The 461,373-nt window shown below is 44.2% G+C and carries 365 protein-coding genes, 4 tRNA genes, 6 pseudogenes and 1 riboswitch (2 of these 376 cut by a window edge); of the genes and pseudogenes, 203 read left to right on the plus strand and 172 right to left on the minus strand.

Translation table 11 applies throughout. The features are described 5' to 3' along the window. From QE390_RS08415 to QE390_RS08455, 9 genes are all read left to right on the plus strand, one after another. A protein-coding gene (locus QE390_RS08415) for a tape measure protein (RefSeq protein WP_307141812.1) crosses the window boundary here: on the plus strand, positions 1-2,914 show its 3' portion. It extends 974 nt beyond the left edge of the window; the window shows 2,914 of its 3,888 coding nt (coding positions 975-3,888); its start codon lies off the left edge, out of view; the stop codon is at positions 2,912-2,914. Between the two features lie 5 nt (positions 2,915-2,919). Beyond that, positions 2,920-3,198 (plus strand): hypothetical protein, encoded by a 279-nt coding sequence (locus QE390_RS08420; RefSeq protein ID WP_307141813.1) that lies wholly within the window; start codon positions 2,920-2,922, stop codon positions 3,196-3,198. Between the two features lie 85 nt (positions 3,199-3,283). Then, positions 3,284-3,781, plus strand: coding sequence for a hypothetical protein (locus tag QE390_RS08425; RefSeq protein WP_307141814.1), 498 nt, complete (start codon positions 3,284-3,286; stop codon positions 3,779-3,781). A gap of 880 nt (positions 3,782-4,661) precedes the next feature. Further along, complete coding sequence (locus QE390_RS08430) at positions 4,662-5,558, plus strand: Abi family protein (protein WP_307141815.1); 897 nt, start codon at positions 4,662-4,664, stop codon at positions 5,556-5,558. Positions 5,559-5,775: 217 nt separating this feature from the next. Next, positions 5,776-6,081, plus strand: coding sequence for a hypothetical protein (locus tag QE390_RS08435; protein WP_307141816.1), 306 nt, complete (start codon positions 5,776-5,778; stop codon positions 6,079-6,081). Next, the gene (locus tag QE390_RS08440; RefSeq protein ID WP_307141817.1) at positions 6,078-6,317 is read left to right on the plus strand and encodes a hypothetical protein; all 240 of its coding nucleotides are present in this window, start codon (positions 6,078-6,080) and stop codon (positions 6,315-6,317) included. The genes QE390_RS08435 and QE390_RS08440 overlap by 4 nt, the downstream gene beginning before the upstream one ends. Before the next feature lie 125 nt (positions 6,318-6,442). Continuing rightward, entirely contained in the window at positions 6,443-6,769 is a 327-nt protein-coding gene (locus tag QE390_RS08445; RefSeq protein WP_307141819.1) for a hypothetical protein, read from the plus strand. A gap of 163 nt (positions 6,770-6,932) precedes the next feature. Beyond that, positions 6,933-7,142, plus strand: coding sequence for a hypothetical protein (locus QE390_RS08450; protein ID WP_307141820.1), 210 nt, complete (start codon positions 6,933-6,935; stop codon positions 7,140-7,142). 88 nt (positions 7,143-7,230) lie between these two features. After that, a complete protein-coding gene (locus tag QE390_RS08455) occupies positions 7,231-7,449 on the plus strand; it encodes a hypothetical protein (RefSeq protein WP_307141821.1) in 219 nt (72 codons plus the stop codon). A 47-nt stretch (positions 7,450-7,496) separates the two neighbouring features. On the opposite strand, the gene QE390_RS08460 is transcribed toward QE390_RS08455, so the two are convergent. Beyond that, entirely contained in the window at positions 7,497-7,793 is a 297-nt protein-coding gene (locus QE390_RS08460; protein ID WP_307141822.1) for a KilA-N domain-containing protein, read from the minus strand. Between the two features lie 50 nt (positions 7,794-7,843). Here QE390_RS08460 and QE390_RS08465 point away from each other — a divergent pair, with 50 nt between their 5' ends. After that, the gene (locus QE390_RS08465) at positions 7,844-8,341 is read left to right on the plus strand and encodes a hypothetical protein (protein ID WP_307141823.1); all 498 of its coding nucleotides are present in this window, start codon (positions 7,844-7,846) and stop codon (positions 8,339-8,341) included. Between the two features lie 424 nt (positions 8,342-8,765). On the opposite strand, the gene QE390_RS08470 is transcribed toward QE390_RS08465, so the two are convergent. The 4 genes from QE390_RS08470 to QE390_RS08485 form a co-directional block, all read right to left on the minus strand. Next, positions 8,766-8,839 (minus strand) — tRNA-Asn (locus QE390_RS08470). A gap of 68 nt (positions 8,840-8,907) precedes the next feature. Then, positions 8,908-9,309 carry a PH domain-containing protein gene (locus QE390_RS08475; RefSeq protein WP_106636625.1) on the minus strand — a complete coding sequence of 134 codons (402 nt, stop codon included), beginning with the start codon at positions 9,307-9,309 and terminating at the stop codon, positions 8,908-8,910. Between the two features lie 91 nt (positions 9,310-9,400). Further along, positions 9,401-10,024, minus strand: a complete 624-nt coding sequence (gene rsmG / locus QE390_RS08480) for a 16S rRNA (guanine(527)-N(7))-methyltransferase RsmG (RefSeq protein ID WP_307141824.1) — start codon at positions 10,022-10,024, stop codon at positions 9,401-9,403. A 25-nt stretch (positions 10,025-10,049) separates the two neighbouring features. Further along, a complete protein-coding gene (locus tag QE390_RS08485; RefSeq protein ID WP_307141825.1) occupies positions 10,050-11,168 on the minus strand; it encodes a glycosyltransferase in 1,119 nt (372 codons plus the stop codon). A gap of 112 nt (positions 11,169-11,280) precedes the next feature. Here QE390_RS08485 and tgt point away from each other — a divergent pair, with 112 nt between their 5' ends. After that, positions 11,281-12,414: a tRNA guanosine(34) transglycosylase Tgt gene (gene tgt, locus QE390_RS08490; protein WP_307141826.1), complete on the plus strand. Its 1,134-nt coding sequence runs from the start codon at positions 11,281-11,283 to the stop codon at positions 12,412-12,414. A 189-nt stretch (positions 12,415-12,603) separates the two neighbouring features. Continuing rightward, positions 12,604-14,085 (plus strand): OmpA family protein, encoded by a 1,482-nt coding sequence (locus QE390_RS08495; protein WP_307141827.1) that lies wholly within the window; start codon positions 12,604-12,606, stop codon positions 14,083-14,085. Between the two features lie 103 nt (positions 14,086-14,188). Here QE390_RS08495 and serS read toward each other — a convergent pair whose 3' ends face one another. The 5 genes from serS to QE390_RS08520 all read right to left on the minus strand — a co-directional run bounded on the left by serS (position 14,189) and on the right by QE390_RS08520 (position 20,203). After that, positions 14,189-15,457, minus strand: coding sequence for a serine--tRNA ligase (serS, locus tag QE390_RS08500; protein ID WP_307141828.1), 1,269 nt, complete (start codon positions 15,455-15,457; stop codon positions 14,189-14,191). A 114-nt stretch (positions 15,458-15,571) separates the two neighbouring features. Next, on the minus strand, positions 15,572-16,930 hold the full coding sequence (locus QE390_RS08505) for an aspartate kinase (RefSeq protein WP_307141829.1): 1,359 nt from the start codon (positions 16,928-16,930) through the stop codon (positions 15,572-15,574). 154 nt (positions 16,931-17,084) lie between these two features. Continuing rightward, a complete protein-coding gene (gene ribH / locus QE390_RS08510; protein WP_106636630.1) occupies positions 17,085-17,567 on the minus strand; it encodes a 6,7-dimethyl-8-ribityllumazine synthase in 483 nt (160 codons plus the stop codon). A 91-nt stretch (positions 17,568-17,658) separates the two neighbouring features. Then, positions 17,659-18,351, minus strand: coding sequence for a tetratricopeptide repeat protein (locus QE390_RS08515; RefSeq protein ID WP_106636631.1), 693 nt, complete (start codon positions 18,349-18,351; stop codon positions 17,659-17,661). Between the two features lie 430 nt (positions 18,352-18,781). After that, the gene (locus QE390_RS08520; RefSeq protein WP_307141830.1) at positions 18,782-20,203 is read right to left on the minus strand and encodes an arginine decarboxylase; all 1,422 of its coding nucleotides are present in this window, start codon (positions 20,201-20,203) and stop codon (positions 18,782-18,784) included. Between the two features lie 258 nt (positions 20,204-20,461). Here QE390_RS08520 and murC (QE390_RS08525) point away from each other — a divergent pair, with 258 nt between their 5' ends. The 4 genes from murC (QE390_RS08525) to bshC all read left to right on the plus strand — a co-directional run bounded on the left by murC (QE390_RS08525) (position 20,462) and on the right by bshC (position 25,875). Then, positions 20,462-21,853 (plus strand): UDP-N-acetylmuramate--L-alanine ligase, encoded by a 1,392-nt coding sequence (murC, locus tag QE390_RS08525; protein ID WP_307141831.1) that lies wholly within the window; start codon positions 20,462-20,464, stop codon positions 21,851-21,853. Between the two features lie 390 nt (positions 21,854-22,243). After that, a complete protein-coding gene (locus QE390_RS08530) occupies positions 22,244-22,687 on the plus strand; it encodes a carboxypeptidase regulatory-like domain-containing protein (RefSeq protein ID WP_157830315.1) in 444 nt (147 codons plus the stop codon). A 57-nt stretch (positions 22,688-22,744) separates the two neighbouring features. Then, positions 22,745-24,052, plus strand: a complete 1,308-nt coding sequence (rimO, locus tag QE390_RS08535; protein ID WP_307141832.1) for a 30S ribosomal protein S12 methylthiotransferase RimO — start codon at positions 22,745-22,747, stop codon at positions 24,050-24,052. Positions 24,053-24,282: 230 nt separating this feature from the next. Beyond that, a complete protein-coding gene (gene bshC, locus QE390_RS08540) occupies positions 24,283-25,875 on the plus strand; it encodes a bacillithiol biosynthesis cysteine-adding enzyme BshC (RefSeq protein ID WP_307141833.1) in 1,593 nt (530 codons plus the stop codon). Positions 25,876-26,287: 412 nt separating this feature from the next. Here bshC and QE390_RS08545 read toward each other — a convergent pair whose 3' ends face one another. Next, positions 26,288-27,379 carry a lipase family protein gene (locus QE390_RS08545; RefSeq protein ID WP_307141834.1) on the minus strand — a complete coding sequence of 364 codons (1,092 nt, stop codon included), beginning with the start codon at positions 27,377-27,379 and terminating at the stop codon, positions 26,288-26,290. A gap of 107 nt (positions 27,380-27,486) precedes the next feature. Here QE390_RS08545 and QE390_RS08550 point away from each other — a divergent pair. Beyond that, positions 27,487-28,629 (plus strand): annotated as a pseudogene (locus QE390_RS08550) (cystathionine gamma-synthase); the annotation flags it as partial. Between the two features lie 57 nt (positions 28,630-28,686). Here the strand turns inward: QE390_RS08550 and QE390_RS08555 are convergent. The 10 genes from QE390_RS08555 to QE390_RS08600 all read right to left on the minus strand — a co-directional run bounded on the left by QE390_RS08555 (position 28,687) and on the right by QE390_RS08600 (position 44,809). Further along, positions 28,687-29,172, minus strand: a complete 486-nt coding sequence (locus QE390_RS08555) for a hypothetical protein (protein WP_307141835.1) — start codon at positions 29,170-29,172, stop codon at positions 28,687-28,689. A 24-nt stretch (positions 29,173-29,196) separates the two neighbouring features. Next, on the minus strand, positions 29,197-30,669 hold the full coding sequence (locus QE390_RS08560) for a SusD/RagB family nutrient-binding outer membrane lipoprotein (protein WP_307141836.1): 1,473 nt from the start codon (positions 30,667-30,669) through the stop codon (positions 29,197-29,199). Positions 30,670-30,680: 11 nt separating this feature from the next. Beyond that, positions 30,681-33,785 carry a SusC/RagA family TonB-linked outer membrane protein gene (locus QE390_RS08565; protein ID WP_307141837.1) on the minus strand — a complete coding sequence of 1,035 codons (3,105 nt, stop codon included), beginning with the start codon at positions 33,783-33,785 and terminating at the stop codon, positions 30,681-30,683. A 702-nt stretch (positions 33,786-34,487) separates the two neighbouring features. Beyond that, positions 34,488-35,942: a RagB/SusD family nutrient uptake outer membrane protein gene (locus QE390_RS08570; RefSeq protein ID WP_307141838.1), complete on the minus strand. Its 1,455-nt coding sequence runs from the start codon at positions 35,940-35,942 to the stop codon at positions 34,488-34,490. A gap of 19 nt (positions 35,943-35,961) precedes the next feature. Further along, a complete protein-coding gene (locus QE390_RS08575; protein WP_307141839.1) occupies positions 35,962-39,132 on the minus strand; it encodes a TonB-dependent receptor in 3,171 nt (1,056 codons plus the stop codon). Positions 39,133-39,598: 466 nt separating this feature from the next. Further along, positions 39,599-40,399, minus strand: coding sequence for an SDR family oxidoreductase (locus QE390_RS08580; protein ID WP_307141840.1), 801 nt, complete (start codon positions 40,397-40,399; stop codon positions 39,599-39,601). A 324-nt stretch (positions 40,400-40,723) separates the two neighbouring features. Next, entirely contained in the window at positions 40,724-41,458 is a 735-nt protein-coding gene (locus tag QE390_RS08585) for a LytTR family DNA-binding domain-containing protein (RefSeq protein WP_307141841.1), read from the minus strand. A 56-nt stretch (positions 41,459-41,514) separates the two neighbouring features. Further along, positions 41,515-42,597: a sensor histidine kinase gene (locus tag QE390_RS08590; protein ID WP_307141843.1), complete on the minus strand. Its 1,083-nt coding sequence runs from the start codon at positions 42,595-42,597 to the stop codon at positions 41,515-41,517. Between the two features lie 124 nt (positions 42,598-42,721). Beyond that, complete coding sequence (locus tag QE390_RS08595) at positions 42,722-44,095, minus strand: HAMP domain-containing sensor histidine kinase (protein ID WP_106636645.1); 1,374 nt, start codon at positions 44,093-44,095, stop codon at positions 42,722-42,724. 18 nt (positions 44,096-44,113) lie between these two features. Next, entirely contained in the window at positions 44,114-44,809 is a 696-nt protein-coding gene (locus QE390_RS08600) for a response regulator transcription factor (RefSeq protein ID WP_307141844.1), read from the minus strand. A gap of 170 nt (positions 44,810-44,979) precedes the next feature. On the opposite strand from QE390_RS08600, the gene rnpA reads away from it, so the two are divergent. The 3 genes from rnpA (at position 44,980) to QE390_RS08615 (ending at position 48,186) form a co-directional block, all read left to right on the plus strand. Then, the gene (gene rnpA, locus QE390_RS08605) at positions 44,980-45,387 is read left to right on the plus strand and encodes a ribonuclease P protein component (protein ID WP_307141845.1); all 408 of its coding nucleotides are present in this window, start codon (positions 44,980-44,982) and stop codon (positions 45,385-45,387) included. A gap of 100 nt (positions 45,388-45,487) precedes the next feature. Next, on the plus strand, positions 45,488-47,155 hold the full coding sequence (locus QE390_RS08610; RefSeq protein WP_307141846.1) for a S41 family peptidase: 1,668 nt from the start codon (positions 45,488-45,490) through the stop codon (positions 47,153-47,155). A gap of 170 nt (positions 47,156-47,325) precedes the next feature. Then, positions 47,326-48,186 (plus strand): AraC family transcriptional regulator, encoded by an 861-nt coding sequence (locus tag QE390_RS08615; protein ID WP_106636649.1) that lies wholly within the window; start codon positions 47,326-47,328, stop codon positions 48,184-48,186. A gap of 206 nt (positions 48,187-48,392) precedes the next feature. Here QE390_RS08615 and QE390_RS08620 read toward each other — a convergent pair whose 3' ends face one another. Together QE390_RS08620 and QE390_RS08625 are read right to left on the minus strand one after the other, a co-directional pair. After that, a complete protein-coding gene (locus QE390_RS08620) occupies positions 48,393-49,289 on the minus strand; it encodes a flagellar motor protein MotB (protein ID WP_307141847.1) in 897 nt (298 codons plus the stop codon). A gap of 787 nt (positions 49,290-50,076) precedes the next feature. Further along, a complete protein-coding gene (locus QE390_RS08625) occupies positions 50,077-50,526 on the minus strand; it encodes a hypothetical protein (RefSeq protein WP_307141848.1) in 450 nt (149 codons plus the stop codon). A 714-nt stretch (positions 50,527-51,240) separates the two neighbouring features. Here QE390_RS08625 and QE390_RS08630 point away from each other — a divergent pair. Next, positions 51,241-52,473, plus strand: a complete 1,233-nt coding sequence (locus QE390_RS08630) for a lipase family protein (protein WP_307141849.1) — start codon at positions 51,241-51,243, stop codon at positions 52,471-52,473. A 55-nt stretch (positions 52,474-52,528) separates the two neighbouring features. Here QE390_RS08630 and QE390_RS08635 read toward each other — a convergent pair whose 3' ends face one another. From QE390_RS08635 to QE390_RS08645, 3 genes are all read right to left on the minus strand, one after another. Then, on the minus strand, positions 52,529-53,254 hold the full coding sequence (locus tag QE390_RS08635) for a hypothetical protein (RefSeq protein ID WP_307141850.1): 726 nt from the start codon (positions 53,252-53,254) through the stop codon (positions 52,529-52,531). Further along, a complete protein-coding gene (locus QE390_RS08640) occupies positions 53,251-53,532 on the minus strand; it encodes a hypothetical protein (protein ID WP_307141851.1) in 282 nt (93 codons plus the stop codon). The genes QE390_RS08635 and QE390_RS08640 overlap by 4 nt, the downstream gene beginning before the upstream one ends. Positions 53,533-53,916: 384 nt before the next feature. Then, complete coding sequence (locus QE390_RS08645; protein WP_307141852.1) at positions 53,917-56,400, minus strand: ribonucleoside-diphosphate reductase subunit alpha; 2,484 nt, start codon at positions 56,398-56,400, stop codon at positions 53,917-53,919. Between the two features lie 451 nt (positions 56,401-56,851). Here QE390_RS08645 and QE390_RS08650 point away from each other — a divergent pair, with 451 nt between their 5' ends. Then, on the plus strand, positions 56,852-57,097 hold the full coding sequence (locus QE390_RS08650; protein WP_106638405.1) for a type B 50S ribosomal protein L31: 246 nt from the start codon (positions 56,852-56,854) through the stop codon (positions 57,095-57,097). A gap of 267 nt (positions 57,098-57,364) precedes the next feature. Then, positions 57,365-60,190, plus strand: a complete 2,826-nt coding sequence (locus tag QE390_RS08655; protein ID WP_307141853.1) for a right-handed parallel beta-helix repeat-containing protein — start codon at positions 57,365-57,367, stop codon at positions 60,188-60,190. A gap of 486 nt (positions 60,191-60,676) precedes the next feature. Here QE390_RS08655 and QE390_RS08660 read toward each other — a convergent pair whose 3' ends face one another. Next, complete coding sequence (locus tag QE390_RS08660) at positions 60,677-61,597, minus strand: SdiA-regulated domain-containing protein (protein WP_307141854.1); 921 nt, start codon at positions 61,595-61,597, stop codon at positions 60,677-60,679. A 118-nt stretch (positions 61,598-61,715) separates the two neighbouring features. Beyond that, complete coding sequence (locus QE390_RS08665; RefSeq protein WP_106638407.1) at positions 61,716-61,997, minus strand: SelT/SelW/SelH family protein; 282 nt, start codon at positions 61,995-61,997, stop codon at positions 61,716-61,718. Here QE390_RS08665 and QE390_RS08670 point away from each other — a divergent pair. Beyond that, positions 61,996-62,421, plus strand: coding sequence for a YraN family protein (locus QE390_RS08670; RefSeq protein WP_307141855.1), 426 nt, complete (start codon positions 61,996-61,998; stop codon positions 62,419-62,421). The genes QE390_RS08665 and QE390_RS08670 overlap by 2 nt on opposite strands. A gap of 72 nt (positions 62,422-62,493) precedes the next feature. Next, positions 62,494-63,882 carry an alpha-L-fucosidase gene (locus tag QE390_RS08675; protein ID WP_307141856.1) on the plus strand — a complete coding sequence of 463 codons (1,389 nt, stop codon included), beginning with the start codon at positions 62,494-62,496 and terminating at the stop codon, positions 63,880-63,882. A gap of 40 nt (positions 63,883-63,922) precedes the next feature. On the opposite strand, the gene QE390_RS08680 is transcribed toward QE390_RS08675, so the two are convergent. Next, complete coding sequence (locus QE390_RS08680; RefSeq protein ID WP_307141857.1) at positions 63,923-64,588, minus strand: phosphatase PAP2 family protein; 666 nt, start codon at positions 64,586-64,588, stop codon at positions 63,923-63,925. Positions 64,589-64,731: 143 nt separating this feature from the next. Further along, a complete protein-coding gene (locus QE390_RS08685; protein WP_307141858.1) occupies positions 64,732-65,559 on the minus strand; it encodes an N-acetylmuramoyl-L-alanine amidase in 828 nt (275 codons plus the stop codon). A gap of 302 nt (positions 65,560-65,861) precedes the next feature. Between QE390_RS08685 and QE390_RS08690 the strand changes: the two genes are divergently transcribed. Next, positions 65,862-68,588 (plus strand): putative LPS assembly protein LptD, encoded by a 2,727-nt coding sequence (locus QE390_RS08690; protein WP_307141859.1) that lies wholly within the window; start codon positions 65,862-65,864, stop codon positions 68,586-68,588. A gap of 74 nt (positions 68,589-68,662) precedes the next feature. Here QE390_RS08690 and QE390_RS08695 read toward each other — a convergent pair whose 3' ends face one another. After that, complete coding sequence (locus QE390_RS08695) at positions 68,663-69,589, minus strand: AraC family transcriptional regulator (protein ID WP_106638414.1); 927 nt, start codon at positions 69,587-69,589, stop codon at positions 68,663-68,665. 692 nt (positions 69,590-70,281) lie between these two features. On the opposite strand from QE390_RS08695, the gene QE390_RS08700 reads away from it, so the two are divergent. After that, positions 70,282-70,692, plus strand: coding sequence for a hypothetical protein (locus tag QE390_RS08700; RefSeq protein ID WP_106638415.1), 411 nt, complete (start codon positions 70,282-70,284; stop codon positions 70,690-70,692). Positions 70,693-70,899: 207 nt separating this feature from the next. On the opposite strand, the gene QE390_RS08705 is transcribed toward QE390_RS08700, so the two are convergent. The 5 genes from QE390_RS08705 to QE390_RS08725 all read right to left on the minus strand — a co-directional run bounded on the left by QE390_RS08705 (position 70,900) and on the right by QE390_RS08725 (position 76,471). Further along, complete coding sequence (locus QE390_RS08705) at positions 70,900-71,634, minus strand: 3'-5' exonuclease (RefSeq protein WP_307141860.1); 735 nt, start codon at positions 71,632-71,634, stop codon at positions 70,900-70,902. 615 nt (positions 71,635-72,249) lie between these two features. Beyond that, a complete protein-coding gene (locus tag QE390_RS08710; RefSeq protein WP_307141861.1) occupies positions 72,250-72,663 on the minus strand; it encodes a hypothetical protein in 414 nt (137 codons plus the stop codon). A gap of 70 nt (positions 72,664-72,733) precedes the next feature. After that, the gene (gene lipB / locus QE390_RS08715) at positions 72,734-73,456 is read right to left on the minus strand and encodes a lipoyl(octanoyl) transferase LipB (protein WP_106638419.1); all 723 of its coding nucleotides are present in this window, start codon (positions 73,454-73,456) and stop codon (positions 72,734-72,736) included. Positions 73,457-73,593: 137 nt separating this feature from the next. Next, complete coding sequence (gene cobA / locus QE390_RS08720) at positions 73,594-74,373, minus strand: uroporphyrinogen-III C-methyltransferase (protein WP_307141862.1); 780 nt, start codon at positions 74,371-74,373, stop codon at positions 73,594-73,596. A 10-nt stretch (positions 74,374-74,383) separates the two neighbouring features. Further along, positions 74,384-76,471: a HEPN domain-containing protein gene (locus QE390_RS08725; protein ID WP_307141863.1), complete on the minus strand. Its 2,088-nt coding sequence runs from the start codon at positions 76,469-76,471 to the stop codon at positions 74,384-74,386. Positions 76,472-76,928: 457 nt separating this feature from the next. On the opposite strand from QE390_RS08725, the gene QE390_RS08730 reads away from it, so the two are divergent. From QE390_RS08730 to QE390_RS08750, 5 genes are all read left to right on the plus strand, one after another. Then, complete coding sequence (locus tag QE390_RS08730) at positions 76,929-80,249, plus strand: TonB-dependent receptor domain-containing protein (RefSeq protein ID WP_307141864.1); 3,321 nt, start codon at positions 76,929-76,931, stop codon at positions 80,247-80,249. Between the two features lie 260 nt (positions 80,250-80,509). Continuing rightward, complete coding sequence (locus tag QE390_RS08735; protein WP_106638424.1) at positions 80,510-81,055, plus strand: RNA polymerase sigma factor; 546 nt, start codon at positions 80,510-80,512, stop codon at positions 81,053-81,055. Positions 81,056-81,058: 3 nt separating this feature from the next. Then, the gene (locus tag QE390_RS08740) at positions 81,059-81,364 is read left to right on the plus strand and encodes a hypothetical protein (RefSeq protein WP_307141865.1); all 306 of its coding nucleotides are present in this window, start codon (positions 81,059-81,061) and stop codon (positions 81,362-81,364) included. A gap of 66 nt (positions 81,365-81,430) precedes the next feature. Then, on the plus strand, positions 81,431-81,709 hold the full coding sequence (locus QE390_RS08745; RefSeq protein WP_307141866.1) for a hypothetical protein: 279 nt from the start codon (positions 81,431-81,433) through the stop codon (positions 81,707-81,709). Then, complete coding sequence (locus tag QE390_RS08750) at positions 81,706-81,888, plus strand: hypothetical protein (protein ID WP_307141867.1); 183 nt, start codon at positions 81,706-81,708, stop codon at positions 81,886-81,888. Before QE390_RS08745 ends, QE390_RS08750 begins: the two co-directional genes overlap by 4 nt. A gap of 619 nt (positions 81,889-82,507) precedes the next feature. Here the strand turns inward: QE390_RS08750 and QE390_RS08755 are convergent. After that, complete coding sequence (locus QE390_RS08755; protein WP_307141868.1) at positions 82,508-83,038, minus strand: transposase; 531 nt, start codon at positions 83,036-83,038, stop codon at positions 82,508-82,510. A gap of 956 nt (positions 83,039-83,994) precedes the next feature. After that, positions 83,995-84,735: an RDD family protein gene (locus QE390_RS08760; protein WP_106638428.1), complete on the minus strand. Its 741-nt coding sequence runs from the start codon at positions 84,733-84,735 to the stop codon at positions 83,995-83,997. A 224-nt stretch (positions 84,736-84,959) separates the two neighbouring features. Here QE390_RS08760 and QE390_RS08765 point away from each other — a divergent pair, with 224 nt between their 5' ends. The 9 genes from QE390_RS08765 (at position 84,960) to QE390_RS08805 (ending at position 93,612) form a co-directional block, all read left to right on the plus strand. Next, complete coding sequence (locus tag QE390_RS08765; RefSeq protein WP_106638429.1) at positions 84,960-85,910, plus strand: stage II sporulation protein M; 951 nt, start codon at positions 84,960-84,962, stop codon at positions 85,908-85,910. 28 nt (positions 85,911-85,938) lie between these two features. Then, positions 85,939-86,805: a hypothetical protein gene (locus QE390_RS08770; RefSeq protein WP_307141869.1), complete on the plus strand. Its 867-nt coding sequence runs from the start codon at positions 85,939-85,941 to the stop codon at positions 86,803-86,805. Positions 86,806-86,947: 142 nt separating this feature from the next. Further along, positions 86,948-87,349 carry a hypothetical protein gene (locus QE390_RS08775; RefSeq protein WP_307141870.1) on the plus strand — a complete coding sequence of 134 codons (402 nt, stop codon included), beginning with the start codon at positions 86,948-86,950 and terminating at the stop codon, positions 87,347-87,349. After that, the gene (locus tag QE390_RS08780) at positions 87,303-87,671 is read left to right on the plus strand and encodes a DUF4129 domain-containing protein (RefSeq protein WP_307141871.1); all 369 of its coding nucleotides are present in this window, start codon (positions 87,303-87,305) and stop codon (positions 87,669-87,671) included. The genes QE390_RS08775 and QE390_RS08780 overlap by 47 nt, the downstream gene beginning before the upstream one ends. A 2-nt stretch (positions 87,672-87,673) precedes the next feature. Next, entirely contained in the window at positions 87,674-88,936 is a 1,263-nt protein-coding gene (locus QE390_RS08785) for a DUF4350 domain-containing protein (protein ID WP_307141872.1), read from the plus strand. Beyond that, the gene (locus QE390_RS08790) at positions 88,936-90,636 is read left to right on the plus strand and encodes an AAA family ATPase (protein ID WP_307141873.1); all 1,701 of its coding nucleotides are present in this window, start codon (positions 88,936-88,938) and stop codon (positions 90,634-90,636) included. Before QE390_RS08785 ends, QE390_RS08790 begins: the two co-directional genes overlap by 1 nt. Before the next feature lie 471 nt (positions 90,637-91,107). Beyond that, positions 91,108-92,406, plus strand: coding sequence for a threonine synthase (thrC, locus tag QE390_RS08795; protein ID WP_307141874.1), 1,299 nt, complete (start codon positions 91,108-91,110; stop codon positions 92,404-92,406). 380 nt (positions 92,407-92,786) lie between these two features. Next, positions 92,787-93,263, plus strand: coding sequence for a hypothetical protein (locus QE390_RS08800; protein ID WP_307141875.1), 477 nt, complete (start codon positions 92,787-92,789; stop codon positions 93,261-93,263). A 40-nt stretch (positions 93,264-93,303) separates the two neighbouring features. After that, the gene (locus QE390_RS08805; protein WP_307141876.1) at positions 93,304-93,612 is read left to right on the plus strand and encodes a YtxH domain-containing protein; all 309 of its coding nucleotides are present in this window, start codon (positions 93,304-93,306) and stop codon (positions 93,610-93,612) included. Positions 93,613-93,690: 78 nt separating this feature from the next. On the opposite strand, the gene QE390_RS08810 is transcribed toward QE390_RS08805, so the two are convergent. Continuing rightward, positions 93,691-96,111: a TonB-dependent receptor gene (locus tag QE390_RS08810; RefSeq protein ID WP_307141877.1), complete on the minus strand. Its 2,421-nt coding sequence runs from the start codon at positions 96,109-96,111 to the stop codon at positions 93,691-93,693. Positions 96,112-96,225: 114 nt separating this feature from the next. Then, a riboswitch (TPP riboswitch) is annotated at positions 96,226-96,321 on the minus strand. Positions 96,322-96,455: 134 nt separating this feature from the next. Here QE390_RS08810 and QE390_RS08815 point away from each other — a divergent pair. After that, entirely contained in the window at positions 96,456-97,484 is a 1,029-nt protein-coding gene (locus QE390_RS08815; RefSeq protein ID WP_307141878.1) for a hypothetical protein, read from the plus strand. 256 nt (positions 97,485-97,740) lie between these two features. On the opposite strand, the gene QE390_RS08820 is transcribed toward QE390_RS08815, so the two are convergent. Then, the gene (locus QE390_RS08820) at positions 97,741-98,637 is read right to left on the minus strand and encodes an OmpA family protein (RefSeq protein ID WP_307141879.1); all 897 of its coding nucleotides are present in this window, start codon (positions 98,635-98,637) and stop codon (positions 97,741-97,743) included. A gap of 447 nt (positions 98,638-99,084) precedes the next feature. Here QE390_RS08820 and fusA point away from each other — a divergent pair. Both fusA and rpsJ read left to right on the plus strand, forming a co-directional pair. Further along, positions 99,085-101,179: pseudogene (gene fusA / locus QE390_RS08825) on the plus strand (elongation factor G). Between the two features lie 148 nt (positions 101,180-101,327). Beyond that, a complete protein-coding gene (gene rpsJ / locus QE390_RS08830) occupies positions 101,328-101,633 on the plus strand; it encodes a 30S ribosomal protein S10 (protein WP_094811061.1) in 306 nt (101 codons plus the stop codon). A gap of 95 nt (positions 101,634-101,728) precedes the next feature. Here the strand turns inward: rpsJ and QE390_RS08835 are convergent, their stop codons facing one another. The 9 genes from QE390_RS08835 to QE390_RS08875 all read right to left on the minus strand — a co-directional run bounded on the left by QE390_RS08835 (position 101,729) and on the right by QE390_RS08875 (position 108,487). Then, the gene (locus QE390_RS08835) at positions 101,729-102,448 is read right to left on the minus strand and encodes a sterol desaturase family protein (protein WP_307141880.1); all 720 of its coding nucleotides are present in this window, start codon (positions 102,446-102,448) and stop codon (positions 101,729-101,731) included. Between the two features lie 502 nt (positions 102,449-102,950). After that, entirely contained in the window at positions 102,951-103,313 is a 363-nt protein-coding gene (locus tag QE390_RS08840) for a hypothetical protein (protein WP_307141881.1), read from the minus strand. A 72-nt stretch (positions 103,314-103,385) separates the two neighbouring features. Beyond that, entirely contained in the window at positions 103,386-103,748 is a 363-nt protein-coding gene (locus tag QE390_RS08845) for a hypothetical protein (protein ID WP_307141882.1), read from the minus strand. Between the two features lie 45 nt (positions 103,749-103,793). Then, positions 103,794-104,156, minus strand: coding sequence for a hypothetical protein (locus QE390_RS08850; protein ID WP_307141883.1), 363 nt, complete (start codon positions 104,154-104,156; stop codon positions 103,794-103,796). Between the two features lie 72 nt (positions 104,157-104,228). Further along, a complete protein-coding gene (locus tag QE390_RS08855) occupies positions 104,229-104,591 on the minus strand; it encodes a hypothetical protein (protein ID WP_307141884.1) in 363 nt (120 codons plus the stop codon). A gap of 55 nt (positions 104,592-104,646) precedes the next feature. Beyond that, a complete protein-coding gene (locus QE390_RS08860; RefSeq protein ID WP_307141885.1) occupies positions 104,647-105,009 on the minus strand; it encodes a hypothetical protein in 363 nt (120 codons plus the stop codon). 2 nt (positions 105,010-105,011) lie between these two features. Beyond that, positions 105,012-106,493: a hypothetical protein gene (locus QE390_RS08865; protein ID WP_307141886.1), complete on the minus strand. Its 1,482-nt coding sequence runs from the start codon at positions 106,491-106,493 to the stop codon at positions 105,012-105,014. 76 nt (positions 106,494-106,569) lie between these two features. Continuing rightward, complete coding sequence (locus QE390_RS08870; protein ID WP_307141887.1) at positions 106,570-107,139, minus strand: Crp/Fnr family transcriptional regulator; 570 nt, start codon at positions 107,137-107,139, stop codon at positions 106,570-106,572. 76 nt (positions 107,140-107,215) lie between these two features. Further along, the gene (locus QE390_RS08875) at positions 107,216-108,487 is read right to left on the minus strand and encodes a Glu/Leu/Phe/Val dehydrogenase (RefSeq protein ID WP_307141888.1); all 1,272 of its coding nucleotides are present in this window, start codon (positions 108,485-108,487) and stop codon (positions 107,216-107,218) included. Between the two features lie 386 nt (positions 108,488-108,873). Here QE390_RS08875 and QE390_RS08880 point away from each other — a divergent pair, with 386 nt between their 5' ends. From QE390_RS08880 to QE390_RS08900, 5 genes are all read left to right on the plus strand, one after another. Continuing rightward, the gene (locus tag QE390_RS08880) at positions 108,874-109,263 is read left to right on the plus strand and encodes a TraR/DksA C4-type zinc finger protein (RefSeq protein ID WP_307141889.1); all 390 of its coding nucleotides are present in this window, start codon (positions 108,874-108,876) and stop codon (positions 109,261-109,263) included. Between the two features lie 191 nt (positions 109,264-109,454). Further along, positions 109,455-110,411 carry a hypothetical protein gene (locus QE390_RS08885; RefSeq protein ID WP_307141890.1) on the plus strand — a complete coding sequence of 319 codons (957 nt, stop codon included), beginning with the start codon at positions 109,455-109,457 and terminating at the stop codon, positions 110,409-110,411. A 126-nt stretch (positions 110,412-110,537) separates the two neighbouring features. Continuing rightward, the gene (locus tag QE390_RS08890) at positions 110,538-111,398 is read left to right on the plus strand and encodes a helix-turn-helix transcriptional regulator (protein WP_307141891.1); all 861 of its coding nucleotides are present in this window, start codon (positions 110,538-110,540) and stop codon (positions 111,396-111,398) included. 136 nt (positions 111,399-111,534) lie between these two features. Then, complete coding sequence (locus QE390_RS08895) at positions 111,535-112,068, plus strand: YceI family protein (protein WP_106637271.1); 534 nt, start codon at positions 111,535-111,537, stop codon at positions 112,066-112,068. Between the two features lie 330 nt (positions 112,069-112,398). After that, on the plus strand, positions 112,399-112,851 hold the full coding sequence (locus QE390_RS08900; RefSeq protein ID WP_307141892.1) for a hypothetical protein: 453 nt from the start codon (positions 112,399-112,401) through the stop codon (positions 112,849-112,851). A gap of 69 nt (positions 112,852-112,920) precedes the next feature. Here QE390_RS08900 and QE390_RS08905 read toward each other — a convergent pair whose 3' ends face one another. From QE390_RS08905 to QE390_RS08940, 8 genes are all read right to left on the minus strand, one after another. Next, positions 112,921-113,820, minus strand: coding sequence for a hypothetical protein (locus tag QE390_RS08905; RefSeq protein WP_307141893.1), 900 nt, complete (start codon positions 113,818-113,820; stop codon positions 112,921-112,923). Continuing rightward, positions 113,821-114,837 carry a cytochrome-c peroxidase gene (locus QE390_RS08910; protein WP_307141894.1) on the minus strand — a complete coding sequence of 339 codons (1,017 nt, stop codon included), beginning with the start codon at positions 114,835-114,837 and terminating at the stop codon, positions 113,821-113,823. A 1-nt stretch (position 114,838) separates the two neighbouring features. Beyond that, positions 114,839-115,654 (minus strand): MbnP family protein, encoded by an 816-nt coding sequence (locus QE390_RS08915; protein ID WP_307141895.1) that lies wholly within the window; start codon positions 115,652-115,654, stop codon positions 114,839-114,841. A 19-nt stretch (positions 115,655-115,673) separates the two neighbouring features. Then, positions 115,674-116,759: a cytochrome-c peroxidase gene (locus tag QE390_RS08920; protein WP_307141896.1), complete on the minus strand. Its 1,086-nt coding sequence runs from the start codon at positions 116,757-116,759 to the stop codon at positions 115,674-115,676. Positions 116,760-116,853: 94 nt separating this feature from the next. Further along, positions 116,854-117,243, minus strand: coding sequence for a hypothetical protein (locus QE390_RS08925; RefSeq protein WP_157830373.1), 390 nt, complete (start codon positions 117,241-117,243; stop codon positions 116,854-116,856). Between the two features lie 218 nt (positions 117,244-117,461). Beyond that, the gene (locus tag QE390_RS08930) at positions 117,462-118,334 is read right to left on the minus strand and encodes an alpha/beta fold hydrolase (protein WP_307141897.1); all 873 of its coding nucleotides are present in this window, start codon (positions 118,332-118,334) and stop codon (positions 117,462-117,464) included. 123 nt (positions 118,335-118,457) lie between these two features. Then, positions 118,458-119,867 carry an alpha-L-fucosidase gene (locus tag QE390_RS08935; protein WP_307141898.1) on the minus strand — a complete coding sequence of 470 codons (1,410 nt, stop codon included), beginning with the start codon at positions 119,865-119,867 and terminating at the stop codon, positions 118,458-118,460. A 66-nt stretch (positions 119,868-119,933) separates the two neighbouring features. Continuing rightward, a complete protein-coding gene (locus QE390_RS08940) occupies positions 119,934-121,163 on the minus strand; it encodes an ROK family transcriptional regulator (RefSeq protein ID WP_106637279.1) in 1,230 nt (409 codons plus the stop codon). A gap of 337 nt (positions 121,164-121,500) precedes the next feature. Between QE390_RS08940 and QE390_RS08945 the strand changes: the two are divergent. Next, a pseudogene (locus QE390_RS08945) lies at positions 121,501-122,547 on the plus strand (isoaspartyl peptidase/L-asparaginase family protein). A 144-nt stretch (positions 122,548-122,691) separates the two neighbouring features. Further along, entirely contained in the window at positions 122,692-124,536 is a 1,845-nt protein-coding gene (locus tag QE390_RS08950) for a beta-N-acetylhexosaminidase (protein ID WP_307141899.1), read from the plus strand. Between the two features lie 49 nt (positions 124,537-124,585). On the opposite strand, the gene QE390_RS08955 is transcribed toward QE390_RS08950, so the two are convergent. From QE390_RS08955 to pnuC, 3 genes and pseudogenes are all read right to left on the minus strand, one after another. Continuing rightward, positions 124,586-126,415, minus strand: a complete 1,830-nt coding sequence (locus tag QE390_RS08955) for a glycogen/starch synthase (RefSeq protein ID WP_106637282.1) — start codon at positions 126,413-126,415, stop codon at positions 124,586-124,588. A 197-nt stretch (positions 126,416-126,612) separates the two neighbouring features. Beyond that, positions 126,613-127,030 (minus strand): annotated as a pseudogene (gene ruvX, locus QE390_RS08960) (Holliday junction resolvase RuvX). 211 nt (positions 127,031-127,241) lie between these two features. Continuing rightward, positions 127,242-127,823 (minus strand): nicotinamide riboside transporter PnuC, encoded by a 582-nt coding sequence (gene pnuC / locus QE390_RS08965; protein ID WP_307141900.1) that lies wholly within the window; start codon positions 127,821-127,823, stop codon positions 127,242-127,244. A 227-nt stretch (positions 127,824-128,050) separates the two neighbouring features. On the opposite strand from pnuC, the pseudogene mfd reads away from it, so the two are divergent. Both mfd and gldJ read left to right on the plus strand, forming a co-directional pair. Continuing rightward, positions 128,051-131,453: pseudogene (gene mfd / locus QE390_RS08970) on the plus strand (transcription-repair coupling factor). A 202-nt stretch (positions 131,454-131,655) separates the two neighbouring features. Further along, entirely contained in the window at positions 131,656-132,894 is a 1,239-nt protein-coding gene (gene gldJ / locus QE390_RS08975; RefSeq protein ID WP_373424539.1) for a gliding motility lipoprotein GldJ, read from the plus strand. A gap of 789 nt (positions 132,895-133,683) precedes the next feature. On the opposite strand, the gene rpsG is transcribed toward gldJ, so the two are convergent. Both rpsG and rpsL read right to left on the minus strand, forming a co-directional pair. Further along, on the minus strand, positions 133,684-134,151 hold the full coding sequence (rpsG, locus tag QE390_RS08980) for a 30S ribosomal protein S7 (RefSeq protein WP_106637287.1): 468 nt from the start codon (positions 134,149-134,151) through the stop codon (positions 133,684-133,686). A gap of 123 nt (positions 134,152-134,274) precedes the next feature. Further along, positions 134,275-134,688: a 30S ribosomal protein S12 gene (rpsL, locus tag QE390_RS08985; protein WP_106637308.1), complete on the minus strand. Its 414-nt coding sequence runs from the start codon at positions 134,686-134,688 to the stop codon at positions 134,275-134,277. 395 nt (positions 134,689-135,083) lie between these two features. Here rpsL and QE390_RS08990 point away from each other — a divergent pair, with 395 nt between their 5' ends. Further along, positions 135,084-135,956 carry an aldose 1-epimerase family protein gene (locus QE390_RS08990; RefSeq protein WP_307141901.1) on the plus strand — a complete coding sequence of 291 codons (873 nt, stop codon included), beginning with the start codon at positions 135,084-135,086 and terminating at the stop codon, positions 135,954-135,956. Positions 135,957-136,074: 118 nt separating this feature from the next. On the opposite strand, the gene QE390_RS08995 is transcribed toward QE390_RS08990, so the two are convergent. From QE390_RS08995 to QE390_RS09010, 4 genes are all read right to left on the minus strand, one after another. Further along, positions 136,075-137,133 carry a phytase gene (locus tag QE390_RS08995; protein WP_307141902.1) on the minus strand — a complete coding sequence of 353 codons (1,059 nt, stop codon included), beginning with the start codon at positions 137,131-137,133 and terminating at the stop codon, positions 136,075-136,077. A 62-nt stretch (positions 137,134-137,195) separates the two neighbouring features. After that, the gene (locus tag QE390_RS09000) at positions 137,196-138,452 is read right to left on the minus strand and encodes a right-handed parallel beta-helix repeat-containing protein (protein WP_307141903.1); all 1,257 of its coding nucleotides are present in this window, start codon (positions 138,450-138,452) and stop codon (positions 137,196-137,198) included. 41 nt (positions 138,453-138,493) lie between these two features. Next, positions 138,494-141,244: a TonB-dependent receptor gene (locus QE390_RS09005; protein WP_307141904.1), complete on the minus strand. Its 2,751-nt coding sequence runs from the start codon at positions 141,242-141,244 to the stop codon at positions 138,494-138,496. Positions 141,245-141,514: 270 nt separating this feature from the next. Beyond that, positions 141,515-143,119, minus strand: coding sequence for a tetratricopeptide repeat protein (locus QE390_RS09010; protein WP_307141905.1), 1,605 nt, complete (start codon positions 143,117-143,119; stop codon positions 141,515-141,517). Positions 143,120-143,370: 251 nt separating this feature from the next. Between QE390_RS09010 and QE390_RS09015 the strand changes: the two genes are divergently transcribed. After that, positions 143,371-143,601 carry a hypothetical protein gene (locus QE390_RS09015; RefSeq protein ID WP_106637293.1) on the plus strand — a complete coding sequence of 77 codons (231 nt, stop codon included), beginning with the start codon at positions 143,371-143,373 and terminating at the stop codon, positions 143,599-143,601. Positions 143,602-144,119: 518 nt separating this feature from the next. Then, positions 144,120-144,647, plus strand: a complete 528-nt coding sequence (locus QE390_RS09020) for a YfiT family bacillithiol transferase (protein WP_307141906.1) — start codon at positions 144,120-144,122, stop codon at positions 144,645-144,647. Positions 144,648-144,688: 41 nt separating this feature from the next. Here the strand turns inward: QE390_RS09020 and QE390_RS09025 are convergent, their stop codons facing one another. Then, positions 144,689-147,199 (minus strand): DUF5686 and carboxypeptidase-like regulatory domain-containing protein, encoded by a 2,511-nt coding sequence (locus QE390_RS09025; protein WP_307141907.1) that lies wholly within the window; start codon positions 147,197-147,199, stop codon positions 144,689-144,691. A gap of 432 nt (positions 147,200-147,631) precedes the next feature. Here QE390_RS09025 and QE390_RS09030 point away from each other — a divergent pair, with 432 nt between their 5' ends. After that, positions 147,632-148,711: a Gfo/Idh/MocA family protein gene (locus QE390_RS09030; protein ID WP_307141908.1), complete on the plus strand. Its 1,080-nt coding sequence runs from the start codon at positions 147,632-147,634 to the stop codon at positions 148,709-148,711. A gap of 581 nt (positions 148,712-149,292) precedes the next feature. On the opposite strand, the gene QE390_RS09035 is transcribed toward QE390_RS09030, so the two are convergent. The 3 genes from QE390_RS09035 to QE390_RS09045 all read right to left on the minus strand — a co-directional run bounded on the left by QE390_RS09035 (position 149,293) and on the right by QE390_RS09045 (position 152,387). Beyond that, positions 149,293-150,528 (minus strand): glycoside hydrolase family 28 protein, encoded by a 1,236-nt coding sequence (locus tag QE390_RS09035; protein ID WP_307141909.1) that lies wholly within the window; start codon positions 150,526-150,528, stop codon positions 149,293-149,295. Positions 150,529-150,933: 405 nt separating this feature from the next. Then, a complete protein-coding gene (locus tag QE390_RS09040) occupies positions 150,934-151,491 on the minus strand; it encodes a GNAT family N-acetyltransferase (protein ID WP_307141910.1) in 558 nt (185 codons plus the stop codon). Positions 151,492-151,598: 107 nt separating this feature from the next. Beyond that, entirely contained in the window at positions 151,599-152,387 is a 789-nt protein-coding gene (locus QE390_RS09045) for an alpha/beta hydrolase (RefSeq protein ID WP_307141911.1), read from the minus strand. 312 nt (positions 152,388-152,699) lie between these two features. Here QE390_RS09045 and QE390_RS09050 point away from each other — a divergent pair, with 312 nt between their 5' ends. Next, the gene (locus tag QE390_RS09050) at positions 152,700-153,089 is read left to right on the plus strand and encodes a hypothetical protein (protein WP_307141912.1); all 390 of its coding nucleotides are present in this window, start codon (positions 152,700-152,702) and stop codon (positions 153,087-153,089) included. A gap of 131 nt (positions 153,090-153,220) precedes the next feature. Here QE390_RS09050 and uvrA read toward each other — a convergent pair whose 3' ends face one another. Beyond that, a complete protein-coding gene (gene uvrA, locus QE390_RS09055) occupies positions 153,221-156,070 on the minus strand; it encodes an excinuclease ABC subunit UvrA (RefSeq protein WP_307141913.1) in 2,850 nt (949 codons plus the stop codon). A 207-nt stretch (positions 156,071-156,277) separates the two neighbouring features. Between uvrA and QE390_RS09060 the strand changes: the two genes are divergently transcribed. The 3 genes from QE390_RS09060 to tnpA all read left to right on the plus strand — a co-directional run bounded on the left by QE390_RS09060 (position 156,278) and on the right by tnpA (position 160,663). After that, the gene (locus QE390_RS09060; RefSeq protein ID WP_307141914.1) at positions 156,278-158,362 is read left to right on the plus strand and encodes an alpha-L-fucosidase; all 2,085 of its coding nucleotides are present in this window, start codon (positions 156,278-156,280) and stop codon (positions 158,360-158,362) included. Between the two features lie 114 nt (positions 158,363-158,476). Continuing rightward, positions 158,477-159,889, plus strand: coding sequence for a glycoside hydrolase family 125 protein (locus tag QE390_RS09065; protein ID WP_106637302.1), 1,413 nt, complete (start codon positions 158,477-158,479; stop codon positions 159,887-159,889). Between the two features lie 327 nt (positions 159,890-160,216). Beyond that, positions 160,217-160,663 (plus strand): IS200/IS605 family transposase, encoded by a 447-nt coding sequence (gene tnpA / locus QE390_RS09070; protein ID WP_106637303.1) that lies wholly within the window; start codon positions 160,217-160,219, stop codon positions 160,661-160,663. A 269-nt stretch (positions 160,664-160,932) separates the two neighbouring features. Here tnpA and QE390_RS09075 read toward each other — a convergent pair whose 3' ends face one another. Then, positions 160,933-161,532, minus strand: a complete 600-nt coding sequence (locus QE390_RS09075; protein ID WP_307141915.1) for a hypothetical protein — start codon at positions 161,530-161,532, stop codon at positions 160,933-160,935. Positions 161,533-161,845: 313 nt separating this feature from the next. Here QE390_RS09075 and QE390_RS09080 point away from each other — a divergent pair, with 313 nt between their 5' ends. Beyond that, positions 161,846-162,088 (plus strand): hypothetical protein, encoded by a 243-nt coding sequence (locus QE390_RS09080; RefSeq protein WP_307141916.1) that lies wholly within the window; start codon positions 161,846-161,848, stop codon positions 162,086-162,088. A 4-nt stretch (positions 162,089-162,092) separates the two neighbouring features. Here QE390_RS09080 and QE390_RS09085 read toward each other — a convergent pair whose 3' ends face one another. Next, positions 162,093-162,806: a phytanoyl-CoA dioxygenase family protein gene (locus QE390_RS09085; RefSeq protein ID WP_307141917.1), complete on the minus strand. Its 714-nt coding sequence runs from the start codon at positions 162,804-162,806 to the stop codon at positions 162,093-162,095. Positions 162,807-162,814: 8 nt separating this feature from the next. Then, positions 162,815-165,838: a glycoside hydrolase family 3 N-terminal domain-containing protein gene (locus tag QE390_RS09090; protein WP_307141918.1), complete on the minus strand. Its 3,024-nt coding sequence runs from the start codon at positions 165,836-165,838 to the stop codon at positions 162,815-162,817. Between the two features lie 218 nt (positions 165,839-166,056). On the opposite strand from QE390_RS09090, the gene mutL reads away from it, so the two are divergent. The 5 genes from mutL to QE390_RS09115 all read left to right on the plus strand — a co-directional run bounded on the left by mutL (position 166,057) and on the right by QE390_RS09115 (position 171,033). Next, entirely contained in the window at positions 166,057-168,120 is a 2,064-nt protein-coding gene (mutL, locus tag QE390_RS09095) for a DNA mismatch repair endonuclease MutL (protein ID WP_307141919.1), read from the plus strand. Positions 168,121-168,445: 325 nt separating this feature from the next. Further along, complete coding sequence (locus tag QE390_RS09100; RefSeq protein WP_307141920.1) at positions 168,446-168,628, plus strand: hypothetical protein; 183 nt, start codon at positions 168,446-168,448, stop codon at positions 168,626-168,628. A 129-nt stretch (positions 168,629-168,757) separates the two neighbouring features. Next, the gene (locus QE390_RS09105) at positions 168,758-169,300 is read left to right on the plus strand and encodes a hypothetical protein (RefSeq protein ID WP_307141921.1); all 543 of its coding nucleotides are present in this window, start codon (positions 168,758-168,760) and stop codon (positions 169,298-169,300) included. Between the two features lie 191 nt (positions 169,301-169,491). Further along, entirely contained in the window at positions 169,492-170,223 is a 732-nt protein-coding gene (ubiE, locus tag QE390_RS09110) for a bifunctional demethylmenaquinone methyltransferase/2-methoxy-6-polyprenyl-1,4-benzoquinol methylase UbiE (RefSeq protein WP_255400697.1), read from the plus strand. A 6-nt stretch (positions 170,224-170,229) separates the two neighbouring features. Then, positions 170,230-171,033 (plus strand): porin family protein, encoded by an 804-nt coding sequence (locus tag QE390_RS09115; protein ID WP_307141922.1) that lies wholly within the window; start codon positions 170,230-170,232, stop codon positions 171,031-171,033. 79 nt (positions 171,034-171,112) lie between these two features. On the opposite strand, the gene ftsZ is transcribed toward QE390_RS09115, so the two are convergent. The 8 genes from ftsZ to QE390_RS09155 form a co-directional block, all read right to left on the minus strand. Further along, positions 171,113-172,597, minus strand: coding sequence for a cell division protein FtsZ (gene ftsZ / locus QE390_RS09120; RefSeq protein WP_307141923.1), 1,485 nt, complete (start codon positions 172,595-172,597; stop codon positions 171,113-171,115). 160 nt (positions 172,598-172,757) lie between these two features. Beyond that, on the minus strand, positions 172,758-174,308 hold the full coding sequence (ftsA, locus tag QE390_RS09125; RefSeq protein ID WP_307141924.1) for a cell division protein FtsA: 1,551 nt from the start codon (positions 174,306-174,308) through the stop codon (positions 172,758-172,760). A 251-nt stretch (positions 174,309-174,559) separates the two neighbouring features. Next, entirely contained in the window at positions 174,560-175,309 is a 750-nt protein-coding gene (locus QE390_RS09130) for a cell division protein FtsQ/DivIB (protein WP_307141925.1), read from the minus strand. Positions 175,310-175,464: 155 nt separating this feature from the next. Then, a complete protein-coding gene (gene murC / locus QE390_RS09135; RefSeq protein ID WP_307141926.1) occupies positions 175,465-176,871 on the minus strand; it encodes a UDP-N-acetylmuramate--L-alanine ligase in 1,407 nt (468 codons plus the stop codon). A 105-nt stretch (positions 176,872-176,976) separates the two neighbouring features. Further along, positions 176,977-178,080, minus strand: a complete 1,104-nt coding sequence (murG, locus tag QE390_RS09140; RefSeq protein WP_307141927.1) for an undecaprenyldiphospho-muramoylpentapeptide beta-N-acetylglucosaminyltransferase — start codon at positions 178,078-178,080, stop codon at positions 176,977-176,979. Between the two features lie 113 nt (positions 178,081-178,193). Continuing rightward, positions 178,194-179,423, minus strand: a complete 1,230-nt coding sequence (locus QE390_RS09145; RefSeq protein WP_106636669.1) for an FtsW/RodA/SpoVE family cell cycle protein — start codon at positions 179,421-179,423, stop codon at positions 178,194-178,196. A gap of 138 nt (positions 179,424-179,561) precedes the next feature. Further along, positions 179,562-180,362 carry a serine O-acetyltransferase gene (locus QE390_RS09150; RefSeq protein WP_106636670.1) on the minus strand — a complete coding sequence of 267 codons (801 nt, stop codon included), beginning with the start codon at positions 180,360-180,362 and terminating at the stop codon, positions 179,562-179,564. An 80-nt stretch (positions 180,363-180,442) separates the two neighbouring features. Beyond that, entirely contained in the window at positions 180,443-181,288 is an 846-nt protein-coding gene (locus tag QE390_RS09155) for a hypothetical protein (RefSeq protein ID WP_307141928.1), read from the minus strand. Between the two features lie 41 nt (positions 181,289-181,329). On the opposite strand from QE390_RS09155, the gene QE390_RS09160 reads away from it, so the two are divergent. Then, complete coding sequence (locus QE390_RS09160; protein WP_307141929.1) at positions 181,330-182,508, plus strand: AI-2E family transporter; 1,179 nt, start codon at positions 181,330-181,332, stop codon at positions 182,506-182,508. Here QE390_RS09160 and QE390_RS09165 read toward each other — a convergent pair. The 6 genes from QE390_RS09165 to QE390_RS09190 all read right to left on the minus strand — a co-directional run bounded on the left by QE390_RS09165 (position 182,498) and on the right by QE390_RS09190 (position 189,326). Next, positions 182,498-183,121: an LON peptidase substrate-binding domain-containing protein gene (locus tag QE390_RS09165; RefSeq protein WP_106636673.1), complete on the minus strand. Its 624-nt coding sequence runs from the start codon at positions 183,119-183,121 to the stop codon at positions 182,498-182,500. The two genes, QE390_RS09160 and QE390_RS09165, sit on opposite strands and share 11 nt — an antisense overlap. A gap of 53 nt (positions 183,122-183,174) precedes the next feature. After that, a complete protein-coding gene (locus tag QE390_RS09170) occupies positions 183,175-183,639 on the minus strand; it encodes a gliding motility lipoprotein GldH (protein ID WP_307141930.1) in 465 nt (154 codons plus the stop codon). Positions 183,640-183,681: 42 nt separating this feature from the next. Next, positions 183,682-184,887: a regulatory iron-sulfur-containing complex subunit RicT gene (locus QE390_RS09175; protein WP_106636675.1), complete on the minus strand. Its 1,206-nt coding sequence runs from the start codon at positions 184,885-184,887 to the stop codon at positions 183,682-183,684. Positions 184,888-184,975: 88 nt separating this feature from the next. Beyond that, the gene (purD, locus tag QE390_RS09180; RefSeq protein WP_307141931.1) at positions 184,976-186,253 is read right to left on the minus strand and encodes a phosphoribosylamine--glycine ligase; all 1,278 of its coding nucleotides are present in this window, start codon (positions 186,251-186,253) and stop codon (positions 184,976-184,978) included. Positions 186,254-186,355: 102 nt separating this feature from the next. Next, a complete protein-coding gene (locus QE390_RS09185) occupies positions 186,356-188,665 on the minus strand; it encodes a RecQ family ATP-dependent DNA helicase (protein ID WP_106636880.1) in 2,310 nt (769 codons plus the stop codon). A gap of 187 nt (positions 188,666-188,852) precedes the next feature. Further along, a complete protein-coding gene (locus QE390_RS09190) occupies positions 188,853-189,326 on the minus strand; it encodes a DUF4293 family protein (RefSeq protein ID WP_106636676.1) in 474 nt (157 codons plus the stop codon). Positions 189,327-189,631: 305 nt separating this feature from the next. Between QE390_RS09190 and QE390_RS09195 the strand changes: the two genes are divergently transcribed. The 3 genes from QE390_RS09195 (at position 189,632) to bla (ending at position 190,746) form a co-directional block, all read left to right on the plus strand. Next, positions 189,632-189,704, plus strand: a tRNA-Gly gene (locus tag QE390_RS09195). A gap of 39 nt (positions 189,705-189,743) precedes the next feature. Next, positions 189,744-189,828, plus strand: a tRNA-Leu gene (locus QE390_RS09200). A 168-nt stretch (positions 189,829-189,996) separates the two neighbouring features. Then, positions 189,997-190,746, plus strand: coding sequence for a subclass B1 metallo-beta-lactamase (gene bla / locus QE390_RS09205; protein WP_307141932.1), 750 nt, complete (start codon positions 189,997-189,999; stop codon positions 190,744-190,746). A 71-nt stretch (positions 190,747-190,817) separates the two neighbouring features. Here the strand turns inward: bla and QE390_RS09210 are convergent, their stop codons facing one another. Genes QE390_RS09210 through QE390_RS09220 form a run of 3 tightly spaced genes read right to left on the minus strand, consistent with a single transcriptional unit; the run spans position 190,818 to position 194,043 of the window. Beyond that, on the minus strand, positions 190,818-191,375 hold the full coding sequence (locus tag QE390_RS09210; protein WP_307141933.1) for a biliverdin-producing heme oxygenase: 558 nt from the start codon (positions 191,373-191,375) through the stop codon (positions 190,818-190,820). 6 nt (positions 191,376-191,381) lie between these two features. Then, positions 191,382-191,804, minus strand: coding sequence for a response regulator (locus QE390_RS09215; RefSeq protein ID WP_106636679.1), 423 nt, complete (start codon positions 191,802-191,804; stop codon positions 191,382-191,384). Between the two features lie 13 nt (positions 191,805-191,817). Continuing rightward, positions 191,818-194,043 (minus strand): ATP-binding protein, encoded by a 2,226-nt coding sequence (locus tag QE390_RS09220; RefSeq protein WP_307141934.1) that lies wholly within the window; start codon positions 194,041-194,043, stop codon positions 191,818-191,820. 318 nt (positions 194,044-194,361) lie between these two features. Between QE390_RS09220 and QE390_RS09225 the strand changes: the two genes are divergently transcribed. The 4 genes from QE390_RS09225 (at position 194,362) to QE390_RS09240 (ending at position 197,560) form a co-directional block, all read left to right on the plus strand. Then, positions 194,362-195,366: an ATP-binding protein gene (locus QE390_RS09225; protein WP_307141935.1), complete on the plus strand. Its 1,005-nt coding sequence runs from the start codon at positions 194,362-194,364 to the stop codon at positions 195,364-195,366. A 108-nt stretch (positions 195,367-195,474) separates the two neighbouring features. Further along, positions 195,475-195,993: an HNH endonuclease gene (locus QE390_RS09230; protein ID WP_307141936.1), complete on the plus strand. Its 519-nt coding sequence runs from the start codon at positions 195,475-195,477 to the stop codon at positions 195,991-195,993. 163 nt (positions 195,994-196,156) lie between these two features. Then, on the plus strand, positions 196,157-197,182 hold the full coding sequence (gene ruvB, locus QE390_RS09235; RefSeq protein ID WP_307141937.1) for a Holliday junction branch migration DNA helicase RuvB: 1,026 nt from the start codon (positions 196,157-196,159) through the stop codon (positions 197,180-197,182). 219 nt (positions 197,183-197,401) lie between these two features. Further along, positions 197,402-197,560, plus strand: coding sequence for a hypothetical protein (locus tag QE390_RS09240; protein WP_198555235.1), 159 nt, complete (start codon positions 197,402-197,404; stop codon positions 197,558-197,560). A gap of 85 nt (positions 197,561-197,645) precedes the next feature. Here QE390_RS09240 and QE390_RS09245 read toward each other — a convergent pair whose 3' ends face one another. After that, complete coding sequence (locus QE390_RS09245; protein ID WP_307141938.1) at positions 197,646-198,428, minus strand: alpha/beta fold hydrolase; 783 nt, start codon at positions 198,426-198,428, stop codon at positions 197,646-197,648. Between the two features lie 835 nt (positions 198,429-199,263). Between QE390_RS09245 and QE390_RS09250 the strand changes: the two genes are divergently transcribed. Beyond that, positions 199,264-200,556: a PepSY domain-containing protein gene (locus tag QE390_RS09250; RefSeq protein ID WP_307141939.1), complete on the plus strand. Its 1,293-nt coding sequence runs from the start codon at positions 199,264-199,266 to the stop codon at positions 200,554-200,556. Positions 200,557-200,630: 74 nt separating this feature from the next. Here QE390_RS09250 and prfB read toward each other — a convergent pair. Next, positions 200,631-201,723 (minus strand): peptide chain release factor 2 gene (prfB, locus tag QE390_RS09255; RefSeq protein WP_157830337.1). Its coding sequence is split into 2 segments (ribosomal slippage): positions 200,631-201,662 and positions 201,664-201,723, totalling 1,092 coding nucleotides; the frame shifts between segments, so codons are not numbered across the junction. Between the two features lie 128 nt (positions 201,724-201,851). After that, positions 201,852-203,975: a peptidylprolyl isomerase gene (locus tag QE390_RS09260; protein ID WP_106636689.1), complete on the minus strand. Its 2,124-nt coding sequence runs from the start codon at positions 203,973-203,975 to the stop codon at positions 201,852-201,854. A 320-nt stretch (positions 203,976-204,295) separates the two neighbouring features. On the opposite strand from QE390_RS09260, the gene QE390_RS09265 reads away from it, so the two are divergent. Continuing rightward, positions 204,296-205,306 (plus strand): NAD(P)H-dependent glycerol-3-phosphate dehydrogenase, encoded by a 1,011-nt coding sequence (locus QE390_RS09265; protein ID WP_307141940.1) that lies wholly within the window; start codon positions 204,296-204,298, stop codon positions 205,304-205,306. A 43-nt stretch (positions 205,307-205,349) separates the two neighbouring features. Here QE390_RS09265 and QE390_RS09270 read toward each other — a convergent pair whose 3' ends face one another. Then, on the minus strand, positions 205,350-206,822 hold the full coding sequence (locus tag QE390_RS09270; RefSeq protein WP_307141941.1) for a hypothetical protein: 1,473 nt from the start codon (positions 206,820-206,822) through the stop codon (positions 205,350-205,352). Positions 206,823-207,059: 237 nt separating this feature from the next. Between QE390_RS09270 and QE390_RS09275 the strand changes: the two genes are divergently transcribed. The 3 genes and pseudogenes from QE390_RS09275 to QE390_RS09285 all read left to right on the plus strand — a co-directional run bounded on the left by QE390_RS09275 (position 207,060) and on the right by QE390_RS09285 (position 212,120). Then, entirely contained in the window at positions 207,060-207,983 is a 924-nt protein-coding gene (locus tag QE390_RS09275; protein ID WP_307141942.1) for a hypothetical protein, read from the plus strand. A gap of 214 nt (positions 207,984-208,197) precedes the next feature. After that, positions 208,198-211,028 (plus strand): annotated as a pseudogene (carB, locus tag QE390_RS09280) (carbamoyl-phosphate synthase large subunit). A 234-nt stretch (positions 211,029-211,262) separates the two neighbouring features. After that, positions 211,263-212,120, plus strand: a complete 858-nt coding sequence (locus QE390_RS09285; protein ID WP_307141943.1) for an alpha/beta fold hydrolase — start codon at positions 211,263-211,265, stop codon at positions 212,118-212,120. A gap of 126 nt (positions 212,121-212,246) precedes the next feature. Here the strand turns inward: QE390_RS09285 and QE390_RS09290 are convergent, their stop codons facing one another. The 3 genes from QE390_RS09290 to QE390_RS09300 form a co-directional block, all read right to left on the minus strand. Continuing rightward, entirely contained in the window at positions 212,247-213,032 is a 786-nt protein-coding gene (locus tag QE390_RS09290; RefSeq protein ID WP_307141944.1) for a ferritin-like domain-containing protein, read from the minus strand. Positions 213,033-213,050: 18 nt separating this feature from the next. After that, entirely contained in the window at positions 213,051-213,773 is a 723-nt protein-coding gene (locus QE390_RS09295) for a ferritin-like domain-containing protein (RefSeq protein WP_307141945.1), read from the minus strand. A gap of 369 nt (positions 213,774-214,142) precedes the next feature. After that, complete coding sequence (locus QE390_RS09300) at positions 214,143-215,651, minus strand: capsule assembly Wzi family protein (RefSeq protein WP_307141946.1); 1,509 nt, start codon at positions 215,649-215,651, stop codon at positions 214,143-214,145. A 137-nt stretch (positions 215,652-215,788) separates the two neighbouring features. Between QE390_RS09300 and QE390_RS09305 the strand changes: the two genes are divergently transcribed. Genes QE390_RS09305 through QE390_RS09320 form a run of 4 tightly spaced genes read left to right on the plus strand, consistent with a single transcriptional unit; the run spans position 215,789 to position 218,554 of the window. Next, the gene (locus QE390_RS09305) at positions 215,789-216,421 is read left to right on the plus strand and encodes an NUDIX hydrolase N-terminal domain-containing protein (RefSeq protein WP_307141947.1); all 633 of its coding nucleotides are present in this window, start codon (positions 215,789-215,791) and stop codon (positions 216,419-216,421) included. Between the two features lie 29 nt (positions 216,422-216,450). Then, on the plus strand, positions 216,451-216,696 hold the full coding sequence (locus QE390_RS09310) for a DUF4834 family protein (RefSeq protein WP_307141948.1): 246 nt from the start codon (positions 216,451-216,453) through the stop codon (positions 216,694-216,696). Between the two features lie 3 nt (positions 216,697-216,699). Further along, positions 216,700-217,539 carry a peptide chain release factor N(5)-glutamine methyltransferase gene (prmC, locus tag QE390_RS09315; protein WP_307141949.1) on the plus strand — a complete coding sequence of 280 codons (840 nt, stop codon included), beginning with the start codon at positions 216,700-216,702 and terminating at the stop codon, positions 217,537-217,539. Positions 217,540-217,585: 46 nt separating this feature from the next. Then, positions 217,586-218,554: a MoxR family ATPase gene (locus tag QE390_RS09320; RefSeq protein WP_106636703.1), complete on the plus strand. Its 969-nt coding sequence runs from the start codon at positions 217,586-217,588 to the stop codon at positions 218,552-218,554. A gap of 1 nt (position 218,555) precedes the next feature. Here QE390_RS09320 and QE390_RS09325 read toward each other — a convergent pair whose 3' ends face one another. The 3 genes from QE390_RS09325 to nadC form a co-directional block, all read right to left on the minus strand. Next, positions 218,556-219,074 (minus strand): O-acetyl-ADP-ribose deacetylase, encoded by a 519-nt coding sequence (locus QE390_RS09325; RefSeq protein ID WP_307141950.1) that lies wholly within the window; start codon positions 219,072-219,074, stop codon positions 218,556-218,558. A gap of 141 nt (positions 219,075-219,215) precedes the next feature. Then, complete coding sequence (nadA, locus tag QE390_RS09330) at positions 219,216-220,220, minus strand: quinolinate synthase NadA (protein ID WP_307141951.1); 1,005 nt, start codon at positions 220,218-220,220, stop codon at positions 219,216-219,218. 115 nt (positions 220,221-220,335) lie between these two features. After that, positions 220,336-221,187 carry a carboxylating nicotinate-nucleotide diphosphorylase gene (gene nadC / locus QE390_RS09335; protein WP_106636705.1) on the minus strand — a complete coding sequence of 284 codons (852 nt, stop codon included), beginning with the start codon at positions 221,185-221,187 and terminating at the stop codon, positions 220,336-220,338. Between the two features lie 598 nt (positions 221,188-221,785). Between nadC and QE390_RS09340 the strand changes: the two genes are divergently transcribed. The 3 genes from QE390_RS09340 to secDF all read left to right on the plus strand — a co-directional run bounded on the left by QE390_RS09340 (position 221,786) and on the right by secDF (position 225,945). Beyond that, positions 221,786-222,319 carry a hypothetical protein gene (locus tag QE390_RS09340; protein ID WP_307141952.1) on the plus strand — a complete coding sequence of 178 codons (534 nt, stop codon included), beginning with the start codon at positions 221,786-221,788 and terminating at the stop codon, positions 222,317-222,319. 68 nt (positions 222,320-222,387) lie between these two features. Further along, complete coding sequence (locus QE390_RS09345; RefSeq protein WP_157830321.1) at positions 222,388-222,744, plus strand: hypothetical protein; 357 nt, start codon at positions 222,388-222,390, stop codon at positions 222,742-222,744. A gap of 123 nt (positions 222,745-222,867) precedes the next feature. Beyond that, on the plus strand, positions 222,868-225,945 hold the full coding sequence (secDF, locus tag QE390_RS09350; RefSeq protein WP_106636708.1) for a protein translocase subunit SecDF: 3,078 nt from the start codon (positions 222,868-222,870) through the stop codon (positions 225,943-225,945). A gap of 384 nt (positions 225,946-226,329) precedes the next feature. Here secDF and QE390_RS09355 read toward each other — a convergent pair whose 3' ends face one another. Together QE390_RS09355 and QE390_RS09360 are read right to left on the minus strand one after the other, a co-directional pair. Beyond that, entirely contained in the window at positions 226,330-226,821 is a 492-nt protein-coding gene (locus tag QE390_RS09355; protein WP_106636709.1) for a dihydrofolate reductase, read from the minus strand. Positions 226,822-226,945: 124 nt separating this feature from the next. Further along, complete coding sequence (locus tag QE390_RS09360; RefSeq protein WP_232793694.1) at positions 226,946-227,650, minus strand: helix-turn-helix domain-containing protein; 705 nt, start codon at positions 227,648-227,650, stop codon at positions 226,946-226,948. A gap of 164 nt (positions 227,651-227,814) precedes the next feature. Here QE390_RS09360 and QE390_RS09365 point away from each other — a divergent pair, with 164 nt between their 5' ends. After that, positions 227,815-228,270: a sterol desaturase family protein gene (locus QE390_RS09365; RefSeq protein WP_232793684.1), complete on the plus strand. Its 456-nt coding sequence runs from the start codon at positions 227,815-227,817 to the stop codon at positions 228,268-228,270. A gap of 128 nt (positions 228,271-228,398) precedes the next feature. On the opposite strand, the gene ffh is transcribed toward QE390_RS09365, so the two are convergent. Further along, positions 228,399-229,730 carry a signal recognition particle protein gene (gene ffh / locus QE390_RS09370; RefSeq protein ID WP_307141954.1) on the minus strand — a complete coding sequence of 444 codons (1,332 nt, stop codon included), beginning with the start codon at positions 229,728-229,730 and terminating at the stop codon, positions 228,399-228,401. 223 nt (positions 229,731-229,953) lie between these two features. Between ffh and QE390_RS09375 the strand changes: the two genes are divergently transcribed. Then, the gene (locus QE390_RS09375; RefSeq protein WP_106636712.1) at positions 229,954-231,183 is read left to right on the plus strand and encodes an NADP-dependent isocitrate dehydrogenase; all 1,230 of its coding nucleotides are present in this window, start codon (positions 229,954-229,956) and stop codon (positions 231,181-231,183) included. 76 nt (positions 231,184-231,259) lie between these two features. Here QE390_RS09375 and QE390_RS09380 read toward each other — a convergent pair whose 3' ends face one another. Then, positions 231,260-231,421 carry a hypothetical protein gene (locus QE390_RS09380; RefSeq protein WP_157830322.1) on the minus strand — a complete coding sequence of 54 codons (162 nt, stop codon included), beginning with the start codon at positions 231,419-231,421 and terminating at the stop codon, positions 231,260-231,262. A 227-nt stretch (positions 231,422-231,648) separates the two neighbouring features. On the opposite strand from QE390_RS09380, the gene QE390_RS09385 reads away from it, so the two are divergent. Continuing rightward, positions 231,649-232,872 carry a putative sugar nucleotidyl transferase gene (locus QE390_RS09385; RefSeq protein ID WP_307141955.1) on the plus strand — a complete coding sequence of 408 codons (1,224 nt, stop codon included), beginning with the start codon at positions 231,649-231,651 and terminating at the stop codon, positions 232,870-232,872. Here the strand turns inward: QE390_RS09385 and QE390_RS09390 are convergent. Continuing rightward, complete coding sequence (locus QE390_RS09390) at positions 232,869-233,531, minus strand: oxidoreductase (protein ID WP_307141956.1); 663 nt, start codon at positions 233,529-233,531, stop codon at positions 232,869-232,871. The two genes, QE390_RS09385 and QE390_RS09390, sit on opposite strands and share 4 nt — an antisense overlap. Before the next feature lie 552 nt (positions 233,532-234,083). On the opposite strand from QE390_RS09390, the gene sucD reads away from it, so the two are divergent. From sucD to gldN, 8 genes are all read left to right on the plus strand, one after another. Next, complete coding sequence (gene sucD, locus QE390_RS09395) at positions 234,084-234,974, plus strand: succinate--CoA ligase subunit alpha (protein WP_106636715.1); 891 nt, start codon at positions 234,084-234,086, stop codon at positions 234,972-234,974. Between the two features lie 110 nt (positions 234,975-235,084). Further along, complete coding sequence (locus tag QE390_RS09400; RefSeq protein ID WP_307141957.1) at positions 235,085-236,269, plus strand: DUF4271 domain-containing protein; 1,185 nt, start codon at positions 235,085-235,087, stop codon at positions 236,267-236,269. Positions 236,270-236,388: 119 nt separating this feature from the next. Then, on the plus strand, positions 236,389-237,174 hold the full coding sequence (locus QE390_RS09405) for a uroporphyrinogen-III synthase (RefSeq protein WP_106636717.1): 786 nt from the start codon (positions 236,389-236,391) through the stop codon (positions 237,172-237,174). A 167-nt stretch (positions 237,175-237,341) separates the two neighbouring features. Beyond that, positions 237,342-238,292, plus strand: a complete 951-nt coding sequence (locus tag QE390_RS09410; protein WP_307141958.1) for a type IX secretion system membrane protein PorP/SprF — start codon at positions 237,342-237,344, stop codon at positions 238,290-238,292. A 311-nt stretch (positions 238,293-238,603) separates the two neighbouring features. Continuing rightward, positions 238,604-239,677, plus strand: a complete 1,074-nt coding sequence (locus QE390_RS09415; RefSeq protein WP_307141959.1) for an SUMF1/EgtB/PvdO family nonheme iron enzyme — start codon at positions 238,604-238,606, stop codon at positions 239,675-239,677. 149 nt (positions 239,678-239,826) lie between these two features. Then, a complete protein-coding gene (gene gldL, locus QE390_RS09420; RefSeq protein ID WP_106636719.1) occupies positions 239,827-240,648 on the plus strand; it encodes a gliding motility protein GldL in 822 nt (273 codons plus the stop codon). Positions 240,649-240,708: 60 nt separating this feature from the next. Further along, positions 240,709-242,283 carry a gliding motility protein GldM gene (gldM, locus tag QE390_RS09425; protein ID WP_106636720.1) on the plus strand — a complete coding sequence of 525 codons (1,575 nt, stop codon included), beginning with the start codon at positions 240,709-240,711 and terminating at the stop codon, positions 242,281-242,283. A gap of 21 nt (positions 242,284-242,304) precedes the next feature. Continuing rightward, positions 242,305-243,387: a gliding motility protein GldN gene (gene gldN, locus QE390_RS09430; RefSeq protein ID WP_307141960.1), complete on the plus strand. Its 1,083-nt coding sequence runs from the start codon at positions 242,305-242,307 to the stop codon at positions 243,385-243,387. Positions 243,388-243,440: 53 nt separating this feature from the next. Here gldN and QE390_RS09435 read toward each other — a convergent pair whose 3' ends face one another. After that, positions 243,441-244,457, minus strand: coding sequence for a type IX secretion system membrane protein PorP/SprF (locus QE390_RS09435; protein WP_307141961.1), 1,017 nt, complete (start codon positions 244,455-244,457; stop codon positions 243,441-243,443). A 416-nt stretch (positions 244,458-244,873) separates the two neighbouring features. Here QE390_RS09435 and QE390_RS09440 point away from each other — a divergent pair, with 416 nt between their 5' ends. Continuing rightward, on the plus strand, positions 244,874-247,567 hold the full coding sequence (locus QE390_RS09440) for a TonB-dependent receptor domain-containing protein (RefSeq protein WP_307141962.1): 2,694 nt from the start codon (positions 244,874-244,876) through the stop codon (positions 247,565-247,567). A gap of 110 nt (positions 247,568-247,677) precedes the next feature. Here the strand turns inward: QE390_RS09440 and QE390_RS09445 are convergent, their stop codons facing one another. The 3 genes from QE390_RS09445 to QE390_RS09455 form a co-directional block, all read right to left on the minus strand. Then, positions 247,678-248,031: a hypothetical protein gene (locus QE390_RS09445; RefSeq protein ID WP_307141963.1), complete on the minus strand. Its 354-nt coding sequence runs from the start codon at positions 248,029-248,031 to the stop codon at positions 247,678-247,680. Between the two features lie 991 nt (positions 248,032-249,022). Then, positions 249,023-250,828 (minus strand): excinuclease ABC subunit UvrC, encoded by a 1,806-nt coding sequence (uvrC, locus tag QE390_RS09450; RefSeq protein ID WP_106636724.1) that lies wholly within the window; start codon positions 250,826-250,828, stop codon positions 249,023-249,025. A gap of 11 nt (positions 250,829-250,839) precedes the next feature. Then, a complete protein-coding gene (locus QE390_RS09455) occupies positions 250,840-251,973 on the minus strand; it encodes a glycerate kinase (protein ID WP_307141964.1) in 1,134 nt (377 codons plus the stop codon). Positions 251,974-252,230: 257 nt separating this feature from the next. Here QE390_RS09455 and QE390_RS09460 point away from each other — a divergent pair, with 257 nt between their 5' ends. Beyond that, positions 252,231-255,500 carry a VCBS repeat-containing protein gene (locus tag QE390_RS09460; RefSeq protein WP_307141965.1) on the plus strand — a complete coding sequence of 1,090 codons (3,270 nt, stop codon included), beginning with the start codon at positions 252,231-252,233 and terminating at the stop codon, positions 255,498-255,500. A gap of 209 nt (positions 255,501-255,709) precedes the next feature. Here the strand turns inward: QE390_RS09460 and QE390_RS09465 are convergent, their stop codons facing one another. After that, on the minus strand, positions 255,710-257,995 hold the full coding sequence (locus QE390_RS09465) for a penicillin-binding protein 1A (protein WP_307141966.1): 2,286 nt from the start codon (positions 257,993-257,995) through the stop codon (positions 255,710-255,712). A 471-nt stretch (positions 257,996-258,466) separates the two neighbouring features. Here QE390_RS09465 and QE390_RS09470 point away from each other — a divergent pair, with 471 nt between their 5' ends. Then, positions 258,467-260,908 carry a TonB-dependent receptor plug domain-containing protein gene (locus QE390_RS09470; RefSeq protein WP_307141967.1) on the plus strand — a complete coding sequence of 814 codons (2,442 nt, stop codon included), beginning with the start codon at positions 258,467-258,469 and terminating at the stop codon, positions 260,906-260,908. Position 260,909: 1 nt separating this feature from the next. Here the strand turns inward: QE390_RS09470 and QE390_RS09475 are convergent, their stop codons facing one another. Further along, on the minus strand, positions 260,910-261,572 hold the full coding sequence (locus tag QE390_RS09475) for a thiamine diphosphokinase (RefSeq protein WP_307141968.1): 663 nt from the start codon (positions 261,570-261,572) through the stop codon (positions 260,910-260,912). A gap of 83 nt (positions 261,573-261,655) precedes the next feature. Here QE390_RS09475 and QE390_RS09480 point away from each other — a divergent pair, with 83 nt between their 5' ends. Genes QE390_RS09480 through lptC form a run of 3 tightly spaced genes read left to right on the plus strand, consistent with a single transcriptional unit; the run spans position 261,656 to position 264,257 of the window. Continuing rightward, the gene (locus QE390_RS09480; protein WP_307141969.1) at positions 261,656-262,393 is read left to right on the plus strand and encodes a type III pantothenate kinase; all 738 of its coding nucleotides are present in this window, start codon (positions 261,656-261,658) and stop codon (positions 262,391-262,393) included. Further along, positions 262,386-263,693, plus strand: coding sequence for a hypothetical protein (locus QE390_RS09485; protein ID WP_307141970.1), 1,308 nt, complete (start codon positions 262,386-262,388; stop codon positions 263,691-263,693). The genes QE390_RS09480 and QE390_RS09485 overlap by 8 nt, the downstream gene beginning before the upstream one ends. A 12-nt stretch (positions 263,694-263,705) precedes the next feature. Then, positions 263,706-264,257 carry an LPS export ABC transporter periplasmic protein LptC gene (gene lptC / locus QE390_RS09490; RefSeq protein ID WP_106636731.1) on the plus strand — a complete coding sequence of 184 codons (552 nt, stop codon included), beginning with the start codon at positions 263,706-263,708 and terminating at the stop codon, positions 264,255-264,257. On the opposite strand, the gene QE390_RS09495 is transcribed toward lptC, so the two are convergent. Beyond that, positions 264,258-264,695 carry a cytochrome c gene (locus QE390_RS09495; RefSeq protein ID WP_307141971.1) on the minus strand — a complete coding sequence of 146 codons (438 nt, stop codon included), beginning with the start codon at positions 264,693-264,695 and terminating at the stop codon, positions 264,258-264,260. It lies immediately after the preceding gene. Positions 264,696-264,933: 238 nt separating this feature from the next. Here QE390_RS09495 and QE390_RS09500 point away from each other — a divergent pair, with 238 nt between their 5' ends. Further along, positions 264,934-266,757 carry an ABC transporter ATP-binding protein gene (locus QE390_RS09500; protein ID WP_106636733.1) on the plus strand — a complete coding sequence of 608 codons (1,824 nt, stop codon included), beginning with the start codon at positions 264,934-264,936 and terminating at the stop codon, positions 266,755-266,757. Positions 266,758-266,926: 169 nt separating this feature from the next. Here the strand turns inward: QE390_RS09500 and trmB are convergent, their stop codons facing one another. From trmB to treF, 3 genes are all read right to left on the minus strand, one after another. Continuing rightward, on the minus strand, positions 266,927-267,664 hold the full coding sequence (trmB, locus tag QE390_RS09505; RefSeq protein ID WP_232793687.1) for a tRNA (guanosine(46)-N7)-methyltransferase TrmB: 738 nt from the start codon (positions 267,662-267,664) through the stop codon (positions 266,927-266,929). 90 nt (positions 267,665-267,754) lie between these two features. Continuing rightward, entirely contained in the window at positions 267,755-270,679 is a 2,925-nt protein-coding gene (locus tag QE390_RS09510; protein ID WP_307141972.1) for an SNF2-related protein, read from the minus strand. A 405-nt stretch (positions 270,680-271,084) separates the two neighbouring features. Continuing rightward, entirely contained in the window at positions 271,085-272,644 is a 1,560-nt protein-coding gene (gene treF, locus QE390_RS09515; RefSeq protein WP_307141973.1) for an alpha,alpha-trehalase TreF, read from the minus strand. A 359-nt stretch (positions 272,645-273,003) separates the two neighbouring features. On the opposite strand from treF, the gene dnaN reads away from it, so the two are divergent. The 31 genes from dnaN to rplQ all read left to right on the plus strand — a co-directional run bounded on the left by dnaN (position 273,004) and on the right by rplQ (position 291,465). Next, positions 273,004-274,128 (plus strand): DNA polymerase III subunit beta, encoded by a 1,125-nt coding sequence (gene dnaN / locus QE390_RS09520; RefSeq protein WP_307141974.1) that lies wholly within the window; start codon positions 273,004-273,006, stop codon positions 274,126-274,128. Between the two features lie 132 nt (positions 274,129-274,260). After that, on the plus strand, positions 274,261-274,692 hold the full coding sequence (locus QE390_RS09525; protein WP_307141975.1) for a DUF255 domain-containing protein: 432 nt from the start codon (positions 274,261-274,263) through the stop codon (positions 274,690-274,692). Between the two features lie 823 nt (positions 274,693-275,515). Continuing rightward, positions 275,516-276,133, plus strand: coding sequence for a 50S ribosomal protein L3 (gene rplC / locus QE390_RS09530; protein ID WP_106636739.1), 618 nt, complete (start codon positions 275,516-275,518; stop codon positions 276,131-276,133). Positions 276,134-276,187: 54 nt separating this feature from the next. Continuing rightward, the gene (gene rplD, locus QE390_RS09535) at positions 276,188-276,814 is read left to right on the plus strand and encodes a 50S ribosomal protein L4 (RefSeq protein WP_106636740.1); all 627 of its coding nucleotides are present in this window, start codon (positions 276,188-276,190) and stop codon (positions 276,812-276,814) included. 43 nt (positions 276,815-276,857) lie between these two features. Then, positions 276,858-277,145, plus strand: coding sequence for a 50S ribosomal protein L23 (gene rplW / locus QE390_RS09540; protein ID WP_106636741.1), 288 nt, complete (start codon positions 276,858-276,860; stop codon positions 277,143-277,145). Between the two features lie 84 nt (positions 277,146-277,229). Continuing rightward, positions 277,230-278,054: a 50S ribosomal protein L2 gene (gene rplB, locus QE390_RS09545; RefSeq protein ID WP_106636742.1), complete on the plus strand. Its 825-nt coding sequence runs from the start codon at positions 277,230-277,232 to the stop codon at positions 278,052-278,054. Next, the gene (gene rpsS, locus QE390_RS09550) at positions 278,054-278,332 is read left to right on the plus strand and encodes a 30S ribosomal protein S19 (protein WP_093200757.1); all 279 of its coding nucleotides are present in this window, start codon (positions 278,054-278,056) and stop codon (positions 278,330-278,332) included. The genes rplB and rpsS overlap by 1 nt, the downstream gene beginning before the upstream one ends. Before the next feature lie 86 nt (positions 278,333-278,418). Continuing rightward, complete coding sequence (gene rplV, locus QE390_RS09555; RefSeq protein ID WP_106636743.1) at positions 278,419-278,802, plus strand: 50S ribosomal protein L22; 384 nt, start codon at positions 278,419-278,421, stop codon at positions 278,800-278,802. Positions 278,803-278,808: 6 nt separating this feature from the next. After that, positions 278,809-279,696, plus strand: a complete 888-nt coding sequence (gene rpsC, locus QE390_RS09560) for a 30S ribosomal protein S3 (protein ID WP_106636744.1) — start codon at positions 278,809-278,811, stop codon at positions 279,694-279,696. A gap of 55 nt (positions 279,697-279,751) precedes the next feature. Continuing rightward, complete coding sequence (rplP, locus tag QE390_RS09565; protein ID WP_106636745.1) at positions 279,752-280,180, plus strand: 50S ribosomal protein L16; 429 nt, start codon at positions 279,752-279,754, stop codon at positions 280,178-280,180. Positions 280,181-280,253: 73 nt separating this feature from the next. Beyond that, a complete protein-coding gene (gene rpmC / locus QE390_RS09570) occupies positions 280,254-280,436 on the plus strand; it encodes a 50S ribosomal protein L29 (protein ID WP_106636746.1) in 183 nt (60 codons plus the stop codon). A 34-nt stretch (positions 280,437-280,470) separates the two neighbouring features. Next, complete coding sequence (gene rpsQ, locus QE390_RS09575) at positions 280,471-280,731, plus strand: 30S ribosomal protein S17 (RefSeq protein WP_106636747.1); 261 nt, start codon at positions 280,471-280,473, stop codon at positions 280,729-280,731. A gap of 83 nt (positions 280,732-280,814) precedes the next feature. Beyond that, the gene (gene rplN / locus QE390_RS09580) at positions 280,815-281,183 is read left to right on the plus strand and encodes a 50S ribosomal protein L14 (protein ID WP_094816351.1); all 369 of its coding nucleotides are present in this window, start codon (positions 280,815-280,817) and stop codon (positions 281,181-281,183) included. A 30-nt stretch (positions 281,184-281,213) separates the two neighbouring features. Next, positions 281,214-281,546: a 50S ribosomal protein L24 gene (gene rplX, locus QE390_RS09585; RefSeq protein WP_106636748.1), complete on the plus strand. Its 333-nt coding sequence runs from the start codon at positions 281,214-281,216 to the stop codon at positions 281,544-281,546. A gap of 79 nt (positions 281,547-281,625) precedes the next feature. Further along, positions 281,626-282,180 (plus strand): 50S ribosomal protein L5, encoded by a 555-nt coding sequence (rplE, locus tag QE390_RS09590; RefSeq protein WP_106636749.1) that lies wholly within the window; start codon positions 281,626-281,628, stop codon positions 282,178-282,180. A gap of 60 nt (positions 282,181-282,240) precedes the next feature. Then, a complete protein-coding gene (gene rpsN, locus QE390_RS09595) occupies positions 282,241-282,510 on the plus strand; it encodes a 30S ribosomal protein S14 (RefSeq protein ID WP_093200782.1) in 270 nt (89 codons plus the stop codon). Between the two features lie 75 nt (positions 282,511-282,585). Next, positions 282,586-282,981, plus strand: coding sequence for a 30S ribosomal protein S8 (gene rpsH, locus QE390_RS09600; protein WP_106636750.1), 396 nt, complete (start codon positions 282,586-282,588; stop codon positions 282,979-282,981). A 73-nt stretch (positions 282,982-283,054) separates the two neighbouring features. Further along, entirely contained in the window at positions 283,055-283,609 is a 555-nt protein-coding gene (rplF, locus tag QE390_RS09605) for a 50S ribosomal protein L6 (RefSeq protein ID WP_106636751.1), read from the plus strand. Positions 283,610-283,704: 95 nt separating this feature from the next. Continuing rightward, the gene (gene rplR, locus QE390_RS09610; RefSeq protein WP_106636752.1) at positions 283,705-284,052 is read left to right on the plus strand and encodes a 50S ribosomal protein L18; all 348 of its coding nucleotides are present in this window, start codon (positions 283,705-283,707) and stop codon (positions 284,050-284,052) included. A gap of 12 nt (positions 284,053-284,064) precedes the next feature. Then, positions 284,065-284,577: a 30S ribosomal protein S5 gene (gene rpsE / locus QE390_RS09615; RefSeq protein ID WP_106636753.1), complete on the plus strand. Its 513-nt coding sequence runs from the start codon at positions 284,065-284,067 to the stop codon at positions 284,575-284,577. A gap of 74 nt (positions 284,578-284,651) precedes the next feature. After that, positions 284,652-284,831 (plus strand): 50S ribosomal protein L30, encoded by a 180-nt coding sequence (rpmD, locus tag QE390_RS09620; protein ID WP_094816367.1) that lies wholly within the window; start codon positions 284,652-284,654, stop codon positions 284,829-284,831. Positions 284,832-284,877: 46 nt separating this feature from the next. Then, entirely contained in the window at positions 284,878-285,324 is a 447-nt protein-coding gene (rplO, locus tag QE390_RS09625) for a 50S ribosomal protein L15 (RefSeq protein ID WP_106636754.1), read from the plus strand. 40 nt (positions 285,325-285,364) lie between these two features. Then, positions 285,365-286,687, plus strand: a complete 1,323-nt coding sequence (secY, locus tag QE390_RS09630; RefSeq protein WP_106636755.1) for a preprotein translocase subunit SecY — start codon at positions 285,365-285,367, stop codon at positions 286,685-286,687. A gap of 11 nt (positions 286,688-286,698) precedes the next feature. Further along, the gene (gene map / locus QE390_RS09635; RefSeq protein WP_307141976.1) at positions 286,699-287,490 is read left to right on the plus strand and encodes a type I methionyl aminopeptidase; all 792 of its coding nucleotides are present in this window, start codon (positions 286,699-286,701) and stop codon (positions 287,488-287,490) included. A gap of 57 nt (positions 287,491-287,547) precedes the next feature. Then, complete coding sequence (gene infA, locus QE390_RS09640) at positions 287,548-287,766, plus strand: translation initiation factor IF-1 (RefSeq protein WP_093200805.1); 219 nt, start codon at positions 287,548-287,550, stop codon at positions 287,764-287,766. Between the two features lie 62 nt (positions 287,767-287,828). After that, entirely contained in the window at positions 287,829-287,945 is a 117-nt protein-coding gene (ykgO, locus tag QE390_RS09645; RefSeq protein ID WP_094816375.1) for a type B 50S ribosomal protein L36, read from the plus strand. 40 nt (positions 287,946-287,985) lie between these two features. Continuing rightward, on the plus strand, positions 287,986-288,363 hold the full coding sequence (rpsM, locus tag QE390_RS09650) for a 30S ribosomal protein S13 (RefSeq protein WP_094816377.1): 378 nt from the start codon (positions 287,986-287,988) through the stop codon (positions 288,361-288,363). Positions 288,364-288,428: 65 nt separating this feature from the next. Then, entirely contained in the window at positions 288,429-288,824 is a 396-nt protein-coding gene (gene rpsK, locus QE390_RS09655) for a 30S ribosomal protein S11 (RefSeq protein WP_094816379.1), read from the plus strand. Between the two features lie 171 nt (positions 288,825-288,995). Beyond that, on the plus strand, positions 288,996-289,604 hold the full coding sequence (gene rpsD, locus QE390_RS09660; RefSeq protein ID WP_106636757.1) for a 30S ribosomal protein S4: 609 nt from the start codon (positions 288,996-288,998) through the stop codon (positions 289,602-289,604). A 142-nt stretch (positions 289,605-289,746) separates the two neighbouring features. Beyond that, a complete protein-coding gene (locus QE390_RS09665; protein ID WP_106636758.1) occupies positions 289,747-290,736 on the plus strand; it encodes a DNA-directed RNA polymerase subunit alpha in 990 nt (329 codons plus the stop codon). A gap of 162 nt (positions 290,737-290,898) precedes the next feature. After that, positions 290,899-291,465 (plus strand): 50S ribosomal protein L17, encoded by a 567-nt coding sequence (gene rplQ, locus QE390_RS09670; protein WP_307141977.1) that lies wholly within the window; start codon positions 290,899-290,901, stop codon positions 291,463-291,465. A gap of 66 nt (positions 291,466-291,531) precedes the next feature. Here rplQ and QE390_RS09675 read toward each other — a convergent pair whose 3' ends face one another. The 6 genes from QE390_RS09675 to QE390_RS09695 all read right to left on the minus strand — a co-directional run bounded on the left by QE390_RS09675 (position 291,532) and on the right by QE390_RS09695 (position 298,812). Next, positions 291,532-292,806 (minus strand): HlyD family secretion protein, encoded by a 1,275-nt coding sequence (locus QE390_RS09675; RefSeq protein WP_307141978.1) that lies wholly within the window; start codon positions 292,804-292,806, stop codon positions 291,532-291,534. Then, complete coding sequence (locus QE390_RS09680; RefSeq protein WP_307141979.1) at positions 292,806-295,013, minus strand: peptidase domain-containing ABC transporter; 2,208 nt, start codon at positions 295,011-295,013, stop codon at positions 292,806-292,808. Before QE390_RS09680 ends, QE390_RS09675 begins: the two co-directional genes overlap by 1 nt. Continuing rightward, positions 295,010-296,506 carry an MBL fold metallo-hydrolase gene (locus QE390_RS09685; RefSeq protein ID WP_307141980.1) on the minus strand — a complete coding sequence of 499 codons (1,497 nt, stop codon included), beginning with the start codon at positions 296,504-296,506 and terminating at the stop codon, positions 295,010-295,012. Before QE390_RS09685 ends, QE390_RS09680 begins: the two co-directional genes overlap by 4 nt. Next, the gene (locus QE390_RS09690; RefSeq protein ID WP_307141981.1) at positions 296,457-297,596 is read right to left on the minus strand and encodes a hypothetical protein; all 1,140 of its coding nucleotides are present in this window, start codon (positions 297,594-297,596) and stop codon (positions 296,457-296,459) included. The genes QE390_RS09685 and QE390_RS09690 overlap by 50 nt, the downstream gene beginning before the upstream one ends. Then, entirely contained in the window at positions 297,593-298,243 is a 651-nt protein-coding gene (locus QE390_RS24760; protein WP_373424540.1) for a type II CAAX prenyl endopeptidase Rce1 family protein, read from the minus strand. The genes QE390_RS09690 and QE390_RS24760 overlap by 4 nt, the downstream gene beginning before the upstream one ends. A gap of 383 nt (positions 298,244-298,626) precedes the next feature. Beyond that, positions 298,627-298,812: a hypothetical protein gene (locus QE390_RS09695; RefSeq protein ID WP_307141982.1), complete on the minus strand. Its 186-nt coding sequence runs from the start codon at positions 298,810-298,812 to the stop codon at positions 298,627-298,629. A gap of 301 nt (positions 298,813-299,113) precedes the next feature. Here QE390_RS09695 and QE390_RS09700 point away from each other — a divergent pair, with 301 nt between their 5' ends. Then, entirely contained in the window at positions 299,114-299,359 is a 246-nt protein-coding gene (locus QE390_RS09700; RefSeq protein ID WP_307141983.1) for a helix-turn-helix transcriptional regulator, read from the plus strand. A gap of 49 nt (positions 299,360-299,408) precedes the next feature. Here QE390_RS09700 and QE390_RS09705 read toward each other — a convergent pair whose 3' ends face one another. Continuing rightward, a complete protein-coding gene (locus QE390_RS09705) occupies positions 299,409-300,860 on the minus strand; it encodes an amidohydrolase (protein ID WP_307141984.1) in 1,452 nt (483 codons plus the stop codon). Between the two features lie 43 nt (positions 300,861-300,903). Then, the gene (locus QE390_RS09710) at positions 300,904-302,319 is read right to left on the minus strand and encodes an amidohydrolase (RefSeq protein ID WP_307141985.1); all 1,416 of its coding nucleotides are present in this window, start codon (positions 302,317-302,319) and stop codon (positions 300,904-300,906) included. Positions 302,320-302,780: 461 nt separating this feature from the next. Here QE390_RS09710 and carA point away from each other — a divergent pair, with 461 nt between their 5' ends. Beyond that, positions 302,781-303,890, plus strand: coding sequence for a glutamine-hydrolyzing carbamoyl-phosphate synthase small subunit (gene carA / locus QE390_RS09715; RefSeq protein ID WP_106636762.1), 1,110 nt, complete (start codon positions 302,781-302,783; stop codon positions 303,888-303,890). 176 nt (positions 303,891-304,066) lie between these two features. Here carA and QE390_RS09720 read toward each other — a convergent pair whose 3' ends face one another. The 8 genes from QE390_RS09720 to nadB all read right to left on the minus strand — a co-directional run bounded on the left by QE390_RS09720 (position 304,067) and on the right by nadB (position 314,637). Next, positions 304,067-304,942 carry a DUF4249 domain-containing protein gene (locus QE390_RS09720; protein ID WP_106636763.1) on the minus strand — a complete coding sequence of 292 codons (876 nt, stop codon included), beginning with the start codon at positions 304,940-304,942 and terminating at the stop codon, positions 304,067-304,069. Positions 304,943-304,945: 3 nt separating this feature from the next. Then, entirely contained in the window at positions 304,946-307,303 is a 2,358-nt protein-coding gene (locus QE390_RS09725; protein ID WP_307141986.1) for a TonB-dependent receptor, read from the minus strand. 387 nt (positions 307,304-307,690) lie between these two features. After that, positions 307,691-308,284: a Crp/Fnr family transcriptional regulator gene (locus tag QE390_RS09730; protein ID WP_307141987.1), complete on the minus strand. Its 594-nt coding sequence runs from the start codon at positions 308,282-308,284 to the stop codon at positions 307,691-307,693. A 66-nt stretch (positions 308,285-308,350) separates the two neighbouring features. Next, on the minus strand, positions 308,351-308,896 hold the full coding sequence (locus QE390_RS09735) for a hypothetical protein (protein WP_307141988.1): 546 nt from the start codon (positions 308,894-308,896) through the stop codon (positions 308,351-308,353). Between the two features lie 117 nt (positions 308,897-309,013). Further along, positions 309,014-310,075, minus strand: coding sequence for an NAD-dependent epimerase/dehydratase family protein (locus QE390_RS09740; protein WP_106636767.1), 1,062 nt, complete (start codon positions 310,073-310,075; stop codon positions 309,014-309,016). 89 nt (positions 310,076-310,164) lie between these two features. Continuing rightward, the gene (locus QE390_RS09745; RefSeq protein ID WP_106636768.1) at positions 310,165-312,108 is read right to left on the minus strand and encodes a KUP/HAK/KT family potassium transporter; all 1,944 of its coding nucleotides are present in this window, start codon (positions 312,106-312,108) and stop codon (positions 310,165-310,167) included. 109 nt (positions 312,109-312,217) lie between these two features. Next, positions 312,218-312,934 carry a thioredoxin gene (gene trxA / locus QE390_RS09750; protein ID WP_106636769.1) on the minus strand — a complete coding sequence of 239 codons (717 nt, stop codon included), beginning with the start codon at positions 312,932-312,934 and terminating at the stop codon, positions 312,218-312,220. Between the two features lie 125 nt (positions 312,935-313,059). Then, entirely contained in the window at positions 313,060-314,637 is a 1,578-nt protein-coding gene (gene nadB, locus QE390_RS09755) for an L-aspartate oxidase (RefSeq protein WP_106636770.1), read from the minus strand. A 135-nt stretch (positions 314,638-314,772) separates the two neighbouring features. Between nadB and QE390_RS09760 the strand changes: the two genes are divergently transcribed. Beyond that, positions 314,773-315,279 (plus strand): hypothetical protein, encoded by a 507-nt coding sequence (locus QE390_RS09760; RefSeq protein WP_307141989.1) that lies wholly within the window; start codon positions 314,773-314,775, stop codon positions 315,277-315,279. Beyond that, positions 315,279-315,608 carry a hypothetical protein gene (locus QE390_RS09765; RefSeq protein ID WP_307141990.1) on the plus strand — a complete coding sequence of 110 codons (330 nt, stop codon included), beginning with the start codon at positions 315,279-315,281 and terminating at the stop codon, positions 315,606-315,608. Before QE390_RS09760 ends, QE390_RS09765 begins: the two co-directional genes overlap by 1 nt. On the opposite strand, the gene QE390_RS09770 is transcribed toward QE390_RS09765, so the two are convergent. Genes QE390_RS09770 through QE390_RS09780 form a run of 3 tightly spaced genes read right to left on the minus strand, consistent with a single transcriptional unit; the run spans position 315,603 to position 317,511 of the window. Continuing rightward, entirely contained in the window at positions 315,603-316,502 is a 900-nt protein-coding gene (locus QE390_RS09770) for a carbon-nitrogen hydrolase family protein (RefSeq protein ID WP_307141991.1), read from the minus strand. The two genes, QE390_RS09765 and QE390_RS09770, sit on opposite strands and share 6 nt — an antisense overlap. A gap of 2 nt (positions 316,503-316,504) precedes the next feature. Beyond that, the gene (locus QE390_RS09775; protein ID WP_307141992.1) at positions 316,505-317,110 is read right to left on the minus strand and encodes a GNAT family N-acetyltransferase; all 606 of its coding nucleotides are present in this window, start codon (positions 317,108-317,110) and stop codon (positions 316,505-316,507) included. Beyond that, complete coding sequence (locus tag QE390_RS09780; protein ID WP_106636775.1) at positions 317,110-317,511, minus strand: nuclear transport factor 2 family protein; 402 nt, start codon at positions 317,509-317,511, stop codon at positions 317,110-317,112. The genes QE390_RS09775 and QE390_RS09780 overlap by 1 nt, the downstream gene beginning before the upstream one ends. A gap of 130 nt (positions 317,512-317,641) precedes the next feature. On the opposite strand from QE390_RS09780, the gene QE390_RS09785 reads away from it, so the two are divergent. Next, on the plus strand, positions 317,642-318,139 hold the full coding sequence (locus QE390_RS09785; protein ID WP_307141993.1) for an SRPBCC family protein: 498 nt from the start codon (positions 317,642-317,644) through the stop codon (positions 318,137-318,139). Between the two features lie 655 nt (positions 318,140-318,794). On the opposite strand, the gene QE390_RS09790 is transcribed toward QE390_RS09785, so the two are convergent. From QE390_RS09790 to QE390_RS09800, 3 genes are all read right to left on the minus strand, one after another. Next, the gene (locus tag QE390_RS09790) at positions 318,795-319,145 is read right to left on the minus strand and encodes a DUF86 domain-containing protein (protein ID WP_307141994.1); all 351 of its coding nucleotides are present in this window, start codon (positions 319,143-319,145) and stop codon (positions 318,795-318,797) included. Then, on the minus strand, positions 319,123-319,422 hold the full coding sequence (locus QE390_RS09795; protein WP_198555238.1) for a nucleotidyltransferase family protein: 300 nt from the start codon (positions 319,420-319,422) through the stop codon (positions 319,123-319,125). Before QE390_RS09795 ends, QE390_RS09790 begins: the two co-directional genes overlap by 23 nt. Before the next feature lie 91 nt (positions 319,423-319,513). Next, positions 319,514-320,893 (minus strand): DEAD/DEAH box helicase, encoded by a 1,380-nt coding sequence (locus tag QE390_RS09800; RefSeq protein ID WP_106636777.1) that lies wholly within the window; start codon positions 320,891-320,893, stop codon positions 319,514-319,516. A gap of 223 nt (positions 320,894-321,116) precedes the next feature. Between QE390_RS09800 and QE390_RS09805 the strand changes: the two genes are divergently transcribed. Further along, positions 321,117-323,486 carry a prolyl oligopeptidase family serine peptidase gene (locus QE390_RS09805; RefSeq protein ID WP_373424541.1) on the plus strand — a complete coding sequence of 790 codons (2,370 nt, stop codon included), beginning with the start codon at positions 321,117-321,119 and terminating at the stop codon, positions 323,484-323,486. A 433-nt stretch (positions 323,487-323,919) separates the two neighbouring features. Continuing rightward, a complete protein-coding gene (locus QE390_RS09810; protein ID WP_307141995.1) occupies positions 323,920-324,999 on the plus strand; it encodes a hypothetical protein in 1,080 nt (359 codons plus the stop codon). Positions 325,000-325,071: 72 nt separating this feature from the next. Here QE390_RS09810 and QE390_RS09815 read toward each other — a convergent pair whose 3' ends face one another. Further along, positions 325,072-326,907, minus strand: a complete 1,836-nt coding sequence (locus QE390_RS09815) for an ABC transporter ATP-binding protein (protein WP_106636779.1) — start codon at positions 326,905-326,907, stop codon at positions 325,072-325,074. A gap of 651 nt (positions 326,908-327,558) precedes the next feature. On the opposite strand from QE390_RS09815, the gene QE390_RS09820 reads away from it, so the two are divergent. From QE390_RS09820 to QE390_RS09835, 4 genes are all read left to right on the plus strand, one after another. Beyond that, positions 327,559-328,626, plus strand: coding sequence for a glycosyltransferase family 1 protein (locus QE390_RS09820; protein ID WP_307141996.1), 1,068 nt, complete (start codon positions 327,559-327,561; stop codon positions 328,624-328,626). 413 nt (positions 328,627-329,039) lie between these two features. Further along, positions 329,040-331,472 carry a penicillin acylase family protein gene (locus QE390_RS09825; protein ID WP_307141997.1) on the plus strand — a complete coding sequence of 811 codons (2,433 nt, stop codon included), beginning with the start codon at positions 329,040-329,042 and terminating at the stop codon, positions 331,470-331,472. Positions 331,473-331,632: 160 nt separating this feature from the next. Next, positions 331,633-332,007 (plus strand): hypothetical protein, encoded by a 375-nt coding sequence (locus tag QE390_RS09830; RefSeq protein WP_106636782.1) that lies wholly within the window; start codon positions 331,633-331,635, stop codon positions 332,005-332,007. A 103-nt stretch (positions 332,008-332,110) separates the two neighbouring features. Next, the gene (locus QE390_RS09835) at positions 332,111-332,725 is read left to right on the plus strand and encodes an OmpH family outer membrane protein (RefSeq protein ID WP_106636783.1); all 615 of its coding nucleotides are present in this window, start codon (positions 332,111-332,113) and stop codon (positions 332,723-332,725) included. 60 nt (positions 332,726-332,785) lie between these two features. Here QE390_RS09835 and QE390_RS09840 read toward each other — a convergent pair whose 3' ends face one another. The 3 genes from QE390_RS09840 to QE390_RS09850 all read right to left on the minus strand — a co-directional run bounded on the left by QE390_RS09840 (position 332,786) and on the right by QE390_RS09850 (position 334,746). After that, entirely contained in the window at positions 332,786-333,823 is a 1,038-nt protein-coding gene (locus QE390_RS09840) for a cytochrome-c peroxidase (protein ID WP_307141998.1), read from the minus strand. A 75-nt stretch (positions 333,824-333,898) separates the two neighbouring features. Beyond that, positions 333,899-334,372 carry a molybdopterin-dependent oxidoreductase gene (locus QE390_RS09845; RefSeq protein ID WP_307141999.1) on the minus strand — a complete coding sequence of 158 codons (474 nt, stop codon included), beginning with the start codon at positions 334,370-334,372 and terminating at the stop codon, positions 333,899-333,901. 173 nt (positions 334,373-334,545) lie between these two features. After that, a complete protein-coding gene (locus tag QE390_RS09850; RefSeq protein ID WP_307142000.1) occupies positions 334,546-334,746 on the minus strand; it encodes a hypothetical protein in 201 nt (66 codons plus the stop codon). An 18-nt stretch (positions 334,747-334,764) separates the two neighbouring features. Here QE390_RS09850 and QE390_RS09855 point away from each other — a divergent pair, with 18 nt between their 5' ends. Then, complete coding sequence (locus tag QE390_RS09855) at positions 334,765-336,006, plus strand: MFS transporter (protein ID WP_106636786.1); 1,242 nt, start codon at positions 334,765-334,767, stop codon at positions 336,004-336,006. 238 nt (positions 336,007-336,244) lie between these two features. Next, positions 336,245-337,015 (plus strand): M48 family metallopeptidase, encoded by a 771-nt coding sequence (locus QE390_RS09860; RefSeq protein ID WP_106636787.1) that lies wholly within the window; start codon positions 336,245-336,247, stop codon positions 337,013-337,015. A gap of 340 nt (positions 337,016-337,355) precedes the next feature. On the opposite strand, the gene QE390_RS09865 is transcribed toward QE390_RS09860, so the two are convergent. From QE390_RS09865 to QE390_RS09880, 4 genes are all read right to left on the minus strand, one after another. Beyond that, positions 337,356-338,060 carry a DUF2306 domain-containing protein gene (locus tag QE390_RS09865; protein WP_307142001.1) on the minus strand — a complete coding sequence of 235 codons (705 nt, stop codon included), beginning with the start codon at positions 338,058-338,060 and terminating at the stop codon, positions 337,356-337,358. 144 nt (positions 338,061-338,204) lie between these two features. Continuing rightward, positions 338,205-338,681, minus strand: coding sequence for a LytTR family DNA-binding domain-containing protein (locus QE390_RS09870; protein ID WP_307142002.1), 477 nt, complete (start codon positions 338,679-338,681; stop codon positions 338,205-338,207). A gap of 64 nt (positions 338,682-338,745) precedes the next feature. Next, on the minus strand, positions 338,746-339,051 hold the full coding sequence (locus QE390_RS09875; protein ID WP_307142003.1) for a hypothetical protein: 306 nt from the start codon (positions 339,049-339,051) through the stop codon (positions 338,746-338,748). A gap of 42 nt (positions 339,052-339,093) precedes the next feature. Then, positions 339,094-339,708: a rhomboid family intramembrane serine protease gene (locus QE390_RS09880; RefSeq protein ID WP_307142004.1), complete on the minus strand. Its 615-nt coding sequence runs from the start codon at positions 339,706-339,708 to the stop codon at positions 339,094-339,096. 212 nt (positions 339,709-339,920) lie between these two features. Here QE390_RS09880 and QE390_RS09885 point away from each other — a divergent pair, with 212 nt between their 5' ends. Further along, positions 339,921-341,246: an aminotransferase class V-fold PLP-dependent enzyme gene (locus QE390_RS09885; protein ID WP_307142005.1), complete on the plus strand. Its 1,326-nt coding sequence runs from the start codon at positions 339,921-339,923 to the stop codon at positions 341,244-341,246. 126 nt (positions 341,247-341,372) lie between these two features. Next, the gene (locus QE390_RS09890) at positions 341,373-344,579 is read left to right on the plus strand and encodes a T9SS type A sorting domain-containing protein (RefSeq protein ID WP_307142006.1); all 3,207 of its coding nucleotides are present in this window, start codon (positions 341,373-341,375) and stop codon (positions 344,577-344,579) included. A gap of 121 nt (positions 344,580-344,700) precedes the next feature. Here QE390_RS09890 and QE390_RS09895 read toward each other — a convergent pair whose 3' ends face one another. The 5 genes from QE390_RS09895 to QE390_RS09915 form a co-directional block, all read right to left on the minus strand. Continuing rightward, on the minus strand, positions 344,701-346,266 hold the full coding sequence (locus tag QE390_RS09895) for a SulP family inorganic anion transporter (RefSeq protein WP_307142007.1): 1,566 nt from the start codon (positions 346,264-346,266) through the stop codon (positions 344,701-344,703). Positions 346,267-346,491: 225 nt separating this feature from the next. Further along, positions 346,492-347,868: a HAMP domain-containing sensor histidine kinase gene (locus QE390_RS09900; RefSeq protein WP_106636793.1), complete on the minus strand. Its 1,377-nt coding sequence runs from the start codon at positions 347,866-347,868 to the stop codon at positions 346,492-346,494. 398 nt (positions 347,869-348,266) lie between these two features. Then, on the minus strand, positions 348,267-348,950 hold the full coding sequence (locus QE390_RS09905; RefSeq protein WP_307142008.1) for a response regulator transcription factor: 684 nt from the start codon (positions 348,948-348,950) through the stop codon (positions 348,267-348,269). A gap of 414 nt (positions 348,951-349,364) precedes the next feature. Next, on the minus strand, positions 349,365-354,833 hold the full coding sequence (locus QE390_RS09910; RefSeq protein ID WP_307142009.1) for an alpha-2-macroglobulin: 5,469 nt from the start codon (positions 354,831-354,833) through the stop codon (positions 349,365-349,367). A gap of 678 nt (positions 354,834-355,511) precedes the next feature. After that, positions 355,512-356,486 (minus strand): MoxR family ATPase, encoded by a 975-nt coding sequence (locus QE390_RS09915; RefSeq protein WP_307142010.1) that lies wholly within the window; start codon positions 356,484-356,486, stop codon positions 355,512-355,514. A 134-nt stretch (positions 356,487-356,620) separates the two neighbouring features. Here QE390_RS09915 and QE390_RS09920 point away from each other — a divergent pair, with 134 nt between their 5' ends. Together QE390_RS09920 and QE390_RS09925 are read left to right on the plus strand one after the other, a co-directional pair. After that, the gene (locus tag QE390_RS09920) at positions 356,621-357,136 is read left to right on the plus strand and encodes a hypothetical protein (RefSeq protein ID WP_307142011.1); all 516 of its coding nucleotides are present in this window, start codon (positions 356,621-356,623) and stop codon (positions 357,134-357,136) included. Positions 357,137-357,211: 75 nt separating this feature from the next. Next, positions 357,212-357,934, plus strand: a complete 723-nt coding sequence (locus QE390_RS09925; RefSeq protein WP_106636797.1) for an RluA family pseudouridine synthase — start codon at positions 357,212-357,214, stop codon at positions 357,932-357,934. A 159-nt stretch (positions 357,935-358,093) separates the two neighbouring features. On the opposite strand, the gene QE390_RS09930 is transcribed toward QE390_RS09925, so the two are convergent. Both QE390_RS09930 and alaS read right to left on the minus strand, forming a co-directional pair. Beyond that, positions 358,094-360,658 carry a TonB-dependent receptor gene (locus QE390_RS09930; RefSeq protein ID WP_307142012.1) on the minus strand — a complete coding sequence of 855 codons (2,565 nt, stop codon included), beginning with the start codon at positions 360,656-360,658 and terminating at the stop codon, positions 358,094-358,096. A gap of 170 nt (positions 360,659-360,828) precedes the next feature. Next, positions 360,829-363,459 carry an alanine--tRNA ligase gene (gene alaS, locus QE390_RS09935; protein ID WP_307142013.1) on the minus strand — a complete coding sequence of 877 codons (2,631 nt, stop codon included), beginning with the start codon at positions 363,457-363,459 and terminating at the stop codon, positions 360,829-360,831. A 371-nt stretch (positions 363,460-363,830) separates the two neighbouring features. Here alaS and QE390_RS09940 point away from each other — a divergent pair, with 371 nt between their 5' ends. The 7 genes from QE390_RS09940 to sprA all read left to right on the plus strand — a co-directional run bounded on the left by QE390_RS09940 (position 363,831) and on the right by sprA (position 376,348). After that, positions 363,831-364,250 carry a MerR family transcriptional regulator gene (locus tag QE390_RS09940; protein ID WP_307142014.1) on the plus strand — a complete coding sequence of 140 codons (420 nt, stop codon included), beginning with the start codon at positions 363,831-363,833 and terminating at the stop codon, positions 364,248-364,250. Positions 364,251-364,421: 171 nt separating this feature from the next. Beyond that, a complete protein-coding gene (locus QE390_RS09945; protein WP_106636800.1) occupies positions 364,422-364,853 on the plus strand; it encodes a YkvA family protein in 432 nt (143 codons plus the stop codon). Between the two features lie 102 nt (positions 364,854-364,955). Further along, positions 364,956-365,156, plus strand: a complete 201-nt coding sequence (tatA, locus tag QE390_RS09950) for a twin-arginine translocase TatA/TatE family subunit (RefSeq protein ID WP_106636801.1) — start codon at positions 364,956-364,958, stop codon at positions 365,154-365,156. An 86-nt stretch (positions 365,157-365,242) separates the two neighbouring features. Then, positions 365,243-366,685, plus strand: a complete 1,443-nt coding sequence (gatA, locus tag QE390_RS09955) for an Asp-tRNA(Asn)/Glu-tRNA(Gln) amidotransferase subunit GatA (RefSeq protein ID WP_307142015.1) — start codon at positions 365,243-365,245, stop codon at positions 366,683-366,685. 139 nt (positions 366,686-366,824) lie between these two features. Next, positions 366,825-368,261 (plus strand): lytic transglycosylase domain-containing protein, encoded by a 1,437-nt coding sequence (locus QE390_RS09960; protein WP_307142016.1) that lies wholly within the window; start codon positions 366,825-366,827, stop codon positions 368,259-368,261. A 56-nt stretch (positions 368,262-368,317) separates the two neighbouring features. Continuing rightward, on the plus strand, positions 368,318-368,911 hold the full coding sequence (gene ruvA, locus QE390_RS09965; protein WP_106636804.1) for a Holliday junction branch migration protein RuvA: 594 nt from the start codon (positions 368,318-368,320) through the stop codon (positions 368,909-368,911). A gap of 186 nt (positions 368,912-369,097) precedes the next feature. Then, positions 369,098-376,348, plus strand: a complete 7,251-nt coding sequence (sprA, locus tag QE390_RS09970; RefSeq protein ID WP_307142017.1) for a cell surface protein SprA — start codon at positions 369,098-369,100, stop codon at positions 376,346-376,348. Positions 376,349-376,554: 206 nt separating this feature from the next. On the opposite strand, the gene QE390_RS09975 is transcribed toward sprA, so the two are convergent. From QE390_RS09975 to QE390_RS10005, 7 genes are all read right to left on the minus strand, one after another. Continuing rightward, entirely contained in the window at positions 376,555-376,839 is a 285-nt protein-coding gene (locus tag QE390_RS09975) for a protease inhibitor I42 family protein (protein WP_307142018.1), read from the minus strand. Positions 376,840-376,926: 87 nt separating this feature from the next. Beyond that, positions 376,927-377,703: a C1 family peptidase gene (locus tag QE390_RS09980; protein ID WP_307142019.1), complete on the minus strand. Its 777-nt coding sequence runs from the start codon at positions 377,701-377,703 to the stop codon at positions 376,927-376,929. Positions 377,704-377,744: 41 nt separating this feature from the next. Beyond that, on the minus strand, positions 377,745-378,326 hold the full coding sequence (locus QE390_RS09985) for a hypothetical protein (protein ID WP_307142020.1): 582 nt from the start codon (positions 378,324-378,326) through the stop codon (positions 377,745-377,747). Positions 378,327-378,331: 5 nt separating this feature from the next. Continuing rightward, positions 378,332-379,156, minus strand: coding sequence for a hypothetical protein (locus tag QE390_RS09990; protein ID WP_307142021.1), 825 nt, complete (start codon positions 379,154-379,156; stop codon positions 378,332-378,334). Between the two features lie 122 nt (positions 379,157-379,278). Beyond that, positions 379,279-379,977 carry a DUF2589 domain-containing protein gene (locus tag QE390_RS09995; protein ID WP_307142022.1) on the minus strand — a complete coding sequence of 233 codons (699 nt, stop codon included), beginning with the start codon at positions 379,975-379,977 and terminating at the stop codon, positions 379,279-379,281. A 384-nt stretch (positions 379,978-380,361) separates the two neighbouring features. Further along, on the minus strand, positions 380,362-380,952 hold the full coding sequence (locus tag QE390_RS10000; protein WP_307142023.1) for an HD family hydrolase: 591 nt from the start codon (positions 380,950-380,952) through the stop codon (positions 380,362-380,364). Positions 380,953-381,222: 270 nt separating this feature from the next. Next, on the minus strand, positions 381,223-383,058 hold the full coding sequence (locus QE390_RS10005; protein ID WP_307142024.1) for an ABC transporter ATP-binding protein: 1,836 nt from the start codon (positions 383,056-383,058) through the stop codon (positions 381,223-381,225). 153 nt (positions 383,059-383,211) lie between these two features. On the opposite strand from QE390_RS10005, the gene QE390_RS10010 reads away from it, so the two are divergent. From QE390_RS10010 to ggt, 3 genes are all read left to right on the plus strand, one after another. Further along, complete coding sequence (locus tag QE390_RS10010) at positions 383,212-384,111, plus strand: NAD(P)/FAD-dependent oxidoreductase (RefSeq protein WP_307142025.1); 900 nt, start codon at positions 383,212-383,214, stop codon at positions 384,109-384,111. 109 nt (positions 384,112-384,220) lie between these two features. Next, positions 384,221-385,609 (plus strand): chloride channel protein, encoded by a 1,389-nt coding sequence (locus QE390_RS10015; RefSeq protein ID WP_307142026.1) that lies wholly within the window; start codon positions 384,221-384,223, stop codon positions 385,607-385,609. A gap of 181 nt (positions 385,610-385,790) precedes the next feature. After that, a complete protein-coding gene (gene ggt / locus QE390_RS10020; RefSeq protein WP_307142027.1) occupies positions 385,791-387,557 on the plus strand; it encodes a gamma-glutamyltransferase in 1,767 nt (588 codons plus the stop codon). Positions 387,558-387,620: 63 nt separating this feature from the next. On the opposite strand, the gene QE390_RS10025 is transcribed toward ggt, so the two are convergent. Further along, complete coding sequence (locus tag QE390_RS10025) at positions 387,621-388,070, minus strand: hypothetical protein (protein ID WP_307142028.1); 450 nt, start codon at positions 388,068-388,070, stop codon at positions 387,621-387,623. A gap of 242 nt (positions 388,071-388,312) precedes the next feature. On the opposite strand from QE390_RS10025, the gene QE390_RS10030 reads away from it, so the two are divergent. Further along, complete coding sequence (locus QE390_RS10030; RefSeq protein WP_106636817.1) at positions 388,313-389,152, plus strand: MBL fold metallo-hydrolase; 840 nt, start codon at positions 388,313-388,315, stop codon at positions 389,150-389,152. Between the two features lie 15 nt (positions 389,153-389,167). After that, positions 389,168-389,359, plus strand: coding sequence for a hypothetical protein (locus QE390_RS10035; RefSeq protein ID WP_307142029.1), 192 nt, complete (start codon positions 389,168-389,170; stop codon positions 389,357-389,359). Positions 389,360-390,138: 779 nt separating this feature from the next. Here the strand turns inward: QE390_RS10035 and QE390_RS10040 are convergent. Then, positions 390,139-390,615 carry a hypothetical protein gene (locus QE390_RS10040; protein WP_307142030.1) on the minus strand — a complete coding sequence of 159 codons (477 nt, stop codon included), beginning with the start codon at positions 390,613-390,615 and terminating at the stop codon, positions 390,139-390,141. Between the two features lie 155 nt (positions 390,616-390,770). Then, the gene (locus QE390_RS10045) at positions 390,771-391,103 is read right to left on the minus strand and encodes a hypothetical protein (RefSeq protein ID WP_157830328.1); all 333 of its coding nucleotides are present in this window, start codon (positions 391,101-391,103) and stop codon (positions 390,771-390,773) included. A 1,461-nt stretch (positions 391,104-392,564) separates the two neighbouring features. Between QE390_RS10045 and QE390_RS10050 the strand changes: the two genes are divergently transcribed. The 3 genes from QE390_RS10050 (at position 392,565) to QE390_RS10060 (ending at position 394,575) form a co-directional block, all read left to right on the plus strand. Next, positions 392,565-392,945: a hypothetical protein gene (locus tag QE390_RS10050; RefSeq protein WP_307142031.1), complete on the plus strand. Its 381-nt coding sequence runs from the start codon at positions 392,565-392,567 to the stop codon at positions 392,943-392,945. 51 nt (positions 392,946-392,996) lie between these two features. After that, complete coding sequence (locus tag QE390_RS10055; protein WP_307142032.1) at positions 392,997-393,437, plus strand: DUF4279 domain-containing protein; 441 nt, start codon at positions 392,997-392,999, stop codon at positions 393,435-393,437. A gap of 661 nt (positions 393,438-394,098) precedes the next feature. Then, positions 394,099-394,575 carry a hypothetical protein gene (locus tag QE390_RS10060; protein WP_307142033.1) on the plus strand — a complete coding sequence of 159 codons (477 nt, stop codon included), beginning with the start codon at positions 394,099-394,101 and terminating at the stop codon, positions 394,573-394,575. Positions 394,576-394,594: 19 nt separating this feature from the next. On the opposite strand, the gene QE390_RS10065 is transcribed toward QE390_RS10060, so the two are convergent. Continuing rightward, complete coding sequence (locus QE390_RS10065; RefSeq protein WP_307142034.1) at positions 394,595-395,023, minus strand: contact-dependent growth inhibition system immunity protein; 429 nt, start codon at positions 395,021-395,023, stop codon at positions 394,595-394,597. Between the two features lie 356 nt (positions 395,024-395,379). Between QE390_RS10065 and QE390_RS10070 the strand changes: the two genes are divergently transcribed. Together QE390_RS10070 and QE390_RS10075 are read left to right on the plus strand one after the other, a co-directional pair. Continuing rightward, on the plus strand, positions 395,380-396,579 hold the full coding sequence (locus QE390_RS10070) for a PQQ-binding-like beta-propeller repeat protein (protein ID WP_307142035.1): 1,200 nt from the start codon (positions 395,380-395,382) through the stop codon (positions 396,577-396,579). A gap of 323 nt (positions 396,580-396,902) precedes the next feature. Beyond that, a complete protein-coding gene (locus QE390_RS10075) occupies positions 396,903-398,027 on the plus strand; it encodes a type I restriction endonuclease (RefSeq protein ID WP_307142036.1) in 1,125 nt (374 codons plus the stop codon). A gap of 303 nt (positions 398,028-398,330) precedes the next feature. Here QE390_RS10075 and QE390_RS10080 read toward each other — a convergent pair. Next, positions 398,331-398,403, minus strand: a tRNA-Ile gene (locus QE390_RS10080). A gap of 123 nt (positions 398,404-398,526) precedes the next feature. Between QE390_RS10080 and QE390_RS10085 the strand changes: the two genes are divergently transcribed. After that, on the plus strand, positions 398,527-398,895 hold the full coding sequence (locus QE390_RS10085; RefSeq protein WP_106636861.1) for a periplasmic heavy metal sensor: 369 nt from the start codon (positions 398,527-398,529) through the stop codon (positions 398,893-398,895). 85 nt (positions 398,896-398,980) lie between these two features. After that, a complete protein-coding gene (locus QE390_RS10090; RefSeq protein ID WP_307142037.1) occupies positions 398,981-400,210 on the plus strand; it encodes an HD domain-containing protein in 1,230 nt (409 codons plus the stop codon). Positions 400,211-400,227: 17 nt separating this feature from the next. On the opposite strand, the gene QE390_RS10095 is transcribed toward QE390_RS10090, so the two are convergent. Continuing rightward, positions 400,228-402,519, minus strand: a complete 2,292-nt coding sequence (locus QE390_RS10095; RefSeq protein WP_307142038.1) for a GH92 family glycosyl hydrolase — start codon at positions 402,517-402,519, stop codon at positions 400,228-400,230. 231 nt (positions 402,520-402,750) lie between these two features. Here QE390_RS10095 and QE390_RS10100 point away from each other — a divergent pair, with 231 nt between their 5' ends. Beyond that, positions 402,751-403,893 (plus strand): TlpA disulfide reductase family protein, encoded by a 1,143-nt coding sequence (locus tag QE390_RS10100; RefSeq protein ID WP_307142039.1) that lies wholly within the window; start codon positions 402,751-402,753, stop codon positions 403,891-403,893. Positions 403,894-404,017: 124 nt separating this feature from the next. Here QE390_RS10100 and typA read toward each other — a convergent pair whose 3' ends face one another. Continuing rightward, positions 404,018-405,835 carry a translational GTPase TypA gene (gene typA, locus QE390_RS10105; protein WP_106636873.1) on the minus strand — a complete coding sequence of 606 codons (1,818 nt, stop codon included), beginning with the start codon at positions 405,833-405,835 and terminating at the stop codon, positions 404,018-404,020. A 294-nt stretch (positions 405,836-406,129) separates the two neighbouring features. Here typA and QE390_RS10110 point away from each other — a divergent pair, with 294 nt between their 5' ends. Then, positions 406,130-406,768, plus strand: coding sequence for an alpha/beta hydrolase (locus QE390_RS10110; RefSeq protein ID WP_307142040.1), 639 nt, complete (start codon positions 406,130-406,132; stop codon positions 406,766-406,768). 447 nt (positions 406,769-407,215) lie between these two features. On the opposite strand, the gene QE390_RS10115 is transcribed toward QE390_RS10110, so the two are convergent. The 3 genes from QE390_RS10115 to QE390_RS10125 form a co-directional block, all read right to left on the minus strand. Next, a complete protein-coding gene (locus tag QE390_RS10115) occupies positions 407,216-408,295 on the minus strand; it encodes a hypothetical protein (protein WP_307142041.1) in 1,080 nt (359 codons plus the stop codon). Beyond that, the gene (locus QE390_RS10120) at positions 408,279-408,869 is read right to left on the minus strand and encodes a hypothetical protein (protein WP_307142042.1); all 591 of its coding nucleotides are present in this window, start codon (positions 408,867-408,869) and stop codon (positions 408,279-408,281) included. Before QE390_RS10120 ends, QE390_RS10115 begins: the two co-directional genes overlap by 17 nt. Positions 408,870-408,933: 64 nt before the next feature. Further along, positions 408,934-409,476: an RNA polymerase sigma factor gene (locus tag QE390_RS10125; protein ID WP_307142043.1), complete on the minus strand. Its 543-nt coding sequence runs from the start codon at positions 409,474-409,476 to the stop codon at positions 408,934-408,936. A gap of 356 nt (positions 409,477-409,832) precedes the next feature. Between QE390_RS10125 and QE390_RS10130 the strand changes: the two genes are divergently transcribed. From QE390_RS10130 to QE390_RS10220, 19 genes are all read left to right on the plus strand, one after another. Beyond that, positions 409,833-410,336, plus strand: a complete 504-nt coding sequence (locus tag QE390_RS10130) for a cupin domain-containing protein (protein ID WP_307142044.1) — start codon at positions 409,833-409,835, stop codon at positions 410,334-410,336. Positions 410,337-410,344: 8 nt separating this feature from the next. After that, positions 410,345-411,562: a voltage-gated chloride channel family protein gene (locus tag QE390_RS10135; protein WP_307142045.1), complete on the plus strand. Its 1,218-nt coding sequence runs from the start codon at positions 410,345-410,347 to the stop codon at positions 411,560-411,562. A gap of 105 nt (positions 411,563-411,667) precedes the next feature. Then, positions 411,668-412,909, plus strand: coding sequence for a M14 family zinc carboxypeptidase (locus tag QE390_RS10140; protein WP_307142046.1), 1,242 nt, complete (start codon positions 411,668-411,670; stop codon positions 412,907-412,909). Between the two features lie 70 nt (positions 412,910-412,979). After that, a complete protein-coding gene (locus QE390_RS10145) occupies positions 412,980-413,858 on the plus strand; it encodes a fructosamine kinase family protein (RefSeq protein ID WP_307142047.1) in 879 nt (292 codons plus the stop codon). A gap of 206 nt (positions 413,859-414,064) precedes the next feature. Next, positions 414,065-414,256, plus strand: a complete 192-nt coding sequence (locus tag QE390_RS10150) for a hypothetical protein (protein ID WP_307142048.1) — start codon at positions 414,065-414,067, stop codon at positions 414,254-414,256. Positions 414,257-414,717: 461 nt separating this feature from the next. Further along, a complete protein-coding gene (locus QE390_RS10155; RefSeq protein WP_307142049.1) occupies positions 414,718-416,160 on the plus strand; it encodes a glycosyltransferase in 1,443 nt (480 codons plus the stop codon). A gap of 42 nt (positions 416,161-416,202) precedes the next feature. Beyond that, positions 416,203-416,958: a glycosyltransferase family 2 protein gene (locus tag QE390_RS10160; RefSeq protein WP_307142050.1), complete on the plus strand. Its 756-nt coding sequence runs from the start codon at positions 416,203-416,205 to the stop codon at positions 416,956-416,958. Positions 416,959-417,366: 408 nt separating this feature from the next. Then, the gene (locus QE390_RS10165; RefSeq protein WP_307142051.1) at positions 417,367-419,691 is read left to right on the plus strand and encodes an SLBB domain-containing protein; all 2,325 of its coding nucleotides are present in this window, start codon (positions 417,367-417,369) and stop codon (positions 419,689-419,691) included. Positions 419,692-419,729: 38 nt separating this feature from the next. Then, entirely contained in the window at positions 419,730-420,809 is a 1,080-nt protein-coding gene (locus tag QE390_RS10170) for a hypothetical protein (RefSeq protein ID WP_307142052.1), read from the plus strand. Then, a complete protein-coding gene (locus QE390_RS10175) occupies positions 420,806-421,351 on the plus strand; it encodes a hypothetical protein (RefSeq protein ID WP_307142053.1) in 546 nt (181 codons plus the stop codon). Before QE390_RS10170 ends, QE390_RS10175 begins: the two co-directional genes overlap by 4 nt. Beyond that, positions 421,302-422,180 carry a polysaccharide biosynthesis C-terminal domain-containing protein gene (locus tag QE390_RS10180; protein WP_307142054.1) on the plus strand — a complete coding sequence of 293 codons (879 nt, stop codon included), beginning with the start codon at positions 421,302-421,304 and terminating at the stop codon, positions 422,178-422,180. The genes QE390_RS10175 and QE390_RS10180 overlap by 50 nt, the downstream gene beginning before the upstream one ends. 21 nt (positions 422,181-422,201) lie before the next feature. Beyond that, complete coding sequence (locus QE390_RS10185) at positions 422,202-423,308, plus strand: glycosyltransferase family 1 protein (RefSeq protein ID WP_307142055.1); 1,107 nt, start codon at positions 422,202-422,204, stop codon at positions 423,306-423,308. Between the two features lie 165 nt (positions 423,309-423,473). Next, positions 423,474-424,187 carry a glycosyltransferase family 2 protein gene (locus QE390_RS10190; protein WP_307142056.1) on the plus strand — a complete coding sequence of 238 codons (714 nt, stop codon included), beginning with the start codon at positions 423,474-423,476 and terminating at the stop codon, positions 424,185-424,187. Positions 424,188-424,341: 154 nt separating this feature from the next. Further along, positions 424,342-425,556 carry an O-antigen polymerase gene (locus QE390_RS10195; protein ID WP_307143542.1) on the plus strand — a complete coding sequence of 405 codons (1,215 nt, stop codon included), beginning with the start codon at positions 424,342-424,344 and terminating at the stop codon, positions 425,554-425,556. A 19-nt stretch (positions 425,557-425,575) separates the two neighbouring features. Next, positions 425,576-426,646 (plus strand): glycosyltransferase family 4 protein, encoded by a 1,071-nt coding sequence (locus tag QE390_RS10200; RefSeq protein WP_307142057.1) that lies wholly within the window; start codon positions 425,576-425,578, stop codon positions 426,644-426,646. A 7-nt stretch (positions 426,647-426,653) separates the two neighbouring features. Beyond that, positions 426,654-427,418, plus strand: a complete 765-nt coding sequence (locus QE390_RS10205) for a glycosyltransferase family 2 protein (RefSeq protein WP_307142058.1) — start codon at positions 426,654-426,656, stop codon at positions 427,416-427,418. Between the two features lie 16 nt (positions 427,419-427,434). Then, positions 427,435-428,208 carry a glycosyltransferase family 2 protein gene (locus QE390_RS10210; protein ID WP_307142059.1) on the plus strand — a complete coding sequence of 258 codons (774 nt, stop codon included), beginning with the start codon at positions 427,435-427,437 and terminating at the stop codon, positions 428,206-428,208. 1,827 nt (positions 428,209-430,035) lie between these two features. Beyond that, complete coding sequence (locus tag QE390_RS10215) at positions 430,036-431,487, plus strand: MBOAT family protein (protein WP_307142060.1); 1,452 nt, start codon at positions 430,036-430,038, stop codon at positions 431,485-431,487. A gap of 9 nt (positions 431,488-431,496) precedes the next feature. Next, complete coding sequence (locus QE390_RS10220; RefSeq protein WP_307142061.1) at positions 431,497-432,408, plus strand: hypothetical protein; 912 nt, start codon at positions 431,497-431,499, stop codon at positions 432,406-432,408. Between the two features lie 262 nt (positions 432,409-432,670). Here the strand turns inward: QE390_RS10220 and QE390_RS10225 are convergent, their stop codons facing one another. Continuing rightward, entirely contained in the window at positions 432,671-433,975 is a 1,305-nt protein-coding gene (locus QE390_RS10225; RefSeq protein ID WP_307142062.1) for a nucleotide sugar dehydrogenase, read from the minus strand. Between the two features lie 158 nt (positions 433,976-434,133). On the opposite strand from QE390_RS10225, the gene QE390_RS10230 reads away from it, so the two are divergent. Then, positions 434,134-435,138: a sugar transferase gene (locus QE390_RS10230; protein ID WP_307142063.1), complete on the plus strand. Its 1,005-nt coding sequence runs from the start codon at positions 434,134-434,136 to the stop codon at positions 435,136-435,138. Between the two features lie 103 nt (positions 435,139-435,241). Here the strand turns inward: QE390_RS10230 and QE390_RS10235 are convergent, their stop codons facing one another. Continuing rightward, a complete protein-coding gene (locus QE390_RS10235; protein WP_307142064.1) occupies positions 435,242-435,871 on the minus strand; it encodes a HupE/UreJ family protein in 630 nt (209 codons plus the stop codon). Between the two features lie 1,532 nt (positions 435,872-437,403). On the opposite strand from QE390_RS10235, the gene QE390_RS10240 reads away from it, so the two are divergent. The 9 genes from QE390_RS10240 to QE390_RS10280 all read left to right on the plus strand — a co-directional run. Then, the gene (locus QE390_RS10240) at positions 437,404-440,577 is read left to right on the plus strand and encodes a DUF6443 domain-containing protein (RefSeq protein ID WP_307142065.1); all 3,174 of its coding nucleotides are present in this window, start codon (positions 437,404-437,406) and stop codon (positions 440,575-440,577) included. After that, positions 440,574-440,954, plus strand: a complete 381-nt coding sequence (locus QE390_RS10245) for a hypothetical protein (RefSeq protein ID WP_307142066.1) — start codon at positions 440,574-440,576, stop codon at positions 440,952-440,954. Before QE390_RS10240 ends, QE390_RS10245 begins: the two co-directional genes overlap by 4 nt. A gap of 945 nt (positions 440,955-441,899) precedes the next feature. Beyond that, the gene (locus QE390_RS10250) at positions 441,900-444,272 is read left to right on the plus strand and encodes a hypothetical protein (RefSeq protein WP_307142067.1); all 2,373 of its coding nucleotides are present in this window, start codon (positions 441,900-441,902) and stop codon (positions 444,270-444,272) included. A 387-nt stretch (positions 444,273-444,659) separates the two neighbouring features. Beyond that, positions 444,660-447,044 (plus strand): SdrD B-like domain-containing protein, encoded by a 2,385-nt coding sequence (locus tag QE390_RS10255; protein WP_307142068.1) that lies wholly within the window; start codon positions 444,660-444,662, stop codon positions 447,042-447,044. Positions 447,045-447,116: 72 nt separating this feature from the next. Further along, a complete protein-coding gene (locus QE390_RS10260) occupies positions 447,117-449,894 on the plus strand; it encodes a hypothetical protein (protein ID WP_307142069.1) in 2,778 nt (925 codons plus the stop codon). Between the two features lie 73 nt (positions 449,895-449,967). Further along, a complete protein-coding gene (locus QE390_RS10265) occupies positions 449,968-454,320 on the plus strand; it encodes an RICIN domain-containing protein (RefSeq protein WP_307142070.1) in 4,353 nt (1,450 codons plus the stop codon). A gap of 706 nt (positions 454,321-455,026) precedes the next feature. Further along, on the plus strand, positions 455,027-457,267 hold the full coding sequence (locus QE390_RS10270; protein WP_307142071.1) for a hypothetical protein: 2,241 nt from the start codon (positions 455,027-455,029) through the stop codon (positions 457,265-457,267). 1,110 nt (positions 457,268-458,377) lie between these two features. Beyond that, on the plus strand, positions 458,378-460,318 hold the full coding sequence (locus tag QE390_RS10275; protein WP_307142072.1) for a DUF6443 domain-containing protein: 1,941 nt from the start codon (positions 458,378-458,380) through the stop codon (positions 460,316-460,318). Then, a protein-coding gene (locus tag QE390_RS10280; RefSeq protein WP_307142073.1) for an RHS repeat domain-containing protein crosses the window boundary here: on the plus strand, positions 460,278-461,373 show its 5' portion. It continues 254 nt past the right edge of the window; the window shows 1,096 of its 1,350 coding nt (coding positions 1-1,096); it begins with the start codon at positions 460,278-460,280; its stop codon lies beyond the right edge, outside the window. The genes QE390_RS10275 and QE390_RS10280 overlap by 41 nt, the downstream gene beginning before the upstream one ends.

Genomic DNA, 461,373 nt, shown 5'->3' on the forward strand with positions numbered 1-461,373 from the left:
TAACGTGGATCAGGGCCTCATCCGCGTAGGCAATCGTTTTAAAGATACAGGCCTCTCTATCGTTTCTACGGTCGCGGGATGGGTGGAGGGCCTGATTGGTAGCGAGTCCGCGGTAAGCAAAACCATTGCTTCGATTGAAGCCATCATTACCGCTTACCTTTCCTACCGGGCTACACTCATTGCCGTTACCATTCAGAGCCGACTCAATCAGGCCGCCGATTTGGGACTCGTAGGAACGCAGCGGCTCCTGCTCGTGGCTACTGGACAACTCAACACGGCCCAAAAAGGTCTTTGGGCTACCATGCGGGCGAATCCGATTGGCCTGATTACCGCCGCGATCGGTATTGCGGTAACGGCGTATCAGGCCTGGCAGGCTTCCAGCGTCGAGGTGACTTCCAGCCTGGGAGAAGAGGAGAAAAAAATCAGAGCCGAACGAGATACGCTCATCGGTCTGGTGAGTGCCATTAAGGATTCTAACATTAGCAATGACACCCGGACACTCCTCATCAAAAAACTCAAGAAAGAGTACCCGGATTTACTCAAAGGGCTCAATACGGAGGTTATTTCCAATCAGGCTCTGGATACGGCTTTAAAACAGGTGATCGCTGGCTATAACGAACGGATCCGTTTGGCCCGGATTGCCTACGCCGTCGAGCAGAACCAGGGCAAACGCAAAGGGCTTTTTGATCAGGAAAACGAATCCATTGAAAAGCTGAAAAAAGAATTCCCGCAGGCTAAAATCACGGCCCTGGATTTGGCCGGGGCGATTGCTCAGGTTCGTTCTCAGGTTAGGGATACTTCTGCCGCCTTTGAGGATGAGAACGGGGTGCTCATCAAGCGGGTGGATCGTCTCACCAAGTATGAAAACCAGCTACGGGGTATTCAGGGCGAAATGCAGAAGCTTACCGACGTAGAAATCGAGGCCTCTGCTCAGCAGGCCAAAATCGAAGCCGAAGCCGAAAAGCGGCGGGATTTAAGCTACCAGCAGAACCTCAAACGCCGCAAGGAATTACAAGGCCTGATTTCAGGAGCCAAGGATAAGGTTTCCATTGGGGACCATCAGGAGCTCGTTTTGATTGATCGGGAAATCAAGGCGTATGAGGAGGCTCACCGGGTTAAAAAAGTGATCGGTACCAAAACCGACAAAGACAAAAAGAAGTGGCACAATGACGAACTCACTCGGGAATTGGCAGAACGTAAAGCCATGGATGAAAGCCTGCAAAAGGCCTTGCTCATCAACAACACGGAGGAACGCATTGCGGAATCAAAGGCGGTTTTCGAGGAAAAAACCGCCGCCGAAATCGAATTAATTCACGCCGAATACGAGGAAAAGCGGCTCAAGATCATCGAGACGTACCGCAAAAAGCGTCAGGATGTAGTAGATGACGAGCGGAAACGCATTTCGGACGGCCTGGACAAAGTAGCGGAACACGAGCTGAAGATTCAGCAGGACATTACCGAAGCCAAACGCAAGGAAATTGAGAAACAGACCAAATTGGATTTGGAGTACCAGAAACTACTTGGGCAACAGGCCCGCGTTCGTCAGGAAATCACGCTCGAAAGCCGAAGAGCTACGGAACTGGAGAACGCGAAATCATTTCAGCAGCAACTAGCCATCGAACGCAAATATGACAACGATCTAACCGCTATTCGGGTGAGTTCGCTCAATGAGCAAATCCTGAGAGAAACGTTTCGGGTGAACACCCTCAAAAGCAAAGGCCTTTTAACGGTTGCTCAGGAAAAGGAATCCCGGAATAAAATCTTACAGCTGGAGATTGAAATCGATGAAGCCAAAGAGCAGTTCAATAAAAAGGACGCGGACCGCCAGAAACAAGCCGCCGACCGCCGCCGCCAGGTAGAACGGGAAACGGCTCAAATGATCATTCAGCTATTGGGGCAATCCGAGAACGCCTACATGAAGGGTTTCGCGAGTATTCTGGTTGCTCATCAGCAATACAAGGACAAGGTAGACAAGAGAGAGGCCAAAACGCAGGATGCCATCATTTTGGGAATTACAGCCATGTCCGCTGCCAGCAGTGCCTTTTTCTCCGCTGAGAAGCAGAAGTATGAAGAGCTTGCCCAGGCCGCCGCTGATCGTCATGCCGCCGAAATGAAGGCTTTGGATGAAAAAAATCAGGCTGATTTGAACGGGTTTGTTGGTAATGAGGCCCAAAAGAAGCAATTGCAGGCAAGGCAGGATAAGGAGAAAAAGCAGTTGCAGGAAAAACAGAATAAGGAGCTGGCTAAGCTCAAACTGCAAGCCTGGAAAGCAGATCAGGCCGCCGCGATTTCTCAAACGCTGACGGCTGGACTCATTGCCGGAGTGCAGGCCTATGTAGCTGCTACCGGGGACCCGATCAGAGGTTCTATTTATGCTGGGATTATTGGCACCATTACGGGGATAGCCGTCGGTAAAATCGCCAAACAGAAGCCGCCTAAGTTTTACCGAACGGGAACCGAGTTTGTGGACGATAAGCGGGAGTATCCCCGAGGTATCGATACGGTACCTGCGATGCTCACTAGGGGGGAATCGGTGATGACCGTTGAGGAAAACGAGCGAAAACGAGCCTTAGGACTCACTAACCCCGAACTATTGGCCTTAGCCGAACGCCGGATGGAGTGGGAACGGGAACGCAAACGGATGATCGAGCGGATGAACTCAGACGAATTCCGGCAATACCAGCCCGTGGTATCGTATCATCATTTTGCTCTTGAGGGTAAACCTTACACCAAACCCGTCAATCCTAACCGTAGAACGGAGGAGTTGCTTGAGACAGTGAGTCGAAAGCTTGATAAGCTGGACAATATCCAACAGACGAACCTTCATCTGGACAGAAGTGGTTTTACCCTTTATATCCTGGATAGATTAAGAAAACTAACCATCCACGATAATCGCTACAACCCAAAGCGATAACAACCATGACTACAGAACCAGATAATTTCGTATTCATTGAGCCGCTAGCAGGCACGAACCAGGTAGAAATAAAAATGACCCTCCACCCGAAAGTAGAACCGGTATTACAGCAGTGTTTTCTGCCAGATCTGGAGCCTGAAATTTCCATGGGTAGCCGCCAGATACTCGAAAGCGGAAAGATCGAATACCAATTTCGCATGAGCCTTTTACGGGCTACACTGGTAGAGGGCTTGTTTACGCCGCTGCCACGGTGGCCCGGTTACTGGAATTACCTGCTCAATTAATAAACCGGCCTCATGCGTAGCAAGTGGTAATAGCTGCCATGATACGGATGAGGCCATCGTGGTAACCACTACACTTAAAAGCTGTATGTACACACTCCACTATAGTTCAAACTTTGAATCCGTTGTTCAGATTTTCCTCGATGACCTCAACAAGCTGGAAGCCGAATTGCCTCAAATTCTGACGGGTGCGGCCCTGGATCACGTAGCCGTCGTCAAACAACGCATTCAAAATCAGGGAATAGGTAGCTCTGGTCAGAGCTTGACTACCAAAGCTGCCAAGCGTTTGGGAGCCTACTCGAAAGCCTACAGCCGCCGCCGCCAAAAATACGGACGTCAAACGGCAAAGGTCGATTTGACCATGAGCGGTGATCTGATGCGAAGTTTTCAGGTCATGCCTGCTCAGCAGTTAGGGAGTTCCGTTATTGTCGAGGCTGGTTTTACCGATGCTGCCAAGGTAGAAATAGCCAGGGGCTTAGAAGATTACTATGGAAAAGCCTTTTATCCCACCATTCAGGAAAGGCGAGTTATTGTACAGGGAGTAGTTGAAGCCATTCGGCAACGGATCCGGCAAGGGCGGTTGTAGAAAACCTTAAACCTGGACACCTCAGCCGGGAAACCTGGACACTTAATCTGGACACCTAGAAAAGGCGAACCCCGTATAAGGATGTTCGCCTTTTTTGGCGTTATGCGATTTCGCATAGCGGCCTGAGCATAATCCAATAGGCTCATCCGCCTAGCGACTGGCTACTGATCTGTCCTGAATCCATCGGTGAGATTTTCTCACCGATGAAAAGAACCTTTACACGTTAGCCTGATCTGGAAAGATTACCCCTCTAATGTTGGCAGGTAGAAGGCTTGTGTTTCAATTGTGAGATTTTCTTACCTCACTTTCAAATACGGGAAAATCCCGCAATTGAAAGTGAGGTCTGGCATAGGGAAACCGCCGTAAACAGTCCGAAAATCGGATAGTTTAACTACCGGGGATAATGGTAGTTTGCCTATGGGATTTTCCCATAGGTAGATAAGGTAATCCTGAGTTACCTTTTGATGGATGCCTTTCTTTGGCCCGGTAGCAGGCTCAAACTATGCTCTTGATATCTAAGTAGAGGTCTGGATTTGATACAAGGGCGTAGGAAAGACTTTTCATCTATCCGATTATCGGATAGATAGATTTTCGACCTATCCGATAATCAGACAGGTATGGTTTCGACCGTTCGGGGAATCCTCCGAACGAAATCCAAATGACCGATTTTCGGACAATTGGATTTTGATGTCAAGAAACGCTCCAAGTTTTACAAAGAGAACGGGTCTATTCATTGTCTAGTTTTTTTATTCAATAAAAAACTTTTTCATCCTTTCGCTTGTTTTCACTAAGCAAAGCCTACTAACTTTGTGGTCAATAAGCCTTCCATGCCTCTCTCTGATGCACACTTGGAGGGCCTTTTTCATTTATAGCCCTACCCATGCTTTATTCTAAACCTGCTTTACCTGTATCTAATCAGATTGCCATGTTGCAATCAAGGGGTATGATTATTAATGATATTCCTTACGCAACGAGTCACTTGCTTAATATCAGTTATTACCGCCTGAGTGCTTACATGCTCCCCTTTCAGTCTGCTGCTAACGATCCTAATCATACCTATAAAGCCAATGTACATTTTGAAGATGTCATGGATTTATACGTTTTTGATCGCGAATTGCGTCTACTCGTCTTTGATGCCATCGAACGTATTGAAGTGTCTTTTCGCACGCAGCTGATCTATCAAATGGCCTTGAAGTACGGCAGCCATTGGCACGAAGACCCCAAGCATTTTAGTAGTTCCTCCACCTATCACGAGCTCCAGAAACACATCAACGAACACAAGGGAAAGTCCAATCGTGAAGTGTTCATGGATCATTACTGGAACAAATACACCAATCCAGTAAATCCCCCCTCCTGGATGTCTTTGGAGATCATTACCATGGGAACCGTATCTTTCATTTTCAAAGGGCTTTCCAAGGACGATAAGAAAGATCTAGCCGCGTTTTATAAACTGCATCCTAAGGTGTTAGAGTCCTGGGTACACGCCCTGGCTTACGTTAGAAACATTTGTGCACATCATGCCCGGTTATGGAACCGGGATTTCGGTGTTCAACCTTTATTAATTCAAAAACCTCGCTTGCCCTGGATTGATCTTACTTTCAATAACAACAGGCGTTCCTACTATTTTCTTTGTCTATTGCAGTACCTGCTAACAACCATTAATCCGGGCGGTCATCTAAAGCAGCGTATCAAGGAATTGCTAGCCAATCATCCCGCCGTTCCCAAACAATACATGGGATTTCAAAAAGACTGGGATGCTCAACCTTTGTGGCTGTAAATCATTATCGATCTTTTATTAACCTTCTTTGAACTGAGAGCCTGAAAAATTACAGCCAATACTAGTCACCTCTACTGGCCGACCTTAACCCGTAGGTTAAGATATTTTGACTATAAATTCAAGTAAGTATACGTACGCTACATTAGATGCCCTGCCATATAGTTAGGATAAGAGGGATGCATTCTTGTATTCCTATATCACGTCTAACAACAACTTCATGGCAGAGATCATCATCCCAGAGTTATCCCAACTAATTACTGAGGTGCGAGCGATCCGTACCCAAATGGACCGGATAGAAGCCTTATTGAACGAAAAGGAAGGTAAAGAGTATTTGGCACTAACTCACGTCGCTAAAGAGCTTAAGTTTTCGGATGCAACGATTAAAACCTGGTGCGTACAAGGCCGCCGCCATCCTGTTTCAAGAAAATTGATTGTACTTAAAACCTATAAGTCGGAAGGGGGGCGTTACCGAGTTTTACGGAAAGATCTGGAAGCATTTAAAGAAATTTTTACCACTAAATGAATACACATCTCATGTATCTGGAATTTAAAGAAATAAAGACTCTTCAGGATCTGGTGATGATTATGACTGAAGTGCAAACGGAGCTTAGAGAGATTAAAGTAATACTCTCTGGCCAAGTTGATAGGCATCATTTGACGGTTTCGGACATAGCTAAAGAAATGGGTTACAGTGATTTTGCGATCAAGGGCTGGATCAATAAAGGACGCAAACACCCTTTTTTCCCGGGAAGTAATTAAGCTAAAAGCGTATTTAACTGAAGGGAAGCATTACAGGGTAATGAGGTCCGATCTGGAAGAATTTAAGAAGATGTTTATGTCGAACAGTCCAGTTTCTTAGATAGTACACTCAAACTAGATAGACTATGACTTTTGAATTTCACGAATTGAAGTCTCTTCAGCAGATGTTCAACCTTATGCAAGAAGTGAATCATCGGATGATCAATCTTGAACAGATGATCATGGAGAAAGATGGCAAGCATCATCTATCCGCTCAAGATGTAGCTAAAGAAATGAGTTGTGCTCTTAATACAGTAAAGGCGTGGATTAATACCGGTCGCAAACATCCGCTTACCAGAAAGCCAGTGTATTTGAAAGCTTTTCGATTAGAAGGAGGGCATTACCGTATCGCCCGAAGAGATTTGGAAGAATTTAAGAATATATTTACCACTAACCATAAAGCCATTCTATAAGTTTGAGAAGCTATTTTAAATTAGCTCTTATTGACCCTAATCCTGTCGACGTAATTGTGTAATTGTAATAATGAAATTATAATTAACTGTTAATCAGATATTTATTTAAAAAATAATTATCATTTTACTTGTATAATATTATACAAAAGATGATATTTGAACCATGAAAGCATTCAGTACTATTCAGGAAGCATTTGACTTTTGGTTAGAAAACATTTATCCGTCTTTGCCACCCGATGTAAAAAAGGGTAAGCTAACAACCGCTTGGCGTAACTATAAACACCATGGAAGCCTATCGGAAACTCGAATGCGTGAGATTTTAATTGAACAAGGGACTTTTAAAATTAAAACCACTATCGTATACGAACCTTAAACTTTCTTACTTCTTTAGGGACATTCTCAGTCTCTTTTTTTACTTAATTATTGTATAAAATTATACAAAACCAAACCAATCAATCGCTATGAACACGAACAACACCAACACCCAATCAAAAGAAAATGAAGCAAAACACCTGAAAGACGTTTTTGGAGGCCAATTACCCGAGATTGCCGACGATCTGTCAATGCTTCTGACCATGGCCGTAGGTTCGGAGGCGTTTACGGAAGCTCATGCCTCCGAACGCATTGATTTGACCTTTCGGACGCTGGAATTAATTAAAACGTTCCGAGCAGCCAGTTAGCTGAATCTTTTCCGTACAAGCCAGATAAACACTCCTCTTCGGGGTGTTTATTTCTTTTGGTCATTACACCAGATCGCAAAGGCAGGAGATAGCCAGCGGGCGAATTCTAAGGCTACGTCTTCGTGCATCCAGGTACCCGGATTACTACCGCCGTTGATTGTTTTTATTAAAGTGTCACTGTGTAAATTTCTCACAGTGGCTGGTTCGTTACCACTACCAGAAAATCTGGTAGTGGTGTTTTCCGTACGGGGAATTCCCCGTACGCAAGCAAGTTCTTGTAGAAATGCCTTAGTTGATGGTAGTGCAGACCAATCGTTTGGACGTTTCCCGAAAGGCTTTGCCATCTCTGTAGGTTTGACCACAGACTTATTTTAACATTTCATCATTAAAAATTATGAAACAAGAGCAGCAATCCGATGCTTCAAAACTAGAAAGAGCTCTGAGTCTTTCTAATCTAGCAATATTTACTATTGAACTTCAGCATAGACGGTTACAAACCGCTGAAGCAGAAGACGAAGAATTTATCTTCCGTTGGATGTCTGATTTGGAATTTTTGATAATAGCTCTCATCCGTCTGCAAAAGGCCGCATTTATAGCCGCTAGTGTTCCGTCTGTTAAGAAAAAGATCAATCGTGCTATTGCTGAGTTTAATCAGTCCTTACCTGATTTAAAGAAAATGCGTGATGTAATCGCCCATATAGATGACTACGCTCTCAATAAAGAACGCCGTACCCACAATGTTGGAAGAACAGAACTTCAGGTAGGCCAATGGAATGGCTCTATTTATAAATGGATTGGAGGCGAGCTTGACGTTGATAAAGCTGTAATAGAAGCTATAAAATTATTTAAAACAGTTTGTGAAGTACATGATGGCTATCCATCACCATCATAATCGCTACAATTAAAGTAGCTTTAAGCTTAATATAACCTGTAATATTTTAGAAAGTAGGCTTCATTCTGCACTGAAAGTGCAAAATCAAATCCCGTTTTGCACTGTTTTACTCTCCATTTTGCACTGTTTTTTTGACGTAAATAAATGGTAAAACTTTAATAATCAGATACTTATATTCTATATATATTACTTAAAGTGCAAAAAGTGCAAAATAAATATATATTATTATAGATTTTTTTAGGGAGTATAGGGAATAAAGCTCGCAGAAGAAAAAAGTAATTAATAATAAAAACGTTTTGCACTTTATGCACTTTGGGGCTTTTGAAGGGCTTGAGCAGACCATACATGAAAGATGTTGGCGAGTTTGCTGGCGAGTTAAAAGAAAAAGCCACTTACGAATGAACGTAAGTGGCTGACTACTAGGCTCCCGAAGCTGGGCTCGAACCAGCGACCCTCTGATTAACAGTCAGATGCTCTAACCGACTGAGCTATTCGGGATTGCGTTGAAAGCGAGTGCAAAACTAAGGCATCAAACAGCCTAACGCAAGTGTTTTGTAATATTTTTTTTAATTAAATGATCCGCGAGTTTGGGTGTACTGATCGTACTGCTCCTGGTATTTTCTTCTAAAGCCCAGAGGATCAGAGATTCGCTTATACACTTGACTCGTTTCTCCCGTTCCGTGAATGGAGATCGTTCCGAAGCCAAACATACGGCCCCAAACGCTTTGTTCCACCTGAATGCTCTCTACCTTATTTAGATTGAGCTCAACCGTGTCCCGTGAAATGAATCCGGTTTTCACGACCAGTCGCTTGTTGGTAATAACAAATTCATCGGACGATCGTTTGATCCAGGCGGCAATCGTCAGTGTAAATAGCGAAGCCCAGGTGAAAAAGATGGTCCAATGATACGTGGTTTCAAAAACGACGTGTTCGTCTTTGATAAGATGGTTATTAACGTAGCTACCCATAAGTGTTTTATCGTTGCAGTAATGAGGAAAATGCCTAGCAAAAATAAGCCTTCCGCACGTCTCTCGTCATTCTCTCTCTAAAAATGTGCCACTAAAAAGGGACATGGACTACTTTTTTCGTTTCAAAGAACTCTTCAGTAAAATAATCCGAGAGTTCGTAGACTTTTGTCTTTCTTCCAAGCTCTTTAAGTTCCTCTTCTAAATCCCCGCCTTTTAGGTAAAGAATGCCGTTTTTAAGGTCGTTAAACTGATTTTTGTGAACCTTGGTCTTCACCCAGCTGTAAAAGGGCGTCAGACGCGTTACGGCTCGGCTTACTACAAAATCGTAGGCCTCGGCTGTTACCAACTCTGCACGCTTTTGTTCAGCCCGCACATTTGTAAGTCCTAAGCCTTTCGCGACTTCCTGTACAACCCGAATTTTCTTGCCAATGCTATCTACTAAATGAAATTGGCATTCAGGGAATAAAATGGCCAGCGGAATGCCGGGAAAGCCACCACCTGTGCCCACGTCCAGAATTTCGGTCATGGGTTTAAACTGCATCACCTTCGCAATGCCCAGCGAATGCAGCACATGACGTTCGTAGAGGTTATCTACATCCTGACGGGAAATCACGTTAACCTGTTCGTTGAGGGTGCGATATAACTCGCCGAGTTTACTGAATTGTTCTTCCTGCGTGGGAGTCAGGTCGGGAAAATATTTTTTAATAATGTCCATCGAGTATTGAATTTAATGTTTGGGTTTACCGCCAGCTCATTTTTTTACTGGGAAAGGCTGATACCACCGCCATACTGAGTAAATACAGCGTTAATGTTAAATCGAAAATTGGGAACTGATAGCCGGGAATGGGATGTGCCAGCTTCCGGCTGGCTTTGTACCAGATGATCCAGGTCATAAAAAAACGGACGAGAAAAATGCCGATACTCCAGCCCATCCATTCGTAAGGGTTTGTGGTGACCGAATACCAAAGAATGCCCCACAAAAATAGCCAGCTTGTTACGTGTGAGGCCGCTAGCAGCCCTAATAAAAACTGATCTTTTTTCCGGTAATAGCTGCCCACCGAAACGTGCCGCCGTTTTTGATGCCACCATTCGGCCCAGGTAACTTTGGGAACGGAATACATCAGGCTTTCGGGATGCAGGCAAACGGCTGTATTAGCAGCGTTCGCAACTTTGTTAATGAATAAATCGTCGTCGCCGCCCAGAATGTGCATGAATTCCTGTAGTCCGTTTTGATGAAGAAACAGTGATTTGCGGTATAGCAGATTTCTTCCCACTCCCATGTACGGATTACCGACCAAAGCAAAGGAAATATATTGCAATGCCGTATAAAACGTTTCAAACTGGATAAAGGCGTTTACGGATGAATCCTTTCTGAAATAAGGCGAAACCCCTAATACAATATCTTTAGTGGGGCTTAGCTGAGCCACCATGCGTTGAATCCAGCGGCTGGAATGAGGGCGACAGTCGGCGTCGGTCAGTAAGATGACTTCGTACTGAGCCGCATCAATTCCCTGTGTGAGAGCGAATTTTTTGGAAGAAACGCCTAAGGGCGTTTCTAAAATGGGAATCACTTTTAACCGGGAATAGTGCTGAAGAGCTTCTTGCAAAAAAGTTGAACTTCCATCGGTCGATTTATCGTTGACAATAATGATTTCAAATGTTTCGTACTCTTGTTTTTCGAGTAAAGGAATTAACTCCCGAAGGTTTTGCAGCTCATTCCAGGCACAGACGATCACCGAAACTCCCGGAAGTAGTTGGGGAGTAGACGAGGGTACCGAAACGAAAGCCGTTCGGACAAATACCAATAGATACAGAAGCTGAATACCGCAGACGATACTTAGCAGAAGGAATTCAGTCACGACAGGGTTTGAAATTCAGGCCGCAAAAATAAGCGTTTGTTGCTGAAATATAGGCGTTCTGACCTGCGACCCCTCGATTGTCCTTACCTTTGCAATCTTTTAGAAGAGAACCATGCAATTTGATTTAATAAAACAGGACGCCCAGAGTAAAGCCAGAGCCGGGCGTATCCAGACCGATCATGGAGTGATTGAAACTCCAATTTTTATGCCCGTAGGAACGGTTGCCTCCGTAAAGGCCGTACACCAGCGGGAGTTGAAAGAAGACATTAATGCTCAGATTATTCTGGGAAATACGTACCATTTGTACCTGCGTCCGGGACTTGATATTCTGGAAAAAGCCGGAGGTTTACACAAATTTAACGGCTGGGATCGCCCGATCCTGACGGATTCAGGCGGTTTCCAGGTTTACTCGCTGGCGGGTACAGGTCGTAAGATCGATGAAACGGGCGTAAAGTTCCGCTCGCATATTGATGGCTCAACGCACACCTTTACGCCCGAAGGTGTCATGGACATTCAGCGAACCATTGGGGCTGATTTTGTGATGGCTTTTGATGAATGTACGCCTTATCCCTGCGATTATGGCTATGCCCGTCGTTCAATGGAAATGACCCACCGCTGGTTACAACGTTGCTGCGACCGATTCGACGCCACTGAGCCAAAATATGGCCACTCGCAGTCACTTTTTCCGATAGTACAGGGGAGTACCTATCCAGATTTACGTCGTCAGTCGGCTGAATTCATCGCGTCGATGGGTCGGGAAGGAAATGCCATTGGCGGACTTTCTGTAGGCGAACCCGCCGAGGATATGTACGAAATGACGGATCTGGTTTGCTCGATTCTTCCTTACGATAAACCTCGTTATTTAATGGGAGTAGGCACGCCTGCTAACATTCTTGAAAGCATTGCTCTGGGCGTGGACATGTTCGATTGTGTATTGCCTACCCGGAATGCCCGGCATGGAATTTTGTACACCACGCAAGGTATTATCAACATTAAAAACGAAAAATGGAAAGATGATTTTTCGCCAGTTGATGAATTTTTAGGAGGGTATGTAAGTACTTTTTATAGTAAAGCTTACCTGCGTCATTTATTTAAATCTGAAGAATTACTCGGCCCACAAATTGCGAGTGTTCACAATCTAACCTTTTATTTGTGGTTAGTTAAAGAAGCTCGTCAGCAAATCCTGAATGGCACTTACGGCACCTGGAAAGATCAAATGATTAGACAGGTCATGCATCGATTATAGGAAAATCTCCGAAAATCTTTGCGGTCGTCCAAACAGGAAGTTTTTTTTCGTCGTATATCTGAAACCTGGGATTCTGCTTCGCATACAAATAGGGTTTATGCATGAATTAACCTCTATTTTTGTGCAACCTGTTTCCAACTGTCAACCTGGGAATTGAATTTCAATTCCAGTCCCTTTAAAAAAGAGCTTATGAGAATTGTACGCTGTCTGTCTTTTTTAGTACTCGCAGGAATGATGGCCGGAAAAGCCGGTGCTCAAACCAAACCCTATCAGCCTAACGCATTATATGAAGGTCCTAATGCCTTAAATACCTGGTCGATTTCGGTTCGGGGTGGGTCACCTCAGTTTCTGGGAGATTTACGGGAGTACGATTTCTGGCCCGCTCCTCATCCCAAAGAATATGCTCCTGCTTCTGAGCGTGGAGCTATTGGTTTTGGGCTGGATGTGAACAAACAACTTTCCCACTTATTCGGAGCCAGCCTGAAGCTCGACGCCGGTAACCTTCGGGGAGCAAAGAGCCGCATTTATAACTCTTATTTTCGGGCGGAATATTATCAGGCTGCTCTGGTAGGAAGTACAAACCTGAAAAGCTTACTATTTGGCCCTAGAAAGCTGAACCGCTGGAAATTTGATTTACACGCGGGCGTTGGGGTCATATTTTTTAACTCTACGGCCTATGAAATTGGAACGGGTCGCGTAAAACGCAAGTCAAACATTACGCAGGAGTTTGTCAATGAAAGCGGCATTACGGGTCTTCAGGTTTCTTCCCGGAAAATGACTCGTGAAGTAGTTTTCCCCGTAGGACTGGCGATTCAGTATGAGTTATCTCCCCGTTTTGACATTGGTCTGGACATGGTGCTGAATAACGTGAATACTGAAAAACTGGATGCAACCGTAGGGGGTGATAACTCCAGCATGTATGATTTCGGTGGTAACCGGGGCGATATCAGCGATTACAAACGCGGTAATTCAGCCCTTGATAAATACGTAACGCCTTACATTTCTGTGACTTACAAGTTTGGTAAAAATGCAATCAAAGTAGGTCGGGATAAAACCTGGGACGCTTCGAAAGGAACCTATAACCTACGTTATACCGATCCTCGTTTGTTGTACGTACCAGAAAAAATCCTATCCATGTCTGAGATTGATTCGATTGCAAAAGCGAACCGTCCGAAAGATATTGATCCTCGTTTATTACTGGATTCGGATAACGATGGCGTTTCTGATTACTTCGACAAACAACCAGAAACACCTGCCGGAAGCATTGTTTCTGGAGCTGGGGTAGCCATTGATTTTGAACAGGTAGTGAACTCAATCATTCCGGGTCAGGCTTGTCTGGAAGTGTTTGCGAACATTAACTTTGAAACCAATCAAAGCACGATTAAGCCCGAATACGAAGAAATGCTGTCGCGGATTGTTGAGTTACTGAACCGTACCAACTGCCGTCTGCAATTAACGGGTCACGCCGACCGTCGCTCTTCGGATCGTCATAATATTGCTCTTTCTGAACGCCGCGTACAGGCCGTGAAGAAATATCTGGTGAACGCCGGGGTAACGAACCCCAGCCGAATCCTGACGGAAGCCTACGGCTCTTTCAAACCCATCGGAGATAACACTTCGAAAGCAGGCCAGGAGAAAAACCGTCGCGTAGAGTTGCGATTCCTGCCTTAAGTTTAGTAAATGCCCGAGCACAAAAAAAGGAAGCCTTTTGGCTTCCTTTTTTTGTGCTCGGGTCTTCCGTCATCGCAATCGCGGACGAATAAATTTTACTCTTTTAGATTTTGTCGAATCCACAATAAGGCACCAGCACTTTTGGAATGTTGATACCTTCAGGCGTCTGATTGTTCTCCAGTAAAGCCGCCAGGATACGCGGTAAAGCCAGAGCAGAGCCATTCAGCGTGTGCAGTAACTGGGTTTTACCATCAACCTTATACCGAAGCTTCAGACGGTTCGCCTGATAATTTTCGAAGTTAGAAACAGAGCTACATTCCAGCCACCGCTGTTGAGCCGCAGACCATACTTCAAAATCGTACGTTAAAGCAGACGTAAAGCTCATATCGCCGCCGCACAGACGGATGATACGGAAGGGTAACTCCAGTTTCTGTAATAACCCTTTCACGTGTTCTACCATCTCTTCTAGAGCCTGATAGGAGTTCTCGGGCTTCTGAATCTGAACCAGTTCTACTTTATCAAACTGATGCAAACGGTTCAGACCCCGCACGTGAGCACCCCAACTACCTGCTTCCCGACGGAAACAAGGCGTATAGGCCGTATGCTTAATCGGTAAATCCTGATCCGCTACGATAACATCACGGTAAATATTCGTTACCGGAACTTCCGCCGTTGGAATCAGGTATAAATCATCTTCGCTGGCGTAATACATCTGGCCTTCTTTGTCGGGTAATTGTCCCGTGCCAAAGCCAGAATCTTTATTGATCAGAATTGGTGGCTGAATTTCCATGTAACCGGCCTCTACGGCTTCGTTCAGGAAGAAGTTAATCATCGCCCGTTGCAGACGAGCCGCTTTGCCTTTATACACCGGAAAACCCGCACCCGTGATTTTGTTTCCTAGTTCAAAATCAATGATGTCGTATTTTTTAATTAATTCCCAGTGAGGCTGAGCGTCTTCGGCCAGCGTGGGTTTGTCGCCCCACAGGTAGATTTCTACGTTTTCCTCGGGCGTACGTCCTTCTGGAACGCTTTCGTGGGGAAGGTTAGGAAGTTTTACCAATTCGTCCTGTAAAACAGATTCGATCTGACGAAGCTGCTCTTCCAATTCCTTGGAACGGCTTTTCAGTAAAGCGGTTTCGGCTTTGGCAGTATCGGCTTCCTCTTTTTTGCCTTCTTTCATTAAGCCGCCAATTTGTTTGGCCAGGGCGTTAGACTGAGCCAGCGTCGTGTCGAGCTCGACCTGCGTTTCGCGGCGTTTCTGATCCAGTGTCAGCAATTGTTCGATGGCCTCTTCGGGTTGTTTGAAGTATTTCTTCTTTAAACCGGCCAGCGTTAATTCTTTATTTTCCCGGATGAAGTTGAGTTGTAGCATGGGTAATCAGGGCTTTTGAAAGCCAGCTAATGAGTCGTCAGATAGAAAAAGAACGCGGATTTCTTCTGATACAGTCGAGAATCCGCGTTCAAAAATAGCTTCTCGTTATAGAAATCAGGGAGCTGTGAAAATGTCTTTCATGGTGTCTTCGTAGTGGAACAGACGCTCATTCAAGGCATTCAAGGCTTCGTTTTTGGCAGAACCATCCACTAAAATGGAAATGTTATGCTCCGAACCACCGTACGAAATCATCCGAATCGGAATATTTTTCATTGCGTCGAGTACTTTCAGAGCTACGCCTTTTTTATCAGCGGAGAAATTACCTACAATACAGATAATCGTCTGATTGTAATCGTGGTCTTCCAGATCGGCAAACTGCTTCAGTTCAGCCGTGATTTTCTCCAGGTTTTCTGGATTATCAATGGTAACCGAGACGGATACTTCCGAAGTAGTTATCATATCCACGGGTGTTTTGTACTTTTCAAACACCTCGAATACGCGACGCAAAAAGCCGTAGGCATTCAGCATACGCGTCGAGTGAATATAAATAGCCGTGATACCATCTTTGGCCGCGATAGCCTTGATTTCCCGTTCGCTCGATTTCGTCGCAATCAGTGTACCAAAAGCTTCAGGTTCCATCGTATTCTTCAGACGCACGGGTACGCCGCGTAATTTAGCGGGAGTAATCGTGCTGGGGTGAAGAATTTTCGCTCCGAAATACGCCAGTTCAGCGGCTTCCTCGAAGGTTAACTCACGAATCGGGAAGGTTTTCTTCACGATGCGGGGGTCGTTATTGTGCATGCCATCGATGTCCGTCCAGATCTGAATTTCTTCCGCCCGAATGGCTCCACCGATTAGTGATGCAGTATAGTCCGAACCGCCACGTTTGAGGTTATCCACCTCGCCGCGGGGATTCCGGCAGATGAAGCCCTGAGTAATGATGATTTGCTTGTCTTCGTGCTGCTCCAGCATCTGACCCAGGGTTTCTTCCGTGAACGAAAGAACGGGTTCATTGTCGGCATCAATCAGCATGAAGTCCAGAGCGGGGAATAAGACCGAGCTTTCTCCCTGCTCCCGCAGATAGGCTTCAAACATCTGCGTAGACAGAATTTCTCCTTCAGCTACGAGCTCTTTTTCCTGCTTAAGTGTAAAAGGACGAATAGAGGTTACAGACTGAATAAACGAAAACTCTTTCTCTACGATTTGCTGTCCTTCTGCCAGTCCTTCGGACGTTTGATACAGCTCGGGTAGGAAAGCATCATAATGGGCCCGTAACTCGGCAATTTTCTGGGTAAGTTCTTCATCATTACCTGCTTTCGCTAACTCACCCATGGCAAGCAGGGCATTCGTAGAGCCGGATAACGCGGAGAGAACAACAATTTTTTTGCCGCTGTCGGCGGTAATCAGGTTTCGAATGGAGTGCATCCGCTCGGGTTTCCCAACGGAAGTACCACCAAATTTCCAGACTTGCATGAGAAGGATGGTATTGATTAAAGTTTGAATATGTAGAGAGGTTTGAGGGCGTTTGAAAGTTTAAGAAGGTTTGAATAAGTTTGACGGGTACAGGGCATTTACCTAGCCTTCTCAAACTTTCAAACGGTATTAAACTTCAAACCAGACTCAAACGCTAAAAAGAAACACCTAACATTTTAATGGCGGTAATGGCGGCTTCGTCGCCTTTGTTACCGTGAATGCCACCCGCACGATCCAGAGCCTGCTGCTGGGTGTTGGGCGTTAGTACCCCGAAAATTACGGGTTTATTATACTGTAAACTTACGTTGGTAAGCCCCTGAGCTACGGCGTGATTGATGTAGTCATTATGCTTGGTTTCACCCTGAATAACGCAGCCAATGCAAATAACCGCATCGATGTGCGAAGCCTGAGCCGCCAGAGCTGCTCCGAAGCTTAACTCATAACTGCCCGGAACGCTGCGTACGTGAATGAACTCTTCGTTGGCTCCGTATTTCACCAGCGTTTCGTAGGCTCCGGTAAAAAGGGGACCAGTAACTTCGCTGTTCCATTCTGCTACGATGATAGCAAAGTGTTTTTCAGAAATATCAGGAAGGTTTTCAGTGCTGAAAACGCTTAGGTTTTTAAGTGCAGAAGCCATGATTTAGCTACAGACGAACTACGATGAAACAAAAAAAGGGATGTGACCGTGTGGCCTCATCCCTTTCATTTTTAGTGCTTTAAGCCCTAAACTACTCGGAAGCTGGCCCTTCAAGAATGGCCTTGTATTTCTTTGCAGATACATACTCAGCCGATTGAGGGTATTCCTCAATAATCTTGGAGTACGAATCGATGGCTTCCTTGTTTTGCTTGGCTACTTCGTAAGCCGTAGCCAGCTTCAACAGGTACGTAGGGGTAAAGAATTTATTGGGTTTGTAATCAACCGCTTTTTTGTAGTAGCTGATTGCATTTTCAGTATCTTTTTTCTCCAGATAAGCATCACCAATCAGGGCGTAGGCACGAGCCTGCACCAATAAATCATTGCTGCTGAAATCTTTCAAATGCTCGATGGCATCGTCAAACTTACCCTGCTTCAATAAAGCAACACCAGCGTAGAAGTTCGCCAGTTTCCCTGATTTCGTAGAACCGTATTCATCGGCAATAGAAACCAGTCCTTCAACGCCAGGGCCTCCTTTCAGAGCTTTGTTGAGAGAATCAGCTTCAAATTCGTTTACTGCCGGAAACAATGCCGCAGAAGCGTCTGCGTTTTGAGAATCCTGCCAGGCCTGGTAGCCAAAGAAACCTGCTACAACGATAATCGCCGCAGCAATGATGCCGTATACAACTTTCTGATTTTTATCAAAAAAAGACTGGGCTTTTCCGAACTCGCCCGCTAATCCTTCGGGGCTTTCCAAGAACTCTAAGCCGCTGTTTTTCTTCGCCATTGTTAGGTGCTATTGAAATTGGAACGCAAAAGTAAGCAACCCTAAGGACAGCTCAAACGATTACGCCTAAACTTTTAGGCGTATATCCAAAATAGTTCCAGATTGTTTTAACAAATTAGCGTTTAGTACTTTCCATACTCGTGTTACCATAGGCCGGACAATTGTTTTTCCGTGCACACGAGGCCAGTGATAATACGGCCAAAAGAGCGATCAGGTAAGCAGACTTTTTCATGAATATTTTCGAGTAGTTTTAGTGTCCTCTTTCTTATACCTCAGCAAGTTACCACTTTTTTAACGAAAAAGGGAATAAGTCCTTTTTTCGGACCCATTCCCTTTCCTGGTTGTTTATTTTTCCTGTTCTTCAGCTACAGAAGCTTCCTGCTCATTGATAGCGGCTTCTTCCTGGGCCTGAGCCTGGATATTCGCGGACTCATTCACTCCTTCTTTGGGGTTCGAGCCCATAGCCCAGAATCTGTAACATGCTTTCGTGCGTTTGCTGGGGAGCAAACAGACGAGTGGTGATGTTTCCTTCTTCGTCCAGATCGACAATAACGTGTTTCGGAGCGGGAATCAGGCAGTGCTGAATACCGCCGTAACCGCCCAGAGACTCCTGATACGCTCCCGTATGGAAGAAACCGATGTACTGATCTTCGTTTTCAATGTCAAAGCTCGGTACGTATAAATCCTCCGAATGGGCTTCGGTATTATAGAAATCCTGCGAGTCACAGGTTAATCCGCCGAGGTTTACTTTCTCGTAGGGCAGATCCCAGTTATTGACTGGCAGCATGATGTATTTCTGGCCAATACCCCAGGAATCAGGCAACTGCGTAATGAAGCTGCCGTCAATCATGTACCAAAGCTCGCGGTCGTTCTGCTGCTTTTTGTCGATTACCTTATAAATAACGGCACCACTTTCACCGACGGTATAACTACCAAATTCAGTGAGAATATTGGGAACCGGAACATTATTCTTATTACAAATCCATTGAATGTTTTCAATGATTTCGTCGATCATCGCCTGATAATCGTATTTGAAGAATACTGAAGTCTGGATGGGTAACCCCCCGCCGATATCAATCGAGTCCAGATCAGGGCAAACTTTCTTCATCTCGCAATATTTGAACATAAAGCGAGTCAGCTCCGACCAGTAATAAGCGTTATCCTTGATACCCGAGTTAATGAAGAAGTGAAGCATTTTCAACTTCAGCTTCGGATTTGGCTCAATTTTATTCTTGAACAAATCCATAATATCGGAATAACGAATCCCCAGGCGTGAGGTGTAGAACGAGAAGTTGGGTTCCTCATCCGTCGCAATACGAATCGCCAGGTTAACTGTTTCTGCGTGGGTGTTCTCGATGTAATAATCGATTTCCTTTAAGTTATCTAGTACCGGAATACAGTTAAACCCATCGTTGATCAGGTTGGTAATGTATTTTTGGTATTGAGGTAACTTATAGCCGTTACAGATGATGAATGTATTTTTAGTCAGTTTTTCCTGACGATACAATTCCCGAATAATGGCAATGTCATAAGCCGAAGAAGTTTCCAGGTGGCAGTTATTACTCAGAACTTCTTCGAGAATAAATTGAAAATGTGAAGACTTCGTACAGTAACAATACGTATAACTTCCCTTATAATTGAATTTCTTCATGGCATTACGGAACAGCAAACGAGCGTGTTCAATATGCTCTTCAATTTTGGGTAAGTACGTAAGTTTGAGCGGGGTACCGTACTGACGGATGATATCCATCAGGGGTACGTTGTTGAAGAGGAGCGTGTTTTTCTCGTCAACACCGAACTCCCGGGTTGGGAATTCAAAAGTTTGCTCAATGAGATCAATGTAGTTTTTCATCCTTTGGGACGGAAATACATTTTAAGGGTGAATTTTCGTAAAAAAACTTGTTTTTCGTCGAAAAGGCTGTTGACAACTGAAGTTATCCACTGACCTATTCATAAACGAGCGTGCGAATTTGCACGGAAATTATAACCTTTGCAACCGAAAAACTCCTGCAATAATTGCAGGCTCGGTTATTTTTTTTCTCTGTTTTCTCAATTAATAGTGAGGAGGACGGAAAGCCTGAAAATTAATTTTTTTAAAAGCTGATTTTGAATGACTTCGCCCAACGAAATAATCAAGTCTCAACGCATACATTTTATTGCCATCGGTGGAGCAGCCATGCACAACCTGGCTCTCGTCCTGAACCAGAAGGGAATTACGGTAACGGGTTCAGACGATGAAATTTATGAGCCTTCCAAAACTCGCCTGGATCAGGCGGGTCTGTTGCCCGAACAGATGGGTTGGTTTCCCGAAAAAATTACGCCAGAGCTGGACGCTGTGATTCTCGGCATGCACGCCCGGGCGGATAACCCGGAGCTACTGAAAGCTCAGGAATTAGGCATTCGGGTATTCTCCTATCCTGAATTTGTCTTTGAACAAAGTCGTAATAAACAACGCGTAGTTATTGCAGGAAGTCATGGTAAAACCACGACTACAGCCATCATCCTGCACGTTCTGAAATATTTCAACCGGAAATTTGATTACCTCGTTGGAGCCCGCGTCGCTGGTTTTGACACGATGGTGAAATTATCGGATGACGCTCCGCTGATCGTGATTGAAGGCGATGAATATTTCTCTTCACCCATTGATCGTCAGCCTAAATTCCTGCATTATCATCCCCACATTACCCTGATTTCGGGTATTGCCTGGGATCATATTAATGTCTACCCCGAATTTGAGGCCTACGTACATCAGTTTGAATTATTGGCCGAAAGCTCGCCCAAAGGTGGAATGCTGATCTACGACGATACTGACGATGTGGTGTCCGTGATTTCCAAGAAAGAACGGGCGGATGTACAGCCTTTCGGATACACTGAACACCCCCACGTGATTCGTGAAGGAGTGACTTACTTGTTAAAACCGAATGGTGAAGAAGTGCCACTGAAGATTTTTGGTGGGCACAATATGAAGAACCTGAACGGAGCCAAAACGGTACTCGAGAAAATCGGTATCGAAGACTTTATGTTCTACGAAGCGATTCAGTCTTTTACCGGAGCGGCCAATCGTTTGGAGCGGGCGGGGGAAAATGAATCAACGGCGATTTTCCGTGATTTCGCTCATGCTCCCTCTAAACTGGAAGCGACGGCTAAAGCGGTGAAAAATCAATTCCCTGAACGCAAGCTGGTAGCCGTTGTGGAATTACATACGTTCAGCAGCCTCAATAAATATTTCCTGCCTCAGTATAAAGGTAAATTCAACACGCCCGATGTGGCCGCGGTTTATTACAGTCCGCATACCATTGAGCAGAAGAAATTAACGCCCATTTCGCCAGAAGATATTACTGAAGCCTTTGGTAATCCTAATCTGAAAGTGTTTACGGATAATCAGAAACTACGGGAGTTTTTATTGGCTCAGGAATGGAATAACGCTAATTTATTACTCATGTCCTCCGGTACGTTCGACGGATTGAACCTGCCCGAACTGGCTACGGATATTCTGAAGTAAGTGGTGAGTTTGGGGTTTTGTGTTTAGCGGTATTTGGAGACTAGACTTAGAAATATTCAATAAAATAACCCCATCGGGGTTAAATATGGGTAGCCCCGTATGAAATGCGGGGTTAGGTGGGGAATAAAACCCTGACCGAGTTAATAGACCTGAGTGATTACGAAATAAAACAACCCCATTGGGGTTAAATATGAGTAGCCCCGTGTGCAATGCAGGGTTGCGGAGCGGATAACAAAATCCCTGCCCGGGTGATGATCCACCTGGGCTATTATGAAATTTAACCCTGATAGGGTTGTTTGTTATAATTAGAACTAACTCAAAATACTAAACCCAAAACTTCAAACCCGACAAGCGGATATCGAATGGTGTCCGCTTTTTATCTTTCTGTATATGAGAATGTTAACGATTTTATCCGTACTTTTGTGCCTCGTTTTTCAAAGTGAAGCCCAGAAAACGTCGCTTACTTCGGGAATAGTGGGTCAGGTAACCTGGAAATCAGGTAATCAAATGCCCTCGCCCGATCGGCCCATAAAAGCTGCGAAAGGTATTAAGCGGGAAGTCTGGATTTATGAATTAACACCACAGAGCCAGACTGAGCAACTGGATGGTTTTTACCAACGCATCCGAACCAAACGGGTAGCAAAAGTAGTTACCAATCGCCAGGGCAAATTCAAAGTGAAACTGGCTCCCGGAACGTATTCCATCTTCACCAAAGAACAGCGGGGACTCTGGGCAAACATCTCGGACGGCGACGGTAATGTGTATCCCATTACGGTTGAAGCCGGAAAGTATACGCCGGTGCAGTTTGAGATTAACTACGCAGCCGCATTTTAGACCATTAAAGAAGCAGAACCCCTCGACGAGCCGTTGGGTCTCTTGTCTTACTAGTCAATGAAAACCAAAACATTACGCAAGAATAAAGTCAATATCGTGACGCTGGGTTGTTCTAAAAACCTGGTAGATTCGGAGAACCTTTTTACCCAGCTCAAAGGCAACGGGTATAACGTCGCTCACGAGTCAGAGAAGGACGATTCGCAAATTGTGGTGATTAATACCTGCGGCTTTATTGATAATGCCAAGCAGGAATCCATCGATACCATCCTCCGCTACGTAGACGCGAAAGCCGAAGGTATCGTCGAGAAAGTATACGTAACGGGCTGTTTGTCGCACCGCTATAAAGACGAACTGGAGCTTGAAATTCCAGAAGTTGATGCCTGGTTTGGAAGTAACGAAATGCCTCGCTTGCTTAAAACCTTAAAGGCGGATTACAAGCATGAATTGGTCGGGGAACGCCTGTTGACTACGCCTGCTCATTATGCTTATCTGAAAATCGCCGAAGGTTGCGACCGTCCCTGTAGTTTCTGTGCGATTCCGTTAATGCGGGGTAAGCACGTGTCCCGGACGATTGAAGATCTGGAAACGGAAGTGCGTTCCTTGGCTCGTCGCGGCACGAAAGAGCTGATTCTCATTGCTCAGGATTTGACGTATTACGGACTGGATATTTACAAAAAACGGAATCTGGCAGAGTTAATGGATCGCATTTCGGACGTAGAAGGCATCGATTGGATTCGTCTGCAATATGCGTATCCTTCCGGTTTTCCAATGGACGTGCTGGATGTAATGAACGCCAAGCCAAATATCTGTAAGTATCTGGATATGCCCTTGCAAACGGGTTCGACAGAATTGCTAAAAGTCATGCGTCGTGGCATTACTCGTGAAAAAACGGAAGAACTCATTCATTCCATTCGTGATAAAGTCCCTGGTATCGCTTTGCGAACGACGTTGATCGTCGGTCACCCCGGCGAAACAGAAGAGTTATTCGAAGAGACCTACCGTTTCGTAGAAAACTCCCGCTTTGATCGTTTGGGTGTGTTCCAGTATTCACACGAAGATTCGACGCATTCGGCCACGATGGAAGACACTATCCCAGCCGAAGAAAAACAGCAACGGGCCGACGACATTATGGAATTACAACAGGGCATTTCTCTGGAGTTGAATCAAGCCAAAATAGGCAATACCTACAAAGTATTGTTTGATCGAAAAGAAGGCGGTTACTTCATCGGTCGTACGGAATTCGATTCTCCTGAAGTAGATAACGAAGTATTAATTCCCGCTACTCAATACGTAAGTCAGGGTGATTTCGCTCAGGTGCGTATTACTTCTGCGGAAGAATTTGATTTATACGGAGAGTTAGTGTAAAAGCAATGCTAGTTAATAACAGAAAAAAGGATTGAAAGTCAGCTTTCAATCCTTTTTTCGTAGAGACATGATGAGTCGCGTCTGGATGCGAATGGTACTCGTTTAAACGTGAACAAGTGAATTAGTGAAGCTTAGAGGCGATGAATCGCATCTTTACGAACGGGGGTGAAATATATGAAAAGCACCAACCTGAAAACTTTTTGAACTAAGCCAGACCTGATACAGTTTGTTTGCCAGTCCCGTTTTACGAACTTCGGGCTCGAAATCCCGGTATTATGCAGGTTAGCTGTATCTCTTTAGCCCACACGCGGCAGTTTTCTTCGCTTTTTCAAGAGTTTATTTCTGGTCAGGAAAAACTGAAACCTTTTTATGGAGAGTTTCCTGATTTAGAAGGATTTAGAAAGCAAATTGAGCAGAAAAAAATCGATGTTGAGAAGCGAAAAACGCTCGTTTCTGTCCTCGAAAAACAATATGCAACCATTGAGAATAAACCCGACTTTAGCGTTTTACTCAATGACAAAACCTTTACGGTAACTTCAGGCCATCAGCTTAATATTTTCACGGGTCCGCTCTACGTAATTTTCAAGTTAGTAACGGCAATTAATCTGGCGAAACGGCTCAAGCAGGAATTCCCGGAATATACCTTCGTTCCCGTCTATTGGATGGCTACGGAAGATCATGATTTTGAGGAAATCAATCATTTTCGCCTTTCGGGCAAAACCTATACCTGGCATACCGAGCAAAAAGGAGCGGTGGGCCGGATGAACCCGAAGGAGTTAGCCACTTTACTAAAAGAAATTCCCGAACGATTGCCACTCTTTGAGCAGGCATATCTACAACACGAAACATTGGCAGATGCCGTTCGGTATTACATCCACGAATTATTTGGGGCCGAGGGATTGATTTCGCTGGATGCGGACGATCAGGCTCTGAAAGCCGAATTTCGTCCAGTTATTGAAGATGATATTTTCAATCATACGGCATTTACGCTCGTACAGGAAGCTTCCGAAAAACTGGAGCAACTGGGGTATAAACAGCAGGTAACACCGCGTGAAATTAACTTTTTCTATCTGGAAAATGGCCTGCGTGAACGGCTGATTCCTGAAGAAAACGGTGTTAGTGTGAATGAAACCAATCTTACTTTTTCGGAAGCGGAAGTACGAAGAATGCTGAAGGAAAGCCCTGAAGTTTTTAGTCCGAATGTCATTCTGCGTCCGGTGTATCAGGAGGTGATTCTGCCTAACCTGGCTTACCTGGGCGGGCCGGGCGAGCTGGCGTACTGGTTACAACTCAAACCCGTTTTCGATCACTACCACATTCCCTTCCCGATTCTGATGCCTCGTAATTTTGCGATGGTTATTAGTCCGGCGACGCAGCGACGCATTACTAATCTGGAATTGGAAATTGGCGATTTATTTGAAAACGAAGCAGTATTACGGAGGCAGTACGTAGAAAAACACGCCGCGTATTCGCTCGACATTACTCCTGAAATCCAGCAAATTTTAGCGGCGATGGAAGGCATTCGGAAGAAAGCTTTGGTGGTTAATCCAACGCTGGACGGGCATATCAAAGCCGAAGAACAGAAGCTCAAAAATTGGTCCGATCGACTGGATCGACGAATTTTTGCCTCCGAAGCTCAAAATCAGGAAACGGATATGCGTCATTTAAGTGAACTGAAGGCCCACCTATTCCCCGGTGGCGGCTTGCAGGAACGCACCGATAACTTCCTGAATTTCTATCTGGCCAATCCTAAATTCATTACCCAGTTGCTGGATACATTCGATCCACTGCGGTATGAATTTTATATCCTGAATGAAGAATAATAGGAGCGGCCTGATAATCTTACCAGGCCGTTCTTGTTTTATAATAGAATAGTGCGATGATCTCTGTAGAGACGTGACGTCATCGCGTCTGGGTAAGAGGCAAATTTTGTTACCCTTGCCTTATTTTTTCCGCCATGGCTGGTGTCCTCACCAGCCACTATGCTTTTATTGATGGCTGGTGAGGACACCAGCCATGGTGAGAGATTTTCATTTCCCAGTCAGCCGCGATGAAGTCGCGTCTCGCTGGAATCTGTTGGTTATTTTTCGGATAATAGGTCTGGCTCATCCGCCATGGCTGGTGTCCTCACCAACCACTATGCTTTTATTAATGGCTGGTGAGGACACCAGCCATGGTGAGAGATTTTCATTTCCCAGTCAGCCGCGATGAAGTCGCGGCTCTAGGATCTGTTGGTTATTTCCCCGGATAATACGTCTGGCTCAGGGTATAATACGGAACCAGCAAATGGTGAATAAATATATTCTTAGAGCTATCGGGATACTGTTGCCGATAAGCATCGTTAGGCTGTAAAATAATTGGCGAACCTGCCCGCATGTAGTTATTGCCCTTCTCATAATCCGGTTGAGGCAAGTCCTTTTTGTATTTCTTGATTTGCGAATACATCATCTTTCCTAAATTCTTACGAAAACGTTTTTCCGCAATTCGCGTGGCCCGATCCATCCGATTAAAAATCCGGCTCAGTACGATACGGGCAATGAAAGGCTGTTTTTTTAAAGTAGGCCTAATACTTTCGAAAGGGTTAACCTTATTGAAATCTGAAAGCGTCTGAATGGAAAAAGGCGTTTCCGGAACCCAGTCCGAAGCATTTAAAACGGTGTAACTCCACCCATCGCGAGTCAAAAACTCATAATCATAGGCGAAGTATAAATTACCCGGTTTAGGAGCTGCACTGCAATAGGTCTTGAAGCGAATATCCTGAGGTATTTCCTTGCGATTAACTAAATCGGCCAGATACGCACGTGTTAAGTACGCTAAAGCACCGCCCTGACTGTGTCCCATGATTAGAAATTCGCGGGTACCCGTTTTGTATAACTCCTGAATTTTTTCAACGATGGTCGGAGCTAGATCCGACAGCCCGATTGTCCAGCCGACATGAACCATTGCCCTGGGGTTTTGAGCCAGTTGATACCGAAAAACTCTATCGTTACCCAGTTTCAGTTCGCCCGTAGCCGGAATCATGGCGGCGTAGAAATTCTCTAGCCAGCTAGGGGTTTCCTGAACAGTTCCACGAATACAGATTACACCAACGCCATCCGTTCGCTTCCATAACTCCCAAAGATTCTTTAATTCCGATTCAGGGCTGCGGTACAAACGTTCGTAACGGACGGGCTTGGGAATAATGTTAGTTTTGGCGGTATCTACCTGTTGATGAAATAATTGAATCATTTCCCGGTACTCGTCGCCATCAAAACCAGGTTTTAGTTTTTGAGCAAAAGCCGAAGAAAGGCTTACTCCCCATAGAAGAAAAAGTAAAAAGGGTTTCATAAATACAGGTTGGAAAAGGTGAATTTTTTAAAAGGAATAGGTTTTTGCACAAAAGAATAAATTAAAGTCAGCTTGTTACCGAACTTACGAAAAAATTAGAACAAAATCTTATGCGTTTTGCCACGAAAGCCATTCATGCCGGCGTTGAACCCGATCCCTCTACGGGAGCGATTATGACGCCTATCTATCAGACTTCTACCTACGTTCAGGAGGCTCCGGGCGTACATAAAGGATACGAATATTCCCGAACCCATAACCCCACCCGAACGGCTTTGCAACAGGCTTTGGCTGCTCTGGAAAATGCGAAACATGGCATTTGCTATGCTTCCGGCTTGGCGGCTACGGATGCTCTACTGAAGTTATTTAAACCCGGCGATGAGATTATTGCTACCAATGATTTATACGGGGGAACGTACCGAATTTTCGTTCGAATTTTCGAAGACTTTGGCCTTAAATTTAAGTTCATCGATCTGAGCGATCCGGCAGTAGTTGATTCGGTTTTTACTGAAAATACAAAAATGCTCTGGCTGGAAACGCCGACAAATCCCTTACTTCGAATTCTGGATATTAAGACTTTAGCAGAGAAAGCCAAAAGTCGCGGAGTGCTGACAGTGGTGGATAATACGTTTGCTTCGCCTTACTTGCAGAATCCACTGGATCTAGGAGCCGACATCGTCATGCACTCGGTTACCAAATACCTCGGTGGTCACTCCGATACCGTTATGGGAGCTTTGATGCTGAATGATGACGAGCTCGCCAGCCGTCTTCGTTTTATTCAGAACGCTTGTGGTGCCGTGCCCGGTCCACAGGATTGTTTTCTGGTATTGCGGGGAATCAAGACCTTACACATTCGCATGAAGCAGCATTGCGAGAATGCCCGGCAGGTAGCGGAATTTCTGGTGAATCACCCCAAAGTAGGGCAAGTCTATTACCCCGGTTTGAAAAATCACCCCGGTCACGAGCTGGCAGCTACGCAAATGCGGGATTTTGGCGGAATGCTTTCTTTCGAACTCAAAGGCGATGATTACGAAGAAGCCATTCGGGTAATGTCGAGCTTTAACGTATTCTCTCTGGGCGAATCGCTGGGTGGCGTGGAGTCCTTATGCACGCATCCGGCAAGTATGACGCACGCCAGTATTCCTAAGTCCGAACGTGAGAAGTCAGGGCTAAAGGATACCCTGATCCGGCTAAGCGTGGGTATTGAAGATGTAGAGGACTTGATTGAAGATTTAACCCAGGCGATTGGGTAATCAACAAAAAAGCTCGACCCATGACGGTCGAGCTTTTTGTTACTGAAAGAATCAGGCTTAAGCCGTAATTCGAACCCTCACCTGTACGGGAATGATGGTTGCTCCGTTATCCAGCGTTACCAGGAACATGAAGGCAATTTCACCACCTGCTACAACCAGGGCACGGTTTGCCGCTGATTTTGATTTAAACTGAGACAGACTGGTTGTGAATTTAGCCATGGTTCCAGTAGCTGCAATAGGAGCGGAGATATAAGTTGCCGTAGCTACTCCACCTGCGTTGATACTGGTGCTTCCAGCAGAAACTTTCGTGATTTCTTTAATTGTACGGCCACTACTTTCGGGGATCGAAAGCGTAAATTCTAAGGCAGTAGTCGAATCCTTGATAGACTTAGTAATGTATGGATTGAAACCGTACGTTGTTGTCCCTGGAAACGTTACAGGCACCTCCGGCCGGTTGTCTTCGTAGAATGTTCCGTAGTCACTTTTGCAGGACGTAAAAGCGACGGCCATGCACAAGCTTAGGATGAGAAATATATTTTTCATTTGTGTCAATGATTAGAATTGAAACTAGTTAACGTCCCACCAAACCCGCACGTTCTGTAAAACGTTGTTGGGGAAATTAGGGTTACGAGCAATTTCCTGATCAATGTAACGAGCACGTACCGGACGAGTACCATCCACGCCAACAGCGTTTTGGTGCTGGGCTAACGTTGGGTAACCGGTTCTTCTCCAGTCATTCCATTGCTCTAAGCCGTTACCATACTGAGAAATGTATTTCTGCGTAATGATTTGCTTTATTTTATTGTCGTTACTACCTGAAAGCGTCACTACTGTTGGGTTCGCTGCGAAATAAGCGGTAATGTCAGCGTCTGAAATACCTGCTGAGCTCATGGAAGCCTTGATGCCTTCTTCGTATAATTTCTGAGCATCACCAGCGGTTCCTAAACGGATTACTGCTTCTGCCAGAATAAAGGCACGCTGCCAGTTAGTAATCAGACGAACGGGGCCTACGCCATTTTCTCCAGTTACGTATGTACTGAACATAGAGCGGGAAGTTGCTGGTGGTGGTGAACCAGCAAAGCCGTTATCGATGGTTACGTAACTACCACTAGGTCTGGTAACGAAAATCGGCAGGCGAGGATCGTTCAGACCCTGAAGCAGGTTCACAAAACGAGTACTGATCAACTGATCCGTGCTAAACGATGAGTTATACGTATAGGTATAAATCGGACTTTGGCTACCTACCTGACCCCCAAATTTAACGCCCAGATTCTGGTCATTGGTGGTAATGTAGTTATTGCCCTGAAGTACTTCGTTAATGATGGTTTTTGCCCGATCAGGATTAACGCTGCTGATTTGCATAGCCAACTTCAATAACAAAGTATTACCCGCTTTTTTCCAGTTATCCATCGTACCTCCGTACACCAGGTCATCAGAACCCGGTTTGGTGGTGCTGGTTTTTTCTAGATCTGCTAATCCTTCTTTTACTAAGTCGAAAAGGCTTTGGATGCCTTTTTCGCTGTTACCTAAGTAAATATCCTGCTGTGAGTCCAGACGAGGTTGCGTATTCGCTTCACCTTTCAGAGCCTCTGAATAAGGAATATCTCCCCAGGTATCCGTTGTCAACGCAAATGTATAGGCCTTCATGATTTTGGCAATTCCAATGTAGGCATTGGAGTTGGTCGTCTGTGCAGCTTCAATCAGTTTGTCGTAATTAATTAGGGCACCTGCATAGATCTCAAAACGCCACTGGTTACCGAAATCAGAACCATCTGTATTGTACCGGTCCCAGGTAGCAGGGCTACCATTGGCTCCGGCAGTTACACTCATGATGACGCTGGCAAAACGGTTCAGATCGTTGGCATTAGCGAAAGCAGAACCCACCAGACCACTAGGCAGCAAGGTCGCTGGAGTAACGGTGGTTGGGTTATTCGGCGTTTGGTTAATATCCAAAAAATCAGAACACGAAGATAAAGTGGCTAGCGAGCAGGCAAAAGTCAGCCCGGTAACCCATTTTTTATGTCTTGATAAGAATGTCATGTGAATCATAATTAGAATGTTACACGAAGGTTAACTCCATAATTGCGAGTTGTAGGAATCCCGTTCAAATCCAGACCCTGGATATTACCAGCACCTTGTGTGTTGATTTCAGGATCGCTGGGGAAACCAGGAGCAAACATCCATAAGTTTCTGCCACTCACGCCAACACTAATATTTCCAAATGGAGTACGACTCAGAAGCGTTTTAGGAAGAGCATAGCTTAAAGAAACCTCCCGTAAGCGGTAGGCGGTAGCATCAAATACGGCTCCTTCGGAAGCCAAACCACCTAAGCCCGCCCAGTACGTTTGTGCCGATACCTGGATATTGTTAGGACGAGTCGTTCCGTCAGCGTTTTGAATAACACCGGGCAGAATACGAGGCTGATCGCGATCAATACCCGTGATCTCTGTTTGTCCGGCACTTCTCATGTCAACTTGAGAGAAGGAATAAATCTGACCCCCTTTATTGATGTCAAACAGAGCCGACAATGTAATTCCTTTGAAAGAGAAGTTGTTCGTTAAGCCAGCAATCCAGTCTTTTTGTGGGTTTGAAATAACCTGACCAGCAATACCGGGCAGGAAACCACCCGTGTTAGGGTTAATCAGTAACTCACCACTTTCTGAACGGGCATTAGCCGTTCCGATGATTACACCATAAGGATAGCCTTCCGCAATGGATGGAGAGATACCTACGAAGCCATCACCGTTGATAGTTGAGTTAGTAACGCCTGGAGCAATCGAGATAACTTTATTGCGAATACGAGTAAAGTTCAGCATCAAATCCCATTTGAATGATTTGGTGTGAACCGGAGTGGCTGATACCTGCAATTCAATACCACGGTTACGCATTTCTCCGATGTTCGTAGTACGCGTGTCGTATCCACTGGAGTTAGAAATGGCTACGTCAAAAATCTGGCTGGTACTTTTGGTATTGAAGAAGGTAAAGTCAATACCTAAACGGTTGTTGAAGAAACCTAAATTCAGACCTGCTTCGTAAGAGGTAACAAATTCAGGCTTCAGGTTCATAGAACCAATTCGATTGCTGATTTGGAAACCAGGAATACTGCTGCCGCCTACACTTAAAGGGAAGGTTACGTCAGCCACGTTATTACCAAACGCAGCCGTGGTGTATACCGATTGCAAGAGATAGGGATCAGCATCACGACCTACCCGGGCAATGTTACCACGTACTTTGGCATACGAAATAACGTCTGATTCAACTTTGAAAGCCTCCAAAGGAACGAAGCTTAACGCTGCTGAAGGGTAGAAGTAAGCGTTCTGTCCTTTAGGTAAGGTAGATGACTGATCTACGCGGCCGGATAACTCCAGGAATAAATAAGATTTATAATCCAGCGATAACTGACCATAGTGACCAACCAGTCTTCTTCTGGTTGAAGATTCGTAAGAGCTCGTAAATACCGAACCGTTGCTTACGTTATCAAAACCAGGAATCGTTAATGCCTCTGCACCTACGCCTGACTGTTTGAATGAACGCTGGTTGAGGTTTTGACCTAATAACAACGTAGCATTCAGCCCTTGCACGAATAAATCTTTCTTATTCGCATTGATTAATAAGTCACCGTTTAATTCTGAACGGAACCGTAAATCTTCATCGATTTGTCCCTGGGGGGCACGAGCCGCTCCAATGCGTAAAACTTGTTTTCTATTATCAGTATACGTATCAGCCGTTACTCGGTAACTAACGTTTAACCAATTGGTGATGTCATAACCAACCGACAAGTTTCCGAAGACACGATCAACGTTGCTTTTATAGAATTCGTTTTCCAAACTCCATAAAGGGTGGTTCTGACCGTTTACGAAGTAGATACTTTTACCTGTAGCATCCTGGTAAGGACGTCCTACTAAATCAAAGCTTCTGGGAATACGGGTGATCTGCCCAAAGGCACTACCCCCATTACCCATGATTGTACCAGTCTGAGCTGACTTCACGTAAGTGATAGTTCCTCCTAACTTAACCCCATTTTTCAGTTTTGAGTTACCCCCTACCTGAACACTATGGCGGTCGAATCCACTACGGCGTACTACCCCATCTTGAATGGTACTTGAAATGGTTGCGGCAAAGTTATTGTCCTGATCCCCACCCGCAATGTTCAGCGAGTTTTGAAACATAGTTCCTGTTTGGTAGAAATCACGAACGTTATTCGGATAGGCCTGATAAGGAACGGTTTCGCCCCACGCTGTCTGTACGTTATCAAAACCAGGCGTTCCAAAAGCAGGTCCCCAGGAGGCCGTAGAGTTGTTTACATAGTTGTTCTGCGTACCTTGGCCATACCGGTTTTGGAACTTAGGCAAGTAAGCTACATTTTGCCAGTTAACGGAGGAATTAAACGTCACTTCTGTTTTACCGTTCAAACCTTTACCACTTTTCGTAGTGATAACGATTACCCCGGCAGAAGCCCGTGAACCATACAATACCGAAGCCGCGGGGCCTTTCAGTACGTTGATCGACTCAATACTCTCAGGGCTGATGTCTGAAAGACGGCTGGAAGGCTGCGATCCGAAAAGCGTATTTTGAGAGTTATCTACATCGTTACTGAAGATAATACCATCCACAACGATCAAAGGCTGGTTGTTACCGTTGAAAGAGGTAATACCCCGGATGTTGATGTTGGTAGAAGCCCCCGGAGCTCCCGAAGAACTCGTGATGTTTACCCCGGCTACTTTACCCTGTAAGGTGTTAAGTACGTTAGGCTCAGAACGTTGAGCTAAAGCACTGCCATTTACATTTTGAGTGGCGTAACCCAGCGAACGAGTATCCCGCTCGATTCCCTGAGCCGTTACTACGACTTCATTAAGGGATTCTGAGGTAGGTTGTAATACTACGTCAATGGTTGTTCTGCCGTTAATGGCTTCTTCAACCCGACTAAGACCAATGGAGCTGAAAACCAGCGAGGTAGCGTTATCAGAAATGGTTATACGATAATTACCGTTAGCATCGGAAGTAGTTCCCTTAGTAGTGCCTTTCACTACAATGCTCACACCAGGAATTGGTGAGCCGTCATCACTGGAAGTTACTCTACCAGTCACAACGCGATCCTGAGCCTGGGCCGTCCACCCGAAAAGCAGCAGGAACGTGAAGAATAAAAGTTTCTTCATGGTTTGTGGATGAATAGTTGGTTAAGAATGAAAATACAAATTGGGTACGCGTAAAATCCTGAAATAGCTCCTGGAAAACCAGAGCTTAATTAGGTAAGCAAAAGACAATTGCTGGAAAATGGAATGAATGCTGAATGAAGAAAGGATAGATATTGCATAGGCTCATAAAATGATGAAGTTGGAATAAAATTACTTACTATATCATTTATTAAAATGAGCATAAATTACTAAAAAAGTAAATGATTTGATGCTCGTTTTTAAAATGGGCTACAAAAATAGTGGTTTTAAATAAATGGCAAAATTTTATTTGGATAAAAATTGCCGAAGAAAGATTTTAATAAGCTATGAAGCGAGGTAGCCAATTTTTAGAAATGTATAAATAGAGGCTTTAAAGGGTGGTTTTTTATTAAAAATGAAAAAAATAGCCTTTATAAATCCCAAATATTAAATTTTCAGATGATGAAAATATTTTTTCTAATTTCTGCTTTCGTTTCAGGATATTCCAAAAAGAAGCAGAATCATATCCCTCAATGTGGGTTGAGTATTAAATACTATGTATCTCTATTTTATGCTTAATTTAGTGAGTAAGAAAAAATATAAAATAGACCGGGAAATTTATAGATTAGATAAAACGACATAAAAAAACGACTAGCCTTATGAGCTAGTCGTTTGAGTAGGATTGAGTGTATAATTTAATCGTCCTTAGTTGTCCTTCATTAGTGGATTCAGTGACAGTTCAGAAGCTGCAATCGGCCAGATGTAACCTGGTTCAGAAGGAGCTTTAGCAGAAATAGTTCCTTTGGCTGGGATGGTTTGTAGCAGACGCATTAAATCATTATTGCGTAAGCCTTCGCCTAAGAATTCTATTCTTCTTTCCAGCAAAATCGCATTAATAAGTTCCGTTGCGTTGGCAAAACTTGTTGTAGTAAATGTAGTAGTCGCATCAGAACGTGTACGTACGGCATTTAATAGGGCCACCGCCTGAGGGTCTACGCTATTTGACGTGCGAACTCTTGCTTCCGCTAAGTTCAGTAATACTTCAGAATAACGCATAACTGGGACATAATCAGAGAAAGTAGTTCCTATCTTATATTTAGTAAGCCAGCTTTTGTTTGCGGCCGTTCCAATAAACGATCTCCTTTTATCCGTCGATTTCCAAGTGGTATTTGCAATAATACCATTTGGATTTAATGAATACTCGCGGTTACCAACAGTCGGCGAATAGTAATAGGCTAACTGGTTTTGAGTACCAGGGTTATCACCTGACGTTGCAGTCATAGGCATTGATAAAATAGACTCTGTGGTATTAAAAGTGCTAAATACTGTAGAAATATCTGCCTGTAAAGCATTGGCCACACCAGTAGGGGCTGTAAAAGGAGCTGTAGAGTTGACTATTTTGTTCGCTTCCGTTATCACGTCAGCATAACTTTGCATGGTTAAATACACTCTTGTTTTTAAAGCGATAGCCGTATTTTTATGAGCACGTGTTGTATTTAACTCTGGAGTGCTATAGTTCGAGGGAAGAGAGGCTTCAGCTTCATTCAGATCCTTAAGAATCTGGGTATATACTTCAGCAACGCTACTACGAGCAAGCTGTAGATTGCCAGTAGCATTAACAATGCCGCTCAGACGTAAAGGTAAACCGGGACTTCCTCCATTGTTTTCAGCATAAGGACGAGCATAGTACTGAAGCAGACTGTAATAGCTAATCGCACGAATAAACTTTGCTTCAGCGATATAGCGAGCAGCGACATCGTTACCAACTACAGATGTTCCTTGACTAGCCATACCATCCAGAAAGATATTGCACTTATTAATCGTCAGATAGGCATACTGCCAGAGACGTTCAACAGCTGTAGCACTGTTAGTTGGATTTAATGACCAAACGTCAGAACCAGTAACCAGGTTAGAAGTTTCGTTAATAAATTCTTCTCCACGAATATCACCGTAAATAACGAAACGGCCTCCATAGAAGTTACCATGCTTCATAGCTTCATATAAAGACAGCAGCTGATTGGTAACTCGTTGCTCCGTTGCAAAACCGCTTTCGGCAGGAACCGAAGTTTCGGGTACAGGAGAAAGGTAATCTCTATTGCATGAACTAATCCCTAAGGCAGTCATGCAGAAAATGGATGCGTATATGAAATGCTTTTTCATGAATGTCCTTCTTTAGTAATTAGAATCCAGCTTTTAAACCGACCGTAAATGTACGGGTGTTACCAACAGTGTTACGATCAACCCCCTGACTTGAGTTGCTCAGGCCATTAGAAGATACTTCTGGGTCTGGGCCGGGGTACTTAGTTAATACAGCTAAGTTTTGTCCGCTTACATAAACCCGAAGATTACTCATTTTAACCTTTGTCAAAAGAGAACTAGGCAGAGTATAGCCAAAAGTAACGTTGCGTAGTTTCAGGAAATCTCCTCTGAATACATTGATGTCTAAAGGCATGGCTGAGCCATTCGACACGTTATCGTTGAATACAGGTTTCGCATATTTTTTACCTGTATCGCCTTCTTGCATCCACGCTTCTGTTAAGACATCACGGGCATTATTCCACCAACGCTGATCGTGCAAACCAGCATTAGTACCATAATAAACGTTGAAGCCTAATTGATAGGTCAGCATTACTCCTAAGTCAAAGTTTTTGAATTTGAAGTTGTTATCCCAGCCACCATATTGCTTTGGGATTACGTTTGCATACATTACTGCATCATCTGCTTGCGTAATAGATGTTCCACCCGTTGGGCTTACATATCTCGTTCTTCCGTCTGGAGTAGTTGAATAATTGTATTGGCCCGAAGGAACATAATATTGGTAATACACATTTTGGCCCTGTGAGTTAACAAAGATACGTTTACCCGTGGTAGGATCAACGCCAGCTGTACGGACTACCCAAAGTTGACCTAAGGAATAACCCGGAGCACTTTGGTTAACCGTTTCCAGACCGCTGGTTCCTGTTTGGAGTACGTTCATGCCCGGAGCCAGAGAGCTAACTTCATTTTTATTAAAAGTAATATTGAAATTTGAAGTCCACTGGAAGTTATTCGTCTGAATGATTCGGGCATTCAGAGCTAATTCAAGGCCTTTGTTAAACATGGTCCCAACGTTTTGCGGAGGGTTCGATGGTAAGCCTGCCGAAGGAGCCTGAGCAACGTATAAAATTAAGTTATTAATGTTATTGTAGTAGTAGGCAACTTCTCCCGTAATACGGTCATTGAAAAGACCGAAATTAAGGCCAACATCTGTTTTAGTACTGGTCTCCCATTTAAGTGTAGGATTTCCAACCGTAGAGAACCCGAGAGTAGCTAAACCACCGTAGTAGCCAGAGCCATACAAAGAATAAGGAGAGTAGTCATTAACTCCACCAATGTTACCTACTTTACCATAACTACCACGAATTTTGAAGCTACTGAAGATATTATTCAACTTCGCATTTTTCCAGAAGTTTTCCTGAGTAATTTCCCAACCAGCGGACGCTCCCCAGAATACCCCTTTTTTCTCCCCCAATGCCGAATATTCATCCTGACGTAAGTTACCACTTAGGTAGTATTTTTCTTTGTAGTTATAGTTAAGACGACCGAAGACGGAAAGTAAATAGTTTTCTCCGTAGACTAAGTTAGTTGGGTTATTATTGTTCCAGCCTGCTTGCAATTCAGTATACTGTCTATCAGCAATGCTTTGACGATTCAGACCAAAACCTCTGGATGTATTACGTTGTTGTTCCTGACCAATCAGCAGGCTAAAGTTATGAGCTCCACCGAAAGAACGATCATACTGAGCTGTATTTGTCCAAAGCCATGTTTTATACTTGCCAAAAATACCCGAAGCATTACCGTTAGTAGAGAAACCGTCGCCAGTCAAAGGTGACCAAAAGATATCATTGTCAACTAGCATGTAATCAATACCGTAGGAACTCTTCAACGTTAATCCTTTGACTGGGTTTAGTTGAATGTAAGCATTGGATTGAATGTGACTTACTTCAGAGTTTGAACGGTTTAGATTTAACAGAGCAACCGGATTATAATAAGAAAGGTTGGTGATGCTCATGTTGTTTGACGAGCCGATTGCGGCGTTCCCTGCATTAATGTTTAAGGAACCATCATTATTATACGGAGCAAGGATTGGAGGGAGAACTATGGCCAAGCGACCTAAACCTGCACTGCTAAATGCTTCCCCGCTTAACGAGCCAGATGAAGTTGCTGCTAGGTTTTTCTCATTTGAGTAAGAAATTTTACCACCAATAGTAATAGCCTTGCTTAATTTACTGTCCACGTTAAATAACGCATTGAGACGCTCGAAGTCGTTTCTACGAATAATACCCTGTTGATTGGTATACCCCGTAGAGAAGTAGTAATTCGTGGTCTCGCTACCGCCAGATACATTTAAGTTATGGCTATGAGATACGCCCTGACGATATACCTGATCTTGCCATTTCGTATCGATAGGATTGCCATTGGCATCGTTCGTTTGAGTTAATGTCGTCGTGCGGGCATTGGGATTGTTAGCGATGGCCATACGCTTGAAAGTCAGATATTCCTGAGCATTTAACAATTCAGGCATACGGTACGTATTGGAAATACCGGCCCATCCATCGTAGCTTACACGTACTTTACCCGATTTACCTCTTTTGGTAGTAATGAATACTACCCCGTTAGCGGCCCGGCTACCATAGATGGCGGTTGCTGCGGCATCTTTCGCTACGTCAATGCTCTCAATATCATTAGGATTGATACTGGCAAGTGGGTTACTGGAAGCATTTCCCGCACTGTAGTTCCCTGTAAAGGTAGGAACACCGTCTACGATAACCAGCGGATAGGAACTTAAAGAGATGGAGTTCGTACCGCGAATACGGAATACTGGAGGAGCGTTTAATACACCACTGGGAACCGTGATCTGAACTCCAGGCGTACGACCTGCCAGGCCTGATTCGAAGCTTTGATTAGGCATTTGAGCAAGCTTTGCTCCGGAAACCGAACCAATGCTACCCGTAGCATCACGCTTACTTTGTGTACCATACCCAATAACCACAACTTCCGAAAGTTCGCTGGAATCGTTAATCAGTTTAACATCAATGACGCTTTTGTTGGCTACCTCGATTTCCTGCTTTTGAAATCCAATGGAAGTGAAAACAAGCACTACATTTCCGGAAGGAACACTGATTCGATACTTCCCATCCGCATCAGTGGTTGCTCCCCGGCTGGTTCCTTTAATGCTCACACTAACACCGGGAACGGTACTTCCATCGTCAGATGTAGTAACCACTCCAGTCACTACCCGATCCTGTCCATAAGCAGCTACTGCCGCTGTCAGAAACAGAATGTTTAGAAAGAGTATTAATCTCTTCATGTTTAAAGAATTGGTTAAGAATTAAGAATGAAATCAGAGTATATATTTATAGAAGAAAATGGGACAACTACAGAATACCCTAGCGAAAGGATATGCCGGAACAGCAACCAGAAAGGTTGATGGTACTGCTTCGAAAAAAGTGATTAACTAAACCAGAAAAGGAGGAGACAGTTTTCCCAAAATGAGCGTAGATTTATACATGATATTGATGAAGTTTTAGTTAAGGGAATATTACAATAGACTACAAATGTAATAGGAATCTAATATCAAGCAAATCAAATGTTAATTTTTAACAAAACTCCGTATACTTCATAGGTTTTACTGATAATTAGATAAATATACCCTCTGAATTAAGGATTTTAACGGAATATGATTCTGATAGTATAAGGCAATAAGCTCTTCTGAGAGGATCTGACTCCTATGAATAGTGCTATTTAAATGTTGAAATCGGTTCTTCCGAATATTCCTATACCCTCCGGTAATTGCGAATGAATAACCAGAGCAAGCCTGGAACATACCGCTTTAAGTAAGCTCCCATTACTTCTGTAAAACCGCCAATCCACACTTCTTTTTTCCCTTTCTTCAGGGCTTTTACAATTGCTTCGGCACAGCTTTCGGCAGAAAGTCCTTTGGAGGAGTGGTTATCAAGTTGATTGTGAGCTTTTCCGCTGGAATTCAGGGCGTTCAGTGAAAGTGCGGTTCGGACATAACCCGGACAAACGAGGGTTACCCACACGCCTTTTTTCCAGATTTCGGCCCGAAGAGCATCAAAAAAGCCTCGTAGGGCAAATTTAGAAGCAGCATAAGCCGTGCGTTCCGGCGTGGCTACGTAACCCGCCAGACTACAGATAGGAACGATGAGCCCTGTACGTTGCTGAATGAAATGCGGTAAGACGGCTTTGGTTAGGGCAATGACGCCAAAATAATTTACTTCCATTAGTCGGCGATCAATGTCAAGCGGGCTTTCCAGAGCGGAGCCTCGCTGACTGATGCCGGCGTTTTGAATTAGAATATCAAGGCGGCCAAAGGTTTGGAGAACCGTATGAATTGCTTCGGGAAAGGCTTCGATATGGGTGATGTCCAGTGGTAGAATGCATACGTTTTCTGTCGGAACGGGTAATGCTTTTTTTACCCGTACCAGCTCGGCTTCCCGCCGGGCGGACAAAACCAGCCGACAGCCTTCGCGGGCCAAAGCGTGAGCCAGGGCCTCCCCGATGCCGGAGGACGCTCCGGTAATCCAGACCACTTTATTAGGGTAGAAGGCCATAAGAACGAAGAAAGATTGTCTTGCAAAATACGCGGATTGGCCTAAAATAAAGAACCGTCGCTTCAATGAAACGACGGTTGCTCTCACCCCAAAACTTAAACTACCCACAAGGGGATTTCTTTATAGCGATTCGCCGTGGCGATTACTTTTTCTATGAATTCAGAGAAATGAACAAGCTTGAAAAAGGAATAACAGACTCAAGCCCGCAGAACTTTAATCAAATAACTCAAAAGATATTTTACTAATTTCGGGAAATATACTCTTCTCGATTTTTTGCCGATCATATCGAATAAAAGCGAGATAAGATGGGATTAAAACCGCAAGCTATTCCACTTTTCCGGCATTAATGGCTTTGAATAACGCTTCGCCGTAAGACTCGCTGATGGGAATATGAACCTGTCCAATTTTAATTCGCAGGTTGCGAATGGACTCGATTTTATCAAAAGCGATAATGAATGATTTATGGACCCGCAGGAAAGGTCCGCTGGGAAGCTTTTCTTCCATGGCCTTCATCGTTAAACGGGTAATCACCGGACGGGTTTGCCCTTCGAGATAAATCTTGACGTAGTCTTTTAAGCCTTCCACGTAAAGAATTTCCGAAATGCGGATTTTTACCAGTGAATAATCTGCATTGACGAATAAGTATTCTTGCGGAACTGCGGGTATTTCAGGAACGGATGCAGTGCTAACTTCCTGATTTTTAAGATTATATAAATCGTAAGCTTTATTGACGGCTTTGAGAAAACGCTCGAAAGAGACGGGTTTTAGCAAGTAATCAATCACGTCGAGGTTAAAGCCTTCGAGGGCGAATTCCTCGTAAGCTGTTACAAAAATTACCATCGGTGAATTTTTCAGGCTCTGCACAAATTGCACGCCACTGATACCCGGCATCTGAATATCCAGAAACAGTAAGTCAATTTGTTGCTGCTGCATTACTTCCTGGGCTTCAAACGCATTTTTACAACGTTTAACCAGATTCAGAAAAGGAACTTTGCGGATGTTATCTTCTAGTAAATCAAGAGCCAACGATTCATCGTCAACGGCCAGACAATTGATCATAGTTTCAGTCGTTTTGGGTAACTAACTAATTGATTAATAATCTAAAAATACATTTCTCAACCGTTAATGGCTTCGGTCAAAGATCGGTCTTTTAACGGATGGTCTCCATTAAAATGCAGTGAAAGCTGGACTTCATACCATTCTCCGGTTTCACTGATGGTTAATTCGTGCGATTCAGGGTATAATAAACTTAAACGACGCTGAACGTTAGGTAACCCAATACCTGAACTGCTGTCTTTCACCTCTTTAAAGCGGCGATTTACTTTGTTTCTTACCTTGAAAATGAGCGTTTTCCCTTGTGCCTGCAACATAATGTCAATGACAGGATCACTGATAATGCCGACGCCGTGTTTAAAGGCGTTTTCCACAAACGGAATCAGCAGCATGGGTTCGATAGGCTGATGTGAAAGGCGGTTGTCTGCTTCAAAATTAATTTTTACGTCGTTACCGAACCGAATTCGCTGTAAATCAATATAGTTATTAAGGTACTTGATTTCTTTTTCTAACGAAACCCGCGTGCCGTTAGACTCATACAGCATGTAACGCATCAGGTCCGAAAGCTGAATAACGACGGGCTCAACCATATCCGATTTTTTCCGGGAAAGGGAAACGATGCTGTTCAAAACGTTGAACATAAAATGGGGGCTGATCTGCGAACGTAGAAAGCTTAACTCAGATTTAAGTTGCTCATTTTCCAATTCTTTCCGTTGCTGTTCGTCGGCTAGATAGTCACTCAACAGACGATAGGTGGTACTAACGGCGAGGATGAAGAAAACGGGAAAAAGGGTATAAATCGTGATTCGGGCTGAGGGTAATTCGGGGAAGAAAACGTAATTGCGTAAGCTTAGATTAATGGAAAGAACAGCTGTCATTGACAGCAGAATATAAGCCACATAAAACCAAACTCCCTGGCGTTTTAAGACTCTGGGAATGAATATATTAGCATTTATATAAAACAAGGGAATGGTCAACATATTCAGCAAAATGATTACCTCATCGGGTACTTTTACGCGAGGCGTACCCGGGGGATTCTGAGGTGATCTGAGCAGAAAAGGCAGGGACAGAAAAAATGCCCAGAAAGCCAAGTGCATCAGAACAGTCAGGCTTTGACTGAATTTTTTAAATTTCAAATCTCGCACAAGTCGTCCGTGTGTTGTTCTACAACTAAAGTAATTAAGCCTAAAAATTTTAAATTTTCAATGCGTCGAACTTCCTGATTACCGGGATAAAGCTTCCATTTCGAGCGATCTTCAAAGGCCTGCTTTAGGCCAGGGGTAAGCGAAGCGTAAAGGTGCTGCCCTGATGAAGCTCACTTTGAACGGAAACAGAGCCGTCGTGCCACTCAGCAATGCGTTGACTTACGGCCAGCCCGATGCCATAACCCGTGTAACGAATCGCATTATTTCCCCGGAAAAATGCCCCGAAAATCCGTTCCTGATCTTTTTCGGCAATACCAATACCCTGATCCTTTACGTGAATAAAACAGTTGGACTGCTGGCGTTCGATGGTAATGTAAACCGGATGCCCATTTGAATATTTGCAGGCATTGTCCATGAGGTTGGTTAATAGGGTTTTCAACAAAGACTCATCGCCCGTTACCTGAATATCATCCGGTTTCATTTCAAAAATTGCCGGGTCGAAACAGATGTCAGTTACTTTCTGGGTTGCTCCCATGTGCGACTGAATATCAAGTAATAAATCAACGACGGATAGGGTATTTCGCCTCAGCACTTTATCGAGCGGACGAGCCAGTTGTAATAATCCGTTCGTTAATCCGATAAGACGTTGGGTATCCTGAAACAAGTCCCGCAGAATTTCCCGATATTCTTCGGCGGACAACGTTTCTTCCAGTCCCGACTGAATATCCGTCTTCATGGCCGTAAGCGGCGTTCGCAACTCGTGAGAGGCATGGGAAACGAAGCTTTTCTGTTGCTCAAAAGACATATCCAGCCGATTTAGCATCTGATTGAAATTAATGGCTAGCTGAGCAATTTCGTCCTTTCCATTTCCTTCCGAAAGACGTTCTTTGAGGTTTTGAGCCGTAATGTGCTGTATTTTTTCATTGATTGTCGCCACTGGTCGCAGGAAATAAGCGGACAACCAGCCACTAGCCAATACGGTTAGCCCAACACCAACGAACCAGCAGATGAGGAGCGTATTCCGTAGGTTGCGAAGTTTATATTTTCCGAATTTATCGTAGGCCGAAGCTAATACCACGTATTCACCCTTGGAGCTATCAATTTTAGAAGGGAAAGCCAGCCCAATCTGGTCATAAACGCCCTCGGTATACTCAACAATTTTTTCCTCCCGAACTTCTGCAATTAACCTACGGCTGTATTTAACGGGTTTGTCATCGATACTGGAATAAACGAGCTTGTTTCGGGGATCAAAAACCAGTACTAGCTCCTCGTCCAGAGCCGTCAGGGAGTTTTGGTCTATAATTCTAAGTAGCTCATTATTAATCTCTTTGACATCAATCAGATACCGGGCTGTCGTTCGGGCTTTATTTTCCAGTCGTCCCAGAAAAACTTCATCCCGGTGCCGCGACGAATCTTCGTAAATGACGTATGAAAACAAGGTGAGTAAGCTCGCAACGATGAGCGTAAAAAGCAGAGCAAGCTTGTAACGAATCCGCATGAATCAACGAGTAATGAATTAATGTTCAGGACGTAAGACATACCCCTGTCCCGCCTTGGTCTGGATTAATTTAGGCTCAAAATTGCGATCTACTTTTTTACGGAGGTAAGCAATGTAGACTTCAACGATGTTCGTACCAGGATCAAAATTCAATCCCCAGACTTCTTTCAAAAGCTCGGCTTTGGTAATCAGTCGGTTTTGATGGAGTAGTAAATATTCCAGTAGGGCGTATTCTTTCGCGGTTAATTCCAGCTTTTCTCCATCCCGGATAACGGCCTTATTCAGCAAATTCATTTCCAGATTCGCAATCCATAGTTTCGTTTGCGTCTGGGATTCTTCAATAAATTCATTTCTGCGAAGCAAGGCCTGCATGCGGGCGTGTAACTCCCGGATGTCAAATGGCTTAGCCAAGTAGTCGTCCGTGCCCTGTTCAAATCCTTTCAAACGGTCTTCGGTATCATCCAGAGCAGTTAACATCAAAATAGGCAGGCGGGGCTTCTGGCGACGCAATTCTCCGCAAATGGCGTATCCATCCAGTCCGGGTAAAACCACATCCAAAATCACCAGATCAAAACTGGAGTCCAGAGCTTTTTGTAAACCAGCGGTTCCGTCAAAAACCGGAGAAACCTCGTATCCTTTTCGACCCAGGGTTCGGGAAATACTCTCCGATAACCGCTGATCGTCTTCAACCAATAAAATTTGCTTTGCCTGCATATCGTTCAACTACTTGGAATGCTACTTAGGTACTAAAGATACGGGATTAACTACTGCTAAGGGACGATTAGAATGCAGTTTAACCCATTAAAACCCGAAAACATCCTTTGGAAACCGTTTGGTCGGGGTAATGAATTGTATCTTTGCCACCCATTTCTTATTTAGCGTCTATGGATCAGCGGTTACGAAAAACGGAGCGATTGAAGAGTAAAAAAGTCATTGATCAACTTTTTGCCCGCAATGGTAAAGATATCCTGGCTTTGTTTAGTTATCCGCTCAAGGTAAATGCTTTGGCGGGTGCTTCGACGGCTTTACCACAAGTAATGGTTTCGGTTTCTAAACGCAATTTCAAAAGAGCAGTTGACCGGAATTTACTCAAACGCCGCCTGCGGGAAGCTTACCGTTTACATAAAGAGATCCTGTTAACCAACGATCAGTGGCCCGCCAGCATTGCCATCGTTTACGTGGCAAAAGATATTTTACCCTTCGCTGATATTGAAAAGAAGATGAAGTTTATGCTCAAGCAACTCGGGAAAGCCAGTAACTCGGCCTCCGCTTCACTTACCAAGGAGGAATAATCGGGTTCGAAACGACAAATCTCATCTTTCCATAATCCAAAATTGAAATTTTTCCTCTAAATTGTTCTGAAATCGCATTTATAAAGCCAGCCATAGATTCATGAAACACACCGCTCTGAAAGTTGGCCTTCTTACCACATGTCTGGTGGGAGGGCTCGGATTATTCTCCTTTACTGATCCAGGAGAGCGGACATTCGAGATCATGAAGAATCTCGACATTTTTGCGACGCTTTTCAAAGAGCTTAATACGTATTACGTAGATGACGTAAACCCTAATAAAACCATACGTACGGGGATTGACGCTATGCTTAAAAACCTCGATCCGTATACCGTTTATTACCCCGAAGACGACATTGAGGATTACATGACCATGACCACCGGGAAGTATAACGGAATCGGTATCCTGACTCAGCAGCGGCAGGATAAATTCTTGGTTATCATGGTGTATGAAGGAACGCCTGCCGAAAAAGCAGGCATTCGCATTGGGGATGAGATTTTAAAAATTGATGGACTGGACGTGAAGAAGCCGGGCATCAATGTGGATAAGTTAATGAAGGGGCAGACGGGCAGTGCCGTAAAATTGAGCCTTCGTCGGTTTGGTCAGGATAATACGGAGGAGATCAGTGTTACTCGCGACGTAGTGAAGATGTCCAACGTGCCTTATTTCGGCATGATTAATGATGAAATTGGATACATCGATCTTAAGGATTTCACCGGAACGGCATCCAAAGAAGTACGTCAGGCTTTTACCGATTTGAAAGGAAAAGGGATGAAAAAAGTAATTCTGGATTTACGTGATAACCCCGGCGGTCTGCTAAATATGGCAGTAGATATTTCGAATATCTTTGTAAATAAGGATTCCGAGATTGTTAGTACCAAAGGCAAAGTAAGCGAGTGGAATAAAACCTACACGGCCCTGAATCCGGCTATGGATGCGGAAATTCCGCTGGTAGTATTAACCAACAGCCGTAGTGCTTCGGCAGCTGAGATTGTAGCAGGCGTTATTCAGGATTATGATCGGGGTGTACTCATTGGTCAGAAAAGTTTCGGAAAAGGGCTGGTTCAGATTACCCGTGATTTGAGTTATAACAGCAAGCTGAAAATAACGACGGCCAAATATTACATTCCCTCTGGACGCTGCATTCAGGCGATTGATTATGGACACCGGAATGCGGATGGCTCGGTAGGTAAAATCCCGGATTCGTTACAGACAGCGTTCAAAACCCGAAAAAGTGGACGTACCGTTTATGACGGCGGTGGTATTGCTCCTGATATTTCGGTAGATCACCCGGCTCAGTCGGCTATTTTGACGAGCTTATACCGGAAAGGCTATATTTTCGAGTATGCTAATAAGTATCGCCACGATCATGCTTCAATTAAGCCGGGTCGTGAATTTAGTCTGTCAGACGCTGAATACCAGGAATTTGTTAAATGGCTAGGCGATAAAGATTACGATTATACGACCGATGTTGAGCGTAAATTTGAAGAACTGGAAGCTTCTGCCAAAAAGGAAAAATATTACGATGTTGTTCAGGAACAGCTCAAAGTTTTAAAAACGAAATTTGCTCACAGCAAAGACTCTGATTTATTGAAGTTTAAAGACGAAATCCGGTACATGCTGGAGCAGGAAATCATTCTTCGCTATTATCTACAAAAAGGCCTTCGAGAGCATTCTTTTAGTAAAGATCCCGAGATTATGGCTTCGCTAAAAGTTTTTCAGGATATGAACCGCTATCAGAGTATTCTTAAAAACGGGGCTTCAAAATAATCCTCATAAAAAGAGTTCAGCTTCTGCAAACTGAACTCTTTTTATGAAGCAGGCAAATTAATAGTATCCTCAGTATCAAAGATTAGCTTCTGTTTTTTGGGCTAAAGGTTTGTAATCAAAGGTCTAATTTGCTTAGTATTGTTACTTGTTTCGTATTAACATTAGCAAAGATGAAGCCATCTTTTGAACACATAGATGCTTTGCCCGATAGCTCATTTACCTTCCGAGAGCATATTTTAGAGGCCTTTGATGCTCCGTATCATTTTCACCCCGAAGTGGAATTAACGCTGATTCTTTCTAGCCGGGGAAAGCGATTTGTGGGAACGAACGTATCAAATTTTGAAGCAGGCGATTTAGTATTAATGGGACCTAATATGCCCCATTACTGGAAAAATGAAAATAATACTGATCCTGCTCACTCGATAGTTATTCAGTTCAAAGAAGAGTTTTTAGGCCCTGATTTCTTCAAAAAACCAGAATTCTTACCCATTGCCCGCTTACTTCAAAAAGCAAAATCAGGGCTACATTTCTACGGAAAAACGGCTGAATTAGCTAGCAAAGAACTTCAGTATTTATTAAAAGCCAGTCACTTTCACCGATTACTAGGGCTTTTGGATTTATTACACACCCTAACGGAAAGTAAGGAGGTGAACGTTCTGGATACCAGTCAGTTTTTCGCTCAGTTACCCAAAACAGATTACGAACGGCTGAATAAGATTTATGCGTATATGTCTGAGAATTTCCGTCAGGAAATCCGGCTAGAGACGATCTCTGAGTTAATTAACATGACACCGCAATCCTTTTGTCGGTATTATAAGAAGGTAACTAAAAAAACCTTTGTGGATTCGCTCAATGAGTACCGCATTCGCTATGCCAGTCAGTTACTGGTTTCTGATGGGGATTTAACGGTTTCAGAAGTATGCTTTCAAAGTGGCTTTGGAAATATATCTCATTTCAATCGCCAATTCCGGCAAACCACAGGCTTAGCTCCACTTCAGTATCGGAATGAATTCCTGAAGACAGGCTTATAATCATTTTGGAAAGATAAAACTTGTAGAGCCGGGACTTTATGGCGTGTGGGTAAGCGGTGTTTTTTTACGCCGTGGTTGGTGTCTCACCAACCTTCCGGCCAGAGGCGATCAAGTCGCGTCTAAAGTAAGAGGGGCGTTCATGAAAAACCCCGGCTCATCATATGTGAGCCGGGGTTTTTCACGTGTATCCTCCTTCAAGGAATGCCTTATTTTTTCTCCAGCAACTGGAAGAACTCATCCAGACGTGGAGTGAGGATAATCTCGGTTCTGCGGTTGACTTTACGTCCGGCCGCACTCTTGTTAGAGTCCTTGGGTTCGTACTCACCCTTGCCGGCGGCGGTCAAACGAGCGGGATCGACCTTGAACTTGCTTTGCAGCAAGCGTACCACGGAAGTGGCCCGGCGTACGCTTAGGTCCCAGTTATCCTTGTTGACTTCGGTAGCGATGGGGACAGCATCGGTGTGGCCTTCCACCATGACTTCGAGCTCGCTGTGATCGTTGATGACCCGGGCTACTTTTCCTAAGACTTCCTCAGCCCGGGCATTGACATTGGACTGACCGGTAGCAAAGAGGAGTTTATCGGAGATGGAAACGTAAACGACTCCTTTTTTCACTTGTACTTCCACGTCCTCATCATTGACATTGGCCAGGGACCGCTTGAGGTTCATGACCAGGGTCATGTTGAGAGAGTCCTTGCGTTGAATGGAAGAGTTGAGGCTCTGGATGTATTTACTCTGCTGATCGATGGCTTCCAGGGAACGTTTGATGGACTCGGCCCCCTGTTTGGAAACGATGGAGAGATCGGCCATGCGGTCGAGGAGCCCGGCGTTGGTTCGTTTGAGGTAGTCGAGTTGATCTTCGACTTCTTTGACGCGGGCAGATTTAGCCGAGAGTTCGGAGTTTTTGGAATCGAGTTGAGCCTGCAGGGAAGCGGACTTTTGCTGGCAGTCGCCGAGTTCGACGCGGATGCGTTCAGCCAGGCGGGCGTTTTCGGCCTGGAGGTCGTTGACCTGGGTTTGCAGGGCCCGGGCTTTTTTCTTGCTCACGCAGGAGCTGGTCATTACGGCTGTGGACAGAGCCAGCATTACCCAAATTTTTCTCATAATGTGGATACTAGTTTTAAAGGGGATTTAGCAAATTCAGTTTTCAAGTGCAAATATACCAGACTGTTGATGAGTATACCATGCAAACATATACGGTATTTTAACGAAGGACGGTTCTAAAATAGCCGAATTTGCCAAGGATTTATTAAATAGGGAGATACCCGCCCTCGCTTTCAAAATCAAGGCCTATTTTTTGAAAAAAACCGTATTCTTACGTTTCTGAGGGGATTTACAAAAAACTGACCGGGACAAAATTTTCCCGGTCAGTCCATTCCCAATTTTCTTTAGTACTAGTAAAGAACCTTAAAATTCCGCAATTTCAGTAACAATTGTAGCCTGAATACAATTAGAATTTTGTTAGAATTTTCAGGAGCTATTTAGGAGAGCAGGGGTGAGGCCTCAGCCAGTGGATAAGCCCTAGCTCCCATTTCAGGTGTAGAAGGGATGGAGCAATTATGCTAATGTAGTTAAGTGTTTAACGAATAATAAACAATTGGTAGCAATAACTACGAAACCATCCTAATAGAAAGAATGAATGCTAGTCAAAGTTATTGGGTTACAATTTTAGATGCCTAGTTTCTTTAGGCTTAACAAGCAGATAACTCTCTAATTTTCTTAGTCTTAAATGCCAGATTATACTTTTCCTGCCCGTTAAAGTCATCAGGAAACACCATTAATAACTAATTACTAAACAATGTTGAGAAAAATCAGGTGCTAGCCATAGAGACAAAAAAGAAAAGGTTCAGCTTTTTACAAAGCCGAACCTTTTCTTTTTACTCCTACTTTACTATTCTTCTTCAGAACTAGTAGCTGCCGTACGAGGAGATTTTTCTTTTAATGATAATTCATATCCGCTGATACCTTCTTCTTCATAAGTGAAAGGTTTGATATCAAACGTATAGTCAAACGTTTTGTAATCCAGGCCAATTCTATCGAAAATTGCTCCTAAGGCAATACCATGACCACGACCACTTTTTGCAATTGGGAAAGCATCTGTATCTGCTTCATCTGCCTTCACTAAAAAGAAGGAACCCACGCCTCTTTTTCTTTCTTCTGTACCTACTTTGAATGAGCTGGTTGCAGGGTCTGCTTCCAATAATTCAAGTACAGCAGGAGATAACAACAGCTTTCCTTTTTTGGAAATAGAAGTAGTTGGGGCCTCTTTCGTTTTGGCTGACTTTTTCTTTTCCTCTACATTGTCGTTAGGAGAAAAGAAAAGAATTGATTTTTTTTTCATGAATTGATAAATAATTAATTGTGCTGCTTGTGTATAATAACGAAACAAATATCTGATTTATGATTTAAAAAACAAATCATTGGTATCATAAATCAGTAGGTATGGCTTTTTTAGAAGCAAAGTTGGATAAAATAGGACCTTAAATTCACTTCATTATTCTAATTACGTAACTCCATTAAGTTGACGTTTGTTTTTAAAAAAGAGTTTTAGATGGGGTGTTATCTAATAAATACCTGTTCAGACGAACTGCCAAATTAGACTAAATATGTACAAATAGATTTAAGCTTGTTGAAACTAATAGTACATAATTTCTAATTTATTTAGCTAATAAAAATTTGTTTTATTGCTATTTATGAGGGTGCACTGACTCAAAAATATACTTTTAAAACGTAATGTAAACATGTTTTACATTAAGGTAAATACTCATTGACTAATCTTTAGGTACCTTATTTTAGACGTGTTAGATTATGTATTTTAGGCACAAAAAAATATTCTATTAAGGTATTTGCCAAAAGAGTGTTTGGGTAGGTTAGTAGGTTATAATGCTCAAATATTAGGAACTTTGTAAAGGTTTTATTTGTTTTTTATAAACACAGAATCTGATTAAGTGTTAATTTGAGTGGCTAATTACTAGGGAGTTACGGATATTTTTTCGTTATCTTCGGCTTGTCTAGGCCATTCTTCTTTTAATCGGCAGTTTTCTTTACCAAATCCATGAAAAAAACTCATTTATTGCATTATTCTTCCCAAGCCTTGTTGTGTTTGATTACTTTTTTCGTGCTGGCTTGCGGAAAAGATCCCGAACCAAATCCAGCAGAAGTTGCCGATAAGTATTTAGTTAAAGTTGAAACTATTGATTCTCTATCCGTTGATAAGGTAAAATCTTTGGTCGCTACTTCTAATCCCTTATATGGAACCCTGGTTTCTTACGGTGTTAAAGCCTATCGGATTACCTATAAAACGAAGAATACCGATAATCAGGAAATTGAAGCTTCAGGAGCCATCGTCATTCCTGCGTTAAGTGCCAATGCAAGTGCCGTTCCAATGGTTAGCTATCAGCATGGAACAATTTCGACGGAAGCCCAGGCTCCTTCTAATCTAAATCCCAGTGCTGGTAACGATGCACAGTTGGTAATTCTGTTGGCAGCCCAGGGGTATGTCGCTGTTGCTCCCGATTATATTGGTTACGGAGCGTCGAAAAATCTGGCACATACGTATGAACATCGTCAGGGTTTATCGCAGGCGAGCCTGGATTTGCTTCGGGCAGCAAAGGAATATTTTGCGAAGAAAGATACCCGTTATTGGGATAAGCGTTTGTACCTGACAGGTTACTCCGAGGGCGGATACGCTACGATGTCCTTATTGAAGAAAATAGAAGAAGAAGCGGCTTCAGAGTTTAATTTAAGAGCAGTTTCGGTGGGCTCAGGAGCTTACAACAAGACTGAGTTCATGAAGTATATCGTTAATAATCAGGCTACCACGACCGAAAGTTACAATCGCTTATATGCCTGGGTATTATTGACTTATAATCGAATTTATGGATTAAACCGCCCGGCTAGCTATTATTTTAAAGAGCCTTATGCTTCGCAAATTCCACCGGAAGTGAAACATCAGTCGGATTTATCTTCCCTGGTTATTAATACCAGCATTAGCAATACGTTTACGGATTCGTTTAAAAAAGGGTTGAATGATGGAACGGATACGGGTTTTCTGAATGCGGTGAAGGATAACGACGTTTATGACTGGAAGCCCAATACTACGCTCTGGATGTATCACGGAACGGCTGACGATCTGGTACCGGTTCTGAATTCTCAAACGGCGTTTGCTGCAATGAAAGCAAAAGGAGCTGCAAAAGTGCAGTATTTTCCCGTGAGTGGTGCAAATCATACTTCCGCTGTCTTGCAATATGCGTTGGGAACACTGACCATGATAGGATCTAATCCTTAAGACTGAGATGAACAGCCATAAAAAATGCCGAATGAACTTCATTCGGCATTTTTTATTAAGGCATCTTTTTAAGTCCTTCCCATTTTACTTTCCAGTGCCTGGGTAAACCGGGGTTTTCTTTGATACTTCCATCGAAACCGGCACACAAAAGAGCGGCAGCGGCCAACAACCCGCCACTGCCGGGCAGGTAAATGCGTAAACGTCCGTCCTGGAAATTATGATCGTTAGGTAAATACGTATTTTTCTGGACGGGCATTAACAATGCGTCAATTGCTTTTTCGGGCTGATAGAGTCGGGTAGCCGTCATGGCCGTCATCGGAAAATCCCAGCCCCAGGTGTGGTCCCAGTTCCATTTTTCCCAGATCAAATCCAGCGTTCGGTGCATGATCGTTGAATCCATTCCAGTTTGCTGGGGCATTACGCCTAAAGCCCCTAATACGGCTGGGTGATCAGTCATCCAGTTGGGATTGGTATAGGAATCTGGAGCACTTTCGGTAGCCAGGTAAACGCCGTCTTTTTGAGGCAAAGGCGAAAGTTTCTGAAGTACATCGTCCCATTCTTTTTTACGACCTAGCTTTTGCCGTTCCCGCCATTGCTGGGCTGTTTCCAGAGCCCAACGCCAGTAGGTTAGTTCGAATGTAGGGTTAAAGGTTTCTTCCTGATGAAAACATTCCTGAGCGGGAATCAAGCCTTTGCCCAAGACATAACGGTTTCCTTCAAGGGTGGTATAGGAGGCCATAAAATCAGCCGTAGCTTCGACCAGATCAGCATATTTTTTCAAAACTTTGGCAGTGTATAGTTTTCGGGATTGGGCAAACTATGCCAGCCCCATTCCGACTGCGTCCCCAGGGGAACGCCCTGAGCGTAATAGGCTGTAAACGTCTGTAAACCCGTTGCATCAACGGTAAAGACAAAACGGCCACTACCTATCGAGACCGAGGCCAGCGTATCCATTTGGGTAGTAACAACCGAATGACGCTCTACCAGTGCCTGTCGGTTAATCCGTTGGGCAAATAATAGATGGGGTAAGAGTACCAAAGTCCAGAGGTATTTTCTCATCGATTTAACGAGTAAGTTATCGAAGAGACGGTGGAGAGGCGAGATAGCCCTGTAGGAAATGAAAAAAGGCAGACGCTGCCGTCTGCCTTTTGATTTATTTATGCTTGGAATGAAAGCTTAAGCCATATTTTCTAATTTCCTCATGGGCTAAAGCTAACTTTTCGGAAATAAAACCTTTCCCTGAATTGCTCATCAAGTTCAGGATTTTCCTTGACCTTGAGTTGGGCGAGCTGCTTAAGAGTTAACGGAGTCGTTTTCATAGCGGAATACAATGCGTATTATTTTATAGAAAGAACTTACAAAGGAGTTTTAGGTCCTATACAGAAAAAATAAAACCCGCCTTAAAGCGGGTTTTATAAAGCTCATCTATACTAAATATCGCGATTACGATCCACACATCTCGCAACCTTCAGGATCATCCAGCGAGCAGGCAATAGCTGCCTTTGCATCTTCTTCTGACCACTTGATAGGCTCCACTTCTTTCGCCATCACAGGTGTTGAGAGAGCAGCTTGTGCTTCAGGCGTTGCTAAGTAGTTCATTGCCTTCTCGTGCACAGTGGCCGTACTGGGCTGAATGGCTACCTGAGCCTGCGTTTCTACCGTGAACTTGATGGCATCGGCAGCGGCTTTGGTACGCAGGTAATACATACCTGTTTTCAGTCCCCGCTCCCAGGCGTGGAAGTGCATGGAAGTGATTTTACCGAAATTGGCATCCGTCATGTGAATGTTCAGCGACTGGCTCTGGCAAATGAATGCACCGCGGTCAGCTGACATATCAATGATGGTTTTCTGCTTGATTTCCCAAACCGTCTTGTACAGTTCCTTCAGGTTGGCAGGAATTTCAGCAATGTTCTGTACGGAACCGTTGGCTGCGATGAGTTTATTTTTCATCGTTTCGTTCCATAAGCCCATTTTCACAAGGTCACGCAGCAGGTACTTGTTCACTACTACGAATTCGCCGGAAAGTACCCGACGTACGTAGATGTTTGAAGTAAAAGGCTCGAAACACTCGTTATTACCCAAAATCTGGCTCGTCGAAGCCGTTGGCATCGGAGCTACCAGCAGGGAGTTACGTACCCCGTGGGTTTTTACTTTTTCACGCAACGATTCCCAGTCCCAACGGTTCGAAGTAGGTTTCACACCCCACATGTCGAACTGGAAGATACCCTGAGAAATGGGACTTCCGGCCCAGGTTTCGTACGTGCCGTATTTCTGAGCTTCTTCCATCGAAGCCTCCATGGCTCCAAAATAGATCGTCTCGAAAATATCTTTATTTAACTGGCGGGCCTCTTCGCTTTCGAAGGGCATGCGTAGCAATACAAACGTATCTGCCAGACCCTGTACTCCTAAGCCAATCGGACGGTGACGTTTGTTCGAACGTTCCGCTTCAGGGACGGGGTAATAGTTAATATCAATGATCTTGTTGAGGTTACGCGTAGCTACTTTCGTAATCTCATACAGTTTTTCGTGGTTGAAACGTAGGAATCCATCCTCACCTTTTTCCACGAACTTAGGCAGAGCTAAAGAAGCGAGGTTACAAACGGCTACCTCATCAGCTGCGGTGTATTCAATGATTTCAGTACACAGATTCGAAGACTTGATCGTACCCAGGTTTTTCTGGTTCGACTTGCGGTTCGCGTGGTCTTTGAACAGCATGTAAGGAGTACCCGTCTCGATTTGCGATTCCATGATCTCGAACCATAGATCCTGAGCTTTTACCGTACGGCGGGCTTTACCTTCACGCTCGTATTTTTCGTATAAAGCTTCGAATTCATCACCGTATACATCCGATAAACCAGGGCATTCATGGGGGCACATTAATGACCAAACGTCATTGTCTTTCACCCGCTTCATGAATAAATCAGGTACCCAGAGGGCGAAAAATAAATCGCGGGCCCGGAGTTCCTCTTTACCGTGGTTTTTCTTTAACTGAAGGAATTCAAACACATCGGCATGCCATGGTTCAATGTACATGGCAAAGGAGCCTTTGCGTTTTCCACCCCCCTGATCTACGTAACGAGCCGTGTCGTTAAACACGCGAAGCATAGGAACGATACCATTGGAAGTACCATTCGTGCCTTTGATGTAACTACCCGTAGCCCGGATGTTATGAATGCTCAGACCGATACCGCCCGCCGACTGCGAAATCAGGGCACACTGTTTCAGCGTGTCATAGATACCGTTAATGCTGTCGTCCTGCATGGTTAACAGGAAGCAGGAAGATAACTGAGGTTTCGGCGTACCGGCGTTGAATAACGTTGGTGTCGCGTGCGTAAACCAGCGTTCTGAAAGCAGGTTATAGGTTTCAATAGCCGACTCAATGTCGCTGCCATGAATACCAATCGCTACCCGCATCAGCATGTGCTGAGGACGCTCGGCAATTTTACCGTTTACTTTAAGTAGATATGATTTCTCAAGCGTTTTGAAGCCAAAGTAGTCGTAACCGAAATCACGATCATAGATGATAGTAGAATCCAGTAATCCAGCATTTTTCTTTACTACATCGTACGTATCCTTAGAAATCAAAGAAGCATTTTCATTCGTCTTGGGATCGACGTAATGATACAATTGCTTCATCGTCGCCGAGAATGACTTCTGCGTATTTTTATGCAGGTTAGAAATGGCGATACGAGCTGCCAGGGTCGCATAGTCGGGGTGGCGAGTCGTTAAGGAGGCCGCTGTTTCTGCTGCCAGGTTATCCAGTTCTACGGTGTTCACACCATCGTAGATACCAGAAACTACTTTCATTGCCACTTCAACGGGTTGAACGAAAGCCGGGTCAAGTCCGTAGCAAAGCCGCTCGATGCGGGCGGTTATTTTGTCGAATTTTACCGATTCGCGTCGGCCGTCTCGTTTAATAACATGCATATTTTCAGCGAGTTAGAATATTTCGGGAATAACTTAAAAACTTGGGTTGAGGTAAAGATGCTCACTAAGGGAGCGGGTAAGTATTAAGCAAACATGAAAAGCCGAACTGCATATCTTTTACAATCGTTCCCATCGAACCTTAACTTTTCAAATGTGAAATTAATGTTAAGAACGTGGACTTGCAACTGCCTGAAAGTTCAGGTAACTTACTAAAATTCCGTGCCGCGAAGGCTTCTCGAACGCATTGAATTCAGAGACAAAAAGTTACGACTCGAATGATTATTCGCCCACTGGAGCGATAGAATTGAAGAAACTTTAAAAAGTCCAATAAAAAGATTTTCAGTGGGATAGCTAATAAAAAACATTCTAGTAAAATTTTGTAACATTCCCAAAAGATGATTATTTTTGCGGCCCGTTCATAAAGAATCGTAACTGACTAACTATCAATATAATGGCGAAAGCAGACATTCATCCTGGGTACCGCGAGGTAGTATTCTGGGACCTTTCAAGCGACTATAAATTCCTGACCCGTTCAACTTCAGACACGAAAGAGACGGTAGAATTCGAAGGAAAGACGTATCCTGTAGTGAAAGTTGAGGTTTCTTCACAATCTCACCCTTTCTACACTGGTAAAAACGTACTCCTCGATACGGCTGGACGTGTTGATAAATTCAACAAACGTTACGGTAAGAAATAGTCCGTTTTTAACGAACTCCAAAAGAGGCGGTTACCTGTTCGGGTAACCGCCTCTTTTTATTATGCGACTGGAAAATGGGTATATGTTACTAATGCACTCGCGTCTATTTCCAACCATCATTTTTAAGCAAGTATTAGTAGGATACACAATCTTTTCTTCCAGTGAGCTAATCACGAAAAGATAATATAACTGCCTCGGTAATATTCAAAATTAAGTACCTAAATATGCAGGGTATAAAATACACTCACCTTTATACTTATAATTTTCATGAAGCATTTTTTACCTATGCTATTAGTCCTTTTATGGACTTTTTCTTCTCATGCCCAGACGTGTGGATGTGACTATACGGTGACAAGTAGTGGCTATTATGGCCCCGGCAATTTACCAGTCCAACCCGGCCAAACCGTTTGTATTCAGGCAGGTCAATATACAAATCTTCAGTTTTCTAATCTCTCTGGAACACCAGCAAACCCAATTATCTTTAAAAACTGTGGAGGTGTAGTCGAAATAGAAAATAATACCTCTACGGATGCCTTGGCCTTTGCTAATTGTAAATACTTCAAAGTTACGGGTACTGGAAGCTCTCAACAAACCTATGGGATTCACGTCAAAGGGACTGGAAGTGGCCGAATGGGATTATCGGTTATGGATAAAAGTACTAATTGTGAAATCGACCATTTAGAAATTAACAACGCAGGCTTTGCTGGAATTATGACCAAAACGGATCCTTGGTGCGATCCTGCCACTTGGCGTGAAAATTTTACCATGTATAATGTCAATATTCACGACAATTACATTCACGACTGCGGTGGCGAAGGAATTTATGCCGGGAACTCGTTTTGGGGTGGAGGATCAACCATCAATTGTAATGGAACAAGCATTACGGTTTATCCACATAAAATAGTGGGTTTAACTATTCATCATAATCTAGTAGAACGTACAGGAGCTGAAGGAATTCAATATGGTTGTTCTCCAGATGCGAAAGTGCATGATAATATTGTTAATTCACCAGGTATTTCTCCTTTCGCTAATTATCAAAATAATGGCATCCAAATTGGGGATGGATCTGGCGGTGAACTTTATAATAATACGATTAAAGATGCCCCAGGAGTAGGGATTATTTTTTTAAGTTTTGCTGCTAATCAGAAAATATACAACAACTTAATTGTACGTTCTGGAAGTACAGGCCTATTTGCAGATAAACGCGTTGGGTCCTTCCCGGAATCTACACTGAAAGTATATAATAACACCTTTATTTCTCCGGGAGGGGATGCTATTCTTTTATATAGTACAGAGAATGCTCATTATATTACTAATAACGCTTTAATAGCCCCAGCATCAGGACAATACATTAAAACGGCAGCGGGCGTAAATACTCAGAATAACAATAACTTTATGGGTGGGGTTGCCGCGGCCTCATTTGTAGGAGCTAATGATTTTCATCCTACATCTATATCGCCATTATTAAACCAGGGTTTATCGATTCCTGACCTTACGTTTGATCGGGATGGGAATGTACGTCCCCTGCAAAATGCTTTTGATATTGGCTGTTATGAAGTTGTATCAACACTTAATACTGATACAACAGCCTGTCATGCAACAATCACTACCAGCGGCTATTATTCAGCTAGTACGCTAAATGTACAACCCGGACAACGCGTCTGTATCCAGGCAGGATCTTATACCAATCTTTATCTGGCTAACTTTAGTGGAACTGCTTCCGCTCCCATTACTTTTAAAAATTTTGGTGGCAAGGTAAGCATTTCTAATACGAACAATGACGGAATCGTTTTTAATAACTGTAAGAATATCGTCTTTACAGGCTCAGGTGTTGACTCTATAGCCTATGGAATAGTAGTAAATAAAACAGGCTCTGGCCGTATGGGAATGCTCATAAGCTCTCTAAGTACAGATGTAGAAGTTGATCATGTAGAAATTGGGAATGCAGGCTATGTGGGAATCATGGCTAAAACGGACCCAACCTGTGATCCATCTACCCAGAGAGGTCAATTTGTGATGAAAGGAATTAAGTTACACGATAATTACATTCATGACACTGGTGGCCCGGGCATTTTTGCAGGTCATACTTCCTATGGGGCTGGAGTGACTGTTACCTGCTCTGGAGCTAGTCAAAACGTATACCCTCATCTCATGCAAGGCTTAAAGGTTTTTCGGAATGTATTAAGCCGAACCGGAACAACGGGTATTTTATATGCCAGTGCTGCCGATGCTGAAGTTTACGGAAATACTATAACTCAGGCCGGGTATCAAAACTATAATATGGGTATTCAGATTGGGGATGGGACCGGTGGATACTGCTACAACAATAAAATCAGGCAAACTACTGGAAGTGGAATTTACATCACAAGTATGGTAGCTGATCTTTCCGTATATAATAATTTAGTAGTTGAAAATAGTGCTTACGGAATCGTGTCTACCTCTGGGGCTGGAGGAGTTAACGGTACCAAGCTACGTATACTAAATAATACTGTCGTACCTACGGGGCAGGCTGCCATTCATTTAACAAATACGTTACCAAGAGTTCAGGTATACAATAATGCAATGGCTAGCCCTAACGGTCAATATTTACAGTATGCGTCTGGTGTTAATCTATTACAAGCGGGTAATTATCAAAATACAATCCCAAATACGAAGTTTGAGAATTTGCAAGATTACCTGCCTAAGGATGATTCTCCTCTGGTTAACAGTGGTATAAAAATTGATTCTCTGGGCATAGTAACTGACTTATTGGGCACAGCTAGACCTCAGCAAGGTTCCTACGATATTGGCTGTTACGAAAAGATTATCGCCACTTCACTTTCTTTTGTAAAACAAAGTGAGCTTATAGAAAGTGATGCAACAAGTACGCTCAGTATTTCTCCTAATCCTTTCTCTAATAAAGTATCGGTGAGTGTGCCAGACGGTCATTTACAGTATTTATATGTGTATGACATGCAGTCCCACCTATTACGTACCCAGAATTTAGTAGGCACTAAGGTATCTTTAGACTTACAAGAATTGCCTGTCGGTATGTATATGATCTCTATACCAACACAGAACGGGGTCTTAACCCAAAAAGTAATTAAGTATTAATTACTTAGATATTTACTAAACGCTATACCTGCCCCCAAATAGTAGGGTAAGCATAGTGAATTTCAAATACTGTTTCCTATAAGAGCTAACAAAAAAAATATAGTAGCTCTTATAGGAAATTTTTGTTTACTCTATAATTATTTTCGCTTGATATAGAAATACTTACCTAGTAATATCATCGTATGTATATGCTAGCCTGAATGGCTGGTTTTGCAATTTCCTTATAGTCTGAAATGATTTTATTAATTATAAAACTGCTTAAGTATTAGATTGATTGAGTATACGAGTAATTGAAGCAAATGAACATTAATCACTCACTCCGGCAAACGCCCGCTTGCTCGTTTCATGCAGAAGCGATAACCTTGTTCCCTCATTTATGCTGCCAGCAGGACTCAGGTCTAATAAAGCGTACAGTTTGGATTAGCACCGGTTCTGCTTTAGCCTGATTCTAAACAGCTTCATGGGTTCACTAGCGGTTTTACCGCATTACTTCTGCTCTCCTTTCCATTTAAATACCTGAATAACGCCCGGCCCTTTTTTGCCTTCACTGGAAATATATAAGGTACCGTCAGGGCTAAAGCAAAGGCCTTCGGGCTGCTCTAATGCTTTCGGATTTAGTTTTTCTACGTGGATAAAGTTACCGCCCTTGCGATCTAGTACTAGTAGCTTCTGACCGGAAGCAGCTAAAATGTACACCTCTTGGGTAATCGGATGCACCGCGATGGCAGAGGGCCGAAATTTGGCGTCTTCACCTGTAAACCCCACGCTCTCGAAACTACGCTTCCGTAAAACCAATCCCCGGCGGGATTCTTTTTGTACAGGATCGTAGAAATAGACGTAACGACTGTCTTTATCCACGCCTTCGCGTTTGGTTTCTTTGGCGGCAATGAAAAAGTTTTTTGTTTTGGGATCAAAGCAAAGACCTTCGAGTTCATTTTTGTCGGGCAAACTAAGATCCAGCATTTGAATATGGGTAGACTTATTCGTCAGAAAACCGCCGGGCTGCGAAGTTTGCCCGAGGGTGAAAATGAATAAACGACCGTCACTTCGGAGCACATAAAATTTACCTTCGTGATAGGTAATATCTTCGTAATCTCCCTTCGTCCCCCACATTCGCTGATCGGTCACTTTTCCGGTTTGGGCGTCGATGAGAAATAAATCGCCCTCTTCGTCATTAATTGCCGCCAACTGACCCGCCTTTACATAAGTAATGCCAGAGATTTCCTTAAGCGAAGCGGGCATTTTAAAAGTCTGAATGGGGTTTTGCAGATCGTAACTCAGGGGTTCGAGCGTACGCAACTCCGTTACTATTTTAACTTTTGTTTTCTGAGGCTCCTGCTTCGTTTCAGCAGTTTGACAACTTAAAAAGCACCAACTTAAACTGGTTATCAACAGATACTTCTTCATAAAGGCTGAGTGGTTAGTAAGTATGGAAATTCTTGTAATAAATAACAGACGGTTGTAAAGTATTGAATATCAGTTGATAGTTTGGCAATCGCAGCGGCTAAAAACCATCAACTATTAATCAGGCTTTCTTGTCGGAATGACCGAGGGGTTTTTCGGGAGCAATCAGGTCGCGGACCTGCTGTTTTAGTTCTTTTATTTCGGGAAAACCGCCCGCTCGTTTCCGGTCAAAAATTTCTTCGTCATTGATGTAAATCTTGAATCGACCGGAAACTTCGGCGGGCCTCAGGGCGACTTCCCCCAGTTCTTCGGTAAAGGTGGTCAATAACTCCTGTGCCAGCCAGGCCGAGCGTAATAGCCAGCCGCATTTGGGGCAATATTCAATGGTTAATCGGGGTTTCATGAAGCCAATCGTTGGGTTTACCTTCAAATCTTGCCATCTTTCCTTTACGTTCCACCAACCTATCCTAAATTTTGTGTTAACCACGACTCAATTAGGCCAAAAAGGCGAAGCACTGGCGGCTCAGATCCTGCAAGCTAAAGGTTATGAAATCATTCACCAGAATTATCGGGCTGGGCGGGCCGAGATTGACCTGATCGCTCGAAAAGACGACTGGATTTTGTTTGTCGAAGTAAAAACCCGAACCAATCTTTCCTACGGTTATCCTGAGTCGTTTGTCTCGCCTAAAAAAATAGAACGCATCAAAAAAGCGGCGGATCAATTTGTCTACGAAACCAACTGGCGGGGAAATATCCGGTTTGATGTCATTGCCATCAGTATGAGTCGAACAAAAACTGAAATCGAACATTTTGAAGATGCCTTATAGAAAACATTAATCCTCAGAGTAGGAATTCTATTTCGTACTCTTTTGTACGTACATCTCTATTCCTCTAAACACATGAAAAAAATCTTCTTATCGCTTTTACTCCTCTGTTCGATGGAAGCTTTTGCCCAGAAAAAATACGAAGCCAACTGGGCTTCTATCGACTCCCGGCCCATTCCCGGCTGGTTTGAGGATTCCAAATTTGGAATTTTTATTCACTGGGGTTTATTCTCGGTGCCCTCTTTTGCTCCCACCGCCCGTGACATTGACGGCGTTTACGACCAGTATTCTGAATGGTACTGGTGGAAATGGCAGGATAAGAAAGGCCGGACGTCTCCTATTTTCCAAAAATTTCATGATCGGGTATACGGAGCGGATTTCAAGTATCAGGATTTTGTGAAAGATTTTAAGGCCGAGTTATTTAAACCGAATGAGTGGGCGAAAATCATTGAGCAATCGGGAGCCAAATATGTGGTCTTGACTTCCAAGCACCATGAGGGTTTTGCCCTTTGGCCCAGTGCCCAGTCCTGGAACTGGAATGCCGTAGATGTCGGCCCTCACCGCGATTTGCTGGGGGATCTAACGGCAGCGGTAAAAGAGAAAGGTTTGCATATGGGTTACTACTATTCGCTGTATGAATGGTATAACCCCTTGTATAGAAAAGATGTGGATAAGTATGTGGATAACCACATGATTCCGCAGTTAAAAGACTTAGTGACTACCTATAAGCCCGATGTGGTTTGGACGGATGGGGAGTGGGATCATCCATCAGAGGTGTGGAAAAGTACGGAGTTCCTAGCTTGGCTTTATAATGAGTCGCCTGTGAAGGAAACGGTAGTGGTAAATGACCGCTGGGGCAAGGAAACGCGTTCTAAGCACGGAGGCTTCTACACTACAGAGTACGATTTAGTGCACGAGGGTAATGCAGATAACATGAAATTCAGCCGTCCCTGGGAAGAATGCCGGGGCATTGGGGGTTCATTTGGGTATAACCGGGCGGAGATTTTAGAAGATTATTCGTCTTCCGCTCAACTTATCCACATACTTGTGGAAAAAGTAGCTCGGGGAGGAAATTTACTACTGAATATTGGCCCCACCGCCGATGGACGAATTCCAGTCATTATGCAGCAACGGCTCAAAGATATGGGCGATTGGATGAAAGTGAATGACCAGGCGATCTACGGTACGCGTGCCTGGGCACAGGCTCCAGCCTTCAGGAAGGGTAACAAAGTTTTCTTCACCCAAAAAGGAAAAGATATTTATGTACTGACGACAGAATGGATGGATACCATTCCCGTAGAAAACATTAACACGCCGAAACGCGTAACGCTGCTAGGGTATAAAGGCGAAGTTAAAACCAGTATGAAGGGTAGCAAACTAAGCATTACGGCACCTAGCCTGACCCCAGTGACGATACCTTGTCAGTATGCCTGGGTATATAAGCTCGAAGGAGCGGCGAAGTAATAACTAAAAAGGCAACTGACTCAAGCAGTTGCCTTTTTAGTTATAGGGATCTTCGAAGTCGTACCCTTCGGTCTAACCAGGTCTTGGGGTGATTTTTCCAATAGGATTCCAGCCCGGCGAAAACGACTAAAGTGGTTACTGTTCCGATGATGGAGCCGACGTAAATGTCAACCACAAAATGCTGAAATAAATAGACCCGGGAGTACGCTCCCAAGACGGCTATTCCCAGAAAAAGCCAACCCCAGTTTTTGTTGGTAACCAGAAGCGTTAATAAGCAGCAAAGAGCAAAAACCGAGGTAGAATGGCCCGAGGGAAAGCTGTTAACGCTGTGCAGGTTCAATCCTTCAACCGTGTGAAAAGCCCAGCCCGAATTTTTGTAAAAAGCACTGGGGCGTAATTCGCCTTCGTAAAAAACGTGTTTAAGAAGTTGCGTAAACTCGCCCGCCAGCAGGAAAGATAAACCCGCCGCTAAAGCCCATCGGAAGCGGACGAATAATAAACCCACGGCTACACCAAAACCAGTGGCTCCATCGGCCAGATCGGTCAGGTAATAGAAAAAACGATCCCAGAACGGATGATTATACCCGTTTATCCATCGCATGAGTACGGTTCGGTCCAGTTGCGACAGCATACTTCCCACCACAATCAGAAGGATTACATAAGGCAGAAAAAACGAATAATTCTGACGAATCAGTCGGAGAAGCATTTGGGTGAAGTTGTAAGTGGATGGTTATTCGTTGTTGGGTGAATCGTTGATAATCAGAGTAGTGACTGGTAACTCGATTGAACAAGTAGCCTCATCACGCAAAGTAGTAGGTGGTTACTAACAACCCAAAACTAACAACTAACCTAGTTATCCATATCATTTTTATACTGTTCGAAGGCCTGGAAAATGGCTTTTGAGAGTTTATCCTGACCGTCTTCGCTGGCTAAAAAGGCTTCTTCCGTAGGGTTAGATAAATACCCCGTTTCGATCAGTACGGACGGAGTAGCCGTTTCCCACAGAACCAGGAATCCAGCCTGTTTTACGCCGCGGCTAATGCGATCTGCTCGTTTGAAATAACGTTCTACTTTCGAGGCAAAATTAAGGCTACTTGACAGATAAGCATTCTGATAGTTTTCGAGCATGATTGCTCCCAACGGCGAAGAAGGGTCGAAGCCGTTATACTTCTTCTGATAGTTGGCTTCCTGAAGAATTACGGCGTTTTCTCGCCTTGCTACGGCCAGGTTTTGTTCGGATTTGTGCAAACCCATTACGTAGGTTTCCGTTCCGTAATAATCCCGGCGAGTGAGGGCGTTGGCGTGAATGGAAATAAACAGATCCGCCTTATTTCGGTTAGAAATAGCACTACGTTCGTGTAACTCTACAAAAACGTCGCTTTTTCGGGTATAAATAACTTTGACGTTGGGGTAATGATCTTTAATCATCTGCCCAACACCCAGAGCAATGGCCAGTACGACGTTCTTTTCACGGGTTCCATTTTTGCCGATAGCCCCCGGATCTTTACCGCCATGACCCGCGTCAATCACTACCGTCCGCAGGTTTTCTTCACTGGGAGCTGTATGGGTAGGGATGGGTCTTTCGGACGATTGATTCGCCTGAAAACTAAAGAGAAAGATTACTAAACCCAGAAGGGGCCATACATTAACACACTTTAACTGGCTTTTTTCACGCATGCTGCAAAAGGTTGGAAGAGTTACTCTGTATTTTTGCCCGACAAATTTAAAGGAAAAAGCTATTACATGACCGGCAAAGCCAAAGTCAGTGTCTTATCTTCGCTTTTATTTTAGTTGGGAATTCTCAATGATTTATTAAGTGTCAACGGAAAATTCTTTAGAAAGTTTTCCAATCCCCTGTCTAAAAAACGGGCTCATTGAATGGTTATTAAATTTCAGAAACGTTGAAGAACAGTTTTCTTTTGATCTTTTTTGTGTTGCTCGGTTTGCAGGCCTGGGGACAACGTCCGGGATCAAAACGTATGGCTTTGCCTTTTGGAGGTGTTCGACGACCCGTAGCCGCCGATTCTTTAAAACCGCTTACTCCCGCCGACTCCGCGAAGATTGCCAAACCTGATTCGCTGGCTGATGATAGTGATTTACAGGCTAAAGTCGAATACTCTGCCCGGGATTCCACGGTTTCGCTGTTCGATGAAAGGATTGTCGAACTTTTTGGGGATGCCAAAGTGGATTATCAGGACATTCACCTCAAAGCGGATTATATCAGGCTTAACTGGGAAACGAATGAGGTTTACGCCATTGGCCGAAAAGATTCGACTGGGAAAGTTATCGGTGAACCTATTTTCGAGCAGGGAGCCGACACCTACAATACCAGCGAAATCCGTTACAATTTCAAGACCAAACGAGCCGCCATTAAAACCATCGTAACCAAGCAGGGCGAAGGAAACGTGCGGGGGCGAATTGTCAAAAAAGATAGCTCTAATAACTTCTTCCTGAGGGGAGCCTTTTATACCACCTGCGACTTATTACATCCGCACTACGGCATTCAGGCTCCGAGGATCAAGCTTGTGCAGGGGAAAGGCGATAATAGGCAGGTCATATCCGGGCCTTTCAACTTAGTTATTGCGGGAATTCAGCTACCGCTGGGATTACCGTTTGGCTTCTTCCCTTTTTCCGAAAAACGTAAATCTGGTTTTATTCTGGGAAACTACGGCGAGGAACCGCAAAACCGGGGGTTTTATCTTCGGGACTTCGGGTATTACTGGGCGGCTAATGATAACCTGGGGCTAAGGTTTACGGGCCAGCTTTATTCCAAAGGAGGCTGGGGAGCTGGTTCGCAGGGGAATTACATCAAAAAATACAGATACAGCGGTAACTTCAGTCTGATTTATAACCATAACAAGTCAGGAGATGAGATCGGTCCAAACCGTACGATTTCGAATGACTTCAGCGTGCAATGGTCTCACACCCCACAAACGCTAGGTCGGCCCTATAGTTTTTCGGCTTCGGTTAACATTGCCAGTAGTAACTATACCCGTAACAACGAACAAAACCTGACGACTTCGACCGGTTTGGGGCGTTACCAGCAGAACGTCTTCGGGTCTTCCGTTCAGTATTCCCATAATTTTGGTCAGTTCATTCAAACCAGTGCCAACTTCCGGGTAAACCAGAACGTAACAACGCGGGAACTGACGGCAGGGGTAGGGGTGAATGCAGCAGTTACCCAGTTCCAGCCTTTTCGCCGTAAGAAAGCCATCACTCCGGCCTGGTATGAATCGTTTCGTTTAGGATTGAACTTGTCTAGTAATGTGGATATCACGAATCGCATTCAGCCTCAGATTGTGAGTAATAGCTCCTTTGGCAACGAATTCCGAATTGCGAACTACTTCCCTAATACGATAAATACTACGACTACTTCCTCCGTAGCTCCAACGACTCTAGTAGTAGGTAATATACCGTTCAATCTGGAAAACCTGCCTAAGATTCTGAGAAACAGCCAGGTAACTACTACGTTTTCCATTCCTATTTCCTTGCCTAACTTCAAAATAGCTCGTTACATCAACGTAACGCCAGGCGTAAGTTTGCAGGGTAACCTTTATACCAAGCAGTTTAGTTATCGTTATATCAAACCCGGAGGAATTATCTACAAAGGAATGGTATCAGACAGTGGTGGGGTATTTGTGGATACGCTGAACCGAGTTGCTCCTGCGTATAGTTATTCTACTTCGTTGGGCATTAATACACGGGTGTATGGCACCTATTACTTCAAAAATCTAGGTCGTTTGGAGGCCATTCGCCATACCTTTGCTCCTTCCATTAGTTTGAGTTATACGCCAGATTTATCAAGTAAATTTTATCAGAAAGTACAGATTAACGAACGGGGCGATACGCGTCTATTATCCAAATTTAGTAACTACAGTGGGGGGGTAGGTCAGGCGGCTTCGGCCAGCTTTAGTTTGACCAACCAGCTGGAAATGAAAGTTCGGGCCAAATCAGATACGGCCAAAGAGGCTTTCCAGAAAGTGAACCTGCTGGATAACTTCGGCCTTTCGGGGAGTTATAACTTCCTGGCGGACTCCTTTAATCTCTCGAATCTGTCGTTGGTGGCAAATACCGTTATCCTTAAAAAGTATAATGTGAACTTTGCTTCCAGTTTTGACCCTTACGACGTTGTTCAGGATGAATACCTGTTGAGTGGGCGAAGGGTGAACCGATTGAGAGTAGCGAGTGGTAAAGGACTGGCCGCTTTGCAAACCATGAATATTGGTTTCAGCACGGGTTTTAAAGGGGGCCAGAAGAAAAATAAAGATAATAAAGACCAGCAAAAGAAGAAACCCGAAGGCGTTAGTGATGCCGAAATGCGGTTTATTCAGAGTAATCCACAGTTGTATATTGACTGGGATGTCCCCTGGAATGTCAACGTGAGTTACAACTTTAGCTATACCAAATACGGTTTGGCTCGGGCTCAGAAGTTCCAGACGCTGAGTATGAACGGCGATATTAAACTGACGGAAAACTGGGCCATGACGTTTACTACGGGCTGGGATTTCGTGCAGAACGCTCCGTCATTAACCAACATCGGTCTGACCCGTAACCTGCACTGCTGGGAAGCCTCCTTCAACTGGACGCCTATTGCCCAAAACCTGCGGGGGGGGAACTATAACTTCGAATTACGCGTACGTTCGGCCATGCTGAAAGACCTGAAGCTATCCCGCCGCCGGAGTTTCTACGATCAGGGCGGCTTCTAATAGCCTTGAATACAAAGAAAAATCCCCGATTAGCCCTAGGCTGATCGGGGATTTTTCTTTGTAAAGAACTTCGCTTACAGATTCATCAGCGATTCCCGACGACGCATTTTGCCCGCAGGAATGCCAAACATCATTTTGAAGCGACGGCAAAAATACGCGGTGTCTTTGTAGCCTACTTCCGCACCGATAGCCCGAATGCTCTTCTTCGAAGTGCGTAACAGGTTTACGGCAGCTTCCATGCGTTGATACTCAATGTAATCCTGAGGGTTAATACCCGTCAGCATCTTGAAGTACTGACCTACGTAATCTTCCGATACGTTAGCTACGTTTGCTAGTACCTTATTAGACAGATCGCCGCCGATGTTGTCTTTGATGTACGTGAAAATATCGATCAGACGAGGATCTTTGAAGTACGTACTGTTGGTGGCTAATTGCTCTACAAACAGACGGTGCTTCAGGATGTAACGAATGATATTGATAACGATTTCTTCCGTCTTGATCTTGATGATCCGGCCCCGGCCTGCTTCGTCACGGAAATCCTCCGCGAGAATTTCTTTCAGAGCGTGAGCCAGTGACTCCTCGCCTTTGATGAGAAAGGGAGGTACATCTAAGGACGTAAAAAAGTTAACCGAGTCGAAAACCTTAGCTTCAAATGCCACCAGACCAAAGGAATGGGGGATTTTCCCGATTTCAGCAGGGTCACGACGGGAGTCGAAATAGCGTTCCCGGAAGGTCAGAAACTCTTCGTTGGAAATGCTTTTAGGGTTTTCGCTGCTGCCGTAAGTAATGCTTAAAGCTTTACCCCCAGGAATGAAGAGCATATCGCCAGGCTCTGCCCGGATACCATCTTCTCCAAATGACACCTCTCCGTCGTATAGAATCAACAGGGAGTTTTCGATGTCATAAAAGTTTTTGATACGGATGGCTTGTTGCATCCGAATGTGCCGGGCCTTGATAAATCGGACGCCCAGCGACTCAATGATTTTATTGTAATCTTCCATTGCGATGGGGTAAGGCCTGGTGAATTTCGAAAGTGTGGCCTTTCTGAATATAGGACAAAACTAATAATTGTATTTTTAAAAGCAAATTGGACAAAAAAAATAAATGCATTTAGAAATCTGCGTTTATTTTAAAATAATGCCTATTTGTAAAACAGAAAATAGAATAAGGACCTTACAAGACCCTAACGTTTTATTGCATTTCTAAGGTTCCCTGAAGACATTCAAGGTAATAGAACGCAATAACGTGAAATTTATTTACTAGACTATACGTCTTAATGAGACGAGTTTTTTATCTATTAAAAAATTGTTAATTGTTGACTGCACCCGTTGATGACCTTACCGGCCCTTAGCTATTAGAGAGGATTAGCTAATACGAACATACGCCTACTCACATACTCACTCCCGTAGCTTTTTATTGCAAGGCCTGATGTTGTGGAAACAGAAGTAGATGGCTGACAAGAAAAGCTTGCTCCATGGGAAATGTATGCTTGCATACATTTTTTTAGGCTATCTGATTATAAAGCAATGCTTTAGCAAAAAGTACTTTACAATTTAGTAATGAATGGGAGAGGAAAATTATGCAATCATTTTTCAAAAAAGAGGTATTACTTTTCAGTAAAAGGTCTGAAACAAAGCGATTTATAATAGAGTATATCTCTCATTATCTTTGGTACAAATTGCCCTCTTTGATTATGCACCAGTATACTCCTTCTGACAGCCTTATCAACTTGTTGTTTGAGAACGGATTTCGTGAAGTGACGGAACAATATTTTCCCCACAGTCACGTCCGTCTTGAACTGAAAGGAGAAGCCTATCATCCCGCGTATTTCCAGCGAGCGTTTCGTCATGGAACGGGAACGGCTCTAATCATTCTCAATTACCTCACCATTCGGGTTCTTTATCGTACCTACGTACTGGTTGAAAGCCGTCGCCTGGCTGAAGATGAAGCACAAGCCATTGTTACATTCTGCAAGTTACCTGCCAAGCAGCAGGGAATTCTAGCTGGAAAAATCTCCAATCTTTCGGAACTGATGGCTGCGGTAGATCCTGCTAAAAAAATAGAAGCTCCGGTTTCCAAGAGCTTCTATGCCATTAAATCGTAAGGATGAGTGACTAGTTTGCCGCTAGTCCTAGTTTTGACTTGCAGTACCTGCCCCAGCATTGAATTGAATTTGATGCTGGGGTTTTATCGTTACGTTCGTTTTACGGGTAGGAATACATCTAAATAGGGTAAGAATCAGGAGTAATAAATAAGAAATAATATGGTAATAGTGGTCAGGTATAGGCTTTATGAAAACTGATAAAAGAAATTAGGCAAGTCTGAAAATCTGCTCTTCTGGAAGAAGGGGGAAACGATTGAAACGTAAGTAAAGCTGAGCCAAAACAACGACGTCCTCCCGGCAATATTCAGCGATTGCGGTAAGGCCGTTTTGCTGGTAATAGGTTGCATTAACCTGGTCGCCGGAAAGATTTTCTTTGCTGGAAGGAATTTCAAATAAAGCCGCTAGTAACTCCAGGCTGGTGAAGTTTTTATAATCGCCAAACTTCCAGAACTCCATTGTGTCCAGATGGGGGTTATCATAACGTTTCCAGTTCGGATTCCACAGTGGTTTGGGAATTTTCAAGCCTTGCACCATCAATCGGCGGCATAGGTAAGGGTAATCAAATTCGCGGCCATTGTGGGCACAAAGGGTCAGTTTGGGTGAGTAACGCTTCTCAATCAGATCACAGAATTGTTGCAAAACTTCGGCCTCCTCATGACCGTGAAATGTGCGGACACGGAAGGTGAGTTCGTCGTTTTCATCCCAATGAAAAAAGCCCAGGCCGATGACAATGATTTTGCCAAACTCGGCGTAAATCGCGGCCCGTTCCGGGTAAAGCTCGGCTTCGGTACGCTCTTCATCGTTTTTTAGCCTTCCGGCTTTTCGAATCCATTCTTTCTGGAGGCGTTCAGGAAGTTCGGTAAAATCGGCTTTCCCGGCAACAGTTTCAATATCGATGAATAATAACTGTTTGGTAAAGGCCCGAAACTCAAGGGGAGACATAGCGTAGGGTGTAGGTGGCTTTTAAATCATGCTCCGAAATAACGAAGAAGCCCCTCTATTGTAAAACCTATTTAGTAACTAGTTGATAGTTATTGGTTGATCGATTGATAGTCAGTACTTTACAGCCAAATTATAGATTATGAAATCATTACAAGATCTTAAATAAATAGCGGTTCTACCTCAAAAGCGGCTCTTAATTTGAATAAGAGCCGCTTTTAGAGATTGTCTAAAAATAAGATATAAATAAATGCTGCTTCTCTGGATGAAATCCGGGGACACGATTGTGTATTTAAATCCATTTCATACCTGAAGGACACATCATTACTTATCACCAGCGTCTGTCATTCCGAGCGAAACGAAGAACCTTATGACCTTTTGCGAGCTTGTTGAGTTAGGCGGTAACTTTATTAAGTCAGCTCCGCCCCATTCCACCCAAAGTCTCTCCCTGCATTTGACAGGACAGTTGAGGGTTAATCACTGGTGCGAAATTTCATCTCGTTCCCACGACAAGGAAGAGTTTACCTGCCGTTATCCATCAAAGTTTCAGAAGCCTTGATTCGCATGAAGGTCTTCCATTATAAATTTTAGATAGCTTGCTAGGTATAAGCAATAAGATTAATCGTGAAGGACGCCTTCGCGTTGCAATTGGGTAATGGAAATCAGATGTTGTTCGTCGAGGCTACCCGGAACGAAAATGAAACGCTTGTCATAAATCTGATTATCAATAAAGTAACTTACCCAGTATTCGTTCGTTAAATGAAAAACGGCGGGGTCAATTAACTCGACTGCCTGATGCCCATTCGCGGGAATTTCTTTATAAAAATGCCGTAAAGTAGAGGTTTGCTGAGGTGCTTCGCCCAGCTGATCGGAATTGCTATAACCCCGGGAAGTGACGAAAACATTGGTAATGGGAACCTCATTTTTGTTAATCAGATACACCCGCCATTCGGCTGCATTGGCCTCGTTAACATCGCGGGTGATGGCTACTTTTACTCCTTCAACGGGTAAAAAAGGAATGTCTTTTTTCATTGGGAAACGTATTTTTTCAAGGCATCCAATCTCACATTTCTGCGAACGATAAGCCCATTCCTGGAAGGACTTATGCGTGTGCCTTGGATTCGATAATAGTCATTTCAAATAACTCGGCCAAGTGCGTTTTTACGCGTTGAGCAACTTCGTTGAAATCAAGCTCATGGCCTACTTCCTTCGCCAACGAGGTAACGGCTTTATCTTCAATGCCGCAGGGAACGATGTAATCAAAGAAAGCGAGTTCAGTATTTACGTTCAGGGCGAAACCGTGCATGGTTACCCAGCGGCTGGCTTTCACGCCCATCGCACAGATTTTCCTTGGATTTTTCTGTTCCAAATAATCCAGCCAGACGCCGGTCAGGCCATCAATGCGACCTGCGGCAAGACCGTAGTCGGCACAGGTACGGATGATGGCTTCTTCCAGCGTCCGCATGTACCAATGAATGTCGGGTTTGAAATTATCCAGGTCGAGAATGGGGTAACCTACCAGTTGGCCCGGCCCGTGGAAGGTAATGTCTCCACCCCGATTAATTTTATAGTAATGAATGCCTTTGCTTTCCAGCTCGGGCTCGGTTTGTAACAAGTGCTCAGGTTTACCGCTTTTGCCTAAGGTAAAAACAGGCGGATGTTGCACAAAAAACAGGTAATTCGACGTAGGCACCTGTTCCGCTTCGGGTAACTTTCGGTTCTCTACTTTTCGGGCTACTACTGCTGCTAAGGTGCGTTCCTGCTCGTCCCAGGAGGACTGATAATCCCGTAGGCCCCAGTCCTGAAAGAATACTTCTTTATTCATGATCTTCTTTGCCTTCCATCAATCTGCAAATGTAGCATTCCTGATAAAACGGTTCCGATTCTGGAAAGGTTCGGCGTAAAAAGAATAGGCAGCCGGGATTCCCGACTGCCTGGTGTATTCAAAAATTTCGTAAAATGTTACGAAAATAAGTTACCGTTTTTCAGGAAATCCTGCCATTCGGCGTCGTTACTTCGATACCCATAACGAACGACTTCTCCCAGAACAATCACTGCTGGATTAGATAGCTTGTGTTCTAATGCCAGCCGGGGTAACTCCTGAGCCGTGCGGAGAGCCGTTCGTTGCTCGGCCGTGGTGCCGTTTTGCAGAATGGCAGCGGGTAAATCAGCTTTACCCATTTTGCAGCAAAGCTCAGCGATTTCTTCCAGCTTATTCATGCCCATCAGTACCACTACGGTTGCGGTGGTGCATAAGGCCAGGCAAAGATCACGAGAAAGCGAACCATCGGTTTTTGTGCCAGTAATGACCCAGAAACTCTCGCTTACGCCCCGGGCGGTCATGGGAATTCCGGCAGTTCCGGCCACGGCCAGAGCCGAAGAAATGCCGGGAACATAATCCGTTTCAATCCCAAACTGACGGGCGTATTCGATTTCCTCCTGACCCCGACCAAAAACGAAAGGATCGCCGCCTTTGAGCCGCACGACGTGACCCGACGCATAGGCTTTCTCCACAATCAGATCATTGATACGTTCCTGTGAAAAACTCTGTCCGGGGCGTTTGCCAACGTAAATCTTCTCCGTATCGGGAGAACAATGGTCGAGTAATACGGGATCAATCAGGGCATCGTAAAGTACTACCTGAGCCTGTTGCAGGACTTTCACCGCTTTCAGGGTGATGAGATCAGGGTCTCCCGGCCCTGCTCCAACGACGGTCAGTTTAGGGTTTATTTTTTTGCTCATTCGTATAAACTCAGGCCTTGGTAGCGACGGCTTCTTCGCGTACGCTACGGGCCCGTTGAATAAATTCAAGTGCTTCGGCCAGGAAACGGGCTGCGAATTCTGCCGAGGGTTCATTCTGGTTGATTTGCAGCGTCTTTTCGGTAAACGTTTTACCACCAAAGGTAAATTCTCCGGTTTCTACGTACTGCTTATCAAATTCCTTAATCACCGCGTGCTGCGTGCTAACGTTTACGCTTTTATCGAGCAATAAAGCTTTCGCTCCCGAAACAAAGACGCTGTAGCTGTGGTAAATTGAATCGGCGTAACGACCTTCTTCAAAAGCGGCCTTGGCCCAGTCGTATTTTTCTTCCGCTTCAAAAATCAGCGTTGCTACCAGGTCAATAATGACGCTGGCACATTCTCCAACTCCAATTTCGGTGGCAAATGCACCCGTCTGGCCCCAGTCAACGAAATCGCTGTCAACTACGGTAGTCAGATCGGTCAGGGGTTTGAGTAAGCCGTAGAAGTACTTTTCGCCCTGACGGTCATAATAATTGTGGAAATATTCTCCTTCTTCGGCGTTGGCATCGTAATCGCTCAGCAACCAACGCAGGGCCTGAGGACCGCGTTTGGATGGAATCTTGATGACTTTGTCAGCCACCCGACCTTGTCCATCGCCAAGCGTCGCACCGCCGAGTAATACTTGCAGAGCCGGTAATACCCGTTTGTCAGGAGCTTTCATCGAGCTGCCATGCAGACCGATGTGAGCCATACTGTGTTGACCACAGGCATTCATACAACCCGAAATCTTGATTAACAGGTCGTTATTAAAAATCAGATCAGGGAATTCGTTCTGAATGACTTTTTCCAGTTCCAGTGAAATCGAAGTCGAATCTGAAATAGCCAGGTTACAAGTATCCGTTCCGGGGCAGGCGGTGATATTGGCTGTACTGTTGGCTCCTGCCTGAGCAAAACCATGAGCCGCAAGGATGGCATAAACCGTTTGTAAATCTTCACCTTTCACAAAGCGAAGTAACAAGCCCTGATTAATCGTAACGCGAACGTCATCAGCCACGTAAGGACTCAGTTGTTCAATCAGACTACGGCTTACTTCGGAACGAATATTACCCAGGGGTACGCGAACAAATACGCCATAATAACCCGCCTGTTTTTGAGCAAATACGTTGGATTGATACCAGTTGGTCAATTCAACCGAATCGAAGGCAGGTTCCGTCGTCGCTAAAGGAGCCACTTCGTTTTCTGGGGCTTCAATTTCAAAAGTTTTGGATTTCAGGGCCGTCCATTCTTCTTCCACCAGACGCTTGAATTCATCCAGACCAATTTTAGCGAGCAGGAATTTTAGACGGGCCTTATGACGGCTATTCCGCTCGCCATGACGATCAAAAATTCGTAAAACCGCTTCAATTGTTGGAATTAACTGATTAGCTGGCAGGAATTCATAATACAGATGAGCCAGAGCTGGTTGAGCACCCAATCCGCCGCCTACATATACCTTGAAGCCCCGCTGCCCATCCTGAATTTTAGGAATAAAGCCTAGGTCATGCATGTAAGCTAAAGCCGTATCCTGGTCTGTGCTGGAGAAGGACATCTTAAACTTACGGCCCATTTCCTGGCAAATCGGATTACGCAGGAAATAACGAAAAGTAGCATCCGCGTAAGGGGTTACGTCAAAAGGCTCCTGGGGATCGATACCCGCGGTTGGAGAAGCCGTTACGTTTCGAACCGTGTTTCCACAAGCTTCTCGGAGGGTAATATCATCTTTCTCCAGGTTAGCCCATAGTTCAGGCGTACGATCCAGACTTACGAAGTGAATCTGAATATCCTGGCGAGTGGTCAGGTGAAGATTGCCCGTTGAATATTCATCCGAAATATCAGCAATCCGTTTCCACTGTTTGAAAGTCATTTTGCCGTAGGGCAACTTAATCCGTACCATCTGAACGCCCTGCTGTCGCTGTCCATAGACACCACGAGCCAGCCGCAGACTTCTGAATTTTTCTTCATGAATCTGGCCCTCCCGGAAAAGACGGATTTTACGCTCTAAATCAACGATATCTTTTTCAACCAGGGGATTTTCAAGTTCAGTGCGAAAACTTTGCATATGCAATAAGGCTTTTATTCTATCGAATAAATAGAATTATCTTACAAACGTAGGACTCTTACTCGTAAAGCCCAAACCCTAGTACGAATATTTTAGTGCGGAATAAGGAAAGTATTTTCTTAAAATCAGACGATTAAGAAGGGGGAGGTTAGGGTTTTGAGTTGTGGGTTTAAAGTTTTGAGTTGTTATGTTGTTTATAACTCGAAGTAAATGATAATAATATACAGCACATGTATGGGATACCATAATCTACTAACTAACGAAACCCTAAACTCCAAACCCACAACCCTAAACCTCAAACTCATCCCTCATCTACTCAAAACAACTTTTCATCGATGAATTATTGAAACGGGTCATAATCCGTTTTTGAGCCTAGTAAACCTAAACAGCCCTTCCCTATCAGAGAGTCAATTCAGTAGCAAAAAAGCCTTCTATGATACACCCCTGGTGTTAAACAATGAAAACGAAATCCTATCTCTACTTACTTATAATCAGTCTGAATTTCACGGCTGCTATGGCTCAGCAAGGAGCTATTTCGGGCCGCGTAACGCAGCCTTCCAGCAAACCCGTTGCCGAAGCTAAGGTAGTTCTCATCCAGCCCGCAGACACGACCAAGCGGCTGGCAAGTCAGACAGACACTTCCGGTAAATTTCTATTCAGAGGACTCGAATACGGGCCAGCTTACCGCTTGCGGGTAGCTAAGGCGGGTTTTCAAGCCAAAGAAGTAGAGGTAGCCCCTTTGCGGGTACCTACGGATGTCGGCGTGATTCCCTTAACCACGGTGGGCGGCAGCGTTACTACAGATACGATTAAACCAGCTTCCACTCCGGTATCGGCCGTGCCTTCCAACACGCCTGCGGTTCCGGTAACGTCCGCTCCTGCGAATGTAGCCCGTCAAACGGCTCCCCGAGATACCACGCCTACGCCCGACGCCACTACGCCGCCTCCGACGGTTCCGGCCCGAACGACGACCCCTGCAACGGCTGGGCAGGGCATTGAATTGAGAGGTCGGGTGACGGATAAAAATGATAACTCTTCGCTTTTCGGAGTAACGGTTTTATTAATAAATGCCCGCGATTCTACGCAACGCAGTGGCACAACGACGGATGCCGATGGCCGATTTGCCTTCCCCAATCTGAGCCGTGGAGCGTATCGCTTACGACTTTCCTACATTGGGTATAACACCGAACAGGTTCAGATTCGTCCTTTTAACAGCGTGCAGGATTTGGGAACTTTACAACTTTCTTCCAACTCCAGAAACCTGAAAGAAGTAACGGTCAAAGGCATGCAGGAACGCGTGGAACAAAAAGCCGATACGCTGATTTACAACGCTGATGCCTATAAGGTAACCAAGGATGCAAACGTGGAGGATTTGGTAACAAAAATGCCCGGCATTACCATTGAAAACGGTACAATCAAAGCTCAGGGGCAGGATGTGAAACGGGTATTGGTGGACGGTCGGGAATTTTTTGGTGATGATGCTTCGCTGGCCTTGAAGAACTTACCTTCCGAAGTTGTCGATAAAATTCAGGTCTTCGACCGCCTGAGCGACCAATCCCAGTTTACGGGTTTTGATGACGGTAATGCTGAACGGACGATTAACATTACTACGCGTACGGGTAAGAACAACGGCCAGTTTGGAAAAGTATACGGCGGGTATGGAACCGACAACCGTTACTCGGCGGGGGGAAATATCAACTTCTTCAGTGGAGCTCGCCGGATTTCTCTGATTGGCTTGAGTAACAACGTAAACCAGCAAAACTTCGCCATGCAGGACTTACTCGGTGCTCTGGGTTCCAGTGGTGGTGGCGGTCGTCCTGGCGGTGGTGGAAATTTTGGTGGTAATCGCGGCGGTGGTGGCAACCCTGGTGGTGGCGGAGGAGGATTTGGCGGTAACTCCGCCGGTAACTTCCTGACGGGTCAACAGGGTGGTATTACCTCTACGAATGCTCTGGGCTTGAACTATACCGACAACTGGGGTAAAAAAATCAAGGTAACGGGTAGTTACTTTTTCAATCAGGCCCGGAATACTACGGAAAGTGTGTTGCAACGGACGTATTTTTCAACGGCTAACAGAGGCCAGATTTACGATCAGTCGAGCTTTTCTTCCAATAATAACCAGAACCACCGGGCTAACTTGCGGCTGGAATATCAAATCAATTCCCGTAGCTCGTTAATCTGGACGCCGCGTATCAGTATTCAGAATAATAACAGCAACAGCAATGTAAGCGGGATAAATACCGAAAGCGAAACCGGAGCTAAGTTAACGGAAACGAATACCAATACTTCGGCTCATAGCAATGGCTACAATTTCTCGCAAAACCTCTTATACCGCTATCGTTTTGCTAAGCCCGGACGTACGATTTCAATTGGGGTAGGAACAACGCTGAACACGAATAACCGGAACGGTTTCCAGCTTTCACAGAACCGTTATTATATCAACGACTCACTCGCCACGATTAATCAACAATCGGAAACGCATACGAACAGTAATAACTGGTCGGCTAATGTGAATTATACCGAGCCGATTTCCAAATCGAGCCAGTTACAATTCAGTTATAACGGTTCAATTACCAATAGTAAGAGTAACAAAGAAACGTTTGACTATAACGAACAAGCACAGTCCTATTCCAATCTCAACACGATTTTAAGTAACCGCTTCGATAACCAATACACGACCAATCGAGGTGGAATTTCGTATCGGTTACGCACAAGCAAAGCGTTCCTGACCTTGGGTGGCGATTATCAAATGGCAGATTTGTCAGGTAATCAGGTGTATCCACGAGAATTTTCGGTGAATAAAACGTTCCAGAATTTCCTACCAAATGCGGATCTGAACTACAAGTTTACGCAAACGAAAAACCTGCGTTTTAACTACCGTACTTCGACCAACGCTCCTTCCATTACGCAGTTACAAAACGTGTATGACATCACGAACCCGCTCTTTATTTCCAGTGGCAACCCTGAGCTGAAACAGGAGTACAGCAATAACTTATCGCTGCGTTACAACAGCACGAACGTCGCTAAATCGGTGAACTTCTTTGGCGGTTTGTTTGCCACGTTTACGCAGAATAACATCACTAACTCCACCTTTATTGCCAATCGGGATACGACGCTGGCCGAGGGCGTTCTGTTAACGCGTGGGTCCCAGTACTCGCGTCCGGTAAACTTGCAGGGCTATCGCAGTATGCGGGCCTTTATGAACCTGGGCTTACCCATTCAGTCCATCAAAAGTAACCTGAACCTGAACGGTGGCGTAAATTATACCCGCACGCCCGGTTTAATCAATCAGGTATCAAACATTTCAAATAATTACGCCTTCAATGCTGGAACGGTGCTGAGCAGTAACATTAGCGAAAACCTGGATTTTTCGGTATCGTATAATGGTTCTTATAACATTGTTCGTTACTCCATTCAGCCGCAGCAGAACAGTAACTACTTCTCACACACGGCTCGTTTCCGTCTAAACTGGATTTCTCGCAAGGGCTTTACCGTTAATCCTGACGTTACCAATACCCTTTACAAAGGGCTGGGAGCAGGGTACGACCGTAGCTTTACGCTGGTTAATCTGGGGGTTGGACAGAAGATTCTTAAAGATCAACGCGGTGAAATCCGTCTGACGATTTTCGATTTACTGAAACAGAACAACAGCATTAGTCGTAACATTACCGCGTCCTACGTAGAAGATAATCGCACGCTGGTGCTGAGTCGCTACTTTATGCTGACGTTCACGTATAACCTGCGAAATTTCAGAGGAAGTAATGCCTCGAAAAATTAATTTAAGTCATCAACCCAAAGGCCGCTGAAGAAATTTAGCGGCCTTTTTTATTACTCTGGTAGAGACGCAATGAAGTCGCGTCTGGGAAAGAGGCGGTTTTATTACCTTTCAATTATTTTCATTTCCCAGCTAAGACGCTATAAATGGACGTCTCTACAGGCTGTTAAAAACAGAGTTCAATAAAATATAAACTTCTTTAAAGTAATTTCTCCCCGCCTTCGTCTTCTCCTTTGTAACCGACTATTCAAGCGGACTGATTCATGGCTGAAACCTCCACGCGTACTGTTCTTTCGACCGTAAAACAATACGGCGGAAAACTGCTGGGGTTTATCCGTGGGCAGGTGCGTAACGACGAAGATGCGGAAGATTTATTACAGGAAGTCTGGTATCAGCTAAGTAAGGTGGTAAATCTGGATGAAATCGAAAGTATCAGCGGTTGGCTCTTTCAGGTAGCTCGTAACAAAATTACGGACTCGTACCGAAAGAAAAAAGAAGAACCCCTTTCCATGTACGAAGAGGACGAAGATGACCACCGCATTCGGCAGGTTTTACTGACGGAACCTCAGACGCCGGAAGACCAGTTTTTCAGAGATCTTTTCTGGGAAGAATTAATGCAGGCTTTGGATGAGCTTCCCGAAAAACAGCGACAGGTTTTTATCTGGAATGAACTGGAAGATCAAACCTTACAGGAAATTGCCGATGAAACAGGCGAAAACCTGAAAACGATTATTTCCCGGAAACGATACGCCGTACAGCATTTACGGAAACGACTGGAAAAGCTTTATAACGAACTGAATCAACTATAAGTCATGGGACGCCGACGCCTTTTCTTTCCCCTGTTTTTCGTAGCCGCTTTTTTCGGACTTTCTTTCCTAGTGCAGACGCTTTGGAATCATATTCTGGTGGATGTAACCACAGTGAAAACCCTGACGTATCCACAGGCCATGGGGATTTTGGTATTAAGTAAAATTCTATTCGGGGGCTTCGGGCCGCGACCTCAACGTACGCCGTTTGGTGGCCACCAGCGTTGGCGGGAGAAGTGGAAAAACATGGATGAGGATGAACGGACTCGTTTCCGAAGCGAATGGAAAAGGCGGTTTGGAAGAGATGAATAAAAAATCAACATCAGTTAAAGTAATTCTTTCGCAGGTTCGTCCTCCCCTTTGAAAACAAATGATACCATGAATAACACCATCTTAAAATCTATTCTGGCGGGAATATTACTGGGCGGTGCCCTGTTTGTCCTACCTTTTTTTCTGCTGAGAATCGCTCTCTTTTTCTTATTCATCGGAGCCATTTTCAGACTCTTTCGTGGCCCTCGTCACTGGGGACATCGCAGACCGTGGCGTAGTGACTTTACCGACCGGATTCGCCAGATGAGCGATGAAGAATATGCCGAGTTTAAACAACGAGGATTTTGCCGTCCCTTTGCAACTACCAATCCACAACCCAACGCATGAAACGTAACCTGAATCCCTGGATTGTCGCTGTAGTGGCTATCCTTACTTTCGGTGGATTAACGGCCGTAACAGGCCCCCGCCGATTCGAATCTTTCCGTCAACAAGGCATGTTTCATGATACCTGCCACGAAGGGTATTACGGACATCCATCGCCGGGAGATTTACCCCAAGATAAGTAACTACATTGAGTCTTTCAAAAGCCATGAAAACAAACGGGACTCTGCGTTAACGCAGAGTCCCGTTGCTATGAATTGCCACCGCAATTCTAATCCTTCGCTGTCATTTGGAGAAGAACGTTTACTAAACTCTGGTCGTAGTATTAGAATGGTTTTGTTGCTGATGAATTTCTTGCGTAAGGCGGCCAGAGGCCTTCAGCTAGGTCGTCACTCGGCAGAGCCGAGCGACTGCGGAGGGAAGTATTGCTGCTAGCTTTTTCGCTGGCAGCAATAAAACCATCTTTATTCAACTCATGACTGTCATTTAGAGCGAAGCAAATAGTCTTACCCTAGGATTAGGGAATGGCTTTTGCACTCGCCGCAGTCGCTCGGCTCTGCCGAGTGACGACCTAAGGGTAGACCTCTGGCCAGTCACAAGCAAGCACATTACTGATTAACCAAACTACACTTCGCAGTCGCTCGGCTCTGTCGAGTGACGACCTAGCTGAAGGCCTCTGGCCGGTCACAAGCAAGCACATTATTGATAACCAAACTATACTTCGCAGTCTCTCGGCTCTGCCGAGTGACGACCTAAGGGTAGGCCTCTGGCCGGTTACAAGCAAGTACATTATTGATAACCAAACTATATAGGTAATACTTTTATAGGACTCATCGGATGAGCACTACTGAGATAATAATGACTCGGATCAGTGACAATACCTGCTGCGACAGGATTCAAGTGAATGTAATCCATCTTTTGTCGGGTCACTTGAGGCGTGTATAAGGCAATAGGGTGGTTAGTTTTTTGCCAAAAAACATACTGCTCGTTTTGAGACGTATACTTTGCCCAATATCGTAATTGATTTAGAAGCCAGTCTCTTCTACTCTCCTGTTGATTTTCTTCAATAAGCTTTAAAATTCTTTTCGCTGTATAACTTTTGAAATCTCTTAAGACCTCACTAAGGTTGCCTTCCTTTCTACTGGCAATCAAATGAATGTGGCTACTCATCACGACATAGGCATAAATCTGTAATCCTTTGTTGGCCTGACAATAACGCAGACTTTTTAATAATTCTTCTACGTACGAAGGCCGAATGAATACGTCAATCCAGCCTTGTACTGAAATGCTTAGGAAGAATAAGCCTTCAGGGTAAGTTTTTCTTAATTCTGACATTTACTAGTGTAAGTTGGGGCTGGTAAATGTAGAGCTAAAAAGTGCTTTCGGATATGCCGTTTACGAATTGAATCATTCTCCTTTTTTAGTATTCGGCTTTGGCTAATGATCGACTTCTGGCCGGATTTGTGATTCGTTACCTAATATAGACTTCTTGCGTAAGACGGCCGGAGGCCTACAGCTAAGTCGTCACTCGGCAGAGCCGAGCGACTGCGAAGTATGATGAAAAACTCGTTTTTAGAAACGAAAAAAGACAAGCTGATTCAAGAATATCACACCCAAAAATAGTAGAAAACCGCCTGCAGTAAACCAAAGGAACCTACGGATTCTAATGTCCTTTTCTTGCTCGGTTAATCGCGTGGAAATATTTTTTGAAATGTGCGGACTGATAAAAAGCATATAGACTAGCAATAGCCCTATAATACTTACGAAGCAAAAGATACTATATAGAGGATAATTGGACAGAATGATTCCTTGATGATAAAGTAACCCTGTAATGAGTAATTGAATAGCCACGTAGTAGAATATGAGCATAGCCCCTATCGCAGTGTTAATTTGAGATTTTAATATAGTAGCAGTGGTGTACTTTCTCCAAAAGAAAAAGCAACCGTCTTTCACCTCATTTAGATACGTATAAAGTTTCATAGGTAATGGATTAGCTTTTATAAGTCATTTCCCCAAAGTCACTCGGCTCTGCCCAGTGAAGAATCTTACTTTAAAATGGCGGTATGGTTTCTTCCTGGAAATTAACTAGCCTATGCCGAGTAACTAAACTATGACCGGAGTATTAGAATGGTTATTTGTTACCTGGTAAGTTTCTTGTATGAGACGGCCGGAGGCCTACAGCTAGGTCGTCACTCGGCAGAGCCGAGCGACTGCGGCGAATCTTACTTTAAAATGGTAGGATGGGTTCTTTCTGGAAATTAACTAGCCTCTGCCGAGTGACTGCAAAGTTTTTATACGCCTTCTCGCACCGCCAGTACCGTATGATCCTGCACTAATGTATTGAGGAAAACCCAGTCGTCGAGATCCGTTTGAATGCTGGTTACCTGCTTCACCTGTTCGGCGGTTTGAGCTAACAGATCGAAAGTATGGTGTTGCTGCGTTTTTCGAATCACTTTTCTAATGGTGGTAATATCACGGTCAGACAGAAGCAATGCCTGCGGGAACGTAACTTCATAATCTGGGTACTCGTTTTGAGTAGGCAGCAGATCACCCAGCTTGACAGGAGCTCGAAGCTTCACCACTGCCGTCTTGGCTGCCCGGTCGCCGAGACGTTGACCACTGAAAATGGCCATGGTAACCAGCCCAATCATCCCTGAAAGCACCCAAACATCCACGAGGCGTAACAACCAGCGAAGCAGATAATCGCTGATGGTAGTCGGCGTTCCATCCACCCGAACCACCCGTAGCCCCAATACTTTCTTGCCAATGGATTGTCCATTCATGAAAACCTCCGAAAGGAGACTGTAAAACATAACGGGTAAAGCAATGAATAGAAGATACAGGCTGATGGTCAGATTGCTGTCCATAATCTCACCGCCGATCAATTTCCCAATCAGTAAAGAACCCAGCAACACCCAGGCTCCCATGATGAGCGAGTCAAGAAGAAAGGCCAGTATGCGGTCGCCGATGCTGGCGGGAAGAAATTCCAGGGTAACGTTCTGATTCGTCTGAAAAGCAATGGTCGGATTCATGGGGAGCGTTGAGCGTTTGGGATTTAGAGCAGAGAGTTAATGATGATCTCTCTATGGTTTAAGTACACTTTCCTTTGTTTAACAATTTATACTGAACGCTAAACACAAAATGCAAAACTCTAAACAGTATCACTGAGCGAAGAGCGAATTACGAAAAAGTTTTTGCTAATTTGGCTCGAAGGCCAAATACTTTACTCTTATCACAGGTCTTTCGCTGGATTCTTATGCGGGAAGCAGTTTTTATCAAACAGAATACGGAAAAGTGGAAACACTACGAAGAAGATCGTACCCAGAATCCTGATGAGCTGGCCGAGCAGTTCATTGAGTTAACAGACGATCTGTCATATGCCCGTACCTTCTACCCGGACTCGCCGGTGACGCGTTACCTCAACACGCTGGCAACGCGGTTTCATCAGAAAATTTACGCCAATCGGAAGGAAAAGAGTAATCGCCTGTTTCGCTTCTGGGCCTATGAACTGCCTTTCCTATTCTATAACTCCCAGCGACAACTGCTCTATGCTTTCCTGTTTTTCTTTGCAGCGACAATTCTGGGTACGGTTTCGAGTTTATACGACGAAAGTTTTGTTCGTCTGATTTTGGGGGATGGGTATGTTAATATGACCCTCGATAATATTCAGAAGGGCGACCCGATGGCCGTCTATAAGTCCCAGCAAATGACGGTTTCGTTTCTGACCATCACGATCAATAACATTCGGGTGGCGTTTGCGGCTTTTGTGTACGGTATCGTGTTTTCGGTAGGAACGGTTTACGTTTTATTTCAAAATGGAGTAATGCTCGGGGCTTTTTTTACTTTTCTGTTTCAGCAAGGCGTGATTCGGGATGCCTTATTAACCGTCTGGATTCACGGAACGCTGGAAATCTCGGCTATTATCATTGCGGGCTGTGCCGGGTTAACCATCGGTAACAGCATCCTTTTCCCGAAAACGTATTCCCGCTGGGAGTCTTTTCAGCGGGGAGCCCGACAGGGAATGAAAATTGCCATTGGCCTGATGCCGATTTTCATAACCGCGGGCTTTCTTGAAGGCTTTGTTACTCGGCAACCTTTATATCCCTTGGTTAGCATTCTGATCATAACCCTTTCGGCTTGCTTTATACTTTGGTATTTTGTCTGGTATCCCATTCAGCTGAACCGCAAGGCTCAGGTAAACCGATAATCCTCTACCTTAATTACCTACCTGAAACATGCGTCCGATCCGACTTCGCGAAGAGCGAGATTTTAGTGAAATTATCAACATTACGTTCCAGTTTACTTTTCAAAACCTGCGTACGCTGGGACCCGTTTTGCTTTACTTTGCGGCTCCGTTTTCTCTGATTTCGGGCATTGCTACGGGCTTGTTTCAGTCCCAGCTTTTCAGCCTGGCGAGTGATCGCTACGGCATGGCTTCCTCCTTCAGTACGGCGGGCTGGGGGATAGAATACCTGCTGAGTATGCTTTTCAATCTACTGGCACACATCGTGATGTCGCTGGTGGTGAGCACGTACCTCGTTCAATACCTCAGCACGGACGGCCCCATTGAGCCCGCTGACATCTGGCGGGTAGTTTCCCGTAAACTACTTCCTGCCTTAGGAATGTATATTCTATATGGCTTGAGTCTGTTGCTGGGAGCCATTCTCTGCTTTCTACCCGTGGCCTATCCCTATACCGTCTTCAGTATGGGAACGATCAGTATGGTGCAGGAAGACTTATCGCCCATTGGGTCCTTGCAGCGTTCGCAGGAACTGGCTCAACTTAGCTGGAGCGATGGACTGTCGACGTTCGGAATTCGGATTCTGGTAACCATTGCCGCGAGTTTTCTGGGAGCGATTTTATCCGTTCCTATGTACTTGATTATGTTTCTTCAGGGATTGAAAGTATTGGGAGAGAACCTGCAATGGATTATGATGTTAACGTCCATTATTTCGGTTGGCGGTGCAGCTATTCTGGGCGGATTAGTAGATGTTGCTCTCGGTTTTCAATATTTCTCTTTGGTGGAGAAGAAAGAAGGCATTGGCTTAATGGAAGAAATCAGTCAGATCGGTATCCAAACCAGACGCGATGAAGAAGAGTAATATTCAGTTTACGGTTTTCAATGGAGGTTAGGTGCTGTATATCCTATGGATTAACCGCAGAGTTGCACGGAGTTCGGCACAAGTTACGCTAGGGTTAATGCTCAACTGAATAACCGTAAACTGAAAACAGATAATTGAACAAATGAGACGTTTAATACTATTTTTTATAATCGTTACTCAGTCCGTTTGGGCTCAGTCGGGCAGCGATTCACTGGGGGTTGGAAAGAAAGTCCTTCCGGTAGAAGCGGCTCGTCCGGCTTTGCGTCAGCCGAATGCTGAAATCTGGAAAGACATTACTACCTCCCGCGATTACAAATACAGCTATGATCCTGAACCACCGACGGGTTTTCTGGATGAAATCTGGCAGCGTTTTCTGAGTTGGTTATTTGACTTTCTTTATAGTTCTACTACCCGCACCGGTCGCGAATGGATTCAGATAGCCTTTATTGCTGCTATCGTTGTTTTTGTAATCTATAAATTGATCGGCATGGATAAAAATGGGGCTTTTCAAACGAAAATCCGACGGTGTTGCTTTGCCGTATGATACGCTTTACGAGGACATTCACGCCATTAATTTTCAGGAAGCCATTGAAGAAGCCAGTAGCCAGCGAAATTTCCGGCTGGCCGTGCGATTATTATACCTGCGTGCCCTCAAAATCCTGACAGATCAGGAGTTAATTGGCTGGCAGATCAACAAGACGAACCGCACTTACGTCTACGAAATAACGGAACCTTCCGTACGCAGTCGCTTCGAGCAGTTAACCTCTTCGTTTGAGTACGTTTGGTACGGCGACTTTCCCATTAATGAAGAACGGTATCAGGAAATAAAGCGGGAGTTTGATTCCTTCAAACCCGTAACTCAGTAAGAATGATGAAACTGAAAAATTCCAAATTTAGCCTCATTCTGCTGGGCATTGTGGCTCTGTTCATCGCAGTAGAATATTTCCGCCCTCGCCCCATTGACTGGACGCGTACGTACCGTAATGACCAGAAAACACCCTTTGCTGCCGAAGCTATTTTTGATTTATTACCCGGTCTTTTTCCCAGCCAGCCGGTTAAATCAGTACGGGTTCCTTTTTATAATTTGGAAAAGGAAAACGAGTGGCCGCTGCGAAGTACCTATCTGTATATCAATGAGAATTCTACGTTTGAAACGCCCGATATTCGAGCTTTATTCCGATTTATCAAGCGGGGTAATGTCGTGTTTTTATCGGCGAATAGTTTCCCGAAAGCCATTCTGGATACACTTCATCTGAAAACGGGAACGCATAACCTAATCGACTTCAATCGGGCGTATCAGAGCCAGCAGGAGGCAGAAGAAAGTCAGGAGTCCTTTTACAATCGGTTTCGGCTGGATACGATGACCATTAATTTTCTAAACCCGGCGTTCGCTCAGGCAGGGCAGGGGTATGTCATGGAAAAAGAAACGGCTGAAAACCATTTTATTACTACGGACTCTACTCAAATGGGAACGGCTTTGGGGGTAAACCAGCACGGGCAGTATAACTTTCTGCATTTTCGGCTGGGAAAGGGCGAGCTATTCCTGCATTCGGCTCCTGAAGTCTTTACGAACTATTATGTATTAAAACAGGGTTCGGATAATTACGCTTTTAGAGCTTTGTCGTATTTACCTAACCTGCCGATTTATTACGATGAATACAGTAAACAGGGCCGCGAAGGTGAACAGAGTTTGCTACGTTTTCTCTTCACCACCCCAAGCCTGACCTGGGCTTATTACCTCACGCTGGCAGGGCTGGGATTATTCATGATTTTTGAAAGTAAACGCCGCCAACGGGTCATTCCGGTGATTGAACCCGTCAAAAATAAATCGCTGGAATTTGTAGAGACGGTGGGTCAGTTATATTACCAGCAGGCCGATCACGCCTCGATTGCGGAGAAAAAAATTCAGTACTGGCTGGCGTATGTAAGACAGCGATTCAACATATCTACTACCGAACTGGATGAAGAATTTAAAGAAACCCTAACGGCCAAAAGTGGACTGGAGCGGTCCGAAATTGACCGTCTGTTGGGACGGATTGGTCAGGTACGATACTTTTCGGGAAATCTTCCTGAAAATCAGTTAGTAGACCTCAGCAATCAGATTGAACAATTTTATCAGCGTACGAAGTAATGACAGACATTGAGGAGAAAATTAAGCGTATTCAGCAGATTGCTCAGTATTTACAAACACTGGAAGCAGACGATGCGGCTTTATTTTCCCGATTGAATGAAATTCCAAAAGCTACCGTTGAGGAGTTACTGGAAGATTATAAACAGGTTACCCAGAATTTTCAGCCCATTAACCTTTTACGTTACGAAGTATTAAATCAGCTTCAGGAAGAGCGTCCGCCGCTGAGTGCTCAGGACGTGGATTTTTACCGCGAACGAATCGAGCGGAAAGACACGGATTACTTTCTGAAATACGGCGTTAATGTCGTGGATGGTCTGGCTAATCATACCAAGAAAGATTCCTTTAGTCTGTACCGCAAACAGGGAAAGCATTTATACTTTCGATTATTATACACGCTCTTTTACCGGCGAATTGAGTCCCAAAAAATTCACCAGACTCTACAGGACATTGCCGAAACGATTGCTGACGAGCTAGGGATAGAGAAATATAAAACCCACCACGTCGATTTTAGGGGCAGTACCAACATGGGTACGCTCAACTGCTGGTTAGCGTTGTTTCCTAAAAACTGTTCTTCGCACCGGCATTGTCACCATTTGTTTATTACTATCGAAGCAGAGGGACTAAAAGCAGGCTTATGGTCAGGAGAACAGAATAAACCTTCCTTTGATGGATCTGTGCAGCGTTTTCATACCTACGAAACAGCTTTGGCCTTTCTGAAGCGTCTGAAAAGCGACTATTATGCCTGGAATCAGCGGGAGCTTCAGCTTCAGGAAAAAGTAGCTTCGGTTCCGATGGAGGTAATCCAGCCAGCAGTAGTAGAAGAACCCGACGTTCCCTATGAAATACCGGCGTATACCCAGTCCGATGCTCAGGCTGAGTTATTTCTTTCGGACGAACGTTTCCGGGAGTTGCTGGAAGCCTTGCATTACAAGCAGAATGTAATCCTGCAAGGGCCGCCCGGAGTAGGTAAAACCTTCGTTGCCAAGCGGCTGGCTTATACCTTACTGGAACAAAAAGACGAAAGCCGAATCGAAACGATTCAGTTTCATCAGTCCTACGCTTACGAAGATTTTCTACAGGGCATTCGCCCGGACGGCGGCGGAAATTTCTATTTGCGTAATGGCGTTTTTTATGAATTCTGCCAGCGAGCCCGTCAGTCAACGCAACCTTTTGTCTTCATCATTGATGAGATTAATCGAGGCAATCTGAGTCGGATTTTTGGTGAAGTATTTCAACTCATCGAAAGCGACAAACGAGGCCCCGAAAATGCCATTACTCTGACTTATTCGGAAGAGCGTTTCTACGTTCCGGCAAATGTATACTTGATTGGCACCATGAATACCGCCGATCGTTCACTGGCGTTGGTGGATTATGCCTTACGTCGTCGTTTTGCCTTTGCAGACTTATCCCCAGAGTTTGGGGCTGATTTTCAGAAGCATTTGGAAAATCAGAACGTATCTACAGGAGTTATCCACAAATTAGTGGATAAAGTAAAAGTTATCAACGAAGTTATCCACAATGATCGGCAGTTGGGCGGTGGATATCTCATTGGGCATAGCTACTTCACTCATCCGCAGGAGCCTTTTCAGGAATGGTATAAGCGGATTATTAAACTAGAAATCGCTCCGTTACTACGGGAATACTGGTTTGATCAGCCTGAATTGGCGGAAGAATACATCCAGTTTTTGTTGAAGGAATAGCTAGGCTATGTCGCTGCTTTCGAAAGCGATCTGTAAGGGATTTATACTTTCGAAAAGCAACGATAACCACCTCTTACCCAGACGTGATGAAGTCGCGTCTCTACATTACAGAAAAAACATCTACCCGCAGTCGCTTGGCTCTGCCAAGCGATTGCTACCATAAGCTACCGTGCCAAGCACAGACCTTCGATCGCATTCGTGCACGAACAAGAAATAGCGGTTGTAACTAGCTTGACCCACTCCCGATATCCCCAGGTTTCGGAGTTATCCACAGTTAGTATGCTTGGTGGTTTCATTAAAAAACCAAACTCTATTTGGCAAGCCCGAGGGAAAACTCGAATTTTGCGGCTCTAATACTAAAATAGTTACTGGTTTCAGTGGAAAGTCTTTCGATGAAAGCTGCTGCGAGTTGAGTTCCGACCCCAATTACTTAGGACTTAGACTTCCACTGATTATGAAAAGCAAACTCGGATGAATCTGTATTCCACCAAACACCAGAGTCCAGACGTTAGTCTTGAAGAGGCTGTTTTCCGGGGACTTCCCCCCGATAATGGTCTATATATGCCCGACCATATTCCCACGCTTCCTCTTTCGTTTTTTGAGAATATTCAGAATCTGTCTTTAACCGAGATTGCTCTGGAGGTTTCAAAAGCATTAATTGGTGATGATATCCCGGAAGCGGATTTAAAGCGAATCATTGACCAGTCCATTACCTTTGATGCTCCCGTCGTTGCGGTGGAACCTGACACCTATGTGCTGGAATTATTCCACGGTCCTTCCATGGCGTTCAAGGATTTTGGTGGTCGCTTTATGGCTTCACTGATGTCATACTTCCTGGAAAAATCAGCGAAGGAAATTCATATTCTGGTGGCTACTTCGGGTGATACGGGTGGTGCTGTTGCTCAGGGTTTTTACCAAACACCCGGTATCAAAGTAACGATTCTTTACCCCAGTGGAAAGGTTTCCGACATTCAGGAGAAGCAGTTAACTACGCTTGGAGCCAACGTAACGGCTCTGGAAGTAGACGGTACGTTTGATGATTGCCAGCGACTGGTAAAAGAAGCATTTCTGGACGCTGATTTACGAGCGAAGTTCAATCTGGCTTCGGCTAATTCCATTAATATTAGCCGCTTGATTCCTCAGTCGTTTTATTACTTCAATGCCTACGCCCGTCTGAAACATTTGGGTAAACCCTTAGTGTTCAGTGTGCCTAGTGGTAATTTTGGTAACCTTTCGGCGGGGATTATTGCGTATCGGATGGGTCTGCCCGTTCGCAAATTTATTGCCGCTACGAATAGCAATCACATCGTTCCTGACTATCTGGCAACGGGTACCTTTGAACCAAAACCTTCGCAGGAAACGATTTCTAACGCGATGGACGTGGGTAACCCCAGTAACTTCCCCCGTTTATTACTCTTGGGGGGTGGCGATTGGGAAAGCGTAAAAGATCTGGTTACGGGTGTGTGGTATGACGATGCGAAAACGCAGGATACCATTCGTCGGGTGTACGAAAACACGGCTTACCTCGTTTGTCCGCACACTGCCATTGCTTACCAGGGACTGAAAGACGTGGTTGCTGAAATGAATGAGGACGTAACGGGTGTGTTCCTGTCGACTGCTCATTACGCTAAATTCCTTCCAACGATGGAAGCAACCTTAGGAACGACTTTACCCGTACCAGAGCGTCTGGCGGAGTTACTGGACAAACCTAAAGTAGCCACACCGATGACTACCACTTTCGCCGATTTTAAGGCGTATTTGTTGCAATAACCCTTTCCCAATGTATAGTGAAGAGCCGGGCGAAAGTCCGGCTCTTTCGTTTGTATTAAGTAGTAACAGCTCTGGGAAATTGAGTCTTGACCGTGTATAGCATTCAACGAAAAGTAAGTTAAGGTAATAAATAGAAAGAAAAGTGGGAAATTTTTCCCCAAAAAGCACCTTGTTATTCGTTTGGTATCACTTTTTGATTTTAATAACCTGTTCGTCAACCTGAGACAAAACTTAAAATTTATCACCACGTTCAACCAATCATTTATTCAGTACTTCAACCTACAATTGAAATTTATAATCCAACCTACGTTTTATTAATTATTAAAATTATCTTTTCAACCTGTCATTATCATTCAATCCAACCTACGTTATTTTTTGCCATGAAAAAGAGTTTGATGACCATTAGTGCTGCTTTGCTAGTAAGTGCTTTTACACTCACTTCCTGCGAAGAAAAACCAAAAAGTGCTCGTGAAGATTTAGCCGAAGCTCAGGAAGACGCCCGTGAAGAAAAGGCTGAAATTAACAAAGATCTGGCAGAGGCAGAAAATGATGCAGCAGCCAAGAAAGCGGAAGTAAATGCTGAATTGAAAGGCGAGGAGCGGGAATTCATGGCTCGTATGGAAGCTCAACGAGATAACATTGATGCCGAGCTGAAACAGATTAACGCAAGAATTGATGAAACCAAGGGCGAAGAGAAAGCTCGCTGGGAAGCCCGAAAAGACCGTCTCGAAAAACGTAAAGACAAAATCGAAGACGATATGGACGAACTCAAAGGCGGTTTGAAACGCGACTGGAAATCGTTCAAATCAGACGTTGAAAAGACGTTTGATGATGTAAAGAAAGACTTGAAAAACTAAACATATCATTCGAGTTAATTCAAGGTAAAACCATTCAACCATGGCTAAAAACAGTTTATTAGGATACGCAGCTGCCGGAGCGGTAGGCGTACTGATTGGAATCGTAGTTGCTCCTGAAAAAGGCAGTAAAAATTTCAAAAGCGTAAAGCGTTTCATTAACGATTGGGCAACCAAGATGCTGGATGAAATTCAGGCTGGTAAAGACAACCTGGAAGATTACGCAGATGAAGCTCGCGACAAAGCATTTGAACTGAAAGGAAAAGCACAGGCGAAAGCTGAGGATTTTGCTGATGATGTTCGTCATACGTACGCTGACGCAAAATCGGATGTTAACAAATCTTTCTCTTAAGAGAGGCTGTTTATCCAATCCATAAAAAAACCGGTAGGCTTGCTTACCGGTTTTTTTTATGGATTGGATAAATGGATGTTAGAACTTGATTCCTATTGCCGCCAGGAAGTTAAATCCGGCTTGTGGATAGTAATAGTTTTCAGTAGTAAACTGTCCTTCTGATGTATAGCTGAACGTATAGCCATTCGATTCATAAAGTCTATTGAAAACGTTATTGAGCAGTAAACTCAGGTTTATTTCCTTCACAAATTTGGGCTTAATGCTATAAATCGCCCGAATATCGTTTGTGAAGTAACTGGTTAACTTACGGTTTTCATCCTGCGTATTATCCAGGTATTGTTTTCCTACGTACTTCGCCAGCCAGCCTAATTCCAGGTTTGTAACGGGCTTCCACAGTAACTGTCCACCGGCAATGACATTAGGAGAAAATGAGATGTCCGTATTATTGAAAGTAGCCTGCGTTTGGGTAGGACGACCCAATGCGTCGTACACATCGTAATTATCGTAATAAGCCGTAAACGTCTTGATTTTATTCCGGCTAAAAGTTGCGTTTGCATTCAGCGTAAGTGTTTTCGTGAATTGAAACGCTCCTTCTACTTCAATACCAGAGCGGTAACTCTTGCCCGCGTTCGTTCGCGTGGGGCTTCCTACGTCATTCAGCTTTCCAGTTAATACAAGCTGATCGCGGTAATTCATGTAATAGCCATTTACATTCAAAGCCAGCTTCCCGGACTGGTATCGATACCCAGCTTCCCAATCTTGCAACCCTTCCGCTTTGGGGCGACTCTGGATCGTAGATTGCGTATAATCTTCGCGGTTAGGTTCCCGGTGAGCTACGCTAAAGGAGGCATAAGCGGAGTGATGCTCATTGATCTGATAATTCAGTCCAAGTTTAGGATTGAAGAAACGAAGAGCCGCCTGCTGCTGCGTGTTTTGACTGAGGCTTCCAATCCCGTAAAAATCATAGTCTACTTTTCGGAATTGAGCATCCGCAAAGACATTGAGTTTTTCGGTTAACTGGTAGTACGCTTTAGCGTAAAAATTAAGATCGGTTTTACTAGCATCGTCTTCGTAATAACGCGTACGAATGTTAGAGTTACTCGCGAAACGAGCCCAGATGACTTCCCCAAAATGTTTGCCAGTGTACTTATTCCAGCCCCCACCAATGTTCACTTTCAGCTTTTTGAAGGAATCATAATCAAAGGAGAAGACCGTCCCGTAGAAATCATTATCCAGCCATTTCCGACGAATTAACGTCGTAGTGTCTATCGTAACTCCACCAATGACTACGGGTAATAAGCGGTACTCGCTTAGTTTCTGCTTAGGCTTGTATTCCTCGAAATACCCACGGCCTTTGGTGTAATGCAGGTTGAAATTGAATGTCCAGTTACGGCTCAACTGATGGGAGCTTAGCAACTGATAGTTATCCTGCTGATAGTTATCCGTCTGATTATCGTAAGTAAATTCGTTATACGTCCGATTGGTTTTTAGCAACGTTTCGGGTACGCCATTCCAGGCCTGATAGGTTTTTTCAATACCGGAGAAAACATTCAGACGAACGAACGATTTCTTGCCAAAGTAAGCCCCTGACAGATAAAACGATTTGAGATTAGAACCCGCCCGGTCAATGTATCCATCGGAAGTAAGTCGGGATAAACGAGCATCAACGGTAAACTTGCCGTTAATCAGGCCGGAACCAACCAGAACATTATTTTTGATGGTATGAAAAGAACCGACACTGTGGTTCGTTTCAGCATAAGCTTCCTTGCGAAATTCATTGGTTTGTACGTTTACGGTCGCCCCGAAAGCACCTGCTCCGTTAGTAGAAGTTCCCACCCCCCGCTGAATCTGAATGCTGGTGGTACTACTGGCAAAATCGGGCATGTTTACCCAGAACAAACCCTGACTTTCGGCATCATTATAAGGAATGCCATTCAAGGTTACGTTAATGCGGGTGGCATCCGAACCGCGAATGCGAAAGCCCGTATAGCCAATACCCGCTCCAGCTTCACTTGTACTGACCAGGGAAGGCTGAAAGTTCAATAATACGGGTAAATCCTGTCCTAAGTTCTGCTTCTGAATCTCTTCTCCACCGACGTTGGTGAAAGCCATACCCGTCCGCTGATTGGCCCGTGTGGCTGAAACCACGACTTCATCGGCCATGTACGAACTACGAACCAATGCAATCTGAAGTGGTTGTGACGGATCCAGATTAACGCGTTGTTTTTCGTAACCAAGGTAACTAACCTCCAGCGTTTGAGCAGTAGCGGGAAGATTACTTAAGGAGAAAGTACCGTCGGACTTCGTTGTTATGCCTCGCTGGGTTCCAATGACCCGAACACTAGCACCGGGTAAAGGCTGTCGGTCGGCAGCATCGATAACCGTTCCGGTACTGTTTTTCTGGGCATAAGTGGTGAAGGAAAGAAAGAAAAGACCGCACAGCAGGACTCTAAAGAAGGCCGTTGTGCTTCTTGCGGAAGTAATAAAAGTCGCATGCATAGGATGTAACGCCAAGCGACAGGTAAAGGGGCTGAATCCCGTCTGGGTTCAGTAATACTAGTAAATGAAACGATGGATGATGTGAAAAATTCGGCGGACTATTGACAGTACATGCTGAATTTTCAACGCTTTCCCTTCGACGGCATTATCCGTATCAGGTTCAATGGGTATGATCTCAGCCCGTTGGGTAGGGCACCCCTTTATGCGATCAGTAGAACAAAGGTAGGCGTTTGTGTTTAGTTCAAAGGGTTACAACCAATTTATTTTATAGGGTAATCGCCTGCGTTCCAACCTTTGGAAAGAATCTGGGGTCTTTAGATGGTCCTTCCATAACCTTACCTACCATGAAAGTTTTCACCATGCTTTGCTTTATGGGCATAGCAGCCTTCCTGGGTATGACGCTCGCCTCTACCCAAAAACAGGTTCAACCTATTAATGCTGTCATTGGCGACGAGAGTTACCTCGAAACGTTTGGCCGTCGCCCGGATAACCAGACTTCGGAAACCTTTCGAATTGAAACCCATCTGGCTTACGTGACCACAAAACTGCGTTCCCGTAATGTCAGTTACCTGCCTGAAAATCTCCAAAAAAAGCGAAAGCAGATGCTGGAATTGTTACAGCAGTATCGGGATGAAGGGAGGTTCCCTAAAAACTACGATCATCCTGACGAACGTCGCCCCTGTTTTATTGATCGCGACGGAGCCATCTGTGCGGTAGGGTATCTGATTGAGCAAACCGCGGGCCGGGAAGTAGCCGAGCGAATAAACGCCCGGCATCAATATGATTATATTCAGGACATGGATATGCCGGAAGTGAAAGAATGGATTCAGCAATCAGGATTAACGGAAGAGGAATGTGCGATGATTCAGCCGAGTTATTTTAGTTATGGTTCCAGTGAGTACGTATCTCGAAATCGTATTTCAACTGCGTACGGAATTAGTTCCGGGATTGCAGGGGGGCTAAGTCTGGGAATAAGTGCTTTGAATATACATCAGCTTCAAACAGGAAGTAATGATAAATGGATACCAACAATAGGAATGTTATCTGGAGCAGGGGAAATAGTATTAGGATTAATCAATCGGCCAGAGCCTTTAGGTACAGCTTATAAAATTGATGGTAAGTATGTGGATATGAAGAATATGATTTGCGGGGGCTGCTATGGTACACTCACCGAAGTATACTACACAAATCGGCATCAGGAAATACTCTCTTGGGCAAACGTAAGTTTAGGGGCCTTAACTATGGCTTTAAGTTCCTGGAATCTATTTCATAAGAAAGAAGAGAATCAGAAGCACTTTCAAACAAGTACCCGGTACGGGGTAACCGCTTTACCTAAGTCTGGGATTCGAATAACGATGTTGAAAAGTTTCTAATTCCCTCTGTAGAGACGCGACTTTATCGCGTCTGGCCGGGAGAAGAAGATAAATAAAAGGGTAACAAGACCGCTTCTTAACCAGACGCAATGGATGCTCGTCTGGCTGGTAGGTGAGAATGAATGAGAGGTAAGAAAAACCGCCTCTTACCCAGAGGCGGTAAAGTTGCGTCTGAATAAGAGGAGCGGTCATAAAAAACCCCGGCTCACATATGATGAGCCGGGGTTTTCACGTGTATCCTCCTTCAAGGAATGCCTTATTTTTTCTCCAGCAACTGGAAGAACTCATCCAGACGTGGAGTGAGGATAATCTCGGTTCTGCGGTTGACTTTACGTCCGGCCGCACTCTTGTTAGAGTCCTTGGGTTCGTACTCACCCTTGCCGGCGGCGGTCAAACGAGCGGGATCGACCTTGAACTTGCTTTGCAGCAAGCGTACCACGGAAGTGGCCCGGCGTACGCTCAAGTCCCAGTTATCCTTGTTGACTTCGGTAGCGATGGGGACAGCATCGGTGTGGCCTTCCACCATGACTTCGAGCTCACTGTGATCGTTGATGACCCGAGCTACTTTTCCTAAGACTTCCTCAGCCCGGGCATTGACATTGGACTGACCGGTAGCAAAGAGAAGTTTATCGGAGATCGAAACGTAAACGACTCCTTTTTTCACTTGTACTTCCACGTCCTCATCATTGACATTGGCCAGGGACCGCTTGAGGTTCATGACCAGGGTCATGTTGAGAGAGTCCTTGCGTTGAATGGAAGAGTTGAGGCTCTGGATGTATTTACTCTGCTGATCGATGGCTTCCAGGGAACGTTTGATGGACTCGGCCCCCTGTTTGGAAACGATGGAGAGATCGGCCATGCGGTCGAGGAGCCCGGCGTTGGTTCGTTTGAGGTAGTCGAGTTGATCTTCGACTTCTTTGACGCGGGCGGCTTTAGCCGAGAGTTCGGAGTTTTTGGAATCGAGTTGAGCCTGCAGGGAAGCGGACTTTTGCTGGCAGTCGCCGAGTTCGACGCGGATGCGTTCAGCCAGGCGAGCGTTTTCGGCCTGGAGGTCGTTGACCTGGGTTTGCAGGGCCCGGGCTTTTTTCTTGCTCACGCAGGAGCTGGTCATTACGGCTGTGGACAGAGCCAGCATTACCCAAATTTTTCTCATAATTGTGTGGTAAGGTTTAGCGAAATGGATTCACTGTTGTAAAAAGACTCGCAAAAAAGATAAAAAAATGCTACGATGTCAAACCCTTTCATGTTAAGGACTTGTTAAAGTAGCCTAAATACCCTTACCCCGAAAAGTTGGAAGGTAAGTGACTGGTAAATAAAATTATACAGAATGGGAATGATCTGAAGGGCCTTCGCGTTATTACTATAATGACCCCCAGCGTATCTGCAATGTCCCGGCTCAATGCCCGAAAATCAGTATTTCGGGCAGAAATAAAAGTTAACTTCCAATGAGCCAAAAAATTACCTTGAATTAGCACTAGTATTTTTCTAATAATTCGTCTATTTTTGCACCCCGATTGCCGGACTGTAAAATTTCGTTAGTTCTCGAAATTCCCGGCAGCCAAGGGATCCGTACGGAAACAAACACAATCAAAAACCAATAATGGCAAGAGATTTAAAATTCACTCGAAACATTGGTATTGCCGCCCACATTGATGCCGGGAAAACGACCACTACGGAGCGTATTCTTTACTATGCGGGTGTTAGCCACAAAATCGGTGAAGTACACGATGGTGCTGCTACCATGGACTGGATGGAGCAGGAGCAGGAGCGTGGTATTACCATTACTTCCGCTGCTACGACAGTAAACTGGAAGTATCGTGATAACTCTTATCACATCAACATCATCGATACTCCGGGTCACGTTGACTTTACGGTAGAAGTAAACCGTTCATTACGTGTACTCGATGGTCTGGTATTCCTTTTCAGCTCAGTTGACGGCGTTGAGCCTCAGTCTGAGACGAACTGGCGTCTGGCCGATAACTACAAAGTTCCCCGGATCGGTTTCGTTAACAAAATGGACCGTTCAGGTGCTGACTTCCTGAATGTAGTGAAGCAAGTAAAAGAAATGCTGGGTAGCAATGCAGTACCTCTGCAATTGCCTATCGGTGCGGAAGATGGTTTCCGTGGCGTAGTTGACCTGGTAAACTTCCGTGGTATCATCTGGAATGAAGCTGACAAAGGTATGACCTTCGAAGTGGTCCCCATTCCTGAAGATATGCTGGAAGAAGCTACTGAATACCGCGAGAAATTACTCGAAGCAGTAGCTGAATACGACGAAACGCTGATGGAAAAATACTTCGAAGATCCTGAGTCGATCTCTGAAGATGAAATCCTGGCTGCTCTTCGTGCCGCTACGATCGAAATGAAAATCGTACCTATGTTGTGCGGTTCTTCATTCAAAAATAAAGGGGTACAAACGATGCTTGACTACGTGATGGCTCTGATGCCTTCTCCGCTGGACAAAGAAGCAATCGTTGGTACAAACCCTAACACGGATGCTGAAGTAGTTCGTCACCCAACGGAAGCGGATCCTTTCGCAGGTTTAGCATTCAAAATTGCTACGGATCCCTACGTAGGTCGTCTGTGTTTCGTACGTGCTTACTCTGGTGTATTGGAGGCTGGTTCTTACGTTCTGAACACGCGTTCAGGAAACAAAGAGCGTATCTCTCGTATCTTCCAGATGCACGCTAACAAGCAAAACTCAATCGATCGTTTAGCGGCTGGTGATATTGGTGCAGTAGTTGGTTTCAAAGACATCAAAACGGGAGATACCCTTTCTGATGAGAAGAACCCAATCATTCTGGAATCCATGGATTTTCCCAGATCCCGTTATCGGTTATGCCATCGAGCCTAAGAAATCGGCTGATCAGGATAACTTCTCTAAAGCGATCACAAAACTGATCGAAGAAGATCCTACGTTGAAAGTTGAAACCAACGAAGAAACAGGTCAGACGATTATGCGTGGTATGGGTGAGCTTCACTTGGAGATCATCATTGACCGTATGCGTCGTGAGTTCAAAGTGGAAGTAAACCAGGGTGCTCCTCAGGTAGCTTACAAAGAAGCTCTGACGAAGAGTGCTGAACACCGTGAGGTTTACAAGAAACAAACGGGTGGTCGTGGTAAATTCGCCGATATCGTATTCGAAATCGGGCCACGGGAAGATGGTAAGCCAGGTCTGGAATTTGTGAACGAAATCGTGGGTGGTACGATCCCCCGGGAATTCATTCCTGCGATCCAGAAAGGTTTCGAAGAGGCTATGAAAAATGGTCCTCTGGCTGGTTACCAAATGGATTCTATGCGAGTTCGTCTGTACCACGGTTCTTTCCACGATGTCGATTCAGATTCGCTGTCATTCGAAATGGCTGCTCGTCTGGGTTACAAAGAGGCAGCTCGTTCCGCTGGTGCGAAACTGATGGAACCTATCATGGCCGTTGAAGTATTGACTCCAGATGAGTACACCGGACCTATCACGGGTGACTTGAACCGTCGTCGTGGTATCATGAAAGGTATGGATACTCGTAACGGTGCTCAGGTAATCAAAGGCGATGTACCTCTGTCAGAACTGTTCGGTTATGTAACAGATCTGCGTACGATGTCATCCGGTCGTGCCACGGCTAACTTGACCTTCTCTCACTACGAATTCGTTCCACAAAACATTGCGGAAGAAGTAGTGAAGAAAGCAAAAGGCTTATAATTTTTAGTTGTTTGTTATTAGTTGATAGTACTAAAATCTAAAAACTAATAACAAACAACCAAACCAAGACTTCCCTGCCGGAGTAAATGGTTCTTTCGGCGAAGGGTTTGCGGAAACGCATTTTTTAACGAACCAGTTATTAACTCTGATGAGCCAAAAAATTCGCATTAAGCTCAAGTCATTTGACCACAATTTAGTGGACAAGTCGGCTGAACGCATCGTGAAAGCCGTTAAGGCTACGGGTGCTGTGGTAAGTGGTCCTATCCCCTTGCCTACTGATAAGCAAATCTATACCGTACTGCGTTCACCTCACGTTAACAAAAAAGCTCGCGAGCAATTCCAGCTTTGTACGTACAAACGTTTAGTTGATATCTACTCGACTTCAGCTAAAACGGTAGACGCCCTGATGAAGTTAGAACTTCCTTCAGGTGTTGACGTAGAGATCAAAGTTTAAGTAGCTTAAGTACTAAAAAAGCCCGTCTTCGAAAGGAAACGGGCTTTTTTAGTTTTACAGAAAAGCTAATAATACCATTGGATTGAGTTTAATAGTCATTCTTTATGCACATCTTTAAACTTAATCATATCTAGTAGCCGTTCTTCTTTTTCTGGATCGAAACCGCAGGAGGTCTTGAATTCTTTGGGATTTTCATACGTGCCGAAAAGCAAATCCCACCAGACAATATCGCCGTAATTATTGGTGTGCTTATTATACTCATGATGGATGCGATGCATTTCGGGTCTTTGAAAAACATAACCAATCCACTGAGGCGTTCGGACGTTGGTGTGATAAAAAAATTCTCCTAAAGCCGTACAAAGCGTATAAATAGCTCCTGCTTCCATCGAAAGCCCCAGAAAAGTATATACCAATAAACTACCAATAATAGAATTGACGGTCATCTCCAGCGGATGTTTGTAAAAGGAAGTAATTACCTCCAGCCGTTGAGGACTGTGATGGATTTGATGGAAATGCAGCCACAGAAAATCATTGGTATGTCGCCAGCGATGCCACCAGTAAAATACGAATGTTGCAATAAAATAAGCCAAGATACCGCCTCCAACATTGCCGATGTAAGACGATACATGTAGAACACTCCAAGCAGATAACCACTTTTCCCAGGTATACCCTGCCAGAGTTACAATACCGAGTTGAATAAAGTTAACCCCTAGTACCCGAACGGTCCAGGTAGGAACCTCTGGAAGCTTCCAGCCAGGGAGCATTCTTTCCAGAATAAAACAAAAACCAAATACTAAAAAGATGTAGACTAGCATGAAGGTAGAGCGTTATTGAACGACTCAAAACTCATGCTTAGGGGGGTACAATCCTTTTACAAATGTTAAATAGTTAATAATGCTTATTTAACTATATCTACTCTACTGACATGAGGAGGCATTTCTCGATAGGGTAATCGATAAGAAGGGTAAGAATACTCGTAGATTCGCCAGAACTGCCAGGGTTTGATTTGAAAGTTTCGGTAAAGAACGGTATCCTCAGGATGGCGTTTTTTGTAGGTTTCAAATTGGGAAACGATATCTTCGTATCCATTTCTGCCCCAAACAGAAAAGCCTCCTTTTTCGCTAATAAAATGATGATCTGGACCCTTGAAAGTGAGATTACCTGTAAAAAAAAGAGATAAAAAAACTGACGATGGGAATATTGGAAACTGCGATAATAAGTAGCACAGTAACAGTACAAACAATAACTTTTTTCTTATGCATCGTAATTGTTAATAGTACCTCAGCGGCTAAAATCTAACCGCTGAGATATGGATTACTATTTAACTATGTCCACTTTACTGACATTAGGAGGCATCGGCTGGTAAGGGAGTCTATATGATATTTCAGTATATTCGTAGATTCTCCAGAATTGCCAGGGCTTAATTTGAAAGTTTCTGTAGAGAACGGTATCCTCAGGATGCCGTTTTTTGTAGGCTTCAAATTGCGATAAAACATCTTCAGAACCTGTCCTACTCCAGACTGAAAACCCACCTTTCTGGCTGATATAATGATAATCAAGATTCATCATGCTTAGGTTATCCGTAAAGAAAGAGATAAAAAAACTAACGATGGGAATATTGGAAACTGCGACAATAAGTAGCACAGTAACAGTCCAAAGAGTAACTTTTTTCTTTTGCATGACGATAGGCTAGAAATGATAGGTCATCCACCGGCTAGTGTTGTTTATAGTCGATGGATGAGACACCTGTTGTTATTTAACTATATCCACTCTACTGACATCAGGAGGCATTTCTCGATAGGGTAATCGATAAGGAGGGTCAGAATATTCGTAGATTCGCCAGAATTGCCAGGGCTTGATTTGAAAGTTTCTGTAGAGAACGGTATCCTCAGGATGCCGTTTTTTATAGGCTTCAAATTGAGAAACAATGTCTTCGTATCCATTTCTTGCCCAGACAGAAAAGCCTCCTTTCTCACTAATGAAGTGAAAACTTGCCCGTTTAAAGTAGATGTTACCGGTATAGACAGAAATAAAGAGGCTGATAATAGGAATATTACAAATGCCCACGAAGAGTATAAGAATGATACTCCAGATAATAACTTTTTTCTTTTTCATCGTAATAATCGATAGTACCTCAGCTAACCGCTGAGGTATGGATTACTATTTAACTATATCCACTTTACTGACATTAGGAGGCATTTCTTGATAGGGTAATCGATAAGAAGGGTAAGAATACTCGTAGATTCTCCAGAATTGCCAGGGCTTGATTTGAAAGTTTCTGTAGAGAACGGTATCTTCAGGGTACCGTTTTTTGTAGGCTTCAAATTGGGCAACGATATCTTCGTAGCCATTGCTTCCCCACACAGAAAAACCTCCTTTTTGACTGGTATAATGATAATCTGAATTCATCATACTTAGATTACCCGTAAAGAAAGAGATAAAAAAACTGACGATGGGAATATTGGAAACTGCGATAATAAGTAGTACAGTAACAGTCCAAACAATAACTTTTTTCTTTTGCATGACGATAGGCTAGAAATGATAGGTCATCCACCGGCTAGTGTTGTTTATAGTCGATGGATGAGACACCTGTTGTTATTTGATTATATCATCTGCAGGCACGTTAGGAGGCATTTCTCGATAGGGAAGTCTGTAATATGGATTTGTATATTCGTAGATTCGCCAGAATTGCCAGGGCTTGATTTGAAAGTTTCTGTAGAGAACAGTATCCTCAGGATGGCGTTTTTTGTAGGATTCAAAATGAGATACAATGTCTTCGTACCCATCCCTAGCCCAAACAGAAAAGCCTCCTTTCTCACTAGTGAAGTGAAAACTTGCTTCTTTTAAATATAGGTTACCAGTGAAGAAAGAAATAAAAAGGCTGATAATAGGAATATTGGAAACGCCCACGAGGAGTATAAGGATAAGGTTCCAGATAATAACTTTTTTCTTTTGCATCGTAATTGTTAGTAGTATCTCAGCGGCTAAAATCTAACCGCTGAGGTATGGATGATTATTTAATAACATCATCTACACTGACATTAGGAGGCATCGGCTGGTAAGGCAATCTATAGCAAGAGTCCGTGTATTCATAAATACGCCAGAATTGCCAGGGCTTAATTTGAAAGTTTCTGTAAAGAACAGTATCCTCAGGATGCCGTTTTTTATAGGATTCAAATTGCGATAAAACATCTTCAGAACCTTTTCGTCCCCAAATAGAAAACCCACCTTTCTGGCTGGTATAATGATAATCAGGATTCATCATGCTTAGATTACCCGTAAAGAAAGAGATAAAAAAACTAACAATAGGAATATTGGAAACGGCGACAATAAGTAGTACAGTGACAGTCCAAAGAATAACTTTTTTCTTTTGCATAGCTAATAGCAGTTAGTAGTAGAAGGAGATGTTAATCCGTCGCCTGTAGTAAGTTTATTACCATAAACGGAGGTTTTTTCTCTCAAATCTTCTCCCAAATCGGCTGGGTTTTTACCTTGCCCTAGAGGACCTATCCAGCCAGAACCTGCGGGTAACGAGATATACGGAGAAAGCAAATGACAGGCAAACGTTGTGCAGTTATTGTCAACTAAGTTATAGGTAGGTGTATCTAGATTTTTGAGAAAATAAATGACGTCTTTAAACTGACTGGCTGTCATATCTACTTTAAGCGAAACATCGTACTCGCTGTTTCCGTCGTCTCCCCAAGCTCCTGCGGTATAAATACCTGTCATAGCCGTTAATTCACTCTGCACATAAAAACCAGCTACTACTCTTATAACTTCACCGGTGTTAGAGTCAAGCCTTTCTAAACCAAAATACGTGTGGCCAGGTCTACGAGGAATATTTGCTAATTCATGTTTCACAATATCTCTTGTACCAGCTTGGGGTTGATCTACATATAACGTAACGGAATATTTATAATTACTACCTGAAGGGATTGTTCCAAAGCAATTTAGCTTTTGTTTCAGGTTCAAAGGTTTACCAGGGCCTAGTACTTTGTATTGTTTTAGAAATCTTTGTTCTTCTGGATTGGGAATGGGATCAGAATCACCTCCTCCATTACTGCTACTTCCGCCGGGGCCACTAGAAGTTCCAGAATTCGTATAACCTCCCGATCCGCTTGAGGAATCGTTAGTGTCGGTTTCCACACATACCGTAGTGGACTCACTGCCATTATAGGTCCATTCGGAACAGTAACCACCTGCACAAGCCTGATAATAATAATCAATGCTATAAGTAGTACAGGTAACCACTCTGCGGCCTCCTTTATCTATTGGTTTAATGGTCGCAACGAGCTTCCCGTTCTTATAAATCTTACCTGAAAGAAGATTTTCGTTCCAGTCATACAAAAGAATTCGTCCTCTGAAACCCTCAGGAATTTGCTTATAAAACAAATGCTGTTTCAAGAGAAAGTTTTCTGATTTTTTGAAGTATTCACCTCCCGCTGAAATTTTCATGACGAAAGATTGGTAAGGTTTACCAGCGGGCTTGATAATAACCAGTTTAGTTAACAGTGAGAGCTGCGGGTTAGCTTTAATAGTCTTTAGGGGTTCCTCATCACCATGTTGTAAGGAAAGGGTCATTCCGGTATTTTTTTCATACGTGAGCGGAATTTCAAGAATTAGCGTATCCCCTAGCGTATAGGTAGTTGCTTTCGCCCATTCGGTCAGTTTGGTAAAAATGTTAAATCCTTTGTTGAGGGGTCTTGTTGCCTGGTGCTGGTTTTGTTCAAACCAATCTTTGGCTTCCTGAACAGGTTTTTCGAGTGTGGATAAATTAGGATCAGCTTCTTTCTGGCAGGCCAAGGGCATAAAAAGTAAGCCTAGAAGCAGAGCTAGGTAGAAAATACGGGTAGTCATCATAAAGTTTTGAAGGGTGATTTAAACGCTTCAAAATTCTATGATGACTCCGACCAATCCTTTTACAAATGTTAAATAATCACTGCCGAAACTCCGCTCGTATGCGGCTAAGGGTTACCTGGGTAATGCCCAGGTAAGAAGCAATGTAACGGAGTGAAACCCGTTGCAGAATATCGGGAAACTGACGAAGTAGAATTTCATATCGCTGTTCGGCGGTATGAAAGGCGAAAAGCTTCATGCGTTCATCCAGACGAAGGTAATTTTCCGTAATCATCAGACGGCCCAGCCGCTCGGTTTCTGGGAAATGGGTGAATAACCAGTCAATATCCGTATTGCAAATCGAACAGATCTGGGCGTCTTCCAGTATTTCAATCCAGTAATCCGTTGGCTTTCCGGTGAAAAAACTATCAATGGCACTGATGATCTGACCTTCGAAGCCTAGCCAGGCGGTTATTTCCTGTTCATTATGGTAATAATAGACCCGGCCGACGCCTTTTTCAATGAAATGGAAATAAGGGCAGATGTCACCCGCTCGCTGAAGAATCGTTCGTTTAGGGATGTTTCGTCGCCAGGCTATCTGGTCAATGGCCTGTACAGATTCGGCAGATAAAGGCATGAACGCTGACGCGTAGTCCAGAAATGATTTCATGATAGGTGGATGGGTATAAAAAAAGCCTCACCCCTTCACGGGCAAGGCTCTAATTTAAGTTACGAAAGGATAGGGATTAATACCCACCCCGGAATTTATACGTATCGGCTACTTTCTTAATGGCTACCATATACGCCGCAATTCGCATGGAAACATTGTATTCCTGTGACGTAGCATATACTTTATCAAAAGCATCTTTCATGGCACGATCCGACCGACGGTTAATCCGATCAAGCGTCCACTTATAACCGATGCGGTTTTGTACCCATTCGAAGTAAGAAACGGTTACTCCACCCGCATTTGCCAGAATATCAGGGACTACCATGATGCCTTTATCATTGATAATTTCATCAGCACTGGCAGAAGTCGGGCCGTTGGCTCCTTCCACAATCAATTTGGCCTGAATGCTACCAGCATTATCATCGGTGATTACGTCTTCTTTGGCGGCTGGAACGAGTACATCCACAGGAAGAGCCAGTAACTCTTCATTGGAAATTTTTGTAGCCCCTTCAAAGCCCTCAAGTTGTCCTTTATGCTGGTCGCGGTATTGCATGGCTTTCTCAATGTCCAGCCCATTTTCGTTATAATACGCTCCAGTTACATCACTGATGGCTACTACTTTGACACCGCGTTCCTGTAATAAAGCAGCCGCATGTGAACCTACATTCCCAAAACCCTGCACCGCGGCTGTGGCCCGGTAGGGGTTAATGCGAAGTTTTTCCATGGCCGAAATAGCGGCAGTCATTACGCCACGGCCCGTGGCTTCCTTGCGGCCCAGCGAACCACCCAGTACCAGCGGTTTGCCCGTTACAACGCCGTTTACGGTCATGCCGTAGGCTTTGGAATATTCATCCATCAGCCAGGCCATCTCGCGTTCACTCGTGCCCATGTCGGGGGCGGGGATATCGCGGTCGGGGCCGAAAACGTCGAGCATGGCTCCGGTATAGGCCCGCATCAGCCGCTCGATTTCTCCGGCTGACATCTCGCGGGGGTTACAGCGAATACCACCTTTGGCTCCGCCGTAAGGAATATCAACCACGGCACATTTCCAGGTCATCCAGGCAGCTAAGGCCTTTACCTCATCCATCGTAACCCCCATATCGAAGCGAATGCCGCCTTTGGATGGACCTAAAATGGTAGAGTGAACCACGCGGATGCCTTCGAACACTTTAACGGAACCGTCATCCATGGTAACGGGTAAGCCCACAACCACTTGTTTACGGGGCACCATCAGAATATCATACATCTCCGGAGAGATATTGAGCAATTTAAAGGCCACATCGAACCGTTGCATCATGGATTCAAGTGGATTTTCCTGTTGCAAGGGTGCTGGCTCTATATAAGTCATGGCTATGTTAATTTTGTTATTAAATAGGACTATAATAATATTTGCCCCATTGGTCGCAAACTTAGCAGGATTATTCTTAGAAAAACAAAAAACTCTACCAATGGTTAGGCGAGCGATTTGGCAACCTGTAAAGCAAATGAATTAAATTTCAAAGGGTAATTTTGATAAAAGTCATTCAAGCCAAAGAAATAATGCTTTTCTAAGATAAAAGGGCTAAATAATTTTTTAAACTATTTGCTTAAATCGCTTAAAAAGTTATTTTTGTTACCTTCTTTTCGGAGAGGTAAGGGGCTTTACTAAATGAGTATTCCTAACGTGAGGCTGCCCTAGAATAGAAACTATTTATCGCTAAAGTTCGTTTATATTCCCAACAAACCCCGTGAAATATGTCCCCAGTAGAAGAGAAGACCCGCTATTCTGAAGAAGAATTAAAAGAGTTTGAAGAGATCATCCAGAAAAAACTTGGGGATACCAGGACAGAATTGAATTACATTCGTGAAGCCCTGAGTAAGAAAAATGACCCTGGTACGGATTCAACTTCAAGCAGTAACAAGTCGTTAGAAGACGGTGCGGATACCAGTGAACGTGAGAACCTTAGCCAGCTAGCCGCTCGTTTACAGAAGTATGCGACTCAGTTGGAGAATGCTCTGATTCGTATCAAAAATGGTACTTACGGCATTTGTGTAGACACGGGAAAACTGATCCCTAAAGAGCGTCTGCGGGTAGTGCCTCACACGCAGCAGACCATTGAAGCTAAGTTACGGAAACAGAGTTAATCAGAGTATTGATCGCTTTTCTTTTCCCCTTGCATATACACACTATTTGTTAGTGTTCAGAAAGGCCAGCATGCTGGCCTTTTTTGTTACTGTTTTTCTATAAATTCGGCCCATTTGCACCGTAATTGTACGGAAAAAAGGCATCCTTCGTTTTAGCTTCATCCGTTCGTTCGTTCCTTTAATTTTTCTTCATGCGAATTCTTCTTACGCTCTTTACCTTATTACTTACCAGCAGCACTTACGCTCAATTGTCGCTTACGCCTACTCGCATTTTTGCATCAGGGGTAAACATTAGGGCCGAAGTAACCCCAGCGGCAAAAATGAACGATACCGCAAGGCTGGGTTACTCCCGGTTCAACATCCAGGGCATTGTTCCTATTCGCGGGGGGGCGGGGGTGAAGTTTAATAACTTCAATCTTCGCAAAATTGACGTAGAGATTAATCAGATGTTTCTGGTGGTAAATGCGGGCTATCGGCAACCGAATTTTTCATTCGATAAAAATGATCAGGGCATTTATACGGGTTCGTTGGTATTAACGGGGATTCACGCCAGTTTGCGGGATAAAATTTGGTTGTATGCGGCGGGCTTGGGTGTAAGCGAAACCGATGAGTTACTGAATTTCAGCAAAGCCCGTCCGTACGGAATGGGTGGAGCCGTTCGGGTACGCATCGCGGGCCCGCGAACGCAATGGTTTTATGGTGGGGCCGTAGTTTTTGAACCCGGTCGCATTACGCCTATCCCCATTGCCGGAATCAATACCCGCATTGCTAAAGGGACTCGTCTGATGCTGGTATTGCCCTTACAGGCTTCAGTTTCTCAGAAAATAACGAAGAAAGTTTGGGGAGAAGTAGGCGTTGCTGCGGGTGGTTTTAACGCCGGATACCTGACGCCTAACCTGAACCCTAATGCCCTGCGACTGGCGTACCGACAGGCAAAAGCGAGTTTTACAGTTAACTACAGTCCCATTAAACCCGTACAATTGTCTTTTGAAGCAGGTATGACAGGCCTGCGAACGCTAAAGACCATGCGAGCGGGGGATGTGCTGGAAAAGTTTACTATCAATAGCAGTCCTTTCATGGCCGTTTCCTGCTATTTCAATCTCTCCAAATCCATCCTGGATTCAAGAGGTTTCGGATCAGTTTTGTAAAGAGTTTCGGGTTTTGAGTCTAGAGTTTTGAGTTTTTGACCAATTTTGGAAGATAGTATTAGAACCAGAATCATAAGAGTTGTCGATACATAACCCTCAACTCCAAACACAAAACTCTAAACTCTCTTGGAAACGCTTCACCTGTCTTCACATGATGCTGTTTCGTTTGAAATTCATGCCATGTCATGGATTGATCATGAACGGCATGTACATACCGAAAGTCCGCACCGCCATGATTATTACGTGATCATTGGCGTAACCGAGGGCACGGGAACGCATATTGTCGATTTTCAGACCTATGAGGTTAAACCCGGAAGCTGGTGGTTTCTATCGCCCGGTCAGGCTCATCAGTTGCAAATGAATGGTCCGCATGAAGGTTGGGTCGTCAGCTTTACACCGGATTTTTTCTGCGTTTCGGAAGCTAACCGCGAGTTACTCATCAATACCGGACTTTTTCATAACCTGCTGGAGTTCAAACCCTACTTCATTCCGCCCGAGCAACTGGATTTACTGGAGCCTTCCCTGCAATCGATCCAGGGCGAATACGAGGCGAAGCGGCCCCTGCGGGAACATATGCTGCGAGCCTGGTTACAACTTTTTCTGGTTCAGGCCTCCCGAACGTTCGACCATCAATTACTCATGGTGGCGGAAACTTCAAAAACGGTCTGTTTGGCTCGTCAGTTTCAGGAGTTGGTAGAACGCGATTTTACTCACAAGACCAAAGTTTCCGATTACGCCGAGTTACTGCACATCACGCCCAGTCATTTAAATGATTCGGTGAAGAAAGTAACCGGGCAGCCCGCTTCCGAGCATATCAAGCAGCGTGTGGTTCTGGAAGCGAAGCGAAAAGCCTTCTTCGGAACGACTTCGGCGAAAGAAATTGCCTTTGATTTAGGCTTTGAAGATGAAGCTCATTTCTCTAAATACTTTAAAGCTAATACGGGTCAAACCTTCACAGAATACCGAAAAACCATCCGTAATAAGTAAAGTTAACCCGCTGGAATACTTTTGTTGAGAAGCTTTCTGGTCTCAATCCGTAATTCTGACAAGGAATTCCGTGGTTTAGACAATGATAAAATATATGTATATACATACATTTGTATCATCAAACATTCACAAAGCTATGTCAACTCCAGCCAAATGGGTCATCGACCCCACTCACTCAGAAGTACAATTCAAAGTAAAGCACCTCGTTATCACAACGGTAACGGGCCAGTTCAATGAATTTAGCGGCGAAGCAACGGCGAGTGATGATTTTTCAGACGCTCAAGTTTCCTTCGAAGCGAAAATTGATTCGATCTCGACGAATAACGAAGCTCGGGATGGTCACCTGAAAAGCGAAGAATTCTTTGCGGCTGATCAATACCCAACGCTGAAATTCGTCTCCACAGGCATTACTAAAAAAGACGAAGATTCTTTCGTGCTGAACGGCGATCTGACGCTACGTGGCGTGACCAAGCCCGTTGCTCTTGAGGTAGAATACGGCGGAACAGTTGTTGATCCTTACGGACAAACGAAAGCAGGTTTCGAGTTGAAAGGAAAAATCAACCGTAAAGATTTCGGATTAACCTGGAGTGCCGTTACCGAAGCGGGCGGTGCCGTCGTAAGCGATGAAGTTCGTCTGATTGCTAACGTGCAATTTGTAAAACAAGCCTAATTACACTTCATAAAAGAAAAAAGGGTTGCCTTCGGAAGAGGGTAACCCTTTTTTCTTTTTTAGATTATGATATCCTCTTCCTTCGTCATTTGATCCAATGGGATAATCTTAACTCTCCTTGAAGAGACCCAGCAGGGTCAAACATGGATAGTCCCAGACTGGATAGTCCCAGACTGGATAGTCTCGAATTTCATCTGGGGGAATGAAAAGACAACCCCCCTTTCGAGCTATTCATATTAGACCTCTTCAGGGTTATCAGGGGAAAATTGATTCGAAGCTGGCCCGAATTTTTAGCATTAGTTCCTACACTCAACCTTAATTACAAAGTATATGAGTAGTTCAAGAAAAGAAGCAATATATGCGGCACTGCGGGCTGCAACGGAGGCTGCCCTGAATGATTTGGTAGGCCAGATGGAGACGATTCGTTCAAGCGTTATGGACGATCAGGATGAAGCCATGAGCGAATCTTATGAGTCTAATAGCGAAATGTTGATGAATGATCGTCGGGATCTGGAAGGTCATGCCGACACCATACGTCGTGATCTGGTAACGCTGGATCAGTTCGGTACCGAAGAACAGCACGATACCGTACAAGTTGGAGCTGTGGTGTTAACCGATCAACGAAATTTTTACATTGCGATCAGTCGCAATTTCGAAGTAGACGGCGTAGAATACACGGGTATTTCTACTTCCGCTCCTATTTACGAAGTATTGGAAGGTAAGAAGGCTGGTGATACCGTCAAATTTGCCGATCAGACCTATAAAATCTCCGAAGTTTTCTAAAAAATAGGTTTCTATATAGATCAAAAGGGTTCTGGATTGGTTACATCCAGAACCCTTTTTTGTTTTCCTCTATAACAAAACCGTTAGATGCACCTGAAGGCGTTGTTTGGCCTTGCTATCACCATTGGCTAGCTCCTGAGCCAGGGGTTGCTGAACGTTAACTCCCGCCACAAACCTTCCCCAATAAGCTTCCACACCCGCCGTGGCTAACGTAGCATAACCACCCGTCTGGGCGTTGCGAACGCCGTTTTTTAAATCCTTTGCGGAGTATTCTGCGGTGAGTCCTGCATTAGGCATCAGCGTCAGATTCTTTCCGGCACTGGTTACATAAAAGACCGAAGTGGAACCACTGAGACGATTACCGAAGCGATAATGATCAGAATTGGTAGTAGAGATGCGGTAACTGACATCCGAGTTCCAGCCCCAGGATTGATAGCGTAAGGTATAAATGGCATTTATCAGAAAATCCGTACTTCCCGTACCCAACTGAAAATTGGCATTCGCTCCGAGCGATCCATCGTCCACAAAGTTAGAGCGACCCGTTGCCAGCTTTACGCCTCCACCCAGCAGTAAGGTATGATTGAAAGCCCGATCCAGCGTATCCATGTTGGTATTTAGTACATTGTAATTAGCTAGAATCGTAACGTCACCCAATCCGTTCAGTCGGGCGGAAGTAGCTGCATCCTGCTGAAAGTTGAAATTATAAGGTACAAAAGCCAGCATCTGAATTCGTTTGGTTGGATAGAACCGTCCCCATAACTCCGTCGTCTGAAAGGTTTCTTTGGTGCGAAGCAATTGTGAATTCAGGTGTGAATCGTAAGTACGATAGCGATAGCGAACGCCAATGAAATTGCGGTACGATTGAGGCATGATGCCATAATAAGCATTCCCCACGCCACAGCCGCAAATGTCGCAGGCCCGGCCCGGAAGGCTTATGGAAAAGAGCAGAAGAAATAAGAGTCGTTTCATTTACTCAGCGGCAAAGCGTTTATTTTTGAGAAATTCTTCGTCGGTTAACGTTTTCAGGAAAGCCACGATCTGCTGGCGTTCCTGCGAAGTAAGAGCAATACCCCGGGTATTATTCTGGCGTAAAAGCGGGTCCAAATTTTGGGTATCCTGAACGCCTTCTGCATAATGATCCAACACGGCTTCAAGCGTATAAAAACGACCATCGTGCATGTAAGGACCGGTCACTGCCACGTTTCGCAAACTGGGTACACGGAAGGTATACTTATCTTTTTCCAGTTCAGTTACCCGGGCTCGACCCACGTCTTTTACCCCCTGAATGAACAGGCCATTATTACGAAAACTATGGTCAGTGAATAAGGCTCCTTGGTGGCAGGAAGAACATTTTTGTTCGAATAACTTCAGCCCCGCCTGCTCGTCAGCCGTCAGGTTTTCGCCTTCCTTGCGGATGAATTTATCGTACCGGGAATTGGCCGAAACCAGCGTAAGCATGAACTGGGAAAAAGCCTTGAGGAAACGCTCGGTTGTAATTTCTTCGGAACCAAACGCTTTCTTAAACAGCAAAGGATACTTCTTCGTCGCTCGTAACTTATCCAGTACATTTTTCGTGTTTTCGCCCAACTCTACTTCGTTCGTAATCGGAGCAATCGGTACTAAATCCAGATCGAAAACACCACCATCCCAGAAGAAACTAGATTCCCAGGCCAGATTCTGAAGGGGTAAGGAGTTTCGCGTACCCATCAGATTATTAATGCCGTGACTTACATCATGGCCGTGGTGCGTAAACCCATACGGCTGCGAATGGCATTCGGCACAGGCGAAGGTATTATCCCGCGAAAGCAAAGGTTCATTGAATAGGGCTTTCCCAAGTTCTACGCCAGCGGTAGTCATTGGATTACGTTCAAACGGGTACACGGGTTCCGGGAAATTAGCCGGAACCGTAAAGCTTACTTCTGGGTTAGATTCGTTCGGCGAAGAACAGCCCCACACCAGAAGTAAGCTTACGGAAAGAAGCCCCATTCTAATCATTATGCGTATGGTCAACCGTGAACATATTCACATAATTGTTTGCCAGCGGCACGGCGGCAGCGGGCATGTGAATGGCTGGTGTATCGGCAATTTTAACCGTAGTCTTGCCCGAGAAAAGCTTTTGAAGATTGGTGATGACGTGTATCGTTGGAGCAATGTTCTTCCGCACCGTAGCTAACTGATTCTGCGGGAAGGGAAGGGTAACCGTACGAAGATTATTGACGGTGGCACCAGTCATGCCGCCAAAACCACCTACGTGGAACTGAAAGCGACGGATACCCGCACCGTTCGCGGGAGCTGTGGGTGAAGTACCCTCCAGTTTCAGAAAAATGTAGCCTGAATTCCAGCCCCAGTACATACCGTCCTCACCGTACGACCCTTCGTCCAGCACGCCCGTACGTTCAGCCACGGGTGAAACACTCTTCGCACTGTCTACACCAATGGTGAAGGTAACCTCCTGGTAATCTCCCGCCGGAACGTTCTTCAACACAGGTTCCCAGGTTTTATTATCGACCTGACGAATCAGGAAATATTGATTGGGGAATTTGATGCTTGAACCGTCCGTTTTTTTCAAAGAAACGTTACTAATAAAGTAATTGAAGGTACTGACTGTAAACGATTCCCCCGTGCCGGTCTGATACGTAGTTTCGCCCAATACTAGCTTCTGAGCCCCGACGCGGTTATCAAATTCCAGAATTACGTCGTTGGTATCACCCGCGGTAACAGGCGATGGATTTTCTTTCGTGCAAGAGCTTAGCACGGAAATAAGAGAAGCAAAAGTGATGAAGAGAAAAGAATGGAATTTCATGTGAATATGAGATAAAGTCTCACCGAACCGGAAAGCCCGGAGGTTCGGCAAAACGCTGATTTTTCAAAAATTCAGGATCACTAAGGGTACGTAGAAAAGCGATGATTTTCTGCTTTTCATCGGCGGTCAATGGAATGCCCAGTTTGCCATTTTGCTTGAGTAAAGGATCAAGAGTAGGTGTATCCTGTACCCCGGACGAATAATGTTCGAGCATTTCGTCCAGATTTATAAAGCGACCATCGTGCGTGTAGGGTAAGCTTTCGGCGATGTTTCGCAAACTGGGAACCTTGAATTTGAAGCGGTCGCTTTCCTGCTTCGTGACGGCATACCGGCCCTCGTCGACCACCATTTGAAGGGTCGGTTTGCCGTTGACGTACACAATTTTGGTTCGTTCGTATTTGGGTAAGCCGTTATTTCGGAAGCTACCGTCGGTGAATAGTTCTCCCGCGTGGCAACTTTTGCAGCCTTTACTTTCGAAGAGCTTCAGGCCCTCAAGTTCGGTTGCTGTCAACGTTTCGCCTTCCTTGCGAATGTACTTATCATACCGGGAGTTAGCTGAAACGAAGGTTAACATGAACTGGGTGAGGGCATCCAGCATTTTTTCAGCCGTAATGTCTTCCGTTCCGTAAGCCTCCTTGAATAACGGTGGGTAACCCTTCGTCCGCTTTAGTTTATTGACTACGTTTTCCATGGTATCATCCATTTCATCGGGATGCGTAATGGGTACGATGGCCTGTTTATTCAGATCTTCGACGGCTCCGTCCCACATGTAATGCTTTTGCCAGGCCAGATTCTGAAGAGCCAGCGAATTCCGCAGGCCAATCCGGTTATCAATGCCGTGACTTAACTCATGCAAGTGGTGGGTGAAGGCGTAATACTGCCGGTGACATTCGCCACAGGCAATGGTGCTGTCCCGCGAGAGAATACCGTCGTAGAAAAGCTGTTTCCCTAAAGCGACACCTGCTTCCGACAGTGGTTTCTGGTCAATCGGATAAACGGGTGCCGGAAAGTTTTTAGGTACTGAAAACAGGGGCATAGGTTCTGAAGGCGAAGTCCCTTTGGAACAAGCCGACAGAATGAGGAAAAGCAGGAATACTTTTCTCATAGTCAAGAAAATAAAGAGGTGAACGAACCTTCGAGACGCAGCAAATCAGGAAAAACGAACGTTTTTCATTCAAAGTCAGAGCAGTAACGAAAGCTTATGCTTGGGGAGGACGGAAACAGGCCGACAGGAAGGAAGAATAAGCCGGGAGCTGATAAGGGGGAAGGTCGGAACGTAACTCAGCAAAAACGGCGGGCTCAAAACGGATTTCCAGCGAAGCAATCGATGCCGGAAGTTCCAGCAATTGCTGCACGAGACGGGAGCCTGCTTCTCGTTCTTGGTGCTCCTGAGTGGCTTTTAACTTTTTAGCCAGGTAACACTTGCCATCACAATGTAACTCGGGATGAGAACGGTTTTCGCAGAGGTAGTGAGCGATGTAATCCCTCCTTAACTCGAAGTCAACCAAAATAACGGGGACTACGAGCGTGCGTAACATCAGAAGCGATGTCAGCAAGTACACACTGAGTTTCCGTAACGTTGAATTCATGGGTACAAAACTATAGCAGGAAAAATGAAAGGCTGGAATTTTTGTGAAAAAACTCGGAGGAGGTAGTTACTTTTAATAACCTCGATGGGGTTATAATATGGGGTTATGATTTCGAACAGGAAAATAAATTCTATTGAATTACATCTGGGGCCGTCCAGACCACATAAATACCTTACTAACGAATTTTAGGGGTCAAGTAATCCAAGTATTCAGCGGGGTTATTCATGAGACATAACCATCGGGTCAGGGTCTGTCAACCGATCCAGTTCCCGAATCATTAGCGATTTAATGCGGGGACGAGCGGTCCACATAATGCCGTGTCGCTGGTTCGCCAGGTAAATCACTTCCACCTGTGGCGACTGCGTCAACTGCCGGGCTGCCCAAATAGGATTCTCAGGATATAACAACCGATCTTCCAACCCATGCACCATCGTAACTGGAATGTGAATCTTTTTCCAGAGGGGAACCATGCTTACTAAATGCGGGTAATGATTCTGCTTTTCGTCGTCGGCTACGTGAATAAATCCGGGAATCCAGGCGGAGAAAATGGGAACAAGTTTAGAGATCGGATAAATGCGTTCGGCTCCGGGTTTGTACGAACCACAAACGAGTAATAAGCGATCAAAGTAATCGGGATGATCCATTGCCACGCGGGCCGCTACCGTCGCTCCGTACGAAGTTCCGAACAGTAGCGTCGGACGTTTATCCTGAATTTGCCAGAGCATTTTAGTTAATACCGCCGATTGTTGCCCAATGAACTTCTCTCCCCAGCCATAATCCGATTCTCCGTACCCTGGTCGGTCGGGAGCAATGAGCTGCGTACTTTTCTGTAAATCGGGGTCGTTCAGATACGAACGTAAGCCTTCCAGTGAACTGGGCGAACCGTGCATCAATACCATCTTCCGGGGTAAGGTATCCGAGCCGATTTTCAGGTAGCGAATGGTCCGTCCCAGCGTATCGTAATACACGATTTTTACCGGAATGCCTTTCTCAATCAAATCTTTACGAATTTCCCGCCGGGAGTAACGTCGGTGTTCGAAACAACCTGAAAGGAGAAAAAGGAATGGTATACCTACTACTATTCGAAGCAAAAACAAACGGAACAATAGGATCACTGGGTCAGAGTTTTGTTCATAAAAAAAGGGTATAAAATGCAGAACATTCTATACCCTTTTTATAACGTATCCACCTAGAAAACGTTTACGCCCGAAGTATTACTTTTTCATTAACTTAAAGACATACACCGGGCTTTCCTTTACTTTCTTACGGAAAGAATCTGACAGCGTTACGGTTTTGTCTTTCGATTTCAAAGATTCTTTAGAGCCCAGTAACTGAATCGACTGTCCTTTTTCCAGTACGGGAATCTCCAGTGAAGCGGGTAATTTCTCGCCTTCTTCGGCCCGGTACAATGCATACATCGTTGAGCCCTTCTGCGTATACGCCCACTTGCCAGACTGATACGGAGACACGGCTGTAGTTTCGTAGATCGCTTCGCCGTTTACGTTCATCCATTTTCCAATCTCTTCAAGCCGCTGATAGGCTTCTTCGTGCCATTCGCCGTCGGGGCCGGGGGCTACGTTCAGCAAGAGGTTACCACCTTTCGAGACGATGTCTACCAATGTATGAATTAGCTTGCGAGTGGATTTGAAATTTTCTTTTGGAATATAACTCCAGGAATCGCCCATGGTCATGCAACTCTCCCAGGGGAAAGGAAGAGCCTTGTCAGGAATGGATTGCTCAGGGGTAACGTAATTCTCATATTCGCCCGTTACCGTCCGATCCACCACTAACAATCCGGGTTGGTGACTGCGAGCCATTTTCGCAATATTGGCCATGTCAATGTCCTGATCGAACGGAATGGATTTCTGCCAGCTAACGGTCGAATCAATCGTGCTAAAGGGTCTTACCCAACCGCCATCCAGCCAGAGAATGTCCATTTTACCGTAATCAGACATTAACTCTTCGATCTGATTGTACGTGAATTGCTTGAACTTATTCCACTTTTCAGGATACTTTTTAGGGGCGTAACTGGAATTGCGATCTTTCGGGGGGAAGTAACTCCACCAGTAATCATCCGTATGCCAGTCGGGTTTGGAAAAATACGCCCCTACCATAAATCCCTGATCGCGGAAAGATTTAAAAACTTCCTTCGCTACGTTCGCTTTAGGATTTGTGCCGAAAGGCGTGTTAGTAATCTTGTAATCCGTCTGTTTAGTATCAAACATACAGAATCCGTCGTGATGCTTGGTGGTGAACACCACGTATTTCATCCCGGCATTTTTAGCCGCCGTTGCCCAGCGATCAGGGTTGAATTTAACGGGGTTAAACTGCTGCGGAATGGCTTCGTAAGCTTTTTTATACTCGTACCAGTCTTTAGAATAGGGTCCTTTACGTTCGCACCACCCTTCGTCTTCCGGGCATAATGACCAGGATTCCACAATGCCCCATTGGCTATAGGTACCCCAGTGCATCAGTAAGCCAAACTTAATTCCCTGCCATTGCTTTAGTTTTTGCTGAACGGCGGGATCCTTGGGAGCGACGTAACCGAAGCTTTGCTCGGAATGTTGCTGGGCTAGTAAGGGAGTGGTAGCGGCCAGCAAAAGAGTGGTAATCAAACGTTTCATCTGGAAGAAAGAGAAAAATGCCGTCCGAATTCTCCTGAGAAAATCCGAACGGCGGGGGATAAAGGGTTATATTGTAGCCAGTAACTGATCCATCACGTAGATGTGAATGCCAATCCATTTGGCCCTTTCGCCAAGCTGGGAAATTTCAATACTTAAATCATTTCTGAAATCGCTCAGGCAATATTTATTGATCGCCTGACCAATCGGATTAGTAATAAACTGATCGGCTTTTACCACAATTCCGTCTACAATCACAATCTCGGGATTGAATAAGTGAACAGCCATGGAAAGGCCTTTGCCTAACACCGTGCCCACATCAAAAAGAATATCGATGGCAAAAGCATCTCCCTCCAGAGCGGCTTCAATAATCATCTCGATATCAATGTCTTCGATATGATCCATATACGCGGAAAGCTTCGAAACTCGTCCTTCGTTCAGTCCGCGTTGCACCCGGCGAATGAGCGAACGGGCCGAAGTAATGGTATCGAGGCAACCTACTTTACCGCAGTGGCATAATTCGCCATCGGGATCCATCTGAATGTGACCTAGCTCGCCCGCAAAACCGGAAGCTCCCTGGAAAATTTCACCGTTCAGAATGATACCTAAGCCAACGCCCCAGTCGATGTTAATGGCCAGTACGTGTTTTTTGCCGCGAGCCAGCCCGAATCGGTGTTCACCCAAAACGGTGGCTTTGGTATCATTAATCACGAAAACGGGCAGATTAAACTCTTCAGAGATCAGGGTACTGAGCGGTTTTTCTTCCTGATTAATTCGCCGATAAGTCATGTTCGTGCCCGTCTGAAACTGAATCAGACCGGGCATGGAAATGCCAATGGCTACAAAATGAGAGGCTTCGACCTGCGATTCTTCGAGGGCTTGGCGGGTGAATTCCAACAACGCTTTGGCAAAACGAGGGTTATCTTCCAGACCTAATTTGATGTCTTTCCTGAAGATAACTTCCCGCTGAAGATTCATGATGACCACTTTGGTATCATGCGTGCTGATGTCTAGGGCAACGACGTATTTATCCTGAACATTAAGTCCGAACAGAACCGGGCGGCGACCGTGATTCCCTACGGCAGTGCCGAAAGTGCTAACCCACTTTTCGTTTACCAGTTCTTCAACAATATTGGTAATGGAAGGAACGCTGCTGTGCAGGCTTTTGGCTAGCTGAGCCAGTGTAGAAACTTCCGATTGATACAATTCAGCCAAAACGCCCCGGCGGGAAACGCTTTTCTTGTAATCAACTACACTTTTTTTGGATTCAATTTCTTCATCGGGTGGAGACACATACATCACAGTAATGATTTAGAGCGATAGATTTCAAATAATTTTGTTGGAAACCAGTGGGACGATAGTAATAGACTACTTTTTAAAAATTTATTGTAAATAAACACTTGTTTTATAAAAATATTAACAAATTATTTACAATGTGGTCGATTTTATAGGAAATGTCAGAAAAGTATTCTTCATCTTCACATTAAAATTTCACACGGTAACCATCGGCATCCATCAATTTCCATAAAACGAATCTATAAAATTTACGCTATAGATTGTTTAAAGATTTTGTTTTTGGCTGATTTACAGAATTTTATAACATTTCACTGTACACTCTATCACTTCTCTACACCACATGACAACGCGTCGTTCCTTTCTTCGCTGGTCTACTTTAGCCGTATCCTTAAGTCCAGTACGTTCTTTATTTGCCTTGCCTAAAGCGGCTGCCGTTAAACCCATCGTCGTTTCAACCTGGGACAGCGGATTAGCGGTTAATGCAGTGGCCTGGAAAGTGCTTAAACCCGGTGGGTATGCTCTGGATGCCGTAGAAGAATCGGCTAAATCCATCGAAAAAGAAATCAGTTGTTGCGTGGGTCTGGGCGGCAATCCCGACCGCGAGGGGCATGTCACGCTGGATGCCTGCATCATGAATGAAAAGTAGTACGATTGCGGATCAGTAGCGGGTCTGGAGCGAATTCTTCATCCCATCTCAGTTGCTCGTAAAGTGATGGAAACGACGCCACACGTCATGCTGATTGGAGAGGGAGCCCAGCAATTTGCCGTAGCAAATGGCTTTAAACTTGAAGAAGATAAACTCTCGGCTGATGCAGATAAATCGTACAAAGAATGGCTGAAAAAATCGGAGTATAAGCCGCTGATGAATATTGAGCAGCAACAGGGGAAAACCCCCAAGCGTGCTGCCGGAGGGCCCTTCGCTCCGAATCAGTTTGAAGATGGTTCGTTTAATCATGATACAATGGGAACCGTTGCCATGGATGCCAAAGGCCGTCTTTCTGGCTCTTGCACGACCAGCGGTATGGCCTTCAAAATGCGGGGTCGCATTGGTGATTCACCCATTATTGGTGCGGGCTTATATGTGGATGGTGAAGTCGGTGCGGCGACCTCGTCCGGGCAGGGTGAAGAAGTAATCCGCCTGGGAGGTACTCACCTCGTGGTGGAGTTCATGCGAAATGGAGCAACGCCGATGGAAGCCTGCAAGAAAGCCGTGGAGCGTTTGGTGAAGATTAATCCTAAAAAGGCCAAAGATTTCCAGGTAGGTTTTATTGCCATTAACCTTCAGGGAGAGGTAGGAGCTTACTCCGTGAACAAGGGATTCAGCTATGCTGTCACCAAAGCCGATGATGGTGGAAAAGTATTTATGGCGGAGAGCTATTACAAATAAGGTAAAAATTGTGCAACCGTTTGTTCTGCTTAGTACAATCGTTTGCTCAGGGTTAACCTAAAAATACTTCATCAACCTCGACTTATTCATCACTTATCTTGATGGTCAAAAGCCCTGCCGAGCAGGGAAAGAAACCTCTTTTTCATGAAACGTTTTATTCTTTCAGCCTTTTTGGCGGCGGCCAGCCTAACCTCTTTTGGTCAGTCCATTATTCCCCAGCCCGTTTCTCTGCAACAGGGATCGGGTAAGTTTCAGTTTACGAATCAAACGCAGGTGGTAGCTTCTACGCCCGAAGCAAAACGTCTGGCGGGTTTGCTTAATCAATACCTGAAGAAACGGACGGGTGCTGAATTGAAAATCGTCAGTAAAGCTCCCGCTTCAAATTATATAGCCTTTATTGAAAAGACGGGTTTACCCGCTGAAGGCTATGAGCTAAAAGCTACCCCACAGAGTGTACAGATTTCGGGTAAAGATGCGGGCTTGTTTTACGGATTACAGTCGGTAATGCAATTGATTACGGGTGACGCTAAACCCGAAATAGCATCTGTTACCATCGAAGATCATCCGCGTTTCGGGTACCGGGGATTAATGATGGATGTGGGTCGCCATTACATGCCGCTTTCGTTTATCAAGCAGATGATTGATGAAATGGCAATGCTGAAATTCAACCGTTTTCACTGGCATTTAACCGAAGACCAAGGCTGGAGATTAGAAATCAAAAAATACCCGAAACTAACTCAGGTCGGAGCTTACCGGGATGAAACCCTCATTGGAGGGTACGGAGACCGCATGCCTCAGCAATTTGATGGGATTAAATACGGCGGTTTTTACACGCAGGATGAAGCCCGTGAGGTGGTAAAATACGCGGCAGAACGACACATTACCGTCATTCCTGAGATTGAGTTGCCCGGTCACGCGACGGCGGCTTTGGCGGCTTATCCCGAATTAGGCTGCACGCCCGGCCCGTTCAAAGTTCAGACGACCTGGGGGGTGCATAAAGACGTGTTCTGCCCGAAAGAAGAAACCTTCCAGTTTCTGGAAAATGTTTTAACAGAAGTAATGGACATCTTCCCTTCGCCCTACATTCACATTGGTGGGGATGAATGTCCGAAGGATCGCTGGAAGGAATCGGAGTTTTGTCAGAATCTGATCAAGAAAGAAAACCTGAAAGACGAGCACGGCTTACAGAGTTATTTTATTCGCCGGATCGAGAAATTCCTAAATTCAAAAGGTCGTAACATCATTGGCTGGGACGAAATTCTGGAAGGAGGGTTGGCCCCCAACGCAACGGTGATGAGCTGGCGGGGTGAAGAAGGTGGAATTGCGGCAGCGAAGGAAAATCACGACGTAATCATGTCACCCAATGGTTATGTGTACATCGATCATTACCAAAGCAAAGATCGCAAACAGGAGCCACTGGCCATTGGCGGATTTTTACCGCTGGAAAAAGTATATTCTTATAACCCAACGCCAAAAGAGCTGACGGCTGAGCAGCAGAAGCACATCAAAGGCGTTCAGGCTAATTTATGGACAGAATATATTCCAACGGCGGGTAAAGCTCAGTATATGTATTTCCCCCGAGCGATGGCTCTGGCCGAAGTAGCCTGGTCTCCCTTAAATCGTAAGGATTTCACGGAGTTTTCAGAACAACGCTTACCCGTCTATTTACGCAAGCTGGAGAAACGGAATTTATACTTCCGGGTACCGGAGGCGATTGGAATGCCGAAAGAGGATACGCTTCGGGGAAGTCAGTTTACGATTAACCTGAAAGCTCCCGTAGAAGGAGCCAAAATTTACTACACGATTGACGGGTATATGCCCAGTGAAGCGACGTATCCCTATTCAAAGCCCATTTCATTAACGATTCCGCAGAATCGCCGGGTTGATTTGAAAACGATTGTGGTAACGCCCGCAGGCCATCGCAGCATCGTTTCGACTACGACTCTGGTCAATGGTACCCCCATGCCGGACAAGCAACCGAAGAAGTAATACAGTTCTGGCATAAAAAAATCCCGACCGTCAAGGTCGGGATTTTTTGTTACCCATGTTTCCGGCGTTTCAGAGCCAGGTCGTGAGCGGTATCGTAATAGCTTCTGAGGTTTTTCCAGTCAAATACTTCGGAAATGCTTTCGGTACGGTTTCGCTGCATGATCCGGTCGCGGCGGGAGGTACGTACAAATTTGAACAGTAACTCGGAAAGCGTTTCTGCGGCCTGATGAAAATCCTGATGGCTGCGGTTTAGCACATAAACACCCCAGTTTTCCGGATCGGCCATGATTTGGTTCATATAATCCCCAAAACCGGATAAATCACTGGTAATGGTAGGAACGCCCCGCACGACGCATTCCAGTGGTGTATAACCCCAGGGCTCGTAATAACTTGGGAAAATTCCCAGGTGACAACCCCGCACGAAATGGCTGTAATCCATCCCAAATAGGGGGTTGGTTGAGGCAATGAAATCAGGGTGATAGACAATCTTCACGCGGTCACTTTCGTGGTTCTGCATGTTCGATTTCCGAAGGAAATCAACGATAGCATCTTCCTGTTTCAGGTAATGCGTTACCGTTTTAGGTAACTGATGGGTCTTCCACGACTGAATAGTTCGGCGTAAACGCAACTGCCAGTATTCATCCACAAACTGATTCAGATCGGGCATCTTTAGCTCATTACTCGTGGCTGAAGCCATGAATAACTGCTCACCAATCTGTCGCTCAATCGCTTCGCAGGTCTGCCGGATTTCGGCCATTACGGCCCGCGTTTGCAACACATCGGCATCCATCGAATACACCGGATTTTTAGTGACGATGAACATCACCACCGTCATGTCCGAATTGGTTGCCTGCAATTTGGCATTCAGTCGGCTCAGGGCTTCGAGTGTTAAGTCGTAGCCCTTGTTATTATATTCAAATCGACCTGAAGTAAAGAAATATAAGGTACGATCCAGATCGAAGGAATAATTCTGGAAGAAGTGACCCATCACAAACTGATGGATTTTTGCCTTATACTGAACGTGCAGGTTCTGGAACTCATGCGTTGCCGTGAATCGGGTAACATTCAGGCCGTTAGGTAAGGTTAGATCGCATTTACGACCTAGCAAAAACTCGCATTCCTTAGCCGTAACGTCCGAAACCGTCGTCATGACGTGACAGTTCTGAGCCGCCAGGTATTCAATCGTTGCCTGCGTTGCAATGCCAAAATGCTGAGCTTGTTCCCGCCAGTTGAACGTCGGTAACAACTCGTAGAAATTAGGAACGTTGGGAGCCATGTAGCGTCCCAGCATGGTAGCATGCGTGGTGAAAACCGTCGCTAATTTCGGAGATTCATGAGCAATATAGGGAAGGGCCGTAGCGGCCATCCATTCGTGAAAATGAGCGGTTATGTCATATCGACCACTATGATCACGAGATAGCTCATTGAGGAAAATACGGGTGCATTCTCCAAAAGCAATGACCTGATTAACCAGATCTTCCGCGTTAAGCGTAGAAAGCTGATGCTTTTCCCAGAGGTCGTACTTTAACTGATCCAGCTGATTAAACAGCGTGTAAAAATTAAAAAGCACAATGCGGGGCTTTCCGGTGACGAGCCAGTAACCATACTGCACATCGAAGCCCATTTCCCGCATTTTTCGTACGGTTTTACCCAACGCTGAATCGTCGAGATCCGATATGGGTTCGAACTCAGCCAAGGCTTTTTCCGGGAAGTAAGGCCCAAGTAAAAAATAATCATCGCCCCATTTTTCGACCATTGCCGGAACCTTGGAGCGGATTACTGTATAAATACCCCCAACCTGATTGCATACTTCCCAGGCTATTTCAATCAGTAGGCGAGGTCGTATCTTGGGCTTAATGGGTTCAACTTCGAAAGCCATAGCCGAGTATTAATGTAAACAATGTGAATTGAAAGTTCTTTGTGCCTAAACTACTTTGAGCTACCAAATATAGAATGGTATTTTTCAAGGGAATTATTCGTCTAAAATAATCTTAAAGTTTTATGCCAAAAGAGTAGGATTTTTTTTGATACACCATACTCTGGCTCATTTTTATTTATTAAAAGGCTATTAATGAACTACGGACGACTAGCTAAAAAAGACTGTAAAATGATAGTAGCCGAAACGCGATCAATAACGCCTTTATCCCGACGATCTTTCTTAGTAGTTCCCATCGCGATTAAAGACTGCATAGCCATGACGGAAGTAAATCGCTCATCGTGTTCGTGCACTGGAATTTCCGGAAAGGTTTTCTTCAGAATTCGTAAAAATTATTCCCCGCACGTGTGGCGTATTGGAAGTGTCCGAACCATCCAGATTAGTGGGCATTCCTACTACGAAAGCTTCTACCGCTTCCCGCTGGCAGTAGTCCTTCAGAAAAGGGATGACCTGCGTTGAATGCACGGTATCCAGAGCCGTTGCAATGAGTTGCAGAGGATCCGTCACGGCGAGCCCTACGCGTTTGGTTCCATAGTCTATAGCAAGAATTCGTGCCAATAGTTTAAAAAATTAAGGGATTATTTAGTAAACGGTAATGAAAAACCAGATAAAATAACCTCCGGGATTTAACGTAAAAAATTGACTAATAATTAATTAACCCAACAATTCGGATTACCTAAAATAAATAGCTTCAGGGTTTTTGCTGGGAACCGTTTGAAAGTGTGAAAAGGTAAGAAAGTTTATAAGTATTACAAGTATCTTAAACCCACTATCTCATATCTTTCTTCCAGTCTTTGTAACCAACTAGGCAAAGAGCCAGATAAATGGCGTATAAAAGAACCGTCCAGTATAAACTTTTATACGCGTAAACGAAGACGTAGATGCCGTCTACGAACAACCATAACCACCAGTTTTCCAGAAATTTTCGTCCCAGCATCCACTGGGCAATCAAACTGATGGTAGTGGTAAACGAGTCGACCAGGGGCAGACTGGCATCGGTAAACCGACTTAGTAGCCAGTTCAGAAAGGCCGTACCGCTCAGCGTAATTAGCACCAGCCAGCCGATGAGATTTCGAGGCAAGGTGCGAACCTGGAGTTCCGTATGGCCCTCTCCGCCGTATAGCCACTGGTAAAGTCCATAAATGCTCAGGATGGCAAAAACGATCTGTAAACCCATGTCACCATAGAGCCGGGCTTCCCAGAAAATGACTGCGTAAATCACGACGCTGATGATGCCCCAGAAAAATCCCCATATATTTTGACGGGTATTATACCAGACACAAATGACGCCGGTAATTAAGCCGGCCAGTTCAAGCCAGTTGGTTTTTATGTAGGCTAGAAATACGTCCATTCAGTAGGGCTAATTTGATAAAAATCTGAACTTTGCTCCGGGTCTCAGAGTTTTCTAATAGTCTCCCTGTCGGTACCGAGAAATTCGGCTTACGGCGGGGTTTACTGCGTTCTGTTGCGTTTGAAAACCCATGCATACGATTCATAAACGCAGGAACCGGGGGTCCATTTCCAGACAAAGTTGTGTGAAAACCCGGTAGCAAAAAGCGAATTTTTAAAATAAACTCGATGCTAGTTAAAGATTTGTTAACGCTGTATCGCAATGATCCGTTTATCCGTCTCATTAGCGAACGAATTCAAAGTAAACAGCCTAATGATTACCATCTTCAGATCAAAGGATTAGCCGGAAGTCTGGATTCGGTTCTGGTGGCATCCCTCTATCAGCATCAGCCGGCGTCTTCTTTGCTGGTTTTGTCGGATAAAGAAGAAGCGGCCTATTTCTATAATGACCTTCAGAATTTGCTGGGCGAAGACCACGTCCTGTTTTTTTCCAATGTCTTATAAAAAGCCCTACGAATACGAAGAGATTGATAATGCGAACGTATTGATGCGGGCCGAAGTTCTGAACCGGTTGAATGAAAAGGGACATCCGTTATTAATCGTCACCTATCCAGAAGCTCTGAGTGAAAAGGTTATCAACCGGAAGTCACTCGTGAAGAATACATTTACGGTTTCGGTGGGCGAAAAAATTGATACTGAATTCCTGACTGAATTTTTAATTAGCCAGGATTTTGAGGGAACCGATTTTGTGTACGAAGCGGGTCAGTTTGCCCTGCGGGGGGGAATTATTGACGTATATAGCTACGCTAACGAATTCCCCTACCGGATTGACCTTTTCGGTGATGAGGTAGAATCCATCCGAACGTTTGATCCCGATACGCAGCTTTCCAAAGAATCCGTTTCCCAGATTAATATCGTTCCCGACGTTCAGACCAAGCTTATTCAGGAGACCCGGGAATCGTTTTTCAGCTTTTTTGGCAAAGAAACCCGACTCTGGTTTAAGGATGTGGAGTTAACCCTTGAACTGATCGGAATCTGTTTTGAGAATGTTGAGAAAAGCTTCAACGAAATTGTAGAGCGGAGCGGCGGTATCAAGGTGATTCATGAACCTTCCCAGTTGTTTGAAACCCGTCGCAGTTTCCTCAATCATATCAAGGAATATCCGAGCGTAGAATTTGGGAAACGGTTTTATTTCAAAGCCGCCGACGGGGCAACCGAATCACCAGCAGACCTTCGCGTTAATTATACTTCGAAACCCCAGCCCAGCTTCAATAAAGATTTCAATCGACTGATTGAAACCCTTCATGAACAACAATACCGGGGGTATACGAACATTATTGTTGCTGAAACCCAGAAGCAACTGGAACGATTAAATACCATCGTAGGAGAATCCAATGACTCGGTTCGTTTTCAGGCCGTGAATGTTTCCCTGCGGGAAGGGTATATTGATGATACCCTGAAAATCGCCTGTTTCACCGATCACCAAATTTTTGATCGGTTTTATCGGTATCGCGTTCGGGATAAGTACAGTAAGTCCAAAGCCCTTACGCTTCGCGAACTCAAAACACTGGCTCCGGGCGATTTTGTTACCCACATCGACCACGGCATTGGCCGTTTCGCCGGACTCGTGAAGATTGATGTAGGTGATCACAAACAGGAAGGAATTCGCCTGGTTTTCAGGGATAATGATACCGTTGTAGTGAATGTGCAGAGTTTGCACAAAATCGCTAAGTACACGGGTAAGGAAGGCACCCAACCCTCGTTGAGTAAGTTAGGGTCACCGGAGTGGGAAAACAAAAAGGCGAAGGTAAAGCGGCAGGTCAAAGACATCGCGGCGGAGCTGATCGAGCTGTACGCCAAGCGGAAATTTGCTCCGGGTTATGCCTATTCGCGGGATAGTTTCTTACAAGTCGAGATGGAGTCTTCGTTCCTTTACGAAGATACCCCCGACCAGGCTTCTTCAACGGCGGCGGTAAAAGAAGATATGGAAAAACCGCACCCTATGGATCGTCTGGTTTGTGGGGATGTTGGGTTTGGTAAGACGGAAGTAGCGATGCGAGCCGCTTTCAAAGCCGCTGCGGATAATAAGCAGGTGGCGGTGCTGGTGCCAACCACGGTATTAGCCATGCAGCATTACCGTACCTTTCGTGACCGTTTTGAGCGTTTTCCGGTGAAAGTCGAATACATTAACCGATTCAAAACCACGCAGCAGATTAAGGAAACGCTGAAGCGGGTGCAGTCTGGCGAAACGAGTATTCTCATTGGAACGCACCGGATTGTAGGAAAGGACGTGAAGTTTAAAGATCTGGGTCTGCTCATCGTTGATGAGGAACAGAAGTTTGGCGTGAAGGTCAAAGATCGGTTGAAGGAATTTAAGCTTAATGTGGACGTATTAACCCTCACGGCGACGCCTATTCCCCGAACGCTTCATTTCTCGTTAATGGGAGCCCGTGACTTGTCCGTTATTGCTACGCCACCGCCGAATCGTCAGCCCGTTACGACGCAATTAATGGTATTCGACGAACTAAAAATCCGCGATGCCGTCATGCTTGAACTGAAACGCGGCGGGCAGGTTTTCTTTGTCCATAACCGGATTGGTGATCTGGAAACGCTGGGTAATATGATTCTGAAATTGGTGCCAGACGCTAAAATTGGTATTGCCCACGGCCAGATGGATGGCGATCGTCTGGAAAAGGTAATGATGAAATTTATTGAAGGAGAATATGACGTTCTGATTTCAACGAATATCATCGAAGCCGGACTGGACATCCCGAATGCCAATACGATTCTGATTAATCAGGCCCATTTATTTGGCTTGAGCGATCTTCACCAGATGCGGGGAAGGGTTGGCCGATCCAATAAAAAGGCGTATTGTTACCTGCTTACCCCTGCTCTTTCGTTATTAACCAGTGATTCCCGTAAACGCCTTCAGGCTCTGGAAGAATTCACGGAATTGGGCGATGGATTCAAGGTAGCCATGCGGGATTTGGACATTCGTGGAGCAGGAAATTTGCTTGGAGCTGAACAAAGTGGCTTCATAAACGATTTAGGCTTTGAAACCTATCATAAAATCCTCGACGAAGCCGTCCAGGAGCTGAAGGAAACGAAGTTTAAAGACCTCTTTGCGGACGAATTAGCCAAAGCCGCTAAAAATCTGCGGGTGGAATGTCAGATTGAAACGGATTTGCCCGTCCTGATTCCTGAAAATTACGTATCTAACATATCCGAACGGCTCAGTTTGTATAACCGTCTGGATAACCTGAAAGAGGAAGCCGAGTTACAGAAATTTCAGGCCGAAGTAACGGATCGATTTGGTCCGGCTCCAGAAGAAGTTCGTGATTTGATTGGTTTGGTGAAGGTTCGTTGGAAAGCAGAACAAATTGGTTTTGAAAAATTAACGCTTAAACAAAATACATTGAAAGGAACTTTCGTTTCAGGTGAGCATGAAGCTTACTTCCAATCCGAAAGATTTGGCCGAGTACTTGATTTTGTAAAGGCTCAACCCAAACGCGTGGCTCTGCGGGATGTCAAAGGGAAGTTATTACTACAGGCCGAAAATATCCGGCAGGTAAAAGACCTCGATGAGTTATTGGGCCACATGGTCGCCTCGCCCGAAAAAATGAAAGCCTAACGAAGGCCGATTTGAGTATTTAAACCGATTTTCAAAGATTAGGTAATAGGAATGACTGAACGGTTATGAAGTAATTCCAGCCAATCTTCTATTTTTGTACGATTTTGTAAGCGATTTTAAGTGAACGTCCACCTCTAAAGCAGAATTGGACGTTCACTTAAAACAGAAACCAAAAGCGATATTCCAAACCATATACATAGCAATGATGAGAATTGCGTCAGTTTATTATTTGTTGGGGGCGATGGTGCTACTGACAACGGCTTGCAAAAAGAACAAAACGCCCGATAGTGCCCATATCGGGAAGAATAGTACGGCAACAGGCATTGCGTATAACACGAAAGAAGGTTTTTCAACGCCTAAGAGCTTTAAAGGGCAGCCAACGGGCCCTAACCTGGTGTACGTCGAAGGCGGTCGTTTTGTGATGGGTTCGCTGGAAGAAGACGTAGCGGGTGTTCACGATAACGTAGAGCGTACAGTAACGGTACAATCCTTCTTTATGGATGAAACCGAAATTGCTAACGTTCACTACCTCGAATATCTGCACGCCATTCAGAAAGACTCGACTCAGGAGTTTTACGAAGCGGCTTTACCCGATACCACTGTATGGGCGGGCGAAATGGCCTTCAACGATACCTACGTAGATCAATATCTGCGTTACCCTGGTTTCCGTATGTATCCGGTTGTGGGTGTTTCCTGGGTACAGGCACAGGATTACTCAGCCTGGCGTACAGGAGCCGTAAACAATGATCTGGCTCGTAAAGCAACCAGTGGCGGTAAGAAAAAAGGCAAGAAAGGGGAAGAGGCGACAGCAGAAGCTTCTAGCCAGCAATATACCGGAGGCCGGGCTGCCATTGAAACGGGCTTCGTACTGCCGAATTACCGTCTGCCAACAGAAGCAGAATGGGAATACGCAGCGAAAGCTTTGATCGGTACGCAATACCTGGACGAAAACCAGTCGAATCAGCGGATTTATCCCTGGGATGGTTCTTCGATGCGTAAAAGCTCAGGTAAGAAGAAAGGTACGATGTTAGCTAACTACAAACGGGGCCGTGGGGATTATGCGGGTATTGCCGGTAAAACGAACGACGGTGCCATCATCACGGATGAAGTGTATTCATATCCTCCTAACGATTTTGGTCTGTATAACATGGCTGGAAACGTAAATGAGTGGGTATGGGACGTATACCGCCCCACCACCTTCCAGACGTTCAGCGATTTGAACCCTGTTCGTCGGGATGGTTACCTGGATGATGAGAAAAACTACGGTAAAAAAGATAACAACTCCATGTTGGACAACCGTACGCGGGTGTATAAAGGTGGCTCCTGGGCAGATATTGCTTACTGGTTAGCTCCCGGAACTCGTCGTTACCTAGATCAGGATTCATCAACGGCTACCATCGGTTTCCGTTGCTCGATGATCGCTTCAGGAAGAAAGAGATAATTTAATTTCCAGTTTAGTTGAAAAGAAGCTGCCCACTTGGGTGGCTTTTTTTTGTTTGACGTGGGTTAGTTGGATTGTTTGAAGTGGTTAGAGAAGGTTTGAGGTGAGAGAATTCTAAAAGCTACGCAGTCGCTCGGCTCTGCCGAGTGACCCTATAGTTGTAGGCCTCTGGCCGTCTGAGGCCAAGCAATAGGAAGATAGCAAGTTACTTGCTAACCTCAAAGTGTTTTTGTTACTACCGGCCAGAGGCCTATAGCTATACCGTCACTCGGCAGAGCCGAGCGACTGCGGGAGTAGATGCTTTCATTTAGAGGAACATTCACGAATGCTAAATAAGGTCCTTCGCTTCGCTCTGCATGACAGTTAATAGACAATAGCCTTTATCTTACCGCTGCCAGCATGGCCCGGCCAACGTGGGGTCCGACTAGCTTTTTCGCTGGCAGCCCCCAGCACTAGGTCATCCCCCTCGCTACGCAGTCGCTCGGCTCTGCCGAGTGACAGTATAGTTGTAGGCCTCTGGCCGTCTGACTCAGAGCAATCAAAGTAGCGAAGTGCAGCTTATTTAGCTCAAAGTGTTTGGCCTACCGTCGACCAGAGGCCTGGTCTCCAGTGCGTCACTCGGCAGAGCCGAGCGACTGTGAGAAATAAGGTCCTTCGCTTCGCTCTAAATGACAGGCTGAATAGGTTTGAAATCATTGCTTTTGCAATGATTTCAAACCTATTCAAACGAAAAAAGAGTTGCAAACCCGAAAGTCTGCAACTCTTTTCTTGAGAATATATTCCTCAGAACTATACGCGGAAGTGAGAGAAAGCTTTGTTAGCTTCAGCCATCCGGTGCGTATCGTCTTTCTTCTTCACCGCAGCACCTTCGCCTTTAGCAGCTGCTACGATTTCGCTAGCCAGACGCTCTACCATGGTCTTCTCGTTACGACCACGAGCATATTTAATCAGCCATTTCATGCCTACTGACTGTTTACGCTCGGGACGAACTTCAGTTGGAACCTGGAAGGTAGCACCACCTACACGGCGGCTCTTTACTTCTACCGTAGGCATAACGTTGTTCAACGCCTTTTTGAAAGTCTCCAGACCATTTTCTTTGGTGCGGTTCTCTACTAATTCCAGAGCACCGTAGAAGATGTTATAAGCAGTAGACTTTTTGCCCTCGTACATGAGGTTGTTTACAAATTTCGTTACGAGCGTCTCCTTGAATTTAGGATCCGGTAATACGTACCGTTTTTTTGGTTTTGCCTTACGCATGACTAAGTTACGTTTGAATGTTGATGAGAACGCGTCGCTTCTGCCCGTAACAGTGGCTTACTGCATTCTCGGATGTGTTAAGCCCTCAGTCTTTCGAACTGACGACGATGGATCAGAAAAAGATTACTTCTTCTTACCTTTTGCAGGAGCTGCGGGAGCCTGACCGGGTTTAGGACGTTTCGCACCGTATTTAGAACGAGCTTGCATACGACCTTTAACACCTGCAGTATCCAGAGCACCACGGATGATGTGGTAACGAACCCCAGGAAGATCTTTCACACGACCACCACGGATCAGTACGATAGAGTGTTCCTGTAAGTTGTGGCCTTCTCCGGGGATATAGGCGTTAACTTCTTTACCATGTGACAAACGCACACGAGCTACTTTACGAAGAGCAGAGTTAGGCTTCTTCGGTGTAGTTGTGTATACACGAGTACACACACCACGTTTTTGAGGGCAAGCGTCAAGAGCTGGAGACTTTGATTTCCAAGTCACACGCTCACGACCCTTACGTACTAGTTGTGAAATAGTTGGCATGATGTAAAAAAATAAAAAATGTTCGTCTTGAAAAACGGACTGCAAAAGTACTCTCTTTTCGTAAAAAAGACAAGCTTGTTTTCGTTTTTTTAGTTCCGGGGCGGATTTAATTAGTCAGACTACCAGACGATTAAGGTAGTGTTTGGGGTTTTGAGTTTGGAATTTGAAGTTTAGCGTTGAGGGTTTGGGGTTAATTTAGTTCGGGCAGAGAATGATTTTAAAGAAGAAATAAAACCCCAAAGGTGGATCCGTATGAATAACGTGGACCTAGCCTAGGGTAACGGTTTCAAATTACGAATCATTAATCCCTTGTGAAGCTGTCTTTCTTTTTTCAAAGATTCCGATCAACTTTGGCTGTACTGTGTTATTACATCAAATACAATTTCAATAGACCTATGACTTATTTCCTCGAAAATGATTATCTCAAAGTAGCCATCCGCCAGAAAGGGGCGGAATTGGTAAGCCTTTATCATAAAGAAACGCATCTGGAATACCTCTGGAGCGGGGATCCCGCTTTATGGGCCAAACATTCCCCCATTTTATTTCCAATCGTAGGAGCTTTGAAAAACAACGAGTATCACTACGAAGGGAACTCGTACAAGCTGAGCAGACACGGTTTTGCCCGGGATATGGAGTTTGAACTGGAAGCCGAAGGTGAATCTGACCTGACGTTTTTATTGAAGAGTAATGCCGAAACGATGGCGGTTTATCCCTTTGAATTTCGGCTGCGGGTGATCTATACGTTGCGTCAGAATGAATTATCCGTTCAGTACAAGGTAACCAATCACGATTCAAAGGATTTATTTTTCTCCGTGGGTGGACATCCGGCGTTCCGCGTTCCTTTCACAGACGAAACGCAATACACGGATTATTACCTGGAGTTTAATGAAACAGAAGACTTCCATCGTTGGCCGCTGGCCGAAGGGGGTCTGATTGACGTAACCCCCGAACCTGTCGTAGAAAATAGTAACCGCATTGCTTTATCTCATGAGCTTTTTGCGGAAGATGCTTTGGTGTTTAAGCATCTGAAATCTACTTCGGTAACCCTGAAATCAGATCAGGTTCCTTATCAGTTGAAATTTGATTTTGAGGACTTTCCTTACCTCGGCATTTGGGCCGCTCCGAAGGCCCCTTTTGTTTGTATCGAACCCTGGTGCGGTATTGCCGATAGCGTTACACACGATCAGAATTTAGAAACGAAGGAGGGGATTAATCGTCTGGCTGCCGGAGAAGTATTCGAACGCACCTGGAAAGTAACTCTTTCTTAAAAAATGGAGAAGTAAGAGAATCCCAAAAGAATTGAAAATGAATAACTCAGCGTCATGAACCCGGGTTTTCGCAATGGGATGATACAAAAATTGCCAGCCGAGAAGCTGGCAATTTTCATTAAGGGCGTAACGTTAATTCCTTTCCCGCAATGTCCTCCCAGCGGTATAAGTGAAAGGTTCGATCCGTACTCATGACGACAAACAAGCCGTGTTTAAAGTCATTATTCAAAGGCACGGAAACCATTTCCGAGCCATCACTTTCCATGGCCCGCACGTCCACAATTTTAACCAGCTTATGTTCAAAAGGGTTATCCGGCGTTCCTTCGCGGCTGAAAATTTGGAAGCGATTCGCTCCCTGATCCGATACCAGGATATAACCCGTGCTGTCGGTTAGTTCATAAATCGAAATGCCTTCGTGATCGACTTTGAAGTTTTCGGTTGCAAATAAGGCTAACTCTTCATTACCCTTTTCAGGATCCGCATAGTATTGGCGAACGCCTTTGCCTTCGTCCGAATAATACACATAACCCAGCTTGTCATCCACTACGATGGATTCAATTTCCTTCAGCCCGCTATAAGCACCGAATTTCCGAACTAACGTGGCTTTAATTTGGCCCCTTCCGTCATCGTCAAGGCGGTACTGCCAGAGGTAACCTCCCGTAGTAGGACCCGTCTTTCTACCTACAATGGCATAGATTACGCCTGCTTTGTTTTTATACATCGAAATGCCCATTAAATCGCGGTATTCTGGCTGGGTTTCTCCTTCAAAAACTTCGATACCGCCGTTATCCACGGGTTTCAGGTCGGGTAAAGAAAAAATTCGCAGTTGGTGCGTCATGCGTTCGGTGGTAACGGCAATGTCCGTGGCCTTTCCGTTCAGCATCAAACCGTATTCAATGTCAACGTTATTGGGACGCTTCAGTCCTCCTATTTTTTGCTGAATTTTTCCCTGAAGGTTGAAGACATACAGTCCTCCCTCTACGTCTTTATCCGTCCCGACAATCAGACTTTTGGCCGGGTCCTGAGGGTTAATCCACACGGCCGGGTCATCAGAATCGTGAGCCAGTTTTTCGGTAATGTACAGCGGTTTCACCGCCTGACGGGAAATCGTATGCCGCTGGCAACTGGTGAACAGAGCCAGTCCGGTTAATAATAACGCACTCGTTTTCAGTAACATCCTTTTATATAGATACAGAAAGTCCCCACGAAAGGCCGGCTGACATGGGGACTAGTGATGACTTATTTCGTCCCCAACGCTCCGATGTAAGAACCGGGAGCGGGTGACGTATAGGTTACCCCATTTACACTTAGACCGTTTGCATATAGACGGGTAAAGTCTGTTTTGCCTTTGCCTAACGCTGGAGAGCCCGTTTGTAAGTGAAAATCCCAGGAGGAGTCGTAGCTGGAATTCATGCTGGACGTAGACAGGGGGTAATTCACCAGCTTAGGATCATTTTCTCCCGCTTTCGTACTCAGAATATCATTCGTTCCTTTTACGATTTCGGTTGAAGGCTGAAATTGATCCACGCCCGTCTGCGTGTACCCGTAATAGAAGTTATTTGCAATGACGGAACGGGTATCTTCAGGGGCACCTTTGTCCCGCTTAATACCGAAACGGTCGTTCACCAGTAAGGTATTGTAAACGTCCGCACGAACCGTTTTTTCTAACCAAATAGAACCGCCTTTGATGGTTGGACGTCTCCAGCCTGCGTTCACAATCGTGTTGTTGTAAGCCACGATGTAAGCCTGAGGCGTTTTGTCACCCGCGTTGGAAAGCTTCAGAGCGTTTGTGTTGGGGCTATAGATGACATTGAAAGCTACCTCAGCCTGTACCCCTGACTTGATGTTAATGGCTTCGCCACCCGAAACGCCGGTAGTGTGGAAGGTGTTGTTCATGATTAACACTTTACCACCTTCGAGGTAAAAACCGTCTTCGTTGAAGTGACGAATGGTGCTGTTGGCCACGACAATTTTAGAGCCTGTGTTTGAAGTGTATAATACCGGAACGTGCTCGCCCGCTTTCGCTTTGTATAACTGAGCCTTAACCGAAGGAGATTCTTCCGTAGTGACAGCTCCACCGTATTCAAGGACGGTGTTTGAAAGGACTAATTCCGTATTGGTGGGGCCAGCAATCAAACCACCCCAAAGGTTACCGAAGTTATTAGCCGCCGTTTTCCAGGCATCAGGCACGGTGAATTTTACGGGGTTGGCCGTCGTTCCCATGCTGTAGAGGTTCCCTTTGATGAGGATCTCAGGCTTCACAATCGAATCGCTCATCAGAACGGTTACGCCTTCTTCAATGGTCAGGGATTTGCCTTCGGCAATCTGGAGGTGTCCCGTCACTTTGTAGGTATTCCCTTTTTTCCAAACGCCTTCCACGTTACCGCTTACGCTTTCTTCGGTAGGGGCTGGGGTAACCTGCGTTTCTTCGGAATTTTTGCTACAACTGGTTAAAAAGGCCATTGCCAGACCGGTTGCAATAAACAGTTTGTTCATGATTGTTTCTGGATAATAAAGATTTTGTGAAAGCTTGAATGCTAGAGTTTAAAGCGTAACCCGAAGACGTAGCTACGCTGGTAATAATCCCGACGGATGAGGGTTTTGCCCGCTTCGGTTTGATAGGGCAATCCTTCGTTAACTGACTCAGCGTTTTTGATGTACACTTCCAGCGGCGTGTTGAGCAGGTTATTGGCTTTCGCAAAAACGACCCAACGATGACCTATGGCTTTTTCCAGCGAAGCATCCATTTGAATGAAGGCTTTTTGCCAGAGGTCGTTATTGAGGAATTGAGAAACCGTATTAATTCGCTCGCCGGTGTAACTACCCGCTACCTGAGCGTCCCAACCGTCATTTCTGTACAGTACAGTCAGGTTACCAATGTGGGCAGACTGACCATACAGAGGACGCGTTTGGTGGACGTACATGGGTACTAAATCCCCGTTTTCGTCACGGGTTCGGATAAATTTGGCGGAGGTAATTCGGGACAGCGTATAGGTATAATTGGCCTTAATTCCCCACTTGCTGAAATACTTGATGTAGTCTAGTTCAAGCCCGGCGTTCTGAGCATTCCCGAAGTTACCCGGCGTGTAAATGATAGACTGCCCACGAACGGGATCCCGTTGTAACGTATACTCGATGGGATTTTGAAGGTATTTGTAGAACAGTCCCACCATGAACTGATCGGTGTGAGTGGGGAAGTGTTCATAACGCAAGTCGATGTTATCCGCAATTGCCCGCTTCAAATCGGGGTTACCCCGCTCCTGATATTCTTCCTGAACGACGTTATAGGGAACGATCTCGAAGAAGCCCGGACGGTTTAGCGAACGGAAGTACGAGGCCCGCCAGTTGGTCTGTCCATTCGGCATGTATTTCAGGTGCAGGCTGGGTAATACATCCGTGTAAATCTGATGACCCGTCGGACGATCTTCTCCCATCTGATTTTTCAGTTCATATCCCTGATCCGTATGCTCTACTCGCACGCCGCCCAGAATTTCCCAGTGTAGAGGCGTTGCCTTGGCTTGTAGATAACCTGAAGCCGTTTTCTCGGAAGCATCGTAGGTCATCGCACTACCGACCGAACCTCGCGGGTTCTGAATCGTCCAGTTAATCTGATCGTAGGACGTGAAGTCTTCGCCGTAACGGGCAAACAGGTTGGAGGGACGAAGCTGGTAGTTATTATAGAAATTACTCCGGTTTTTCGTGCGATAAAGCCCACCCGCCTTCCATTCTAAGGGCGTTTGACCCAAATGAGAACGATAACTAAAGTTCAGGTAAGCCGCCAGATCGGTGTCTGAATTATGCTCCCAGCGACGGTACGCATCCTGTACGGTTGTTCGGGTTTCGATGAAGTTTTTACGTTCGCCTAGTAACGGAACCTGCGTTTGATCGGGCTGTTGGTTCGTTGCCTTCGAATACACTGCTGACCACTGCACCTCAAACGGATCGCTGATCTGGTGTTTACCCTGCAAGGTGCTCGTCAGAATCTGCTGCTGCGTCAAGCGGCTCCGGGTGTCATACCCCAGCGTCGCATTTCCGGCAATCGGATCGTACCCGCCAATGGTTAACTGTGTTGATTTGGTATCCCGAATCTGGCTGTTGCTCAGGTTAATAAAGGCATTATATAAGGAGAGTTTATGTCGATCATTCAGCCGGTAATCCAGCTTCGTGTGAACTCCGTAGCGTAACTGCTGCTCGGAATACTGACGCTCGCTTAACTTGGTAAGGGTTACCCCTTTTTGAGTGTTAACGGTTTCAGAGTCAAAGAACAAACTATTACTTCCGCGATAGGTGTTTTGGTAACTTCCGGCTACGATAATGCCTAGTTTTTGATTGAAAAAGCGGTTACCCCAGGAAAATCCGCCCAGTACATTCGGTGGCGGCGACTGCTTTCTATAGGTCGAAGTAACTTTCGAAAAATCGGCTGGCGTGGCATTGTACTGATTACCGTTGCGTTCGTAGGGCGATTTTTTAGTAACAGACTTCCAGTCATAACTCATGAAAGGCCGATTCATGAATAATTCACTGTAACCCGTTGAAACGTTAGCGGTGAACAAATGTTGGTTCGGAGCGTCTTTCATAACCAGATTGACGGCTCCGCCAATCGCGTCGCCTTCCATGCTTGGGGTGAGAGCTTTGTAAACTTCAAGCCGATCCAAAAGGTCGGAAGGAAAAATGTCGAGTGGAACGTAGCGGTAGCGGTTATCCGGGCTTGGGATTTTCACGCCATTGACCAGCGTGTAATTATACCGCTTGTCCATCCCCCGAACGATGGCGTACTGACCGTCGCCGTTGCTATTTCGTTCGATGGATACCCCCGAAACCCGTTGGATAACGTTGGCAACGGTAAGGTCGGGAGATAACTGGATGGATCGTCCCGAAACGATATTCATCACCTGATCCGCCGAACGTTCCAGGTGACGGGCGGTTTGATCCGTCGCTCCTTCACGGCCCGTCTTTACGACTACTTCCTGTAAATTTTGTTTGTGGGAAGGTTCTAGGAATGCATCAAGAACAACGGTTTCAGTGCCGGAAATTTTAACTTCTTTAGTAATAGACTGAAAGGTGATAAAACTGATAGTAACCCGGTAGGTTCCGGCTGGTAAGTTTTTAATCGTATAGCTGCCATCATATCCCGAAAGATCATGATACATCGTATTTTCTACGCGAATAACGGCTCCAGTAATGGGTTCACCGGAAGATAATTCAGAAACTTTCCCTTTAATAGATCCAGCCCAACTGTAAAATGAAATAAGGCTGATAAAAACAATAATACTATAAATCTTTCCCATCGAATGAGTACTGATTGAGTAAGAAAAATCAGCACGAGAATCAGCTTGGTATTCTTACTGATTTTCGTTTGATGGGACGAAGGTGCAGGATGAAAAATTAGGAGTCAAGGAACTGGAAAGCCGAAAGAAGTTCGGTGACTGGAGCCTCCGTTAGCACGAAAGCAACAGTGTTAACAAAAAGTAGTTAAATTATTGATTTTTAAATATTTATACCGTTACAAAACCGCCATTAAGTTTGCGTTATGGCAATATTACCAAAATGTTAAGCCTCTAAATTCCCTGAATAAAGGCTGTGAGGCTTTCACCCGCGGCCAGGTTAAGTTTTTTCCGCAGACGATACCGAGTAACGCGTAAACTGTCCTGCGAGATACCTAATAAAGTGGAAATATCAGATGAAGTCAGATTCATTTTTAATAAGGCTACCAATCGTAAATCAGAAATAGATAATTGATCCGAATGAAGCCTTAACTTTTCAAAAAAAGATTGGTGTACCTGCTCAAAGGTGCTGCTGAATTCGAGCCAGTATTGATCATGGCTAAAACTATCATTAATCTGCTGAACAATTTTCTTAATCTGCTTTTTGTGATCACGTTTATCGTCTTTTATTAGTTTATCTAAGTTGCCTTTCAAATCTTCCAATGCCTGATTTTTCTGAATAATATGTAAAATGTGAGTGGATAATTCTTTCGAACGAATAGCAAGTTCATTCTTTAACTGTTCTTCCTGCAACTGCTGATTCCGTAACTCCGATTGCATGAGTTCCCGCTGCGTTTCGTATACCAATTGATTTTGTCGACTGAGCGTCTGCTCATTTCGAACTTTCATTTTTTGCCGATTATAAGCCAGGCTCACCAGACCAATCAGTAGCAAAAGACCGATAATTACCGCGATGGTCATGAGTTGGTTGAACTGACGTTCATTAGTCAGTCGCTCAATCTCATTATTCTTCTTTTCCGTATCGAAAAGCGTTTGGGTCAGGGCCAGTTGCTGGCTACTTTCGAGTGAATAAATTTCGGCTTCGTAAGCCCGACTCAAGGATACGTAATGGTAGGCACTGTCGTTCAGACCCATCAGGTGATAGGCTTTTCCAATGTCATTGGTCGAACCACTCAGGTAATGGCGTTCATGCGTTTGCAGGGCTAGTTCGTAGGCTTTTCGGCTATAAATTAGGCTTTTCTGAAAGTGACCCGTTTTGCGAAGAATGTCGCCGAGGTTATTATAGATTTCAATGCGGAGTAGCGAATCTTTCGTCTGAAGATTAACTTTTAGTGCCCGCTGAAAGTAAACCTGGGCCGAGTCGTAGCGTTCAAGATCCTCAAAAATGCTCCCCATGTTTTCGTAAATCTTGGCCGTTCCCTCCCGATTGTGAGCGGAGAGATACTGATGGAGTGCCTGCTGCTGATAATAAAAAGCACTGTCGTAGAGTTGTCTTTTTTCGTACAAATGTCCGATGTTTCCGTAGGTAGTCGCTATACCCGAGGCATCCGATACTGTTTTGAAAAGTAGTAAGGCCTGTTCGTATTGAAGTCGGGCCTGCTGGGGTTGCTTGCTGTAGTAGTAAAGTTCACCGAGTGCATTATGATTTTCAGCGAGCCATTTCTTTTCTCCCAACTGCTCTAGTTTTTGACCTGCCTGAGCATAATAACTGAGCGACTGCGGGTATTGCCCGGCGTGAAAATAAAGTCGTCCGAGCGATTGAAGTGCCTTCGCTGCTACCAGTGGTTTTTCGGACTGAAGAGCTATTGCATATTCTTCCTTCGCCTGGATGAATGTTGAGTCTGATCGGCCTTGATTTGAACGTATATTTTGTCCAAATCCTGAACCATAAGACAACAAAATTAGTAATAAGCCGCTACGCCAAAGGGCTGAAATCATGGTTCATAGGGATCGTTTGAATCTGGAAGTTAAGACTTTTGAATGGCCGTAGAGATTAACAAATTGTTAAGGGATGGAATGCTGGGCGAATAAGAAGTATATTCAAAAAAGGGTAAATCAGAGATTTTTGAATCAATAACAAAGAATTTGTCTATTTTATTTGTATTTGTTAATTCTAGTTGCCATTTTTGATACACGATATGAGTAAAAAATAAAGTCAATCGTTTCCGCCTATTCCAAACGCCACGATTATGCAGAAGAACTTGGTTCGTAGCAAGGAAGATTACCTTCGCCACATTTTATCGACCAGCTTGCAGCACGAGGAAGAAAGCCCAGGGTGTTCGGTACCCGAATGGTTACCCATTCCTAAACCGGAACAGTATCCCTGTATCGCCATCACCTCCGATCCGGTTCGGGAGGGAACGGCTTTATTCTTCGAAGTAGAGCTGATTTACTTTACTGATTTTCTGAATCAGAATTAATAGGCATTAACCTTTACCTAAGAGCATTTCCCGTACGAAGCCACCATGATCGCAGCCCGTGTTTCATCAGAAACACGGGCTAATTTTTATTTTAACATGGTTTCCTGCAGCCGCTTGGCTGAGCGACTACTGCGGAGTGGGCGAAGGAACTAGTGCTAAGGCTGCCCGCATGGTCCGACCAACGTGGTCCGACCAGCTTTTTCGCTGGCAGCAGTAAGATAAAGGATGTTGTCAACTCACTAACTGTCATCCAGAGCGAAGGACCTTACTTTCCATTAGTGAATATTCCTTGAAGACAAGTCGTAAATTTCCGCAGTCACTCGGCAGAGCCAAGCGACTGCGGAGCGGGGTATGAGCTGGATTTGTTTGAGTCCCTTAACAATAATTTGAGAAGGTTTGATAAGTTTGAATTTCTTTGAACGTGGCTTCCTTGATAAAGGATGTGCCGACGAAATCAGATGAATCTGATCAAGTTACTTTAAACCTGACCAAACGAATTCAAACCCCAAATTCAATACATGCAAGACTTACGCTATCCTATTGGCCTGTTCGTTTACGAAGGCCCTTACTCGCCTGAGCAGCGAAGCGAGTTAATCAAGTCCATCCTTCACGTACCGAGTCAATATCGTCAGGCTTTGGAAGGGTTATCGGAGCAGCAATTGAATATGCCCTACCGTGAAGGCGGCTGGACGGTTCGGCAAGTGGTGCATCACGTAGCGGATAGTCACATGAACGGTTATGTTCGTACCAAATTGGCTTTGACCGAAGCCAATCCAAGCATCAAGCCTTATGAAGAAGCCCGCTGGGCCGATCTGGGCGATACTTTCGAAACACCACTGGACGTTTCGCTGTCGCTGCTGGAAGCCTTGCACGTTCGCTGGGTCAATGTATTCAAAACCATGCAGGAGGCTGATTATCAGAAAACCTTCTTCCACCCCGGCTCACAGCAAAGCGTAACGCTGGACTATCAGTTGGGGAATTACGACTGGCATAGCCGACATCATCTGGCTCATGTTACCCGTCTGAAAGAGCGGATGGGCTGGTAATAAACAAACCGGGGCGGGTCATTTGACCCGCCCCGGTTTGTTTAAAAACCAAAATGAGCACTGGCTTTAATCGCAAAATTTTGCGAACGGTTATCCCGGTAAGTTAATCGGTGGAGGGCCGTTATCTTGATGAATTTGAAGATATTGTCAATGCCGTACCCAATTTCCATGTAAGGGATGCTTGGATTGAGAGAGCCATAGTCATAGTGTGTACGGGATGGAAGTTTATGGTGATCGATGAATTCGTGGTTTTGAAGACTTTGCTGACCTACTAAGGCATTGAAAAGCATAAAACTTCTCAGTTTTAACTTCTGAATAACTGGAATACGGTTGGTGAGAAGCCCTTCGAAGGAATGGTTAAACTGTAGAGAAACATAGCGATCGGAGACGAATTCAAAAAAGTCCATCAGGTTAAAGGCATTCCGGTTGAACAGCCAGGTTGGATTACCCAAATGAGGAAATAGCAACATGGGAGGGACAACCGATGGCGTATAACCCATCGAAAAGGAATAATTAGATCGTCCCCATAATCCCATTTGTAATGTCTGGTAGGCTGATAACTGGAAGCGGTGGTAATTAAAATTGCCATGCACTAAGCCCGCAAAACCCCTTACGTACCGGAACGAAATCACTGGAATTCGTTTGGTGCCCAGTGTGATCCGTTCGTTGCCATCCATTAAGTATTGCTCATTTTTGGCATAACGGGCTTCCAGGGTAACAAAGGTATCGTAGAAGTTGGTTTGGCGGGGTGATTTTTCACCCAGATGCGGGGCAGTTTTATAGAAGAAAGGAAATTGTGGCTCGTACTTACGATTGTCTATGGAACCCGAAAGCGTAAGATTACGAATAACATCGGACTTGAAAAAGAGCTCATAATCGGTTTGCATATAAGAGCCACGGACTTTCCCAAAACGTGTAAATGCATAAAACAGCTTGTTGTCGCCAATTTTATCAGGTGTTAAACCGATGCGTTCAAGGTCGTGGTAATAGCGAATTCCGGCAACGGTCCATCTTTTTCGTGAGAACAGATAGTTCACCTCTCCGCTATACTTAAATCGCTGATCGAGCGTACCGTAGGCCAGATGGCCCCGTAAAATCCAGTGCTTACTGAAATCAGAATTGGTGCGGACGCCCATTCGTAACCGCAGGCCTTCAATTCGGTTCCAGGCAGCGGAATACAGGTAAGGGCCAAATTCCACGTAAGGATACTTTTTCCAGCCCGTGGCAATAAGCTCTGCTACATCCACATACGTTCGGACGATGGGCAGATTCTGAAGGGTATCAATCAGTTTTCTAGCGAGGAGATCCTCCGAACTAAGGTTTTCAGGGCGGGTTTTGGCCCAGAATTCAGGCGTCACTTCCTTGAAATCTTCGGCTACTTCCAGATTTGGATTGTAGAAACTGAGCGGATGTTTCTTGTTAAGGACAAAATCCTGATTGTACAGGTCAAACTTAGCCAGCATCCCCGCGGATTTATTGGTAAGCTGAGCAATGTCAATCATAAAGCGGGTTTTGTTAGGTAACCACGTGGAGTCAGCCCCGTTGACCACCATCGTTAATTCCTGATCTATTTTTAATTTGTCAATAAAATTCAGGTTAGCTTCTTTGCCAATGGTAGCTTCCACTTCCCGCAAGGCATAACGTGTAGTATCAATGTAGATCTTCCCCGTGAAGGCCAGGTCAGAGCTGCGTCGGGGTTTGAACTCAATGGCGTAGCATACTTCATTACCCACCGCCAGGGTATCTTCCAGGTAAAAGTCATACGTACTTTTCCAGTGTTCACCCATGGGGGAAAGCAAGTCCTTTCCTAAAAACGTAATGTAGTTATGTGTGAAATTTAAACTCTGAAGAAAGTTCCCGCCGGTGATTTGTGAAATGAAATTTCCGTCCTTAACACCCACCCCTTTCGTAGCTGTTTTAAGGATATGTTCTTTGCGTAACTCCGGCGAATGCAGGTAGTAAAAACGTGAAAAAGTTTCAGAAACAAACATGGGTAAGATGGGCTGACCGTCCTCGCCTGCCAGAAACTCGGCCTGCTCAATTGCCTCGGTCATCTTGCGGACTATTCTACGCTTACGAAACTTCTCGGAGACATTGTCTACATCCAGTTCGATTTTGGTGTAACTGGTATACTCATAAGCTTCAACGGGTTGCCGATGTTTGAACTGCCTACGAGCGTTTCGAATGATGGCGTAGGCCGGATTTTCGCCAGCATGAATCACTACTTCTCTTAACTGAGCCGTGCCGGGTTCTAGCTGAATATTAATCTCCTGTTCGGTTGCCTGAGCCTGTAAAGCTTTCGAACGCATGCGATAGCCGATGTTCGTGGCAATCAGAGAATCACTCAACTGACTGGTTTTGAATGAATAGTAGCCTTCAAAATTGGTAGTTGTACCAATGGCTTTCCCTCGTAGAGCCACATTGGCAAAAGGGATAGGATCTCCCGTCGATGCGTCTGTAACCCGACCTTTGATGAGGTACTGTCCAAAAACAACGGAGGGTATGCAGAAGGCACACAGAATGAATATTCCTTTTGAGAATAAAGAAAACATAAACTCTGATTGATAAAGTAATGGGGTGTCTTATATAGGTAATTTTAACTAAAAATACACTATATAAATGAGCAGCCAATTTACTAATAAATTAACTTGAATGTAGATTTTTAACATTAATTGACAATTAAATACTACCAAGTAGTAGGATTGAGCGGTATGTATTTTATTATGTTTAACGAATGTATTTCTAAGAATTTTTACTCTTATTCTGCTCAAATCAGTTTAGATAGGCAGGGTAGAATAAGCCTTTAAAAAATACATGATTTATAGCTTGAATGAATGAGACGATCCATTAAAATTCGATTGAAAAGCTGGGGGCGAAGTGGTGCCTTTAAGGAAGGCTTTGCGGAGGGAATATTAGCTTAATCTCGCAGAATTAAGTAACTAGCCGAACCTATTAGCCGAAGTAATCAAACTCCTCTGAACACTATGAAAAAATTTCTCTTCCTGGGCTTGTTGGTTCTAACCAGCACTGTCGCGATAGCTCAGAAACCCGTTCGCGTGGCCGTAGCAGGTATTACCCACGGACACGTGCCCTGGATTTTGGGTCGAAAACCTGTGGGCGATATTGAACTCGTCGGTATTGCTGAAAGTAATCAGGAGTTATCTCAGCGGTACGCGTCCCGGTATAAGCTCGACCCGAAGCTGTTTTATAAAGACCTGACAACTATGCTCGATCAGACGAAGCCCGAAGCGGTGGTAGCCTTTGGGTCGATTTATGAACATAAAGCCGTTGTGGAAGCTTGTGCTCCGCGAGGTATTCATGTCATGGTAGAGAAACCGCTTTCAACGAACGTGAAAGATGCTGAGCGAATGGCGGAGTTATCAAGAAAACATCACACCTTATTACTCACTAATTACGAAACCTCGTGGTACCCAAGCATTGAGAAAACGTATCAACTAGTGATGGACAGCACAGCGATTGGGAAATTCAAAAAAATGGTGGTACATACGGGGCACGAAGGGCCCAAAGAAATCAACGTTAATCCAGAGTTTTTTGAATGGCTAACCGACCCCGTGCAAAACGGCGGTGGGGCCCTCATTGATTTTGGTTGTTATGGAGCCAATTTGATGACTTACTTCATGAAGAATGAAAAGCCGCTTTCGGTAACAGCCGTTACGCATCAATTCAAACCTCATATGTATCCCAAAGTAGACGACGATGCCACCATTGTGATTGAATACCCCCATGCCCAATGCATCGTGCAGGCCTCCTGGAACTGGCCGTATAGCCGTAAAGACCTGGAAGTATACGGCGATGGTGGGTATGTAATTACCGAAAATCAGGAGAAATATAAAGTCAGAAGTGGTAAAAAGAAGGAGGAAAAACGGAATATTACCAAGCAGGAACTACCCGTTTACGACGATCCTTTCGCCTATTTTGCGGACTTAATTCGCGGCAAAATAAAGCCTCATCCTTTGTATTCGCTGGAGAATAATCTCATAGTCGTACGCATTCTGGAAGCCGCCCGGGAATCGGCCAAGACAGGGAAAATGGTGAAATTGTGAAATTATCTATTCCCTGTCATCCAGAGCGAAGCGAAGGACCTTACTGGCTTTGCGTACGTACTTAGTCATGAGATAACTCTACTAATTCCAACATTGTCCCTTTTATCAGAAGGTCTTTCGTTCCTACTCTAAAGGCAGGTTCCTACCTGCCATTTCTTGTAGATAAGTTTTCTACCGCAGTAGCTCGGCTCTGCCGAGTGAGGAAATGGAATTCAATGCTAGGTATTTCAAAGTAGGTCAGCCCGTCGTTTTCTATTAGATTTCTTTGCCTGAAATGGCCAGAGGCCTACAACTAGGTGGTTACTCGGCAGAGCCGAGCAACTGCGAGTATTGGTTATTAATTTATTCAAAGGCGGTGTACCTCCCTTAGTGCGTTTTAAAAACGCGGATACGTGAGAAAAGCGTTTATAATGCTGAGCGTCGCAGACGCTTTCCTCAGGCATCCACGACACAGCCGCGGACGAACAGTTGCGATTTACGTTTTCCTGTTTCCATCATTAGTGGTATTTATCGAAACGTCACTAACGAATTTAGGCACATACATGGCTGACCATTTCAGCCGAAGAGCAGATGAAAACCACTCAAAAGCCAGTGCCAGTTGCGTTTTGGGCAATAACAGAGGGTCCGCTGCTGACTTCAATATGGTAGACATTCATTGCTACGTTGCGGGCATTTTGTAGAACTAATCCCGTACGGGCGTTGATGTGCAGGTTTGACAACGTCAGGTTCTGAAGCAGGCTGTTCGTCAATCCCACCAGACTACCCGCGTTTTTGGCACCCGTTACCGTCAATTGCTCAATAGTTAGGCCCGATACCGATGGTATATCATTGGGATACCCATTATTACTGTTGAGTGAATACGCCAGGTCGATAATCAGCGGATTGGGCACGTCGGTCATGGTAATCTGCTTATAAGACAGGCTCTGAATAGACCCACCGAGTCCTGACTGCGATTTAATGCGAATACCATTGGTCGTTCCGGTGAACGTACAATTCGTCACCGATACACCCGTTACGCCGCTAGAGGTTTCACTCCCTATTGACAAGCCGTGCCCATGCAGGAACTGACAATTTCGAATCTGAATGTCCTGACAGGGCTGGATGATCTGTCCATTGCTGCGTCCACCTTTGATGGCAATATTGTCGTCGCCATTGTCAATGGTACAGTGCTGAATCAGCACGTGTGTGCAGTTAGCCGGGTCGATGCCGTCTGTATTGGGTGAGTCAGGCGGAGCGGTGATGGTCAGATTCTGAATCGTTACATACCGACACTGGCTAGGAACCAGGTGAAATGACGGTGAATTAATGAGCGTGAGCCCGTCAATCAATAGGTTTGTAGAGCGGGTTATGTAAATCAGGCGGGGGCGGCTAAGGGTTTTACCACTGTCCCGAAACCGTTGCCACCAGATGGCCCCGTTCCCGTCGATGGTGCCTTGTCCCTTCAGGCTCACATCGGTCAATGAATCGCCATTGATCAGGTTGGGGAGTTTATTGGTGTAGTCAGCAGCGTTGGTGCTGGCCAGCAGCGTAGCCCCAGATTCCAGTTGCAGAGTTACCCGGCTACGTAGAATGATGGGACTGATCAGATACTTTCCGGCGGGCAAAATTAGCGTACCGCCCCCGATTGCTCCGCAGGAGTCAATAGCCCTTTGTAGGGGCTTAGCCTGGTCGGTAACGCCATCGGCTAGCAACTGGAGGATTACCGATGGGTTCGTGGGATGGGGCTGATCCTGCGGCTTACAGGCTAAGAATATCCCTAACAGACTACTAATGATGAGCGTAGGAAACAGGGCAATTAAACTGTTTCGGTTGTTCATTACTTATTTGCTTTTTGAATCCTTCGCAGTGCCCTTATCTAACAAGGGAAGTAAATAGGGCACGTTTGATGATCGTTCCTCAGGTCGTGGTATGACTCATCAGCTAGTCATTGGTTTAGTAACCATGAACACAGATTTAGAGGGTATGCATTGCTGACAAAAAGCAAAGAAGAGTTATTAATCTTTGGATGACTTTAGACGGGTCCGGGTATTCATTTCGAAGAGCATTCCATGCCAGGTATCACTCGACATGGTCGATGCATTTAGTTACCAGTTGTAAACGCTCACGGCTCTAAAATTTAAGGGGCTCCTATTTAGAGTTAATACTTGAATTAGATCGGATGTTATATAGACAGTTTTTAAATTTATCTTACTAGCATTTGACTTTACCTGATTTTAATAGCTCTAAAATAGTTTAGCTTTTGTCTCCGTTTTATATAAGACACAAGTTTTAAGTCTTTCGTTATTGATTAACAACGGGTGCTCAAATTCATATTGTTTTTCTAGACCTATTTTTACAATAATACGTTCTGATTTTGTATTGATTTTTGGTGTAACTGAATATATGTTTTCAATTTTTAATTCATTTAAAGCATATTGAAGGCATTTCTTCGCCCCTTCTGTTGCGAAACCTTTATTCCATTCACTCCTTCTTATTCTCCAGCCGATATCAATACAGGGAGTGAATTCAGCTTCATACGTTTGCTCACAAAGTCCTATAAAACCAATAAATTCATTATCCTCAAGTTTATCCACTGCAAAGTAGCAAAATCCTTTATCGTCAAATTGCTTTTTCATTCGACCAACAAATTCAGTGGTCTGTTCTTTTGTTGGAATACCTGGGAAAAATTCCATTACTTTTTCATCTGAATTTATTTCGTGCATTTTGTCAATGTCTGCCAGTTCCCAATTCCTAAATCCAAGTCGTTCGGATGTGAATAGGTATTTCTTGTCGTGTTCCATTTTTTAGTATAGGTTAGTTTGAACTAAGGTCTAGCTGTTGAACATATACAAGCCCAAACAAATAGCTTTACTGGCTTTGGTGAATAAGAGTTAACTGTAAGGATTTATTATTTCCTTAGATACGCTAACACTCTATTCTGAATATATTCCCGCTCTGTTGGCCTGGCATCATTATCCATATCATTGTGCTTAATAGGGGTGAACTGAATCCTAATACCGAGTTGTTGAGCTTCTGTATCTGTAGGTAACACCCCATCATCGGCAGGATAATCCGCGGATCGTAAGGTAAATAGTTGAGGTTTAGATGTTCTGGGTAATCCCATTCTTCGATTGTCCAGGGTAATAACCTTGCTCACAAAATCGGGATATAGATGAGCAAATAAAGCCGTCATATCGCCTCCATTGGAATGACCCATTAGTGCTAATTTAGCATAATTCAATGTCGGATATTTGGTTTTCATTTCCTGTAAGACGAAATGAATATTCTGAACTCCTCTTTCCCAGTTGGATCGTCTAACTAGTTGCGGTTTTCCAGTGCTCGGTAGAAGACTATCCGTTGGTAACTCATGCTGGACGCTAATGATGAAATATCCCTTTGATGCTAAGAATTCAGTCAGGTACGAATATTCTAAATACGCTCCACCCTTATTCTGCCCATACCCATGACTGAAGATTATAGGAATACCATTTAGGTTACTTTTAGGCTGATATATAGCAATCGGAATACTTCTGTTTCTGCTCGTATCGAATAGAGTTAATGTATCAAGTTGAACGTTTTTTGTGGTCTTAATAAAGGGTCTTTGTTTGCTGCATTGAGCGAAAATAAAAAGAGTAAGGGCTATGATAAAATATCTCATTTCTAAATAAAGAATCAGGAAAAGTATACGTATTGCCAAAGATAATAGAGTGGGTAAACTCTTCAAAGCCCGTGAAACATCAGGCTTACTAAATGATTTAATGATCGTACAAAAATCAGAATAGCTTCATCGAAGATTCATTAACCTGTCCTCTCGAACGAAGACCTTCTGTAGAATCAGGCGACTTCAGCATTACTAAAGTTCCCTCATGATCAAGTACGTTCGAAAAGTAAGTAAGTTCCTTTGCTTCGCTCTGGATGACAGGTACAATAAAAAGCATCTGGGGCAGGAGATCGAAGCAACCTATTCGACAAAACAGACATCTTCGGACAAACTAACAACTTGATAAGCATGAAGTTCATCACCTGTATCTTACTTATGATGAGTCTGGCAACGGTTGGAGGCCTAGCTCAGAGCCATCCTACGGCGAGTGTGGTTCGTATGCAGACTTTACTCCAGCAAACCTCGGATACTGCAAAAGTCTATGTACCTGAAAAGCAGTATGCGGTGCAGATCAACCAGTGGATTATTCCGCTGGATGAAACGACGTTAATGGATTGGAAAAAGCAGGATGGAGCGTATGCTGTCCAGTTTTTTCTGCAAAAAGGGACGGCTATAACAATGGAACAGGACCCGGGCTTTCGACGAGCTTATGGTGAGGTAAAGCTGGCTTCCAAACAAGCGTGTCAGGAATTCATCCGTTTGTTTGATCGACTACGGGTGGAAAGAAAACGATCCTGATAACGTTAATGAAATTTTATAGAAAAGGTCCTTCGCTTTGCTCTGTATACCAACTAGCAGGTCAGGGAAATGAATAGCAACAAAAAAGCTCTTCCATTCGAAGAGCTTTTTTGTTGCTATTGGATGAGTGATTAAGCTAACTCCATCTTTAGGAACTTCGCCGTGTGGCTACCTTTTACTTTGGCTACGGTTTCGGGTGTTCCTTCGGCGATGATCTGGCCGCCACCGTTACCACCTTCGGGGCCTAAGTCAATCACCCAGTCGGAAACCTTAATTACGTCTAGGTTATGTTCGATAATAAGGACGGTGTTTCCTTTCGTAACCAGCTTTTGAAGCACGTTGAGCAAATGCTCGATGTCTTTAAAGTGCAAGCCCGTGGTAGGTTCGTCGAGGATATACAGCGTCTTGCCCGTGTCTTTTTTCGATAACTCTTCGGCCAGCTTCACTCGTTGAGCTTCACCGCCGGAAAGGGTAGTCGCTTGCTGCCCGAGCGTCAGGTAACCCAAGCCTACTTCGTTCAGGGTCTGAACTTTACGGAGGATCTTGGGCTGGTTTTCAAAAAACTCTACGGCCTGTTCTACGGTCATGTCCAGCACGTCGGAAATGGATTTACCTTTGAAACGTACTTCCAGGGTTTCGCGGTTAAAACGTTTGCCTTTACACACTTCGCAAGGGACGTAAACATCCGGCAGAAACTCCATTTCGATCTTTTTCATTCCGGCTCCTTCGCAACCTTCGCAGCGACCGCCTTTGACGTTAAAACTGAAGCGACCGGCTTTGTATCCTCGAATTTTTGCTTCGGGTAACTCCGAAAACAAAGTACGAATGTCGCTGAACATACCTGTATACGTAGCAGGGTTCGAACGCGGTGTACGACCGATAGGCGACTGATCTACTTCAATAACTTTATCCAGATGCTCCAGTCCTTCAACGGATTTGTAGACCATCGGTTCGCGTTTGGAGCGGTAAAAATGTTGATTCAGAATCGGGAATAAGGTTTCGTGAATCAGCGTACTTTTCCCCGAACCCGAAACACCCGTGATGGAGATCATCGTGCCGAGCGGCAACTTGAGGGTTACATTTTTCAGGTTATTACCGTTCGCTCCGCTAATCTTCAGCGTTTTGCCGTTTCCTTTTCGACGTTCCGCCGGAATCTCAATGCTCCGGCGTCCGCTCAGGTAGTCGGAAGTAGTGGAATGATTTTCGAGGAATTGTTGTGGTGTGCCTTGTCCAACGACTGAGCCGCCGTGGCGACCGGCACCGGGTCCAATATCAACCAGATAATCCGATTCGAGCATCATGTCTTTGTCGTGTTCGACGACCAGAACCGTATTACCCAAATCGCGTAAATCTTTAAGCGACTGAATCAGTTTGACGTTATCCCGCTGGTGAAGGCCAATGCTGGGTTCATCCATAATGTACAGAACACCAACGAGTTGAGTGCCGATTTGCGTGGCCAGACGAATCCGCTGAGCCTCGCCACCCGACAAGCTTCGCAGGGGACGATTCAGCGTCAGGTAATCCAGCCCGATGTTGAGCAGAAAGCCAATTCGTTTGCGAATCTCTTTCAATACTTCTTTACCGATTACCTGCTGACGATCACTGATGCGGTCTTCCAGCCCCATGGTCCAGGACGCCAGCTCTGAAATTTGCATGTTTGCCAGTTCGGCAATGTTTTTGTTATCAATCTTGAACCAAAGGGCTTCTTTCTTCAGTCGGGCACCGTTACATTCCGGGCAGGATTTAATCACCAGAAAGTCTTTGAGCCAGTCCTGAATCTTGTCCGAACCACTTTCCTGTTGACGTTTCAGGAAGTTAATGATTCCTTCGTACTTAGTATTCCACTCGGTTCCTTCGTACTTTTTAGATGGTACGGGTACGGGTTCATCCGTTCCATACATCATCATTTCCAGAGCTTCGGGCGGGAATTTTTCAATGGGTGTCGTCAAACCAACCTTGAAGGGCTTCAGTAACACTTCCAGTTGTTTGAAAATCCAGAGTTCCCGGTATTCGCCAATGGGAGCGATGGCTCCACGACTGATACTCAGTTTTTTATCGGGAATGATCGAATCAATGGTAATTTCTTCAATCACGCCCAGACCCTGACACGTCGGGCACCAGCCGTAAGGGGAGTTAAACGAGAAAGCATTTGGAGCAGGCTCATCATAACTGATGCCTGAAACGGGGTCCATCAGGTTTTTCGAGAACCAGCGGGTTTGATCCTGGTCATCCTGAAGCAACATCAAACCTTTACCCATTTGCAGAGCTTTTCCTACGGACTGACTCAGCCGGAAGCGGTCTTCGTCTTTGGGAATAATGCGGTCAATTACTACTTCAATGTCGTGGATTTTGAAGCGGTCAAGCTGCATTTTCGGTACGATGTCCTGAATTTCGCCATCGACCCGAACTTTGGTATAACCCTGTTTGGCAATCTGAACAAATAGCTCGCGGTAATGTCCTTTCCGGCCCCGAATGACGGGAGCCAGTAAGATCGTTTTACGGTTCTCGTATTCTCTCAAAATCTGATCAATGACCTGATCCTGTGAAAACTGCACCATTTTATCGCCCGTTACATAACTAAAGGCTTCACCCGCACGGGCGTAAAGCAGACGCAGAAAATCGTAAATTTCCGTCGTGGTTCCTACCGTTGACCGTGGGTTTTTGGAAGTCGTTTTCTGTTCAATGGAAATAACGGGGGAGAGGCCTTCAATTTTGTCAACATCGGGCCGCTCCATCGAGCCAATAAATCCCCGGGCATAGGCCGAGAAGCTTTCCATGTACCGACGCTGGCCTTCCGCGTAGATGGTATCAAATGCCAGCGAAGATTTTCCTGAACCACTGATGCCCGTAATGACCACCAGTTTGTTTCGGGGAATGGTTAAATCAACGTTTTTGAGATTGTGCTCGCGGGCACCTAAAATTTCGATAAGTTCCTGACCGTTGGATTCGGTGGATATTGTGGGAAGAGTGGTTTCTGCCATGAGGTCCTAACAACGTAAAAACAAGTAAAGTTACCGCTTTTAAGTATTTTTTTCAGTGTCCAAACCGAAACGAATTCGGGTAAATAGATACCTTCGTAGATTAATAAAATTTTTTATTATTGGATAGAGTCTGAAACGCCACCTTTGCTCTTCTAATCATAAAAAAGCGATGCTTCACTGCTTAGCCCACTATTCCTCCAAGAACGAATGAAAAAGCTCGTCATACCTATTCTAGGCTGTTTTTTGAGCCTCAGCAGTCTTGCCCAGCAAGCCCCTAAACCCTACGGAGCCGTCCCTTCTGCCCGTCAATTGAAATGGCACGAGACGGAAGTCTACAACATCGTCCACTTTACGCCCACAACTTTTGAGGACAAAGAATGGGGCTATGGGGATGCCAATCCTACTATCTTTAATCCTACGAATTTCGATGCTGAGCAAATTGTTCGTTCGGCTAAAGCAGGGGGATCTAAAGGAATTGTCTTTGTAGCGAAACACCACGACGGTTTTTGTCTCTGGCCTACCAAAACGACGGACTATAACATCTCAAAAAGTCCGTTCCGCAACGGAAAGGGTGATATGGTCCGGGAAATGATGCTGGCTTGTCAAAAATATGGTATGAAGCTGGGCCTGTATTGCTCGCCCTGGGATCGGAATAATGCGGCTTATGGAACAGATCAATACCTCGCTATTTATCAGGCTCAACTGAAGGAATTATATACGAACTATGGTCCGCTCTTTATGTCCTGGCACGATGGAGCGAACGGGGGGGACGGCTATTACGGCGGTGCCCGCGAATCCCGGAAAATTAATAACCTGACGTATTACGATTGGGATAATACCTGGCAGATTACTCGGAAACTACAGCCTAATGCCAACATTTTCAGCGATGTAGGCTGGGATGTTCGCTGGGTGGGCAACGAAAAAGGTTTTGCCAACGAAACGTCATGGGCAACGTTTACGCCTACTTCTGCCGATGGTAAAAGCAAAGGCGTACCCGGCAACGCTAACGACTACGATGCTCCCACAGGAACGCGGAATGGTGAGAAATGGATTCCGGCTGAATGTGACGTTCCCCTGCGTCCGGGCTGGTTTTATCATGCCAGTCAGGATGGGAAATCCAAAACGCCTCAGCAGTTACTTGAACTGTATTACAAAAGTGTAGGTCGCGGAGCGGCTTTGGATTTAGGGTTATCGCCTGATAAAACCGGACAACTGCATAATGACGATGTAGTTATTCTGAAAGCTTTCGGTGATATACTTCGCAAAACCTTCGCAACAAATCTGGCGAAAACGGCTCAGGTTTCGGCTACAGAAGGTCGCGGAGCGGCTTTCCCTACGAAAAATATTCTCGATAATAACCGTCAGACCTATTGGGCCAGCAAAGACCAGGGAACCACACCGGAAATCATCCTGACCTGGAAAACACCCGTTACATTCAATATTTTGAGTCTTCGGGAGGCGATTGCTTTAGGGCAGCGAATCGAGGAGTTTAAGCTGGATGTTTGGGAAAACGGACAGTGGAAAGAAATACATACCGGAACAAGCGTGGGTGCTTTACGACTAGTGCGTTTGTCGAAGTATTACTCCACGGAAAAAGTCCGCGTTCGTGTGACGAAATCACCCGTTGCCGTAACGATTAGTGAATTAGGCGTTTACGCAGAACCCGAACAGTTAGTAGCTCCGGTCATTCAGCGTAATCAGAAAGGGATGGTGAGTATTGAATCACCCGTTTCGGTGCGTGAAATTCGGTATACGCTGGACGGTTCAGAGCCCAGGGCTAGTTCGGCTTTATACACGGAGAGCTTCTTATTACCGCAGGCGGCAACGGTCAAAGCCCGAGCGTTTGGTAAGGCTCAGAGCGGTCCGGTAGCCTCGATTGATTTTGACATTCCTTCGACGAAATGGAGCATTGATCAAAAAGCAGATCGGGCCATTGATGGAGATGTGAAGACCATCTGGGTTTCGGATAAAAATGAAAAATATCCCCATACCCTAACGCTGAATCTGGGAGAAAAAATGACGCTGAAAGGTTTCACGTACACGCCGGATGCTTCGGATCATCGTCGCGGTACCGTGTATAAATATCAGGTTTTCCTGTCGGATGATGGACAAAACTGGGGGCAGGCGGTAGCGGAAGGACGTTTCGACAATATTCAGAATAACCCGCTGGAACAACGCGTGTTATTTAAAAAAGCTCATTCGGCACAATACCTGCGTTTTGTAGCGGTTGAAGCCACAAATACCAGCGAGACGGTAGCCAACGTAGCTGAACTCGGCGTTATTACTAAGTAGTTAGGAGGGGATCGTTAAGGATCGCCGGGAAATGATCCTTAACGATCTGAGTTTGAAAAGGGGCTTCCGAACTATATTTCCTGAAACTCTAAACGGAAAACAGTCAACTTAATCATGAATCGTAGAGATTTTATACAAAACACGGCTCTGGCCGGAGCGGGTCTAATGCTTCCCCTGTCGGGTATGGCCGCGAGTTTCCCCGAAGTGCGGGTTCCGGCTTCCAAGCGGAATTTCACGAGTAAAGCAGTAGAAGCCACTATTCAACGGGTACAAAAAATGATTGCCGATGAAGAACTGGCCTGGTTGTTCGGCAACTGCTTTCCTAATACGCTGGACACTACGGTTCATTACAGCGAGAAAAACGGCAAGCCCGATACGTTCGTCATCACGGGTGACATCGATGCCATGTGGCTGCGGGATAGTACGGCTCAGGTGTGGCCTTACCTTTCACTGGTGAAAGACGATGAGCCTCTGAAAAAACTGATTGAAGGGGTAGTTCGTCGGCAAACGAAGTGTATCCTGATTGATCCTTACGCGAACGCCTTTTACAACGGTCCTGGGCATAGTGAGTGGTATTCGGATAACACCAAAATGAAGCCCGAACTGCACGAGCGGAAATGGGAAATTGATTCGCTGTGTTACCCCATTCGGCTGGCGTACGGGTATTGGAAAACGACGGGCGATACCAGTCCGTTTGATAATGAGTGGAAACAGGCGATTCGACTGATCGTTCAGACGTTCAAAGAACAGCAACGCAAGGAAAATCGCGGACCTTATAGTTTCACCCGTAAAACGGCCTGGGCTACGGATACTGTTCCTGGAGATGGATGGGGTAACCCAACGAAGCCTGTAGGATTGATTACCAGTATTTTCCGTCCTTCGGATGACGCTACGACGTTTCCTTTCCTGGTGCCTTCTAACTTTTTCGCGGTAGCATCCTTACGTCAGGCAGCCGAAATTAGCCAGAAAATTGGTGACGCGGCATTGGCAAAAGAATGTAAGACGCTGGCGGATGAAGTGGATCAGGCTCTGAAGAAATATGCTATTGTGGAGCACCCGAAATTCGGTAAGGTGTATCCTTTCGAAGTAGATGGTTTTGGTAACGCCCTGTTCATGGACGACGCAAATGTGCCTAGTTTACTGGCCTTACCTTACCTGGATTCGGTTTCGGTAAAAGATCCGATTTATCAGAATACGCGTAAACTGATTTTAAGCGATTCAAACCCTTACTTCGCGAAAGGGAAAGCAGGTGAAGGAATTGGTAGCCCTCACACGCTGGTAGACAGCATCTGGCCGATTGCGGTAACGATGCGTGCGTTAACTTCAACAAGTGATACGGAGATTCGCGATCAGTTACGCCAACAAAAAGCGACGCATGCCGGAACGGGCTTTATGCACGAATCATTCAATAAAGATGATGCCGCTAAGTTCACCCGGAAGTGGTTTGCCTGGTCAAACACGCTGTTCGGTGAGATGGTATTGAAAGTAGCCAACGAACGCCCTGCGATTTTGAAAGGGAAGTTATAGTTGGTAATGGTGTAATCATTTCATTAAACCCTTCCGGGATTAGGTGTAGGCCTGATTTTGGGAGGGTTTTTGATTTGGGGATACTAACTACTAACCCTGGAGGGGGTAATTTGGGTAGCCTCGATCTGGATAGCACTGGATGATAAACCGGTGAGGGAATAGCTGGATTCATATCGGGAGAGTCGAGAGTCCCCGGGTTAGCACCCGGGGCTATTCGTATTTGACCCCGCTGGGGTCTTTTGCCAAATATGAAGATATAAAATTGAGTATAATTGCTTATTTTTTGGTTAATTTTAATATCTTGCGTTAACCTTCAATCAAAAAATAATGCATACTTATACGCAGACCTTATATCAGATTGTATTTTGTACTAAGCATAGAGAACCTACACTTCTTAAAGAAAATCGGCGTAGTCTATTTTCTTATATGTGGGGAGTGCTGAAAAAGTATAACTGCCATGTGTACCGAATCAATGGTGTTGAAGATCATTTACACTTAGCTATTAATCTTCACCCCTCCGTTGCATTAGCAGCATTGGTCAAGAACTTAAAACTCTCCAGTTCAAGCTATATTAAAGAACAAAATCTATTCAAAGATTTTCGGGGCTGGCAGGTGGGTTACGGAGCTTTTACCTATTCTCAAACAGAGAAATGGATTTTAATCGAATACATTAAAAATCAGGAAGAACACCATCAGGGAAAAACTTTCACGGATGAATATAAGGAGTTACTAAAAATCCACGGAATTGACTTTGACGAAAAATACCTGCTATAAAGCCCAGATGGGTGGAATATGAATAGCCCCAGTATGGATGGATTTGCATGATACCAAGGGAAAACAGCCACGATATTCAGGATAAACCCATTTAAACTTATTTATGCAACAAGACCCCAGCGGGGTCAAATATGAATAGCCCCGGGTGTTAACCCGGGGAAATAGGAGTCCCCAAATTATCATCCGGGGCTACCCAAATTCACCCCGCTGGAATTAGCATGCTCCAGTTAAAAAAGACTACACAGCTAATCATCAATTCCAGACCAAACTCAATCCACGATCTTCACCCGAATGCTATGCGGAGCAGGGCGATTGCCGCCAAAGTATAAACCCGTCTTATATGCAAACTTCTTGTTATGCGTAAAGCGTACAGGTTCGCCTTCCATGACGCGGTATTCTTTCTTGTGATAATCAATCTTGATACTCAAATGAACGGGCTGGTTAATCGCAGTTTCACCTACCTTGAAAGCCGTCCGTTGGCCGTCTACATAGGCATAGCAGGCCAGATCAATTTTCTGCGTTTCCGGATTCCACCGCCAGCCTACGCGAGCTCCATCCACTTGATGGGGTGCTGAACCTAAACTCTGATTTTTAGAACCTACAAAGCCCAACCCAATGACCTTATTCCAGTCGTTTTGATCTACGCTTTGCAAATCATAAATGCAGGAACTATCAAACGTAACCGTAGCAGAAACCTCCCGCGGGCTGATCAAAACCCCCGTTTTTCGCTTGAAAGTAGGTTCATGATTAAAGGCTTCAATCACTACCCAGTCTGGATTAGACAATAGAAAGTCAGGGACGCAGGACTGGAAAAGCAGTCCTATCCCCAGAAAGAAGCTCAGATACAGGGCAAAAGATGGAAAACGCATAGAAGGTCGGTTGAAGTAATGTAACGCTAAAAGCGGGCATTTATGTTTTCAAGACCGTAAGCACAAATTCATTCTTTCTCCTTTTCGCAGAAAAACCCTCTTTTCCTCATTCCTGAAAACGATTAGTCGATAAGTAATGACCAAAATACATCAGCAATTTCTTCGGTTCAGTTTGTTCATCTATGCAAGAATTGTATTTCCGCTGGCTGCTTAGAAATGGTACCCCATTCAATTAGCCAAAGAGAACTGGCATAACGAATTACCGACCCGACGGCGAAGAATTTGTCATCATAAACGGCACCCGCCAAGGTACATGTGGCCTTCTCTTTTTTCTACCGGAGCCGTCCATTCACCTCGATTGCATCTAAAAACGGTTGAAGTAATGGATGGTGAAAAAGCAGGAGAATTCAATGGAAAGGAAATGGAAGGCGGAGCCACAACGATTCTGGATCTACCGCTAAACCCTGCGAAAACTTTGAAGGAACTGAGGTTAACCGCTCTGGCGAATGACGTATTGATTGGGTTAGTGAGCGTGACTTTGATCAGGGCTGAGTAACCATTCAAAACGGGTTCAGGTACTCGGACCACTGCATGGATTCCGGTAAGGGGCTGTTACTACATTCAATGTGAATGACCCGACGTCGTTGCTGATTCGTTGTTCGGCTGGAGGCGTGTAGTAACAGGGGTTTCATGAACATAACGGCTCCTGCGGAAACCGAACAAACTGCTTCGGTTTCCTGAGTCCAGTCAATGGTATCTGGCCGATAAATTCCTTTCAAATGCGAACCCGGAATTACTTTCAAGGCTCCGTTTTGCTCGTGAGTATCGTCCAGATGAATGCGGATGGTGAAGTTGTTTTCCAGAATAGTCAGGGGCGGTTGTACCGCAAACTGGTTCTGTTTCACCGTCCAGGGGCCAAACCCTTTTTCCTCTACTTTCCGATCTACTGAAATCGTTAAATCCTGATGATAGGCAACAAACCAGTTGGATTGCTCGGGCTTATCGAAGTAAATGGATTTAACGATGAAAAAATCCTTGCCGAAAGTTTGTGCTACTAACGTCTTTAATTTTTCATTGAAAACGGTTGCCAGGGTTTCGGGAGCCTCTTTAAAAAACTGACGAATCGCAAATAAATCATTCGTCTTACGAAATGTCGATTTATCGGTGTCTAATTCTGCAATTTGTTCTAAAAGCGTATGAATTTCCGAGGGTTCAAAAATCGGTTCAGTAACGGCAAAGCCCTCATGGGCAATCTGTTTCTGTAAGGTATCCATACGGTTTATTATTTCTGCGAAAGCGTCGTTTTTTCGATGGCCTCATAAGCCGCATCCATAATCCGGCGACGGATGCGAAGGCTGGTAATGAGGTTATTATTCGCATTAGGATGCACCCGATTGGAGAGAAATATAACGACTAGTTCCTGAGCCGGATCAGCCCAAACGAGTGTACCCGTAAAACCGGAGTGTCCGAAACTGCGATTGGATGCGTACGAAGAAATATAGGCATTCCCATTCCCATCGGGGTTTCGATCCCAGCCCAGGCCACGGTAACTGCGTAGGGTATAGTTGTAGGAAAACATCGGAACCGTGTTGGGCAGGAAATAGCGGCGACCTCCGTAATATCCATTTTGCAGGTTCATCTGCATCAAAATGGCGAGATCATTGGCGGTACTGAACAAACCCGCGTGACCGGAAACACCGCCCTGAATGGCGGCATTCTGATCGTGAACGGTGCCGCGAAGAAGCGTCTCCCGAAAAACCCGATCATCTTCGGTTGGAGCAATTTTCCAGTCAATGACTCCGTGCATCAACGGACTGAAGAGGGTATTATACATGCCCAGCGGCTCGTAAAAATTCTGCTGTACAAATGCATCAAGGGGCTGATTAGAAATTTTTTCAACCAGACGACGCAGCATAATCAGACCCAAATCCGAGTAAATGTATTTGTATCGACCACTGCGATCCCGCTGAGTAGTCATGGGGCTTTGCACGACCCATTTCCAGACGGAATCAATGGTGGCGGGTTTGGTCCACAGGTCGCGGGCAACCATTAAGGTATAGTTCAGCGTATCAACCCGTAAATCAAAATCAGGACTAAAAATGCCTTCGGGTTTCGTTTTTTCCCAGAAAGGTAAATACGCCAGCAAGCCTGACTGGTGCATTAATACGTCGCGAACGATGAGGTTTTCTTTCGTCGTCCCTTTCAAATCAGGCAGGTAATACGAAAGCTTTTGATTTAAATCCAGATCCCCGTTTTCGTTCAGCAGCATAAGGGCTTGCAGGGTCGCTGCCACTTTAGTGACGGACGCGAGATCGTATAGCGTGGTGTCTCGCACGGGTTCGAACGGCGTGAGAGCGTAGGTGAGTTTTCCGTAATTTTTTTCCCAAACGACCCGGCCTTTTCGAGCGATCACCACCTGCCCGCCGGGAAAAGCCCCCTTTCGGATGGACTCGTTCATAATGTTATCAATCGTCTGAAGCTTGCCACTATTCATGCCTACCTCCTCCGGTAGGCCATAGGTAAGTCGCCCGATGGCCTGCGTCGTTAATCCATGCCCAACCGGGAAAAGTCCTTCCACCGAAACGGGTAACTTACCCAGGGCGGGTAAAGCTCCGAACACTACTTCTGCGGTGGCTTTCTGAGCGAAGGGATCGCCTTCATAACCGCAGAGTAAGGTAGGCACTTCCGGGAAATTTTTCAGGCTATAAGGGTTACCAAACGCACAAACAATAACCTGATTACCTCGCTTGACTAGTTTCTTCACAAAGTCAACAGAAGCCCAGGATACGCCGTAATTCTGAGCTACTTTCTGCCGCATTTCGTGCAGACTCACAATCACAACCTCACTGGAATCAAGCTTGCTAAGCATTTCGGCGTAAAAACGTTCGTCGGTTTTGGTGCCGTTGGTATAACACTTCACGTTGGCATATTTACGTAAGGTGTTCTGAAAAACGTTGTTTTCGCTTTCACCCACCGCAACCGCACTAATTTTCAAAGTATCTAACTGAACCAGCGGTACCAGCTTTCGGTCATTTTTAACCAGCGTGATGGCATTTTCGTACAAGCGTTCCCGTAGGGCTTCCGACTGCGGCGTTTTCAATTCCTTCACCAGGTTTTTGTCCACAGGAATGGTCTGGAAAGGAACGAGTCCGGCGTTGTATTTGGCGTAAAGAATTTTCTGAACGCGGCGATTAATCTCGTCTTCCGTAATCTGTCCGCTGGTAATAGCCTGCTTGATTTTCACAATGGAAGCACCCACACTTTCTGGTTGTAACAAAAGATCATTACCCGCCAGTAGGGCCTGTAAATTGGCATCGGGAGCTGGTTTTCCTTTCGTAACACCCCGCATGTTCATGGCATCGGTAACGACTAAGCCATTGAATTTGAGCTGGTTTTTTAGTAAATCAGTTACAATAGGAGCAGAGAGCGTAGAAGCAATAGGCCGGGATTCATACGCCGGAACTTCCAGGTGAGCTACCAGAATGCTGGCAACCCCATCGTCAATCAAAGCTTTAAAAGGCGGTAATTCAAACTGATTCAGACGAGTCTGATCGTGCCCAACCTTGGGTAAGGTGCGGTGCGAATCGGTCTGCGTATCGCCGTGACCAGGAAAGTGTTTGGCACAAGCCAGTACACCTGCCGCCTGCAATCCCCGGGCATACGCTTTCCCTTTTTCGGCAACGTTATTCGGATCTTCTCCGAAGGAACGATACCCGATAATCGGATTAAGGGGGTTAGAATTTACATCTACCACCGGAGCAAAATTCATCTGAACGCCAATGCGTTTGCACTGACGACCAATTTCCATGCCCATGTCATAGATCAGGTTATTATCCTGAATCGCTCCGAGCGTCATCTGGTGCGGAAAAGAGGTGCCCAGAGCTAACCGCATGCCCAGCCCATTCTCAGCATCCAGAGAGACCAGTAGAGGTACTTTGGAAAGGTTCTGGTAACGATTGCTCAGCTCCGCCTGCGAGTAAGGATCGCCCTGAAAGAAAATGACGCCACCGATATGATAAGCCTTAATCAATCGATCAATGCTGGTATAATACGATTCATAACGATTGGAGTAAGTCCCAATCACAAAAAACTGGCCGATTTTTTCGTCCAGGTTCATGCCGGCAAGCGTACTATCTACCCACAACTGAGCCGCAGAAACTTTGGTGACATCCGCGTTCGAGCGAACTTCATGGGTAGAGTCGGCAAGCGTTACTTCACTAAAACTAGAGGTATCTATCGGAGATTTCCAGGCTGTCAGAGCCAGCAGGCCACACATTCCCAGAAAAACTAACTTATTCTTCAACATCCTGATCATCAATACGTACTACGAGAACGCGAAATTATCTCTAAACAATTGCATCAAAACATATATATTTAAAAAAATAGGCTCGCTTTTCCGGGGGATTTGGGCGAAATTCGCGTTCCTACATTATCCAACACGCCCGGTTTAGAATTTATTCAGATTCTTACCGAAGAAATAAGTTTAAATCGGAATTCGTTTTTATAGACTCCGAACACACTTTCATGCAAGATATTATTCAACTCCTACCCGACTCCATTGCGAATCAGATTGCGGCTGGCGAGGTCGTTCAGCGACCGGCTTCGGTGGTGAAGGAGTTGCTTGAAAATTCCATTGATGCCCAGGCTACGCAGATTCAACTGCTGGTAAAAGACGCAGGGCGAACGCTGATTCAGGTCATTGATAACGGGCTTGGCATGTCAGAAACCGATGCCCGTATGTGTTTTGAGCGACATGCGACTTCTAAAATTCGCACGGCTGAAGACCTTTTCAAAATTCGTACCATGGGTTTTCGCGGTGAAGCCATGGCTTCCATCGCTGCCGTGGCTCAGGTAGAGTTACGGACGCGTCGGGAAGCCGACGAATTGGGAACACACCTGAAAATTGAAGCTTCTGAACTCAAACTCCATGAACCCTGCCAGACGCTGACGGGGACGAATATTTGCGTAAAGAATTTATTTTTTAACGTTCCGGCTCGACGTAACTTTCTGAAATCCAATCCTGTTGAAATGCGTCATATTCTCGACGAATTTCAACGCGTAGCTCTTTCGTACCCTGATGTAACCTTTACGCTGCATCACGGGGAAACGGAAGTGTATAACTTACCTGCCGGGAAAATGTCCCGACGGATTGTTGATTTATTCGGAAAAAATTACCGTGAGCAACTGGCCGATACCCGCGAAGAAACACCCTTTGTGAAGGTGAGCGGATTTATTGGTAAGCCTGAGTTTGCCAAAAAGGTGAGGGGAGAGCAGTTTTTCTTCGTGAACCAGCGGTTCATCCGTCATGCTTATTTACACCACGCCGTTCTGAGTGGTTTTGAAGGACTGATTCCCGATGGAAGCCATCCGTTTTATGTTTTAAATATTGAAATTGATCCGGCCCATATTGATATTAACGTTCACCCCACAAAAACAGAAATTAAGTTTGATGATGAACGTTCGGTCTATGCCATCGTTCGGGCGGCGGTGAAACGGGCGACGGGAGTGTACGGACTTGCTCCGGCAATTGATTTCGAGATGGACGTAAATTTGCTGAGCCCGGCAAAGTCACTTTCGTTTGAGAAAAAAGATTACGCCGTTCATTTCGAAGCCTCTGCTAATGAAAATCGGAAGGTAACTGACGAGGAAAATGAGCATTCTCCCCGTGATACCTACCACGCTCGATCGGCGGCTCCGAAGCGGAATATTAACAGTTGGGAAAAGCTATTTGAAGGACTGGAAGGCCCGGTCAAAAATGAACGTCACAGTATTTTTGACCTTCCCGAAGAGGTATTACCTACGGTGAAACCTTTCACGCCGCCCGTTTCCGAAGAAGCAGAAACATTGCCAGCGACGTCTAGCATTACCTTTCAGAGTAAAGCTAATCGCATCCAGACGGAGGAAACTTTTCCGGAAGAATCGCCTACGCCAGAATCTGAACCGCAGGAAACGGTTAGCTTAGGACAGACATTTAGTTCGAAAGCCATTCCATCCAAAGCATCAGCGAAACCTTCTTTGCTGGATTACGAACGAATGCTGTTTCAGGTACATAACCGCTACGTACTCTCGCAGGTAAAGTCAGGATTAATGGTCATTGATCAGAAAGCGGCTTATGAACGCATTCTGTACGATAAATACCGGGTTTCGCTGGATAAACGTAACGCGGCTTCCCAGCAGCTATTATTCCCGAAAACGGTTAGTCTAAATCCCGTTGATTTTCAGTTGGTGCTTGAAATTGAGCACGAGATTAAAGCACTGGGTTTTGACTTTGCGGAGATTGGTAAAGATGCTTTTATCCTTTATGGCATTCCGGCGGATGTCACGGATGAAAACGAAGAGGACTTATTCGAAGGACTATTGTCTCAGTTTCGTCAGCATTACTCAGAATTGAAATTGGATCGCCCCGAAGCATTGGCTCGTTCGTTTGCCAAACGTTCGGCGGCTCGTTACTTAACCCGACTATCAGCGGAAGAAATGAGTGCTCTGGTTGATCAGTTATTTGCATCCAGTAATCCGTCTTACACACCCAGCGGCGACCCTACTTTTACGATTTTAGGCTTGGATAAAATCGCGGGATTATTACGGTAATACATTACCTGTCAAATATTTACAAAAGACCTCTTTGCCAAAAGAGGTCTTTTTTTAGGTATATGTAAAAGGTTAAAAGTCCGAAGAGTAGTTTCAGACAACAATGTAGAGACGCGATGTCGCCTCTGGGTAAGAGGTGATTTTTAGTAGTAGCTAACCCCACCACCCAAATGTTGATCCACGACGCAATCGTGGATGCTGGAAAAAGTGTTTTTAACGCTTTAGCGTCGCAGACGCTATTCCCAAAATCCGCGTTGAAAACGCGGACTAACTATTTCTAAAAACTTAAAACCCCAGGGGGGGGGAACTTATGTATTAGCCCCGGGTGACAACCCGGGGATGGCTATGTATTAACTCCGGTCTGGATGGACCCGGTCTGGATGGACCCGGTCTGGATGGACCCGGTCTGGATGGACCCGGTCTGGATGGACCCGGTCTGGATGGACCCGGTCTGGATGATAACCCAGAGCATTTTGATGATGATAATCTGCGAAATTCTCAGAAGTAAGTCTTACAAAGAAAATAGGAAACATTAAATCTTATTATTTGCAACTATGTTGCAAATAATGAATATATTTGTCTTCAGAATTGAGAAGCAACTCCAGAAGGCTGGAGCATCTGTAAAAATGACAAAGGCATGAAACGTACGTATTGGCTTTATCTTCCTTTATTGGCACTGGTCACTTTATCTTCCTGTAAAAAAGATAACAAAGATCCAGAACCCGATGAAAATGAGTTGATTACTACTGTAGAATTAACGCTAAAGGCAGGTAATGAAACAGCAAAGGTATTTACCTGGAATGATCCCGATGGTGATGGTGGTAATGCTCCGGTTATTACTCCCATCAGTTTAGATAAGGGCAAAACCTATACCTATTCGCTGCGATTCCTGGATGAATCAAAATCACCGATAGAAGATATTACTGAAGAAATTCAGGAGAAAAAAGATGAACACCTGGTAATTTTTACACCTACACCCTCCAGCTTATTAACGGTTACGATTACCGATAAAGACAGCAAAAACCTGAATGTCGGTTTAGCCGGAACGATTCAGACGCAGTCTTCTGCTGGTACTGGAAAACTAAAGATACAATTGCGTCACCAACCCGGAACTAAAGACGGCACTGCTACGCCAGGTTCGGATGATGCAAATATTGATTTTGATGTGGAAATCAAATAATCAGAATGATTGGCACGAACCCTTAAGGTTCTGATTAAAAACGTTAGAAACAGCGGCTTCTCTGGGGCTGCTGTTTTTTTGTTTCGAAGCGTATTCATTAACCGTCAAAACGTACCTTTGTCGAACTTTCTTATTGAATAGATCGTATACTTTTAGTACCGAAGCCTGTGATTTTCAGGCTCTATAAAATTTTGACTGACGTGGTCTTACCGTATAAAGAAGAACAGAATAGCAGTAAAAAGGAACAGGTTGCCAAAATGTTCGATAACATTTCGCACCGCTATGATTTCCTGAATCACTTTCTGAGCATGGGTATTGATATTCTCTGGCGGAAAAAAGCAATTCGCTTATTGAAAGCCGAGAAACCTCAAACCATTCTTGATATTGCGACCGGAACGGGTGATTTTGCTCTGGAGGCCCTGGCTCTGAAGCCTAAAAAAATTATCGGTGTTGATATTTCGGAAGGAATGTTGGCTCATGGCCGTGAGAAGATCAAGAAGATGGGGCTTGAAGGAATCATTGAGTTGCAGAAAGGAGATTCAGAAAAGCTTCCCTTCTCGGACAATTCCTTTGATGCGGTGATCGTTTCATTCGGAGTACGGAATTTCGAGAATCTTGAAAAAGGCCTGACGGACATGAACCGCGTGTTAAAACCGGGCGGAACCTGCGTGGTTCTGGAGTTTTCTAAACCCCGTGGTTTTTTCTTTAAGCATTTGTATAGTTTTTATTCCAACCGTATTCTGCCGGTAATTGGCTCCTGGTTTTCCAAAGACAATTCAGCGTATACGTATTTACCCGAGTCTGTTCAGGCTTTTCCCGATGGCGATGATTTCCTGGCCGTTTACAAAAAGGCAGGGTTTAGTCAGACCCGGGCGATTCCATTAACCTTCGGCATCAGTTCCATTTATATCGGTAAGAAATAGTAACGTATGAAGCGTAAGCTACAAGCGAATAACTTTTTGAAGTCAACGGATGTCCAATCTGTGGTTTTATACATCAGTAAAGCCGTACCCAATCCTCAGAAGCTTCCGCTCTGGATTGCTCTGTTGGGGTGTACGCTAATGGTTCAGAAAACCTTCGCTCAGAATACGCTTTACAAGCGGAAGCACCTGGAGTTTTATGACGACAAAATGGTGCATTACGGTTTCTTTTTTGGCGTACCGAATACACGTTTTCAAATTAAACATAACGAGGCTTATAATAGCCCTCCTCAGGATTCAATCCGTTCGATGAATACACCCAACTCGATTGGCTTTCGAATGGGTTTCCTGATGAACGTTTACATGAGCCCCCGGCTGGATTTTCGTTTTTCACCCTTAACGATTTCCATTTACAGCCGTCCGGTTGACTATACGTTTGTTAGTGGGAAGGAACAGGAACTCATTCGGGAATCGACTTGGGTTGAGTTTCCGTTTATGTTAAAGTATAAATCCATTCGTCGGGGGAATACACGAATGTATGCGGTAGCCGGGTTTCGGGCGGGGCTGGAAGCCAACGTGCGGAGAAAACAGAATATCAACCGGGGTAATGGACAAATGTCAACGAAGTCGGCTGATTTTGCTGTGGAATATGGAGTAGGGTTGGAACGCTTTTTCGAATACTTCAAATTTACGCCGGAGTTACATTTCTCGCATGGCATTGCCAATATGATTCAGCCCAGTAATTCCATTTATAACGCCGGAATCCGCCGCATGACTACGCATACCGTAACACTTTACCTGATGTTCGAATAAGAGCTGTTAAAAAAAAGCCATACAAAAAAGACCCCTCAGAAAGCTTTCTGAGGGGTCTTTTTTGTATGGCTTTTGATGACTAATCGTTCAGATTGTAATGATTAACTTTTTCACCTCGTAAAATAACGGCCAGATCAGCCAGAGGGATATTTTGCCGAATGTACGCGGGCGTTTCCAGATCCGTTTCCCAACCCTGATCGTGATGATCCAGTTTGGTAATGAATTCCTGAATCATGCGGGCATTCGTAACCGAAGTATCTTCTTCCCGCCAGATTTCCTTTTCCAGCGTCTTTACGTCTTCTTCCAGCGTAGTGGGTTCGGGAAACTCGAAAATGGTTTCCGCTTCCGTCAGGGCTTCACTTTCGGCTTCGGTTGAACCAGCAGTAACGGGATTATTAAAAGAAGCCTGAGGGGTTTTATCCTGTAAGTAACTTCCGTAGCCGTACGAAGGTGAACTATTGGTAATGGGTGTAGCTGGCTTGGCAGAGCTACCCTGCGAACTACCTGGCGTCGATGGACGTGACGCAGGTTGTTGAATCAAAGGCTCATCAATGGGACGCTGATAAACCGAGTTGCCGGGTAAATCAAAACCTGCCGCAATGATGGTGAAACGCATGGCTTTACCCAGGCTTTCATCAGGGATAGGGCTGATTTTCAGCAGTCGGGCTTTTCCTCCAATTTTATCCTCAATGTACTTCGTAATAGCCTTCTGCTCCATCATCCGCATCGGATTGTCTTTGCTATACGAAATGGTAATCAGGATGCGTTTCGCACCTTTGATATCGCGATTATCAAGCAAAGGTGAACTTAACGCTTCTTCTACGCAGGTGACGGCACGATCTTCTCCTTCGGCACTGTACAGACCAATTACGGCTTGTCCGGCACCTTTGAGGATCGTTTTCACGTCATTCATATCGGAGTTGATCTTACCAGACTTGGTAACGATCTCAGAGATACAGCGAGCGGCGTTGGCTAAGACGTCATCGGCTTTTGCGTAGGCGTCGTCAACGGTCATGTCAGGATACAGCTCAAGTAATTTTTCGTTAAGAATCACTACTACCGTATCGCAATACTTTTGCAGTTCACGAATCCCTTCGCGAGCCTGCTCAATTTTATCTTCTCCTTCATCATCAAAAGGAGCCGTAACAATGGCTACTGTCAGGATGTTCAGATCATTGGCAATACGGGCAATAACCGGAGCGGCTCCCGTACCGGTGCCTCCGCCCATACCCGCAGTAATGAATAACATCTCGGTGTTATCTTCGAGTACTTTCCGAATTTCGGCTTCACTTTCTTCTGCTGCTGCCCGACCCTGAGCGGCATCCATACCAGCTCCAATTCCTTTTTGGTTAACCGTTTGATTACCCAATTGAATTTTATAGTCAATAGGACTTTCGTCGAGAGACTGACGGTCGGTATTACAAACAATGAAGTCTACGTCTCCAATATTTTGGTTAAACATGTGACGGACTGCATTACAGCCACCACCGCCTACACCAAAAACTTTGATGTACGAACGAAAGTGCTTAACGGAGCTAAAGGAATAATTATGGTCAAGAAGCATATTTTAAGGTTGGTTACGTAAAACTGAGTAAGGCAGACTCAGTTTCGTACTAAGTTAGCTTGAGGACTTATAGTAAAAATGAGTATAAGCTTAGGTATAAAGTATAGGTGGGGAAAAAGAGAAACTCAAACGGCTTATAAATGGGCCGTTTGAGTTTTTATTATACTGTTTTGGGTTCCCAGCTATCAGGTCGCTGGCCACCCCTTGATTCAAATTCGTCTCTGAAAATGGCTTTATACCAGGAATTCAGGTCCATTCGTAAACGCCACCATTTCCACTCCTGCTCGTTTTCTGGCTGATCCTGCTCTTTCGAGGGTTCCTGAGGGGCTACGGGTTCAGGCGTTTGGGGTCTGGGTGGGTTGGGATAACTACCACCACCATTGGAGTACCCGCCATTGTTCGTGCCGTTATTAGCTGGTTGTGGGCTATGATGCTGGCTCGTAGAGTAGGTATGTGGAATATGCTGAACCGGAGGCTGGACAGGACTTGGCACTGACACCAGCGATTCATACAATTCATCACGAGGATCGAGTGAACGGAAGCCTAAACGAACCAGACCCAGAGCCGTCGCATACGACAGGTTATTGGTTGCCTCCGGTTTCTGTTTATTGAAACCCTGATTAGGCCGGCCTACCTGTACGTGCATACCGGTAACTGAGCGGAATACGTCCTGAATACTATCCAGACGTGCACCACCACCCGTTAATACTATACCCGTTTTAATTTTGCGTTCGTAACCTGCGTGGCGAACCACAGCTGCTACGAACGTAGCAATATCTTTTACGCGAGCCTCAATAATGACGGCTACGTTTTTCAGAGATACATTTTTGGGAGGAAGGCTTTCCAGTACATTCGGTACGGCAACGACCTCATTGATGCGAACTTCTTTGTGCGTGGCTGTTCCAAATCGTAACTTCAGATCTTCCGCTACGTTTTCTGAAACGTCACAACCCACTTCAATATCCTTCGTGATGGATTTACCACCAACGGGGAATGAAGCTACGTAACGAACGAGTTCGCCCTGAACAATAACCACGTCGGTTTTACCGGCTCCAATGTCCACCAGAACGGCTCCGTGCTCTTTTTCCTCATCGCTCAGAACGGCCATAGTAGAGGCCAGAGAAGACAGGTAAACGTTTTTGGGAGGAACGTGTAAGCCCGCCCAGTCCAAACTTTTCAGTAAGGTACTGAGGGGTTTTAAGGGCATGGTAATCACCTGAAATTTACCCCGCAGGTGCGTTCCCGTTACCCCAACAATGTGATAATGTTCTTCCGAGTCGCCGTCAACGCTGTATTCCTGAGGTAGTACGTGGAGAATAGCTGAGCCATCAATTTTGGTACGGCCTACACTACCCAGCAAACGTTGTAAATCGTCATGACGAACCTCATCTCCCTCCGATACGTAATCGCGGGAAATATCGCTGACTTTAGGTATACAGGTAACCTGATGACTGGCTACACTGATGAAATATTGATTGGGAGTAACACCAGCCTGCTCAATAGCCTCGGCTAATGCTTTCTTTATAAACTTACTGACAAAATCAGGGTTAAGGATAGCTCCTTTGGTGACAAGATTTTTGAATTTCTTGTCCTTGAACTCAACCCGACTTACGCCACGTACGTCCAGCTTGTCGTCGTGATCTTTCTGACCGATCACCACGCAGACTTTTGTCGTTCCTACATCAATCCCGCAAACAATCTTTTTCTCCATACGGCACAGCTTTAGGGTTGATTGGTGATAGTATTCATCAACTTAGCCTAACTATTATTGGTATCCATAAAAGGATGTAAATCCGATTATAGTTTAAAGTAATAAAAAAAATCGGGCATTGACTAGTAGAAAGCTTTCCTTATTACTCAGAAATAAGAAAATAGTTGCCTAAAAGACAGACCACTAAAATAAAAAAGCTTTCTAAAATTAGTCAAAATAAATTTACTACTAGCAAATATTAGCAAAGCCTTCTAAGGGGTGGCTGTTGCGAGGCTGTCTGCTGTTGCCCGCGTGCAGACTACCTGATTTTTATATTTTACGCTTACTCTGGAAAAGCTATTCCAGCCCCGTAAGGGTAAAATATTCCGGAAGAATAAATTTATCTTCTGGAATTTAATGTCTCTTGAACTTGCTGAGCCAAATTCAATGGGCGTATCACCTACTTGCGGCCACATCGTAATTTCACCCTTTTGGTCTACCTCGACCCATTCAATCTGGGCTTTCCACAGAGAATCCTGATCAATGGCTCTGACCAGGTTCAGAAGAGCCGTGTCCTGACGAGCCTGTAAATGATTTTTTCGATCAAAATAAGGACCCGAAATTAATAACACACGAGCTGTATATCGCTCCGACAAAGGCATAAAACGACCTTCTTCGTTCAAATACTTATCTAAGCCGTTGTCCGGTAAATCAGGCTGAACCAGGCGGGCAACGGGCCGATGCGTTTCTACGCGTACTTCTAGCCAACCCCGCAGGTTTCGGGAAATCTGGCAGTCTTTTACTAAAGGACTAGATTCTACCCGATTTTCCAGAAAGTTCAGATCAATCTGATCGAACGGTCTTCCTTCCAGCGGCTTTTTGCCTGACTCTGATAATAAATTACGTATATCCTGCTGTGCTAACAAAGGCAATTGCTTCTGCTCATCATTGAACACAATACTAACCTTTTTACAGGATTGGGAAGCATACCATTTTTCGGCGAAAATCACCAGAAGAACCATAACTATGATTCCCAAAACAGCCTTCACCCAGTTTCTTAACCGAAAGATAGAAAACTTCTCCAAGTCCTTAGGGCCTGATTTTCAAAATTTATCGTGCGGTGCAGCGATTAGGCCCTTTCGGGCGTTTGCTGACCTTTATTTCAATGAGAAATAGATCATTTCCCGGTAATCTGACCTTCCAGATAGAATCGTATGGGGTCAATCAGGGTATCTATATCTCCCGCTCCAATCGTTACCAGAATTTCAATCGGAAGAGTCTTCAGTACCTCTAAAACATTGTCTTTCTGACAACGAATTTTTTCAGCACTGGAGATCTTTTCAAAGATAATTTCCGAGGTAATACCAGGAATGGGTAACTCCCGGGCTGGATAAATATCGAGCAATACAACCCGGTCTGCCAGCGATAACGATTCGGCGAAACCTTCCTGAAAATCCCGGGTACGAGTGAATAGGTGTGGCTGGAAAATGGCAGTCACGTTTTTCCCCGGATATAATGCCTTTACTGATTTCAGAAACGCATCCACTTCCGTAGGATGGTGGGCATAATCGTCAATGTAAACGGCTTCAGGATGCTGTAAATGATATTCGAATCTTCGTTTTACGCCCCGGTACGAATTAATACCCTTCCGAATCTCTTCCGGGGAAAGCCCAGCTTTTAAACAAACGGCAAAAGCCGCTACTGCGTTTTCGGCATTATGAAAACCAGGTACCAGCAGGGCAATGTCTTCACAAATTCCTTCTGGATAAACAATTGAGAACTTGAACCGATTGTCAGCGATTCGACAGTTTTCAACGTGAAAGGCTCCGGCCTCGAAACTGTATGTACGAATCTGAGCCCTGGTTTGATTGCTCAGCGACAAACCATTTCTCAAAAATAAAGTCCCTTCGGGCTTAATCTGACTTACAAAATCACCAAAAGACTTTAACACTTCTTCGCCGGAGCCGTAAATATCCAGGTGATCCGCATCCGTTGAGGTAACGATTGCCAGATCGGGATGGAGTGTTAAGAAACTACGATCAAACTCATCCGCCTCCACCACGCACAAAACGTCGCGTAAATGTTCAGTGGGGTCGTTTAGTAAAAAATTAGTATGGTAATTCTGGGTTATTCCACCTAAAAAAGCTGCTACATTTCGTCCGCTATGCTTCAGAATATGAGCAACCATAGAAGAAGTGGTCGTCTTTCCGTGCGTTCCTGCTACGGCAATCAGGAACATTTCTTCGGTTAATAAACCCAGTACCTGCGAACGCTTCAAAATGGTAAATCCATGTTCGCGGAAATAGGCCCACTCGGTATGATCCTTAGGAATAGCGGGCGTTAATACTACCAGCGTATCTTCTGAATTTCTATAGGTATCGTCAATTTGCGAAACGTCGTCCGTAAAATGAATGGCAATGCCTTCCTGCTCTAAAGTGGCCGTAAGTCGGGTCGCTGTTTTATCGTAACCCGCTACCTGGTAGCCATTTACATGGAACCACCGGGCGATGGCACTCATTCCAATTCCTCCAATACCGAGGAAGTAAATAGACTTATACGAGCGAATCGGCTTAGACTGGGTCATGTAATGAACTGAAATAACCTTTAAAAGAGACTCTGAGATTTAGTTTTTGTTTACACTAATTTAAAAAAAAACTCAAAGTACTGATTAACAGATAGGTAATAGAATTTATTGAGAAAATAACTTCAAAACTTCCTGAGCGATTTGCCTGGCAGCCTGCGGTTTAGCGAGCGTTTTAATGCGGTGGCTCATGATCTGAAGTTTTTCGGGATTCTTTACGAGCTCCAGCGTTGTGGGAATCAGGGTTTGACGAGCTTCGGAGTCTTTCACCAGAAGACCCGCATTTTCCCGAACCAGAGCTAGAGCATTTTGGGTTTGATGATCTTCAGCGGCAGTTGGTAAGGGAACAAAGATGGCTGGTTTTCCTACCAGACATAACTCTGAAATAGATAACGCCCCTGCTCGTGAAATGACTACACTCGAAGCAGCATAAGCGTAAGGCATCTGGTTGATAAAATCAGAAACCCAGATGCGGTTTGAACCGATAGACTTGACCCGTTGTCGGGCCTGGTCGATGTATAACTTGCCGGTTTGCCAGATAATTTGATACCCCGCCGAGAGTAATTGCTCCAGCCCGGCATCAATGCTCTCATTGATCGTACGGGCTCCCTGGCTGCCGCCAATGATTAATAACGTAGGAACCTGTGGAGAGAGGCCTGCAAAATACTCCCAAACCTTCGGATCGTCTGAAGAAATACTACCAATATCGCTTCGTACCGGATTTCCCGTCATAACCAGTTTGTCAGCCTGGAAAAACGATTGCATCGAAGGGTAGGCTACACAGATTTTACTGGCTTTTTTGGCCAGAAATTTATTGGTAATCCCTGCGTATGAATTTTGCTCCTGAATCAGGTAAGGGATACCAGCCATACTGGCGGCCAGCAATAACGGACCACTGGCATAACCGCCGACCCCAACGGCAGCATTAGGCTTGAAATCCCGGATAATCTGACGTGCAGCCAGAAGGCTTTTCGCTAATTTCAGTGGAAAACCAAGGTTAGCAATCGGATTTGAACGATTGATTCCCGCAATATCCAACCCCACAATCTGGTAACCTGCCTGCGGCACTTTTTCCATTTCCATGCGGCCATTCGCTCCGACGAAAAGAATTTCTGTCGAGGGATCATTCTCCTTTAAAGCGTTGGCAATAGCAATGGCCGGGAAAATATGCCCGCCTGTTCCACCTCCACTGATGATGATGCGTTTTGACACGTCGTTTAACTGCTAATAATTACTAAAAAAAGACTTATTGATAATAGATAATCGTTCAGCCTCAGTAAAATTCTCACAAAAAAACAACGTGACGCCTGATAAGTCAATAGGAATTAAGCGGCAAGAGCTTCTTTTCCAATGACTTTTGCTGAATTCGCTTCTGCCGCTTCCCGACTAACGCTTAAAATAGCTCCGATGGAGATACCCGTAAAGAGGAGCGAAGAGCCACCCCAACTAATCAGTGGAAGGTTTTGACCCGTTACCGGAATGAGCTGGACGGATACGGCCATGTGTACCAACGCCTGTATGACCAAACTGAAGGCAAGACCCGCCGCCAGAAAATAACCAAAGGCCTGGCCACTTTCAATCTCTGCTTTTTTCAGCTTTCGGAATGCCACGTATCGAACGCTGCGATACAGTAAAAACAGATAAAGTATTAGCGTGAAAACGCCGCCCAGAAAGCCCCATTCTTCAATCAGAATGGCATAAGCAAAATCCGAGTAAGCCTGCGTCATAAAGTTTCTCTGAAGACTGTTACCGAGGCCACGACCTACCCAGCCGCCCGAAGCCACAGCAACCAGACTGTATTCTTCCTGCGAATCAATGCGACGATCTTCGGGGGTCAGACGCTCGGGAGGCCTGATTTTCTGAATCATTTGAGACACCACGTTGGTCGGACGACTAAAACGGCCTTCCCAGGTTGTTCCCCGGGAACCCAACGCATACGCGACACCAAGGGCAATCGCTCCAGCTAGGGTGAGGTAAAATAGGTAACGAAGGGGTACTTGGCCAATGAACATTAATAACCAGCAGGGAGCCATCAATAACAAGGCCGCACTACCGGAGTTCAGGGCTAGTAAAAAACTTAGGAATCCGCTCCAGAAAATGGGGGGGACGAACACCAATGGGTCCCGATAATTTGCCTTTAAACGCTTGGCTAGCATGGAAGCCAGATTCGCAATTAGAGCGAATTTGGCTAAATCGGAAGGCATGAAACCCGAAAAAAACGGAATAGGCAAAGCCCGCTTGGCTCCCCCACTTTCAATGCCCCAGAATTGCACCAGAATTAACAACAGAACGGAGAGATACAGCAAAAATCTGGAAAGGCCGGAATACATACCAAAGGGGAGGCGATGGCAAACCAGAATGATTCCCAAACAAAGGGTTAAACTCCCTAAATGTTTGAATAAGAATGACTCTCGACCGGGAAGGTGTTGAAACGCATAGGTTCCCCGGGCGGAAAAAACGACGATAGTACCAATGGCCAGCAGGGCAAATACAATGTTCCAGATGGCACGGTCACCTTCCAGACGAAAAAAAGCACGGATTCGTTCGAGTGTCATAAGTACTACAGAGGAAGGCTGAATGATGATTTGTTTACAAATGTAAATTATTTACAATTGGAAATAAAAATATAATGTATAAAAAAAGCTTCAACCTTGAATTTCACAAGATTGAAGCAAAAAATAGGTAGAAATGTTTTAGCCCTTGATTAATACCTGTTCCTGATGGTAAATCTTCGTGTAAGGTTTAATGCTATGGGTTAACCAGACATTACCTCCCACAATGCTATGATGGCCAATCACGGTTTCGCCGCCCAGAATTGTCGCACCGGAATAGATAACTACGTCGTTTTCAACCGTTGGATGGCGTTTTTGGGAAGCCAGTTCTTTACTTACGCTTAATGCTCCAAGGGTAACGCCCTGATATAACTTTACATTTCTGCCGATTACGGTCGTTTCTCCAATCACGATGCCGGTGCCGTGGTCGATGAAAAGATATTCATCAATTTCGGCGGAAGGGTGAATGTCGATACCCGTGCGGGAGTGGGCAAATTCCGTTAATACCCGAGGTAACAGCGGAATATTCAGATCATAAAATGCATGAGCAATGCGATAAAAAGCAACCGCATAGAAGCCAGGATAAGCCCGTACGATTTCGTATTCGCTCGTGGCAGCCGGATCTCCTGAAAGAATCGCTGAAACATCGGTGCGGAGCAAATGATAAATTTCTGGAATCTTCTCGATAAACTGAGCGGACACATTCGACGGAGAATCAGGCAAATGACTGTGCATGGATTGAAGCATATCCGTTAAATCCCTTTCCAGGCGGATGAAAGCTTCTCCCAGTTTATCGACTGAGTGATAATGAATCTTGGTTTGTTCGGGAAACAGTAGCAGAATCAGGCGGGTAACTAAACGGGCTACCGCTGACGTAGGCGGAAACGAATCCGTAGTAGAGTGAATCTTATGCAAAGTTTCCAGAAAGTCGCGGGGTAACATGTAAAGCTCGTTTATACAAGTGTAGCAATCAATAACTTTTGAAATCTATTAGACTATTCTAAAACGCATGAATAGGTTCCTTAGCGTCGGGTTATTTTGTAGATTTTACCTTTTTCATTCGTAACTAATAAATCATGATTGGTTACGAAAACCAGTGCTTCTACCTGACCACGTCCAATTTTCAGACACGAAAGTGGATGTTTAAAATCAATTTTTTTCTCTTCAATCGCAAAGAAAAATACTTTTCCGTAGGTAAGCACTGCGAACGTTTGCTGGTCAGGACTGATATCGGCGGCCGTAATCATTCCATTCAGTCGAATGCTGTCTTTGAGTACTGCCGTATAATCACCCGCCCGGGCGGGTAGAGTATAAAGTTTGGAGGTAGGTTTTCCCCAGTTTTTGGAAAAGAGATACAAGCTGTCGTTGGCAAAGAAAAAAGCTTCGCAGTCAAAGTTTTTTTCGGACTTCTGCGGCGGAAAATCCTTTTGGTCAGGGTAATGGTATGTGATTTTTTCAGCTTTAGTTGAGGAATGAGAATCGGAGACTTTATAAATGCATAAATCCTTACGCGTGTTGGTATTATTACCCGTATCACCGATGTAAATATTTCCCTGCGGGTCACGACTCAGTTCCTCCCAGTCTTTGTTCTGAAGATCGGGTAGAGCCCATGTGTAGAGTAAATTACCTACCGAATCTACCTCATAGAGTTCAGGTTTTCCGCCAGAATCATTATGCGTCCAGAATGTGGGTTTACCCGAAGCCGTTGCCAGACCGGAATTTTCATTAGCCACGGCTGGCATATGGCCTACCTGCTCGATGCGATACTGTCGTTTGGCTCGCGAGAATCCATGGCGATGGCGGTCGGGCTGGCAGGAGCAAAGACTCGTTTTTAACCCAAAAAGAAACAAAAACAATTTTGTAAGCATACCTAAAATAAGAGTTCAACCTTTTGAAGTACGAATGTACTATGAATTCAGAATCTACTTTCCCTTATCCGATTCGATTAGCCGCTAGTCTGATTTGCGTCTTACTGATTATCTACGGGTTATACGCCCTGCAAGGCATCGTTACGCTGATGCTGTATTCGCTGCTACTGGCGATGTTACTCTTTCCCTTATGCCGTAAGCTGGAAAGCTGGAAACTGCCACGGGTCGCGGCCATTTTCGTTTGTCTGGTAGTACTGATCGGTGTACTGGCCGGAATCGTCTGGCTGGTTTCCATGCAGATGGCTAATTTTACAGACGATTTCCCCAAGTTTCAGGATAAAATGAATGCGGTGATTGATCGGGCTCAACGCATGGCTGACGATCAGTTTGGACTGGATAAAACGCGTCAGAATAACGAAATCAAACGGATTACGAATGACGTCTTGCACAACAGCGGAAGCTACATCGGTACGTTTCTATCTTCAACGACTTCAACCCTGGCCGATTTATCACTCGTTCCCATTTTCGTTTTCTTTATTCTTTTATATCGCGATTTCTTCCGAAGCTTTCTCTATAAGCTTTTTTCCAAAACCCGTCGCCATCGTCTGGATGATGTCCTGGGAAAAATTTATGTGGTGGTGCAGGGCTATCTAACGGGTTTGGTACTGGTAATTGGCATCGTCGCAGGATTGAATACGGCTGGGTTACTAATTCTCGGCATTGACTACGCCTGGTTCTTTGGAACGTTAGCAGCGGTGCTATTATTAATTCCGTATATCGGTATTTTGGTAGGCTCATTACTACCCACCATTTATGCCCTGGTCACCAAGGATTCTCCCATGTATGCCGTTGGCGTTATTGGGGTCTTTAGCTTCGTGCAAATTCTGGAAGGGAACTTCATTACGCCCAACGTAGTCGGTTCGAAGGTAAGCGTTAATCCGCTGGCAGCGATGGTCGTATTGATTATGGGGGGGCAGTTATGGGGAATTTCAGGACTGGTATTAGCCTTGCCGGTAACGGCTATTATGAAGGTCATTTGTGATCACGTAGACGGGCTGAAACCTTACGGTTTTCTGCTGGGAGACCCAGAATACAGCCGGGAATTAAAACCAACGACCCGGTTACCCACACTAGACAGTTTGCGAAAACGAAAAGACAAAGTAGAAAAAGCTCTGGCTAACGAAGAGCAACCTCAAAATCAGGAAGATACTAGAAATTAAGCGGATCAAAATTTTTAAAATGGCCGTTCAGCCGGATGCGTTCTTTGGTTCGTTCCAGTTCGTCCATAATCGGCATAATGCGGTTTAAATGCCGAAGAATGAATTCCTGACGGGCTACTTCCGAAGGTATTTGAATAAGCTGGTATTCTTCGGCAATGGACAATCCGATTTTGTGACCAATTTGAAAAGAAAAATTGAGCGGAAGCTGATCGAACTCAAAGGAAAGTTGCAGGTGATGGTATAATTCCCTCAGGCGTTCAACCAGGCCGGGAAGGATAACGTGGTTGGGCATGGCCTGCAAAAACTCAACTTCGCCGCCTGCGTACAGTTTGTCCTGAACCGGATTTTGAAACGTAGTAATTCTGAAAACGTCAAGTCCCTGCGTTTGAATGTCCATCCGGCCATCGTCGTATTGCTTTACCAGTTGAACGATTTGGATTGAAGTGCCATAATGCATCACATGATTCGGCAGATAAACCGGAATTCCGAAGGGCTGATTCGAAGCGAGGCATTCGCTAATGAGCTGAATATATCTTGGCTCAAAAATGTGCAGATTTAACGCTTCGCCCGGAAAAGCGACCAGATTCAGGGGAAATAACGGAAGGAAAGGCATAGGTTCAGGGTACGGGGCTTGGGTGGACAAAGGAAGTGAACCTTTCCTGAATTTCAGGGATTGGTTTCTACGGTAAGTCCCACATTCTGAATTTCAGGCAGTGGATCCTGACGCATGTACTGTTCTACCTTAAATGTGTACGAACCCGCTTTGGGGAAACGTAAGTTTTTGATAGCTAAAAACTTATGGTCATAAATATCTCCCAATCCGTTTCCGGTCGGTTTGCCCGTCGTCGGATTTGCCAGTATTAACTCATCCAGATTATGTTCAATCGTTTTTCCATCAGGCCCCGTCAGTGTACGGGTAACGTAAAGGTTGTAATAGGGATAGGATTTTGTATTACGAAGGTTATAGTACAGGTTATAAGTCTTCGTAGTATCCTTAATTTCAAAGGTAAAGCTAGGAACCGTCTTAATGGGCCATTTCGCGTCCTGTAGATCAATATTGTCCTTGAAAACGGCATTCGTTTCACAGGCAGTCAAGGAGACCAGAGCGAGAAAAAAGAGAAAGATTCGCATAAGAATGAAAGTCCCGGAGACGATTCATCTCCGGGAGCAAAATCATTTTTGAGAACGTCCCTGATTGGAGTTACCTCCGCCACCAGAACGCTTTTTCTTATTTTTAGGAGCAGGACGATTCTGTGCCTGGAATTTCTTATCCATTCGCACCAGATCGCTATTAATGCCCGAGGATTTGGGTTCGGCCACTGGTATTAATTCCAGTTCTTCAAAATTGGCTGGAATAATTCCACGGTTATTCAAAGCTACAATTTTCATTACCTGCGGAATGGCAACCGGATACCAGTTGTCATCGCCCCGGAAGCTAAACCACATGATCTTACGGAAAATATCCGTTTTAATCAGATTGGCTTCGCCTTTCTGAACTCTTAACGGCGTTTCCAGCGTAGGAATATCCCGCAGAGCGTCGATGTAGGTCTCCAGCTCATAGTTGAGACAACATTTTAACCGTCCGCACTGACCGGAAAGTTTAACTGGATTGAGCGAAAGGTTCTGATAACGAGCAGCTGAGGTAGTTACGTTTTTGAAATCTGTCAACCACGTAGAGCAGCAGAGTTCCCGACCACAAACGCCAATACCACCGATACGAGCGGCTTCCTGACGCAGACTGATCTGCTTCATTTCAATCCGCACCTTGAACTCACTAGCCAGAACTTTAATAAGCTCCCGAAAGTCTACGCGTTCATCCGAAGAGTAATAAAACGTAGCTTTCGTTCCGTCAGCCTGAAACTCCACATCCGATAACTTCATGTTGAGTTTCAGCTCTTTCACAATCTCGCGGGCCCGGTACATTGTAGGCAAATCACGAGCAACACTCTGCTCATGTTTTTCGATATCCTTTGGGGTAGCCTTGCGGTACACCTGACGAATCTCGGGGTCTTTAATGCCTCGTTTGACAATCTGTAAACGAACCAGCTCGCCCTGAAGCGAAACAAAACCCAGGTGATGACCGCTTTGCATTTCAACTACTACCGGATCGCCCGTGTAGAGTTCAACCTGAGCCGTATTACGGAAATATTCCTTCCGACCCCCTTTGAACTTCACTTCAACCAGGTTACTCCGTTGATTCATTGGCAAACCTAAGCCCGGAGCTTCCATATCCGACAGCCAGTCGAATACGTTCATTTTATTACAGCCACCCGTTCCACAGGCTCCATTGTTTTGACAACCTGATACGGAAGTGGCATCTTTATTCCCCTTGGTACGGATGCTTCCACAGCCACCCGTTCCACATGATGCACATCCCATTTTTGTATGTAGAATTTTTGAATGATAGAAAGTTTGAACGCGACTCCCGAGAGAGCTTTCATTCATTCAGGTATTCTACCATCCAAAATTATAAAAGATCGAGGCCGATGTCCCGTCGGAAGTACTTGCCTTCGTATTGAACCGCAGCCGCCGCCATTTGCGAACGCTGGCGGGCTTCAGCAATGGACGTGCCCAGAGCCGTAACGGCCAGTACACGACCACCATTAGTTACTACCGCACCCGTTTCGGAATGCTTGGTTCCGGCGTGGAAAATAGTAGTATAATTTTGTTTTTCAGGTACTTGGATAATGTCACCCTTTCCATATTCACCCGGGTAACCACCCGCTACAACAACGGTAGTAACGGCTGTTTTGTTGGAAACGGCGAAGTTTACATATTTCAATTTGCCTTCTGCAGCGGCTTTTAAAATCACCAGCAGATCTGAATCAATCCGGGGTAACACTACTTCCGTTTCCGGATCGCCCATGCGGCAGTTATACTCAATGACGTAAGGGTCTCCATTAACGTTCATCAGACCAATAAAAATAAAGCCAACGTAACGAATCCCTTCCGCTTTCAGTCCAGCCATGGTAGGACGAACAATTCGTTCCTCTACTTTTTTCTGGAAAGCATCGTCTGAGAAAGGTACGGGAGAAACGGCCCCCATGCCTCCGGTATTAGGGCCCGTGTCGCCTTCACCAATGCGTTTATAATCTTTGGCCTCGGGCAGAATATGGTAATGTTCGCCATCGGTCAACACGAATACCGACAACTCGATTCCGTGCAGGTATTCTTCGATTACTACTTTGTGAGAAGCGTCACCAAACTTGGCTTCCACGAGCATCTCGCGGAGCGTAGTCTGAGCTTCTGCTACGTCAGCAGCAATGATAACGCCTTTGCCAGCAGCTAAGCCATCGGCTTTCAGAACCAGCGGAAACTGTTGTTGGGTGATATAGTCTAGCCCTTCTTCCAGCGTTTCTTTCACGAAAGTCCGTGAAGCTGCCGTTGGAATCTGGTTCTTAACCATGAAGTTTTTAGAAAAATCTTTCGATCCCTCTAATTGAGCCCCTTTACTATCAGGACCCAGTACTAACACTTTTTTGAGGTCTTCACGACTCTCAAAATAATCTCGGATGCCCCGAACCAGCGGTTCTTCGGGACCCACAATCACCAGTGAGATATTGTTTTCGAGAACAGCAGCAGCAATGGCTTCAAAGTCATTGACACCGATGGATAAATTGGTTGCTAATTGAGCCGTCCCGGCGTTTCCGGGAGCGACAAATAACTTTTGACACAAAGGACTCTGGGCGATTTTCCAGGCAAAAGCGTGCTCGCGGCCGCCAGATCCTACGATGAGAATGTTCATCGGATAATTTTATTGCTGCTGTTGTTAATAACTTAGACCGAAGCCCAACTCATCAGAAGCGTTAACGTAAATATGTAAAAATGAACAGAAAACAAGATCAGATTAATGACCTAACTCGCTGTGGAATTTGATACGCATCAACCGAAGTTCTTCTTCTGAATATTCGCCGCTTAACTCTTGTAAGGCTACACTCATCGAATCGGTTTCGGCACTCATGAAGTACTCATAAATCTCATCCTGACGATCATCATCCATTAACTGATTAATGTAATAATCCAGATTGAGCTTCGTACCTGAATAACAGATGTGCTCGATTTCCTCAATCAGCTCCGTCATGCCGAGGTCTTTAGCCTCTGCAATTTCTTCCAGATTGATTTTTCGGTCAATTTGCTGAATAATGAAAATCTTAACTTTCGACTTGTTCGTGGTAGTCTTTACTACTACTTCGGTTGCCGTTTCGATTTCATTTTCTTCAACGTATCGGGTAATGACTTCAATGAACTGCTTTCCGAATTTGACGGCCTTACCCATGCCTACGCCCGTAATCTGAGCTAACTCCTGAACGGTAGAAGGATAGGTAGTGGCCATTTCCTCCATCGAAGGATCCTGGAAAATTACATACGGAGGAATGTTCTTTTCCTTGGCAATCTTCTTTCGAAGATTTTTAAGCATCTCAAAAAGAGCTTCGTCGTAAGCTTTCGCATTCGAGCTAATCTCTTCCTTGTCGTCTTCTTTCTCTTCGGGCTGATGGGTGTAATCGTGATCTTTCGATAAAGAAACGACATAGGGAGCTTCCAGGAACTGAATCGCTTTTTCGCTGATTTTTAGAGTTCCGTAATTCTCGATGTCTTTATCCAGAAAACCTAAAATCGTTAGTTGCTTGATAATCGAATGCCAGAACTCGGGCGTTTGCAGGCCGTCGTCTTTTTTATCCGTAGCCTTCGTTTTCGCTTTTACGATTACGTTACCGTCTTCGTCTTCTTCTTCGGCATCATCATCGTCCTGATCGTTCTCGTAACCCAGCTTGTATTTGCCTTTGCCGAAAACGTCCAGCTTATTATGGCCGTGGCTAACGACATAAGGATTTTCAACGCCTAGTAATATATCCGCAATGTGGTTACAGTCGAATCGACTCCCCGTCAGTTGAACGGCCTTCAGAATCCATTCCACCTCATCCTGCATTTTGAATTTTGGCGTAGGTTTCAGGCAGTTATCGCAGAAACCGCAATCTTTGGGGAAGTATTCACCAAAATAACCCAGTAACTGACGACGGCGGCAGAGCCCGATGTTTGAGTAACTCACCATCTCCATTAACAGAGCTTTGGCGTTATCTCGTTCCGTAACGGGTTTGTCTTTGTTGAATTTATCCAGCTTGACGATATCGTCGTAGCTATAGAACATCACGCAGTTACCCTCCAGTCCGTCGCGACCAGCCCGACCCGTTTCCTGGTAATAGCCCTCGAGGGATTTAGGAGCGTCGTAGTGAAGAACAAACCGAACGTCTGGCTTGTCAATGCCCATGCCGAAAGCAATCGTTGCGACAATGACTTCCGCTTCTTCGTTCAAAAAGGCATCCTGGTTACCCATCCGCGTGTGCGGATCGAGTCCGGCATGATAGGGCAGGGCTTTTACGCCGTTTACGTTCAGTAACTCCGCAATTTCTTCAACTGTCTTCCGGCTCAGGCAATAAATAATGCCCGATTTCCCAGCCTGACTCTTGATGTATTTAATCAATTGCTTGTTAACATCCTTCGTCTTCGGGCGGATTTCGTAGTATAAGTTTTTCCGGTTAAAAGAAGACTTAAAAACGCAGGCATCCTCCATTTGCAGGTTCTTGATAACATCCTGCTGAACTTTGGGCGTCGCCGTAGCGGTCAAAGCAATGAGTGGTAATTCCGGGTTTATCGTCTCAACGATGTGCCGAATCCGGCGATATTCAGGTCGGAAATCATGCCCCCACTCCGAGATACAGTGAGCTTCATCAATGGCAACAAAGGAAATATTAGCTTTTTGTAAAAAAGCCAAGTTTTCTTCCTTCGTCAGCGATTCAGGAGCTACGTATAGAAGTTTTATTTCGCCATTCAGTACATCCTTTTTGACTTGAGTCATTTCAGATTTACTGAGCGTAGAGTTTAGAAATTGAGCATTTACCCCCACCGCATTAAGCTGATCGACCTGATTTTTCATCAAAGCAATCAATGGAGAGATAATAACCGCAGTTCCTTCACTAACGACGGCTGGTAGCTGGTAACACATGGACTTACCAGCCCCGGTAGGCATAATAACGAAGGTATGGTTTCCTGCCAGGAGATTACAAATAATGTCTTCCTGCTCACCCCGGAACTGTGAGAAGCCGAAAACCTCTTTCAACTTCGTCTTGAGGGTTTCCTTCAACGACGCATCAACGAGCATGGCCATTCGTACTTTTCTTCAACATCAATTGATGGTTAGATGCTATTAAGGGGAAATATATCCTGACGCTATACGTCGGGAATCAGAATTGAAATTAATAAAAAAACTCTGGACAGACCCAAAATCTTTTTCTATTAGGAAAGAAAATGAGGCAGTAAAGCCTTACGCCTCGTCAGTAATTGACTTACTAGCGAAGACGTTCGAAGGCATCTTTCACTTTTCTTTCATCAATTCGGATGAAGCGATTGGCTGCTACATTGGCAAGAAGAGCCACAGCAATGGCAAAAAAGCCTATTTTAAAGCTACCGGGCGTTTCAGGATTAAATAAGCCATTTGCTTTAATGTGAGATTCGTATGTAGAAAGACCCAGCAGGGCAATCATTACCAATGTATTTACCAGATTCAAGAGCATTTGCCGAACGCGGTTCGTAAACTGAACCAGCGAAAACAAAGCCAGACCCGCCGCAAGAATGGCTAAAGCCGCTAGATACCACTTGGATTCTTCTACAACCTGACTTGCTGCGTTGGTATAAGTTAGAGAAAAAGCACTTAAAGTAGCGGACTGTCCTCCGACGGTTTTTTCCCAAACGGGAAAACCAAGAAACAGACCCATAGAAACAATAATCAGAGCTAGAAATAAAGTTTGGGGACGTTGAAGCATATACTTTTCAAATGGGAGTTATTAAACATCGATAAAGGATCATCACAAAAACCTCCCAACTCGCTTAGGTGATGAGTGTGTAAAGTTAAATGGAGAATTAATGAAATGACTAGTATCAAAGTTAAATAGATTTTTTAAAAATATTTTCAAGAAATAAGTTATTGATTTTTAGATATTTATTGGCTTGAGAAATAACTTGAGTAAAAAAAACCGTAACTTTTTTTACTCTACTCTTGACAAACCCCTTTTTTCGAGCGTACATTTGCATTCCCAAACGACGGGTAACACAGTAAAAATAATAACAAGCGAAAGTAGCTCAGCTGGTAGAGCGCGACCTTGCCAAGGTCGAGGTCGCGGGTTCGAACCCCGTCTTTCGCTCAGCATAAAGGCTCCGCAGGTCGGAGCTTTTTTTGTGAGGCCCGGGTGGTGGAATGGTAGACACGAAGGACTTAAAATCCTTTGGGCAGTGATGCCTGTACGAGTTCGAGTCTCGTCCCGGGTACAAAAGCCTGATAAGCAATCGCTTGTCAGGCTTTTTCTTTATATATCCTTTTGGTTTGAAAGAGGTCTGATCATCGGGTTTCATTCTCTATCCTGCTTTTTCGTGAGCTTCGTTTTTGAAAGAGATGTATTAACTTTCCTTCTCAATACAAATCTTTACCTAATACTCATGCGTATTCTGATTATTCTTGCTCTTTCCGCTTTCTCGTTGGGAATAACGCAAGGCCAGACTATCAAAAAGCCGCCTCTAGAAGTGAGTCAGCTTCAGAAAGATGTCTATGTTCACGTTACTTATGGCATCTATCAGAATCAGGCGATTCCTTCCAATGGACTGATCGTAAACACAAAAGAGGGTGTCGTATTAATCGATACTGGCTGGGATACGAAAGCAGATACCGATAATACCCGACAAATTCTGCACTGGGTTGACCAGCATTTGCATCAGCCTGTAAAGCTCTGCATCGTGACGCACTCGCATGACGATCGGGTAGGGGGCATAAGCGAATTAAAGAAAGCGGGCGTTCGTGTTATTAGCACGCCCCTGACGGCTCAGAAATCAATCAAAGAAGGTTATGAGTCACCTGAGGCCATTTTGCCGTCTGATACGAGCTTTACCATCGGAAAAGTACCTTTCCGGTGTTATTTTCCCGGAGAAGGCCATACCAGCGACAACATAGTGGTTTGGTTACCCAGCTATAAAATTCTGCACGGAGGATGTCTGGTGAAAAGCGTAGCCACTTTCGGCATGGGTAACATCGCGGATGCGAACCTGAAAGAATGGGGAAAGTCGATGAAACGACTGATGCAAGCATTTGGCTCTCCCAGGTGGGTCATTCCAGGACATGATACCTGGGGAGACCATAAAGCCCTGGAGCATACGTTCCATTTGGTGGAAAAATTCAGTGCTTCCAAGCCTTAAACAGGCATTCATGCACACAAAAAAGAGGCTGTTTCATTAGGGTGAAACAGCCTCTTTTTATACAGCTTTATTTAAGCTACTGCCTTGAAAATAGCCTGATAAGCTTTAAATGCTTTCTTCGCTCCTTCTACAATGGCAGGCTCATGTCCTGCTGCATTTGTTATCAGATAGGTACCAAAAGACTTCCAGCGTTCGCCTGTATTTTTACCGTATCCATTATAAAACTTTGATTCTCCGGCATATGTCCCTAATTCAGGATGAGCCTGTAACCAGCGTTTAATGACTTGTCCACCTAGCATGGAGCCTTCCGCTACGTAAGCGGCCCCCAGTAATTCTGATGTATTCCATCCTTCGAAAACGGTGCTAGGAGCGGTCTTGGGAGATGCTTGTATGGCCGTTAAATCGGCTTCAATCCAGGCGGCTTTCCGGCGTTCTTCCAGTGGATAGTTATCAATTGTACTTAAGGCAACTTCTAGAGCTTTATGAAAGGCCAGATGAGCCTGTAATAAATGCTTATATTGATCGGTAGTTAAAGTTCCGCCTTTCAAAGCATCGGTATAAAACAATTGTTCGGTTTGTTCATGTAACTCCCGAGTCTGTTCTTTAAGCTGACTTAAAATTTCTCCCATGAATAATTATTGATTGGCTTTTTGAGCGAGCCAGAAATCCAGAGCCCGTTGCAACATATCGCTTACCTCGCGGTAACCTCCGGGTTTCACCAGATAGGCATTCGCCCCCAGATCGAAAGCTTCCCGCATATCCTTAGGGTTGTCTGAAGTACTGTAAACGACGATCGGCAGATAACGTCCTTTGGCATTGGAACGAATCTGCTGTAAAACTTCAAAACCGTTATTACCAGGTAGATTTAGGTCAAGTAATAACATTTTAGGAAGAATAGCTTCCTCTGTTTGGTAGTTACCCCGGCTCAACACGTAATCAACGGCTTCATTACCGGTCGTAATAACTTTATAAGTAGGAGGCTGATTTATTTTTCCAATAACCCGTTTGAAGATGTCAACATCATCTGGGTTGTCTTCTACATACAATACATCAATCATACCTGTATTAAGTTTAGGCTAGGGGAAATGAAACATAAAAGGTAGTCTCACGGCCCGGCTCACTAAAGAACCATACTTTACCATGATGCCTTTGCATGATCCGTTTAACGATGGCCAGCCCTACGCCATGCCCTTCATATTCCTTTGCATTATCTAACCGTTTAAATAAATCAAAAACCTTACCACTTTGATTCATATCAATACCAATGCCATTATCCGTGACGGAATAAATAACCTCCTCGTTCGTTTGAATGCCCTTAACAGTAACGCAAGGATGTTCGGCCGTTTGAGAATACTTAATGGCATTAGTCAATAAATTGGTGAAAACCTGCATAATCATGGTTTTATCGCCCTTGATCGGTGGGGTCTCTCCAATGTCAATGGTTAGTAATTCATTTTTGTTAGTAACTAACAGTTCTTCCCTTAAGTTATATAATAAATCTTTCATAGGAAGAGGCTCCGCCGACATTTCCGTGCGACCACTACGAGCATAATGTAAAATTTCCCGGATGAGATCACTCATCTTATTACTGGCAGAAACAATTTTCTCAAAAAGGGGAATTGTTTCCTCATCGAGCCGATCACCATAATCCATCAGAAATACTTCTGAATAGGTCTTGATCGAAGCCAGCGGCGTCCGTAAGTCGTGCGAAACAGTATAACTGAACGTGTCTAGCTCTTCGTAAGCTAACTTTAACTGCTCATTTAAAATGCGAATCTGATTGGCTTTTTGAGTAACAATCTGAAGAATATCCTCTCGAATTTTCAAGGCCGTATTGATTTCAGCCTGCTTCCATGATTCGGAGGTATTTCTAACCAATTGCGTCCATTTCGCGAAACTCTTCCGTGGGCTCAGGCGGTTTCTTCCAGCTTCGTCCGTCCATACCTGTTTATCATCTGGATTTCCCCCCCAAGCCACTTGTTGCATAACCTCCGGCTTAAACCAGATTAGGTATTCTTCCAACTGCCGTGAAATCACAATAGCCATCATGCCCGATGCGTCGTCGCGGTAGTCGATGGCGGGGCCGAAAACTTTGGAAAACTGATGGGTGTGAAAGATGGTATCTACCTTATTATTTTTTAGCCAATCAGCTATTTTTAAAATCTGGCTTTCAGACGGCGTTTTTCCAACGGTATGTACCTTCCCTTCAAAGAGCAAAGCCGCTCCAGAGGCTAGCGATATATCCAGAACTGTAGTGGCCTTTTGGGTTAAGCCCTGAACGACATTCCAGTCGCGTTGCATTTGCTCGAAAAGTATCTGTTCATTCCGCCAGAGGCGATTAACCATGCTTAGGTCTTCCTCATCCTTGCGGAATTCCAAGGCCGCTGAAAGAAGCTGACTAATCATTTTCCCAGACATTCGGGAGTTATAGTCAACCAGACGTGGATCATCGTAATGATGGCAGGAAATCAGCCCCCAGAGTTCCCCTTTGTATAAAAGCGAGAAACTCATGCTGGAGCGAACGCCCATATTTTTCAGATACTCAATATGAACGGGAGAAACGGCCCGCAGAATAGACTGACTCAGGTCCAGAGGCTGCCGGGTTTCCATATTCATGCCCGGATAAATGGCAACCGAGCGAGCTTGGGAATCAATGATCGTACGAACAAAGTTCGTTTTATATAACTCACGTGCCTGTTTAGGAATGTCAGAGGCAGGATAATGCAGGCCCAGAAAAGTTTCCAGATGGTCTTCTTTGGCCTCCGCCGCTACTTCGCCGTTCCAATCTTCGTCGAAACGGTAAATCATGACCCGGTCATACTGCGTGATAGCCTTCATTTCCACCACTACCCGCTCCAGTAGCTCCTGAATGCTTTTGCTTTGCTGCATACTGGACATGACCCGGCTGACCAAAACCTGCAAAGTACCTGGAAAAAGAACCTCATTTTTGGGTTCAAATTCCAGCATATATAAATCATCCATGAGATGAATAACCAGGTAATATTCCCGGCCATCAATATGGACGTTAAAGGGCGTCATGCCTTCAAAAGAGCCCTGCTTTTGGGCAATCTGAATTAACTGAACCAGCTCTCCTCCTTTTAATTCCTTCATTGAAAGCGATTGGAGCGGCTGGTTAATAATATTTTCGGCTGTACTGGCGAGTAATTCTTCTAAGTTAGTACTGAGCTGACGAACTCGAAAAGAGGCATCAACGGCTAATAAATAACCATGAGCCTGAATATGTCCCAAATGCCGGATGGGTTCGTGTTCGCAAGCCTGAATATCTATATTTTGCATATCTTTGGGATACTGTTCAATCAGTGCTGGCCAGTATTAAAGCCAGGATAAATTAAAAGCCGGGAGAAAGTTCATACTTAACACCAGACAAAAGCATGGAGTTTTAAAATTACGATTTTATTTCAGGACAGACGAGGAAATTAAACCGGATCCAAAAGATTGAATCTTAATTTGTTGGCTCATAAAATAGAGGTTTAAGTAATTATCATCTGATAAAACACTTGACTACTTATGCTGGTTAGGTAATTAATCGGGTAGGTTGGATTCCTTAGTATTGTGCTGGAAACTGCCCCCATTTGATTAGGAATTAATTAAGGTATGAATCACTCAGATACGAAGGAGACCGCTGGCTTCATCACTGTATCTTCTTCCGGAATGATCTTAGATTTCAGTTATCATCTGCTACAGATAACCGGGCTTTCAGCTATTCATATTCTTGACCAACCCTTAGATCTTTTTCTGCTACAAACAACCTGGGAACGCTTACAGGCCCAACCTACGGGAACATTGACTTTGTTAAACCCGGAAATGACATGGATTGAGTTTCATTACCAGATTCATGAAACCCGGTTGGCTAATCAGAAGACCTTTCAGATTACTCTAAAGCCCAAAGATGAAGAGCGGCAACCTGCTTCGTTTACTTCGTTGGATAACGACTGGTTATTAATGAATAAAATCTTTGCTCACGACCTGCGAGAGCCTCTGCGTAAGATTTTACTCTATATAGATATGATTCGGGGGAATACCCAAAATCAGATTACTGCCGAAAGCCGAATGTTACTTCAGGTAACTAACGATCAAAGCTACCAGGCTCTGCAATTGCTGGATTCCATTCGCCAATACACGTCTTTTGCAACCAATGAAAAACGGACGTTGAAATCTATAGATCTCAACGAAATGGTAGAAAAAAGCTGGCTACGTGTAAGTGATGAAAACGGACTTAACACAACGGTATTGGAGAAAACCCAGTTACCCGTTATTAAGGGGCAGCGAACGATGATTCAGACCCTTTTCTATCAACTTTTTGATAATTCCGCCAAATTCGCACACCCCAGTCGGCCTTTGCAAATCAGAATTGAAGCCGAATTACATTCCCAATCTGTTGAAATTCGAATTCTGGATAATGGTATCGGTTTTGATGACCGATACAAGGAAGATATTTTCCGGTTATTCAATCAGCTCAACCGCAATTCGCCGGGTTACGGAGCGGGTTTAGCCTTCTGTAAAAAGATTGTAGAAAGTCATCGGGGAAAAATAGTCGCCCATTCCATCCCGCAAAAAGGAACGGTGTTGACGATAACCCTCCCCCTTCATTCCCGTTGAAAGCCAGCGGAAAAGCTTTTCTTTACCCATATATTATTTTTCTGTGTCCGCTCCGTTATTGTAAAGTAAAAACGTTAACTTGCTTAGCGTCAAAACTCTCGCAATACCATGGGCAGAAAAGTATTAGTGCTGAATCAGGATTACTCAGCCTTGACGATATGCTCGGTCGCCAAAGCTTTTTTACTAGTTTACCTTAAAAAGGCCGATTTGATTTCAGAGTCTCAAACGGAAAACCTTCGGAGCATTTCTCAATCTTTTCCCTTGCCGACGGTTATTCGCCTGCACAAGTACGTATACTTGCCTTATCGGGGAGTGATGTTAACGCGTCAGAATATTTTTAGACGCGATGGCCATCAGTGTCAATACTGTGGAACGTCGGATGATTTGACGCTGGACCACGTATTACCTAAATCGAGAAGCGGTAAATCCAGTTGGGACAACCTTACTACGGCCTGCAAACGCTGTAACTCCCGCAAAGGTGATTTCACCCCTGAGGAAGCCGGAATGGTGCTGCGGCAGCGACCTTATAAGCCTTCATTTATTATGTTCATCCGGGACTTTTCGGGTATTAACGATGAAAGCTGGTTACCCTTTCTAACTCGAAAAGAGAAGAAATTTGTCAATTAAGCTACGAAAGCTTGAGCCGAGTGCATGTAAACAGTGGCCTACTGATTTTCTTCGAAATCCTGCGGATAATTCAGGGTCATTTTTGACATTCCATCCGGGAATTGGCTTTTGCCGCACAGAATCTGCTAAATTTGACTAGTAGATATTAAACTGTGACTGAAGCATGCGGGAAGATTATTTGAAAGGGGACAGAGAAACCCTATCGAAAGATGATCGGGAAGTAGAAAGAGCCCTTCGGCCTTTAAGTTTTGGCGATTTTACGGGCCAGGATAAGATTCTTGAAAACCTGAAAATATTCGTTTCGGCGGCAAAAATGCGGGAAGAAGCCCTGGACCATGTGTTGTTACACGGCCCTCCGGGTTTGGGAAAAACGACCTTATCCAACATTATTGCGAATGAACTCGGGGCGGGTATTAAAATTACGTCAGGGCCCGTGTTGGATAAACCGAGTGATCTGGCGGGTTTGCTGACCAACCTGCAACCGCACGATGTTCTTTTTATTGACGAAATTCACCGACTGAATCCCATCGTGGAGGAATACCTGTATTCTGCGATGGAAGATTATAAAATCGATATTCTGCTGGATTCAGGGCCGAATGCTCGAAGTGTACAAATTGGACTGAATCCCTTTACGCTGATTGGAGCAACTACGCGGGCGGGCTTATTAACCTCACCTTTGCGAGCTCGTTTTGGAATTAATGCCCGACTTGAATATTATGATGCGAAGTTACTAACGTCCATTATCAAGCGTTCCTGTAGTATTCTTAACATGCCAGTGGAAGAACAGGCAGCCTTTGAAATTGCCCGGCGGAGTCGCGGAACACCACGGATTGCTAATAACCTCCTGCGACGCACGCGGGATTTTGCTCAGGTAAAAGGCGGCGGGCGTATCACCGTTGACATCGCTGAAATGGCCCTGGCGGCTCTGGATGTCGATCATAATGGTCTGGACGATATGGATAATCGTATCTTGAGCACCATCATCGAGAAATTCAAAGGGGGACCTGTGGGTTTATCTACCATTGCCACGGCCGTAGGAGAAGAGGCAGAAACGATTGAAGAGGTATATGAGCCTTTTCTGATTCAGGAAGGTTATCTCAAGCGTACCTCCCGAGGTAGAGAAGCGACGGAAAAGGCGTATAGTCATTTGGGGATTTTGCCAAAATACCGGACAGGGGAGCTTTTTTAAAGTTCAATGGCTCATTTTACTAGATTTTATGAGAATATTTTATTGAATTATGGCAAGAATTTTTTGTTTTATTCGATAATTTATTAATTTTGAATTCATAGTTAAGAAAGAAAGTAAGCAAGAAGCACCATTCAGTATATTTATACTCGACTGGAACAATGATTACTTTTTAGCGGAATTACTGGAGTTGAATAATGCACCACCTAAATCCCTAGTGAAATGAAAAATTTGAACCATTATCGGCTCTTGCAGTGGATCATTTTTTCACCGATTCTGATTCCAATCTGTATCCTGACGGGAGCATGGGAAGGAATTCAGCATACGTTTGGAAAAGTAATCCAGCAAATCAAGACAGACGTGACAACAGATGTTGCCTAACTTGTCTTCCTCTTCCGATTGATATCAACCTTAATTGATAAACATATTTTCTTAAAAAGCTCTGGATCAACATCCAGGGCTTTTTTTATGGGTTCTGTTGAGCTAGAAATTCTGCTGTTTTTTCGATCATGTGATTATGACCCGAGTTGAGAATGAATCGCTGGGCTGTGGGAATCTTAGTGGTAAGGGGTAGAACAGAATCGGGAGGCATCATCCGGTCAAATTCACCCATATAAAATTGAATGGGTAAAGCATGCCGATTAAAAAGGGTGATGAGGGAGGGCAACGAAAAATGGAAATGCCGAAACGAAACCCAGGATAAAAAAATCCGCTTCCGTTTCTCAGGAGAATCCAGCATCCAGTGTACAAAACGGGACATGCTCGGATGAATGATTTTCATACGTTCGCCAACGCCCGTCCATTTCATGACCAGAGAAGGGTTGAACGTAACGTATTTGAAAATTCGCCGGGTCAATCGATTTCGAACGGCGAAGGTATAGTAAGGATTCTTTAGAATGCCGTCGGGAGCCAGCAGGTATAGCTTGTTAACCTGATCAGGCAGCATTTCAACCGTAGTCAGGGCAAATCGCCCACCCATGCTGAAACCCACTACGCTAAAGCGGACAATGCCTTCTTTTTTCAGAAAGTCCGAAATTTGCTGTTTCCATTGAGTTTTATCGAGCGTAATCGGATGAACCTGCCGTTTGGTATTCATGCCGTGAAAAGGTAAATCGAAGGCGTAAATCGTATATCGGTCTCCCAAAAGCTTCACCCAAGGTTCGTAAGCGGTATGATCCTGCCCAATGCCATGAAAAGCCAGCAAAGGTTCCGGGCCATTTCCTGACTTGGTATATGTTACTAACTGCATACAAATAAAGTCGCGATGATTATAATGGCTTAAAAAAGAGCCTATTAAAGATATATTTTCTACACTACTCTTTGATCAGCTATTGCAAATGCCAAGTAATGATGACAACAAAGTCTAAGTTTCCCTCCTGGCATTACCCGTACTATTTTACTAATGCTAATGAATGATGGCCATAAGGCTTGCATGGATCTACCCTATACAAATTTAGTGATCTACATCTTTAGAAGAGAAGCCTAATACTTCATTGAGGATTATTTTCAGAGCAGCTAACACAACAATATGCAGTAGTATTACAGAAGAAGAGGCTACTTCTTATACGCAAAGTATAACATAGGTATAAGCTCAAGCCTTGGATGTAAGTATTCTAATTCGATAAAAAGATGGGCCGAAAGTAACACTGCTAATGTTTTTTCTACCTATAGGCTACAGGTTCTGATGGGTAAGATATGCTATATGATGCCATTATTCGGTGGGACGATAAGATCTTATATTGGGATGAAGAGGCAATTCCAGGGAATCCTAATCCTCCTTTTAACGAGCATTGGGCAAGATCAAAAGAATTTTCCACTGGTAAAGCAATTATTACTATAGAGCCCATGCAAAGGAGATAAATTCTAATGGCTATTTCCAGCTAAGGCATTCTAGAAAATAGATAGTCGATGTTTTACGACCAGCATTTTTGTAGAATGCCTTAGCTTATTTTTATTTATACTAAATAGATATAAATTTTATATACTACCTTTGGAGTCATACCTCTAGAGAGTCGCTTACTAGATTCTTAATGCGTACTTCCACAAAGTATAGTTTTCTCATAACTAATTAGTCAAATCTAGCCATGACTTTTAAGAAAGCCATCGGACAAGTTCACCTCTGGCTCGGCCTGGCCTCGGGAATTATTGTATTTATTGTCAGTATTACGGGTTGTATTTACGTCTTCCAGGAAGAAATCCGTGATATGACCGAAAGCTGGCGTTTTGTTGAAGAGCAACCTAAATCCTATCTGGTTCCTTCACAATTAATAGCCATTGCTGAGAAGAAATTAGAAGGGAAGAAAGCTACTTCGCTAACCTATACAAAGCCGAACGAAGCAGCCGTTGTGGGTCAGTTTGATCGCAAAAAACGCGGTAGCAAATTCACTTCAGTATATATAAATCCTTATACAGGCGAGGTGCTGAAGGTAAAATCCATTGCTCGTGGGGGAAACGATGGAGACTTTGACTTTTTCCGTTTTATACTCAATGGCCACCGGGCCTTATGGATGCCTTATGACATTGGCCGGCCCGTTGTTGGTGTCGCTGTCCTGATTTTTGTTATCCTTTTAATTAGTGGAATGATTCTCTGGTGGCCTAAAAAGTGGAATAAGGCCAATCGGGATAAAAGCTTCAAGGTCAAATGGGATGGAACCTTCAAAAGGATGAATTATGATTTACATAATGTTTGGGGATTTTACAGTACCTTTTTCCTACTCATTATTTCCTTAACGGGTCTGGTATACAGTTTCCAGTGGTTTAGTAAGGGGTTATATTGGGTAACTACAGGTGGTCGCAATTTGTCGTTTGAACGGAATACAGCCCTGTCTGATACAACCCAAAACCTTCCGGTTACTATTACTAGTGTTGATAAAGTATGGCTGAATCTGACGGATCAGGGAAAAGCACAGAAGGCCATGTTTGTGAACCTGCCGCAAACGCCCAAGGATGCCATTAGTGTCACGGTATATCTTAAGCCGGGGACTTATTATAAAACGGATGTTTATACGTACGATCAATTCACTCTCAAACCACTAAAGGCGACGGGACCTTTCAGTGGAAAATACGAAGATGCGGACGGTGGCGATAAACTCCGTCGGATGAATTATGATCTGCATGTGGGAGCTGTGATGGGCTTACCTACGAAGATCCTGGCTTTCCTAGCCAGTTTGATTTCAGCTAGTTTGCCCGTTACCGGATTCCTGATTTGGTGGGGGAGAAGAAAAAAAGGCGGCAAGAAGGAAGAAGGTAATAAGCCCGTTCAAAGAAGAACAGCGGTTGATTCTCCCCGTAGATCGGCTCCGGTAGTGCGTCGCAAGGTAGCTCAACCCCTGGCAGTTACGGATGAAGTAACGGTAATAAAACCAGAAGTAGAGTAAAAGAGTGTTCAAACAGGTAAAAAGTAAAAGGGACAAAGCCGTTTGGTTTTGTCCCTTTTTATGTTACTCCGAGCTTAGCTCTGCTCTTCGCTTACGTCCGACATTAAGTATGCTTTGATGAAATCATTGATTTCTCCGTCCAGCACCGCGTCAGTGTTTGAAGTCTGGTGATTCGTGCGGTGATCTTTCACGCGGCGATCATCAAGTACATAACTGCGAATCTGGCTACCCCACTCAATTTTTCGCTTGGTTGCGTCCAATTCAGCTTTAGCTGCCAGCCGTTTTTCCAGCTCCATTTGATAAAGTCGAGATTTCAGCAATCGCATCGCCACTTCCTTATTTTGAAGCTGGCTGCGTTCCTGCTGACACTCGATAATAATTCCCGAAGGTTTGTGTTTCAAACGTACAGCTGTTTCTACCTTATTCACGTTCTGGCCACCGGCTCCACCGCTTCGGAACGTATCCCAGTCAATATCGGCCGGGTTAATTTCAATCTCGATGGTATCATCCACCAAAGGATAGGCAAAGACTGAAGCAAAGGACGTATGACGACGGGCATTAGAGTCGAATGGAGAGATCCGAACTAGACGGTGCACGCCAATTTCTGCTTTCAGGTTACCGTAAGCATATTCACCCAAAATCTCAATCGTTGCTGATTTAACACCCGCGACATCGCCATCGGCCACGTTCACGACGTTAATCTTGAAGTTATTTTTTTGAGCCCACATGGTGTACATTCGCAACAGCATGTTCGCCCAATCCTGCGATTCAGTTCCGCCCGCTCCGGCATTAATTTCCAGCACGGCATCCATGTTATCGCCTTCATCCGACATCATTTTCCGGAACTCTACTTCAGCCAATTTAGCTTCCAGCTTGGCCGCTTCGGCATCTACATCAGCTTCTGAAGCTTCGCCTAACTCCTGAAATTCCATCATGGTTTCGGTATCGCCCAAAAGCTGATTGAGCTGATCGAAACCATCCGTCCAGAATTTTAGCCCACGAATTTCTCTGAGAATTTTTTCCGCCCGTTCCCGTTCATTCCAGAATTCAGGATCAAGCGTTTTTTGTTCTAATTCTTCTATCTGGTACTTTTTCCCATCGTAGTCAAAGATACCCCCTCAAGGCCTCTATGCTGGCCTTCAAGTCTTTCAACTTGTCTTGTGTCATAATGGATTGGATGCTGGGCCAGAGGCCTTTCATCGTTAGTGATTAGAGATACAAAAGTAAAGAGCAAGGCTCTAAAAAGCGAAAACCTGACCGAAGCCAGGTTTTCAGTGCTTTCGTCTCCGTAGAGATTAAAAATATTTAGCCCGGTAATCTTTCACATTCGCTTTCTCACGAACGGCTTCGTTTACGAAGTAACCTGAGCGTTGTAATTCCGTTTGCAGGGCGGTCTTTTTGTATTGGCTGTAATCAGCAATGGCAGGAGCATCCATTTTCTTCAAGGTTTCCATGATGAATACACCACTTTCACCTTTGAAGGGCTGCGATTTCTGACCAGCTTTCATCCCAAATGCTTTACCTAAGGCGGTAGGATCAGCACCTGCGGAGTTCAGTAAGCCGCTGTTCAGAGTCAGGTCATTTGCTGTTTCAACTAAAGCACCGGCACCGTACTTCTGAGCAATTTGCTCCAGACTACCTGCACCAGCTAAGCCGCTTAACTTTTTCAGAATTTCTTCGCCTTTCTTCTGATTACGAACTTTCGCAGTTAACTCATCGCGGAAGTCGTCTACTTTTACTTCGTCTTCAGAGGTTTTACCCGTCAGGGCAGCTACGATATAGGCATCGTTTACTTCAAAAACCTGAGAAACATCACCTACATCCGTTTTGTCTTCAAAAGCCCAACGAATCACAGGCTGAGCGTTTTGCATCATGTTCAGGTTTGTAGAACCTTCGGGAACACGGTTTGCTTTCAAAAGAACGATAGATTTATCTTTCTTGGCAGCGGCTTCCATTTGCTCCAGCGTTTTATTAGCGGCAGCAAATTCATCAGCTTTGCGATAAACCTCATCACGAGTAGCCTGGCTGGGTCCGAGTTGTTTCGAAACAGCGACTACGCGGTATTGAACGTTATTTTTAGGCTCTGTTACTTTAATGATGTGGAAACCGAAATCCGTTTCAACCAGATTTGGTAATAGGCCCGTGCCATTGTAAGCAAATACGGCGGTTTCGAAAGGCTTCACCATCGAACCGTTGTTCTGGAAGTAACCCAAGTCGCCTCCACGTTGAGCGGTACCGTCTGTGCCATACTGAGCGGCCATTGCTGAGAAATCAGCTCCGCCTTTCAATTCTTTCAGAATGTTCTCTGCACGAACGCGAGCCGAAGCTTTTGCCGAATCGGACTGATTGGTAGGACGAATCAGAATGTGGCTGGCCTTAACGGTATAAAGCGAGTCACGTTTCATACCTGTATACTTATAGATAGTATAGGTATTGTCGGTACGGAAAGGACCTGCAATCTGACCGGGGAAGAAGCCTTTTACCGCTTCTTTCAATTGATCGTCCATGTCACGCAGACTCCAGTACAGCGGATGCGGTACGTCAGAATTCATACGTGCAAACGAAGAATCGTTTGTAGCTTTAGCCAAATCTTTGGCTAATTGCGTTAATGTATTCTTAAGAGCAAGGCTATCGGCTTTCGAAGGAACAACTCCAAAAGCGACATAATCCAGACTACGAGTATTGGCACCCTTATACTCATCTTTGTGAGCGTTTAGGTAATCTTTCAATTCAGAATCCGTAACCTTGATGGTTGAATCCGCCATTGAGTAGAAAGGAACATACAAGTATTTCGCGTCAACTTTTGCCGTTTGTGCTTCGTAATCCTTCTTCGCTTCTGCTGTAGTTACGTAACTGGACATGCGGATCAGGTTCACGTAACGAGTCATCAGGTGTTGACGCTGAATGTCACGCACAAACGCCTGCCAGCCCAACTGCTGGATAGAACCCGCAGGTAATTGCTGAATTTGAGCACGCTGTTGTTTTACCCGATTGATATCGAAAATGCCCGTCTGAGGATCGGTGAAGCTCTGACGAACGGCGGGATCAATGTATTTACCAAAGAACATGTCCTGCTTTTCATCTTCTGAAAGCGTCAGTCCCAGGGCATCAAATTCTTTTTGATACGCATAATCAATTAACAGATCATTCCAAACCTTCTCGCGAAGCTGAGCGATCACCTGATCGTTCGCGGATTGACCGGACTGAGCTTCGTATTCCATACGAGCCTGGTCTAATTTTTTCTGGAAATCCTGGGCCAGAATGCTATTTCCGGCAATTTCACCTACTTTCTGAGTCTTCCCTCCAAAAAGTCCCCGTGATCCGAGGAGGTCACCGCCCACAATAAATAAGATGAGGGAGATGGCAATAATGGTAATTGCAATTCCTGAACGTTCTCTGATTTTGTTAACTAAAGCCATACGACCATTTTATTAGAACCGCAAAATAAGGGTTTTTTTCGATGATTCCCAAACGAATGCAAAGGCCTTTTGTTTGATATTTACATTGAAAAAAAGTTAGAAATTAAAAAGTATTCTACGTTTTTGTCCACCGAATGGGCGTGTTTTAAAGGAGATGCCGTATTTTCACCGACTTGAAATAGGAAACCTGTCGTGTAGTTAGCGTTGTATACTGAGCGTATGAAGCCTTGAAATTCGGGATTACTCCGTCTTTTCATGAGCTTAATTCTTTTGAATGACCCTCTTTAACGTCTGGCATTGAACATTTTTTGATAGCCGCATTGAACGAAGCAAATAAAAATACTACAACCATCACGGTTATTGGTGGAGGTAGCTGGGCAACGGCCATTATCCGCATTCTTTCAGAAAACGAAGTCAAGATTCGCTGGTGGTTGCGAAATCGGAAAGATGCCGAGCATATTCGTAAGTTTCACAGCAACCCCCGCTACTTGAGCGGCGTAGTGCTGCATCCCAAACGGGTGAAGCCCTTTACTCGTTTACACGAAGCTATGAAGGGAAGTCAGGTAGTGATTCTGGCGGTTCCTGCTGCATTTATTACAGAAGCCCTTGCCGAATTAAGGCCGGAAGATTTTGTGGGAAAGACAGTCGTATCCGCCATCAAGGGCATGGTTCCCGGAGAAAACTTGCTGGTAACGGATTGGCTGGAAAAAAACTACGGCGTTTCGCAGGATCAATTCTGTGTCATTGCGGGTCCCTGTCATGCCGAAGAAGTGGCTTTGGAGAAACAGTCATATCTGACCATTGCCTCGCCCGAAATCCAGCGGGCAACGGCCTTTGCCGATTTAATGACTTGTCGCTTTGTAAGTACCCAGCCCTTAACGGATTTATACGGAGTGGAATATTGTGCGGTAATGAAGAACATTATCGCTCTGGCCTGTGGCATTTGTCACGGAATTGGGTATGGCGATAACTTTCAGGCCGTACTGGTGTCAAATGCCATGCAGGAAATTAAGCGGTTTCTGGATGTAATCTATCCTTATTATCGGGATCTGATGGGCTCGGCGTATCTGGGGGATTTATTAGTAACGTCTTATTCGCAGTTCAGCCGAAACCGAACCTTTGGCAGCATGATTGGCCGGGGGTACAGTGTTACCTCCGCTCAAATGGAAATGAACATGGTTGCTGAAGGGTATTATGCTGTTAAATCCATTTACGAAATCAATCGGCAATATGAAGTTGATATGCCCATAGTGAATGCCGTTTATTCAATCTTATACGAACGCTCTTCACCAGTGATTGAAGTGGAGATATTGAAGAATTTGTTGAGGTAAATAAGCTAAAAGAGGAAGCCTTTGACTAGGCTTCCTCTTTTAGCTATTCTTTCTTAGTTTTTGAGATGTATTTAATCTTCATAAACTGCCCTGCTTCCACTTTATATTCTACCGTAGGCGTAATAGAAATTCTTTTAATAAGCCCTCGCCATCCTGAATTTCGAGACAAATCAACTTCATAGGTGTGATATTGTCCATCATTAATAAGATTAACATTCTGGGAATACGAGTCATGCTCTAATCCACTAGTTCTGGCTGTCTCCCAGAAGATATTCATTTTTGTTCCGCTACCTTTATAAGCAATTCTGAAGTATAACTTAGGAACATCCGTTGCTTTCCAGCTTACCAATGGTCCCCATATATTCGTAATATGTTTGTCCAAATTGATAGACCATTCTCCTTTGAAAGGAACACCTCCATCGTCAACGGGTTCGTAGAAAGTCCAGTGCTGACGATCAGTAGAGAAATCAAAGTCGGGTTGTATCAACTCATTTCGATGGTCATACGCGTATTTACGAACCTCATTGACATTACCTAAAATGATCGCCACTTTACTTTCATAACGGATGTTCTTATCAAGGACGGCCGTAGTGTTTCCTCCTGAAATAGAAGTATTGTAGTCAAATTCTCCACCATTTTTAGTTTTTCCTACAAATCTCGAAGCAAACATATGAGAGGTAGGAACAAATAAACCAACCCCTTGGCCATTATCTCCATGAAGGAAAGTCCAGGACTCTGGTGTATAGGCTTCGATAATTTTTACCCCATAAGAATCAGGAACGCCAACGGGTGGATTCATCAGATCAAATTCAGTGATTGCATCATTACTGAAAGGTTTGTCGCCCCAGTAAGTCTTGAACCCATTAAATTGAGGGGTATAGTAACCTACCTGTAGCTCCTGGCCTCGAGCAAGAGGAGTAAAAGAGTCAGTACGGTTATTTTGCAGAACATGGCGTAATTCTAGTACATTATCAGTCAGTTTTGCGTAAGTCTCTACGTAACATTCACAAGGCATATTGTTATAACCCCATTGCTTTGGAATTGCTTTAAAATAAAGTTCATTCCCATTTTGACGTTGTTCTACTACCTGCGAACCATTCCCATAAACATCGCCTGCCTGAATGGGATCCCAGCCAATAGCTGTCCAAGCGGGGTGAGGCACATTACCATTAGGAAGATAGCCGTCTACAGGAAAAGAATAGTAAGCATACTGCAACTGACGGCCTAAATCGTAATTGTTAATCAAATTAGGTCCATCTCCCGATAGATGCGTAATAGCTCCCCCATAAAGCATATTAAATCCAACTCTTAGTTTAGAGGAGGATAGATATACTATTGATGAAGGTCTGATGACTGGAGGATGAGGAACTCCTTCGCTACCACCACTTCCACCACTGATGTGACCCGAATTAGGTTTTTTAGAAGTGAGAAACTTAAAATCATCACAACTAGCTATGAAAAAGGGAAGAATCAAGATAATGGCAATTCGGGAAAAAGAATAAAATGAGTGTTTCATAAGCAACAAATTAGTGGGACTTATATCAAAATAAAGCATTATGTCAGCGAAAACTTAATTAACAGCCGAAAATTATATGCAAGTAGGATGTTTTAGGATAGGATGAATACATTATCTGGGTTCTAGGTAATGTAGTGGAATCTGTGGCTAATAACGAATATGTAAATTGTAACTTCTAAGCTGCCTGATTGCATAGTATTTCGGATATTTGTAGCGTAAGATACCTTCCTCCTAACTATGCCAGCCTTAAAATCCGTAGATGTCGCTATACAAGTATATGGCAAACCCTTAATGACCGGAGTAGCCATTAGCTCTTTATTAGAGCATTCTGGTAAATGGATTGATAGAATCTATTTGATTGAAGAGAAAATCCAGCCTAATAATTCTGATTTTTCTTATTTGTCCAGGCATTTTAAAGATCGAATTATTCATGTGAAGCCTCGTTTTTATATGGGGCTCAAGGCTAGCCGTAAATCCTTGCATTGGTTTACTCCCTACCGAAGATCGATTCGTTATCAATATGCTTTTGAGAAGAGTAAAAATCCCTACCTCTTCACCATTCATAATGACATGCTTTTTCATGGAGATATCCTGGAAGCATATTTAGCACAAATGAAATCGGGACATTTTGCGGGTGTAGGGCCTATCGGACAATGCTGGAATTGCCCGGCTTTTTACGCTAAAAAATGTACTCCAGATACGTATGGCGACTACAAACCTGATTGGAAGGAATTGGGAGAGCTAAGCGAGCAGTTCTATGCTCCGCGGAAGGAAATCTACCAGCACTTTGCTGCTAATAATCAATCCTGGCCTTTACCCGAGTGTCGATTGAATGAATGGGCAGCTTTGATTGATTTAAAGCAGGTAAGGCCTTATGTGCGTAAGCTCATTTTTGGTCAAATGGATTTAGACATTGCAACGAGATGGTTTAGTATTCTTAATCACAAAGGCCTGCGATTTAAGAATAGCTCTATCGATCCTTATGCTACTCATGTGTGGACGGGTGTAGAGGGGGAAGAAAACTCAGGACTGAGTACGCAAAACAATATCAATTTATATGAAAGAGCAGAAATGCAGTCTTATCAGAAGTTAGTAAACGAATACAGATTTAGTGAGGAGGAGCTAGAAGCTACCATGTCTACAAAAGACGCTCTAGTTTAAAGGGAAACTAGGAGCCAGGAAAGGATGATTTTAAAATTACCTCATTAAATTTTCGCCTTGAGTATACTCTGTATATGTCAAACTCCTAATTTTGCACGAATTTTGCCCGGCCACTTCCGGGATGTTGATCGTTATTTAGTCCGTGTTAATGATGTCCGCGTTGAAAATCAACGAATTATCATTGATAATGGCTTGTTAACAGATACCTGAAAAAATGCCCAAAAATCCCGACATCAAATCCGTCCTGATCATTGGCTCTGGTCCCATTATCATCGGTCAGGCTTGCGAGTTCGACTATTCTGGCTCTCAGGCAGCCCGCTCACTCTCAAAGAAGAGGGCATCGAGGTCATTCTGATCAACTCCAATCCCGCTACTATCATGACGGACCCCATTAGTGCCGATCATGTGTATCTAAAGCCGTTGGAGCGAAAGTCCATCATTGAGATTCTTGAAAAACACAAGGTTGACGCCGTTTTGCCGACAATGGGAGGCCAGACGGCGTTAAATTTAGCTATCGACTGTGACAAGGCCGGTATCTGGAAAAAGTACGGGGTGGAAATCATTGGGGTTGACATTGACGCCATTGAGACGACCGAAGACCGCGAAAAATTCCGCCTGAAAATGCTGGAATTGGGCGTTGGTGTTTGTAAAGGACGTACCGCCCGTTCGTTCCTGGAAGGAAAAGAAATCGCTCAGGAGGTAGGTTTTCCTCTGGTAATCCGCCCTTCATTTACCCTTGGTGGAACAGGTGGTGGTTTCGTGAATGACCCCAAGGAATTTGATGAAATGCTGAATCGGGGCTTGCACGCTTCGCCAACGCATGAAGTACTGATTGAGCAATCGATTCTGGGATGGAAGGAATACGAGCTGGAGTTACTCCGCGATGGTGATGGTAACTTCATCATTGTTTGCTCGATTGAAAACTTTGACCCGATGGGAGTTCACACTGGCGATTCTGTAACGGTGGCTCCTGCCATGACGCTGCCTGATACCCTGTATCAGAAAATGCGTGACATGGCTATCATGATGATGGATGGCATCGGGAAATTTGCGGGTGGATGTAACGTTCAGTTCTCGGTTAACCCCGAAAACGACGCTATCATCGCCATTGAGATTAACCCTCGCGTCTCACGTTCGTCGGCTCTGGCTTCAAAAGCGACCGGTTATCCTATCGCGAAAATTGCTGCGAAAATGGCCATCGGTTACCGTTTGCACGAACTGATCAACCCCGTTACGGGCAGCACGTCAGCGTTCTTCGAGCCTGCCATTGACTACGTGATCGTTAAAGTACCCCGCTGGAACTTCGATAAATTCAAAGGTTCAGATCGTCGTCTAGGACTTCAAATGAAGTCGGTAGGCGAAGCCATGGGTATTGGCCGCAACTTCCAGGAGGCTCTTCAAAAAGCATGTCAGTCGCTGGAGATCAAGCGAAATGGCATGGGTGCTGATGGGAAAGAACTGACGGATCAGAATGCCATCCTGCACTCCCTGGCTAATCCTTCCTGGAATCGTCTGTTCCATATTTATGATGCCTTCCGTTTAGGAATTTCGTTCAAGAAAATTCAGCAATTAACAAAGATTGACCGCTGGTTCTTATATCAGGTGGAAGATCTGGTTCGTCTGGAGAAGGAAATCGAGAAACATACACTCGATACGATTTCGAAAGATTTATTGGAAGAAGCCAAGGTAAAAGGCTTCGCCGACCGTCAGATTGCTCACATGATCGACTGTCTGGAAAGCCAGGTGTATGAGAAACGTAATGAGCTGGGTATCAAACGGGTCTACAAATGCGTAGATACCTGTGCGGCTGAGTTCGAAGCGAAAACGCCTTACTTCTACTCAACGTTTGCTAGTGGTTCACAGGCAGAAGATAACGAGTCTGTTGTTTCGAATAAGAAAAAAGTAGTCATCTTAGGTTCAGGACCGAACCGGATTGGTCAGGGGATCGAATTCGATTATTCCTGCGTTCACGGCGTGTTAGCGGCGAAAGAAGCAGGGTACGAAACGATCATGATTAACTCGAACCCTGAAACGGTATCGACGGACCCTGACATTGCTGATAAATTATACTTTGAACCCGTATTCTGGGAGCATGTGTACGACATTATTCAACACGAAAAACCTGAAGGGGTAATCGTTCAGTTGGGTGGTCAGACGGCTCTGAAACTGGCAGAGAAACTTTCCAAATACGGTATCAAAATCATCGGAACGAGCTTCGAAGCTCTGGATTTAGCCGAAGATCGCGGAGCATTCTCAAGCTTGCTTCGTGAACTGGATGTGCCTTATCCATTATTCGATACGGTTGAATCCGCTGATCATGCGGTGGAAGTAGCTCGCACGCTGGGTTACCCGCTACTGGTACGTCCTAGCTACGTATTAGGAGGACAGTCGATGAAGATTGTGATTAACGAAGAAGAACTGGAACAACACGTGGTGAATACGCTCCGTGACATTCCAGGCAATAAAATTCTTCTGGATCACTTCCTGGAAAACGCAATCGAAGCGGAATCTGATTCCATCTGTGACGGTGAAAATGTATACATCATCGGAATTATGGAGCACATCGAGCCCGCAGGTATTCACTCGGGAGATTCTCACGCGGTATTACCAACCTTTGATTTGAGCGAAAACGTACTCAAGCAAATTGAGGAATACACTAAGAAAATCGCGGTTGCTCTGAAAACCAAAGGCTTACTGAATATTCAGTTTGCCATTAAGGATGAAAAAGTGTACATCATTGAGGCTAACCCCCGGGCGTCTCGTACGGTGCCTTTCATCTGTAAAGCTTACCAGGAACCTTACGTTAATTACGCAACGAAGGTAATGTTGGGTGAGAATAAGGTAACGGACTTCAAGTTCAATCCGGTGAAAAACGGGTATGCGATTAAGATTCCGGTATTCTCATTTAACAAATTCCCCGGAGTAAATAAAGAACTCGGGCCTGAAATGAAGTCAACGGGTGAAGCCATTTACTTCATTGATGATCTGACGGATGAAGTCTTCCAGAAGATTTACGCCGAGCGTAACTTATATCTGAGTCGATAAATAATTCCGCTTTTCTTACGAGCCTCGCTTCTTCTGGAGCGAGGCTTTTTTATGAATCAACTTATCATGATTTGAGATAATATTTCCCAGGGTATGAACTGATACTCTGAACATTGGGGATTCTGTTCATCAACTTTTATAAGGCTCATTTTCCTCTGCGAGGGAACGTCTTTTTTCTGATAATAGCCGTATTATGTACCATCGACCATTGTTTTGGTCTCAACTCACCTATGTATGGCTTATATTGAAACCGCTCCCGGTGTTCAGGTCTTTGTAGAAGACTGGGGACAAGGACAACCTGTCGTTTTTCTTCACGGCTGGCCTTTAAATCATAAAATGTTTGAATATCAGGTTAATCAGATCGCAAATCATTATCGCTGTATTCTGATTGACCGTCGCGGCTTCGGGGATTCTGATAAACCCTGGCAGGGTTATGATTACGATACCTTATCGGACGACCTGGCTGCTGTGCTGGACGCTCTGGATCTGTACGATGTAACATTGGTTGGGTTTTCGCAGGGAGGTGCTGAAGCTATTCATTACATGGCCCGTCATCAAGGCAGACGCGTATCAAAGCTCGTATTGTTAGGAGCTGCTGCTCCTCATATGCTGAAAACGGAAGACTTTCCCGATGGCGTGGACAAAAGTACGTTCGATGACATGATTGAGAAGTCACTTCAGGACCGGGCGGCTTTCATTGAAGATTTCTCAAAGCAGTTCTTTGGGGTTAGTTTACTCAATAACCCGGTAAGCAGCAAATTAGCCGATTGGTTCCACAGCCTTGCTATGGAAGCTTCGCCCAAGGCAACGGTAGAAAACGTACTTACTTTCAGCCAGGCGGATCTTCGGGCCGACTTGCCAGGTATTACTGTGCCAACGCTCATTATTCATGGTACAAGTGACCAAGTAGTGCCTTTTGAAATCTCTGGTAAGTTACTTTCAGAGAATATTCCTAATTCGCAATTGATAGCTTACGAAGGAGCTCCTCATGGATTCTTCTATACCGAATGGCCTCGACTGAATCAGGATTTACTTGATTTTTTTGCCACTCCGGTATTAACAGAAACAATCACGACTACGACTACCTGGTAGTAAAGAATAGATGATTAACAGAAAAAGGAAGACTTAAGTCTTCCTTTTTCTGTTTCATTAAGGTCGGATAAAAAGAAAAGGGACTGTAAAGCCCCTTTTCTTTTTATAAAAGTAAGTTTCTCCCTATTAAGCAAGGAACGATTTAGCGATGCTTAATACCTGATCTTTACCCAGGGGCTCATCGAAACCTTCGCTAAGCGTATTTTTATCTTGACCAGCAATTTTGCCTACCAGTTCAACACCGCCTTGCTCAGTATTCAATTCACCTTCGTAAATAGCAGGAACCGCAGGAGCCATGCCATTTTCCATGCCATTCCCTACAATCCAGCCTTTCTGGCCACGGATGCTGCGAACAACTGCCGCGTGACGAGCTTCAACCGCATGGATCTGAAGAGCAACCTGTAATAAATCAGGAGATTCCATCAAGTTTTTAGCTTCGTTTTTATACGCCCGTACACCTAAGTCTTCAAAAGATTGCGATACAACCAGGAAGGTTTGATAATTGGTGAATACGTCTGGATAAGCTGCGTAAGTAAACTTAGGTTTCTTAGCATCGGCAGACAAGCCTAACGCACCTTCCAATAAACGAACGTGTGCCGTTTCGTGTTTGCTGATGGTTTCAAAGACTTCACGCTGATTCTGAGGAATGATGCCGCTTTGAACACCCTTCATGTAGTAATCTGCTTCGAGGTATTCTAACGTTAATGCGTACTCGAGTACACCGCGGGTTTGAGTGGGTAAATCAGCACCATAAGCTTTATTAACTACGGATGCGAAAAGAGTAGGTAGTGCCGCCAGAGCAGTAGCTTTAGCTCCATTTTTCAGGATGTGACGGCGATTATAGAAGGATAAACGTTCACCTGATTCAGGATCAAGTTCATCAATTTTTGCGAAAAGTTCAAACAAGTTCATAATAGCAAATAGGGTTAGTTATTTAGGTAAGTTTACACCAGAAATTTTGGTTTTGATAAACGTTTGAGCGATAGGCAATACTTCTGCGAAGGTCATTGCTTTATCTAAACCATTGGCATCAACTTGGCCGCCTGTAAACTGACCATTGAAACCCTCCAGTAAAGTACTGATGATGGCTGCGTGACGAGCTTCCACCGAAACGATTTTACCAGCAAGAAGCAGGTAAACAGGTGTTTTCAGAAATTTACCTGCTCCGTTATAGGCAGCTACACCCAGGTTTTCGAATGCTTTTGCTGTTGCCAAAACACTGGCACGGCTTGTGAAATCGATGGCTGAGAAATTAACCTCCAGTGAAGGAATAACCATGCTTGGAGCAGCAGCGGAAATCGCAGTTTTAAAGAAATCGCGGTGAGCTACTTCATGGTTCTTGAGGTCAGTCATGACGGTCAGTTCCTGTGAAGTGATACCCGAATACGGGGTAGCTACGATTTGCGTATAAAAAGCGGCTTCCAATTGTTCCAGTGCATAAGCGTAGTTAAGAATTCCTACGTCTCCTGAACCTAAATCAACCGTACCGTCTGGAATGGGGTTACCATTGTGATCCGTACAAGAAGAAGCATAGATAGCAGCAGCAGAGAGAGAGGCTAAGCTAGCAGATTTGAGGAAGGTCCGGCGACCTAAAGCCGCTTTGTTTTCCGAAGTCGTACCGGAAGAAGTAGACTTGTTTGATGAACTGATCATAAATTTTATTGAAAAAGGATTAGTAAATATAGATTAATACCTTGGGTGATAGTAATTGTACTTAATGAATGAAAACGTCTTTACTAGATATTATCGATCAAAATCTTTCAATTAACAAAAGTCAATTATGATCGCAAAGATATACGTTGTTATTAAGTACTTAGATTGGCGGTTTAGAAAAAAAATAGAAATTATTTTAACTCATTTACTAAAAGTGAACTATTGATAATAAATAGTATACTTTCAATAGAATGGACTCTAATTAGTACTTAACTATTGGTAGGTTACGAGAAATTGCCAAATCTTCATGTAAAAAACCTTACCAAAGGCTTATAAATACATTTTGAATAGAAATGAGTAATTTATTTCTTACTTACCATTTTTCCACGTTTTGGATAAAGACAGAAATGCCCCAATGCGGGAATGATATAAATCACCTTGGTCGTAAGCAACTTTACCTGCTATGGAAAGGCCATGTAGATATTTAGGACTAGTCTTTAGCAGTAAGAGAGAAGAAAACTGATGGGCCGGGGTAGGAAAAGGAAAACTGTACGTACCTCGATTGAGGGTATAGGTTAATCGGGCCTGGAGAATTATTTTCCCCAGCAGTAACCCATCACCTGCCAAATGAAATCCAGTTACCCGATTGACTGGAAAATAATTTTCAGTGTGCGGTAAATTTTCGTTAGCTAATTCCCGATGCAAGGGTAGTAAGGGGGTTCCAATGGCCTTATCATAATAAGACCAGCCCTGTACATACTGGGAGTGATTGAAGTAATTATCCCCTCCCTGAAAACGAGCGGTAATATCAAAAGTTGATCCGGCTTGGTCGTTCGTGGTCAGAAATTCAAAAAGTAATTTATTGAGCCGGGTAGACTTATCATAAGTATGCGGAAGGCTCCAGCTTAATCCGTATAATCCGTCAAAGTGATTAAGAAATAATAAACCCGAAAGATCTTCGAAAATATGCTGGTGGTAGAATAACAATGATTGTCTTTCTCCTTTCACCGTCAAGGCAATGTCATAATTTCCTAAATGGTTGCCTACCCGGTTTTCGCCGTCAAAGCCCGTAAACCGATCGTTTTCGCGTTCCTGAGAAAGTTGCCCAAGTAAGATGCCCCATAAGAAATCTTTGGGAGCCGTAGTCAGGTGTCCATTTACAGCTACGGGGGAGTTTTTCAGATACTCTGCATGCCCACCCCACTGCACCATGTGATTAATGCCGAAGTAGAAGGCAACTTTGCCGCCGGGTTTTCCGAAACGGCCATGCAGTGATTTGTAGTGCAGGTAAGCTCCCTGGATATAAGGAACGTCAAACCAGCCGTGAGCAAAACTTCCTTTTAAAGCAACGAAGTTATTGAGGAATTTCAGAGGAATAAATCCGGCTGTTCCGATCTGAATTTTAGGAATGGGTAACGCATTATTTGACCAGACGATAGAACCGGAAGTAAGGGTGGTATCAGTAATGCCAATGAATTCTTTCCGGCGACCTCCCCAGAGTTCTACTCTTCCGTAACGCAACTTGGCATAAGCTTCGGGTAATACAAACTGTTTTTCAGGTCCGGTAATCTGAACGCCTTCTACGCCTAAACCCCAATCAAGTTTACGACGATTAGCTTTATTTGAATCGGGTAAGGCGGTGGCAAAATTCAGCGAGGCTCCAGCCCGGAAGATACCCGCTGGGCCTTTGAGGGGTATTAGCCCAAATTCATTGGCTCTTAACCAGAAAGGAGTTTGTTGATCTCCGCCCGTTAAGCCATCGGCCTGAATGTGAATTTCATAGGGTTTTCTGAATTGAGCAGACAAGCTGCCCGTTGCCCCCAAAAGCAATCCGCAGCTAAAAAGAAATAATTCTAAGGGGTGGGGGCGGAGGGCCATGTTATAATATAGAGGAATAAAATAATTACCTAAAGGCAGTAATACTAACAGAATAAATAAAAAGTTGTTTATGAATTTTCCGTGAACTCTTTAGGTCGCCTTCTATTTTTGTAGATATATTCCTCTTCCAAACAGCTATGAGTAAACTACTTGAAATCGCTAAAAGGCTTAACGCACTGGCTCAGGCAGGGTTAACCTATTCGCCTAATGCGTATGATTTGGAGCGTTTTTCGGAGATTCGGGAAATCAGTGTGGAACTGCTCCATGAATTGACGGATGAACCCATTGAAAAAATAGCTCCGCTTTTTGCTAGTGGAATAGGAGAATACCCAACGCCCAAAGTTGATGTTCGAGCAGTTGTGTTTCGGGGAGAAGATGAGTTATTAATGGTTCAGGAAAAAATTGACCATTTACGCTGGACCTTACCGGGTGGCTGGGACGATGTGGGGTACACGCCCTCGGAAATTGCCGTTAAAGAAACCGAAGAAGAAACGGGCCTGATCGTTAAACCTGTTCGCCTCCTGGCCGTCTTGGATAAACGCCAGCATCCCCATCCACCACAGCCCTGGTACGTTTATAAATTTTTTATTCGTTGTGAAGTAGTTAGTGGCGAAATTCGTAGCGATGGACACGACATTGGGCAAGTTCGCTGGGTTCGCCGAACGGAATTACCGGAGCTTTCGTTGTCAGAAGACCGTGTCACGGCTTCACAGCTCGAAATGCTATTTACATTTGTAACAAATCCCGATGCTCCGGCGTTGTGTGATTAAGGTGTCGTTAAAAATTTAGACTTAACGAAATGATATTCAAGATCTTTTTGGTCATCATGGCCATTGGTTTCATATTTCCCCGCATCGTGCGTTGGGTATTCCGTTTATTTTTGAAAGAACAATTTTCCCGTGTTGAACGGGAGTTTCGTCAGGATCAGCAGCGATCCAGCCAGTCGCGTCCCCGCGAAGGAAAAATCAATGTAGATTATGCACCTCCCCGAAAAGAGGGTTATAAAGGGGGCGATTACATTGATTATGAGGAGGTGAAGAACTAGTTTATGACCGCCCAGGTACTCTTTCGTCAGCTTACCCAACCGCTTTCTGAACTCTACGATACCAACGAAGCCAAATCCATTGCTTATCTGGTTTTGGAGGGGCGTTATGGCCTTACCCGAACGCAGGTTTTAATGGACCTACCCGTGACTGCACCAGTTACGGATATAGAAGGCATTATCGAACGCCTGAAAAACCAGGAACCCGTGCAGTATGTATTGGGTGAAGGCCATTTCTACGGGCGAACCTTCACCGTAGCTCCCGGCGTATTAATTCCCAGACCCGAAACTGAGGAATTGGTTCACTGGGCTTTACAGGAATTGAAAACGAGGAAAACTCCACAGTTACTGGATATTGGAACGGGCTCGGGCTGTATTGCTCTGACCCTGGCCGCCGAACGCCCGGATGCTCAGGTAACGGCTTTTGATATTTCGGAAGAAGCTTTGACTATTGCCCGGGAAAATGCTCAGCGGCTAGCTGTTACGGTAGCGTTTCAGCAGGGGAATGCATTAGACCCTGAAGAGTTACCCGCTTCGCTTTTCGACGCCATTCTTTCAAACCCACCTTACGTAAAAGCATCAGAATCGCAGGAAATGTCGGCACACGTGCTGGAACATGAACCTCATCTGGCTTTATTTGTAGAAGATAACGATCCGCTTATTTTCTACCGGACTATTGCTCAGTACGCTTTTTCACATTTGACCAGCAAGGGCTTCTGTGCAGTAGAAATCAATCAGGCTTTGGGATTGGAAACGGTTGAGGAGTTTAAAAAAGCAGGTTTTTCAAACGTGGAGTTACGGCAGGATTTATCGGGTCGGGATCGGATGGTTATGGCCCGGCTTTAAACGGAATTTTCATTAAATATTTTACCTGAATTAGTTAAATACGTCTATGGCCGATTTGCAACATGCCCGGAAAATCAAGCAGATGTTTGCTGAAATGAGCAAAGTCGTGGTAGGACAGGAACGTCTGCTTAATCGCCTGCTGATTGGTTTATTTACGGGTGGCCATATTTTGCTGGAAGGAGTACCCGGACTAGCAAAGACATTAACGATTAATACACTGGCGAAAGTGCTGGATCTGGATTTCCACCGAATTCAGTTTACGCCCGATTTATTACCCGCCGATTTGGTCGGGACGATGATTTTTGACCGAAAACTGGATGATTTTCGGGTTCGGAAAGGCCCTGTCTTTGCCAACCTGATTCTGGCAGATGAGGTGAATCGGGCTCCTGCTAAAGTACAGTCGGCCCTTTTGGAAGCCATGCAGGAAAAGCAGGTAACCATTGGAGATCAGACTTTTCCGCTAGATAAGCCTTTTTTCGTCATGGCGACGCAAAACCCCGTGGAACAGGAGGGAACCTATCCGCTTCCCGAAGCCCAGGTAGACCGTTTTATGATGAAAGTATTCGTAGACTATCTGGATAAGCAGGACGAGCTGGAAGTTATGCGACGGATGACCAATATGGAGGCCGTCTACGAAGTACAGCCCATTTTGAGTAAGGAAGAAATCTTCGCGATTCGGAAAGAAATTAACCAGATTGCCATTTCAGAAACCCTTGAACATTACATCATCGAGTTGGTTTTTGCAACGCGTAGGCCGCTCCAATATGGTTTGAAAGAAGAAGCCCGTTACATTCAGTTTGGAGCGTCTCCCCGGGCCAGTATTGCTCTGAATTTGGGAGCCAAAGTGCTGGCTTACTTTGATGAACGCGATTACGTTTTACCCGAAGATATCAAGGAAATAGCCCCGGATGTATTGAACCATCGGGTTATTCTAAACTACGAAGCCGAAGCCGACGGCATTTCCAGTTTGCAGGTAATTGATTCCATTCTACGAAGAGTAGCCATCGGTCGATAACTCAATATTCCTCCAATCGTTTACGATAAAGAGCGGCATTATCCGCCTCAAAACAAACGAAAATTACCCGCTCGAAAGCGTCTGGATGCTGGTTAATAAAACTCCGAACGGTTTCAACGGCGACTTCCGCAGCAGCAGCTTTGGGGTAACCGTACACTCCGGTACTAATGTTTGGGAAAGCAATGGTTTTCAAGTTGTTCTGAACGGCTAGTTTCAAACTGGAAGTATAACAGTTAGCCAACGTTTCTGACTCTTTTTGCTTGCCTTCGTGCCAGATAGGCCCTACCGTATGAATTACTTTCTGAGCGGGTAACTTTCCGGCTGTAGTGATAACTGCCTGCCCCGGCATACAGCCGCCCTGTAAAGCACGGATGGCTCTACATTCTTCCAGAATGGCTGGTCCTCCAGCCCGGTGAATGGCACCGTCAACGCCACCTCCGCCGAGTAAGGAAGAATTGGCTGCATTAACAAGGACATCGACTGCCAGTTTAGTAATGTCTCCCTGAATAACTTCTATCATTTGAGTGGTTGGTTAGTCGTTGTTGGAATGGATAAATATATATACCATTCGGATTGATTACCCTAGTAAACGAAGCATCCCGAAAGCTCTAAAACTTTCGGGATGTTAAATTTATAACAACTAGTAACCAGCAACGATCAACTACTTACTAATCTCCAACATGGCCTTTACGGCTTTCAGAGCTTTCACGCGGGTTTCTTCGGGAACCTGAATTTCGGGCATTTCGTAATACATGCAGTTATAAAGCTTTTCAACCGTATTCATCTTCATGTAGGGACATTCCGAACAGGCACAGAAGTTATTTTCATTGGCCGGAGCTGGGATAATCAGCTTGTCGGGATTGGCAATTTTCATCTTGTGCATAATGCCCGCTTCCGTTGCTACGATAAACTCCTTATTCGGCGAAGTTTGCACATAAGCCAATAAACCCGTGGTACTTCCCACGTAATCGGCTTCCATCAGAATATCTTCTTTACATTCGGGGTGAGCGACTAATAAAGCGTTCGGATGTTCGGCCCGGAGTTTAGCCAGTTTCTCCCGGGAAATATCGATATGAACAATGCAGGCACCGTCCCAGAGAATCAGGTCACGTCCTGTTTTCTTCGCTACAAAACGGCCCAGGTTTGCATCAGGAGCAAAGATGATTTGACGATCTTTTGGAATGGATTCAACGATTTTCAGAGCGTTCGACGATGTACAGATAATATCCGTCATGGCTTTGATATCGGCAGTACAGTTGATGTAACTCACCACCAAAGCTTCGGGATATTGAGCTTTGAAGGCTGCGAAATCTTCTTTGGGAGCCGAATCGGCCAGCGAGCAACCCGCGTTGAAATCAGGAATTACGACTTTCTTATTCGGATTGAGGATTTTGGCCGTTTCACCCATGAAGTGAACCCCACAAAAGACGATCATATCGGCAGTAGTTTCCTCGGCAGCCTGAGCCAGACCAAGACTATCCCCCACAAAATCGGCTAAATCCTGAATTTCACCGTCAACGTAATAATGGGCCAGAATAACCGCATTTTTCTCCTTCTTCATCCGAAGGATTTCGGCCTTTAAATCAACATTTTTAGGGACAGAGCGACTGATATAGCCAATTCGATTGACTTCCTCCTCAGGGCTCATGGGAAATACAGCAGGCATAAATTCTTTTAGTTTGGAGTTTTGGAAGTTTTGAGTTTTGAGTTGAGGGTTGTAGCGTTCTATTAACTCCTAACCCCAAACACAAAACTCTAAACCCAAAACATTTTTCTCGTTGTTACCAGGCTTTCAGGCTTAAGTCTAGGCTTTTGACCTGATGCGTTAATGCTCCTACCGACACGTAATCTACGCCGCATTCGGCATAAGTGCGGATGGTTTGTTCATTGATGCCACCGGAAGCTTCCGTGGGGTATTTTCTATTGACCCGACGAACGGCTTCCCGCATGTCTTCAAAGCTGAAGTTATCGAACATAATCCGGTGCAGCGACTGCGTTTCACCTACGCGTAAAACCTCATCCAGCTCCTTCAGGTTTCGTACTTCAATCTCAATTTGCAGATTTTTACCCGTTTCTTTCAGGTAGTTATTCGCCTTGGTAATGGCGGCCTCGATACCTCCGGCGTAATCCACGTGATTATCCTTAATCAGAATCATATCGTATAAGGCGTACCGATGATTTACCGCTCCACCAATACGGGTTGCCCATTTTTCGCAAATGCGGAAATTTGGCGTGGTTTTACGGGTATCGAGCAACTTACAGGGTAAATCTGCAATCAAATCAGCAAGGCTTCGGGTGTAGGTGGCAATACCGCTCATGCGTTGCATGCAGTTCAATACCAGCCGCTCCGCTTTCAAAATGGATTGGGAACGACCTTCTACCGTTAAGACAATGTCGCCTTTCTGAATAGCCGTACCGTCGTTCAGTAATAATTCTACTTTTAGCTCTGGATCTACTTCGGCAAAGATGAGCTGAGCCAGTTCTACACCAGCCACAATTCCGGTATCTTTTACCAGCAACCGAGCCCGGCCCGTGGCCTCAGCGGGAATGGTTGAAAGCGAAGTATGATCGCCATCGCCAACGTCTTCCTGAAGAGCCAGGCGTATAAATTCGTGAATATCTTGTCCGTACATAATGAATCGTGAGTGGTTCAATACAGCCTCGTTTCCGGGGCGAAAATAATGGATTTCGTAAAGAGTAAGTCCTTCCAGGCCTTTTATCCTATAATGGTTTCAGAAGCCATTTATAATTCGTTCTTTGAAAATTAATGACAAACGCTAACCCGCTGTTGTTATGAAAATACTTCGTTCTAAACGCCATCTGTACCATTTCTGGGGGATATTATTAGTCATGGCTGTACTAATGGTGGGTGGATGACTAGTCCTATGTTATTCTTTTTCTACGCATGAGAGCACTCAAAAAACTACCACAGCACAAAAGGCAGCTCTGATTTTTGGGATAGGTTTCATCATTTCTTACATCTATGTGGCCTGGTTCATCTGGGAGCAGGCACCGAGTTGGATTATGGATGCTGAAAAACTAATATATAATAGCAGCGACGTATTCTACTAGAAGGATCTTGAACGTCTGGACTTAACGGGTAAATATCATTCCAAACGTCTCTGGAAAACCGGAGAAGGAACACGAATCATCTTTAAAGACAATAATGAGCTAATCATCTTTGACGAAATGTATCAAAATAGTAGATTGATGAAGCTGTTTCTGGAGCAAATGTTACCGGAAAAACAATCAGCGATTCGTAGGCCGGTTATAGATGAAAGAGAAGTAATAACTGACGATCTGGTAAATTACAAAGGGAGTGTGTGGCGAGCTTTCCTATTTTATGCTCTTTTGGTATACGCTTTTGGTTTTCCGTTCATCTTTATTAATTCAGTTAATCGGGTGCCATTCGGTTTTTTAATGTATGCAGGTCTTGTTTTTATTTTTTGGCGATTAGCTGTCCATACGCTGCATAACTTTAGCTTGTCGGACGAGGAATTCATGATCAAAAATTCACTTTGGCCCGGTTATCAGAAAGTCATTCCTTTGAGGAAGGTACGCGAGGTTATTTATGAAATAAAGGGTAAGGGTATGCACGCATTAACCCTGGTTAGAGAAGACTTTCAAAAACAATCATTCATTGCGGAAGGATTAAGCGAGCAGGAATGGCTCGACTTACGCGAACAACTTTGGCAGAAAGGGCTGAACGTGAGAAATGAATGCATTCATCCGGGAGAAAACCAACGAAAGGAATCAGTTGAGTAAAGTATTTTTGAAGAAATCAGGGAAAGATGCTTTGCCTTTCCAAGGAAATTGTTATTTTCGTCCCCCAAATGAAAAAATCACGTTCCATAGCACGGGTATTCAGCTTGTTTCTGGCAAGTGTGTTACTGATTGCTTCGGTTGCAGTGAAAGGAGTGTCGGCAAGACCTTTGCCGCTTCCCGCCGCTCAGACTGAAAAATCAGACCATACTTCCGGTACGCCTAAAGCAACCGTGCAGGCACTTTCCCCGATGGCGACAGTCACGGTGGCCGATTTTTCATTTACGCAGGACTTCTATCTGCTGCCACCAGCGGTTTATAGTTTTGAAACGGTAAAACCGCAACCGACGTCGATTGGAATTACCCAATTCCGACTTCCTTATCATGAGGTGCTTTTTGAGCATGTCATATCTCCGAACGCTCCGTAGTTTCGGGTGAATGGGCAGCCTGTTTCGCTTTCCTTTTCCTCCTTCATTAGTAACCCCCTTTTCCCTTTTATTTATACTCCAATGACTTTTCGTAATTGCGAATAGTCAAAAGCTCAATTCTCCATGCAAAATCGTGGTGTTATAGTGGCTTTAACCGGCGTATTTGCCGCGTTATGCCTCTACTACCTCTCTTTCACGTTCGTGTCGCAGGATTACAAGAAAAAAGCGATCGAATACGCTACTGACCTCAAAACGGGTGAAGTAGACAAAGCTAAAAAACAACGCTACATTGACTCTCTGTGGAAAGAAGATGTATGGTTGGGAAGTACGCTTCAACAAGTTACCGAGCGTGAACTGAACCTGGGTCTTGACCTCCAGGGCGGTATGCACGTGATGCTGGAAGTTTCTCCGGCGGACATCATCAAGTCCCTTTCAGGTAATAGCCGTGATCCTAAATTTCTGGAAGCTTTGGCCGCTACTCAGAAAGAACAGGGTAACTCACAGTCTAACTTCGTGGATGCCTTTGCGAGTAACTTCAAACGTCTGAATCCAGACAAAAAACTGGCTGACATTTTTGCAAACGCCACGAACCGTGCGACAATCAACTTCCAGACTTCTGATGCAGACGTAGTGAAGATGATCAAAACGGAAATGGATGGTGCCGTGGATCGTGCCTTCCGCGTTATTCAGCAACGTGTGGATAAATTCGGGGTATCTAACCCTAACATCCAGCGTATTCCTAACTCAGGTCGTATTCAGGTTGAATTAGCTGGGGTAGACGATCCTGCCCGGGTGCGTAAACTGTTGACGGGTTCTGCGAAACTGGAATTCTGCGAAGTATACGAATTACAGGAATATGCTCCTGCTTTAGACGGACTGGGCAACATCTTACTGGAAGAAGAGCGTGAGCAAAGTGCGGCCCTGAAAAGCCCCGCTACGCAAAAGTCTTCTGCTGATACGGCTGCGAAAGCAAATGGGGGATTAGCTTCTGCTTTAACGAAAAAAGATTCAGGTACTGCTAAAACGGATACCGCGAAGTCAGCTAATGCGGGTACGGCTTTAACGAAACTGTTCATCCCTATGCAGGATGGACTGGGTGTGGCGGTAAAAGATACGCCTCGCGTGAATGCTCTTTTAGCTCGTAACGACGTTCGTGCCTTATTCCCCTCGGATCTGAACTTTGCGTATGAGTCTAAGCCTCGTAACATCAACAATAAGGACATTATGGCTTTGGTGGCGGTAAAACGCGGCCCGAACGGTGAGGTCCCTTTAGATGGTTCAGTAATCACCAACGCAACGCAGGATTACGATCAGAGTGGTCGCGTGGACGTTTCCATGCAAATGAACGCCGAAGGTGCTCGTAAATGGAAAAACCTGACGGGTGCTAACGTAGGTCGTCGTATTGCTATTTTGCTGGATGGTTATGTACAATCAGCTCCCGTAGTAAACGGCGAGATTCCTAACGGTAACTCTAGCATCTCGGGTAACTTCACGCTGGAAGAAGGTAAAGATTTAGCAACGGTACTGAAAGCGGGTAAACTGCCTGCTCCAACCACTATTGTAGAAGAGGCCGTTATTGGTTCTACTCTGGGCTCTGAAGCTGTTAACGCGGGTATTATTTCATCGGTAATTGGTCTGGTAGTAGTGCTGTTGTTCATGATCGCTTACTATAACCGATCAGGATTTATTGCCGATATCGCTCTGTTAATTAACTTATTCTTCCTGCTGGGTATCATGGCCTCTTTAGGCTCGGTATTGACCCTGCCTGGTATTGCTGGTATCGTGTTATCGATTGCGATGGCGGTGGATGCGAACGTACTGGTGTTCGAGCGGATTAAGGAAGAATTGGCTCTCGGAAAGCCCATGAAGCTGGCCGTAGCGGATGGATTCAAAAACGCTACGTCCTCAATCATTGACTCCAATGCTACGACGATGTTATCCGGTCTGATTCTGTTATTCTTCGGAACGGGTCTGATCTTAGGCTTCGCCGTAACGCTGGTAATTGGTATCATTACTTCGCTGTTCGCTGTATTCCTCGTGAGCCGCGTATTGATGGATACCTGGGTAGATAAAGGCTGGAAAATCAACTTCGTTTCTAATCTGACGAAAAACTGGTTCAAAGATTCATCTTTCGACTTCGTATCGAAACGTCGTCTGTACTACACCATTTCTTCGGTAATCATCGCGGCGGGTATTATTTCTGTAGTAATCAAAGGATTTGGTTTAGGCGTAGACTTTAAAGGTGGTCGTACGTACGTGGTACGTTTCGACAAGAGTGTAAGCACGGATGAAGTTCGTGATGCCCTGACTGCTCCTCTGGATGGTGCTCCTGAAGTAAAAACGTACGGTGGTAGCGGTATCGGTGGTAATCAGGTATTAGTTACAACGGATTACCTCGTAGATCAGACGACTGTTGAGTCTGATCGTGAAGCTCAGAACAAGTTGCTTCAGGGTGTTAGCAAAATTGGTAAAGCAGAAGTATTGAGTTCATCCAAAGTTGGCCCTACGATTGCCAACGACATGATTTTCTCATCGCTGTACTCCATCCTGGCGGGTATTGCTGTTGTATTTGCGTACATCCTCCTTCGCTTCAAGAAGCTGGCCTTCGGTTATGGAGCAATGGTGGCCGTATCGCACGACGTTCTGATTATCCTGGCGATCTTCTCGATCTTCAATGGCTTCCTGCCTTTCTCACTGGACGTAGATCAGTCGTTCGTAGGAGCCTTGCTGACGATTATGGGTTACTCCATGAACGATACGGTCGTTGTATTTGACCGGGTTCGTGAATACCTGCGGGAAGGCAGTGCGAAAAACGAGTCGATCCCAACGATTATTAACAACGCCCTGAACTCTACGCTGAGCCGTACGGCCGTAACGGGTCTTTCGACGATGCTGGTACTGATCGTACTATTCTTCTTCGGTGGTGAAACCATTCGTGGTTTCTCGTTCGCGATGTTGATTGGGGTTATCGTAGGTACGTATTCTTCGCTCTTCGTAGCAACGCCAATCGTGGTTGACTTCCTGAAAAAAGATCAGGAGAAAAACGCTCTGGCCGCTAATGAAGTGAAAGTGGTAAAACCTGTGGATAAATTTGCAGTTCCTTCTCCTGAAGATTTCCTGATCGAAGGTGAAGAGCAGCAGGTTCCCGAGGAAAAAGCGAAGAAAGAGAAAAAGGATCGCATCATTAAGCCGAAACTTTAAGAGTTTTGAGTTTAGGGTTTTGAGTTTATTTAACTCAGAACCCTAAACTCAAAACGCCAAACCCAACTATACAAAACAGGCCTGCCGAAGTTCGGTAGGCCTGTTTGCTTTCTGAACGAATCGTAATACATGTATTAAAACTCTACGGGTAATACGTACCGGAAATGAAAGAAATAGCGGCTCTGGCAAAGGAGAACCAGAGGAGAAACGAATGCTAACTGCGTCCAGCACTACTTCAGGTTGCGGCCTGAAATCAATAGGAAATGAATAGATAATCTTGCATAACTGCTGATTGCGGCAAGAGAACAGTTATACGAAAACAGGAGTAATTAATGCTGCGAAACAGATTTCTAAAGTAAAAAAGCTACCCCAAACGAAGCTTGACTACTTACGAACGAAGGTAACAAAAGAATAAGCTACGGAATGCTTTTCGTCAGCGGGATGATCCTCTCGCTTAATTAACTCAAAATCAGCCGGATCGAATGCCGGGAAATAAGCATCGCCTTTGAATGCTCCGTGAATGAAGGTTAACTCCAGTTGATCGGCCTTGGGTAAGGTTTCAGTATAAATTTGAGCTCCCCCCAAAACGATGACCTCTGCTTCATCACGGTATCGTTCTAATGCTTCTTCAATACTGCTTACTACTTCGAAACCCGGATCTACCTCGTAATTTGGTTGACTGGTAACCACAATATTGCCTACTTCCGACCAGAGACGATCAGGGGTATCATAGCTCTTTCGTCCCATGATGGTTTTCTTTCCGCGGATCAGTTGCTCAACGTGGGCGTGATCGTTTGGTAAAGAAGGCCAGGGAAGTATCCCATGATTGCCAATTAGGCGATTGGAATCCATCGCAGCTACGAGTGTAATTTTCATGCCAAGTATATCGAGGTAAAAGATAGGCTTCTACTTCAAAAATAGTAAGCTCTTGGTTAAGTATCCAAACTAAAACTGCCAGCAAAGAGCCGGCAGTTCAGTACATTGGGGTATGATTTTGAAATCAGGCCGCCATGCTGAAATGGTCAGCAGTTTCGTCGGGGCTGATTTTCAGAACGTTGGCAAGCGTTAAGGTAATGAGCGTTTTGGAGGCCATCCAAAGTGGAATTCGGGCAATTTGCGAGAAAAGATCAACGGTAATATCAGCATGTTCGCCCAGATATTTCATTAATACTTCCTCTTTCCGACCGTATTTGAACTTGATGTCCTGCACACGGTCTTCCCATTTCAGAATTTGCCGAACTTCCTTACTAGCCTGAATCGAACGGTCATTGACCCGGACGTAGGTTTTCTTTTCCTGTTTGGCAGCATCCAAACTTACATAATGCGGACGTTGCTGACTGCGGGGAATACGAAAGACCAGCACTTCGCGGTCATTTTCGACGTAAACTCGTTCGAGGGTATATTCAATCTCAGGGAAGCAATACTTTTCAATGGCCCGACAGAGGATAAACTCATCGTCGTCGGCGAATTTCAAACCGGGAACGGATTTGTCGTCGCCTACTCCGACTAATAGGAGCCCCCCCTGTGTATTCGCGAAAGCGACAATCTCGCGGATAATTTTTTCGGGATGGTTTGCTTTGAGCTTGAATTCCAGCCGTTCGCTTTCACCTTTCTTCACCAATTCTTTCAGGGCTCGAAGATCCATCGTGCCACGTACACTGCGGGTTGCGGTTTTCTCCGCCATTCCCGACCAGCCATCCTTCATGACCATCGTAGTTAGAGGGTTTCTCAAATTTACTTAATCGATTCAAAGAAAAAAGCCTTCTCTTTGAAATATTTTTTACTTCTGAAAAAGGATTTTCTTCCCGAAAAATTCCAAACATTTCGACCTAATTTGTCGTTTCATTTCAGGTATCATTCGATCACATTATGGAGCTGTTCTGGAATATTTTAATTGCTATCGGAACGTTTTTTCTCATGGAAGCTGTAGCCTGGTCTACGCATAAATACATTATGCATGGCTGGCTGTGGTCCTGGCACGAAGACCACCATAATCATCATCCCGGCTTTTTTGAAAAAAACGATTATTTCGCCGTGGTGTTTGCTACCGTAGCGATTTCTTTGATTATTGCTGGATTACAAGTCCCCGGTTTGGGTTTTCTTTTATGGATGGGGGTTGGAGTAACGGGCTACGGCATCTTCTACTTTATCTTTCATGACGTAATCGTACATCGTCGCATCAAGATCAAATTTGTAGCCAGATCCCGCTATATGAAACGTATGATGCGGGCTCATTATATTCATCATAAAGTTCATACCAAGCGGGGAGCCCAAGCCTTCGGCTTTCTATATGCCCCTAAGAAGTTTGAGAAGATGAAAATGTAAGGGTTCTGAGTTTAGGGTTTTGAGTGAATAACTTTCAAAAGAAAAGACCTTCCAGTTTTGATTGGAAGGTCTTCTTTGTTATTGAAGTAATCTGAAAAACTCAAAACCCTAAACACCAAACTCAAAACTTACTTTTTGAGCATATTCATGTTAGGCAGTTTCATTTTGCCGTCCTGGACTTTGTTCATGGTTTTCATCATTTTCCGCATCTCTTCGAATTGCTTCATGAGGTTGTTCACCTGCTGAATGCTCGTTCCTGAACCTGCGGCAATCCGGCGGCGACGTGAACCGTCAATTAAATCCGGGTTTTTACGTTCTTTCAACGTCATTGAGCTAATAATGGCTTCGATGGGTTTGAAAGAATCATTGCTGATATCCACATCTTTAATCGCTCCACCCAGACCCGGAATCATGCCCATCAAATCTTTGATGTTACCCATCTTCTTGATCTGTTGCAACTGCGAGTAGAAATCTTCGAAGTTGAACTGGTTCTGACGAATCTGCTTGTTAATGCGGTTGGCTTCGTCTTCGTCAAAGGCTTGTTGAGCCCGTTCTACCAGCGAAAGCACATCCCCCATGCCAAGGATACGGCTTGCCATACGATCAGGGTAGAAGATGTCCAAATCTTCCATTTTCTCACCCGTCGACATGTATTTGATGGGCTTATTAACCACCTGACGAATCGAAAGGGCCGCACCCCCGCGAGAATCCCCATCTAACTTAGTTAATACGACGCCGTCAAAATTCAGACGATCGTTGAAGGTCTTGGCCGTATTAACGGCATCCTGACCCGTCATCGAATCCACTACGAAAAGCGTTTCGGTGGGTTCAATGGCTTTCTTCACGTTCTCAACCTCCTGCATCATGGCCTCATCAATTGCCAGACGACCGGCGGTATCGATGATGACTACATTTTTGGAGTTCTTCTTCGCGTATTCAACGGCATTGCGGGCAATTTCAACGGCGTTTTTATTATCAGGCTCTGCGTAAACTTCTACACCGATTTGCTCTCCCAGGGTTTGAAGCTGGGCAATAGCCGCCGGACGATAAATATCGCAAGCAGCAACGATTACCTGGCGGCCTTGTTTCTTGATGCTATTAGCTAGCTTTCCAGTAAAGGTAGTTTTACCCGAACCTTGCAGACCGGCAATCAGAACAATGGCAGGAGAACCTTTCAGATTGACACTTTCAGCCTGACCGCCCATCAGAGCCGTCAGTTTATCGTGAACAATCTTTACCAGCATCTGGCCGGGTTCTACCGCGATCATGATTTTCTGACCGATGGCTTCTTCCCGGATCTGGTCCGTAATATCTTTAGCTACTTTAAAGTTAACGTCGGCGTCTGTCAGGGCCCGGCGAATTTCTTTAACGGTCGAGGCCACGTTTACATCCGTAATCTTGCCGCTACCTTTCAGCGTACGGATGGCTTTATTGAGCTTGTCCTGTAAATTATCAAACATGGTGAATAAGGAAATGCTGTAAAGTGTGGCCTAATGAGAGCCTTGCGTAAGCTTTAGAATCCCTCTACAGATCGTATTTTTTGTATTTTCCTGCAAAGTTACCATTCCCAATTGAGTAATTGAATAGATAAAATGGTATAAACTGTTTTTTTTTAGCTTCATTTCCCTGTCCTGCTTACCTTTGGGGTTCAATTCATTACCTGACTCTTTCCGACGTCTAATCATGCAGAAAATTAAAGTAGCGAACCCAGTCGTTGAACTCGATGGGGACGAAATGACCCGAATCATCTGGAAGTTTATCAAGGAAAAGCTTATTCTTCCCTATGTTGATGTCGATATTAAATATTACGATTTAGGAATCGAATACCGTGACGAGACGAATGATCAGGTGACGGTAGATGCAGCAAACGCTATCAAAAAATACGGCGTTGGTATTAAATGTGCCACAATTACTCCAGATGAAGCTCGGGTGAAAGAATTCAACCTGAAGCAAATGTGGAAATCACCTAACGGAACGATCCGTAACATCCTGGATGGTACTGTATTCCGTGAGCCTATCGTTATGCAGAATGTTCCTCGTCTGGTAACGACCTGGACTTCTCCTATCATCGTAGGCCGTCACGCTTTTGGTGATCAATACCGTGCAACGGATTTCGTAGTTCCCGGAAAAGGGAAGCTGACGATGAAATTCGAAGGCGAAGACGGAACGGTACAGGAATATGAAGTATTTAACTTCCCCGGTGCTGGTGTTGCCATGGGTATGTATAACCTGGACGAGTCAATTGCTGGTTTTGCTCGTTCTTGCTTCCAGGTAGGTCTGCAAAAAGGCTGGCCTGTATACCTGTCTACGAAAAACACCATCCTGAAAAAATACGATGGTCGTTTCAAAGACGTATTCCAGGCTGTATTCGATGCTGAATTCGCTGAGAAATTCAAAGAAGCAGGCATTACTTACGAACACCGCCTGATCGATGACATGGTTGCCGCAGCTCTGAAATGGAACGGTAGCTATGTTTGGGCTTGTAAAAACTACGATGGCGACGTTCAGTCTGATACCGTAGCTCAAGGTTTCGGTTCTTTAGGTCTGATGACTTCTGTACTGTTAACGCCCGATGGTTCTGTAATGGAAGCAGAGGCTGCTCACGGTACGGTAACTCGTCACTACCGCGAACACCAAAAAGGTAACCGTACGTCTACGAACCCCATCGCTTCGATCTACGCTTGGACGCGTGGTCTGGCGTTCCGCGGTAAACTGGATGGTAACGAAGAACTGATTCGTTTCGCAACGGCACTGGAAGAAGTTTGCGTTGAAACCGTTGAAGCAGGTAAAATGACTAAAGACTTAGCCATTACCATCCACGGTAACAAAGTAAACCACGGTGAGCACTATCTTTACACCGAAGAATTCCTGGATGAGCTGGACAAAGGCTTGCAGGTAAAACTGGCGAAGTAATTAGAGATCGTCTGAGCTAATAAAAAGGCACTTATCCACAGGGGTAAGTGCCTTTTTTATGCAAGAAAGCGTAAGATTACATATCGTCTAATTCTTCTTCTTCGAAGTCGTCCGTGTCTTCATATTCATAGTCCTGCTCCGCTGTGAATTCGTCCATCTCTTCGGCAGGGTCCATGATATCTCCGCTTTCGTCCATGGGTTCATCAAAAAATTCGAAATCGTCTTCTGGTATGTTCATAAGTTTTAGGTGTTAGATTATACTCAAATGTAAACGTAATGAAATCAATGATAAAAGACTCAAAAGGCCTTTTATTGTTTTATGAAATTTAAGAAAGGAACAGTCTGGCTGAAAAAGTCTGTAAAAATAGTTGATGAATTAATGATTGTATTTGCATAATATTAAGGCAAGTCTATCCCCACGCCTAATTTTTGCTTTACTTTGGCAGCAAATCCTAACACGGTCTTATGATTAATTATGTACTGTTTGATGGCCCGGAAGTTCGTCCCCATTTACTGCCACTGGTTTTTACCCGGCCCATGGCTGAATTAAGGATAGGCATTCGAACCATTACCGAAAAATGGACAGACTGGCTGGGAGTACAACCCACGCATTATACGCAGTCCTATTTACAGGAAAAGTACCCTTACAAGAAAGGTTCTGATACTATTTATATCCACGGTGGCCTCTGCCCCAGTGAGCGGCTCATTCGTTCCCTGGAAGAGCTAGAACCCGGCGAAGCCTTATTACAAGGTCCCATTCTGCTGGCGGTACGGGGAAAACACCTGCCTCTGGAAAGTTTAATACATGATAATCCTGCTTTTCATAAGCAATATTACTGGGATAAAGTAACCGTAGTTCAACGCCTGCCCGATCTGGTGGCTTATAATGGCGAACAAATAGCGGCGGATTTTGAACGCATTACGGAAGGCCGAACCAGCCAGCCCATTACGGATCGATTTACGGCCTATTACAATGAATCAAAGATATTTATTGAAGAAGGCGTAGAGTTACGTTCGGCGATTCTGAATGCTGAAAACGGACCGATTTATCTGGGCAAAGACGTTCAGGTACAGGACGGTGTAATCATCCAGGGACCCTTTGCTGCTTTAGAAGGAGCCGTTATTAATCTGGGTGGGAAGATGCGAAAAAGTACCACCATTGGTCCGCATTGCAAGGTAGGGGGAGAGATCAGCATGAGTATTCTCATGGGGTACTCGAATAAAGGCCACGACGGTTTTTTAGGGAACTCCTATCTGGCCGAATGGTGTAACCTCGGAGCGAATACCAATAACTCCAATCTGAAGAACGACTACGGTAACGTAAAACTCTACGATTATACCACCAAGCAACTCGAAGACACGGGTCGCCAGTTTGTGGGATTGTTCATGGGAGATTACTCCAAAGCGGGAATTTCCACTATGTTTAATACCGGAACCGTCGTGGGCGTTAATGTCAACGTTTTCGGAGCGGGTTTCCCTCCTAAGCATATTCCTTCGTTTAGCTGGGGCGGAGCTGATACGGGTTTTGAACCCTATCGGTTTACCAAAGCGGTAGATGTAGCCCGCAATACGATGGACCGTCGCGGTAAGCTCTTTACCGAAATTGAAGAGGACATTTGGAGAACCATTTTTGCTCTGGAGCAAACGGTATCCATTCATTATACCGACGACGACGAAAGCGATCGTTAATACCGTTGTAAATCATTCGATTCAATGATATGCTGGCCAGGGACTTCCTGGCTGGCTATATCTAACATCGCCGAGGCTACCTTACTGGCCTGAATACCCTTGTATTTTCGCAAGGGTGGAACGAGTAAAGTGATGGGAGATAAGACCAGATCTACTACTTTTCCGAGTTCTTCACCCAAACGGAACTGCTTCCGTTTTCCCAATAACATGGACGGTCTGAAAATAGTATAGTTTGGATAACCCAAAGCGGCAATCTGAGCTTCGACTTCGCCTTTGGTTTTACTATAAAAAATGGAAGACTGAGCGTTGGCTCCGATGGAGGAAACGAGTAAGTATTGCTTGGCTCCAGCTTCTAAAGCTAGTTTCCCAATTTTTACCGGATAGATTAAATCTACTTTCCGAAAAGCCTCTTTCGAACCTGCCTGCTTGATTGTTGTGCCCAGACAGCAAAACACGTCATCAGCTCCAGCAACGTCCTCAGAGCTAAGTTGATCAAAATCTACTACCCGTTCGTCGAGCTTGGGATGTTTCAAATGCATCGGCCTGCGGACCAACGTGATTACCTTTTCGTACCGATCCGATTGCAGGAGTTTAAAAACCAGATAATTTCCCACCAGGCCCGAAGCTCCGATCAACAGAGCAGTTTTAGAAGAATGCATAGCTATACGTGATAAGACAGATAAAAGGTTTAAAAATCCGTACGAAGAAGCATGAGTCGAAAACTATCTGAATTTATAGCCTTCGGACCTTAATAGCGAATCATAGATTCTGAAACCTTCGCCAATTGAGAATATTGGTGTATAAAGTAACTCTTTCAAACGGTTCCCTCGAATGCATGAAAGATAATGCTCATGATTTGCTATCTTCTTTCCTGAGGGAGAGTGAATGGGAGGCTAACTCTTTCGCTTTGCTCTGAATGACAGGCTCCTGGGTCAACGATTATTTCGAAGATAGGAGGGGATGAGCTCACGCTATCCTTAGTTTATTTAAAATGTCATTTCAGGCAGGCTCTAAGAAAATTTTAAGCCTCTGAAAAGTTCAAAACCCACATTTCCAGAAAATAAAAGGGAGTACCTATACCTATTCACCCAAAAATATTAGCAGGGAAATTGCCGAACTGGTCTTAGCTTTCTACTTTTACGCCGGATTTTTCTGTTCTTTGCCAGAACAGCCACATTCTTTCCGAACTGGCCACTGCAAATCCCATCTCTATGAGTGTATTAGTTAACAAAGATTCAAAAATCATTGTACAAGGCTTTACGGGTTCGGAAGGTACCTTCCATGCCCAGCAAATGATTGAATATGGTACCCAGGTTGTTGGCGGTGTAACGCCCGGTAAAGGCGGCCAGAAACACCTGGACAGACCCGTATTTAACACGGTAGCAGATGCCGTGAAAGAAACGGGTGCTGACGTATCCATCATTTTTGTTCCCCCCGCTTTTGCTGCTGACGCCATCATGGAAGCCGCCGACGGAGGTATCAAAGTTATTGTAACCATCACAGAGGGTATCCCCGTGAAAGACATGGTTGCTGTGAAAGAATATGTACAGGGTAAAGATATTCGCCTCATTGGCCCTAACTGCCCCGGTATTATCACGGCTGAAGAATGTAAAGTAGGTATTATGCCTGGCTTCATCTTCAAAAAAGGAACCATTGGTCTGGTATCAAAATCAGGTACGCTGACATACGAAGCCGTAGATCAGTTAACGAAAGCTGGTTTAGGCCAGACGACGGCTATCGGTATCGGTGGTGACCCAATCATCGGAACGACAACGAAAGAAGCCGTTGAGTTACTGATGAACGATCCTGAAACGGAAGCAATCGTAATGATCGGTGAGATCGGTGGCGGCATGGAAGCCGAAGCTGCTCACTGGATCAAAGCAACCGGTAACAAAAAACCAGTAGTAGGTTTCATCGCTGGTCAGACGGCTCCTAAAGGACGCCGGATGGGTCACGCAGGTGCCATCGTAGGTGGTGCAGACGATACTGCTGAAGCTAAAATGAGAATCATGCGTGAATGCGGCTTATACGTTGCAGAATCGCCTGCCGTTATTGGTGAAACCATGCTGAAAGCTTTAGCTGACCGCAAGGCAAACGCGTAAGAGATTATTCTGTAATAGTTCTGGTTCTTTGATCTGATCATTGAATGCAGACTTACTGAGAGCGAGATTTGGTGGATTCTAATTTCACTTTTTCGACAGCACGAAAGCCTGTGGGTAGTTTTCTAACCCACAGGCTTCACTGTTTTTGGATTTTTATCCTGTTCGCCCTTGCCGGGACTTCTGCCTTCGCTCAGACAACGGGGCCAGAGGACGGTTACTTCCTTGTTCATGACTTTCGCAACGACTGGCGAGTGTATGATGAACAAGCGAAAACCTATGTCCCTTACATTCGGGAAATGCACCAGCAATACGGCTCTTACAGCGTTATTCTGGACATCGCTCAAAATCGGCATTATTACCTTTTGTATCGATCCGATCAGGAAAACTACCTGTTTATCAATGGCTCACTGCAAAAAAAATTACCCGAAAAGACCTGGACTATTTTTAAGCTGGATAGCCTCTATAAAGTCTCTCCAGATCGGCGGGTCTTGCTTACCCTTTATGGCCCACAGCCAGGTATAGATCAGAAGACCTTACAGATTGGCCATAAAATAGGGGTAGGGCAGAAGCCTATTTATGTATCCGAATCCTTCCTCCAGGCTAGACCCAGAGACGACTCCCCATTTGAAGATTTTTATGTGTTAGGAGCCTTGTTGTTGTTATTAGCCTATGCCTCTATTTACCGTAGATTCCCGAGGGATTTTATACGGTATTTAAGCATTAAGGATTTACTAACCATTCACCCCAGAGAAGGAGCTCCACTCGTAACCCGAGGGCTTCTGGAAATCGCTAACCTACTATTTTTATTACTCATCAGTTTTGTATTATCCTTTCTGTATCAGTTAATTAGATACCGAGGGATTGATTTATTTAAAACTCAGGCTCTCTTTCAGCAGGAAGAGACGATGGGGCAGTTATTTTTCTACTTTATTTTCATTGGTATTCTGATTTTCATCGTATTTCTATTGAAATATGTGATGGTTAATGTATTAGGTCATATCTATAAATTTGATAAAATAGTTAATATACATTTCTTTAAATCGATGCAGTCCTCTGCCATCTTTTATACCGGAATTAGTGTATTAATGCTCTTCATGTTAAACACTTTTCCATCCTTAACCTTTCACTGGGACAATCTACTGCTAATACCCATCACAGGCTTTTACATAGGACGGTTACTGTTATTGTACTTTTCCATTAATAAATTGTCTGACGCTAAAAATCTGTACTTATTTTCTTACCTTTGCATCGTTGAACTAGTTCCATTCATCATCGGCCTGAAGTTTGCCTTGTGAAAGCAAAGCAGCTCAAAAGGCGTAGTTTGATTGACACCGAAACATTTAGGTAGTTTCCAGGTTATCTATACGTTATCAGGTTTTACCATCACATCTTGTACATATTTTTTTGAATCTGAATGAGTGAAACGACGAACAAGGCGGACGAACGGCTCACGAAAGTTTCCAGCATTCTAGTGACCCAAGCTCGTCCTGCTGACGATAAATCTCCCTATTTTGATCTGGCACGGGAATACGATATCAAGATTGATTTCCGACCCTTCATTGAGGTAAATGGCGTATCGTACAAAGACTTCCGCAAGCAGAAACTAGATATTCTGGCACATACGGCTATCATTTTTACGAGCCGTAATGCAGTAGACCATTTTTTCCGGATCTGCAAAGAGGCAAAAATGGAAATGCCTCCCGAGATGAAATATTTCTGCGTAACGGAGCAAACGGCTAATTACCTACAGAAATACATTGTCATTCGGAAGCGTAAGATTTTCGTGGGTCAGAAAACAGCTGCTGATTTGCTGGATTTGATTAAGAAACACAAAACTGAAAAATTCCTTTTTCCCTGTTCGGATAAGCGTCGTAACGACATTCCCGGTTTTATGGTCTCTAATGACATTCATTTGAGCGAAGCCGTAATGTACGAAACGGGATCAGCGGATTTATCGGACCTGGAAAACGTATTCTACGATATCATCTGTTTCTTCAGCCCTTCTGGTATCAAGTCGTTGTTTGATAATTTCCCTGATTTCAAACAAAACAAAACCCGTATTGCTGCCCTGGGGCCTACCACGGCCAAAGCGGTAACGGAAGCTGGATTAATCCTTGATATTGAAGCTCCCATGCCTAATGCTCCCTCCATGACCGGAGCTTTAGATTTATACATTAAAAAGGCAAATGGCTTGAAATAATAATACTTTAATAGAAAGAAAACCTCTGACTCAATTCGTCGGAGGTTTTTTTTATGTTGCTGTAACAATCTGTCTGTTCTGGCGTTTGGTACTATGCCGGGGAAATCCAACAGAAATGTCGATTTACCAAAATAGTTTCATAGTTTTATGATTGTGAATGTTTCGCCATGCAAAAAACGCTATACTTCATTATAGTACTCTTCTTGGTTTCTTCTGGTGCATTGAGGGCTCAACAGGATCCTCAGTTCAGTCAGTACATGTATAACCAATCGTTTTTTAATCCTGCGGCGGTAGGTTATGAAGGAGTAACTCGCTTTCAATTGATTCATCGTCAGCAATATATGGGTTATCAGAGCAGTTTCTCCGATGATGGAGGAGCCCCTACAACCCAGCTTTTCTCATTTCAGTTACCACTTCCAGGAATCAAGTCAGCCGTTGGTCTGAATGTATTCAATGACCAGGCCGGTCCGCAGCGAAACCAAGAAGTACAGTTGGCCTATGCATACCGCATCCCCCTAGGAGGAGAACGAACGCTGGCTTTTGGAGCCCAGGGTGGGTTATTAATTCGATCCATTGATTTTGATAAACTCAGAGCCCGCGATCCCAATGATCCTTTAATTGGTAGCGGAAAAGTTAACGAATCCAATCCAGATGTTGCGGCAGGGGTACATTATTCAACACCAACGTATTACATCGGAGCTTCTATGATTCACCTGAACGGAGCTCGTTATTCCTTTGGTCAGGAAGGAGCCGTTAATCAGGCTCAAAAAACCTTTTTTATTAATGGAGGTTACAAGTATTATGTGAACGAAGATGTAGAATTAAATCCGGCTGCAATTTTAAAGTCAGATATAAATACGTTTTCGATTGAAGCTTCGTTGTTAGCCATGTGGCGTAATTTCGTGTGGGTAGGAGCAGGCTGGCGGCAGGGAGACGGTATTCCCGTTTTTGCCGGAGTAAACTGGAATCGATTCCGTCTGGGAGCCTCCTACGATATTATTCTGGGGGGGGTAAGTGCAAAATCGCCCGGATCTTATTCCATATTATTGAGTTATGCTTTACCAGCACCAAAGCCTAACAAAAGAATTCCCGTACGGACTCCACGTTTCCGTTTTTAAGACCAACATTAATCCAACATGAAGTTTATACTTCTTCAAGAGTAAGGACAGGCTATTTACAGGGTAGGGCATTTTGAATAAAAATCAAATTTTCTGAAAACGCCAACCCTGTGGATTAACGTAAGTTTAGCGAACGGAAGAAAGCACCAGAAATAAATTTTTTATTTTTGCCAGCTAAGTTAAATACGATATCAGCGTATTTATCGTTTTTTTGCGGCATCGTAGTCTCTGGTAAACGTAACCATTTGGTAATAATTCACAAATAGCGATTGAATAAGAAAAACAACTATATGATTATGAATGAGCGGTATATGAGTAAACGCCTCATTTGGAGTCTTTTGATTCTCTTCCCAATGTTGATCATGCAGAGTTGCGGTAAAAAAGGCAACAATGCTAGCAATGGAGGAAAAGGTGGAAAAGGCAGTCGCAAAGGAGATGTTGGTGTCTACAATGGAGAAATTGTTGCCGATGCCCGAAAAGGCTGGAAACAACCGACCCCTTATGGAATGGTATTGATTCCATCGGGTTCTTATCTGATGGGACAGGCGGATGAAGATGTTGCTACCGCTCAGGTGAACTTTAACAAGCGGGTAACAATCAGCCAGTTTTTCATGGATGATACGGAGATTACCAATAACGAATACCGTCAGTATGTAAATGCAATGTTGACGGATTCTGTTTCGGTGCTTGGAGAAGAATATATCATGAGTAAGGTATATCCAGATACCACCGTATGGAAAAAAGACTTTACCTACCACAATGGTGACCCCATGACGGAGTATTATTACTCTAGTCCTGCATTTGACCGTTATCCGGTGGTTGGCGTAAGCTGGGATGCCGCTCGTGACTTTTGCCGCTGGCGTACCTCAGTACTGAACGATTACCGGGCCAATGAAAATCAGGCTGCCATGCCTCGGTTTGAGTTACCTACGGAATCTCAGTGGGAATGGGCTGCCCGCGGTGGTAAGGCTGGTGCCAAGTATCCTTGGGGTAATCCTTATGTAGCCAATGGCAAAGGTTGTATGTTGGCCAACTTCAAACCACAGCGTGGTAACTACGACGCGGATGGTTATGCTTATACTGCTCCTGCTAACATGTACAACCCTAATGAATATGGATTGTATAACATGGCTGGTAACGTAGCTGAATGGTGTCTGGATGCCTGGGCTGATAACGCTGCCGTAGTTACCTGGGATTTGAACTCCGATAATATCAACGATGACGAGCCTCGCAAAGTAATTCGCGGCGGTTCATGGAAAGACGTAGCTTACTTCCTTGAAACGGGTACCCGTAGCTGGGAGTATAAAGATGCTCGTCGCTCTTACATTGGCTTCCGTTGTGTGATGCAACACCTGGGTATGTCTTCAGGAAGAGAATTCCGTTAGAATTTCATAAAAGCATCTATTTCATAGTTTCTTGAGATAGATGCTTTTCTATGCGTTTAAAACCGCTATCCCTTTACCACCTCTTAAAAAGAGCTGTTTTTTTAAGATTTAATCCAGTCCTTTTCACGTTTAAACCTTTTTATTTACTCATGGCGGCGAAACGTAGCGTCTTCTTCGACAAAATTCTTCCAGTAATTTATAGCGTTGGGGCCGCTGTTGTAATTCTGGGGGCCCTTTTTAAAATCCAACACCGTGAAGGTGCCGATACGATGCTGACCATCGGAATGGGTACTGAAGCTGTTATCTTCTTCCTCTTCGCTTTTCAGCAATTTGTTGCCCCCGACAACTCGTATCAGTGGGAAAAAGTATATCCTGAATTAGATGACAACTATAAAGGCGAATTACCTACGCGTAGTGCTGCTGCTCCCGTAGCCGTTTCTCCTAACCTGGGATTGATGTCAAAAATGGATGACATGCTGGCAAACGCGAAAGTGACGCCGGACGTATTTAATAACTTAGGTACAGGCTTACGCAGCCTGACGGACACCGTTGGTAAAATTGGTCAGTTAACCGATGCTACGGTAGCTACTAACGAATACGCGAAAAACGTGAAGATTGCTGCGGGTTCATTACAGGAAATGAACAAGTCTTACGGAACAGCTGTAACGGCTATGTCTGATATGGCTTCAGCAACCATGGATGCTAAAGAATACCGCGTGAAATTCCAGCAAATCACGCAGACAATGGGTGCTTTGAATGCAGTATATGAGCTTGAATTACAGGATACTCAGAAACACCTGAAAGCAATGAATGCTTTCTACGGTAACCTGGCTTCAGCTATGGATAATATGCAGGAAGCTTCTAAAGATGCCCAGCAATTCAAGAATGAAATGGGCCGTCTGACCAACAATTTACAGTCGCTGAATAATATTTATGGCGGTATGTTGTCGGCCATGAAAGGCGTACAATAGTCAGTGATTCTCCTACACTGATGCTCATTTTTTCTGACACTGAAAAACTAAATAAGGAATATGGCAGGTGCCAAAGAAACACCCCGGCAGCGAATGATCGGGATGATGTACCTGGTACTAACGGCAATGCTGGCTTTGCAGGTAAGTTCGGCTTTAATTGACAAATTCGTTTTGTTAAACCGAAGTCTGGAGTCCGCCAATAGTACCGCTAGTGCTACGAATCAACAATCAGTTAAGGGCATTAAGGATAAAGCAGCAGAAAGCGGAAGCCTTTATGCCGATGTGATGGCAAAAGCAGACGCGGTTCGCAAAATTTCTTCTGCCATTTATAATGATCTGGACGCCTTGAAAATGCAACTGATTGAAGCGGGCGGCGGATATGACAACCAGGGAAATTTAGTTAACCCTAAAGAAGAAGACAAAGTTGCTATCCTAATGGTAGGAACAAACGAAGATGGTAAGGCGTACGAGTTGAAAAATAAACTTAACAAGTACGTAACAGATCTTCAGGCTTATGCTGATAAAGGAACACAGTTTGGACCTTTAGCTCTGGATGCCAAAGATGATCCTATTACCAGCAAAAGCTCTGAGCAACGGAATAAGGATTTTGCTGAGTTGAATTTCGCTCAAACCCCAGTTCCTGCGGCTTTGGCGGTATTAAGCCAGAAACAGTCTGAAGTATTACGTTACGAGAATACGGTTCTGGACCAGTTAGCTGCGAAAGTGGGTTTGAAAGAAATCAAGTTTGATAAGATTTTCCCAGTTATCTCTGCTAAGTCCAGTACGGTTGTGGCAGGTATGAAGTACGAAGCTGAAATGTACGTAGCTGCTACTTCTTCAGCCATTACTCCTCGCATGAGCTTTAACGGAGCGGCGGTACCCATGAAAGATGGTCGCGGTCAGATTCAGTTTACGGCTCAGGGCGGTGCTTATGGTCCTGATGGATTAGCCAAGAAATCGTACACAGCTACGGTTAACTATCCTGATCCAACGGGTGCGATGAAAACCTTCACGGTTACGGGTGAATATTTTGTAGCGAAACCTTCTTACAGCATTCAATCGGCTTCATTACCTCCTCTGTATCTGGGTTGTGCAAACCGTTTGCAATTTGTAAGCCCTCAAATGGGAGCCATGTGGAATCCATCCTTTAATGCACAAGGAGCGGAAACCATTGCGGGCGGACAAGGAAAAGTTACCATTGTTCCGAACAGTCGTCAGGTAAGTCTGAACGTAGTAAACATGGGTAATACCTTAGGTACTGAAAAATTTAATGTTCGTCGTGTACCAGCTCCTCAGTTAGTTCCGTTTGGTAATGGAGCGAAGCTAGATGTTCGTAAGGGCATTGGAGCCAGCCAGTTACGTGTACTGGAAGTAAGAGCCATTGCGGATGAAGATTTTGCTGCTTCTAATCCTGAAGATGCTAAATTCCGGGTAAGTGATGTTCAAATTTCCTTAGCCCGTGGTTCGAAGCGAGTAGCTGGTCCTGTGGGTCAGGGTAACATTGCTTCTCTGGCTGCAACGGCTCAACCCGGAGATCGTTACGTGATTGAAGTAAAAGGCTATCAACGTCAGAATTTCCAGGGTAAAGTTTCGACTACAGCGATTAACGAACCTATTACTGTTCCATTAAACTAACGGCGTAAAATTCACGTTGCCATGACAAAATTGAAAGGAATTGGGGGTCTGATGCTGTCACTGGTGGTGGCAGGGGCGACCTATGCTCAAGAGCCTACCCCTATGCCAGAGCAAGCCCCTCCGGCCAATTTACAGCCTGCTCCAAATACGCAAAATCAAGTATTAAGAGGGGGGCAAGGAGCTTCGATGAATAGCCAGCGGGCTTCAATGGCGGAACGTAACCGTACCTCAGAATCTCTCCGTCCGATTGATGATGAGGATATTATGTTCAAAACAACGCTTTGGCGTCGGATGGACTTACAAGAGATTCAAAACCAGCCTTTTTTCTCAACCAACAACGAGGTAACTCGTTACCTGATTGATGGAATGAAAGCGGGTGTATTGAAAGCCTATAAAAATGATTCATTAGTTACGGAGCTGACTCCTGAACAATTTCAGGCTAACCTGAGAATGGAAGGGATCGGTGCAGGACTTTCAGACGAGGAAAAAGCAGCCGGTTTTGGTGATCCTGCTCCGGCTGGTGGTGACGATGGCTGGGGCGATGCTGCGAATAAAAAGCAACCCGCTGCTGCTAAAAAGCCTGCGGCTCCCGCTGGGGGTGTAGATGATGGCTGGGGTGGTAGTACACCTGCAAAAACCGACTCTAACGGTTTTGATCAGCCTTCTTTCGCGAATGATAACTCGGCTTATGAATACTTTCCAACGGACATCACCGTGCTGGAATTGAAAGAAGATTACGTATTTGACAAACGTCGTTCACGTCAGTACTATGACATGAAGTCCATTACGTTAATTATTCCAGCGGCTAAAACTTCTACGGGTCTGGATCGTGAAGTTGCTACGTTCCGTTATCGGGATGTAGATCAGTACTTCCGTAGCAATCCAACCAAATTCATCTGGTATAATAACCAGAATAATGCCAGACACCTGAACATGGCTGATGCATTCGACCTGAGATTATTCTCTTCTCGAATTCTGAAGCAGTCAAATTCTAAAAACGCTTACTTGTCACAGATTTATGGTGGTGAGAAAGAAGGTCTGGTGAAAGCTCAGCAACTGGAATATAAACTCATGGAGTGGGAACACAACCTGTGGGAATATTAATCAGCAGATCAAGTAAAACGAGAAAACCCGCCGATGAAGCGGGTTTTCTCGTTTTAGAACAATCGTGGACAAATGATTCGTTGACGATTATTCAGCATAATCCCGATTACTATTTCATGCGTGCCCCGAGATACATTTCGAAGATTTGACATCGTAAAGTCATACGAATAACCCAGATTGATCTGATAGTTAATATTAACGCCAACAAGACCTACAATGGCATCTTTGTGGCGATAGGAAAGCCCGGCCCAAATCCGATCCTGATAGGAAAACTTGGCATTAACATCGTACGAAAGAGGAACGGGTCTAACCGACTTAACTAATAGGGAGGGTAGGAATGCCCAATCTTCAGTAACATCAAAGCGATAACCCGCCGTTAGAAAGTAATGATTATAGAGGGTGCCTAACCACTCATAGGCTGATTGACCTGAAGTACGATAATGGATATTTTTGAACAGTAGCTGGCTTGCTGACAGGCCCACGTAAAAATGAGGATCATAGAGCAATACCCCAGCCGATAGATCAGGCATTAGTACACTTTGTTTCCCATATTGTAAAACGGGATCGGAAGGGTCTAGCAGATGCAGGCGATCAAAATCAATGGTATGCTGGGTAACGCCAGTGCCCAGGCCAGCAGATAATTTGATTCGATTATTCAATGGAATATGACGGGCATAACTAATAGTTAACGTAGTACGGTAAGTAGGGCCCATTTCATCGTAAAGAACCATCCCTCCAATGCCATGATGCCCCGGAGCGGCGGGTTGTGATCGAAAAACCCGGGGTCGGGGAAGTGGCCTGCCATTAGGCCCGCGAACGGCTAAGGAACTGGTTCGGTCGGCCTTATCAAGGGCTCCGTGAGCCGTAGCATAAAACGTTTTGGGAGCTCCCTCCAAACCGCTCCACTGATTACGATATCCCACTTTGGCATCAATAAAATCTTCAAGTCCACTTACGGCTGGGTTAATCACGAAAGCATTCAGCATATACTGACTATACTGAGCCCGTTGTTGGGCCTGAGCGATTCCATTCCCCAGAAGTAAGAGCAAAAACCAGTAAGAATGCTTCATATAAGGTCCTTTGAAAAAAGTAACGTACGAAAATCATTTACATTCTTTAGTTACCTGAAAAATTAGCCTGATTAATTGAGGTGGCATAGATGTATTAACTGTAAAAATACTCAGATATTAGTCTGAAATTGAGCTTTCAAAAATGACGATGATTTCTATGAATTGGTCGCGGGACTCTTCCCTTTTGTACAATATTATTTTTATTTCATCCTTGATAATCAGGATTTAATCTCCAAAATGCCTCCCGTAGGTTGATCTATGAACTACAACCTTTCGTCGAGTTTACATCAGTAATCAGATTGTTATCAACATTTTTGGACGAATAATCCTGGCACAACTGGATTAATAAACTGAGTAAACCTCCTAGTATTTTCTGTTAGAGTAACCACACCTTATCCATTTGGATACGCACAGCTATGAACCTATTTTTTAAACGAGCCATGATTAAGTATCTATTTTTTCTCTTTTCCATTTTTTCCATAGGATCGGCGTTTGCCCAGATTCCTGGAACCCCACAACCGGGACAACAGCCTCAAGCTATTCCGGGAACGGCTCAGGATCAGACTCCTAAAGGTAATGCCAAGATTACGGGTTTCATCGTAGATTCGACCGTTACCAGTGCAGTGGAATTCGCCAGTGTGGCCTTATACAGCAAGGCTACTAATAAGCCTATAGACGGATCTGTAGCGGATGATAAAGGGAAATTTACCCTGAATCGCGTGGCAGACGGTACTTATAAACTGGTTTTTACTTTCATCGGGTTTAATTCAAAAACGATTGATAATGTAACTGTTGCAGGAGGTAAAGACCTGGATATGGGAGTAGTTAAGTTAACACCCACCACGAGAACTTTACAGGAAGTAACCGTAACGGGTCAGCGGGAACTGGTAGAGGAGAAAGTGGATCGTCTGGTGTATAATGCCGAAAAAGATATTACCTCCCGGGGGAGCGATGCTACGGAAATTCTTCGAAAAGTACCGATGCTATCCGTTGACCTGGATGGTAACGTACAGTTACGGGGTAATTCGAACGTACGTGTACTTATCAACGGTAAGCCTTCGACCATCATGGCTCAGAACATTGGAGATGCCCTAAAGCAAATTCCTTCTGACCTAATTAAGACTGTTGAAGTGATTACTTCTCCTTCGGCAAAATATGATGCAGAAGGTTCGGGCGGGATCATCAACATCATTACCAAGAAAAATACTTTACAGGGTTTAACGCTCAACATTGATTCAGGTGTGGGTAACCGGGGAGCTAACTTAGGGCTGAATGGCAGTTACCGCAAAGGCAAGCTTGGAATTACCCTGAACGGCTTTGGCCGCTCGAATTATAACATAAAAGGCAAAAACGAAAATAACCAGACGGCTACGCGTAATGGCGTAGAAACGCTGACGAGTCAGACGGCCAATACCTTGGATCGTAACCTGTTTGGTAATTACTCTTTAGGCCTGGATTATGATATTTCTAAAAATTCATCGCTGACTGGTAATATCCGTTTCGGTACTCGCAATGGCTGGAACACGCAGGATCTGCTGACGAATGTGTATCGGGGTGGTGTATTAGCAACGACCAACCGCCGGGAAATTGATTCAAAGGATGAATCGGGAACCCTGGATGCGAACATAGACTATACCAAAATCTTCAAGCCTCAACAAGAGCTGAGTATTTCGGGACAGTTTAGCCGTAACAACCGAACTAATAATTACATCGCGGATTCACTTAATGCCGAAGGACTGGTAGGGACGCGTCAGAGAAACGACAACGATAGTTACAACCAGGAATCGACAATTCAGATCGATTACCAGATGCCTACGGGTAAAAACCAGTTGTTTGAAGTAGGAGCGAAAACAATTCTGCGTCAGGTACAGAGTAACTACGAATATTTTATCGCTCAGGGTGAAAACGGAGCCTACCGTACGGATACTAGCCGGACCAACAACCAGTTGAATTATGATCAGAACGTAGCGGCGGGTTATGCGACCTACCAATATTCAACGAACAATAAGTGGTATTTTAAAGCGGGTGCCCGGTATGAATATACCTCCATTACGGGTAATTTCAGTACAGGTTTTGACGCTCTGAATATTCCAAATTACTCCAATCTGGTTCCTAGTATCAACCTGTCTAAAACGCTTGGAAACAGTACGTTGAAATGGGGCTATAACCGTCGTCTGCAACGTCCGGGTATTCAGTCGCTGAACCCTAACCTAAATCTGGCGAACCCGCTGAACATCAGCCTGGGTAACCCTTATCTGCGACCAGAATTGACGGATAACTACGAAATGACCTGGAGTACGTCCATCAATAAAACGTATTTGAACTTTAGCGGTTTCTATCGATACACGGGTAATTCCATTACTTCTGTTCGTTCCAATGCCTCTGATATTCGGACCATCTTTGCAGGAACTGATTACGGTAATATCCTGAACACAGCCTTAACAAACGTATCAAGCGACGCGATTGTAACGACTTCAAGTAACATTGGTCGGGAAGAATCGGTGGGCCTGAACATCTTCGGAAACATTAACTTTACCTCTAAATTCTCTATTGGTGGTAGCCTGGACATGCAGTATAAAATGCTGAGTAACGGCAGTAATACCACCTTAAGTACTTCTAATTCGGGCATGGTGATTGGGGGCCGTTTCAACGTCTCACTCACGATGAAGAACAACTGGGCCATGCAGGGCTTCGGCTTTATTCGCGGCCGGGATATCGATTTGCAGGGTAGCCGCGGTGGAATGGCCTTCTATAACCTGGGGATTCGGAAAGAATTCAACGACAAAAAAGCCAGCTTAGGTTTTGGTTTCGAGAACTTCCTGAATTTCGGTGGTTTCAAGGTTCGCAGCAGCTATACCTCACCCGTATTTACCCAACAAACCCTTAATATTCGTTACAACACGGGTGTTCGGGTAACGTTTAGCTATCGCATCGGTAAAATGAGCTTCAACCAACAACCCCGTCGCAAGGGCCGTGGTGTGAACAACGACGATATCAAAGGCGGTGATGGAAATGAAGGGGGTGGAATGCCCGGTGGCCAGCCACAAGGAACCCCGCAAAACAACAGCGGTACTCCTGGAAACCGTCCAGGTGGTGGCCAACGCAATTAAGTCCAAAGACCATTTCAAGTCAAAAGAGCCTTCCTTGTGAAGGCTCTTTTGGTTTACTACAAAAAAGCCACTTCCAGGTAGAAGTGGCCTGAGTTGTGAAGTGTAATAGACTAAGCGTGGGTAAGTAAAGTACTAAGAATGATGCCCACGTGAATAAGAAAACTCGTGGCAAAAATAGGCAGTATAATTTTCGTTGATAAAGCCGAAAGATTAGGCACTACTACGCTGAAGATAGAAATAACAGCGACGAGTAAATAACCATCTCCGAGGCCGAAATGATTAATGGTCCAAAGTAAAAGAGGAGTTAGGATACAACCCTGAATGGCTACGGTTGCTCCGGCCCAAAGCCAGTGATTTTCGACTTCCTGACTATCGCAAAAAGCGATGAAACGATTCCAGAGACTGGGGGAAGTAGGGTTAAGATTAATACCCTGTGCTGTATGATTGAGTTCTGTGCGTACCATTTTGATTACCAGTTTGATAACACAAAACTACAGCCGCTCCATGAGCTTACTAATGACAAAAGTCAGTTCCAGAAATGAGATTAATAAGTCTGGGATTATGCCTTTTTTTCTAAACTAACAAAAGCCAGTTGTAGAGCGTAACTCCATAACTGGCTTTTCTGGGGCTCTCTAAGATTTATAAGTCGAACACTAATGTCAATTCTGGTTCGCTCTTAGGGTGTAAAGGTACTTCTTCCGCTGTCATCTCGAACGAAGAAAGAGGCCTTCTGTGGTAGGAGACGGCTGTGAAGCGGTAAAGACTCCCTCATGTTCAAGTAAGTTCACAAAGGAATTTCGCTATGGATGCCAACCTTGTGGGTATAAAGGCAGGCAAGAATCTGCCTGATTGAAGGAACGAAATGGAATCTCGCTCCAGGGGGTCGTAGTTCGTCTCTATGTTTTAAACCAAAATCCTTGATGAAGTGATGAAGCCGCCTGCCTCACAAGTTCCCAAGTAGAGACGCGACTTCATCGAGTCTGGGGAAGAGGCGGTTTTCTGTTACTTCTGTATGGCTTTCATCTTTCTACCCTTTCAAAACCAAATTTTTGGGTCAAACGGCTTTTACTACCTTACATAGTCTCCTGCAGTCGCTGGTTCTAGCGGAGCGACTGCGAAAGAATGAAAGGGAGAAATCCATATACTTCAGCCTAGCCGATGCCAGCTTTTTCGCTGGCATCATTCGTCTAACATCCAATTGTTGACACCCTCCCGCAGTCGCTCAGCTTTAGCCGATTGACACTATAGTCTGGTAGGCCTCTGGCCGAGGGTAGTAAGTATGTTTTGTTGACTGAAGGTTGTTTTCTGACCAAGTTCGGATTTGCATCCTATCGGCCAGAGGCCTGGAGCTAGGTGGTCACTCGGCTAGAGCCGAGCGACTGCGGGAACATAGGAAAAGCCCTGTCTACTAGCTTTCTCTTTCTCGTTAGGCGACATCTTAAGTTTAGTCAAAAATCAGGCTTTCATAGTGTCGAAATGATGTTTGATTTTTTGGGCTTTATCCTTACCCATTACTTTCTCAATATCTTCAAACGACGCCTCTTTTAAAGCCTTGATGGTTTTGAAGTGTTTAAGCAGCTTGGTAGCCGTGATTTTTCCAATACCTTCAATATCCTCCAGCTCGCTTACCAGGAAAGTTTTGCTGCGACGGTCACGGTGGTGCGTAATACCAAAACGGTGAGCTTCATCTCGCAGTCGCTGAATTAGCTTCAGACTTTCGGAGCGTTTGTCGATGTATAAAGGAATAGAGTCTTCCGGGAAATAAATTTCTTCCAGCCGTTTAGCGATGCCCACAATAGGAACTTTACCATATAGTTTCAACTCCTTTAACGCTTCACAGGCCGCCGAAAGCTGTCCTTTGCCTCCATCGACAATAATTAGATCGGGGAGTGGGGCTTCTTCTTCCAGCAAACGATGGTAACGCCGTCCTACTACTTCCTTCATCGTGGCAAAGTCGTTCGGGCCCTCAACGGTTTTGGGAATAAAATGTCGGTAATCTTTCTTGGAAGGCATGCCATCCATAAAACAAACCATTGCCGAAACGGGGTTTGTGCCTTGAATGTTCGAGTTATCGAAACACTCGATGTGGCGGGGAATTGTCTTGAGCTGAAGATCATTTTTCAGCGTCATTAATACCCGCATTTTGGGGTTACCTGCCGTGTCTTCAGCTACCTTACGATCATTCTTTTCTTTTCGGAAGAATAATACATTTTTCAGCGAAACGTCCAGTAACTTCCGCTTATCGCCGATTTGGGGGACGGTATTGGTAATACCTTTCAGCTCAATCGTAAGTGGTAAATTGGAAATAATCTCTTTCGATTCGGATTGATACTGCGTGCGTAACTCCCAGGCCCACATGGTAAGAATATCAGCGTCGGTTTCGTCGAGTTTTTTCTTAACTTCAACTGTTTGGGTCAGGGTAATAAAACCATTGGTTACCCGCATGAAGTTAAGAAAAGCCGTAGTTTCATCCGATACAATCGTACAGACATCGACATTCCCGATGTTTGGATTAACAACCGTACTACGGCTCTGGAAACTCTCAATTCGATCCAGCTTTTCTTTCCACTCCTGAGCTTCCTCAAAATCAAGCCGACCGGCAGCAGAAGCCATCTGTTCCTGAAAAAACTGCTTGGGAATCTGAAGGTTACCTTTCAGGATATGTTTAATTTGCTCAATGTTACGGTTGTAATTTTCCTCCGTTTCCAGTCCTTCACAAGGGCCTTTGCAACGCCCGATATGGTATTCCAGACAAACCTTAAATTTTCGGTTTTCGATATTACTGGGCGTTAGGGCATAACTACAGGTACGAATGGTGTAGAGTTGTCCAAACATATCCAGCAGACTGTGCATGGCCTTCACGTTAGCGTAAGGGCCGAAAAACGTACCCAATTTTCGATCAACCCGGCGAAGGGTAATGATGCGGGGAAAACGTTCATTGGTGATGCAAATGAACGGATACATTTTATCATCCCGCAGAAGAATATTAAAGCGGGGCTGATATTGCTTAATCAGTGAATTTTCGAGTAATAGAGCATCAAATTCCGTAGGAACAATCGTGAATTCGATCTTACGGATGTACGAAACCAGCCGTTTGGTTTTACGGTCATGATCGCGGGAATTCTGGAAGTAACTACTCACCCGATTTCTCAGATCTTTCGCTTTACCGACGTAAATGACGGTTCCTTCCTCATCAAAGTACCGATACACGCCCGGTTGATGAGGAATCTTGGTGAGTTCGGTTTTATAATCGAATGCCATGAATGATCAAGTCAATTTTTTCCAATACAATACAAATGAACGGCCCAGAAGCTGGCTTCCCGGAGTCGCTCGGCGGCGGTTTGCAAAGCTTCCTCCAAAGGCACGGGTGAACGGAGGATAGAGGCCGCATAACTTAGCCCCAGGGCTTTTAGTTGCGAAGGCTGGGCTGCTAGCGTTCCGCAAAGGGCCAGTACGGGAATATTCCGTTGCTGGGCTGTTTCACAAATTCGTCCAATCAGCTTGCCCTGTAAACTTTGCTCGTCGAGTTTACCTTCCCCGGTTAGAATCAGGTCAGCATTAGATAACACTTCCTGAAAGCCGGTAAGTTCCATCACTAACGCTGCTCCGGGACGAATCTTTGCTCCAGCAAAAGCCATTAATCCAAAGCCTAAACCACCGGCAGCTCCCGCTCCCGGAACCTCTGCTAAAGAACTTATGCCAAGTCCTTTTTTAGCTACTTTTTGGGCCAGATTCTGCAATCCTTTGTCGAGTAATGCGACTTCTTCGGGTGAAGCTCCTTTCTGCGGACCGTACACCTGAGCTGCTCCGGTTACCCCGAACAGTGGAGCCGTAACGTCCGAGGCAATGAGTAACTCCACTTCCGGAAGAAAGGAAGGGGGTTCGATGCGATGGATCAGGATTAATGAAGCTCCCGTAGGTTCAAGTAACTGATCTTTTTCGTCAAAAAACTGCCAGCCTAAGGCTTGAGCCATACCCATACCGCCATCGGTCGTGGCCGAGCCACCAATGCCTAGGATTACTTTACTAACTCCGGTCTGGATAGCTGCTTTTAGGAGTTCCCCCGTTCCGTAGGTACTGGTTTGAGTGGCCTGGTATTCGTTCGGGTTCAGTAAAGCCAGGCCCGAAACCGTAGCCATTTCAATAAAGGCGGTTTGCCTATCGCCTGAAATACCGTAAGAGGCAGATAGATTTCGCATCAGGGGGTCATGTGCCTGAACATCGTGAAAAGTACCTTGCGTAGCCTGAACAAGCGTTTCCAGAAAGCCTTCACCACCGTCTGATAAAGGAAGGGATTGAATGATCGCCTCGGGGCATGCTTCCCGAACCCCAGCGACCATCGCCTCGCAAGCTTGTGAAGCCGTCAGCGAACCACGAAATTTATCAGGAGCCAGAATAATCTTCATGTATCAATGGATTTAGAGGAATTTGCTCGGAACGCGGAGTTCGGAACGCGGAGTTCGAAATGCGAAGGTACAGCAGAGAGGCGATTCATAGCGTCTCACACCTTGTGTATACATGTTAAGACCCAACAAAGCCCCCAGAACGGATGCAAAGGTTTATTCATTGTTTATCTGGCTTTTTAGGCGGGGAAAGCAGCCCTTTAATTACGTTTTTTAAGCCCGGAGTGGTAAATTGCGAAAGTAACATTTTCCCCTCCCGCATGAAATATTGGATTTTCGGTATGCTAATGCTGTTCGTCGTTGCCTGTCAGCGTTCGGAACGCAAGCGGCCTTACGAGGCTCCCGACGATCCCCTCTTCGTGGGTGTTTCCGTGAACAAAACGGGCCTTGATTTTCAAAACCAGCTTCCTAATCTGGACAGCCTATATCTTGACATCCCCGCCGATTCTGTTCAACGAGAAAATTTTCTGAGATTAGCCGAACGTCTTCTGGGAGCCGGTGGCGTTGCGGCTGGTGATTTAAATAATGACGGCTTACCCGACCTTTTCTTTACGGCTTCTTCAGGTAAAAACAAGTTATACCTCAATCGGGGGGGCTGGCGGTTCGAGAACGTTACTGAAGCGGCAGGCCTGTTAGGTAATAAGCAGTGGTCTGCTGGAGTGTCTATGGCCGATGTGAATGGGGACGGCTGGCTGGATTTATACGTCTGTCACTTCGGCCCAAAAGCTGAGAATGAGTTATTCATTCATTCCGGGAAACTGACCGAAAATGGAATTCCTCAATTTACCGAACAAGCTCAGGCCCTGGGCTTAACTAATAATCGTCAGGCTGTTCAGTCCGTTTTCTTCGATTATGATCTGGATGGCGATCTGGATTGTTTCGTAGTGAATAACCAAATCAAAGCTCTTCAGCCCGACTCGCTGCAAAGTTGGCCAAACGGCTCCAATCGCCTGTATCGAAACGATAAAGGGCTTTTCATAGACGTATCACTGAAAGCAGGATTAGCCGAAAGCCTGACCACAACGGGCGTAGCCATTGCCGATTTTAATGGTGACCAATGGCCAGATATTGCCCTTTCTCGGGATTTCCCGGAAACAGATGTGATTTACCTGAATCAACAAAAAGGACTTTTTCAGGAAACCCGGCCTTTTCTGCACACGCCCCAACGAAGTTTGAGTATCGTAGCGGGTGATTTGGATAATGACGCTCAAACCGATGTACTGGCTACTTCTGCTTTATCGGATGACGCTATTCGGAGCCGGACGCAGGTCAAGTTTGGCGATAATCGAAGCCTTTTTCCAACGGTTCCGCATAATACACTTCAGCAGAATCGGGGTGACGGTAATTATTCAGACCGGGCCTGGATGGCGGGTGTCGCCGCAACGGATATTAGTCATGGGGCTTTAGTGTTTGATATGGATGCTGACGGCTGGAAGGATATATTTATTCCGAATGGGAACAACCGGGACGTTCGGGATTTGGATTTTCTGGAAAAACTAATAACCGACAAATCCACCTCACGACTGACGATGCGGCAGTTACTGGATGCCATGCCGACGACGCCTCAGTCGAATTTTGCCTTCTTAAACCAGAAAGCGTTCACGTTCGACAATCAGGCCTTAAGGCTGGGCTTAGCCGAACCAGGTTATTCCAACGGAGCCGCCTACGCTGATCTGGATAATGATGGCGACTGGGATCTGATCGTGAATCAGATGGGAAAGCCGGCCCGTATGTTCCGCAATGAATATGAACAGGAGAAAGAAATTCAATCCCTGAAAATCAAATTCAAGGGTCCGGCAGGTAACCCCTTTGGTTACGGCACAGAAGTTCGGATTTATGCGGGTAATACTCAGCAGAAAATGGTAATGCAACCCAACCAGGGGTATCAATCCAGTCAGGAACCCGTGTTACTGGTGGGTTTGGAGAAAGAAACCCAGGCTGATTCCATCGTAATTAACTGGCCGGGATTTACCACGCAAACTTTACGGAATGTTCCGGCCAAACAAACGCTGGAGGTAATAGCCGCTCAGGCCGTTCCGAAGAAAACCGTGGTTTCGAATCCTCAGATAGTGAAGCTATTCAGCGATGTTTCGGCGGAGTTACTGAAGCAGGAAGTGCGGCATGAGGAAGATACCTTCAACGATTTAGCTCTGCAACCGTATTTACCCCGAACGTTGTCAAAAGAAGGACCTAAAATGGCGGTTGGCGACGTGAACGGCGACGGGCTGGAGGATCTTTTCATTACCGGAGTGAAGAATCAGGCGGGGCAGTTATTACTGCAAACGAAAACCGGAAAATGGCTTCCCAGCACACAGAAGGCTTTTCTGGAGAATAAGTATTCGGAAGAAGTAGCCGCCGTTTTCGTGGACATAGATCAGGATCATGATTTGGATTTAATCGTGGCGTCGGGAGGAAATCAGTCGGCGGATAGCTCTTTTGTTCGGCTGTACCTGAATGATGGAAAGGGGACGTTTACGTTTGAAAAAGAACGAATGCCGGATATTTCCCTAAACGCTTCCTGTCTGGCAGTGGCGGATGTGGATAAAGATGGCGATATGGATGTCTTCGTAGGGGCCAGAAGCGTACCCGGTACGTATGGAGTTACCCCCAAAAGTTATCTGCTGAAAAATGAGAAAGGCTTTTTCAAAGCAGCAACGCCCGAAGTTTTAAGCAAAATTGGTTTGATTACAGATGCCATTTGGCAGGATTTGGATGGAAATGGATACCCCGATTTAGTAGTGGTGGGGGAATGGATGCCGATTTCTATTTTCTATAACCGAGGTGGAAAATTTACGTATTCAGATAACCAGACCATCCCTAATTCGGAAGGCTGGTGGACGGCTCTTAAAAAGGCCGACCTGGATGGGGATGGAGACATGGATTTTGTGGTGGGTAACTGGGGCCTGAATTCCGAATACAAAGCTTCTCTGGAGCAACCCATGTATCTGCAAGTCAACGATTTTGATCGAAATGGTAGTTTGGATGCCTTATTAACCAGGGCCGATGCGGATGGAGAGCAATACCCGGTGGCGACGCGGCAGGAGTGGAAACAACAGTTACCCAACTGGAATACGCCTTTGTTGAGTAATAAAAAGTTCGCCGAGAAATCCTTTCATCAGCTCATTACGGCTTCACAACGCCGGGGAACTCTGGAAAAGAAAGCGGTTGAATTCAGAACGAGTTTACTGATTAATGAAGGCAATGGGAATTTCCGGTTGCAGGCCCTGCCCGGTAACGCTCAGAACAGCCCGATTTTCGGTATTGCGATTCATGATTTTACGAAAGACGGAAAACCGGATATTTTATTAGGGGGGAACCTTTGGGGGATGCCCATAGATCGTGGGCGACTGGATGGAAACCGAGGGACACTGTTGATTAATGAATCAAGGTTGAAATTTAGTGAATATAAACCTCCGCGGGGCTTGCTAACGGGACAGATTCGGGATTTTGCTCTGGTACCTTACTTAAGCCAATATCGACTATTTGTGGGCCGAAATAATGGAAGATTACTCATTTATGCTCTTGATTAGCAACACTAGCGAATAAGAGAGATAAGTCGCAAAATCTGAGGGCTTTATTGAAATAAGTATATAAAAAATTTAATATTATTTTGAAATGGTCGAGGGACTGGATAAAATTGTGTGATTTTTGAACAGAACCTGACAATGACTACCATTCGATGAACAGCATTGAATAGTTACAGAAAAAGGCAGCGAATAGCTGCCTTTTTTGTGATTAATTAGAGTAATTCGCCGTCAGCGGGCCGCTTTTCGTTTGGAATCACGATGGTCGAATCTCCATAAGAGCGATCCCCAAAGGGGTTGTCGCAAATCTTATCGTTAGCGGGTTTTTTGAAAGGTATTTTCTTCAACCCAATGGACTGATCGGCATAGACACGATTCATGTACTTTGCCCAGGCAGGCAAAGCCATACGTCCACCCTGACCTAGGGCACCCGTGCGGAAGTGAATGGAACGCTCGTCGCCACCTACCCAAACACCCGTTACCAGTCCCTGCGTAACCCCCATGAACCAGCCATCTGAGTAATTGGAAGTAGTTCCGGTTTTGCCACCAATCTGGTTATTCTGTCCGCAAGGTTCGCGGTTCAGACGAACGGATGTGCCACCGGGTTCCTGCGTGGCTCCCTGTAACATATAAACCATCCGCCAGGCCGTTTCCGGACTTAAGGCATCGTGCGTAGTGGTTTCAAACTTCCGTAAAACATTACCGTACCGATCTTCGATACTAATGAGCGTTTGAGGTTCATTCCAGGCCACGCCGCCGTTAACGAACGTACAATACGAGTTTACCATTTCGAATAAATTCACGTCAGGTGTACCCAGACAGATGGTTACATCCTTCGGGATTTCGGATTGAACCCCCAGCCGGTGAGCGTATTCGATGATAGTTTCCGGCCCGAATTTCTTCATTAACTGTACTGAAATCGTATTGACGGACTTGGCAATGGCCTGTCGCAACGTCATGCTATTCCCCGAAGCTCCCCCCTCGTAGTTATTGGGACACCAGTTCCCAATACAGGTTGGTTCGTCTCTCACAATATCACAGGGAGTATAGCCTTTATCAATCGCCGTAGCATAAACGAAAGGCTTGAACGAAGAACCAGGCTGACGTCGGGCCTGACGTACGTGATCGTACTTGAAATACTTGAAGTTAATACCACCTACCCAGGCCTTTACCTGACCCGTATTAGGGTCTTCCGACATCATGGCAATGTGCAGGAAGCGTTTGTAATACCGAATGGAATCCATCGGGGTCATGGTGGTGTCACGCTCGCCCCGATACGTAAAGATTCGCATTTTAACGGGCGTATTCATGCCCTTCATAATCTTCTCTTTGTCATCTCCGAAACTCTGTTTCAGTGTTCGGTACCGCTCGGTGCGGGGGGCAATCCGGTTTTCAATGAAGCCCCGTAACTCCCGACCATTTTCGTCAATCCAGGGATTACGGCCCTTCCAGTGTGCATTGAAGAGGCGTTGCTGTTCTTTAATATGTTCCATGCAGGCCTCTTCGGCGTGGCGTTGCATCCGCGAGTCAATCGTTACGTGAATTTTCAGACCGCTGGTGTATAAATCCAGAGGATCGTCGCTGGAACGCTGGCGGTTGAGTTCTTCAATTTCTTTCAACAGGCGATCCCGCATGACAGCCACGAAGTAAGGAGCCTGATTGCTATTATGATTCAGGGACTTAAGCTTTAGGGCAATCGCATCATTTTGATAAGCTTCGAACTGGGAAGCACTCAAAAACCCGTAATGCACCATTTGCTGCATTACGATATTCCGGCGGGTTTTGGAAGCTTCGGGGTGCATGCGAGGATTAAAACGATCCGGGTTCTGACACATCCCCACTAAAACTGCTGCTTCTTCAACCGAAAGTTGCGAGGGCTCTTTACTGAAATAATGCAGTGAAGCCGTTCGAATTCCATACGCATTATCACTGAATTCGACCGTGTTCAGGTACATCTGCATAATTTCCTGCTTCGTGTACCGGCGTTCCAACCGAATAGCTGTAATCCATTCTTTAGTCTTGATGATGAGCAATTTAATCAGCGGAACATCACCCAGAAACCCTTTGTAACGTTCACTGCGGGCTTCAAAAAGGTTTTTTACTAACTGCTGTGTCAGCGTACTACCGCCCCCTGCTTTCCCCATCCCGGCTACGGAACGGCCAATGCTTCGGGGGTCAATACCTGAATGTTTAACAAAACGAACGTCTTCGGTAGCGATAAGGGCATTAATAACGTTGGGTGAAATATCCTGCAATTCAACCGGACTACGGTTTTCCAGAAAGTAACTACCCAGAACTACCCCGTCGGAAGAGATAACCTCGGAAGCTAGTTCATTACGAGGGTTATCCAGCTGTTTAAGACTGGGCATTCCTCCAAAGAGGTTGAACAGATTGAAATAAACAGCCAGAATATAAAGCAGAAAGGAACTTAAGCCAAACAAAGTAAACCGCCAGATCTGACGGATCATTTGCTTGTAAGGACCCGGGAGAAATTGAAACATAGCTACTAATAAAGGTGTATAAATGCAAAGGTGCAAAGGAACCAGCGGAAGACCAAAGCAGACCTTATGGCTTCAACGATACGGCTTACGTAAGATTGTATTCCAGAAAGAATATTAGCGAATAAGGGACTACTTCACTGGATTATTCCCAGTCCTAACGACTATTGGCTTTTCTGGCTTCAAAGTAGAAATTTAATAACGGCCCGAAATGTTTAGGTTGGGAAGAAAATAAAAAATCCCTTCTTCACAGAAAAAGGGATTTTTGAACAAAACCTAATACAATTACTTCTATTTACAAGAGTGGAGTTTTTTAAATTTATACTCACTTACCTCAAAAAAAATGTCGAAAAAAGAGAAGTTTTTTTGAAAAATTTCATTTAATACTTGTTTCGTACAAGCCTTACTCTTTTCCACTACTAAAATTCAGCTCTTTTTAGTAATATCGCCTCAACCTAACCTTTGGTCTACTTTATGCGATTACGAATCTTCCCTCTGCTGCTGGGTAGTTTATGCCTGGTTTATGCCTTCGTGGCCGACGATCCCTTAACCCGGATTATTAGTCAGTTTGACCGTTATCATCAGCAATTTCCTCAAGAAAAAGTCTATCTCCATTGCGACCGTTCGTACTATGCCCTCGGCGAATCGATCTGGTTTAAAGGTTACCTCTTTGATGCTTCCAGCCACCAGTCCGATACCGTTAGTAAAGTTCTTTACGTGGATTTGATTAATGCGACAGAAGGCAAAATTCTTCTTCAAAAACGGTTACTGCCCCAGAGTGGAACGGCAGAAGGTGATTTTTATCTGGCGGATACCCTGAAAGAAGGGGTCTATCAACTGCGGGCCTATACCAACTGGATGCGAAATTTTGACGAAGATTTCTTCTTTACCAAAGAGTTTCGCGTCTATCAGCCTTCCGTCACGGACCGACCTGTAGTACAAATAAATCGCACGGTTTCGCTTACGTTTTTCCCCGAAGGCGGAACGTTGGTTAATGATATAGAGTCACGCGTAGCTTTTAAAGCCGTCGATGCTCTAGGACAGGGCGTGGACGTAGAAGGCGTTATTTTGGAGAATGATCGGGATACGGTTACCGTTTTTCAATCCGAACATTTGGGCATGGGCCGAATTAGCCTTCAGCCTAAACCGGGTAAAACGTATACTGCCGTTTTAAAAGATACGCAGCAACGAATACCTCTGCCAGCTGCTCAACCCGAGGGGCACGTGCTGATTGTGGATAACCTTTCCAACAAAGAATTTATCCGAATTTTTGTTTTCAACCAGTTACCCAAAAGTCCACCCAAACCCTTGTATGTGCTTGCTCAGATGCGGGGAGAAGTGATGGCTACGGCGAAAGGGAATACCGAAAAAAGTATGTTCGTCGCCAATATTCCCCGGAATAAATCTTCGGAAGGAGGCATTGTGCATCTTACCTTATTCGATGAAAAGGGGGAGCCGCTAGCCGAGCGTCTGGTTTACCTGAATAATCCTGGTAATAGCCTTGATTTGAGTATTAAACCTACGAAAACCCAGTACAAGCCCCGCGAAAAAGTTACGCTTGAACTGGAAGCAAAAGATCGAACGGGGCGGCCTGTGCTGGGAGAATTCTCATTGGCAGTGACTGACGCAGGTCAGGTGGTACCGGATTCTTCGGATGAAACGCTGGTGTCGTACTTACTCATGAGTTCTGATCTGAAAGGCCGCATTGAGCAGCCAGGGTATTATTTCAATCCTACCAATCCCAATGCGATTTACCATCTAGATTTATTACTGATGACTCAGGGCTGGCGACGATTTGTCTGGAAGCAGGTGAACGCAGGCGAAGCTCTGCCAACCCCTCATCTGATCGAACGGGGCTTTTCGCTGGAAGGTAAAGTAACCCGGCCCCGGGGGCAGATTATTGAGAAAAAATCAATTGCCGTAACCTTATTAATGAGAAGGCCGAATCAGGAAACCTTGCTACGGGTAGAAAGTGCCGAAGCGGATGGTTCTTATGGATTTCATCAACTGAGTTTTGGCGATTCTACCCGCGTTATGATTCAGGCTGTGGCCGGGAAAAATGACCGTAATCTTAGTGTTACCCTCAATCCTTTCCCGCAACCCACGGTTCGAATCACGAAAACCCCTTTTCAGTCCGTAGAAATGAAGGCGGATGAGTTTATGGAATACTTAAATCGAGCCAACCAGTCGCTGGACATTGCTCGCCAATTGCGTCTGAATAAGGCCAAACTTTTGAAGGAAATTACAGTAAAAGCTAAAAAAGTAAAGGAAAGCGATAGCCGAAAAATTTACGGTACTCCTGATAATACCGTCAAATTTGATGACATGAATACCGCAGGAGCCATTTCCATTTTTCAGGTACTTCAGGGCAGAGTACCGGGAATGGTAGTAACGGGGAGTGGGTTCAATTATACGGTTCAAATTCGGGGGGCGGCTAATTTTAATGGAGCAGTGGAACCACTATTCGTACTGGATGGAATGCCGGTAGACAAAGAAATTGTGAATAGTATTAACCCCCGGGATGTAGATTATGTGGATGTGCTGAAAGGAGCTGCTGCGGCCATTTATGGTTCAAGAGGAGGGGGTGGAGTCATATCTATTCTGACCAAACGTGGAAGCAGTAGCTACGATCCCTCAAAAGAAGTGGTACCAGGGCAGTTGATTCGAACGATCAATGGGTATGCCAAAGTTCGTGAGTTTTATAGCCCCGATTATAGCCAAGACAATCCCGAAAACTACCGCCCCGATTACCGCCCTACGTTGTACTGGAACCCCCGGATCAAAACCGACGAAAACGGCAAGGCCACCGTTACCTTCTGGAATTCTGATCACGAGACTCACATTCAGGCTCGTCTGGAAGGGACTTCCGGGGATGGAAGAGTGGGCACTACCCGGATGACTTACCTGGTGAAGTGAGTTAGTCCCAGCATTCCATTAATAGCAAGTCACCGGAAGTATAGGAAATTTTGACGAGGCCGTCCTGGGCGGCCTCGTTACTACTGCCGGTTCGGTACCCGATTTGCAGGGATTCATCCGAAAGATTATAGGTCAAGCCAGACGTTCTAATGCCTGATACCGTCCCAACCGGAATGAGCGACAGAGGCGTCTTCGCCGGATACCATTTTTCGTACGTATGGTCGAGCAGGAAAATGCGGGAGTGGTCATCCAGCACAACGATTTTAATCTTGTCCCGAAAACGAACGATATTAGTAATGTTCGTAATGGTATGATCCGCTCTCCGGCCCGTAGCCCATACGACATTAACTGCCTGATGCCCGCGTTCGATGAGAAAGTCGCAGGCTTTTTCAAGATCTGTTTTTTCCTGATCGGGCGTGTGAACGAACTCAATGGGATGCTGAGCCTGCCGTATTTCTTCGTGATTCAGGCTACTATCAAAATCGCCGAGTAAAACGTCAATTTTAATACCCAGCTCCAGTACCCGATTAATGGCTCCGTCAAGCACTACAATGAAGGGCGACCATTCCAACAATTGGGCCAGCAAATCCCAGCTACAGGCTTCGCCATTGGCAATAATCAGTGCAGGTTCCTGTTTATCTCGAATAATATGATGAGAAGACACGGCTTTTATTTTGAGTTTCGGGTTTCTATTTTGAAGTTCGCAGGCTCATTGCGAAGGGCAAAGATGACTAACAAAGCTTAAAGTTGAAATTAGAAAAGTACGCCATAGCGGTAGATCTGGGTAATACCTACGCTAAAACGGGCCTATTCAATGCCGCCGGAATCCTGCAGGAGACGCATGGAAGCTTCACTGTTGCCGAATTAATAAATTATGTCAGGGCCAAGCAACCTGAACGGCTCATTATATCATCTACTGGACATTCGGAAGAAATCGTCCGTTCGTGGTTTGCTTTTCTGCCCGCTACGATTGTGTGGTTAACCCCTCAAACCCCCGTACCCTTAACTAAGTTGTACGATACGCCTCAGACGTTAGGGGCAGATCGTGTAGCGGCGGCGGCGGGAGCCCGGGGTCTATTTCCGGATCAGAATAGTTTGATCATTGACATGGGTACCTGCATTACCTATGATTATGTGGATAAGCAGGATAATTTTCATGGTGGGCTGATTTCTCCGGGTCTTCGTATGCGATTCAAGGCGATGCATTCGTTTACACAACGATTACCCCTGATTGAACCTTCTCAAGAATTCCCGTCTCTGGTTGGCAAGAGCACCACCCACGCCATGCAAAGCGGCGTAATGAATGGATTAATCGCAGAACTACAGGGTATTATCGAGCAATACCGTAGGATTTATCCTGATTTTCAAGTCATTTTATGCGGTGGTGATGCCCCTTTGTTTGAATCTCGGCTGAAAGAACCGATATTTGCAGCCCCCGAACTGGTCCTTTGGGGCCTATACCGAATTTTAAACTATAATGTGTAAAAAGTCAATCTTTACCCGTCTTCAGTCGTCAGTTTCCCGCCGGGTCTATGCGATGGTGGTTATTTCTGGACTCTGTTCGCTGAACGCGGTGGGACAAGGGTTAGGTAACACGCCTTACTCAACCTACGGTATTGGGGAAACCTACAGTGGAGCAGTAGCCGCTCAGCAAATGATGGGCGGAACGGGAGTTAGTTATGCCAATGGTTTGTTTATTAATGGGTTAAATCCAGCTTTAATAGCCCGAAACCGTATTACCACCCTGGAAGTAGGCACATTGATTCAAACCAAACAACTGCGTGAGGGCAATCTGAGCCAGCAGGTAGTGGGTGGGACGCTGAATTACCTGGCAATGGCTTTTCCGCTGAATAGCCGTTGGACAATCAGTGCTAACTACGCACCCCATAGTTATCTGGATTATCAGAGTCAAACCACGGGCCAGATTCCCGGAGACATTTATCCTTACGTCACCGAATACAAAGGCTCTGGCGGAACCAACCGAGTGTCGCTGGTGAATGGCGTTCGAGTGTATAAAAACTTGTACGCTGGCGTTTCGGCTTCTTTCCTGTTTGGAAACCTGACCCGCGAAGCATCCACCCGTACCGTGAAAGATGGTACTAATGATTACACGCTTCTGTTGACTGATAATGACCAGCACCGTGACTTTTTACTGAAAGGCGGCCTGGCTTATCGATTCAAGTTAAACGATAAACGTTACCTGAACGTAGGCGGTACTTATGACTTACCTGCCCGTCTGCGTACTACCCGCGTTCGTACACTTGGAACGCTGATTGGCGATATACCCGTCGTGAATGGTACGGATACACTGAGTTTTAACAGTCAAGGTCGCATTACCGTACCCGGCGGTTATAAAGTAGGAGTAACTTTCGAAAATCCGTATAAACTCGCTGTTTCTGTTGATTTCGGAATGGAACAATGGTCACAATTCCGGGATTTTGACCGGAGTAACCAGAACCTGAAAGATAGTTATCATATTAAAGCAGGTTTAGAGTATACGCCTTCCTGGAACTCTTCGTCTTTCTGGAACCGAATCCCTTATCGTTTTGGTTTAAGTTATGGTCAGTTACCCTATACGATTGCTGGCCAGCGAATTACAGAAGCCAGTATTTCAGCGGGTTTAGGTTTGCCCTTAACCAAAGTGGGTCTTTCAGATGCTAACCTTGGCGTAACCGTAGGTCAGCGTGGTCGGGATGCCATCGGGGTAATCAAGGAACAATTCTTCCGCTTTAATCTTGGATTTACCATTAGTGACCGCTGGTTCTATCGCCAGGTGGTTGACTAATCGTCATAACCCATGAAGCTATTTAAATATTTCATACTCACGGGCTTAATGCTTGTGAGTATGCTCTTTTTAGGGTCTTGCGAAGAAGAAAAACAAAGCAAGCCTGCGACCTACCTGGGTCCGCAGCAGGAAACCTATGACATCCAGATGATTTACAGTGACTCAGGACACAAGGTCATTCGTATGTTAACGCCCGTTCAACTGGACATGCTCAACGGTGATCGCGTTTTTACGAAGGAGGTCAAATTATATTTTTATGATAAAGCCGGAACGGAACATACCTGGCTGCGAGCCGATTCAGGTCGTTACATTCGTATGCAGAATATTTATCGCATGATTGGTAACGTGCGAATTGAAAACCGAATCAAGCAGGAAACGCTCGAAACCGACGAACTTTTCTGGAGCCCCGATCAGAAACGAATTTATACAGATCGGCCCGTCACAAGCCGCACGCCAACGGGCGTTACCCACGGCACAGGTCTGGTAGCTACACAAGATTTCAAACAGTATGGTTTAGGAAAAGTGCGTAACAGCCAGATGCAGGTGAATGATCTGCCCGAATAATTAGGGACACTTCGCCAGAGCTTTTTCCACTTCCTGTACATCCGTGATTTTCTTCTCCTTACCCCATTCGTTGTATAAAAACGTAGTTAATACTGCAATATCCAGGGCTTTCAGAGCGGCGTTACCCGGCATCGTCTGGTGATAAACCTGGCCATTGACGGTCAACGGTTGCTGGAATCCGTGACGAATGCCACAGATTACCAAAGCTTTATTCTTCTCCGTAAGAAAATCAGCATTCGCCAGGGGCGGATATAGTTTGGCCATTCCCTCGCCCTGAGCCTGATGGCAGTTCATGCAACTGTTTTTATATAACTCGAAGCCCTCCGCCACGTATTGCTGGCGTTTTACTTCTTCTTCGGACTGGCAGGAAAACAGCGAAAACGAGCTTACTAAGCTCAGGCCAATCAGAAATTTATGAATGCTCGTGTAGTTACTCATGGTAGAAGTTACTTCAGAAAGGCGGCAAGTTAACTAAAAAGCACCGCTGACGGGAGGATTGATTGGGCCTCAGCGTATCAAAAAAACGACCGTACTCGGATTATTTATTAGAACAAAAGCAAGGGCGAGCGGTTGGATTTAGAAGTAACTGTAAGGTATCTATGTACTTTTGTGCATAACTTCCCTGAAATTGGTCTGAAAATCCGCCCATCGCATTGCTAACCTTTGGTGTTTACCCATGAAAACATATCTAAGACTTCTGCAGTATGCCCAACCTTTAGGACGTTTTATAGCTCCCTATCTGGTTTTTTCGTTGTTGGGAAGCATTTTTGGTATTCTTAATTTTGCCCTGATTGGTCCTTTGTTAGGCGTACTTTTCGATGTTAAACCTGCTGAGGTAGTCGCCAAGCCCGAATTCCATTTCAACCCCGAATACTTCATCGAACTGTTCAAGTATCAATTGTACGATTCAACCGTCAATCACAGCAAAATGGCGGCTCTGCAATTTGTCTGCATCGTTATTATCAGTTCCGTTTTTTTATCAAATATCTTTCGTTACCTCTCCAGTCGCATTATTGAGAAGATGAGAGGAGCTACCATTCGAAATTTGCGTTCTTCTGTATTTGATCGGATTATTCGGCTGCACCTGGGCTTTTTTAATAACGAACGAAAAGGGGATTTAATGGCCCGCCTCACAACGGATATCCTGGAAGTAGAAGGCTCCATTGGTCGGGCTTTCGGGGCCATTTTCAAAGAAATCATACTCTTGATTGGTTACTTCATTACGCTTTTTTACCTCTCGGTAGAACTAACGTTTTTCTCACTGATTGTTATTCCTTTGTCAGGAGCCATTATTGGCTTATTAAGTAAACGCCTGAAAGAACACGCTGCCGATGTGCAATTAACAATGGCAAACATCCTGAGCGTCATTGAAGAATCGTTCGGGGGCATTCGGGTGGTGAAAGGGTTTAATGCAGAACCATTCATCGCGGAAAAGTTTAATAAAGAGAATACTCGCTATTACCGGGTCTGGCGGAATATGATTTATCGCCAGGAACTGGCTTCTCCCATGTCCGAGTTTTTGGGCGTCTTTGTCGTAGCAGGAGTTTTGTTATACGGTGGTAGCCTGGTGTTATCAGGCAGCGGCGGGATGGATGCCAAAGATTTCATTGCTTACATCGTGCTGTTTTCACAGGTAACTCGTCCGGCAAAGGAGATTTCCAATTCTATTTCGGGTATGCAGCGGGGAAAGGCCTCCGCCGACCGGATTTTTGCTTTGATGGATACGCCGATGGCTGTGGAGGATGCTCCGAATGCAGGAGTGATCAAAGATTTCAAACAGGGGATTGAACTGCGGAATATTTCCTTTGAGTATCAGCCCGGCATTGAAGTACTGAAAAACATTTCCCTGACTATTCCTAAAGGACAAACCGTTGCTCTGGTGGGTTCATCGGGTAGCGGAAAGTCAACCATTGCCGATCTGATCCCGCGATTTTTTGATGTAACCAAAGGAGAAATTCTGATTGACGGGGTTAACATCCGAACCGTTACCCAGCATTCCCTGCGTGATTTGATGGGGATTGTTACGCAGGAATCCATTCTCTTTAATGATACGATTTTTAACAACATCGCTTTTGGAAGTAAGGCCACGCAGGAGGAAGTAGAGGAAGCGGCCCGTATTGCGAACGCTCATGAGTTTATTACCCAGACTTCGCATGGGTATCAGACTTTCATTGGAGATCGGGGTGGAAAGCTTTCGGGTGGACAGCGGCAGCGGATTTCCATTGCCCGGGCCATTTTAAAAAATCCACCGATTCTGATTCTGGATGAAGCCACTTCGGCTCTGGATACGGAATCGGAAAAGCTGGTGCAGGAAGCCTTGACCCGTCTGATGAAAAATCGGACCACCTTGGTCATTGCCCACCGCTTAAGTACCATTCAGCATGCCGACCAGATTTTAGTACTTCAGCAGGGCCGAATCATTGAAAAAGGTACGCATGCCGAGTTACTGGGTCAGCAAGAAGGGATGTATCGAAAACTGAGTATGATGCAGGGCGTTTAACAAACCAGAGCTACCAAAAGAGAGGGCGTGGAATATTCGATTCCACGCCCTCTCTTTTGGTATTGATCTCATACGTACATCCAAAGGCAAGTAAGCTCCTTCGCTGTGGGTAAAATAAACGCCACCCTACCTGTCATCTTAAAGGAAAGGAAATCCTTTTAGATAGTCTCTAAACGTTATTTTCCAGGTCGGAGGTTACTTCTTCGTCAGCCGCATCCATTGCCATTTGCAGGGGACTTACGATGACTTTAGGAGTAAGATTACAGCTCAGGTACTTGATGCTGAATCCCTGATCGTAAAATAAGGCTTCGTACTTGGTTTTAATTCCAAAGTGACGCATGTTCAGATCCGATTCGTACAAATCCCACGTGTGAGTCAGGTTTTCACAGCCAAACGGCTCCAGCGTTTCTAAGGTATATTCAAAGAGACTATCGCTGTCCGTTTTCAGGTGAAATAAGCCGTCTTTTTTTAACATGGAAGCATACATGTTCAGAAAACGGGGGTGTGTTAACCGACGCTTGATGTCACGGTTACGCGGACGCGGGTCGGGAAAGGTAACCCAGATTTCATCTACTTCGTCTTCCGCAAAAAACTGATAAATATCCTGAACCCGAGTGCGGAGAAAGGCGACATTCGTAAGGCCCGCATTAATTGCGACTTTACTGCCCCGGGCAAGGCGATCGCCTCGCATGTCTACCCCTACAAAATTCTTTTCTGGAAAGAGTTTTCCCAGGCCATTACTGTATTCGCCTTTTCCACAACCAATCTCAACGACGATGGGATTGTTGTTTTTGAAATAGCGTTCATTCCACTGTCCTTTAATTTCCTGGAAGATGGGTTTGGGAGCTTCCAGCACATTATCTGCCTGGATGTTATGAGCAAAAAATTGAAGTTTCTGACGTGCCACGACCACTGTAAGTTTAATGCTGCAAAGATACATGGTCTTCACAGTATTCACGTACAGTGGTCAGGTTGTGAGAAGTAAAATCCCTGATTTCTATGCTAATAAGGTTAGCACGTCTTCCCGGGACAAGGACTTTACGAAGGTATCCTCGGTGGTAATGAGTTCGCTGGCCAGTCGTTGTTTGGAATGCTGCAAGGCCAGAATTTTCTCTTCAACGGTATTTTGCGAAATGAATTTATAGGTGAAAACGGTCTTATCCTGCCCAATGCGGTGAGCCCGGTCTACGGCCTGAGCTTCGATGGCAGGATTCCACCAGGGATCGAGAATGAAAACGTAGTCGGCAGCAGTTAAGTTAAGTCCCAAACCCCCCGCTTTTAGCGAAATCAGGAAAATGGGAATTTCTTCGTTATTCTGAAATAATTCCACTTGTCCCTGGCGATCCTGCGTGTTCCCGTCCAGATAAGCGTACGAAAATCCGCGTTCTTCCAGCTCGGTTCGAATGATATCCAGGTGTTTAACGAATTGACTAAAAATGAGAATCTTATGCTTTTCGCCCACTACAGTCTCAATTTTGGCCAATACTTCTTCGAGCTTCCCGGAGCTAAATTCGTATTCACCATCAATCATTCGCGGGTGATTGGCTAATTGCCGCAATCGGGTTAAGCCCTGTAATACTACCATTTGTGACTTCGCAATCCCCTCTTCTTCAATGTGTTGCAAAATCATGTTTCGATAATAGGATTTTGCTTCTTCGTAAGCTTTTTCCTGCTCTTCCGTCATTTCGCAATACTGAATTGATTCGACTTTTTCGGGTAACTCCGTCGCCACCTGCGATTTGTGTCTTCGCAGCATGAAAGGTTTGATAATGCTGTACAACCGCTGACGCTTTTTATCGTCGCCTTTTTTCTCAATTGGAATTTGAAACTCGTTTCTGAAAAAAGACTGACTGCCCAATAAGCCCGGATTAACGAAGTTCATTTGACTCCATAAATCCATCGTACTGTTTTCCAGGGGCGTTCCGCTTAAAATAAGCCGATGACGGCTCTGAAGCTGGCTAAGGGCTTTAGAAATATTAGATCCAGGGTTTTTAATCGCCTGAGATTCGTCCAGAATGATGTAATGGAAATGATAATGCTTTAATAAATCGACATCAATCCGAACAATGCCATAAGAGGTTAATATAATGTCGTATTGATTGAATAACTCTGTATTTTTTTCCCGGTACGTGCCCGTATAACCCAGCACTCGTAACTGGGGCGTAAACTTCTGAACTTCGAGTTGCCAGTTATAAAGCAGCGACGTAGGCATCACAATTAAGGTTGCTTCACGGGCTCCGTTCTCGTGCTGGGATTGCAATAAGGAAAGCGTTTGCAGGGTTTTGCCTAAACCCATATCATCCGCCAGGCAGCCGCCAAACTGGTACTGATTCAGGAATCGAAGCCAGTCATACCCGGCTTTCTGGTAAGGACGCAAAGTTCCATTAAGGCCGGAAGGTGTGGGGTATTCTTCAATTTCTTCGAAATCCCGTAGTTTTTCCAGTTTACGATTAATAATGGTGTCAGCCAGACTTTCTTCCTGTAACTCCTGCACCAGCGAGATGTGGTGTTTCTGGAGAATGAGGTGGGTCTGGTCTTCATGATCGTTAGCAAAAGCAAAAAGCTCGGAATACTGGGTAAACCAGGAATCGGGGATTACTGCGATTTCGCCGTTTGGTAAGCTGAATTCGCGTTTTTTATCCAGAATAAGCTGTTTTAACTGCAAAAAAGGAATCTCAAATTCCCCAAAACGAACCACCGCGAAAATGTCAAACCAGTCGCGATTTTCATTGATGGACAGTTGCAACGAAGAGTAACCCAGAAAATAACGCTTATGATCCGTCGGGTTCTGACTAATCACGAATCCCTGTTCTTTCAAAGGTTCATAATGATCCTGAATCCAGGTAAACGCTTCGGATTTAGGGAGAACAACTTGACCGTTTTTAAGGTGAAGGTTACGCTCGCGAAGCATACGAACGGTTTCCTTTTCCTTGAGGATATCCCGTTTGATTTTATGAAAAATGTATTCATTCCCCTGCGTTTCCATACTTACGTTGGAAGTATGCGAGAAGTTATCCAGCCGGAAACTGTAATCGCCATACTGAAAGGACAAAGTCAGGGTAACGTCGTTATCAGTAGCCACAGCGGCCCCATTCGCCGCAGCTACCGAATCTACACTTGAAACAGCTTCGCTGAGGTTAAGTAAAGGGGTAGGGCGGAAGACTTCCGAACGGATTTCAAACCCTTTGGCATATACGTCAAAAAGCGTGATTAAAGAAGACACAAACTTGCGGTAATAGTCTTCTTCGATGCTTTTCGGAATAACAATAAACTTCTTATGGAAAAAGGGTTTAAGCTTCTTTCCATCAACGGCTGGCTTGAAATGATAGAGTTTAGAATCCAGTAATAACCACGCCGGGTCTTCCCCGAGTAAGATAGCATCCCGGTGCTGAAACTCTACCTTTACACCCTGATGGCGAATCGTAGGGTAATAATGGGTGTTATCCGCGTTTCGCATCACATGAAAACGAACACTGGCGGGTTCGGCTAAAATCTCGACTTCTTCACGAATCGGGTTGCCATCGTTACCCATCACAAAAACCCGCTTGCCGGGTAATAGCGGACATATCCTGGCCCGGTGATGTTCGATGTAATGGCAGATGGAGTCCTGAAGATTTTTATCGCCTTTATGCTTGTCAAATACCTTAAGGAAAAAATCCGTTGGCGTAGTCTTCTTCGAACTGAACCTCTTGATAACCACTTCCTGTTGAATGGCGTCGATCAGTCGAACGAGCTCAAAATCAGCTTCGTCGAGTCGTTCCGCAAATTCATCAATATTTTTAGAGGAGATGGACTGATGAAGCAAGGTCAGTTCATTCCGGTCATTTAATTGCACAATAAAGGGTTCCCACAGATAGCCCAGGTACTCGTGTTGATAGAGCGAATAAATGAGGCAGAAGGGTTGGGAGGTAGCGACTTTCATAGGTTTAAAGCGGGAAGGACCGCCAGATCAATCAGTGAACGGGAGAACTAGTAAAAATTCATCCTGTTTTGAGGTTTAAAAATGATTGATATTCGGTTTTCAGGAGAGAAAAAATGCGGTTAAACCCCCTGATACCGTGCTTATTTCAAAGGCAAACGAATGGCAATTTTATGATTGCCGGGGAAAAAACCTAATTTTTCAATCGTTAAGTTTTGTAGAAAAATGATTAGGTATAATGCTTTTCAGGATTACTAAAAATTGCTTAAATTTATGGTTTTTGCCTGCCGGGAAAGCATAGCTAATTCAAACGTATTAATGCCGTTGGAAACATTTGTATACGAAAAAAGCGACCTGGACTTTCGCCAGATCGCTTCGGTAAATTCTTATTTTTAATACGTTAAATTATTACTTTTTATCTTCTGAGAGTAACTTAAGTAATACGCCGTTTGTCCAGCCAAAGCCGTCCTGAAGAGGGTATTCACCGCCGCCGCCCAAGAGCAAAATATCGTATACATTATACTTTTCCACCATACGACCCGTCGCTTTATAGACCCGGATATTTTCTTCTACCCAAACATCCTTGACCTTTTCGGCGAATTCTTTTTGGCCGTAATTACGCAAACCCACAATGGCCATCCAATGTAAAGGAGCCCAACCGTTGGGAGCGTCCCACTGCTGACCCGTAGTCATTAACGTAGTCGTTAACCCGCCGGGTTGCAGAAATTCGTCTTTCAGCCGCTGAGTTACTTTCTGAGCTTGTTCGTCAGTGGCAATTTTAAAGAAAAGGGGATAGACCGCTGCTAACGAAAGGATAGGGGTTTGCTTTTCCTCAACGAAGTCATAATCATGGAAAAACCCGTCCTCCTGATTCCAGAAATATTGTAAAATGGCTTTTTTACGCTTTTCAGCCAGATTCTTGAAACTCTGACTGTGCTGCTGATCTTCCATCAGAGCATAAGCCTCCGAAAGCGTCATTTCAAGCTCATACAACAAGCAATTCAAATCTACCGGAATAATGTCCGTTGTGTGAATACTGGTCAGCGACTTGCCGTCACGTAACCAGCGGGAAGAAAAATCCCAACCGGATTCAGCACCCGCCCGAATGTCCCGGTAAACATCTTCGGCTTTACGCCCTGTATGCTGAGCTACAGAGACGTCTTCTTTGTAAGCCTCCGGGCGTGGCGTCGGACTATCATCATAGTAACGATTCAGATTATACCCCCCTGAAAGACGAACCACCCGCCGATAGGCTTCACCTGGTTTGAGGTCATTTGTCTTTTTCAGATCATCCTCATTGGCTGCACCCATCCAGAAGTAATATTCTTTCAGCATTTCGGGTAAATACTGAACCACGATTTGATCATTATTCCGAGTTTCGGCCAGCAACTTCACCATTAAAGAGAAGTAGGGAGGCTGCGAACGACTCAGGTAATAACTTCGGTTTCCGTTGGGAATATGCCCCTGGTAACGAATCAGATGGGCAAAGTTGGAAACCATCCCTTCTATGAGCGAATCTTTCTCCGAAACCTGAAGTCCCAGCATAGTAAAGTAACTGTCCCAGTAATAAATCTCGCCGAAACGTCCACCAGGCACTACATAACTGCGGGGAAGGGACAAAAGCGACCCTTTCACATCACCCGTAGGCTTGCGAGTCAGAATAGGCCATAGGGCGTTAATATGAGCTTCGGGTGAAAGAGAGGTATCCGAAACAAAGTGACTATTGGGAGCATCAGGAAAACGGAAGTACTGATTCACGAAGGCTCGCAAATCAAAACCGTCTTTCGTTTTTTCCTCTTCGTAAGCCTTCAGAATCTGCTTGGCAGGAATCAGAGGCTCGGCATCCGCAAAGGTCTTGGAGTCAGGGAATAACTCCTTCATTTGAACATCCACAAAGAGTTGTCCAAGTTCTTCATCAGGGCTCGGGGGAGTCTGAAGTTCTGCCGGTGTACATTCTAGTAGTAACAAGGGAATAGCCAAAATAAGTACTAAACAACGATGAGGTATAAAGGGCATAAGGCTAAATAATAATGCTTAATTGATTCCAGGAAACTTTCTGACTTTCAGATTAATGATAGTAGAGCTTCATCTACATTGAGGAGAAGAATGGGGAAAAATGACCAGACTTCTTTAGCAAAGCAAAGGTAGACATCCCTTGGAGTTGAGTCAATTTCAGGAAAGCCTGTTATTAAAATCTACGTAAAGTTTTTAGCACTGGTAAATAAATCTCATAAGGTTTAACAAATTGTTGTACTTTCGCTCTCTAAATTCTATTTTCGGGTATCCGGAAATTTTTTGTTTAAACTCGTTTAAACTTCTGATAGTCAATGAAATTTATTGTCTCCTCTTCGGCATTGTTGAAACAATTGGCGGCTATCAACGGGGTCGTAGCATCCAATCCGATCGTTCCGATTCTGGAAAACTTCCTGTTTCAGCTCGAAGGGACTATACTGACCGTAACGGCCTCGGATTTACAAACCGTTATGATTACTGAAATAGAGGTAGAATCTTCCGATAAAGGCTCTATTGCAGTTCCTGCCAAATTATTGCTCGATACCCTCCGTGGTTTACCGGAACAACCCATTACCTTCAAAATTGATGCCGAGACCTTCGGTACAGAAATCATTTCTGAAAATGGGCGTTACAAACTTTCCGGTGAGAATCCGATTGATTTCCCGAAAGTTCCAGCAGTTAATAAAACCTTATCCATCGAAGTAGCGGCTGAAGTACTAGGCAAGGCAATTGCGAACACAAGCTTTGCAGCAAGTACAGACGATCTGCGTCCGAACATGACAGGAATGTTCCTGCAACTGGGTGAGGCTAATGCTACTTTCGTGGCTACGGATGGTCACCGTCTGGTGCGTTACCGTCGTCAGGATCTGAAATCGTCGAATACCAGTACGATGATTATCCCCCGGAAGGCTTTAAACCTGCTAAAGTCGACCCTACCTTCGGATGATACTTTGGTGAAGGCAGACTTCAGTCAGTCCAATGCGTTTTTCACGTTTGGTAATATCAAAATGATTTGCCGATTGATCGATGAGCGTTTCCCGGACTATGAAAATGCAATCCCCGTCAATAATCCTAACATTCTGACCATTAACCGTCTGGAGTTATTAGGTTCTTTACGCCGGATTTCGATTTACGCCAACAAAACGACGCATCAGATTCGTTTGCGGATTTCTAAAGATGAGCTGGTAATTTCTGCCGAAGATTTAGATTACTCCAACGAAGCATCGGAACGTTTAACTTGCGAATACGACGCAGATGATCTGGAAATTGGCTTTAACGCTAAGTTCCTGATTGAGATGCTAAGCAACTTAAGCACAAATCAGTTACAACTTCGTTTATCTGCACCCAATCGGGCCGGAATTCTGGTTCCGAACGAGCAGGACGAAAACGAGGATATTCTGATGCTGGTGATGCCGGTAATGCTTAATACTTACGCATAAAGAAGTTTAGTAACAAATAAAAAGAGCCTTTCGGAAGAAAGGCTCTTTTTATTTGTTAATTAGTTGGACAAAAGACTTTTCCCAGCGAACTTCACGTTATTAATTCTGATAAATCCCTTCTTGTTTTATACTATGAAAACACTTCGACTTGTAGTAATCCTGCTACTGACCGGACTGACCTTCCAAACTAGTGCTTCGGATGAGCCCAAGAAAGAGGGTATCCAATTCTTTCACGGCACCTGGAAACAAGCTTTAGCGAAAGCCAAGGCTGAAAACAAAATGATCTTCCTGGATGCGTATACGACCTGGTGTGGTCCCTGCAAATGGATGCAAACGAAATCATTCCCCAATAAACAATTGGGAGAGTTTTATAATAGCAATTTCATTAATGTGAAGATGGATATGGAATCGGGAGAGGGTCCAAGGCTATTGGATCGTTATCCCGTAAGAGGTTATCCCACGTTGTTCTTCATTGATTTTGAAGGAGAAGTGGTATTAACCGAAGCTGGAGCAAAAACGCCTGAACAATTGATCGCAATGGCTAAAGAAGCCATTGCTCAATAAGAATAGGTTTATAGACGCTAGTGAATCGGTAAGGGTGCGAAAGCAGGCTTACCGATTTTTTTATAACTATACCTTACTAAGTCATACGAACAATGATTTGGGTACTAGCCAGAGTAGTACGGATTAGCAACGTATACAGCGTATAATCGACCACCTTTTCACTAAAGAGTAGGCCTATTGATAAGGTCATCAATAAATAGAAAATAGCCGTAAGGCGAACATAAAGTCAATACATTGAAACTGAGAAAATTACTACTTTAAGACGCTAGTAGATAATTTTTCAGATGGAAGAATTTTAAGAAAAAGAAGGGAATAGAGACGTTTCAAAAATATTTGTAAAAACTTTAGGTAAATACTTGTTTATCAAACAGAAACGCTGTTATTTTGCAACTCTGTTTAGGAATCGAACAAAAAGCTATTTGCTCAGAGTGGTTGGCAGAACTGCCTGAGTTACTGATTATCAAGCGATTGTTGTTCGATTCAACGTTAAAATTCGGCAATTTCCCGATTTTGAACGTCAGGACTGTTACTGGCTCTAATCATTGAATGCCCAATTATTTAGAGTTGAGTAGTAAGCTGACAGGATGCTTTCCCTGGCAAAGGGAATGAGGTGCGTGTCTCTATAGTACTGTAGAAATCTTCTGACGCACTCCATAGGCAAGTCTCCTCTCTGCTTTCTTTTCTCGGTACATTACTGGTTTTCAAAAAAATATAAGGGATTTTCTGTCTTGATACGGGAAACAGCGGAAAAAGTGCTACTTTTGCAGTCCGTTTTCTGAGGCCCCCGGGTGGGAGAGCTGATAACCAATTAAAAATCAAGAAGATGTCTGGTATTATTGGGAAGAAAATTGGCATGACCAGCCTCTACAATGCTGACGGTTCTGCCGTTGCTTGTACGCTGATTGAAGCCGGTCCCTGCGTCGTGACGCAAGTAAAGACCGTCGAAACGGATGGCTACCAAGCTGTTCAATTAGGTTTCGGCGACAAAAAAGAAAAAAATACCTCTAAGCCCTTGGCTGGCCACTTCAAAAAGGCCGGAACTACACCCAAGCGGAAATTGGTAGAGTTCAAAACGTTCGAACAATCTCTGGATTTAGGAGCAACGATTGACGCCACTTTATTCGCTGAAGGCGAATTCGTTGACGCTATCGGAACGGCTAAAGGTCGTGGCTTCCAGGGTGTAGTAAAACGTCATGGTTTTGGTGGAGTTGGTGGCCAGACTCACGGTCAGCACAACCGTCAACGTCACCCAGGTTCTATCGGAGCTTGCTCATTCCCTTCACGAGTATTCAAGGGTCTTCGCATGGCAGGTCGTATGGGTAACAACCGCGTTAAAATCCAAAACCTGCAAGTACTTAAAGTGTATCCTGAGCAAAACCTGATCGTTATCAGCGGTTCAGTTCCGGGTGCAAAAAATTCGTTCGTAATTCTTGAGAAATAGGATTAACGTGAATCCTCACCTTAATCTACTCTCATAGTAGCACTTGACAAGAAAATGGAACTGTCCGTATTTAATATTCAAGGCCAAGACACGGGAAAGAAAGTAACGCTTTCAGACGGAGTGTTCGGAATCGAACCTAATGAGCACGTAATGTGGCTCGACGTTAAGCAGTACTTGGCTAATCAGCGTCAGGGTACGCACAAGTCTAAAGAACGTTGGGAGGTAGCTCGCTCAACCCGCAAACTGATGCGTCAGAAGGGTACCGGCGGAGCTCGTCACGGTTCTTTCAAAGCTAACATTTTTAAAGGTGGTGCTCGTGTATTTGGTCCTAAGCCCCGCGATTACTCCTTTAAATTGAACAAAAAAGTGAAGAGTCTGGCTCGTAAGTCTGCTTTGGCTTCTAAAGCGAAAGAAGGCGTAGTGACAGTCGTAGAAAACTTCACTTTTGAAGGACCTAAAACCAAGCAATACATTTCAGTTCTGAATGCACTTCAGATTGCTGAAGCGAAAACTTTGCTGGTTTTGCCAACGGCTGACAACAATGTATTCCTGTCGGCTCGTAACCTGCCTAAAGCTAATGTGCTTCCCGCAGATCAGTTGACAACCTACGCATTACTGAATGCTGATCGTGTGATCATTGCTGAAGGTGCAGTAGAAAAAATCGAAGCATTATTGAACTAATCCGTTGGTCCGAAAGGTACCTAACGATTGACGACAAAAAATTATGAGCATCATCATTCGCCCCTTGCTGACTGAAAAGTCTACGGCTCAGAACGAGCAGGGTAAGTATGGCTTCGAAGTGGCTCTTAAGGCCAATAAGGTCGAAATTAAGAAGGCCATCGAAAAGATGTATGGTGTGAAAGTTGAGTCTGTGAACACGATCCGTCAAATCGGGAAGAAAAAATCTCGTAGCACGCGTACTCGTATCACGACTGGTCAAACTTCCACCATCAAGAGAGCGATCATTACTGTTGCCGAAGGTGAAGTAATCGATTTCTATCAAGGTATTTAATAAACATCCCCATCCTCCAGGATGCGTTTTGAACAGGTTAGGCTGGCATAGGAGGACATAGCCTGACCGTAGCAAATAATCCCAATGGCAATCAAGAAGTTGAAGCCTGTTACGCCGGGAACCCGTTTTCGTTCGGCCCCGACGTTCAATGAGATTACGGCTAGCAAACCTGAAAAGAGTCTCTTAGAGCCTCTGAAAAAATCAGGTGGTCGTAATGATCAGGGTCGCCGAGCCATGCGTTATATCGGTGGTGGCCACAAGCGTAAATACCGTATTATCGATTTCAAACGCGATAAACAAGGTGTAGCCGCAGAAGTAAAGACAATCGAGTATGATCCTAACCGTTCAGCTCGTATCGCTTTAGTTCAATATACCGACGGAGAAAAACGCTATATCATCGCTCCTCAAGGTTTGACCGTAGGTCAGACGATCTTGTCTGGCGAAGGTGTTGCTCCTGAAGTAGGAAATGCATCCGTACTTTCTGCATTACCAATCGGTACGATTGTTCACAATATTGAGTTAAAGCCTGGCAAAGGTGGCCAATTGGCTCGTAGTGCCGGAACATACGCTCAGATTGTAGGTCGTGATGGAAAATATGTAATTCTGCGATTGCCTTCAGGCGAGACTCGCATGGTGTTAGGCAATGGTGTTGCAACCGTAGGTTCAGTATCTAACGCCGATCACATGAACGAAAGCCTGGGTAAAGCCGGTCGTAAGCGTTGGTTAGGTCGTCGTCCTCGTGTACGTGGTGTAGCAATGAACCCAGTTGATCACCCCATGGGTGGTGGTGAAGGCCGGGCCTCAGGAGGTCACCCTCGTTCACGTACGGGTCTCTTAGCGAAAGGTAAGAAAACTCGCGACAAGAAGAAGGCATCCAACAAGTTAATCATTAGCAAGCGGAAGAAATAATGGCACGTTCACTTAAAAAAGGCCCCTATATTGATTTTCGCCTCTCCAACAAAGTGGAGGTAATGAATGAAGCAGGAAAGAAATCGGTTATCAAAACCTGGTCGCGTCGTTCGATGATTTCTCCTGACTTCGTGGGTCACACTTTCGCCGTGCATAACGGTAATAAGTTTATCCCTGTGTACGTGACGGAAAACATGGTGGGTCATAAACTGGGCGAATTCGCTCCGACTCGTAATTTCCGTGGCCACGTCGCTAAAAAGGACAAAGGAAAACGATAAACCAGTTTACAGTTGGCAGTCTTCAGTTGACGGATGCTTAATCACTGGTTACTGAAAACTAAGAACCAAAAACTGACAACTAAGTAATGGAAGCAATCGCAAAACTTAATAACGTCCCGACGTCGCCTCAGAAAATGCGTCTGGTTGCCGATTTAATTCGTGGCCAGAAAGTAAATAAAGCGTTGGCGATTTTAAAATATCAGCCTAAGTCGGGCTCTCCGCGTCTGGAAAAGTTGCTGCTGTCGGCAATTGCAAACTGGCAGGAGAAATTCGGCGAAGAAGTAAAGCTGGAAGATGCTGATCTCTACGTAAAAACTATTTTCGTAGATGGTGGAGCATTCCTGAAACGTCTTCGTCCGGCTCCACAAGGTCGTGCATATCGGGTACGTAAGCGTTCTAATCACGTAACGCTTGTAGTAGCTAGTAAAGCCAAGGCAGAAGAAACTAAAACCGAAAACACGGAAGCGTAACACACCATGGGACAAAAGGTAAACCCTGTAGGTCTTCGTCTAGGTATTGTACGTGGTTGGGAATCCAACTGGTACGGTGGAAAGAACTTCGCTGAAAAGCTGGTAGAAGACGAAACGATTCGTAAATACATTGCCGCTCGTATTCCAAAAGGTGCGATCTCGAAAGTAATCATCGAGCGTACGCTGAAGCGGGTAACTTTAACGATCAACACGGCTCGTCCAGGTGTTGTCATCGGTAAAGGTGGTAATGAAGTTGATAAAATTAAAGAAGAGCTCAAGAAATTGACTGGCAAAGATGTTCAGATCAATATCTTCGAGATCAAGCGTCCTGAAGTCGATGCGAAACTGGTAGGCGAAACGATCGCTCAACAGTTAGAAGCTCGTATCTCTTTCCGTCGTGCGATGAAGCAAGCAATCGCTTCAGCCATGCGTGTAGGAGCACAAGGTATCAAAGTTCGCTTGTCAGGCCGTTTAGGTGGAGCCGAAATGGCTCGTACGGAAGAGTACAAAGAAGGACGTGTCCCTCTGCATACTTTACGTGCTGACATCGACTACGCTATTTCAGAAGCTCAAACTGTATACGGAAAGATCGGTATCAAGATCTGGGTCTTCAAAGGAGAGGTATACGGCAAACGTGATCTTTCAGTAGTTAACGCTGGCTTAAACGCTGGTAACGCTGAAGCTCGTGGAGGTTCTGATCGTGGTGATCGTCGTGGCGGACGCGGTGGTGATGATCGTGATGGTGGAAATCGTCGCGGTCGTGGTGAAGGTGGTGGCGACCGTGGACGCGGTAACAACAACCGTGGCGGCAATAACAACAACCGTGGCGGTGGAAACAATCGCGGTGGCCAGGGTGGTGGAAACCGTGGCGGTGGCCAGGGAGGACGTCGCTAATTAGGTTGTAAGTCATAAGTTATTATGGCTTCAGACTCTAAAGAACTCAACGATCATGTTACAACCTAGAAGAACCAAATTCCGCAAACAGCAGAAAGGTCGGATCAAGGGTCTTGCAACGCGGGGCCACGAAATTTCCTTCGGCTCGTTTGCAATCAAATCGCTGGAGCCCGGCCGTATTACGGCTCGCCAGATTGAAGCGGCTCGTATCGCCGTTACCCGTGCGATGAAACGGGAAGGCCAAGTATGGATTCGTATTTTCCCTGATAAGCCTATCACTAAGAAACCAGCAGAGGTTCGGATGGGTAAAGGGAAAGGTGCTCCCGAGTATTGGGTAGCAAACGTAAAACCCGGAACTATTCTTTTTGAATCAACGGGTGTTCCCTTAGAATTGGCTCAGGAAGCTCTCCGGTTAGCCGCTCAAAAATTACCTCTTCGTACGAAATTCGTAGTACGTCGGGATTATCAGGAAGCAGCTAACTAGTGATTCGTTAACTGTTATCCGACATATGGAAAACAGCCCAGTAGATAACTGATAACGTAATTACATTAAGACAATGAAAATTCAAGACATTCGGGCGTTAAGCACGGAGGATCTCCGTCAACAAATTGCCCAGGAAAAAGAAGCACTGAGCCGCTTACAATTTGCTCATGCTATTTCTCCAATCGAAAACCCGATGCGTATTCGGACTTCCCGTAAGCTTATCGCCCGGATGACGACCGAACTAAACGCTCGCTAGAACTGCCTTCAATAGGCATAAAGCAAATTCCACAATGGAAGTAGAACGTAAGCTCAGAAAAGTCAGATTTGGTCGGGTGGTATCCAGCAGCATGGATAAGTCGGTGGTAATTACCGTCGAGCGGAAAGTGAAGCACCCAATCTACGGTAAATTCCAAAAGAAAACGACCAAATTGATGGTACACGACGAAAACAATGATTGTGGCGTCGGCGATACTATCAAAGTGATGGAAACCCGTCCCTTGTCTAAAAACAAACGGTGGCGTTTGGTTGAAATCATCGAAAAAGCCAAGTAATCAGGCAGTTTTTCAGTTTGCAGGATAGGGCATACTTCTAGTAGCCAAACTGGAAACTGAAAAACTGAAATCTCAGCAAAGACATGCTTCAGCAAGAATCTAGATGTAGCGTAGCGGACAATAGTGGTGCCAAAGAGGTACTGGTAATCCGTGTGTTGGGCGGTACGGGCAAGCGTTATGCATCCATCGGCGATAAAGTCGTGGTAACCGTAAAGCAGGCCCTCTCTTCTTCAAACATGAAAAAGGGAACGGTGTCTAAAGCCGTTGTGGTTCGTACGAAAAAAGAAATACGCCGGAAAGATGGATCTTATATCCGTTTCGAAGATAACGCCGTTGTACTTCTTAATAACCAGGACGAACCTCGGGGTACCCGGATCTTCGGACCGGTTGCTCGCGAATTGCGTGAAAAGCAATTCATGAAAATTGTTTCGCTGGCTCCTGAAGTGCTCTAATCACTCAGGATAATCGTACGAAATCAAACAATGGAAAAGCAAAAGCAAGTGAAGCTTCACGTCCGCAGTGGTGATACGGTTCTAGTAATCGCCGGTGATGCCAAAGGAAAACAAGGCGTTATCAAATCTGTAGACCGCGAAAAGCAACGGGCTATCATTGAAGGTGTTAACTTGGTTAAGAAACACGTGAAACCTTCAGCGACTAACCCTCAGGGAGAAATCAAGGAAATCGAAAGTCCTATCCACATCAGTAACCTGAAAGTGGTAGACCCGAAGACTGGAGAAGCTTCCCGCACGGGCCGCAAGCTGAACGAAAAGGGTAAAACCCAACGTTACAGCAAGAAAAGCGGTAACCTTATTTAATTAGCTAAGAATCGGATTCAACCGGTTTTTAGTTTCCATTTCAAATCGTGGGTCGGAAATCCACAAACCATTCGCATCAATGGCAACTCCCAGATTAAAAGAAAAGTACTTTGACGAAGTAGTTCCTGCGTTGAAGGAGAAATTCCAGTACCAATCGGTGATGCAAGTACCGAAACTGGAAAAAATTGTGATCAATAAAGGTATCGGTGCTGCTGTAGCTGACAAGAAACTGGTAGACGTAGGTGTAGAAGAGCTTACGATTATCTCAGGTCAGAAAGCCGTAGCAACGATCTCTAAGAAAGCAATTTCGAACTTCAAACTTCGCGAGAACATGCCTATCGGAGCAAAAGTTACGCTTCGTGGCGAAAAAATGTACGAATTCCTGGATCGTCTGACCGCAATCGCTCTGCCCCGCGTTCGTGACTTCAAAGGAATTAGCGACAAAGGTTTTGATGGTCGTGGTAACTACACTTTAGGTGTAAAAGAACAAATCATCTTCCCTGAAATCTCAATCGATAAGGTTCAGAAAATCTCAGGTATGGATATCACGTTCGTTACTACAGCTAACTCTGATGCTGAAAGCTTAGAACTGCTGAAGGCTTTAGGAATGCCCTTTGCTGGACAAAAAAAGTAATTATTGATCCCCCGTTACTTCAATTCTGAAAAGGACGGGGACCAATTATAAGCAAACAAAATGGCAAAAGAATCAGTCAAAGCAAGAGAGCGGAAACGCGAGCGTCTGGTAGCTAAGTATGCAGCGAAACGCAAAGCTCTTAAGGAGGCCGGCGATTACGAAGGTCTCGATAAACTTCCCCGTAACGCTTCCCCCGTACGTTTGCACAATCGTTGCAAACTGACCGGTCGTCCAAGAGGTTACATGCGGAAGTTTGGTATCAGCCGTGTTACGTTCCGTCAAATGGCTTCTGATGGAAAAATTCCGGGCGTAACAAAATCCAGCTGGTAATTTTTTGGTGTATCCATTTTGATTCTCTAATTTTGCGAGCCGTTTGAGCGGCCCGTAGCAAAATCATATTCTTTCATGGATCCGATTGCAGATTACTTGACCCGTCTGAGGAATGCCATCAAGGCTCGCCACAGAATCGTCGAGATCCCGGCTTCCAATCTCAAGAAAGAGATTACAAAAGTTCTTTTTGAGAAAGGCTATATTCAAAGTTACAAATTCGACGATGAGGCTTCCGTGCAAGGAACCATCAAAGTTGCCTTAAAATACAATCCCCTGACGAAACAGTCGGCCATTGTGAAGTTAACCCGGATCAGTAAGCCAGGTCTTCGCAAGTACTCTGGTTCGAAAGAGCTTCCTCGGGTGTTGAATGGTTTAGGCATCGCTATTCTTTCAACGTCGAAAGGTGTTATGACGGACAAAGAAGCTCGTACCCTGAATGTGGGTGGCGAAGTACTTTGCTACGTTTATTAATTAACATTTGAATTAGCGGAGGGTAATCTTACCACTGAAAACCTCCGCTAATTCATTTTAAAAGAAAGATACCATGTCACGCATTGGTAAAAAAATCATTACTCTGCCCGCTGGCGTAACGGTAAATGTTGACAAAAGCCTGGTTACGGTTAAAGGACCTAAAGGTGAACTGTCACAAGCTATCGACCCAGACATCACGGTAGAAATCGAAGGAAGCGAGTTACAAGTGGTTCGCCCTACCGAGCAAAAACGCCACAAGGCACTTCACGGTCTGTACCGTGCCCTGATCAACAATATGGTAATCGGTGTGAGCACTGGCTACCGTACGGAAATGGAAATCGTTGGGGTAGGTTATAAGGCTTCTAACCAAGGTAACATCCTTGAATTAGCTTTAGGTTACTCACACAGCATTTTCGTTGCTATTCCTTCTGAATTGAAGGTTTCTACAGCAATGGAAAAAGGTCAAAACCCTAAAGTGGTTTTGGAAGGTATTGATAAGCAACTAATCGGCCAGGTCGCTGCCAAAATTAAGTCTCTGCGTAAAGTTGAGCCTTACAAAGGCAAAGGTATTCGCTTCACTGGTGAATTCGTGCGTCGTAAAGCTGGTAAAGCGGCTGGTAAGAAATAAATTATTAATAAAAAGCTTTAAACGCTTCATAGAAGTTTTTAAAGCTTTTTATTTCAACGTAAGTGGGTCGGTAATCCACAAAATCATAGTAAACAATGGCAACTACAAAAGACTCTCGGCGGTTACGCATCAAGCGTAGCATCCGTAGTAAAATAGCCGGTACACCTGAGCGTCCACGTTTAACGGTATTTCGTTCTAACAAAGGTGTTTATGCTCAAATCATTGACGATGAAGCTGGTAAAACCATTGCCGCTTTCTCTTCTTTTGAATTAGGTGTAGCTGGAAATAATGTTGAAGCGGCTAAGCAAGTAGGCGTGAAAGTAGCTGAAAAAGCAAAAGCTGCAGGTATTGAAGCTGTAATCTTTGACCGGAACGGTTACCTGTATCACGGAAAAGTTAAAGCAGTAGCTGATGGAGCCCGTGAAGGAGGACTTCAATTCTAATTTCAAAGAATCATGCAAACGAACAGACCTACTAAGTATAACGAGTCAGATTTGAAGGAACGCGTTGTTGCTATCAACCGTGTAGCCAAAGTAGTAAAAGGCGGTCGTCGCTTTAGCTTCTCTGCTATCGTAGTGGTTGGTGATGGCAAAGGCGTTGTGGGTTACGGTTTAGGTAAAGCTAATGAAGTAACAGACGCAATTGCAAAAGGAATCGAAGATGCTAAGAAAAACATCGTTCAGGTTCCTCTGCTGAAGCATACGGTACCTCATGACATGGAAGGTAAGTTTTCAGGTGGATTCGTTCTTCTGAAGCCTGCTGCTCCTGGTACGGGTGTTATCGCTGGTGGTGCCATGCGTGCCGTACTGGAAAGTGCTGGTGTCCGCGACGTATTAGCGAAATCTAAGGGATCTTCAAATCCTCACAACGTAGTTAAAGCTACGGTAGATGCTTTACTTAAGATGCGTGCTCCTCATGAGGTAGCTCGTCAGCGTGGAGTGAAGCTCGCAACAGTATTCAATGGATAAGTCATAGAGTTCCTTAATTCTTTATTCCTGAAACTTTTAGGAATAAAGAATTAAAGACAGAGAACTTTAAAGAAATGGCAAAGGTTAAACTTACTCAGGTTCGCAGCACGATTGAACGTCCTGAAAACCAAAAGCGTACTATCAAAGCCCTGGGTTTGGGCAAAATCAATCGGAGTGTGGAAGTAGAGCTGAATGATGCCATTGCTGGTATGATTCGTAAAGTGAACCACCTCATTCAAGTAGAAGAAATCTAAGAACTCAGTGGGTAAACTTCGTTTTACTCTTTGAATCAATACTAAAATGAATCTTAGCAATTTGAAACCAGCCCCCGGCTCTACGAAAGTAGGTAAGCGTGTGGGTCGTGGACAAGGCTCTGGTAAAGGAGCTACTGCTGCTCGCGGTCACAAAGGAGCTCAGTCTCGTTCTGGCTATAGCCGTAAAAGAGGTTTCGAAGGTGGTCAAATGCCTTTACAACGTCGCGTACCTAAGTTTGGTTTTAACAACCTGAATCGTGTTGAATACAAAGGTATCAACCTTGATGCTATTCAATCGCTGGTTGAAAAAACAAACGCTACCGTTGTTGACATCGAACTGCTCTACAATAACGGTCTGGTTGGTAAAAACGACCTCGTTAAAGTTTTGAGCCGTGGAGAAGTGAAATCAGCTTTAGAAATTAAAGCTCACGCTTTTTCAAAAACTGCTGCTGAAGCTATCGAAAAAGTTGGTGGTAAAGCAGTTACGGTTTAATATCCGGTTGAACGACAGGTGAATTTGAATCCTCGCGGGAATGAACAAGTTTATAACTACACTCAAGAACATTTGGTCCATTGAGGAGCTCCGTACTCGGATCCTCAACACTCTGTTGTTCATTACTGTTTATCGTATAGGGTCATACATTGTCCTGCCTGGTATCGATCCAGCTCGACTTCCCAAAGGCCAGGGAAATGGATTGCTTGATTTGATTAATACCTTCTCAGGGGGTGCTTTTCAAAATGCATCAATTTTCGCCCTTGGGATTATGCCTTATATCTCGGCGTCTATTGCAATTCAGCTGTTGACCATTGCATTACCCTATTTCCAGAAAATGCAGAAAGACGGAGAATCAGGACGGCGTAAGCTTAACCAGATTACTCGGGTTTTAACCATTTTCGTGACGACAGCCCAGGCTATTGCTTATACCCAGTCACAAATTCCAGCTGAAGCTCTGATGATCGAGCGTAGTTGGTTTACTATTTACTCTACTATTATCCTGATTTCTGGTACTATCTTCTGTATGTGGATGGGCGAGCGTATCACTGATAAAGGTATTGGAAATGGTATCTCTCTGTTGATTATGATTGGTATTGTAGCTCGTTTCCCTGTAGCCTTATTACAGGAAGCTGGCTCAAGAGGAACCGGTGGTGCTTTGATTTTCGTTGTTGAACTTGTGGCTCTTTACTTTGTAGTAATGGGTGCAGTTTTAATCACGCAGGCTACCCGTCGAATTCCAGTTCAATATGCGAAGCAGGTTGTTGGAAATAAAGTAGTAGGTGGACAGCGTCAATACATTCCATTAAAGCTGAATGCAGCAGGTGTAATGCCTATCATTTTCGCACAGGCTTTGATGTTCGTTCCCGGTTTAGTAGCAGGATATTTTGCTGAAAAAAGTGACACCGCTCAGTCGATTGCTCAGGCATTCAACAGCTATGATCACTGGCAGTATAACGTTCTATTCGGTTTCCTGATCATTATTTTCACGTATTTCTATACGGCGATCTCAGTCAATCCTCAACAAATTGCTGATGATATGAAGAGAAGTGGTGGCTTCATTCCTGGTGTAAAACCTGGTTTCGAAACATCAGAATACATTGGTCAGATTCTGGATCGTATTACTCTTCCAGGAGCTATCATGCTAGCTTTAGTAGCCGTAATGCCTTCTATTGCTCGCTTGTTTGGTATCTCTCAAGGTTTTGCTCAATTCTTTGGTGGTACTTCTCTGCTGATTCTGGTAGGGGTAGTATTAGATACCTTACAACAAATTGAAAGTTATCTGCTCATGCGTCGCTATGAGGGATTAATGAAATCAGGTCGCGTTCAAGGTAGAACTACCGAAAGCGTATCGACTATTTAATTCTTTAGAAGATGATTTATCTCAAAACTGACGAGGAGATTGAATTAATCAAAATCAGTGCTCAGGTTTTGGGTAAGGCTCACGCGGAAGTAGCTAAACTGATTAATCCAGGAGTTACCACAAAAGAACTCGATAAAGTAGCGGAGGAATTTATTCGCGACCATAAGGGTTCTCCTTCTTTCAAAGGATATAACGGCTTTCCTGCAGCACTTTGCATTTCAGTAAATGAAGTAGTCGTGCACGGTTTCCCCAGCGGATACCGATTAAAGGAAGGCGATATCATCTCAGTTGATTGTGGTGTCTTTTTGAATGATTACCATTCGGACAGTGCTTTTACCTATCCCGTAGGAGAAGTAAAACCTGAAGTCAAGGCCCTCTTGAAAAGAACGTATGAGTCTCTTTTTCAGGGAATAGACAAAGCCGTTGCTGGCAACCGGATTGGTGATATTGGTTTTGCAGTACAAAGTTATGTGGAGCAGTTTGGTTACGGAGTGGTCCGGGAGTTAGTCGGACATGGTGTAGGCAAATTTCTTCATGAAGGCCCGGAAGTCCCCAATTATGGAAGACGTGGTCAGGGACCTCAATTGAAAGAAGGTATGACCTTAGCAATTGAGCCTATGATTACCCTGGGTAAACGTAGTGTAGTACAAGAAAAAGATGGATGGACTATCCGCACAAGTGATCGCCTGCCCGCAGTTCATTTTGAGCATACGGTAGCGGTTCGTAAAGGAAAAGCTGAGATCTTAACTACCTTCGAATACATTGAGCAAGTCCTGGCTGAAAGAAGTATGGCCATCGCATAAACATTAGGATAGGGCGAGTACTTCTTAACATTATTATCCCTATCCTAAGCCAAAAACATGGCAAAGCAAAGCTCTATAACTACTGACGGAATCATTTTAGAAGCATTATCCAATGCAATGTTTCGGGTTCAGCTCGAAAACAAGCACGAAGTAATCGCTCACATTTCTGGAAAGATGCGGATGCACTACATCAAAATCCTTCCCGGAGATAAGGTGAGATTGGAAATGTCTCCTTATGATTTGTCCAAGGCTCGTATTACCTACCGTTACAAGTAATCAAATTGGTTTCCATTTTTCAGGAGTTAACTGAAATCTGAAGACTGAAAAACTTGAATAAAATGAAAGTTAAAGCTTCGATCAAAAAGCGTAGTGCTGATTGCAAAGTAATTCGTCGCAAAGGAAAGCTCTTCGTGATCAACAAGAAAAACCCTAAGTTCAAACAACGTCAAGGTTAATTCCGCTCGATTTTGAGCGTACAAACTTATCCGACCAAATATGGCTCGTATTGCAGGGGTAGACATTCCCGACAAAAAGCGAGGAGAAATCGCTCTCACGTACATCTTCGGCATCGGCCGTAGCTTGTCTCGCACTATTTTAGCTAAAGCTGGCGTTAGCGTTGATAAAAAAGCTGGCGAATGGAATGATGAAGAATCAACCGCGATTCGTAACGTCATTAGTTCTGAATACAAGACGGAAGGTCCTTTGCGTTCAGAAATCCAATTAAACATCAAACGTTTGATGGATATCGGATGTTACCGTGGTCTTCGTCACCGTAAAGGATTACCACTCCGTGGTCAGAAAACGAAGAACAACTCTCGTACTCGGAAAGGTAAGCGTAAGACGGTTGCTAACAAGAAGAAAGCAACGAAATAATTAGTTTAAGTTTAAAGTTTGAGTAATCAGGCTTTAAACTTAAAACTCAAACAACACCATCAGAAATGGCTCAGGCAAAACGGAAAGACAAAGCCAAAAAGCGGGTCGTAGTGGTAGAACCTGTTGGACAGGTTCACATCAGAGCTACGTTTAACAACATTATCATTTCAATTACCAACAACCAAGGTCAGGTAATTTCATGGGCTTCGGCTGGTAAAATGGGCTTCAAGGGTTCTAAAAAGAACACTCCTTATGCGGCTCAAGTTGCTGCTGCCAACTGTGCTCAGGTTGCTCATGAAGCTGGTATGCGTAAAGCTGAGGTTTTCGTAAAAGGACCCGGTTCAGGACGTGAATCAGCAATCCGTACGATCCAAGGTTCAGGTATTGAGGTAACGTTGATTAAAGACATTACTCCCCTGCCACACAACGGCTGTCGTCCTCCTAAGCGTCGTCGCGTTTAGTTAACGACGAGTACGCTTACTCTATTTAGGTTCCACTGGTTGGTGATTATCAGTATCGGGCCGAACAATTAATCAAACAATCACCTTGTCTTTTTGACAACTCAAAAGATACAGGAAACAGGATAGATTCCAGGAGTATAACTTCAGAAGTATCCGATCCAACACATTTTCATGGCACGTTACACAGGTCCCAAGGCAAAAATCTCTCGTCGTTTCGGCGATGCAGCCGTTCTCGGTGGAGGTAAAGCTGTTTCTCGCAAGAACTATGGTCCCGGCCAACATGGCAAGGGCAAGCGGGGTAAAAAGTCCGAATACTCTCTCCAATTGCAAGAAAAGCAAAAGGTGAAATATACTTACGGTATCTTGGAAAGACAATTCGAAAATCTTTTCCATAAAGCAGCCGTACGTGAAGGTATCACAGGTGAAAACCTGCTGAAATTATGCGAAGCTCGTCTGGATAACACGGTTTACCGTTTAGGTATTGCTCCTACGCGTCGTGCGGCCCGTCAGTTAGTAGTTCACAAACACATCGTTGTTGACGGTGAAATTGTAAACGTACCTTCTTATTCTCTGCGTCCTGGTCAATTGATCTCAGTACGTGAGAAATCAAAATCTCTTGAAGCAGTTCAGAATAGCTTAGCCGGCCGTAACACAAAACGTTACAACTGGTTAGAGTGGGAAAATTCTGAATTACAAGGTAAGTTTGTAACTTACCCAGAACGCGACCAGATTCCTGAGAGCTTCAACGAGCAGGCAATCGTCGAATTGTACTCGAAGTAATTAGGGTCGAATATATTTCCTCTGGAGTTCTCCAGAGCCTTGTTATCGACCATGGAGGATTGGAAGATGGATTGGTCCATCTTTCAATCCTTTGCGTCGTCAAGGTTAACCATCCAAGTATTACGCTAAAAACCCAATCCGTATGTCAATACTCGCGTTCCAAATGCCCGACAAAGTCGTAATGGAAAAAGCCAACGACTTTCACGGTGTATTTGAGTTTAAGCCTTTGGAAAAGGGCTACGGTGTCACGATTGGCAATGCCCTCCGTCGGATCCTGCTCTCCTCTCTGGAAGGTTACGCCATCACAAGCGTAAAGTTCTCAGGGGTGCTGCATGAGTTCTCTTCCATTGAAGGTGTAATGGAAGATGTAACTGATATTATTCTGAATCTGAAGCAGGTTCGTTTCAAAGCGGCCTCTGAAGTATTGGATAATAAGATTAACGTGAAGGTGAAAAACCAAAAGGTTCTGACTGCCGGAGACATCCAGAAGTTCACTCCTTACTTCACCATTCTTAATCCCGAATTAGAACTTCTCCATATCGACGAGTCTAAGGAATTAGACATTGAATTGATCCTGGAAAAAGGTCGTGGATACGTTCCTGCGGACGAGCCTCGTACAACGGAATTATCTTTCGGTCATATTGCTATTGATGCTATTTATACGCCCATTAAAAACGTAAAATATAGCATCGAAAACTTCCGCGTTGAACAACGGACGGATTACGAGAAACTGATCATTGAAGTAATGACTGATGGCTCGATCCACCCCGAAGACGCATTGAAAGGTGCCGCTTACATCCTGATCCAACACTTCATGTTGTTCAGTGATCAAACGATGACTTTCGAAACGGTTAAACCAGAAGAAGAAAATGTAGTGGATGAGGAATTCCTGCACATGCGGAAATTACTCAAAACTCCTCTGCAAGATCTGGATCTTTCGGTTCGTGCGTACAACTGTTTAAAATCAGCTGACGTTCGTTCCTTAGGTGATCTGGTGAAACTGGAAATCTCTGATATGATGAAGTTCCGCAACTTCGGTAAGAAATCTCTTACGGAGTTGGAGCAACTAGTAGCAGATAAAAATCTTCACTTCGGAATGGACGTGGCTAAGTACCGTCTGGAAGAAGAATAGTAGATTTGCAATTGGTTAGGGATGTTAGCGTTGGCTAACCATTTCTAACCAATTTTTATAAACATCGAACGGGCAGCACTCGATAGTTTTTTCAATCAATTCGTAATAGGTGGGGCAGTAGATCGCTGCAAACTGGTGTCCTGACCGCAACTTACGACTCCCATGAGACACGGGAAAAAATTTAACCACTTAGGCCGTCAGGCTTCACATCGTAGCTCTTTATTAGCTAACCTGACTATTTCTTTAATTCTTCACAAACGTATCGAGACTACTTTAGCTAAAGCGAAAGAACTTCGTAAATATGCTGAGCCTCTGATCAACCGTGCTAAAGAAGATACTACACACAACCGTCGTACGGTATTTAGCTATCTTCAAAGCAAAGAAGCCGTTAAAGAATTGTTCAGTGCCGTAGCTGAGAAAGTAGCGGATCGTCCTGGTGGATACACGCGTATCATCAAGTTGGGTAACCGTTTAGGTGATAACGCTGAAGTAGCTTTGATTGAGCTGGTTGATTTCAACGAAATCTACAGTGCGAAAGAAGTGGAAGAAAAGAAAACGACTCGTCGTAGCCGTCGTGGTACAGGTGCTAAAAAAACAACTGAAGATACGCCTTCTGCTGAAGTAGTAGAAACAATCCCAGTTGCAGCAGCTGCTGAAGAAGCTCCTGCTACGGAAGAGCAAGCTCCTGAAGCTCCTGCTTCAGAAGAAGAAAAGAAAAACGAAGAGTAATCTTTTGGAGTTCAAATGAAACAAGAGAGCTGGCTGGTTAGTCAGCTCTCTTGTTTTAGCAAGATGCTAATGTGTTATTCTTCTGAATTGATAGAACAGACGTTCAAGTAGCCGTAAATCCTCAGTAATGATTTCTGCCGAAGCTTTCATCCCAATTTTGTAGGAAAGATTTTTTTGTTGATCGGTTCGTAGTCCTTGAGGTAATGTAACTACTGCGATAAAATACTGATTGTCAGAAGAGGGGAGATTTGCAATAGTAGAAACTACACCAGGGACAGAACCGAATTCTTCGAATGGATAGCCTTGAAATTTAATCAATACTTTTTGCCTAACCTGCACCTTGCCAAAGTTATCCTGAGGAATCCTTACTTCACCCATAAACGAGTAGTTATCTTTTCCAATATACATCAATTCTACGCTAGCTTTAATAACTTGTTTCTCTTGCAGGATAGCAGGAAAATAAACGTAGCCGCTTGTAGGGGCAACTAATAAATATCTATTTTTCCATGTTTCAATATTGCTTTGTAAACTGAGTAAAGCTTGTTTAAAATTTTCTTTTTGTTCAATAACTGTTTGTTCCCACTCTAATAGTTCTCTTTGGCTACTATTAATTTGCAATGCATTATTTACCATAGAAGACTCTATGTTTTTTAACGGTATTTTTTTTGATAATGCTTTACTTTCTTCGTGGTTTAGGTCTAAAGGGGCAATAACTTGGTCAGAAAAGAGCTTTTCATTAATCTGGAATTCTTTTTCTGCTAATTCTGCATCACGTGCATAAATTTTGTATTGATCCTGGAGGTGTTGATTTAGGTGTTGAGACCCCTGTATATTCTTTAAAATGTTATTTTTCCGATTTAAGTAGTAGCCATTCGAAAATAAAGCTACTATATGAACATAGCTTTGCTGGAAAGTTTGATATAAATTTTGAACTTCTCCAAGATGTTCGAAATTAGAAACTGGGAAGAGATTTATTCGTACATAATCATTTTGCTCAACGAGTTTTTGAAGTTGGTTTAGTTGTCTCTCTAATCTTAATACTTCAGCGTGTTTTGCGGTACTTTCTAAATACGCAAGTACTTGATCTGCCTTTACAAATTGATTTTCCTTCACAAAAAGCTTTTCGAGACGACCTTCTATTTTAGGGATAATGGCTTTAGGAGAATTTGTTGATGTAAGAGTAAAGTCGGCTCTTACAATGCTAGGATAATGAATGAACCAGCCTAACCAGCCTACGGCTAGTAGTATAACGGCCAGCATAGCAATACCCCAACGAAGAGTCCAGTGTGGGATTTCCTCCAGATAATCCCGGATCATTTCACTTTGTATTTCCTCTTCCATCAGACGCCAAGCTCTAGTTGGTTTTTAACTAACGAGAAATAATATCCTTGCCTCTCTACTAAATCATTATGAGTACCTATTTCCACAATTTCTCCATTATTTAATACAACAATTTGGTGAGCATTTTTTACGGTACTTAGGCGGTGAGCTACAACAACTACTGTTCTGTTTTTAAAGAAATTCTCTAGGTTATTTATAATTACGGCTTCATTGTTGGCATCAAGAGCACTGGTGGCTTCATCGAAAAAAATAAACTCTGGTTTTTTATAAACAGCTCGAGCAATTAGGATACGCTGTTTTTGTCCACCACTAATGCCTATTCCACTTGACCCAATTCTAGTATTATAACCATTAGGTAATTCTTCTATGAAGGAGCTGATATTGGCTATTCGAACCGATTCTTGTAGCGTAATCCGATCAATGGAACCATTACTATCCGATTCGCTAATGTTACGAGCAATGGAATCAGCAAAAATGTATCCTTCTTGCATAACAACCCCGCATTGGCTCCGCCAAAAGGAATAGCTCAAGTTTTTCAGATCAGTATTACCTATCTGAATTTGGCCTGACGTTGGTTCATGAAATTTTAAAAGCAACTTTAATAAGGTTGTTTTTCCACTTCCACTAGCTCCTACTATCGCTGTTGTTTTACCTTCTGGAATGTGAAGACTAATATTTTTAAGAATCCATTCAGAGCTGCTACTACCATAGCGAAAACTTACGTTCTCAAGATGAATAGATTTTTGTTTAGGTAAATCAGAAATTGAAAGAAGCTCTTTACCTTCCTCATCGGGTTTGTTATGGATTTCGGACAAGCGTGCAATGCTTAGTTGGGCATCCTGATACGTACGGATAAAGGTTAGAAAATTAGCTATAGGGACATTCATCTGACCAATGATGTATTGAATTGATAACATTGATCCCAGCGTCATATCACCATTAATAACTGCTCGGGCAGCAAAAAAGCTGATGAAAATATTTTTGATCTGGTTAAGAAAATTTCCTCCTTCGTTTTGAGCCTGTGAAATGGATAAGCTACGAATGTTAAGTTTAAATAAGCGAGCTTGAATAGCTTCCCATTCCCAGCGACGACGTTTTTCGGAACCATTGATTTTAATTTCCTGCATTCCATTAATGAGCTGAATAGTACTGCTCTGATTGCCAGAGGCCTGATCAAAGTATTTGTAATCTATTTCAGCTCTTTTTCTCATGAAAATTAAAATCCATAGAATATATAAGGAAGACCCGGCGAAAAAAAGGATGAATATCGGAATGCTGAAATACAAGAGAATAGAGCCGAATAAAGTTAGGGTAACAAAGGAAAATAGGGCATCTAGAGTGGTAGCAGAAAGAAAGGTTTGGACGCGATTATGATCCTGAATACGTTGCAGAATATCACCCGAAGTTTTTGAATCAAAAAAAGCGATGGGTAAGTTCATGAGTTTAATCAAAAAATCTGAAAGCATTCTCAGATTCATTCGGCTGGTGATGTGTAATAGAATCCAGCTCCGTATAATGGAAATACCGCTTTGTGAGAGAAAAAGAACTAATTGGGCAATCAGAATCAAAGAAATGAAATTCAGATTGCGTGTATTAATGCCAGTGTCTACAATTTGTTGAGTCAAAAAAGGGAATGCCAATTGTAATAAACTGGCTATAAATAAACCTAAGATTAATTGAAACAGATAGCTCTGATAAGGACGGAAGTAACGCTTAAGAAAAGAAGTTAATGAGGACTTTTGGGGATTAGCAGAAGGCTCTGATTCATAGAAAAGAGGAGTTGTTTCAAATAGCAAAACGATTCCTTCGGCCTCTTCCTGTAGGGCTTTATTAGGAATCCAGCCTTTCAGAAAATCTTGTTTACTATAGGTAATCAGTCCGTACCCAGGATCTCCAACAATTACTTTACTGGCAGTAGCCTGATAGACTACTACATAATGTCGTTGCCTCCAATGAGCAATACAGGGAAGAGGAAAGCTTTCAGAAATATCCTGGTATTTAACGCTTAATGCGAGCGTGCTGAATCCAATTTTTTCAGCGGCATCAGCCAGACCTCCCAGAGTAGTACCACTACTAGCTAAATGGGAAATTTCTCTTAGATAGGTAATATCGTAAGACTTCCCGTAATACTTGCTAATCATCCGAAGACAGGTCGGGCCACAATCCTTCTGATCATATTGACGATAAAATGGAAACTTCCGGCTCATTTTACTTCTACAGATTTTTTCAGATCTTCTAGAGTTCCAAATAATTTCTGATTATAGAGTGGCCAGGCCGTGAAGATTTTTTCAACGATTAAGTTATGTTTCGTAATCAAATCATAAATGGCTTTGCCTCGGCTACCTGCTGAATAAATTCGTCCATCGGTTCGGAAAAACAGTAAGTCTCCAGTCCAGAGCAGTTTTTCCTTTGGAAAGTAGTACACCAAATGCTCGTCAGTGTGCCCGTTTTCTTTTCCAATTTCATAAGCCGTTACACCAAATGTTTCGAATGTCTTTGCTCCATTAAGCGGAACGAATTCCATCTTCAGGGAAGGCTTTATCTTTGCTGAATCAGTAGACCAGGAATGATTGGTATGGAGTAATTTAGTAAAATAGAGCTGGTTACCCTGCGTAGTAACCAAGGTAACCGGAAGGGAACCATAAACATAAATACCACCAGCATGATCAGGATGATGATGCGTGACAAAGAGATGACTAAGGTTTTGGTACGGATAATGCTGCCGAATTTCTTTTAAAATCTGTTGATTTAAAGGAATACCCGCGGGAGTTTCAAACAGAGCTAACCGGCCTTCTGAATGTGCTATTAATACCTTATTATTCTGTGATTCAATCTTTACCAGATCCAGGTTGGGGGTAAGTGATTCCCAGGTTATTTTTTCGTGGGGAGTAACTGGTTCGGGTAAAGTAGAGGTAAAACTTTCGGGTAATTTTTTTAGAGCTATTACATCTGTTTTTACACTATACTGTACAGATTCGTAGGTTAGTTCCCGTTCTTTTATTCCATATTCCCAATCAATTCTCTGTTTAGGGTAACCTTCTTTCGTATAGTTATTATATTCTGTAATCCGATAGGTATTACCATAAATACGGTCATAGAAAGGCTGAGATACTTTTACTACTTGGTGACTAATAGAATTAATGTAAAGTGTAACGACATCATCCCCTTTATAACTGAAAGAAATTACGTCATTCTTTCCTTCTTTGCAGATCCATTGCAATGATTTTTTATTTTTCCACGCAAAAGCCAGTAATTGATCTGGCCAGGCTTTAGCTAATTGAAAAGTAAACTCTTCGGTTTCCGACTTCCCTGATAATTTATATTTATTTTCATAATACCCTTTTTCACACAAGCTGTCCTGTTTAGTTACTGCTCCGTGTGTAAAAGTAGTTCCATTTAATTGAATTGTACTGTTTAAATAATTCACCTGTTCTTTTGGAAAATACCCATAGGTATCTTCAATAGGGATTTCTATTGTTTTTTCAGGAATATTATAGTGTCCTAAATTAAATATAGTTCCTTTCGCTTTAACCAAACATGAAACAGAAAATGTGTGCGGTAAATTATTTAATACTCGGATTGCTTTCTCATTAGAATTCTGAGCTGTACTAATAAATGAATGAACCAACAACAGAAATATACTTGCACGCTTAATAGAGGGAAGTATGTATTTTAGAATTTGCCAGAATAAATAAATCATGTTGATATGTATAAGGTTGATTGGAATAGTTTAAGCCTGCTATTTGGTTAGCATATTTATTGACTATGTATGTATAGCCTAACTGAAACTGATGATGATAATCCATTCCCTGTTCGGTTAGTATAGCCGGATTATTTAGGTTGATGAGATCAAGCTGAAATTTGCTTAAATAAAAGCCTAAACGGCCTAAGGCTTCTATTTTATCCAGCTCATGGTTATCTGTACTTAACACCGTATCTAGCGAATATAAAATGGTGGTATACGTAAATAAGCCATGAAAGGCTCCATACACATTTCGCCTATCATAGCTATTACCCGTAAATTTATTTAATGGATAATCTTTTGGAACTTTTAAAAAATCATTACTTTTCAAAGTAAGAACATTGAAGATGATATGCCCACATTGGTGAGAAATATCGTCAATAAAAAAAATTGGAGTTTGTAGTTTACCTTCTGTGTTAAAATAAGCAGTTCCGTGATGTATTATACTCGCGAATGAATTTTTATTAGTGCTATTAAAGACTACAAATTCATTGGTTACCAGTTCAATTAAATGCCAAAAAATGGGCAAATATTCTTGCAGAAATATAACGGATTTATTTAATACATTTATGTTTTTATTAATCGTTAATTCAGGAGATTCACTTAGGTTTATTTTGTTTCCGATAGATAATTGATTTGAACAGTCTAAACAAATACGTATTTTACTATTAAAAATGAATTGATTTGGGATAAGTGAGGAAGAGACATCTAGATGGCTATATAATGAATTATTCTTTTGATTGTATCTTATATAGCCTAAGTTAGGTATATTAATTAATCCATATCTGTCAGATGTAAGCTGAATAGGAAAAGTAAATTTATTTGGAAAAATATAACCTATTAATGACTGGAATATGGATATCTTATCCTCAGTATTAGACATGAAATAATAGAAAATAGAAGGCTCTAAAAAGATAGACCTGTTATTGTAATCTAAATTAGATATCTTAGGATATTGTTCATATATATTGTTTCTGATTATATCAGAAAGTATAATATTATTATTAATAATATTGTCTGTTTTGATTATAAATTGTATTAAATTCATGTTAAAATAAATGTTAATAGGTTATAAGTACTGTGAATAAATATTGAAAAATAAACCCCATATTTGATTCTTATATAACTAAGGATAATTCCATTTAATGTCTGAGGTAAAGTAATGATCGGTATTATGTAAATATTTTCAAAAGATATTTTATAATTATTTATATGAAAAATGCCGAATAGAATAGAATATAGTACAGTTGTTATTTTTCTGTATTTTTTGAAAAATGAATATATTTTATTGTTTGAAATTTTATTGTTTGAAATTTTATTGTTTGAAATTTTATTGTTTGAATAATATACGCAGAGTGAAATTATGAAAATATAATAAAAAAAATCACTGTAAGTGTTTGATTTTAATAATTTTGATATCACATAGTATGTGATGAATATAGTAGATAATAAAAATTTTTCAATAGTAAAGATAAGGGGAAGTCTAAATGCAATTTCTTCCCAGATAGGACCTAAAATAACTACTATTAAAAAAAAAGTTATTTTATTGTCTTGGTATTTTATAGGTATACTATATTCCAATGAACTATTTATACCTATTATTGATAATATATTTGATATTAAAATACTACTAATAATACCAGTAATGAGTATTAGACAAATTAACTTGATAATTAAAAATAAATAATTGAGCATCTATTTATATTATTAATTTAGTGATATTTTGTATTTGGAAATGATATATGTTGAAAGTCATTGTTGTTATCGTAATAAACGGGTAGAATGCCGGATTCTTACATGATTTTGTATAAAAATGAATAATTGAATTTATATGTATTATAAGTATTTACTAAGAGAATATTTTAATTTATTTACAATGAAGCTATTATTATTTGTGTATTATGGTATTGAATGTAAGAAGTATACGCATTACTTAGAGATTAAATCAACGCAGAGTAATGCATATACTTCTTAATTATCACACTTAATAGAATGATATATTATTCAACATAGCAACATAAATCTGAAAAAAATAATGCAATGTTAGTATCTAAGATACTAAATACACTATTTCTCGGTTAGAAGATTATAAGTCTACCATTGAATAAATGATCATAGGCTGCGTTATACATATCTCTTAAGAGGTGGCAATCTGCTAAATCTCCTCCCTTAATTGATTCCAGGGTGATATCTCCTTTCTCATGAGTGCTTAATTTTTTCTGATTAACATCAGCTTTCAGAGCTTCCAATGATAATTTTTTCATATAATATTTGACTTAGTGTTCTGCAATCTCCCGTACTGAACCAGACAGAACCTTGGATTGCTTAAGCAAAGTAAGCTAAGGGCTATTGTATCAAACATCAAATAAGCGGTATATATTATTTAATATTTAATAATATTAATCTGATATTAATTTGTTTATAACAGAAATATTTTGCATGAAAAAGCTATAAGTATGGACTGTATTCAATTTAGTTAAACAACTAAACCGATAGTTATTATTCGGTTTTTAGATAACTAAAATATTGAGTTTTTTTACGTAAGTTTTATAATAAAAAATAAGTATGCTAATTGATATTGGTAGTATATTGATTAAAGCCCGGCGTCAACTTCGGTTGTCACAACAGGAAGTAGCAGAAAGTTTAGGGGTTTCTCAAAGCACGTATAGCAGTTGGGAGGCTGGAAAAGCCTTTCCTTCCTTGGAACAACGAATTATACTGGCTGAACTATTAAGAATTCCTACTGAATCTCTATTGGGTGAAGAAATGTGGAAACGGATACAATCGCTGATTGGTAAGAAAAAGGAATAAAAAATCCGCATCGTTAAACGCGGATTTTTATTTACGAATATCAGAGAGATTACTTCGTCACGACGGCATTTTTCCGGAAATCCAAAGGAGGTTTCATCTCGAATCCAATCAGAGGTTTGTACTGAAATTCTGCCCCACGGCGTTTGGATAGTTCTTCTTTCGCCTGTTTAATAATAGCAGGGTTACTAAACAGTTGAGCTCCTGAGAGGGCAATAATTTTAGCAGCATTACTCATTCCTTTAAAGCCAATACTCATTCCGTCGGCAGCAGTGGCCTGCCAGGTATGAGCAGCCGTTCCCGGTACCCAGGTGGCCGTTGACAACCCTGCTGTTGGTACTAGCCAGCTAACGTCTCCTACGTCGGTAGAGGCAGGAAAGTAACCCATTTTGAAGGGTTGAACCGTGGCTGCTTCGGAAAGGGGGGCAACTTTTCCCTCGAAAGATTCTCGCAGCTTGGTGGCAAATTCCATTTCAGCAGGGGTATAGATCACACCACCGACTTTCTGCAAACTGGCATCCATTACTTTGGACAGGGTTTCGTTGGGTAATAAATTGAAAAGTCCTGATTGTACTTCTACCTCCATTCGAGTGCCGGTTCCCTGGGCTGCCCCTTTGGCTGCTTCCACCACACGATCCCAGATTTTCTCCGTTTCCTCTACATCAGGATGACGAACCACGTACTCTACTTCCGCATAATCGGGAACAACGTTAGCAGCTAAACCACCTTTGGTAATGACATAATGAATCCGTGATTTTTCGGGAACGTGTTCCCGCATCAGGTTCACCATGTAATTCATCGCTTCTACGCCATCCAGAGCCGAACGGCCCCGGTCGGGAGCGGCGGCGGCGTGAGCCGTTTTTCCGTAAAAACGAAACAGTCCTGATTTTACCGCCAGACAGGTGGTAGCCGAAGCATTATTACTAGTGCCTGGATGCCAATGCAAAATTGCGTCTACGTCATCGAAAAGACCACTACGGGCCATGAACACTTTTCCTCCACCCCCTTCTTCGGCAGGTGTTCCGTATAGGCGAATTGTGCCAGCCTGTTTGGTCTGAATCATCCAATCTTTCAAGGCTATGGCCGCAGCTACCGAAGCCGTTCCGAATAAATTATGGCCGCAACCGTGTCCCGATGCCCCTTCTTTTAATGGTTTTTGAACCGGTACGGAATCCTGGGACAAGCCTGGTAAGGCATCGTACTCAGCTAAAATGCCAATAATGGGTTTGCCGCTACCGTATGAAGCTACGAAAGCCGTTGGAATATTTGCGGCATTGGATTGAATCTGAAATCCAGATTTCTGTAACGTTTCTTTAAGCAAAGCGGAGCTTTTCGATTCCTGATAACCCAGTTCAGCGAAACCCCAGATTTGTCGGGCCACCTGGCAATAATCCTGGTACTTTTTGTCAATCTGATTTAGAAGATACTGCTGGCTATTGTCTTTCTGAGCCTGTGCAGCCCAACTGCCTAGCAGTAAAACTGCGAGATAGAAGTATTTTTTCATGCAAAAATTGATTAGTTAAGGGATGAAATAGGTACTGATTATGTTACTTCCGGTAATCCAAAGCGGGCTTACGATCACCCAGTAACGCTTCGTATTTAAAGTTTTTACCCCGCAATTCCTCCCATTCTTCTTTCGCTTTTTTCACTAAAGAAGGATCATTATAGAGATCAATTGCGGTTAATGCGAGGGTTTTTGCTGCGACCATCATTCCTTTCACGCCAATGCTGGTACCACCAGCAGCTACCGCCTGCCAGCTATGAGCCGCCGTTCCCGGAACCCAGGTAGCGGTCGTTAACCCTACGGTTGGTACCACCCAGCTGACATCCCCGACATCAGTAGAGGCAGACCCTAATAAACTGGCGGCCGAGTAAGGAGCGATTTGCTGAGCCGTGCCGCGTTTAGGCAGGGAGCCAAAAGAAGCTCCGAACGTTTCTGAAATCTTATCGGCAAATTGCTGTTCAGCAGGGGTGTAGGTAAAGCCCCCAACAGCTTCCAGATTTTTGTGCATAACGCTGGATAAAGCGTCTACGGAAAGCAGGTTATACACCCCACCAATTACTTCCAGCTCCATTTGTGTTTCTGTACCCAGAGCGGCTCCTTCGGCAGCTTTGGTAATGCGTTTCCAAACGTTTTGTAAGATACTCCGGTCCTTATGACGGGCATAATAATAGACTTCAGCAAAATCGGGCACTACGTTAGGGGCTTCACCGCCCTTGGTAATGATGTAATGAATTCGGGTGTCCTGTGGAATGTGTTCCCGCATCATGTTCACCATGTCATTCATGGCTTCTACACCATCCAGAGCGGAACGACCGCGTTCGGGAGCCGCAGCGGCGTGAGCGGCAATACCTTTAAATCTGAATTTGCCCGAAATATTAGCTAGTGAAGAAGAAGGATTAGCGGCATTCGCATCGCCCGGATGCCAGTGCAATGCCACGTCGGTATCATTGAAAATTCCATCCCGAACCAGGTATACTTTACCCGAACCTCCTTCTTCTGCGGGTGTTCCGATGAGTTTTATGGTTCCAGTTTTGCCGGATTGTTTAAGCCAGTCTTTTACCGCAATGGCAGCTGCGGATGAACCCGTTCCGAACAAATGGTGACCGCAGGCATGACCCGCCCGCTGACCTTCAATGACCTTGCGTTCGGGGGTAGCTTCCTGAGCCAGTCCGGGTAAGGCGTCGTATTCAGCTAGAATGCTAATGACAGGCTTTCCGCTTCCGTAGGTGGCAATGAAGGCCGTCGGAATACCCGCCACGCCTGATTCAATGCTAAACCCAGCCTTTTTTAACTCCGCCTGCAAAAGAGCGGAGCTTTTCGTTTCCTGGTAACCTACTTCGGCGTAATCCCAGACTTTTTTGGATATAGCCCCGTAGTAATCCGTTTTGTCCTGCAGATTGGAAATAACTTTCTGCTTGTCGGCTTGAGCCTGAGAAAAGCCTATGGTAAGGGCAAGCATACCGAAACTAAGGAGGATTTGCTTATTCATAAAAGAAATAAAAATGAAATTTAGTCAATAGGGTATAGAAAGTTTAGCTTGTCTGTCCCTCACATTATCAGGAATGCGTATAGCAGAAAATCGAATAAATCGCTAGTATCTGCTATTTGATGCTACTAATCAACTGCTAAACATAAAAATACATATTGTTCATTCTTTGCAATTGTATATATATGAAATATTATTCTGGCTATATGGCCTTTAGTGGTTTTATTCAATTCCATATTTGAATAGTTGTAATTAGGGTCTAATTCCAATTAAACTGAACTATTTTTCTCAAAAGTTTATTTTTTAAGGAGCTTAGCTTTGAAGCTTTTCAGCTAGAAGAAGTATCTTTGTCCAATTTGTGGAGTAAATAACTAATCGCACATAATGCCCTTGTTAGTCTTTTCGGCTCGCAAGGGCTTCTTTACGAACCAGGCATGAGCAATCAAACCAAGGAAGCCCTCCTTTTATTAGAAGACGGCACAACTTTTCGGGGTACCGCATTAGGCAAAATTGGCACACACGGTGGCGAAATTTGCTTTAACACGGGCATGACCGGCTATCAGGAGATCTATACCGATCCATCCTATTTCGGTCAGGTGGTTGTCAATACCAATGCACATATCGGAAATTACGGCGTATTGCTGGATACGGAAGAGGAGTCGAATAGCGTGAAAATTTCAGGTATGATCTGTAATTCCTTTTCGCCCATTCATTCCCGGAACGTCGCCGATTCGTCTTTGCAGGAGTATTTTGAAAAAGCTGGCATCGTGGGAATTAGCGACGTGGATACGCGTCAGTTAGTACGTATCATCCGCGAACGTGGAGCGATGAACTGCATTATTTCTTCGGAAATTCTTGATCCTGAAGAATTAATGGTTGAGCTGAAAAAGCTGCCTTCGATGGAAGGTCTGGAGCTTTCTTCAGTGGTAAGTACGAAAGAACCTTATTTCGTAGGGAATGAGGACGCGAAATATCGCGTGGCAGTAATGGATTATGGTACGAAGAAAAGCATTCTTAATAACTTCGCTACCCGTGATTGTTACAGTAAAGTATTCCCTGCTAAAACACCAATCGAAGAAGTATTAGCCTGGAATCCAGACGGTTTCTTTATCTCCAACGGCCCTGGCGATCCAGCGGCGATGGACTATGCGGTTGATACCGTGAAAGAGATGGTAGAAACCGGAAAGCCTCTGTTTGGGATTTGCCTGGGTCACCAGCTACTGGCAGAAGCGAGCGGTATTTCGACGTATAAAATGCACCACGGCCACCGTGGTCTGAACCACCCTGTTCAAAACCTGATTACGGGTCTGTGTGAAATTACTTCTCAGAACCACGGTTTTGCGGTTAATGCTGAGGAAGTAAAAAATCACCCTAACGTCGAGATCACGCACGTAAACCTGAACGATAAGACAATCGAAGGCATTCGCCGTACGGATAAGCCTGCGTTCTCGGTACAGTATCACCCCGAAGCCGCTCCTGGTCCTCACGATTCTCGTTACCTGTTCGATCAGTTTGTGAACATGTTAGCTCAGGTAGAAGCTTAAGATCATTCGTGATTCACAATCACTTGCGATAGAAAAGCCGATTCTGTATTGAATCGGCTTTTTCGTTTACTAGATATAGTCCTAAAATATAAGTTGGCACAAAAAAGCCTCAGAGCATATCTCCAAGGCTATACCTAGTAGCTAATAACTGTCAATTTATGCTAGGACGAGGGCCATTAAGGTACCGTTTGCCTTCGTTGGTATACGGCTCCAAACACCCCTAATCCATTCCTGATGTTAGAAGGTACCAGCGAAGGCTCCGCAAAGGGATTATTTCCATTTTGCTTTTGAAGCTGCGAAGCTTTCAGGAAGTTATAGGCATTTACGTCAAATTGCATCAGTAATAAATCCGTACTTCTCGGATTTCGTATGGTAGAATCCCGCCCGGAAATTCGTCCCATAAAAGTTCGAGCATAAAGCTGGTTGTTACGAATGACATCATCCGTTTCAAAATGATCCCAGACGGTCTGAATTCCGTTAAAAACTGAATCCTGTCCGCTGGTGGTTTGAAGGGTATCGGCGTAGGCCCACTGCCGTCCCAATGCAAAATATTGCCGCTCGGTTGGAATGTTTCCACCCCACACTAACAAATAGTTATTATAAACCCGATAGCCCCGGTTATCCTGAATGTACTCAATGCCATCGATTCGCCAGCGTAAGTTAGACGCCCGGGTAGGAATGGTGCAAGTGGCTTCAATAGATTCGTAACCCGGAGCGGAAGCTTTAAGGGTATAAGTAGTACCGGCTCGCAGACGTATTTTGGCGTTAGTGAGCGTTCCAATCCAGTAGTCATCTCCGTGAAAAGGTAAAGTAACCGTTTGCTGGCCGTCGCTAATGGTAACCGTTGCATCGGTAATGATACTGGCGTCAGAAGAGCCCACCATGGGTTCGTTCGTACGTAGCGAAACCCGGATAGTTGCCTCGGTGGGGTTAAGGTAAGACTCCACTACCATTTTGGGGGTATAAGGAATCGGAATGGAATCAACAGGCTCCTGGCAGGCCCATAAGCCCGCGAAGCATAACAGCAGTAGTAGAGGTAGTAATGTCTTCATGGCTCAAAACTTGAAACTATACGACACGCTGGGAATAATAGGAAATAACGAAACCTGCGTCAGCACCCGGTTGTTACGGGTTGGCGTGCTTTGGGAATCATCGATGTAATAGAAAAACGGATTTTTACGACTATACGCATTGTAGAGGCTCACTTCCCAAGTACGGCTGAAACGTTTTTTCTTTTTGTGAAACTGAATGCCTACGTCCAGGCGATGATAAGGAGCCGCACGAAAACTGTTTCGCTGGCCGTAATCAGAAATGCGGGTAGGAAACGAAGGCACAAATCCTGGCTGCGTGGGTCCACTGATTTCAAACGTGCTCTGAGGTAGTGAAATCGCCTGCCCCGTACCGTATACCCACGTAGACGAGAGGGTAATGGTTGGTTTCAGGTGATAAATTCCCACCACTGAGATGTCATGACGACGGTCATAACGAGCCCAGAATTTTTTGCCGCCATTGAGTTCCGCAAACTGATTCTGAATCCAGGAGAGCGTATACCCCACCCAGCCAGTCAGGCGACCCGTTTTTTTCTGGACAAAAAATTCGCTGCCGTAACTCCAGCCTTGCCCAGCCGTAATCTGTTCTTCCCAGGAACGTGAATCAGAAGCTTCCGTGAGTGACTCCAGGCCCGTGCTAGCCAGAAAGCTGGAGCCTTCTTTATAGGAGAGAATGTTATCCATCTTCTTATAAAAACCTTCTATCGTAACTGAAAACTGGGAGTAATCTTTAGCAACGCCCAAGGCAATCTGCTGCGATTGTTGAGGAGCCACGTTTCGGGTGGTCGGCACCCATAAGTCCGTTGGCAAGCCTACGCTGGAGTTAGAAAGCAGATGGATGTACTGATTCATCGTTGCGTAGGAAGCTTTCAATGCCCAGTGACGAGGAAAAGTGTAAGACAAAGCCAGCCGAGGCTCTGGGCGGCTGTAGGTTCGTCCCTCAGTAGCGAAGTAACTCATGCGAAGACCCGCATTAATCCGAAGAGCTGAGAAAGGGTGATAGGTATCTTCCAGGTAGATGCCTCCTTCATAGCTATCCAGCGGCTGAATTTGGGATACATTCTGAGAAATAATGGAATTCTCCAGTGTGATGGTATTGGGCAGAAACCGGTGAGAGGTTACCGATAAACCCGTCTTAATACTATGCTGAGGAATGGGCGACCAATCGAAATCTGTTTTAGAAGTAAAGTCCCGAATGGTCGATGAATTTTGTAAATTAAACTGACTCGTAAGGTTATTAAAAGTTTGCGAACTCTGAGCATTCACCTGAAAGGCATAATGACTGAAAAGCAGAGTAGTATTAGCAAATAAGCGATTGCTGAATAAATGATTCCAGCGAAGGCTGGCCGTTTTATTACCCCAGTCAAGCCCGCCGCCCTGCTGGTTATTCCTGATTTGAGACCGGAATGAAAATCGGTCCTGCCCTAAGTAACCACTCAGGTATACTTTGTCCTTTCGTCCAAAGTCGTAGTTCAGTTTCGCATTCAGATCATAGAAGTAATAGCTTCCCTGGTTTTCCGCCGGTAATAAGGGTTTTAGTAAAATGTCAACGTAGGTTCGACGACCAGAGATGATGAAGGAAGATTTATTTTTTTGAATGGGTCCCTGCAAAACAAGTCTACTGGAAATCAGACCGATGCCCCCTTCGCCGTGGAATTCTTCCTTATGGCCTTCCTTCATTTGCATTTCAATAACGGAAGATAATCTCCCTCCGTAACGGGCCGGAAATCCGCCTTTGATCAGTTCAACGGATTTTAAGGCGTCGCCGTTGAAAATGGAGAAGAAACCAAACAAGTGAAAGGCATTATAAACCGGAGCTTCGTCGAGAATTAAGAGATTCTGATCGGGCCCGCCGCCCCGAATATAAAGTCCCGAATTCCCTTCGGAGCCTTTTTGGACCCCCGGTAACAGTTGTAAGACTTTCAGCATGTCTTTTTCTCCCAGTAGAGCCGGAACATCTTTCATTTGCTCGATAGGTACGGAAATGGCTGACATCTGCACTTTCTGCGATTCGCGAGTCTGATAATTTCCGGAGACTACCACTTCCTTCAATTCGGCATTACTGACCAGAAGTTGCCAGTTCATTTCGAGATTCCTCGTCAGGGCCAGTTTTCGGGACTGACTTTGAAATCCAATGCTGGAGACAACGACTTCCAGGGTATCACTCAGGGGTAAGGTTAAGGAGTAGAAGCCGTACGTATTAGTGGTGGTTCCTTTCTGAACAGCCGGAACGGATACGGTAACACCGGGCAAGGATTCGCCCGAGCCGCTTTCGCGAACATAACCGCTAATAGTGACGCGTCCAGACTGAGCCTTGGTAAAAAACGTAAGAAGTAATAAACCCAGGGTAACATATACTCTCATGCAAATACGAGGCAGGGCAACAGTAATAGGTTTAGAAATGTAAACGAAAAACGCTTGTACCGCAAACTTGTTATAAAATATTGACTTTCAGCCAAGGAAATGAGTTCTCTAGGGCTAAAACGCGAATTGGAGTCAAACTAAAACAAGAGTGGCTACGGTCAAAAGATCGTAGCCACTGAATGAGGTTAACAATAAAGTGGGTTGGTGAATACAGCCGCCCTAAAAGCGAAATCAGGAAAGGTGGAGGGTTGAACGTAGAAGTCTTTAAAGTAAGCAGCACATTTGCTTCTTTTAATGCTACAAAATAAGAGGATTAGAACGGAAGGAAATTTGCGAAAACGCAAAAAAGGAGTTGCGTTTTCGCAACAAATGTATGTACAGCTATTTTTAGACCTTGCTTAATTGGGTACGGATACGGCTGATCTGGAAATAACTCATGTTGAGATAACTGGCCAGAACACTCTGAGGGAGTCTTCCCCGAAGGTTCGCGTATTTGGAATCGAAGAGCTTATATCTTTCGACGGGCGAACGCGTACAAAGCAGTTGTAAACGAATGTTATTATAAATGAGATATTCTTCCGTAAAGCGAAGAATGAAATGAACGTAATCAGGATAATTCAAACGAAGCTCTAAAAAATCCTGGTAATGCAGGCGGTATACAATGCTTTCTTCCAGTACTTCCAGATATAGATCGGAGGGGGTTTGACGGTAAAAACTTTCCGTGGCCATTCCAACCCCTCCTTCCGCTACGATCCAGGCCGTTACTTCTTTACCTTCTTCCAGATAATACCCTCGCATTAAGCCCTTTTCAATAAAATAAAAATATTCACTCCGTTGTCCGGGTGTTAAAATCAACGAACCTTTAGAGTAGATACAGGGCCTAAGAACCTGCAATAACGCTTCTTTCGTTAGATCCGAAAGAGGATATAACTGGGTTAAGGCTTCTGCTAATGGGCTGGCTTTTTCGGACTTGGATACCATATGTTATACGATACGAGTCGTCAATGTTACAAATATATGCTGATAATCTAGCACATGAATTTGATATTATTGTACAAGAGTAGTGATTCGGAAGGGCTTGGGATCTCCAATAAATAGTTGTTGAAAACCCTCTATTTGATAAGAGCTCAGGCGTCCATCCGTGCTCTCCAGCGTGAGTATTTTTTCGGATTCAAACAGATAATTTTTCTCCAGCATGGTTGCTTTTATCTTACTAGGACGGTTCTGTTCGTCCCGGATAACTTCCAGAAACTGAATCGGTAAATGCTCACCCTGACGAAGTCGGTAAGAAACGGTATTAGCCGATAAAGTATCTATGAAATAGCTCTGAGTATAAGCGGGTTTGTTAATATCTGCCTGAAGAAAAAGTTCTAGTTCTTTCGTCCAGTCGATTTTAGGAGTTACCAATGTTTCTGATTCTTCATTCACACTAACCTCTTTACGAACCACCGGATTTGTCTTTTTTAGCATGGCAATCTGAGACTCAACGTAGCCTTTCAGATCAAAGTAAGTCTGGGGTTTGGAGCTGGACTGTTTGGGACTATTCTGACAGCCCACCGTAATCAATAAAAGTCCGAATAATAGTTTTTTCATGCCTAGAAAATAAAGAAGGAGAATTGAGAATAGATGAACAGAAAAAAAGCTTTTTCCATTCAAAGTTTCTCAATTCTCCGGCGTATTACTAACCGTTTTTAGAAACGGCCTGTTGTTTTATTTTAATACGTAACTCAGTTGTTCTGCGTTTTCTTCTAGCCACTCGTGCACTTCTTCCACGATTTGGCGGATGGAAATTTCGGGTTTCCAGCCCGTCATTTCTGTTACTTTGGTATTATCAGTAATGTATAATGGAATATCTGCCGTACGACCTTCAGTAATGGGTTTAATCGGAATGGTTTTACCCGTAACTTCCTGACAAATTTTAGTTAATTCCACGAGCGAAGTACTGACTTCAACGCCGCCTCCTACGTTTAAAATCTCGCCATTAACCTGATCAATATGGTGTAACTGCCAGTCTACCAAACGGTATAAATCGGCTACGTGGAGCATATCGCGGGTTTGCTTACCCGTACCATTAAAGCCAATATACGCCAGTTGTTGTTCGTAAAAGTGTTTAGCAACCCAAAGCACCATAACGCCCTGATCGGCCTTACCCATTTGCCAGGGACCCGTCAGTACGCCGCAACGGTTAATAACGGTTTTCAAGCCGTAAAATTCGTTGTATTCGTGAATCATCAATTCCGAAGCCAGTTTGGTTGCTCCGTACAAGGAACGGGCTCCCTCAAGGGGGAAATACTCACTGATCCCTTTGGCATTGGCTCCGGGCAAAGGCTGTTCTTCAGTTAAGGCAAAGCGGGTTTCTTCTTCCTGATAAGTCAGTTTTTCCAGCGGTTTAATCGGGTAAATCCGGCTGGTGGACAGAAAAACAAAAGTGGCTTTGTGCTTTAAGGCGAAGTTCAGACAGTTAATCGTTCCAACAAGGTTGGTATTGATCAGGTAATCGGGAGAACCATTCAGACCCGCTAAAACCGAAGGCTCGGCTGAAGCTTCAATAACTGCATCCACGGCAGGAATAACGTCGAAATCTTCTTTGGAGCGAATGTCGCCGTGAACAAACTCAATACCCGCTGATTTCAGACGGTTAATGTTCAGTTCGGAGCCTCTTCTTTTCAGGTTGTCAAGGGCATAAATTTCGTAAGAAGGATAATTCTTCTTAAGGTTGAGGGCCAGAGAGGAACCCACAAAACCGGCTCCTCCGGTAATTAAGATTTTCATAAGTAGTAATAAATCAGCTAAATTTTATGGGAAGAATAGGTCATCAGAAGGTGACATTCTTCCCATAAAATTTAGTATAGGGATGGTTTCTAATCCGTAACTCTTTTTAAATTAAATGTTTGGGCGGGGCGGATAATAAGCGGTACTTTTTCAATCTTAACCGCCGAACTATCCAGACCAAACCAGCGGTCTTCGGAAGTCGTAAACGTTTTGATGTAGAAGTAAGCCTGCATGGTCATGCGTTCCCAGAAGGGAAGATCGTTTTCGAACGACAGGAATTTTTCCAACACAACGAAACGGAAATCACCAATGACGTTCTGTTTACTTAACGACTCGTAACGGCTGGTAATATCCACTTCCTTATTTTTTACCATATCCTGAATCACGCGGCGGAAATAGAGATTAATCCGTTGTTCGACCCGGAAGCCCAGTCGGAAAGTCACTTTAATGACATCGTCGGGAGCAATTACGTTTACCTTATATTCCATCGTATACGGATCATCTACGGTATCAACGTGCACAAACCAGTAAATATCCGCCCGTTTGGGTCGTTTCTGGAAGATAGAGTAAATCACTTTCGATTCAATTTCACTCACTCGTGACGCATTAGACATGAAAATCAGGTGGGTAGCATACTTAGGAATCGACATATCCCGACTCAGTTCTTTCAATGGGTCGATATAATCAGAAAGTTTGACGTATTCGGTCAGACGGGCTTTGATATTAAAGGCTCGCAGCCAGATAATCATGACTATCGCAATGGTCGAACCGATGAGCAGAGATACCCAGCCGCCGTGCGTAAACTTCAGCAGGTTTGCAACCAGGAACGAAGACTCGATAGTTAGGTAAACGACCAAAAAGAGAATAACTCCGTAGAACATGAACCGATGCGTATAGAGGTAGTACGCCATCAGCATGGTAGTCATTAACATGGTCAGGGTAATGGCCAGACCATAGGCCGCTTCCATATTGGTGGACTCACGGAAGTATAAAACGACGGCCATACAACCCGCCCAAAGTAACCAGTTGACACTAGGGACGTATAACTGACCTTTTTCATTGGAAGGGTAACGCAACTTTACTTTAGGCCAGAAGTTCAACCGGATGGCTTCAGAAATCAGCGTAAATGAACCCGTAATCAAGGCCTGACTGGCAATAATTGCCGCCATTGTGGCGATGGTAATACCCGGTAATAAAAACCAGTCGGGCATCATTTCGTAAATGGGTTTCCGCCCGCGAAGAAATTCGCCGTTATGAGCCATTAACCAGGCTCCCTGGCCGAAGTATTGCAACATGAGGCAGGCCTTTACGAACACCCAGGAGACCCGAATGTTTCCACGGCCACAGTGACCCATGTCCGAGTACAAAGCTTCCGCCCCAGTAGAACAAAGGAAAACCGAACCTAATAACCAGAAACCAGAAGGCTCATGAGCCAGCATGTCGTAGGCATAATAGGGATTGACGGCCCGGAGAATCGTCCAGTCTTGTGCAATCCAGATAATACCGAAAAAGGCCAGCATGCTGAACCAGATGAACATCATCGGTCCGAACGAGCGGCCTACCAATTGCGTGCCCAGGGCCTGAATCAGGAACAGAACCGTGATAATGGCCAGAATGATGTAGATAATGTAATGATCCAGATGAGGATACCGCATTTCCAATCCTTCCACAGCCGAAGCTACCGACATGGGTGGGGTAATGATACCATCGGCTAACAGAGCCGCTCCGCCAATAATTGCGGGAATGGTTAACCAGCGGGCGTGCTTCCGAACCAGCGTGTACAAGGCAAAAACACCGCCTTCACCTCGGTTATCGGCCCGTAAAATAAGCACTACGTATTTCACGGTGGTCAGTAAGGTAAGCGTCCAGAGCACGCAGGAGACGGCTCCTAAAACCAGACGTTCTGAAATGGGCTTATCGCCCATAATCGCTTGCATTACATACAAGGGAGAGGTACCAATATCTCCGTAAATGATGCCCAGGGCAATCAAAAGCCCGGCGGCACTCACCTTATCCAGGTGTTTATGATCCATGTGGAAATTGACTAAAGAACCGCAAAGTTAAAGTATTAATGCGATGAGCTGTTTCGCTCAATCATAGAAAAGCCGACTTGAACGGTTACGTAACGAATCGGCCTGGGGGTTATAGGATTTTTTCTACATCTCTTCGTAAACTGGCTTCATCCCGTAAACCAATCATCCGGTCAACAGGCTTTCCGTCTTTGAATAATAACAGTGTAGGAATAGCATCCACTTTGTACTGCTTCGCGACATCAGGATCACGATCGGCGTCGATTTTTAGAATCGTTACCTTCCCGGCCCAGTCATGTTTTAGTTTTTCCAGAATAGGAGCCTGTTGCTTGCAGGGTCCGCACCAAACGGCATAAAAATCAACCAGCACTACTTTGTTATCCTTGAGGGTCTGAGCTAATACGTCTTTGCCCTTGGGAGCAGGCATCATCGCCGGACGTTCGGTTGGAGCAATAACGGATTTGTTGGCGTTTGTCCATTTCAGGTAGCCACCGTCGAGGTTATATACTTCCTTGAAACCCGCCTTGGCGAGGTATTCGGCGGCCTGACCGCTACGTCCGCCGGAGTAACAATACACCAGTACGGGTTTATTTTTATCAAGTTTGGCAACTTGCTCAGCGAAGGCGTCCTGTTTTTTCCAGTCGATATTTTGAGCGTTGGGTAAATAACCCCGCTCATACTCAGAAGCCGTCCGAACGTCAAGTACCTGGGGTTTGCTGCTGAGTTTTCCTTCGAAAGCATTCACATCCAGGTTGGTCTGAGCAAAGGCCGAAAGGCTGCAAAGCCAGCCCAGCCCCATCAAGATTCTGAATTTAGTTAAAGAAAGCATGGAGATACGTTTTTAGATACTAGTACGAGGAAAGTTTGGGGTTTTGAGTTTAGGGTTGGAAGTTACAGAAGTGCTTTGGTTAAGAGTATCAACGTCAGCATAACTCAAAACCCCAAACTCGAAACTCACTTGATATTATCCAAATTATAATGCAGCCCTACATTTTCGCGGCGGGACATGGCCATTTTTATCACAAGATACGAAACGTTAATCATGTTACGTAATTCACAAATAGGAACGGAAACTTTCGATTCACGGTATAGCTGCTCGTGCTCCCGGTAGAGTAACTCGACGCGTTCGTAAGCCCGGCGTAAACGGCGGTTGGTTCGCACAATACCCACGTAATTAGCCATGATGCTGTTCAATTCCCGCGTCATTTCGGTGACCAGTACCTGTTCTTCGGGATGAGTCGTACCTGAATCATCCCAGTCGGGAACGTTGGCGGGAATTACCGCTTTGTGTAAATGCTCAATGGTACTTAAAAAGGCCCGGTGACCGAAAACGACGGCTTCCAGTAAAGAGTTGGAAGCAAGTCGATTCGCTCCGTGTAAGCCCGTGCAGGAGCACTCGCCTGCGGCGTACAGAAAAAGAATATTCGTCTGCCCGTGTTCATTCACCCGAACGCCACCACAGAGGTAATGCTGAGCTGGAACGACGGGAATCATGTCCGTTCGAATGTCAATGCCCAGATCAAGACAATGTTGGGTAATGTTTGGAAAGTGTTCCAGAAATTTCTCATAATCCGTATCCCGAACGTCCAGATAGACATGATCGGTACCGTTTCGCTTCATTTCGGAGTCAATAGCCCGAGCCGTAATGTCGCGGGGAGCCAGCGATAATCGTGGATCGTAGTTTTCCATGAAGGTCGAACCGTCCGCATTTTTCAGCACGCCGCCAAAGCCCCGAACGGCTTCCGAAATCAGGAACGAAGGTTTTTTGCCGGGTTGGTATAAACTGGTCGGATGGAACTGAATAAACTCCATGTTATCACAAATGCCCTTAGCCCGATAGGCCATCGCAATGCCGTCTCCCGTAGCGATGGTGGGATTGGTGGTGCTCTGGTAAATATTACCGATGCCGCCCGTGGCCAGCATGGTGGTTTTCGCCAGAAACTTATCTACTTCGCCCGTTTGAGTATTTAAAACGTAAGCTCCGAAACATTTAATGTCCTGTCGGTAGCGATAAACCGTTTCGCCCAAATGGTGCTGGGTGATTAACTCAACGGCGTAATAGTGCGTGAAAATGGTAATGCTGTCGTGCCGCTGTACCTCTTCCAGCAAGGCCCGCTCAATTTCGGCTCCGGTGATGTCTTTGAAATGCAGAATCCGGTGGTCGGAGTGACCGCCTTCCCGGGCCAGATCGTATTCTTCGCCATGGCGATCAAAGCGGGTGCCGTAGTCGATTAACTCCTGAATGCGGGCGGGAGCTTCAGTAACGACGATTTCCACAATCTTGCGATTGCTAATCCCGTCTCCGGCATCCATCGTGTCGTCAATGTGTTTATCAAAAGAATCTTCCTTCGACCAAACGGCGGCAATACCGCCTTGAGCGTATTTGGTATTGGTCTCATCGGCCTGCACTTTTGTGATTACCGCAATGGAAACAGGTTCCTGGCGGCTTTCGAAGTAACGGGCCAATTTGGTAGCATAACTTAGTCCGGCAATACCCGAACCAATCACAAGGAAGTCGTATTGGTGCGTCATAATTAAATCAAAAACGATTTAGTGGCTCGAAAGTTAGGAGATATTTGGGAATGGCTGGAATTTGCCGGGGGAAATGTGAAGGTATTTCGCTAAAAACGAGCTTACTTTGACTACAGACCCTGATGTTATCTTTTCATGAAATCCCTGCTAAAATTGGCCCGAGTCTGTGGCTTGTTTCTTTTACTTCTGGGCAGCTTTTCGAGCTGTACCGTACAGTTAGCACCGAGTTATAACCAGGAGCTAGTAACGGGTATTACCGCTCAGAATAAGGCAACCATGGAATTTTTCGCGATGGTAGCCCTGGGTGCAAAACAGAGTACCTATGCGAATCGGGAGCCTTATTACAACCAATTGATTGGTAGTTTCGATGCTCTGGTTACGCAGGCAAACGCCCGTTTTACTCCCCGGAATAAGGTTCGTCAGAAAGCGAATGAAGCGTTGAAGAAAAAAGGAATTCCGGTGCTGGAAGAAGGAGAAATTCCGAGTGCAACGGCTCTGGAGCGAATTTATACCACACTGGTAAAAATGCGGGAGACCGATCAGAAACAGGGGGTAACCCTTACGGAAGTACAGGCTTTTAAAGGCCAGATAAAAATTTATATGGATCAGGCATTGACCTACGAAAACGCTCTGGAACGCTAATGGCCCTCGACCTTACTCAACTCATAGCCGATTTGAAAACGGCCATTTCCGAAATTGTAGGCAAAGACCTGACCACCATTCGGGGTTTTCAGGAGCGTCAGCTAAAGGCCATTGCCCAGCAGTCGGCGTTAGTTTCGGCGGGTATTCTGACGGGTGATATTACGCCAGAAACCCGCGAATTTTTTCTGGATGGTCTGGAAGACATGGTGCTTAACTTTCTGAAAACGCTCCGGGGAATTCTTGAAGTAACCATTGAAAAAGCCTGGAACGCCGCCGTAAAAGTCATCTGGAATGCTATTGAAAAGGCGACGGGAGTTACGCTGTTATAACGTATATCGCCGAATCTTCACCTGATCTTCCATAAAGCCCATGTGCAACTGCTTATGGTCTTTGAAATTGAAGACGTGTCCGTCGGTTCTAACTTCCTGAATTTTTGACACATCCAGGGTTTGTACCAGCCATTCTTCGGCCTGAGGCGTATGCGTAGCAATGATTCCTTCTTCGGGCATGCCTTTGTCGGGGGTAGTGTAAAAGGCCGCAAAGCCATAGTTAACATCCACCGCGGGCGACCAGAGTGCATTACCTACGGTCTGCGAGACGACGGTATAGCACTGATTTTCTAAAGCTCTGGCCCGGCAACCGACGTGTACCCGCGTGGCTCCACGAATGGTTTCGGTACAGCTTGGAGCTATGATTACAGAAGCTCCCAAAGAACATAATAATTGAGAGCTGATGGAGAATTCGGAATCATAACAGATCTGAATGCCAAAACTTCCCCAGTCTGCTTCGAATAGGCTCAGGTATTTAGGAGCACTGGCAATGCCCCATTCCTCATTCTCAAAACGAGTCATGAAAAACTTATCCTGATAACCAATGAGTCCTTTCGGCGAAAAAACATAAGCCCGATTGTATAACTCTTGCTCTACCAGTTCGGGAAAACTGGGTGCGACGATTACGACTTTATACTGGTGAGCTAAGTCCGCGAATGTCTGACAAAAATCTGCTTTCAGAGCATCCATTTCCCGCACCTGCCGACGAATATCCTGCCGGATTTCCTCAGAAAACAGGCTGACCAACTCCATCGAACCGTATTCGGGAAAGACCAGTAACTCGGCCTGTTGCTGAACCGCCCGGCTTACCCAGCCTTCGGTATGAACCCGCCAGTCGGACAAGCTTTTATGTTCAGTAATCGGGTACTGGGCAGCGGCAATAGTAACGTTCAATTCTATACTGATTTAGAGGTGGGTGGAATGGGTTTAATCCAGTAAATCATGGATTTGGCCGTCGATTCAGTTTCTCCCAAGTCAGGCCATTCCATTTTGCTTTGCAAGGCGGGTTCCTGATGATACCCTCGCTTCTTCCAGAAAACATCATGCGGGCGATAATCCGCCGGACGAGCTGGATGATCTTCGGGCCTTACTACCGAACAGAAACAGGTCATTTCAAAGGTTCCGTAGCTTTGAGCATGAGCTTCGCGTTCGTCGAAAAAACGATGCCCTAAGCCGTGGCCCCGGTATTCAGGTAACAGAATACTTTCACCGAAATAAAAAATCCGGCTGACGTCCATGCCTGCTTGCTCAAAAGGCTCTCGTACTTCAGGCATTTCGTTTTCAAGCGGAATACAGGTCGTTGCTCCGATCATTCGGTCCTGATCGTACACCGCAAATAAAAACGATCGTTCGGCCTGGGTATAGGTTTTCAGATACTCTTTTTCGTAAGCTACGGAGCCTTCGTAGAGGTAGGGGAAATCCCGAAAAACCCGAATACGAAGCTGGGCCAGGTCATCGAAAACCTGCTCGATGGCCTGGCCTGTTTGGGTAATGTATTGCACTATTCAGAAACAAGTTTAATCCAGAGGGGCAGGTTATAATAGGTAGTTACCCGAGTGATTTTGCCTTCTTTTACTTCCAGAAAAGCCCCGGCGGGTAATACGTATTTCTGGCCGTGAGCTTCGGGTAATCCTTCTTCACCCTGTTTATAAACGCCATTTACTACGAATTCTGCAGCAACCCGCGTGTTTGTAGGTTCACTCAGGAAAACCAGATCCGTCAGGGTTTCTTCATAACTGGTATCCATGTGCTGAAGAAACTCGGTAAACTTTTCAATTCCAATTCGAACGTCGCCCTGATTGGCTTCGTGCCGAATGTCTGGGGAAACGAGGCTTAGCATGCCCTGCCAATTTTGCTGATTGAAGTAGGTGTAATACTGTTGAACGATTTCCAGTGCGGTCATGATGAATAAAACTTTTAAATGAACAGCCTAAATTATGCAAAGCTACCTTTCCGGCGAAAAGTTCAAATCAGAAGGTTGGTCTGGAATAACTTTTGATTTGGTAATTTGTTCGTAAGCTATAGCCTTCTTTATGTCGAAAACATACTCACTCAAAACGATCCAGAAACTGCCCGTTACGCTGGAGCAAGCTTGGGATTTTTTTAGTAAACCCGCAAATCTGAAAGATATTACACCCTCCAGCATGGGGTTTGATATCAGAAGTCGCCATCACGGCGAACGAATGTACGCCGGACAAATCATTGAATATACTGTAACGCCGTTGTTGGGGATTCCGCTGTACTGGATGACGGAAATTACGCACGTAGAAGACCAGAAATATTTCGTGGATGAGCAGCGTTTTGGGCCCTATAGTTTATGGCATCATCAGCACCATTTTCGGGAAATTGAAGGCGGCGTCGAAATGACGGACATTGTTCATATTCGCATTCCCTTCTGGGTTCTTGGAGATTTGGCGTATGCCATTCTCGTCAAATCAAAACTGCGGGAGATTTTTTCGTACCGGTATAAAAGAGCAGAAGAGGTTTTCGGGGTCTGGCCGGGACAAAAAATGGAGATTGAGATGTTTTGAAGTTGCTAACTTCGGCATGGTTGGTGGAGACACCAACCATGGCAAATGGGTTTTGAGCGGCCGCCGCTGCGGTTTGGAGTTTGGAGTTTGGAGTTTGGAGTTTGGAGTTTGGAGTTTGGAGTTTGGAGTTTGGAGTTTGGAAAGAGAAAACCTATAAAGGTAGGTAAGAGGTTTGGAAATGGGAATCATAACCCCGGAGGGGTTCAATATCAATAGCCCCGGATGTTAATCCGGGGACTCTAACGGGCATTTCAACAGCCATTACTAAAAGCATAGAGGTTGGTGAGGACACCAACCAGGGCAGATGATTGCTAATCCGAAAAATCATAGCAATCAATCATTTCAGGTAGAGACGCGACTTAATCGCGTCTGGGTAAAAGGCGGTTAGTGTTACTTTAGGGATTATAAATCCCTTACAGAGTGCTTTAGGATTGCAAATCCGAGAGAGTGTAGGGGGATTTAATCCGGGGTAAACGTTGGATGGGACCATACGCCAATCTCCTGCCATGGCTGGTGTCTTCACCAGCCATTCATATAAAGCATAATGGTTGGTGAGGACACCAACCATGACGGAGGGATTATAAAGCCCTTACAGAGGGCTTTCGGATGACAAATCCGAAAGAGCGTAGGTTACTTTAGGAATTGGCTCCAATGATTACCCGGTAAATTCACTATCCAGAATAAATAAAACCGTTTGTTGGAGAGGCTGTATCTTATTAGCTATAATATCCCAAACCAGTTCAAGGTCTACACCAAAATATTCATGAACAATGAAATTACGAAAGGCAACAATCTTTCGCCAGTCGGTTGGGTACTTGGTAGTTAAATCTTCACTTAAAGCATTGGCCGCTTCTCCAATAATTTCCAGTTGCCGTTCAATAGCGAATCTATAAATGGGTTCCTCATATAGATCCTTTTTAGTTTTTCCAGTAGAGAACTCCTGTATATAATCAATTGCTTCAAGAATATGCCTTAGTCTAGCCTCATTGCCCAGGTGCTTTTTCATAAATTAGTTGTTTTTCCTGGTCAATACGAGGTTGAATAAATTTGGAAAGGCCATTGGCACTCACTACATCAACGGACCGATTTAAAAGCTTACTTAACTCTTCCTTTAAATCAACGAAGAAAAAAAAGTCGGCTCCATGAGCATAATCTAGTTCTACCAGAATATCAATATCGCTATCCGCCTGCTCTTCCTGACGAGCATACGAACCAAATACAAAAGCCCGGTTAATAGGTTTGTCGGCAAAGTAATGCTGAAGCTGAGCAACGATTCTATCCATATTTTGAGGGTTATTTTAGGCAGTACGATACTAACAATTCTTCGAGATATAGATTAAAAACGAACAACTAATAACCATCATAACCAACATCCTACCGCCGTCCTCGCTTGGGACCAGAACTGGATTTCTTGCCACCCGTAGACTTTCCCGAGGGTCGTCCGCCCGAAGGTTTGGGTGAACCAGATTTGGCGTTTCCACCTCTTCCGGTGGGCTTCGCTTTTTGCCAGTATTGAACCTTCTTTTCGTGGAAAGCTCCTTTAAAGGTCGGGTCGTCTTTCTTCCGCTGATCGTCCATTTCCCGAAGCATATCTTGACGTTCGCTGAAAGGCGTATTCGTTACCTCAACTTCTTCAGGAAGAAACTCTATCGGAATTTCCTGACCAATGATTTTCTCAATCTTTTCTATGTGATATTCTTCTGCTTCCGTCACAAACGTAATGGCAGTCCCCGTATGAAAAGCCCGTCCCGTCCGACCAATGCGGTGCACATAATCTTCATAAATCAGGGGCACGTCGAAGTTAATCACATGCGTTACTTCCTGCACATCAATGCCTCGGGAGGCTACGTCCGTAGCTACTAATACCTTGATTTGGTTATCCCGAAAAGCCTGCATTGCGTTAATGCGGGTATTTTGGCCTTTGTTGGCGTGAATGACCCGAACGTCGTCTTCCGAGAAAATCTTACGGGAAATAAACTTATGAATATTATCCGCTACCTCCTTTGAACGCACAAAAATCATAACCTTCTGCAAAGTCGGATCTTTCAGGAGGTAACCCAGGAGGTTAATCTTCGTATGCAGATTAGGAACCGAATAAATAACCTGCTCTACCGTAGAGGCCGTGGTGGCCTGTGGCGTTACTTCGATACGGGTTGGAAATTCGAGAAACTCAAAAGAGAATTTCTCTACTTTTTCCGGGAACGTAGCCGAGAATAACAAATTCTGCCGTTTACGCGGAATGATTTCCAGAATCCGGCGAATCTGGGGCATGAAACCCATGTCCATCATCTTGTCGGCTTCGTCGAGCACCATTACTTTTAATTCCTTCGTAATGATGTCACCGCGAAGGTATAAGTCCATAAACCGACCGGGTGTGCTTACCAGAATATCAACGCCGGCTTTCAGGGCTTCAATTTGCGTTTTCGGCCCTAACCCTCCATAGATACAGAGGGTTCGCAAATCGGTATATTTACTGAGCTGCTCAATGGCATCGCCAATCTGCATGACTAACTCCCGGGTAGGAGCGAGGATCAACGCCCGCGGAGCCGTGCCCTGGGCGTACTTAATTTTATAGAGAATGGGCAACACAAAGGCCGCCGTTTTTCCCGTGCCGGTCTGAGCAATACCCAGCAGGTCGTGACCCGCCAAAACAATGGGGATACCTTGCTGCTGGATCTCCGTAGGTTGCTGATAGCCTGCGTCTTCAATGGCGTTCAGTAACTGCCGGTTCAGGTTAAAATCTTCGAAAGTCATCTTCTTTTTCTTTCCAAACGAAATACAAAGGTCGCAAAAAGCCTTGGTATCCAGTAGTAATCCTGAAAAACAAGCCCCTAGCTACCAGTAAAAAGGATGAGGTACGTTTTATAAAAACCTAGTATTGACAAAGAAAAACAAGATTTAGTCGAGGAATAGCGATGAAGCTAAGGGTAATCTGCTATTTTTAAGCGATTTGTACGGTACTCCCATCAACAAAATTATGTCTATTCTGTCTTTTCGGCGGGCTTTGGCAGCGGGTCTTCTGCTAAGCTTGCCCGTGGCCTCTTCCTTCGCCCAGAAACTGGGTCCTCTGACGGTCGAAAAAATCATGCGTGATCCCAAGTGGATGGGTGTTGCTCCCAGCGATCCATTTTGGGCTGAAGATGGTTCTAAAGTCTATTTTTCCTGGAATCCCGAAAAAGCAATCGGCGATTCTTTATACGCGTACGAGTTAAACACGAAAAAAATTACTAAAGTGAGCCCGCAGGATCGGCTACGAATGCCGAGCCAGTCGGGGCTGTATAACCGGACGAAAACGGTTAAGGTTTACGAAAAAAACGGTGATCTGTTCTACCTTGACCTGGCTACGAAACAGATTCGTCAGTTAACAAATACCGTTGAATCGGAAAGTAATCCCAGCTTTAGTAGTGACGAGCGGCAGGTAATCTTCCGTCGCGGCATGAACCTGTTTACGATGAACCTGGCTTCGGGCGAAGTAACGCAGGTAACGAACTTTTTATCCGGTAGTAAAAAGGCGGAGGCTAAAGTCAGTGAAGAAGAAAGATGGCTGAAAAACGATCAGCTAGCCATGTTTGAAGTCCTGAAAGAACGAGCTGATAAAAAGAAAGCAGCCGAGAAAATCACGAAAGCAAATCAAGCTAAACGTCCGAAGGAATTTTACCTGGAAGAGCGAAACCTGATGGCTCCAACCTACGCCCCGAATGGTAAATTTGTCACATTTCAGTTAATGAAATCGGCGACTGGCGTGAAGAATACCATCGTCCCTAATTACGTCACTGAATCAGGTTTTACGGAAGACATTTCGGGTCGTTCGAAAGTAGGGGCACCCATGGCGGCTCATCAGCTTTTCATTTATGACATTGAAAAAGATACCATTCGGGAAGTAAGCACGAAAGAATTAACGGGTATCAACGAACAACCAGCTTACCTGGCGGAATACGCCAAGAAAAAAGCGGATACCACTGCTAAAAGCACGAAGCCCAAAGTCCGAACGGTGCAGTTTTACGGAACAAGCTGGTCGGAAGAGGGCGATTATGGCGTGGTCATTGTTCGTTCGCAGGATAACAAAGATCGCTGGATCGCTCAGATTGACCCGGCCAAAGCTCAACTGAAAGTGCTGGATCGTCTGCGGGACGAAGCCTGGGTTGGTGGTCCTGGTTCCTATTCCTTAACCTGGCTGGATAAAGAAACCTTGCTGTATCAGTCTGAAGCGACGGGTTACTCGCACCTGTACAGTATAAACCTTCGCACGAACGAGAAAAAGCAGTTAACCAGCGGAAAATTCGAAGTGCAGCAAACGTATCTTTCCAAAGATAAAAAGACCATTTATTTTCAGTCGAATGAGGTGCATCCCGGCGAACAGCACTGGTATAAAATGGCAACCACGGGTGGCGAACGGACGAAACTAACCTCGATGGTAGGAGCAAATGACGTGACTTTATCGCCCGATGAATCGAAGTTATTAATCCGTTATTCCAGCACGACGCAACCTTGGGAATTATACCTTCAGGACAATCAGGCCGCCGCAAAAGCGGAGAAGATTACCCATTCGCTTACTGAAGAATTCAAATCTTACGACTGGAAAGCCCCCCAGATCATTACCATCAAAGCCAGCGACGGGCAGGATATATATGCTCGATTATACGTTCCTAAAAAGAAAAATGGAGCAGCCGTGGTTTTCGTACACGGAGCGGGTTACCTGCAAAACGCCCACAAATGGTGGAGTAGTTACTTCCGGGAATACATGTTCCATAACCTTCTGCTGGAACAAGGGTATACCGTTCTGGATATGGATTATCGTGGATCAGCGGGTTATGGCCGCGACTGGCGGACGGGTATTTATCGCTTCATGGGTGGGAAAGACCTTGACGATCACGTAGATGGGGCAAAGTACCTGACGCAGAAAGTGGGTATTAACCCGAAACGTATGGGCATCTACGGTGGCAGTTACGGCGGTTTCATGACGCTCATGGCTCTGTTTACCAAGCCCGGTACTTTCCACGCCGGAGCAGCTCTGCGGCCCGTAACGGACTGGGCCTCGTATAACCACGGGTATACGGCAAACATCCTGAACGAACCTCAGAATGACTCACTGGCGTATCGTCGGAGTTCTCCGATTTATCATGCGGCGGGACTGAAAGATAACCTGTTGATTTGCCACGGCATGGTTGATGTAAACGTACATTTTCAGGATGCCGTACGCCTTTCGCAACGGTTAATTGAGCTTCGTAAGGAAAATTGGGAACTGGCGGCTTATCCGATGGAAGATCACGGTTTTGTAGAACCCACAAGCTGGATGGACGAATACAAGCGGATTCTGAAGCTATTTCAGGAAGAACTTAAAAAATAGAACGAGAGATGTTCAGCAGTGAACGGGAGTTTCGGTGACGAAGCTCCCGTTTTTTATGGCTTGAGTGTCAGGCAAGAATGAATCCTGCTTTCGTTCTAAGGGGCTAGTAAAAGTTAGCTAATTTTCAAACGTATCCAGATGGTTCATGCGTTAGAAAATTGTCATATGTTTGTTTGTTAATTTATTGACAGTCAATTAAATTGTTGCCTCATTCATTCACCCTCTATACCATGACCAAAACTTTACTTGTAGCACTTCCTTTGCGGAAAATTAATTCACTGGAATGCCGCTATGGCTCGCTATTTTCCACCTCAACCCCTGCGGGAGACCTTGGAAACTCACCCAGAGCGTAATTTCTGGTCTGATGTAAAGAGGATTCAATCCCGAGAATACCCGAAAACGTTGGTAGGATTAGTTGAAAATTAGCGGATCCATGAATGTATTAATCATAGAACTGGGGGGATCGCATGCCGAATGCATTTACTCAACGGTTCACTTCCTGACGCACAACCATAGTGAAGTACACGTCGCTTGCAATGAATCATTGGTGCGTTTGCTACCTGAGAGTCTGCAACTGAGCGGAATCCTGGATTTACCCGATCATCTGAATTTTTTCCGGCAAATACGGTCCTTTATCAAGATCAGAAAATACATTGCTGATCATCAAATAGATACCATTATTATCAATACCACCGAAATAAAAGTGGTACGAAATCTAAGTTTGGTATTACCCCGAAAGAATACAATCGGGTTGGTCCATAATGCCAGGAAACTTAAAAATAGCTCAACGTTCTCGAAGGTATTGTATCGTAAAATCAAGAAATACCTGGTCTTAAGTGATTACCTGCTAACCGAGATTGATCCCTTGCCTAAGTATCATGTTTCTTCGTTTTATCCCATCTATTTTCCAAAAGTAGAGGTGTTAGCTCCGATGAAACCAGCGAATGAGTACTGGATTACGATTCCCGGAACGGTTGCGGTGGAACGGAGGGATTATCTCTCGCTAGTGAATTACATCTCAAAACATAAATTTCCCGAAAACATTAAATTCATTTTTCTCGGTAAATTCAAAGAACGGGAAGATCTGGTAACGGCTTTAGCGGATTCGGGTTTGTGGCATTCACAAATTAAAACCTTTGATTATCAGCTGGAATACAATGAGTTCCACTCGTACATTCAGCAATCCGATTTGATGTTGCCACTGATTAATAGCGAAGCCAATGGTTTTTATGGCAATACCCGGATTTCCGGCACTTTTAATTTAGGGCTGGGATATAAAAAACCGTTTTTACTGAATCGAAAATACGCGTCCAATAAGGATTTATCCTGTTTTAGCCATTACTACGATAGCATGGAAGAACTGGCGGAAATCATTCTCCATCTGTATTACCAGAACTTTAAAGATCCCGTTATTCAGGACGCTTACCAGGAAAGTATATTCAATGATATGGAGCGAATGTCCATCCGCTTTTACGATTTCGTCAAAACCGATCAGGATGCCGTCTTAGTTTAGATACGTAGAAAACGGAAAGAGCCTCGCTGATTAAATCGGCGAGGCTCTTTCCGTTTATGAATAGTCGGGAATTTACACGTGCTGTAACATTGTCAAGCGGCGGTAAAGGCCTTCTTCCACCTCCACTAATTCGTCGTGGCTACCGCGTTCAATAATCTGACCGTTTTGCAGAATAATGATTTCATCGGCTTCCTTGATGGTGCTCAATCGGTGAGCAATAACGATGGTCGTTTTATCCTGCATTAGATTATCCAACGCTTCCTGAACCGACTTTTCGGATTCGGTATCCAGAGCCGAGGTGGCTTCATCCAGAATCAAAATGGAAGAATTCTTGAAAACCGCCCGGGCAATACTTAAACGCTGACGTTGGCCACCCGACAAACGAATGCCCCGATCTCCGATATTGGTTTCGTACCCATTCTCGGTATGCATAATAAATTCGTGAGCGTTGGCCACTTTTGCCGCGTGCATGACTTCTTCCAGCGTAGCATCGGGCCGACCAAGAGCGATGTTATTAAAAATGGAATCGTTAAAAAGGATAATCTCCTGTGAAACGAAACTCATGTGACTGCGTAAGGATTCTGATTTGTAATCCCGAACGTCAACGCCGTCAATCAGAACCTGACCGTCGGTTACGTCGTAAAAACGCGGAATTAAATCGGCAATGGTAGACTTACCCACGCCGGAAGGTCCTACAAAAGCAATTTTCTTTCCTTTCTCAACCGAAAATGACAGGTTCTGAAGCACCGGTTTTTCGCCGTACTGGAAGGAAACATTTTTAAACTCTATCGACTCACGGAACGTAGGCATATCAATTGCTCCAGGACGATCCTCTACCTCGATGGGTTTATCCAAAATTTCCACAATCCGTTCGCCAGCGGCCCGGCCTTGCTGAATATTGGTCAGGGCCAATACAATTGCTTTCGCCGGACGTAACACCTGCGAGAAAATAGCAATGAAGGCAATGAATGAACTCGCCTGCAAACCACCTTCCTGACTTAATACCAGACTACCACCGTATACCAGAATACAGGCCACTACAAACACACCCGAAGCTTCTGAGAAAGCCGGAGCCAGCTCGCGTCTTCTGAAACCCTGAATGCTAGCCTGACGGTAAAAGTCGTTTTCCTGACTGAAACGTTTGATAATGAATGGAGTAGCGTTAAACGAACGAATGATTCGCATGCCCATCAGGGTTTCGTCCATCATCGTTAATAAACGACCCATTGAGGCCTGTACGTTCTGAGCTTCCCGCTTCAATCGTTTGTTCACGGCGGCAATACCTATTGCTGAAACCGGGATAATGACCAGTGTAAACAAGGTAAGCTTGGCGGAAATGGCGAAGAGGGCAATGAAGTAACCAATCAGGGTATAAGGCTCTTTGAAAACTACCTCCAGCGAGCTGGAAGCCACGCTTTCGATGGCGTAAACATCACCGTTTAATCGGGAAAGTAAATCACCTTTATGTTCCTTCGTGAAGTAACCCAGATGCAGATGGTTAATCTTTTCAAATAAGGCTTCTCGCAGGCGTTTTACCAGCATGGTTCGGGCGTTGAGCAGGCATTGCTGAGCCAGATACCGGAAAAGGTTTGCCAGCAAAACCGAAGCTACGATGGTTCCGGCCAAGAAATACAGAGCATACATGGGGTTACCTACCTTGAAGCGGTAAACCACATAATAGAAATAATCTTTAAAATACGTTGGATTAAAAGAAAACTCGGGCTGAGCCGCGTATTTCTGAGCCTCGTCCGCAATGTGCGAGGAGTCAAAAAGGAAATTCAGCAGGGGAATGATCAGAGCAAATTGAAAGATGCTGAAGAAAACCCCGGCGAGTGTGAAGAGAAAAAAGGGTATTACAAACTTCCGAAACGGCTTTATATACCCCAAAAGTCGACTGTAAATTTCCATTTACTTGGTGTTACGTGAAATTGGGAGGTGAAGAACCGCTATCTCAGGGATCAAACGCAACGAATGCATACAGTTCTTCGGAGATTAAAACGAATCTTACTGAGTATTAATGTATTTTAGGAGAGGTTGAAAGACAAAAATACGGCCTTCGCTTGAAGCGATGTATGGCTTCTGTCATTTTTCGATCCATACGTACGGAGGAAATCGGTCATTTATTTAAAGATAACAAAGATTTTTTAACGATAAGAGATTGATTTACTGATAAATAGATTAGATCAAAGTTTTTTATTCCTGGGGAGTATAAGGGACACCAAAACCCTCGAAAAGTTTATGAAACATTTAAATAGTTTTCAAAGTATTAGTTTCGTGCGTTAAAAAGCGATGGAAACCGGAAATGATTTCTGGAAGCAAAGAGCAGACAGGTGAGCGTTAGTGAACCTAAAGAAGGATTTGTACGAGTCAATCTAACTTTCTGGCAGATTGGTGTCATAGCAAAGAATACGCTTTGCATAAATCCCTAGAGTAACCTATCTGTAGAAGCCCACGGAAGGTGCTGAGTAGTTTCCTGGTTCGGAACAGATGTTCAGAAGCAGGAAAACGAGCCGGTGCCGATTCATTGGAGGGCCATCCCTTTATAAATCAAAGACATTTATGTCCTCGATAATTCTTGATTGTGGTTTAATGAAATTTCCGAACTCAGGCTTGTATCACTACTGTCTGAATATGAGTCTGGAGGTAAATAAGTTATTGGAAAAACGGCAGCAGCCGCCTTTGCGAATGTATTTGCCTCCCCGAAAGTATCTACAAAAGGCCCCGGAGAATCATCATATCATTGAGAAAAAATGGCATAAGCTCTGGAAACCTTTTCTGGTGGGTTGCCGGGTATGGCATGCTCCCTTTCAGTCAGGACGCATTATCCCCCGAAAAGATCGCAGCAGTAGTACCAACGTGCTGTTAACGGTTCATGATCTCAACGTCTTACACGAAGGCAAACCCCGCGAAGAACAACTGAGAAGTCTGGCCCATACGCAAACACTCATTGATCGAAGTGACGCCATCGTTTGTATCTCGGAATTTACCAGAAATGATTTACTGCAACATTGTGAAGTCGGCAACAAGCCTGTGTACGTCATTCATAATGGCTTGCATCAGGTAGCAACGCCCGGTTTGAATCACAAGTCCTATCGACCCAGCCGACCGTTTGTTTTTGGACTGGGGTATCTGAATGCCAAGAAAAATTACCACGTTTTAATTCCTCTGCTCCAGCATAATCCAGAGTTAGAAATGATCATTGCGGGGCATTTTGACGAACCCGATTACGTAGCCCAAATGAAAGCCCTGGCCGAGCAATTAGGCGTTCGGGATCGTTTGCATCTTCCGGGCCCGGTGTTGGAAGAGGAAAAGAGCTGGTATCTGAAAAATTGTCTGGCTTTTTTGCATCCTTCGCTGGCGGAAGGTTTCGGTTTACCCGTAGTGGAAGCCATGTCATTTGGAAAACCCGTTTTTCTGTCGGACCGAACTTCATTACCGGAAGTGGGAGGGGACGTTGCCTTTTATTTCAGTAGTTTTGAAGCAGAAGCCATGCAGAAAGTATTTCAGGCAGGAATGAATCAGTATACGACCCAGGCTCTGGAACAACAGATTCGGCAACGGGCGAATTTTTTCAGCCTGGAAAAAAGTGCGGAGAAGTATCTGGAAGTGTATGAATCGCTGTTTTAATCGGGTAGGTGGTAAGTACATTTCATTAATCTTCGTAAAAGGGTTACGGTAAAAGTGATGACTAGCCGATGGATTCATTCTATCTAGTAAATAGACCTGAAGTGTTTTGGTTGAAATAGATTACTGATCTGGTAACTAGTGGATTAGAGGCGTGTGGTAGATTTTTTGATCGTAATTCAACAAATGAATACGTCTCGTTTCTGCGGAAAAATGCACTTTCTGAATCGGTTTTTCCGAAATAACTATTTAAAAAATCCTTCTCTGTTGACTTCGCCAGGGGCTGAAGTGCTTAAATAATTATCTATTTTTAAATTTCATACCTTACCTTAAGCCTGATGAAGGCTCAGTAGGTGCTGTTTTTCTGACGGGAAAAGCAGAAAAAAGGTCTGTTTTATTTAAAGAAGTATAATCACATGAAAAAAGCGGTTCTTAGTGTTGCCCTCACCGCCGGATTACTGTGGGCCCTGGGTACTTCCTTTCGTCCTATACCTGCTTTGGGAGCTTTTTTAAGCCCTTTTTCGGGCTTTTGGAGTAACGAACGCCGAATTCAGCTACTGGATTCGGAAGTGCACTTGCCGGGTGTACAGGGAGATGTATTTGTTCGGTATGATGACAATCGGGTACCCCATATTTTTGCCACCAATGACCATGACCTCTACTATGCTCAGGGCTACGTAACGGCCCGGGATCGTCTTTTCCAGATGGATCTGACCATTCGTTCCGCTTCCGGGCGATTGAGTGAGATTGTAGGCGAACAGGCCCTGCCGCTGGATTTATACAAACGTCGGACGGGCTCAATGAAGGCTGCTGAAGACTCGTGGCGATTTGTCCAGCAGGACGAAAAAATTCGTTCGGTGATGGAAGCGTACAGCGATGGCATCAATGCCTATCTCAAAAACTTACGTCCGGCAGATTACCCTGTAGAGTATAAAATGCTGGGTTTCGAGCCCGAAGCCTGGACTCCCGAGAAGTCCATGTTATTAATGGTGGAAATGACGCATACGCTGGCCAGTCCAAAAGATGGCGATGCGGCCATGACTAACCTGCTGCAAAAATTCGGGATAGAAGTTCTCAAGGATTTATACCCGGATTACGCCGATCGCGAAAGCCCGATTATTCCGAAAGGGACCAGATGGAATTTCCGTAGGAAAGCAATTCCTCGCCAGCCCAAAGGATATGATGAACTAACCGCAGCCGTGGCTGAACCCACTGACTGGCCGCAACGGGTAGAAGGCATTGGCTCGAATAACTGGGCCATTTCCGGCAAGAAGTCTGCTACGGGTTTACCCATTCTGGCGGGGGACCCCCACCTGGGGCTTACCCTGCCTTCCATCTGGTATGAGGTTCAACTGGCTACACCCGAAAGCAATGCGTACGGTGTATCCTTACCCGGAGCTCCCTGCGTTATTATTGGGTTCAACCACGACGTCGCCTGGAGTGTGACAAACGTTGCAGCTGATGTTTCGGATTTATATGCCATCCGATTCAAGGATGCGTCCCGCCAGGAGTATTGGTATAATGAGTTATGGAATAAAACGACGTTTCGGGCAGAGGAGATCAAGATCAAAGGAAAGCCTAGCGTTATTGATACCGTTGCCTATACGCACCACGGACCCGTGGCCTTGCCCCGTTATCCCGAAGACAAAAAACCAAGTCTGGCTCTGAAATGGATTGCTCACGAACCGGGTAACCCCATCAAGACTTTTTACATGCTGAATCGTTCGCGGAATTACGATGATTACGTGCGGTCGCTGAGTCATTACGTCGGACCAGCTCAGAATTTCGTTTTTGCGAGTAATCAGGATGACATTGCTATTTGGGTAAATGGCAAATTTCCGCTGAAATGGGATGAACAGGGTAAATATCTATTGGATGGTACCAAGCCCGAATACGACTGGCAAGGCTGGATTCCGCACGAGCAGAATCCGCACGTGAAAAACCCCAGTCGGGGTTTTGTGAGTTCGGCTAATCAGTCACCGACGGATCAGTCGTATCCCTATTACCTGCACTGGCGGTTTGCCCCAGCTAACCGGGCCATTCGTATTAATGAACGACTCGAAGCTATGGAACGGGCTACACCTGATAGCATGCGGGCTTTACAGAATGATACTTACAACGTGCTGGCCCGTGACCTGTTACCCACGCTGTTGGAAGATATTGACTTCGGAGACCTAAATGCCAATCAATACTCGGCTTATACGGCCTTAAAGCAGTGGGATTACGAGTATACGCTGGCATCGGTTGAGGCTACGATTTTTGAAAAATGGATTGATAACCTTCCCTTTTTTGTCTGGGATGAATTCAAATCTGATCCTAAAAAACCGATTCAATTACCGCAGGATGACCAGTTATGGCATTTGATTCTAAAGAAACCCGAATCAAAGTGGTTTGACCTGAAGGCCACCCCCGAAGTGAAAGAAACCAAAAGCGATATTGTTCGGCTTAGCTTCCGAGCTACCATCGATTCGCTTCATCGGCAGTACGGCACGTATTCTTCTAAAAACTGGGCCTGGGGTAATGTCAAAGGATCGACCATTGCCCATTTGATCCCCCCTTTAAAAGCTTTCGGACGAACAGGTGTAAAGGCAGGGGGCGGGGCCGATGTACCCAATGCCTATCGTGGGAAGTGGGGACCGTCGTGGCGAATGGTGGTAGCCCTCGGCAAAGAGGGCCCAACGGCTTACGGGATTTATCCCGGTGGTCAGTCGGGTAACCCCGGTAGCCCGTATTATGACAATATGGTGAATGCCTGGTCGAGAGGTGAATTAAAGGAATTGGTATACCTGAAATCGCTGGAGGAGAATAATGGGAAGGTGCTGAGTACCCTGAAAATCACCAAAGAATAATGCTAAAACGTAGAGACGCGAATTCATCGCGTCTGAGTAAGAGGCGGTTTTTCTATCTTTGATTACCCCCATTTCTGACTAGACGCGATGAATTCGCGTCTTTACCTTTCGCGAACCTTTACCTGAAACGAGTACAAGCCTAATTCCTGCGGAAAGCCTTATGCAGTTTATATTAATGATTTTGTTATCTGCCATGGTGCAGTATTTTCTGCCCTGGTGGTCGGTAATGATTATTCCATTTGCCATTTCGGCCTGGAAGGGTGAAAGTGGTGGTGGAGCCTTCTGGAACGGATTTCTGTCTACGGCCTTGCTCTGGTTTTGCATGGCCTATTACGAACACCTTCGATCCGGGGGGATATTAACGGCCCGCATGAGCGAAACCTTTCAGAACATTGGGACGATTGGTCTCTTAACGCTAACGACCTGGAGCGGAGCTTTGCTGGCGGGATTTGCTTCCATGAGTGGCTATTATTGCCGTCAGGCGATTTTACCCAAAGTGAAAACTGACAGCGAAAAAGCGAAAGATTATTGGTGAAAGTTCGTAAAATCCTGAAATACTGTATGAAACCGGCCTTGTCTCTTCAAGGCAAATGGCTATTTTTGCCGACCTAATCGTATAACAAACCCTTTTTATCTCAGTGAAAAACCTTTCATTAGCCCTTAATGCCGTGTTGGTCGTGGCGGTGGCTGTTCTGTATTACCTGCATTTCAAAGGAGAAAGCACTTCTTCGACGAGCTCTTCTATGGGGACAGTGGCGGGCAAACCTATTGTATACGTAAATGCGGATTCTTTACTTAGCAACTACGATTTCTTCAAGGATACCCAGAAAGCTTTCGAGCAAAAAGGTACGCAGCTTGATATTGAACTAAACCAGAAAGGTGGAGCCATTCAGCGTGAAATCCAGATTTTCCAACAACGGGCTGGTGGTATGCTAGCGGCCGAAGCTCAGGCGAAACAACTGGAATTACAGAAAAGAGCGTCTGATTTCGAAAACTACCGTCAGAAAGCAGCTAATGATTTGGCAGTAGAGCGTTCAACGCAAACGGAAAAGCTGTACGATAACATTTTCGAATACATCAAGAAATACAACAGCGAAAACAAATATGAGTACGTTTTAGGCTTCCAGAAAGGAGGCGGTATTCTGTTCGCTGATTCTAAATTAGACGTCACCCAGAAGATCATCGACGGTCTGAACAAAGAATACAAAGCTTCTCAGCCTAAAACGGAAGAGAAGAAAGAAGAGAAAAAATAAGGAATTGATTTCTTCTGAGAAGGCCTCGCTGTTGATACAGCGGGGCTTTTTTTTAGGGTTCTAAAAAGGGTTACTAAAAGCCGGGTTTCGAATAAATTCCCGATCCGTAAGGGTGTGAAGAAAAGCGATGAGGTCTTTCTTTTCGCTGGATGTTAAGGAAATCATCCCGCGTAAATCAGCACTTAGCGTACGACTTTGGGCGATGTGATCGCTGTAATGATTAACGACTTCTTCCAGCGTTTTAAACCGACCGTCGTGCATGTAAGGAGCGGTTAGAGCAATGTTCCGAAGCGTAGGCACGCGAAAACGGGCAAAGTCTTCTTCAAAACCAGTTACTTCCTGCCGGCCAGGATCAAGTGGGGAGGCGTCGAGGCCGTTGTTATGAAAACGATTCTGGAAAAACTGGGCTCCGCCGTGACAATGAGCACAGTTGGCTCCGCGGATGGCTCGATCTGGGTTACTGCCCCGCATAAACAAATCCAGACCACGTTTTTCGGCTGGTGTCAGGGTATATTTTCCGCGTAGGTATTGATCGTATGGTGAATTTGCCGAGATTAAGGTTCGCTCAAACTGAGCCAGAGCCTTAGCCATGAGTTTCGGCGTAATCTGATTGGTGCCGAATGCTTTTTGAAAACGTTTCGGATAAAATTTCGTTTGCTGAAGTTTCTGAGCAGATTTCTCGGGGGCCAAACCCATTTCGTCGGGATGATCCATCGGAATCAACGCCTGAGCTTCGAGGGTTTTTGAATGCCCGTCCCAGAAAAAATCCCGTACCCAGAGCAAGTTCGCCAGCGACATGGAATTTCGGAACGTAGGCCGCCCGCTTACGCCGATGCTGAGGTTAAATCCATCCGTAAAAGCCAGAGCCTGCTGGTGGCAACTGCTGCACGAAATTGTATTATTTTTAGAAAGTAACGAATCGTAGAATAGAAAACGTCCCAACGCTACGCCCTCAACGGTTAAGGGGTTATCTTCCGGGATAGTATACCGATGGCCAAACGAAGGAGGAATCTGGAGTTCATACGGCGGGTTAGTTGTGAAGGCGAAAGCTATCCCCATAAGTAATAAACTTAGCAAAAGGGGCAGCGAACGAGTCATGATGAGTTATGGATAATGATTTCGGGAAGATGTACTAAAGATACGAAGCTTCCTGAAATGGCAAGGGAACAACAGCTACTTAGCGAAGCGAATTTCAATTTCTCGAACTTCCCGAATCCAGCGGGCGGGTTTCTTTTCTTCTGGAACTACAATGCGGTACGGACCCGTACCAGCAGGTAGGGCCGCTTTATCCATTGATTCCGCCAGAATAATCGTTCGGTTTGAAAACTCAGGGTCTAGCTCGGGTAATGCGAATAGTACCTCATACCCATCGGCTGCCCGAATAAGAGCGTACTTAACCAGGTTTTCACCGCGTAACTGCCCGCCGACGGTAACCCCCGCTTTCCTGAGTAACTCAATCACCGGAATGCCAGAATAACGGTGCTCTTTTCCATCACGGTCGGCTGCTTTTATTTCGACGTGCGGCAGGACTTTCAAATCAGTAGCCTGAAGATGAAGTGGTTGGGCAACTTCACCACTAACTTTCAAAACCGTCTGAGCCGAAGCAGAGGAGAAAATCAGCCAGAATAAAACTACATAATTAACCATCGATAGTCAGAATTAGATTAAACCAGAGAGATATTTCCGCCATGGCTGGTGTCTTCACCAGCCATTAATTAAGGCAATAAGTGGTTGGTGGGGATACCAACCACGGGGGGAGAACAACATATTTAACCATTAATGGACAGAATTAGGAGTAGTCAAAAATGTATTTAAGTCCGTTATATTTCCCCACCATGACCCGCGATAAGTAGTTGGTGCGGACACCAACCATAGCGGAAAGCATTAAAACCTTTCGTTATGTTTGCAAAAATATAACGAAAGGTTTTAATGCTTTGTTTAAAGTTTTCTTCGGTAGGAACCTCCGGCTGGAACCATCTGAATTTCCTGCTGTTTAACTTTTCACGAGCGTTCTTTTGCATGTATTCCCGCCCGCTGGTATGGAGCAAACATCTACCCTAACCCAAACGTATACTTCCCGTTATTATCCTTGGCTCATTGCGGGTTCTGGGTTGCTGATTTTAGTAACCATCAACGGCTTGACCACTTCGTCGCTTTCTGTTTTTGACGAAGTCCTTCAAAAAGAATTTGGCCTGAGTCGCAGTTTGCTCAAGTCCAGAGAAACGGTCACCTACGCCATCTCGGCTACTTTTATCCTGTTTTCAGGTATACTGATTGATCGAATTGGCGTGAAGAGGTTACTAGTCGCCGGATTAACGTTTATGACACTGGCTCTAGCGGGGTATGGGTACGCTCAGTCGCTGGCGTTTCTGTACTTTATCCACGTATTACTAGGGCTGGCTTACGTTTGTGCGGGCTCGGTAGCGGTGGTGATTCTGGTATCAGCCTGGTTTCAGGAAAAAAGGGGTTTAGCTCTGGGGATTACCCTGGCTGGCACCAGTCTGGGCAGTGCCATTTTTCCCCCCATACTTACCCAGTTGATCCAAACGCAGGGTTGGCGGCAGGCTTTTCACTGGCTGGCTTTTGTGCCTTTTGTCCTCTTGATATACACGGCCTTTCTGGTGCAGAGCACGCCCGAAAAAGCTGGATTAGAACCGTATGGAAGAAAATTTCCCGAGAAGACTTTGGTAAAACAGGGAAAGACTTACGCCGAAGCTCTGAGAATGCCGCTGTTTTGGCTCATTTCCCTATGTGGCTTTTTGACCTTTCTAGGCATCGTCGGCATCGTGTCCAATCTTTTTCTTCACTTGAGGAACATGGGTTATGGCTCACCCGAAGCCGCCTGGACTTTGTCTTTTTACTTTGCCTTAGCCCTGATTGGTAAGTTTATCGTTTCGTTCCTTTCCGATTATGTTTCGGTATATCCGCTCTTCACTACCTGTCTCGTTGGCTTGATGCTGGGAGCGTTGGGGTTAGCGAGTTTTTCCAGGGATTTAATTATTCCTTCCGTGGCCGTAGCAGCCTTAAGCTGGGGTGGTGTTTTTACGATGTACAATGTGTTGATCGTACGCAGTTTTGGTCTGAAAGCGGCTGGGAAAATCAATGGAACCATAAGTTTGTTTGAAAATTTTGGTTCACTTACGGGGCCCTGGGTAATGGGCTGGCTGTCCGAACAATATGGATCCTATCAGTACCCTCTTTTCCTGACTGCCGGTATTATTGGCTTTGCAGCGGTGGTTTCTATTTTCTTTTTTCGATTAACGCTTCATCCAAAGCATTGAAATTAAACTGTTTAGCAAAAAGGTTTAGTTCTGGGAAGAGCAATTTTTTTGTAGAGTTCATGCTTTGATGTACTTTCGCTTTACATTAAGAAAGCGACTAGTTTTCAGCCTTTTACAGCGACGAAATCCTGATTACTTCGGTTAATCTCAGGGAAATTACGTTAAAACTGATCCAATAGACACTTATTCTTGATCCGAAGCGTTTAAATTCAGAACCAATTTGGAGAGAGTGAATTCGATGAGAGCCATTTTAATTGTATGGACAATCGTAGGGGTATTTCCGCAAGTATTCGGCCAATCCCCACAATTCGTCAGTCAAAACCATTCCCTAGCCAGAAACAATAGCAGTACAACGACTTCTGCAGCCGCTAAAGACAGCGATCTTGCTACGTTACACTGTATACCCTTATGGGGAGAAAAAAGTAAATCTGTTCAGCAGAAAAAAGAAGACGCAGCTTTCCTGAAAGCCTGTGATCAAAACTTTGAAACCAGAAGCGAAGCCAGTCGGTTTTTTGCTGAAAGAGGATGGGAGTATATCTCAGAAGGTGAGCTGGATACGGCTTGTTACCGCTTTAATCTGGCTCATTTGCTGGATGAAAAAAACAGTGATGCATACTGGGGCTTAGGCGTTGTTTGCCATCAGAAAGGCGACGGTTCGCAGGCCATTCGGATGTTGTCCAAAGGCGTGCTCTACGATTCTAGTAATTCAATATTACTTGACGATCTGGCGACGTTATACATTGGCCAGTTTCAGCAAACGAAGAACAGCGAAGATTTAAATCAGGCGTTTACGTTACTAAATCGTTCGGCTACTATTGATACGACCAATGGCACTACCTTCATGAAATTAGCCCTCGCGGAATATCTGAGAAATGATTTCGATAAATCCTGGGAATACCTGCATAAATGCCGTCAGATCGACGTACAGGTACTGGATTTCAACTTCATTGAACAGCTAGCCTCCCAAAAAGCCGATCCGCATGGCGTTTTCAATAAAGGAAAAGAATAATCGGAATAAAGCTTGAATACGAAGCCCTGATCAGCAATGATCAGGGCTTCGTCGTTTATTAGTTTTCCACGCTACCATCGGTAAAAGATAGAAACGGTGGTGATTCCGCTGGCAGCACTATTGGCCAACCTTAGAACTAAACATATGCTGCCAGCGAAAAGGCTGGCAGCGGCAGAAGAATAAAGGGTGGGTTAATGACAAGTTATACTGTTCTAGTCGTTTAATGCTAGTTTGAGTGGCTGCCAGCTTTTCGCTGGCAGCATGTCTCTAGTTGTAGGATAACCGAAGGTATTGATAGGAATAGGTCCAGCAGTAAACGATAAACTGTGGTAACAACAAGCTAAGCCGCTACAGTTGTTGAAACGCCCATTTTCTTCTTGTAATATCTCACTAACCGAGTGATGACAATCCCCACGGTTACGCCGGGTAAAATCCAGGTTATTAATGACACGTAAGAAGGCGTTTGGGCAGGTAAGACTTTGGGAACTACCGTTACCAAAAAGGCTGTCAGCGTCGCTGCATAAGAAGCTAGCATACGGGCCAGGTGTGTGAAAAACCAGTGCATTTTTTCATGCGGCACGCGACCCGAAAAACTTCGGTAATCGGCTAAACCACTTCCCAAGCACAGAGCAGTAAGTCCGATGAACAGAATTCCCAGAAAAGTGTCGCCCGAACTAAATCGCTGAATGGCCCAAGCCAGGGTAACTAATCCAAAAAAGCTAACGGCGTACATCGCGGCCCAGTCCAGCCGGGCAGGTTGGCTGCTTATCTTTTTCCGTAATAAAATTCGTTTTCCGGTAAAGGTCTGGTAAAAACTACCAACCCCCACGGGAAGGAAAAACTGCATTTTCAGAGAGAAGGGATCCAGTGTAAAAAGGCCAATGGTGGTTGTAAAAACTCCGAACATGGCCCAGTAATAAATTCGTCCCCAGAAGTTATGGGAGTTACCACCTTTACGGGTGATCATAGGAATTACGCCAGTAAACAAAGCCGTAAAACCACTGATGATGTGAATAACCAGAAAGAGGGTATGAAGCGTTTTCATTGCATTCGTTGTTTGAGAAAGGATGGAACAAACGTAATCGACAATGAAAAGAAGTGCAATTTAAAGGGGGCTGTCTGTCAGTGTGCTGGGACGTTTGACAAAGGATTGGGATAATCGGAAAGCAACAGGGATGTTTGACAAAGCTTATTTGAAATGTTCGACCAGCGTAGAATACTTACGAGCCACCGCAATAGGTTTATCTCCGTGTTTCAAATGCAGCTTGTAGCCTTGGGCATTACCCGTAACGTGTTCCACCTGATGGAGGTTAACAATAAAGGAACGATGGCAACGGGTAATAAAGTCGTATGAAATCTGTGTCTCCAGCCGGCTTAAGCTGCTGCGGATTAACTCCCGGCGGAGCGTGTGTCCTTCCCGGAAAACTACCTCTGAATAATTATCTGCTGACTCCATATAAAGCAGATCCGTAACGGGAAGTGTCAGGGTATCTTTTTCGTTCTCGGCAGTAAGCTGAAGCGTATGAAAAGTGTCGGCGATGACTTCCTGTGTGCTGAGCGGTTCGGGTTGCGGTGGGTTACTGTACCGTTTGAGTTTTCTAACGTATTCGGTTAAAGTAAACGCCGTCGTTGGAAAGACACCGATCAGGAGCGTAAAGCCCATCATGGTAATCAGATGAGAAAATTGAAAAGAATCCTCAAAACGAAGGGTATAATAGAGATAATTCAGACTACCAATAGCCAGGAAATGGGCTAAGATCAGCAGGATGTTTCGCCCGACTGTCCAGTTTTTCTTCGGAAAAAAATCTGGGAAACAGGCGAGGGTAAACGAAGTAATGAATCAGCAAAACGCCGCCCGTAATGACTCCATACACCCAGGGCATAATCCATTTGTCGGGCGAATGAATATTATAACTTCCGAAAGGCTGAAAAATCATCAGAAATAAGCCCACAAACAGGCCCGCTCCCGCACAGAGCAAAAACGTGGAGCGGGAGCGTTCGACGATCGGATGTGGTTGAGAGAACAGCCGAAACATGAATATCTATTGACAGAATAAGTAACTCAAAATGCTTTAAACTTATCCAGTAATCTGATTAATAAATAACTGAATAACGGGCGGATAAATAGCAATGGCGAAGACAATGCCGAACAACGCTCCCCATAAGTGAGCCGAGTGGTTAACGCGACCTAATCCACGCTGAGCTTCCCAATAGGTATAGGCCAGATACAGACCACCAAAAATCCAGCCGGGAATGTCAATCGGAATAAAAAAGAGACGCAAGGGGGTAGTAGGGGCAAACATAATGCCTGCAAAAATCACGGAAGAAACCCCACCCGAAGCTCCGAGGGAATTATAGCCCGGATCGTTCTTATGTTTCAGGAATGTAGGAATGTCCGAAATGATAATACCGCCGATGTACAACGCCACAAATAACCAACTGCCCAAGGGGGAAACCTGCGAGAAGATATATTCCACCAGATTCCCGAAAGAATACAGCGAAATCATGTTGAAGGCCAGGTGGCCAATGTCGGCGTGAATGAAACCCGAGGTCAGAAAACGCCAGTATTCATTTTTACGATGTACCTGATAGGGATTCAGAATCCATTGACGCATGATGGAATCATTATTCCAGGCATATATACTTGCCCCAACGGCCAGTAGTACAAAAAGGGTGGTTAGCGTAATATCCATACAGTATAAACTTAAGATTTGCTGCGGGTTATGGGGCTCTAATGGGTTTTAAAATGCACTTAAACTCGGAGCGAGACTTACTTTCTGTCGAAAGATAACGGGAATTTGACGCGTAAAAATAGCTCTTTTCGTTGGGCGGTAGCGGTTTTGGGAAAAAACTACTAATTTACCTACGGGCCGCAATCCTGTTCATCCTAACTACGTCATGGGTTATGATATCCTCTCGTCGTTCTTTCTTCCGACAGTCGGCCCGTATGGCTGTTTCCAGCGGGGTCCTGTTTCCCTCACTCAAACCCCTTACCGAATCTTACTTTACCGAAATTAAACGGTATCAATCCGCTAAAAGTGCCGAAGCACTGGCAGCAGACGAAGATTTTTGGGCGATGATTCAACAAGCCTATACGGTTTCTCCCACCACTCTGAATCTGAATAACGGCGGCGTAAGCCCGGCTCCGACATTAGTGCAGGAGGCCGTAGAGCGTTACTTCAGGTATTCCAACGAAGCTCCGAGCTACTACATGTGGCGGGTGCTGGATCAGGGCCGGGAACCGCTGCGGGAACAACTGGCTAAACTAGCCGGAACCTCGCCCGAAGAAATTGCCATTAACCGAAATGCAACGGAAGCTCTCGACACGGTGATTCTGGGTTTACCCCTGCAAAGAGGTGACGAAGTGGTCGTTTCCAATTTCGATTATCCCAACATGATGAGTGCCTGGCGGCAACGCGAGTTACGCGACGGACTGAAGCTCAATTACGTGAAGTTACCCATGCCTTGCGAAGACGAAAACCGAATGGTAAAACTCTTTGTGGAGCAAATGACACCCCAGACGAGAGTAGTGCATCTGACGCACGTCATTAACTGGTCGGGGCAGGTATTACCTGTTCGGAAAATTGCGGACGAGGCTCACAAACGGGGAATCGAAGTGCTGGTAGACGGAGCCCACAGTTTTGTGCATCTGGATTATAAAGTCCCCGAGCTGGGTTGCGATTATTTCGGTACGAGCCTACATAAATGGCTCAGTGCCCCGATTGGGACGGGGATGTTATGGGTGAAGAAAGAGAAAATTTCGAAGGTATTCCCGCTCGTACCCAATGAACAGCCGCAATCGGATAACATCCGCAAATTTGAAAATCTCGGCACACGACCGTTCTTCATCGAACAGGCCATTGCTCAGGCCATTCAGTTTAATAACGCCATCGGCTCGGCCCGGAAGTACGAGCGACTGTTTTATCTCAAGAATTACTGGGCCGAAAAAGTGAAGGATATTCCGGGGATTGAGCTATATACTTCCCTGAAAAAAGGCTATTCAGGAGCTCTGGCTGTGGTAGGGGTAGAGGGCTTGAAGCCGGGCGAACTGGAAAGTCAGTTACTAACCCGGTTTAAGATTCATACCACGCCGATAGATAAGGAAAATGTGAAAGGCGTTCGGGTAACGCCTCATGTGTACATTCTACCGTCGGATCTGGATCGGCTGGTGAACGCTTTAACGATTTTAGCCAAAGAAAGCTCCGGGAAATTAGCAAAGGCCGGAAAGTAAATAGCTGATATTTATCCGTAAATTCCCCGTGGAAGAAAAAACTTCTGCGGGGAATTTCCTTTTTTTGTATCTACGTAATGGTTAGAAAAGTAGTCGTGGCGAAGGCCCAACCCAATCAGTTTTTTTATGAAAAAGTATTTACTCGGCGTTTTTATTTTGATAAGTAGCCTTCAAATCTGGGCCCAGACGACGGCTCCGAAGGAGGAATTTACGTATAGTCTGGATCCAACGATGCCGAACTATGCACCAAGTTATGATTTATCGCTTGCTTCAGGAAAAAACAAGGTATTTGCTTTAGCTCGGGCTTCTAATACGGGTCCGGCTTCTTCGTTTGGTTTGGAAGAACTGGCCTCTTTTAATTCGGCTAATGCCAAGTTAACGACTACCTTACAAAGCTGTTCCCGAACCCCTGGCCTAGGCACTCCATGTATCTCTTCCTACAATGCACTAACAGCCGTGCAGGAAAATGGGATGATCCTGAGTAGTCAGGATTCCATCAAAAGATATAATGATACCCACGTGTTACAGTGGAAAGTAGCCACTCCACAAGATGCCCGGGTAGTCAATGCTTTACCCGTCATTTATCAGGCATCGTCTGATATTTTCTATTTTTATTATACCAATTTGGTTACGAATAAACAGACCGTTTATCAGCTAAAGTCTGGGGTTATTACGGCTATTTTAACTGAAACTATTGCTGGCTCTCCAACGATTTCAGCCTTATCGACTACCTCAGATGGAGGGTTTGTATTACTGGCAAAAGACGGTCTGCGTAAATATGACTCGGCGGGAAAAATAAGCTGGACCAAGTCGGGATACTCAGGTAGTTTTCTAATTAGTAATGATTCCTTCATTTATATTAATGATTCCAAAACGATTACCAAAGTAACCAGTACGGGTAATCAAGTCTGGAAACTTAATGTAGACGGAGTCGCCAATGGACTGTTGCAAAGTGACGGAAGTCTGTGGGTTCGTACAGGGACTAGTATCGTTAAAATTAGTGCTTTAGGACAAACATCTATTACTATTAGTCAGCAGGCAGAACAGATTATTCTGACCACTACTAACGAAATTGTGGCTTTGGTAAAGAATAGTGCGGAAAGCTTTGATCTGAAAAAGTATAGTACTACAGGAAGTCTGAAATGGACTAAGAATATCGGTTTTGGAAGAACAGTTGTAGCCGCCAATGATGGAGGGATTTATTATACCGTTAATAAGTTCAAGGGACAAATTTCCTCTACCCAGACTAATTATTATGTGCCTGAGTTATACAAATTAGGTATAGACTGCTCGTTAACGGCCCTCATTACCGCTCCCTCATCGACGGCTATTTGTACGGGAACGAGCTTGAAACTGACGGCGAAACCCACCAGTATGGCCTCGACGGCTTACTCGTATCAGTGGAAAAAAGATAGTGTCAACGTTGGGACAAACTCCGCCGAATTTACGGCGAGTCAGGCTGGGAAGTATTCCGTAGTCGTAACTCAGGGCAGCTGCACCACTACTTCGAATGCATTTACCATTACCTTAACCGCATTGCCTACCCTAACGACTATTACGGGTAATAAAGACGAAATCTGCGAGGGAACGACGATTACCTTAGCAACTAAAGCGTCAGGGGGTTCGGGGGCTGTCTATACGTATCAGTGGAAAAGAAACGAGGTGGATTCTTCGGGTGCAAACATGGCCTCACTGGCTGTAAAGACCTCTGGTACATATAGCGTGACGGCTAAGGATACCAATGGCTGCGTGTCTAAGCCGCAAAGTACGGTTGTGACGATTATCAAGCCAATGCTTTACATTACGCCTGCCTATACTTCCAACCAAAGAAATTGGCTTTGCTCTGCCGATAAAGATAGCACTAAACTCCAAATCTATTCGGGGCCCAACTTTAAAGCAGAAACCTATAGCTGGACGCGGAACGGAGCGGAAATCAGCAAAAGCAGTGCTCCCATTTATGTCAAGGACGCAGCACAATACACGCTTGAAATTTCTAATTCGAATGGCTGTAAGGCTAAGTCTCCTTTGGTTAAAACCGAAGTTTTTCCATCGCCCAAGGCCTATGCGGGTCCCGGTGCCACGCTGACGGGATCAGAGGTATATGATTTGAAAAAGCTAAACGTTACTACTGCTTCCGGCGGAACGCCCGGCTATACATATTACTGGGACACTTTCCCCGGGACGCAGTCCTACAGCGAGGCTAACCCCACGTTTGCTCCGTTTACAAATAACACGAATGTAATTCTAACGCTGGTGGACAGTAAAAACTGCGTGTCCCGCGATACTGCCTATGTACAGGTCAATAGTTGTAAAATCAGAACTTCCATCCGGGCAGCCAATAACCTGACTTATGTGTGTTCGGGTAATACATTGACGCTGTTAGGCTCGGTTACGGATACGCTGGGAGCGGTAAAATATAGCTGGCGGGAAGGCAATACAGTAGTTGGAACGGGTAAAAATGTAAGCATTAGCAAAGCCGGTTCTTATTACCTGAGTGTGGAGGATTCCAAGGGCTGCATGAGCACCTCTAATATTCAGGTGATTACGTTGAAAGATTCTCCCAAACCCGTCATTACAGGCGATACCTCGTATTGCAAAGGCGGCGGAGCTTTACTGACCGCAGCTGTCACGGGCGGACAGCCTTCGTATAGATACAAATGGGAATTGGGCTCAGCTCCCGTGACTGGTGGAACCTCGAGACAGTATAATGCCTCTGCACCGGGTAGCTACTACGTAACCGTCACCGATACGCTAGGTTGTTATACTCGTTCGACGGTTAAGGTTATTACTGAAAAGGGAGCAGACCTGGTATCGAATATCACGCCAGCTACGTCACTTCAGGTTATGGAGCCTGATAGTGTGATTCTGAATGCCCCTTCAGGACTAAATTATAACTATCTATGGCGGAAGGATAATGCAAATGTGACCGGAGCTAATGGAGCTCGTCTGGTGTTAAAAGGTTCCAGAAGTAGCGGCAGTTATGTAGTAATTGTATCGCGGGATGGGTGCTCAGTTCCCTCACAGTCAGTGATGGTTCGTATCGAAGCCCCAACGGCTGTCGAGCCCACCTTGCCTCAGATAGCAGTGCTGGTTGCCCCAAATCCTGCCCGGAATCGGGCAGTAGTGTCGGTTACGCTGCCGCAGGCTTCTCCGGCTCAGATCCAGTTATACAACCTCATGGGCCAACCACTGGTATCACAGAGGAGCTCTGATGTGTCAAAAGATCACCGATTTGAGTTAGACTTATCCAGTTTGTCTTCGGGACTGTTTATCTGGAAAGTTCAGGCTGGCCATCAATCCCGGCAGGGACGGTTGATCAAGAATGACGAGTAAGAACAAAAAAGGTAAAGGCTTATACGGCCTTTACCTTTCTACTACCAAAACCCTCGGATGAAAAGGGTTCTTATCAAACTAACTCCTTACCTTTAAAATACCTCTGGTCTGTTTTAGACAACTATCTGTTGATGAAGTGTGGAATTTCTAAATTGGTGTCCAGTCGAATGAGGTAAATATTACGGGCTTGAGCACTGGTCTCAAATCGCTGGAGAATGTCTTGTACGTCACTATCGATATAACTCGTTTGGGTATAATCAATTTCTACTCGTGTCCCATTCGGAATCTGATCCAGTAAGGCACTGATACTGGCTTTATTTAAAAAGGAAACGTAATCCCCCAGCCGAATGCGAATACTTTCTTTGCCATTCATTTCATAGGTATAGGTTTGATGGGCTTTGACGTACGTTTCGCGGATGATGAAAAATAAACTCATCAACATACCAATGGCAATTCCTGCTATTAAATCCGTTAATAGAATAGCTCCTACGGTAGTAATAAAAGGTAAAAACCTGACTAATCCTGCCTCATACTGGCTTCTGAATAACTCAATTCGGGCGAGTCGGTAACCCGTTATAAACAAAATTGACGCCAGGGCTGCCCAGGGAATTTCATTGAGCAGGTTCGGCAAGGTTATCACACAAACCAGTAACATAAATCCGTGAATGAGTGCCGCCCTTTTGGTTCGGGCTCCGGCATTCAGACTAATCGAACTGCGGACAATAACCGAGGTTAGAGGCATCCCGCCCATGAGTCCACTCACCAGATTCCCAATGCCCTGAGCTTTCAATTCCTGGTTCGAAGGTGTTTTACGACTGAGCGGATCGAGCTCATCCGTCGCTTCAATTGATAATAAAGCCTCCAGACTAGCCACCAGAGCAATGGAAATAGCGGCTGTATACACCCTCGGGTTATTGATCTGGCTGAAATCGGGTAAGGTGAATAACTTCAGAAAACCAGAGAAATCAGCCGGAACGGGTAACTGTACTAAATGATTGTCTTTCAGAGCCCAGGCTGGGTAAAATAGCTGAAAAAAGGTATTAATCAGAACGGCTGTGGCTACTACAATCAAAGCCGGTGGAATCTTTGAAAGTGAGGCCTGTTTTCGGGGAAGAATGAATTCCCAGATAAAAAATATACCCATCGAAATCAGAGCAATCAGGATTGCCGTGGCATTAATATGAGCAAATGCCCACTGGCACTGTTTGAGTATATTGATTCCATCGGGCTGAAAAAGGGTGAAGGCTTCGGCATGATCGCCATCGTAACCTACAAGCAAAGGAATTTGCTTGAAAATGAGGATGATACCAATGGCGGCGAGCATTCCTTTAATGACCGACGATGGAAAGAAATTACTAATGATTCCAGCCCGGGCGTAACCCAGCAAAATCTGAATAATTCCCGCCAGACAGGTGGCTAACAGAAAAGTAGAGAACGTTCCGAGGCTGTCCATGGCCGATAACACGACGATGATCAGGCCTGCTTCTGGCCCGGAAATACTGAGGGCTGATTTACTAAAACTTCCCACTACCAGGCCGCCCACAATTCCTGCGATGATACCCGCAAACAGCGGGACGCCCGAAGCCAGTGCAATACCTAAACAGAGGGGTACGGCTACCAGAAAGGAAACGACTCCGCCCCGAATGTCACCTATAAGGCTTGATTCAGCAGAAGGCTGGTTTTTCATGTGTAGAAAGGGCTTAAATGAAGACACCGTCTACGATCAACATTCGCTGAAATCAATTCAGTGAATCTCACGTGGGTAGGATAAACTAAAGTAGGTCGCTATTCAAAGAAAGCTGATAATGAACATATTTTAGCTTAGAACAAAGATAGACAAGGCTCCTTTACAGGACATTAGGAGTCCATTAGAAGGTTATTAGAGAATGGTGAGAAAATGATTAGAAATCGATTAGAAAACCCTGGGTAAGTGCAGCGTCATGGTCGTTCCGACGCCTGGGTGAGAGACAACCTGAATGCTGCCGTGATGTAGTTCGATGATGCGATGGGTGAGGGGCAGGCCAATGCCATAGCCATGAATTCGCTTGACGTTATCGGCCCGGAAGAAAGGCTCGTAAATATGCTTGAGGTCTTCCTCGCTAATGCCTACGCCCTGATCGGCGAAGCTAATGGTAGCCCCCGCCGAATGCACACCAAGCGTGACCTTAACCTGCTTGTTTTCGGAAAACTTACAGCCATTTTCCATCAAATTGAGAAAGGCCGTCGTTAATAAAGACTGGTTCCCTTTGACAATCAGCTCGGGCTGGAACTCGGCTGTTGTGCCCTCAAAAGAGAAAATCATCTGGTAATGCGGATGTTTGGTCGTTAATAGCTTGGCTGCATCATAGATGACCTCATCGAGCGAAACTTCCTGAAAAGTAACGGTAGAATCATCCTGGCTGACCTGGGCGAGTTCGAGCAGGTTATTGGAAAGGTTATTCAAACGCTTAATAGCCTCCAGTACCGTTTTCCACTTGGCCTCGTGTTCTTCTGCCGTACGGGGTTTAATGAGGGTTACTTCAATTTGTCCGGTAATGATGGTTAGAGGTGTGCGTAATTCGTGGGAAGCGTTGGCCACAAAATCCCGCTGCACTGCAAAGGCTTTCTGCACGCGGTCAAGCATGGAATTGAAAGTGTGAGCCAACTGGGCAATTTCGTCGTGATCATTACCCGCCACTACGCGTTGATTAAGGTTAAGAGCCTTAATTTGACCTACTTGTTGAACAACATCCGAAATGGGCTGCAACGCCCGACCCGCGAAAAACCAGCCCGAAATGCCTACCAGCGTCAGGCTGAATACTAAACCAAAGCCTAAAATAGTTCGAAGGTGTTTCATTTCGGTCAGACCGTATTCATCATAGGCGGACGCGATGATAATCAGGTTGGTGTCTTCATGTTCGTAAATTAATCCAACGATTTCTTTTTTGCCATAGCGAACAAAAACTTCATTTTTCTGGCGAACCCGGTTCAGTAAATCCAGTTCATCGACAATACGATCGGGGCGATTTTCGCTCTCATAAATGATTTTGCCCTGAAGGTTATAAACAATAATCTGCTCCTGCGGCAAGGAAGTCAGGTTATTCCGTTCGAAAAGCTGGAGCAGTTTTGCATCAATCTTTTGCTCTTCGATGAGCAACCGGGCCGTAGTTTTGGCCTTATCGGTTAGTCGCAGGTAAAAATCCTTTTGTCGGAAATATTCAGAAACGAAGTAAACCACCGAGGAAAATAGAACCAGGTTGGCTGCCACGATGAGCAAGAAGGTGACAGAAAGCTTGGATCTGATTTTCATTGTACCTGAAGGGATTGATTCGTTTGAGATGGTCTGAAAGATTGATCAATGACTAGCCTTAGAAGAGACGTGATTCATCCATAAAATATGATTCTCCAGTCTGTCATCTCAAACGTAGTAAGAGACATTCTTTAGACAAGAGACGAACCTGGAGATTATGGTTCCCCCTCAGTTAGAAAGTGTTACTCAAACCTAGATAGGGTTCTTCGCTCTGAATGACAGAAGTAGAAATAGTCATTTCTTTAGTCTGTTATCTTGGAAGAAGTATTAGATACTCTTTAGACATGAGACGAACCTGGAAAAACGCTAATCAGGATTCAGTCAGAAACAGTTCACCAATTCTAAATTAGTTTCTTCACTTCACTCTGACTGACAGCAGGAAAATAGTTAGTGTTGTTCTAATTCTGAACCTCCTGCATGATATAACCGATGCCGCTGATGGTATGAATCAGCTTGGGCGAAAAGTCTTTATCAATCTTTTTACGGAGGTAATTCACATATACATCTACCACGTTCGTACCCGTATCGAAGTTCACATCCCAAACTTTCTCAGCGATTTCGCTGCGGGATAAAGCCCGATTCTGGTTTTTTAGGAAAAATTCCAATAAGGCCAGCTCACGAGCGGTAAGACTGATTTTCTGATTATCGCGTTTCAGCGTTTTACTTTTCTGATTGTACTCCAAATCAGCAATTTTCAGGATCACAGCTTCCGTCGGCACGGTTAATCGCCGTCGGTTCAACGCCCGTAACCGAGCCATTAGCTCCCGAAATTCGAAGGGTTTTACGAGGTAATCATCCGCCCCGGCATCAAAGCCAGTCAGGACATTATCGGTCGTTCCGAAAGCCGTTAGCATCAGGATAGACACGTCTTCGTATTTTTCCCGAATGATCTTACAAAGCTCAAAACCGTTCATAATCGGCAGGTTTACATCCAGAATTACCGTTCCGTATTCCTGTTCTTTCAGCAACTGCTGAGCCCGGAAAGCGTCATCCGCAATATCTGCTTCGAGGCCATAATCTTCCAGTCCGCTTTTGATGAAAGAGGCTACATCCTGCTCGTCTTCAACCACTAGAATTTTCATAATTCTACATTTTTCAATACGAAATAAAAGCCTTTTTTCGAAAAACACGCACGATCAAGAATGTAGGACCGCGATCCATCGCGTAAAAACCAGATACCTCTTTCGCAGTCGCTTGGCTTCGTCGAGTGATGAAATAGTTAGATAGGCTTCCAGTGGGGTGGTATTGAGAATATTTGCGTCAGGCAAGTATGGGATTACCTTAGATGTCAGCGAAAAGGTTGTTCAGGCTATGTTGATAGCATTATATACTTCATTGCTTAGGTTAGTGCTGCCAGCAAAAAGGCTGGCCGGACCACGCTGGCAGCGGCATCTCTAGTTAATAACCTTCAAAGACAGATTGCTTTCGGATTACAAATCCGAAAGCAATCTGTCAGGGATTTGTAATCCCAACGGTACCTAAAAACCGCCTTAGACTTATTCAACCGTTACAATTCCACCGCCTGAATAACTTCGATACTCTCCGTTATACATCGCATCGGCTGATACCGGGCCAGCGGTGAATTTGCCCTTGGATACGGCTCGGGCTAAATAATAATACGTTTGGGGTTTTCCGGAAACCGATACAAAATAATGAATCCGGTCGTCACGTAAATCAAAGTGCTCGGGGTAGGATTGGCCTTTAATCCAACTTAGGTCGCGTTCAGGTGTAATGCGGGGATTTTCGATTTCCAGCCCCGCTGGTAACATATCCGTGATTACCACATTTTCAACGGGTAATCCATTCTGCGTTCGCACCGTTACCCGAACAACGATTAGCTCATTTTGCCGAAGATTACGGGTAATGGGTTGTCCACTTCGGTCAAGATACTGTTTCCGAACTTCCAGAATCTGATCACCCAGTGGAACAGTATTCCCCTGTGATAGACCTTCTGCCTGAGCGAAGTAATAGAGCGAACCTTTGCCCGAAGTGGCGAGGGTGAGTGGCGTTTGTAATCCTTTATTGATGAATAAATCCTTACCCGTAAAGGTGACCAGAGAACGTCCGGCTGCCTTGATTTGAGCGGTGGCGGTAGAGGCAGCCGACTGTTTGGCCAGTTTACCCAAGGCGAGCAGGGCAAAGCTTTCTTCCTGTGTAGAAAGCCAGTGATTTTGCCGTACCGCTGCCGAAAGCTGCCGAGCCAGTCCCGGAATTTGGGGGTTAGTCGCATCCGTTTCCAGTAAGGTATTCAGCACCAGAGCCTGATTCCGAATGGGGCTTGAAAAGTTACCTCCCGTTTGCCGCGGACTTTGATCGACTGGATACTGTTTGGGCAATAAGGCCGATTTACTGGTTTCATCACCAAGCGAACCGAAGGCCGCTGCCAGCAGATACCGCGAGTCAGTGGTTAATAAAGACGTATTAGCCTTGTAATAATTCATCACTGAGCGATTGGAACGGCCCGCCAGCGTCAAAACATAGAGGCTATAAATGGTTTCACGACGAGCTTGCATTCGATTCGTGATGCTGCCGTCTTCATTATGAATGACAGCCTTCTCATTGGCCTGCTTGCTTACCTGCTGGTTGAGGTAATCCAAGGCTTTACTCAGCGTGTTGGCATTTGCTTCATAGCCAGCTTTTTGAGCTTCAATCATAAAATGCACCGCATAAGCCGTTGCCCACCATTCGTCGCGTTGACCCGCCTGCCACATGGCTAAACCGCCGTTATACAACTGCAACGTTTCAATTTTACGTAAAGCTGCCGCCACATTAGCCGCTGGGTTCAGATCTGAGTTACCAGACTTTAGGTACGGTTTCCGATCCGTTTGAATCGTCTTGACCAGATCGGCGAAGTATAACTGTGGAAACGCCGCCGAAACCGATTGCTCCAGACATCCGTAAGGATAACTCAGTAAGTGATCGAGCCGATCCGAGAGCGAAACCAGTGGCGAGCGACTCACCCGCAAGGAAGCTTTAACAGTGCCGGGGACAAATTCCTGAAGTGAAAGCGGTAAGGTAGCCGTTTGCCCGGCATTTACGGATCCTGAAACAGAAGTTTTCACTAAACCAACACTAGGCCGAACGGTAAGGTCAACCTCTTCCGTAAACGTTTCTCCCAGTCCCTTGACTGACACTTTTACCTTACCCGTGCCAATGGCCTGAGCGGCTTTGATGTTGAAGTTAACCCGACCTTCGGCGTCAGGATTAATGCTGAGGGTTTGCGGAGCTGGCGTCTGGTTTTGTAAGGCTCCCGTCGCTTGTAAAGTTGCGGTTATGGAGGCTGTCTTCTTCGTGGTATTTGTAATGTTAACCGGAACAATCAGTTCATCGGAAGGACTGGCAAAACGAGGTAGGGCCGTGCTAATCACCAGCGGGTCGGCAACTTTGATATGCTGTGTGGCTGACCCAAACGCTTGGTCTTTATAGGCCACAGCCATGACTCGTAAATCACCCGAAAACTGGGGGATGTCTACGTTAAAGCTGGCCTCACCGCTGGCATTTGTTTGCAGGATTCCGCTCCAGACAGCCACGAGTTTCACCCGACCGTTGGCCAGTGGATTCACCCGTTTTTCCATATCAAACCCATCTCCACCGACAGAGCTTCGCGAGCGAATGCCTAACTCGGGATGCAGATAGGCGTAGAGATCATAGCCATTCACTTCCAGGGCCCGCTTCTGATAAAAGAAGCCATAGGCATCAGGAGATTTGTAGTTTTTCAGTTGAAGAATGCCTTCGTCCACCACGGCAAGGGTTACCTGAGCATTCCGGGCGGTTTTTACACGAATCGTCTGACGCGTTTTCGACCGGGATTTTTCGACGGAAGTAATGGCTACGTCTAATTGGTTATCGGCATCCGAAACCATAAGGGGAGCATACCCGTGAGCTACCGTCAGCGGTAAATCTTCGTCATTCATTTCTCGGAAAAGCGTCGCTGCTACGTAAACGTTAGGCAAGTGCTCTTTACCTACCGAGAAACTTAACTCGGCAGATTTATGATCAGTGGTCAACACGTGATGCTCAAGCACACGATTGCGTTCAATGGTAACTAACAGTTTTCCCGAAAAAGGCGTCTTGAATAATACTTTCGCCTGATCGCCAACCTGATAGGAAGGTTTATCGAACGTCATTTCTACCTGACCTTCATTATTTACTTCAAAAGCAGTGGAACTGGTTTGACCGTAACCGTAGGCATAAAACGACTGACTCGTCCAGTTTCGCGAACCTGCCCGATGAAGACGAACTTCGTATTCCCCGGAAACGGGGGGAGCATAACTCACCGAAGCCCGGCCTTTGGTGAAGGCAACGGCTCGACTAAAGACGATTTTTGATTGTTTTTTGGAGGAATATTTCATCGAACCATCCGTGTTTTTTTCAATAACCGTCTGGTAATCGTGCTTGACGATGTCAAGCTGACCTTGAGTATTTTGGAGCTTTCCATCCGCATTTAACGCTACGAGTGGAATCGTAACCGGAGCATTGGTACCCACATAGGTATCGGGCATGCCGATGCCGTATAAAATGGGCTGTGTCTGTATCGTAAACTTCTGCAAACGATTCACCGGACGACCCGTTTCGTCGAAGACGGTTATGAACGCTTTAGCTTCCAGCAAACCCATGTCCTGCCAGCTAGCGGGTAATACGAAACCTTCCGTGGCCAGTCCGGCGGCATTGGTTTTGCCCTGCCGAACCATATTTTCAAACTTGGTATTGTCCTGTATATCGAAGACAAAACTTTCGTAACCCTTGGGCTGAAAAAGTTGCCGCTTCACCTGTACATCCATCTCATAATTTCGATCCGATGCCGGAGGACCGAAGAGGTTGGTAGCCGTGGCCGAAATGGGTACCGTTTCACCGGAATTATAGCGTTCTTTCGGTGATCTTACGTCAACTTTGATCCGATCCGGCATGAATTCTTCTACCGAAATGGGCTGCGAAGTCAGAATGACATCATTGGCATTCAATACTTCCAACTGATACGTCCCGGTAACAACGGCTGTTTCAAGGGGAATATCGGCGGCTACGGCTCCCTGGGCATTGGTAGTCAGGCGAAGCGTTCGGTATTCCCGACCGTTTGGCATCAGAAAACGAATTTTTAACGGAATTTCACCCGGTGTTTCCCAGGTGTGTTTACGTACAATGGTATTAAAATGCACCGTCTCGCCGGGGCGGTAAATGTTGCGGTCGCCGTAGAGGAAAGCTTCAAAACCCGAGCTATTGTCTCGTTTGCCGTCCACTTCAAAACGACTGGTGGGCACCTGCGTATCTTCCAGAAAAAGGTAATTGAAATCGTCTTCAGTCTGAGCCGTTACCAGTGCCGTAGTGAAAGAAGTTTCTTTTAAGTCTTTAAATAAAGCAACGCCTTTCGAGTCGGTTTTGACAGTTTGAATGGTCTGGTTGTTCGAAGAGATCAGCTTGATTTCAACATTACTCAGAGGTTCGGTGGAACGGATGGAGTGAGCAAAAACGAGGCATTCATCGCCTGCGTTTTTAGTCACTAAGCCAATATCAGAAATGCTGACCAGCTTGGTGGCGGAATGGTAATATTCGTCAGCCGAATGCAGCGAAACCAGATAAATTCCCCGGAACTGGTTCGTCGGGTCAGGTAAGCTGAGGTTCAGTAAGGAAACGCCGCCATTTTTGGGTAAATCTTCGGTTTCAATGGTTTTATTAACCACCAGATCCGAGTAGGCTCCACCATCTTCGGAATACACATAGCCCCCTTCAACGTAGGCATCATTCTCGTAGCGATAATCACGGTATCGGTTATTACGGAGGTAAGCCAGAATATTGTTCTCGTAAATCTTCGAAATCCGAACCTGTACTTTAGGGATGTTGGTTACCTGAACGGCCACATTCCGGTGCCCTTTGGAGCTCAGATAAACCGCTTTTTTATGCACAAATTCCAGAGCGGCGGGCATTCGTCCAAAGTATAAATCTTTGGTGTAGGTCTCGCTAAGAGCCGGGCCAAGAACACCCCGCAACTGCTCATTGAGCGTTAAGGTATAGGTATCCGTTTCGTTGAAATCGCCTCGGATGATAAATCCGTTTTCCAATAGCTCCGTCTGCGTAGCAACGCTGGTTTTGGTTTCTTTAGCGGGTAAAGGGTTTCCTAAACTGTCGTATTCAGTAACCGCTTTTGTGTGGGTGCTGGCGTTTAGTACATACGCCGAAGCAATGGATTCAGGATTCAGTTCCTGGGTGGTGGTTACTTTAATAAAGCCACGATTATTTTCGAAACCTGATTCTACACCAACAATTTCCAGCGTTTTGGGGTCGGGTAAAGTCGTCTTTAACTCGATGGGTTCTTTTGACTGGTAGGAAGTAGAAACAGCCTGAATACCTGCATCGAGTTTCAAGTTCAGTGTCTGAGCCTCCTGAACGCCGGATAAGCTAAGAGGCAGGGAAGCCGTAGTGCCCTGTTGAGCTACGCTAAAGCCCACCTTTTCATCTTTTCGGGTAACGTTCAGTTTGGAGCCTACCTGACCGCCGGAAATCGGATAATTGAAATTCAGCCGGAGTTTGGCTACTGCTTGTCCGCTCGTTTTCGCCTTGGTCCAATAGGCTTCGGTGGTTTGAAGTTGTAGATAAGGTGTATGAAAATGGAGCTTTTCGGAAGAAACACCCAGAGACTGTTCTTTTACCTGCGTGAGTAACTTATCGGAAAGCCGGGCCTGATACTCGGTGGCGGGCTGGAAGGAAGCGGCGGGCGAAAAGACCAGCTCGTTTTTACCTACCCATTTAAATCGGCCCTGAATGGCAGGTTCGAACTCGATGAACTTCGTGCTTTGCCAGGTTCCCAGCTCTGCATCAGGAACGAGGTCTTTATTAAAAGTAAAAACCAGATTTTGAGCTAACTGAATTTCATCTTCAAAGTTTGTAGCCCGAATAACGACCTCATTGAGTTTCGAACAGGTCGAAAAAAAGACAGACAGAGCCAGCAGCCCAAGCACCCGAAGCCCACGCATAGAGTATAAAGGAATTTAGATTGAAGTAAGGAGTTGTCTGTTTTCAGTTTCAAAGAAAAACTGAATGCTAAACGGCTGTAAGATAGGATTTGTTTCCCCGGGTTGTTATCCGTAGCTACCTAATATTGACCCCCGCTGGGGTTGTCAATGCGATGGTCTTACAATGACTGTTACCAGCAAAAGAAGGAATTATGATATAGATCGGGGATCTAAAAAATCCCCTGGGTTAGCACCTGGAATTATCCATAGTTTTAACTCCACTGGGGGAGGCGTACGTATGCTTACCCTGTCGTTGCCAGCTTTTTCGCTGGCAACATGAGTTACTGGTGGAAAGTATTCTTAATGGTAGAATCGTAAGCAATCGATCATGAACAAGAACCCGAGAGGGGTTTAATGCGGATAACCTTGGATGTTAGAATGCCCCTTCGGAGTTATCTATGGTTAACTCCGAAGGGGAGGTGTATACTTACCCTGCCTGCCGTTGCCAGCTTTTTCGCTGGCAACATAAGTTACTAGTAGGAAAGTATTCTTGAATGACTAGGTCTATCCAAACCCGGTCTGGATAGACCCAGTCAACCCCGTTGTAATTGTTAATGCAATGGTCTTATACTCAATGTTGCCAGCAAAAAAGCTGGCAACGGAAGGTCATTGAAAACAGAAAAACGGCTCACTGAAAACTCAACGCGGCACTTCGATTTTTTTGATAATCTGATCGATAATCGCATCTGGCGTAGTGCCCTCCATTTCTTTCTCGGGCGTAAGAATCAGTCGGTGACGTAAAACTGGAGCAGCTAGCTCCTGCACGTCTTCGGGGGTAACGAAATCGCGGCCTCGCAGGGCGGCTAAGGCTTTGGATGCATTTAATAAAGCTACCGATGCCCGTGGAGAAGCCCCCAGGTAAAGGAACTTGGAATTACGCGTTTCATGAACAATCTGAGCGATGTAAGTCAGAACTTTATCTTCGATTAATACCTGCCGAACTTTTTCGCGTAAGGCCGCTAATTGTTCTTTCGAAAGAATGGCCTGAATGGTATCCATCGCATCCGCAATCTGGCGGCGTTGGTGGTGGCCCTTTAGAATTTCCGTTTCCTGATCCAGCGAAGGGTATTGAACGACAATTTTGAATAGAAAACGATCCAGTTGGGCTTCCGGTAAACGATACGTTCCTTCCTGCTCAATGGGGTTTTGCGTAGCTAACACCAGAAACGGAGCCGTCATGTGATAAGTATGGCCCGCGTTAGTTACCTGCCGCTCTTCCATGACTTCAAATAGGGCCGACTGCGTTTTGGCCGGAGCCCGGTTGATCTCATCAATCAGAATGATGTTCGAGAAAATAGGTCCGGGTTTGAATTCAAAATCAGAGGTTTTAGGATTGAAAACGGAAGTTCCGAGCACGTCTGATGGCATTAAGTCGGGCGTAAACTGAATTCGATTGAAATCTACCGAAATCGTTTTCGCCAGTATCTTTGCCGTCAGCGTTTTCGCCACACCGGGTACGCCTTCGATAAGCACGTGACCGTCTGCGAAAAGAGCCGTCAAAAGCAGGTCAATCATGGATTGCTGCCCAATAATTATCTTACCTACTTCCGTCCGAATGTCGGCCACGGTCTGGTAAAGTTCACTTAAGTCAATACGAGATTCAAAGGCGTCCATGTACTGTGTTGCGTTGAAAAGGTGGCAAAATACAGAATCCACGCCGAATTTCCCGATCAATTTAAACCATCATTTCAATACTAAAGCGATTTGTAACGTTTACCGAAGTACGTTGACTACTACGAGCGATGCTGATGATACGAAATTTACTAGTTTACCTATTAATGCTGGGAATTGGGATAAGTGCCTGTAAAAAGAAACCCAGCCCCGAACCCAGCCCGACGGTTCCCCCATCCAGTACATTTTCGCAAATTCAACGCCGAATTCTGACGCCGACCTGTGCAACGGCGGGATGCCATGCCTCTCCGCAGGACCCAGGGTATGCTACTCATCAATTAGTATTAGCGGCTGGACAGGCTTACAAAAATCTCTTTAATGTAGCTCCGGTTAATGCACTGGCTATTTCGGATGGTTTGTTACGGGTTAAACCTTACAAATCCCTGGAAAGCCTGTTTTATCATAAATTGAATTTCGATGCTTCGCACCACGGGGGAAAATTCTACGGTAGTCCCATGCCGTTAGGTGGTTCACCTCTATCGGTTGGTCAGATTGATTTTGTTCGCCGCTGGATTGAAGCTGGAGCTCCCGAAACAGGAATTGTCGCCGATTCTACGTTGCTGGATGATAAAACACCCAGCCCCGGCGGGTGAATTTTATCGCTTAAATTAAAAAGGAAAGATTAGTTCTGTAAATCAGATAACGATTGAAAGCCGTACCTTTGCGGCATGAAGCCACTGAATTTTAAGGATTTAATCATTTTCGAAAACGAAGATTACATCGTTATTAATAAACCCCCTTACATTGCCTCGCTCGATGAGCGTCAGGCGGATAACTCCCTGAGTATTTTACGGATGGCTAAAGCGTATAGTGATGATGCCCAGCTTTGCCATCGTCTGGATAAAGAAACGTCAGGTGCTCTGGCTATTGCTAAAAACCCCGAAGCATACCGACATTTATCCATGCAGTTTGAGCACCGTGAGACGGTGAAACGGTATCATGCCGTGGTGAATGGTGTACACAATTTTCAGGGAGAATCGGTGTATTTGCCCATTCTGGCCCTGCCCCGCGATGGCGTTGTGAAGATTGACCGGGCGAAAGGGAAAGAGGCCGAAACGCTGTTTTTTACGCTGAAAGCCTACCGCCAATATACCATTGTGGAATGCTTACCTATTACGGGCCGCATGCACCAGATTCGCGTACACCTGATGTGCATGAAAGCTCCCATCGTTTCGGATGAAACCTACGGAGGGAAGCCCGTTTTTCTGTCGCAGTTGAAGAAGAAATTCAATCTTAAAAAAGATACTGACGAGCAACCCCTGATGAAACGCGTCGCTTTGCATGCGTACTCACTGACCTTTAATTTACTGAATGGGGAAGAAGTAAAAATTGAAGCTCCGTACCCAAAAGATTTCGAGGTTCTGGTGAAGCAGCTGGAGAAAAATGGGTAGTTAATGGTTATTGGTTGATAGTTGTTGGTTATTTTTTGGTTGACAGTTGTTTGTTTTTAGTTGTCCTTGGATAATCTAACAACGAATAACCATCAACAAAGCAAAAGGGTTACGGAATCGCTCCGTAACCCTTTTTTTCTATCAACGAACAACTATCAACTAAAACTTCAGATTTAAGCGTGTAAACCAGAAAGTACCGTTATTACCCATTTGAACAGGGTCCCAGGCTCCGCCGGATTCGGTCAGGCTGGGAACGTGCATGGTAGGATAGACATTAAAGATATTGGTGGCACCCAGGGCTAAGCCCACTTTAGGCGTAAAGCGATAACCCAGGGTTACGTCTGTGGTTACTTTCGGCTTGTAAATATCAAATTTCTCGGCGTCAGGTACGTTTTCGGCATAATTCCAGTTCGCTAGTTTGATTTCACCAAAACGAACGAAACGCAGCATAACGTTGAACTTACGAAGGGTATAATCAAAAGACAGATTAATCTTCGAAGGAGGAGCGGAAGCTATAGTGAAATAACGTTCGCGTAAGTTGAAATAAATGCGTTCTTTGCCTTTCAGTTTGGGCGTTGTGTTAGGTTCTCCATTGATCGTTAACTGATTAAAGTTAGCCGCTAAGGAAGACGTTAAACTTCCATTGCCAAGGCCCGTGCGATGGGTCAGGATTACGTCTAGTCCTTTGGTTGTCGTTGAAATGGCATTGGTAAAAAACTGAGCTTGTCCAACATTCAGAGCTTTTAAATCTTTGCCAATTACATTGTCGTCATCGCTAAACTGACCGGTTAACACAATCCGATTTTTGATTTTAACCAGGTAACCGTCCACTGTTAATGACAAATTATTGGTTGGATTCAGGGTAATGCCTGCACTTAAGTTCTGAGAAGTTTCCTGCTTCAGTTTAGGAATACCCAATGTCTGCGTTACCGGACTGTTATTACGAGCAATTAATACTTGAACGGGTATACCATTTACGAAGTTAGTAATGGTAGAATTGAAGTAAATCTGGGGTAATGACGGTGCCCGGAAACCCGTGCTGGCTGTGGCCCGCAAGGTCAGGAAATCCGTTACTTTGTAGCGGGCCGAAAGTTTTCCGTTAATGGTTCCGCCAAAGTCGCTGTAATGTTCATAACGAGCTGCTACGCCAAACAGGAATGCTTTAGTAATGTCGGCTTCCATATCCACATAAACCCCCAGGTTCGACCGACCTTTATTGATCACATCGCCTGGCTGAAAACCCGGAAAACCCTGAGCACCGGGAGCTACGCCCGTTTTGTAACTACGATAGGAAGCTTCTTCTCCCGCAAAAATCTGATAATTCTCCATGCGGTACTCGGCTCCGGCAGCAAAGTTGAATCCTTGCAGGGCTTCCTTATAGAAACGAGAGAATTTCAGACCCGTTACGTTCTGATTCAACTGAAATCCACCTGCGTCGAAAGATCTGGGTGAGGAAGCTCCCAGCGAGGTATTCAGCGTATTGTTAACGAAGTAATGAAAACGATTCGAGCCGAAGGTGTTATAGACGTCAAGTTCTGCTTTTCCGAGTAAATGACGAACGCCCACGGTAATCGAACGATCGTTGATTTTACTGGAAATAATGGGATCGAAACCATCGGGATAAATGGCTGGAACATTGCGGTCATTATCGGCAAAACGAGTCCAGGCATACGCGTCGCCTTTGCGGTAATTCAGTCCGCCAAAAGCATACAATTGCGTGCGTTCCGACAAAGGCAGACGAGCGTTCAGGTATAAAGCCGAGTTTTGAGCTTTGGGGTCACCGTACTGGCGACGGACTAGATCGCCCGGGGTGGTATTAGCCCGGTTGGTATGATCGCGGAAGTTATAATCGGCGGTGAGGTTAACAAAACCATCTTTTTTGATTTTGAACCCGTAATTTGCGTTCAGGTTGTAGTTCAGACCGTCAAATTTCTTGTCATCAAAGCGATACTTAGCCTGATACGCTCCGGCATTGGCATTTACTTCCAGCACGTCAGTCGTCGTTTTCAACACGATGTTAATTACGCCGGCGATGGCGTCTGAACCATATTGAGCAGCAGCTCCATCGCGAAGAATTTCAATGCGTTCGATGGCCGAAGCCGGAATGGCGTTCAAATCGGTTCCGGTATTACCCCGCCCTCGTGTGCCAAAAAGGTTCACTAGCGAAGACTGATGGCGACGTTTCCCGTTGATTAATACCAGGGTCTGATCAGGACCCAGGCCGCGTAAGGAAGCCGGATCTACGTGATCGGCTCCGTCAGAACCCGTCTGACGGTTCGAGTTAAAGGAAGGTGCTGCATACTGTAGTAACTGATTCACGTCCAGTTGACCCGTGCGTGAGATAACCTTCTGGAAATCAATAATATCCACCGGGGCGGGCGTGTCGGTTGGAGATCGGTTCAAACTGCGGGAACCCACCACTTCAACCTGATTCAAAAGGTTACCTTCCTGTAAAGAAAAGTCCAGCGTGGTTAATCCGTTCAGCGGTAATTCTACTTTGTCATAGCCCACAAATGAGGCTACCAGTACGGCGTTAGCCGCACTTACGGAAAGGCGATATTGACCGTTAGCATCGGTAGTAGTACCCGTATGAGTACTTTTTTCGATAACGGTTGCTCCGGCTAATACTTCGCCAGTGGATGAGGTTACTTTTCCGGTAACGGTAATTCGCTGAGCGAAAGCCGACATGGAAATCAAGAGGAAGAAAAATATTTTTTTTGTCATAAAAATGTTTGGGGTGATGTAGAAAAGGGTAATGGATACAAATGGTTAAAGGTTGCTTAATATAAGCAATAAAACCATACCTGTTTTACTGAAGCCGTATTAAAATAAAGAACCCTGACTTCCATAAAAGTCAGGGTTCTTTATTTTAATAGATGTCTTAAAAAAGCTTCCTAGATTAACGTAGCTGCTTTTTCAATTACTTTCGGTAAACCTGATACGTCAGAACCACCAGCCGTGGCAAAGAAAGGCTGACCGCCACCGCCGCCTTTGACTTCCTTCGCTAATTCACGAACGAGCTGTCCGGCGTTGAGGCCGCGTTCTTTCACCAGATTTTCAGAAATCATCAGAGCCAGCGAAGGTTTGCCTCCTACTTCAGCTACTAATAGAGCGAAGAGGTTATCTACTTTATCTTTTAGCTGATAAGCCAGCTGTTTCAGAGCGTCGGCGTTGGGCACTTCTACTTGTTCAGCGATGAAGTGAATGCCATTTTTCTCACTGATTTTCGATACCAGAGCTTCCCGAACGGAGCTTAATTTCTCGATTTCCAGCGAGTCTACGCGTTTTTGCAAGGCTGCTTTTTCTTCGAGTAAGCCCTGAACAGATTTCAGTACATCCTGCGTTTTCAGTAATTCTTTCAACTGACTTAGTAACGAGGACTGTTCTTCCAGCAATTCAAAGGCTTTCTCCGAAGTAATGGCTTCAATCCGGCGAACACCCGTCGAAGAAGAGCTTTCGGAAGTAATCTTGAATAAACCAATTTCTCCGGTAGCGGGTACGTGCGTACCGCCGCAAAGCTCTACCGAATAGTTGGGGTCGAAGGTAATGACGCGAACGAAATCACCGTATTTCTCGCCAAACAACGCCGTAGCTCCCCGCTGACGAGCTTCGTCGATGGGCACGTTACGATCTTCCTGAAGAGCAATGTTCTCACGAATTTTTTCATTCACCCGTTGTTCCACCCGAGCAATTTCCTCATCCGTCATTTTCGCGAAGTGAGAGAAATCAAAACGTAGTAAATCAGGACTCACCAGCGAACCTTTCTGAGCCACGTGCGAGCCTAACACCTCCTGCAAGGCACTGTGCATTAAGTGGGTAGCCGTATGGTTAGAAGCAATGAGTTTCCGGCGGGAAGCGTCCACTTTTGCCCTTACCTTGGCTCCGTGAGCCTGTAGTTTTTCTTCAAACTCCTCGTCTTCAATGACGTGAATGCTAAGGTCGTTTTCTTTCTTGGTATCCACCACAATTAGCTCGGCATTAGGCCAGGACAGTACGCCCGTATCACCCACCTGTCCGCCAGATTCGGCGTAAAAAGGGGTTTGATCCAGCACTACGTGGTATTGGGTTTTGCCTTTGGCTTCTACTTTGCGATACTTCGTGAGCGTTGAGTCGGCTTCGGTCTGGTCATAGCCCAGAAATACGGTTTTGCCGCCTTCCTGTAATTCCACCCAATCCGATTTCTCCGTAGCTGCATCCTTCCGGGAGCGGTTTTTCTGTTCGGCAAGAGCTTTCTGGTAGCCTGCTTCATCGATAGAAAAACCTTGTTCACGAGCAATAAGAGCCGTTAAATCCACGGGGAAACCGAAGGTGTCGTTCAGTTCGAAAACGGTAGATCCTTCGATAACCTTACTTTCCGATTCCTGAGCCAGAATCTTATCTAACAAGGTCAACCCTTTTTCCAGCGTACGCAGGAACGCCGCTTCTTCTTCCTGAATAACTTTTGCTACGAAATCTTTCTGAGCAATCAGTTCGGGGAAAACACCATCGAATTGATCTGCTAATAAAGGAATCAGGCTGTATAGGAAAGGTTCGCGGAAACCCAGGTAGGTATATCCGTAGCGAACGGCCCGTCGTAAAATCCGGCGAATGACGTAACCAGCCCGAACATTGGAAGGTAACTGTCCATCGGCAATAGCGAAGGCAATGGCCCGGATGTGATCCGAGATGACCCGCATGGCGATGTCTGCCCATTTATCTTCTCCGTAAGTCTTACCAGCTGCTTTTGCAATGAAATCAATCGTTCCGGTGAAAACGTCGGTATCGTAATTTGATTTTTTTTGCTGAATCGCCATGCAAAGACGCTCAAAACCCATTCCCGTATCTACGTGACGAGCGGGCAGAGGTACGAGCGAGCCATCGGCTTTTCGCTCGAATTGCATGAAGACGTTATTCCAGATTTCAACTACCTGTGGGTGATCGGCGTTTACGAGGGACTTGCCGGGAATGGCATCCACTTCGTCCTGATCGCGTAAGTCCACGTGAATTTCCGAGCAGGGGCCGCAGGGACCTACTTCGCCCATTTCCCAGAAATTGTCTTTTTTATTGCCTAAGATGATGCGGTCTTCACTACCCAGAATTTCCTTCCAGAGGTCAAACGCTTCCTGATCGAAAGGCACGCCGTCTTTTTCGTCACCCCCAAAAACCGATACATACAGACGATCTTTGGGAAGTTTATACACTTCCGTTAGTAACTCCCAGGACCAGTGTAATGCTTCTTTTTTGAAATAATCACCAAACGACCAGTTCCCCAGCATTTCGAACATCGTGTGGTGGTAAGTATCAAACCCTACATCTTCGAGGTCATTATGTTTACCAGATACCCGAAGACACTTTTGTGTATCCGCGATCCGGCGGGAGGGAGGCGTACCGTTACCCAGGAAATAATCTTTAAACTGAGCCATTCCTGAGTTATTGAACATCAGGGTAGGGTCGTTTTTAGCCACCAGCGGGGCCGAAGGAACAATTAAATGGCCTTTTGATACAAAAAAATCAAGGAAAGCCTGGCGTATCTCTCTGGAAGTCATGGGATATTCGTGAGTCAGCAGGTTTCAGTTACTAAAAGGAAACCGCTGGAAATTAGCCTGCAAAGGTAATTTAAATTTCCTTGCGGGCGAAAGGTGTGTGAAAGAGCAATGATTTTGCGGAGAAGAATTTTTTTTGTTGAAAACCAATTGTTTATAGAAAAATGTTAAAATTATATTTTTGAAAATAGGATTTGTTAAAAGAAAATAAGGCATTTTTAAGGCTCTAATACGGTCAATCGACCTATTTTTAATTCCCTAACCTTGCAACCATATTTCTTCTGACGTAGTTTACGTTAGAAAGAATAGGGGCAGGGCTATGGACTTTTGGGGCTAGCAACACCTTCACCGGAACTTATTACTATGCGGCGGTTATGACGGACGAGAAGCGGTACTATACCATACGAGAAGTAGCAGATATGTTTTCGTTTGATATCTCTAAAGTGAGATATTGGACGGACAATTTCCCCACGCTCAAAAATAAAGTGAAGCGGAATCGGGGGGGCGACCGTATGTATACCAAAGAAGATATTCGTCAACTGGAGATTATCTATCAACTGGTTGAAGAACGCGGCTATACCTTAAAAGGAGCCCGCAAATACCTTGAGAACAAAGAATTCAAACAGGAGAATAATACCGAGCTGGTAGATTCCCTGTTGGAGTTACGCAAGTTTCTGCTGGATCTGAAAGCTACACTTGATGAAAAGACCGGACGTAGTCGCAAGTTTGAAGTGGCCGATAAAGGAGAAAAAGACGAAGAGCAAACCTTGAAGCTGGCTCGTCAGGTGAAATAAAGAAATAGAATATAAGGAAAGGCCCACGATCTTCGTGGGCTTTTTTGTTGCCGCTACTAAAACTTTTCAACAGGGGTACGGGTTTTTAGAGAAATTATGGAGAGAGAAGACATTCTTGTTGTATTCTTTTGCGTTATTTATCGACTGTAATTTTGATTTTTACATACTCTAATGGCTGATACCAAGAACCTCCTGGAACGCATTTTACATTCCGTTTTTTTTAAAAGTGCTCAGAAAAAAGCCAGCAAGTCGGCTCGTAATCCTGCTTTTCTTTTACAGTTAATGACCCGTGTTTTTCAAGCTTCCAACAAAGCTGGAATCATCAGCGATGTACAGGAAAAAATTAGTTTACTGGGTCGGCTGATTCGGGCTTATGCCAAAGGCGAGTACCGCACATTACCCTGGAAAAGTCTGGTGTTAACCGTTACTGTGCTGATCTACTTTGTCAGCCCCATTGATGTGATTCCTGATTTATTACCCATCGTAGGATTTACGGATGATGTAGCCTTGTTAGTATGGTTGTTTCGCACGATTTCCACCGATCTGGACGCCTTCAGTGAGTGGGAGAAACGGGGAGCAGTGACGGTTGAAGAGGTAAAATAGGGCTCTAGCCTTCGATGGTGTAAAAGAAAAAGCTCGGAGTAAATACCGAATTTTTCACCTGAAATTCTTAACTTTACATTCATATTATTAAAGACATTGATTATGGAAATGGCAACAATTTTGGCGTTTGGCCTCGGTGGTCCCGAAATCGCCCTGATTATTTTTGCCCTTGTTCTCCTCTTTGGAGCCAAGAAAATCCCTGAACTCGCAAGAGGCTTAGGAAAGGGCATTCGCGAGTTCAAGGACGCTAGTAAAGATGTCCGCAGCGAAATTGAAAAAGCAGGCGACGAAGCCAATAAATAGTCGTTTTTGCTACTACTTCAGGGCATAGTCACACGACTAGGCCCTTTTGTCGTTTTTTACAGAATCCTCAGATTATCCAGTATATTTTGAAGTACTACTCCTCCTTCCGTTCGCTTCAGCAGGATTTACGCCAAGGCACCACTTCCTGCCTTGCCATGGTCGATTATTACCTGAACCGTATTGAAAACCACACTCATCTGAATGCCTTTCTGGACGTTTACGCAAACGATGCCCGTACTCAGGCCAGTCGTGTAGACGCCAAGCTAGCCGCCGGAACGGCTGGAAAGCTGGCAGGGATGGTCATCGGCATCAAAGACCTGCTTTGCTATGCCGATCACGGAGTACAAGGGGGGAGTAAAATTCTGAACGGATTCGTCTCGCAGTTTACGGCTACCGCCGTGCAACGCCTGTTGGATGCCGATGCAGTGATTATCGGTCGGCAGAACTGCGACGAATTTGGGATGGGCTCTTCGAACGAAAACTCTGCTTTCGGTCCGGTGCGGAATGCCTTCGATGAAAGTCGGGTACCGGGCGGTTCTTCGGGTGGGTCTGCCGTTGCCGTTCAGGCCGATTTATGCTTTGCTTCCATTGGTACCGATACGGGTGGTTCGGTTCGGCAGCCTGCTGCCTTTTGCGGAGTAGTCGGTTTAAAGCCAACGTATTCACGTGTATCCCGCTGGGGCCTGTTAGCGTACGCTTCTTCTTTCGATACCATCGGCCCGATTACCCGTTGTGTAGAAGATGCTGCCCTGATTCTGGAGGTCATGGCGGGAGCAGATGAGCAGGACAGCACCGTCTCGCAAACCCCGGTTCCTGCGTACTCGGAGAAATTAACTTCGGGTGGTCTGAGAAAAATTGGCTATTTTCGTGAAAGTATCGATTCAGAAGGAGTAGACGAATCAGTGAAAGCCGTTCTTCGTCAAACCATTGAACGCTTACAGGCCGAAGGGCATACCTTAGTTCCGATTGATTTTCCGCTGGCTCATTATTACCTGCCAACGTATTATATTTTGACTACGGCTGAAGTAAGCTCCAATCTTTCCCGTTACGACGGCGTTAGATACGGTTACCGAAGTCCGCAGGCCGTTGATCTGGATTCGCTATACCGACTCAGTCGTACCGAAGGTTTAGGCAGCGAGGCCCGCAAACGAATTCTGCTGGGGACATTTGTTTTAAGTGCAAATTATTATGACGCTTATTACACGAAAGCACAGCGAGTTCGGCGTTTAATCAAGGAAGAAATCGAAAGGCATTTCCAGGAAGTAGATTTTATTCTGTATCCCACCACGCCTTCAGTTGCCTTTCCTTTAGGAGAAAAGTCTTCGGACCCCTTAAAAGAGTTTCTGGCTGACATCTTTACGGTGCAGGCCAACCTCACGGGCACTCCCGCTATTTCACTTCCGCTGGGAAAAGATAGGCAGGGTTTATCCGTTGGCATTCAGGTGATAGCCCCTGCCTTTGGCGAAGAACAGTTACTTGCTTTTGCCAAGTCTCTGGAGGGGATTACTGAGCCCCAATTAACGATGTAATTAATCAACCGAATGAATAGAAAGTTATTGCTTTTTGCAAAAAGAGCAATAATGAGCACCCTTCTGCCCCACTGATCGATAAAGTATGTCCTGAGAGTTTCGCGAGGAAACTCCAGTATCACCTAACAACAAACTCTCAATGATGAGACCAATTCGAATCCTGACTGTTGCAGCAGCGATTGCCTCATTTTCGATTTGTTCCGTAGGAGCACAGACCGATTCGACGCAAAAGAGTATTGCTTCCGCTACGGTTACGAAAGATTCCGTGCCACAGGTTGATTACAACCTGGTTCACGAGCGGATGAAAAAACTTCAAAAGGAGATTCCCCTGAATCACAACGATGTAACGCATCAGTACGTCGAATTTTTTACGTTTCGTAAGCCTTCTTTTGTGAAGGAAATGCTGGAACGAAAAGCCTTATTTTTCCCCATTTTTGAAAAATACCTCGCTCAGTACGGATTACCCGATGAGCTGAAGTATCTCTCCCTGATTGAATCACGGCTGGACCCCAAGATTATCTCACACGCCGGAGCTGGCGGGTTATGGCAGTTCATGCCCAGCACCGGACGCATTGATTTCAAGTTACGGATTGATAAATACGTAGACGAACGCTTTGACCCTTACAAGGCTACCGAAGCGGCCTGTAAGTATTTCCTGCAACTCGGTCGGATTTTTAATAATGACTGGGAAATGATGCTGGCATCCTATAACAGCGGTCCGGGCAATGTTTCGCGGGCGGTTCGTCGTTCGGGCAAGAGTAGCTATTGGGATGTGTATCCCTACCTGCACAAGGAAACGCGGGGTTATGTGCCTCAATACGCGGCGATTGTTTACATGATGCATTATGCCGCAGATCATGGCATCAAGCCCGATACGGTTCGCTCAATTGCTGCGTTTGATACGATTCACGTCAATTCTTACATGAATCTGAAAATGCTGGCGACTGCGGGTCAATTTTCCTACGATAAATTCAGACAACTGAACCCACAGATTCTGACGGATGTTTTACCAGAAGATACCCGTCGGTATCCCATCCGCCTGCCTAAAGAGGAGCTGAAGCATTTTTACGCTCACCGTCAGGAAGTAATGCTGTCTGCTACACAGTCTCCGTTTGCGGAGCGTACCATGCTGGCTTCCAACACAACCAGCAACGAAAGCGATGAAGATCAGGATGCAGAAGCGAAAGTAACAACGCAGTCGAAACGATTGTCCCACAAAGTTCGTCGGGGCGAAACCCTGTTTTCAATTGCCCGCAAATATCAGGTAGCCGATGCTCAGCTTAAAAACTGGAATCACCTGGGTCGTCACAATAAAATTCATGCTGGACAATCGTTGGTGATTTACAAGCAGGTGGAGGTAAGTACACAACCGACGGCTACTTTAGCGAAAAATACGACGAAGGCTTCACGTGAAGATCGGTTGAGTAAAGTTCGGAAATACCATACCGTTCAGCCCGGCGATTCACTCTGGAAGATCTCGCAGCGGTACGGTGGCATCTCCATTGATAAACTGAAAAAACTAAACGGCATTAAGGGGAATGATGTAAAACCCGGCCAGAAGTTAATTGTGATTTAAAACCAGCGAAAGGTGAGTCAGAAAGGCTCACCTTTCGTTCCCTATACACGCCTGCCATGATTGCTTACCTAGACGGAAAACTAGCTTTAAAAGAACCAGCTTACATTATTATTGATGTACAGGGAGTGGGTTATGAAGTTCGCATTTCCCTGCAAACGTTTTCGACCTTACCCGAGGTAAACGAAAAATGTCGATTGTTTACTTTTCTGAATATTCGGGAAGACGCTCATGTCCTATTTGGATTTCGGGAGATGACCGAAAAACAGTTATTCCTGGATTTAGTAAGCGTTTCCGGTATTGGCCCGAACACGGCTCTGGTTATGCTTTCGTCACTTTCTTCGGTGGAAATCCGGCAAGCCATCATTACCGAAGATTTACGCGTTATTCAGGGAATTAAGGGCATTGGAGCCAAAACGGCACAACGGGTGATTCTGGAGCTAAAAGACAAACTCAAGAAAGATCATCTGGCTTCGGGCAGCATGACAACCAACCTCTTCCTCGGCCCTAATTCAGCCGCCCGGACGGATGCTATTTCAGCTTTGATTGTCATGGGAATCCCTCGTCCAGTTGCCGAAAAATCCGTGGATACCATCCTGAAAAAACAACCGGATAGTACAGTAGAAGAATTAATCAAATTATCACTGAGATAACGTTTTAAATAGATTTTAAAAAATACCATTTCTTAATTGCAAACAAGTGGGAGCCCATCCCACTTTTTTTTGCAATTTTACTCCAGTTTCTGCGTTTAGGTTGCGGTAACCTGCCATTGGTTCCTCAGTCCCTCAATAGTTAACACGTACCTACCCCAGTTTATATATAGGACATTATACCTAACAATGCGAATTTTCCAACCCGTTCGAAAGTCAGGAGTTTATTCCCGGCGGAGGCGATGGATTACGGTACCCGGATTTATAAGGGCTTTCTTCTTGATTGGAACAACGTTTATGGTCGCCAAGGGCCAGGTTGTTCGCCCTGATTCTGTTCAGCAGGATACACTGTACCGTACCAAAACTGGCCGACGACCCTATCTAAAAGTACCAGACCGATTAGGCAGCCGATTCAGCTATCGTTTGCCGCAGTCGCCCTTAGTGCCCCATGATCCTAAAACCTTACAAACCCAATTCAGATACGATCCCAACGGACAGCGGATTATTGTAGATGATCACTTTAGAGTAGGGGATACACATCTGCCTTACCGAACCGGCGAAGCCATTTCGCTGGATGAATACCTGCGAATTCAGAACGATGCTTCCTACCGGGACTTAATTCGTGAATACGCGGCTCGTTCAGATGGTAAAAGTGAAGTTTCGGGTCGGGGACTTTTCCCAAAAATAAAGCTGACGGACCCTTCGCTCGACCGGATCTTTGGTTCGAATATTATCGACTTCCTACCCAACGGTTCGGTAATGCTCGACTTTGGGTATTTACACCAGAACATTGATAACCCGGCTATTCCTGTACGGCAGCGTCGGACGGGTAACTTCATTTTTAATGAACAGATTGCCATCAACTTCGCTGGAAAAATTGGTGATAAGCTCAACCTGAATACCAATTTTGATACCAAAGCCGCTTTCAATTTTGAGAATAAGCTCAAGCTTGGTTTCCGAAATCAGGAAGAAGACATTATTCAGCGGGTGGAAGCGGGGAACACTAGTTTCCGAACCAATAGCCAGTTAATTCCTAGTGTTGAGAACCTTTTTGGAGCCAATGTAGCTCTGCGGTTTGGCAAACTGGATGTGAATATCGTAGCGGCTCAACAACGTTCTAAACGTCAGAGTATGACCCTGAAAAATGGGGCTCAGAACAGGCCGTTTAGCATTCGTGAAGACTTATACGACGAGAACCGTCACTTTTTCCTTAGCCATTTTTTCCGGGATAATTACGAACGTTCCTTGCAGCAGTTACCCATGATTACCTCCGGGGTAAATGTAACGCGGGTAGAAGTGTACGTAACCAACCGCTCCCAGAGTACGGAGACCTTGCGAAATCTGGTAGGGTTGACGGATATGGGTGAAGGAAATCCGTATAACCGCACTTCTCCGCTGGTACAGCCTATTTCGGGTTCGGCCAGTTCACCAGCTAGTAATGCCATCAATGGATTGTTCCAGAATGTTTCCCAAAATCCCGTCGTTCGTCAGATTGATAATGTAGCTTCTGAGTTAACGGGCAGCAGTTATACGCGAGGTATTGACTTTGATATCTTACGAGGAGCCCGGAAACTCGGCGAACGCGAATTTAAATTTCATCCACAGCTGGGGTACATTTCGTTATTAACCCCAGTTCGAAACGATGAAGTGATTGCCGTTGCCTACGAGTACACCTATCAGGGGCGGAGTTACAAAGTCGGTGAGTTAACAGAAGATTACCAGAACCGTCAGCAGGATGAAGTCATTGTTCTGAAATTATTGAAGTCGTCAACCATTCGGAATAATACCAGCATTCCGATGTGGGATCTGATGATGAAGAATATTTATTCCCTCAGCACGCAAACGCAGTCCAATAATACCAGCAGTTCGACGACGTATACCGGAACAACGGTCAGTGTTCAGAAGCAGGGTTTCCAACTACGAGTTATTTATAAAGACGATATTACGGGGGTAGATAACCCCGCTCTTCAGGAAAGTAATATTGCCGGAATTCCGCTGGTGCAGGTCATGAATCTGGATAAACTTAACCAGATGAGCGACCGACAGCCCGACGGAAATTTTGATTACGTAGAAGACGTAACCATCGACTCCAAAAATGGTCGGGTTATCTTCCCGGTGCTGGAGCCTTTCGGGTCAACGCTACGAAATCGGCTGAGTGCAGATAATCCTGCTTTGGTAGAAAAATACGTACAAACCACATTATACCGAGGTACGCAGATTGACGCAACGCAGGAGACGGACAAGAATAAATTCTACATTTCAGGAAGTTATCAGGGAGCCAACGGAGCTCAGATTCAACTGGGTTTTGGAGTGGATGAGAAAACGGTTCAGGTGTCAGCTGGAGGCGTTGCTTTAAATCCCGGAACGGACTTCGTGGTGGAAGCCGGAAGCGTTCGGATTCTGAACGAGTCGCTGATGAATTCGGGTAAAGACGTAACCATCAGTTGGGAAACGCCGGATCTGTTCAATAATCAGGTGCGAACGATGCTGGCGGGGCGTTTTGATTACCGGGTTGACCGGAACTTCAACATTGGAGCAACGGTAATGCGTTTACGCGAAAGTACCCCTGGTAACATTACCCGCGTGGCGTTAGGAAACGAACCCGTTAATAACTTCCTGTTTGGGCTGGATGCCAACCTGAAGAAAGACGTTCCGATCCTGACGAAAGCTCTGGACGCTTTGCCGTTCCTGCAAACGAAGGAAATGTCAACGATTGCTTTTTCGGGCGAGTACGCTCAGTTATTACCCGGCGTAACGCCGCGTTCCCGGAATCGAAGTTACCTTGACGACTTCGAAGGCAGCCGAACCATTTATGACTTTACCCGTCAGCCCATCAAATGGCGGTTGGGGGCTACACCCGATGGATTCCCGAAAGGTAATGCTGCGAACCCACTGGAATATGCCTATCGCCGAGCCATGATTTCCGTATATAATATTGATCAGACCGTTTACGGAACGGGTGGACTGGGAAACAATTCCGTACCGGGTAATCTGGACGTTAGTAACGTATACGAACGCCAATTTATGCCGCAGGATATTTTCAAAGGAAAAGCTACCCTTAACTATAACCTCCCGCTCAATACGCTCGACATCGCCTATTTCCCCTCCGAACGCGGGATGTACAATTACAACCCGGACCTGACTTCGGAAGGCTTATTACGTAACCCCAAACAAAATTTTGGAGCCATTACCCGAGCCATTACTTCAGATAATGACTTTGATAACTCAAACATAGAATTGCTGGAGTTTTGGGTGATGGACCCCTTCCAGACCGGAGCGAAAGCCGTTGTAAAAGACGGGGTGGTTAATCAGAATAATACCACGGGAGGTAAGTTACTGCTTCACCTCGGAGACATTTCGGAAGATGTCGTTCCTGATGGACGTTTCAACTTTGAAAATGGTTTGCCCGTGGGAGAGGTGCGTAGTCAGCCCGTGAACGGCCAGCCCGCTAACGTAGACTCAACGGCCTGGGGCCGGGTTACGAAGCAGCAATTTGTTATCAATGCATTTGATAATGAGAATATTGCCGCTCAGGATATAGGTCTGGATGGTTTGAACAATAATGCCGAGCAAACGTTCTTCGGGAATTACCTCAATCAGGTACGGACGCGGGTAACGGGTCCGGCTCTCAATCAGATTCTCTCGGATCCATCCAACGATGACTTCCGCTATTACCTCAGTACGGAAGCCGATCAGAATAACTGGTCGCTGGTACAGCGGTATAAGCGAATCATGGGGATGGAAAATAACTCACCCGCGAATACTGCATCAGGCTCACAAATTACGCCGTCTTCTTCCAGCCTTCCCGATTCGGAAGACCTGAACGTAGATAATACGGTGAACGAAACCGAGAGTTATTACGAATACGAAATTCCCCTGAAGCCCGGCGAGCTGAAGGTAGGAAGTAATAACATTGTGGACGAGGTAGTCGTAAATCAGCAGGATGGGACTACAACGAAATGGTATTTATTCCGGGTAGAGGTTCGTAAGCCTACGCGTTCGGTGGGGGGCATTAATGGGTTCAAATCCGTTCGTTTCATGCGAATGGTAATGACCGATTTCGAGCAACCCGTTGTGTTGCGGTTTGCTCAATTCCAGTTAACGGGTTTTCAGTATCGGAAATATGATTACGATTTGAATGCCAAAGGTCTGGATGAAATACCCGAGCCTTACGATGCTGATTTTCGGGTGTCTACGGTAAGTATTGAAGAAAATGGCCCGGGAACGAAGGATGCGGGTCGTATTCCTTATGTGGTTCCTCCGGGGTACGAGCGGGATCGCGACATTATGACGCTCAATAATGCCGAACTCAATGAACAGGGGTTAAGCCTTTGCGTTACTGATTTGCGGGATGGCGATTCGCGGGCGGCTTACAAACTGGTGAACTATAACCTGAATCAGTACCGTCGCCTAACTATGTCGGTGCACATGGAAAACGCCATGAATGAGAGTTCAAAAACCTCAACATTCATTCGGCTGGGAACGGATTTCAAGGATAACTATTACGAAATTGAAGTGCGGGATTTGAAAGCAACCGATCCCGGTTCGATTAACGTAGGAGCTCCTGATCCCACGCTGGTTTGGCCCTTGGATAATAAGTTCGACTTCCCGATTGATGAATTAAGGCGGGTGAAATCCGAACGAAATCGACTGGGAGCGGCCAATGCTACACCATTCACGCTGGTTTCGGAGGATGGAAAGTATAACATTACCGTAGTCGGTACGCCGGATATTTCGGCGGTGCAAGTGTTAATGCTAGGGGTTCGAAATCCTACTTCTGCGGATGGGCAGGCGAAATCATTCTGCGTTTGGGTGAACGAATTTCACGCCACGGATTTTGACCAGAAATCGGGCTATGCTGCCATTGGCCGGGCCGACATCAAGCTCGCCGATTTTGCGACAGTTACCCTGACCGGGGCCGTGAAAACCTACGGATTTGGAGGCGTTGAAACCCGAATTTCCGAGCGAGCTCAAAGTAACTCGCTGGCCCTGGGCATGACTTCAAACGTCAATCTGGACAAATTCTTTCCACAAAAATGGGGCCTACAGATTCCGTTTTATTTTAGCGTAGATCGCCAGAATATCCGGCCGCATTTCAACCCACTGGACCCAGACATGCCGCTGGAATTATCCTTAAGCACCATGAGTGCCAGCCAGCGGGAAGCGTACCGGAAAATGGTAGAAGAGAACTATTCCCGCAAGGCAATTAACTTTTCGAACGTGCGTAAAATTCGAATGAACCCCAGCAACCGGGCTCATTTTTACGACATTGAAAACTTCTCGTTTACCTACGCCTATTCAGACGCGATTCGCTCCAATATCACCATGGCCGAATATCGTCAGTTATCGCGGCGGGGCGGCATTACCTACGCCTTCACAACGGTGCCCAGACCCTGGGAACCTTTCAAGAAATGGAAGAATGATCGGCATATCTTTCAATTGATTAAAGATTTCAATTTTACACCCGTTCCAACCAGCATTACCCTGCGGGCGGATATGGATCGGAGTTTAATTCGGACGCAGTATCGCAGTGCGGTGGCGGGTTCAACGGCAGGTAACCCCAGGTTAACCACCGATGGAGTTACGCCATTGTTTGAAAAATACTGGCTATTCAATCGTCTGTATGGATTGACCTGGAATTTATCGAAAAACTGGAACGCTCGGTATAATGCGACGGCTCAGGCCATTATTGATGAACCTTACGGCGACATTAATACCCAGGAAAAGCGGGATTCGGTTATGAATAGTTTGCGGAACCTGGGACGGATGAAAAACTTTGAACAGCGTATTGATAATACCTGGCAGGTTCCTTTAAATAAAACGCCCCTAACCGACTGGATGACGGCTCAGTTGCAGTATAACGTAGCCTATAAATTTCAGGCGAACAGTTACGGCATTGTTGATTCGACGGGAACTCCTTTCGGTAACACCATCCAGAACCGGAAGGAACGCGTATTGACAGGACGCATCGATTTTGTGGCTCTATATAACCGCGTAAAAGCCTTACGCTGGGTGAACTCACCCAGGGCTCCGCGTCGGGACATTGCTCGAAGCCCCGGTGATTTTGACGAAGTAGAACAGGATAATAACCGTTTCCTGAAAAGTGTGTCGCGGTTATTACTGACGGTTCGCGGGATTCGATACACGTATGCTATTGATGAATCGACAATTCTGCCCGGCTTTATGTCAACGCCTCACTTGCTGGGGGATCGTAGCGGCGTGCCGGGTATGCCCTTCATTCTGGGAAGTCAGGATGCGAGTATTCGATACCGGGGAGCAGCGGAAGGCTGGATTTCGAAGAGTACGGTCCAGAATCAGCCTTTTGTACAGACGGTAACCAAGCGTTTTGAAGCCACCACAGACCTGGAGCCCTGGAAGGATTTCAAGGTGTTCATGGATTTACGGTATAACCGCTCGGATAACTATCAGGAGTTTTTCCGTCCAGCCACGGTAAATGGAGCTTTTCAAAGTCAGTCGCCCGTGCGTTCGGGTAGTTATTCGATGAGTTACCTCTCGTTCCTGACGGCCTTTGAACGAACCAGCCGCGAAAGCTTTTCAGCGAACTTTGAACGCTTTAAGGATTACCGAAATTTATTACTGGACCGTCTGAAGCAGGCAAACCCTGCGGGCGATTCCTATAACCTGAATTCACAGGATGTATTGATTCCAGCCTTCTTTGCAGCATACTCGGGTAAGAGTCCGGAAAAGGTAAAATTTTCACCTTTCTATAAAATTCCTCTGCCTAACTGGCGGGTGAATTACAACGGTCTGACAAATGTGCCTTGGGTGAAAAGACGTTTCTCACAGGTACAGATTACGCACTCGTATTCAAGTACCTACAACGTGGGTAGTTTCGTTTCATCGCTGGAATACGATGCCGCTTTCGTAGCCCTGAACGCTCCTATGTATCCGTTTGCTGACCGGGTTAATGCCGAAGGTCAGTTCGTTCCCGTGTATGTGATGAGTGTGATTTCTTTCGTAGAACGTTTCGCTCCGTTCCTCGGCGTACAGTTCCGAACAAAAGATGGTATTTCGGGTGGGTTGGAATATAACCAGGATCGGAACGTTGGTCTGAACCTTTCGAACGTCTCGGTGAATGAAGTAAGTAACAAAGACCTGACGGGTCGGGTTGGTTTCACGAAGCAGAATGTGCGGTTCAACCTCGGAGGACGTCAGATCAAACTGAAAAATGACCTGACTTTCGATTGCCGATTAACCTTCCGGGATCAGCGAGTAGTCATTCGAAAACTGGAAGGCGAAACAACGCCAACGGCGGGTAACGTATTCTTCCAGTTTAACCCCAGCGTTACTTACAATGCCAGCCGTCAGCTAAATGTGCGGGTGTATCTGGATCGTACAGTAAATGATCCGTTGGTATCCAATTCCTTCCGGCGAGCTTTAACGCAGGGCGGAGTTCAGCTACGACTGAGTTTGAATTAATAGAAAAAGCTGACCTTGTGCTGCCAGCATGATTCGGTCAGCTTTTTCAAAAACTAAAAATTGGAAGTCGGGAATGTAACATTACCGCTGCCAGCGAAAAGCTGGCAGCATCAGTCCGGGCTTTAGCCATGTAGATTCTTCAAAACAAATAATAGCAAAGTCTGAATTTTATGTTATCAGCTTTTCAAATTACGAAAAGGAAATCATTAATCCTGGATCAACACTTCCAGTTCATACGCATCTATTGACTGGGTTTCCCAGGGCCTTTTTAGTTGGAAAAAGATACGGGCACGCCCGGATTTTAAAGCTTTTATGGTGAAGACCTCGCTGGCATTTTCTCCCATACGACCGTTAGATACGGACTGAAAACTTTTACTGATCTGGATACAGGAATCTCCCGTGAGTTTGGCTTCCCACTCATAACCAGAGGTACTTTTTCCGGGAAACGCCTGACTATAGGTTTCTTCCGTTTTGAGTTCAATGCGTTTCATAGTTTCGGTATAGAAAAGAAATCGTTGACAGCGATTATAGTGCTGTCAACGATTGAGACCCTGAAATGGGTCAATATAAATTACAGATTATTCCACGGTACGAATAGTCCAGAAATCCTGGCAAAACTGGCTACTGGTGATGTAGGCATAAGGCATCCAGAAATTTCCGCCTAGTCCCCAGTTTTCACCCCATGAATTTCGTACTAATACGGCTTGCTTCGCATCGTCATATCCAATTGCCAATACAGCATGGCCACCTCGTACGTGTTCGGTAGCCAGGTTCGGAAGGGGCATTATTCCCGTCTCACGAACCGCTTGCGACATAAAACTGTCGTATACAGTGAAACCAAAAGAAAAAGGGAAGCCTTCACTTAAACAACCTTTAATGGAATTGAGGTTGTTCGGCACTCTCCAATACGAAAGGACCTGATTCTTCAACGCTTTCTTGTAGCAGGTTTGTGGGGGCTTTTTCGTGAATTTGGAGCCCGGTGCCGAAGAGTCATCATAGGTCCAGTCGGCTTCGGGGCATACGCCGTCTTTGTTGAGCGATTTAACGCCATCCCGCAGAAAAGCCCCACTATCTGATAGAACCGTGTTTATCATCACTCGCTCATTGTAATATAAAAAGAGCCGAGAAGGGCGAAACGTGGGTTTTTGCTGCTGGGTCTTCGCAAATTCGAAGGCCGCACCCAGAGCATTAGCCGTGCAACTGCCCAGACCACCCTGATTATAAACGGGAGGGCATCCCGGACTTAAATCTACGCTGGCCGGTAATGCCTGCATAACTTTTAGCGGAGCGGCATAAATGTAGTCCCGGGCGTCGGGAAGGTCTGGCAACCAGCCAAATTTGAATTCCTGTTCCATGATTTGTGAGCGTTAGCTGAAGGGTTTTATAAGAACGCGTACTATGAATTTTTCAGAGCATTAATGGCATCGGTCATCAGAATCCAGCCGTCGTATCGACTGACCATTAACAAGACTCTTCGCTGGCCTAATAGAAGATTACTATCGGTGGAAAGCTGTTTCCACAAACGTTCGATGTCCTGTTCGTTTTGAATGGATTGGATTAGTTCTGTGGAAATCATTCCGTTTTGCAGTCCGGCAATGATAATTTGCGTCACCAGCACCTGAGCTTCCTGAAGCCGCTCAACGTTCTGATTGAATTGGTGTTGAATCTTTGTATACAGAGCCTGAAGTATACGAAAATAGGCTGTGCTCTGCATGTCACGTTTGCCAGTGATAAGCTTTTCAAACGTAAAGGGATTTACACCTCGCTGAACGGTCACGAACTCCATTTTCAGATGCTGAATCCAGACTTTAAGGTCATCTTTTTTCTCCCTTTCGTATGAGGTTTCAAGAAGATTGAGCAAAGCAAGCAACGCTGTATCCGTCTCAAAATCACGCTGATTATATAAGGTCATTACCCGCCCCAATTGCTCCAGTGTTTGAGTCAGTTGGGCATTTTCGTTGGTATAGAACTTTTGCATGGCTTCTATTCAAATTCAACGATGTTCTTTTCGCGGTTGGTTGCTTCATCGATGATGGTTTTTACGAAAATGCCTTCTTCCATGATTTTTGCCTTGATCGTAAATACCGTGGAATCGCTGCTCCCGTCTTTCACTAGTTGCGTTTCGGGGTTCACCAGAAGGTTAGCCATTTTAGTTTGAGATACTTGTGTACCCGCAACAACAGCATCCTGAATTTCTTTCAGCGTTTTCCGAAACAGCTCATTGCTTGGATTTTGCCGTTTGTATTCATCCATTAAGCTGTTTTCTTCCAGTTTTTTATAAAAGATTTCTGCCCATTTTACCTGAATAATGCTTTCGGGATCTTCGGGATCGGTGTTATTGAGAAGTAGCTCATAAAATTCATCGATGATCGGATCAATGCTGTCGGCCCGAAGCGGCTGATCCGAAAACTCTCCCCGACCTCTGATTGGCTTAATAATGATCGGACGAATGAAAATAGGCTTTTTCATTTCCGGGTCATTGATAAGTTTGATGTCCCGTATGAATCCTCTTTTTTGTATCAGAATGATTCGAATGCAATTGGAAATCTTAGTCATCAACAGATTTCGAAATTCTTCTTTCTTCAGAACAAACTCCAAAATAGCCACAAATTTCGCCCCTGAGATTAATACGGGAATGGTCAGATCCATTTCGGGAATCTTAAACCGAGGTACGGAAAAGAACTTTAAGATATCATCCTTAGCATATTGTAGAGCAAGTTCTTTAGCTACGCGGTCGGCTTGGTCGCGGGCACGGGTAATCTCCGAAAAGATAAACCCAACGTATTCAGAAAGGGTGATGTTCGACATGGGGGTCACATGTTAGCCGTTGTTCAGGAAAAAGAGCATTGGTCAGCATACTTCCCGAAAGCTTCAACGCTGAGGCCGATAGGCTTTCAGGAAGTGGTCTGGATAGGTATCAAAGCTGTTTTCTAGGCGGCCAGCATGCCAAGGATTTTCTCCAGTCCGGCAGGCATTTCATCCTGCACGGCTTTCACGTTGATGTTGAGGGCGTATTCTTTTTTAACCTCCACTCCCGTGGTCGATTTTCGCTGATACGACGCCGAAACTTTGAAGCTGACAGGTCCCCAACCGCCTTTTGCTTCTACTCCAACCTTAATTGAGTCAGAAATACTGGAAGTTTCTACGGAGTTAAGTTTTACATTGAAGTCAATAATGGCGTGCTCAATCCGTAAACTCGGAATAGGAAGGATAGCTAACAGAGGTACCTTAAGGTGTATTTCCTTGTCATTTGGGGTACCGTCACTGTTAACATCCTTTCGAGTGTGCGTGAAATCTACCATGACCAGCTCTTTTTTGCCCTGATCCGTTTCGGTGAATCCAACCGAATTGATAAAATTGACAGTTGCCAGAGCAGAAGCTACCTGAGCGTCCACAACCGCCTGAAGTGGGCCACCAATCATTTTCCTGAAGTCGATGTTATTGAGCTCGGAGGTGAGATTGGTCGAAGGAGCTCCCAGCGGAACCTCTTCCCGGGCGGTAATGCTGTCCAGGGTTTGGTTCGCCAGTTCGAGCCCTTTCTGTAAAGTTTCTTCCTCGGAAAGCTGGACAGAAGGCGTGTCCTCTTTCGCAGGTTTGGGCTTGTTTGGTTTTGATTCTTCCTCTGCCATTTTTGTATAGGTTTGAATGGGTGAACGGTTCAGTGATCTGCTTATAAAAGCGAGATAACTGAACAAAACTGGCAGGAATTTCAATGAGGAAAAATCCCATAATTGAGGGACAATTATAGGGCTACTTACAATTACTAAGTAAAGCTCTTGAGGAGCGAAGGGAAATTGATTAGTGGGTTTAATTTGCTTATTATGAGAGTATTAGTTGGTTAATGCTACTTCTGTTTTTTGAAAAATTCAATACAACAGAGGTTGAGATTCAGCGGTAGGTAGGTCAGGTTCTAGCTGCCAGCTTTTCTTGCTGGCAGCGGTTTGCATCCGGCATTTCGCGAACAGGGTCTTGTACGCTTTTAGGACGGTTGCACGGGCATTCGTCAGAAAGAGTTACTTCTTTAAAATTCCTCCTTCAACGCTATCGTTAATCAACTGTTCAGCGTACTGCCAGAGGGTGTCAGATCCGCGTTGAATTACTTGTTTCTTGGCATAGACCTTGTCGTAATTCACACCGAACTCGTTCCAGGTACCTCCATTATTCGATGTATTTTGCAGAAGCGGTTCGAGTCGGTCCATGGCTCGGGCAAACTTGGCATCGTTGGTTTGCTGAGCTTCAAACTCTTCCCAGAGAGCTATGAGTTCATGAGCCTGATCTTCCGGTAATAAACCGAAGATACGTTGAGCGGCTGCACGCTCTTCTTCCGTATTATCATGGCTTTTCTGAGCGTCATAAATAAAGGTATCACCCGCGTCGATTTCTACGATGTCATGAATAAGCAACATCTTCATTACCTTCAACAGGTCAACCGGGAAATTGGCATGTTCAACCAAAACCATGGCCATCAAAGCGAGATGCCAACTGTGTTCGGCGTCATTTTCGTTCCGGTCGCTATTGAATAACTTGGTCTTCCGAAGGATGTATTTCAGTTTGTCAACTTCTTTGATGAATTCAATTTGCTTGAGAAGATTCTCGATTTCCATGCTTTAAGCCATTTAATTGATCGTAGCAAAATTGAATAGTAAGGGCGGGCTGACAATTGCCAATTGACAAGAAATAGTTTCTTGTACCGTTCGAAGTGTTACTTGCAGTGGAGGAAAAGGGCAGTCTAGGGCTAAGGATAGTATCAGTGAGTGATGTCTGGTACGTAATGGTTTGCTAAACACTGGCAACCGAATGCATGATAAGCCTGAAACAGCACGATTAACTTCCCGAAAATTTAAAACTTCCGGGAAGCGGGCATGAGAAAATCACTAACGATACCCTTCTGCCTGTAATTCAAACAATTCAGCATACCGGCCATTTTGAAGTAAGAGCTCCTCGTGCGTGCCGATTTCCAGAACCTTGCCTCCTTCCAGCACCAGGATACGATCAGCCATGCGAACGGTGCTGAAACGGTGCGAAATCAGAACCGCCGTTTTTCCTTTCGTTAACTCCGCAAATCGCTGGAATACTTCGTATTCGGCCCGGGCATCGAGGGCAGAAGTGGGTTCGTCCAGGATTAATAGATCGGCTTCCCGCAGATACGCCCGGGCCAGGGCAACTTTTTGCCATTGGCCGCCTGATAACTCAACGCCACCCGAAAACCGTCGTCCGAGCGGTTGATCGTACTGGTGAGGTAAGCCAGCAATGACCTGATCCGCGAGGCTATGTTCGGCTGCTTTTTCGAGGGCCAATCGGTTTTCCCGTTCCATAATATCGCCCACGGCAATATTATCTCCCGCCGAAAACTGGAAGCGTAGGTAATCCTGAAAAATGACGCCAATGTGTTGTCGTAACTCTTCCAGATCGTAATCCTTCAAGCTATACCCGTCCAGTAAAATCTGACCTTCATCGGGATCATAAAGTCGGCCCAGCAGTTTGACTAAAGTCGTTTTTCCCGCACCGTTTTCCCCGACTAAAGCCATTTTCTCCCCAGCTTTCAGGGTAAAACTCAGGTTACGAACGGCCCATTTTTCGGAGTTGGGATATTTGAAACCCACGTTATCAAAAACAAAGCCCTGTTGAATGGGACTCGGAAAGGAACGCGGCTGAACGGGTGAAATGATTTGAGGCTGAATTTCGAAAAATTCGAATAAGTCTTTCAAGTATAAAGCTCCTTGTGAAATGCTGTTGAATCGTCCCAGAATACCTTCCAGTAAACTCCGAACCTGCCGGAACGAACCCGCCAGAAAGGTCAGGTCCCCGAGGGTTACCCGGCCCTGAACGGTCTGAAAAATCATGTAACCATAGGCGGAGTAATAACCTACCGTACCGATGGCGAGTAATAAGCTACCCCAACCCGCCCGTTCAACAGCAAGCTTTCGGTTTTCCTGGAAGTATTGCTCCGAAAGCGTTTGATAGCGATTGATCAGAAAATCCGACAAACCAAATAACTTGACTTCTTTAGCGGTATCGTCGCTGGCTCCCAGGTAACGGTAATAATCCAGCTCTCGTCGTTGGGGTGTCCAGCCGTAGAGGAGCGAATAACTTTTAGCGTTGAAGTGTAATTCGCCCAGAAAAGATGGAATAACTGCCACCAGTAATAGCACTAATAACCACGGAGCAAAACTAATTAACCCGACAGCCAGCGAGGTTATGGTTAGAAAATCCTGAAGTTGCGAGAAGGTTTGCGTCAATAGCTGCGTGCGGCCCGCCGTTTGCTGCCGGGCTCGTTCGAGTTTATCATAAAAAGTCGGGTTTTCGAATTGAGACAAATCCAGCGTGGCGGCGTGTTTCATCAGCCGAACGGAAGTTTGATGAGCATACCAGTCTCCTAGCAGGCTTTCACTCAGGGAGATACCCCGGCTTAATAAATCGCTTCCAATCGCCAGTCCAAATTCAATCGCTATCAAGACCCATAAATGCGTAAGGTCTGAGGAATGAATGGTTGCTAGACGCACTACCTCGTCAATAATCAGCTTGCCTACGTACAAACTCATCGTTGGCACTGCCGAACGAAGCAAACGCAGGAAGAGGTTAAGCAACGTCAGCGAAGGACTGGTTTGCCAGATTTGTTTAAAAAAAGCCGGTAAATTCCGCAGGGCTTCGAAGCGTTCGCGGAAGGTTAGGGAAGTATCAGAAGATTCAGTATTACGTTTTCTTGCCATTGTATAAAGTCAACGCAAGTAATACCCAAAAAAATCCCGCCCGGAACTTCTTTAAATGCAACATAGTTGCAAAAATATATCAGGGTTCATATTCGCCACTGAAATGGAATATGGAACGCCCTTTTTATCCCTGACATCATACGATCAATCTTTATGAAATTTGACGCAATTATTGTGGGCGGCAGTTACGCAGGCCTTTCGGCAGCGATGGCTTTAGGACGTTCTCTTCGGAATGTATTAGTAATTGACGGAGGCGAACCCTGTAATCGGCAGACGCCCCATTCGCATAATTTTATTACCCAGGATGGACAAACGCCGGCGGCTATTGCAGCTCTGGCAAAGGAGCAGGTGCTAAAGTATCCCACGATTACTTTTGTTACAGACAAAGCTATTAAGGCCGAAAAAGTGGACGATAGTTTTGAGATTCGGACGGAATCAGGCAAATGTTTTTCGGGGAAAAAAGTAGTACTGGCTACAGGGGTTGTGGATCAGATGCGACCCATTCCGGGCTTTGCGGAATGCTGGGGAAACACGGTTATTCATTGCCCCTATTGCCACGGCTACGAAGTGCGAAATGAAAAAATCGGTATTCTCACGAACAGCGATGCGAGTTATGAGTTTGCCCGGTTGATTAATAATTGGTCCAAAGACATTCGGATATTAACCGACGGAGATTGCGAAATTCCCGAAGAGAATCTGGAGAAGTTGCACTATAAGAAATTTCCCGTCATCGAAGGAGAAATTGAAGCTCTGATTCACGAAAATGGAAAGCTTCAGAAAGTCCTTTTCAAAGACGGGCGAGAGCTGGAATTAACTGCTATTTTCGTACGCGTACCCTTCCAGTTTGCTACCGATCTGCACGAACAACTGGGCTGTGAACTTAATGATCACGGGCACATAAAGGTTAATGATTTACAGCAGACCTCAGTGCCGGGGGTATACGCGGCGGGCGATGCCACTACGGGCTTCCGGTCGGTTGCTTCGGCGACTGCTACGGGTAATAAAGCCGGGGCATTAATTAATCATGAGTTGATTCACGAAGAAGATATTTAGGAAAGGAAGAGCAAATGCTCTTCTTTTTTATTAAATCGAGGAAATGCAAACGCAATTTGCCTGGGCCGATTAAACCTTCCTACCTTCGAACGATCATGTATATATGGCAATGAGGGGTAAATATCATTTAAACTTTTGGGAGATACGTTTACGCAGGTATCTCAAAAAAATCAGCCGTAGTTCGGGCTTTCAACAAATCAATCACTGGTTCATCGACCATAACCTATCGACCGCACCTCTGCGGGCAGCTCCTTTATGGATTGCTTCGGCTTTGGTAGGCTTAATGGCTGTGGGCTATGAAAAAATATTTGCCTGGGTTGAACATGCCGGGATGCACTGGTACCAAAGCCATCCGTACCTGATTTTCATTACTACGCCACTCTGTTTTTGCGGAGCCTGGTTATTAACGTATTACATGGCTCCGTCGGCTTCGGGTAGCGGTATTCCCCAATTGATGGCTGCCGTAGATTTGGCCGAAACGAAAGCCCACTGGAAAGTCGATAAGTTATTAAGCATCCGCATTGCCTTGGTAAAGGTAGCTAGCAATCTGGTTTTGCTTTTGGGCGGAGGAGCAACGGGGCGAGAAGGCCCAACGCTTCAGATTGCCGGATCTATTTTTGAGTCGATTTACCGACTGATTCCTATTACCTGGAATAAAGTTTCACAGCGGGTGATGATCGTTACCGGGGGAGCTGCCGGTTTGGCCGCCGCCTTCAATACGCCTTTGGGTGGTATTGTATACGTGGTGGAAGAGCTTACCAAGGCTCACCTGGCCGTTTTCCGAACAGCGGTACTTAGCTCGGTGATTATTGCGGGTATGACTAGTCAGTTTTTACTCGGGCCTTATCTGTTTTTGGGATTTCCTAAAATTACCCGCTTACCCCTTGAGTATATCTGGCTGGTGGTTGGTATTGCCTTCATAACTGGCCTGGCGGGTTCTGCTTTTACCAAATTATTACTGTTGATTTCAGCCCTTCGAAAACGCTTTCAGGGACTCAGCCGACAGCTACTGTTCGTTACTGGACTGGGCCTTTTGTTTGCCGGAATTATTTATTTCTCAGGCATTCAGGCCATGGGGTCGGGGAAGGAGTTAATCAATCAGGCTCTGTTTGAGGGCACGCAGCATATTGCCTGGTATGCTTTCCCGGTTCGTTTTATTGGCAATGCCCTGTCATTTTCAGCGGGAGGAGCCGCCGGAATTTTTGCTACTTCATTATCTTCCGGGGCTATGCTAAGTTCCTTTTTGCTGGAATATGCCATTACGATTCCCACGCAACACCATAACCTATTGATCTTGGTAGGTATGATTGGTTTTCTTACCGGAGTAACCCGCACGCCATTTACCTCCGCCATTCTCGTGCTGGAAATGACCGATCGACATTCAGCCATTTTCTACTTTTTACTGGCGGGCATCATTGCCAATGTAGCAGCCAGTCTTATTCTCCGTCATTCCTTTTACGAAATTCGAAAAGAAGAATTCCTGACTCAACCGGCTTAATTTAATCCTTAGGTATTGATTGATAGTTCTTGTAAAAAGTCTGACCCATTTCATGAAAAATCGGTCAGACTTTTTCTTTAGGAAGAGCTTAGTAAAGAACCTCCCACTCAAAACCATAAGCCGAAGGCACTCCAACTCAAATACATTTCGTATTTTCCCTTTTCAAAACTTCGTACTCCCCATGAAATATCTGTCCCTTTTAGCTATTCCTGTTTTATTAATCACCAGCGTTTCCTGTCGGAAAAATTCGCAGAAACTCAGTAAAGGAGCCTACGAATTCATTACGGACGACCCGAACGCCAAGCCTTTTATTTCCGATAAAAAAGGTGTTTTTGAAAAACACGTGATGGTGGCTTCGGCTCACCCGGCAGCTTCAAAAGTAGGGGCGGAGGTCATGAAAAAAGGAGGTAATGCGGTTGATGCAGCCGTTGCTACGTTCTTTGCTTTAGCCGTAGTTCACCCTTCGGCGGGAAACCTGGGTGGCGGAGGTTACATGGTATTTCGGGATAAAACCGGACAAAGTTTTGCTCTGGATTTTCGTGAAAAAGCTCCGTCAGCGGCTTTCCGTGATATGTATCTGGATTCGCTGGGTAACGTCGTACCTAACATGGCCTGGCTGGGACCTTCGGCAAGTGGTGTACCGGGCTCGGTAGATGGCATGGTAATGGCCCATCAGAAATTTGGGAAAATGAGTTGGAGAGAAGTCCTTCAACCCGCCATTGATCTGGCCGAAAAAGGGGTGTCGCTCACTGAAAATGAAGCCAAAGGACTGAATCGGGTGCGTTCAGATATTAAAAAATACAATCCCGGTGAGCCTTATTTCCTGAAAATGGAACCCGATACGCTGTGGAAAACAGGCGAAAATTTTGTTCAGGTTGATTTAGGGAAAACGCTCCGCCGCATTCAGGAAAAAGGGCGGGCGGGCTTTTATGAAGGCGAGACCGCTGCTTTGTTAATCAAAGAAATGTCCGTAGCAAAAGCCCCCATTGTGCAGAAAGATCTGGATGACTATCATTCGGCCTGGCGAACGCCCATCGCGGATACCTATCGTGGGTATAAAATCATTTCCATGTCGCCGACTTCTTCGGGGGGAATTGCCCTGGTTCAGTTAATGAAGATGGTGGAACCATTCCCTCTCAAACGCTGGGGCTGGCACTCGGATTCGACGACGCAGGTTGTTATCGAAGCCGAACGTCGGGTGTATGCGGACCGGGCTAAGTGGCTGGGCGATCCTGATTTCTTCAAAGTTCCGGCTAAAGAGTTACTGGAACCTGCATATCTGAAAAAACGCTGGGGCGATTTCAACTGGGCCCAGGCCAGCGACTCGAAAGCCATTTCGGGTGGAGCTATAGCGGGTTATGAAAGTAATGAAACCACCCATTTTTCGGTGGTCGATGAGGAAGGCAATGCAGTGTCGATCACCACGACGATTAATAATGGGTACGGCAGCCGGGTTGTGGTAAACGGAGCCGGATTTTTGATGAATGATGAAATGGAAGATTTTGCCGTAAAACCCGGCGTGCCTAACATTTACGGATTAGTTGGAGCGGAGGCTAACTCGGTTCAACCCGGTAAGCGAATGCTTTCCAGCATGACGCCTACGATTGTGGAAAAAGACGGGAAGTTATTCATGGTAGTTGGAACACCCGGCGGCTCAACGATTATTACCAGCGTTTTTCAAACGATTAGTAACGTCATTGACCACGGCATGGGCATGCAGGAAGCGGTCAATGCTCTGAAATTCCACCACCAGTGGTTACCTGACCGCACAACTTACGAACGCGGTGGTTTTTCAGATAAAGTGCTCAATACCCTGAAAAGTAAAGGATATGTCATCGAACCTCAGACCGGAACACTGGGCCGTATGGATTGCATTCTGGTATTACCTAATGGCTCGCTCGAAGGAGGTTCCGATCCCCGGGCGGATGATACCAGCGTGGGTTGGTAAGTAATACAAAAGCAGAAAGCCTGATCGATTCGATCAGGCTCTCTGCTTTTCTTAGTGGATTGACTACATTTTGACTTTGCTATCCTTGTCCAGATACGTTTTGTTACCGCTGGAGTTGATGTAATACTGACCCCCTTTGGCTCCTACGTAAATGTTACGACCTTTGGCATCTTTGCCTATCATTTTGTCCGTTCCTGCTACTTTTTTCTGAACCGTAGCGTCGGCTTCGTCTTTAGTTACCTTTTGAGTTACTTTTTTAGTCTCAGCCTTCACCTCCTTCGCTCCCTGCTTTACATCCGCTTTGACTTCTTTCGCTTCTTTCTTTACGTCAGTTTTTGCTTCTTTTACTTCCTTATCGACCTTGGTTTTTACTTCCTTAGCTTTCACGTCGGCTTTTGCCTTGGTTTCCTTGGCATCGGCCTTAGCTTTTTTCACTTTATCTTCTGCAGATTGAGCCTGCGTGGTAAATGTAACTCCTAAAAATAGTAGAGCTACGGCCAGTAACTTGTTCATAAACTTGGTTGTTAAGATTGAAAATTAAAGTTTGTTTCAGGCAATATTATTCATTAACGGTACTTCATCAAAAAGACTGTACGAACCGTTAGGGGAATTTTGTTTAAAAGTCATCAATTGTTTGATTGTCAGTGAATTAAGGTAGGTTAAATCTTCATTAATACGCTTTTATACCGTAAAAGACGGGCTGAATTAGCTTGTTTTTTATACCTTACCTTTTCAAACCAGACTTTAATCATTCCTTGAAACTTTATACTATTGACGCTGGTCATTTTAAGCTTGACGGTGGGTCCATGTTTGGTGTAGTGCCAAAAGTGCTCTGGCAAAAACTTACCGAGACGGATGCTAATAATCATGTGCCATTGGCCATGCGATGTTTATTAATCGAAACCAGCGATCGGCTGATTTTGGTGGATTGTGGGATGGGCGATAAGCAGGAAGCTCGCTGGCAAAATTTCTATTACCGTCACGGCGAAGGCGATTTAATCCAGTCCATTCAAAAAGCTGGCTTTAGTCCGAATGAAGTAACGGACGTATTGCTGAGTCACCTGCATTTTGACCACTGCGGAGGAGCGGTGCAATGGAACAGCCGGCGGGATGGGTATGAGTTAACCTTCCCAAAGGCTCATTACTGGACTCACAGTGATCACTGGGCCTGGGCCATGAAACCCAATCCCCGGGAGAAATCAACTTTTTTAAAGGAGAATATACTTCCCATGCAGGAATCCGGCCAGTTGAAATTTGTGGATCAGGAATCCTTTGGCACGGAAATAGAGCTACTGACGATGAATGGGCATACCGAGAAAATGCTATTACCCAAAATCAAAGTAGGGGAGCAGACGGTAGTCTTTACGGCCGATTTATTACCCACCTCGGCCCACGTGCCCATCAATTACGTAATGAGTTACGACATCCGACCTCTGGATTCGATGATGGAAAAAGAGAAATTTTATGAACAAGCCCTTGCTGAAAACTGGATTCTTTTCTCCGATCACGATCCGCTTCACGAAGCTCTGACCATTCAACAGACTGAAAAAGGGTATCGTTTGAAAGAAGCAGGACCCTTAACCGAATTCCTTTAAACCAAATAGTTAGCCATGAACCATTCGCAACAACCCGACGAAGACAACTTTATCCAACGAAATACAGCGGAAGGAGAAGAAGAAAAGAAAAGCAAGCCCGAAGACATTCCGCAGGAAAATGTATTGCCTTTAAATCCAGCATCTGAAGAGCCAGAGGAAGCAAAAAACGGCAATGATGATTTTGTAGAACGGAACGACGAGGATTAGAGAGAATAAAAAACGCTCCCGTGATGCACAGGAGCGTTTCAAAATCTTAACCTCTAAACCTATTTATGATTCAAAGGTAGAGCGGAGAACAATACTGAAATTTGTTATTCTATCAACTGTATGGTTTATACGTCAGACAGTAATTTTTGCCACCAGAACGGTACCTTATACGTCATAAAAAGTTCGGCATGAAAGCTTGCATAAAATGCCAGGAGTTACTATCTTTGAATCAACCCCTCCTATCTCTCTGTTTGCAAAACCTGATAGGAGTTAAGAAAGCCTGGCATAGTGTCGGGCTTTCTTTTTTGTGGGTAGCCTAGTTGTAAATAGAGACAAGTAAAGACACTTCTGATAGGGCTTTGTGGGGTTGGCGGAGAGATATGGGTTGGTTGGAAAAATATAAGCCCTTTCTTCGTATCGTTTTTCCCTTCTTCGATCGCAAGTAGAGATTAAGTATACTAGGTATGGTAGAACGAAAAGCATGTAAAAACTGCATTTCGTAGTCTGAAATCAACCATTAATCGAGAACCTATGACAAACACGCCTTCTTTGCTGTACTTTAGCATCACTAAATCATTCAGATGAGTGGCGGCTTTGAAGAGTGATTTACAGAAAAAGCCTGCTTATGGAAATAAGCAGGCTTTTTTGTATCATGATTAGCTTGGTAATTGTAATAGAAGCGGTTGAGCTATTAGACAAGAAATCATAAGACATTTCAAAAGATTCTGTGAACCCTTAATGCAGTCAATTAAGGTAAGTCCTTCCAGTTGATGTTAGAATTAGTAAGGAGAGATTCTAACCAAGATCGATCTATGACTCACGAGTGTTCCGTAGTCAGCTGCGGAAAGAATATAAAGCTCAAAGAGGTAGTCGCATTCTCTTTTTAAAAGATCATAGCGTGTTTTTCCCTGGATTCGTTGAGAATCAAGATACGCAGGTGGCAGCCGATTGAGTTGAACCAGATTGATACCCTTATCTAGAGCAGGTAAAAGCTCTAAGAATTCAGGCGTTGGCAAAACAAAGTCAAAGTTTACTTGTCGGGCTTTAACGGTTAGATTCATTGAATCTTTGGCTACTGGTAGTTCAAAAGAATGCCAATCAGCATAGGGGGAGGTTTGATGATGGTGTACCCAAACCATTGAATAGTCTTCTCGAATCAAATGTTTGATAATGGCATTGGTAGCAAAATCAAGAATGATTTGAAAATGCCCCGGATAGATTTCTCGAATAGTATTGATGTTGGCCTGCCAGTTCATACGTTAGAGCATGGATTCAAATAAATACTAGGGCATTCACTATAGGCACACCCGTGTGAAAGGGTACTTGCTTGACCCTCCCCGGTAGTTAAAAGCGTTTGACCTACCCCCAGAGTGTTTGCTAGGAGGTTTTTGTATTGAAGTAATTTGTGGTCTCAGATGATCTTCAAACGTTCAAGGATCGTATTGAGGAGTACTATCAGCCAAAAGGTTAACCCACTTAGCCAGATGATCCATGTGCAGACGTCTACGGCCTTGTACATGCGTTTCTGTTGAGAGGTGAACTTAGCCTGAGAATACTCATTTCTCAAAAACAGTTGGATCTTCTCCCAGCTTGTAAGTGTAAAATAGGTAGAAGCAAATGGCTTAACACGATCCGGGCTTAGACTCTGATCCAGGTTGTGCTTAAAATACATTTTAGCGAAGTATCCTACGATGAAGGTGAGCATGCTTAAGGCCCAGATACTTTGAAGGATGTTGATGAGCATGAGATGTGCTAGCCTAAGTGTGTAAATATAGGTAATCCCCTCAATCGTCACAGGATACTAGATAGCTAACCCTAATTTGATAAACCGAAATCGCTTGATAATCAGCGATATGATTTTTCCTCTGTGCAAGTTATTGGTCGTTAGTCATCACAAAGGGCCTCTACGGCGAACTATATAAACTATCTGTCCGCTCGCTTTGCTTACTGCCAGTAGACTCGTTAATAGGTGATTCGGATTATCTATAAGGTGGGATTATTCCACCCCTTTTGCAAAAGGTAACTCTGGATTACCTTATAGGGTAATTAGAGAGTCCAAAGTTGGACTTTCCGTTTAAAAAGTGATTCAGGATCACCCTTTAAAGCAACGGCTGCTCTAAGGACTAGACTATATCTTGAATGTCCTCTTCGTCTCTCAATGTATTAGGTAGGAACTCTTTAGCAGTCGTTAATATTCGTTCCCATTGCTCTAAGGTCAATACTACTTTTTCAGCTACGGGATAAATGGTAAGCGAAAGCTCCCGGTGGTCAGTAATGCCGATTTACATAAATGGATTGACCTGCTCTTCTTGAAAGAGTTCCAGATAAGGATAGGTTACATTAATATCCCCTACCTTTTCAATGCGGATGGATGTCATGGTTAATAGAATGAAGGGTAGTCAAAGGTAACGCAAACTTATAAGTCGTCAATGATAAGGTCAACTCAAATCTGAGTCGGCTGACTACCGGTTCTGGCGGCATTATAATGTCTTTTTGGGAGATATTTGAAAACATTCTATCTTGGCTTTTGTGACGATCTCCACCTGTTATGTTTAAATACTTTATCCTTTACCCTTTACTGTTAATGGTGGGTTGTAAGTCCAACTCTTCATCACCTGACTATTTTGATCGAAGTTTTATAGAGAGCTTCCCATCTGATTTTGATAAAGAGTCTGAACTTCCACCACCGCTTGAAGATAAATTGGTCATTATATGTAGCAAAGGATTTAAAAGTAATAACGGATGTATATAGCTTAAAGAAGCTTTACCAGAACAAGTACTATAAAAGCTATTCTATCTATTATGATTATCTATATGATTGTTTTAATCAAAAGATATCTATTACATGTAATGAGGCAAAAGATATAGCTCTTCGTTGGCATATGGTCTGGAACAAGCCTTTCAAATTAGATCAAGACATTGTTCAAACCTACCAAACTCACGGCTTAGAGTATTTATTAAATGCCTTTGGTGAAAGATCGAGAGCATTTCTGAATAATAAGGAAAAGATATACACGATGGGCAGGTGGCATTATGGTACAAAGGCTGCCACCTTTTTATATCTCTGCTTTATCAATGGCGGTACCATGGCCTATGACGATTATGTAGGTCAATATTTTATCTCATTCCCTAGGCAGTAGGCGAAAAGATCATTTAGAGTTAGGTTGCCTATTTTACACCCTAGACCATTTGATTAATATAACGTTTGATTATACAACAAGAAACCTCAATGAATTTCAATGATTTGTATTGGCATGACTCTACTATTCAATCCATTAGTATCAAGCGAGATAATCCTGGATACAATGACAGCATCATATTTGAAATAGACTGGTATGACACAGGCCTAGGTAAAATCATCTTTTATGACGTACTCAAAGCCAAGTTTGATCTGAATTTTGGAATGATAGTGCGTGAGTCGATATTAAATGCAGAATGTGTCGAAGTGGATGAAAGCTTAGCGTTACTCAGAGAGCAACAGAACGACTTCTTTTTAACTTACGGTCTTAATTGCTATCTAATTAACACTAATTCAACCGCTAGTCAGATAAAAATCTATGCAGCTGGGTTCCAGTTAGAAGTCTAGTCCTAAGTTCAACATAAAAGCACTTATAAAACTTTGATTCTATAGATCATCATGGATGAATTTTTAACCGAAATAAGTTGTGAATTTATCATTACAAGTAACCAATTATCTCATCATCAGATAACTTCTTTATTAAATATTCAGCCTACTAGAGCCTTTAATAAAGGCGAGACCAGCGTTTCTAAACATTCAGGATCCATTCTTACTAGACCTCATACTTTATGGGCTTTCAAAACGGAAGTGCTTCGAAGCGAATGGATTGACCCATCTATGTCCCAGCATCTTACACTTTTAACCTCCATTTTTGCAGCTAAACAATCTTTACTGGAAGAGTTGAAAGATAGATTCGAGTGCGAACGATGCTTATTTATCTGGATCAATACAGAAGAAAGTGGACTAGGTATGGATATCAAGTCTTCAGATTTATCTATTATAAATTCATTAGTTGACCACTGGCACTTCACGGTTATTCCTAACTGTACATTTGAATAGCAATAGAGTAGCTTATAACATTTTACAAACAACCCTCTAGAAAATGTAGATCCTAGCGGGTCGTTTTGTTTATAATCTTACTCTCTTGAAATTTAAAACCTTTGATTGCTCTATTTTAGAATATTGCTTCTCTACAGGTACTCCACCTCTCCAAAGGAATGGTTCGTATATCCCATTTTTTTCCACATGATACATGGAACGATAATCAAGCTTATTTCGGTGTACCTGTGGGGTATCCTGCCGGTTTTATCGGCAAGGTTAACCCGCAGGTTAAATCAAGTCTTCACGGTAGCTCCGTAATCATTACAAAAGACCGATGTACCGTCCCCTATAAAGAAACCGCTTCACTTTCTCCTCTTTTTTATATAACCCTTCTACGCTCTAGTTTATCTGGCAGTCAGGATAAGCTGGATGAATGATAGGAAGCTTGAGCGTTCTAGTTTTCGGCTGAAACGTAAGATTCCATTGCCAGGGGGATCAGATCTAACCTTTCGGACGCTGGAACTAATTAAGACGTTCCGAGCAGCCAGTTAGCTGAATCTTTTCCGTACAAGCCAGATAAACACTCCTCATCGGGGTGTTTATTTTTTCTGATCAGTGCAGGTCTCTTTCTGAAATAGTTTTTTTATTGCCACCTTAGAATCTGTATTAAACTACTGCCATGGCGGTTTACATAACATTTGATTATAAAACATCAATGGCGTTGAAGAAACCATTCCTATTATTTCTAAGTACCATTTTGATCTTTTCCTGTGATCGCTTTATGCCTGGGGGCTTTTGGCTAGAATATCAAAAGGAAAAAATTACTCAGAATTTCAGCGATCAAGGTCCTTGGGGAGGGTCTCGAACCATAATGTGGACAACATCTTCTAACCAAGCGTTTACAAATGCAGTGTCTTACGCGGTTAACCACAACTGGACCTTCATCGATAGCGTTCATATTTCTGAGAACATGCCCATTTCTCAGTTATCAAGCCACTTTCCTAACTGGTTCAACGATGGCGGTACTATTTTAAGTTTTAAATCAGAAGTGCTAAATGTAGACTCAGATACTGATAGCACTTACCTAGCAGATGGCTACATCATTTTCAATGAAACTAGAAATCAAATGGTTGTCTATCACAAATGGGGACAGTAACAATTCAACATAAAAGCACTTATACAAAAGAAATAGCTCTCAGTTTAGGCAAGCTCTGATAGACGTTTTCTAGTACTGCTTTTGGGGCATCACTAGTAGCAAGAGAAGTAAGGCTTTTCTCAAGTAGGGTGGTAAAGGTGGCCAGTTCGAGCGAATGATTACGCCAATAGGATGGACTAGTTTTCAATACACTTACCAATAGATCCCCCTCGTAAAAGTCGCCTTCTGCAAGAATATCGACTTGCAACTTGTCTAGAGCTAAGGGAATCAGCCAAGTTAGACCAATGTTCTGGCCAATCATAACCCTTAAATCTTCAGTCGAGTAACTTTGTAGTTTCTTGTCCCTCAATTTATAGCAGGTTGCTATTAAAGAGGATTCAAATTCAGTTGAATGAAAAGGTTCACTCGACTCCAACTCATTTATCGACTTTTCTAAGAAACTGATCATATTTAGAAAGTGCTTGCATCTTTGTTAGCTCACATAACATAACCGCAGTTATAGAACAACCTTTTAGAAAGTATAATGCCATAGGTGGTATAGGCTGCAATATAGCTTGCTAATGAACTATTCAGAAGATTGAGCTATACGTTCCCCTAGCATTTTCGTATCAATTTATAGCATACCTCATCCGAGCGAACGAGATCAAACTTAAATTTATGCAAAGGCATTTCGTGATACAGTACTTCTACCTTTAAACCCGCTTTATATTTCTATGAGATAGGAGGGACCATATACGTAGTAGCTGATAATATCAGTGACTTCATGCTATCTTTGCTTGAGTCCGTTGTCCACCGTTAACCTCTATGAAACCTTTTTCTAGTGTAATCATCCTACTTACCTTTTACTTCATTACTAGTGCCTGTAAAAAGGGAAATCTACCTGTTCCTACACCAGAACTTATCGGCACCAATACATCTGTATTTATCTCTGATCTAGAGGGAAGGTTATACTCGTTTAATGCTCAGACTGGAGATATTCTTTGGGAAAAACAAGTAGAGGGAACCATGATTGAAGGTCCAGCAGCTTCAAATGGGCTCCTGTACACTAATAATAATGGTCGTGAGATCCAGGCTCATGATATGAAAACAGGAGAGATCGTTTGGAAAACATCATTTGCTAGACCAGGCCTTGGGGTATATAAATTTGCCTCTGCTGAAGGGGTATTGTGTTCGGCAGGCGAGGACTTCATTGTGGGTCTGGATGCCAGAACAGGCCAAAAGAAATGGGAGATGAAACCTTCGGTTGTCCTTAAAGATACACCTAATTCAAAAGCATATATACTTCGTGCCTATGATGGACTCATTTATGGCACCACCTATACTAGCATATTTTGTATAGAACCGGCTTACGGGCAGGTTCAATGGCAGACCTATGTAAGCCCTCAGTTTGGCTTAACCTTTTGTTTTAAGAATAGTAGCCTGTATACTTTTGTTACTGAAGTTGACCAGAGCCGAACTACTGAAACCGCTATAAGTTATAATGAAAGGTTAATCCAGATTGATGCCAAAACAGGTAAGGCAAAATGGGATAAACAGGTCAGTTCAAATAATTCCTCTTCTAGCCTTGTGAGTTCATATGTGGTCGGAGCTACCTCAAATACTATTGTGATTTCAAGCCATCAAAACTACGCCATGTACTCGCGAGGGCTTTCCATAAAAGATGGCAAGCAAAGATGGAAAATGGAGTTTGCAAGATCCAATTCTCCCGTAGCTATTCATAACGATTTTCTTTATTGGAGTAGCCTGAATGGTAGCTTGTACCAAATCAACGGTGATGATGGATCGTATCAAGCCTTTTACAATACCAATGGAAGGGGCTATCCCTACCAACCCGTCTATGCCAATGGCACCCTCTTCCAGATCAGTACAGATCGGCACCTATATGCCATAGAAGAATCAACGGGAAAGGCGTTGTGGACGGTCCCCCTCAAAGGAGAAGTAGATAGGAATGCCAACCCTATTGTACTCGATTCCAATCAAAGCCTATTTCCCAGTGATCGTTAGCTCTGTTTCCTAGCTAGCATTACACCGTTACACATTGACACTCTTAAAAAATAGCTATCGCCTGATAATGAGGCAAATACCCTTTGGGGTGCAACGTCTTACGAGGAGTGCCGACAAAACTGGCGAGACCCAAGAGTGACGCAAGTGCTGAAAGTGAGGCTCAAACAAAATCTTTTTTCAGGCGAGTGATAACCTTAAAGGCTGTTTTACAATAGAATAGACATAGAGCAATTGAGCGAACAGTAGTTATAGTTCAATCAAAACTTAGTTTATTGCTAAAATGAATTAACCGTAAAACAGTACCTTAACCCTACACCGCCGCTATGGACTTCAAAGACCAGGTTCGCCAACTCAGCGAACGCGTATCTCAGTTAAAAGATAACATCCACACCGAGGAGGCTACCAAGAATGCCTTCATTATGCCTTTTCTTCAAGTCCTCGGCTACGATGTATTTAATCCGCTGGAAGTCGTTCCCGAGTTCATCTGTGACATTGGTATCAAGAAAGGAGAGAAGATTGACTACGCTATCTTTAAAGAAGGACATCCGGTTATCCTAGTTGAATGCAAACACTGGAAACAGTCGTTGGACATTCATGATGGGCAGCTACTTCGTTACTTCCACGTCTCCAAGGCTAAGTTCTCTATCCTCACGAACGGGCTAATCTTTCGCTTCTACACGGATCTAGTGGATGCTAACAAGATGGATGAGAAGCCGTTCTTTGAATTCAATCTGGAAGCCATCAAAGACGGACAGATTGAAAAGCTAAAGGAGTTTCATAAGTCAAGCTTTGACGTTAATAGCGTTTATCAGTCAGCGTTTGAGTCTAAGAACTCTAATGAGCTACGGGCGTTGCTGCAAAAAGAGTTCAATGATCCGGGCGATGAGTTCACCAAGCATTTTGTCAAGCAGGTATATCCTACAGCTGTTACCGCAAAGGTACTGGAGTACTATAAGCCTCTTTTGAAGCGAACCATTGCCAACTTTATTAACGATACGCTAAACGACCGATTGAAGCTCGCGATTACCAATGATGACTCTTTGTCCTCATCGTCTGTGGTAGAGTCTACAAATGTGTCTAGTGAGGTTGTAGCTTTACCCTCAGTGCCAACTCAGGCCGATAAAGAGAAAGCGGAGATTGTTACCACAGAGGAGGAACTGGAAGGCTTCTATATTGTTCGGTCCATCCTTCGAACGAAGGTGCCTGCAGCTCGGATTACGCATCGTGATGCACTTTCCTACTTTGCCATCTTCCTGGACGATAACAACCGTCGACCCATCTGTCGCTTGTATTTGAATGCTCAGACGAAAAAGTATCTGGGAACATTTGATGCAGCTAAGAAGGAAACGAAGGTGGAGATTAAGTCGTTGGATGACATTTACAACTATGCAGCGGAACTAGAGGCTGTAGTAGGAGTGTATGCCAGTAGCAAAGTGAAGGAAGAGTAGCGTATATAGACTTTTGTCGGTTTAGTCAGTACCCTTTTAGGACTTAAACGCAAAAATCTAAAGCATCTGGCAACAACCGCTGGGTGCTTTTTGCATATATAGGTTTTTCTCCAACTTCGGAAAAACGACTTTTGTCAGTTTAGTCGGTACCCCTTCGGTACATTTTGACTAAAATTCAAAGGCTCCAAACCTCTTCAAGAAAGAGCCTCAGGGTACCTCATCACTGAATATGTTGGCTTGTTTGTTGGCTCATCAAGCAAAAAAGCACCTAGCAAATGAATGCTAAGTGCCTGATAATGAGGGTGGGCCCTGTAGGTTTCGAACCTACGACCAATTGATTATGAGTCAACTGCTCTAACCCCTGAGCTAAGGGCCCGATTTGACGCTTGATCGCCAAATGAACCGCAAGTTTACACTTTTTTAAAGCCTTTTGCAATGGCTGATTAAACCTTTTGCTTCTTTTTTGTTTCCAAGGCCCTGAACGTTAACAAAAACAGTCATGAAAAAACTTATTGCTTTCTTCGTTGCGGGCTTGTTGTCCACTACGTTGACTTTTGCTCAAAATGATCAGGGACGCTCGCCGGAAGATCGGGCTCAACGCCAAACGGAACAGCTAATCAAAGAACTGAATTTGTCTACCGAACAGGCAGAGAAAGTAAAAGCTTTGAGCGACGACCGGATGAAGCAAATGCAGGAAATGCGGGCGAACGGTGCTCGTCCCGATCGTCAGAAAATGCGGGAGTTACAGGAAAACTACGAAGCTAAACTGAAACCCGTTTTAACTACCGAGCAGTGGACGAAGTACGAGAAGATTCGCGAAGAGCAAAGAAATCGTATGCGGGATAGACGTCCCGGTGGTGGCAATTAATCCAAAGATAATCTTGGTAATAATGAGTAGGAACGTATTTTTATGCGTTCCTACTTTCGTTTTATCGAGGCGGCAGCCCCTCATTATGAATAAGAAAAAAGTACTTAACGATCCGGTCTATGGCTTCATTACCATTCCTGGTCATTTGATCTTCGACCTGATTGAACATCCTTACTTTCAACGCCTTCGGCGAATCAAACAATTGGGAATGGCTGAATTAGTCTACCCCGGAGCTCTTCATACCCGCTTTCACCACGCTCTGGGAGCCATGCACCTGATGGGTGAAGCGATTAGCACACTTAAAAGTAAAGGTCATCTGATTTCGGATCAGGAATGCGAAGCGGTTCAAATCGCGATCCTTTTGCATGACATTGGTCATGGGCCGTTTTCGCACGTGCTGGAACATACGTTATTGCATCATGTCTCGCACGAGCGAATTTCACTGTTGTTGATGAATGAACTAAATCAGGAATTCAACGGGGCTCTTGACCTGGCGATTCGGATGTTTTCGGGTCAGTACGAACGTCGCTTTTTTTATGACCTCATTTCCAGCCAGTTGGATATTGACCGACTGGACTACCTCAATCGTGATTGCTTTTTTACCGGAGTAACAGAAGGAAGCATTGGCTCAGAACGCATTGTAAAGCTGCTTGATGTGGTGGATAATCAGTTGGTTGTAGAGCAAAAAGGGGTCTATTCCATTGAAAATTTCCTGACGGCTCGTCGGCTGATGTACTGGCAGGTTTACCTGCATAAAACGTCCATTTGTGCAGAAACGATGTTGATTCAGCTCATTCGTCGGGCTCGTGAGTTGGTCCATGAAGGTCAAACGGTTTATGCGACGCCTGCTTTAGAGACGTTTTTGTATAACGAACCCAGCTTGCAGGACTTTCAAACGCATCCGCAATACATCAAGGCCTTTACCCGACTGGACGATTACGACATCTGGGCCTGCATTAAGCAATGGACGGTTCATTCCGATCGCTTGTTGTCCCATTTATCAACGATGTTACTGGATCGTAAACTTTACAAAATCCGCTTTTTTGATTCGGCCCCTTCGGAGGAAGTGATGGAAGATTTTCGAAAACGGGTGTTAGCTCTGCCCGGAGTTACTGAAGAGGAGTTACCCTATTTAGTAGTGCAGGGAGAAACGACTAATTCAGCCTATTTGTCCAGCCGTCAACCCATCCGCATTTTAACCAAAGATCGGGGTGTGGTGGACGTTTCGGAAGCTTCGGACTTACCGACGATTAAAGCCTTAAGTCAGATCGTCAGAAAATTTTACGTCGCTTATGCCATTCGTGGCATCTCCTGACGGATTTGAAGTTAGTATTAATTAGAGGTAATAGAGCTGGGTCGGTTCTCAGCAGAGCTTCCCCAGTTTTTATTAGGTGTAGCACCCATTACTAATTCCAGTATACCGCCAGCCAACAACTGATTGTGTGTAAGGAAGGTCTTCTGGAAGGGCTTACCGTTTAGTTTCGCCGACTGGATGTATATGTTCTTCGTTGAGTTACCTATCGCTTTTACCGTAAAATTTTTACCTTTGCCTACATCAATCGAAGCTTCCGTAAAGCTCGGACTACCGATTACGTATTCCGGGCGACCGGGACTAGCGGGGTAAAAGCCTAGCATGCTAAAAGCCAGCCAAGCCGACATTTGTCCCCCATCTTCGTTTCCTGATAATCCGCCGGGGCCGAGTCCGTATTCTTCACTTACCAGTTGGCGTACCCATTTTTGAGTTTTGTACGGCTCTCCTGCCCACGCGTAGAGGTAGGCGGTGTGGTTACCCGGTTCGTTCCCGTGCCAGTAATAACCCTTTTCAAACATGGTATCAAGTTTGGCGACGAATCGTTCACGACCGCCGAGTTGTTTGAGTAATCCGTGCACATCCTGCGGTACAAACCAGGTATACTGAGCGGGTGAACCTTCAGTAATGAAACTCACCCGAATAGCGAAAGGATCAAATTTTTCACTCCAGCGACCATCGGCATAACGACCGCGAGCCCAGCCCGTTTTCGGATCAATTACGTTCTGGTAGTTTAGAGCTCGTTTCATTAATGCCTGATAATCTTCGGTTTTATGCAAAGCTTTAGCCAGTTGTGCCAGGCAAAAATCATCATAAGCGTACTCTAGTGTGCGAGAGGTTTGCTCACGCTTGTGGAAGGCCTGCCAAACGGAATCTTCCAGCGGAATATAGTTGTATTTCAGATAACTTTCCATGCCCCGGCGGCCCTTCCCTGACTCATAACTCTTCACATCCCAATTGACTTCAAAAGCATTCTTTCTCAGATAGCTATAAGCCTTTTGAACGTCAAAATCTCGAATCCCTTTTACGTAAGCATCAGCAATGGCGGAGGTAACGTGATCGCCGGTCATGGCGGCAGTGTAATGGTTCCAACAGGGGAAAATGGGCATCCAGCCGCCTTGTTCCGCCATATGCGTGAACGACTGCATCAAGTCTGCCGAGCGTTTGGGCTCAAGTAATACGTGCAAGGGTAAGCCCGCCCGGAAGGTATCCCACATGCTAAAATCGCAGTAGTAATCGAATCCTTTGGCTGTATGAATGGTCGAGTCGTCCGCAAAGCCGGGGTAACGTCCGTCCACGTCCGAGTAGAGGCGGGGCGTAATTTTCGTGTCATATAGGGCGGTGTAAAAAAGACTTTTATTTTCCTCTGTTCCTTTCAACTGTACTTTCCCTAATTCCCGATTCCAGGCTTCTTCGGAAGATTCCTGTACTTTTTTGAAATTCCAGTCGGGAATTTCAGCCTTCAGATTTCGATACGCTCCTTCCAGGTCGGTGAAAGAAGTTCCAACGCGGGCAGTTACCTGCGTTGAAGCATTAGACGCAAACTGAATCAGAGCACCGACCGCTTCTTCTTTGAGGTGGGCTTTTACTTTCGTTTGGTTCATTTGAATGACCGTATTCTGCCAGGTGCCAAAAGCTTCAAAATCGGTATCAAACTGAATGACGAAGTAACCCCTGAAGCCCGCCGATTCACCCCAGCCCTGATAAATGCGATGAACGGGGTTGTAGCCTACAATTTCCCGACGTTCGGGGTGAATTTCAATAAATCCTTCCCCTTCGTCACTATTCGGTTCGATCAAAACGAAGTGGGTATCTTCATTCTGAAACTTGAATCGAAGAATTCCAGCCCGTGGCGTTGCCGTTAACTCCGTCTGGATTTGATAATCAGGTAAGTTGATGGAGTAAAACGAAGGAGTAACGATTTCATGATTATGAGAATAACTGGATTCAGGCCGTGTGGTAGCTTGGCCCGAGAAAGGCATCAGGGTTACCGTACCGTAATCCTGCACACAAGAGCCATTAAGCCAGTGCGAGCCACGAAAACCATTGATTTTAGTATCGGTATAGTAATAGGGAGCGATACATTTAGTTTCGGTGCGACGGGTTTGAGGCGTCCAGCTAGTCATACCGTGAGGATGACCGATGGCGGGAGATATCTGCCCTTTCAATTCGCTTCCGGCCTCGCTGTGTCGCTGGGCGGAAAGGGTAGTGCTGGGAGCTGAGCCAATCAGCGGATTGACGTATTGTACAGGCGATTTTTGCTGAGCCCAGGCCGAAAAACAACTGAAGCTTAACCAGATATAGAAAAATTTCATAGAAAAAAATAGCAAAGCATCAGGTTATAAAAGAGTGACGATGAACGAGACAAAAATCCCTGTGATAATGATTTATAAAGTTTTGATATTTGCCAAATACACCAAATTCAATTTTATAAAAGCATGACAAGCAAAGGGTTTTATCTCAGAAATGAATCATACCCTAGCGAAATGCCTATATTTACCTCACCAATTCAAAGTGATTTTGAAAATCATCGATAAACTTAACTTATGATGAAAAAAACGGTCATAATGGCCCTGATGTGCCTGCCCGCTTTGAGCTGGGCTCAAAGTGGTGCTTATACGCTAAAAGGCAAAATGGGACAACTGAATGCTCCTGCCAAGGCTTATTTACGTTATGTGAAGGATTCCAAATCGCAGTTGGATACAGCCGTGATTAAAAATGGAGTTTTTGAATTTAAGGGTTCGGTGGCGAATCCTCAGAAGGCTATGCTCTTCGTGGATGCGAAAAACAAAGGCCTGCGTCAAGTGGGTCGGGATCATATTGTGTACTTATACCTGGAACCTGGAACGATTAATGTGCAAAGTCCTGATTCGGCGGTGCATGCGAGCGTGAAAGGCCCGGCGGTTAATACCGAAAACGAAAAACTGAAAGCATCTTTGAAGGTTTCGAGTGAGAAAATGGCTGCATTGATGGCTGATTATCAGAAAGCGACGCCAGAACAACGCCAGTCAAAGGAGTTTGAAGAAGCGATTGATAAGCGTTACGAAGCCATTCAGGAAGAGCAGAAAGCAGTTAACGCTCAATTTATTAAAGCGAATCCGAAAAGTATAGTTAGTCTGGACGCTTTGCAGGATGTGGGCGGTTCCGTGCCTGAATATGCAGACGTAGAGCCTTTATTCAGAACGCTTGCTCCCGAAGTAAAAAATACGGAAGCGGGTAAGGCTTACGCCAAAAAGCTGGAAACTATGAAGGCGACGGCGATTGGTGCCGTAGCTCCGGCTTTTACGCAGGCAGATACGACAGGCCGTCTGATTTCTCTGGCTGATTTTAAAGGGAAGTATGTATTACTGGACTTCTGGGCAAGCTGGTGCGGTCCCTGCCGTCGTGAGAATCCGAATGTGGTAGAAAATTTCCAGAAGTATAAAGATAAAAACTTCACCGTTCTCGGTGTTTCACTGGATCAGCCTGGAGCGAAAGAAGCTTGGCTGAAGGCCATCCATAAAGATAATCTAACCTGGACGCACGTGTCGGATCTTCAGTTCTGGAACAATGAAGCGGCAAAATTATACGGTATTCAGGCCATCCCTCAGAACTATCTCTTAGATCCTCAGGGTAAAATTATCGCTAAGAATATTCGCGGTAAGGCTTTGGGCGATAAACTGGCTGAGGTATTATCAGCGAGTAACTAAATATCAGCTATAATTCTAAAAAACAAGGCTGGCCAAATCAATGAAGTGCCCCCCAAAAGTTTTTGTCCAACTTTTGGGGGGCACTTCAACATACAGCCCCTTTTTATTTATTGAATAGCTTCTACTATAAATCAGCAAAAGCTCCTTTGCTTTCTGCACGTTTACGCTCGTTTTCGTCGAGGTAAATTTTACGCATACGCATCGATTTTGGAGTAATCTCCAGGTATTCATCTTTCTGGATGTATTCCATTGAATCTTCCAGTGAGAAGTTAACCTTAGGAATGATCCGAACGCTGTCGTCAGAACCTGACGCACGCATGTTCGTTAATTTCTTGGCTTCCTGTAAGTTTACTACGATGTCGTTGTTACGGTTGTGCTCACCTACTACCATACCTTCGTAGATTTCCTCGCCCGCATCGATGAAGAAGCGACCGCGATCCTGAAGTTTATCGATGGTGTAAGCCGTAGCCGTTCCCGTTCCTTTTGAAATGATTGAACCGTTAATACGACCAGCAATGGGGCCTTTGAAAGGTTCGTACGACTTAAAGCGGTGCGTCATTACAGCTTCACCAAATGTAGCTGTTAACACATCCGAACGCAGACCAATCAGACCACGTGAAGGAATGTTGAATTCCAGGTGTTGCACGTCACCTTTAGGTTCCATAATCATCAGCTCACCCTTACGTTGGGTTGCTAATTCGATTACTTTACCAGCCGTTTCTTCAGGAACGTCTACTACCATTAACTCGATAGGCTCGTGACGAACGCCATCGATGTCTTTGTATAATACCTGGGGCTGACCTACCTGCAATTCATAACCTTCCCGACGCATCGTTTCAATCAGAACTGACAAGTGGAGGATTCCACGACCAAATACTAAGAAACGGTCTTCACTATCGGTTGGTTGTACGCGTAAGGCCAGGTTTTTCTCGATCTCTTTGTACAGACGATCGCGTAAGTGACGAGACGTTACGAATTTACCTTCTTTACCGAAGAAAGGTGAGTTATTAATCGTGAAAAGCATACTCATCGTAGGCTCATCTACCGCGATACGATCCAGCGGCTGAGGATTGTCGTAATCAGTAACGGTATCACCAATTTCGAAATCTTCCAGACCTGTAATGGCACAGATATCACCGGCACCTACTTCTGCTACTTTCGCACGGCCTAAACCTTCGAATACCTGAAGTTCTTTGATACGAACGCGTTTCACGCTTCCGTCTGCTTTACAAAGACCCATCGAAGCACCTTCTTTCAGCGTTCCCTGGAAAACACGACCGATGGCAATACGACCCGTGAATTGCGAGAAATCTAAAGAAGTAACCTGCATCTGAGGAATACCTTCGGGTTGAGGAGCAGGAGGAACGCTTTCGATGATCGCGTCTAACAGAGGACTGATGTCTTCCGTTTTATTGCGATAATCAGTGCTCATCCAGCCACCTTTACCTGAACCAAACAGGGTTGGGAAGTCTAATTGATCTTCCGTAGCACCCAGGTTGAACATCAGGTCAAATACGTTTTCCTGAACTTCTTCAGGACGGCAGTTTTCTTTATCTACCTTGTTCACAACCACAATTACCTTCAAGCCTAAAGAGATGGCTTTCGATAATACGAAACGGGTCTGAGGCATTGGACCTTCGAAAGCATCGACGAGCAAACATACGCCGTCGGCCATTTTCAGTACGCGTTCTACCTCACCCCCGAAGTCGGCGTGACCTGGAGTATCGATGATGTTGATTTTAACGTCTTTGTAACGAACTGATACGTTCTTTGAAAGAATCGTAATTCCGCGTTCGCGTTCCAGATCGTTGTTGTCGAGAATCAGGTCGTTGAATTCCTGGTTTTCCCGGAAAAGTTTGCTGTAGTGGATGATTTTATCCACCAATGTGGTTTTGCCGTGGTCAACGTGGGCAATAATGGCAATGTTACGGATGCTTTGCATCGGAGAAGAAAGTTTTCTGATGTCGTTGTTTCAATTATCCGCAGCGTGTACCATCGGTGCCATGCACCACCTGCCATTCCATTCTATGAATCACAGATCTTTAAGTTTACGGATAACCGTCAATGAAAATGCCCGCAAAATTAGAAATTTTCCGGCTTTAAATCACTATCTTCCTGAATAATAATTTATTAGAGAAAGTTCCCTCCCCTAAAATATTACTCCTTAAGTTCTATACAAACCTTTTTGAATCAAATTTTGTATGACTATTATATCCTTCATCTTATTTCCATCTCCATGAATTTTACCCCTTTAAAATATCGGTTTGTAGCCGCTAATGAACAAGCCGCTCAGCGTTATACCCTTGTCCTGCTGCATGGTACGGGTGGCGATGAGAATGATCTCATTCATCTGGCGGAAGAGTTAACCGAAGGTCAAACCAACCTGCTGGGATTTCGCGGTAACGTTCTCGAAAACGGATATACGACCCGCTTTTTCCGCCGCATGGGAACGGGCATTTTTGATCACGCCGACCTCCATTTTCGAACGGAAGAGCTGGTAAGTAGTTTGCAGGACATTGCTAGCAAACTTGGTTTTGATCAAAGTAAGTTAATCGCTCTGGGTTATTCCAATGGTGCTAACATTGGTGGAGCTATTCTTCAGAAGTACCCTACCTTACTAAGCGGAGCCGCTTTCTGGCGGCCTATGTTACCCTTGCCCGAAGAAAAACCACTGGAATCTAATAAAGCTCCGGTATTATTAACTTCCGGCAGTTCGGACCCTTATTATCAGCCCAAAGCCATGAAAGATTACGAACATCTGCTGGAAACGGCAGGTTTTCAGGTACAGCATGAGCTCATTCCAAGCAGTCATAACTTAACGCAGAAGGACTTGCAGTTAACGAAAGAATGGCTTAAAAAGCATTTTGACATTTAACAAAACAAGCGACGAAGTTTAGTCGCCTTTTTTGTTCTACCCGCGGTACCTGCAGTCGCTCGGCTCTAGCCGAGTGACTACTTAGCTGTAGGCCTCTGGCCGGTAGAAAGCAAACCCATAACGGGCCAGAGAACACCTTTCCCCAACAGAAATAGGCTTGTGAACATCGGCCAGAGGCCTACCAGTTTATAGCATCACTCGGCTCTAGCCGAGCGACTGCGGAGGGTAGATGTATTTTTTCTATAATGTAGAGACGCGACTTTATGGCGTATGGGTAAAAGGCGGTTTTCGGTACCTTTGTGGGATTATAAATCCCTTACAGATCGCTTTCGAATTGCAAATCCTAAAGAGCAATAATAAGCTTCTTCGTTCTCTAATAACCGTTAGGAATTAGCAAAAGAACCCTTCTGAAATGAGAAGAGCGACCCAATTGGGTCACTCTTCTCGTTAATTCACAAACTTCACACCGCCGTAATTAGAGACAATCCGTACGTTACTCCCTCCTTTGCCCACTTTGCCTCTGTAGACTTTGGTGCTTTTAGGTACGTATCGCTGGCGGGTATCGTCGGTTCCGTCGTCCTTGACTTCAAAATTGATTGGTAAGGCATTGGGATACCCAAAATTGGCGTAGGTTACCGTTACGTCGAAGTCCATATCCTGATTGTCACGGACGGGTAGACGAACGGTGGTATAATTACAACGAACGTCAAGATTCTTCACCGAATTCGTTAAAACGGGTAGCTGAAGATTATCAGAATAGTTAATATTCAACCGTCCCTGCTCTTTCAATTTACCAATTTTCCCCTTTGAATACTGAATCGTTGCATCCAGATCGGAGACTTCTTCCAGCATCAGCGAACCATAGTTAATAATCAATCGCAGACGATCTGCTTTATCCAGTTCCAGTTTCGAATATTGAATTCTCAAATTACCTTCATTCAACTGACGAATCACAGCTTTTCCATAATCCACCCGAATCTCATTATCGGTATTCATTAACCGATCTGCCACAAAATCACCGTACTGGGTATTAACCCGTAAAGGAGCTGAAAAATCCGCCAGAGTAGCATTGGCAAAACGGCTTTGCAGATCCAGTGGCATGTACTTGGGCATATACACTACATAGCTGATTTTCACGCCCCGCGTCTTGCCATCGCTTTCGTTCGAACGTCCCCAGTTTCGCCAGTTCCAGTTATCACTTTTAGGTTCGTTATACCGGGTTTCCAGACGGATCTGGTTACTCGTGCGGGCTTCGTCAATGCCAATGGCTTCGATAAACCGTTGAGCTTCTTCGTCATCTTTACCATAACCAATGATGACAATCTCAGCCCGGACTTCGTTTTTATCCCAGATATTAATCTTTGTTTCACCGTGCTGATTCGAAACAAACAGGCGATCCCGCTGCGATACGCTGAAAGATTTAACGATACTGCGTTTACGTTCCGAAAGAGTTCCGGTCTGGTCAAAAGCCAGCAGGGGCAGTACCCAAAACAAGGCCAGGCCCACTCCGCTAAATAGTCTTCTCATGGCTAGGTTTGGATATTTTTTGAATAATTTGTAATTGACGATTCAGGATATCAAGCTGCATTTGTAAATTTTGGATCATAGCTTCTACGATTTCTTCCTGATTAGGGGTCTGGGATAATTCCGAACGCAAATTCTGATAATCAACTTCTAACCGTTGAATTTCACCCGCAAATTCTTTGTACAATTGAGGATTTGATCCTTCAATGGACTTAATTTCAGCCCGTTTGGTTTCGATCAGAGAAGCATAACGAAAGGCCATTTTACCTTCTTCTGGACTAACTTCTGCAATAATTGGGTCAGTATGGCTAGGTTTGATCGCATAGTGACCCGCGAAAAATCCCAACCCCAGCAAGAAGATGATGCCCGCTGCGATGCCCCAGTTTTTGCCGGTAAATGCCTTACTCCAAATTGATTTCTGTTTTCCCAGTGGAATGATTTTCGTTTCCTCCTCCGCTGGAATTATGACTTCGGGTAGTCGCCGCTCAATCTCGGCCCACAGGCCCAGCGGCGGCTCGAAAGAATCAAAGTCCTCCCGATTATCCCGAATAAAACGTTCAATACGATCTTTTTTCATGGGTATTAATGGCTCTTGATTACTAACAATTTATCTTGAAATAATAACTGGACAAGCATCCAGCTTATTCCATTAATAACTCTACTAATTTGCGTTTGGCCCGCATATACTGCGTCCGCGAGGTTGATTCCGAGATATTCAATATGTTGGCAATCTCTTCGTGGTCATACCCTTCCAGCAGGTATAAACTCAGAACCGTTCTGAAACCATCGGGTAATTGCTGAATGCCCAAACGTACGCGTTCTATCTCCCAATCGGTTTCCTCCTGCGGAATACTTACTTCTTCGCCCACCGAGTCGGCTTCTTCCACATCAACCCATTCCAGCTTACGTTGGCGTAGCTGATTGATGGCTCGGTTAACGACGATCTGCTTCAGCCAGGCCCCGAAGGTGCTGGTTTGCCGGAAGTCATGAATTTTCTGGAACGCGTCCAGAAAGGCTTCCTGCAAGACATCTTCGGCCTCGCCCATGTGATTCAGGATTCGCATGCACACGTTGAACATCGACTTCGAGTACAGCCGATACAGCTCGTACTGAGCCTTACGGTCACCCCGTTTACAGGCTTCAACAAGTGAGTAATGCCGATCTATGTACAAAGTCTGCTCCAAATGATTTCAAAAAGACAGGTAGGTTCCGGGTTTTATAGAAATTGATTCAATTACCCCTCTATCCTATCATTTCTCTCTTCTTCAGCCCTTTACACAAAATGACTTGCTCTGCTTTATTGAATCAATTTCGAGGGAAAGACAAGCTCTTCTTCTGAAATGTTGCATGTAACTTTTATAATTTTTCCATTTTCACAGATGGACTATCGTACTTTTAACCAGCACAGTTAATTCGAGTCAAATCGTACCTATACCTAACAAACTGGTAACCAGTGTATTTACATATATTCTTTTGCTGCTTAAAGAATATATACTTCTTTAAAATTTTTAGCTTAAAAATTGGCCTTGACTATTTTGATATGAAACCAGCCACCTATTGGATTGAGAAATACCAGATGCAAGCACACCCCGAAGGGGGTTATTTTGCCGAAACGTACCGTTCGACGGAAACCATTGCCCAAAGTGCCTTGCCCGGTCGTTTTACGGGCGACCGTCATTTAAGTACAGCCATTTATTTTTTACTAGAAAGTCATCATTTCTCCGCTCTGCACCGCATTCAGTCCGATGAAGTCTGGCACTTTTACGCGGGTGGTGCACTGGAAGTTTTCGTATTTGATACCGATGGTCATCTGGAAATCATTCGTCTCGGTTCGGATCCTGACAAAGGCGAAGTCTTTCAGGCCGTTGTTCCGGCGGGGTATTGGTTTGCTTCACGTCCGGCGGCAGGAACGACGTATGCACTGGTAGGCTGTACAGTCGCTCCCGGGTTCGACTTTGTAGATTTTGAGTTATCCACTCATCAAACCGTTATTTCGACGAATCCTGCGTATCAAACACTCATTCAAGAACTTACGCATTCATAATCGGGACTATGCCCATTGTAACCAAACTGAATCACCCCTTCATTTATCTTCTCCGCTGGCTAGGGTTAAATGCTCTCGTTGGAACACTAGTGGGTTCAGCTTCTGCCTTTTTTCTGGTTTCGCTCGATGCCATAACGCAGTATCGGGAAAGTCATTTATGGATCATTGCTTTACTACCACTGGGTGGTTTTCTCGTCGGGGCCATTTACCATTACTGGGGAGAAAGCGTCGTGAAGGGTAATAACCAGCTCATTGAAGAATGGCAGAATCCCACGAAAATCATTCCCTTTAAAATGGCTCCACTGGTGTTAATAACCACCTTGTTGACCCATGTATTTGGCGGATCGGCAGGGCGGGAAGGTACGGCTGTACAGATGGGAGGGGCCATTGCCGATCAGTTTACCAAACTTTTTAAGTTATCGAACATTGACCGAAAAACGCTGTTAGTGACGGGTATTAGTGCAGGTTTCGCCTCCGTTTTTGGTACTCCGCTGGCCGGCACCATCTTTGCTCTGGAAGTTTTCATCATTGGGCAATTAGGTTACGAAGCTCTCATTCCCAGTTTATTAGCTGCCTTATTTGCCGATCAAACCTGCCATTGGTGGGGCGTTGGGCATACGCATTATGCCATTAATCTGGTTCCGGCTTTTAGTGTCAGCTTATTTATAAAGATTGCCTTAGCCAGCATGGCCTTTGGGCTGATTAGCAGGCTTTTCGCGGAGTTAACCCATTTCTGGGCCAGACAAGTAAAAACCTACATTAGCTTCCCCCCTTTTCGTCCCATGCTTGGCGGCATTTTTATCGCTTTAGCCATCTGGCTTTCGGGTACAACGAAATACATCGGACTCGGCATCCCTACCATCGTGTCTTCCTTTCATGATCCTCTGCCCTGGTACGACTGGATTATGAAAACGCTTTCCACGACGTTTACGCTGGGCGTTGGCTTTAAGGGTGGCGAAGTAACGCCCCTATTTTTTATTGGAGCAACGTTTGGGAATGCTGCCGCTCAGTTTCTTCAGTTACCTGTGGGGTTAATGGCCGGAATTGGTTTTGTAGCTGTTTTCGCTGGAGCATCTAATACCCCGCTAGCCAGCACGATCATGGGTATTGAGCTTTTCGGAACAGAGAGTGCCCCTTACCTGGCTCTCGCCTGTTTCATTGCTTATCTTTTTTCGGGTAACGCCGGGATTTATCGCTCGCAGAAAATCGGTAGTGGGAAGTTTTAGTTATTAGCTTTAAGTAAACTTTCGGGAAGTTAGTACATCCTGAAAAAACCGTAAACTATTTACTTTTGCGTGATTACCTGAACCGCATAACGCTGATGAATTGCTATGAAATACCTTTTCTTATTGCTCTTATTAGGTTTTGCGGCCCGTACGAATGCTCAGAATATGCTTCAGCAACTTTTTGATTCTCACGAAACTTTTAAAGAAAAAGCCTTAACCGAACGCCGGTTTACCCATAAAGACATCATCCCTTTGCTGAATGCGGCGAAAGCTAGCTTTGAAGTAAAACAGGTAGGTACTTCCACCGAAGGCCGTAGTCTGCATATGGTTAAGATCGGCACGGGACCAACGAATGTGTTACTTTGGTCACAAATGCACGGAGATGAGGCTACAGCCACCATGGCCATTTTTGATCTCTTCCGTTTTTTCTCTGCCTCTAACGATGCTTTCGACGATTTACGTAAAGAAATTCTGGAGAAAACGACCTTATACTTCGTGCCCATGCTGAATCCTGACGGAGCGGAAACCTGGACCCGGAGAACCGCGTTAGGGATAGACATGAATCGTGATGCCTTGCGTTTACAAACCCCGGAAGGCCAGTTACTCAAGTCGCTTCAGCAAAGCATTCAGCCGACGTTTGCCTTTAATCTGCACGATCAGGAACCCCGGTATTCGGCGGGTAAGACGAAAAATCTGGCTACGATTTCTTTTCTGGCTACGGCCTATAATGAAGCCCGGGAAGTCAATGACGTAAGGAAACGTTCCATGCAGTTAATCGTTTCGCTGAACCGGAATTTACAGCAGTTCATTCCTAATCAGGTTGGACGTTTTTCGGACGAATTTGAACCTCGTGCTTTCGGAGATAATATTCAGAAATGGGGTAGTTCACTCGTTTTAATCGAGTCGGGTGGTTATGCGAATGATCCTGAAAAACAGAAAATTCGCCGACTGAACTATGTAGCGTTATTAAGTGGTTTGCACACCATCGCTTCTGAAAGTTATGCCAAAGAAGCCATTGAAGACTACGAAACCATTCCTGAAAACGGACGTTCGCTGTTTGACCTGATCATTCGAAACGTGACGGTTATTAAAAACAATAAACCCATTCTAATGGATATTGCTATTAATCGTCGGGAACTAGCGGTTTTTAATCGGCCTGAAAAATGGTACGTTCGCGGAACGGTGGAAGAACTCGGCGACTGCTCCGTTTTCTTCGGTACCCAGGAAATCGACGCGACGGGTTTACGCCTGGAAACGGACGTAAAAATGGGCAGTAAAGCCGATTTTATTCTAAAATCAGCCAAAGGAGTCGTTACCTATAAAATTGAAAATGGATGGGTTAAATAGGGGCCGAATTTGGTCGTTCGCCACTGGCACCTCTATTTTGCAGTATTCCGTATAAAGCCAACCGCTGTTTATGTTTCAAAGTGCAGATCAATATCAATTTCTGGAAAGTGTATTACTCGAAACGCTGGGCTTTCAGCCCGAAGTTCGGGAGTTCCAGTTCATCTATGGCGGTAATTTCAACCTCGCGGCCAAAGTACTAACGGCTGAAGGTTCTTTTTTTATTAAATGGAATCAGGGCGATCATGAAGGCATGTTCGAAAGCGAAGCCCGGAGTCTGAATCGCCTGCGGCAAACGGATGTCCTGACCATTCCCGCCGTGCACGGATACGGTCAGCGAAGTGATGGTTCTTACCTGATGATGGATTTTCTGGAATCGAGTCCGCAACTTTCGAACTACTGGACGGACTTTGGCCAGAAGCTAGCTCAGCTTCATCGGGTTACTACTGAAAAGCACGGGCTGGAATTCAATAATTACATCGGAGCTCTGCCTCAGCAAAATGAGTGGATGGATTCGGGAATTGACTTTTTCGTAGAAAACCGGCTGAAAGTACAAGCCGGGCGGGCCTTATATGAAGGTAAGCTTTCGAATAAGTTATACGATCAGTTTCTGAAGTTTTGTGAGAAGTTACCCAATCTTATTCCCAACGAAAAGCCAGCTTTATTACACGGCGATCTCTGGAGTGGTAACGTCATGACGGGTGCCGATGGAGCTGTAGCCCTGGTTGATCCAGCTACCTACTTTGGATTGAGGGAAGCTGAAATTGCCTTTACCACCATGTTTGGCGGTTTTGATACCAGTTTCTACACGAGTTATTACGAAGCCTTTCCGGTTGAACCCGGCTTTAACGACCGTATTCCTTTGTATAATTTATATCCTCTACTTGTTCATGTAAACCTCTTTGCGGGAGGTTACTTAACAGCCGTTGAACGGATTTTGCGAAAGTATTAAGGCCAGGTTTTCCATTGGCACTCCCTAATATGGTCTGAGCCAATGATTTTCTTTACTACATTGACCTCTAGCAAAAAACCGTTTTTCAAACGAAAACCCTAAGCCCTGCCGCTGCCAGCGGAAAAGCTGGCAGCACAACCCAATGGGCAAGCTATTGCTGCCAGCAAAAAAGCTGGCAGCGGCACTCACTAATATGGGCGGAGTCAATGATTTTCTTTACTACATTGACTTATAGCAAAAACCGTTTCTCAAACGAAAAACCTAAACCCTGCCGCTGCCAGCTTTTCCGCTGGCAGCACAACCCGATGGGCAAGCTATTGCTGCCAGCAAAAAAGCTGGCAGCGGCACTCACTAATATGGGCGGAGTCAATGATTTTCTTTACTACATTGACTTATAGCAAAAACCGTTTCTCAAACGAAAAACCTAAACCCTGCCGCTGCCAGCTTTTCCGCTGGCAGCACAACCCGATGGGCAAGCTATTGCTGCCAGCAAAAAAGCTGGCAGCGGTACTCCCTAATACAGCTGGTCAAACGATTCGCTTAACCTTATTCATATCATAAACCAAACCTGTTTCCCAAAAGCAAAAACATAAGACCTACCACTGGCAGCAAAACCCCGTCCTTTCCAGTAATAGAAAAGCTGGCATAGACAGATCATAAATTCCTTTATTCAAAAAACAAGGCTGACCAATTGATTGAAGTGCCCCCCAAAAGTTGGACAAAAACTTTTGGGGGGCACTTCGTGCGGAGTCAGCCCCCTTTTTTATGGGCCTACCGCAGGGATGTTTGAATTAATCCCGAAACCAATAACTAGTTGGAAGAGATCAGTTGTATTTTTGCCAATTCGAGTATTACCCCTATGCAAGAATCAGGTCAGCTTTTGAATCAGGAAAAATTCGTCCATCTGGATTATTTTGAACGGATCGCCTCTAGTCAGGTCTCTTACCGTCGTAAGAAGAAATACTATTGGGATGAGATTACCCATTACTGCAATTACTTCTCCCACGAAGATTTGTCGGTTTTAGAGGTCGGATGTGGCACTGGAGAGCTTCTGGGGCAGATCAGAGGCGAACGCAAAACGGGTATTGACTTCAGCGAAGGCATGATTCGGGTGGCTCGTCAGCAGTTCCCAGACGTACGTTTTGAGGTAATGACAGCCCAGGAAATCCACTTGAATGAGACCTACGATCTTATTATTCTGTCTAATCTGATTGGTTACATTGATGACGTTCAGGCTCTTTTTGAACAGCTGCGACCGCTGTGCCATGATCGCACAAAAATCATTGTTAACTACTATAATTTCCTCTGGGAGCCTTTCCTGAAATTTGCTGAGTGGTTAGGGTTGAAACGAAAAACTCCCCGTCAGAACTGGCTTTCCCGCATGGATGTGGACAATTTGCTAAATCTGGCCGGATTTGATGTGTACCGGAACAGTTTGCGAATGTTATGTCCTTTCTATATTCCGCTGATTTCTACGTTTCTCAATAAATACGTAGCCAAACTGCCGATTATCAGGCATTTATCCATTAATCAATACAGTTTTGCCAAGCCACTCAAGGAAGTGGAGCAGTGGGAAAACCGCTTTTCAACGAGCATCGTTATCCCTGCTCGTAATGAAAGCGGAAATGTTGAAAATGCGTTGTTGCGAATGCCTAAATTTGGTAAGCATCAGGAGATTATTTTCGTAGAGGGTAACTCAACGGACGATACCTGGGCAACGATTCAACGCATAGCCGAGCAATACAAAGACCAATTTGATATTAAGATTCTTCAGCAGGATGGCAAAGGAAAAGGCAATGCCGTTCGAAATGGTTTTGCTGTGGCAACGGGTGATATCCTAATGATTCTTGATGCGGATTTAACCGTCCCGCCCGAAGATCTGCCCAAATTTTATAATGCCATTGCTTCCGGGAAAGGGGATTTTGTAAACGGCTCGCGGTTGGTTTATCCGATGGAAAAGAAAGCCATGCGTTTTCTTAACCTGCTAGGCAACAAATTCTTCAGCCTACTGTTTTCTTGGTTACTGGACAGACCGTTCAAAGACACGTTATGCGGAACGAAAGTGATTTTCAGGACGGATTATTACCGCTTAATAGAAAACCGCAAGTTCTTCGGAGATTTTGATCCTTTCGGAGATTTTGATCTGATTTTTGGAGCTTTCAAATTAAATCTCAAGATCGTGGAAGTTCCTATTCGGTATCGGGAGCGGACGTACGGGGATACCAATATTTCCCGGTTCAAACACGGTTTCATCCTTCTTCAAATGTGTGCCTTTGCGGCCCGCAAACTTAAATTTATTTAAGTCCGTTCACCTATCGTTTTAGCTGGTGAATCATGTATACCTATGTCGGATCTGCCTAAGATTTCTATTATAACGGTTGTTTACAACGGTGCAGCCACGATTGAAGATACCGTTCGCTCGGTTTTGTCGCAGGATTATCCTTCCATTGAGTATATCATTATTGATGGAGCATCCAAAGATGATACCCTGGCTCGTCTGAACCCCTACACAGACCGGATCGCTCAATTGGTAAGTGAACCCGATAAGGGCATTTGGGATGCTATGAATAAGGGATTAAAGCGAGCTACGGGCGATGTGATCGGTATTTTAAACTCAGATGATGTATATGCTCACAGTGGAGTGTTGTCCAAAGTAATGCAGACATTTGAGGCGAATCCGACGGCAGAGGCGGTCTATGGCAACCTGAAATACATGGATACCTCTCTGACTAAAGTAATTCGAAATTGGAAGTCGAGAGCGTATGACCAGACTTTTTTCGAGTACGGCGAAATGCCTCCGCACCCTACTTTTTTCGCCCGTCGATCTTTATATGATAAGATTGGTTACATCGACATGAACTTCCGCTTAGGAGCTGACTATGAGTTGACGTTCAGAGCTATGCGGGTTTATCAGTTACCTACCTACTGGGTCGATGAATGTTTGGTACATATGAGAATTGGGGGGGAATCTAATCGAAGTGTTAAAAACATTATTGATCAACACCGATTGAATATGAAGGCTTGGACAATCCATGGTTTAAAAGTTCCTTTGTCTTTTCATTATCGAAAGTTTTTGCATAGACTTAAACAGTTTTTATGATGCTTTCATGTAATATGTTAACTTTGTAGGCGTTTATTACATAATATACCAACCTAACATCGACTTATGCAGATTCTTACTCGAATAGTTACTGGCTCCCTAAAAGGATAACCTTCATAAAATCAGAGTGATAGAATTGTATTTTTAAGATAGGGTTACTTTTTAAGTAGCATGCTTTTAGAAACACAATAATTTACTAAATTTCTGATTTTTTAGAACCTAATCTTAATGAAGAGAACGAATGGAGTCCGTATTCATCTTCCATGACTCTTCATTTCAGCAGGTTTTTGAGAATGAGTGAGTACTCATCCCGAAAAATCTTACTACTGCCTCTGGATCTAATCTGTATGGAGGTTTATATCTGATTATCAATAAATTAAGTACATACTTAACTGAATCATTCCAGCAATGAAGTTTAAATTACTTGTTCATGTACTAGTATTAGCCTTAATCGTAATACTCATTAATGGACAGCATTCGTATGCACAGATAGTTAATCAGGAAAACTTATCGTCGATTAAAGTAGATGCTTTATCGGATGATCAGATAAGAGCTATTATAGAGCAAATCAGAGCTGAAGGTATTGCGGATGATCAGCTCGAAAAAGTAGTATTATCCCGTGGCTTACCTCAGGAGGAAGTAGCTAAGCTGAAAACCAGAATTAGTGCTTTAAAAGAAAAAGAAGGGGAGCTGGATGTCGATAACAAAGACATCGTTAATACCGTCAAAGGAAGAAAAGAATTCAAATTTGAAAAGCCCAAAGCTATTGAAAAAGAGATATTGCCTTTATATGGTTCCCAAATATTTGCTAGCCCTAATCTGTTTGATATTAATACAAACAGACCTACTCCCAGCAATTATATCGTAGGTCCTGGAGACCAGTTACAGATTAATGTATACGGTAAGTCCTTGGTAGACTGGCGTGTATCTGTGACCCCGGAAGGCTTTGTGATGCTGCCCGGAATGGGAAAAGTCTACGTAGGCGGCAAGCGACTTCAACAGGCTACAAACTTGATTAAAGATCGCCTGAGAGCCAATAACTACGCCATAGGCAACGGTACTTTCGTTGATGTCAGTTTAACCAATATCAGAACCATTCAGGTAACCATCATTGGTGAAGTAGAGAAGCCAGGAACCTATCCTATGACTTCGGTTCAAACCGTTCTAAATGCTTTATACGCTTCGGGTGGACCTACCCAAAACGGATCATTCCGGGAAATTGAAGTCATTCGAAATGGCCGTGTACACAAAGTGCTGGATATTTATGACATCCTTCAACGAGCGGATATTGAGAACAATATCTACTTACAGGACGACGATATTATCCGCATTCCTGTGTATCAGGTGCGGGTAGCAATCGAAGGTGAAATCAAACGTCCGGGCATTTATGAAGTGAAAAAAGGAGAGACTTTACAGGATGTAATTAATTTCGGCGGGGGCCTTACCGATTCTGCTTATACCACTCGCATTAAAGCCGTTCAACTTACTGATACAGAGAAAAAAGTAAAAGACATTGTTAATCAGGATATTAAAACATACATTCCTCAAAAAGGAGATAAGTATATCATCGATCAAATCCTGGATCGTTTTGAAAACCGGGTGACCATTAACGGTGCCGTATATCGTCCGGGACAATTCGAGTTAACTTCAGGACTTAAGCTTTCCGAATTAATCAGACAGGCAGATGGATTAAAGCAGGATGCTTTTGCAGAAAGGGGGTATGTGACGCGTCTTAATGAAAACAACGAAACTCAGATTATTCAGTTTCAGGTTAAAAACGCAGCTCAGGGTGAATATGATACCTTGCAGCTTAAACGAGAGGATATTATCAGCATTCCTTCCATTTTTGATTTAAGAGAGACTTATAACGTAACAGTTAATGGAAGCATACGTAAAGGCGGAAACTTCCCCTTCTCCGAAGGAATGACGGTAGAAGACCTTATATTGATGGCAGGAGGTTTATCTGAAGGAGCAAATACGCAACGAGTAGAAATTGCCCGCCGGATTAAAGACAGCGACCGTCAGGCGAAAGATGCGAAACTGGCTGAAATTATAACCTTATCTATCGATAGGAATCTAACGCTGGAATCTTCAAAATATAAGTTAGAACCCTACGATATTGTCTCCGTGTTCTCGGTATCTGGATATGAGGTTCAGCGATCGGTGCAGATTCAGGGAGAAGTAATGAATCCCGGATACTTCACCTTAAGCCGTAAGGATGAAAGAATTTCGGATATTGTTAGAAGAGCTGGAGGTTTCAGTGCATACGCTTACACGAATGCAGCAACGTTGCAAAGAGGAACAGAGAACATAGGAATAGATCTTCCAACAATCATGCAGAACCCCAAAAGCAAGTGGGACTTGTTGATGCAGAGCGGCGATATCATTATTATCCCCATGATCAGTCAACTGGTAAAGGTTAATGGTGAAGTATTAAGGTCTAAGAATGTTGTATTCGACAAAAGAAGTTTTAAGTCTTATATCATTAATAGTGGAGGATTTACCCAAAATGCATTGAAACGTAAGTCTTACGTCATTTATGCTAATGGTGAAGTAAAAGCAACACGTAATTTTTTATTATGGAAAATATATCCTGAGATTGAGCCTGGTACACAAGTATATGTTCCTAGAAAAAAGGAGAAAAAAGAAACGATGACTGTACAAAGCTGGATTGGTTTAAGTACTAGTATGGGTACATTAGCAGCAATCATTTTTGCAATTTTAAGAAAATAATTATCTCTGACTATACGTGATTAAAATTGAATAGTAAGATGCTCGCAGAATCTCAAAGTTTGAAAGACAAAAATATAGGTAGTCCATCCCAACTAACTGTTAACGTGATTGACTGGATAAAATACATATTTAGTAAGTGGAAAATAATAGCTTTAGGAATTATAGGAGGAATAGTAGTAGGAGTAGCTTTTTTTTATTATCAAAAAGCTCATTATACTGCTGAGTACTCTTTCATTATTACTGGAGATAAAGGGGGTGACAGGAGTTACTCTGGAATGGCAGCTCAATTAGGTTTAGATTTAGGAGGTCAATCTGGATCGGTCTTTGATGAAAATAATATTATTACTTTCATTAAATCAAGATCAATAATTGAAAAAGTATTTTTTGCACAATTGCCGACATCTTCAGGTTACAAGAGAATTATAGACTATTACTTAACTATAGAAGGACTTTCAAAGAAATGGGAAGAAAGACCTAATGAAAAAATAATTTTTCATAATAATGTTAATGGAAGAACTATAAAAGAAGATAGTATAATTACTGTTTTTTATAAAGAAATAATTGACGAGAAATTATCGGTAGAAAAGCCAGATAGAAAGAGTGATGTTATGTATGTTAGATTTACAGATGTGGATCAAAAGTTTGCTAAATATTTTGTGGATAATTTAATGAAAGAAGTATCATATTTCTACAAAGAAACAAAATTGAAAAATAGTAGAAACAATGTTGCCATTCTGCAAAGTCAATTAGATTCTGTTAAAAATTCATTAAATAGCTCGATAACGAGTGTGGCATCATTAATAGACAAAACGCCAAATGCTAATCCTTCAAAGCAAATCACACGAACTCCTTCCCAAAAGAAAGTTGTTGATGCAGAAATGAGTAAAATGGTTTTGTCTGAGATTGTAAAGAATTTAGAGCTTGCAAAGTTAAATCTTAATAAGCAAAATAATTTAATTCAAACTATTGACTATCCTGTATTGCCTCTAGAAATGCAAAAAACAAGTTTATTCAAATGTTTATCTATTAGTGTAATAGTAACTACGTTTCTTAGTATTATATCAATAGTTATGTTAAGGCTATTCTCAATATTAAAAAAAATCATAAGTATTATATGAAAAAAACTAGTGTATATGCTATAATCTTAAAATTTATTAATGTCGATGAGAGAAATAATAGACAGATAAAAAATATTATAAAGTCCTTTATGTATAGAGGAATTATGGTGATTACTTCATTTTTAACAATTCCTATTTGTTTGTCGTTTTTAAGTAAATCTGATTATGGAGCATGGTTAACTGTTTATTCAATTCTGTCATGGGTAACTTTCTTAGACTTGGGATTAGGGAATGGAATGAAAAACAAAGTTTCTGAAGCTATATCAAAAAATGATAGTTTATTAGCTAGAAAAATAGTTAGTACTAATTATTTATTAATGTCATTTATAATCTTTCTTCTAGTAGGTATAGTCATAATATTGAGCCACTTCCTTTTCTGGCCGGAGATTATAAATTCTAGTATACGAACAGATGAATTTCATTTCACAATTACAATATGCTTTGTTTGTTTTTTTGTTAAGTTATTATTAGAATCTATAAATGGTATATTGAATGCTTTTTCAAAAACCAGCCTATGTGGTACTGATCTCTTGTGTCTCTAATGTATTAATTTTATCAGGTACTATTATAATAAAATATTTGAATTTAGGCTCATCAAATTCAGTCATATATTTAGCTTATTGCAATTCTATAATTCCTTTAATTGTATTAATTTTATTTTCAATCTATGCATTTAATACATTTTTGAAGAAAGTTAAACCTAATTTATATCTATACGATAAAACTATAGTTAAGTCTATTTTTGCTTTAGGTAGTCAGTTTTTTATAATTCAAATTGCTGGATTAGTTTTATTTTCAACAGATACCCTTTTAGTCGCTAAGTTTTTTTCTTCAGAACAAGTTACAATATTTAATATCGTATTGAAGCTATTTAGTATATTTACTATAGTTTGGAGTATAGTGATTGCACCTTATTGGGTAGCATTTAATGAAGCATATGTGAAAGAAGACTTTAAATGGATTAATAAAACTATAAAGTTGTTGATTAATTTATGGGTTTTATCCTTGGGATTAGTAATTGGACTACTATTTTTTATTAAAGACATATATCTATTATGGCTAAAGGAAGATGTTAATATTCCAATGACTCTATCTGTTATCGTAGCAGCGTATGTGTTAATTAGTAACTATAGTAATATTTTTGCTTACTTGATTAATGGAATAGGGAAAATTCGGTTGCAGTTGTATACAAGTGTTATTTCTGCATGTTTGAATATTCCTTTGGCAATATATTTGGTCAAATATAAAGACATGGGTGTTGAGGGGGTGGTAGTTGCTACTAGTGTAGCGGTCTTAATAGGAGCAGTATTATCGACTATTCAATGTTACAAAATAATAAATAGATCGGCTAGTGGAATTTGGAATAAATGACTTTAAAGAACATTACATATTATGAAAATACTTTTTGATCATCAAATATATAATAATCAAAGATTTGGAGGTATATCTAGATATTTCTATGAACTATCTACAGGATTGCTACGAAATAAGCACGAAGTGAAAAATGCAGTCGCTTATTCAGATAATGAATATACCAATGATATAAAACTATTTGATAAAAAATATCTGCCGTCTATTAACTTTAAAGGTAAAACTACTATAAAAACATATCTGAATAAAAACCATACAATAGGTATTCTAAAAAAGAATGAATTTGATATTTTTCATCCTACCTATTACGATACATATTTTTTAAAAAAGAATGTCCTTAAAAAACCGTTGGTAGTTACTTTTCATGACTTGATTCATGAAAAATTTCATTATAAATACCCTAGAGAACTTAAGAATATAGACGAAGTTATTTGTAATAATAAAACTCTTCTAAGTGAAGCGTCTAAAATTATAGCTATTTCGCATGCAACAAAGAGAGATATAATAGAATACTATGGTACAGATCAAGGGAATATTGAGGTAATACATTTAGCAAGCTCATTGTCTAATAGTAACGTAATGGGTACAGTATTTAAAGAACCTTACTTTCTATTTATAGGCAATAGGGCTGCATATAAGAACTTTACCTTCTTCATTCAGACTTCCAGTGATTTCCTTAGAAAGGATAGGTCATTAAAGGTATTGTGTGCAGGAGGAGGACAGTTCAATCATAACGAAATATCTTTGTTTAAAAAACTAGATATTGATAAACAAGTTGATTATTATCCTATAGAAAATGATGAAACGCTAGCACAGCTATATAGTGATGCGTTGTTTTTTGTATTCCCTAGCGAATATGAAGGATTTGGAATTCCTACATTAGAAGCCTTTAATTGTGGATGCCCTACTATTTTAAGTAATACCAGTTCTTTAATGGAAGTTGGGGGAGATGCAGCTTTGTATTTTAATAGTAATGAATCTCAAAGCTTGTATCATGCCATTAATAGTTTATTGTTTAGTGAAAGTCTTAGAGGAAAATATAAGATTAAAGCAATGAGCCGAGCTTCTTTATTTAATTGGCAAAAGACTGTTGATGAAACAGTGAAAGTCTATAAGTCCGTATTATAATTATCGCATAAAAGGTGCATATATATAGTTTTGTACATGATGCTTAAAAGCTCTGTGAATTATTTTAATTCATTTTCTGATACCCAATTGATAATTCTATTAGTCAAGTTTTAAAAGTTATTTAACAAAACTAAATTAATAAATAACTAAATAATTTAAAATATTATGTCATTTTTTAAGATATCTATAATTACAGTAGTATATAATGCAGCTGATACGCTAGAGTATACATTGAAAAGTGTAGTGGATCAAAGTTATAAAAATATTGAATACATCATTATAGATGGTCAGTCTACAGATGGCACTTTAGAAATTATTAATAGATATGTTAATAAAATAAGCACATTTATTTCAGAAAAAGATCATGGAATTTTTGATGCAATGAATAAAGGTTTAAAGTATGCAACAGGTGACTGGGTTTTGTTTTTAGGTGCAGATGATTTATTATTATCTCCAACTATCATTGAGGAGTTCGTGAACCATTTTACTGATAAAAAGTATTTATATTATGGGAATACATATTTTAAACAGTCTAATATTATATATAATGGAAAAACAAATAGGTGGAGAATAGCGTATGGAAATATATCCCATCAGGCTATGTTTTATCCCAAACATGTTTACAAAGAAAGGGAGTATGAATTAAAGTACCCGACCTTTGCTGACCATGTATATAATGTTAAATTATATGGAGATCATCCTGATATCTTTAAATATATACATAACTTATTGACTATATATAACCAATTGGGCTATAGTTCGAGAAACAGTGATATTCAATACCATAAAGACATAAACGCTATAATAAAAAGAAAATTAGGTTTTTTACCTAGTGTATACGTATTATTGAGAAAAATGATTGATAGATATATAAGATAGAAAATCTTATATAATAATGAATATATAAATGGATCATTTTCAGTTTTCTATTTTCTTGTTTGATCATTTTCAATTATATGTATCTGTACATATAATTCTTATTATATTCTATCTATTGTTGTATAGAAAAGTAAATTGGGGTGTTTTTGATCCTATGTTCTTTACTATATTAAATATGATAAGTAGTGCTGTATGCGTATTTATGTTATATAACGAAGATTATTTGGATACGAAATACGGACTATCTTTTATAACTACAGAAGTTTCTCTATTGATAGGTTTGTATTTAGGTACCTTTATGGGTAATAAAGTTAATATTTCTAAATTACAGAATCATAAACCTCATTCAGAAGATAGTTATTCTGTTTTTACTACATTTTCTTACATAGCATTTTCAATATATACTATATCTGAGTTTGTAAATATACGAACGTTAGGTATGGCATTATTTACAGATGATTCGGATACAGTTACTCATGTTAATATATATGATGGGCATGGAATATTAATGGCTTTCGTAACCTCATACAGATTAATTGTGAGTTTTACATTACTGTATAAAGCATTTGTATTAAAAAGGAAATTGAGTTTTATTGATATATTGGTTGGGTTCATTCTTTTGATTTCTACGGCAATGAGTGGATCTAAGAGTGCAATTTTTAGCTTTTTCTTTCAATACACAATTATGGTATTTCCCCTAGTTGTTAAAGGCCAAGCAAAACGAATTAAGTTGTCTTTAATTACTATAACTAGTTTTATAGCATTTCCATTAATAATAATAATGACATTGACTGGAACCGATCTTAAAACAGCAATTGATCTATTATATTTACGCATTTTGATTAGTGGAGATATTTTTCTATTAGGGTATAATGATGAGGTCATGAGTACAATACAAGAAAAGTCCTTTATTCATTATGCTTTTTACCCTGGTTGGGGGACTATTCTAAAATACATGGGTTTAAATGTAAAAGCACCAGAAATTATAGGTGTCGATGTTTTTGACTATTACTATAATGTACGTACAGTTGGGTCTAATACAGGTGCTAATTCAAGATATAATTATATAGCATTGCATTTTTTTGGTTTTTATGGTGCAATTATTTATTCTTTTCTTATTGGGATTTTTATTGCTATGGTTAGAAGTATGTTTAAAAAAGTTGATTATAAGAATAATAGTTTTCTAAGTTACCTGTTTTATGCGATGATGGCTTTTTTCTCAAACTTATTAATAGATGATATAATTCTTTTCTCAAATTTTATGTTTTGGAGGATCTTGTTTCTAATTCTTACATATTTTGCTGCTATTATGACTGTAAAAATGTTAAAATTAAGTAATTATGAACATTCAGAAATTTCTATAAATTAACTGAATAAATTATTTTATTGTGATAAACGTTTGTTTTTATATTCATTCCTTAGCTGGAACAGGAGGTACGGAAAGGATAACTTCAGCCTTAGCTAATTATTTGGCAAATAATAATTATAAAGTATCTGTCATTGCGAAGATGGGAGGTAGTAAAAAATTTCACTCATTAGATGAAAAGATAGATTTTTTTTATCTGCATGAAGGTATGGAAATTAATATATATATAAATTATTTGAAAACAATCTCAAGGTATAGGCGTATTATAGATAAAGTTAGGCCAGATTACATTATTGATATTGGAGTTAATCTTTTCTTAGAAACACTTCCTGCAACATTATTTAAACCTATTAAAAGAATATCTTGGGAACATTTTAATGCTAACGTTTATCATAATTATTTAATTAATTATCTATCTAAATTTTTAGCTGTAAAGCTATCTGATAGGCTTATTGTACTTACTGATGATGATAAATCTATTTATATTGATAGATTTAATGCTAAGCGTATTGATACAATTACTTGCCCAGTTTTGATTGATGAAGATAATATTCAATATAATAATACTACTAATTATGCTCTTGCTGTAGGTAGATTAGTTCCACAAAAAGGATTTGATCTTTTACTAAAATCCTGGAAGGAAGTTAGTGAAAAGGCACCAAATTGGAAGTTAAGAATAGTTGGTGATGGTATTTGTAAAGACGAACTTCAACAGCTTGCAAAAGATTTAGAAATTTTAGATTCTATTGAGTTTATTAGTGCTAATAATAATATACAATATTATTTCAAAAATAGCTCTATTTTTATTATGTCATCTCGATTTGAAGGTTTTGGATTAGTATTGATTGAAGCTAAATGGTTCGGATTGCCTATTGTTAGTTTTAACTGTAATTTCGGGCCAAGCTCAATTATTAGAGATCAAATTGATGGTATTCTAGTGGAGCCAGAAAATATTCGCGAGTTATCTGAAGCAGTTATTGATCTAATGAATGACCCGATAAAACGTAATACTTTCAGTGAAAGAGCTATTTTAGATTCAAAAAGATTTAGTCCTACTGAATTTTATGATCGTTGGATACATCTACTTAAGTAAATATCTAATGGATTACAATTTTAAATATTCAGTTGTTATACCAATGTATAATGCTGAAGAAACTATTATTGAATGTATTGATTCTGTAATTAAGCAAACTTATGATAACTATGAAATAATTATTGTTAATGATGGATCTAGAGATAATTCATTGTCCCTAGTTAATGATTATAAAGAAAAGAACTTCATAGATCATATGATTATTGTCAATAAGAAAAATGAAGGAGTATCTAAAGCAAGGAATACTGCTATGGATATATCTTCTGCAGAATTTATAGCATTTCTAGATGCTGATGATACTTGGAATCCCCAAAAGTTAGAGGTAATGAATAATCACTTAACTGTAGATATAGATTTATATGCTAATAATTTTTATATAAATAATCAAAGCATCCCATTAGTTCATGATAGTATACGTCAATATAAATTTACAGACTTTATATTTAAAAATTATTTTGATACCTCTTCAGTTGTAATAAGAAATAATAGTGATTATAGGTTTGATGAAACTATGCGTTATACAGAGGATCATGATTTATGGTTAAGAATATTAAATAAAACAAATAAAGCATTATTGGTGAACAAATTCCTTACTATACGAAACAGGCCTTTATTGTCATCAGGAGGAGCCAGCGGCAATAAATGGGAAATGAGGAAAGGTGAAATGAAAATGTTCATTAACCTAGCTAATTATAGAAAAGATATGATGCCATTATTGCCTTTTCTTTTAGTTTTTTCTTTGATCAAGCATATTGTCAAAATTGTTTTTTAAAATAGTAAATATTTATATGCGACTAACGGCAGCGATTGTAACTTATAATAATGATCAAAGGATACTGAAAGAAGCAATAGATAGTTTTTTAGATACCGAATTAGTTATCAAATTATTTATAATTGATAATTCTCCTGAAGATTCTATTCGTGTACTACTTACGGATAGTCGAATAGAATATATATTCAATAATGCTAATTTAGGTTTTGGAAAAGCTCATAATATTGGAATAAAGCTTTCTCAGGCATGTAGTGCGGAATATCACCTAGTTTTGAATCCAGATGTGTATTTTTCGAAGGGAACGCTTGAAAAAATTTATTTTTTTCTTAATGCTCATCCAGAGTATGGTTTGCTCATGCCAAAAGTAATTTATCCTAATGGGGAGACTCAGTACTTATGTAAAAACCCGCCTTCGCTTTCCACATTGATTCTACGTAGATTTATGCCGAATGGTATACGTAAACTATTTAAAAAGAAACTTGATAAATTTGAATATAGAGATCATAATTATGATAGTATTATTGAAAATGTACCTTATTTATCAGGATGTTTCATGTTTTTTCGCAATGAGACCTTAAAAAAGGTAGGCGGTTTTGATGAACGAATTTTTATGTACATGGAAGACGCCGATATTACGTATCGTACGCTTAGCTATGCTAAAACGGTCTATTATCCAGAAGCTACGATTACGCATCACTTTGCCAAAGGTTCGTATAAGAACTTTAAACTGATGTATTATAATATCGAGGGTGCATTTATTTATTTTAAAAAATGGGGTTTAAAATTTTAGGTTTTATAGATGCCGACTTGTCATATGTTAGTTGAATACAAATTTTACATTCGTAATAGTTGTATAGTATTTTCTAGTGTTGCTTAAAAGTTAAGGAATCGGGTATAGTTTATGTAGCTTGATGCGAGTATCTTTAGTAGTAAACTGCCAGTTGGCTGTGGTCTTTTTGCTATTGTGTTTCATCTGCGAGGCATTGATTTGGATCGATAGCTCTTCTTTGGTAGCCATGTGCCGATTGTGAGCACTCAAGTTTTCACATACAACCGTCATTTTACTCATTGAGCGTAGGGCCCCTACAGTAACGTCGCCAGTACCTTTATTCAGTTACTGGCTTTATGATCGTCTTTGACTTCGACAAAATGTTGATATGCCAATGGCTTGAAGGTCAGTAAGTCTCGCCCACTCCGTGCTGGATACACGCGGAGTCTTCCAAGCGTATGCCATCCGCCGACCGGGCGGGTTTGGTTTCAATGAGTTGTTAGTTGTTTAGGTGACTTATTAAGACAGGCCACGGGAAAGTCTGGGTCGTAGGGTCGCTCGTAAGCAGCCAATGCTTGTTCTATATGGTATACAAAATTGGGCGAGGATCACCCAGGCTTTGACCCAACAGGGCTTAAGCTCATTTTTACACCGTCGCCACATGGGTAAGGAAAGTGTCTCTACCACCTGCAGCTCTACCAATCTATAGCCTGCTGTTTCCATCGGGGGGCTCACTATAAACAAGGACAATCAGATGGACCTCTACTTTACTTTCCCGTCAGTTTTGATCCGAATGGGGCTGGTGTACTTTACTTTCAAAGAGGGCGATGCCCTGCTAACAAAATCTCTTTGCGAATCCGCTCTACAATGCGAGTAGAGGGGTGGTAGTTAGCTGGGGCCTTTTGGTACTTTGGTCAACTAATCGGCCCGTTTGGTGACCATTAGTGTGAGTTGATGCTTAGTCATGGTGAAATGAGAGGTAGCCTCAAAACTACAGAAAACCGCTATGCTATCCTTTAAATAATATTAGTTTGTGTTTATAAATTAATACGTTTTCTTGTTCCAGAGTGGTGGTGTAGTCTTCTTCAGTCTACCTTAGGTAGACGTTTAACTCATAAATGGCGGTATTGACTTTTTTGGGTATTTTACTGAAAATATTACTAGATGTTAATAAATATTGTAAATTTGGCTGTATGGAAAAGCTTACTGGAGTAGGTACGGTAATAATATAAATATTTATATTATTTATCTGGTCAATATATACAGGTATGAGAGCTTGTTTTTATTGAGGTACGGTTTACTCTTGAGTAGAAATATTTTTTAATTGGCTGATTATTAATGGTTTAATAGGGTGCGTAGGTTGTGGTGAGGTCTAAAGAACCCTACACACAATAATTATTATGATAATATCCTGATAAATTTTTTATTGGATACGGGAAACGAAAATAATTGGTTTAGCGTAGCTTACGACTAGTTATGTAGTATTGATTAAATTTTATTTTAAGTATATATTTAGATATAAATAAGGTATTAAATCAATATTTTAGTAAGATATATTTATTTTCTATTAAAATTATGAATTTGTATTATATGGCCCGTTGTGCATATAATCATTAAGCCTAGTAGAAGCAAGAATTTTCAGTTTGTTGCAAATAAATTAGTTGCACTAATTTACTATAAATTCTATACGTTTGATTTATAGGCAAAACGAGTATTATATAATTATTGTTGGAAGAGTCATTAAAGAATGATCATCTGCTTTTAGAATATACTCAAAATAGTTATTGATGAATCCTTTAAAAGAACGAGACGAGTAAGTTTATTTAAATTATAAATAACTAAACTATTATGTTATTTAATTCATTATCGTACGCAGTATTTCTTCCAGTTGTATTTATAGTTTACTGGGTATTTTTAAAAGATTCTTTTAAAAAACAGAATATTTTCCTTCTCATTGTGAGCTATTTTTTTTATAGTTTTTGGGATTGGAGATTTTTGTTTCTATTAATGTTCTCTACTTTTTTAGATTTTTATACAGGTATAAAAATACATAAATCAACTACTGATAATTTAAAAAAGATATGGCTATTTATTAGTGTTGGTGTTAATTTAGGTTTCTTGTCATTTTTTAAATATTATAATTTTTTTGTTGATTCTTTTGTTGATTTTTTGTCTAATGTTGGGTTTAATGTTAGTTATTCATTGATTAATATAGTATTGCCTGTAGGTATTTCATTTTATACATTCCATGGACTTTCTTATGTTTTTGATATATATAATAATAAGTCTAAGCCAACAAATAATTTAATTAATTATTCATTATTTGTTAGTTTTTTTCCATTACTTGTTGCTGGTCCAATTGAAAGATCTTCCCATCTATTGCCTCAAATAGAAAAACCTAGAGTATTTGATTATAATAAATCTATTGATGGATTAAGGCAAATTCTTTGGGGACTTTTTAAGAAAATAGTAGTTGCCGATAGTTGTGCTGAGTATGCGAATGCAGTGTTTGCTAATTATAATGAACATTCTGGCAGTACACTAATCGTTGGAGCAATTTGTTTTGCTTTTCAAATTTATGGAGATTTCTCAGGTTATTCCGACATTGCTTTAGGTTCTGCTAGATTGTTGGGATTTGAATTACTCCAAAACTTTTCCTTCCCCTATTTTTCTCGAGATATACCTGAATTCTGGAGGAGGTGGCACATCTCTTTATCTTCTTGGTTTAAAGACTATTTGTATATTCCATTGGGAGGTAGTAGAGGAGGAGTTTGGATGAAAATCCGAAATACGTTTATTATATTTTTAGTGAGTGGTTTTTGGCATGGAGCTAACTGGACATTTATAATATGGGGAGGAATTAATGCCTTGTTTTTTCTGCCTTCATTATTGTTAGGAACTAATCGAAACAATATAGATATCGTTGCAAAGAATTCCAAGATACCCTCTATTTATGAGTTTTTACAGATTATAACCACCTTTTTAATTACTACTTTAGCTTGGATATTTTTTAGATCTAATACAGTTAATGATGCCTTCGGTTATATAATGAGAATCTTATCACCTAGCTCATTAAAGCCTTTAGATGCAATATCAACCTCGGTTTCTTTACTACATACTGTAGTGTTTATTATAATATTACTTCTAATAGAATGGCTTGGAAGAAAAAGCAAATATGCATTAGAGAATTTTAATTATAACTTTGGAAAAGTTATTCGATGGGCTTTTTATTACGTTATTATTTTCTTGATATTTTATTATGCTCATGGTGAAGAAGAGTTTATATATTTTCAATTTTAATGGAATGTGATGAAAAAATTACTAATAAAGCTTTCTCTTTTTGTATTATTGATACTATTTTTTTTGACAGTCGGCTTAATTATGCCATCTACGCCACGAACGCAGAGTTCTTTTATTACAGCTAAGCGAGATAAAGATTCTTTGCTAAAGGCAGCTGCAGGTAAACGTCTTATACTCGTTGGTGGATCAAACCTAAGTTTTGGTATTAATAGTAAATTAATACAAGATTCATTAAAAGTAAATCCAATTAATACTGGGCTTCATGCAGCAATAGGGATATGTTATATGTTAGATGCTACTAAGCAATTCATAAAAAGAAATGATATTATTGTAGTAGTTCCTGAGTACGATCAATACTACGGTGACGTTGCTTATGGTAAAGAAGAACTTTTAAGAAGTATATTTGATAATAAGAATTATGATGATTTGTTACATTTAAGATATACGCAATGGCTTAAAATAATACGATATATGCCTAAATATGCATTGTCAAAATTTAAAATTTCCGAATATAGAGGTTATATTCATGATAAATATTATTCAAGAGGTTCTTTTAATGATTTTGGGGATGTCTATACCCATTGGCAGGACAGTACTCAGAAATTCCAATCTCAAGTAATTAAGGGAGATATGAATGAATCAGTTATAAGAGAACTACGTAATTTTCAAAAGATTGCCTTAGAAAAAGGAGCTAAAATGTATATTTCGTTTCCTTGTATTGATACGTTATCGTATAATATTAATAAAAGTAAAATTACTAAAGTGGAAATTTTAATACACCAATATTTTGATGTATTAGGATCATCAGGGGCATACGCGATGCCTGAGAGTGTAATGTTTAATACTCCATATCATCTGACAAAAAAAGGAGCAGATATTCGTACTCAGAAATTAATCTATGATTTAAAGAATATAAAATAGTCCGTTGAGCCGATTAAATGATAATATCGAGAGGCTTTGTTGCATTGCTCTTGAAATACACATTTTTAGACCCAAATAACCTTACCATAGGTCGACAGAGACAACATAAGTACCTTTTATTGGGTAATCCACGGTTACGAGTGCAATCACAGGCAGGTTTTAACCGATTTATGATTTATACTACTACTAAAAATTGATGCAACAAAGCCATATCAAGGGGCGTTTGTTTACTTTAAAAAATGGGGTTTAAAATTTTGAGTATTTACAGTCGTCCGCTTACCATACTTTTGTCTAGTACAGATTTTACATCATAAATAATCGTATCAGCGTTGCTAATCTTTTTCCAGTTCATGGTTAAAAAAGGTGTGTGAGCAACAGCCAGTATAACAGCTTCATAAGTATGTATAGGTTCAGGGATTAGGTTTATACCTAATTCGAGGCTGACTTTTGCCTGAGAAGCGACAGGATCCCAGATATCTACCTGTAATCCAAATTCCTGAAGTTCTTGCATAACATCAATGACTTTACTGTTACGCGTATCCGGACAGTTCTCTTTGTAGGTTATTCCTAGAATGAGTACTCGGCTTTCGTCAATTTTGTGTCCTTTTCGAATCATGAGTTTTACTACTTTATTGGCGATATAGACCCCCATCTGATCGTTAATTCTTCGTCCAGAAAGTAATACCTGCGGATGATACCCTACACTTTCCGCTTTATGGAGTAGATAGTAAGGATCCACTCCAATGCAATGCCCACCTACCAGGCCTGGTTTGAAGTTTAGAAAATTCCATTTTGTTGCTGCGGCTTCCAGCACTTCATGCGTATCAATATTAAGTTTGTCGAATAGCAAAGCAAGCTCATTCATGAAGGAAATATTGACGTCTCGTTGAGCATTCTCAATGGCTTTGCTTGCCTCTGCCACTCGAATAGAGCTAGCTTTGAAAGTACCTGCGGTGATGATGCTTTGATACAGCTTGTCAATGTAGTCGGCTACTTCGGGCGTAGAGCCAGATGTTACTTTTTTAATCGAGGTGATGGGGCGGGAAGAATCACCAGGGTTAATGCGTTCAGGAGAATAACCACAGAAAAAATCCTGGTTATAAATTAACCCACTTTCCTGTTCCAGAATGGGGATGCAGTCTTCCTCTGTGCACCCTGGGTATACCGTCGACTCATAGATAACAATATCATCCTTTTTAAGTATTTTACCTATAAAACTAGTAGATGTTAATAAATGGTATAAATTTGGTTGTTTATAAATATCTACTGGCGTAGGAACAGCAATAATATAAATATCAGCAGATTTTATGTCATTTATATTGTCAGTGTATTCGAGCAAAGAAGCCTGTTGTAACTGATGTGTAGTCTGTTGCTGAGTATAATCATTTTTATTCTTTAATTCTTTGATTCTGAGGGAATTGATGTCGTATCCTATCGTTTTGTATTTAGTTCCAAAGGCTACTGCTAGCGGTAATCCTACGTATCCTAATCCAATGATTGCTATCTTAATGTCCTGATTTGGTATTTTAAATTTTTTTACAATTTGAGCCTCGAAATTAGTATTCATGATTAGTTTTTAAGAATTGTTAAGAAATGCATTGGATGTCTCACGGTTGTACCTTATATTAGCTGGCGACTGCCATCGATAGCAATTTCCTCTATTTAGATTATAAGCTATTATTTGAAATTAGTACTTCCTCCTATGAAGCGAAATTAACTTATTTTATGGCTACACGTTTATATCCAACCTATCATCAGTTTATTCATCATCTCAAAAGTAAGCGTACTTCGAAAAGCAAAGTTGTTTTGTTTACGGGGTATGATTACTTTCTGCAAAAGCAGGATTTAAGATGGTTACTGTCTCAGTATAAGGAAGTAGTACTGATTCCACGCTATGTTGATGAGATGTATTTGATTCAGGAGGCTATTGCTCCGCTTTTTGAAGAATATGACGATGTGCATCTGGTTGCAAACCCCGAGTATGATGAACGTTACCGTATTATCTATGAGTTTGCCGTAAGCCATAATAAGACCATTAAGATTACGACTGTTTATGACTTCTGTGAGAAATATTTAAAGAAGGTCTATATTCCAGAATCGTATAATGAAAATAATCCTAAGTTAAGTAATATTCAGACGAACAACCGATTTCAAAATATTTGTAAGAACGTCATTGACCTTTCTGTTTCGTCGGTTTTACTTGCTATATCCAGCCCGTTGTGGTTACTGAGCCGAATTAAAATTGCTCAGGAGTCCCCAGGACCTATATTCTATCGGCAGAGCCGGGTAGGTTTAAATCAGCGAGAGTTTGATTGTATTAAGTTTCGTTCCATGCGTTTGGATGCCGAAGCCGCAGGTGCTCAATTTTCCAGCAAAAAGGACAAGCGGGTTTTTAGATACGGTGCTTTTATGCGGGCCACTCGTATTGACGAATTACCTCAGTTGCTTAGTGTTTTTCGGGGAGAAATCTCTTTGGTAGGGCCACGTCCTGAGCGTCGGGTTTTTACAGAAAGTTTTGAAGAAGTGATTCCTCATTACTCAACCCGGCATCTGATTAAACCTGGTATCACGGGTTATGCTCAGGTGATGTACCCCTACGGAGCTGGAGCCAAAGATGCCCGTCACAAACTGATGTACGATTTATATTACATCAAGAATTGGACGGTTGGTCTGGAAATGCAAATTATCTGGAAGACGGTTGTCACTGTACTTGATTACCGTGGTTATTAATAGACCCGATAAAATTGTTTTATTTGATTGGTCATATACTACTTAAAGAAGAAGGGAACTCAATCACATTGGGTTCCCTTCTTCTTTGCACAGGATGAACGTATCATTCAGGAACATGGCCCATCAACTCCTGCCAGTAATCGGATTCTTTGATGAGAATAAGAGCAATGCCGGCAACCGCTCCTGAGAGAATCAGTTTCCAATCGTGTTTTCTTACTTTAAACACCGAAATCAAAATCCAGGAAATAGTTAAAATAATTAATACAATCAGTAGCTGACCCAGTTCTAGTCCTAAGTTGAATGCCAATAAGGGCTTAAGAATAGAGGCTTCCCGGCCTAGTAAGCTTCTCAGGTAATTCGAAAAGCCCATCCCATGAATTAAACCGAAGAATAGGGCCATTAAATAACGAGGAACCGGATTTTGCGGAACATCTTCAATGAACAGACTATCGGGATAGGTCTTCTGAAAGATATTCGTGAAGGCGGTCAGTAAGATGGTAACGGGGATAAGAAACTCAATGACTTCGGTTCGGTACTGAATATAGTTGAGCGTGGCCAAAGCCAGGGTTACGCTATGCCCCAAGGTAAAAGCCGTAACCAGAATGAGCACCTTCCGCCAGTCTTTTAACTGGTAAATGGCACAAAGGGCTATGATAAAAATAATGTGATCATACCCATTGGGATCCGTTATATGATCAAAACCGAGCTGTAAATACAGAAAAAATTCATTCATAGTCTTTAGGTCTCTGTGAGCAGGCTAATAGGTCCTCTAATTAAGTAGAAGAAGCCTAACTCTGCATTCAGAAGAAATAATAGGCAAACCGCTTTACGATGTAAAGATAGAGCTTACCGAAGCAAAAATTGAAGACAAGCGTAGTGACTAGAGTATAAGAGTACTCTCGCACGGGCTAGACAATCCCTCTTTTCAGGAATAGCTTCAGGGGATAGGGCTGCAATTACTTTCCACACTAACTTCATTTAACGTTATACGATCTGAAGTAACGTTTCTTCAGATAAGGTGCTACAAATGAAGATTGCGGCTTCATTGTTTACTAAGGAAAACCAGTTGATGAGCAGACAGTGCTCGTACTATACCCTTCAGTCGATTTGAAAGACAAGTCCTTCGACAAGCGGAACACTTAAGCTGTGTTCAGGGCATTATATTCTTCCGCTCAGGGCTTGGCAGTCTAATCGTATCGTTTGATTCAAGTCATTAAAGTGTGCTGGGCTGGTCATCCGTCATCCTCCATTAGTGAGTGCCGTAGTTTTGGCTTGCTACATTCAACCCAACAGGCGGCAAAAGCTTCACTAAGTGAGAATCGGAAGGAAAGATACATAAGTTCTTTCGCTCCGTTCGAGAAATATACTAGTTTTCCAAATTGACCTCTCGAATGCAGGGAGAGAACTTACTTAGAATTTGAGATTACTTTCCTTAGTTGAGAATACATAGAAAAGTAAGCAAGTTTCTACGCTTCGCTCTGGATGACAGGGAGGTAGGGGTTGCTAGTAATAATGTATTATCCTATCTGTTAGCTCGAATGTAACGAGACGCCTACGTACTATCTTCCTATTTTGTTTCAAATACCATTTTTAGATAACCTTTAATGCCTGTCTTTTTTCTAAGATTTACAATAAGTCATATTTGTTGAGTAAAGCTAACATCAAAGTTAGGCGGCCAATTAGTTGAAGTTTGAGTGAGATCTAATCCAAGAATAGGCCGCTGTATTCAATAAATACCAGCTGAATTAGTTACTTGGATTGTCTAGTTTAAAGCCTATCTAGCCATATTTTTTTACCTGACACTATTTTATAAATTTATTTCAAAAGCTTTATTTTAAGTCTATCTATTAATCATACATGCTATATTAAGACAGTGTAATCATTTGTTAATTCTATTTTTTTACTTGGTTAACTAATTGAATTTCAGTTCTTATTAGGTCCAGAATTTGATGGCTAGATCCAATGAAAAGTGTCTTTGCTAAGTTACTTTCTCAAGCTTTTTTAAAAAAATAAATTTTAATTGGTTGTTCAGAAAAAACAAATTAGAATTGCATTAAAATCTAACGCTTCCACCGCCTAACGCTTATGAAACTTCTGTACCTTTTACCCTTCCATTGTTTCGGTATCCACTGATCTTTCAATCGGAACTTTCTCTTTATATAAGTAAGCTAGTGTATGCTAGTTTGCCAGGGTATGCTTTGCTTTACTTGAGGTATATCTGATCAGTTTATTGCCCATTGCCTGACCACCTACCTGTCCATCATTATGGATGCGAAATCCTATTGTCGTATAGTTTTATACGTTAGTTTATTTTCCCTGTTTTTTACTCTTCACCTAGGAGCTCAGAGCACGGATCAGAACTTCATTTTATCCCGTACTTATAAAACTCGCCAAACGTCTCTGGCTACGAACGTGAAAGAGGCGAGTCAACAAGTGCAATACCTGGACGGCTTAGGCAGACCCCTGCAAAGCATTTCCATTCAGGCCAGCCCCCTCATGGGCAGTTCGGCTCCCCAGGATATTATTTCGCATATCGAATACGATGCCCTGGGCCGGGTTAGTAAATCCTACCTGCCTTATCCAGCGTATGGGAATGGCAGCTATCAAAGTGGAGCAGCCGATGCAGCCAATGCCTTTTATAACTCCTCGAACTTCAATTACCCTAATACTCGAGGCTTTAAGCAAACGGAATATGAAGCCTCGTCGCTGAATCGTCCGCTCAAGCAGTATGCGGGAGGCAGCAGCACTGCCGTAAACATTAGCTATCAAACGAATGCGGCTAGTGAAGTTAATTTCTATACGGTTAGCCTGAGCAGTAGTGAGAATACGCCTCCTAGCTTAGGGCAAAATGGAACCTATGCGGCCAGTGCTCTTTCCTACACGGAGACGACGGATGAGGATGGAAACAAGGCGAGAGAATACAAGGATAAAGCTGGACGGGTGATCCTGAAACGGGTGTATGCCAATGAAACGTTAGATACCTATTACGTGTACAATAGCTTAGGTCAGCTGAGCTTCGTGTTGCAACCCCAGTATCAGGTTACGCAGGATGTCAACTTATTTACCTTCCGTTATACGTATAACAAGAAGGGCTTGCTTACCAAAAAGCTGATTCCGGGGGGTGGGGAAACCAGCCTTACTTACAATGAGCGGGACCTGCTGGCTACGAGCACGGATGCCCGGGGTCGTACGACGTATTACCTCTATGACGGGCTTAATCGTCCCCTGGAAACGGGGGAGGTGATTGGCGGTGCTCAGGTGCCCCTGACTCGCACGCGTTATGATAGTTATCCTACTTCGACAAGTTTAGAACAATATAGCCAGCCTGGTTTCGAGTCCTATGCGGGCAGTAGTGCGACGACAGCTACGCAGGGACTAGTGACGGTGACGGCTACGCGTATTCTACAGGCGGAATCCAATCAGCCCAGTAGCAAATGGTATTTTATTACGCACTACTACAACGATCGACAACAGGTCATCGAGACCATTCGCGATCTGTACGGTTTTTCGGGGGATGCCAAAGAGGTGCATGCCCGTCAGCTTCGCTTTGACGGGCACGTGCTGGCTGAGTTAGTAAAGCAGAATCTTCCCTCGGGTATTCACAGCGTAGAGAAGTTCTACAGCTACGATCAGGCGGACCGGCGGCTGTCGACGCGTTACGTGGTGAAAAAAGGGGATGCTCTGCAAAAAGACGTAACGCTGGCGGCCCACCGCTATGATGGCATCGGTCAGCTTCAGCAAACGTTTTTACACTCGGTGAATGCGACGCAGTTTCGTGAGCAGTTAGACTACAAATATACGCCCCGAACGTTTTTAAGTACGGTACTGGGTAAAAGCAGTGGGGGGGACAACTTTGGCATTGATCTGCGTTACGATCAGGTGAGTTCGGACGCTACGGCTCAGAAAAATGGGAACATTGCCCAGCTACTCTGGAAGAAGAATGCCAGTACCTGGACGGGCTTTAACTATACCTACGATGGAGCTGGTCGGTTGAAGACGGCAACGGGTATTCTGGACAACACCTACCAGGAGAGTATTCCTTCCTACGATCGCAACGGCAATATTCTCTCGCTCAACCGTTCAGGCAATGGGAGTACTTGGGATCAGCTGAGTTATGATTATACCAATACTGGGAACCGGTTGTTGAAAGTAACCGATGGGACAAATAATGCGGCGGGTTTTAACAATGGGAACAGTGGTAGTAGCAACGATTATAGTTATGATGCGGCAGGGAACTTGATTCAGGATGCCAACCGGGGTATTGCGGCTGGGGGGATCAAGTACAACCTGTTGAATCTGATAGGCAAGGTTGAAACGGACACCATCCTGACCTACGACTACGATGCCTCGGGTACTAAACTACGGATGACGCGGAAGGGGGTGTTTCATACCAAATACGCGGGTATCTTTGAATACGATGAAAATGATTATTTGACGCGGATAGCTACCGAAGAAGGGCAGATCAGGGTAAGCAATGGCGGTAATAACTACGCCGTGGAGTATTACCTCAAGGACCATTTGGGCAACGTACGGGTGGTGCTGGATGAGAATGGCAACAAAGTGCAGGAGACGGAGTACTTTGCTTTTGGGCTAGCGATCCCGAAAACCATCGGCTCAAATAAGTATCTTTACAATGGCAAGGAGTTACAGCCGAAAACGGGTTTTTTAGATTATGGAGCTCGGCAGTATGATGCAGCTATTGGACGATGGATGAGTGTTGATCCGCTCAGTGAAAAAATGAGACGATGGTCTCCTTACAATTATGCCTTTAATAATCCACTTCGTTTTATTGATCCTGATGGGAAGGAAGCTAATAATTGGATTCAGGTTGGAAACAAGATATTTCATGATAAAGCAGTAAAAAACCAAGAGCAAGCTACTCAAACGTATGGTGAAGGAGCCAAAGACATGGGAGAAGTTGTCGTATTAATAGGGAGTAATGGGAACCAACGTACGCTTGGCTCCGATGGACATATTTATAGCTCTACTGTTTTAAACGAAGTTACAGTAAAAGGAAACAAGAATTCCAAACAGTTACCTCTCAATGTTGCCTCGAAAGCTAATGATGGAGTAGGTTTATTTAATGACATTCAAACGACCACTATGAACATTTCACAAATTTTAGATCGAAGTGGTGGGGCCGCAAAAGGCTTTAAGCAAGTGGAAAATGTATCAGGAATTGCTGGCCAGGTTACTGGTGGAGCTGCTCTCTTTTATTCGCTATATCAATTAAATCAAAATCAGACAGCTGGCAAATGGATGAAGTTTACTTTAGATGCAAGCTTATTTGCCTTAGGGTTTGTTCCTGGAGCATCGCAAGTAGTCACAGGAGCCAATGTTATCAATGGAGTTTGGGGTATGACAGATTCAAAAGATCAAATTTTTGAAAATTTTGATAATTGGTATTACGATCCAAACCGAACTGCTAGAATTAAATGAAAATACTCAACATTATGATTGCGGCTTTGTATCGAAGCTTACAAGAGCGTTTTGAAGATTATGACAAAAGTTATATGGCTTTTTTTACAGCCAAATTTAGTCTTTTACCTCCAATAAGTGTGTGGATTACAATCTTTGCCAATATTATGAAAAATTGGTTTCATTGGATTGATAATGATTTTTCACAGGTGCCTTTTATCGAATATATTTACATTATAATTCCTGTAATGATATTTATTGCCATTATCACTTGGAATGTAGATAAAATTCATTCTTATGCGGAAGACTCTTATAATTATACCAGTCTAAAAATGGGGAAAATATTGTATTTTTCTTGGTTAGGATTAGGAATTTTTATGACAGCAGTACTTTCTTAAATGTAACTATATCGTTCTTTTATATAATTATTTAAACATTAAATTGCCTTTGAAAGAAAAAACATTCACTTGTATTTTAACCTTAATGGTGTGGACCATTTTTGTTCAAATAAGTGGTAAAGTAGATCATGGGTTTAATACTAATCAACACTTAATTTATCCAAAAAGTATTTTGGGCCTTATAATTAAGGTGGTTAATTCAGAAGGCTATGTAGTTTCACAGACGTAGTCAGATGCATCGGGTAACTATTCGCTTTCCGTGCCAGGGGGAGAAAAAGTCGCCTTACCTTTGGTGATGGCTCGATTCAGGCAAGCACTGCTTCTACTCGCTTTGTTCGCAGCCCTAGTCAGATGTGAACTTTAAGGTGAGTAATCCCGAGCAATACGTATGTGATTCATCTTTTATTGCTTCTCCTGTTCCATTCATGAGAGTGGCAATGATACGGATTCGGCTTTAGTAGCTCAATCCTAAAACGAAGCAGTTTTTACAGTATTTGAATCCTGTAAATCGTTAGGATTTTTGTATCCATTAATATCTATACGTTGTTTAAAAAAAAATAATACTTATTTAGATCAAAATTGCCCATGATATATATTAAATAGTTTTTTTCAAAATGTTTAAAGACTTAAGCTTGCAGAGCAATGCTTGAAACGAAAAACAAAGGCAGTTTATGACTATTGTTAGCCACAGACCGATCCCCGAAGATTAAGAAGTTAATCCTTAGTCTTGGGTTGAGTCCTATCTCCATTTTGAGGTTGGAAAGTACACTCCTTTTGTAAAAAAGTCTACCTAACCTAATTATTAAGGTGAATCATATCATAAGAATAACTTAATTCATTAGATTTTTAATGATCGCGAGTGGGTCCTTGTCTACTTAGGAGAGTTAACCAATTCTTTATGATTTGCACTTTTAAAACACGACTACCTTTTTTAAATAGTTTCACATGAATAGAAAGATCCTAGTAGCTTTTGGTTTGCAATTGCTTTGTATAGGAAGGATATGGGCACAGACTCAAACAATTATGCCCCCTCTACCAACTACATCATCTTTAGTAAATTACATAGATAAGCCCGTGAGCACATATACGGGTATTCCACAAATCAATATTCCTTTATGGAATATTAAACTTAAAAATATAGAACTACCAATTACTCTTACTTATGACGCAGGAGGCGTGAAAGTTGAACAGGAAGCATCAAATGTAGGTCTGTCGTGGTCTTTAGTAGTAGGGGGAGTAATTACACGTTCAGTAAGAGATATTCCTGATGATTATAATAGGTATGAAAATATTCCTAGAATAGAAGATCGTCCTTTTGATAGTTCGCCTAGTGGTGAACACCCCAGAATAGGAAGATTTTGGTCGGGTAAATACGAAGTATTAAAAAATTTTGATTTTAACAACACAGACTGGACCTATGTAAGTAAATCAATAGCAGACATGAAGTCTAAATATAAAGGACTTATGCTTGATGGAATGAATGATCTCGAACCTGACATTTTTTATTTTTCCTTTGGAGATAAATATGGAAAGTTCGTGTTTGATGTAAACGGAACCAATCAAAGTATCATAATGCTGCCCTATCAGGAATTATCCATCAGTCATACCATAGATACAAAAGGAGAAATTGCTACATTTACAGTTATTGATAGTGATGGTACACAGTATTTATTTGACAAAGTTGAAAGACTCGAACGCATTAATGCTTCAATAACGTATCCCACTCCTCTTGCAGCAGTTTTAGATCCAGATCTTCAAACGACGGAATCAACCGTAATAACTAAATTTAATTCAAGCTGGTTTCTCTCTAAAATTACTACTATTAATCAAGAAACAGTAATTTATTCTTATACCGACGAAAGCTCCGATCAATATGATAGACCTAGCTCCACAGGTAAAATTGGAAAGTATAATACAGTCAATATAGAATACAACTTTTTATTATCTAATAATAGTAGTAGGACTAAGTCCACCACGCAAAAAAGGATTAGCAAAATAGAAACTGATAGCGAGATTGTTGAATTTATAGCTAATCATCAGCGTCAAGATAAGACACTTCCTTCTTATGCTATAACCAACATTCAAATTAAGAATAAAATAACAGGTGAGTTTTTAAGGATTTTTGACCTAAATTATTCATATTTTCAAAGCCCTACTTCGGAAGCTTTTAATGGTATGTCAAATGTGTTTGTGGCTTTAGTTGGCTCCGAGAATCCTTCTTACTATAAAAGGCTTAAGTTAAATAGCATTACAGAAAAAGCCGGAGATGGTTCTTTGTTACCGCCTTACGTTTTTTCCTATCATGAATCTGTAGCATTACCACATCGATTTACTTATCAACAGGATATTTGGGGTTACTTTAATGGGCAATCTTCCAACAAAAATCTCTTTCCAACTACATATATATATTCTGATTTGCAGGGAAGCGATAGATACCGGGTATATCCTAGATGCAATGCTACCTTGCCTACAGGTTCTTCGGTCGTTCAAGGAGGAAACCGTTTGCCTAATTCCGAATTCATGAAAATGGGATCTCTTTATAAAATCGTTTATCCTACCGGAGGATATACAGAATTTGAATATGAAGTTAATCGATTCCTATACGATAATTGTGAATATGAAGGCGGGGGTATAAGAATAAAAAATATCAAAAACTATATAGCTTCCTCTCAACTAGCAACAAGAAAATCATATAACTATCTAGATTATCAAGGAAAGTCATCCGGTCGCATAATTTCTATGCCTACATTCGTTATGAGAACTCTAGTACAATTATTTTATTACAGTTCTTCGCAAAATGCATTAGGGACCACCAATGGCAGCTATGTGGGATATGAAATGGTAAAAGAAACCTCAGAAAGTCAAAGTAACGGTAGTATAATCTATGAATATAGTGTTCCTGCTACGTATAATCAGCCATCAGATACTGTCTACGGATTGTATGAAGTTAGCAAAGTCAAATGGCTAGATCAGTTGGCCTATACGAATGATCCTAAATATATTGCTTTGAAAAATGAATTTAATCTTCAACCCAATATGCAACCTTACCCCCCTAATCCGGATTATGATTGGAATAGAGGTAAACTAATAAAACAAACCTTTTTTAACAGCTCGGGATCAAAAGTAAAAGAAATTATAAGATCATATAAAATCTATGATGCTTCTCTTACGAAGGGGGTTAAAGAAATATATGGATTTAGTATATATTCCTTTATGGGCTGCTTAGATAGCGGTTGCTCAGCAACCATTTATAGCAAATATAAACTATTAACCAATCGGGCAAATGTTTTGAAATCAGTTCAGGAAATTAATTATTAATAAAAATCCGTCGTTCGTCGTTATTTTTATACTTTGTAATCATAAGCATGTAAAGGCTTTTTACCGTAATATCAGATGACTTGAAGATTAAGAATAAATTCAATTTATAACTGTTGTCAGTGACATATTGATAGTCTCCATAGTTGCGAATAAAGCTTCAATGACCACTCACAATAACACTAAAGTATGGACACTGCTGAAACACAAAAAGTAGTAATTATTCAAGGAAAGAATATTCTATTAGGCTATATGCCAAAAACCAAAGAAGTCTCCGAAGACTATGGAGCCAATCCTTAGGCTTCGGGTTGAGGCTTGTTTGCATCGAAAAGATTGGAATAAGCGTGACTCATCCATTCGTCTACCTAACCATCCAAGGTAAATCATACCATGAAAATACCTGTATTAATAAGCCTTTTAACGATCGCGAGCGGTTCCTTATCTGCTCAGGTGAGTGGTAGGGTCTACGAAGACATTAATGCCAACGGCAAGCTCGATTCCTTCGAGTCAGGTAAAGCAGGCCTGCTCATCAAAGCCTACAGCCTGAGCCAGGAGCTCGGTCAGCCCCAGCTCCTGACTCAAACCCGTAGTGATGAGAAAGGCTACTACGAGCTTTCGATTCCATCGGGCCTTGCCGTTCGCCTCGTCTTTGGCTCTGCTGGATCGGGCCTTCAGAGCAGTGGACCGACTCCCGCCGTTCGTTTTGTCAAAAGCCCCCGAACTCAACTCAACTACGGCTGCTTTGACCCCAGTCATTTGCAAAGCGGCACACCTGAGCTCATCTCTCCGGTTTATCATCAGGGCCTAGGAAAGGATACCCTTTCGGCTTTAACCGTGTTAGTTGCCAGCAAGGACAGCGTGTATTCGCTCGCTAGTCCGAAACAGGTCGGGGCTCTCTGGGGGGTTACCTTCGATGCCGCTAACCACCTACTTTACTCGGCGGCTTTAGCCAAACGCCACGTGGCTTACGGTCCTCTGGGGCCCGGCGGCCTCTACCGCACGGACTGGAAAACCAAACAGACTACTCCCTATCTGGATCTCAAGTCTCTGGGCATTCCTACCGGAATCGATCGCCACGAACAGCTCTCGGCGGATTTGTGGGGCAAAAGTACCGATCCTCACTTCATGGATCAGGTCGGTAAAGTCAGTTTGGGCGGTATGGATCTGCTAGAGGGGAAGCTCTATGTCATGAACCTATCCAATCGCACGCTCTATGGTCTGAGCCTGCCCGCCGATACGGCGGCTCGTCCCACCAGCAAAGACCTCAAAGCCTATGTGTTACCTCAGCTACCGAATCAGACCGGAGAGATGCGGCCCTTTGCCGTCAAAGCCCATCAGGGCAAAATCTACGTTGGTCTGGTCTATGATGCTTCGATTTCTCAGCAGGTAAAAGATCTCTCGGCGAGCGTGTTAGAGCTTGACCCTGCTACGGGAGTATTCACAACGGTAGTAACGATTCCATTGGATTACATCCGGGGTAAAGTGGTGGACGGGCTGAGTCTTTCCACCTGGTTGCCCTGGAGCGATGACTTTACCAAGGCTCTGCATCCTGAGTACCCTTCCCTGGCGGTTCGACCCCAGCCTATGCTTTCGTCGCTGGCTTTTGACCGGGAGGGAGCCTTAATTCTGGGCTTTATGGACCGCTTCGGGCATCAGTCGGGTACGGGACAGCCCGATCCGCTGGCCCAGTCCAGCTACACGGGGATTGCAGCCGGAGACGTACTGCGAGTGTATCCCCGAACGCCTCAAAAACAGAATCTGCACTATACGCTGGAGGCCAACGCTCAGGCGGGAATGCTCAAAAGTCAGGGGCTGAACAACGCCCAGGGGCCTCAGGGCGGGGAGTTTTACTTTAGCGACCACTTTGAGTCGGTGGAAGCGAAGCCCCGGGTTATTCATGAAGAAACGGGCTCGGGAGGGCTGGTGTATCTACCCCTGAGTCAGGAGCTTTTGATGACCGTTCATGAGCCTACGAACGAATACAACACGGGCGGCATCAAAGCGTTCTCGGCCCTGGAAGGTAGTAGCACGAAGGGCTGGAACCTGTTTACGAATGGTCAGGCGGGCAGCTTCTCCAAGTCCAATGGGGTGGGAGGCCTGGCTCTGGTGCGTCCGCAGGCCGATCTCACCCTGGGAGATCGCCTCTGGATCGATACCAATGAAGACGGGATTCAGGACCCCGAGGAAGAGGCCCTAACAGGGCAAGCGGTTGAACTTTGGCAAGAGGATAAAAAAGTAGCCCAGACCTTGTCGGATGAGGAAGGACGTTACGCTTTTTCTGCGTTGAACGTAGCGGGTGGTATCAAGGCTCATACGGGTTATGAAATTCGCTTTCCACTTTCCAAAGACCTGACGCTCACGAAAACAAAAGCGGGAGCCGATGCAGAGCTGGATAACGATGCCCAGCTGATGGAAGGAAAAGCGTTCATCGCCCTGACCACCCAGGCTGGCGGCGAGAGTTTACATCAGCTCGATGCCGGATTTGTAGTACAGGGTAAACCCCAGGAGATCCTAGCCAAGGGCGAAGGAGCGTTGAAGGTATATCCTAATCCGGTAGCACGTTATGTGCAGGTAGAAGCTCCGGCCCAAGCTCAGACGGCCCAGTTGAAAGTAACGACGCTGAGTGGTCATACGGTAGTGGAGCGAACGTTAACGGCCCGTCAGGGGCAGTACCGCCAAACGCTGAGTCTAGGGGAGTTACCTCCGGGAATGTACGTGTTGCAACTCGTAGAAACGGGTCAGCATCATGCTCCTTTTAAATTAGTAAAAGACTAATGATAAAATTTAAAAATCGAATGAATTGAGATAATCGATTTATCGTCAAATGCTTGTATTACTCATTATTATATGAAATTTTATCAATTCTTCGCGTTTCGCGTACTCTTTGGTGTGATGCTTTTTTTCCAACATAGTATAGCCCAACAGACATCCAGTAGTCCTCAAGGGCCTTTAGCTTGGAAAGGAGTACTTCCCCCTTCACCCAATGCCGCTTCTTTAGGAAGTTACGGAAACATTCCTGTAGGTACTTATACAGGTACACCTAATGTAACGATTCCTATCTATACAATCACTCACCGAGATTTAACACTTCCTATTTCTTTGAATTACCAGGGATCGGGAATTCAGGTAGAGCAAGAAGCCAGTTGGGTAGGCTTAGGGTGGACATTAAACGCTGGAGGAGTTATCACGCGTACTATTCGGGGGGGAGATGATTTCAACGATGGCAACGGTGATGGAGGGGACAATCCCACTCATATAATGGGGTATCCGGAACTACAAAGTATGCCTGATGTGAGCAGCTTCAATCCATCTAATCCTGATGCTCCTTCGTATTTAAGTCAAGATTTAGAATCAGATTTATATTATTTTAACGTAGGAGGTCTGTCAGGAAAGTTTGTTTTGAATATAAGTCAAACTGGAAAAAGTACTTACGAAGTAACTCTTCTTTCTCCTTCTCAAACGAAAGTTATATACAATAAGCAGGCAAGGCAGTGGCAGATTACGGATGAAAATGGAGTCAAGTACTTTTTTAAGACTCGTGAATATACATATACGCGTTCAGGTGTGTCATCCAACCTACTTGGTGCAATGAATAATGTAACTGGTGATATTAGCTTTTCTTATCTTAGCAATCTGAACAACCCAGAAAAAGTTCGTTTTAATGGGGACGAATACATTTCAGCCTGGTATTTGGATCGTATTGAGTCTCCCATTGGAGCAGTGATTGAATTGCAATACGATCCGACTAATTACGCCACAAAATCTACCGTTAATATCACTCAGAAACTTGGTTTTGTGGGAAGCATTGTAACGAATCCGCCTAACTCTGGGCTTGATAAATCTTTTTTTGAGACTATTACAGGTACAGCTCCTTATGGCACACAAGTAGTGGCTCTTGAGCGAACCGTAAACGACCGTTTACTAAGTAAAATAATTTACGGTTCTACAGAGATTCGATTCCGCACTGAAAACCGGGAAGATATGGTAGCAGCGACTATTCCGGGTATCACTATTAGTACTCCAAAGCGGCTTAAAACTGTTGAGGTATATACAAACCCAGGTATGCTAATCCATTCTTTTGATTTAGAGTATGGATATTTTAATGCGGAACGGCTAAAGTTGACGAAAACGATTGAAAATCAGCAAAAGGTCTATACTTTTCAGTATGATGAATCCAAAGGTTTACCGTCTAAAATGAGCTTTGATAAAGACCATTGGGGGCTATGGAACGGCAAAAATAATACAACGTTAATTCCTACGCTTGCTTATATGAACTATGCTACTGATAAGGTAGAAGTCTATTTTGGAGCGAACCGTGAAACTGATGGTACGTATGCTGCGAGTGGCATGTTAAATAAAATTAATTATCCTACAGGTGGATATACAAGCTTTGAATACGAGCCCAATACATATTTTGTAGACTTAACGACACCCCGAGGACAAGCAGAAAACCACGTGATTGCAGAAAAGCTAATCAATCAGTCTATTCTTCTTGAGGCTAACTCCCCTGATAATATGGACTTCCCTTTTACCCTTACTCAAGCAGGCCGAGTGAGTTTTACAAGAAGTCTAGAGGCGAATGATCTGCTTCGCAATATTTTATATGGGGTTTATATGGATGAAGTTAATATAAATCAGCCCTATTTGCAGGTTTTACGTAAAAGTGATTTGCAGATTGTTGAAGGCTATAAAATCATTGATGACCTCCGATCATATTTTCAGGGAAAATGTCCTAACAATGACGGTATATCTACTTCTGACCAACCTACATGTTGGTTAGAAAACTCTATAAAAATTCAACCTACCTTCATTAATGATTTGCCCGCAGGGGAATACATTTTTCGTATTAGTAAGCAAGCATTACGCAATGCGGTCTTTCCGTTAACGATTAAAGCGGAATTAATTATGATCCGGGATCAATATCCGGCGGGAATGAAATATGCAACAGCAACTGGCGGTGGTATCCGATTAAAACGGCAATTGGATTTTGATGGAATCAAAACTACTACCCGCCAATATTTGTACCATAATCGTACTATTGAACAGAATACATATTCTAGTGGACAGATCATGAACTCTGAAAGAAGATACGGTTATGAACTTACTTCTAACACACCTCGCGTTACTATAACAAATGTGAGAGGTAATAATACTATTGTTGGTATTCAAGTTAATGGATACGTATTCCGCTCTACGCCTACGCTACCATTAAGTAATTCAGCACAAGGGTATTACGTAGGGTATGATCAGGTTGAAGTAAAAATAGGGGCTGCCGGTGAATTTGGCAAAACCATTTACCAATTTGAGAACACCCCCGATAATCTTCAATCCCTTCCTTTCATAACAGATTTTCCTTCCGATTATCTCAATTTAAATAATGGCTTTATTAAAGACGAAAAACATTTTGATTATAAAAATGGAATTTATCGCCTGGTGAGTCAAACGATTTCATCTTCTAGCAAGGTTTCAGAAAAAGTAATTTCTTTCATCAAATACGAACAGATGCCCTGCTATTCAACGGGTGATGGATGCAAGACACCTGTACTTTCAGCAAAGGCCTATCAAACGCATGTAATCTGGCATCGCTTGCAAAATCAAAACCAAACGACGTATTTTCCAAATTAATTTTGACCATAAGGTAAGGCCTATTGAACTTGGGCTTTGCCTTTGTAATACCTATCCTAAAATAAAATCCTTCGTGAAAGAATCTTTACGTCACCTTCGCAGTGTCTGGTGGTTGCTGCTTGTGCTGCTCCTGTGCCAGCAGGGCTGGGCTCAACTGACCACCACCACCGATTACCAGTATTCCTCCACTCACCTGCAAGTGACGAAGGAACGTACGCCCCAAAGTGATGGCTCGGTTCTGGAAACCCAGTACACGTATCCTCCGGATTATACCAACGGTCCTTACGCCGCCTTAGCAGCACTCGTTCAACAAAACATCATTACCCCCGTCATTCAGAAAAAGGTCATTCGTGAGATGGGCTCCTCCCGAGACGTCATCAGTACTCAGATCATTACCTATAAACTTTGGTCTGTGGGCGGCAAACAAGTGCCGCTGCCTTATAAAGTTTACTCCCTCTTAATTAATTCTCCTCTGTCAGAAGGCTTGTTTACCAACTATCCTGGCAACTCGCCGGATTTTACTACCCTTGGCACTTCTACCACGTATCAGGTAGAAATAGAATATACCGATTACGATGAAAAGGGAAATCTGCTGAGTCTGCTTTCCAAGGGCAATCAGAAGACCTCATACCTGTGGGGCTATAATGGACAGTATCCCATCGCCGAAATTCAGAATGCGAATAAGACAGAAGTGGATGCGGCTCTGAGTGCAGCGGGTACCTCCCGATCGGATCTCTCGGCTCTGACCAGTGATGCACAGCTTCAGGCTAAGTTTACCAGCATTCAGAATGCTCTTCAAAGCATTCCTGCTCTTTTGAAGGGATATACCTATCGAGTAGGGGTGGGTATGGCTTCTATGACTGATGTGATGGGTAAGGTTACCGCTTATCAGTATGATGGACTGAGTCGACTGGCTGAAATTCGGGAAAATGACCCATCTGGAAGCCTCATTCAAAGCTTTGGGTATCACTACCAGGGGCAAGGGTTAGATAACGCTACTTCGGTTAGCACTTCTCCCGGAGTCACGGTTCCTGCTACACCAAGCTTAACGGGTGGAACCTCTACAAACTGCAATTTTACCATAAGTACGTCTTCGGCGGTTTCGGCCAGTTGTGGGGGAACGGTGAGCTTGTCGGCTAGCTGTTCGGGCAATGATTGCTCGGGGATGGGCTACAGTTGGAGTGGGCCTAATGGCTTCACGGGCTCGAGTAGCTCGGTGAGTCTGACGGCCCCTGGCACAGCGGGTAGTTACACCTACACAGTAACGGCGAGTAAGAGTGGGTGTACTTCCCAGCAGAAACAGGTGACCTTGACGGTGAGTTGCGGAGGAACGGGAACGTGTAACTACACGAATAATCAGCTCTTGGGTTCGACATCAGGAAAAAATATTTACGTCAAGGTAGTAGGTAACTGCAAGTACATTGCTTTTGAGCCGGGGGGAGAAACTCGTGCTCTGGACTGGTTGTATGTATTAGTCAATAACGGAGGTTGGGCTTCGGGGGTGACGCCTTTGACTTCGGATCAGATTCCGGTCTGTTTCAAGCAGCCGGGTGAAAGCTGTTCTGGGGGTTGTAGTACGCCGGGTGCCCCAAGTGTGAGTGCGAGTGCGACGAGCATCAACTCAGGGCAGTCGTCCACGTTGACGGCGAGTAATTGTTCGGGGACGGTGAGCTGGAGCAGTGGACAAAGTGGGAGTAGCATTCAGGTGAGTCCTACGGCAACGACTACGTATACAGCGACCTGTACGGTGGGCAGTTGTAGCAGCCCGGCTTCGAGTGGGGTGACCGTTACGGTGGGCAATCGGTTACAGGTAGCGATTAGTGGCATTACGGGTCAGGCTAGTACCAAGAAGCGGGTAACGATATCGAATCCTTACTCGGGCAATCGGACGTATCTGTGGTACATCTACCGTGATTCGGATATGCAGTACATCGGTTACGGCACGGACATTTCTAGCAGTACGGGCGTGTTTGATGTGGATCTGGCTTCGTATAATCTGGTTTCGGGAACGGTGTATCGTTTGTACGTAGGAGATACGGGAGATTCGGGCAACTCTCGGCATGGCTATAACACCTTCACTATTGGGAGCAGTGCCAGTAACTGTAATTTTACAGTGAGTACGCCTTCAACGGTTTCGGCTGGTTGTGGGGGAACGGTGAGCTTATCGGCAAGCTGCTCGGGCAATGATTGCTCGGGGGTGAGCTATAGCTGGAGTGGACCTAATAACTTTACGGGCTCGGGTAGCTCAGTGAGTCTGACGGCCCCTGGCACAGCGGGCAGCTACACCTACACGGTAACGGCGAGTAAGAGTGGATGTACTTCCCAGCAGAAGCAGGTGACCTTGACGGTGAGCTGCGGAGGAACGGGAACGTGTAACTACACAAACAATCAGCTCTTGGGTCATGCCAATGGGGTCAATGCTGGTCAGGCCCTGTATGTGAAAGTGGTGGGTAACTGCAAATACATTGCCTTTGAACCGGGGGGAGAAACTCGAGCCCTGGACTGGTTATACATGCTTCGCAATAACAATGGCTGGGCTTCGGGGGTGACACCTTTGACTTCGGATCAGATTCCGGTCTGTTTCAAGCAGCCGAGTGAAAGCTGTCCTGGGGGCTGTAGTACTCCGGGTGCCCCAAGTGTGAGTGCGAGTGCGACGAGCATCAACTCAGGGCAGTCGTCCACGTTGACGGCGAGTAATTGTTCGGGGACGGTGAGCTGGAGCAGTGGACAAAGTGGGAGTAGCATTCAGGTGAGTCCTACGGCAACGACTACGTATACAGCGACCTGTACGGTGGGCAGTTGTAGCAGCCCGGCTTCGAGTGGGGTGACCGTTACGGTGAATACTCCTGCTTCCACTACTTTACAGGTTGTGTTGAGTGCCATCTCAGGTCAGCCAGGTACGAAGAAACATGTGAAAGTTACCAATCCTTACTCGGGTAATCGGGGTTACCTGTGGTACGTGTATGTAGCCTCTGATCTGCAAAATGGCTACAAGGGCGGCGATTATACCACGAGCTCAACTGGGGAGTTTGATGTGGATCTATCATCCCTAAACTTGACGGCTGGAACGGTGTATCGCTTGTATGTCCGCGATAACCAGTATGCAGACGGAAGCCGGGATGGCTTTGATACATTCACATTTAGTAGCAGCAGTTCGAGCAGTTGTGCCTTTACAGTGAGTACGCCTTCAACGGCTTCGGCTGGTTGTGGGGGAACGGTGAGCTTATCGGCAAGCTGCTCGGGCAATGATTGTTCGGGGGTGAGCTATAGCTGGAGTGGCCCCAATAACTTTACGGGCTCGGGTAGTTCAGTGAGTCTGACGGCCCCTGGCACAGCAGGCAGCTACACCTACACGGTAACGGCGAGTAAGAGTGGATGTACTTCCCAGCAGAAGCAGGTGACCTTGACGGTGAGCTGCGGAGGCCAGGTGAGCCAACCTCGTAGTCAAGTAGATGGGGGCGATTGTACGAGTATCTGGGGCTGGGCCTTCGACGGTGGTAATACGCAAAGCTCAGTAAGTCTGGATGTGTACATCAATGGCACCAAGACGGCTACCATTCCAACCAACGTGTCCCGTGCCGATGTCGCCAGTTACTATGGAACGGGTTCCTACAATATGTACGGCTTTAGCTACAGTATTCCTGCTTCGGTGAAGAATGGCACCCAGCTAAGCGTATCGCTGAAGTTTGCGGGTACGCAAACGGAACTATCGGGTAGTCCCAAAGTGATTGGGGTCTGCCAGGGCAGTGGAGGCTGTGCAACGGGTGCCCCGAGTGTGAGTGCAAGTGCGACGAGCATCACTTCGGGTCAGAAAGTAACCTTGTCGGCCAGTGGCTGTTCGGGCACGGTGACCTGGAGCAATGGGCAAACGGGGAGTAGCCTTGTGGTACGTCCCGCCGCGAGTATGCAATACACGGCGACGTGTTCGGCAAATGGGTGTACGAGTAGTGCTTCGGCTACGGTAAGTATTCAGGTGACCACGAGCATTGCCGCGGGGTGTTACCGGATCCAGGGCTTTCAGTCAGAGAAGTACCTACAGGATCGGGGTTTGAATACGCAGTTGCAACAGTATACAAGTAACGGTCAGAACAATCAGCTCTGGAAGGTGGAGTCGGTGGGATCGGGATTGATGAAGATCATCTCGACTAGCTCGGGGTATGGCTGGGATATTGACGGAGCCAGTCAAAGTGACGGAGCGATCCTGAAGCTGTACAGCTATGGAGGGGGCAGCAACCAGCAGTTTGGCATCAGCTATGTCAATGACGAGTACGGTGGGTTCCGGGTGACGCCTTCGCATGCCAGCAACAAGTGCGTAGAGATCGGAGGCTTCAGTGTGTCTGACGGAGGCAATGCCGCACAGCAGGGGTATGCGGGCAATGGCAACCAGCGATGGGTCTTCGTGCCTGCTACATGTCCTGCAAACTAATAATCCCAAACAAACTTTATACATTAAGATTATCTAAAAGTGGTTAGGGTTAAATTACCTCGATGGGTTTTCTAGTTCAACCCATCGAGGTAATGTGAATAAAAACTTGATTCATTTCACCCCGTCTAATTTTAGGACTTGGCTTTTAACTTAACTTATAAAACTAGATAAGGCTACCTAAATTCAGATAAACTTTATGATATTTTACAAATGTTTGTAAAATATCATAAAGTTTAAACGTCTCCATCCAGTTATCAAATCATCTCCCCAAGTGGATGATCTTCTGGCTTTCCTCTGTGAAATAGGATAGCATATACATGAAGTTTCGTAATGGATTTACTCACTCAATGATATCCCAGCAGACTTTCTACCTAATAAGCTAATTACATTTACCTTCATTCTATCACCCCAAACTGTTCCAAGTGTTAAGCTCGCTGAGCGAGCTTAAAGATAAAGGTAATTTATAACTGCTTTTAGCCATAGACTAATAGGCATTCATTGTTGCGATTATTAAGTGAAGCAAACTATGAGGGGCACATCCGGAACAATACCTAGTAAAATATAAAAAGTAATAATGATTAAGGAAAGAATATTTCACTTGTCTATAAGCTTAAAAATAGATAACTATAAATTCTTATAGAACATTGATTGTAATTATTAAAACGATTTTTTAAAGTAGTTTTTTCAATTTTCTTTTTTTTGGGACATGATGAGAATTAAATTATTTATAACAGGGTTAATACTCTGGTTGCACATTCCAATTTGTAATATTTGGAGTCAAAATAACATCTCAAGACCGCCTAAAACCTTACCTAGTCCTAATGTGGCTTCTATTGGCCAGTACGGAAACTACCCTGTAAGCTATTTTACTGGTGTTCCACACATTACAATTCCTCTTTATGAATTACAAGAAAAAAATCTTCAAGTTCCAATTAGTCTCAGCTATCATGCCTCTGGTTTTCGTCCAGATCAGCACCCAGGTTGGGTTGGTTTAGGCTGGAGCCTTCAGGCAGGGGGAGTCATTACGCGTCAGGTGAACGATTTAACGGATGAGTATGATAACCCCAATTTTTACCGAAGTGAAAAAGTAGGTTACTATTATAACTCTTCTATTCTAAACAGGAGTGACTGGAACCAAACATCTTATCTACAAACGATTGCTAGAGACATAAATCTCTGGCTAAAGGATACAGAGCCAGACGAGTTTAATTTTAGCCTTCCAAGTGGCGTAAGTGGTAAATTCTATCGTACGCATACAGGGAAATGGAAGGTAAGTTGTGATAGCCCCATCTCCGTGGAAGTAACTACCACCAGTTTATTAGAACCGCCTTTTGTGCCACCCTATGAATCTACATATATGAAATTTGGTAGTTATACTAAAACTTTTGCCGGTTTTATTATAACCGATGAAAACGGCATAAAGTATACATTCGGCTCTAACGGCTCGACTACAAACGCTATCGAATATAGTATCGGATTTTTTAAACAAAACATAGATGAATGGATAGCAACAAGTTGGTATCTAACAACAATTCAACATCCTAATGGAGAAAAAATAGATTTTACTTATGAAAGGGATTCTTTCATTGCACAGATGTACATTTCTGTCTATAAGGATATTACCACTAAAGTTGTTAGCCCTTCAGGAATTTTGGGTCCTCCTTATGCCGATTGTCAGTCTTCAGGTACAACGGATGTTGGCGGGTCATATTCAGGCCAGTTGACTTCACCTGTCTACCTTTCAGAGGTTAGTACAACTAATGTAAAAGTAAAGTTCGTACGAACGAATACTACAGAGCTACGTTACGCACAGTCAGTTTTTGATTGGCAATACAGTAAATATTACTCAAATCCTGATTACCCAAGTTTTCTTCCTTTTTTAGAAGACAATAGCTGGAGTACTTATCCAGCTTGTCTAAACAAACTTCAATGGAAAAAGTTAGACCAAGTGAGAATTGAAGAAAATAAAGTACTACAAAAAGCTTTCAATTTTGATTATAGTAAAAATATAAACCAGCGACTAACCCTGTTATCACTTACAGAGCAAGGAGGGAGCAGTAATCCATTAAAGCATCCTTATGTATTCTCCTACAATACATCTGTACCTCTGCCAGACTACTTGGCAAATACAAACGACCATTGGGGATTCTACAATGGGATATATGCATATACTAATGATTTAAATGCATATTATAATTATCGAGAATCAAAAGCGGGTTATCTGTTAGCAGGCACCCTCAACAAAATCAAATATCCGACGGGAGGGATAACTGATTTTTTGTTCGAGCCTAATCAATACAGTCAACAGGCCGCTGATAACCGTGAAAATGCTCCTGTGATGTATGAACAGGATAAAATTGCTGGTGGACTCCGGATTCGAAAGATTTCTAGTTATGACTCCCTTCGGCTTCAAGAAAAAGTAGAAAAAGAATACTATTATGTTAAAGATTATACTGGAGGAAGCTTTACTAGTTTTCGTTCAAGTGGTATTCTTGGAGGACAAATCAAGTATTACTTTGACGATTACCGAGTTAAGTCATTTAGTGATGATAAGGTAACCTATAGTAAAGCAATTTTTTCTTCACAATCGGTACTTCCAGGTAATTCCAATAGTCAAGGTAGCCACATAGGATATTCAGAGATCATTGAAAAACTGAGTGATGGCAGCTATACCAAATACACTTATTCTAATCTAGATAATGCTGCATATCGAGATTTGGCGGCAGATAATAGCCTTCAACCGAGTCGAATAATTTATCAACCTTACACGAACCGTGAAATGAATAGAGGTAAGCTTTTATCAGAGCAAAACTATAATTCTACCGATAAACTACTGCGTTCTAAAATCATTAATTATCAACAAATAGGCACAGATACTGAGGTCCGAGCATTGCGTGCCCTCTATTTCAATGTATGTCCAGGTGTTACAGTTGTAAGTGTAGAATAGGCAACGGCTTATAAATTCCTTGCCTATTCATTTTTGCCAATTAACGAACAGATTACTGTATATCAGTAAAGTATTAATTACTTGCTGGAGTATACGAAACTAAGTAGTTCCAAGTGTTAAGCTTGAGGATAAAAGTAGTTTTTAACTGTCGTCAGTTGTAGACAGACAATCATCCTTGTGACTATTAAATGAAGCATTCTATGCTATGTATTACCCGAAATAAATAATATTTGGTGAAAGATAAAAAACAGTAGTGATCAAGTAAAGAACATTCCATTAGGCGATAAGCTTAAAGCCGAAGATTATAGAGTCAGTCCTTAGTTCTAATTTCTGTTTATCCGAAACTTACAACACAGTCGTAAATGTCTAAGGAAATCTTCTGTGATCCTAAGCATTACAAATGCTTTTTCGCAAATCCTCGTTTTAAATACCATTTTTAGATAACCTTTAATGCCTGTCTTTTTTCTAAAATGTACAATAAGTCATATCTATGGTGTAAAGCTAGCATCAAAGTTAGGCGGCCAATCAGTTGAAGTTTGAGTGAGATCTAATCCAAGAATAGGCCGCTGTATGTAATAAATACCAGCTGAATTAGTTACTTGGATTGTCTAGTTTAAAGCCTATCTAGCCATATTTTTTTACCTGACACTATTTTATAAATTTATTTCAAAAGCTTTATTTTAAGTCTATCTATTAATCATACATGCTATACTAAGACAGTGTAATCATTTGTTAATTCTATTTTTTTACTTGGTTAACTGATTGAATTTCAGTTCTTATTAGGTCCAGAATTTGATGGCTAGATCCAATGAAAAGTGTCTTTGCTAAGTTGCTTTCTCAAGCTTTTTTAAAAAAATAAATTTTAATTGGTTGTTCAGAAAAAACAAATTAGAATTGCATTAAAATCTAATGATTCCACCGCCTAACGCTTATGAAACTTCTGTACCTTTTACCCTTCCATTGTTTCGGTATCCACTGATCTTTCAATCGGAACTTTCTCTTTTTATAAGCAAGCTAGTGTATGCTAGTTTGCCAGGGTATGCTTTGCTTTACTTGAGGTATATCTGATCAGTTATTGCCCATTGCCTGACCACCTACCTGTCCATCATTATGGATGCGAAATCCTATTGTCGTATAGTTTTATACGTTAGTTTATTTTCCCTGTTTTTTACTCTTCACCTAGGAGCTCAGAGCACGGATCAGAACTTCATTTTATCCCGTACTTATAAAACTCGCCAAACGTCTCTGGCTACGAACGTGAAAGAGGCGAGTCAACAAGTGCAATACCTGGACGGCTTAGGCAGACCCCTGCAAAGCATTTCCATTCAGGCCAGTCCCCTCATGGGCAGTTCGGCTCCCCAGGATATTATTTCGCATATCGAATACGATGCCCTGGGCCGGGTTAGTAAATCCTACCTGCCTTATCCAGCGTATGGGAATGGCAGCTATCAAAGTGGAGCAGCCGATGCAGCCAATGCCTTTTATAACTCCTCGAACTTCAATTACCCTAATACTCGAGGCTTTAAGCAAACGGAATATGAAGCCTCGTCGCTGAATCGTCCGCTCAAGCAGTATGCGGGAGGCAGCAGTACTGCCGTAAACATTAGCTATCAAACGAATGCGGCTAGTGAAGTTAATTTCTATACGGTTAGCCTGAGCAGTAGTGAGGATACGCCTCCTAGCTTAGGGCAAAATGGAACCTATGCGGCCAGTGCTCTTTCTTACACGGAGACGACGGATGAGGATGGAAACAAGGCGAGAGAATACAAGGATAAAGCTGGACGGGTGATCCTGAAACGGGTATACGCCAATGAAACGTTAGATACCTATTACGTGTACAATAGCTTAGGTCAGTTGAGCTTCGTGTTGCAACCCCAGTATCAGGTTACGCAGGATGTCAACTTATTTGCCTTCCGTTATACGTATAACAAGAAGGGGTTGCTGAGTCGGAAACTGATTCCGGGGGGTGGGGAAACCAGCCTTACTTACAATGAGCGGGATCTGCTGGCTACGAGCACGGATGCCCGGGGTCGTACGACGTATTACCTCTATGACGGGCTTAATCGTCCCCTGGAAACGGGGGAGGTGATTGGCGGTACTCAGGTTCCCCTGACTCGCACGCGTTATGACAGTTATCCTACTTCGACAAGTTTAGAACAATATAGCCAGCCTGGTTTCGAGTCCTATGCGGGCAGTAGTGCGACGACAGCTACGCAGGGACTAGTGACGGTGACGGCTACGCGTATTCTACAGGCGGAATCCAATCAGCCCAGTAGCAAATGGTATTTTACTACGCACTACTACAACGATCGTCAACAGCTCATCGAGACTATTCGCGATTTGTACGATTTTTCGGGGAATGCCAAAGAGGTGCATGCCCGTCAGCTTCGCTTTGACGGGCACGTGCTGGCTGAGTTAGTAAAGCAGAATCCTCCCTCGGGTAAGCACAGCGTAGAGAAGTTCTACAGCTACGATCAGGCGGACCGGCTGCTGTCGACGCGTTACGTGGTGAAAAAAGGAGATGTTCTGCAAAAAGACGTAACGCTGGCGGCCCACCGCTACGATGGCATCGGTCAGCTTCAGCAAACGTTTTTACACTCGGTGAATGCGACGCAGTTTCGCGAGCAGTTAGACTACAAATATACGCCCCGAACGTTTTTAAGTACGATCCTGGGTAAAAGCAGTGGGGGGGACAACTTTGGCATTGATCTGCGTTATGATCAGGTGAGTTCGGACGCTACGGCTCAGAAAAACGGGAACATTGCCCAGTTGCTCTGGAAGAAGAATGCCAATGACTGGACGGGTTTCAGCTATACGTATGATGGAGCTAATCGGCTGAAAACGGCGGTAGGGGTAGGGGACATTGGTTCCATCAAGGCGTATACGTATCGAGAGACGATATCCTCGTATGATCGCAATGGTAATATTAACGGCCTGAGTCGTTGGGGAGAAGGGAGTCAGTGGGATGATCTCACGTATACTTATATTGGCAACCGTTTAAGCAAGATCTATGATGCTACTACGGGCAGTGATAAAGCGAAAAGGCTTTGACAATGGCACTACCGTGAATAACACAGACTATAGTTATGATGCGGCAGGGAACTTGATTCAGGATGCCAACCGGGGCATTGCGGCTGAGGGGATCAAATATAACCTGTTGAATCTGATTGGCTCCATTCAGCTGGACAGCTTGCTCACCTACGATTACGACGCTTCAGGAACCAAAGTAAGAATGACCCGAGGGGGCGTGTACCACACGCGGTATGCAGGTATTTTTGAATACGATGAAAATAATTTTCTGACGCGGATCGCTACGGAGGAAGGGCAGATCAGGGTAAGCAATGGGGGTAATAACTACGCCGTGGAGTACTACCTCAAGGACCATTTGGGCAACGTACGGGTGGTGCTGGATGAGAATGGCAACAAAGTGCAGGAGACGGAGTACTTTGCTTTTGGGCTAGCGATCCCGAAAACCATCGGCTCAAATAAGTATCTTTACAATGGCAAGGAGTTACAGCCGAAAACGGGTTTTTTAGATTATGGAGCTCGGCAGTATGATGCAGCTATTGGACGATGGATAAGCTTTGATCCTTTGAGTGAGAAAATGCCAAGTTGGTCTCCTTACTCTTTTTGCTTTGATAACCCAGTAAAATTCATTGATAAAGACGGACGAATACCTTACCCAATTACGATTCGGGCATTCGCACCATTTAAAGAGTTTGGTTTTGGTTTTCATGGCGATGGTCGTAGTTATTCAACAAGTTCAGATGCTACTGCAAGAATGCACCAAAGAATTAACTTTGATACTGATAAAACAAGTATTTCTACAAAAGCATGGAGTTCCCCTACATACATGGCATCAGACCCAAGTGGTGCAAAGACTGCTACCCCATCAGTAGAATTTACAAAAGACTTCTCAATTAGCCAAAAAGGAAATTCTAAAACTTTTGGATTTGCGACAAGTGCAGCAGCAGCTAATCCAAAAACACCAACAGGTACACCTGACATAAACGTATTTTCAGATTTTTCAGTTACAGAAAATAAGAAAGCAGGTACATTGTCTATTAGTGGAAAACTTACAGGCGACAATTTCCCAAGTACAGAAG

This window comes from Siphonobacter sp. SORGH_AS_1065 (assembly GCF_030818595.1).
Taxonomy (GTDB): domain Bacteria; phylum Bacteroidota; class Bacteroidia; order Cytophagales; family Spirosomataceae; genus Siphonobacter.

Excerpts from the sequence above, each read along its gene's own strand:
- QE390_RS08420 (WP_307141813.1), top strand. The coding sequence starts at position 2,920 with ATGACTACAGAACCAGATAATTTCGTATTCATTGAGCCGCTAGCAGGC.
- QE390_RS08425 (WP_307141814.1), top strand. The coding sequence starts at position 3,284 with ATGTACACACTCCACTATAGTTCAAACTTTGAATCCGTTGTTCAGATT.
- QE390_RS08430 (WP_307141815.1), top strand. The coding sequence starts at position 4,662 with ATGCTTTATTCTAAACCTGCTTTACCTGTATCTAATCAGATTGCCATG.
- QE390_RS08435 (WP_307141816.1), top strand. The coding sequence starts at position 5,776 with ATGGCAGAGATCATCATCCCAGAGTTATCCCAACTAATTACTGAGGTG.
- QE390_RS08440 (WP_307141817.1), top strand. The coding sequence starts at position 6,078 with ATGAATACACATCTCATGTATCTGGAATTTAAAGAAATAAAGACTCTT.
- QE390_RS08445 (WP_307141819.1), top strand. The coding sequence starts at position 6,443 with ATGACTTTTGAATTTCACGAATTGAAGTCTCTTCAGCAGATGTTCAAC.
- QE390_RS08450 (WP_307141820.1), top strand. The coding sequence starts at position 6,933 with ATGAAAGCATTCAGTACTATTCAGGAAGCATTTGACTTTTGGTTAGAA.
- QE390_RS08455 (WP_307141821.1), top strand. The coding sequence starts at position 7,231 with ATGAACACGAACAACACCAACACCCAATCAAAAGAAAATGAAGCAAAA.
- QE390_RS08460 (WP_307141822.1), bottom strand. The coding sequence starts at position 7,793 with ATGGCAAAGCCTTTCGGGAAACGTCCAAACGATTGGTCTGCACTACCA.
- QE390_RS08465 (WP_307141823.1), top strand. The coding sequence starts at position 7,844 with ATGAAACAAGAGCAGCAATCCGATGCTTCAAAACTAGAAAGAGCTCTG.
- QE390_RS08475 (WP_106636625.1), bottom strand. The coding sequence starts at position 9,309 with ATGGGTAGCTACGTTAATAACCATCTTATCAAAGACGAACACGTCGTT.
- rsmG (WP_307141824.1), bottom strand. The coding sequence starts at position 10,024 with ATGGACATTATTAAAAAATATTTTCCCGACCTGACTCCCACGCAGGAA.
- tgt (WP_307141826.1), top strand. The coding sequence starts at position 11,281 with ATGCAATTTGATTTAATAAAACAGGACGCCCAGAGTAAAGCCAGAGCC.
- QE390_RS08495 (WP_307141827.1), top strand. The coding sequence starts at position 12,604 with ATGAGAATTGTACGCTGTCTGTCTTTTTTAGTACTCGCAGGAATGATG.
- serS (WP_307141828.1), bottom strand. The coding sequence starts at position 15,457 with ATGCTACAACTCAACTTCATCCGGGAAAATAAAGAATTAACGCTGGCC.
- QE390_RS08505 (WP_307141829.1), bottom strand. The coding sequence starts at position 16,930 with ATGCAAGTCTGGAAATTTGGTGGTACTTCCGTTGGGAAACCCGAGCGG.
- ribH (WP_106636630.1), bottom strand. The coding sequence starts at position 17,567 with ATGGCTTCTGCACTTAAAAACCTAAGCGTTTTCAGCACTGAAAACCTT.
- QE390_RS08515 (WP_106636631.1), bottom strand. The coding sequence starts at position 18,351 with ATGGCGAAGAAAAACAGCGGCTTAGAGTTCTTGGAAAGCCCCGAAGGA.
- QE390_RS08520 (WP_307141830.1), bottom strand. The coding sequence starts at position 20,203 with ATGAAAAACTACATTGATCTCATTGAGCAAACTTTTGAATTCCCAACC.
- murC (WP_307141831.1), top strand. The coding sequence starts at position 20,462 with ATGACTTCGCCCAACGAAATAATCAAGTCTCAACGCATACATTTTATT.
- QE390_RS08530 (WP_157830315.1), top strand. The coding sequence starts at position 22,244 with ATGAGAATGTTAACGATTTTATCCGTACTTTTGTGCCTCGTTTTTCAA.
- rimO (WP_307141832.1), top strand. The coding sequence starts at position 22,745 with ATGAAAACCAAAACATTACGCAAGAATAAAGTCAATATCGTGACGCTG.
- QE390_RS08545 (WP_307141834.1), bottom strand. The coding sequence starts at position 27,379 with ATGAAACCCTTTTTACTTTTTCTTCTATGGGGAGTAAGCCTTTCTTCG.
- QE390_RS08555 (WP_307141835.1), bottom strand. The coding sequence starts at position 29,172 with ATGAAAAATATATTTCTCATCCTAAGCTTGTGCATGGCCGTCGCTTTT.
- QE390_RS08560 (WP_307141836.1), bottom strand. The coding sequence starts at position 30,669 with ATGACATTCTTATCAAGACATAAAAAATGGGTTACCGGGCTGACTTTT.
- QE390_RS08565 (WP_307141837.1), bottom strand. The coding sequence starts at position 33,785 with ATGAAGAAACTTTTATTCTTCACGTTCCTGCTGCTTTTCGGGTGGACG.
- QE390_RS08570 (WP_307141838.1), bottom strand. The coding sequence starts at position 35,942 with ATGAAAAAGCATTTCATATACGCATCCATTTTCTGCATGACTGCCTTA.
- QE390_RS08575 (WP_307141839.1), bottom strand. The coding sequence starts at position 39,132 with ATGAAGAGATTAATACTCTTTCTAAACATTCTGTTTCTGACAGCGGCA.
- QE390_RS08580 (WP_307141840.1), bottom strand. The coding sequence starts at position 40,399 with ATGGCCTTCTACCCTAATAAAGTGGTCTGGATTACCGGAGCGTCCTCC.
- QE390_RS08585 (WP_307141841.1), bottom strand. The coding sequence starts at position 41,458 with ATGATCAATTGTCTGGCCGTTGACGATGAATCGTTGGCTCTTGATTTA.
- QE390_RS08595 (WP_106636645.1), bottom strand. The coding sequence starts at position 44,095 with ATGCGGATTCGTTACAAGCTTGCTCTGCTTTTTACGCTCATCGTTGCG.
- QE390_RS08600 (WP_307141844.1), bottom strand. The coding sequence starts at position 44,809 with ATGCAGGCAAAGCAAATTTTATTGGTTGAAGACGATCAGCGGTTATCG.
- rnpA (WP_307141845.1), top strand. The coding sequence starts at position 44,980 with ATGGATCAGCGGTTACGAAAAACGGAGCGATTGAAGAGTAAAAAAGTC.
- QE390_RS08610 (WP_307141846.1), top strand. The coding sequence starts at position 45,488 with ATGAAACACACCGCTCTGAAAGTTGGCCTTCTTACCACATGTCTGGTG.
- QE390_RS08615 (WP_106636649.1), top strand. The coding sequence starts at position 47,326 with ATGAAGCCATCTTTTGAACACATAGATGCTTTGCCCGATAGCTCATTT.
- QE390_RS08620 (WP_307141847.1), bottom strand. The coding sequence starts at position 49,289 with ATGAGAAAAATTTGGGTAATGCTGGCTCTGTCCACAGCCGTAATGACC.
- QE390_RS08625 (WP_307141848.1), bottom strand. The coding sequence starts at position 50,526 with ATGAAAAAAAAATCAATTCTTTTCTTTTCTCCTAACGACAATGTAGAG.
- QE390_RS08630 (WP_307141849.1), top strand. The coding sequence starts at position 51,241 with ATGAAAAAAACTCATTTATTGCATTATTCTTCCCAAGCCTTGTTGTGT.
- QE390_RS08640 (WP_307141851.1), bottom strand. The coding sequence starts at position 53,532 with ATGAGAAAATACCTCTGGACTTTGGTACTCTTACCCCATCTATTATTT.
- QE390_RS08645 (WP_307141852.1), bottom strand. The coding sequence starts at position 56,400 with ATGCATGTTATTAAACGAGACGGCCGACGCGAATCGGTAAAATTCGAC.
- QE390_RS08650 (WP_106638405.1), top strand. The coding sequence starts at position 56,852 with ATGGCGAAAGCAGACATTCATCCTGGGTACCGCGAGGTAGTATTCTGG.
- QE390_RS08655 (WP_307141853.1), top strand. The coding sequence starts at position 57,365 with ATGAAGCATTTTTTACCTATGCTATTAGTCCTTTTATGGACTTTTTCT.
- QE390_RS08660 (WP_307141854.1), bottom strand. The coding sequence starts at position 61,597 with ATGAAGAAGTATCTGTTGATAACCAGTTTAAGTTGGTGCTTTTTAAGT.
- QE390_RS08670 (WP_307141855.1), top strand. The coding sequence starts at position 61,996 with ATGAAGCCAATCGTTGGGTTTACCTTCAAATCTTGCCATCTTTCCTTT.
- QE390_RS08665 (WP_106638407.1), bottom strand. The coding sequence starts at position 61,997 with ATGAAACCCCGATTAACCATTGAATATTGCCCCAAATGCGGCTGGCTA.
- QE390_RS08675 (WP_307141856.1), top strand. The coding sequence starts at position 62,494 with ATGAAAAAAATCTTCTTATCGCTTTTACTCCTCTGTTCGATGGAAGCT.
- QE390_RS08680 (WP_307141857.1), bottom strand. The coding sequence starts at position 64,588 with ATGCTTCTCCGACTGATTCGTCAGAATTATTCGTTTTTTCTGCCTTAT.
- QE390_RS08685 (WP_307141858.1), bottom strand. The coding sequence starts at position 65,559 with ATGCGTGAAAAAAGCCAGTTAAAGTGTGTTAATGTATGGCCCCTTCTG.
- QE390_RS08690 (WP_307141859.1), top strand. The coding sequence starts at position 65,862 with ATGGCTTTGCCTTTTGGAGGTGTTCGACGACCCGTAGCCGCCGATTCT.
- QE390_RS08695 (WP_106638414.1), bottom strand. The coding sequence starts at position 69,589 with ATGGAAGATTACAATAAAATCATTGAGTCGCTGGGCGTCCGATTTATC.
- QE390_RS08700 (WP_106638415.1), top strand. The coding sequence starts at position 70,282 with ATGCACCAGTATACTCCTTCTGACAGCCTTATCAACTTGTTGTTTGAG.
- QE390_RS08705 (WP_307141860.1), bottom strand. The coding sequence starts at position 71,634 with ATGTCTCCCCTTGAGTTTCGGGCCTTTACCAAACAGTTATTATTCATC.
- QE390_RS08710 (WP_307141861.1), bottom strand. The coding sequence starts at position 72,663 with ATGAAAAAAGACATTCCTTTTTTACCCGTTGAAGGAGTAAAAGTAGCC.
- lipB (WP_106638419.1), bottom strand. The coding sequence starts at position 73,456 with ATGAATAAAGAAGTATTCTTTCAGGACTGGGGCCTACGGGATTATCAG.
- cobA (WP_307141862.1), bottom strand. The coding sequence starts at position 74,373 with ATGAGCAAAAAAATAAACCCTAAACTGACCGTCGTTGGAGCAGGGCCG.
- QE390_RS08725 (WP_307141863.1), bottom strand. The coding sequence starts at position 76,471 with ATGCAAAGTTTTCGCACTGAACTTGAAAATCCCCTGGTTGAAAAAGAT.
- QE390_RS08730 (WP_307141864.1), top strand. The coding sequence starts at position 76,929 with ATGAAAACGAAATCCTATCTCTACTTACTTATAATCAGTCTGAATTTC.
- QE390_RS08735 (WP_106638424.1), top strand. The coding sequence starts at position 80,510 with ATGGCTGAAACCTCCACGCGTACTGTTCTTTCGACCGTAAAACAATAC.
- QE390_RS08740 (WP_307141865.1), top strand. The coding sequence starts at position 81,059 with ATGGGACGCCGACGCCTTTTCTTTCCCCTGTTTTTCGTAGCCGCTTTT.
- QE390_RS08745 (WP_307141866.1), top strand. The coding sequence starts at position 81,431 with ATGAATAACACCATCTTAAAATCTATTCTGGCGGGAATATTACTGGGC.
- QE390_RS08750 (WP_307141867.1), top strand. The coding sequence starts at position 81,706 with ATGAAACGTAACCTGAATCCCTGGATTGTCGCTGTAGTGGCTATCCTT.
- QE390_RS08755 (WP_307141868.1), bottom strand. The coding sequence starts at position 83,038 with ATGTCAGAATTAAGAAAAACTTACCCTGAAGGCTTATTCTTCCTAAGC.
- QE390_RS08760 (WP_106638428.1), bottom strand. The coding sequence starts at position 84,735 with ATGAATCCGACCATTGCTTTTCAGACGAATCAGAACGTTACCCTGGAA.
- QE390_RS08765 (WP_106638429.1), top strand. The coding sequence starts at position 84,960 with ATGCGGGAAGCAGTTTTTATCAAACAGAATACGGAAAAGTGGAAACAC.
- QE390_RS08770 (WP_307141869.1), top strand. The coding sequence starts at position 85,939 with ATGCGTCCGATCCGACTTCGCGAAGAGCGAGATTTTAGTGAAATTATC.
- QE390_RS08775 (WP_307141870.1), top strand. The coding sequence starts at position 86,948 with ATGAGACGTTTAATACTATTTTTTATAATCGTTACTCAGTCCGTTTGG.
- QE390_RS08780 (WP_307141871.1), top strand. The coding sequence starts at position 87,303 with ATGGGGCTTTTCAAACGAAAATCCGACGGTGTTGCTTTGCCGTATGAT.
- QE390_RS08785 (WP_307141872.1), top strand. The coding sequence starts at position 87,674 with ATGATGAAACTGAAAAATTCCAAATTTAGCCTCATTCTGCTGGGCATT.
- QE390_RS08790 (WP_307141873.1), top strand. The coding sequence starts at position 88,936 with ATGACAGACATTGAGGAGAAAATTAAGCGTATTCAGCAGATTGCTCAG.
- thrC (WP_307141874.1), top strand. The coding sequence starts at position 91,108 with ATGAATCTGTATTCCACCAAACACCAGAGTCCAGACGTTAGTCTTGAA.
- QE390_RS08800 (WP_307141875.1), top strand. The coding sequence starts at position 92,787 with ATGAAAAAGAGTTTGATGACCATTAGTGCTGCTTTGCTAGTAAGTGCT.
- QE390_RS08805 (WP_307141876.1), top strand. The coding sequence starts at position 93,304 with ATGGCTAAAAACAGTTTATTAGGATACGCAGCTGCCGGAGCGGTAGGC.
- QE390_RS08810 (WP_307141877.1), bottom strand. The coding sequence starts at position 96,111 with ATGCATGCGACTTTTATTACTTCCGCAAGAAGCACAACGGCCTTCTTT.
- QE390_RS08815 (WP_307141878.1), top strand. The coding sequence starts at position 96,456 with ATGAAAGTTTTCACCATGCTTTGCTTTATGGGCATAGCAGCCTTCCTG.
- QE390_RS08820 (WP_307141879.1), bottom strand. The coding sequence starts at position 98,637 with ATGAGAAAAATTTGGGTAATGCTGGCTCTGTCCACAGCCGTAATGACC.
- rpsJ (WP_094811061.1), top strand. The coding sequence starts at position 101,328 with ATGAGCCAAAAAATTCGCATTAAGCTCAAGTCATTTGACCACAATTTA.
- QE390_RS08835 (WP_307141880.1), bottom strand. The coding sequence starts at position 102,448 with ATGCTAGTCTACATCTTTTTAGTATTTGGTTTTTGTTTTATTCTGGAA.
- QE390_RS08840 (WP_307141881.1), bottom strand. The coding sequence starts at position 103,313 with ATGCAAAAGAAAAAAGTTACTCTTTGGACTGTTACTGTGCTACTTATT.
- QE390_RS08845 (WP_307141882.1), bottom strand. The coding sequence starts at position 103,748 with ATGAAAAAGAAAAAAGTTATTATCTGGAGTATCATTCTTATACTCTTC.
- QE390_RS08850 (WP_307141883.1), bottom strand. The coding sequence starts at position 104,156 with ATGCAAAAGAAAAAAGTTATTGTTTGGACTGTTACTGTACTACTTATT.
- QE390_RS08855 (WP_307141884.1), bottom strand. The coding sequence starts at position 104,591 with ATGCAAAAGAAAAAAGTTATTATCTGGAACCTTATCCTTATACTCCTC.
- QE390_RS08860 (WP_307141885.1), bottom strand. The coding sequence starts at position 105,009 with ATGCAAAAGAAAAAAGTTATTCTTTGGACTGTCACTGTACTACTTATT.
- QE390_RS08865 (WP_307141886.1), bottom strand. The coding sequence starts at position 106,493 with ATGATGACTACCCGTATTTTCTACCTAGCTCTGCTTCTAGGCTTACTT.
- QE390_RS08870 (WP_307141887.1), bottom strand. The coding sequence starts at position 107,139 with ATGAAATCATTTCTGGACTACGCGTCAGCGTTCATGCCTTTATCTGCC.
- QE390_RS08875 (WP_307141888.1), bottom strand. The coding sequence starts at position 108,487 with ATGACTTATATAGAGCCAGCACCCTTGCAACAGGAAAATCCACTTGAA.
- QE390_RS08880 (WP_307141889.1), top strand. The coding sequence starts at position 108,874 with ATGTCCCCAGTAGAAGAGAAGACCCGCTATTCTGAAGAAGAATTAAAA.
- QE390_RS08885 (WP_307141890.1), top strand. The coding sequence starts at position 109,455 with ATGCGAATTCTTCTTACGCTCTTTACCTTATTACTTACCAGCAGCACT.
- QE390_RS08895 (WP_106637271.1), top strand. The coding sequence starts at position 111,535 with ATGTCAACTCCAGCCAAATGGGTCATCGACCCCACTCACTCAGAAGTA.
- QE390_RS08900 (WP_307141892.1), top strand. The coding sequence starts at position 112,399 with ATGAGTAGTTCAAGAAAAGAAGCAATATATGCGGCACTGCGGGCTGCA.
- QE390_RS08905 (WP_307141893.1), bottom strand. The coding sequence starts at position 113,820 with ATGAAACGACTCTTATTTCTTCTGCTCTTTTCCATAAGCCTTCCGGGC.
- QE390_RS08910 (WP_307141894.1), bottom strand. The coding sequence starts at position 114,837 with ATGGGGCTTCTTTCCGTAAGCTTACTTCTGGTGTGGGGCTGTTCTTCG.
- QE390_RS08915 (WP_307141895.1), bottom strand. The coding sequence starts at position 115,654 with ATGAAATTCCATTCTTTTCTCTTCATCACTTTTGCTTCTCTTATTTCC.
- QE390_RS08920 (WP_307141896.1), bottom strand. The coding sequence starts at position 116,759 with ATGAGAAAAGTATTCCTGCTTTTCCTCATTCTGTCGGCTTGTTCCAAA.
- QE390_RS08925 (WP_157830373.1), bottom strand. The coding sequence starts at position 117,243 with ATGAATTCAACGTTACGGAAACTCAGTGTGTACTTGCTGACATCGCTT.
- QE390_RS08935 (WP_307141898.1), bottom strand. The coding sequence starts at position 119,867 with ATGAAACGTTTGATTACCACTCTTTTGCTGGCCGCTACCACTCCCTTA.
- QE390_RS08940 (WP_106637279.1), bottom strand. The coding sequence starts at position 121,163 with ATGTATGTGTCTCCACCCGATGAAGAAATTGAATCCAAAAAAAGTGTA.
- QE390_RS08950 (WP_307141899.1), top strand. The coding sequence starts at position 122,692 with ATGAAACGTTTTATTCTTTCAGCCTTTTTGGCGGCGGCCAGCCTAACC.
- QE390_RS08955 (WP_106637282.1), bottom strand. The coding sequence starts at position 126,415 with ATGGCTTTCGAAGTTGAACCCATTAAGCCCAAGATACGACCTCGCCTA.
- pnuC (WP_307141900.1), bottom strand. The coding sequence starts at position 127,823 with ATGGACGTATTTCTAGCCTACATAAAAACCAACTGGCTTGAACTGGCC.
- gldJ (WP_373424539.1), top strand. The coding sequence starts at position 131,656 with ATGATGAGAATTGCGTCAGTTTATTATTTGTTGGGGGCGATGGTGCTA.
- rpsG (WP_106637287.1), bottom strand. The coding sequence starts at position 134,151 with ATGCGTAAGGCAAAACCAAAAAAACGGTACGTATTACCGGATCCTAAA.
- rpsL (WP_106637308.1), bottom strand. The coding sequence starts at position 134,688 with ATGCCAACTATTTCACAACTAGTACGTAAGGGTCGTGAGCGTGTGACT.
- QE390_RS08990 (WP_307141901.1), top strand. The coding sequence starts at position 135,084 with ATGACTTATTTCCTCGAAAATGATTATCTCAAAGTAGCCATCCGCCAG.
- QE390_RS08995 (WP_307141902.1), bottom strand. The coding sequence starts at position 137,133 with ATGTTACTGAAAACGAGTGCGTTATTATTAACCGGACTGGCTCTGTTC.
- QE390_RS09000 (WP_307141903.1), bottom strand. The coding sequence starts at position 138,452 with ATGAACAAACTGTTTATTGCAACCGGTCTGGCAATGGCCTTTTTAACC.
- QE390_RS09005 (WP_307141904.1), bottom strand. The coding sequence starts at position 141,244 with ATGGGAAAGATTTATAGTATTATTGTTTTTATCAGCCTTATTTCATTT.
- QE390_RS09010 (WP_307141905.1), bottom strand. The coding sequence starts at position 143,119 with ATGATTTCAGCCCTTTGGCGTAGCGGCTTATTACTAATTTTGTTGTCT.
- QE390_RS09015 (WP_106637293.1), top strand. The coding sequence starts at position 143,371 with ATGCAGAAGAACTTGGTTCGTAGCAAGGAAGATTACCTTCGCCACATT.
- QE390_RS09020 (WP_307141906.1), top strand. The coding sequence starts at position 144,120 with ATGCAAGACTTACGCTATCCTATTGGCCTGTTCGTTTACGAAGGCCCT.
- QE390_RS09025 (WP_307141907.1), bottom strand. The coding sequence starts at position 147,199 with ATGTTTTCTTTATTCTCAAAAGGAATATTCATTCTGTGTGCCTTCTGC.
- QE390_RS09030 (WP_307141908.1), top strand. The coding sequence starts at position 147,632 with ATGAAAAAATTTCTCTTCCTGGGCTTGTTGGTTCTAACCAGCACTGTC.
- QE390_RS09035 (WP_307141909.1), bottom strand. The coding sequence starts at position 150,528 with ATGAACAACCGAAACAGTTTAATTGCCCTGTTTCCTACGCTCATCATT.
- QE390_RS09040 (WP_307141910.1), bottom strand. The coding sequence starts at position 151,491 with ATGGAACACGACAAGAAATACCTATTCACATCCGAACGACTTGGATTT.
- QE390_RS09050 (WP_307141912.1), top strand. The coding sequence starts at position 152,700 with ATGAAGTTCATCACCTGTATCTTACTTATGATGAGTCTGGCAACGGTT.
- uvrA (WP_307141913.1), bottom strand. The coding sequence starts at position 156,070 with ATGGCAGAAACCACTCTTCCCACAATATCCACCGAATCCAACGGTCAG.
- QE390_RS09060 (WP_307141914.1), top strand. The coding sequence starts at position 156,278 with ATGAAAAAGCTCGTCATACCTATTCTAGGCTGTTTTTTGAGCCTCAGC.
- QE390_RS09065 (WP_106637302.1), top strand. The coding sequence starts at position 158,477 with ATGAATCGTAGAGATTTTATACAAAACACGGCTCTGGCCGGAGCGGGT.
- tnpA (WP_106637303.1), top strand. The coding sequence starts at position 160,217 with ATGCATACTTATACGCAGACCTTATATCAGATTGTATTTTGTACTAAG.
- QE390_RS09075 (WP_307141915.1), bottom strand. The coding sequence starts at position 161,532 with ATGCGTTTTCCATCTTTTGCCCTGTATCTGAGCTTCTTTCTGGGGATA.
- QE390_RS09080 (WP_307141916.1), top strand. The coding sequence starts at position 161,846 with ATGTGGCCTTCTCTTTTTTCTACCGGAGCCGTCCATTCACCTCGATTG.
- QE390_RS09085 (WP_307141917.1), bottom strand. The coding sequence starts at position 162,806 with ATGGATACCTTACAGAAACAGATTGCCCATGAGGGCTTTGCCGTTACT.
- QE390_RS09090 (WP_307141918.1), bottom strand. The coding sequence starts at position 165,838 with ATGTTGAAGAATAAGTTAGTTTTTCTGGGAATGTGTGGCCTGCTGGCT.
- mutL (WP_307141919.1), top strand. The coding sequence starts at position 166,057 with ATGCAAGATATTATTCAACTCCTACCCGACTCCATTGCGAATCAGATT.
- QE390_RS09105 (WP_307141921.1), top strand. The coding sequence starts at position 168,758 with ATGAAACGTACGTATTGGCTTTATCTTCCTTTATTGGCACTGGTCACT.
- QE390_RS09115 (WP_307141922.1), top strand. The coding sequence starts at position 170,230 with ATGAAGCGTAAGCTACAAGCGAATAACTTTTTGAAGTCAACGGATGTC.
- ftsZ (WP_307141923.1), bottom strand. The coding sequence starts at position 172,597 with ATGCTTCTTGACCATAATTATTCCTTTAGCTCCGTTAAGCACTTTCGT.
- ftsA (WP_307141924.1), bottom strand. The coding sequence starts at position 174,308 with ATGGAGAAAAAGATTGTTTGCGGGATTGATGTAGGAACGACAAAAGTC.
- QE390_RS09130 (WP_307141925.1), bottom strand. The coding sequence starts at position 175,309 with ATGGTTCTTCTGGTGATTTTCGCCGAAAAATGGTATGCTTCCCAATCC.
- murC (WP_307141926.1), bottom strand. The coding sequence starts at position 176,871 with ATGACCCAGTCTAAGCCGATTCGCTCGTATAAGTCTATTTACTTCCTC.
- QE390_RS09145 (WP_106636669.1), bottom strand. The coding sequence starts at position 179,423 with ATGACACTCGAACGAATCCGTGCTTTTTTTCGTCTGGAAGGTGACCGT.
- QE390_RS09150 (WP_106636670.1), bottom strand. The coding sequence starts at position 180,362 with ATGTTACCCCGCGACTTTCTGGAAACTTTGCATAAGATTCACTCTACT.
- QE390_RS09155 (WP_307141928.1), bottom strand. The coding sequence starts at position 181,288 with ATGCTTACAAAATTGTTTTTGTTTCTTTTTGGGTTAAAAACGAGTCTT.
- QE390_RS09160 (WP_307141929.1), top strand. The coding sequence starts at position 181,330 with ATGAATTCAGAATCTACTTTCCCTTATCCGATTCGATTAGCCGCTAGT.
- QE390_RS09165 (WP_106636673.1), bottom strand. The coding sequence starts at position 183,121 with ATGCCTTTCCTTCCGTTATTTCCCCTGAATCTGGTCGCTTTTCCGGGC.
- QE390_RS09170 (WP_307141930.1), bottom strand. The coding sequence starts at position 183,639 with ATGCGAATCTTTCTCTTTTTTCTCGCTCTGGTCTCCTTGACTGCCTGT.
- QE390_RS09175 (WP_106636675.1), bottom strand. The coding sequence starts at position 184,887 with ATGGGATGTGCATCATGTGGAACGGGTGGCTGTGGAAGCATCCGTACC.
- purD (WP_307141931.1), bottom strand. The coding sequence starts at position 186,253 with ATGAACATTCTCATCGTAGGATCTGGCGGCCGCGAGCACGCTTTTGCC.
- QE390_RS09185 (WP_106636880.1), bottom strand. The coding sequence starts at position 188,665 with ATGCTCGTTGATGCGTCGTTGAAGGAAACCCTCAAGACGAAGTTGAAA.
- QE390_RS09190 (WP_106636676.1), bottom strand. The coding sequence starts at position 189,326 with ATGCTTCAACGTCCCCAAACTTTATTTCTAGCTCTGATTATTGTTTCT.
- bla (WP_307141932.1), top strand. The coding sequence starts at position 189,997 with ATGCGTATTCTGATTATTCTTGCTCTTTCCGCTTTCTCGTTGGGAATA.
- QE390_RS09210 (WP_307141933.1), bottom strand. The coding sequence starts at position 191,375 with ATGGGAGAAATTTTAAGTCAGCTTAAAGAACAGACTCGGGAGTTACAT.
- QE390_RS09215 (WP_106636679.1), bottom strand. The coding sequence starts at position 191,804 with ATGATTGATGTATTGTATGTAGAAGACAACCCAGATGATGTTGACATC.
- QE390_RS09220 (WP_307141934.1), bottom strand. The coding sequence starts at position 194,043 with ATGCAAAATATAGATATTCAGGCTTGCGAACACGAACCCATCCGGCAT.
- QE390_RS09225 (WP_307141935.1), top strand. The coding sequence starts at position 194,362 with ATGAATCACTCAGATACGAAGGAGACCGCTGGCTTCATCACTGTATCT.
- QE390_RS09230 (WP_307141936.1), top strand. The coding sequence starts at position 195,475 with ATGGGCAGAAAAGTATTAGTGCTGAATCAGGATTACTCAGCCTTGACG.
- ruvB (WP_307141937.1), top strand. The coding sequence starts at position 196,157 with ATGCGGGAAGATTATTTGAAAGGGGACAGAGAAACCCTATCGAAAGAT.
- QE390_RS09240 (WP_198555235.1), top strand. The coding sequence starts at position 197,402 with ATGAAAAATTTGAACCATTATCGGCTCTTGCAGTGGATCATTTTTTCA.
- QE390_RS09245 (WP_307141938.1), bottom strand. The coding sequence starts at position 198,428 with ATGCAGTTAGTAACATATACCAAGTCAGGAAATGGCCCGGAACCTTTG.
- QE390_RS09250 (WP_307141939.1), top strand. The coding sequence starts at position 199,264 with ATGACTTTTAAGAAAGCCATCGGACAAGTTCACCTCTGGCTCGGCCTG.
- QE390_RS09260 (WP_106636689.1), bottom strand. The coding sequence starts at position 203,975 with ATGGCTTTAGTTAACAAAATCAGAGAACGTTCAGGAATTGCAATTACC.
- QE390_RS09270 (WP_307141941.1), bottom strand. The coding sequence starts at position 206,822 with ATGAAACACTCATTTTATTCTTTTTCCCGAATTGCCATTATCTTGATT.
- QE390_RS09275 (WP_307141942.1), top strand. The coding sequence starts at position 207,060 with ATGCCAGCCTTAAAATCCGTAGATGTCGCTATACAAGTATATGGCAAA.
- QE390_RS09285 (WP_307141943.1), top strand. The coding sequence starts at position 211,263 with ATGGCTTATATTGAAACCGCTCCCGGTGTTCAGGTCTTTGTAGAAGAC.
- QE390_RS09290 (WP_307141944.1), bottom strand. The coding sequence starts at position 213,032 with ATGAACTTGTTTGAACTTTTCGCAAAAATTGATGAACTTGATCCTGAA.
- QE390_RS09295 (WP_307141945.1), bottom strand. The coding sequence starts at position 213,773 with ATGATCAGTTCATCAAACAAGTCTACTTCTTCCGGTACGACTTCGGAA.
- QE390_RS09300 (WP_307141946.1), bottom strand. The coding sequence starts at position 215,651 with ATGGCCCTCCGCCCCCACCCCTTAGAATTATTTCTTTTTAGCTGCGGA.
- QE390_RS09305 (WP_307141947.1), top strand. The coding sequence starts at position 215,789 with ATGAGTAAACTACTTGAAATCGCTAAAAGGCTTAACGCACTGGCTCAG.
- QE390_RS09310 (WP_307141948.1), top strand. The coding sequence starts at position 216,451 with ATGATATTCAAGATCTTTTTGGTCATCATGGCCATTGGTTTCATATTT.
- prmC (WP_307141949.1), top strand. The coding sequence starts at position 216,700 with ATGACCGCCCAGGTACTCTTTCGTCAGCTTACCCAACCGCTTTCTGAA.
- QE390_RS09320 (WP_106636703.1), top strand. The coding sequence starts at position 217,586 with ATGGCCGATTTGCAACATGCCCGGAAAATCAAGCAGATGTTTGCTGAA.
- QE390_RS09325 (WP_307141950.1), bottom strand. The coding sequence starts at position 219,074 with ATGATAGAAGTTATTCAGGGAGACATTACTAAACTGGCAGTCGATGTC.
- nadA (WP_307141951.1), bottom strand. The coding sequence starts at position 220,220 with ATGCCTGCTGTATTTCCCATGAGCCCTGAGGAGGAAGTCAATCGAATT.
- nadC (WP_106636705.1), bottom strand. The coding sequence starts at position 221,187 with ATGTACGGACAAGATATTCACGAATTTATACGCCTGGCTCTTCAGGAA.
- QE390_RS09340 (WP_307141952.1), top strand. The coding sequence starts at position 221,786 with ATGTTACCGGAAAAACAATCAGCGATTCGTAGGCCGGTTATAGATGAA.
- QE390_RS09345 (WP_157830321.1), top strand. The coding sequence starts at position 222,388 with ATGAAAAAATCACGTTCCATAGCACGGGTATTCAGCTTGTTTCTGGCA.
- secDF (WP_106636708.1), top strand. The coding sequence starts at position 222,868 with ATGCAAAATCGTGGTGTTATAGTGGCTTTAACCGGCGTATTTGCCGCG.
- QE390_RS09355 (WP_106636709.1), bottom strand. The coding sequence starts at position 226,821 with ATGAAAATTACACTCGTAGCTGCGATGGATTCCAATCGCCTAATTGGC.
- QE390_RS09360 (WP_232793694.1), bottom strand. The coding sequence starts at position 227,650 with ATGAAGGATGGCTGGTCGGGAATGGCGGAGAAAACCGCAACCCGCAGT.
- QE390_RS09365 (WP_232793684.1), top strand. The coding sequence starts at position 227,815 with ATGGAGCTGTTCTGGAATATTTTAATTGCTATCGGAACGTTTTTTCTC.
- ffh (WP_307141954.1), bottom strand. The coding sequence starts at position 229,730 with ATGTTTGATAATTTACAGGACAAGCTCAATAAAGCCATCCGTACGCTG.
- QE390_RS09375 (WP_106636712.1), top strand. The coding sequence starts at position 229,954 with ATGCAGAAAATTAAAGTAGCGAACCCAGTCGTTGAACTCGATGGGGAC.
- QE390_RS09380 (WP_157830322.1), bottom strand. The coding sequence starts at position 231,421 with ATGAACATACCAGAAGACGATTTCGAATTTTTTGATGAACCCATGGAC.
- QE390_RS09385 (WP_307141955.1), top strand. The coding sequence starts at position 231,649 with ATGATTAATTATGTACTGTTTGATGGCCCGGAAGTTCGTCCCCATTTA.
- QE390_RS09390 (WP_307141956.1), bottom strand. The coding sequence starts at position 233,531 with ATGCATTCTTCTAAAACTGCTCTGTTGATCGGAGCTTCGGGCCTGGTG.
- sucD (WP_106636715.1), top strand. The coding sequence starts at position 234,084 with ATGAGTGTATTAGTTAACAAAGATTCAAAAATCATTGTACAAGGCTTT.
- QE390_RS09405 (WP_106636717.1), top strand. The coding sequence starts at position 236,389 with ATGAGTGAAACGACGAACAAGGCGGACGAACGGCTCACGAAAGTTTCC.
- QE390_RS09410 (WP_307141958.1), top strand. The coding sequence starts at position 237,342 with ATGCAAAAAACGCTATACTTCATTATAGTACTCTTCTTGGTTTCTTCT.
- QE390_RS09415 (WP_307141959.1), top strand. The coding sequence starts at position 238,604 with ATGAGTAAACGCCTCATTTGGAGTCTTTTGATTCTCTTCCCAATGTTG.
- gldL (WP_106636719.1), top strand. The coding sequence starts at position 239,827 with ATGGCGGCGAAACGTAGCGTCTTCTTCGACAAAATTCTTCCAGTAATT.
- gldM (WP_106636720.1), top strand. The coding sequence starts at position 240,709 with ATGGCAGGTGCCAAAGAAACACCCCGGCAGCGAATGATCGGGATGATG.
- gldN (WP_307141960.1), top strand. The coding sequence starts at position 242,305 with ATGACAAAATTGAAAGGAATTGGGGGTCTGATGCTGTCACTGGTGGTG.
- QE390_RS09435 (WP_307141961.1), bottom strand. The coding sequence starts at position 244,457 with ATGAAGCATTCTTACTGGTTTTTGCTCTTACTTCTGGGGAATGGAATC.
- QE390_RS09440 (WP_307141962.1), top strand. The coding sequence starts at position 244,874 with ATGAACCTATTTTTTAAACGAGCCATGATTAAGTATCTATTTTTTCTC.
- QE390_RS09445 (WP_307141963.1), bottom strand. The coding sequence starts at position 248,031 with ATGGTACGCACAGAACTCAATCATACAGCACAGGGTATTAATCTTAAC.
- uvrC (WP_106636724.1), bottom strand. The coding sequence starts at position 250,828 with ATGGCATTCGATTATAAAACCGAACTCACCAAGATTCCTCATCAACCG.
- QE390_RS09455 (WP_307141964.1), bottom strand. The coding sequence starts at position 251,973 with ATGAAGATTATTCTGGCTCCTGATAAATTTCGTGGTTCGCTGACGGCT.
- QE390_RS09460 (WP_307141965.1), top strand. The coding sequence starts at position 252,231 with ATGAAATATTGGATTTTCGGTATGCTAATGCTGTTCGTCGTTGCCTGT.
- QE390_RS09465 (WP_307141966.1), bottom strand. The coding sequence starts at position 257,995 with ATGTTTCAATTTCTCCCGGGTCCTTACAAGCAAATGATCCGTCAGATC.
- QE390_RS09470 (WP_307141967.1), top strand. The coding sequence starts at position 258,467 with ATGCGATTACGAATCTTCCCTCTGCTGCTGGGTAGTTTATGCCTGGTT.
- QE390_RS09485 (WP_307141970.1), top strand. The coding sequence starts at position 262,386 with ATGTGTAAAAAGTCAATCTTTACCCGTCTTCAGTCGTCAGTTTCCCGC.
- lptC (WP_106636731.1), top strand. The coding sequence starts at position 263,706 with ATGAAGCTATTTAAATATTTCATACTCACGGGCTTAATGCTTGTGAGT.
- QE390_RS09495 (WP_307141971.1), bottom strand. The coding sequence starts at position 264,695 with ATGAGTAACTACACGAGCATTCATAAATTTCTGATTGGCCTGAGCTTA.
- QE390_RS09500 (WP_106636733.1), top strand. The coding sequence starts at position 264,934 with ATGAAAACATATCTAAGACTTCTGCAGTATGCCCAACCTTTAGGACGT.
- QE390_RS09510 (WP_307141972.1), bottom strand. The coding sequence starts at position 270,679 with ATGAAAGTCGCTACCTCCCAACCCTTCTGCCTCATTTATTCGCTCTAT.
- dnaN (WP_307141974.1), top strand. The coding sequence starts at position 273,004 with ATGAAATTTATTGTCTCCTCTTCGGCATTGTTGAAACAATTGGCGGCT.
- QE390_RS09525 (WP_307141975.1), top strand. The coding sequence starts at position 274,261 with ATGAAAACACTTCGACTTGTAGTAATCCTGCTACTGACCGGACTGACC.
- rplC (WP_106636739.1), top strand. The coding sequence starts at position 275,516 with ATGTCTGGTATTATTGGGAAGAAAATTGGCATGACCAGCCTCTACAAT.
- rplD (WP_106636740.1), top strand. The coding sequence starts at position 276,188 with ATGGAACTGTCCGTATTTAATATTCAAGGCCAAGACACGGGAAAGAAA.
- rplW (WP_106636741.1), top strand. The coding sequence starts at position 276,858 with ATGAGCATCATCATTCGCCCCTTGCTGACTGAAAAGTCTACGGCTCAG.
- rplB (WP_106636742.1), top strand. The coding sequence starts at position 277,230 with ATGGCAATCAAGAAGTTGAAGCCTGTTACGCCGGGAACCCGTTTTCGT.
- rpsS (WP_093200757.1), top strand. The coding sequence starts at position 278,054 with ATGGCACGTTCACTTAAAAAAGGCCCCTATATTGATTTTCGCCTCTCC.
- rplV (WP_106636743.1), top strand. The coding sequence starts at position 278,419 with ATGGAAGCAATCGCAAAACTTAATAACGTCCCGACGTCGCCTCAGAAA.
- rpsC (WP_106636744.1), top strand. The coding sequence starts at position 278,809 with ATGGGACAAAAGGTAAACCCTGTAGGTCTTCGTCTAGGTATTGTACGT.
- rplP (WP_106636745.1), top strand. The coding sequence starts at position 279,752 with ATGTTACAACCTAGAAGAACCAAATTCCGCAAACAGCAGAAAGGTCGG.
- rpmC (WP_106636746.1), top strand. The coding sequence starts at position 280,254 with ATGAAAATTCAAGACATTCGGGCGTTAAGCACGGAGGATCTCCGTCAA.
- rpsQ (WP_106636747.1), top strand. The coding sequence starts at position 280,471 with ATGGAAGTAGAACGTAAGCTCAGAAAAGTCAGATTTGGTCGGGTGGTA.
- rplN (WP_094816351.1), top strand. The coding sequence starts at position 280,815 with ATGCTTCAGCAAGAATCTAGATGTAGCGTAGCGGACAATAGTGGTGCC.
- rplX (WP_106636748.1), top strand. The coding sequence starts at position 281,214 with ATGGAAAAGCAAAAGCAAGTGAAGCTTCACGTCCGCAGTGGTGATACG.
- rplE (WP_106636749.1), top strand. The coding sequence starts at position 281,626 with ATGGCAACTCCCAGATTAAAAGAAAAGTACTTTGACGAAGTAGTTCCT.
- rpsN (WP_093200782.1), top strand. The coding sequence starts at position 282,241 with ATGGCAAAAGAATCAGTCAAAGCAAGAGAGCGGAAACGCGAGCGTCTG.
- rpsH (WP_106636750.1), top strand. The coding sequence starts at position 282,586 with ATGGATCCGATTGCAGATTACTTGACCCGTCTGAGGAATGCCATCAAG.
- rplF (WP_106636751.1), top strand. The coding sequence starts at position 283,055 with ATGTCACGCATTGGTAAAAAAATCATTACTCTGCCCGCTGGCGTAACG.
- rplR (WP_106636752.1), top strand. The coding sequence starts at position 283,705 with ATGGCAACTACAAAAGACTCTCGGCGGTTACGCATCAAGCGTAGCATC.
- rpsE (WP_106636753.1), top strand. The coding sequence starts at position 284,065 with ATGCAAACGAACAGACCTACTAAGTATAACGAGTCAGATTTGAAGGAA.
- rpmD (WP_094816367.1), top strand. The coding sequence starts at position 284,652 with ATGGCAAAGGTTAAACTTACTCAGGTTCGCAGCACGATTGAACGTCCT.
- rplO (WP_106636754.1), top strand. The coding sequence starts at position 284,878 with ATGAATCTTAGCAATTTGAAACCAGCCCCCGGCTCTACGAAAGTAGGT.
- secY (WP_106636755.1), top strand. The coding sequence starts at position 285,365 with ATGAACAAGTTTATAACTACACTCAAGAACATTTGGTCCATTGAGGAG.
- map (WP_307141976.1), top strand. The coding sequence starts at position 286,699 with ATGATTTATCTCAAAACTGACGAGGAGATTGAATTAATCAAAATCAGT.
- infA (WP_093200805.1), top strand. The coding sequence starts at position 287,548 with ATGGCAAAGCAAAGCTCTATAACTACTGACGGAATCATTTTAGAAGCA.
- ykgO (WP_094816375.1), top strand. The coding sequence starts at position 287,829 with ATGAAAGTTAAAGCTTCGATCAAAAAGCGTAGTGCTGATTGCAAAGTA.
- rpsM (WP_094816377.1), top strand. The coding sequence starts at position 287,986 with ATGGCTCGTATTGCAGGGGTAGACATTCCCGACAAAAAGCGAGGAGAA.
- rpsK (WP_094816379.1), top strand. The coding sequence starts at position 288,429 with ATGGCTCAGGCAAAACGGAAAGACAAAGCCAAAAAGCGGGTCGTAGTG.
- rpsD (WP_106636757.1), top strand. The coding sequence starts at position 288,996 with ATGGCACGTTACACAGGTCCCAAGGCAAAAATCTCTCGTCGTTTCGGC.
- QE390_RS09665 (WP_106636758.1), top strand. The coding sequence starts at position 289,747 with ATGTCAATACTCGCGTTCCAAATGCCCGACAAAGTCGTAATGGAAAAA.
- rplQ (WP_307141977.1), top strand. The coding sequence starts at position 290,899 with ATGAGACACGGGAAAAAATTTAACCACTTAGGCCGTCAGGCTTCACAT.
- QE390_RS09675 (WP_307141978.1), bottom strand. The coding sequence starts at position 292,806 with ATGGAAGAGGAAATACAAAGTGAAATGATCCGGGATTATCTGGAGGAA.
- QE390_RS09680 (WP_307141979.1), bottom strand. The coding sequence starts at position 295,013 with ATGAGCCGGAAGTTTCCATTTTATCGTCAATATGATCAGAAGGATTGT.
- QE390_RS09685 (WP_307141980.1), bottom strand. The coding sequence starts at position 296,506 with ATGATTTATTTATTCTGGCAAATTCTAAAATACATACTTCCCTCTATT.
- QE390_RS09690 (WP_307141981.1), bottom strand. The coding sequence starts at position 297,596 with ATGAATTTAATACAATTTATAATCAAAACAGACAATATTATTAATAAT.
- QE390_RS24760 (WP_373424540.1), bottom strand. The coding sequence starts at position 298,243 with ATGCTCAATTATTTATTTTTAATTATCAAGTTAATTTGTCTAATACTC.
- QE390_RS09695 (WP_307141982.1), bottom strand. The coding sequence starts at position 298,812 with ATGAAAAAATTATCATTGGAAGCTCTGAAAGCTGATGTTAATCAGAAA.
- QE390_RS09700 (WP_307141983.1), top strand. The coding sequence starts at position 299,114 with ATGCTAATTGATATTGGTAGTATATTGATTAAAGCCCGGCGTCAACTT.
- QE390_RS09705 (WP_307141984.1), bottom strand. The coding sequence starts at position 300,860 with ATGAAAAAATACTTCTATCTCGCAGTTTTACTGCTAGGCAGTTGGGCT.
- QE390_RS09710 (WP_307141985.1), bottom strand. The coding sequence starts at position 302,319 with ATGCTTGCCCTTACCATAGGCTTTTCTCAGGCTCAAGCCGACAAGCAG.
- carA (WP_106636762.1), top strand. The coding sequence starts at position 302,781 with ATGAGCAATCAAACCAAGGAAGCCCTCCTTTTATTAGAAGACGGCACA.
- QE390_RS09720 (WP_106636763.1), bottom strand. The coding sequence starts at position 304,942 with ATGAAGACATTACTACCTCTACTACTGCTGTTATGCTTCGCGGGCTTA.
- QE390_RS09725 (WP_307141986.1), bottom strand. The coding sequence starts at position 307,303 with ATGAGAGTATATGTTACCCTGGGTTTATTACTTCTTACGTTTTTTACC.
- QE390_RS09730 (WP_307141987.1), bottom strand. The coding sequence starts at position 308,284 with ATGGTATCCAAGTCCGAAAAAGCCAGCCCATTAGCAGAAGCCTTAACC.
- QE390_RS09735 (WP_307141988.1), bottom strand. The coding sequence starts at position 308,896 with ATGAAAAAACTATTATTCGGACTTTTATTGATTACGGTGGGCTGTCAG.
- QE390_RS09740 (WP_106636767.1), bottom strand. The coding sequence starts at position 310,075 with ATGAAAATCTTAATTACCGGAGGAGCCGGTTTTGTGGGTTCCTCTCTG.
- QE390_RS09745 (WP_106636768.1), bottom strand. The coding sequence starts at position 312,108 with ATGGATCATAAACACCTGGATAAGGTGAGTGCCGCCGGGCTTTTGATT.
- trxA (WP_106636769.1), bottom strand. The coding sequence starts at position 312,934 with ATGCTTTCTTTAACTAAATTCAGAATCTTGATGGGGCTGGGCTGGCTT.
- nadB (WP_106636770.1), bottom strand. The coding sequence starts at position 314,637 with ATGACGCACCAATACGACTTCCTTGTGATTGGTTCGGGTATTGCCGGA.
- QE390_RS09760 (WP_307141989.1), top strand. The coding sequence starts at position 314,773 with ATGAAATCCCTGCTAAAATTGGCCCGAGTCTGTGGCTTGTTTCTTTTA.
- QE390_RS09765 (WP_307141990.1), top strand. The coding sequence starts at position 315,279 with ATGGCCCTCGACCTTACTCAACTCATAGCCGATTTGAAAACGGCCATT.
- QE390_RS09780 (WP_106636775.1), bottom strand. The coding sequence starts at position 317,511 with ATGACCGCACTGGAAATCGTTCAACAGTATTACACCTACTTCAATCAG.
- QE390_RS09785 (WP_307141993.1), top strand. The coding sequence starts at position 317,642 with ATGTCGAAAACATACTCACTCAAAACGATCCAGAAACTGCCCGTTACG.
- QE390_RS09790 (WP_307141994.1), bottom strand. The coding sequence starts at position 319,145 with ATGAAAAAGCACCTGGGCAATGAGGCTAGACTAAGGCATATTCTTGAA.
- QE390_RS09795 (WP_198555238.1), bottom strand. The coding sequence starts at position 319,422 with ATGGATAGAATCGTTGCTCAGCTTCAGCATTACTTTGCCGACAAACCT.
- QE390_RS09800 (WP_106636777.1), bottom strand. The coding sequence starts at position 320,893 with ATGACTTTCGAAGATTTTAACCTGAACCGGCAGTTACTGAACGCCATT.
- QE390_RS09805 (WP_373424541.1), top strand. The coding sequence starts at position 321,117 with ATGTCTATTCTGTCTTTTCGGCGGGCTTTGGCAGCGGGTCTTCTGCTA.
- QE390_RS09810 (WP_307141995.1), top strand. The coding sequence starts at position 323,920 with ATGAATGTATTAATCATAGAACTGGGGGGATCGCATGCCGAATGCATT.
- QE390_RS09815 (WP_106636779.1), bottom strand. The coding sequence starts at position 326,907 with ATGGAAATTTACAGTCGACTTTTGGGGTATATAAAGCCGTTTCGGAAG.
- QE390_RS09820 (WP_307141996.1), top strand. The coding sequence starts at position 327,559 with ATGTCCTCGATAATTCTTGATTGTGGTTTAATGAAATTTCCGAACTCA.
- QE390_RS09825 (WP_307141997.1), top strand. The coding sequence starts at position 329,040 with ATGAAAAAAGCGGTTCTTAGTGTTGCCCTCACCGCCGGATTACTGTGG.
- QE390_RS09830 (WP_106636782.1), top strand. The coding sequence starts at position 331,633 with ATGCAGTTTATATTAATGATTTTGTTATCTGCCATGGTGCAGTATTTT.
- QE390_RS09840 (WP_307141998.1), bottom strand. The coding sequence starts at position 333,823 with ATGACTCGTTCGCTGCCCCTTTTGCTAAGTTTATTACTTATGGGGATA.
- QE390_RS09845 (WP_307141999.1), bottom strand. The coding sequence starts at position 334,372 with ATGGTTAATTATGTAGTTTTATTCTGGCTGATTTTCTCCTCTGCTTCG.
- QE390_RS09850 (WP_307142000.1), bottom strand. The coding sequence starts at position 334,746 with ATGCAAAAGAACGCTCGTGAAAAGTTAAACAGCAGGAAATTCAGATGG.
- QE390_RS09855 (WP_106636786.1), top strand. The coding sequence starts at position 334,765 with ATGGAGCAAACATCTACCCTAACCCAAACGTATACTTCCCGTTATTAT.
- QE390_RS09860 (WP_106636787.1), top strand. The coding sequence starts at position 336,245 with ATGAGAGCCATTTTAATTGTATGGACAATCGTAGGGGTATTTCCGCAA.
- QE390_RS09865 (WP_307142001.1), bottom strand. The coding sequence starts at position 338,060 with ATGAAAACGCTTCATACCCTCTTTCTGGTTATTCACATCATCAGTGGT.
- QE390_RS09870 (WP_307142002.1), bottom strand. The coding sequence starts at position 338,681 with ATGATGGGCTTTACGCTCCTGATCGGTGTCTTTCCAACGACGGCGTTT.
- QE390_RS09875 (WP_307142003.1), bottom strand. The coding sequence starts at position 339,051 with ATGTTTCGGCTGTTCTCTCAACCACATCCGATCGTCGAACGCTCCCGC.
- QE390_RS09880 (WP_307142004.1), bottom strand. The coding sequence starts at position 339,708 with ATGGATATTACGCTAACCACCCTTTTTGTACTACTGGCCGTTGGGGCA.
- QE390_RS09885 (WP_307142005.1), top strand. The coding sequence starts at position 339,921 with ATGATATCCTCTCGTCGTTCTTTCTTCCGACAGTCGGCCCGTATGGCT.
- QE390_RS09890 (WP_307142006.1), top strand. The coding sequence starts at position 341,373 with ATGAAAAAGTATTTACTCGGCGTTTTTATTTTGATAAGTAGCCTTCAA.
- QE390_RS09895 (WP_307142007.1), bottom strand. The coding sequence starts at position 346,266 with ATGAAAAACCAGCCTTCTGCTGAATCAAGCCTTATAGGTGACATTCGG.
- QE390_RS09900 (WP_106636793.1), bottom strand. The coding sequence starts at position 347,868 with ATGAAAATCAGATCCAAGCTTTCTGTCACCTTCTTGCTCATCGTGGCA.
- QE390_RS09905 (WP_307142008.1), bottom strand. The coding sequence starts at position 348,950 with ATGAAAATTCTAGTGGTTGAAGACGAGCAGGATGTAGCCTCTTTCATC.
- QE390_RS09910 (WP_307142009.1), bottom strand. The coding sequence starts at position 354,833 with ATGCGTGGGCTTCGGGTGCTTGGGCTGCTGGCTCTGTCTGTCTTTTTT.
- QE390_RS09915 (WP_307142010.1), bottom strand. The coding sequence starts at position 356,486 with ATGGACGCCTTTGAATCTCGTATTGACTTAAGTGAACTTTACCAGACC.
- QE390_RS09920 (WP_307142011.1), top strand. The coding sequence starts at position 356,621 with ATGATACGAAATTTACTAGTTTACCTATTAATGCTGGGAATTGGGATA.
- QE390_RS09925 (WP_106636797.1), top strand. The coding sequence starts at position 357,212 with ATGAAGCCACTGAATTTTAAGGATTTAATCATTTTCGAAAACGAAGAT.
- QE390_RS09930 (WP_307142012.1), bottom strand. The coding sequence starts at position 360,658 with ATGACAAAAAAAATATTTTTCTTCCTCTTGATTTCCATGTCGGCTTTC.
- alaS (WP_307142013.1), bottom strand. The coding sequence starts at position 363,459 with ATGACTTCCAGAGAGATACGCCAGGCTTTCCTTGATTTTTTTGTATCA.
- QE390_RS09940 (WP_307142014.1), top strand. The coding sequence starts at position 363,831 with ATGACGGACGAGAAGCGGTACTATACCATACGAGAAGTAGCAGATATG.
- QE390_RS09945 (WP_106636800.1), top strand. The coding sequence starts at position 364,422 with ATGGCTGATACCAAGAACCTCCTGGAACGCATTTTACATTCCGTTTTT.
- tatA (WP_106636801.1), top strand. The coding sequence starts at position 364,956 with ATGGAAATGGCAACAATTTTGGCGTTTGGCCTCGGTGGTCCCGAAATC.
- QE390_RS09960 (WP_307142016.1), top strand. The coding sequence starts at position 366,825 with ATGATGAGACCAATTCGAATCCTGACTGTTGCAGCAGCGATTGCCTCA.
- ruvA (WP_106636804.1), top strand. The coding sequence starts at position 368,318 with ATGATTGCTTACCTAGACGGAAAACTAGCTTTAAAAGAACCAGCTTAC.
- sprA (WP_307142017.1), top strand. The coding sequence starts at position 369,098 with ATGCGAATTTTCCAACCCGTTCGAAAGTCAGGAGTTTATTCCCGGCGG.
- QE390_RS09975 (WP_307142018.1), bottom strand. The coding sequence starts at position 376,839 with ATGAAACGCATTGAACTCAAAACGGAAGAAACCTATAGTCAGGCGTTT.
- QE390_RS09980 (WP_307142019.1), bottom strand. The coding sequence starts at position 377,703 with ATGGAACAGGAATTCAAATTTGGCTGGTTGCCAGACCTTCCCGACGCC.
- QE390_RS09985 (WP_307142020.1), bottom strand. The coding sequence starts at position 378,326 with ATGCAAAAGTTCTATACCAACGAAAATGCCCAACTGACTCAAACACTG.
- QE390_RS09990 (WP_307142021.1), bottom strand. The coding sequence starts at position 379,156 with ATGTCGAACATCACCCTTTCTGAATACGTTGGGTTTATCTTTTCGGAG.
- QE390_RS09995 (WP_307142022.1), bottom strand. The coding sequence starts at position 379,977 with ATGGCAGAGGAAGAATCAAAACCAAACAAGCCCAAACCTGCGAAAGAG.
- QE390_RS10000 (WP_307142023.1), bottom strand. The coding sequence starts at position 380,952 with ATGGAAATCGAGAATCTTCTCAAGCAAATTGAATTCATCAAAGAAGTT.
- QE390_RS10005 (WP_307142024.1), bottom strand. The coding sequence starts at position 383,058 with ATGGCAAGAAAACGTAATACTGAATCTTCTGATACTTCCCTAACCTTC.
- QE390_RS10010 (WP_307142025.1), top strand. The coding sequence starts at position 383,212 with ATGAAATTTGACGCAATTATTGTGGGCGGCAGTTACGCAGGCCTTTCG.
- QE390_RS10015 (WP_307142026.1), top strand. The coding sequence starts at position 384,221 with ATGAGGGGTAAATATCATTTAAACTTTTGGGAGATACGTTTACGCAGG.
- ggt (WP_307142027.1), top strand. The coding sequence starts at position 385,791 with ATGAAATATCTGTCCCTTTTAGCTATTCCTGTTTTATTAATCACCAGC.
- QE390_RS10025 (WP_307142028.1), bottom strand. The coding sequence starts at position 388,070 with ATGAACAAGTTACTGGCCGTAGCTCTACTATTTTTAGGAGTTACATTT.
- QE390_RS10035 (WP_307142029.1), top strand. The coding sequence starts at position 389,168 with ATGAACCATTCGCAACAACCCGACGAAGACAACTTTATCCAACGAAAT.
- QE390_RS10040 (WP_307142030.1), bottom strand. The coding sequence starts at position 390,615 with ATGAACTGGCAGGCCAACATCAATACTATTCGAGAAATCTATCCGGGG.
- QE390_RS10045 (WP_157830328.1), bottom strand. The coding sequence starts at position 391,103 with ATGCTCATCAACATCCTTCAAAGTATCTGGGCCTTAAGCATGCTCACC.
- QE390_RS10055 (WP_307142032.1), top strand. The coding sequence starts at position 392,997 with ATGGATGAATTTTTAACCGAAATAAGTTGTGAATTTATCATTACAAGT.
- QE390_RS10060 (WP_307142033.1), top strand. The coding sequence starts at position 394,099 with ATGGCGGTTTACATAACATTTGATTATAAAACATCAATGGCGTTGAAG.
- QE390_RS10065 (WP_307142034.1), bottom strand. The coding sequence starts at position 395,023 with ATGATCAGTTTCTTAGAAAAGTCGATAAATGAGTTGGAGTCGAGTGAA.
- QE390_RS10070 (WP_307142035.1), top strand. The coding sequence starts at position 395,380 with ATGAAACCTTTTTCTAGTGTAATCATCCTACTTACCTTTTACTTCATT.
- QE390_RS10075 (WP_307142036.1), top strand. The coding sequence starts at position 396,903 with ATGGACTTCAAAGACCAGGTTCGCCAACTCAGCGAACGCGTATCTCAG.
- QE390_RS10085 (WP_106636861.1), top strand. The coding sequence starts at position 398,527 with ATGAAAAAACTTATTGCTTTCTTCGTTGCGGGCTTGTTGTCCACTACG.
- QE390_RS10090 (WP_307142037.1), top strand. The coding sequence starts at position 398,981 with ATGAATAAGAAAAAAGTACTTAACGATCCGGTCTATGGCTTCATTACC.
- QE390_RS10095 (WP_307142038.1), bottom strand. The coding sequence starts at position 402,519 with ATGAAATTTTTCTATATCTGGTTAAGCTTCAGTTGTTTTTCGGCCTGG.
- QE390_RS10100 (WP_307142039.1), top strand. The coding sequence starts at position 402,751 with ATGATGAAAAAAACGGTCATAATGGCCCTGATGTGCCTGCCCGCTTTG.
- typA (WP_106636873.1), bottom strand. The coding sequence starts at position 405,835 with ATGCAAAGCATCCGTAACATTGCCATTATTGCCCACGTTGACCACGGC.
- QE390_RS10110 (WP_307142040.1), top strand. The coding sequence starts at position 406,130 with ATGAATTTTACCCCTTTAAAATATCGGTTTGTAGCCGCTAATGAACAA.
- QE390_RS10115 (WP_307142041.1), bottom strand. The coding sequence starts at position 408,295 with ATGAGAAGACTATTTAGCGGAGTGGGCCTGGCCTTGTTTTGGGTACTG.
- QE390_RS10120 (WP_307142042.1), bottom strand. The coding sequence starts at position 408,869 with ATGAAAAAAGATCGTATTGAACGTTTTATTCGGGATAATCGGGAGGAC.
- QE390_RS10130 (WP_307142044.1), top strand. The coding sequence starts at position 409,833 with ATGAAACCAGCCACCTATTGGATTGAGAAATACCAGATGCAAGCACAC.
- QE390_RS10135 (WP_307142045.1), top strand. The coding sequence starts at position 410,345 with ATGCCCATTGTAACCAAACTGAATCACCCCTTCATTTATCTTCTCCGC.
- QE390_RS10140 (WP_307142046.1), top strand. The coding sequence starts at position 411,668 with ATGAAATACCTTTTCTTATTGCTCTTATTAGGTTTTGCGGCCCGTACG.
- QE390_RS10145 (WP_307142047.1), top strand. The coding sequence starts at position 412,980 with ATGTTTCAAAGTGCAGATCAATATCAATTTCTGGAAAGTGTATTACTC.
- QE390_RS10150 (WP_307142048.1), top strand. The coding sequence starts at position 414,065 with ATGATTTTCTTTACTACATTGACTTATAGCAAAAACCGTTTCTCAAAC.
- QE390_RS10155 (WP_307142049.1), top strand. The coding sequence starts at position 414,718 with ATGCAAGAATCAGGTCAGCTTTTGAATCAGGAAAAATTCGTCCATCTG.
- QE390_RS10160 (WP_307142050.1), top strand. The coding sequence starts at position 416,203 with ATGTCGGATCTGCCTAAGATTTCTATTATAACGGTTGTTTACAACGGT.
- QE390_RS10165 (WP_307142051.1), top strand. The coding sequence starts at position 417,367 with ATGAAGTTTAAATTACTTGTTCATGTACTAGTATTAGCCTTAATCGTA.
- QE390_RS10170 (WP_307142052.1), top strand. The coding sequence starts at position 419,730 with ATGCTCGCAGAATCTCAAAGTTTGAAAGACAAAAATATAGGTAGTCCA.
- QE390_RS10175 (WP_307142053.1), top strand. The coding sequence starts at position 420,806 with ATGAAAAAAACTAGTGTATATGCTATAATCTTAAAATTTATTAATGTC.
- QE390_RS10180 (WP_307142054.1), top strand. The coding sequence starts at position 421,302 with ATGCTTTTTCAAAAACCAGCCTATGTGGTACTGATCTCTTGTGTCTCT.
- QE390_RS10185 (WP_307142055.1), top strand. The coding sequence starts at position 422,202 with ATGAAAATACTTTTTGATCATCAAATATATAATAATCAAAGATTTGGA.
- QE390_RS10190 (WP_307142056.1), top strand. The coding sequence starts at position 423,474 with ATGTCATTTTTTAAGATATCTATAATTACAGTAGTATATAATGCAGCT.
- QE390_RS10195 (WP_307143542.1), top strand. The coding sequence starts at position 424,342 with ATGTTCTTTACTATATTAAATATGATAAGTAGTGCTGTATGCGTATTT.
- QE390_RS10205 (WP_307142058.1), top strand. The coding sequence starts at position 426,654 with ATGGATTACAATTTTAAATATTCAGTTGTTATACCAATGTATAATGCT.
- QE390_RS10210 (WP_307142059.1), top strand. The coding sequence starts at position 427,435 with ATGCGACTAACGGCAGCGATTGTAACTTATAATAATGATCAAAGGATA.
- QE390_RS10215 (WP_307142060.1), top strand. The coding sequence starts at position 430,036 with ATGTTATTTAATTCATTATCGTACGCAGTATTTCTTCCAGTTGTATTT.
- QE390_RS10220 (WP_307142061.1), top strand. The coding sequence starts at position 431,497 with ATGAAAAAATTACTAATAAAGCTTTCTCTTTTTGTATTATTGATACTA.
- QE390_RS10225 (WP_307142062.1), bottom strand. The coding sequence starts at position 433,975 with ATGAATACTAATTTCGAGGCTCAAATTGTAAAAAAATTTAAAATACCA.
- QE390_RS10230 (WP_307142063.1), top strand. The coding sequence starts at position 434,134 with ATGGCTACACGTTTATATCCAACCTATCATCAGTTTATTCATCATCTC.
- QE390_RS10235 (WP_307142064.1), bottom strand. The coding sequence starts at position 435,871 with ATGAATGAATTTTTTCTGTATTTACAGCTCGGTTTTGATCATATAACG.
- QE390_RS10240 (WP_307142065.1), top strand. The coding sequence starts at position 437,404 with ATGGATGCGAAATCCTATTGTCGTATAGTTTTATACGTTAGTTTATTT.
- QE390_RS10245 (WP_307142066.1), top strand. The coding sequence starts at position 440,574 with ATGAAAATACTCAACATTATGATTGCGGCTTTGTATCGAAGCTTACAA.
- QE390_RS10250 (WP_307142067.1), top strand. The coding sequence starts at position 441,900 with ATGAATAGAAAGATCCTAGTAGCTTTTGGTTTGCAATTGCTTTGTATA.
- QE390_RS10255 (WP_307142068.1), top strand. The coding sequence starts at position 444,660 with ATGAAAATACCTGTATTAATAAGCCTTTTAACGATCGCGAGCGGTTCC.
- QE390_RS10260 (WP_307142069.1), top strand. The coding sequence starts at position 447,117 with ATGAAATTTTATCAATTCTTCGCGTTTCGCGTACTCTTTGGTGTGATG.
- QE390_RS10270 (WP_307142071.1), top strand. The coding sequence starts at position 455,027 with ATGATGAGAATTAAATTATTTATAACAGGGTTAATACTCTGGTTGCAC.
- QE390_RS10275 (WP_307142072.1), top strand. The coding sequence starts at position 458,378 with ATGGATGCGAAATCCTATTGTCGTATAGTTTTATACGTTAGTTTATTT.